The 372,561-nt window shown below is 51.7% G+C and carries 382 protein-coding genes, 2 tRNA genes, 1 rRNA gene, 1 other RNA gene, 1 riboswitch and 2 other annotated features (1 of these 389 only partly in view); of the genes, 103 read left to right on the forward strand and 283 right to left on the reverse strand.

Going from position 1 to position 372,561, the window contains the following annotated elements; translation table 11 throughout:
• Positions 1-1,438, reverse strand: the 5' portion of a protein-coding gene (locus J5W02_RS06775) for a nicotinate phosphoribosyltransferase (RefSeq protein ID WP_255575611.1). 20 nt of this gene lie to the left of the window's left edge; the window shows 1,438 of its 1,458 coding nt (coding positions 1-1,438); the start codon lies at positions 1,436-1,438; its stop codon lies beyond the left edge, outside the window.
• A 298-nt stretch (positions 1,439-1,736) separates the two neighbouring features.
• Between J5W02_RS06775 and J5W02_RS06780 the strand changes: the two genes are divergently transcribed.
• The 5 genes from J5W02_RS06780 to J5W02_RS06800 all read left to right on the forward strand — a co-directional run bounded on the left by J5W02_RS06780 (position 1,737) and on the right by J5W02_RS06800 (position 6,644).
• Positions 1,737-2,114, forward strand: a complete 378-nt coding sequence (locus tag J5W02_RS06780) for a helix-turn-helix domain-containing protein (protein ID WP_255575612.1) — start codon at positions 1,737-1,739, stop codon at positions 2,112-2,114.
• Between the two features lie 138 nt (positions 2,115-2,252).
• Positions 2,253-3,386 carry a sporulation integral membrane protein YtvI gene (gene ytvI, locus J5W02_RS06785; RefSeq protein ID WP_219964915.1) on the forward strand — a complete coding sequence of 378 codons (1,134 nt, stop codon included), beginning with the start codon at positions 2,253-2,255 and terminating at the stop codon, positions 3,384-3,386.
• Positions 3,387-3,520: 134 nt separating this feature from the next.
• Positions 3,521-3,901 carry a GntR family transcriptional regulator gene (locus J5W02_RS06790; RefSeq protein ID WP_330659698.1) on the forward strand — a complete coding sequence of 127 codons (381 nt, stop codon included), beginning with the start codon at positions 3,521-3,523 and terminating at the stop codon, positions 3,899-3,901.
• A gap of 3 nt (positions 3,902-3,904) precedes the next feature.
• A complete protein-coding gene (locus J5W02_RS06795) occupies positions 3,905-4,804 on the forward strand; it encodes an ABC transporter ATP-binding protein (RefSeq protein ID WP_219965291.1) in 900 nt (299 codons plus the stop codon).
• Positions 4,779-6,644 carry a hypothetical protein gene (locus J5W02_RS06800; protein WP_219964916.1) on the forward strand — a complete coding sequence of 622 codons (1,866 nt, stop codon included), beginning with the start codon at positions 4,779-4,781 and terminating at the stop codon, positions 6,642-6,644. The genes J5W02_RS06795 and J5W02_RS06800 overlap by 26 nt, the downstream gene beginning before the upstream one ends.
• A gap of 148 nt (positions 6,645-6,792) precedes the next feature.
• Here J5W02_RS06800 and J5W02_RS06805 read toward each other — a convergent pair whose 3' ends face one another.
• From J5W02_RS06805 to J5W02_RS06820, 4 genes are all read right to left on the reverse strand, one after another.
• Complete coding sequence (locus J5W02_RS06805) at positions 6,793-7,983, reverse strand: FprA family A-type flavoprotein (protein ID WP_219964917.1); 1,191 nt, start codon at positions 7,981-7,983, stop codon at positions 6,793-6,795.
• Positions 7,984-8,010: 27 nt separating this feature from the next.
• Complete coding sequence (gene rd, locus J5W02_RS06810) at positions 8,011-8,166, reverse strand: rubredoxin (protein WP_219964918.1); 156 nt, start codon at positions 8,164-8,166, stop codon at positions 8,011-8,013.
• Positions 8,167-8,223: 57 nt separating this feature from the next.
• Positions 8,224-8,469 carry a DUF6514 family protein gene (locus J5W02_RS06815; RefSeq protein ID WP_219964919.1) on the reverse strand — a complete coding sequence of 82 codons (246 nt, stop codon included), beginning with the start codon at positions 8,467-8,469 and terminating at the stop codon, positions 8,224-8,226.
• A 174-nt stretch (positions 8,470-8,643) separates the two neighbouring features.
• On the reverse strand, positions 8,644-9,147 hold the full coding sequence (locus J5W02_RS06820) for a phosphatase PAP2 family protein (protein WP_219964920.1): 504 nt from the start codon (positions 9,145-9,147) through the stop codon (positions 8,644-8,646).
• 131 nt (positions 9,148-9,278) lie between these two features.
• On the opposite strand from J5W02_RS06820, the gene J5W02_RS06825 reads away from it, so the two are divergent.
• Positions 9,279-11,876 carry a calcium-translocating P-type ATPase, PMCA-type gene (locus tag J5W02_RS06825; protein WP_219964921.1) on the forward strand — a complete coding sequence of 866 codons (2,598 nt, stop codon included), beginning with the start codon at positions 9,279-9,281 and terminating at the stop codon, positions 11,874-11,876.
• A 49-nt stretch (positions 11,877-11,925) separates the two neighbouring features.
• On the opposite strand, the gene J5W02_RS06830 is transcribed toward J5W02_RS06825, so the two are convergent.
• Entirely contained in the window at positions 11,926-12,978 is a 1,053-nt protein-coding gene (locus tag J5W02_RS06830) for a lysylphosphatidylglycerol synthase transmembrane domain-containing protein (protein WP_219964922.1), read from the reverse strand.
• 247 nt (positions 12,979-13,225) lie between these two features.
• On the opposite strand from J5W02_RS06830, the gene J5W02_RS06835 reads away from it, so the two are divergent.
• The 4 genes from J5W02_RS06835 (at position 13,226) to J5W02_RS06850 (ending at position 15,139) form a co-directional block, all read left to right on the forward strand.
• Complete coding sequence (locus tag J5W02_RS06835) at positions 13,226-13,426, forward strand: spore coat associated protein CotJA (RefSeq protein WP_219964923.1); 201 nt, start codon at positions 13,226-13,228, stop codon at positions 13,424-13,426.
• Positions 13,423-14,334 (forward strand): spore coat protein CotJB, encoded by a 912-nt coding sequence (locus J5W02_RS06840; protein ID WP_219964924.1) that lies wholly within the window; start codon positions 13,423-13,425, stop codon positions 14,332-14,334. Before J5W02_RS06835 ends, J5W02_RS06840 begins: the two co-directional genes overlap by 4 nt.
• Positions 14,335-14,502: 168 nt before the next feature.
• Positions 14,503-14,715, forward strand: coding sequence for a hypothetical protein (locus tag J5W02_RS06845; protein ID WP_219964925.1), 213 nt, complete (start codon positions 14,503-14,505; stop codon positions 14,713-14,715).
• 259 nt (positions 14,716-14,974) lie between these two features.
• Positions 14,975-15,139, forward strand: a complete 165-nt coding sequence (locus J5W02_RS06850) for a hypothetical protein (RefSeq protein ID WP_219964926.1) — start codon at positions 14,975-14,977, stop codon at positions 15,137-15,139.
• Between the two features lie 80 nt (positions 15,140-15,219).
• Here J5W02_RS06850 and J5W02_RS06855 read toward each other — a convergent pair whose 3' ends face one another.
• Complete coding sequence (locus J5W02_RS06855) at positions 15,220-16,593, reverse strand: MATE family efflux transporter (RefSeq protein WP_219964927.1); 1,374 nt, start codon at positions 16,591-16,593, stop codon at positions 15,220-15,222.
• Between the two features lie 943 nt (positions 16,594-17,536).
• On the opposite strand from J5W02_RS06855, the gene J5W02_RS06860 reads away from it, so the two are divergent.
• The 3 genes from J5W02_RS06860 (at position 17,537) to J5W02_RS06870 (ending at position 19,070) form a co-directional block, all read left to right on the forward strand.
• Positions 17,537-17,848, forward strand: coding sequence for a DUF1292 domain-containing protein (locus tag J5W02_RS06860; RefSeq protein WP_219964928.1), 312 nt, complete (start codon positions 17,537-17,539; stop codon positions 17,846-17,848).
• A gap of 10 nt (positions 17,849-17,858) precedes the next feature.
• Positions 17,859-18,049: non-coding RNA, 6S RNA (gene ssrS, locus J5W02_RS06865), on the forward strand.
• Between the two features lie 145 nt (positions 18,050-18,194).
• Positions 18,195-19,070 (forward strand): DegV family protein, encoded by an 876-nt coding sequence (locus J5W02_RS06870; RefSeq protein WP_219964929.1) that lies wholly within the window; start codon positions 18,195-18,197, stop codon positions 19,068-19,070.
• Between the two features lie 38 nt (positions 19,071-19,108).
• Here J5W02_RS06870 and ruvX read toward each other — a convergent pair whose 3' ends face one another.
• From ruvX to J5W02_RS06955, 17 genes are all read right to left on the reverse strand, one after another.
• Complete coding sequence (ruvX, locus tag J5W02_RS06875) at positions 19,109-19,552, reverse strand: Holliday junction resolvase RuvX (protein ID WP_219964930.1); 444 nt, start codon at positions 19,550-19,552, stop codon at positions 19,109-19,111.
• Positions 19,553-19,554: 2 nt separating this feature from the next.
• Entirely contained in the window at positions 19,555-20,238 is a 684-nt protein-coding gene (locus J5W02_RS06880) for a histidine phosphatase family protein (RefSeq protein ID WP_219964931.1), read from the reverse strand.
• 19 nt (positions 20,239-20,257) lie between these two features.
• Positions 20,258-21,175 (reverse strand): dihydroorotate dehydrogenase, encoded by a 918-nt coding sequence (locus J5W02_RS06885; RefSeq protein ID WP_219964932.1) that lies wholly within the window; start codon positions 21,173-21,175, stop codon positions 20,258-20,260.
• Positions 21,176-21,177: 2 nt separating this feature from the next.
• Entirely contained in the window at positions 21,178-21,942 is a 765-nt protein-coding gene (locus J5W02_RS06890; RefSeq protein WP_219964933.1) for a dihydroorotate dehydrogenase electron transfer subunit, read from the reverse strand.
• Positions 21,943-21,972: 30 nt separating this feature from the next.
• Positions 21,973-22,920, reverse strand: a complete 948-nt coding sequence (gene pyrF, locus J5W02_RS06895; RefSeq protein WP_219964934.1) for an orotidine-5'-phosphate decarboxylase — start codon at positions 22,918-22,920, stop codon at positions 21,973-21,975.
• Positions 22,921-22,949: 29 nt separating this feature from the next.
• Entirely contained in the window at positions 22,950-24,233 is a 1,284-nt protein-coding gene (locus J5W02_RS06900) for a dihydroorotase (protein ID WP_219964935.1), read from the reverse strand.
• Positions 24,234-24,750: 517 nt separating this feature from the next.
• Positions 24,751-25,521 (reverse strand): YdcF family protein, encoded by a 771-nt coding sequence (locus J5W02_RS06905; RefSeq protein ID WP_219964936.1) that lies wholly within the window; start codon positions 25,519-25,521, stop codon positions 24,751-24,753.
• 130 nt (positions 25,522-25,651) lie between these two features.
• Positions 25,652-27,391 (reverse strand): NADH-dependent [FeFe] hydrogenase, group A6, encoded by a 1,740-nt coding sequence (locus J5W02_RS06910; protein WP_407928365.1) that lies wholly within the window; start codon positions 27,389-27,391, stop codon positions 25,652-25,654.
• A gap of 23 nt (positions 27,392-27,414) precedes the next feature.
• Entirely contained in the window at positions 27,415-29,205 is a 1,791-nt protein-coding gene (gene nuoF / locus J5W02_RS06915) for an NADH-quinone oxidoreductase subunit NuoF (RefSeq protein WP_219964938.1), read from the reverse strand.
• 16 nt (positions 29,206-29,221) lie between these two features.
• Positions 29,222-29,590: a (2Fe-2S) ferredoxin domain-containing protein gene (locus J5W02_RS06920; RefSeq protein WP_219964939.1), complete on the reverse strand. Its 369-nt coding sequence runs from the start codon at positions 29,588-29,590 to the stop codon at positions 29,222-29,224.
• A complete protein-coding gene (locus tag J5W02_RS06925) occupies positions 29,559-30,143 on the reverse strand; it encodes an ATP-binding protein (RefSeq protein WP_219964940.1) in 585 nt (194 codons plus the stop codon). Before J5W02_RS06925 ends, J5W02_RS06920 begins: the two co-directional genes overlap by 32 nt.
• A 1-nt stretch (position 30,144) precedes the next feature.
• Positions 30,145-30,639, reverse strand: a complete 495-nt coding sequence (locus tag J5W02_RS06930; protein WP_219964941.1) for an NADH-quinone oxidoreductase subunit NuoE family protein — start codon at positions 30,637-30,639, stop codon at positions 30,145-30,147.
• Between the two features lie 212 nt (positions 30,640-30,851).
• The gene (locus J5W02_RS06935; RefSeq protein WP_219964942.1) at positions 30,852-31,592 is read right to left on the reverse strand and encodes a PHP domain-containing protein; all 741 of its coding nucleotides are present in this window, start codon (positions 31,590-31,592) and stop codon (positions 30,852-30,854) included.
• The gene (locus tag J5W02_RS06940; RefSeq protein WP_219964943.1) at positions 31,589-31,921 is read right to left on the reverse strand and encodes a DRTGG domain-containing protein; all 333 of its coding nucleotides are present in this window, start codon (positions 31,919-31,921) and stop codon (positions 31,589-31,591) included. The genes J5W02_RS06935 and J5W02_RS06940 overlap by 4 nt, the downstream gene beginning before the upstream one ends.
• The gene (locus J5W02_RS06945) at positions 31,918-33,228 is read right to left on the reverse strand and encodes a [Fe-Fe] hydrogenase large subunit C-terminal domain-containing protein (protein WP_219964944.1); all 1,311 of its coding nucleotides are present in this window, start codon (positions 33,226-33,228) and stop codon (positions 31,918-31,920) included. Before J5W02_RS06945 ends, J5W02_RS06940 begins: the two co-directional genes overlap by 4 nt.
• 10 nt (positions 33,229-33,238) lie before the next feature.
• Entirely contained in the window at positions 33,239-33,673 is a 435-nt protein-coding gene (locus J5W02_RS06950) for an ATP-binding protein (RefSeq protein WP_219964945.1), read from the reverse strand.
• Complete coding sequence (locus tag J5W02_RS06955) at positions 33,670-34,017, reverse strand: DRTGG domain-containing protein (protein WP_219964946.1); 348 nt, start codon at positions 34,015-34,017, stop codon at positions 33,670-33,672. Before J5W02_RS06955 ends, J5W02_RS06950 begins: the two co-directional genes overlap by 4 nt.
• A gap of 247 nt (positions 34,018-34,264) precedes the next feature.
• Between J5W02_RS06955 and serC the strand changes: the two genes are divergently transcribed.
• Both serC and J5W02_RS06965 read left to right on the forward strand, forming a co-directional pair.
• Positions 34,265-35,350: a 3-phosphoserine/phosphohydroxythreonine transaminase gene (gene serC / locus J5W02_RS06960; RefSeq protein WP_219964947.1), complete on the forward strand. Its 1,086-nt coding sequence runs from the start codon at positions 34,265-34,267 to the stop codon at positions 35,348-35,350.
• Between the two features lie 38 nt (positions 35,351-35,388).
• Positions 35,389-36,561 (forward strand): phosphoglycerate dehydrogenase, encoded by a 1,173-nt coding sequence (locus tag J5W02_RS06965; protein WP_219964948.1) that lies wholly within the window; start codon positions 35,389-35,391, stop codon positions 36,559-36,561.
• 76 nt (positions 36,562-36,637) lie between these two features.
• Here the strand turns inward: J5W02_RS06965 and nagA are convergent, their stop codons facing one another.
• From nagA to acpP, 40 genes are all read right to left on the reverse strand, one after another.
• Positions 36,638-37,774 (reverse strand): N-acetylglucosamine-6-phosphate deacetylase, encoded by a 1,137-nt coding sequence (gene nagA / locus J5W02_RS06970; RefSeq protein WP_219964949.1) that lies wholly within the window; start codon positions 37,772-37,774, stop codon positions 36,638-36,640.
• A gap of 191 nt (positions 37,775-37,965) precedes the next feature.
• Positions 37,966-40,212, reverse strand: coding sequence for a hypothetical protein (locus J5W02_RS06975; RefSeq protein WP_219964950.1), 2,247 nt, complete (start codon positions 40,210-40,212; stop codon positions 37,966-37,968).
• Positions 40,213-40,507: 295 nt separating this feature from the next.
• Complete coding sequence (gene rplQ, locus J5W02_RS06980; RefSeq protein ID WP_219964951.1) at positions 40,508-40,849, reverse strand: 50S ribosomal protein L17; 342 nt, start codon at positions 40,847-40,849, stop codon at positions 40,508-40,510.
• A gap of 34 nt (positions 40,850-40,883) precedes the next feature.
• Complete coding sequence (locus J5W02_RS06985) at positions 40,884-41,837, reverse strand: DNA-directed RNA polymerase subunit alpha (protein ID WP_219964952.1); 954 nt, start codon at positions 41,835-41,837, stop codon at positions 40,884-40,886.
• Between the two features lie 72 nt (positions 41,838-41,909).
• Positions 41,910-42,536 (reverse strand): 30S ribosomal protein S4, encoded by a 627-nt coding sequence (gene rpsD / locus J5W02_RS06990; RefSeq protein ID WP_219964953.1) that lies wholly within the window; start codon positions 42,534-42,536, stop codon positions 41,910-41,912.
• A 33-nt stretch (positions 42,537-42,569) separates the two neighbouring features.
• On the reverse strand, positions 42,570-42,980 hold the full coding sequence (rpsK, locus tag J5W02_RS06995) for a 30S ribosomal protein S11 (RefSeq protein ID WP_038325906.1): 411 nt from the start codon (positions 42,978-42,980) through the stop codon (positions 42,570-42,572).
• 19 nt (positions 42,981-42,999) lie between these two features.
• Positions 43,000-43,368, reverse strand: a complete 369-nt coding sequence (gene rpsM / locus J5W02_RS07000; protein WP_219964954.1) for a 30S ribosomal protein S13 — start codon at positions 43,366-43,368, stop codon at positions 43,000-43,002.
• Between the two features lie 38 nt (positions 43,369-43,406).
• Positions 43,407-43,520, reverse strand: coding sequence for a 50S ribosomal protein L36 (rpmJ, locus tag J5W02_RS07005; RefSeq protein ID WP_022174947.1), 114 nt, complete (start codon positions 43,518-43,520; stop codon positions 43,407-43,409).
• Positions 43,521-43,550: 30 nt separating this feature from the next.
• Positions 43,551-43,769, reverse strand: coding sequence for a translation initiation factor IF-1 (gene infA / locus J5W02_RS07010; RefSeq protein WP_219964955.1), 219 nt, complete (start codon positions 43,767-43,769; stop codon positions 43,551-43,553).
• Complete coding sequence (locus J5W02_RS07015) at positions 43,769-44,038, reverse strand: KOW domain-containing RNA-binding protein (RefSeq protein WP_219964956.1); 270 nt, start codon at positions 44,036-44,038, stop codon at positions 43,769-43,771. Before J5W02_RS07015 ends, infA begins: the two co-directional genes overlap by 1 nt.
• Before the next feature lie 11 nt (positions 44,039-44,049).
• Positions 44,050-44,802, reverse strand: a complete 753-nt coding sequence (map, locus tag J5W02_RS07020) for a type I methionyl aminopeptidase (RefSeq protein WP_219964957.1) — start codon at positions 44,800-44,802, stop codon at positions 44,050-44,052.
• Between the two features lie 2 nt (positions 44,803-44,804).
• Entirely contained in the window at positions 44,805-45,437 is a 633-nt protein-coding gene (locus J5W02_RS07025; protein ID WP_219964958.1) for an adenylate kinase, read from the reverse strand.
• A gap of 16 nt (positions 45,438-45,453) precedes the next feature.
• Entirely contained in the window at positions 45,454-46,788 is a 1,335-nt protein-coding gene (secY, locus tag J5W02_RS07030) for a preprotein translocase subunit SecY (RefSeq protein WP_219964959.1), read from the reverse strand.
• 1 nt (position 46,789) lies between these two features.
• Positions 46,790-47,230, reverse strand: a complete 441-nt coding sequence (gene rplO, locus J5W02_RS07035; RefSeq protein WP_219964960.1) for a 50S ribosomal protein L15 — start codon at positions 47,228-47,230, stop codon at positions 46,790-46,792.
• Between the two features lie 18 nt (positions 47,231-47,248).
• Positions 47,249-47,428: a 50S ribosomal protein L30 gene (gene rpmD, locus J5W02_RS07040; protein ID WP_219964961.1), complete on the reverse strand. Its 180-nt coding sequence runs from the start codon at positions 47,426-47,428 to the stop codon at positions 47,249-47,251.
• 14 nt (positions 47,429-47,442) lie between these two features.
• Positions 47,443-47,940, reverse strand: coding sequence for a 30S ribosomal protein S5 (gene rpsE / locus J5W02_RS07045; RefSeq protein ID WP_304518474.1), 498 nt, complete (start codon positions 47,938-47,940; stop codon positions 47,443-47,445).
• Positions 47,941-47,955: 15 nt separating this feature from the next.
• A complete protein-coding gene (rplR, locus tag J5W02_RS07050; RefSeq protein WP_219964962.1) occupies positions 47,956-48,315 on the reverse strand; it encodes a 50S ribosomal protein L18 in 360 nt (119 codons plus the stop codon).
• An 18-nt stretch (positions 48,316-48,333) separates the two neighbouring features.
• The gene (gene rplF / locus J5W02_RS07055) at positions 48,334-48,882 is read right to left on the reverse strand and encodes a 50S ribosomal protein L6 (RefSeq protein WP_219964963.1); all 549 of its coding nucleotides are present in this window, start codon (positions 48,880-48,882) and stop codon (positions 48,334-48,336) included.
• A 15-nt stretch (positions 48,883-48,897) separates the two neighbouring features.
• Entirely contained in the window at positions 48,898-49,296 is a 399-nt protein-coding gene (gene rpsH / locus J5W02_RS07060) for a 30S ribosomal protein S8 (protein WP_219964964.1), read from the reverse strand.
• A 23-nt stretch (positions 49,297-49,319) separates the two neighbouring features.
• Positions 49,320-49,505 carry a type Z 30S ribosomal protein S14 gene (locus J5W02_RS07065; protein WP_038325921.1) on the reverse strand — a complete coding sequence of 62 codons (186 nt, stop codon included), beginning with the start codon at positions 49,503-49,505 and terminating at the stop codon, positions 49,320-49,322.
• Between the two features lie 12 nt (positions 49,506-49,517).
• Complete coding sequence (gene rplE / locus J5W02_RS07070; protein ID WP_219964965.1) at positions 49,518-50,057, reverse strand: 50S ribosomal protein L5; 540 nt, start codon at positions 50,055-50,057, stop codon at positions 49,518-49,520.
• 16 nt (positions 50,058-50,073) lie between these two features.
• Positions 50,074-50,394 (reverse strand): 50S ribosomal protein L24, encoded by a 321-nt coding sequence (rplX, locus tag J5W02_RS07075; RefSeq protein ID WP_219964966.1) that lies wholly within the window; start codon positions 50,392-50,394, stop codon positions 50,074-50,076.
• A gap of 16 nt (positions 50,395-50,410) precedes the next feature.
• Positions 50,411-50,779 carry a 50S ribosomal protein L14 gene (gene rplN, locus J5W02_RS07080; RefSeq protein ID WP_038325924.1) on the reverse strand — a complete coding sequence of 123 codons (369 nt, stop codon included), beginning with the start codon at positions 50,777-50,779 and terminating at the stop codon, positions 50,411-50,413.
• A gap of 30 nt (positions 50,780-50,809) precedes the next feature.
• Complete coding sequence (rpsQ, locus tag J5W02_RS07085; RefSeq protein WP_219964967.1) at positions 50,810-51,067, reverse strand: 30S ribosomal protein S17; 258 nt, start codon at positions 51,065-51,067, stop codon at positions 50,810-50,812.
• 19 nt (positions 51,068-51,086) lie between these two features.
• Entirely contained in the window at positions 51,087-51,293 is a 207-nt protein-coding gene (rpmC, locus tag J5W02_RS07090) for a 50S ribosomal protein L29 (protein WP_219964968.1), read from the reverse strand.
• A complete protein-coding gene (rplP, locus tag J5W02_RS07095) occupies positions 51,293-51,718 on the reverse strand; it encodes a 50S ribosomal protein L16 (RefSeq protein ID WP_219964969.1) in 426 nt (141 codons plus the stop codon). The genes rpmC and rplP overlap by 1 nt, the downstream gene beginning before the upstream one ends.
• Positions 51,718-52,383, reverse strand: coding sequence for a 30S ribosomal protein S3 (rpsC, locus tag J5W02_RS07100; RefSeq protein ID WP_219964970.1), 666 nt, complete (start codon positions 52,381-52,383; stop codon positions 51,718-51,720). Before rpsC ends, rplP begins: the two co-directional genes overlap by 1 nt.
• A gap of 20 nt (positions 52,384-52,403) precedes the next feature.
• The gene (gene rplV, locus J5W02_RS07105) at positions 52,404-52,739 is read right to left on the reverse strand and encodes a 50S ribosomal protein L22 (protein WP_038325932.1); all 336 of its coding nucleotides are present in this window, start codon (positions 52,737-52,739) and stop codon (positions 52,404-52,406) included.
• Between the two features lie 21 nt (positions 52,740-52,760).
• Positions 52,761-53,042: a 30S ribosomal protein S19 gene (gene rpsS, locus J5W02_RS07110; protein WP_219964971.1), complete on the reverse strand. Its 282-nt coding sequence runs from the start codon at positions 53,040-53,042 to the stop codon at positions 52,761-52,763.
• Between the two features lie 26 nt (positions 53,043-53,068).
• Positions 53,069-53,902, reverse strand: a complete 834-nt coding sequence (gene rplB / locus J5W02_RS07115; protein WP_219964972.1) for a 50S ribosomal protein L2 — start codon at positions 53,900-53,902, stop codon at positions 53,069-53,071.
• Positions 53,903-53,979: 77 nt separating this feature from the next.
• Positions 53,980-54,270: a 50S ribosomal protein L23 gene (rplW, locus tag J5W02_RS07120; protein WP_219964973.1), complete on the reverse strand. Its 291-nt coding sequence runs from the start codon at positions 54,268-54,270 to the stop codon at positions 53,980-53,982.
• Positions 54,270-54,893, reverse strand: coding sequence for a 50S ribosomal protein L4 (rplD, locus tag J5W02_RS07125; RefSeq protein WP_219964974.1), 624 nt, complete (start codon positions 54,891-54,893; stop codon positions 54,270-54,272). The genes rplW and rplD overlap by 1 nt, the downstream gene beginning before the upstream one ends.
• 18 nt (positions 54,894-54,911) lie before the next feature.
• The gene (rplC, locus tag J5W02_RS07130; RefSeq protein ID WP_219964975.1) at positions 54,912-55,544 is read right to left on the reverse strand and encodes a 50S ribosomal protein L3; all 633 of its coding nucleotides are present in this window, start codon (positions 55,542-55,544) and stop codon (positions 54,912-54,914) included.
• Between the two features lie 68 nt (positions 55,545-55,612).
• The gene (rpsJ, locus tag J5W02_RS07135; RefSeq protein WP_038325938.1) at positions 55,613-55,924 is read right to left on the reverse strand and encodes a 30S ribosomal protein S10; all 312 of its coding nucleotides are present in this window, start codon (positions 55,922-55,924) and stop codon (positions 55,613-55,615) included.
• Positions 55,925-56,353: 429 nt separating this feature from the next.
• Positions 56,354-56,620 (reverse strand): sodium ion-translocating decarboxylase subunit beta, encoded by a 267-nt coding sequence (locus tag J5W02_RS07140; protein ID WP_219964976.1) that lies wholly within the window; start codon positions 56,618-56,620, stop codon positions 56,354-56,356.
• Positions 56,621-56,707: 87 nt separating this feature from the next.
• The gene (locus J5W02_RS07145) at positions 56,708-57,553 is read right to left on the reverse strand and encodes a hypothetical protein (RefSeq protein ID WP_219964977.1); all 846 of its coding nucleotides are present in this window, start codon (positions 57,551-57,553) and stop codon (positions 56,708-56,710) included.
• A 357-nt stretch (positions 57,554-57,910) separates the two neighbouring features.
• On the reverse strand, positions 57,911-59,347 hold the full coding sequence (gene proS / locus J5W02_RS07150) for a proline--tRNA ligase (protein WP_219964978.1): 1,437 nt from the start codon (positions 59,345-59,347) through the stop codon (positions 57,911-57,913).
• Positions 59,348-59,432: 85 nt separating this feature from the next.
• Positions 59,433-59,618, reverse strand: a complete 186-nt coding sequence (locus J5W02_RS07155) for an OadG-related small transporter subunit (protein WP_255575614.1) — start codon at positions 59,616-59,618, stop codon at positions 59,433-59,435.
• Positions 59,619-60,719, reverse strand: coding sequence for a sodium ion-translocating decarboxylase subunit beta (locus J5W02_RS07160; protein WP_255575615.1), 1,101 nt, complete (start codon positions 60,717-60,719; stop codon positions 59,619-59,621).
• A 191-nt stretch (positions 60,720-60,910) separates the two neighbouring features.
• Positions 60,911-61,138 (reverse strand): acyl carrier protein, encoded by a 228-nt coding sequence (gene acpP / locus J5W02_RS07165; protein ID WP_219964979.1) that lies wholly within the window; start codon positions 61,136-61,138, stop codon positions 60,911-60,913.
• A 220-nt stretch (positions 61,139-61,358) separates the two neighbouring features.
• Here acpP and J5W02_RS07170 point away from each other — a divergent pair, with 220 nt between their 5' ends.
• Positions 61,359-62,717, forward strand: coding sequence for a shikimate kinase (locus tag J5W02_RS07170; RefSeq protein ID WP_219964980.1), 1,359 nt, complete (start codon positions 61,359-61,361; stop codon positions 62,715-62,717).
• A 9-nt stretch (positions 62,718-62,726) separates the two neighbouring features.
• On the opposite strand, the gene J5W02_RS07175 is transcribed toward J5W02_RS07170, so the two are convergent.
• Complete coding sequence (locus tag J5W02_RS07175) at positions 62,727-64,097, reverse strand: sensor domain-containing diguanylate cyclase (protein WP_219964981.1); 1,371 nt, start codon at positions 64,095-64,097, stop codon at positions 62,727-62,729.
• Positions 64,098-64,497: 400 nt separating this feature from the next.
• On the opposite strand from J5W02_RS07175, the gene aroF (J5W02_RS07180) reads away from it, so the two are divergent.
• The 6 genes from aroF (J5W02_RS07180) to pheA are packed head-to-tail and all read left to right on the forward strand — an operon-like array spanning position 64,498 to position 70,888.
• On the forward strand, positions 64,498-65,538 hold the full coding sequence (gene aroF, locus J5W02_RS07180; RefSeq protein ID WP_219964982.1) for a 3-deoxy-7-phosphoheptulonate synthase: 1,041 nt from the start codon (positions 64,498-64,500) through the stop codon (positions 65,536-65,538).
• Positions 65,539-65,580: 42 nt separating this feature from the next.
• The gene (locus J5W02_RS07185; protein WP_219964983.1) at positions 65,581-66,417 is read left to right on the forward strand and encodes a prephenate dehydrogenase; all 837 of its coding nucleotides are present in this window, start codon (positions 65,581-65,583) and stop codon (positions 66,415-66,417) included.
• Positions 66,417-67,469 carry a 3-dehydroquinate synthase gene (gene aroB / locus J5W02_RS07190; RefSeq protein ID WP_219964984.1) on the forward strand — a complete coding sequence of 351 codons (1,053 nt, stop codon included), beginning with the start codon at positions 66,417-66,419 and terminating at the stop codon, positions 67,467-67,469. The genes J5W02_RS07185 and aroB overlap by 1 nt, the downstream gene beginning before the upstream one ends.
• Positions 67,469-68,689: a 3-phosphoshikimate 1-carboxyvinyltransferase gene (gene aroA / locus J5W02_RS07195; RefSeq protein ID WP_219964985.1), complete on the forward strand. Its 1,221-nt coding sequence runs from the start codon at positions 67,469-67,471 to the stop codon at positions 68,687-68,689. The genes aroB and aroA overlap by 1 nt, the downstream gene beginning before the upstream one ends.
• Positions 68,670-69,767 carry a chorismate synthase gene (gene aroC, locus J5W02_RS07200; protein WP_219964986.1) on the forward strand — a complete coding sequence of 366 codons (1,098 nt, stop codon included), beginning with the start codon at positions 68,670-68,672 and terminating at the stop codon, positions 69,765-69,767. Before aroA ends, aroC begins: the two co-directional genes overlap by 20 nt.
• On the forward strand, positions 69,764-70,888 hold the full coding sequence (pheA, locus tag J5W02_RS07205; protein WP_219964987.1) for a prephenate dehydratase: 1,125 nt from the start codon (positions 69,764-69,766) through the stop codon (positions 70,886-70,888). Before aroC ends, pheA begins: the two co-directional genes overlap by 4 nt.
• A gap of 31 nt (positions 70,889-70,919) precedes the next feature.
• On the opposite strand, the gene J5W02_RS07210 is transcribed toward pheA, so the two are convergent.
• Both J5W02_RS07210 and prmA read right to left on the reverse strand, forming a co-directional pair.
• A complete protein-coding gene (locus J5W02_RS07210) occupies positions 70,920-71,096 on the reverse strand; it encodes a hypothetical protein (protein WP_219964988.1) in 177 nt (58 codons plus the stop codon).
• A gap of 26 nt (positions 71,097-71,122) precedes the next feature.
• Positions 71,123-72,040 carry a 50S ribosomal protein L11 methyltransferase gene (prmA, locus tag J5W02_RS07215; protein ID WP_219964989.1) on the reverse strand — a complete coding sequence of 306 codons (918 nt, stop codon included), beginning with the start codon at positions 72,038-72,040 and terminating at the stop codon, positions 71,123-71,125.
• Positions 72,041-72,200: 160 nt separating this feature from the next.
• On the opposite strand from prmA, the gene J5W02_RS07220 reads away from it, so the two are divergent.
• A complete protein-coding gene (locus J5W02_RS07220; RefSeq protein ID WP_219964990.1) occupies positions 72,201-73,574 on the forward strand; it encodes an oligosaccharide flippase family protein in 1,374 nt (457 codons plus the stop codon).
• Between the two features lie 55 nt (positions 73,575-73,629).
• Positions 73,630-74,445 (forward strand): putative ABC transporter permease, encoded by an 816-nt coding sequence (locus J5W02_RS07225; RefSeq protein WP_219964991.1) that lies wholly within the window; start codon positions 73,630-73,632, stop codon positions 74,443-74,445.
• A 55-nt stretch (positions 74,446-74,500) separates the two neighbouring features.
• Here the strand turns inward: J5W02_RS07225 and J5W02_RS07230 are convergent, their stop codons facing one another.
• The 6 genes from J5W02_RS07230 to ilvB (J5W02_RS07255) all read right to left on the reverse strand — a co-directional run bounded on the left by J5W02_RS07230 (position 74,501) and on the right by ilvB (J5W02_RS07255) (position 79,111).
• Complete coding sequence (locus tag J5W02_RS07230) at positions 74,501-74,941, reverse strand: hypothetical protein (protein WP_219964992.1); 441 nt, start codon at positions 74,939-74,941, stop codon at positions 74,501-74,503.
• The gene (locus tag J5W02_RS07235; protein WP_255575616.1) at positions 74,928-75,143 is read right to left on the reverse strand and encodes a helix-turn-helix transcriptional regulator; all 216 of its coding nucleotides are present in this window, start codon (positions 75,141-75,143) and stop codon (positions 74,928-74,930) included. Before J5W02_RS07235 ends, J5W02_RS07230 begins: the two co-directional genes overlap by 14 nt.
• 173 nt (positions 75,144-75,316) lie before the next feature.
• On the reverse strand, positions 75,317-75,691 hold the full coding sequence (locus J5W02_RS07240; protein WP_219964994.1) for a RidA family protein: 375 nt from the start codon (positions 75,689-75,691) through the stop codon (positions 75,317-75,319).
• 19 nt (positions 75,692-75,710) lie between these two features.
• Positions 75,711-76,910 carry a threonine ammonia-lyase gene (ilvA, locus tag J5W02_RS07245; protein WP_219964995.1) on the reverse strand — a complete coding sequence of 400 codons (1,200 nt, stop codon included), beginning with the start codon at positions 76,908-76,910 and terminating at the stop codon, positions 75,711-75,713.
• Positions 76,911-76,935: 25 nt separating this feature from the next.
• Positions 76,936-77,424 carry an acetolactate synthase small subunit gene (gene ilvN, locus J5W02_RS07250; protein ID WP_219964996.1) on the reverse strand — a complete coding sequence of 163 codons (489 nt, stop codon included), beginning with the start codon at positions 77,422-77,424 and terminating at the stop codon, positions 76,936-76,938.
• Positions 77,425-77,440: 16 nt separating this feature from the next.
• On the reverse strand, positions 77,441-79,111 hold the full coding sequence (gene ilvB / locus J5W02_RS07255) for a biosynthetic-type acetolactate synthase large subunit (protein WP_219964997.1): 1,671 nt from the start codon (positions 79,109-79,111) through the stop codon (positions 77,441-77,443).
• Between the two features lie 56 nt (positions 79,112-79,167).
• Positions 79,168-79,403, reverse strand: a binding site (T-box leader).
• 247 nt (positions 79,404-79,650) lie between these two features.
• On the opposite strand from ilvB (J5W02_RS07255), the gene J5W02_RS07260 reads away from it, so the two are divergent.
• Positions 79,651-79,860, forward strand: a complete 210-nt coding sequence (locus J5W02_RS07260) for a DUF378 domain-containing protein (RefSeq protein WP_219964998.1) — start codon at positions 79,651-79,653, stop codon at positions 79,858-79,860.
• A gap of 36 nt (positions 79,861-79,896) precedes the next feature.
• On the opposite strand, the gene J5W02_RS07265 is transcribed toward J5W02_RS07260, so the two are convergent.
• The 31 genes from J5W02_RS07265 to J5W02_RS07415 all read right to left on the reverse strand — a co-directional run bounded on the left by J5W02_RS07265 (position 79,897) and on the right by J5W02_RS07415 (position 111,486).
• Positions 79,897-80,127, reverse strand: a complete 231-nt coding sequence (locus J5W02_RS07265; protein WP_219964999.1) for a hypothetical protein — start codon at positions 80,125-80,127, stop codon at positions 79,897-79,899.
• A 194-nt stretch (positions 80,128-80,321) separates the two neighbouring features.
• Complete coding sequence (dhaM, locus tag J5W02_RS07270; protein ID WP_219965000.1) at positions 80,322-80,702, reverse strand: dihydroxyacetone kinase phosphoryl donor subunit DhaM; 381 nt, start codon at positions 80,700-80,702, stop codon at positions 80,322-80,324.
• Positions 80,703-80,727: 25 nt separating this feature from the next.
• A complete protein-coding gene (gene dhaL, locus J5W02_RS07275; protein WP_219965001.1) occupies positions 80,728-81,351 on the reverse strand; it encodes a dihydroxyacetone kinase subunit DhaL in 624 nt (207 codons plus the stop codon).
• Positions 81,352-81,466: 115 nt separating this feature from the next.
• Positions 81,467-82,456 carry a dihydroxyacetone kinase subunit DhaK gene (dhaK, locus tag J5W02_RS07280; protein ID WP_219965002.1) on the reverse strand — a complete coding sequence of 330 codons (990 nt, stop codon included), beginning with the start codon at positions 82,454-82,456 and terminating at the stop codon, positions 81,467-81,469.
• Positions 82,457-82,511: 55 nt separating this feature from the next.
• Entirely contained in the window at positions 82,512-82,865 is a 354-nt protein-coding gene (locus J5W02_RS07285) for a DUF1667 domain-containing protein (protein WP_219965003.1), read from the reverse strand.
• The gene (locus J5W02_RS07290) at positions 82,862-84,130 is read right to left on the reverse strand and encodes an NAD(P)/FAD-dependent oxidoreductase (protein WP_219965004.1); all 1,269 of its coding nucleotides are present in this window, start codon (positions 84,128-84,130) and stop codon (positions 82,862-82,864) included. Before J5W02_RS07290 ends, J5W02_RS07285 begins: the two co-directional genes overlap by 4 nt.
• Positions 84,123-85,574 carry an NAD(P)/FAD-dependent oxidoreductase gene (locus J5W02_RS07295; RefSeq protein WP_219965005.1) on the reverse strand — a complete coding sequence of 484 codons (1,452 nt, stop codon included), beginning with the start codon at positions 85,572-85,574 and terminating at the stop codon, positions 84,123-84,125. The genes J5W02_RS07290 and J5W02_RS07295 overlap by 8 nt, the downstream gene beginning before the upstream one ends.
• A 149-nt stretch (positions 85,575-85,723) precedes the next feature.
• Entirely contained in the window at positions 85,724-86,440 is a 717-nt protein-coding gene (locus tag J5W02_RS07300) for an MIP/aquaporin family protein (RefSeq protein WP_219965006.1), read from the reverse strand.
• Positions 86,441-86,565: 125 nt separating this feature from the next.
• Complete coding sequence (gene glpK / locus J5W02_RS07305) at positions 86,566-88,059, reverse strand: glycerol kinase GlpK (RefSeq protein ID WP_219965007.1); 1,494 nt, start codon at positions 88,057-88,059, stop codon at positions 86,566-86,568.
• Positions 88,060-88,398: 339 nt separating this feature from the next.
• Positions 88,399-88,962: a TetR/AcrR family transcriptional regulator C-terminal domain-containing protein gene (locus tag J5W02_RS07310; protein WP_219965008.1), complete on the reverse strand. Its 564-nt coding sequence runs from the start codon at positions 88,960-88,962 to the stop codon at positions 88,399-88,401.
• 161 nt (positions 88,963-89,123) lie between these two features.
• Positions 89,124-89,696: a DUF5317 family protein gene (locus J5W02_RS07315; RefSeq protein ID WP_219965009.1), complete on the reverse strand. Its 573-nt coding sequence runs from the start codon at positions 89,694-89,696 to the stop codon at positions 89,124-89,126.
• A 16-nt stretch (positions 89,697-89,712) separates the two neighbouring features.
• The gene (locus J5W02_RS07320) at positions 89,713-90,294 is read right to left on the reverse strand and encodes an HD-GYP domain-containing protein (RefSeq protein WP_219965010.1); all 582 of its coding nucleotides are present in this window, start codon (positions 90,292-90,294) and stop codon (positions 89,713-89,715) included.
• Between the two features lie 946 nt (positions 90,295-91,240).
• On the reverse strand, positions 91,241-91,873 hold the full coding sequence (locus J5W02_RS07325; protein WP_219965011.1) for a hypothetical protein: 633 nt from the start codon (positions 91,871-91,873) through the stop codon (positions 91,241-91,243).
• A 221-nt stretch (positions 91,874-92,094) separates the two neighbouring features.
• The gene (locus J5W02_RS07330; protein ID WP_219965012.1) at positions 92,095-92,520 is read right to left on the reverse strand and encodes a hypothetical protein; all 426 of its coding nucleotides are present in this window, start codon (positions 92,518-92,520) and stop codon (positions 92,095-92,097) included.
• A 117-nt stretch (positions 92,521-92,637) separates the two neighbouring features.
• Positions 92,638-93,669: a hypothetical protein gene (locus J5W02_RS07335; RefSeq protein ID WP_219965013.1), complete on the reverse strand. Its 1,032-nt coding sequence runs from the start codon at positions 93,667-93,669 to the stop codon at positions 92,638-92,640.
• Positions 93,670-93,889: 220 nt separating this feature from the next.
• A complete protein-coding gene (gene ybaK / locus J5W02_RS07340; RefSeq protein ID WP_219965014.1) occupies positions 93,890-94,372 on the reverse strand; it encodes a Cys-tRNA(Pro) deacylase in 483 nt (160 codons plus the stop codon).
• A gap of 31 nt (positions 94,373-94,403) precedes the next feature.
• Positions 94,404-95,810: a cysteine--tRNA ligase gene (cysS, locus tag J5W02_RS07345; protein ID WP_219965015.1), complete on the reverse strand. Its 1,407-nt coding sequence runs from the start codon at positions 95,808-95,810 to the stop codon at positions 94,404-94,406.
• Complete coding sequence (cysE, locus tag J5W02_RS07350) at positions 95,797-96,459, reverse strand: serine O-acetyltransferase (protein WP_219965016.1); 663 nt, start codon at positions 96,457-96,459, stop codon at positions 95,797-95,799. The genes cysS and cysE overlap by 14 nt, the downstream gene beginning before the upstream one ends.
• A gap of 43 nt (positions 96,460-96,502) precedes the next feature.
• Positions 96,503-96,707, reverse strand: a binding site (T-box leader).
• Between the two features lie 116 nt (positions 96,708-96,823).
• Positions 96,824-97,423 (reverse strand): CDP-diacylglycerol--glycerol-3-phosphate 3-phosphatidyltransferase, encoded by a 600-nt coding sequence (gene pgsA / locus J5W02_RS07355; RefSeq protein WP_219965017.1) that lies wholly within the window; start codon positions 97,421-97,423, stop codon positions 96,824-96,826.
• Positions 97,420-98,766, reverse strand: a complete 1,347-nt coding sequence (rimO, locus tag J5W02_RS07360) for a 30S ribosomal protein S12 methylthiotransferase RimO (RefSeq protein WP_219965018.1) — start codon at positions 98,764-98,766, stop codon at positions 97,420-97,422. The genes pgsA and rimO overlap by 4 nt, the downstream gene beginning before the upstream one ends.
• On the reverse strand, positions 98,767-99,378 hold the full coding sequence (locus tag J5W02_RS07365; protein ID WP_219965019.1) for a regulatory protein RecX: 612 nt from the start codon (positions 99,376-99,378) through the stop codon (positions 98,767-98,769).
• On the reverse strand, positions 99,378-100,487 hold the full coding sequence (gene recA, locus J5W02_RS07370) for a recombinase RecA (protein ID WP_219965020.1): 1,110 nt from the start codon (positions 100,485-100,487) through the stop codon (positions 99,378-99,380). The genes J5W02_RS07365 and recA overlap by 1 nt, the downstream gene beginning before the upstream one ends.
• Before the next feature lie 137 nt (positions 100,488-100,624).
• Positions 100,625-101,455, reverse strand: coding sequence for a peptide chain release factor N(5)-glutamine methyltransferase (gene prmC / locus J5W02_RS07375; protein ID WP_255575617.1), 831 nt, complete (start codon positions 101,453-101,455; stop codon positions 100,625-100,627).
• Between the two features lie 47 nt (positions 101,456-101,502).
• Positions 101,503-102,462 carry a DUF1385 domain-containing protein gene (locus tag J5W02_RS07380; protein ID WP_219965022.1) on the reverse strand — a complete coding sequence of 320 codons (960 nt, stop codon included), beginning with the start codon at positions 102,460-102,462 and terminating at the stop codon, positions 101,503-101,505.
• On the reverse strand, positions 102,455-103,924 hold the full coding sequence (locus J5W02_RS07385; RefSeq protein ID WP_219965023.1) for a sensor histidine kinase: 1,470 nt from the start codon (positions 103,922-103,924) through the stop codon (positions 102,455-102,457). The genes J5W02_RS07380 and J5W02_RS07385 overlap by 8 nt, the downstream gene beginning before the upstream one ends.
• Positions 103,925-103,970: 46 nt before the next feature.
• Positions 103,971-104,675 carry a response regulator transcription factor gene (locus tag J5W02_RS07390; protein WP_219965024.1) on the reverse strand — a complete coding sequence of 235 codons (705 nt, stop codon included), beginning with the start codon at positions 104,673-104,675 and terminating at the stop codon, positions 103,971-103,973.
• 23 nt (positions 104,676-104,698) lie between these two features.
• The gene (locus J5W02_RS07395) at positions 104,699-106,033 is read right to left on the reverse strand and encodes an FG-GAP repeat domain-containing protein (protein ID WP_219965025.1); all 1,335 of its coding nucleotides are present in this window, start codon (positions 106,031-106,033) and stop codon (positions 104,699-104,701) included.
• A gap of 180 nt (positions 106,034-106,213) precedes the next feature.
• Positions 106,214-108,241 (reverse strand): DUF5107 domain-containing protein, encoded by a 2,028-nt coding sequence (locus J5W02_RS07400; RefSeq protein ID WP_219965026.1) that lies wholly within the window; start codon positions 108,239-108,241, stop codon positions 106,214-106,216.
• 68 nt (positions 108,242-108,309) lie between these two features.
• Positions 108,310-109,176, reverse strand: coding sequence for a carbohydrate ABC transporter permease (locus J5W02_RS07405; RefSeq protein ID WP_219965027.1), 867 nt, complete (start codon positions 109,174-109,176; stop codon positions 108,310-108,312).
• Between the two features lie 12 nt (positions 109,177-109,188).
• Entirely contained in the window at positions 109,189-110,100 is a 912-nt protein-coding gene (locus J5W02_RS07410) for a carbohydrate ABC transporter permease (protein ID WP_219965028.1), read from the reverse strand.
• 87 nt (positions 110,101-110,187) lie between these two features.
• Positions 110,188-111,486, reverse strand: a complete 1,299-nt coding sequence (locus J5W02_RS07415) for an ABC transporter substrate-binding protein (protein ID WP_219965029.1) — start codon at positions 111,484-111,486, stop codon at positions 110,188-110,190.
• A 546-nt stretch (positions 111,487-112,032) separates the two neighbouring features.
• On the opposite strand from J5W02_RS07415, the gene J5W02_RS07420 reads away from it, so the two are divergent.
• The 4 genes from J5W02_RS07420 to J5W02_RS07435 all read left to right on the forward strand — a co-directional run bounded on the left by J5W02_RS07420 (position 112,033) and on the right by J5W02_RS07435 (position 115,804).
• Positions 112,033-112,947 (forward strand): helix-turn-helix domain-containing protein, encoded by a 915-nt coding sequence (locus J5W02_RS07420; RefSeq protein WP_219965030.1) that lies wholly within the window; start codon positions 112,033-112,035, stop codon positions 112,945-112,947.
• A 168-nt stretch (positions 112,948-113,115) separates the two neighbouring features.
• The gene (locus J5W02_RS07425) at positions 113,116-114,045 is read left to right on the forward strand and encodes a nucleotidyltransferase family protein (RefSeq protein ID WP_219965031.1); all 930 of its coding nucleotides are present in this window, start codon (positions 113,116-113,118) and stop codon (positions 114,043-114,045) included.
• Positions 114,042-115,154: a phosphotransferase enzyme family protein gene (locus tag J5W02_RS07430; RefSeq protein WP_255575618.1), complete on the forward strand. Its 1,113-nt coding sequence runs from the start codon at positions 114,042-114,044 to the stop codon at positions 115,152-115,154. The genes J5W02_RS07425 and J5W02_RS07430 overlap by 4 nt, the downstream gene beginning before the upstream one ends.
• An 11-nt stretch (positions 115,155-115,165) precedes the next feature.
• A complete protein-coding gene (locus tag J5W02_RS07435) occupies positions 115,166-115,804 on the forward strand; it encodes an SGNH/GDSL hydrolase family protein (RefSeq protein WP_219965033.1) in 639 nt (212 codons plus the stop codon).
• Between the two features lie 85 nt (positions 115,805-115,889).
• Here the strand turns inward: J5W02_RS07435 and J5W02_RS07440 are convergent, their stop codons facing one another.
• The 37 genes from J5W02_RS07440 to J5W02_RS07620 all read right to left on the reverse strand — a co-directional run bounded on the left by J5W02_RS07440 (position 115,890) and on the right by J5W02_RS07620 (position 156,641).
• Positions 115,890-117,326, reverse strand: coding sequence for a leucyl aminopeptidase (locus tag J5W02_RS07440; protein WP_219965034.1), 1,437 nt, complete (start codon positions 117,324-117,326; stop codon positions 115,890-115,892).
• Positions 117,327-117,444: 118 nt separating this feature from the next.
• Complete coding sequence (locus J5W02_RS07445; RefSeq protein WP_219965035.1) at positions 117,445-118,074, reverse strand: RDD family protein; 630 nt, start codon at positions 118,072-118,074, stop codon at positions 117,445-117,447.
• The gene (gene sppA, locus J5W02_RS07450; RefSeq protein ID WP_219965036.1) at positions 118,055-119,050 is read right to left on the reverse strand and encodes a signal peptide peptidase SppA; all 996 of its coding nucleotides are present in this window, start codon (positions 119,048-119,050) and stop codon (positions 118,055-118,057) included. The genes J5W02_RS07445 and sppA overlap by 20 nt, the downstream gene beginning before the upstream one ends.
• Before the next feature lie 194 nt (positions 119,051-119,244).
• The gene (locus tag J5W02_RS07455; protein ID WP_219965037.1) at positions 119,245-121,107 is read right to left on the reverse strand and encodes a substrate-binding domain-containing protein; all 1,863 of its coding nucleotides are present in this window, start codon (positions 121,105-121,107) and stop codon (positions 119,245-119,247) included.
• An 11-nt stretch (positions 121,108-121,118) separates the two neighbouring features.
• Positions 121,119-122,336 carry a response regulator transcription factor gene (locus J5W02_RS07460; protein ID WP_219965038.1) on the reverse strand — a complete coding sequence of 406 codons (1,218 nt, stop codon included), beginning with the start codon at positions 122,334-122,336 and terminating at the stop codon, positions 121,119-121,121.
• A gap of 17 nt (positions 122,337-122,353) precedes the next feature.
• On the reverse strand, positions 122,354-124,132 hold the full coding sequence (locus J5W02_RS07465; RefSeq protein ID WP_219965039.1) for a cache domain-containing sensor histidine kinase: 1,779 nt from the start codon (positions 124,130-124,132) through the stop codon (positions 122,354-122,356).
• A gap of 92 nt (positions 124,133-124,224) precedes the next feature.
• Positions 124,225-125,235: a galactofuranose ABC transporter, permease protein YjfF gene (gene yjfF / locus J5W02_RS07470; RefSeq protein WP_219965040.1), complete on the reverse strand. Its 1,011-nt coding sequence runs from the start codon at positions 125,233-125,235 to the stop codon at positions 124,225-124,227.
• Positions 125,232-126,272 (reverse strand): ABC transporter permease, encoded by a 1,041-nt coding sequence (locus J5W02_RS07475; protein ID WP_219965041.1) that lies wholly within the window; start codon positions 126,270-126,272, stop codon positions 125,232-125,234. Before J5W02_RS07475 ends, yjfF begins: the two co-directional genes overlap by 4 nt.
• Positions 126,247-127,782: a sugar ABC transporter ATP-binding protein gene (locus tag J5W02_RS07480; protein WP_219965042.1), complete on the reverse strand. Its 1,536-nt coding sequence runs from the start codon at positions 127,780-127,782 to the stop codon at positions 126,247-126,249. Before J5W02_RS07480 ends, J5W02_RS07475 begins: the two co-directional genes overlap by 26 nt.
• A 114-nt stretch (positions 127,783-127,896) precedes the next feature.
• Complete coding sequence (locus tag J5W02_RS07485; RefSeq protein ID WP_219965043.1) at positions 127,897-128,916, reverse strand: ABC transporter substrate-binding protein; 1,020 nt, start codon at positions 128,914-128,916, stop codon at positions 127,897-127,899.
• A gap of 237 nt (positions 128,917-129,153) precedes the next feature.
• Positions 129,154-129,846, reverse strand: a complete 693-nt coding sequence (locus J5W02_RS07490) for a DUF3298 and DUF4163 domain-containing protein (protein WP_219965044.1) — start codon at positions 129,844-129,846, stop codon at positions 129,154-129,156.
• 83 nt (positions 129,847-129,929) lie between these two features.
• A complete protein-coding gene (locus tag J5W02_RS07495) occupies positions 129,930-130,925 on the reverse strand; it encodes an SPL family radical SAM protein (protein ID WP_219965045.1) in 996 nt (331 codons plus the stop codon).
• Positions 130,926-130,994: 69 nt separating this feature from the next.
• The gene (locus J5W02_RS07500) at positions 130,995-131,699 is read right to left on the reverse strand and encodes a LiaF transmembrane domain-containing protein (RefSeq protein ID WP_219965046.1); all 705 of its coding nucleotides are present in this window, start codon (positions 131,697-131,699) and stop codon (positions 130,995-130,997) included.
• A complete protein-coding gene (locus J5W02_RS07505) occupies positions 131,689-132,153 on the reverse strand; it encodes a LytTR family DNA-binding domain-containing protein (protein WP_219965047.1) in 465 nt (154 codons plus the stop codon). Before J5W02_RS07505 ends, J5W02_RS07500 begins: the two co-directional genes overlap by 11 nt.
• A 188-nt stretch (positions 132,154-132,341) precedes the next feature.
• A complete protein-coding gene (locus tag J5W02_RS07510; RefSeq protein ID WP_219965048.1) occupies positions 132,342-133,754 on the reverse strand; it encodes a phosphoglucomutase/phosphomannomutase family protein in 1,413 nt (470 codons plus the stop codon).
• A gap of 34 nt (positions 133,755-133,788) precedes the next feature.
• Positions 133,789-136,305 carry a GH36-type glycosyl hydrolase domain-containing protein gene (locus J5W02_RS07515; protein WP_219965049.1) on the reverse strand — a complete coding sequence of 839 codons (2,517 nt, stop codon included), beginning with the start codon at positions 136,303-136,305 and terminating at the stop codon, positions 133,789-133,791.
• Positions 136,306-136,316: 11 nt separating this feature from the next.
• On the reverse strand, positions 136,317-137,198 hold the full coding sequence (locus J5W02_RS07520) for a carbohydrate ABC transporter permease (RefSeq protein ID WP_219965050.1): 882 nt from the start codon (positions 137,196-137,198) through the stop codon (positions 136,317-136,319).
• A gap of 12 nt (positions 137,199-137,210) precedes the next feature.
• Positions 137,211-138,149, reverse strand: coding sequence for a carbohydrate ABC transporter permease (locus tag J5W02_RS07525; RefSeq protein WP_219965051.1), 939 nt, complete (start codon positions 138,147-138,149; stop codon positions 137,211-137,213).
• Between the two features lie 78 nt (positions 138,150-138,227).
• Positions 138,228-139,577 carry a carbohydrate ABC transporter substrate-binding protein gene (locus J5W02_RS07530; protein ID WP_219965052.1) on the reverse strand — a complete coding sequence of 450 codons (1,350 nt, stop codon included), beginning with the start codon at positions 139,575-139,577 and terminating at the stop codon, positions 138,228-138,230.
• A gap of 106 nt (positions 139,578-139,683) precedes the next feature.
• Positions 139,684-141,297 (reverse strand): response regulator transcription factor, encoded by a 1,614-nt coding sequence (locus J5W02_RS07535; RefSeq protein ID WP_219965053.1) that lies wholly within the window; start codon positions 141,295-141,297, stop codon positions 139,684-139,686.
• Positions 141,275-143,014: a sensor histidine kinase gene (locus J5W02_RS07540; RefSeq protein ID WP_219965054.1), complete on the reverse strand. Its 1,740-nt coding sequence runs from the start codon at positions 143,012-143,014 to the stop codon at positions 141,275-141,277. Before J5W02_RS07540 ends, J5W02_RS07535 begins: the two co-directional genes overlap by 23 nt.
• Positions 142,950-143,348, reverse strand: a complete 399-nt coding sequence (locus J5W02_RS07545; protein ID WP_219965055.1) for a hypothetical protein — start codon at positions 143,346-143,348, stop codon at positions 142,950-142,952. The genes J5W02_RS07540 and J5W02_RS07545 overlap by 65 nt, the downstream gene beginning before the upstream one ends.
• Before the next feature lie 85 nt (positions 143,349-143,433).
• A complete protein-coding gene (locus J5W02_RS07550; RefSeq protein WP_219965056.1) occupies positions 143,434-144,294 on the reverse strand; it encodes an aldose epimerase family protein in 861 nt (286 codons plus the stop codon).
• Position 144,295: 1 nt separating this feature from the next.
• Positions 144,296-144,751 carry a PTS sugar transporter subunit IIA gene (locus J5W02_RS07555; protein WP_219965057.1) on the reverse strand — a complete coding sequence of 152 codons (456 nt, stop codon included), beginning with the start codon at positions 144,749-144,751 and terminating at the stop codon, positions 144,296-144,298.
• 86 nt (positions 144,752-144,837) lie between these two features.
• Positions 144,838-145,698, reverse strand: coding sequence for a ketose-bisphosphate aldolase (locus tag J5W02_RS07560; RefSeq protein ID WP_219965058.1), 861 nt, complete (start codon positions 145,696-145,698; stop codon positions 144,838-144,840).
• Positions 145,699-145,875: 177 nt separating this feature from the next.
• A complete protein-coding gene (locus tag J5W02_RS07565; protein ID WP_219965059.1) occupies positions 145,876-146,964 on the reverse strand; it encodes a PTS fructose transporter subunit IIC in 1,089 nt (362 codons plus the stop codon).
• A 1-nt stretch (position 146,965) separates the two neighbouring features.
• Complete coding sequence (locus J5W02_RS07570) at positions 146,966-147,286, reverse strand: PTS fructose transporter subunit IIB (RefSeq protein ID WP_219965060.1); 321 nt, start codon at positions 147,284-147,286, stop codon at positions 146,966-146,968.
• Positions 147,287-147,377: 91 nt separating this feature from the next.
• Positions 147,378-148,460 carry a class I mannose-6-phosphate isomerase gene (locus J5W02_RS07575; protein ID WP_219965061.1) on the reverse strand — a complete coding sequence of 361 codons (1,083 nt, stop codon included), beginning with the start codon at positions 148,458-148,460 and terminating at the stop codon, positions 147,378-147,380.
• A 36-nt stretch (positions 148,461-148,496) separates the two neighbouring features.
• Positions 148,497-149,426 (reverse strand): transketolase family protein, encoded by a 930-nt coding sequence (locus tag J5W02_RS07580; RefSeq protein ID WP_219965062.1) that lies wholly within the window; start codon positions 149,424-149,426, stop codon positions 148,497-148,499.
• A 10-nt stretch (positions 149,427-149,436) separates the two neighbouring features.
• Positions 149,437-150,261, reverse strand: coding sequence for a transketolase (locus J5W02_RS07585; protein WP_219965063.1), 825 nt, complete (start codon positions 150,259-150,261; stop codon positions 149,437-149,439).
• Between the two features lie 63 nt (positions 150,262-150,324).
• The gene (locus J5W02_RS07590; RefSeq protein ID WP_219965064.1) at positions 150,325-150,627 is read right to left on the reverse strand and encodes a PTS sugar transporter subunit IIB; all 303 of its coding nucleotides are present in this window, start codon (positions 150,625-150,627) and stop codon (positions 150,325-150,327) included.
• Between the two features lie 25 nt (positions 150,628-150,652).
• On the reverse strand, positions 150,653-151,150 hold the full coding sequence (locus tag J5W02_RS07595) for a PTS sugar transporter subunit IIA (protein WP_255575619.1): 498 nt from the start codon (positions 151,148-151,150) through the stop codon (positions 150,653-150,655).
• Between the two features lie 150 nt (positions 151,151-151,300).
• Positions 151,301-153,022, reverse strand: coding sequence for a phosphoenolpyruvate--protein phosphotransferase (gene ptsP / locus J5W02_RS07600; RefSeq protein WP_219965065.1), 1,722 nt, complete (start codon positions 153,020-153,022; stop codon positions 151,301-151,303).
• A gap of 7 nt (positions 153,023-153,029) precedes the next feature.
• Positions 153,030-155,102: a BglG family transcription antiterminator gene (locus J5W02_RS07605; RefSeq protein ID WP_219965066.1), complete on the reverse strand. Its 2,073-nt coding sequence runs from the start codon at positions 155,100-155,102 to the stop codon at positions 153,030-153,032.
• Positions 155,103-155,125: 23 nt separating this feature from the next.
• Positions 155,126-155,386 carry an HPr family phosphocarrier protein gene (locus tag J5W02_RS07610; RefSeq protein ID WP_219965067.1) on the reverse strand — a complete coding sequence of 87 codons (261 nt, stop codon included), beginning with the start codon at positions 155,384-155,386 and terminating at the stop codon, positions 155,126-155,128.
• A 61-nt stretch (positions 155,387-155,447) separates the two neighbouring features.
• On the reverse strand, positions 155,448-155,696 hold the full coding sequence (locus tag J5W02_RS07615) for a hypothetical protein (protein WP_219965068.1): 249 nt from the start codon (positions 155,694-155,696) through the stop codon (positions 155,448-155,450).
• A gap of 9 nt (positions 155,697-155,705) precedes the next feature.
• Positions 155,706-156,641: a LysR family transcriptional regulator gene (locus J5W02_RS07620; protein ID WP_219965069.1), complete on the reverse strand. Its 936-nt coding sequence runs from the start codon at positions 156,639-156,641 to the stop codon at positions 155,706-155,708.
• Positions 156,642-156,899: 258 nt separating this feature from the next.
• Between J5W02_RS07620 and J5W02_RS07625 the strand changes: the two genes are divergently transcribed.
• The 6 genes from J5W02_RS07625 to J5W02_RS07650 all read left to right on the forward strand — a co-directional run bounded on the left by J5W02_RS07625 (position 156,900) and on the right by J5W02_RS07650 (position 163,046).
• Positions 156,900-157,898: a 4-hydroxythreonine-4-phosphate dehydrogenase PdxA gene (locus tag J5W02_RS07625; RefSeq protein WP_219965070.1), complete on the forward strand. Its 999-nt coding sequence runs from the start codon at positions 156,900-156,902 to the stop codon at positions 157,896-157,898.
• 126 nt (positions 157,899-158,024) lie between these two features.
• Positions 158,025-158,834 (forward strand): sugar phosphate isomerase/epimerase family protein, encoded by an 810-nt coding sequence (locus J5W02_RS07630; RefSeq protein WP_255575652.1) that lies wholly within the window; start codon positions 158,025-158,027, stop codon positions 158,832-158,834.
• Positions 158,835-158,867: 33 nt separating this feature from the next.
• Positions 158,868-159,521 (forward strand): aspartate/glutamate racemase family protein, encoded by a 654-nt coding sequence (locus J5W02_RS07635; protein WP_219965072.1) that lies wholly within the window; start codon positions 158,868-158,870, stop codon positions 159,519-159,521.
• Between the two features lie 35 nt (positions 159,522-159,556).
• On the forward strand, positions 159,557-160,828 hold the full coding sequence (gene otnK / locus J5W02_RS07640) for a 3-oxo-tetronate kinase (RefSeq protein ID WP_219965073.1): 1,272 nt from the start codon (positions 159,557-159,559) through the stop codon (positions 160,826-160,828).
• Positions 160,825-161,445, forward strand: coding sequence for a class II aldolase/adducin family protein (locus tag J5W02_RS07645; RefSeq protein ID WP_219965074.1), 621 nt, complete (start codon positions 160,825-160,827; stop codon positions 161,443-161,445). The genes otnK and J5W02_RS07645 overlap by 4 nt, the downstream gene beginning before the upstream one ends.
• A gap of 218 nt (positions 161,446-161,663) precedes the next feature.
• Positions 161,664-163,046 carry a CitMHS family transporter gene (locus J5W02_RS07650; protein WP_219965075.1) on the forward strand — a complete coding sequence of 461 codons (1,383 nt, stop codon included), beginning with the start codon at positions 161,664-161,666 and terminating at the stop codon, positions 163,044-163,046.
• 388 nt (positions 163,047-163,434) lie between these two features.
• Here the strand turns inward: J5W02_RS07650 and J5W02_RS07655 are convergent, their stop codons facing one another.
• Complete coding sequence (locus J5W02_RS07655; protein WP_219965076.1) at positions 163,435-164,571, reverse strand: toxic anion resistance protein; 1,137 nt, start codon at positions 164,569-164,571, stop codon at positions 163,435-163,437.
• A gap of 35 nt (positions 164,572-164,606) precedes the next feature.
• Positions 164,607-165,875 carry a 5-bromo-4-chloroindolyl phosphate hydrolysis family protein gene (locus J5W02_RS07660; RefSeq protein WP_219965077.1) on the reverse strand — a complete coding sequence of 423 codons (1,269 nt, stop codon included), beginning with the start codon at positions 165,873-165,875 and terminating at the stop codon, positions 164,607-164,609.
• Positions 165,876-165,886: 11 nt separating this feature from the next.
• Between J5W02_RS07660 and J5W02_RS07665 the strand changes: the two genes are divergently transcribed.
• Positions 165,887-166,114, forward strand: coding sequence for a hypothetical protein (locus J5W02_RS07665; RefSeq protein WP_219965078.1), 228 nt, complete (start codon positions 165,887-165,889; stop codon positions 166,112-166,114).
• A 133-nt stretch (positions 166,115-166,247) separates the two neighbouring features.
• Here J5W02_RS07665 and J5W02_RS07670 read toward each other — a convergent pair whose 3' ends face one another.
• The 10 genes from J5W02_RS07670 to J5W02_RS07715 form a co-directional block, all read right to left on the reverse strand.
• Entirely contained in the window at positions 166,248-167,507 is a 1,260-nt protein-coding gene (locus J5W02_RS07670) for a methyl-accepting chemotaxis protein (protein ID WP_219965079.1), read from the reverse strand.
• Positions 167,508-167,695: 188 nt separating this feature from the next.
• Positions 167,696-169,069, reverse strand: a complete 1,374-nt coding sequence (locus J5W02_RS07675) for an MATE family efflux transporter (RefSeq protein WP_219965080.1) — start codon at positions 169,067-169,069, stop codon at positions 167,696-167,698.
• 247 nt (positions 169,070-169,316) lie between these two features.
• Positions 169,317-169,400, reverse strand: a tRNA-Leu gene (locus J5W02_RS07680).
• Positions 169,401-169,445: 45 nt separating this feature from the next.
• Entirely contained in the window at positions 169,446-170,717 is a 1,272-nt protein-coding gene (locus tag J5W02_RS07685) for a methionine gamma-lyase family protein (RefSeq protein ID WP_219965081.1), read from the reverse strand.
• Between the two features lie 13 nt (positions 170,718-170,730).
• Positions 170,731-170,913, reverse strand: a complete 183-nt coding sequence (locus J5W02_RS07690) for a DUF6440 family protein (RefSeq protein WP_219965082.1) — start codon at positions 170,911-170,913, stop codon at positions 170,731-170,733.
• Positions 170,914-170,926: 13 nt separating this feature from the next.
• Complete coding sequence (locus J5W02_RS07695; protein ID WP_219965083.1) at positions 170,927-171,661, reverse strand: GNAT family N-acetyltransferase; 735 nt, start codon at positions 171,659-171,661, stop codon at positions 170,927-170,929.
• Position 171,662: 1 nt separating this feature from the next.
• The gene (locus J5W02_RS07700) at positions 171,663-172,688 is read right to left on the reverse strand and encodes a M42 family metallopeptidase (protein ID WP_219965084.1); all 1,026 of its coding nucleotides are present in this window, start codon (positions 172,686-172,688) and stop codon (positions 171,663-171,665) included.
• Complete coding sequence (locus J5W02_RS07705; RefSeq protein ID WP_255575620.1) at positions 172,688-173,707, reverse strand: zinc-binding metallopeptidase family protein; 1,020 nt, start codon at positions 173,705-173,707, stop codon at positions 172,688-172,690. Before J5W02_RS07705 ends, J5W02_RS07700 begins: the two co-directional genes overlap by 1 nt.
• A gap of 74 nt (positions 173,708-173,781) precedes the next feature.
• A complete protein-coding gene (gene murD / locus J5W02_RS07710; protein WP_219965085.1) occupies positions 173,782-175,167 on the reverse strand; it encodes a UDP-N-acetylmuramoyl-L-alanine--D-glutamate ligase in 1,386 nt (461 codons plus the stop codon).
• A gap of 135 nt (positions 175,168-175,302) precedes the next feature.
• Positions 175,303-176,013: a gamma-glutamyl-gamma-aminobutyrate hydrolase family protein gene (locus tag J5W02_RS07715; RefSeq protein WP_219965086.1), complete on the reverse strand. Its 711-nt coding sequence runs from the start codon at positions 176,011-176,013 to the stop codon at positions 175,303-175,305.
• A 113-nt stretch (positions 176,014-176,126) separates the two neighbouring features.
• On the opposite strand from J5W02_RS07715, the gene ypeB reads away from it, so the two are divergent.
• The gene (gene ypeB / locus J5W02_RS07720; RefSeq protein ID WP_219965087.1) at positions 176,127-177,401 is read left to right on the forward strand and encodes a germination protein YpeB; all 1,275 of its coding nucleotides are present in this window, start codon (positions 176,127-176,129) and stop codon (positions 177,399-177,401) included.
• Between the two features lie 2 nt (positions 177,402-177,403).
• Here the strand turns inward: ypeB and argF are convergent, their stop codons facing one another.
• From argF to J5W02_RS07755, 7 genes are all read right to left on the reverse strand, one after another.
• Complete coding sequence (gene argF, locus J5W02_RS07725) at positions 177,404-178,312, reverse strand: ornithine carbamoyltransferase (protein ID WP_219965088.1); 909 nt, start codon at positions 178,310-178,312, stop codon at positions 177,404-177,406.
• 49 nt (positions 178,313-178,361) lie between these two features.
• Entirely contained in the window at positions 178,362-179,540 is a 1,179-nt protein-coding gene (locus J5W02_RS07730; protein ID WP_219965089.1) for an aspartate aminotransferase family protein, read from the reverse strand.
• A gap of 27 nt (positions 179,541-179,567) precedes the next feature.
• Complete coding sequence (gene argB, locus J5W02_RS07735) at positions 179,568-180,425, reverse strand: acetylglutamate kinase (protein ID WP_219965090.1); 858 nt, start codon at positions 180,423-180,425, stop codon at positions 179,568-179,570.
• Positions 180,426-180,451: 26 nt separating this feature from the next.
• Positions 180,452-181,666, reverse strand: coding sequence for a bifunctional glutamate N-acetyltransferase/amino-acid acetyltransferase ArgJ (argJ, locus tag J5W02_RS07740; protein ID WP_219965091.1), 1,215 nt, complete (start codon positions 181,664-181,666; stop codon positions 180,452-180,454).
• A gap of 13 nt (positions 181,667-181,679) precedes the next feature.
• Positions 181,680-182,714, reverse strand: coding sequence for an N-acetyl-gamma-glutamyl-phosphate reductase (argC, locus tag J5W02_RS07745; protein WP_219965092.1), 1,035 nt, complete (start codon positions 182,712-182,714; stop codon positions 181,680-181,682).
• A complete protein-coding gene (gene argH / locus J5W02_RS07750) occupies positions 182,711-184,090 on the reverse strand; it encodes an argininosuccinate lyase (RefSeq protein ID WP_219965093.1) in 1,380 nt (459 codons plus the stop codon). The genes argC and argH overlap by 4 nt, the downstream gene beginning before the upstream one ends.
• Positions 184,091-184,152: 62 nt before the next feature.
• Positions 184,153-185,376, reverse strand: a complete 1,224-nt coding sequence (locus J5W02_RS07755) for an argininosuccinate synthase (RefSeq protein WP_219965094.1) — start codon at positions 185,374-185,376, stop codon at positions 184,153-184,155.
• 197 nt (positions 185,377-185,573) lie between these two features.
• Here J5W02_RS07755 and J5W02_RS07760 point away from each other — a divergent pair, with 197 nt between their 5' ends.
• Positions 185,574-186,074, forward strand: a complete 501-nt coding sequence (locus J5W02_RS07760; RefSeq protein WP_219965095.1) for a flavin reductase family protein — start codon at positions 185,574-185,576, stop codon at positions 186,072-186,074.
• A gap of 18 nt (positions 186,075-186,092) precedes the next feature.
• Positions 186,093-186,338 carry a hypothetical protein gene (locus tag J5W02_RS07765; RefSeq protein ID WP_219965096.1) on the forward strand — a complete coding sequence of 82 codons (246 nt, stop codon included), beginning with the start codon at positions 186,093-186,095 and terminating at the stop codon, positions 186,336-186,338.
• 43 nt (positions 186,339-186,381) lie between these two features.
• Here the strand turns inward: J5W02_RS07765 and hflX are convergent, their stop codons facing one another.
• From hflX to J5W02_RS07845, 16 genes are all read right to left on the reverse strand, one after another.
• Positions 186,382-187,641, reverse strand: coding sequence for a GTPase HflX (gene hflX, locus J5W02_RS07770; protein ID WP_255575621.1), 1,260 nt, complete (start codon positions 187,639-187,641; stop codon positions 186,382-186,384).
• Between the two features lie 66 nt (positions 187,642-187,707).
• Positions 187,708-188,178, reverse strand: coding sequence for a hypothetical protein (locus tag J5W02_RS07775; RefSeq protein ID WP_219965097.1), 471 nt, complete (start codon positions 188,176-188,178; stop codon positions 187,708-187,710).
• Positions 188,179-188,188: 10 nt separating this feature from the next.
• Positions 188,189-188,740 (reverse strand): hypothetical protein, encoded by a 552-nt coding sequence (locus J5W02_RS07780; RefSeq protein WP_219965098.1) that lies wholly within the window; start codon positions 188,738-188,740, stop codon positions 188,189-188,191.
• Between the two features lie 26 nt (positions 188,741-188,766).
• Positions 188,767-189,813: a baseplate J/gp47 family protein gene (locus J5W02_RS07785; protein WP_219965099.1), complete on the reverse strand. Its 1,047-nt coding sequence runs from the start codon at positions 189,811-189,813 to the stop codon at positions 188,767-188,769.
• A gap of 29 nt (positions 189,814-189,842) precedes the next feature.
• Positions 189,843-190,178: a histidine kinase gene (locus J5W02_RS07790; RefSeq protein ID WP_219965100.1), complete on the reverse strand. Its 336-nt coding sequence runs from the start codon at positions 190,176-190,178 to the stop codon at positions 189,843-189,845.
• Between the two features lies 1 nt (position 190,179).
• On the reverse strand, positions 190,180-190,518 hold the full coding sequence (locus J5W02_RS07795; protein WP_219965101.1) for a hypothetical protein: 339 nt from the start codon (positions 190,516-190,518) through the stop codon (positions 190,180-190,182).
• 5 nt (positions 190,519-190,523) lie between these two features.
• Positions 190,524-191,423, reverse strand: coding sequence for a hypothetical protein (locus J5W02_RS07800; RefSeq protein ID WP_219965102.1), 900 nt, complete (start codon positions 191,421-191,423; stop codon positions 190,524-190,526).
• On the reverse strand, positions 191,420-191,944 hold the full coding sequence (locus J5W02_RS07805; protein WP_219965103.1) for a LysM peptidoglycan-binding domain-containing protein: 525 nt from the start codon (positions 191,942-191,944) through the stop codon (positions 191,420-191,422). The genes J5W02_RS07800 and J5W02_RS07805 overlap by 4 nt, the downstream gene beginning before the upstream one ends.
• A 78-nt stretch (positions 191,945-192,022) precedes the next feature.
• Positions 192,023-192,700, reverse strand: coding sequence for a hypothetical protein (locus tag J5W02_RS07810; RefSeq protein ID WP_219965104.1), 678 nt, complete (start codon positions 192,698-192,700; stop codon positions 192,023-192,025).
• A complete protein-coding gene (locus J5W02_RS07815; RefSeq protein WP_219965105.1) occupies positions 192,697-193,053 on the reverse strand; it encodes a hypothetical protein in 357 nt (118 codons plus the stop codon). Before J5W02_RS07815 ends, J5W02_RS07810 begins: the two co-directional genes overlap by 4 nt.
• Positions 193,054-193,064: 11 nt before the next feature.
• A complete protein-coding gene (locus J5W02_RS07820; protein ID WP_219965106.1) occupies positions 193,065-194,078 on the reverse strand; it encodes a phage major capsid protein in 1,014 nt (337 codons plus the stop codon).
• A gap of 19 nt (positions 194,079-194,097) precedes the next feature.
• A complete protein-coding gene (locus J5W02_RS07825; protein WP_219965107.1) occupies positions 194,098-194,439 on the reverse strand; it encodes a hypothetical protein in 342 nt (113 codons plus the stop codon).
• Between the two features lie 23 nt (positions 194,440-194,462).
• Complete coding sequence (locus tag J5W02_RS07830; protein WP_219965108.1) at positions 194,463-195,425, reverse strand: hypothetical protein; 963 nt, start codon at positions 195,423-195,425, stop codon at positions 194,463-194,465.
• Between the two features lie 16 nt (positions 195,426-195,441).
• Positions 195,442-196,566, reverse strand: a complete 1,125-nt coding sequence (locus J5W02_RS07835) for a serine/threonine protein phosphatase (protein ID WP_219965109.1) — start codon at positions 196,564-196,566, stop codon at positions 195,442-195,444.
• Entirely contained in the window at positions 196,563-197,819 is a 1,257-nt protein-coding gene (locus J5W02_RS07840) for a PBSX family phage terminase large subunit (protein WP_219965110.1), read from the reverse strand. Before J5W02_RS07840 ends, J5W02_RS07835 begins: the two co-directional genes overlap by 4 nt.
• Entirely contained in the window at positions 197,809-198,135 is a 327-nt protein-coding gene (locus tag J5W02_RS07845; protein WP_219965111.1) for a hypothetical protein, read from the reverse strand. The genes J5W02_RS07840 and J5W02_RS07845 overlap by 11 nt, the downstream gene beginning before the upstream one ends.
• Before the next feature lie 146 nt (positions 198,136-198,281).
• On the opposite strand from J5W02_RS07845, the gene J5W02_RS07850 reads away from it, so the two are divergent.
• The 4 genes from J5W02_RS07850 (at position 198,282) to J5W02_RS07865 (ending at position 201,258) form a co-directional block, all read left to right on the forward strand.
• The gene (locus tag J5W02_RS07850; protein ID WP_219965112.1) at positions 198,282-198,656 is read left to right on the forward strand and encodes a GntR family transcriptional regulator; all 375 of its coding nucleotides are present in this window, start codon (positions 198,282-198,284) and stop codon (positions 198,654-198,656) included.
• A 29-nt stretch (positions 198,657-198,685) separates the two neighbouring features.
• Positions 198,686-199,546: an ABC transporter ATP-binding protein gene (locus J5W02_RS07855; RefSeq protein WP_219965113.1), complete on the forward strand. Its 861-nt coding sequence runs from the start codon at positions 198,686-198,688 to the stop codon at positions 199,544-199,546.
• On the forward strand, positions 199,543-200,166 hold the full coding sequence (locus J5W02_RS07860) for an ABC-2 transporter permease (RefSeq protein ID WP_219965114.1): 624 nt from the start codon (positions 199,543-199,545) through the stop codon (positions 200,164-200,166). The genes J5W02_RS07855 and J5W02_RS07860 overlap by 4 nt, the downstream gene beginning before the upstream one ends.
• Positions 200,167-200,385: 219 nt before the next feature.
• Positions 200,386-201,258, forward strand: a complete 873-nt coding sequence (locus tag J5W02_RS07865) for a DegV family protein (protein WP_219965115.1) — start codon at positions 200,386-200,388, stop codon at positions 201,256-201,258.
• 81 nt (positions 201,259-201,339) lie between these two features.
• On the opposite strand, the gene J5W02_RS07870 is transcribed toward J5W02_RS07865, so the two are convergent.
• The 5 genes from J5W02_RS07870 to leuC form a co-directional block, all read right to left on the reverse strand.
• Positions 201,340-203,022: a S1C family serine protease gene (locus J5W02_RS07870; protein ID WP_219965116.1), complete on the reverse strand. Its 1,683-nt coding sequence runs from the start codon at positions 203,020-203,022 to the stop codon at positions 201,340-201,342.
• Positions 203,023-203,047: 25 nt separating this feature from the next.
• Positions 203,048-204,538: a HAMP domain-containing sensor histidine kinase gene (locus J5W02_RS07875; protein WP_219965117.1), complete on the reverse strand. Its 1,491-nt coding sequence runs from the start codon at positions 204,536-204,538 to the stop codon at positions 203,048-203,050.
• 3 nt (positions 204,539-204,541) lie between these two features.
• Positions 204,542-205,231: a response regulator transcription factor gene (locus J5W02_RS07880; RefSeq protein ID WP_219965118.1), complete on the reverse strand. Its 690-nt coding sequence runs from the start codon at positions 205,229-205,231 to the stop codon at positions 204,542-204,544.
• A 231-nt stretch (positions 205,232-205,462) separates the two neighbouring features.
• Positions 205,463-205,945 (reverse strand): 3-isopropylmalate dehydratase small subunit, encoded by a 483-nt coding sequence (gene leuD / locus J5W02_RS07885; protein ID WP_219965119.1) that lies wholly within the window; start codon positions 205,943-205,945, stop codon positions 205,463-205,465.
• Between the two features lie 12 nt (positions 205,946-205,957).
• On the reverse strand, positions 205,958-207,220 hold the full coding sequence (gene leuC, locus J5W02_RS07890; RefSeq protein WP_219965120.1) for a 3-isopropylmalate dehydratase large subunit: 1,263 nt from the start codon (positions 207,218-207,220) through the stop codon (positions 205,958-205,960).
• 152 nt (positions 207,221-207,372) lie between these two features.
• On the opposite strand from leuC, the gene J5W02_RS07895 reads away from it, so the two are divergent.
• Positions 207,373-207,993, forward strand: a complete 621-nt coding sequence (locus tag J5W02_RS07895; protein ID WP_219965121.1) for a Crp/Fnr family transcriptional regulator — start codon at positions 207,373-207,375, stop codon at positions 207,991-207,993.
• Positions 207,994-208,057: 64 nt separating this feature from the next.
• Here the strand turns inward: J5W02_RS07895 and J5W02_RS07900 are convergent, their stop codons facing one another.
• The 14 genes from J5W02_RS07900 to J5W02_RS07965 form a co-directional block, all read right to left on the reverse strand.
• The gene (locus tag J5W02_RS07900) at positions 208,058-208,876 is read right to left on the reverse strand and encodes an alpha/beta fold hydrolase (protein ID WP_219965122.1); all 819 of its coding nucleotides are present in this window, start codon (positions 208,874-208,876) and stop codon (positions 208,058-208,060) included.
• 244 nt (positions 208,877-209,120) lie between these two features.
• Positions 209,121-210,632, reverse strand: coding sequence for a lysine--tRNA ligase (gene lysS, locus J5W02_RS07905; RefSeq protein WP_219965123.1), 1,512 nt, complete (start codon positions 210,630-210,632; stop codon positions 209,121-209,123).
• A 43-nt stretch (positions 210,633-210,675) separates the two neighbouring features.
• Entirely contained in the window at positions 210,676-211,161 is a 486-nt protein-coding gene (greA, locus tag J5W02_RS07910) for a transcription elongation factor GreA (protein ID WP_219965124.1), read from the reverse strand.
• A gap of 265 nt (positions 211,162-211,426) precedes the next feature.
• Positions 211,427-212,731 carry a S41 family peptidase gene (locus J5W02_RS07915; protein WP_219965125.1) on the reverse strand — a complete coding sequence of 435 codons (1,305 nt, stop codon included), beginning with the start codon at positions 212,729-212,731 and terminating at the stop codon, positions 211,427-211,429.
• 41 nt (positions 212,732-212,772) lie between these two features.
• Positions 212,773-213,966 (reverse strand): murein hydrolase activator EnvC family protein, encoded by a 1,194-nt coding sequence (locus J5W02_RS07920; RefSeq protein ID WP_219965126.1) that lies wholly within the window; start codon positions 213,964-213,966, stop codon positions 212,773-212,775.
• Positions 213,956-214,870: a permease-like cell division protein FtsX gene (gene ftsX / locus J5W02_RS07925; RefSeq protein WP_219965127.1), complete on the reverse strand. Its 915-nt coding sequence runs from the start codon at positions 214,868-214,870 to the stop codon at positions 213,956-213,958. The genes J5W02_RS07920 and ftsX overlap by 11 nt, the downstream gene beginning before the upstream one ends.
• Entirely contained in the window at positions 214,860-215,549 is a 690-nt protein-coding gene (ftsE, locus tag J5W02_RS07930; protein ID WP_219965298.1) for a cell division ATP-binding protein FtsE, read from the reverse strand. Before ftsE ends, ftsX begins: the two co-directional genes overlap by 11 nt.
• A 201-nt stretch (positions 215,550-215,750) precedes the next feature.
• Positions 215,751-216,836: a PucR family transcriptional regulator gene (locus tag J5W02_RS07935; protein WP_219965128.1), complete on the reverse strand. Its 1,086-nt coding sequence runs from the start codon at positions 216,834-216,836 to the stop codon at positions 215,751-215,753.
• 257 nt (positions 216,837-217,093) lie between these two features.
• Positions 217,094-218,206 carry an ABC transporter ATP-binding protein gene (locus J5W02_RS07940; RefSeq protein WP_219965129.1) on the reverse strand — a complete coding sequence of 371 codons (1,113 nt, stop codon included), beginning with the start codon at positions 218,204-218,206 and terminating at the stop codon, positions 217,094-217,096.
• Positions 218,207-218,380: 174 nt separating this feature from the next.
• Positions 218,381-219,118 (reverse strand): pseudouridine synthase, encoded by a 738-nt coding sequence (locus J5W02_RS07945; RefSeq protein ID WP_219965130.1) that lies wholly within the window; start codon positions 219,116-219,118, stop codon positions 218,381-218,383.
• Between the two features lie 83 nt (positions 219,119-219,201).
• Positions 219,202-219,837 carry a DUF4830 domain-containing protein gene (locus tag J5W02_RS07950; protein WP_219965131.1) on the reverse strand — a complete coding sequence of 212 codons (636 nt, stop codon included), beginning with the start codon at positions 219,835-219,837 and terminating at the stop codon, positions 219,202-219,204.
• A gap of 93 nt (positions 219,838-219,930) precedes the next feature.
• Positions 219,931-222,003 carry an elongation factor G gene (locus tag J5W02_RS07955; protein ID WP_219965132.1) on the reverse strand — a complete coding sequence of 691 codons (2,073 nt, stop codon included), beginning with the start codon at positions 222,001-222,003 and terminating at the stop codon, positions 219,931-219,933.
• 244 nt (positions 222,004-222,247) lie between these two features.
• Positions 222,248-223,186 carry a class II fructose-1,6-bisphosphate aldolase gene (gene fba / locus J5W02_RS07960; protein WP_219965133.1) on the reverse strand — a complete coding sequence of 313 codons (939 nt, stop codon included), beginning with the start codon at positions 223,184-223,186 and terminating at the stop codon, positions 222,248-222,250.
• A 106-nt stretch (positions 223,187-223,292) separates the two neighbouring features.
• A complete protein-coding gene (locus tag J5W02_RS07965) occupies positions 223,293-224,108 on the reverse strand; it encodes a DNA-3-methyladenine glycosylase family protein (RefSeq protein WP_255575622.1) in 816 nt (271 codons plus the stop codon).
• 578 nt (positions 224,109-224,686) lie between these two features.
• Here J5W02_RS07965 and J5W02_RS07970 point away from each other — a divergent pair.
• The 6 genes from J5W02_RS07970 to J5W02_RS07995 all read left to right on the forward strand — a co-directional run bounded on the left by J5W02_RS07970 (position 224,687) and on the right by J5W02_RS07995 (position 231,346).
• On the forward strand, positions 224,687-226,063 hold the full coding sequence (locus J5W02_RS07970) for a PTS mannitol transporter subunit IICB (RefSeq protein WP_255575623.1): 1,377 nt from the start codon (positions 224,687-224,689) through the stop codon (positions 226,061-226,063).
• Positions 226,064-226,150: 87 nt separating this feature from the next.
• Positions 226,151-228,244: a BglG family transcription antiterminator gene (locus J5W02_RS07975; protein WP_219965134.1), complete on the forward strand. Its 2,094-nt coding sequence runs from the start codon at positions 226,151-226,153 to the stop codon at positions 228,242-228,244.
• Positions 228,245-228,286: 42 nt separating this feature from the next.
• Complete coding sequence (locus tag J5W02_RS07980) at positions 228,287-228,742, forward strand: PTS sugar transporter subunit IIA (protein ID WP_219965135.1); 456 nt, start codon at positions 228,287-228,289, stop codon at positions 228,740-228,742.
• Between the two features lie 50 nt (positions 228,743-228,792).
• Positions 228,793-230,058 (forward strand): zinc-binding dehydrogenase, encoded by a 1,266-nt coding sequence (locus J5W02_RS07985; RefSeq protein WP_219965136.1) that lies wholly within the window; start codon positions 228,793-228,795, stop codon positions 230,056-230,058.
• Between the two features lie 116 nt (positions 230,059-230,174).
• Positions 230,175-231,083, forward strand: a complete 909-nt coding sequence (gene pfkB / locus J5W02_RS07990; RefSeq protein ID WP_219965137.1) for a 1-phosphofructokinase — start codon at positions 230,175-230,177, stop codon at positions 231,081-231,083.
• 5 nt (positions 231,084-231,088) lie between these two features.
• The gene (locus J5W02_RS07995; RefSeq protein ID WP_219965301.1) at positions 231,089-231,346 is read left to right on the forward strand and encodes an HPr family phosphocarrier protein; all 258 of its coding nucleotides are present in this window, start codon (positions 231,089-231,091) and stop codon (positions 231,344-231,346) included.
• Positions 231,347-231,450: 104 nt separating this feature from the next.
• On the opposite strand, the gene J5W02_RS08000 is transcribed toward J5W02_RS07995, so the two are convergent.
• On the reverse strand, positions 231,451-232,551 hold the full coding sequence (locus J5W02_RS08000) for an NlpC/P60 family protein (protein WP_219965138.1): 1,101 nt from the start codon (positions 232,549-232,551) through the stop codon (positions 231,451-231,453).
• A 227-nt stretch (positions 232,552-232,778) separates the two neighbouring features.
• Between J5W02_RS08000 and rlmB the strand changes: the two genes are divergently transcribed.
• Genes rlmB through J5W02_RS08015 form a run of 3 tightly spaced genes read left to right on the forward strand, consistent with a single transcriptional unit; the run spans position 232,779 to position 237,300 of the window.
• Positions 232,779-233,546, forward strand: a complete 768-nt coding sequence (rlmB, locus tag J5W02_RS08005; RefSeq protein WP_219965139.1) for a 23S rRNA (guanosine(2251)-2'-O)-methyltransferase RlmB — start codon at positions 232,779-232,781, stop codon at positions 233,544-233,546.
• Positions 233,547-233,563: 17 nt separating this feature from the next.
• The gene (locus J5W02_RS08010; RefSeq protein WP_219965140.1) at positions 233,564-236,644 is read left to right on the forward strand and encodes an HAD family hydrolase; all 3,081 of its coding nucleotides are present in this window, start codon (positions 233,564-233,566) and stop codon (positions 236,642-236,644) included.
• A 29-nt stretch (positions 236,645-236,673) separates the two neighbouring features.
• Positions 236,674-237,300, forward strand: a complete 627-nt coding sequence (locus J5W02_RS08015; protein ID WP_219965141.1) for a YczE/YyaS/YitT family protein — start codon at positions 236,674-236,676, stop codon at positions 237,298-237,300.
• 57 nt (positions 237,301-237,357) lie between these two features.
• On the opposite strand, the gene J5W02_RS08020 is transcribed toward J5W02_RS08015, so the two are convergent.
• From J5W02_RS08020 to J5W02_RS08035, 4 genes are all read right to left on the reverse strand, one after another.
• On the reverse strand, positions 237,358-237,819 hold the full coding sequence (locus J5W02_RS08020) for a DUF4358 domain-containing protein (RefSeq protein ID WP_219965142.1): 462 nt from the start codon (positions 237,817-237,819) through the stop codon (positions 237,358-237,360).
• 9 nt (positions 237,820-237,828) lie between these two features.
• Positions 237,829-238,722 (reverse strand): GDSL-type esterase/lipase family protein, encoded by an 894-nt coding sequence (locus tag J5W02_RS08025; protein ID WP_219965143.1) that lies wholly within the window; start codon positions 238,720-238,722, stop codon positions 237,829-237,831.
• A 174-nt stretch (positions 238,723-238,896) separates the two neighbouring features.
• Positions 238,897-239,904 carry a GGGtGRT protein gene (locus tag J5W02_RS08030; RefSeq protein WP_219965144.1) on the reverse strand — a complete coding sequence of 336 codons (1,008 nt, stop codon included), beginning with the start codon at positions 239,902-239,904 and terminating at the stop codon, positions 238,897-238,899.
• Between the two features lie 29 nt (positions 239,905-239,933).
• Entirely contained in the window at positions 239,934-240,626 is a 693-nt protein-coding gene (locus J5W02_RS08035; RefSeq protein ID WP_219965145.1) for an iron-sulfur cluster assembly scaffold protein, read from the reverse strand.
• 360 nt (positions 240,627-240,986) lie between these two features.
• Here J5W02_RS08035 and secA point away from each other — a divergent pair, with 360 nt between their 5' ends.
• Complete coding sequence (gene secA / locus J5W02_RS08040) at positions 240,987-243,731, forward strand: preprotein translocase subunit SecA (RefSeq protein WP_219965146.1); 2,745 nt, start codon at positions 240,987-240,989, stop codon at positions 243,729-243,731.
• Positions 243,732-243,789: 58 nt separating this feature from the next.
• On the opposite strand, the gene J5W02_RS08045 is transcribed toward secA, so the two are convergent.
• The 5 genes from J5W02_RS08045 to hrcA form a co-directional block, all read right to left on the reverse strand.
• Positions 243,790-244,086 carry a hypothetical protein gene (locus J5W02_RS08045; protein WP_219965147.1) on the reverse strand — a complete coding sequence of 99 codons (297 nt, stop codon included), beginning with the start codon at positions 244,084-244,086 and terminating at the stop codon, positions 243,790-243,792.
• A gap of 165 nt (positions 244,087-244,251) precedes the next feature.
• Positions 244,252-245,394 (reverse strand): molecular chaperone DnaJ, encoded by a 1,143-nt coding sequence (gene dnaJ, locus J5W02_RS08050; RefSeq protein ID WP_219965148.1) that lies wholly within the window; start codon positions 245,392-245,394, stop codon positions 244,252-244,254.
• Positions 245,395-245,593: 199 nt separating this feature from the next.
• Entirely contained in the window at positions 245,594-247,429 is a 1,836-nt protein-coding gene (gene dnaK, locus J5W02_RS08055) for a molecular chaperone DnaK (RefSeq protein ID WP_219965149.1), read from the reverse strand.
• A 79-nt stretch (positions 247,430-247,508) separates the two neighbouring features.
• Positions 247,509-248,114 carry a nucleotide exchange factor GrpE gene (grpE, locus tag J5W02_RS08060; protein WP_255575624.1) on the reverse strand — a complete coding sequence of 202 codons (606 nt, stop codon included), beginning with the start codon at positions 248,112-248,114 and terminating at the stop codon, positions 247,509-247,511.
• Positions 248,115-248,129: 15 nt separating this feature from the next.
• Positions 248,130-249,161, reverse strand: coding sequence for a heat-inducible transcriptional repressor HrcA (gene hrcA, locus J5W02_RS08065; protein WP_219965150.1), 1,032 nt, complete (start codon positions 249,159-249,161; stop codon positions 248,130-248,132).
• 322 nt (positions 249,162-249,483) lie between these two features.
• Here hrcA and J5W02_RS14830 point away from each other — a divergent pair, with 322 nt between their 5' ends.
• Positions 249,484-250,215, forward strand: coding sequence for a pentapeptide repeat-containing protein (locus J5W02_RS14830; protein ID WP_219965151.1), 732 nt, complete (start codon positions 249,484-249,486; stop codon positions 250,213-250,215).
• Positions 250,216-250,302: 87 nt separating this feature from the next.
• Here J5W02_RS14830 and hemW read toward each other — a convergent pair whose 3' ends face one another.
• On the reverse strand, positions 250,303-251,418 hold the full coding sequence (gene hemW / locus J5W02_RS08075) for a radical SAM family heme chaperone HemW (RefSeq protein WP_219965152.1): 1,116 nt from the start codon (positions 251,416-251,418) through the stop codon (positions 250,303-250,305).
• Positions 251,411-253,219: a translation elongation factor 4 gene (gene lepA, locus J5W02_RS08080; RefSeq protein WP_219965153.1), complete on the reverse strand. Its 1,809-nt coding sequence runs from the start codon at positions 253,217-253,219 to the stop codon at positions 251,411-251,413. Before lepA ends, hemW begins: the two co-directional genes overlap by 8 nt.
• A gap of 252 nt (positions 253,220-253,471) precedes the next feature.
• On the opposite strand from lepA, the gene J5W02_RS08085 reads away from it, so the two are divergent.
• Together J5W02_RS08085 and J5W02_RS08090 are read left to right on the forward strand one after the other, a co-directional pair.
• Positions 253,472-253,924, forward strand: coding sequence for a MarR family winged helix-turn-helix transcriptional regulator (locus tag J5W02_RS08085; protein WP_219965154.1), 453 nt, complete (start codon positions 253,472-253,474; stop codon positions 253,922-253,924).
• A gap of 71 nt (positions 253,925-253,995) precedes the next feature.
• A complete protein-coding gene (locus J5W02_RS08090) occupies positions 253,996-255,342 on the forward strand; it encodes an MATE family efflux transporter (RefSeq protein ID WP_255575625.1) in 1,347 nt (448 codons plus the stop codon).
• 75 nt (positions 255,343-255,417) lie between these two features.
• Here the strand turns inward: J5W02_RS08090 and J5W02_RS08095 are convergent, their stop codons facing one another.
• Genes J5W02_RS08095 through gpr form a run of 4 tightly spaced genes read right to left on the reverse strand, consistent with a single transcriptional unit; the run spans position 255,418 to position 258,209 of the window.
• The gene (locus tag J5W02_RS08095; protein WP_219965155.1) at positions 255,418-255,972 is read right to left on the reverse strand and encodes a hypothetical protein; all 555 of its coding nucleotides are present in this window, start codon (positions 255,970-255,972) and stop codon (positions 255,418-255,420) included.
• Positions 255,959-256,213: a hypothetical protein gene (locus tag J5W02_RS08100; protein WP_219965156.1), complete on the reverse strand. Its 255-nt coding sequence runs from the start codon at positions 256,211-256,213 to the stop codon at positions 255,959-255,961. Before J5W02_RS08100 ends, J5W02_RS08095 begins: the two co-directional genes overlap by 14 nt.
• 23 nt (positions 256,214-256,236) lie before the next feature.
• A complete protein-coding gene (spoIIP, locus tag J5W02_RS08105; protein ID WP_219965157.1) occupies positions 256,237-257,331 on the reverse strand; it encodes a stage II sporulation protein P in 1,095 nt (364 codons plus the stop codon).
• Positions 257,332-257,390: 59 nt separating this feature from the next.
• Positions 257,391-258,209 (reverse strand): GPR endopeptidase, encoded by an 819-nt coding sequence (gpr, locus tag J5W02_RS08110; protein WP_219965158.1) that lies wholly within the window; start codon positions 258,207-258,209, stop codon positions 257,391-257,393.
• A 100-nt stretch (positions 258,210-258,309) separates the two neighbouring features.
• Here gpr and rpsT point away from each other — a divergent pair, with 100 nt between their 5' ends.
• Positions 258,310-258,573 (forward strand): 30S ribosomal protein S20, encoded by a 264-nt coding sequence (gene rpsT / locus J5W02_RS08115; protein WP_219965159.1) that lies wholly within the window; start codon positions 258,310-258,312, stop codon positions 258,571-258,573.
• 169 nt (positions 258,574-258,742) lie between these two features.
• Positions 258,743-258,895: a hypothetical protein gene (locus J5W02_RS08120; protein ID WP_170949943.1), complete on the forward strand. Its 153-nt coding sequence runs from the start codon at positions 258,743-258,745 to the stop codon at positions 258,893-258,895.
• Positions 258,896-259,094: 199 nt separating this feature from the next.
• Here the strand turns inward: J5W02_RS08120 and spoVAE are convergent, their stop codons facing one another.
• The 3 genes from spoVAE to J5W02_RS08135 all read right to left on the reverse strand — a co-directional run bounded on the left by spoVAE (position 259,095) and on the right by J5W02_RS08135 (position 262,123).
• Positions 259,095-259,451, reverse strand: a complete 357-nt coding sequence (spoVAE, locus tag J5W02_RS08125) for a stage V sporulation protein AE (protein ID WP_219965304.1) — start codon at positions 259,449-259,451, stop codon at positions 259,095-259,097.
• A 135-nt stretch (positions 259,452-259,586) separates the two neighbouring features.
• Complete coding sequence (gene asnB / locus J5W02_RS08130; protein WP_219965160.1) at positions 259,587-261,455, reverse strand: asparagine synthase (glutamine-hydrolyzing); 1,869 nt, start codon at positions 261,453-261,455, stop codon at positions 259,587-259,589.
• Between the two features lie 5 nt (positions 261,456-261,460).
• Entirely contained in the window at positions 261,461-262,123 is a 663-nt protein-coding gene (locus tag J5W02_RS08135) for a CpXC domain-containing protein (RefSeq protein ID WP_219965161.1), read from the reverse strand.
• A gap of 161 nt (positions 262,124-262,284) precedes the next feature.
• Between J5W02_RS08135 and J5W02_RS08140 the strand changes: the two genes are divergently transcribed.
• Both J5W02_RS08140 and mnmA read left to right on the forward strand, forming a co-directional pair.
• A complete protein-coding gene (locus J5W02_RS08140) occupies positions 262,285-262,824 on the forward strand; it encodes a hypothetical protein (protein WP_219965162.1) in 540 nt (179 codons plus the stop codon).
• An 8-nt stretch (positions 262,825-262,832) separates the two neighbouring features.
• Positions 262,833-263,906 (forward strand): tRNA 2-thiouridine(34) synthase MnmA, encoded by a 1,074-nt coding sequence (gene mnmA / locus J5W02_RS08145; protein ID WP_219965163.1) that lies wholly within the window; start codon positions 262,833-262,835, stop codon positions 263,904-263,906.
• Positions 263,907-263,940: 34 nt separating this feature from the next.
• Here mnmA and J5W02_RS08150 read toward each other — a convergent pair whose 3' ends face one another.
• From J5W02_RS08150 to ppdK, 8 genes are all read right to left on the reverse strand, one after another.
• Positions 263,941-264,195 carry a hypothetical protein gene (locus tag J5W02_RS08150; protein ID WP_219965164.1) on the reverse strand — a complete coding sequence of 85 codons (255 nt, stop codon included), beginning with the start codon at positions 264,193-264,195 and terminating at the stop codon, positions 263,941-263,943.
• Between the two features lie 187 nt (positions 264,196-264,382).
• A complete protein-coding gene (locus J5W02_RS08155; RefSeq protein WP_219965165.1) occupies positions 264,383-264,679 on the reverse strand; it encodes a sigma-70 family RNA polymerase sigma factor in 297 nt (98 codons plus the stop codon).
• A complete protein-coding gene (locus J5W02_RS08160) occupies positions 264,676-264,879 on the reverse strand; it encodes a hypothetical protein (RefSeq protein WP_219965166.1) in 204 nt (67 codons plus the stop codon). Before J5W02_RS08160 ends, J5W02_RS08155 begins: the two co-directional genes overlap by 4 nt.
• 442 nt (positions 264,880-265,321) lie before the next feature.
• Positions 265,322-265,777: a nucleoside deaminase gene (locus J5W02_RS08165; protein WP_219965167.1), complete on the reverse strand. Its 456-nt coding sequence runs from the start codon at positions 265,775-265,777 to the stop codon at positions 265,322-265,324.
• A 1-nt stretch (position 265,778) separates the two neighbouring features.
• Entirely contained in the window at positions 265,779-266,801 is a 1,023-nt protein-coding gene (locus J5W02_RS08170; RefSeq protein WP_219965168.1) for a CPBP family intramembrane glutamic endopeptidase, read from the reverse strand.
• 62 nt (positions 266,802-266,863) lie between these two features.
• Positions 266,864-266,940, reverse strand: a tRNA-Arg gene (locus J5W02_RS08175).
• A gap of 120 nt (positions 266,941-267,060) precedes the next feature.
• Positions 267,061-267,522 carry a hypothetical protein gene (locus J5W02_RS08180; RefSeq protein ID WP_219965169.1) on the reverse strand — a complete coding sequence of 154 codons (462 nt, stop codon included), beginning with the start codon at positions 267,520-267,522 and terminating at the stop codon, positions 267,061-267,063.
• A gap of 103 nt (positions 267,523-267,625) precedes the next feature.
• Positions 267,626-270,262, reverse strand: a complete 2,637-nt coding sequence (gene ppdK / locus J5W02_RS08185; protein ID WP_219965170.1) for a pyruvate, phosphate dikinase — start codon at positions 270,260-270,262, stop codon at positions 267,626-267,628.
• Positions 270,263-270,557: 295 nt separating this feature from the next.
• On the opposite strand from ppdK, the gene J5W02_RS08190 reads away from it, so the two are divergent.
• From J5W02_RS08190 to J5W02_RS08210, 5 genes are all read left to right on the forward strand, one after another.
• The gene (locus J5W02_RS08190) at positions 270,558-271,604 is read left to right on the forward strand and encodes a sugar phosphate nucleotidyltransferase (RefSeq protein ID WP_219965171.1); all 1,047 of its coding nucleotides are present in this window, start codon (positions 270,558-270,560) and stop codon (positions 271,602-271,604) included.
• Positions 271,605-271,631: 27 nt separating this feature from the next.
• Positions 271,632-272,588, forward strand: coding sequence for a ribose-phosphate diphosphokinase (locus J5W02_RS08195; protein ID WP_219965172.1), 957 nt, complete (start codon positions 271,632-271,634; stop codon positions 272,586-272,588).
• A 788-nt stretch (positions 272,589-273,376) separates the two neighbouring features.
• The gene (pth, locus tag J5W02_RS08200; RefSeq protein WP_219965173.1) at positions 273,377-273,988 is read left to right on the forward strand and encodes an aminoacyl-tRNA hydrolase; all 612 of its coding nucleotides are present in this window, start codon (positions 273,377-273,379) and stop codon (positions 273,986-273,988) included.
• 82 nt (positions 273,989-274,070) lie between these two features.
• Entirely contained in the window at positions 274,071-277,526 is a 3,456-nt protein-coding gene (mfd, locus tag J5W02_RS08205; RefSeq protein ID WP_219965174.1) for a transcription-repair coupling factor, read from the forward strand.
• Positions 277,527-277,696: 170 nt separating this feature from the next.
• Positions 277,697-278,821, forward strand: coding sequence for a peptidylprolyl isomerase (locus J5W02_RS08210; protein WP_219965175.1), 1,125 nt, complete (start codon positions 277,697-277,699; stop codon positions 278,819-278,821).
• Positions 278,822-279,152: 331 nt separating this feature from the next.
• Here J5W02_RS08210 and J5W02_RS08215 read toward each other — a convergent pair whose 3' ends face one another.
• Positions 279,153-280,328, reverse strand: coding sequence for a hypothetical protein (locus J5W02_RS08215; protein WP_219965176.1), 1,176 nt, complete (start codon positions 280,326-280,328; stop codon positions 279,153-279,155).
• Between the two features lie 168 nt (positions 280,329-280,496).
• On the opposite strand from J5W02_RS08215, the gene J5W02_RS08220 reads away from it, so the two are divergent.
• A complete protein-coding gene (locus tag J5W02_RS08220; RefSeq protein WP_219965177.1) occupies positions 280,497-280,745 on the forward strand; it encodes a Smr/MutS family protein in 249 nt (82 codons plus the stop codon).
• Between the two features lie 120 nt (positions 280,746-280,865).
• Here J5W02_RS08220 and J5W02_RS08225 read toward each other — a convergent pair whose 3' ends face one another.
• Both J5W02_RS08225 and J5W02_RS08230 read right to left on the reverse strand, forming a co-directional pair.
• Positions 280,866-281,807, reverse strand: a complete 942-nt coding sequence (locus J5W02_RS08225; protein ID WP_219965178.1) for a glycosyltransferase family 2 protein — start codon at positions 281,805-281,807, stop codon at positions 280,866-280,868.
• A gap of 21 nt (positions 281,808-281,828) precedes the next feature.
• Complete coding sequence (locus J5W02_RS08230) at positions 281,829-284,276, reverse strand: YfhO family protein (protein WP_219965305.1); 2,448 nt, start codon at positions 284,274-284,276, stop codon at positions 281,829-281,831.
• 177 nt (positions 284,277-284,453) lie between these two features.
• Between J5W02_RS08230 and yfbR the strand changes: the two genes are divergently transcribed.
• The 13 genes from yfbR to J5W02_RS08295 all read left to right on the forward strand — a co-directional run bounded on the left by yfbR (position 284,454) and on the right by J5W02_RS08295 (position 294,616).
• Complete coding sequence (yfbR, locus tag J5W02_RS08235) at positions 284,454-285,035, forward strand: 5'-deoxynucleotidase (protein ID WP_219965179.1); 582 nt, start codon at positions 284,454-284,456, stop codon at positions 285,033-285,035.
• A 111-nt stretch (positions 285,036-285,146) separates the two neighbouring features.
• Positions 285,147-286,205 carry an LCP family protein gene (locus J5W02_RS08240; protein WP_219965180.1) on the forward strand — a complete coding sequence of 353 codons (1,059 nt, stop codon included), beginning with the start codon at positions 285,147-285,149 and terminating at the stop codon, positions 286,203-286,205.
• A 66-nt stretch (positions 286,206-286,271) separates the two neighbouring features.
• Entirely contained in the window at positions 286,272-287,555 is a 1,284-nt protein-coding gene (locus J5W02_RS08245; protein ID WP_219965181.1) for an aminotransferase class I/II-fold pyridoxal phosphate-dependent enzyme, read from the forward strand.
• Between the two features lie 131 nt (positions 287,556-287,686).
• Positions 287,687-288,010 (forward strand): cyclic-di-AMP receptor, encoded by a 324-nt coding sequence (locus J5W02_RS08250; protein ID WP_219965182.1) that lies wholly within the window; start codon positions 287,687-287,689, stop codon positions 288,008-288,010.
• A complete protein-coding gene (locus tag J5W02_RS08255; RefSeq protein WP_219965183.1) occupies positions 288,007-288,879 on the forward strand; it encodes an ATP-binding protein in 873 nt (290 codons plus the stop codon). The genes J5W02_RS08250 and J5W02_RS08255 overlap by 4 nt, the downstream gene beginning before the upstream one ends.
• A 28-nt stretch (positions 288,880-288,907) precedes the next feature.
• Positions 288,908-289,777 carry a PSP1 domain-containing protein gene (locus J5W02_RS08260; protein WP_219965184.1) on the forward strand — a complete coding sequence of 290 codons (870 nt, stop codon included), beginning with the start codon at positions 288,908-288,910 and terminating at the stop codon, positions 289,775-289,777.
• 82 nt (positions 289,778-289,859) lie between these two features.
• Positions 289,860-290,030 carry a DUF362 domain-containing protein gene (locus J5W02_RS08265; protein ID WP_081928417.1) on the forward strand — a complete coding sequence of 57 codons (171 nt, stop codon included), beginning with the start codon at positions 289,860-289,862 and terminating at the stop codon, positions 290,028-290,030.
• A 119-nt stretch (positions 290,031-290,149) separates the two neighbouring features.
• Positions 290,150-290,905, forward strand: coding sequence for a tRNA1(Val) (adenine(37)-N6)-methyltransferase (locus J5W02_RS08270; RefSeq protein WP_219965185.1), 756 nt, complete (start codon positions 290,150-290,152; stop codon positions 290,903-290,905).
• Entirely contained in the window at positions 290,902-291,732 is an 831-nt protein-coding gene (gene rsmI / locus J5W02_RS08275; protein WP_219965186.1) for a 16S rRNA (cytidine(1402)-2'-O)-methyltransferase, read from the forward strand. The genes J5W02_RS08270 and rsmI overlap by 4 nt, the downstream gene beginning before the upstream one ends.
• A gap of 17 nt (positions 291,733-291,749) precedes the next feature.
• Positions 291,750-292,373 carry a chloramphenicol acetyltransferase gene (locus J5W02_RS08280; RefSeq protein WP_219965187.1) on the forward strand — a complete coding sequence of 208 codons (624 nt, stop codon included), beginning with the start codon at positions 291,750-291,752 and terminating at the stop codon, positions 292,371-292,373.
• 349 nt (positions 292,374-292,722) lie between these two features.
• Positions 292,723-293,196: a DUF2691 family protein gene (locus tag J5W02_RS08285; RefSeq protein ID WP_219965188.1), complete on the forward strand. Its 474-nt coding sequence runs from the start codon at positions 292,723-292,725 to the stop codon at positions 293,194-293,196.
• 252 nt (positions 293,197-293,448) lie between these two features.
• A complete protein-coding gene (locus J5W02_RS08290) occupies positions 293,449-293,958 on the forward strand; it encodes a DUF6323 family protein (RefSeq protein ID WP_219965189.1) in 510 nt (169 codons plus the stop codon).
• On the forward strand, positions 293,951-294,616 hold the full coding sequence (locus tag J5W02_RS08295) for a DUF6179 domain-containing protein (protein ID WP_219965190.1): 666 nt from the start codon (positions 293,951-293,953) through the stop codon (positions 294,614-294,616). The genes J5W02_RS08290 and J5W02_RS08295 overlap by 8 nt, the downstream gene beginning before the upstream one ends.
• 69 nt (positions 294,617-294,685) lie before the next feature.
• Here the strand turns inward: J5W02_RS08295 and rbr are convergent, their stop codons facing one another.
• The 4 genes from rbr to J5W02_RS08315 form a co-directional block, all read right to left on the reverse strand.
• The gene (gene rbr / locus J5W02_RS08300) at positions 294,686-295,225 is read right to left on the reverse strand and encodes a rubrerythrin (protein WP_255575628.1); all 540 of its coding nucleotides are present in this window, start codon (positions 295,223-295,225) and stop codon (positions 294,686-294,688) included.
• Between the two features lie 490 nt (positions 295,226-295,715).
• A complete protein-coding gene (ychF, locus tag J5W02_RS08305) occupies positions 295,716-296,810 on the reverse strand; it encodes a redox-regulated ATPase YchF (RefSeq protein WP_219965191.1) in 1,095 nt (364 codons plus the stop codon).
• A gap of 85 nt (positions 296,811-296,895) precedes the next feature.
• Complete coding sequence (locus J5W02_RS08310; RefSeq protein ID WP_219965192.1) at positions 296,896-299,058, reverse strand: Tex family protein; 2,163 nt, start codon at positions 299,056-299,058, stop codon at positions 296,896-296,898.
• 23 nt (positions 299,059-299,081) lie between these two features.
• Positions 299,082-299,864 (reverse strand): heparan-alpha-glucosaminide N-acetyltransferase, encoded by a 783-nt coding sequence (locus J5W02_RS08315; RefSeq protein ID WP_219965193.1) that lies wholly within the window; start codon positions 299,862-299,864, stop codon positions 299,082-299,084.
• A gap of 208 nt (positions 299,865-300,072) precedes the next feature.
• On the opposite strand from J5W02_RS08315, the gene J5W02_RS08320 reads away from it, so the two are divergent.
• The 8 genes from J5W02_RS08320 to J5W02_RS08355 all read left to right on the forward strand — a co-directional run bounded on the left by J5W02_RS08320 (position 300,073) and on the right by J5W02_RS08355 (position 307,306).
• The gene (locus tag J5W02_RS08320) at positions 300,073-300,456 is read left to right on the forward strand and encodes a thioesterase family protein (RefSeq protein WP_219965194.1); all 384 of its coding nucleotides are present in this window, start codon (positions 300,073-300,075) and stop codon (positions 300,454-300,456) included.
• 6 nt (positions 300,457-300,462) lie between these two features.
• Positions 300,463-301,128, forward strand: coding sequence for an HAD hydrolase-like protein (locus tag J5W02_RS08325; protein ID WP_219965195.1), 666 nt, complete (start codon positions 300,463-300,465; stop codon positions 301,126-301,128).
• Positions 301,129-301,184: 56 nt separating this feature from the next.
• A riboswitch (TPP riboswitch) is annotated at positions 301,185-301,296 on the forward strand.
• A gap of 81 nt (positions 301,297-301,377) precedes the next feature.
• Positions 301,378-301,947 (forward strand): energy-coupled thiamine transporter ThiT, encoded by a 570-nt coding sequence (gene thiT, locus J5W02_RS08330; RefSeq protein ID WP_219965196.1) that lies wholly within the window; start codon positions 301,378-301,380, stop codon positions 301,945-301,947.
• Between the two features lie 130 nt (positions 301,948-302,077).
• Positions 302,078-302,908 carry a TVP38/TMEM64 family protein gene (locus J5W02_RS08335; protein ID WP_219965197.1) on the forward strand — a complete coding sequence of 277 codons (831 nt, stop codon included), beginning with the start codon at positions 302,078-302,080 and terminating at the stop codon, positions 302,906-302,908.
• A gap of 241 nt (positions 302,909-303,149) precedes the next feature.
• Positions 303,150-304,775: a biosynthetic-type acetolactate synthase large subunit gene (ilvB, locus tag J5W02_RS08340; protein ID WP_219965198.1), complete on the forward strand. Its 1,626-nt coding sequence runs from the start codon at positions 303,150-303,152 to the stop codon at positions 304,773-304,775.
• A 13-nt stretch (positions 304,776-304,788) separates the two neighbouring features.
• Complete coding sequence (ilvN, locus tag J5W02_RS08345) at positions 304,789-305,289, forward strand: acetolactate synthase small subunit (protein WP_219965199.1); 501 nt, start codon at positions 304,789-304,791, stop codon at positions 305,287-305,289.
• Between the two features lie 81 nt (positions 305,290-305,370).
• Positions 305,371-306,372, forward strand: a complete 1,002-nt coding sequence (ilvC, locus tag J5W02_RS08350) for a ketol-acid reductoisomerase (protein ID WP_219965200.1) — start codon at positions 305,371-305,373, stop codon at positions 306,370-306,372.
• A gap of 178 nt (positions 306,373-306,550) precedes the next feature.
• Complete coding sequence (locus J5W02_RS08355; protein ID WP_219965201.1) at positions 306,551-307,306, forward strand: DUF975 family protein; 756 nt, start codon at positions 306,551-306,553, stop codon at positions 307,304-307,306.
• Positions 307,307-307,369: 63 nt separating this feature from the next.
• On the opposite strand, the gene J5W02_RS08360 is transcribed toward J5W02_RS08355, so the two are convergent.
• The 6 genes from J5W02_RS08360 to J5W02_RS08385 form a co-directional block, all read right to left on the reverse strand.
• Positions 307,370-309,460: a methyl-accepting chemotaxis protein gene (locus J5W02_RS08360; RefSeq protein ID WP_219965202.1), complete on the reverse strand. Its 2,091-nt coding sequence runs from the start codon at positions 309,458-309,460 to the stop codon at positions 307,370-307,372.
• Between the two features lie 251 nt (positions 309,461-309,711).
• Complete coding sequence (locus J5W02_RS08365; RefSeq protein ID WP_219965203.1) at positions 309,712-311,772, reverse strand: sensor domain-containing diguanylate cyclase; 2,061 nt, start codon at positions 311,770-311,772, stop codon at positions 309,712-309,714.
• Between the two features lie 339 nt (positions 311,773-312,111).
• Positions 312,112-312,357 (reverse strand): hypothetical protein, encoded by a 246-nt coding sequence (locus J5W02_RS08370; RefSeq protein WP_219965204.1) that lies wholly within the window; start codon positions 312,355-312,357, stop codon positions 312,112-312,114.
• Between the two features lie 87 nt (positions 312,358-312,444).
• On the reverse strand, positions 312,445-312,870 hold the full coding sequence (locus J5W02_RS08375; RefSeq protein ID WP_219965205.1) for a hypothetical protein: 426 nt from the start codon (positions 312,868-312,870) through the stop codon (positions 312,445-312,447).
• A gap of 132 nt (positions 312,871-313,002) precedes the next feature.
• Positions 313,003-313,419 (reverse strand): hypothetical protein, encoded by a 417-nt coding sequence (locus J5W02_RS08380; protein ID WP_219965311.1) that lies wholly within the window; start codon positions 313,417-313,419, stop codon positions 313,003-313,005.
• Positions 313,420-313,633: 214 nt separating this feature from the next.
• Positions 313,634-313,939 carry a hypothetical protein gene (locus J5W02_RS08385; RefSeq protein ID WP_219965206.1) on the reverse strand — a complete coding sequence of 102 codons (306 nt, stop codon included), beginning with the start codon at positions 313,937-313,939 and terminating at the stop codon, positions 313,634-313,636.
• A gap of 84 nt (positions 313,940-314,023) precedes the next feature.
• Between J5W02_RS08385 and J5W02_RS14740 the strand changes: the two genes are divergently transcribed.
• Positions 314,024-314,155: a hypothetical protein gene (locus J5W02_RS14740; protein ID WP_255575629.1), complete on the forward strand. Its 132-nt coding sequence runs from the start codon at positions 314,024-314,026 to the stop codon at positions 314,153-314,155.
• 312 nt (positions 314,156-314,467) lie between these two features.
• Here J5W02_RS14740 and J5W02_RS08390 read toward each other — a convergent pair whose 3' ends face one another.
• The 9 genes from J5W02_RS08390 to J5W02_RS08430 all read right to left on the reverse strand — a co-directional run bounded on the left by J5W02_RS08390 (position 314,468) and on the right by J5W02_RS08430 (position 321,236).
• Entirely contained in the window at positions 314,468-314,971 is a 504-nt protein-coding gene (locus tag J5W02_RS08390) for a hypothetical protein (protein WP_219965207.1), read from the reverse strand.
• Positions 314,972-315,011: 40 nt separating this feature from the next.
• Positions 315,012-315,455, reverse strand: coding sequence for a DUF3888 domain-containing protein (locus J5W02_RS08395; RefSeq protein ID WP_219965208.1), 444 nt, complete (start codon positions 315,453-315,455; stop codon positions 315,012-315,014).
• A gap of 41 nt (positions 315,456-315,496) precedes the next feature.
• The gene (locus tag J5W02_RS08400; protein WP_219965209.1) at positions 315,497-316,234 is read right to left on the reverse strand and encodes a DUF4367 domain-containing protein; all 738 of its coding nucleotides are present in this window, start codon (positions 316,232-316,234) and stop codon (positions 315,497-315,499) included.
• Positions 316,227-316,766, reverse strand: coding sequence for an RNA polymerase sigma factor (locus J5W02_RS08405; RefSeq protein WP_255575630.1), 540 nt, complete (start codon positions 316,764-316,766; stop codon positions 316,227-316,229). The genes J5W02_RS08400 and J5W02_RS08405 overlap by 8 nt, the downstream gene beginning before the upstream one ends.
• A gap of 199 nt (positions 316,767-316,965) precedes the next feature.
• Positions 316,966-317,379 carry a hypothetical protein gene (locus tag J5W02_RS08410; protein ID WP_219965211.1) on the reverse strand — a complete coding sequence of 138 codons (414 nt, stop codon included), beginning with the start codon at positions 317,377-317,379 and terminating at the stop codon, positions 316,966-316,968.
• Positions 317,380-317,450: 71 nt separating this feature from the next.
• Positions 317,451-317,693 (reverse strand): hypothetical protein, encoded by a 243-nt coding sequence (locus tag J5W02_RS08415; protein ID WP_219965212.1) that lies wholly within the window; start codon positions 317,691-317,693, stop codon positions 317,451-317,453.
• A 21-nt stretch (positions 317,694-317,714) separates the two neighbouring features.
• Positions 317,715-318,245, reverse strand: coding sequence for a hypothetical protein (locus J5W02_RS08420; protein WP_219965213.1), 531 nt, complete (start codon positions 318,243-318,245; stop codon positions 317,715-317,717).
• A 1,045-nt stretch (positions 318,246-319,290) separates the two neighbouring features.
• The gene (locus tag J5W02_RS08425) at positions 319,291-319,572 is read right to left on the reverse strand and encodes a hypothetical protein (RefSeq protein ID WP_219965214.1); all 282 of its coding nucleotides are present in this window, start codon (positions 319,570-319,572) and stop codon (positions 319,291-319,293) included.
• A 266-nt stretch (positions 319,573-319,838) separates the two neighbouring features.
• A complete protein-coding gene (locus J5W02_RS08430; RefSeq protein WP_255575631.1) occupies positions 319,839-321,236 on the reverse strand; it encodes a uracil-xanthine permease family protein in 1,398 nt (465 codons plus the stop codon).
• A 252-nt stretch (positions 321,237-321,488) separates the two neighbouring features.
• On the opposite strand from J5W02_RS08430, the gene J5W02_RS08435 reads away from it, so the two are divergent.
• The 4 genes from J5W02_RS08435 to J5W02_RS08450 all read left to right on the forward strand — a co-directional run bounded on the left by J5W02_RS08435 (position 321,489) and on the right by J5W02_RS08450 (position 326,010).
• Complete coding sequence (locus J5W02_RS08435) at positions 321,489-323,420, forward strand: fructose-1,6-bisphosphatase (protein WP_219965215.1); 1,932 nt, start codon at positions 321,489-321,491, stop codon at positions 323,418-323,420.
• A 49-nt stretch (positions 323,421-323,469) separates the two neighbouring features.
• Positions 323,470-323,925, forward strand: coding sequence for a hypothetical protein (locus tag J5W02_RS08440; protein WP_219965216.1), 456 nt, complete (start codon positions 323,470-323,472; stop codon positions 323,923-323,925).
• Positions 323,926-323,945: 20 nt separating this feature from the next.
• A complete protein-coding gene (gene mutY, locus J5W02_RS08445) occupies positions 323,946-325,001 on the forward strand; it encodes an A/G-specific adenine glycosylase (protein ID WP_219965217.1) in 1,056 nt (351 codons plus the stop codon).
• A gap of 250 nt (positions 325,002-325,251) precedes the next feature.
• Complete coding sequence (locus J5W02_RS08450) at positions 325,252-326,010, forward strand: SDR family NAD(P)-dependent oxidoreductase (protein ID WP_219965218.1); 759 nt, start codon at positions 325,252-325,254, stop codon at positions 326,008-326,010.
• A 54-nt stretch (positions 326,011-326,064) separates the two neighbouring features.
• On the opposite strand, the gene J5W02_RS08455 is transcribed toward J5W02_RS08450, so the two are convergent.
• Entirely contained in the window at positions 326,065-326,895 is an 831-nt protein-coding gene (locus tag J5W02_RS08455; protein WP_219965219.1) for a Cof-type HAD-IIB family hydrolase, read from the reverse strand.
• A gap of 307 nt (positions 326,896-327,202) precedes the next feature.
• Between J5W02_RS08455 and J5W02_RS08460 the strand changes: the two genes are divergently transcribed.
• From J5W02_RS08460 to J5W02_RS08475, 4 genes are all read left to right on the forward strand, one after another.
• The gene (locus tag J5W02_RS08460) at positions 327,203-328,666 is read left to right on the forward strand and encodes a sensor histidine kinase (RefSeq protein ID WP_219965220.1); all 1,464 of its coding nucleotides are present in this window, start codon (positions 327,203-327,205) and stop codon (positions 328,664-328,666) included.
• On the forward strand, positions 328,659-329,363 hold the full coding sequence (locus J5W02_RS08465; RefSeq protein ID WP_219965221.1) for a response regulator: 705 nt from the start codon (positions 328,659-328,661) through the stop codon (positions 329,361-329,363). Before J5W02_RS08460 ends, J5W02_RS08465 begins: the two co-directional genes overlap by 8 nt.
• A 182-nt stretch (positions 329,364-329,545) precedes the next feature.
• A complete protein-coding gene (locus J5W02_RS08470; protein ID WP_219965222.1) occupies positions 329,546-330,499 on the forward strand; it encodes an L-lactate dehydrogenase in 954 nt (317 codons plus the stop codon).
• 19 nt (positions 330,500-330,518) lie between these two features.
• Positions 330,519-331,691 (forward strand): NAD(P)-dependent malic enzyme, encoded by a 1,173-nt coding sequence (locus J5W02_RS08475; RefSeq protein WP_219965223.1) that lies wholly within the window; start codon positions 330,519-330,521, stop codon positions 331,689-331,691.
• A gap of 65 nt (positions 331,692-331,756) precedes the next feature.
• Here J5W02_RS08475 and J5W02_RS08480 read toward each other — a convergent pair whose 3' ends face one another.
• From J5W02_RS08480 to J5W02_RS08500, 5 genes are all read right to left on the reverse strand, one after another.
• Positions 331,757-334,423, reverse strand: a complete 2,667-nt coding sequence (locus J5W02_RS08480; protein WP_219965224.1) for a hypothetical protein — start codon at positions 334,421-334,423, stop codon at positions 331,757-331,759.
• Positions 334,424-334,454: 31 nt separating this feature from the next.
• Positions 334,455-336,533, reverse strand: coding sequence for an efflux RND transporter permease subunit (locus tag J5W02_RS08485; protein ID WP_219965225.1), 2,079 nt, complete (start codon positions 336,531-336,533; stop codon positions 334,455-334,457).
• Positions 336,534-336,558: 25 nt separating this feature from the next.
• Positions 336,559-337,152, reverse strand: coding sequence for a TetR/AcrR family transcriptional regulator (locus tag J5W02_RS08490; RefSeq protein ID WP_219965226.1), 594 nt, complete (start codon positions 337,150-337,152; stop codon positions 336,559-336,561).
• Between the two features lie 413 nt (positions 337,153-337,565).
• Positions 337,566-339,263, reverse strand: a complete 1,698-nt coding sequence (locus J5W02_RS08495; protein ID WP_219965227.1) for a phospho-sugar mutase — start codon at positions 339,261-339,263, stop codon at positions 337,566-337,568.
• 122 nt (positions 339,264-339,385) lie between these two features.
• Positions 339,386-339,850 (reverse strand): metallophosphoesterase family protein, encoded by a 465-nt coding sequence (locus J5W02_RS08500; protein ID WP_219965228.1) that lies wholly within the window; start codon positions 339,848-339,850, stop codon positions 339,386-339,388.
• 84 nt (positions 339,851-339,934) lie between these two features.
• Between J5W02_RS08500 and J5W02_RS08505 the strand changes: the two genes are divergently transcribed.
• The 3 genes from J5W02_RS08505 to J5W02_RS08515 are packed head-to-tail and all read left to right on the forward strand — an operon-like array spanning position 339,935 to position 340,856.
• A complete protein-coding gene (locus J5W02_RS08505) occupies positions 339,935-340,105 on the forward strand; it encodes a hypothetical protein (RefSeq protein ID WP_219965229.1) in 171 nt (56 codons plus the stop codon).
• Entirely contained in the window at positions 340,106-340,468 is a 363-nt protein-coding gene (locus tag J5W02_RS08510; protein ID WP_219965230.1) for a hypothetical protein, read from the forward strand.
• A 10-nt stretch (positions 340,469-340,478) separates the two neighbouring features.
• Positions 340,479-340,856 carry a hypothetical protein gene (locus J5W02_RS08515; RefSeq protein ID WP_219965231.1) on the forward strand — a complete coding sequence of 126 codons (378 nt, stop codon included), beginning with the start codon at positions 340,479-340,481 and terminating at the stop codon, positions 340,854-340,856.
• 3 nt (positions 340,857-340,859) lie between these two features.
• On the opposite strand, the gene J5W02_RS08520 is transcribed toward J5W02_RS08515, so the two are convergent.
• The 15 genes from J5W02_RS08520 to J5W02_RS08590 all read right to left on the reverse strand — a co-directional run bounded on the left by J5W02_RS08520 (position 340,860) and on the right by J5W02_RS08590 (position 355,442).
• A complete protein-coding gene (locus J5W02_RS08520; RefSeq protein WP_219965232.1) occupies positions 340,860-341,765 on the reverse strand; it encodes a hypothetical protein in 906 nt (301 codons plus the stop codon).
• An 18-nt stretch (positions 341,766-341,783) separates the two neighbouring features.
• Complete coding sequence (locus J5W02_RS08525) at positions 341,784-343,028, reverse strand: glutamate-5-semialdehyde dehydrogenase (RefSeq protein WP_219965233.1); 1,245 nt, start codon at positions 343,026-343,028, stop codon at positions 341,784-341,786.
• 19 nt (positions 343,029-343,047) lie between these two features.
• The gene (gene proB, locus J5W02_RS08530) at positions 343,048-343,848 is read right to left on the reverse strand and encodes a glutamate 5-kinase (RefSeq protein WP_219965234.1); all 801 of its coding nucleotides are present in this window, start codon (positions 343,846-343,848) and stop codon (positions 343,048-343,050) included.
• 145 nt (positions 343,849-343,993) lie between these two features.
• The gene (locus tag J5W02_RS08535) at positions 343,994-346,243 is read right to left on the reverse strand and encodes a polyribonucleotide nucleotidyltransferase (protein WP_219965235.1); all 2,250 of its coding nucleotides are present in this window, start codon (positions 346,241-346,243) and stop codon (positions 343,994-343,996) included.
• 182 nt (positions 346,244-346,425) lie between these two features.
• Entirely contained in the window at positions 346,426-346,689 is a 264-nt protein-coding gene (gene rpsO, locus J5W02_RS08540) for a 30S ribosomal protein S15 (RefSeq protein ID WP_219965236.1), read from the reverse strand.
• A gap of 140 nt (positions 346,690-346,829) precedes the next feature.
• Complete coding sequence (ribF, locus tag J5W02_RS08545) at positions 346,830-347,771, reverse strand: riboflavin biosynthesis protein RibF (protein WP_219965237.1); 942 nt, start codon at positions 347,769-347,771, stop codon at positions 346,830-346,832.
• A 42-nt stretch (positions 347,772-347,813) separates the two neighbouring features.
• Complete coding sequence (gene truB, locus J5W02_RS08550) at positions 347,814-348,734, reverse strand: tRNA pseudouridine(55) synthase TruB (protein ID WP_219965238.1); 921 nt, start codon at positions 348,732-348,734, stop codon at positions 347,814-347,816.
• Between the two features lie 27 nt (positions 348,735-348,761).
• Complete coding sequence (locus J5W02_RS08555; protein WP_219965239.1) at positions 348,762-349,706, reverse strand: DHH family phosphoesterase; 945 nt, start codon at positions 349,704-349,706, stop codon at positions 348,762-348,764.
• Positions 349,703-350,053 (reverse strand): 30S ribosome-binding factor RbfA, encoded by a 351-nt coding sequence (gene rbfA, locus J5W02_RS08560; protein WP_219965240.1) that lies wholly within the window; start codon positions 350,051-350,053, stop codon positions 349,703-349,705. The genes J5W02_RS08555 and rbfA overlap by 4 nt, the downstream gene beginning before the upstream one ends.
• Before the next feature lie 32 nt (positions 350,054-350,085).
• Entirely contained in the window at positions 350,086-352,596 is a 2,511-nt protein-coding gene (gene infB / locus J5W02_RS08565) for a translation initiation factor IF-2 (protein WP_219965241.1), read from the reverse strand.
• A gap of 18 nt (positions 352,597-352,614) precedes the next feature.
• Positions 352,615-352,935 (reverse strand): L7Ae/L30e/S12e/Gadd45 family ribosomal protein, encoded by a 321-nt coding sequence (locus J5W02_RS08570; RefSeq protein ID WP_219965242.1) that lies wholly within the window; start codon positions 352,933-352,935, stop codon positions 352,615-352,617.
• Positions 352,928-353,197 carry an RNase P modulator RnpM gene (gene rnpM, locus J5W02_RS08575; RefSeq protein WP_255575632.1) on the reverse strand — a complete coding sequence of 90 codons (270 nt, stop codon included), beginning with the start codon at positions 353,195-353,197 and terminating at the stop codon, positions 352,928-352,930. Before rnpM ends, J5W02_RS08570 begins: the two co-directional genes overlap by 8 nt.
• Positions 353,198-353,225: 28 nt before the next feature.
• Positions 353,226-354,284 (reverse strand): transcription termination factor NusA, encoded by a 1,059-nt coding sequence (nusA, locus tag J5W02_RS08580; protein WP_219965244.1) that lies wholly within the window; start codon positions 354,282-354,284, stop codon positions 353,226-353,228.
• Positions 354,281-354,781, reverse strand: coding sequence for a ribosome maturation factor RimP (locus tag J5W02_RS08585; RefSeq protein ID WP_219965245.1), 501 nt, complete (start codon positions 354,779-354,781; stop codon positions 354,281-354,283). The genes nusA and J5W02_RS08585 overlap by 4 nt, the downstream gene beginning before the upstream one ends.
• 124 nt (positions 354,782-354,905) lie before the next feature.
• Positions 354,906-355,442 (reverse strand): stage V sporulation T C-terminal domain-containing protein, encoded by a 537-nt coding sequence (locus tag J5W02_RS08590; protein WP_255575633.1) that lies wholly within the window; start codon positions 355,440-355,442, stop codon positions 354,906-354,908.
• A gap of 263 nt (positions 355,443-355,705) precedes the next feature.
• Here J5W02_RS08590 and J5W02_RS08595 point away from each other — a divergent pair, with 263 nt between their 5' ends.
• Positions 355,706-356,161, forward strand: a complete 456-nt coding sequence (locus J5W02_RS08595; protein ID WP_219965246.1) for a hypothetical protein — start codon at positions 355,706-355,708, stop codon at positions 356,159-356,161.
• A gap of 55 nt (positions 356,162-356,216) precedes the next feature.
• Here J5W02_RS08595 and J5W02_RS08600 read toward each other — a convergent pair whose 3' ends face one another.
• The 10 genes from J5W02_RS08600 to J5W02_RS08645 form a co-directional block, all read right to left on the reverse strand.
• Positions 356,217-356,807 (reverse strand): Rnf-Nqr domain containing protein, encoded by a 591-nt coding sequence (locus tag J5W02_RS08600; protein WP_219965247.1) that lies wholly within the window; start codon positions 356,805-356,807, stop codon positions 356,217-356,219.
• A complete protein-coding gene (locus J5W02_RS08605; protein ID WP_219965248.1) occupies positions 356,804-357,451 on the reverse strand; it encodes an Rnf-Nqr domain containing protein in 648 nt (215 codons plus the stop codon). Before J5W02_RS08605 ends, J5W02_RS08600 begins: the two co-directional genes overlap by 4 nt.
• The gene (locus J5W02_RS08610; protein WP_255575635.1) at positions 357,441-358,418 is read right to left on the reverse strand and encodes an RnfABCDGE type electron transport complex subunit D; all 978 of its coding nucleotides are present in this window, start codon (positions 358,416-358,418) and stop codon (positions 357,441-357,443) included. Before J5W02_RS08610 ends, J5W02_RS08605 begins: the two co-directional genes overlap by 11 nt.
• The gene (locus tag J5W02_RS08615) at positions 358,415-359,443 is read right to left on the reverse strand and encodes a 4Fe-4S dicluster domain-containing protein (protein ID WP_219965249.1); all 1,029 of its coding nucleotides are present in this window, start codon (positions 359,441-359,443) and stop codon (positions 358,415-358,417) included. Before J5W02_RS08615 ends, J5W02_RS08610 begins: the two co-directional genes overlap by 4 nt.
• Positions 359,444-359,462: 19 nt before the next feature.
• The gene (rpe, locus tag J5W02_RS08620) at positions 359,463-360,104 is read right to left on the reverse strand and encodes a ribulose-phosphate 3-epimerase (protein WP_219965250.1); all 642 of its coding nucleotides are present in this window, start codon (positions 360,102-360,104) and stop codon (positions 359,463-359,465) included.
• A gap of 219 nt (positions 360,105-360,323) precedes the next feature.
• Positions 360,324-360,614: a hypothetical protein gene (locus J5W02_RS08625; RefSeq protein WP_219965251.1), complete on the reverse strand. Its 291-nt coding sequence runs from the start codon at positions 360,612-360,614 to the stop codon at positions 360,324-360,326.
• Between the two features lie 65 nt (positions 360,615-360,679).
• Positions 360,680-360,982: a hypothetical protein gene (locus J5W02_RS08630; protein WP_219965252.1), complete on the reverse strand. Its 303-nt coding sequence runs from the start codon at positions 360,980-360,982 to the stop codon at positions 360,680-360,682.
• A 158-nt stretch (positions 360,983-361,140) separates the two neighbouring features.
• On the reverse strand, positions 361,141-362,361 hold the full coding sequence (locus J5W02_RS08635) for a 3D domain-containing protein (RefSeq protein ID WP_219965253.1): 1,221 nt from the start codon (positions 362,359-362,361) through the stop codon (positions 361,141-361,143).
• Between the two features lie 638 nt (positions 362,362-362,999).
• Positions 363,000-363,644 carry a pentapeptide repeat-containing protein gene (locus tag J5W02_RS08640; protein WP_219965254.1) on the reverse strand — a complete coding sequence of 215 codons (645 nt, stop codon included), beginning with the start codon at positions 363,642-363,644 and terminating at the stop codon, positions 363,000-363,002.
• Positions 363,645-363,648: 4 nt separating this feature from the next.
• Positions 363,649-364,026: a winged helix-turn-helix transcriptional regulator gene (locus tag J5W02_RS08645; protein ID WP_219965255.1), complete on the reverse strand. Its 378-nt coding sequence runs from the start codon at positions 364,024-364,026 to the stop codon at positions 363,649-363,651.
• Positions 364,027-364,114: 88 nt separating this feature from the next.
• On the opposite strand from J5W02_RS08645, the gene J5W02_RS08650 reads away from it, so the two are divergent.
• A complete protein-coding gene (locus tag J5W02_RS08650) occupies positions 364,115-364,516 on the forward strand; it encodes a pyridoxamine 5'-phosphate oxidase family protein (RefSeq protein ID WP_330659710.1) in 402 nt (133 codons plus the stop codon).
• Positions 364,517-364,584: 68 nt separating this feature from the next.
• Here the strand turns inward: J5W02_RS08650 and J5W02_RS08655 are convergent, their stop codons facing one another.
• The 3 genes from J5W02_RS08655 to rplM all read right to left on the reverse strand — a co-directional run bounded on the left by J5W02_RS08655 (position 364,585) and on the right by rplM (position 366,674).
• Positions 364,585-365,271, reverse strand: coding sequence for a hypothetical protein (locus J5W02_RS08655; RefSeq protein WP_219965256.1), 687 nt, complete (start codon positions 365,269-365,271; stop codon positions 364,585-364,587).
• A 557-nt stretch (positions 365,272-365,828) separates the two neighbouring features.
• Positions 365,829-366,230 (reverse strand): 30S ribosomal protein S9, encoded by a 402-nt coding sequence (gene rpsI, locus J5W02_RS08660; RefSeq protein ID WP_219965257.1) that lies wholly within the window; start codon positions 366,228-366,230, stop codon positions 365,829-365,831.
• A 15-nt stretch (positions 366,231-366,245) separates the two neighbouring features.
• The gene (gene rplM / locus J5W02_RS08665; RefSeq protein ID WP_219965258.1) at positions 366,246-366,674 is read right to left on the reverse strand and encodes a 50S ribosomal protein L13; all 429 of its coding nucleotides are present in this window, start codon (positions 366,672-366,674) and stop codon (positions 366,246-366,248) included.
• A 347-nt stretch (positions 366,675-367,021) separates the two neighbouring features.
• On the opposite strand from rplM, the gene J5W02_RS08670 reads away from it, so the two are divergent.
• On the forward strand, positions 367,022-367,570 hold the full coding sequence (locus J5W02_RS08670) for a biotin transporter BioY (RefSeq protein ID WP_219965259.1): 549 nt from the start codon (positions 367,022-367,024) through the stop codon (positions 367,568-367,570).
• Positions 367,571-367,849: 279 nt separating this feature from the next.
• On the opposite strand, the gene aroF (J5W02_RS08675) is transcribed toward J5W02_RS08670, so the two are convergent.
• The 5 genes from aroF (J5W02_RS08675) to J5W02_RS08695 form a co-directional block, all read right to left on the reverse strand.
• Positions 367,850-368,866, reverse strand: a complete 1,017-nt coding sequence (aroF, locus tag J5W02_RS08675) for a 3-deoxy-7-phosphoheptulonate synthase (protein ID WP_219965260.1) — start codon at positions 368,864-368,866, stop codon at positions 367,850-367,852.
• Positions 368,867-369,085: 219 nt separating this feature from the next.
• Positions 369,086-369,202 (reverse strand): 5S ribosomal RNA (gene rrf / locus J5W02_RS08680).
• A gap of 172 nt (positions 369,203-369,374) precedes the next feature.
• A complete protein-coding gene (locus J5W02_RS08685) occupies positions 369,375-370,988 on the reverse strand; it encodes a putative ABC exporter domain-containing protein (RefSeq protein ID WP_219965261.1) in 1,614 nt (537 codons plus the stop codon).
• On the reverse strand, positions 370,985-371,704 hold the full coding sequence (locus tag J5W02_RS08690) for an ABC transporter ATP-binding protein (protein WP_219965262.1): 720 nt from the start codon (positions 371,702-371,704) through the stop codon (positions 370,985-370,987). The genes J5W02_RS08685 and J5W02_RS08690 overlap by 4 nt, the downstream gene beginning before the upstream one ends.
• A gap of 40 nt (positions 371,705-371,744) precedes the next feature.
• A complete protein-coding gene (locus tag J5W02_RS08695) occupies positions 371,745-372,164 on the reverse strand; it encodes a glycyl radical enzyme family protein (RefSeq protein ID WP_219965263.1) in 420 nt (139 codons plus the stop codon).
• Between the last annotated feature and the right edge of the window lie 397 nt (positions 372,165-372,561).

Here is a 372,561-nt window from a genome sequence, read left to right on the forward strand (position 1 = left end):
TCAGGCTGTTTTTCTCATTCCAAAGCTGCTGTGACAAGTCCACATAATACTGGTGCGGATTTTCAAACCGCTTTACTTCGTCCCACAGTGTGTCCACCTGCTGCAGACAGTATTCCTTGATTTCGTTCAGATCACGCGGTTTTGTCAGGCTTTTCCCGTTTTCAAACAGCTTTTGGCGCAGTTCCACGGCGCGGAAATTCCGGACGATTTTGCGTTTCCAGATATGCTCGGGATCAAACAGCTCATACGGTTTGGTATCATCAATCACTTCCCCGTGCAGGGTAATCAGGTCGGCGATGGCCTTGCCGCTTTCACGGTCAAACAGACGCCAGAGGTTTTTAAAACCGGGGGTGGTGATTTTCGCCACATTTTCGCTGATTTTAATTTTAGGAATCACATTTCCCTGTGCGTCCTCTACCCCGCTCAGCTTGTAAACTCCGCCGAACACGGGTTCGCTGGCGGAGGTAATCAGCCGCTCGCCCACACCGAAGCTGTCCACACAGGCACCTTGCATCAGCATATCGCGTATTATATACTCATCAAGGGAATTCGACGCGCAGATTTTGCAGTCCTCAAATCCGGCGGCATCCAGCATTTTTCTCGCTTTTCGGGAAAGATAAGTGATATCGCCGCTGTCTATGCGAATCCCGGCGGGCCGGAACCCAAGAGGAAGCAGTTCTTCATTAAAAACACGGATTGCGTTGGGAATACCCGACTTTAAAACATTATAGGTGTCAACCAGTAACGTACACTGGTTGGGATATTCCCGGGCGTAAGCGCGGAAAGCTTCCAGCTCACTGTCAAACAGCTGAACCCAGCTGTGCGCCATGGTACCCAGCGCCTTTACTCCGTAGTCACGGTCGCAGATTGTGCAGGCCGTGCCGCAGCATCCGCCGATATAGGCGGCCCTTGCGCCAAGAATCGCTCCGTCCGGTCCCTGCGCGCGGCGCGAACCGAACTCCATCACTGCTCTTCCCTGCGCCGCACGGACAATCCTGTTCGCCTTTGTGGCGATCAGGCTCTGGTGGTTAATGCAGAGAAGAATCATTGTTTCAATGAACTGTGCCTGAATCACCGGGCCGCGCACCGTAAGAATCGGTTCGGTCGGAAAAATCGGCGTTCCTTCCGGAACAGCCCACACATCACAGGTAAAATTGAAGTTCGCAAGATAATGGATAAAATCTTCATTAAAAATCTTGCAGTCCCGCAGATACTGAATATCTTCCTGTGTGAACTTCAGATTCTCAAGATATTCCACAACCTGCTGAACACCGGCCATAATCGCATAGCCGCCGTCGTTTGGCACTCTTCTGAAAAACATGTCAAAATAGACGGTAGTGTCCTGATAGCCGTTTGTAAAATAGCCGTTGGCCATTGTGATTTCATAAAAATCGGTCAGCATGGTCAGATTGGTTTTCAATCCGTTCTGTTCATTCATCCTGTTCAGCTCCAATAAATTATTAAATTTTGATGTAACTTCAGCTGTGCTGGTCATCATATTATAGAACAGCCGTAAAGCAATTTGCGATACCGAAACGGCATCCATCTTTATGGAAAACAAATCAGCACAAATTAAATTATAAACCTATATGAAGAATATTATAACAATGTTAAGGCAAAATAACAAATAAGAAAAGCAAATATGATGGAATTATTAATAATTTTAAAAATATTGTTTTAATATGTGAATTTTTTTTATATTTTATTGCATTATAGACAATAAAATATTATACTATATGATATTAACAGAATTTGCACTGGTAAATTTCCAATGGTTTGTAAATTTTCAGGAAATTTTGTTACTGGCGCTGTGCAGATGGAATATGTATGTGCGTAAAAAATATTTCGTGGGGGAGATGAATTCAGTGAGATTACGCAAACAAGCACTTGGAACCCGTAATTTAGTCGGTGCGCGTGTGGAGATGGCACGCAAAAACCAGGGCATGAAGCAAAAAGAGCTGCTGGCTCAGCTTCAGGTGAATGGTGTTGATATGAACGCCTCCGGCTTATCTAAATTGGAAGGTCAGATTCGCTATGTAACGGATTTTGAACTTTCCGCTTTGGCAAATATTCTGAATGTTTCAGTTGACTGGCTTTTAGGCCGCGAAAAATAATTTTTAAAATAAACTGGGCGGGTTGAGGCGCTTCGCATTAAGCGAAGCGCTCTTTTTCTGCTTTCTTTTTTGTGTAAGATCGAATATAATGATAATATAATACTATTTAGGACAGTAAATGGCAAGGAGGATACTATTTTGTTTGACAGGCGACAGCTGACCCGCTTAAAGCCGCTGTTGGTTTTTTTTGTAGGGTTTACTTTGCTTTTCTATTTTTTCGCACTGACGTTAAAGTTTACGTTTCCGTTTCTGGCAGGTTTTTTGCTTGCTCTAATCGTGCAGCCCGTCATCCGGCAGCTGAAAAAACGAATGCACTTCAACCCCTCTGCCGCGGCGGCGCTCTCGACCCTTCTGGTTTTTGTCGTTGTGTTCGGCCTTTTATTCCTGCTGGGTTACTGGCTGATTTATGAAATCAGCAACCTGATGAACAACCTGACCACGGACGTCGGAACACTGACCGCACCGATCAACGGTCTCATCAGCATGGCGGGCGAATACATTAACCAGATCAACTCAAAGTACATTGAACAAAATCAGCAGCAGATTCTGAATATTGCCCAGTCCGGCGCGGGAATTGTAAAAACGGTTCTGGCAAGTGTTCTTACCTTTCTGACTTCTCTTCCCGCCATTTTTACCATGTTTATTGTCATGATTCTTTCCACCTATTTCTTTTCAAAGGACATGACCGCCATCAAAGCCCACGTGATGGCGCTGTTTTCCAAGTCCACCGCGTTCAACATCCGCTCCGCGTCACGGCACGGAATGAATATGAGCGGAAGATATGTCGGTTCGTACCTGTTGATCTATTTCATTACTTTTGTGGAAACGCTGATCGTTTTTTCGGCATTGAACATCCCGTACCCGCTGGTACTGAGCATCGTCACCGGCATTGCCGACATTCTGCCCGTGCTCGGCCCGGGAACCATCTATATCCCGCTGACGCTTCTCTATCTGGTAAGCGGAAACTTTTTCAAGGCGGGCGCGCTTTTGGTCTGCTGGCTGCTGATTACGTCCATTCGCCAGATCATCGAGCCAAAGCTGATCTCCTCTTCCATTAACATCCATCCCCTTACCATGCTGGCGGCAATTTATTTTGCTCTGGTGGCCCAGAATTTTTTGATCCTGATTTACTGCTCCGCATTATTAATCCTTTACAAAATCCTGACCCAGATCGAGGTGCTTCCCACCCTGTTTGAAGCCAAGCCCACCGACGTGACAACTGCTCCGAAAGCGGATTGCGGCGAGGAACCGCCGGAAACCCCGGAAAGATAAAGCCCCGGCCCGGACCTGTTTTAATTGGTTCGGGCCTTAATTGTTGACAGTTTTGTAATGATGATTGACTTATGAAAAAGGGAATGTTATAGTCTATCTGTACTAATCTAAATAATACAGGAAATACAGGAGAGGTGAGAATAGTGTTCACACTGGATTACAGGAGCCGGCTGCCGATTTACGAGCAGCTCTACAAAAACATCCGGCGTATGGCCGCCGTGGGTGCGGTAGATCAGCGGGAACCGCTGCCGAGCGTACGGGCGCTGGCTCAGGAGCTGGGGGTCAATCCCAACACGGTACAAAAAGCCTATCGGATGCTTGAGCACGACGGTATTATCTGTTCCGTACCGGGGAAAGGTTCTTTCCTTTCCAAAGACCTTTCCGCCGTTTCTCAGCAGCGGGAGATCGCGCTGGAAAAACTGGACGACGCAATCCGTTCCGCTGCGGATCTTGGAATTTCAAAGAATCAGATTGTTACAAGGGTAGAAAATATAATGAGTGGGAGAGGTGACTGAGTGATGATTGAAGCGAAAAAATTAACGAAAAAATTCGGCACAACCGCCGCGCTGGATGAAATTTCATTTTCCATCGGCTCCGGTTCGGTGTTTGGGCTGGTCGGCTCCAACGGCGCGGGAAAATCCACCTTTTTGCGCACACTCGCGGGGATTTACAAGCCGGGCGGCGGCGAAGTACTCTTGGACGGAGCGGCTCCGTTTGAAAATTCCGAAGTAAAGTCACAGATTTTTTTCATTTCGGATTTTCCGTATTTTCTTCCGCAGGCTTCCTTAAAGGAAATGGCGGCATTTTATTCCCGCCTTTATCCCAGCTGGAGCCAGAAGCGGTTTGAGGAACTGTGCGGCATGTTTCCCATTGATAGCAAAAGTAAAATTGTAAACATGTCGAAGGGAATGCAGCGGCAGGCAGCCATTATCTGCGCAATTGCGACCCAGCCCCGCTGTCTGCTGATGGATGAGGTTTTCGACGGCCTTGACCCGGTGATGCGCCAGCTTCTAAAGCGGATTGTTTCCGGAGAAGTCGCCCAGCGGGAAATGACGGTAGTGATCGCCTCGCACAATCTGCGCGAGCTGGAGGATTTCTGTGACCATGTGGGTCTTTTCCACAAGGGCGGCGTTGTTTTCGAGCGGGATCTTGATGAGCTGAAGCTGGGAATCAGCAAGGTACAGGCAGTGTTTAAGCCGATGCCGGAGCTTAGCGCCTTTGCGCCGCTGGAAATCATTAAAACCGAAATGCACGGTTCCCTGATTAATCTGGTTATCCGCGGTACAAAGGATGAGATTCTGGAAAAGATAAACGGGCTGAACCCCGTTTTTGCGGAAGTACTACCGCTTACGCTTGAAGAAGTATTTATCAGTGAAATGGAGGTGGCGGGCTATGACCTCGAAAACATCCTCAACTAGGCGAATGAAAGAATTCCGCGAGACCTATCTGTGGTCGCTCAAGAAAAACCGCGGGATGATGGCGCTGCTCGCGCTGCTGATGTTTATTGCGCTGCCGATGATTCTGATGACCGTCATGGCAAATACACAGAACCGTATTACTACTGAGATTTACACTCCTGAAATGTGGACGCAAACTTATATGAGCGGCATCATGACGCTGACGGCAGCGCTCGTGACCCCGCTGAGCCTGATTTTCGTTCTGGTCATTTCCGTTTCCCTATTCGGGTATATGCATCAGAAGCGCAGCGTGGATACGTTCCACGCACTGCCGGTCGGCAGAACCCCGATGATTCTTGGCCGGCTGCTCGCCGGTCTGACCACGCTTTACGCGCCTGTGCTGCTGAATTTCATGATCGTCTTTTTTGTTGGGGCGTCCTACCCCGTGCTGCTGCAAAACTGCTGGACGGCTGTGCTGTCTTATCTGCTTTGGCTGATGCTGATCTGCCTTGCGACGCTCTGCCTTTCCGCTTTCATGGCGGTCTGTACCGGGATGACCACCGACATGATTCTTTCCCTTCTCGGGGTCAACGCAGCCTATCCGCTGCTGATTTTTCTGGGCGACCGGTTCGCGTCGTCGCTTTTGCCCGGTCTGAACACCGGACTGAATTCCAACAGCCTTTTCCTGACTGCGCTTTCCCCGTTTTCGGCCGCGTTTATGCCGTACATTCTGTCCGGCAGCCAGTATCAGGGCGGTTCCTCGCCTGTAAGTACGGGATTTTATGTCTGGTGGACAGTATTCACCCTGATCCTTCTGGCGGGTACGGTCATCCTCTACCAGAAGCGTAAGAGCGAATGTGCTGAGAGCAGCTTTGCTTTTTCCCTTCCGAAAAACGCAATCCGTTTCATGATTACCGCCGTAGTGGGACTTGGCTTTGGCCTGCTGCTCCAGAGCGAAACCGAAAACCTGTCCAACTTCTTTATCGGTCTGATTGCCGGCTCCCTCGCCGCACATATCGTGACAGAGGCAATCTACTCCCGCGGTTTCAAACAGCTGAAAAAGAGCTTTGTCGGCTACGGATTTTTTGCCGCTGTATTTCTGGCTGCCTATGCGGTTCTGGCCACGGGCTTCTTTGGCTACGACACCCGCATCCCATCTGCCGACAGCGTAACGAGCATTACCGTAAATGACGCCTATACGAGCAGCGGCGGAAGGATCAACAACAAAAGCCAACACGAGCTTGCCGAAATCCTGCCGACCCTGACGGAAAAATCGAACATCGACAAAGTGATGGAGCTTCATAAAACGATTACTCAGGAAAAAAGAAGCCATTCCTATCCGTACTGCCTTAACAGCGCGAACGGAAGCCCGCTGACCATCACTTACCATTTGAAAAACGGCGGCACCATGAAAAGAACCTATTACTTCGAATATCAGACCGATGACCAGGGGAATTTCTTCTCCCCGCTGGGTGATGTTGCCAAATCGAAAGAGTACAGGGAAACCTCCAATCTGTTGTTCTATGTGGAACCCGAATACATCAAGAGCATTGACGTCGGATCAAAAACCTCCGAAAGCAGCGTTACCTTTGCTCCGGACATAAATACCAAAAAAGAGCTGCTGGACGCATTGAAGCAGGATATTCTGGACGGCAAAGTCGGTGACGGAAAAACCGCTGCCGACAGCTTCACATACCTGATGATTGAGTATAAGGCACCTTTACAGTTGAAAGACGGGAAATTGAAAACACTGCTGAACGGATACGACGGCGATATTTATCTATACGCAAACAACTATTACTATGCGGAAGGTTCCGGAAAGACCAGCGAACTGATGGAAAAACTCGGCTGGACCAAATAAGCTTTTTACCGTTTACGCAAATACGGCATAGAAATACAACGAAGCGCCCGGTTCATAAACCGGGCGCTTTCCCTTTCCGCAAACGTGAATATGAATAAGAAAAAACCGGGAGTGACTGACCAATCATCAGCCGCTCCCGGTTTTATTGTTATTTCATATTGGATACGATTTCTTTCGCGTATGCTCTCATAGACGCCAGATCTTCGTCCGTGGGGGTAAAGAGAACTCTGAAGCCTTCTCCGATAAATCGGAACTTCAGGTGCTCCATTCTCGACTTCATCATTGGTACGGCTTCGCCGCTCCAGCCATAGGCGCCAAACGCGCCCACCGGTTTTTGCTTGGTATTGATCGCATCCACGCTTGCAAGGATATCCCAAATCACTTTCGGCGCGTCGCGGTTAATGGTGCAGGAACCGATCAGCAGAACGTCTGCCTCATTGGCTAATTTCGCCACCTCTTCAAACGGCGTAAAGACAACATTTACAAGCTTCACATCCAGCTTTTCGTCCTTGCGCAGCTCTTCACAGGCAGCTTTCGCCAGTTTTTCGGTGCATCCGTAAGCGGACGCATAGAGGACGCCGACCACCTTTTTTTCTTTCGGGGCAGGAGTACTCCACTCCCGGTAAAGATCCCGGCATTTACGAATACTGTCGGTAAGACAGGGGCCGTGACTGGGACATACCAATTCAATCGGCAAATCCTTTATCTTATCAAGTCCGGCCAGAACATACGGCTTGAATGGCCCGAAAATACAATTGAAATAATATTCAAATTGCTCGCTGTACTTGTCCGGATAATGGACGGTGGTATCAAGCATAGTGGGCTCGCAGTAATGCGCACCGAGAAAGTCACAGGTAAACAGCGTTTTTTGCGACTCCATATAAACGAACATGGAATCCGGCCAGTGCAGAAGAGGCGCAATGATAAACGTAAGCTCTTCCCCGCCGATGGATAGCTTGTCCCCCTGTTTCACAGTGACGCATTGGAAAGTTTGATTGGTAATGGCGGAAAGATACATCTTGGCCGCCACCGTACAATAAACCGTAATGTTTGGATTCAATTCCAGCAGCTTACCAACGCTGCCGGAATGGTCGGGTTCCGTGTGGTTCATAATCAGGTAATCAATTTGCGAAATATCGATGATACTTTGAATGTTGTTCAGATATTCGTCAAAATACGGAGCGTGCACCGTATCGATCAGAACGTTTTTTTCACCCTTAATGAGGTACGCGTTATAGCTGGTGCCATAACGCGACTCCATAATAATGTCAAAAACACGCAGAGACGGATTCAGCACACCCACTGAATAAACATTTTCTCTTAGTTTGATTGCACCCATTCTAATGACATTCTTCCCTTTCAGTAGTTATTCCGGAGAAAACATATCCTTGCCGACGCCGCACATTGGGCAGGTCCAGTCCTCAGGAAGATCCTCGAATTTTGTTCCGGGAGCAATCCCGTTGTCCGGGTCACCGATGGCCGGGTCATATACATAGCCGCATGCGTTGCAAACATATCTCATGATTATCTACTCCTTTGGTTGAATTTGTCATAAGTATAAAATAGTGCAACCTTTTTGTCAATCGGAATTCACATTAAATTGGAAGTCTTCGACTATTTCGCTCAAATTGGTCGGAAAAACCGAACCCCTCTGCAGCTGCTCGGCCACATTCATTGCCGTCCCCAAATCATGTGACACCAGCTGGTCAGCTTTTTCGACACGGGTCTTAACTATCTCCACTCCGAACCCAGTGCTGCGGCTCCCAAATACATAATATTTCAGATGATTGCCGCACAGCTCAATAATCCCTACGCATTTTCTCATCTTTCCCCTCCTTCTTGTGTGAAATATGACCACAATCTAGTCCAATGATAATTCAATTTTGGCAGATATTCAAGACAAAAAGAGATGATTCTTCATCAAAATATTATTTACGCAATATATTCGGCTGTTTCCGCCTTTTCGGTCATATCTTGTATATTGCATCTATGGAATATTTTAGGTTTTTTTGAACAAAAGACAAATAAAACCTGCAGATAATACGCCCAGTATTGCTCCCGCAAGAATATCCGACGGGTAATGTACAAACAGAAATACGCGGGAAAAGGCAATCAAAAATGCAAGCGCAAAGGCAGGAATTCCCAGCCGTCGGTTGGCTTTTCCCAGTACAAACGCCGCCGCAAAGGCGGCGCCGGCATGTCCCGACGGGAAGGAGTATCCGCGCGGCGCGGCAATCAGCAAATGGTATCCGGAATAAACAGCGAACGGACGGGGGCGTGCCACCAACGGTTTCAGAATGCCTTCCCCGAGCGTATGGGTAAGCACCAGCGCGGCCAGAAGCATCACCCCGTAAAACCGGTATTTTTTTGTGCAGATCAGGCAGAGACCGGACACCACCCAGATCAGCCCCGCGTTTCCCAGCACGGTAATAAAGGGGAAAAATAAATCCGTAAATCCGTTGTGAAAGTGGTTCTGTATAAAAATTAAAATGAATTCATCCATGGTTCACACTCTTTCTTTCCCTCTTCCCACCCTTTATACAATGACAGGCGAAAAAGGGAAATCATTATCATTGGACGATACTACCATATTTTAATCAATCCGCGAATATACTTAACCATAACAGGGGGTTGATGATATTGGATTGGCAGAGTCTTACAAAGGAAGAATGTGCGAAAAAACTGGGAACCAATCTGAAAGCGGGGCTGACCCCCGCTCAGGTGGGGGAACGGCAGAATCGGTTTGGGCCGAACGAGCTGGCGCAGCCGAAAAAGAAAAACCTTCTGCTGCGTTTTTTTGCGCAGTTTTCGGATTTTATGGTCATTGTCCTGCTGGTGGCGGCAGGCATTTCCTTTGCTACTTCCTTTTTGCAGAAGGACAACGATTATATTGATTCCATCATTATTCTGGCAATTGTTACGGTGAACGCGATGATGGGTCTGATTCAGGAGAGCAGGGCGGAAAAAGCGATCGAAGCCCTGAAAAAGCTTTCCAGTCCGCACGCCCGTGTGGTACGCTCCGGCGTTGAAACGACGATTGCGGCCAGCGAACTGGTACCCGGCGACCTTGTCATTCTGAACGCGGGCGACCTTGTCCCCGCGGATCTGCGTTTAACGGAAGCGGTCAACCTCAAAGCGGAGGAAAGCGCGCTGACGGGTGAAAGCCTGCCAAGCAGAAAGCGCGCGGATATGACCTGCTCTAAAAGCACCCCCCTCGGCGACCGGCACAACCTGCTGTTCTCCTCCAGCTCCATTGCGGCGGGACACGGCTCGGGCATTGTTACGGAAACGGGCATGGATACGCAGGTGGGCAAAATCGCGCATATGATTAGCACCCAGTCCGCCCCCCAGACTCCGCTTCAGAGAAAGCTGGCTCAGACGGGGCGCTGGCTTGGCATCGGCGCGCTGGTAATTTGCTTTATCATTTTTATTATGGGTCTGTTTCAGCGTGTTCAACCGCTGGAAATGTTTTTAATTGCCATCAGTCTTGCCGTGGCGGCAATTCCGGAGGGTCTGCCCGCGGTCGTGACCATCGTGCTGGCCATCGGCGTTCGCCGCATGGCGGCGAAAAGAAGCATTGTACGGCGAATGCCCGCCGTGGAAACGCTCGGCAGCGCCAGTGTAATCTGCTCCGATAAAACCGGCACCCTGACCCAGAACCGGATGACCGTGGTGGAGCTCAGAGGTTCGGGCGGAGCCATCCCGATTCCTTCGCCGCAGGGAGATTTTCTTCTGAACACTGCGTCACTTTGCTGCAACTGCACGGTCAGCGGCGGAAAGATTCACGGAGACCCCACAGAGGCGGCCATTGTTGCCGCCGCCCCCACCGACAAGAACAAGCTTGACGAAGAGTATCCGCGTGTGCTGGAGATCCCGTTCAGCTCCGAACGCAAGATGATGACCACTGTGCACCGCCTTGGCGGCGGGCGTTACCGCATTATTACCAAAGGCGCCCCCGACATCCTGTTCACACACAGTACAGGCGGAGCGCCCCGGCAGAACGAAGAGATGGCTTCCCGCGCGCTGCGCGTGATCGGCGTTGCCTACAAGGATGTTGATTTTCTTCCCGACCCGGATGAAAACATGGAAAACGGCCTGACCTTCTGCGGACTGATCGGAATGATCGATCCGCCCCGTCCGCAGGTAAAGCCCGCTGTGGATCTGTGCAGAAAAGCGGGAATCCGTCCCGTCATGATTACGGGCGATCACGCCGCCACCGCAGCGGCCATTGCGAAACAGCTCGGCATAATGGAAGGGAAAAGCCGCGTGATTACCGGCGCGGAACTTGACCGGACCAGTCAGGGAGAACTGGAAAAGACGATCTACGACTACGCCGTATTTGCCCGGGTTTCCCCGGAGCACAAGGTACGCATTGTGCGCGCGTTTCAGTCCCACGGAGAAGTGGTCGCTATGACCGGGGACGGCGTGAACGACGCGCCCGCGCTCCGCGCGGCAGACATTGGCTGTGCAATGGGTATTTCCGGCACCGACGTGGCCAAGGCGGCGTCAGACATGATTCTGACGGACGATAACTTTGCTACGATCGTGGCCGCTGTACGCGAAGGCAGGGGCATCTACGAGAACATCCGAAAGACCGTGCATTTCCTGCTGAGCTGCAACATTGGGGAAATCCTCACTGTATTCGTCAGCTTCCTGCTGCGCCTGCCCACCCCTTTGCTGGCCATTCAGCTTCTTTGGGTAAACCTGGTAACGGACTCCCTGCCCGCGCTTGCGCTGGGCGTGGAACCCATAGACAAACAGATTATGGAACGCAGGCCGGTCAAACCGCACGAAAGCATTTTTTCCGGCGGCATGGGTTACAACATCCTTGTAGAAGGATGTCTGATCGGCGCCATTTCCCTGCTGGCCTACAGCATCGGCCGCATTTATTTCGACGTTGACCCCGCGTCCCCGTATATCGGCCGTACCATGGCGTTTGCGGTCCTCAGCCTTTCCCAGATCGTACATACCTTTAACATGCGGTCGTCGCGCTCCGTTTTTGAAGCGGGCATTTTTGCCAATCCCAAGCTGGTGCTTGCGGCGGTCATCTGCACCGCGCTGCAGGCGATGGTGATTGTGATTAAGCCGCTCTCCGTGATTTTTAAAACCGCGGTTCTGACCGGGCACCAGTGGCTGATCGTTGTGGCTCTGTCCCTGATTCCGCTTGCGGTGGTAGAACTGGAGAAAGCCCTCACGGCACATTCCGGCCGCAGAAAAAATACGCATAAATAGGAAAAAGGCTTATTGATTTTCAATAAGCCCTTTTTTCTGTTTTACCGTACTATTCATTCGGTTCGCTGACAATCGGATCATTGTATTTTTTTTCAGCCACATAGGCAAAAATACCGCCGAACAGGATATTAAAGTAATAGGTGATAATTCTCCAAAGCAGAATTGCGGGAATAATCGCAGATTTAAAGAACATTCCAAAGAAGATATAGAAACTGCCTTCCGCACCGCCGGAAGCCCCCGGCAAAGGAACGAACGCGCTGACCATGGCCACAAAGGCCTGTGCCGCCACCATCGTGGTGATGGGAGCCGCATTCATATTAAAACTCCGATAGATAAAATAAGGAATCAAACTGTTCAGAGTAATCTGTACAACCGTTACCGACATGACCACAACATACAGCCGGGTGGATTTTCCCATCAGCTTCGAGGCATCATGGAAAATTTCCAGCTGATTGTGAATTCTCGCGTAGCGTTCCTCGGGGTGCCTGCACAGCTTCAAGTAGTGAAGAAAACGAATAACGGTCTTTACAATTTTATCCGTAGTCATTTCACTAATCATGAACAGCATGACCAGCACAATAAACGTACTGTTGGTAATCAGACCAATAATCGTCACAAATGAAAAATTGCTGACACTCGTTTGAAAGAAATGAAGCTTCATGGCGACCAGAACAAGGGAATACAGCACCATGACAACCTGGTAGGTAAGCGTTTTAACCGCGATAATGGACCCGGCTTTTCCTGTGTCCATTCCCATTTTGCGCATGGTATAAATCTGCATCGGCTGCCCGCCGGTGGAAAACGGGGTGACCGCACTGTACAGAAAGCCAATCATCCCCACGGAAAAGGAACGGCCAAAGCGCCACTGGGGGTACAGGTGAATACAGAGCAGGTTCAGAACGAACCCTTCCAAAACCCAGCACAGAACCGCACTCAAGATCGATAAAAACAGCCACTGCGGCTTTAGTTTCAGAACAATTTCCCCCAACGCGACAATGCCGTCCGTGGTGAATAAAAAATACAACAGAATGCCTGCGGAAAGAACCAGTGTAATAATTACAAAAAGGTTTTTGCGAATTGCTTTCCTTAATTTAGCTGCCATCTTTTTCTCCATATGTTTGTTGTGAATTGACCTTACGCCTGAGACACTAGTATATTCTATCTCAAACGGCAAAATTATACAAGAGCATTTACCGAACTATCCGGATTCTTCCGCGCTGTACGGCGCGGATCTTTCTGTTTGGGGAAATCCCGGCACTCCCGCGTGACTGCACCCACCTGCGGAATTCTGCATACTATATTATCGGATAAGCCGAAGTGTCTCCGACGTATCAGAAAGGAGATATACAATGAACGACATGAAAATAGCGGAAGGGGAATCCTGCCTGCTGAATCTGCCGCCATTGCCGGAAACGACCGTAGTTGCAATGGCGTATGTTCCTTTCCAGCAGTTCGGCACGGTATATGAGCCGGAAATGGGCCTGCGCAGCGGCACTATTTTTCCCGAGCTAGACAAACCTTTTCTAGGTAAACGAGGTGTAATGAAATGACCGAACAGGAATCTTTGCTGACGAGAATCCGCTCCTACCAGTTTGCAATGTGGGAGCTTCATATTTTTTTAGATACGCATCCCGGCGACTGCAAAGCGGCGCAGAAGCTGGAGGAATACCGAAAATCAGCGGCTGAAATGACTGCGAAATACGAAGCGGCCTACGGCCCGGTAAATGTAAATTCCCAAAACACCAGCCGCTGGGCATGGGTCACCGACCCATGGCCGTGGGACGGAACGATGCCCGGCAATCAGTCAAACCTGCAGGGCACCGCAAAAGAAAAGACGATGCCATGGGCCGACAATATGATGCCGTGGCAAAGTATGAATCAGGCCGGAAACTCTGCGGTACAGGGAACACAGCAAACCGTCCCTGCGCCCAAAATGAATTTGCCAATGACACAGCATCCCGCTGGTAATTCCGCCGTGCAGAGCGCCACCCAGCAAAACAGCGCAATGCCGTGGATGAATATGCCGGCCGTGCAGGGCACCACCCAGCAGAACAGCGCAATGCCGTGGATGAATATGCCGGCCGTGCAGGGCGCCACCCAGCAGAACAGCGCGATGCCGTGGATGAATATGCCGGCCGTGCAGGGCACCACCCAGCAAAACAGCCCGATGCCGGGAATGAATATGCCGGCAGCGCAGAATGCCGCAGGAAATGCAGCCGTACAGGGCGCCACCCAGCAGAACAGCGCAATGCCGGAGATGAATATGCCGGCCGCGCAGAACGCCGCCGGAAACGCAGCCGTGCAGGGCGCCAGCCAGCAGAACAGCGCAATGCCGGAAACGAAAATGCCGGCAGCACAGAATGCCGCCGGAAACGCAGCCGTGCAGGGCGCCAGCCAGCAGAACAGCGCGATGCCGCAGTCAAAAGTGCTTTCATGGGTAAATATTCTGGGGAAGTAAAAGCAGCAACACCTTCCAGCATACTTATGAAGCAAGCGGTGCAAGAAGTCCGTCGGTGAGAAACCGGCGGACTTCTTTTGTGCGCCGGCGGGATTCCCGTCTCTCATATTGACAGGCTATCATAAAAATGCATACTATGGAGTATTCTCAAGTGAAAGGAGTAAGACGATGAGTTTAAACCGTTATTCCAATAATAATGTTGAAGCCGTTTCTGCTGAGAATGACCGCGACCGCGACCGTGACTGTGACCACAGCTGTGACAGTGAAAGCGCCAGAGCGCTGAAACGAATTCTTTCTCTGCTGGATGATTTAAATAATAACGATCTGCGTATACTGGATGATGTCATTGATCGGCTGGAATGCAGCCGCCATAGGTCATAAGTTTTACACTTTTCCGAACTTAATTCTCCATCCAAAACAGCAATGCTGTATAAAAATTCCTACTGAAAACCGCCCGCTATAAAAAATAGCGGGCGGCCAAGGATGTAAAAAGTGTACACTTTTCCATTATTATAAGTCTATAAGGGAAATAAGTCAATAGCTTGCATTTGAAATTTACATTCGCTTCCGCTTGATTTTAACAAAATTTTACTTTCATAATTTGACGTTCGGGTCACAAACTATTTGCGAGGTGACAGATATGGCATATAGTTTAACTGATCTTTTAGCATCAAACGCTGAAGTCAATCAATATTTTGAATCACTGCCTGCAAATGTACAGAATGCAGTTACCGGATGCGGTGAAGAAATCTGCACACTGGAAGACCTTCTTCGCTGCATTAAAGGAATTACCGGAAGTTGCTGAACACAATGGAAAAAACACGGCGGAGAGAGCTTTCTCCCTCTGTCGTGTTTCTTTTTTGGACTTTTATATAAGATTTTTGTTCAATTGTCAATCAAATGGTGCTGATACCACTTCTTGCCCCGAAATCTGTAAACAAAAACGCTGCCGCGAACCCCCCACTCGCAGATCATGGCCACCCAGACGCCGACAATTCCAAATGGCAGAAGAATGCCTAAAACATAGCCGAGCACGACACGGAACAGCCACATGGAAAGCATGGAAACGACGGAGGTGTATCTGGAATCTCCCGCTGCCCTGAGCGCGGCGGGCGTAATAAAGCTGAAAGACCACAGGGGAACCTGGCTCAGCCCGGTAATACAGACAATCTGAAAGATCTTCGGCACAACGGACGCCGGCGGATGAAAGAGGGATACCAGCGGGCCGAACAGCGGAATGACAATCAGAAGCATCACTGCAAAGGAAAAGGATGAAAGACCGATAAAGGATTTAATGAATTTCCGCGCATCGTTTACGTCCCTTCGGCCCATACACTGTCCAACCACGGTTACGGTGGAAAGCAAAAGCGCGTTCGCAGGGATTTGAAACAAAGAAACAATGGAATTCGAGATTGCGTTGGTGTCCATTGCAAACACTCCGAGCTGTACAATAAACGTCTGTGTCAGTATTTTTCCGCCGTTAAAAAACATCTGCTCCGCGGCAAACGGAAGACCGATATACAGAATCCTTTTCAGCATATTCAGATCAAACCGAAAAAGATCCATGATCTGAAGACGCACAGAACTGTTTCCCTTGATTAGATAAAGAATGGAGCATGCCGCTCCGATATACCGCGCAATATTGAGCGCGATGACCATTCCCAGAACGCCCATGTTCAGTACATTAATAAACAAAAAATTCAGCGCTACATAAGAAAGATTCATGGTGAGGGCCAGAAACAGCGAAGACCGCGTTTCGCCCACTCCGCGCAGCGCGCCGCAAACAGCCTCTACCGTGGCAATTCCGCAGTAGGAAGCACTGCAGCCAATCAGATAAACCCGCGCATTGCTGAAAACATCGGCTTCCGCTTTGCCGAACAGCAGAGAAAGCGTGGAAGTATGAAAAAGAACCACCGTCAGGCTGACCGCAAGCGACAATAAAAACACCGCGGAAACCGAACCCGCCGCCGCTTTGGAAACCATAGCGTCGTTTTTGCACCCTTTATACTGCGCGACAACAACCGTTCCACCCGTAGCCACTGCAATAAAGACATTTACGAGGAAAATATTCAGGGAATCCACCATATTGACCGCGCTCACCGCCGCAACGCCGGACGAGCTAATCATGGCGGTATTGAGCAGGTTCAGGCAGACGACAAACGCCTGATCCACCAGAATAGGAATAATAATCGAAATAATCTGCCGGTAGCTGATAGAGTCTCCGGAAAAATACCGTTTCAAAAGACGATCCGTTTTCATTTTCAGGCTGGGAGCAGTCACAAAATCACATCACTATTTATCATTTTTTACCATTTTATCATAGATCACACCGCATGAACAGCCTGAAACGATATTTGGCGGAAAACGGTTATGAAAATGCGGTAAATAGATGCACAAAAGGAATCTTTGCGGCATATCTTATATTGAAACAAGGCGGTTACTCATTTTGACACGCGGCAGCCGTCATCATGTCCGAATTATGTAATCTCCTCATATTTGTATGCCGATTTTACGATATAACAAAAGCTCCGGCAAGTTCAATTGCCGGAGCCTCAAATTTATTCGGTCAAAACAGGTTTTTCAATTGTACACTGGAACCACCAATTTCTATTAAAATAAAAACTTAAAAACTCAAAAGCTCAGAAACGCGCATCAAACTATATTTCGGACTCACCCCTTTTTCCTGTTCACAGGAACCGCTTTTTCAGAAAAGCCAAAAACGGGTCTCAAAGTATAAAGAATCGTCGTTTCATTGGTTCGAACCTTGTGGTCGGTATACCGACTGTTGCTTGCATGAACCCTCAGGATTTTCCGGATAGTTTATTTTCACGCGGAACAAGGGACCTTGCAACTGCCCAACGAACTTGCAGCTGCATCTTCGCAAAACGGTTCAATGCCCATTGGACTCACCTCTTTCTGCATCAATGATTCTTACCGGTGTTCCTTCCTGGCTGTGCCTTTTGCCGGCATTGTTTTTGCGGCGCCACCCTTTTCGGCACCTGCTTGAACACCGTTCTAAAAATCACTCCTATCTCTGTTTCCATCTATATTATAAGCGATAATTTGTAAAAGGTCAATATATTTTTTTGCTTGTCCATAAAAATTTTATATAATTTTGCGTAACTTTATTTTCCTGTTGACTTAATCAAACAGGAAATGTAGAATAATACATAGACAAATAAATGGTGAGGAGATGACCCCTGTGAACGACGAATACGGTGCGGATTTAATTACCCTGATTGACGACGACGGCGAAGAACACGAATTTGAGGTTCTGGATGTCATTGATAACGACGACGGCTGTTTCTACGCGCTGTTGCCGACTTTTGAGGATCCACAGGATAAAGTTGACGCGGAGGGCACTTATTATATCTTTGAAGCAATCGAGGAAAACGGTGAGCAGCAGCTTGCCGAAGTAGAAGATGAAGAACTGCTCGACAAACTGGCGGAACTTTTTGAAAGCCGCTTTGAGGAGCTGTACGATTCCGAAGAAGACGCGGACGATGTAGAATAGGTTTTTCGTTTGCACCCTGCCTGGTGCGCGGACCGCTGCAAAAGTAACCCTACAATTTTAAATCGGGAGCATGCGCTCCGGTGGCGGACTTCAGACCTCCCGGCTTTTGCCGGACGAAGGGAGTATGAAACCATTGGGCCGGCACCCACCTGCTTTTCAGTAGCAGGTTATTTTAGCACATTACGGCCAGGCGGGATCAATAAAGAAACAGAGGGCTCCTGATGGAAATCAGGGGCCCTTTTTGACGTGGTATGACAGTTCGCTGATTTTGTCGGTGTACAGTTTCCGCGTAATATTATATAATGCATTTCAGAAATCTACCGGTAAGAAAGGAGGGAAAGGTTAGATGTACGATTACAGAATCATAACGGATTCCACTTCTGACCTTCCTGTAAAACTGATAAAATCACTGGATATTGAAGTGATTCCCATGACATTCACGGTCGGAGAAAGCTCGTACTCCAACTATCCGGACGAGCGCGACATCTCTTCCCACGATTTCTACGACCGCCTGCGTGCCGGGGAAACGGCCACCACCAACCAGATCTCCCCCGTCACCTTTGCGGAAATTTTTGAGCCGGCTTTACAGTCTGGGCAGGACGTGCTCTACATTGCGTTCTCCTCCGCCCTGAGCGGTACATACAACAACGCCCGTCTGGCTGCCGAAGAGCTTAATCGGAAATATCCGCAGCGGAAGGTTTACGCGGTGGATTCGCTTGCCGCATCCATGGGAGAGGGCCTGCTGGTTTATTACGCGGCGCAGATGCGCCGAAAGGGAAGTTCCATTGACGAAGTCCGCAGCTGGCTGACCGCTAACCGAACCCGGCTGGCGCACTGGTTTACCGTGGACGACCTAAACCATCTGAAGCGCGGAGGCCGGGTCTCCGGCGCGGCGGCGCTGGTCGGCACGGTACTTGGAATTAAACCGGTTCTTCATGTTGACGACGGCGGCCGCCTGATTCCGGTGGAAAAGGTGCGGGGCCGCAGGCAGTCGCTTGACGCCCTGATCCGCCATATGCAGGATACGGTGGAAAATCCGGAAGACCAGATGATTTTTATCAGCCACGGGGATTCCCCTGAGGAAGCCAAATATGTAGCGGAGCAGGTCCGTAAAAAATTCCACGTCAAAGCAACCGAAATCAATCCCATCGGCCCGGTAATCGGTTCCCACTCGGGGCCGGGAACCGTCGCCCTGTTTTACCTTGGCAAGAGCCGTAATTGAGCGGTGTTTGATAAAAACAGACAAGAGGAAGACGGCTTTCAACTGTCTTCCTCTTGTTTTTGCACCCTCAGATTTCTCCGGTAATCCAGGTAGTCCTGCAAAATAATGGTAGCGGCGACCGCGTCCACCACCGCCTTGCGCTTCTTTCCGCGCGTATCCGTTTCATTCAGATATCCGTGCGCCGTAATGGTCGTGCCCCGCTCGTCGCGCATTTCCACCGGAACGCTGACCAGCGCCCGCAGTGCTTCGGCAAAAGCGCGGGCGTTCTTTGCGCTGTCCCCCTCGCTGCCGTCCATATTGCGGGGCAGCCCCACTACAATCGTCCCTGCGCCCTTTTCCGCGGCCTGTACGGCGATTGTTTTGGCAAGTCGTTCCATATTATATTCACTGATTACGCCCGCCGGAGACGCCAGCAGTTCGCTTTCATCGCATACGGCAAGCCCGGTGCGCGCCCGGCCCAAATCAACAGCCAGAATTTTCATCGTTATCCTCTTTTCTCGGGTTCCTGTTCCTCATTTTGTTTCCACCACTCAAATTTTGCGGTAGAGGAAACCTCCGGCGTCAGGTGGGAGGCGTCGTTCATGGAAACCACCGTACTGCGCAGATTTTCATCGAAATCAATCACGCTGATCGCGGTATTCGCGCAGCCGGCGACCTGACCGATTTCTTCAATCGGCTTATGCAGCGCGTTGCAGAGGATGTTGCGGATGGCACAGCCGTGGGAAACAACACAGACGGTTTTTCCCTGATTCTGCCGGACAATGTCCATAACCCCTTCCCATACTCTCCGGTAAACCTCCCGCATCGGCTCGCCCTGAGACGGAGCAAAGTCCCACGGGCGGTTCAGCCATGCGTCCAGTTCTGCCGGAAAAAGCTCCGGCATTTTCTCCCATGGCTGTCCCTCCAGAACCCCGCCGCCGATTTCACGCAGCCGCGGTTCGGTGTGTATGGGCAGATTGTGAAACCGGTTGACTGCCTGCGCAGTTTTATAGGCCCGCTGTAACGGACTCGAATAAATCGCGTCTATCGGCATATTGCGGCACCGGATACTTAAAAGATCCAGCTGTGCTTCGGCGCTCCCGGCAATGTCGCAGTCGGTGTTCCCCTGAAAAACGCCCATCGTGTTTCCCTGCGCTTCACAGTGGCGCACCAGTATCATTCGTGTCATTCCATTATTCTCCTGTTCCTTATGGCTGCCATGGAATCATTTCCCCCGTCAGTTCTGTCACTGAGGCAATATGATTTTTATCCAGATATTCCTGAAGGCCGTCCAGTATTTTCACCGGTGCGTACGGGTCGGTGAAAAACGCGGTTCCAATCTGCAGCGCGGATGCGCCTGCCAACAGCATTTCCACGGCATCCTGCCATTTGGAGATACCGCCCATGCCGATTATGGGAATTTTGACCCGTTGATATACCTGACTGACCATACGGATAGCGACTGGAAGCAGCGCCGGGCCGGAAAGCCCGCCCGTGTTGTTGCGGATAATCGGTCTGCGGGTATTGATATCAATCCTCATACCGGTCAGCGTATTAATCATGGAAATAACATTCGCGCCCGCGCTTTCCGCTGCCGCGGCGATCTCTGCAATGTCGCTGACGTTCGGCGAAAGCTTGACCATCAGCGGCTTTTTGCAGTGCCTGCGCACCGCCGCGGTGATTCCTTCCACCCCGGAGCAGCTGGTGCCGAACTGCACGCCGCCCTGTTTAACATTGGGGCAGGAAATGTTCAGCTCAATCATATCCACATCGGTGTCGGAAAGCCTTTCGGCCATCTGGCAGTAGTCCTCCGGCGTATTCCCCGCAATATTCGCAATAATCACCGTTCCCTGCTGTTTGAGCCAAGGCAGGTCATTTTTGATAAAATGCTCCACTCCCGGATTTTGCAGTCCGACGGCGTTGAGCATTCCGCCCGGTGTTTCCGCAATTCGGGGCGGCGGGTTCCCGGGGCGGGGAGCCAGCGTAATCCCCTTGCAGGAAATTCCGCCCAGCGTGCTGAGAGGATAAAACTCTCCGTATTCACGGCCGAAGCCGAAAGTGCCGGACGCTGCGATGATCGGGTTTTGAAACGCAACTCCCGCGATGTTTACCTGTAAATCCGCCATGCTTATCCCTCCCACACAACCGTTTCAGAATCAAAGACCGGGCCGTCCTTGCAGACGTGGCCGTAAAATTCCCGCCCGTCTTTTTTCAGCCTGCACGCGCAGCCAAGGCACGCGCCGACCCCGCAGGCCATGCGCTCTTCCAGTGAAATCTGGCACGGCACCCCGCGGGCGGCGGCAATCTTACACACCGATTTCAGCATGGGAGACGGACCGCAGGCAAATAAAACGTCGAATTTTAAATCGTTCAGCAAATCCGTGACAAGGCCGTGGTAACCGAAAGAACCGTCGTCCGTCGCAACCAGCACCCGGTTTCCGTTCTTTTCAAAATCCTCTTTCAAAATCACACTTTCCTCATTGCGAAACCCCGTGAGAACCGTCGCATTTTGGCCAAAATGTTTCGCTGCCTCCAGAAGCGGCGGCACGCCGATCCCTCCTCCGACAAAAACGGCCTTTTGTCTAGTATTTCCGAGGGAATACCCGTTTCCCAGCGGTGCCAGAATATCCAGTGTTTCGCCGGGACACGCGCCGGCAATCCAGGCGGTGCCTTCTCCCCGAATCTGAAAAACAAAGCGCAGAGTTTCCTTCGCCCGATTGATTTCACAGATGGAAATGGGGCGGCGCAGAGTTTTGCCCGGTACATAAAGATGGGCAAACTGTCCGGGCTGCGCGGCTTTCGCCAGCTCGCCAGCTTCTACGGTCAGATCAAAAATATCGGCGGTAAGCTGCTTTTTCGCAATGATCTTGCAGAGCATTACATCGTATTTCATTTTTATGGCTCCTGTTCTGCGGTTTTAAAATCAGCCGTTGACGGAAGGAAGAGAAATCGCTCCGATTTCCTGAATGATTTCGTCGCGCATCCGCTTTGCTTCCTGCGCGGCTGCCTGAGCGTAGTCCGTTTCCGGCGCTCCGCTCTTTTTCCACGCGGTCATAATGGAGCGGGACGCGTTAACCACCGCGCCGAGTCCATTGCTGTCAAACGCCGGAGCAACGTCCTTTGCTCCGCCGCCCTGCGCACCGTAGCCCGGGGCGAGGAAAAAGGTGTGGGTCAAATCGCGGCGCAGCTCCGCCAGCTGTTCGGGATAGGTCGCGCCCACCACCGCGCCGACGCCGGAATATCCGTACTTGCCCGGCAAGCCTTCGCCCCACTGCTCACAAAGATGCCCGACGGTGCCGTAAAGCGTTTCCCCGCCTTCAAAGATTTGGTTCTGCAGCTCGCCGGAGGAAGGGTTGGAGGTCTTTACCAGCACGAAAATCCCCTTGTCCTGCGCCCGGCAGGTGTCGAGAAGGGGGGTGATGCCGTCCGAGCCAAGGTAGCCGTTAACCGTCAGGCAGTCGCCGCCGAATGGAACGTAGGTCCGCTGTCCTACAGTAACCGTGCCCAGGTGCGCCGTGGTATACGCCTGCATCGTGGGGCCGATGTCGTTGCGCTTGCCGTCGGTAATCACGAAAAGTCCCTTGTCCTTTGCGTAGGCGATGGTATCGTAAAGCGCCTTTACACCGTGCCAGCCGTACATCTCATAATAGGCGCACTGCGGTTTTACGGCGGGAACAATGCCGCAGAGCGCGTCAATCAGACCTTTGTTAAACTCCAGAATCGCACCGGCCGCTCCTTCCAGCGTTTCGCCGTGCTGTGTAAAGGCTTTCTCCTTTATAAAGCCGGGAACATAGTCAAGCACGGGGTCCAATCCCGCGACGGTGGGGTTCTGCAGCTTTGCAATGCCTTCGATCAATCTGTCCAGTGCCATTGTGGTTCCTCCATTTATGCGTATTATTTTTAACGGCGGTTTGGTTCGTCAAAGACGATTTTTCCGCCGCAAACGGTCTTTTTTACTTTGCCGGTCAGTTCCTTCCCTTTAAAAACGGCATTCCTGCTTTTGCCGTGCAGCCGGTCGGGGTCAACCGTCCAACTCTCGCAGGAGTCAAACAGCACAAGATCAGCGGGCGCTCCCACTTTTAAGGTGCCGGCCGAAATTCCCAGCAGGGCAGCGGGCGCGGCGCTCATCAGCGAAAGCAGCTGCGTCAGTGTGAGTAGCTGACGGTTCACAAGGTAAGTAATCCCTGCGGCAAGGCTGGTTTCCATCCCGACGCTTCCGTTCGGCGCGGCAAGAAAGTCGGCCTTTTCCGCCGGAGTATGCGGCGCGTGGTCGGTCGCAATTGCGTCGATGGTGCCGTCCCGCAGTCCCTCGATGACCGCGAGCCTGTCCTCTTCCGCGCGGAGCGGCGGGCTCATACGGTAATCCGCGTCCCGGCTCAGCAGTTCCTGCTCCGTCAATGCAAAATAGTGGGGCGCCGTTTCCGCCGTCACCCTTACGCCGCGCCGCTTCGCGTCACGGATAAGCGCGACGGAAGTTTTTGTGCTGACGTGGCAGATATGCACCGGAACGCCGTAAGCCGCCGCAATCGCGATTTCCCGCGCGGTGCCGCAGTCCTCCGCGGCAGCGGGAACGCCCTTTACCCCCAGCCTTTCCGAAACGGCTCCTTCGTTGATCTTCCCTCCCTGTGAAAGGAACAGATCCTCACAGTGGGAAACCACCCTCATCTTCAGCTCGGCGGCAAGGCGCAGAGCGTTTGCCATCAGCAGGGTGTTAACGACGGGACGGCCGTCATCGCTCAGCGCGATGGCTCCGGCTTCTTTCAGAGCCGCAAGGTCGTTCAATTCCTCGCTTTTCAGCCCTTTGGTAATCGCCGCCGCCACATATACCCGTGCGTCGGCAGTCCTTGCCTTTTCAAGAATATCCCTTACCGTTTCGGGGGTGTCTACCGCGGGATTGGTGTTGGGCATACACAAAAGGCTGGTGACCCCTCCCGCCGCCGCGGCACGGCAGCCCGTCAGGATGTCTTCCTTTTCCGTAAAACCGGGGTCGCGCAGGTGAACGTGCATGTCCACCAGACCGGGCGCGGCAGCCAGACCCCGCGCGTCTATCACTTCGGCATCTTCACACGAAATTTTCCCGCCGACGGCGGTAATAGCACCGTTCGTTATCAGGATATCCCCTGTTTCGTCCATTGTGCCTGACGGGTCAAGGATTCTTGCCCCGCGAATGAGCAGCCTGTCCATTCATTCCCTCCGTTATTTCAGTATCAATTGTTTTATGTCTAAATACAGGATGATCCCACAGTTTTGCGGCTGCACCCTTTCCTTCTCACCGGAGGATGGCAGGCAAAGCCTGACTGGGGGAACCTCATTTTTTTGCCTTGCGCTCATGAGAGCACGCCGTAGGCGCTTGCCGACCGCATAGTCTGCCCTCAGGCCGGGCAGGCCCCTACTTTCGCTCTTGTCCGAAAGTAGGAAAGGACGCACAGGGGGATTTTTAATTCCCGGCGGAAGGATTCCATAAAATCCCCCTGCACCCCCAAGTATCCCCAAAGAGCCTGTCTTGAGATACGATTCCGCCGTGGTTTTCATTGACGGGGGATACGAAAGACCGATTAATCCCGGATATGAATGATTACTTTTTGACTATTATGTCGTATTTTATACAATCAGTAAATTTATGCTTGTGATTGCAGACATTCTGTCGCGGGCGGCAAAATGCCGCCGAGCCGGACAAATTTCCCGATTGTTCAAACAGGGTTCAGGGAATCACAAAAAACTTTGTCAGAGCAAGCAGTTCCCGCGCGTAACAGGAAGAAAAAATGTACCACGGCGTCGGCGCACTGACCGGATAGGATGTGATTTTCAGTTCGGCGGCGATTCTGCCCGCGCGGTACTGGTGGTAATCGTCCGTCACGATCGCCATGACGGGGTTCAGTCCGTTTTGCTTTGTCAGCGCCAACGAATTGCGCAGATTTTCCTGTGTGGAAACAGAAGTGTCCTCCACAAAAATCCGGGAAGCGTCAATCCCGTTTTTCACCAGATATTCGCGAATGACGGAAGCTTCCGTCACCAGTTCCCCTTTCCCCTGACCGCCGCTGGCAATACATTTCGCCTGTGGATGTTCGTTCAGGTACGCGGCGGCCGTTTCTATTCTGACCCGCAGATCGGCGCTGGGCACCGTACCGCTCACCTTGCTGCCAAGCACGACCGCGGTTGCGTCCTCCGGCGGAGAAGGTTGTCCCGCACCGGCGCCATAAATCATCAGCCCGGTCAGCACCGCCGCCCACAGCACTCCGGCTCCAAACAGAGCCAGAACAATCCGGCAGAAAATCCGGAAACCTTTGGAGCGTTTGCTCCTCCGTCTGATGGCACCGGAAAACAACGCGCACAGAAACAGGAGAGCGCATACAACTAGGCCCGCCGCGTTTCCAATGTTCAGCACATCCCAATGAATCGGGATCAAAAACCAGACAATCCCGCCGACGGACAACACCAGCGTAAAAATTTTTACAATCTGTCTTTTCAGCATCTCCGCCTTCTTTCCCTTCTGAGAAAAGCACCGTGAAAAAGAGTTTTTACGGCACAGCCGCTTTTCGGTTATTATACCATAATTTCCGTAAAAATGCCTCCGAACTTTTCGTCCGGAGGCACTGATGATTTTAGTACTTTTTACGGGGCACATAGCTTGTGTGCAGAATTTCGTGGGCCTTATGGCTGCCCGGCTTCTCAAAGAATTCTTCGTAGATCATCTTGATAAGCGGGCTTTCATGGCTCTTGCGCAAAGGCAGGTTCTTGTCTTCCTCATAAAGCGCCTTTGCTCTTTCTGCCTTCAGATCGGTAAAGCTGCGGACAGCCGCAGGCTGAATCGGCTGACCGCCGCCGTTGACACAGCCGCCCGGGCAGCACATAATTTCAATAAAATGATAGCCGCCTTCGCCGTTCTTCACTTTTTCAAGGACTTCATTGGCGTTGTTCAGACCGCTGACCGCAGCAACTTTCACATCCATGCCGCCGACGTGGTAAACAGCTTCCTTGATTCCTTCCGTTCCGCGGATTTCGGTATATTCAACAGAGTCAAGGCTCTTGCCCTCCAGGGCATCGGCCGCCGTTCTGAGCGCGGCCTCCATCACGCCGCCGGTCGCGCCGAAAATCGCCGCGGCACCGGTGGAAACACCCAACGCCGGGTCAAAGTCCTCATCCGGCAGGCGGTTGAAGTTGATATGGGCCATATTGATGAGACGCGCAAGCTCGCGGGTGGTGATGGCAATATCGGTATCCGGGATTCCCGCACCGGCTCCATCCTCATCCTCGCGCTTGACTTCAAATTTTTTGGCTACGCAGGGCATTACGCTGACGACCACGATGTTTTTCGGGTCGATGTTGTTCTTCTGCGCGTAATACGTCTTGATGACCGCGCCGGTCATCTGCTGCGGCGATTTGCAGGAGGAAACGTTGGGCAGCAGCTCCGGGTAATAATATTCGCAGAATTTGATCCAGCCCGGCGAGCAGGAGGTAATCAGCGGCAGCGGACCGCCGTTCTGTACGCGCTCAAGCAGCTCGTTGGCCTCTTCCATAATGGTAAGGTCGGCGCCGAAATCCGTGTCAAACACTTTGTCAAAGCCCAGACGGCGCAGCGCGGCAACCATCTTGCCCTTTACGTTTGTGCCGACCGGAAGGCCGAAGCACTCGCCGAGCGTAGCGCGGATAGCAGGCGCGGTCTGTACGACCACATATTTTTCCGGATCGTTCAGGGCGGCCATGACCTCGTCACACTGGTCGCGTTCCGTCAAAGCGCCGGTCGGGCAGCTCACAATGCACTGGCCGCAGGAAACGCACGGAACGTCATTGAGCGGCTTTTCAAAGGAGCAGGCAATATGAGTATCAAAGCCGCGGCAGTTCGGGCCGATAACGGCGACGTGCTGGTCGGCGCAGGCAGCCACGCAGCGGCGGCAGAGGATACATTTGGAATTATCGCGAATCAGGTGCAGGGTCGACTCGTCCCTGGTGGCGTCGGGCTTCGCCCCTTCAAAACGATCCGTCTGCTCCACACCCATCTCATTGCACAGGGTCTGGAATTCGCAGTTTCCGCTGCGCTTGCAGGCTAAGCAGTCCTGATTATGGACGGAAAGCAGCATTTCCAGCGTCATTTTTCTGGACCGCTGAATTTTAGCGGTATTGGTCTGAACCTCCATCCCCTCATTGACCGGATAAACGCAGGAAGCAACCAAAGAGCGCGCGCCCTTTACCTCTACCACGCACATACGGCAGGCACCGATCTCATTAATTCCTTTCAGGTAGCATAAGGTCGGAATATCGATTCCGGCAAGCCTCGCCGCCTCCAGAATTGTGGAATCAGCCGGCACTGAGAGGGGCATGCCGTTTATTTTTATATTCACCATTTTTTCCATGATGGCACACTCCTTTATTTCTTAATGATCGCGCTGAACTTGCATTTTTCCATGCAGGCGCCGCACTTAATGCATTTTTTCGTATCAATCACATGAGGAACCTTTACGCTGCCGGTAATTGCGCCGACAGGACAGTTGCGCGCGCACAGCGTGCATCCGCGGCATTTATCCTCAAGGATGACATAGTTGGTCAGCGCCTTGCAGACGCCGGCCGGGCAGCGGTGCTCCGTAACATGGGCAATGTACTCGTCGCGGAAATAGTGCAGGGTGGAAAGCACCGGGTTCGGTGCGGTCTGGCCGAGTGCGCACAGCGAATTCTCCTTCAGGTAGTAGCACAGTTCTTCCAGACGGTCAAGATCTTCCAAGGTTCCGTTTCCGCTGGTAATCTTTTCGAGCATTTCCAGCAGCCGCCTGGTGCCGATCCGGCACGGCGTACACTTGCCGCAGGATTCGTCCACGGTGAATTCCAGGAAGAATTTCGCAATGTCGACCATACAGTTTGTATCGTCCATGACGATCAGTCCGCCGGAGCCCATCATGGCACCGATGGACAGCAGGTTATCATAATCAATTGGGATATCAAGCTGAGAAGCCGGAATACAACCGCCGGAAGGTCCGCCGGTCTGAGCTGCTTTAAAGGTATGACCGTCCGGCACGCCGCCGCCGATTTCCTCTACAATTTCACGCAGCGTCGTACCCATCGGCACTTCCACAAGGCCGGTGTGCTTGATTTTTCCGCCCAGAGCGAACACCTTGGTACCCTTGGACTTTTCGGTGCCCATAGAGGCAAACCAGTCCGCGCCCTTCAAAATAATCTGGGTAATGTTGGCGTAGGTTTCCACGTTGTTGAGAATGGTCGGCTTCTGGAACAGGCCCTTGACCGCCGGGAACGGAGGACGCGGACGCGGCTCCCCACGTTTGCCCTCGATGGAGGTCATCAGAGCGGTTTCTTCGCCGCACACAAACGCACCGGCGCCAAGGCGCAGGCCGATGTCGAAATCAAATCCGGTATTGAAAATGTTCTTGCCCAAAAGGCCGTATTCCCTCGCCTGATCGATGGCGATCTGCAGGCGTTTGACCGCGATGGGGTATTCGGCGCGGACATAAATATAGCCCTGGGACGAACCGATTGCGTACCCGGCAATCGCCATGGCCTCCAGCACGCTGTGCGGGTCGCCTTCCAGCACGGAACGATCCATAAACGCGCCCGGGTCGCCTTCGTCGGCGTTGCAGCAGACGTATTTCTGGTCAGCCTGATTTTTCGCCGCAAAGCTCCATTTCAGTCCGGTCGGGAAGCCCGCGCCGCCGCGGCCGCGCAGACCGGAAGCCTTTACCACGTCGATAACCTGCTCCGGGGTCATTTCGGTAAGAACCTTGCCCAGTGCGGTGTATCCGTCCACCGCTATGTACTCATCAATACACTCCGGATTGATAACACCGCAGTTCCGAAGCGCGACGCGGTTCTGTTTTTCATAGAAAGGCGTATGGTTCAGTGATTTGATGGTGTTGTCGTCTACGATGGTCTCCTGATAAAGCAGACGCTTGACAATTCTTCCCTTTAACAGATGTTCCTCCACAATTTCAGGAACATCCTCCGGAGTGACTCTGCTGTAAAAAGAACCTTCCGGATAGACAATCATAATCGGGCCGAGGGCGCAGAGGCCGAAACAGCCGGTGCGGATAACATTGACCTCTTTGTCCAGACCCCGGACCGCGATTTCCTCTTTGAGCTTTGAGATAATCAGCTCGCTGTTTGAGGAGGTACAACCGGTACCGCCGCAAACCAGTACATTGGAACGATACATGAATGCTGCCTCCTTCTTATGAATTAGCGCCTATGGTATACTCTGTTACCACATTGCCGTTTACCAGGTGGTCGTTCACCACGCGTACCGCCTTTTCAGGCGTCATCTTTACATAGGTTACCTTTTCCTGACCGGGTGTCACAATTTCCACCACCGGCTCAAACTGGCAGATTCCGATACAGCCTGTCTGAGTGACCGTAACATTGGAAAGGCCGCGCTTAGAGACTTCTTCCACCATGGCGTTCAAAACCGGGCGCGCCCCCGCGGCAATTCCGCAGGTGGCCATGCCGACCAGTACACGGATGGCGTTGTCGTTGTTTTCGCGGAGAATAACCTGACTGCGGGCTCTATCCCTAATCGCCTGAAGTTCCTCTAAAGACTTCATTTGTTAATTCCTCCTTAATGAATTGGGTTTCTTCACTGAGGCAGCTCTTGATCCACTGGGTCACTTCCGGTGAATTCAGCCTGACCTCATTTCCTAATACCTCGCGCAGTTCGCGCGTATCAAGGGTAAACTCGCGGGAATCCAGTTTGTGATGAAACACAAAATCCCTGTCTTCGTTGCAGGTGATTAACAGCAGTACCGTGGAGTTGATATCCCCGAGCGGAATCATATCCACATGAGACGGTACAAATGTCGCTGTGACTGTGGTTCCTTTGCCTTTTTCAGAAGCAACGCTCAGGCTTCCGCCCGTCATTTCGGCTTCCATCTTAAAAAGCGGCACCCCCAGCCCGACTTTTCGGGTGGTGCGGGTGGTAAAAAACGGATCCGTCACGCGCGCCGCCTGTTCGGCGGTCATCCCGGCGCCGTCATCCGTAATCCGGATGGTCAGTCTGTCGGCTTTGGTTTCTTCACACACATCAATCACAATCAGCTTTGCGCCTGCGGAAATTGAATTCTGTGCAATATCCATCACATTTAAAGACAGTTCTCGCATCTTACTCGTATTTTGCCAGTACCTGTTCCACTTCTTCCGGGGTCATGCGTCCGTAAACATCCCCGTTCACCGTCAGTACCGGAGCCAGACCGCACGCACCCACACAGCGGCAGGCGGTCAGCGAATATTTGCCGTCCGGAGTGCACTCCTCCGGCTGAATGCCCAATACGGAAGTCAATTTGTCCAGCACAGCCGCCGCACCCTTGACATAGCAGGCCGTCCCCAGACAGATCGAAACATTATATTTTCCTTTGGGTGTAAGCGAAAACTGCGAATAAAAAGTGGAAACACCGTATACTTCTTCCAGCGGCACGCCCAACCCCTCGGCAACGATGCTCTGCACCTCTACCGGAAGGTAGCCGTAAACCTCCTGTGCTTCCTGCAAAACAGGCAGTATTGCGCCTTTTTGCTGCTTATGCCTTTCGATAATTTCATCGAGCTTTTCCCTCTGCTCGACGGTTCCCTGAAAAGGCAGGCTGCTGATACGTTTTTGCATTCTTGTTCCTCCTTGCGGTTAATCAATGCAGGAAAAATGTCGTGGCGGCGACAAAAGTTTCCTACAATCCATTGTTTTTTAGTATATCATACACAAATTGCAAAATCTATGTTTTTTGTTAAATAAGTCACAAAAATTTATTAACAAATGTCACTGTTTTAATGAAACACTGTTAAAAAATAACAGCCGGCACTTTTTGGTGCTTTCGGCTGTTATCCTCTGTCCCATTCTGTTTGTATTTCTCTGTTCAGCGCCGCTATGAGACATTCCGGCGTCTTTTCCGGAAGCAGAACCGACGCGGACGCATCAGTCATATTTTCAAGATAATGGGCGTCTGAGTTTTTTAAAAAAATCTTATCATTCAGTTCCGGGTGGCTCAGCAGAAGGGATTTCACATCTCCCCCTTCACTGATTTCCGCCGCGGTAAACTCCGCCTCCGGGGGAAGAAAACCCAGGTTTGAAATCACACTGTACGCGCTCTTGTCAACATGGGCGGGAAAGGCCGTTCCCCCGTAACCGCGCACCAGCTTCTGCACCCGGTTCACACTGATGGACGAAGCGTTGAGCAGAAGAGCCTCTTCTTCGCCGATCACCGTATCCTGTTCGTCCATTACGGTCTGTCGGCCGAAAATTTCCGGCCGGTTCCGGATCTTGGGCATCCGCTCCTCCACATACCGGCCGAAAGCAAGCGCCGCCTCCACCGTTGGAAAAAGGCAGATCACATGCGCCTCCTCCTGCGTACACAGCTCCATGCCCGGCACAACGGGCAGCCCGTTCTTCGCACCGGCTTTGACCGCCGCGGGCGTGTTGCGGCAGGAATTGTGATCCGTCACGGCAATCATATTGTAACCAAGCAGCAGCGCCATGTTTACAATATTGTTAGGGGTCATGTCGTCGCTGCCGCAGGGCGACAGGCACGAATGTAGATGCAGATCATAATATACGCGGTTCATCCCAAAAGCTCCGCCAGTTTCAGACCCAGTTCGTAACTGTTTTTCCGGGAGGTAAGCACCGCCAAATCAAGTTCCCTTGCTTTGTCCCGCGCCTGTTCATCCAGCGGGGCCGAGTCAGTCAGGATGATGCAGGCGGCATCCTTCAGCGAAGCCACCGCCACCGCGTTAATGTTGCCCATGACGGTGAGCCACGCGGCGTTTTCCGGCAGCCGCGCCATCACCCAGCTGAGCAGGTCGCCGGTATATCCCCCCGTCACGGGCCGGTTCAGACTGTCCTTTCCCGCCAGTACCGTCAGGGAAAGAGTTTCTGCAAGCTCTTTTACTGTCATGATTTTTTATCCTCCTCATCACTCTGCAGTGGGAAAGTCCCCATGGATGACAGGGCGTCGGCAACCATCTTGATTTCCTTTCGCATAATAAAAATACACTGGTTTTTCTTTGCGAATCCGCGAACAATGTCCTCCGCCAGCGCACGGCAGGTCGGCGCGCCGCAGGAACCGCAGTCCAGCCCGGGCAGCTCCTCGCAGATCTTATCGATTTCCGCCATCATTTTGAGCGCCTCGTTCATATCGTCGGAAAGCTTCAGAACCGGGGTGAACAGCAGGTTCTTCTGCCACTTCATGCCGCCCGGGACTTTTCCGTCAATGTGGTTCTGCGAAACGGGCAGGTACCGGCGCAGGCGCTGGAGTCTTGCCTTTGCGACATAGGCGTTTTCCACACAGAGAACCCCGCCGACGCATCCGCCCGAGCAGGCGTTCAGCTCTATAAAGTTCAGTTCCCTGATTTTTTCGTCTTCCAGCTCTTCCAGTACGCGGATAACATTTTCGATTCCGTCCGCTGCCAGATATTTGTCGTTGAGCAGCGCAGAGGATTCCCCCCCGCTGGAGGCCCACCCAACCCCGATAATCCCGGAATGGGCAAGCGGTTCCACGGATTTAACGTTTTCCATGGCGGCGGCAAGCTTTGCAAAAATCTCGCTGATGGCAATCGCACCGTCCACCTCTGATTTTTTGCAGCTGATCGGCATCCGGATCGCCGTGACCTTGGCCGGGCAGGGAGTGATAAAGAAAGCCCCGATCTGGCTGCGGGGCAGCCCGGTCTTTTTCATCGCCTCGCGCTTCGCGATGCGCGCGGCTGTCTCCATTGGGGAATTCAGCTGGAGCACATGGGAGCAAAGGTCGGGGAAGCGCACCCGGATCAGCCTGACCACAGCGGGACAGGCGGAGCTGATGACCGGTTTTTCCAGCTTTCCCTCCTGCATCAGCTTTCTGGTTACCTCGGAAACCAGCTCGGCGCTGCGAGAAACTTCAAACACCTCGTCAAACCCAATGTCCTTGAGTCCGGTCAGAACAATGTCAATATCGTCCAGATTGTTGAACTGTCCGTAAAGCGTGGGCGCGGGCAGAGCAATCTTGTATTTGAAATTCTGAATCATGTCAAGGCTGTCGGACTTCGCCTTCTTGGCGTGGTGCGGGCAGACACGGATACATTCGCCGCAGTCGATGCAGCGCTCCGAAATGATTCGGGCCTTGCCGCCGCGTACGCGGATTGCCTCTGTCGGACAGCGTTTGATGCAGTTGGTACACCCCATGCATTTATCTTTATCCAGTGTAACCGAATGGAAAAACTGGTTCATGATTCCCACCTCACTGTTTCTTTTTCGCAAGCACCGTCATTCGCAGTGTGGTTCCCTCGCCCACCTTCGTATGAATTTCCATGGTATCGCTGCATTTTTTCATATTGCTCATGCCCATGCCTGCTCCAAAACCCAGCGCGCGCACTTTGTCAGGCGCGGTAGAGTAGCCCTCGCGCATGGCAAGGTCAACGTCACTGATACCGGGTCCCCGGTCGGCCAGAACCATCTCTATTTTCTCGGGGCTGATTTCCACATGCGCCTTTCCGCCCCCCGCGTGGATTACCATGTTAATCTCCCCTTCATACATGGCAATGGCAACACGGCGGATTGCGTCCGGGTCATATCCGATCTGCTTCAGCTTATGTTTCACGTCGCTCGACGCTTCGCCTGCGCGGGTAAAATCATCACCCGGCACAACGTAATCGAAAGATAGGGTGTTGTTCAACTTTTACAGCCCCCACTTAAACCGTTTGTATAGAGAAGGCCGCAGGCAGTAAACATCCTGTGATGAGTTTTCAGAAGGGTGATGTCCTTTTGCCGGGCAAGCTCCACCACATCCGGCGCGGGCTGTTTTCCCCTGACAAAAATGACGCAGCGCATATCCATCATCTCGGCTGTGCGGACGGCCTGGGGATTGTTCAGACCGGTCAAAAGCACCGACTGATCCTTGACAAACGCCAGCACGTCGCTCATCATATCGCTTCCGCAGGCTGTTTTGACTTCCGCGTTCAGATCTCCCTCTGTAATAATTTCCGCGTCCAAAATGGAAACCACGTCGTTTACCGTCATATCAATCACTCCTGAAAATTTATATTATGTACAATAAATTCCTTTTCCCATCCTGATTTATAGGTATATTATAGCATAATTTACCGGTTTGGCAACAAAAGAATCCGCCGCCCGCAAACCCAGGCGCCACGCGGCCTCAATTAATTTTTTCGCGTCATTGACTTTAACTAGCTAAAGCGATATAATTATTAATTATATCTTCAATATGGCAGTAAGCCATAAAATTTAAAATGGAGGTTGCGCTTAAATGAAACGTGTCTACAACTTTTCCGCAGGTCCCTCAATGTTGCCTGAACCAGTGCTGCGCCGTGCAGCTGCAGAAATGCTGGATTATGAGGGCAGTGGCCAGTCCGTAATGGAAATGTCCCATCGATCTAAAATCTATGAGGGAATTATCAGTTCTGCGGAAAGTTTGCTTCGTGAAGTGATGAATATCCCCGACAATTATAAAGTTCTCTTTTTACAGGGCGGTGCTTCCTCCCAATTCGCAATGGTACCGATGAACCTGATGACCAAAAGCAAAAAGGCCGATTTTGTCCTGACCGGACAGTGGGCCACAAAAGCTTATCAGGAGGCGGCCCGCTACGGCGCTGCCAACGCGGTCGCGTCTTCCAAGGATAAAACCTTCAGCTATATTCCCGAACTGAATCCGGAAACCTTTACAAAGGACGCGGATTATTTCCATATCTGTATGAACAACACGATTTACGGAACAAAATACCACCAGCTGCCGGAAACCGGAAACGTCCCGCTGGTCGCGGATATTTCCTCCTGCATCCTGAGTGAGCCGATCGACGTCAGTAAATTCGCGCTGCTTTACGCCGGCGCGCAGAAAAACATGGCTCCGGCGGGCCTGACCGTAGTGATTGTCCGCGAGGATATGATCGGCCACGCCATGGACATTACCCCGACCATGTTCAACTACAAGACCCACACGGACAACGGTTCCATGTTCAACACGCCGCCGTGCTACTGCATCTATATCTGCATGCTGGTGCTCGACTGGATCAAAAACACCGTCGGCGGGCTGGAGGAAATGAAAAAAATCAACGAGAAAAAGGCGGGTCTTCTCTATGATTTTCTGGACAATTCCAAGCTGTTTAAGGGAACCGTTGTACCAAAGGACCGCTCCCTGATGAATATCCCGTTTGTAACCGGCAGCGACGAGCTGGACGCAAAGTTTGTCAAGGAAGCCGGCGCGCTCGATTTTGTCAATATCAAGGGGCATCGCTCCGTTGGCGGAATGCGCGCCTCGATTTACAACGCAATGCCGGTTGAGGGCGTTGAGAAGCTGGTTCAGTTTATGGGCGAGTTTGAAAAGAACAACCTGTAAAACGAATCCTTGAAAATACGAAGTGTAGGTGAATAGATATGTATGAGATAAAATGCCTGAATAAAATTTCGGAGGTCGGTACCAGCCGTTTCGATGAAAATTACCACTGCAGCGAATCCGTGGAAAATCCGGATGCCGTTCTGGTGCGCTCCGCTTCCATGCACGACATGGAGCTTCCGAAAAGCCTGCTCGCCATTGCAAGAGCGGGCGCGGGCGTCAACAATATTCCTCTGGACAAATGCAGCGAGCAGGGCATTGTTGTGTTCAACACGCCCGGCGCGAACGCAAACGCGGTCAAGGAGCTGGTGCTGGCCGGTCTGCTTCTTTCCTCCCGCAAAATTGTTCCCGCCATCGAGTGGGCCAAGACGCTGAAGGGAAAGGGCGACGAGGTCGGAAAACTGGTGGAAAAAGGCAAGGGCGCGTTCGTCGGCCCTGAAATCGGCGGCAAAACCCTCGGTGTTGTCGGACTCGGAGCCATCGGCATTCTGGTTGCCAACGCCGCAAGGAGCCTTGGCATGGAAGTTTACGGTTACGACCCCTACCTTTCCGTGGACGCGGCGTGGGGCCTTTCCCGTTCCATCCGGCACGCCCGCACACTCGATGAAATTTACGCTTCCTGTGATTATATCACGGTGCATGTTCCGCTGACGCCCGATACGAAAGGGATGATTAATAAGGAATCCATTGCGAAAATGAAGGACGGCGTTCGCCTTCTGAACTTTGCGCGCGGGGACCTTGCGGTGTCTTCAGACGTGATTTCCGCTCTGGAGTCCGGCAAAGCGGCCGCCTATGTTACCGATTTCCCGAGCGACGACATGCTCGGTGTCGACGGTGTCATCGCGATTCCCCATCTGGGCGCTTCCACTCCGGAGTCGGAGGACAACTGTGCGCGCATGGCTGCCGGGGAGCTGATGGAGTACCTGCAGAACGGCAATATCAAGAATTCCGTGAATATGCCCGCGGTTTCTATGCCGCGCGACTGCTCCTCCTGTTCCATCCGTATCTGTATTCTGCACCGCAACATTCCGAACACCATCAGCCGCCTTTCCGGTGCGCTGGCGGAAAGCGGCATCAACATTGAAAACATGCAGAGCAAATCCAAGAAGGATTATGCTTATACCATTCTCGATGTAACCGGGGACGTTAAGGAAACCACCGCCGAGCACATTCAGACTTTCCCGGAGATTATCCGGGTAAGAATTCTCAGATAAAGCTGATTTTCAGTACAAAAAGGGGCTGCTGCAAAACTTTGGTTTTGCAGCAGCCCCTTTAAAATACATTCTGCTCTCAGCGGTTATCCGCCGCAATTTTTCCCCGGGCGACAACCATTTTAATATTCAGATCGGAGTCAAGCACAACCAGATCAGCAAATTTGCCCGTCTTAATGCTGCCGATTCTGCTTTCTTCATGAATCTCCCTCGCCGGGTTCAGGGTAGCTGCCTGAACGGCCTGCAGAAATGGAATCCCAAATCCGACCAGATTTTTCACTTCCTGATGAAGGTTGGTGGTGGAGCCCGCTAAGGTTCCGTCCTTCAGTCTGGCCGCGCCGTTCTTAACATATACCGTCTGTCCGCCAAGGTCGGACACCCCGTCCGGCTGGCCCGCTGCGCGCATGGAGTCGCTGATGACGACCACACGGTCCTTCCCCAAAATGGAGAACGTGATACGGAGCACCGCCGGGTCAATGTGCAGACCGTCACAGATCATTTCCGCCGTGACACGTCCGTCGTCAAACACGGCGCCGACAACGCCCGGTTCCCGGTGCGTCAGGCCGGGCATCGCGTTATACAGATGGGTAACGTGTGAAACGCCCATTTCAAACGCGCGCCTGGCGGCAGCATAATCCGCAACCGTGTGGGCGATGGATACGGTGCAAAGCTTGGAAGCTTTCCGGATAAATTCCTCTGCGCCGGGGTTTTCCGGAGCGATATCCACCAGCTTGATAATGCCGCCGTATGTATCGTACAGGTTTTTAAACTCTGTAAAGTCAGGGTTCTTTACATACTCCCCCGCCTGTGCGCCCTTTCGATGAATGGAAATATAGGGGCCTTCCATGTTTACACCCGCAATGGCAGAGCCTTCCGGAGGTTGATCCATACATTTCTTTACGGTTTCCAGCGCGTGGGCAATCTCCTCGTGAGAAACGGTCATGGTCGTCGGACAGAACGAGGTAACGCCCTCCCGCACCAGCTTTGCGCACATTTTCGCAAGTCCGGCGGCATCCGCGTCACAGGTATCCGCTCCGACACATCCATGGATATGGATGTCGACAAAGCCCGGCACGATCACGCATCCGGAAAAATCATATTCCTCTTGCCCGTTAAGTCCCGGACCGATGGAAGTGATCTTATCCCCCTCCACTGCAATATCGGAATTGCACAAATGAAAGCTGTCGTCCACAATTTTAGCATTTTTCAGAATCATCTTCCTACACCTCTGCTGTATTTACAGCCATTAAAAATAAACAGGGTATATTGATCCTCCCTGTCGAGTTAAGAAAAAATATTTCATCCTTTATCTGTATTATAAACCGAAAAAATATTTTATTCAAGGTGTTTTAAAAGAACAAAAGGGCTGCCGTAAAACGGCAGCCCTTTCCATGCTGAAAAAATTCTTTAAGAGATGGTAACGACGCAAAGCTTCTGAGCCGACTGTCCGGGAAGAGAAGCATAAATGCCCGACTGCTGGCCGGACTTGCCGATCGCGGTGATCTTATAGAAGAAATCATCGCCCGTGTGGCGCAGTAGCGTCACCTGGAATACACCGGCGGAACCCGTGTTGAAATTCACGGAAGAAGCGCCGGGGGCGGTAATTTTAAACTGATAGGATGCACTTTTTGCAATGCTGAAATTGCTGTTGGTGTCGGATTTGAGGGTGGGCGTTGCCGCCGCGCCGACCGTAACGGCACACACTTTCTTCGCCACCTTGTCGGCTCCTGTCATATAGAAGCCTGCGGACTGGCCCGGCTGACCGATTGCGGTAATTTTATAATAAACATTGCTGCCTTCGGTTTTTACCTTCTCCGTCTTAAAGACTCCGTTGGAGCCAGGGTTAAAGCTGATTGCATTGCTGATCTTGAAAGTGTAGCTTGCGCCCTGTTTCAAAGTAAAGTCATTGTTGGTGTCGGATTGCGCCTCAGGAGCGGCACCGACCGTAACAACACAGACTTTTTTTGCCGCCTGGCCGGCACCCGCCATGTAGAAACCGGCAGATTGTCCCGGCTGGCCGATGGGGGTAATTTTATAGAGAGCATAATTGCTGCCGGTTCCCACTTTTTCGGTTTTGAACACGTCGTTGGAACCGGGGTAGAAGCTGACAGCGTTGCTGATTTTAAAGGTGTAACTTGCACCCTGCTTTACTGTAAAGTCATAGTTGGTATCCGATGTCGGCTCAACGGCCGCCGCAACGGTGACGACACAGACCTTCTTTGCCGCCTGACCGGCGCCCGCCATATAGAAACCGGCGGACTGGCCCGGCTGGCCGATCGCGGTAATCTTATAGTCGGTGATATTGCCCTCGGACTTTACTTTCTCGACCTTAAACACACCGTTGCTGCCCGGATTAAAGCTCGCTGCGTTTGTAAGTCTGAAGGTGTAGCTTTCGCCCTGCTTCAGAGAGAAATCCGTGTTTGTGTCGGACGTCGGCACGTTATTGCCCGGCTTGGCCGTAACGCTGCTGAACTGATAGGTATAGTCGCTGGCGTATTCGCTGTCCGGAAAGCTGACAGTCAACCCTGTTTCCGCGTCGGTCGGGCTGACAGCGGTCACCTTGTAGTAATAATCGATGCCTTCCTTCTTTTCGAACTGTACGGAAACAACTCCGGCCGTATCTGCAGCGACAACCGGTACACCGCCGCCCATAATGGAAAGCTTGTAGGTATAGGACTGACCCTGTTCCAGCGTAATGTTTTCTTCATCTTCCGTTGTAACAACCGGGAAATCATCCTCTTCATTGGCAGTCACATAGAAGGAAGCTGTCTCTTCGCTCAGTTTCACGGTAATCAGTGTGGTACCCGGCTCCAGTGCCTTTACCTTGTATGTATACTGATTGCCGACATGAGCCACAGGGGTGATCTCCACAGCGCCTTCTCTGCTGGTGGTGATGCTGTGCTCGATGCTGGGCAGGTTACTGGTAACCACAAAAGTGTACTCATCATTTACATTGCAGAGATACTGACCTGCGGTATCAATATGAAGAATCTCGTTCTCAATCACACTGACATTGCACAGCTTCTGCGGAACGTAGCCGATCGCACCTGTATAAAGTGCCGTGGATGTTCCGACATCTCCCACGGCGTCCACACGGTAATAGAAATCACCGTTCGCTTCATCATAATCCATCAGTTCCAGATTCAGGACACTGCCATCCTCTGCAGCAAGATAAGGGATGGAGAAAGTATCATTGTCCTCATAGTGCAGCTTAATGATGTTGCTGCTGCCCTTTGCAAGGGAGTAATCCCCTTCTACATCCGTCGTAATCGTGTAGGGAAGCTCTCCTGTGCCGTCAACAGTCAATGTTTTGCTGACCGTTGTGCCGTCAGAAGCGGTAAAGGTCAACGTCGCCTGACCCTTGCCCATTGCCGCCACATCAAAATAGTAGGATCCGTTCTCCACATCCTCTAAAACGACGTCGACTACGGCAGGGTCGCTCGACTCTCCGGTAAGCGTCAGCTGTGAATCGCTGACTGTCGCTTCCATGCCGTAATACATGGAATACAAATCCAATGTTTCCAGTGCATTGAACTCATCTGAAAAAGTAATTTGTGTCTCTTCTTCCGCCGCAAAAGCAGCTGTATTTCCAAATACTGAAAATACAAGCGAAAGCGCCAGAATCATGCTGAATACTTGCAGAATTTTTTTCATGGTTCTTTTCCTTTCATTCTGTTAATTATTTTCCCAAAGTTGGTATTTCCGACTTTCCTATTGTATAGGAACTCAATAACAGAATAAAATGGAAAGAAGAATAATTCTTTACTGTAATTATTGCCAGTTTTTCAACCTGTTTTATCCTAAAAAGTATCCACCTGTTTCCTTTTAAAAACACCAGTATTTATAAGCATTTTTTTCAATTTTCATCCACGGGTCCCTTTGGGAACCGTAAAAGAGCAGCAAAAAAGGCCGCCGCAAAAGCGGCAGCCTTTTACTGTAAGCGATAAAATTAAATCAGTTCGATAATTCCCATTTCGGCAGCGTCGCCGCGGCGGGGGCCAAGCTTGCTGATGCGTGTATAACCGCCGTTGCGGTCGGCATACTTCGGAGCAATCTCATTAAACAGTTTATTCGCAACGTCTTCCTTTGTAACAAAGGCCAGAACGAGACGTTTGTTATGCAGATTGTTTTCCTTCGCAATCGTTATCATTTTCTCGGTCATGGAGCGAACCTCCTTGGCGCGAGTAACTGTGGTTTCGATTTTACCGTTCTCTAAAAGAAAGGTAACCATCGCCCTTAACATAGCGGTTCTGTGGTCAGTGTCTCTTCCGAGCTTTCTGGTTCCGGGCATCGAAATATCACTCCTTTACCTTAGGTTGGCGCAACTATTCGTCATCTTTGCGCAGATTAAAACCGAGAGAGGCCATCTTCCAGACAACCTCCTCAAGGGATTTGCGTCCAAGGTTGCGTACCTTCATCATGTCCTCTTCGGACTTGTTGATAAGGTCTTCAACCGTATTGATCCCGGCGCGCTTCAGGCAGTTGAAGGAACGGACCGAAAGATCCAGCTCTTCAATCGTCATTTCCAGCACCTTTTCCTTACCCTTGTCATCCTTTTCGACCATGATCTCTGTGCTGCTGCCCTTGTCGGACAAATCAACAAACAGATTCAGATGCTCGGTAAGAACTTTTGCGGCTAAAGAAACGGCTTCCTGTGCGCCGATGGTTCCGTTGGTCCAAACTTCGAGTGTGAGCTTGTCAAAGTCGATGCTCTGGCCCACACGGGTTGGCTCCACTTGATAATTCACCTTATAGACAGGAGTATAAATGGAATCAACCGGAAGCTCACCGATCACGTTGGCGTTCATGTTTTGCTTGTTGCGTTCGGCAGATACATATCCGCGCCCCTTATCCAGGGTCAATTCCATATACAGCTTTGCTCCGTCGCCCAAAGTAGCAATGTGCATGCTCGGGTTCAGGATTTCAACCTCGCTGTCGCACTTGATAGAGTCGGCCGTTACATCACACGGACCTTCCGCAGCGATTTCCACTGTTTTCGGTCCATCGCAATGGAGCTTGGCGGTCAATCCCTTGATGTTAAGCACGATCTCGGTGACGTCTTCTTTCACTCCGGGTATGGTTGAAAACTCATGAAGAACGCCGTCTACTTTGATAGACGTGACTGCAACGCCCGGCAGCGATGATAAAAGAACACGCCTTAGACTGTTGCCCAAGGTTGTGCCAAAGCCACGCTCAAGCGGTTCTACAACAAATTTGCCATAGGTCCCGTCATTACTTAAAACTTCTGTCTCTATTTTTGGCTTCTCAATCTCGATCATTAGCGACCCTCCTTGACATATAGCGGATTAATTTATCAGCCATGATGTTTTTTATGCTGTCATAAAACGGCATTACTTGGAGTACAACTCAACGATGAGAGTCTCATCGACTGCAAGGTCAATATCCTCACGGGTTGGTAATGCAATGATCTTGCCTTCCAGGGTTTCACGATTGATGTCAAGCCACTTCGGAACCGGATGAGCCGAGTTCGCCTCAATGACAGCTTTGATTTTTTCGCTCTGACGGCTCTTGTCCTTAATGGAAATCACTTCGCCCGGCTTCGTCAGGTAGGAAGGAATGTCCACTCTCTTGCCGTTCACGGTAAAGTGACCGTGAACTACCAGCTGACGGGCCTCTGCTCTTGAGCTGCCCCAGCCTAAACGGTAAACAACGTTGTCAAGACGGGATTCCAGAATTGTGAGCAATTCGTCACCGGTCTTTCCTTCTTTGCGTGTTGCAAGGTCATAGTAGCCCCTGAACTGGGACTCCAGTACACCATAGTAACGTTTTGTCATCTGTTTTGCGCGCAGCTGAAGGCCATACTCAGAGGTCTTTTTACGGCCCTGACCATGCTGGCCCGGAGCATACGCCCGGCGGGTAACCCCGCATTTGTCTGTATAGCATCTTGCGCCTTTTAAGAAAAGCTTTTGACCTTCACGGCGGCAAAGTTTGCAAACAGCATCTGTATATCTTGCCATATTATGGTTGCACCTCCTATATCGGTTTTGTTACTATACGCGTCTTCTCTTCGGAGGACGGCATCCGTTGTGCGGAATCGGAGTAACATCTTTAATCATGCTGACTTCAAGGCCGGCGCCCTGAAGTGCGCGGATAGCGGCCTCACGGCCGGCGCCCGGTCCCTTTACAAAAACCTCAACCGTTTTCATCCCGTGCTCCATCGCTGCTTTAGCGGCGGTCTCGGCTGCGGTCTGAGCGGCGAAAGGAGTGGACTTTCTGGAACCTCTGAACCCTAATTCACCGGAACTTGCCCACGAAATTGCATTACCCTGTGTATCGGTAATGGTAACAATCGTGTTGTTAAAGGTGGACTGGATATGAGCGGCTCCGCGATCTATATTTTTACGCTCACGGCGTCTGCGAACTGCGGTGCCTTTTTTAGCTGCGCCCTTTTGTGCTGCCATCTTTTGAATCCCTCCCTATTTACTTCTTCTTGTTGGCCATCGTCTTTCTGGGACCTTTGCGTGTACGCGCATTGGTTTTGGAACGCTGGCCTCTTACCGGCAGACCCTTGCGATGACGAACACCACGGTAGCAGCCGATTTCAATCAGTCTCTTAATGTCAAATGCTACGTCGCGGCGAAGATCGCCTTCCACGCGGCAGTTATGGTCGATATACTCTCTGAGTTTTGCCGCATCATCTTCTGTTAAATCCCTTACGCGGATGTCCGGGTCGATGCCTGTTGCTGCACAAATATCCGTTGCAGTCTTGCGACCGATACCGAAAATATAGGTAAGAGCAATTTCGATGCGCTTATCTCTGGGCAGATCAATACCTGCTATACGCGCCATACTGGTTGCACCTCCACTGTTAATAGGTTTGCGCCAAATTAGCCCTGGCGCTGCTTATGCTTCGGGTTTTCACAGATAACCATGACTTTACCCTTGCGCTTAATAATTTTGCATTTTTCACAAATTTTCTTGACAGAAGGTCTTACTTTCATTTGTGCGCCCTCCCTTAGCGAGTGTTTGTTTTACTTTGAACGCCATGTAATACGTCCGCGCGTCAAATCGTAAGGCGACAGTTCTATTGTAACCTTATCGCCCGGCAGAATGCGGATGAAATTCATCCTGAGCTTGCCGGAAATGTGCGCGAGTATTGTATGGTGGTTTGGAAGCTCTACCATAAACATTGCGTTAGGCAGCGCCTCGGTTACTACGCCTTCAGTTTCAATTACGTCCTGTTTCGACATTAATTACCCTCCTCTTGTGGAAAACGGCCCCCGGCGCTAAACGCCGAAAGAGCAGCTCGTATTTCACGGTTGGTCTGCATTGAACCTTCGGCCAATACGGTTTTGGTAGGACAAAGATGTTTGAGCTTTTTCCTTTTCGGGTGGTCAAGGCTGCGGCGCTTACCGTCGCAAATCATCGCGAATCCGGCGTCTGCCTCAAGTACCGTGAAAAAGCCGTCCTTGTCGCGTCCCGCGGCCGACCGGACAACCAGTCCTCTGACAAAGTCCATCGTGTACCCCCTTAATCCGGCAGTGTTAAAATAACCGGACCATCCGGGGTAATGGCAATGGAGTGTTCAAAATGCGCGGAAAGCTTGCCGTCAGCGGTTACGGTCGTCCAACCGTCCGCAAGGGTTTTTACTTCCTTTACACCCTGGTTAATCATTGGTTCAATTGCAATGGTCATGCCTGGCAACAGGCGCACGCCCCTGCCGGGTGTGCCGTAATTAGGAACACTTGGGTCTTCATGCATCTTCGCACCTACTCCGTGGCCGACAAAATCCCGTACCACCGAGTAACCGCGAGCTTCGGTATACCGCTGGACCGCGCTGCCGATGTCGCCGATCCGGTTGCCGGCGGTAGCGGCTTTAATGCCTTCAAACAGGCTTTCGCGTGTTGCATCCATAAGGGCCTGCGCTTCAGGGCTTACCTTGCCGCATGGAAAAGTCCACGCGTTATCACCTACAAAGCCCTCGAAAGTCGCGCCGATGTCAATGCTGACAATGTCACCCTGCCTGATAATTGTGCCCTTATGTGGTATACCATGGATAACCACGTCGTTTACGGAAATACATGCGCTTGCCGGAAAGCCGCCATACCCGAGGAACGTGGGTTTTGCACCCTGTTCCTCAATGTATCGGCGGGCGGCACGGTCGATTTCCCAGGTAGAAACCCCGGGTTCGACCATTTTGCCGGCCAGCTTTAATGCTCTTGATGATACCCTGCCCGCTTCCCTCATAAACTGAAGTTCACGGCTGGTTTTAAGAACTATCATGATTACGCCTCTAATGCTGCAAGAAGAAGTTTTGTAGTGTGCTCCACATCTTCTTGCCCTTCTACTGTGCAAAGCTTGCCCTGATTCAGATAGTAGTCCTTTAGGGGCTCGGTTTGCTCGTGGTACACATTTAAGCGCTCTTTCACCGTATCCGGGTGATCGTCCTTGCGCTGAACTAGGGTGCCGCCGCATTTGCTGCAAACTCCCTCAACTTCCGGCTTTTTGTAAAGCAGGTGGTAACTGGCTCCGCAGCTTTCGCAGACACGGCGTCCGGACATACGCTGCACAATCGTCTCGTCAGGGACTTCAATATTGATGACCTTGTCGATACGAACGCCCATTTTGTCCAGAGCCTCGGCCTGGGGAATCGTGCGCGGGAACCCATCCAGGACAAACCCGTTCTTACAGTCGTCATTGGCAAGACGCTCTTGAATGATGCCGATAACTACCTCGTCAGGAACAAGCTTTCCCGCGTCCATAAAGGACTTGGCGCGAACTCCCATCTCAGTGCCGCTTTTCAGCGCTTCACGGATAATATTACCCGTGGAGATCGCAGGAATGTTAAAACGCGAGCAGACGACTTCTGCCTGCGTGCCTTTGCCGGCGCCGGGGGCGCCGAGAAGGATCAGATTCATATTCTTTCACTCCTTATCAATCAAGGAAGCCTTTGTAGTGGCGCATCATCATTTGCGACTCCATCTGCTTCACGGTTTCCAGCGCAACGCCAACCAGAATCAGGATGGAAGTTCCGCCGATCGACATGTTGTGCATGCCGGTAGCCGCACCGAAGCCGATGGGCAGCAGAGCGATAACCGCAAGGAACAATGCCCCAATTAAAGTGATCTTTGAAAGAATCTTCGCAATAAAGTCAGAAGTCGGTTTGCCCGGACGAATACCGGGAATCGTCCCATTGTTCTGACGAAGATTATTGGCCATCTCTACCGGATTATACTGAATTGTCACATAGAAATAAGCAAACATGATAATCAGCAGGAAATACATAAAGGAATACATCCATCCGGTGGAGGAGAAAGCTTCGAAAAAGCCCTTCCAGAATCCGGTTGTTACCTTGTTGCCAAGGAACAGCTGAATCGTGCTGGGAATAGAAAGAATAGAACTTGCAAAAATGATCGGCATAACGCCGGACATGGCAACCTTAATCGGAATATGGCTGCTCTGACCGCCGTACATCTTCCTTCCAACCATACGCTTGGCGTACTGGACCGGAATGCGGCGCTCCGCGTCATTCATAAATACAATGACCCAGATGACCAGCAGGAAAATCACCACAAACATCGGAACAAAGAAATAATACTTGCCATATGTTGAGGCGTCCTGATTCGCTGCCTGCAGATACTGGCCAAGCAAGCTGACTGTATGCGGCATTCTCGCCACAATACCGGAGAACAGTAAGATGGAAATACCGTTTCCAATCCCCTTTTGGTTGATCTGTTCGCCCAGCCACATCATCAACGCGGTACCTGCGGTAAACGCCATGATGATTACGAAAGCGGCAAACACCTGCTCCCAGCCCTTGGTGTACTTTGCGATCGGTACACCCTGATAGGAACTGTTGCGCAGATAGAAGAAGTAAGCAGTACCCTGAATCAAGCCAAGACCGACGGTGACGTAGCGGGTCATGGTGCCGATTCTCTTGCGGCCCTCTTCGCCTTCTTTTGCCAGTCTTTCCAGCGCCGGAATTGCAACTGTTAAAAGCTGCATAATAATGGAGCTGTTAATGTAGGGCGTAACGCTCATTGCAAACAGTGTACCGTTTGCAAAAGCGCCGCCGGAGAGCATGTCAAGGTAGCTCAGTGCCGAACCGGTCTTGTCAACCGTGGTCATGAGTCCCTTCAATGCGGTTACATTGAGGAACGGAACCGGGATGACTGCACCGAAGCGGAAAACCATAATGATAAACAGCGTAAATAGAATCTTTTTGCGTAGATCGGGAATAGACCAGGCATTCTTAATTGTTTGAAACAACTTAGATCACCTCTGCCTTCCCACCCGCGGATTCTATCTTTTCCTTCGCAGCCTCGGAATAAGCAGTAACCTTTACTGATAATTTTTTTGTCAGATTGCCGTTACCAAGGATCTTGATCCCGTCACAGCAAGTTTTTACAATACCCGCATCAATCAGCGCCTGGGTGTCTACCACAGCGCCGTCCTCGAACTTGTCGAGAGTGCCTACGTTAACCGTAACGATGGTTTTAGCAAAAATATTGTTAAAGCCTCTTTTTGGTATACGTCTCTGCAAAGGCATTTGACCGCCTTCAAATCCGGGACGCATGCCTCTGCCCGCTCTGGCCTTTTGACCTTTGTGACCCTTGCCGGCAGTTTTTCCCTGACCTGAACCGTGTCCTCTGCCAATACGCTTGGGCTCCTTTGTGGAACCGGGTACAGCAGTTAGTTCATGCAACTTCATTTACTCGCACCTCCTTGCTTACGCTTTGCTTACCTCGATGAGGTGGATTATCTTGGCCACCTTGCCTTTGGTCTGTTCGTTTTCCGGCTGAACGGAAGTGTCGCCGATCTTAAAAAGACCAAGAGCCTGGGCGGTTGCAATCTGGTCCTTTTTGCTGCCGATAAGACTTTTTATCAGCTTTACTTGAAGCTTTGCCATATTGCTACCCCCTATTAAAGAATATCTTTTACCGATTTGCCGCGTGTTGCAGCGACTTCACCGGCAGTACGCAGCTTGGACATCCCGTCCAAAGTTGCTCTGACCACATTAACTGGATTGTTGGAACGCAGGGCTTTTGTTCTGATGTCTCTGATGCCGACTGCTTCTACAACAGCACGAACCGGGCCGCCGGCAATAACGCCGGTACCGGGAGCGGCAGGCTTCATCAGAACTCTGCCAGCGCCGTATGCGCCGATGATTTCGTGCGGAATCGTTGAGCCGCGCATTGCAACCTGAATCAGGTTCTTTTTCGCGTCTTCAATTCCTTTGCGGATCGCGTCCGGGACTTCTCCCGACTTCCCGATGCCGAAGCCGACTGTACCGTTTCCGTCGCCGACTACTACCAGAGCAGCGAATTTGAAGATACGGCCGCCTTTTACGGTCTTGGATACACGATTAATAGCAACTACATGTTCTTTGAGTTCCATAGATGTTGCGTCAATTCTAGCCAAAAGTATTCCTCCTTCTTAGAACTTGAGGCCGCCCTCACGGGCGCCTTCGGCCAGCTCTTTGACGCGGCCGTGGAAAATATAGCCGCCGCGGTCAAATACGACCTCGGTGATGCCCTTTTCAGCGGCACGTTTGGCAATAAGCTCGCCAACCTTGCGTGCGGCATCCTTGTTTCCGCCATTACCATTGAAATCCTTGTCCAGTGTGGAAGCTGCTGCAAGAGTAACTCCCTTTACGTCGTCGATAATCTGGGCGTAGATATTGGTGGTAGAGCGAAATACATTCAGGCGTGGGCACTCTGCTGTGCCGGAAATTTTACCGCGCACCCTGCGGTGACGGTTAAGCCTGGCTTTATTTGTGTCAGCCTTATTCACCATTTGTTATTCACTCCTTACTTACTTCTTAGCGCCCTTACCGGCCTTGCCTTCCTTATGGCGGACAAATTCACCGGTATAACGAATACCCTTGCCCTTATACGGCTCAGGCGGACGTTTCTCGCGCACTTCAGCGGCAAACTGACCAACCTGCTGCTTGTCAGGGCCCGAGATTACGATTTTGTTTGCAGTTGGGCACTCGATGGAAATACCATCGATTTCAGGAACAATGACCTGATGAGAATAGCCAAGATTCATCACAAGGTTTTTGCCCTGCTTCAACACACGGTAGCCAACGCCCAAAACGTCAAGCTCTTTCTTAAATCCGTCCGTTACGCCTACAACCATGTTGTGGATCAGCGTGCGGGTAAGACCGTGCAGAGATTTGTTTTCTTTTTCGTCGTTGGGACGGGTGACGAGCACTTCGCTGCCTTCCACGGAAACGCTCATGTTGTGATGAACCTTCTGTGTCAGCGTGCCCTTCGGCCCCTTGACGGTGACAACGTTGCCGTCAACCTGAACGGTGACGCCAGCGGGAATATTTATGGGTTTTCTTCCAATTCGCGACATTACTGCACCCCCTTGTTACCAGATAAATGCGAGAACCTCGCCGCCTACATTCTCTTTGCGGGCCTGACGGTCAGTCATAATGCCCTTGGAAGTAGAAATGACAGCGATGCCCAGGCCCTTCATGACCTTTGGCAGATCCTCTGCGTTGGAATAGATACGAAGGCCTGGCTTACTGACTCTGCGCAGACCGTTGATGGCGGAAACTTTGTTCTCGCCATACTTAAGATTTACTTTGATAATGCCCTGCTTGCCGTCCTCTGTAACCGTATAATTCTTTACATAACCCTCGTCAACAAGAATCTGCACAATGGCCTTTTTCATGTTGGAAGCGGGAATGTCAACCGAATCGTGCTTTGCAGAAACTGCATTGCGAATACGGGTGAGCAAATCAGCAATTGTATCTGTAATTTGCATACCGTTACCTCCTTTGCTAAGCTTTACCAGCTGGCCTTTTTCACGCCCGGGATCTCACCTTTGTGAGCAAGCTCCCTAAAGCATATACGGCAAATTCCGAACTTGCGAAGGTAGGCATGCGGCCTGCCACAGATTTTGCATCTGTTATATTCGCGAGACGAGAATTTCGCAACTCTCTGCTGCTTAATTTTCATAGAAGTCTTGGCCACAATATTCCCTCCTTATTTCGCAAACGGGGCGCCCATGAGTGTTAAGAGCTCTCTGGATTCCTCGTCGGTGTTTGCGGTCGTTACGAAACAAATATCCATTCCGCGGACCTTGTCGATTTTGTCGTATTCGATTTCAGGGAAAATCAGCTGCTCTTTGACGCCCATGTTGTAATTGCCGCGGCCGTCGAACGAGTTGGCATTGATTCCTCTGAAGTCTCTTACGCGCGGGAGAGCAACATTGAAGAGCCTGTCTAAGAACTCATACATTCTGTCGCCTCTGAGTGTTACCTTAACGCCGATATTCATGCCCTCACGGAGCTTAAAGTTAGCAACTGATTTCTTCGCTTTGCAGATCATCGGCTTCTGGCCGGTAATCGTAGCGAGATCGGTTGAAATGGCGTCAATTACCTTTGCGTTTTCCTTTGCTTCGCCGGCGCCAACATTGATGACGATCTTCTCAAGCTTCGGAATCTGCATTACGCTTTTATAAGAAAACTTTTTCATCAGCGCAGGTGCGACTTCATTTTGGTAGTATTCCTTCAGTCTTGCCATGTCGTTTTATCCTCCCTTACAGCGCTTCGCCGCATTTTTTGCAAACGCGTTCCTTAGTGCCGTCCTCATAAATCTTATGCGAGACACGTGTGGGTTTGCCGCAGCGGGGGCAAACGACCTGAACCTTACAGGCATACAGTGCGCTTTCGGCTTTTACGATACCGCCCTGTTCACCCATTTTGCGGGCTTTAACATGCTTAGAAACCATGTTGCGGCCCTCAACGATGACCTTCCCCTCTTCAGGGCTTACGGCCAGAACTTTGCCCTTCTTGCCGCGTTCTTTGCCATTTAAAATGACGACGGTGTCACCCGTTTTAACATGAACTTTTTTATTCATCAGTGAGCACCTCCCATCATAGCACTTCAGGGGCAAGACTTAAGATTTTCAAATAGTCTTTGTCACGCAGTTCTCTGGCCACAGGCCCGAAAATACGTGTTCCCCTCGGATTTTTGTCGTCTTTGATGAGGACAGCCGCGTTTTCGTCAAAGCGGATGTATGTTCCATCATCACGGCGAACGCCAAAAGCAGTGCGAACAATGACTGCCTTAACGACTTCGCCTTTTTTTACAGTGCCGCCCGGAGCCGCTTTTTTAACGGAAGCGACCACGACGTCACCTATATTGGCATACCTTCTGCCGGTACCGCCGAGAACGCGGATGCACATAAGCTGCTTCGCGCCGGTGTTGTCGGCAACGTTGAGGTAAGTCTGCTGTTGAATCACAGTGCGTTCCTCCTTTGCTTAAAGCCAAAATTATTTGGCTTTCTCTATAATCTCGACGAGACGCCATCTTTTCTCTTTGCTAAGCGGACGGGTCTCCATCACACGCACGCGGTCACCGATTGTGCATTCATTGTTTTCATCATGTGCCTTCAGCTTCACGGTACGCTTGATAATTTTGTTGTAAAGCGGATGCTTTACTCTATTTTCTATTGCAACCACGATAGTCTTATCCATCTTGTTGCTGACGACCTTGCCAACCTCTGCTTTTCTAATATTCCTATCGCTCACAGATTAATCCTCCCTTCCGTTACGCATTTGCGCTGCCCTTGATTTCGATCTCGCGCAAAACTGTTTTGACACGGGCGATATCCTTTTTGACAGCGGAGATACGCATCGGGTTATCGAGCTGATTAATGGCAAGTTGGAAACGCAGGTTGAAAAGCTCGGCCTTGAGGTCCTTAAGCTTACTTTCAAGCTCTGCTGTAGTTAATTCTCTGACTTCTGAGGCCTTCATTACTGCTCACCACCCGTTTCTTCCTTCTTAACAAACTTGCACTTAATCGGCAGTTTGTTGGACGCCAGACGTAAAGCTTCTCTCGCAGTTTCTTCGGAAACTCCGCCGATTTCAAACATAACTCTGCCCGGTTTTACAACTGCGACCCAGTACTCAGGGGAACCTTTACCGGAACCCATTCGGGTTTCTGCCGGTTTCTGAGTGATCGGCTTGTCTGGGAAAATCTTGATCCATACCTGACCAAATCTTTTGCAGTAACGTGTCATAGCAACACGAGCCGCTTCAATCTGGTTAGAAGTAATCCATGCCGGCTCTAAGGCCTGAAGGCCGAAATCGCCGTAAGTTACCTTGTTCCCGCGGTAGCACTTTCCGGTCATACGGCCGCGATGTACTTTGCGGTATTTTACACGTTTAGGCAACAGCATTATTTACTGCCTCCTTCCTTACGAGGCTTGCGGTTGTCCACAAGGACTTCGCCTCTGTAAATCCAGACCTTTACGCCAATGCGGCCATAGGTTGTGGCAGCCTCGGCAAAGCCGTAGTCGATGTCGGCACGGATGGTCTGAAGGGGAATCGTACCGTCATGGTACTGCTCGCGTCTTGCAATTTCAGCACCGCCCAGACGACCGGACACCTGGGTTTTAATACCCTTGGCGCCAAGCTTCATGGCACGGCCGATGCACTGCTTCATTGCGCGGCGGAAAGAAATTCTCTTTTCGAGCTGCTGTGCAATGTTTTCAGCAACAAGCTGAGCGTTTAAGTCAGGGGACTTTACCTCTACAATGTTGATTGTAACAGGCTTCTTGAGGATGCTCTCGCACTGAAGACGGAGTTTCTCAATTTCTGCGCCGCCCCTGCCGATTACCATACCCGGCTTGGCACAGTGAATATGAACGCGAACCTTGGAAGCGTCACGCTCAATTTCAATTTTCGGAATGCCTGCCGGATAAAGCTGCTTCTTCAGCACCTTGCGCAGTTTGTAGTCTTCAACGAGAGTATCGCCGAAAACGTTGTCCTTCGCGAACCAGCGGGAATCCCAATCTTTAATTATGCCCACGCGAAACCCGTGGGGATTTATTTTCTGGCCCATAGTTTACCTCCTCTTCCGCCTTATTCTTTTTCCTTGAGCACGAGGGTAACGTGCGAAGTTCTCTTCTCAATTCTAAACGCGCGACCCTGCGCTCTGGGACGAATGCGCTTGAGGATCGGGCCCGGACATACGAAGCATTCCGCAACGTAAAGTCTGGAAACATCCATATTGTGGTTATTCTCAGCGTTAGCCATGGCCGACTTCAATAACTTCTGCAGATATTCTGTGGCGGCCTTTGGTGTATTCTTGAGGATAGCCATTGCAACGTCAGCCGGCTTGTTGCGAATGAGATCAAGCACGATCTGAACCTTGCGGGGCGAAATACGGGCGTACTTTAAATAAGCCCTTGCTTCCATGCTATACACTCCTTTCGGCCGTTATCTACTCGGCGATGATGTTTTGGAACCGGCATGTCCTTTAAAAGTTCTGGTGGGTGCAAACTCGCCGAGCTTGTGACCGACCATATCTTCCGTTACATAAACCGGAACGTGCTTGCGGCCGTCGTGGACCGCGATTGTATGACCAACGAAATCAGGGAAAATGATGGAGGCTCTGCTCCATGTTTTGATGATTTTCTTTTCGCCGGCCGCGTTCATTTCTTGAATCCTTTTAAGCAGCACAGGCTGAACATAAGGACCCTTTTTTATGCTTCTGCCCATAGATGATAAGCTCCTTTCTGTACGCCTTATTTGCCGTTTCTGCGCTTGACGATAAATTTATCGGAGCGGTTGTGGTGAGCGCGGGTTTTGTAACCGAGTGCAGGTTTACCCCACGGGGTAACAGGTCCCGGACGGCCCACAGGGGATTTGCCTTCGCCGCCGCCGTGCGGATGGTCGTTCGGGTTCATAACAGAACCGCGGACTGTCGGTCTCCAGCCCATGTGGCGTTTCCGTCCGGCTTTGCCGAGCTTCACGTTTTCATGGTCAATGTTGCTGACCTGGCCGATGGTGGCCATGCAGGTGACCGATACGTTGCGAAGTTCGCCGGAGGGCAGTCTCAGAAGAGCCATTCCGTTTTCCTTCGCCATCAGCTGAGCCATGTTGCCGGCAGCGCGTGCCAGCTGGGCACCCTTGCCCGGGTAAAGCTCAACGTTGTGGATAAAGGTACCGACGGGGATATTCTCAAGCGGAAGGGCGTTGCCCGGCTTGATATCTGCTCCAGTACCGGAAACAACAACATCGCCGACTTTCAGGCCGTTTGGAGCGATGATGTATCTTTTTTCACCGTCCTCATACTGCACAAGTGCAATAAAGGCGGAACGGTTCGGGTCGTACTCAATGGTGAGAACGCTGCCCGGCGCGTCAAACTTCTGACGCTTAAAGTCGATAATACGATACTTTTTACGGTTTCCGCCACCGCGGTGACGAACTGTAATTCTACCGTAGCTGTTGCGGCCGGATTTGTTGCTGATGGAAGTCAGCAGGCTCTTTTCCGGTGCAACCTTGCTCAGTCCGGAATAGTCCGTAACGGACATATTACGTCTGGAAGCCGTGGTAGGTTTAAAGTTAATAATAGGCATTAGGTTTCACACTCCTCATGATGGCTTTGCGGGGAATGCCCTTTCCCCATCCTTGCCTCTGCGTTTTCAGGCAGAGTTTACATCATGCCTTCAAAAAATTCGATTGTCTTGCTGTCGGCGGTAAGGGTGACGTAGGCTTTCTTCCAGGAAGAAGTGTAGCCTTCGTTTTTGCCCTGACGGCGGAACTGGCCTCTTACATGCAGGGTGTTGACCTTGCTGACCTTTACGCCGAAAAGGGTTTCAACCGCTCTTGCGATATCGATTTTTGTGGCATCCTTGGCAACTTCAAAGGTGTACTTCTTCATGCCAATACCGGCCATGCTTTTTTCGGTGATAATGGGGCGGAGAATAATGTCCTGTGCTGCCATTATGCATACACCTCCTCGATCTGAGCTACGGCATCCTTGAGCACGATGAACTTGTCAGCGTTCAGGATGTCATAGACATTCAGGGTGTTGGCCATTGCTGTCTTAACGCCCGGAATATTCTTAGCCGAAGCGATCACCTTTTCGTTCACCTCGGGGAGAACGATGAGTGTCTTCTTTTCGGAGCCGATTGCCTTGAGCATTGCTGCGATGGTCTTTGTCTTATACTCGTCAAGTGAAATCTTGTCAAGCACGATCATCTCGTTGTCGATCACCTTGCTTGAAAGAGCTGACTTCATGGCAAGACGTCTTACCTTTTTGTTTAAAGAATAGCTGTAGTCGCGCGGCTTCGGGGCAAATACGATACCGCCGTGAGTCCACTGCGGTGAACGTGTGGAGCCCTGTCTTGCGTGACCGGTGCCCTTCTGTCTCCACGGCTTTCTTCCGCCGCCGGAAACCTCGGCGCGGGTCAGAGCCGACTGAGTTCCCTGACGCTGGTTTGCAAGGTAGTTGACTACCATGTCGTGCAAAACCTTTGCGTTGGGTTCAATTCCGAATATGGCTTCGGAAAGGTCAATTTTTTCTATTTCTTTACCGGCCATATCAAGTACTGCTACTGTAGGCATTCCAAATTCCTCCTTCCCTTACGCCTTAACGCTGTCATGGATTACTACGATTCCGCCGTTCGGTCCGGGAACTGCGCCCTTAATAGCAATCAGATTGTTTTCTGCATCCACTTTGGCAACGGTCAGATTCTGAACCGTAACCTTCTCGGCGCCCAGGTGACCAGCCATCTTCAAACCGGGGTACACTCTTGACGGATCCGAGCAGGAACCATTGGAACCGCCATGGCGGGCAACAGGGCCGGAACCATGGGTTTCCTTCAATCTCTGGAAATTCCAGCGCTTAATTACGCCGGCGTATCCCTTACCTTTGCTGGTGCCGGTGACGTCAATCTTGTCGCCTGCAGCAAACGTGTCCGCCTTTACAAGATCGCCCACATTGTAAGCGTCCGTGTTTTCCACGCGGAACTCTCTGAGGGTTTTCTTGGGGGCGACATCCGCTTTTGCAAAGTGGCCCTTCATAGGCTTTGTGACCTTCTGCGGCTTTAAATCGCCGTAGCCCATCTGGATTGCCGCGTAACCGTCGTTTTCAACCGTCTTTTTCTGTGAGATAACACAGGGACCGGCCTGAACAACCGTTACAGGGATGACATTTCCCTTTTCGTCGAAAATCTGCGTCATGCCGACTTTCTTGCCGATAATACCTTTTTGCATTATTTTACCTCCTATGCAGGTTATTGGTTGGCATTTGCCAACTTGACCTCGGCCGCCGGTTGGTTAAACTAGAGTTTAATCTCTATTTCAACACCTGCGGGGAGCTCTAGACCCATCAAAGCCTCTACGGTTTTGTTGGATGGTCTGAGAATGTCGATAAGTCTCTTGTGTGTTCTCATCTCGAATTGCTCACGGCTGTCCTTGTACTTGTGAACAGCGCGCAGGATCGTGATGATCTGCTTCTCTGTCGGGAGCGGAACAGGTCCGGAAACCCTTGCGCCCGTACGCTTCGCTGTCTGTACAATCTTTTCAGCCGACTGATCAACCAACTGATGATCGTAACCCTTAATTCTTATCCTGATTTTCTCCTTGACTGCCACTGTGAATCGCCTCCTTATTGTAGTTGGCGGGCGGCGTTTCTTAAATCCTAACACTGTGCCGGGTGTTCCCTCATAACACATTTAAAAACCGGATTCACTTTTACAAGTTAAATCCGGGTGTAGGCATAAAAAACGTCTGAGCATAATAAGGTCATAGATACAGAATCATCCGCACGCTATTCACTTATCGCACGCTCAAAGTATCTGTCGCCCGGTTTAAAATCGGACATACTCCACGGAAAAACCGGCCTGTTTCAGCCGCAACCTCCCGCTTCATCGCATATCTGTCGCAGTCGTGCTTGATTATAATACCATAAAAGGGTCTGTTATGCAATACTTATTTTCTCTTTATTGCAAGAAATTTATACGCAATATTTGGTTATTTTGCTAAAATATTTTTAGTCCGCAAAAGAGGCCGTAATCCGCTCTTTATTTGCTGTTTCTGTGCCTTCGGGTCACATAATAAACAATCGCCGCAAGCAGTACAACCGCAACCTGTGCGAAAAAGAATCCCACCTGAAACGGTGACCGGGAAATCAGAATAGAAGTCGGCCCGTCCGCGCCGCCAATGACCCCGACCGACATCCCTGTATTTGAAAACAGTTTGATGCCAACCAGAAGCAGGGTACCCAAATAGACGCAAACCAGCGCTGCCAGAATTTTTTCATCAAAATGCCCCTCCGTTTCCGTTTTCACCTTAGGAACACCTATCATTATAATGGTATTTCAGGCAAAAAGCAACCGGAGGGGCCATCATTCAATTTTCAGATAAGCCGGTTCCTCTTAGAGGAAATTCTTCCAGATCTCGTTGCTGGTAGCAAAGGGTTTGACCTGTGCGTAAGTCAGGCTGAGTTTTACGAGGCGTTTTTCGGGCTTTGTAATCTGGAAGGCAAAGCCGACGTCGTATTTCGTGAAATAAACTGAGCCGGACTCCAGCGCGGACTTAATGACGCTTGCCGTCACGGACGGAGCAATGTCGGAGCTAAGCTGCTGCTTCGCGGCTGTTTCCAAAGCCTTGTAGAGCGCGTCGTTCTTTACAATCAGATCTTTCATTTCCAGTGCGGTGCCGGTTTTCAGGTTGATGTTCATTGCGCGGAGGGTATGGTCATTGTCCGCATTGGCCGAAAGCTTCACATATTCGTTGAAGCCAAGGCTGATAAAACCGGTACCCTCATAGGTTACGTCACTGTTGACTTTGACCGTGGTCTTATTGGTTTTTACGCCGGTGCCTAAAGAATTGATTGTCTTCAGCGCAGAGGTTTTAATCGCCGTGTTCACTTTATCCGCATTGCTGATTTTTCCGGAAAGCACCGGATAAGATGCGGAATAGGACATGTTGCCGTTTTTGTAGCTGTACTTCTCGTCCTTGACCGTATAGGTACCGTTGTTTAAACCGGAAACAGCCTTGTTGTTTTCCACCCTCGGGGCCTGGCTCGGTACGGACGGCTTGCTGGATTCCGCCGCGGACGATGCCGCCCCGGAAACCGTGCCGCTCGGTACGGCGCCGGAAGCCGTTTGGCTGGATGCACCGGATACAGTGTTATTCTGGGTTGGGGCAGCCTGTCCCTTGCAGGCCGACATAGACAACACCATGGCAAGCGCGCAGATCAGCGCCAATAATTTTTTCATGATTCATTCACTCCTTAAGTATTTCTGTTTCTCTTGTTTTATGGAAGGCCCGATGACGTGCCTCCGTATGCCGCAACGTATCCGCAAAAAGACGGATACACACGAATTCATATAATCCATCTGCCAACGTTGCTTAATGCTACCATATTCAACCACAAAAATCAACTTACAAACATGTTATGAAAATGACAAATATCCTCTTGTCTGTTACCTTTTTACAGATATATTATACAGTATTTTCCACTTGAAACAAATTCATTCAGCTGTAAGAAATAAATTTAGACAATAAAGAGAATTTGGGTAAAAGCAGAAAAAAACCGCGGACTGCTCCGCGGTTTTTCGATTATTTCAGCAGAATTAATAGGCTTTTCCCCAGTAAACCATTGATTTGGCAGGCTTTCCGCAGCAAACGCAGGTATCTGCCAAATGCTCCTGTTCCAGCGGCATGCAGCGGGAGGAAACGCCGGCGACTTCTTTGAGCTTTTCTTCGCAGGCCACGTCGCCGCACCACATGGCTTTGATAAAGCCGGGCTTGTTGTCGGCGATCTCTTTCAGCTCTTCCAGACTGGAGGCGGTGTACGTCATGCTTTCGCGGCGGGCAAGCGCGTTTTCGTAAATTCCCTTGCGCACTTCCTCCAGCTGCTCCGTAATGGCGGCTTCCAGATTGTCAAGCGGGACGAAGATCTTTTCACGGTCGCTGCGGCGGACGAGCACGCACTGGTTCTTTTCAATGTCCTTCGGCCCGATCTCCAGACGGAGCGGTACGCCCTTCATCTCGTACTGGGCGAATTTCCAGCCGGGGGTATTGTCGGAATCATCCACACGCACACGGAAGCTCTTTTTCAGCCGCTCACGCAGCTCCTGCGCCTTTTCCAGCACGCCGGGCTTATGCTGTGCGATGGGCAGAATAATGACCTGTATCGGCGCGACGGCGGGCGGAAGCACCAGCCCGTTGTTGTCGCCGTGCGTCATAATGATCCCGCCGATAATGCGGGTGCTCATTCCCCAGGAGGTCTGGAACGGGTGGCAGATGGAGTTGTCGCGGCCCTGGAAGGTCACGTTGAACGCCTTGGCGAAACCGTCGCCGAAATAGTGGCTGGTACCGGACTGAAGCGCTTTTCCGTCGTGCATCATGGCCTCTATGGTATAAGTCGCCACAGCGCCGGCAAATTTCTCCTTGTCGGTTTTGCGGCCTTTGATGACGGGAATTGCAAGATCGTTTTCACAAAAGTCGGCGTAAACCCGGAGCATCTGTTCCGTCTCCGCTTCAGCCTCCTGTGCGGTCTCGTGCATAGTGTGGCCTTCCTGCCAGTGAAATTCCACAGAACGGAGGAACGGGCGGGTGGTTTTCTCCCAGCGCACAACAGAGCACCACTGGTTGTAAAGCTTCGGCAGGTCACGCCAGGACTGAATCACCTTGGCGTAATGGTCGCAGAACAGCGTTTCAGAGGTGGGGCGCACACACATTCTTTCCTGCAGCTTCTCGCTGCCGCCCATGGTGACCCAGGCGACCTCGGGGGCAAAACCCTCGACATGATCTTTTTCCTTGTTCAGCAGGCTTTCCGGAATAAACATCGGCATGGAAACGTTTTCATGGCCGAGTTCCTTGAACCTTGTGTCAAGAATATGCTGAATATTCTCCCAGATGGCCCAGCCGTACGGCTGAATGACCATGCACCCGCGTACGCTGGTGTAGTCCATCAGCTCCGCTTTTTTGACAATGTCGGTATACCATTTGGCGAAATCCTCCTCCATGGGAGTGATCGCCTCTACCATTTTTTTCTGTTCCGCCATTCTAATTCTCCTCGATTCCGTTAGATGATTTGGGATAAAACAAACCCCCCGGCTCTTTGCAATGCCAAGGGGTTTTTTCAAAGTCTTACTTTGTATTCTTTGAACCGGTGGATTTATTAAGCATGACGATGACCCCATAGATCAGGACCATTACGATGAAAATACCAAGCATGCCCTTGCCCATCAGTTCAAACGATTTACTGACATCGGCGCCGCTGACGTCGCCCATAAGACTCTTAAATAAAACCGCCATCGCGTTTAACTGCATCATTTATATCATCCCCCAAATTCTTGCAAGATTCAGGATAATGCCTCCCGCAACAACCGATCCGACCTGGCCGGCTACATTCGCGCCGACCGCGTGCATCAGAAGGTGGTTCTGATTGTCCTCTTTCAGGGCCATTTTCTGAATCACTCTTGCGGACATCGGAAACGCGGAGATTCCCGCGCCGCCGACCATCGGGTTGATCTTTTTATCCTTCGGCAAAAACAGGTTCAGAATCTTTGCAAAAACCACGCCGCCGATGGTGTCGAACACAAAGGCGAAAAGGCCCAGTGCCATAATCATCAGGGTACCAAGGGTAAGGAACTGCTCCGCTCTCATCTGATAAGCGATCGTGATGCCAAGGAAAATGGTAATCAGGTTGGCCAGCGGGCCCTGGGCAGTCTGAGATAGCCCTTCCAGCTTGCCGGATTCACGGATGAGATTGCCGAACATCAGGAAGCCCACCAGCGCAACAGAGTCCGGCGCAACCAGTCCCGCAATCAGGGTAACAATGATCGGGAACAGGATTTTGGTGGTTTTGGAAACCGCCTTCGGATTATAGGGCATGTGAATCATGCGCTCATGCTTTGTGGTAACAAGGCGGATGGCGGCAGGCTGGATAATCGGCACCAGCGCCATGTACGAATAAGCCGCCACAGCAATCGCACCGATGTAATTACTGTGAAGAACCTGAGAAACCAGAATAGAAGTCGGGCCGTCCGCCGCACCGATTACGCCGGCAGCCATTGCGTCCTTGAGCGGAAATCCGAGCAGCACCGCCAGTACAACGGTAAGGAAAATACCAAACTGAGCCGCGCCGCCAAAGAGCAGCATGCGCGGATTGGAAAGCAGCGGGCCGAAATCAATCATCGCGCCGATTCCAACAAAAAGTAAAAGAGGGAATGCCTCGGAAGCAACGATTCCTTTTTCAAACAACCACTTCACGATGCCTGCATCCCCAACCACACCGGGCAGCGGCAGATTGACAAGAATTGCGCCAAACCCCATGGGCAGGAGCAGTGCCGGTTCGAAATCCTTTCCAATAGCCAGCCAGATCAGCAACGCGCCGATCCCCCACATGACCAGCATCTTGGGATTTTGAGCCATGAATTGAACGCCGTTTGTTAAAAAACTGAATTCACTCAACGACTTTAACACTCCTTCTATTTTAAAAAAATGCGAAACTTAAAATTATTATATCTGATACACTGTGCCATTTCAAGTAAAAGAACAATAAAAACACAATAAAATAAAAAAACCGCCATGCATCGCACAGCGGTTTCAGGAAGATTTGTCATTTAGACATTTTCTTCAATGTACTTGACCAGTTCCCCAACGGTTTTGATGTTATCGATTTCTTCATCTGGGACTTCAATTTCAAACTCGTCCTCAATAGACATCAGCAAATCGACTACATCCAAGGAATCGGCGCCTAAATCATCAGCAATGCTTGTTTCGGGAGTAATGGAATCCTCCTCAACGTCAAACTGTTCGCTGAGAATCGCCTTTACCTTCTCAAAAACCATGTCGTATCCTCCTTAAAAATCTTATACAAATTTTGATTCATCGGCACGCGGAAAACGTTATTGTTTATTGTGGACAATAATATCTATCCTATGTTACAATTGCCACAGAAAAAACCACATAAATCGCTCCGGACACTGATTGTATAACCACATATTATTAGTAAACCATGACTTTGTCAATATTTTTTTAACGTTTTTTTAGAAAGCAAGAGGAATAAAAATGACTGAGTATCATTTTGCCGTAATCGGACATCCCATTGCGCACACCATGTCGCCTTTTATTCACGAGCGTCTTTTTTCCCTGAGCGGAAGAAACGGCCGTTATGGTGTTTTGGACATTCCCCCGGAAGAGCTGCCCCTGAAAATGGAACAGCTGAACACGCTGTCCGGGTTTAACATCACCATTCCCCATAAGCAGTCAATTATTCCCCTGCTGGACGGGCTGAATGAAAAAGCGGAATTTTTCAACTCGGTGAACACCGTAAAGAACACGGACGGCCGTCTGACCGGATTTACCACCGACGGCACGGGGTTCTGCAAGGCGCTGGAAGCCGGCGGCGCGGATCTGCGCGGCCGCACGGTGGTCCTTGGCGCGGGCGGCGCGGGCAGGGTACTGGCTTTTGAAGCGGCCCTTTCCGGCGGCAGCGTGACCGTTGCCGTGCGCCCGCACGGTCTGGCGGCGGCGGAAAAACTCTGTGCGGACATCCGCACAAAAGTTGCGGGTGCACGGGCGGATTTCTGCCTGCTTACCGAAATTGACGGAAAAATTGATCTGCTTGCCAACGCGACTCCGGTCGGCATGTTCCCCCGCACCGGAGAATGCCCGGTTTCGGAGGAAATTATCAAAAAGGCCGCGTGTGTGTTTGACGCGGTATACAACCCGAACGAGACCCAGCTGGTCAAAACCGCGCGCAAAAACGGCGTACGGTCGATCGGGGGAATGAGCATGCTCGTCTGGCAGGCGGCCGCCGCGCACGAAATCTGGTACGGGGCGGAATTTGACACCGCCGATATTCAGCTGCTCTGCACCGACGCCGTAACGGAAATGAAAAAGAAGTTCGGCAATATTGTTCTTTGCGGCTACATGGGGAGCGGAAAAACCTCCGTCGGCAAACGGCTGGCGGAACTGACCGGCCGCACTTTTATCGATATGGACCGCTATATTGAACAAAAGGAAGGCGCCACGATTTCAGAAATTTTTGCCGCCCGGGGAGAAGCCGCCTTCCGCGCTATGGAACGGGAAACGGCAAAAGAGCTGTCTCTCAAAAGCGGACTGATCGTCGCAACGGGCGGCGGAGCGCTGATGGACGCCGAAAACACGGCCGTACTGAAGGAAAACGGCGTGATCGTGCTGTTGAACGCCTCGATGGAAGCCATCCGCAAACGCCTTTCCGGCGACAGCTCCCGTCCGCTGCTCAACGGGTCCGACCGGGAAGAAACCCTGCAGCGCCTGTACAGGGAACGGATGGGCGTCTACCGCGCGGCAGCCGACTTTACGGTGGATGCGGACGGCTGCGTCCAGAATGTCACCCAAAGAATCCTGAAAACAGTAAACATCCCGCTTATTCCAAACGGATAAGCGGGATGTTTACTTGTCCTGCCGGGCGGTATCAGCGTAGGTACGGTAAGCGTCCTTTCCGCTGTTTTTCGCTGCGTACATGGCCGCGTCGGCTTTGGAAAACAGCTCATAGTAGTTCGTTCCGTCCTCCGGATAAAAAGCTACTCCAATACTGCCCGAGACCTTTAATTCCGGGTCGTCGTGAGGATGGGCGTTGCGGAAAATAGTCTGCAGCACGTCAGCTTTCCGCTCTACATCCCGACGGGAGATATCGGTAAGGAACACCACAAATTCGTCCCCGCCGATTCTGCCGATAATGTCGTCTTCACGAAATTTCTTCTTGATTTTTGACGCGATATTGACAATCACTTCATCCCCTACCAGATGACCCAGATTGTCGTTGACATTTTTGAAATTATCAATATCGATGGTAAAAAGCGCGTGGCGGCTGCCCGTGGAACTTTGGCTGATTACCTTGTCAATCAGCGTGTTGGTCGTCATCCGGTTATAAAGTCCGGTCAGCTGGTCGTGCTCCGCCTTTTCCTTCAGGCTCATCGTTTCTCTTTTCTGCCTGTCGATGTCGGAAATAAAGGCAATCATCCGCAAAGGTTCCTTCTGCTCGTCGCAGAGCACCGTGCTGCGTACCCGGTACCACCGGTAAGCGCCGTTTACGTCCTTAAACCGGTACTCCGGGCTCTTGGGATTCTTTCCATTTAAAAAACTGTAAACATCGTTCAGAATGCGGGATTTATCGTCTTCATAAATAATATCGGAGTGGTAAAGCTGTTCCAAAAGGCCGTCCGCATTGACCTCCAGCCCGAATTTTTCCTTAAACGGGGGCGAACAGTAAAGTTCCTGTGTTTTGAAATTATAATCACAGATCGGGTCGGCAGCCTGCTCCATAATAATTCGGTAGCGTTCCTCGCTGTTAGCGAGTTCCCGTTTCGCTTTTTTGATGATTTCCAGCTGTTCCCGCTCCCGCTTAATGGAACGCCTTCTTTTCGTAACATCTTCCAATATGCCGCAAAAATACTCAGAACCATCCTCCGCAATCATCAGACGCAGGCAGCAGATGGCCCAAATATAATTTCCGCTTTTCTGAACCAGTTTTAATTCCAGTTCAGCCAAGCCGCGTTTTTTCAAGTTCTCGGCAAGTCTTCCCCAGTTGATCCGCTGGTCGCTGCTCAGCACCCGGTTTGGCGACGGCCCGTTCAGTGCGGTGATTTCGCCCTCGCTGTACTCAAACATGCTGTAAAAGGAAGTACTTGCATAGGCAATTGTCAAGACACCATCATTCTTACAGCAGAAAACACCGCCGCCGAGATAATTGACGATGGTTTCAATACCGAGTGTGCTCATTGCCGTTTGGGACATCGGCGTCACTTCTTTCTGTAAAGACACTTGCTGATTCTCATATTGATATACTTTTCAATTATAGCAAAACAACATAAAACAATCAAGAAATATCCCGCAGATTTTCACGTTCTTTTTTCTTTCAGGCCAAATCTCTGCATTTTATCTTGACACCGGTACCGTTCTGTATTATTATACAGGATAAGGTGAATGCAAAGGAGTTACACGATGAATTTGGCCGCATACACAACACGATTTACAGGTTTTTCTTATCCCCGCTATTTTATGGCGTGGGATTATTGTGCATGCAGCAAAATCAACTGTAAGCTTTTGTGTAAAAGGATATAGCCGTATTTTATCAATAATGGGCTGATATTTTTAACGGAGCTGACAGCAGCCCCGTTATTTTTTTACTCATTTTATTGGCATGAATCAAAGGAGGATCAGTATGATTATCGTATTAAAACCCGAATGTACCCCGCAGCAGCTAACAGAGTTCACCGACTCCCTGACCAGGGAATACAGCATCAAGGTGAACACCTGGGTGGGGACCCAGAGCACCGTGCTGGGGCTGATTGGCGACACTTCCGTCATTGATATTGACTTTATTGCCGCGCAGGACTTTGTGGAAAGCGTCAAGCGGGTACAGGAGCCGTATAAAAAGGCAAACCGTAAATTTCATCCGGACAACACGGTGATTACCCTGCCGACCGGGCAGACCATCGGCGACGGAGGACTCGCGCTGATTGCCGGCCCCTGCTCGGTGGAAAGCGAAGACCAGATCTGCGGGGTGGCCGAACGGGTTCAGAAAGCGGGCGCACAGTTTCTGCGCGGCGGAGCCTTCAAGCCCAGAACCTCCCCCTACGCCTTCCAGGGGCTGCGGGCCGAAGGACTGGAGCTTTTGAACGAGGCAAAAAAGAAAACCGGTCTGCCGATTGTCACAGAGATCATGAGCATTGGCCAGATTGATCTTTTTCTGAAGGAAAACGTGGATATTATTCAGGTGGGCGCCAGAAACATGCAGAATTTCGAACTTCTGAAGGAACTGGGAAAAATCAGAAAGCCCATCCTGCTCAAGCGCGGACTTTCCAGCACGATCGAGGAGCTTTTGATGAGCGCAGAATACATTATGGCCGGCGGCAACGATCAGGTTATCCTGTGCGAGCGCGGAATCCGCACCTATGAAACCTACACACGGAACACCCTTGATATTTCCGCTATCCCGATTCTGAAAAGGCTTTCCCATCTGCCGGTGGTGGTGGACCCGAGCCACGCCTCCGGCATTGCCTGGCTGGTCGAGCCGCTGGCGCTTGCCGCGGTGGCAGCCGGGGCGGACGGACTGATTATCGAAGTGCACAACAACCCCTCCAAAGCACTGTCCGACGGCGCGCAGTCCCTGACCCCCGACCAGTTCGACCGGGTGGCGGCGCATGTGACGGCCGCTGCAAAAGCGTTCGGCAGAAAAGTAGATTCCCCCGTCAATATTTGATATCATTAGCCTTAAAAATACTGCGTACGGAGGGAAGCCTGTATGAATAAAAAAATCGTGATCGTCGGCCTGGGTCTGATCGGCGGCTCGCTTGCGAAAGCCTTTCAGAAATACAGCGAATGCACCGTTGCCGGAATCGACCGGAACCCTGACACCCTGCAGGCCGCACTCGACTGCGGCGCGATTGACAAAATCGGGGGCGATGAGGACATTCGCAGCGCCGACCTGCTCTACCTTTGCCTGTACCCTCAGGCCGATATCGACTTTATCGCTTCGCACGCCCATCTGATCCCCCCGTCCTGCCTTGTTACCGACACCTGCGGCATCAAATCGGAAATCTGTGCGCATCTGCCGCTTCTGGCGAAAAAGCATGGCTTTCCCTTCGTGGGGGGGCACCCAATGGCGGGCAAGGAACAAAGCGGCTTTGCGGCAAGCGACGCCGACCTTTTTCTGGACGCCAGCTATATCATTGTACCGTGCGGCGCGTCACAGTCCGCCGTTGACCTGCTCAAGGCAATTGCCGTGGAGCTGGGTTTCGGCGGCACGGTCGTCACCACACCGGAGCATCACGATCAGATGATCGCGTTTACCAGCCAGCTCCCCCATGTGCTTGCCTGCGCTTACGTTATGAGCCCCCGCTGCCCGGAGCACAACGGCTTTTCCGCGGGCAGCTACCGGGATGTTTCCCGGGTGGCAAATATCAACGAACAGCTTTGGGCGGAGCTTTTCATCGATAACCGCAGGGCACTTTCCGAGGAACTGGATACGCTCATCACGAATCTTACCGATATGAAAGAGGCGGTCACAAAAGGCGACGCCGAAGCCCTGCGCGGCCTTCTGCGCACGGGCAGACTGATTAAGGAAAGGCTTGGTGAATAATGGAACTGACTGTCCGAACCTCCGGTACCTACCGGATTATGATTGAGCGCGGCTGCATGGATGCGGTCGGCGAACGCGCCGGGGAGCTTTTCAAACCCGGTGCCAAAGCGGTCGTCATCAGCGACAGCAACGTGCTCCCGCTGTACGGGAAACGCATTCTGAATTCTCTGGAAGCCGCGGGGTTTTCCGCTTCCCTGTTCTCCTTTCCGGCGGGAGAGGAAAGCAAACGCCTTTCCTCCATTGAAGCCATGTACGCCGAATGTGCGGCCCGGGGCCTGACCCGCAGCGACTTTCTCGTTGCGCTTGGCGGAGGGGTAACGGGCGACATGGCGGGTTTTGCCGCGGCAACCTTTTTGCGCGGAATTCCGTTTATCCAGATACCGACCACCCTTTTGGCACAGATTGACTCCTCCGTCGGCGGCAAAACCGGCGTGGATCTGCCGCAGGGAAAAAATCTGGTCGGTGCGTTCCACCAGCCCGCGCTGGTACTGATTGACCCGGACACGCTCAGCACCCTTTCGCCCCGGTACTTTTCGGACGGAATGGCGGAAGCAATCAAGTACGGCTGTATCAAAAGCCGGGAACTGTTTGACATGATTTTAAGAGAAGATGTCTCTCAGAAGATAGAAGAGCTGATTTTCCGCTGTGTGGACATCAAGCGCGAGGTGGTCGAGCGGGACGAATTCGACACCGGCGAACGGATGCTGTTAAACTTCGGTCATACCTTCGGCCACGCGCTGGAAAAACTGTACGATTTCAAAAAGCTGTCCCACGGGGAAGCGGTGGGAATCGGCATGGTGATGATGGCAAAATGCGGGGAAAGCAAGGGGATTACAAAAGCCGGAACGGCCAATGAAATCATTGCCGCACTGGAGAAATACAACCTGCCCACCAAGGATGAAATGCCTGCGGGCCGGGTCATTGAAGCCACCGCGCTGGACAAAAAGAACAGCGGAAACAGAATCAGCCTGATTCTGCTGAAAGAAATCGGCGAAAGTTTTGTCGATGAGGTTTTCCGCGGCAGCCTTGCCGAACTGACCGGGGTGCTGTGATGGCAAATGTACTCATTACCCCCTCCGTTCTGAGCGGAAACATCCTCGTCCCCCCGTCTAAAAGCGCGGCGCACCGCGCGGCGATCTGTTCCGCGCTGGCGGGCGGCAAACCTCTTTTTGACGGAGAAGCTCTGAGCAACGACATTACGGCAACCTGCCGCGCAATGCGGGCCATCTGCGGCGGCGGAAAAGCCGTTCAAATCGACTGCGGGGAATCCGGCTCCACCCTGCGCTTTCTGATTCCTGTCGCGGCGGCGCTGGGACTGAACGCGGAGTTTATCGGCAGCGGGCGTTTACCGGAGCGGCCGATCGGCGTCTACCTTGACTGCCTGCCGCGGCACGGCGTTTTGTGCAATACGCAGGGCGGACTTCCGCTTACCGTCAGCGGGCAAATGACCCCGGGCCGGTTCGAGTTGCCCGGAAACATCAGCTCTCAGTTCATTACAGGGCTGCTGCTCGCGCTTCCGCTTTTAAACGGCGACAGCGAGCTGGTTCTTTCCTCCCCGCTCGAAAGCGCGGGATATGTGGATATGACGATCGAAATCATGCGCGAATTCGGCGTAACAGTGCAAAGAGCCGAAAACGGTTGGAACATCCCGGGCCGCCAGAAATACCGCCCGTGCGAATACCGGGTGGAGCGGGACTGGTCACAGGCGGCGTTCTTTCTCGCCGCCGGCACACTGGGCGGCACCCTGCGGCTGGAGGGTCTGAACCCGGACTCCTGTCAGGGCGACCGCGCGGCGGAACAGCTTTTCCGGGAATTCGGCGCAAGGGTGGAGTGGGAAGGTTCCGTTCTGTCCGTCTCACCAAAAGAATTAACCGGTATCGAAATCGACGCTTCCCAGATTCCCGACCTTGTGCCGGTTCTGGCGGCGACTGCCGCGCTCTGCCGCGGATGCACTCGGATTTACAACGCACAGCGGCTGAGGATCAAGGAAAGCGACCGGCTTTTCGCTATGGCCGACGGACTGACAAAGCTTGGGGGCAAAGTTGTGGAAACGCCTGACGGTCTCATCATTGACGGCGTTCCCCTGCTGCACGGCGGTAAGGCGGAAGGCTTTAACGATCACCGCATCGTGATGGCTCTTTCCATTGCCGCGCTGAAAGCCGACGGCGGCGTCACCGTCAGCGACGCGCAGAGCATCGAAAAAAGTTATCCGGCCTTTTTTGAAGATTACAATCGGTTGGGAGGAAAAGCAAATGTCTTCCACATGGGGTGAAACAGTAAAAATATCCATCTTCGGCGAAAGCCACGGAAAAGCAATCGGCGTGGTGCTGGACGGTCTGCCCGCAGGGGAACGGATTGACTTTGACGCCGTTGCGCTGCAGATGGGCCGCCGCGCTCCGGGCAGGGACAGTACCAGCACTCCGCGAAAAGAAAGCGACCTGCCGCAGATTGTCAGCGGAATTTTAAATGATACCACCACGGGCGCGCCACTGTGCGCGCTGATTGAAAATACAAATACCCGCTCCGGGGACTACGATAACCTGAAGCTGGTTCCCCGGCCGGGGCACGCGGATTTCCCCGCACACCTGCGCTACGGCGGGTACAACGACGTGCGCGGCGGCGGGCATTTTTCCGGCCGGCTGACAGCCCCGCTCGTCTTTGCGGGAGCGGTCTGCCGCCAGATCTTACAGCGCAGGGGCATTGTTATCGGCGCCCATGTTTCCAGCATAAAGGACGTACACGACGACCCGTTTGACCCCGTCCGTGTTTCGGAGGATTTACTGACTTCCCTATCGTCGGTTTATTTTCCCGTAATTAACGAAAGTGCCAAACAGAAAATGCTGGGAACGATTGAGGCCGCCCGGCTTGCGCAAAACAGCGTGGGCGGTGTGGTTGAGTGCGCGGTGACCGGGCTGAAAGCAGGAATCGGCGGGCCGCTCTTCGGCGGAATCGAGCCGGTGTTCTCCTCCATCCTGTTCGGAATTCCGGCGGTCAAGGGAGTGGAATTCGGCGCGGGCTTCGGCGCTTCGGCGCTTTTTGGCAGCGAGAACAACGACCCCTACTACTGCGACGGGGAAATTGTAAAAACCAAAACCAACCACGCGGGCGGAATCCTCGGCGGTATTTCCACCGGAATGCCGATCATTTTCCGCGCGGCGTTCAAGCCGACGCCTTCGATTTCGCTGGAACAGGACAGTGTTGACCTGACCGCAAAAGTTGATACCAAACTCAGCGTACACGGGCGGCACGACCCCTGCATTGTTCCGAGGGCCGTCCCCGTGGTGGAAGCCGCGGCGGCAATTGCGCTGATGAACCTTATCAATCTGCAGACCGGAGGAATGGAAAGATGACTCTTGAAGAAATCAGAAAAGAAATAGACCGAATCGACGCAGAGCTTCTGCCTTTGTTCATGAAGCGGATGGACTGTGCGAAACAGGTGGCCGCCGTGAAAAAGGAACAGGGTCTTCCGGTGTTCAACAGCAGCCGCGAACAGGAGATTCTGGACCGTATCGGCAGCTTGGCGGGAGAATACGGCGGAGAGGCGCGGCTTCTGTATTCCAGTATGATGGATATGAGCCGCGCACTGCAGTACAACCTGCTTGGCGGCGGCGGGGAATTGCGCGAAACGATTCGCAAAGCCGGAGAAGCGCCGGAAAAAGCGGAAAAAATCGCCTGTCTGGGTGAAAGCGGCTCCTTTTCCAACGAAGCGCTCAGCCTGCTTTACCCAAAGGCTTCACCGCAGTTTTATCAGGGCTTTGGCGGAATTTTCGCGGCTGTCGCCAGTGGGGACGCGGATCTGGGTATTCTGCCGGTTGAGAATTCTTCCGCCGGTTCGGTCAGCGAGGTATACGACCTCATTCTGAAATATCGGTTCTATATTGTCAACGCGGCGACTCTGCACGTTCATCACTGTTTGGCGGCGGCTAAAAAAGTGGATGTCCGTACCATCGGCACGGTGTACTCCCACCCGCAGGCGCTCTCCCAATGCTCCGAATACATTACGAAAAACGATCTGCGTCCTCTGCCGTGCTCCAACACGGCCACGGCCGCACAGATGGTCGCGCAGCGGCAGGAAGCGGGAATTGCCGCCATCTGCTCCGAGCACGCGGCAAACGAATATAAGCTGAACATTCTGGACAGGGATATCCAGAACAGCTCCAACAACTGCACGCGTTTCGTCGTCATCAGCCGGAAGCTCTTCATTCCCGACCGCGCGCAGAAAATCAGCCTGTGCTTTTCCCTTCTGCATAAAACAGGTACGCTGTACAGTGTGCTTGCCCGTTTTGCGGCGCTCGGGCTGAACCTGACGAAAATGGAAAGCCGCCCGATTCAGGATAAAAACTTCGAATACGATTTTTACCTGGACTTTACCGGAAATGTGCGGGAGGACGCGACTTTAAATTTAATCTGCTCGCTTCACGAGGAGCTACCCCGGTTTTCTTTTCTGGGGAACTACACAGAATGTGAATAACTGTTTATAAAAAAAGAAACCCGCCGGGTATTTAAACCGGCGGGTTCTCTTTTTGACTTTTTGTGCGTCCCGCGCGTGACTTGCGCTTGCAGTACGGCGGATACTTTTTATGGGCTGCATGATGTTCCAGACACTCGGCGCATTTCCCGTGACGCTCGCATCGGATGTGCGGGCAATTGCAGGTGTCCGTTCCGTTTTCCAGTTTCATAGCAATTTCCTCACTGTCGGCCGGAATCATTTCCGCTTTGCGGCAAGGGCCACCCAGCCCTTTTCGGTCTTCCGGCTGATGATTGTAAACTTTTTCTCCACTTCGTTTAATACATCCTGCTCGCGTGTATCAATAATCCCGCTCATCAGATATACCGTATCCGGATGCATAAACCGCTCAATGTCCTTTGTCAGCAGGATAATGACATCCGCCACGATGTTCGCGACAACAATGTTGTATTTTCCGCTGACCTTGTCGGTCAGGTCGCCGCAGATACCGGTAAAGCGGTCGGCCACATGGTTGATTTCCGCATTCTGTTCGGCGGTCTTGACCGCGAGCACGTCAATATCCACGCCGACGGCCTTCTGCGCACCCAGCAGCAGAGCCGCCACGGATAGAATTCCGCTGCCGCAGCCGACGTCCAGCACGCTGCAGCCGGGTGTAACAGATTCCTCCAGCAGTTCCATGCACAGGCGGGTGGTCTCATGAGTGCCGGTTCCGAACGCAAGCCCCGGCTCCAGGTGGAGCACCTTCCGGTCACCCGCCTCGTATTCTTCTTCCCAGGTGGGGCGGATCAAAAGCTTTTTACCCACCGCAATCGGCTTAAAATACTTTTTCCAGTTGTTAATCCAGTCCTCTTCCACACAGTTGGCGGTGGAGATGGTGTGCCGGATTCCTTCCGCGGTATACCGCTCGCTTAAAAAGGCGATGGCCTCGGCCGGGTTTTCCTCCGGGCTGATATAGACGTGCACCTTTGCCTTTGAGCGGTCCTTTTTCAACAAATCCTCGTCAATCAGATCAATGTGCGCAATCTCCTCTACCTCTTCGCACAGGTGGGAATAGTCCTCAATATAAATTCCGTACGGCACCACCATCTGGGCAATGTCGCCGGCCCTGTCAATCTCTTTTGCGTCTACTTCCGCTGTTACTTCCGTCCAGTCCATTATGTCCTCCTGCTGTTTTTAATGCATGGCCATTTTTAAAATCGCGCTCAGCCATCTATCTATTTTTTATTATAACCCATGGGCCTCAAAATTTATAGATTTATTTTGCGGAGTACGCGAATACATTTGATTAACGATAAGAATTAAAGGTGTTAATCAAATGAAAAAACGCATTTTTTACCTGAATGCGGTCATTCTGACCTCTACCAGTGTCATTCTGCGAATGAGCAACATCTGGTTCCGGGTATTTATCTGCTCAAAAATCGGCGCGTCCGGCATGGGGCTGTATCAGCTGATTCTGTCGGTGTTCATTCTGGGCATCACCCTGTGCACTTCCGGGGTGGGCCTTGCCGTCACGCGGCTTGTTGCGGAGGGGCGCGGCACCCGGGACAGCATCCGGCGCTGTGTCGGGTACGCGCTAAGCCTTTCTCTGGTGGGAGCGGCGGCGATGTTTTTCTTCGCCGACTTTATTTCGGTGCGTTTCATCGGCGATTCCATTGCCGCCACACCGCTTAGGCTGTTGGCGCCCAGCCTTCCCTTTATTGCGGTGTGCTCCTGCCTGAAAGGGTATTTCCTTGCCATCCGCAACACCCTTGTCCCCGCGTGCGGCGAGTGGCTGGAGCAGTTTGTCACCATCGGCGCTTCGCTGTTCCTGTTCGCCAGATGCTCCGCGCCGCTGAACGCACTGATGCTCGGCTCCACTATCGGCGAGGTCTTTTCCTGCGCGTATATCGTTTTGCTGTACCTTGTTTTTGCACAGAAACGCGGTCTTTCCAAAGCGAAAAACGCCGGGGTTTTTAAAAGCGTTCTGCACATTGCGGCGCCGGTTTTGTGCGGCTCCTTTTTCCGCAGTCTGCTGAACAGTACGGAAAACATGCTGATTCCCCGCGGGCTAAGGAAATACGGCGCCGGGGAAAGCGGCGCGCTGGCGCAGTACGGCACTATGCAGGGGATGGTCATGCCGATTCTGTATTTCCCCTCTGCGTTCCTCGCCGCCCTGAGCATGCTGCTGATTCCCGAAATGGCGGAGGCCAACGCGGGCGGAAAACGGGCGACCATACAGAGATCCGTTGAAAAAGCAATGCGCTTTACACTCACCTTTTCCTTTCTGATGACCTCCATCCTGATTGTGTTCGCAGACAGCCTTGGAATGGCGTTCTACAAAAGTACACAGGTTGGAAATATGCTGCGCATTATGGCGCCGATTCTTCCGCTGATGTACCTTGACAGCGTGGTGGACGGGATGCTCAAGGGTCTGGATCAGCAGCTGTATTCTTTAAAATATAATTTCAGTGATTCGGTCATGCGCGTCATTTTGATTGCGAGTCTGGTTCCGATTTTTGGAATCAAAGCCTATATCACTATCCTCTTTATGAGCGAAATTTACAACGCTTCCCTGAGCATTAACCGGCTGCTCAAAGTAACGGCCATAGAAGTGGATGTTGTGAGCTGGATTGTTTCTCCGGCGGTTTGTGCCGCGCTTTTATACTATTTGCTGCTGCTTCTTCAAAAAGCACCTTGTTTTGCAGTTTGACAAAATGGCTGTAAAAAGTTAAACTTATAGCTATCTTGCAAGATGAGGGAGAAAAATGGATAATTTCTGGATACTGTTTCTCGTTTTTACCGTATACAGCTTTCTGGGCTGGCTGACGGAAAGCATTTACTGTTCCGTTCCAGCCGGTAAATGGATTAACCGCGGATTTTTAAACGGCCCGTTCTGCCCGATTTACGGTGTGGGCGGCGTGGTCGTCGTGTCCGCCCTGTCCCCTTTTAAAGATAATCTGATTGTCCTGTATTTGGCGGGAGTGCTGATGACCACCCTGCTGGAATATGTGACGGGCTTTGCCCTTGAAAAAATATTCCATACAAAATACTGGGACTATTCCACCCACCGATATCATCTTCAGGGCAGGATCTGCCTTGAAAACTCGCTGCTGTTCGGCGTGATGTGCGTAGTCGGCATCCTCGTGATTCACCCGACGGTCATGCGCCTGCTGACATCCATCCCGGCAACGGTTCTGCCGTGGGTGGCCGGTACTTTTCTTCTGTATTTTGCCTGCGACACCACTCTGTCCGTCTACACCATCTTCAAGTTGAACGGAAAGCTGGATGAAATGCAGCAGATACTGGATGAGATCAGGGAAAGAGCCGCTTCCTTCAAAGCGGATAAGATTGAAACCATGCAGTCCGCTCTGGGCAGCCTGATCGACGAGGAAACAAGGGCGGCCTACCAGAAGACCCTGTCCGAGCTTTACGAAAAAAAGGACAAAATAGAGACAGATGTCAAATGCTTTCAATGCCGCGTAATCAGCGCGTTTCCGACCATGAAATCTTTAAAATGCAACGAATCCCTGCAAAGAATCCGCGAAATTCAGGAAAAGGCCAGACGGATCCGCCGCGGATAATATATCACACAGGAAGAGGCTCTCCGCGGTGTCGGAGAGCCTCTTCCATCATTCTTTATTGTTCCGGTTTTCCTTTTACAAGGCGCTTTAATGCATATACCAGCGCGATCACCGCCCACATAGCGGTGCAGACCAAAGACAATTCGTTTCCGCCCGCAGCTGCCGACGGCTGATTGTGGCCTTTTGAAAGGGCAAAGCCTGCCACAAGTACGGCAACCGCTGCCGCTGAAATGACAATTGCGGCCGTTTTGGCACTAAACCGGCCCGGCGTCTCCTTAGGGCCAACCAGCGCGTCACCCCAGATACAACGGCAGATAAAGTAGGTGCATCCGGCCAGCAGGAGAATAAAGGTGCTCGTCGTGTGCTCCAGCCAGACGACACCCATGCCGCTTATTACGCTGTCGATCAGGATTAAGAATGCCAGCAGAATAAAGGATTGATACCCATACCGGTAACGCCTGCTTTGCTGCAATTCATCAAATTCAATTTTTTTCATTGTTTTCATCCTCCCAAAACAACTGATCCAACGTTTTCCCCAAAACCCTGCATATGGCGATGCACAGGTTGACCGACGGATTGTAATCGCCGTTTTCTATCGCATTTAGGGTCTGCCGGGTGACCCCGACCGCTTCGGCAACTTCCTTCTGTGACATATCCAGCGCGGCTCTGGCGGATTTCAGGCGAAGGTTCTTACCCAATTGCATTGCCTCCTTTGCTCTTTCAATAAACAAAGCATATCATATATGATACACAATGTCAAATATATATTACACTATGTATGATATTCATGATATTAAATTTGGTTGCATAAGGAAAGAAGGGATCTGCCCAGTGAGCAGATCCCTTCTTTCAGCGTAAATACGCGGGGGCATTATTTTACCGCTATGACTTCCACTTCCACCAGCACATTTTTGGGAAGCTGCTTTACCGCAACGCAGGAACGCGCTGGTTTGCCTGTAAAGTATTTTTCATAGACAGCGTTAAAAGCGGCGAAGTCGGCCATGTCCGCTAAAAAGCAGGTGGTTTTTACCGCGTTTGTGAAATCCGCTCCCGCCGCTTTTAAAACCGCGGCAATGTTATGCATGACCTGCTCGGTCTGTACGGTAATGTCGCCCGCTGCAATTTCACCGGTCGCGGGAATGATCGGAATCTGCCCGCTTAGGTAAACGGTGTTTCCCGCTTCAATTGCCTGAGAATAAGGGCCGATGGCGGCCGGTGCGTCTTTCGTTGAAATAACCTGACTCATGGTATCATCCTCCATTTATTTACATGTTTTTGATATGATAGCCCGCATCGATAATCGCCCTGCGGATCTGTTCCAGATGCTCATGGTTTCTGGTCTCCATGCGGATATGCAGATAGCAGTCATTGATGCCGGTGTTTTCTCCGCCGCGGTCATGGTGGACACTGACCACATTCCCGCCGAGGTCGGCAATAATGGCGGAAACATCCTTCAGCTGACCCGGTTTATCCATCATGGCAATCACAAGGTCGCCCGAACGCCCGGCTTTCAGCAGGCCCCGGGTGATGACACGGGAGAGAATGGTTACGTCAATGTTGCCGCCTGACAGTAAGCACACCACTTTTTTGCCCTTTACGTCCACCTTGTTGAACATGGCGGCCGCAACGGCCACCGCGCCGGCGCCTTCGGCAATCAGCTTCTGCTGCTCGATCAGTGTAAGAATCGCGGTGGCAATTTCGTCCTCCGTTACGGTGACGATTTCATCGACATATTTGCTGCACAGTTCAAATGTGGTTTCTCCCGGGCATTTCACCGCGATGCCGTCCGCAAAGGTGGAAACGGATTTCAAAGCCTGCACCTGTTTGTCGGCGAGCGCCCGCACCATGCTGGGCGCTCCGCTTGCCTGTACGCCGTAGACCTTACAGTTGGGGTTCAGCGACTTGACGGCATACGCCACGCCGGAAATCAGACCGCCGCCGCCGACAGGGACGATCACCGCGTCCACGTCGGGCAGCTGGTTCAAAATTTCCAGACCGATGGTACCCTGTCCGGCAATCACTTGCGGGTCGTCAAACGGATGGATAAAGGTCGCGCCGCTTTCCTCCTGCAGCTCACAGGCTTTCTGATACGCGTCGTCGTAGACACCCTTGACCAGACAAACCTCTGCTCCATAGCTTTTCGTCGCCTCCACCTTGGAAATCGGCGCGCTGTCAGGGATGCAGATCAGCGAACGGATGCCGTTTTTTGCCGCGGCAAGGGCTACGCCCTGCGCGTGGTTGCCAGCAGAGCAGGCGATAACACCCTTTGCCTTTTCCTCCTCAGTCAGCTGAGATATTTTGTAGTATGCTCCGCGCACCTTGAACGATCCTGTTATCTGAAGATTCTCTGTCTTCAGGTAAATCTGGCTTTCCGGATTGATGAGCGGCGCGTGAATCAATGCCGTTTCACGGATAACGCCTTTTAAAACATAGGCGGCGTGGTAAACCTGATCTAACGTTAACAAGCTGATATCCCCCAACGTATTTAATTTATTTCATCATTGCCATTGCGCCGGTGCGCAGAATTTTCAGAACATTGTACGGATTGTAAAGTTCGATAAAGGAATTGATGGTATTCGCGTCGCCGGTCAGCTCCACAATCATGGAATCCGGCTGCACATTTAAAATAGCGGCATGGAACACATTCGCGATTTCCACCAGTTTTTCGCTGTTCTGAAGGTTCCGCTCCACTTTCAAAAGCAGATGCTCGCGCACGACGGCTTCTTCCCGGTTGAGCACGGTCACTTCCTCTATGTCTACCAGTTTGCTCACCTGTTTATCTACCTGACGGACAATTCGGTCGTCCCCGGAAACGACAATCAGGATGCGGGAGTATTCCGTATTTTCCGTCTGTGCCGCGACGATGCTTAAAATGTTGTAGCAGCGGCGGCTGAACAGGCCGGCGATGCGCAGGAGAACGCCCGGATTGTTTCTGGCGAGTACGGACAATACATATTCTTTATCATTATTATGATTCATGGTAACCTGTCACTCCTCACATTTCAAGAATCGGATTTTCCACGGAGCCGCCCGCCGGTACCATGGGCAGCACATTGACGTCCGGATTGATATGGCAGTTAATCACAACCGGCTCATGAAGCGCAAGCGCCTGCTTTAAGACCGGTTCGATTTCACTTCGACGGCTGATGGTAAACGCTTTGATGCCGAACGCCTGCGCCAGCATTTCGTAATTGGTTGTCCGGTCCAGCGTGGTCTGCGAAAAACGGCCGCCGTAGAAAAGCTTTTGCCACTGACGCACCATACCGAGCACCTGATTGTTGAAGATCAGTTCGATCACCGGAATATTGTACTGCGCCGCGGTGGAAAGCTCGTTGCAGTTCATATGGAAGCTTCCGTCGCCCGCGATGTTGACCACGCGTTTGTCGGGGTTGGCAACCTGCGCGCCGATGGCCGCGCCAAGACCAAAGCCCATGGTTCCCAGCCCGCCGGAGCTGACAAAGTGCCGGGGGGTACGGAACCGGTAGAACTGTGCCGTCCACATCTGATGCTGCCCGACCTCGGTAACCAGAATCGCTTCGGAGTTTGTCAGCCGGTCAAGGGTTTCCAGAACCTCCTGCGGCATCACTTCCTCCTCGGACGTTGCTTCCTGCACCAGCGGATACAGCGCTTTCCATTCCGCAATCTCTTCCATCCAAAGCTTGTGCTGCCGCTGGGGGAGCATCCCGTTCAGGTGCGCCAGAATTTCTTTGGCGTCACCCTTCATCTTCAGGTCCACATCGATGTTTTTATTAAATTCCGCCGTATCAATCTCAATTTGAATAATGGGACAGTGCTGTGCAAACAGGTTCGCGTTGCACAGCACGCGGTCGGAAAAGCGCGTCCCCACGGCAATCAGCAGATCGCAGTTTTTAATAGCGAGGGCCGCGGTGTTCGTTCCGTGCATTCCCAGCATCCCGATATAACGCGGATCGGTCTGGTCGTAGCCGCCCTGACACATTAAGGAAGAGGAAACCGGCGCGTCGAGCAGTTCCGCAAACTTCTTGAGTTCGCCATACGCTTCTGCGGCAATCACGCCGCCGCCCGAATAGATAAACGGTTTTTCGCTTTTTCGGAGCATTTCCAGCGCCTGTTCAAAGCGCTCCGCGTAAGGGAAGTCTCCTCTTGGCGCCGGAAACGGTGTTTTAGGGGTATATTCATACTTCTGCGCCGTTACATCCTTTGGAATATCCACAAGCACCGGCCCTTTTCGGCCGGTACCGGCGATTAGAAACGCTTTTCGGATCGTATCGGCAAGATCTTCAATGTTTTTCACCAGATAATTATGTTTCGTAATCGGCATGGTAATGCCGGTAATATCCACTTCCTGAAAACTGTCCAGTCCCAAAAGGTCACGGCTTACATTTCCGGTGATTGCAACCATGGGGACGGAATCCATATAGGCGGTGGCAATCCCGGTAACAAGGTTGGTTGCGCCCGGGCCGGACGTTGCAATGCAGACTCCGGTTTTTCCGGTCGACCGTGCGTAGCCGTCCGCGGCGTGGGCCGCGCCCTGCTCATGGGCGGTACGGATATGGTTGATTTTATTGCGGTACTCGTAAATGGCGTCGTAAATATTCAGCACCGCCCCGCCCGGATAGCCGAAAACCGTATCCACACCCTGCTCCAGCAGGCACTCCATAAGAATCTGCGCTCCTGTTAACTGCATTCCTATTCCTCCTTAAAAACATATCTTCCTCAAATAAAAAAACCTTCGCCTCTATGTATAGAGGCGAAGGTTTCACTTCGCGGTACCACTCTAAATTCGCCGAATAAACGGCATCTCAGCATGCATCCAACAATGCACTCCCCTGTAACGGTGGGAACCCGGGCGTACCTACTAAGCGACTGTTCAGCTGCCTGCTCCGGGGTGATATCCTGCATTCGCCGCGCCGTCTTTCACCTGCCGACGGCTCTCTGTGAGCGGGAAGGATGCACTCTGTCCCCATCTGCGCATTTTTGTTATTAGTTTATAGGATATTATATTCTTTCCTGCTTGTCAAGTGTTTTATGAAAATCACTTGACCGCACCGGCCGAACTCACGGCAGAATCTCTCCGGCTCGGAGCAAGGACCGGATTGACCTGTGAATTCCCTAAATTTGACACCGTGTTTCGAAAGAATCAAGGAAAACAGCTGTTTTTTGCGATTAATTCTTATGAATAAATAAAGAAAAAACGGTGCATAATAAGGCAAAGGAGTGAAAAAAATGTTAGATAAAATCGCATTGCTTTTAGTGATTATCGGTGGCCTGAACTGGGGATCCATCGGTATTTTCCAGTTTGATCTTGTTGCCTGGATCGGTGGAGGGCAGTCCGGAATGTTCAGCCGAATCATCTATGTACTGGTTGCGATTGCGGCAATCTGGTGTATTTCACTGCTGTTCAGGGATGACGAGGTTGTCCATGACGCCACATAATCAAGACCCTCCCAGAAATGGGAGGGTTTCGTTTTGCTATCTGTTGTTGTCCGGAATCTCGTCGTCAGGTGTGGCTTCGATATAATCTTTGCCTTCTCTGGTGGAAAATTCGCCGGTGTTCCATTCATATGACGAATTTTCTTCGTCTTTTTGCGGATACGCGCTGTTGACATTCTGACCAAGGCAGTTCATATCGGTAAGACCGCATTTCTTACCGTCATTATTGGTATCGCCGTTCATATTTTTGATACTGTATTTTTTATTCATGAATTTCTCCTTTTTCCCATAGCATTGTCCTAAAGGGGGACAATGCTACTATTCCCAAAGCGGAAAGTGTTATACTGCTTTTTACATAGAAGCGCAAAAACAACAAGCACACCGTTTCATAACAAAACGATGTGCCTGTTGCTATGGTGTGTGTCGAAACATGGAATAAGTAAAGGAGTAATCAAAATTAAATTTCAGAGTTTTTTCTCTGAAGCGGCGTCCTGTACGGATTCTGCAATCTCTTCCAGACTCTGGTTGGCGCTGGAGCCGACCGCAGCAATGACCGCTCCCTCTACCAGAGGGCAGTCAAGCATCCGTATCTTTCTTTCGGGCATATTTTCAATTACCATTTCCGCTGTCATAACCGCGCTGCCCATATCCATCAGGATCACTGCGCCGTCATCGGTATATACAGAATCAATGGCTGTGCTGATTTTTTCAAAACTGGTGCCAAAATTACCGTCCTCAAGACCGCCGGCCGGAACCACCGGTGCGTCGGCTGCCATCATTTTCGCCAGTTCGGCAACCCCTTCGGCAAGCTTTTGGCTGTGGGATACAATAATAATTCCTACCATATTTTCCCTTTCCTGTTTAACATCCTCAGATCATACTGTTGATAACTTTCAGCATTAAGCAGGCAGAGGTCGCGCCAGGGTCCTGATGCCCAAGGCTTCTTTCCCCAAGGTAGCTGGCCCTTCCTTTTGTTGCAATAATGGTTTTGGTATATTCAATGCCCTTTTCGGCGGCTTCCACTCCAAGAGTGAGCGCAGCCTTAAAGTCGTTATTTTCTTCGTAGCTTTTTTTAATGGCATTCAGCGCCGGAATCAAGGCATCCAGCATGGTCTTTTCGCCTTCGTGCGCCTTGCCCCTCATTTCGATCCCGCTGATCGCGGCTTCCATTCCAATAATAAAGTCGCCGCCGTCCATTTCGGTTTTTGCGCCGATTGCGGATCCGGCCCTCATAAAAGCGGTTCCGTAAAGCGGGCCGGAAGCGCCGCCCACGGTGGAAACCAGTGTCATGCCGACTGTTTTTAAAATCGAACCGATATCTTTTCCTGAGAGATCGGCCAGTTTCTTTTCGACTTCCTTGAAGCCTCTGGCCATATTGATTCCATGGTCACCGTCACCAATAACATTGTCCAATTCCGTTAAGAAATCCTTTTCCATCTGAATTTGCTCGCCAATCTGCTTCAGTATTTCTATAACTTTATTGCTGTCCGTCATAATGATTTCCCTTTCTTAAAAATATATCCATATCATTCTGTAATTAATGATATCTATGCAACCAGATGAAAATTATGCGGCGGAACGGTGGGGCTCCGCCGCACACAAAATTTTGTTATGCTTTGAAAGCCGGAGTGTCGGCTTTTGCGTCGAGCAATTCTTTCAGCTCATCGTCAAGACGGAGCAGCGAAATGGAGAAACCTGCCATTTCAATGGAGGTCATGTAATTCCCGACAAACGTTTTGTAAATCTTGATTCCTTTTTCGGTCAGGTAATCATGAATCTTATTGTTGGCAATAAAGAGTTCCATAAGAGGAGTTGCGCCGGAGCCGTTAACCATCACCGCAACCTCTTTGCCGCTGTAATCAATGTCCGCAACGATTTTGTCAAGAAGCATGGTAACGATTTCGTCCGCGCTTCTGATCTTCTCTCTGTGGGTACCCGGCTCGCCGTGGATACCGATACCGATTTCCATCTCATCCTCACCGAGTTCAAAACCGGGCTTGCCGGCCGCGGGAACGGTGCAGGGCGTAAGCGCCATGCCCATTGTTCTGACATTGTCGACTACCTTCTGCGCAACACGGTGAACCTCATCCAGATCCGCTCCGGTCTCAGCCTTTGCGCCGGCAATCTTATGAACAAACACAGTTCCGGCAACGCCGCGGCGACCGGTTGTGTAAAGGCTGTCTTTGACCGCGACGTCGTCGTTCGTTACAACATACTTTACGCTGACTCCGTCCGCTTCGGCCATTTCCGCCGCCATTTCAAAGTTCATGACGTCGCCCGTGTAGTTTTTCACTACCATCAGCACGCCCTTATCGGTGGCAATCGCTTTGATGCCCTCATAAATCTGATCAGGAGTAGGAGAAGTGAACACTGCTCCCGCAACGGCACAGTCAAGCATGCCTTCGCCGACATATCCGCCGTGAGCGGGCTCGTGGCCGCTGCCGCCGCCGCTGATGAGTGCCACCTTGCCTTCTTTTTTGTGAGCCCTGACAACGACATTGCCGCAGTCCAGTTTTCTGACGTGATTAGGATACGCTTTCACCATACCGACAATCATTTCCTGTTCCACATTGTCCACGCTGTTTATTAACTTCTTCACAAAAAACGCCTCCTGTCATTTATTATAAATTGATGAGTGCGGCAGTGCCAAAGTCTTATTCAAGCTCTTTTGTCGCTATGATATTGACCGGCGTACCGCATACATTTCGGATTAGGACTTCCCCGATGTGAATCGGGCGCATCACTGTGTGGCGGGAGATTTCTTCCAGACAATCAAAGATTTTGCTTTTCTCAATCGGCTGAGAGGTTTTGACGGAGAGCGGCTGCGTGGTACCGTAAACCTTCATCAGGGCGGTCACCATTCTGGTCGGAAGCGTCAGCTCCTCCTGAGCATATTTTTTACCGATATTGCAGGTGTAGCCTTCGATGGATATAATTTTATCCCCATCCACTTCCGCTGTAATCCGGCAGCCCATCGGGCAACCAATGCAGGTAATTTCTTTTATCATGACTGCTGCGCCTCCACTCTTACCGTGATTTTGTCAGCACTGGCATTTTTTTGCAGATATTCGGGCGTAAATTTCAGTGTTACCATTTCACCGGGGGTAAGAATCCGGCTCTTTTTCTCAGCAGCCTGAACATCTCCGACATCAATACAGACCTTTGCATCCTTGAAAACGCCCCTCGGACGGAACATGATCGTGATAGGCTCATCCAGCTTTCTGGAAATATGCTGGGGAACCGCGCCGGATACACCAAAACCATTGACCACTTCCAGAGTCTCTTCCTCTTCCGGAAGCTGTCCCTGTACATATTGATAGGCGTTGGCGCCCGCTTTCGCGGATTCTTCGGACACGAAGTCAACCAGATCATGCACATGAAGAACATTTCCGCAGGAGAAAATCCCGTCCACGGAGGTCTGAAGGTTTTCATTTACTTCCGCGCCGTTTGTCGCCGGAGAAATCTGTACGCCGGCCATGGTGGTCAGTTCGTTTTCCGGAATCAAACCGACAGAAAGCAGGAGCGTGTCACACTCGTAATACTCTTCCGTGCCCGGAATCGGTTTCAGCGTTTTGGGGTCGACCTTGGCAACCGTTACGCCTTCCAGACGCTCCTTGCCTGCGATGTCGGTCACGGTATGGCTGAGCAGAAGCGGAATATTGTAATCGTCAAGGCACTGTACAATATTTCTTTTCAGTCCGGCCGAGAACGGCATCAGTTCTACGCAAGCCAAAACCTTAGCACCCAGGAAAGTCATTCTGCGGGCCATAATCAGCCCGATATCGCCGGAGCCGAGAATGACGACGCGCTTGCCCGGCATCATACCCTTCAGGTTGGTAAATTTCTGTGCGGTACCCGCCGTATAGATTCCGGAGCATCTCCAGCCGGGAGTGGCAAGGGATCCTCTCGGGCGCTCGCGGCAGCCCATGGCAAGGATAATGGATTTCGCTTGGAAATGCTCCAATCCGGCTCCTCTGCTGACTGCGGTTACCACCTTATCCGGAGTAATGTTGATAACCATGGTATCGCACTGAGCGGGAATCCCGTATTCCAGAACCTTGTCAATGTATCTCTGCGCATACTCGGGACCGGTAAGCTCCTCCTTAAAGGTATGGAGGCCAAATCCGTTGTGGATACACTGTTTCAGAATACCGCCGAGATTTTCTTCTCTTTCAAGAATCAGAATATTTCTCGCGCCCGCCTCGTAAGCGGAAACAGCGGCTGCCAGACCGGCAGGTCCGCCGCCGATAATCAAAATGTCTACATTACGCATCTTCATGATCCCCTTTCTCAAAAAGGTAGCTTTCCAGATATTTGGAGTTTCCTCCGAATTTTGATACTTCAAGCGGGGATATATGAAGCTCTTCACATAAAATTTCCAAAGTTCTGGGGGTGCAGAATCCGGCCTGGCATCTGCCCATTCCGGCCCTCGTCCTTCTCTTAATGCCATCCACCGACCTGGCTCCTACCGGCCTGCGGATTGCTTCTCTAATTTCAGCTTCCGTTACGGTTTCGCACCGGCAGACAACCTTTGCGTAATCCGGGTTGATGGAAATTGCTTTTGCTCTCTCTTCGTCCGTCATTTCTCTGAACTTCGGTATCCCTTTTCTCATCGGGTTGAAATTGTCTTTCTTCTTTGCGCCGAGCTTGTCGGTAATCATTTCCGCCAGATACTCAGCAATGGCCGGTGACGAAGTCAGTCCCGGAGATTCCACGCCCGCCGCGTTAAAGAACATCGGAGCGTCCGGCGCTTCGCCAAGTACAAATTCGTTTTTATTGCAATGCGCGCGCAGTCCGGAGAAAGTCGTGATATAATTTCTGGCGGGGATATGCTCCCAGGTAAGGCTGGCGTATTTCAGAACCTTTGCAAGCCCTTCGGTGGTAGTTCTTGTGTCGGTCTTATCGTCAATATCCTCTGCGGTTGGGCCGATCAGAATGGTTCCGTCCACAGTCGGGGTCACCAGAATGCCTTTTCCCATTTTGGTTGGGAGCTGGAAAATAGATGCGTGGAAAGTGTCACTGAATTTTTTATCGACAATGTAATACTCGCCTCTGCGGGGAACAATCGTAATTTTATCCTCAGAAACCATGTTGTTGATTACATCGGAATAAAGTCCGGCGCAATTGACGACTGCTTTTGCTGTAAAGGTTCCAGCCTTGCTTGTAACTTTCCAACCGTCTTTCACTTTTTCTATGGCAGTGACTTCTGCTTCACGGTAAAAATTAACACCGTTCATTGCTGCGTTTTCGGCAAAGGCCTGAGTCAGCTCGTATGGGCAGACAATTCCGCCGTTGGTGACCAGCAGTGCCTCGTACGCCGTGCTGCCAATGTTCGGTTCTCTTTTTCTAAGTTCATCTTGTCCAATAATGCTGAGACCGGGAACTCCGTTTTCTATTCCTTGCTCTTTTAAAGCCACCAGGCTTTCATGATCTTCCGGGTTGAAGGACACGACCAGGGATGTATTCCATTTATGCGGAACGTCCAGTTCCTCACAGACTTTATCGTACATTTTGTTTCCGAGGACATTGAATTTTGCTTTTTGCGTACCGGGGTGGGCATCATAGCCGCCGTGAATAATCGCTGTATTTGCCTTACTTTGGCCGTTGCTGATATCATCGGTTTTTTCCAGCAGTGCAATGTTCAGGCTGTATCTTGACAATTCTCTGGCTACCGCGCAGCCCACAACACCTCCGCCAATGATGATTACATCTACCATTTTGTGTACACCACTCTTTAATTTATTTGGAATTTTTTTAAAATAATGCAGGGGCAAATTTTGTTCGCCCCTGCAAATATTTTATGAATTCATCGCTATGTACTTACAAGGCATATTAAATCTTAATATAACCTAATACAACCATGCATTTACCACGGAATAGCTGCATATAAGAGGGCACCGATAACGCCGCCAATGATAGGCCCAAAGATCGGAACGATAAGGCCATAGCTCCAGTTGGAATCGCCCTTGCCTTTAATGGGGAGGATTGCATGGGCAAGACGAGGTCCAAGGTCACGGGCAGGATTCAAAGCATAACCTGTCAGCCCGCCTAAAGACATACCGATGGATGTGATGATTCCGAATACGAACAGATAATTTACGCCAACTCCGCCGGCACCGGCTACATTGCCAAAACCAAGCAGGGCGAATACCAGTACAAAGGTAGCAACAGCTTCGCAGAAGGTGTTACGGCCAATATTGCGGACAGAAGGACCGGTCGAGAAAACGCCGAGTTTTGTTCCGGCTTCTTCTGTTGCGTCGAACTGATCCTTAAACATCAGATAAACAATAACGGCACCAACGAAAGCACCCGCGATTTGAGCAATAATATAGCCCGGAACCATGGCCCAGCTGAACTTGCCAATGGAAGCAAGCGCTATGGTCAAAGCTGGATTGAAGCTTGCGCCGGAAGCGGCGCCAAAAATACAGGCAGGAACCATGACCGCAAGGCCCCATGCTAAAGTAATCTGGATGGAACCCGCACCCTTCATTCCGGATTTATTCAGTGTAACATTGGCGACAACTCCATCGCCGAGCATAATCAGCATCATTGTTCCCAAAAATTCCGCAAGATATGGTAACATTAACAATACACCTCAATCTTTTTTTAATACCGGCCCCCTGCAGATGGGAGGTTACCCCTGTGACGGGGGCCGGCTAAAATAATAATCGTTTACTCTCTAAACCGCAATTTAAAACAGAAGATTTATTAGTCCTTAGCCCAGCCGAAAGAGCACTTAACAGCCTTGCTCCAGCCTTTGATGATTTCTTCACGATGAGCGGCATCCATGGTCGGGTCAAAGACCTTGGAAATCTGCCAGTTCTTAATAACGTCTTCTTTGCTTGCCCAGTAGCCAACTGCAAGACCCGCCAGATAAGCGGCGCCCATTGCTGTTGTCTCAATGCAGACCGGTCTGTGAACCGGAGCATTGATTACGTCGGCCTGGAACTGCATCAGGAAGTTGTTCGCGCAAGCACCGCCGTCAACTTTCAAAGCAGCCAACGTAATGCCGGAATCTTCCTGCATTGCTTTCAGTACGTCATAAGTCTGATAGGCAAGAGACTCAAGAGTAGCTCTTACAAAATGATACTTGTTGACGCCTCTGGTAATACCGACGACTGTGCCTCTGGCGTACTGATCCCAGTGCGGAGCACCAAGGCCCGTAAACGCAGGAACAACATAGCAGCCGTTTGTATCTTTGACCTTTGTCGCCAGATACTCGGAATCAGGCGATGTGTCAACCAGACGCATTTCGTCGCGCAGCCACTGAATAGCGGCGCCGGCTACAAAGATGGAACCTTCCAGTGCGTAGTTGACTTTTCCGTCAAGGCCCCACGCAATGGTGGTGACCAGACCGTTCTTGGAGTAAACCGGTTTTTCACCTGTGTTCATCAGCATGAAGCAGCCTGTACCGTATGTATTTTTCGCTTCGCCAGGAGTGTAGCAGGTTTGGCCAAACAAAGCAGCCTGCTGGTCGCCGGCGGCGCCGGCAATCGGGATCGCTCCGCCGAAGAAGGACGGATCGGACTCGCCGTAAACACAGCTGGACGGTTTCGCGGTCGGGAGCATGCACTCAGGAATATTGAGCTCTGCAAGGATCTCTTTGTCCCATTTGAGTTCCGTAATGTTGAACAGCATGGTTCTGGAAGCGTTGGAGTAATCGGTTACATGAACCTTGCCCTTTGTCAGGTTCCAGATCAGCCATGTTTCAATGGTACCGAACAGTAAATCACCGGCTTCTGCTCTTTCTCTTACGCCCGGAACATTGTCAAGAATCCATTTTACTTTTGTGCCCGAGAAGTAAGCATCGATCATTAAACCTGTCTTTTTCCTGTAGATTTCTGTTAAACCTTTTTCTTTTAAGGAGTCGCAGTACTGTGATGTACGTCTGCACTGCCAAACGATGGCGTGGTAAACAGGCTCGCCTGTTTTCTTATCCCACACAACGGTTGTTTCACGTTGATTGGTAATGCCGATTGCCGCGATGTCAGCAGCAACTGCGCCAATCTTCAGCATTGCTTCCTGAGCAACACCAATCTGAGTGGACCAGATTTCCATCGCATCATGCTCAACCCAGCCCGGCTTCGGGAAATACTGTGTGAACTCTTTCTGTGCCACACTGCACATTTCACCCTTCTCATTGAAAAGAATGCAGCGGGAACTCGTTGTGCCGGCATCCAGCGCCATTACATACTTGGCCATAAAAAAACCTCCCCTAAAATGTTTTTCCGATACAATAAATTGTATCTTTGTTTGCCCTAAGGCACCTTCCCATAACTTTGGTTTTCCGGCTTGCGCCGTATTGCCATCTATGCCCATATCATAACACCGAATAAGAATTTTGTATTTAGACAATTCCCGATTTTTGTTTAGATTTTATAATTATTATATGGTTACATTATTTTTTTTGTTCATTCTTGTGTATGGTGCTACTTGATTTGTCTAATTTTTCTATAATCGATTGAAGTCGTTTAGCAAAAATGAACGCCTAATATTTCCGTATAAACAAAAATTCCCGTACTCAATGTACGGGAACCGAAATCAAATTGCTATTCGTTTTTGCTTTTCCGTGCCGTGGTAAATCATACGGAGAAGAGCTTTGATCTTTTTGATAACATCCTCTTCGCTCTCCTGCATTCCCCGGCTGACCCACTGGATGCCAAAATTTACAAATGCCGTAGTAAAAAAGTCAACCAGAAAATCCGCGTCATCTTTGCTTATGTATTTGCAGTTTTCAAGACTAATGCCAAGCTTTTCAACCCAAGTGTGTACAACGGGCTCCAAAAAGCCCTCCAGATATTCCTTTTTGATGGATCGAATGGTATTTCTGCAAAATGCACGGTTGGCTTTGCAGTATTTCATCACCTGTATAACCGCGCTCTCCCACTCATCATCCTGCACTCCGTCCATCTGACTGAAGATGTCGTTGCGGTAAATCCAGCTCAACAGCTCGTACATATCTTTGAAATGGTAATAGAACGTCTGCCGGTTCAATCCACAATTGCTGGTCACATTCTGGACGGTGATTTTGTTGAATGGGGTTCGGCCCATCAATTCCTTCAGAGAATTTGCAAGCTGCTGTTTGGTCTGCGAAGCATATTCCATGTTTTTTCCTCCATTTTAGCATTCAGCTACTATTGCAAAATAGATAAAACAAACACTCATCCATAATGTATATTATACTATATAACTTAATTATGATTCAAGAGTAACTTTGCATTGGAAGAAAGCGCTTTCAGAATGGCTGAAATCTGTGCAAAAGCACATTACTCAGCGGAAGGACTGCGGGACGGACTCAAGGTCTCGGTAAGCACGGAAAAGATAAAAGCCGTAATTCCCAGCCCCAGCAAAATATCCCCCACGCTGATAAAGCTGCCGACATAGGGAATCCGTACAGGAATGATATCGCCTAAAAAATAAAATCTCGCTCCGTGCGTTGCAACGAAGTAATTTGCCTTTTTCGCGTAGACCGCCTCCGGGGTCATTCCGGGAAACATCGCAAGCGCCAGAGGAGACACCGGCATGCGAAAATTATTGCACAAAATAACCAGCAGATTGCAAAGCGTACCGGCTCCGGCAAGGATTGCCCCCGCTGCCCTGCGGCGGTTCAAAATCAGAAACATGATGATGCAGAGATAGCTCAGGCCGGTAAAAAGCCACGGAACCTTTCCGGCAAAAGCAGGCAAATAGGAAAAAGGAAGCTCCGCGAGCAGGCCAGCCACAGGAAGCCACAGACCGCGGACAGAAGAGATGTTTCCGTACTGATTTGCGGTGCCTCTTCTGCAGTTTGCGGCGCAGGCAGCCAAAAAACCCGCCAGAACAAAAAGAAATAAAATCATAATGATTCTCCGGATTCTATGAAATGACACCCTTGTCATGAAGGGCTTCCAAAAAAGCGGCCACCACCTTGGGGTGAAACTGTTTTCCGCTTTCCTCTTTTAAAATTTCCACCACCCGCTCCACCGGCTTGCTTGCGCAGTACGGACGGTCGCTGGTCATGGCGTCGTAAGCGTCTGCCACACCGATAATATAGACCGCGGTTGAAATTTCGTCCCCTTTCGTATGATCGGGGTACCCCCCTCCGTCATACCGCTCATGATGATGGAGAATCGCTTCTCGGATTGCGTCATTGAGCTTCACGTTTTTTAAAATAGACGCGCTGATCTGCGGATGCGTCATAATGACAGCCCGCTCCTCCGGGGTAAGCGGACCGGGCTTATTCAGTATTTTTTCATCGATTCCGATTTTTCCCACATCGTGCAGAAGGGCGGCCACCTTAATATCATCGATATCTCCCGCATGGTAGTGCATCTTGCAGGCAATCATTTCCGCGTACTCTTCCACCCGGTGCGCGTGACCTTCGGTATATTTGTCCTTTGCTTCGAGTGCGGCCGTCAGGGTCTTGACCATTGCATAGTAATTTTTCTTTACATCCAAATATAGAACGAAACTATACCTTGCCAAAAGCAATGGAAGCATAATAAGAATGACTAAATATAATCCGTTTTCCATTACCATAAACTTTGCAATGAAGTACGCTATCGGAGTGGAAACGGTAATATTGGGCCAAAAATCAACCAGTGTTTTCCATAAAGAATTAAAAAACGGTGTTTTTAAATTCAGGGAAAACAACAGTAATAACAGGCTGCAGTTAACCAAGAAATAAAATAATGAAGCCAAAATACCGGGTAACAGAATATCGGGCAGCTTCAGCGACCCAACTACCCCACCGACTGCTTGATAAAGAACCCCAGCTGAATAAACTGAGATCATAAAATTGGACGCATTAAATGTTGTTTTAATTGGCTGTGTATTAAAAATATGAATAAACTTTTTTTCTTCCGTGTGCGACGGCTCCACTACAAAAGCAGTACTTAAAAAGACCATTGTAACAGCAACAATCGGACCCTTACACAGGATTGCAGCCAGATTGCAGATAAACGACATATCAATTGCGTAATCGTCTCTTATGTAAATCGGAAAGCAACGACAAATAATGTACAGAAATAATAGAATTGCAAACTGTACGATTTCATCAGATCTGTGTCCACTGAAATAAATGAAATTGAAATATGAATATACACAGTATGAGCCAAGCGAAAATCCAATTGCTGAAACCAGATAAGCATATATTTTTGAAGAACGGCTCATATGTACCTCCTTCTATATAGAAAAATCAGGTTTACAGTTTAAGTAATTACTTCCAAGAAAAACTTGCGCCTGCGGTTGCCACAACAGAAAGTATGGACATTAACGCAAACAGAATCTTTTTCATTGATATAGCCCTCCGTAAAACATTCTCTGTTCTCCGCTAAATAAACAGGCTATATCCGCTACGCTTAGTGAATCTGACTGCAAACCTGATTTTTTCCCGAATTATGCGCTAAAGATTTGAAATTTTGCGGTTCAGCGCGTCAAGGGTGGCCTTTACGACCGCATATCCGGCATCATCGCCAACAAAAGAGCTGCCCAGGTAACGCTCCACACTGTTTTTGAAGTTCACCGCAATACAGACCGCGACGGCCTTTTCTTCTGTAAGGTCAAAAAGCTTTACATCTATTGGCGAAAGGGACATGTCTGGCTCAATAAAGTTAGAGACCGCATTTAGAGTTGCCTGACAGATCATTTTATTGATTTCCACACTGTCATTTAACGCGGAGGCTTCTCCGCTGTAGGCGGTCTCTCCGTCACAAAGGGAGACTGTCGCGGTTGACCTGTTTTTGCTTTTTGAAATACTGATCTCTTCAAAAACCAGTCTGTCCTTGATCCGCTGTGTGTTTTCAGACGGAATCTGGGCGATACTAATCACTTTATGATCGATAGTTGTATCGAACTGTACAAAAATAGCTGATTGAATGTCGCGTGCAATTTGCTTTGGCGAGCGGCTCGTATCGGAAAGCACATGAATTTCCGTAATCGTGTCACCCGACTGAACAATACTGGATTTTATGACACCGGGCAGCTTGTCTATCAGATCAGAATACCCGTTTACCAACAGGCCTTGATTGTCCTCCATTTGAGAACCCCCCGTATTATATACTCAAAACGTACAGAACCGGATAAATCGGTTTTCTACATATTCATTTAAATTATATTAAATAGCGCCCTGTTTATCAATGCTTTTTGGAAATATTATGGAGCATTATTTGTAAAAACTTATAAAAATACATCCCACGGTAGAATTCCGGGGATGTAAGGCAATATATGGAATTATTTCGAAACATTCACGCGAGTTCTTCAGGTCTTTTTAATAAACTCCGTACGGCACACCGGGCAGGTAATGCTGATTTTCCCCTTGCCCTTCGGGACGCGCAGGGTATTCGAGCAATGGGGGCACTTATAGTAACGATGTGTTTTTCTGTCCTTCATTCGGTATGAGAGATGATGCATCCCGTTCTGTGCGCGGTAGAGCGAGCGGCGAAGGCGCTCATGAACAGGACTCCACCATTTCAGAAAGCGGACATTCTCCTGGTACCGTTTCCCAATATTTCTTGAAAACATTCTGTAAAAACAGAGCGCTAAAGGAATATAGGCAATGAGCAGCAAAATTGGCAGTCTGAAAAGCTGCGCAATCAGGGACAGCAGCACATAAAGCACCGCAAACGCAACGCAAAGCTGGTCGGTACCGTACCTTCCCATCATCATTCTTCTGAACCAGTCCATCGGGCAAACCTCTCCTTCATTGTACGGCGGCGAAAGTTCCGCGCGCCTCAATGGTATGATTATAACGCTTTTGGATGGAAAATATCTAAATAATCCGTTAATTTTTCGAAAAACCGCCTAAAACTCCACATCCGCCATGTCGGCCAGCGCGGAGAGCGTTGTCAGGTGCAGGTCGGCCAGACACCCGTCGGCAAGCCGGGCTGTTCCATCCGGGCCGATCAGAAAGTCGGTTCCGCAAAGAATGGCATCTGCGATATACCGCTTATCCCGTTCCAAATCAAAAACAAAAAGCGGGCCGCCCTTTTTTCCCCGTTTCGAGCACACATAGCCGTAAACTCTGTCCTCCAATTCCCGGTTGCTCCGGTCGGCGTTGACATAGCATCCGAAAATGCAGCCGCAGTCAATCATCCGCTGCCGGAACTCCTCGGAAGTCAGGCGCTCCACATTCTTCCCGGTATAGCGGACATGGAACCCGTAAAAGCATTTTTCGCGGTGCAGCTGCAGCAGCGCACGGCCGGTCTCCTCTTCCCCGCAGCCGGCGGAAAGATCGACGGAAAGGATCAGGTTCGGCGTTTTCATCAGCCACTCCCTGTTCCGGTCAAAGATAAAGTTGGGAGTCACCGCCGTAAAAAAGCAGCATTCCTCGTGTTTCCGACACAGGTTCAGAATCTGTTCCAACCGTTCAGCGGAGTCTTCGATCTGAAAAACATAGGTATAAATGCCAAGAGTAACCGCGTCCGAAACAATCTCTTCCACGCGCTCAAATCCCAGGGAACCCGAATTGTCCACGCTGTACGCAAACCGCAGCAGCCACGGGAGCTTTTTCTTTACGGCGGCTTGCTTTATTCGAAGAATCTCCGCCCCGTAATTTAAGCTGCTGTACCCAAAATTCAGACTGACCGTTTTGACCGTCTCTGCGTCCACGTTCCGGATGATATTCAGAATCAGTTCAAAATACGGATTGTCCGGATTTTTTAAAACTTCATGAGCAATTTCAAAGAAGTGCTTCTGCGCCGCTGTTTTTGAAAAATTGTCGCCCATATCCGCCAAATTTCGGATACTGCGCCGGGGATCGTCCCGAATGTCCCGGATCGCTTTTTCAACAACCGCACCCACGGCGGTACGCATCATCTTATGTCTGTATTCCATTTTTACGCTCCATTTGCAAACCGATATTTTGCCGGCATTTCCTCCTGATACAGAATAAAACCCGTTCAGGGCATGATAAATTCCGGCAGTATCACTATAGAATGGATCTCCAAAGAATAAAATAGACAGTTTTCTTTTTTGTACTGTTTTTCGACAGACAGGGTGATATGTCTAAACGCAAAAAGACCCGGCCCCGTAAAAACGGTGACCGGATCCTCTTTTATTGGGTGAGCGCGGCCGTTTTGCCGCCGATAAAGCGCAGCAGCTCCTGCGGAGAAAGCTCGACCTGTGTGCCGATTTTCCCTCCGCTCACTATGATGGTGGGCAGCTGTTCGCAGCTGCTGTCAATCACCGTGCGGAACGGTTTCTTCATCCCGACGGGCGAACAGCCGCCGCGGATGTAGCCGGTCACCTTGTTGATTTCGTCCACTCGGATCATTTCCACCGATTTCTCTCCCACGCTTTTTGCGGCTGCTTTCAGGTTCAGCTCCTGCGCGACGGGAATGACAAACACAAAATATTCCCGGCTGGCCCCGCGGGTCACGAGTGTTTTAAACACCCGCTCCACGTCCTGCCCCAGCTTGTGTGCGACGGAAATCCCGTCAATCTTTCCGTCCTCGTGGTCGTAGAAATAATGGTTATATGAAATTTTTGCCTGATCTAAAATGCGCATAACATTCGTTTTGTTATTATCCTTTGCCATCTTCGCTCTGCCTTTCGTATCCGTAATGGAATTACTGCTCGATCTTCCACTTAATTCCCTGCGGAGTATCCTCCAGCACCACATGGCGGGCTTTCAGCTCGTCACGGATTTTATCTGCGGTCGCCCAGTCCTTGTTCTTTCTGGCCTCTGTGCGTTCGGCAATTAGTTTTTCAATTTCCTCGTCAAGCGACGATTCTTTTTTCATATAGAGCAGACCCAGTACACCGGCAAGCTCGGTAAACAGGTTCAGCGCAAAATGGCACAGCTCCTTTGACGGCTCTGTGGAGGCGTTCAGGCTGGAGTTGATGTCCCTCGCCAGATCGAACAGCGCGGAAATCGCGTCCGCCGTGTTGAGGTCGTCCTCCATCGCTTCAATAAAATGATCTTCATATTCGCTCAATCTGCGGCGAATATCGTGTTCGCCCGGCTTTTCGCCCGCAGGCGCATGCTCTAACAGAAACTGCAAATTGTCGCGGCAGTTGTAAAGACGTTCCAGCGCCGCCTGGCACTGCTCAATGACCTCCGTGCTATAGTTGATGGGGGTGCGGTAGTGGGAGGCAACCATCAGATAGCGAATCGGCTCGTAGCCGTAATGCTCGGCGACGTCGCGAACCGTAAAGAAATTGTTGAGGCTTTTGCTCATTTTGCGGTTGTCGACATTGATGTAGCCGTTATGCATCCAGTAGTTGGCAAACGGAACATCGTTGCAGCATTCGCTCTGCGCAATTTCGTTTTCGTGATGCGGGAAAATCAGATCCTGCCCGCCGCAGTGAATGTCGATCGTTTTGCCCAGATAACGGCGCGCCATGGCGGAGCATTCAATATGCCAGCCCGGTCTGCCCTCTCCCCAGGGAGAAATCCAGCTCGGCTCGCCCGGTTTAGACCCCTTCCAAAGAGCAAAATCCATGGAGTCCTCTTTGATTTCCCCGGTGGCGATGCGCGCGCCGGCCTGCAAGTCCTCCAGCGGCTGGTGGGACAGTTTCCCGTAGTTTTCGTCCTTTTTGGTGCGGAAGTATACGTCTCCGTTTTCCGTCGGATAAGCAAAACCCTTTTCAATCAGATCGGAAATAATGTTGATAATTTCGTCGATATTCTGAGTGGCGAGCGGATGAATCGTCGCGGGGCGGACATTCAGACCCTTCGCGTCGGTTTTGTATTCCTCAATATACCGTTCGGAAACCGTCAGATAATCCGTACCCTCTTCGTTTGCCTTATTGATGATTTTATCGTCGATATCGGTAAAGTTCTGAACATACGTCACCTTCATGCCGCGGTACTCAAAATAGCGGCGCAGCACGTCAAACACACAAATCGGCCGTGCGTTGCCGATGTGGATGTAATTGTAAACCGTAGGGCCGCATGCGTAAATTTTTGCCTCCCCCACCGTGAGCGGCACGAACTCCTCTTTCTGGCGCGTTAACGTGTTATAAATTTTCATCTTCTTTTTCCTCTCTTTTCCTGAGCGCTTGTTCAAGCAGATTTTGTATGTTCTTCAGCCTTATTTCCATCTGGCACAACTCCTGCGCGACCGGGTCCGCAACATGAATCTGGTCCAGATTGCAAGGTCTGACACCGTTGAGACGAACAATTCTGGCCGGGACACCCACCGCCGTGGCGTTGTCCGGCACTTCGTCGAGCACTACCGCGCCCGCCGCCACACGCGCGTTGTCCCCCACGCGGAACGGGCCCAGCACCTTCGCGCCTGAACCGATCATCACATTGTCGCCAAGGGTGGGGTGGCGCTTCCCGTGGTCCTTGCCGGTACCGCCCAGCGTGACGCCCTGATACAGCGTGCAGTTGTCTCCGATTACGGTGGTTTCACCGATCACCACGCCCATACCGTGGTCGATGAACAGCCCCTTGCCGATCTGAGCGCCCGGGTGAATCTCAATTCCCGTTTTGTGCCGTGCCCTCTGCGACAGATACCGCGCGATAAACTTCATGTTGCGCTGGTAAAACCAATGCGCTCTGCGGTAGGCGCGGACGGCCTTAAAACCGGAATAAAGGAAATACACCTCCAGCCGGGATCTTGCCGCCGGGTCGCGGTCCAGTATCGAATCAAGCTCTTCTTTCAGATTTTTAAACATATCTGCCTCCAATAAAAAATGCCGCCCACGTCCCCCAAGAAGGGACGGAGGCGGTCATTGTACCGCGGTTCCACTCCGTTTTATCACTTATGTCAGCCGTTAACGGTGCCAGCCGTGCGGAGATACTGATTTCCCCCCGCCTGCTCACGGATGCATTTCGCCGCGTGTCCTGCAAAAAGCGCTCTCAGCCCCGGCGCTTTCTCTCTGATGCCCGCACTGCGGTTACTTCTTCCGCTCAACGCATTTCAATCGTACTGACAATATAGCACGATTCCCAAAGAATGTGACAATAGTATATACCAAAAAAATTATTAAGTAAACCCCCGATAAATTCCACTCTTTATCATAAACCTTTTTGGGGCGTTTATTTTGTCGTATTGATGGCGCCGATATTCTGCACAATATAAATCCCGCCGGAAAGCAGCGCAAAGAAGGTTGCGATCAGAATCAGGGCATAGCCCACGCCGCCGAACACCGCTCCACTCGGCACCCCGCCGAAGGTAAAAGCAGGAATCAGTCCCATTGTGGTCAGTTCCTGCACATACTGGAAAACAAGGATAGCCGTAATAGCGATGATCTGGCTGACCGTCTTTGTTTTGCCCCAGTTATTGGCGGCAATCACAACGCCGTTGTCCACCGCGACCAGACGGATAGAGGTTACCATAAATTCTCTTGCAATAATCAGGATCACGCACCAGGAAGCCGCCAGCCTGAGGTCGACAAAACAGACAAGCGCCGATACCACAAGGATTTTGTCGGCGAGCGGGTCCAGAAATTTTCCGAAATTCGTAATCTGGTTGTATTTGCGGGCAATCATGCCGTCGTAATGGTCGGTCAGCGACGCAACAACAAACAGGACAGCCGCCCAAAGATAATGGTGCGGAATCTGAGGAATCAATAGTACCGCAACAAAAAAAGGAACCAGAATGATGCGCAGAACAGTCAGTTTATTCGGCAGATTCATGATCTTTCCTCCTTGAGTATCATTTCTCCGGTCAGGTCGCCGTCAATGCATTCGGTTATTTTCACATCCGCAAAGCTTCCGGTTTTTGGCTTTGCACCTTTTGCGGTAAAGAATATTTTTCCGTCTATGTCGGGGGAATCGGCGTAAGAGCGGCCGAACCAGCACTCTGCGTAACGGTCAAACCCTTCGACCAGTACGCGGCAGGTTTTCCCGATCTGTTTTTCGCCCCACTCCTGCATGATGTTCATCTGGTCTTCCATAATCAGTTCCATACGGTGGCTCTTGACATCTTCATCGATCTGATCCGGCATCACCGCCGCCGCGGTGCCTTCCTCCTGCGAATAAGTAAAGCACCCGAGCCGTTCAAACCGGATTTCACGGACAAACTCGGCAAGCTCAGTAAAGTCCTCTTCCGTTTCGCCGGGAAAACCCGTAATCAGCGTGGTACGAAGTACAAGCCCGGGAATTCTCTCCCGCATTTTGCGGATCAGGCCGGTCAGCTCCGAGCGGCTGCCCGTGCGGCGCATCGCCTTTAAAAGCCGTTCACTGCAGTGCTGGAGCGGCAGATCCATATATTTTACAATTTTGTCCTCTTCCGCAAAGGTTGTAAGGAGTTCGTCGGTAATATAGTCGGGATAACAGTATAACACGCGAATCCAGGAAAGGCCGTCGATTTTACACAGTTCCCGAAGAAGCTGTGGCAGCCGGAGCTCCCCGTAAAGGTCCCAGCCATAACGGGTGGTGTCCTGCGCGATCAGAATCAGTTCCTTTGCGCCGTTTCGGACAAGGTTCTCCGCCTCGCCTAATATATCTTCCATCGTACGGGAGCGGTAGGCTCCGCGGATAAACGGAATTGCGCAGTAGGCACAGCGATTGTCACAGCCTTCCGCGACTTTCAGGTAAGCGAAATGCCCCGGTGTGGACAGCCGGCGCTCGCCGCTGAGAGGCAGAAGCGTCTTTTCCGGAAAGCTTTCCACCTTGACACCACTCAGGGCCTTTTCAATCACGGCGGCAATGTCGCTGTCCGCGCCGATCCCGGCCACGGCGTCCACTTCCGGAAGTTCCTTGAGGATTTCTTCCCGGTAGCGTTCCGCCATACAACCGGTCACGACAATCGCCTTGATTTTCCCCTCTGCCTTCAGTCTGGCCAGTTCGAGAATCTCTTCAATGGATTCCTTTTTGGCCGCGTCGATAAAGCCGCAGGTGTTCACAATCGCGGCGTCCGCAAGTGCGGCGTCATCCCGAACTTCATAGCCGGCCTTTTGCAGCGTGGCCATCATCATTTCGCCGTCTACCTGATTTTTGGCGCAGCCAAGGCTGACCAGTCCTACACTATATGCCATTTATTCGTCCTCATTTTCAAATTGATTTAACGCGGTGCGGATATCGTCCCAGCCGTAGCCGAGTCTTTGCAGCGCGGCAATGCTCCGGCGGCGCCCTTTTTCGTCGTCCAGAAGCCGTGCGTACTTTTTGTCGAGCAGTTCTTTGATCTTCTCAACGGGATCGGGGGTGTTTTCTTCCAGAATCTGCTCCACCAGTTCCTCGTCAATCCCCTTTTGCAGCAGTTCGCGCCGAACGCGCGAAGCGGAATACGCCTTGCGGCGGAACAGCTCCCCCGCCAGACTGCGCGCGTATTCTTCATCATTGACAAGGCCCAGCTCCGCCATATGATGCGCCGCCGCCTCGGCGGCCTCCCGGGTGGTCACCCGGCTGATTTTATCGGCAAGCTCCTTCTGCGAATGACTCCGGTGTTCCAGCAGGTACAGCGCCTTTTCCCCGGCGCGCCGGCTGTCACTTTCCAGAATGAGCTCGTGCAGCTGTTCGTCGCTGATTTCGCGGCCGGTTCGGAATCCGGATTTCAGAAGGGTCTCCGTATCGATATTCAGGGCGAACTCCCCGTCCAGAAACAGCGCCGAAAGCCCCTTCCTGCGCGGTTCCACCGCCGTAATCAGCATCAGTCGTCCGCGGAAATGTCAATGTTTGCGGAGCGGCCGCGGCTGCTCGTTTTCGCGGGCGCGGGGGGCGCAACCTCCACCGGCTTGACAGCGGGGGCGGCTGGAGCAGTCTTTGTATAAAGCTTCAGAACATTTTCCTTGACAAGGGCTTCCACTTCACCGGCAATATCGGCATTCTCCGCCAAAAAGGTTTTCGAATTGTCGCGGCCCTGTCCTAACCGTGTCTCTTTAAAGGAGAACCACGCGCCGCTCTTCTGGATAATATCCAGCTTGACCGCCAGATCCAGCAGCTCGCCTTCGCGGGAAATTCCCCTGCCGTACATGACGTCGAACTCCGCCTCACGGAACGGCGGGGCAATTTTATTTTTAACCACTTTCGCGCGGGTACGCGAACCGATCATTTCGGTACCGTTTTTCAATGTTTCTATTTTACGGATGTCAATTCTTACGGAAGCGTAAAATTTCAGCGCGCGGCCGCCGGGGGTTACCTCCGGGCTGCCGTACATGACGCCCACCTTTTCACGCAGCTGATTGATGAAAATGGCAACACAGCTCGATTTGGAAATCGCGCCCGCCAGCTTGCGCAGCGCCTGACTCATCAGACGTGCCTGCAGACCGACGTGGCTGTCCCCCATTTCGCCCTCAATTTCAGCGCGCGGCACCAGAGCCGCCACGGAGTCGACGACAATCACGTCGATTGCTCCGGAGCGCACAAGCGCTTCCGTAATCTCAAGCGCCTGCTCGCCGGTGTCCGGCTGGGAAACCAGAAGGGAATCCACGTCCACGCCCAGCGCGCGGGCGTACACAGGGTCAAGCGCGTGCTCCACGTCAATAAACGCCGCGTTGCCGCCGTTTTTCTGCCCCTGCGCAATGCAGTGGAGAGCGAGCGTGGTTTTACCGGAGCTTTCCGGCCCATAAATCTCGGCAATACGGCCGCGCGGAAGTCCGCCAATGCCCAGCGCGAGATCCAGCGACAGGGAGCCGGTCGGGATGGCTTCCACATGCATGGCTTCATTCTGGCCTAGGCGCATGACCGCGCCCTTTCCGAACTGCTTTTCAATCTGTGCCAGTGCCGTTTCCAACGCCGCGTTTTTATCTGTTGTCGCCATTTTTCCCTCCGGTTTATGACAGGCCGCAGTTTCACGGATTCTCCGCTGAACGGCCTCAAATTTTTTATCGTCTAAAAAATTATATCGTATTTCCGGTCGAAAATCAATACATCGGAAGAATAAATTCGAACAAATGTTTAATCCTTTTTTCGGATTCCCGCAACTACCCGATCCAGCCCGTTAAAATCCTTGGCAACCTGAATTTCAGAAAGTCCGGCAGCCCGGAAAAGCTCAGTGACCTGCGCCGCCTGTCCCTCGCCGATCTCCACCGCCGCCGCGCCGCCGGGTTTTAGCTTCGGCAGCCAGAGCGACGCAATCGCGCGGTAAAACAGCAGCCCGTCCTCTCCCCCGTCCAAAGCGGTGAGCGGTTCCTTCTGCACTTCGGTCTGGAGCGTCTGCAGCTCGCCGGCGGCAATATAAGGAGGGTTGGACACAATGCAGTCAAAGGAGGAAAATTCCGCCGCACTTTCCGGATTTAAAATATCCGTCCGGACGGACTTTATGTGCTGAAAACCCGTGCTTTTGATATTGAGATCGAGATAATGCAGCGCCTCACCGTAAAGCTCTGCAGCGGTAACAAAAGCGTTCGGCAGTAAAGAGCAAAGCCCCAGCGCCACCGCGCCGCTGCCGGAACACAGGTCGACAATTTCGGGATTTTCCACACCGCTGAGCAGCTTTGCCGCCGTATAGACCAGAAGCTCGGTTTCTTCCCGAGGAATCAGCACCCCTTCGCCGACCGCGAGCGTAAGTTCCATAAAAGGCCAGCTGCCCAATAGATACTGCAGCGGCCGCCCGCCCGCGCGCTCGTGCACAAGGCGAAGGAATTCCCCCGACCGCTGTTCCTCTGCGGGTTCAGCGGAGTGGAGAATTCTATCCTGACGGTCAAACCCGAACGCCTTCTGAAAAAGGCAGGAAGCGTCAAACGCGGGGCTTTCGTTCCCCGCGCCGGTCAGTATGTTTTTTCCCATCCGGTATGTTTCGCCCAGTGTCAAACTGCCCGCACCCGCTTTTCGATTTATTCGCTGATCTTGATTTTGTCCTCGCCGTTTTCAGGGATAACCTGTTTCATGGCTTCAATTGCCACCTCAATCATGCTGTCGTCCGGTTCCTTCGTGGTAATCCGCTGCACCCACAGCCCCGGAGCGGCAATCACGCGCGTAAAGGCGTTGTCATGACGGCCGCACAGCCGGATAAATTCGTAGCCGACGCCCACAATGAGCGGGACGCACAGAATTTTGACAATTGTCCGGACAAACGGGTTGCCGAACGGAATGAAGAATCCGACAATAATGCTCAGAATCAGCATAATCACCAGAAAGCTTGTGCCGCAGCGCGGGTGGAACCGGCTGTGTTTGCGCACGTTTTCCACGGTGAGTTCCTCATCGTTCTCATAGCAGAAGATAGTCTTGTGCTCCGCGCCGTGATACTGGAAAAGACGGTGAATTTCCGGCATACGGGAGCAGAAATAAATATATCCGATAAAAATGGCAATGCGCATAACGCCCTCTACCAGGGAGCGCCACGGCGCGATGGACGGCCCTACCGCGTAGTCCCGGATCAGATTAAAGAGAATCGTAGGCAAAAAGAAAAACAGACCCACCGCAAGCAAAAGACCCAGCACGGTGCTCGCCACCATGATTACATTCATCATTTTGTCGCCGAAGGTCTTTTCGACCCATTTGTCAAATTTGGACGGTTCCTCGTCCTCTTCCAGCCCGGCCTTGTCCACAGAATAGGAAAGCGCCTTGTACCCCACGGAAAGCGAATCGATAAAACCCGCAATCCCCCGCAGCAGCGGAAGGCGCAGGATGGAATGTTTGTCGCGCACCGGACTGCCGCCCATCTTCTCTGTGGAGATGGAGCCGTCGCTCAGCCGCACGGAGGCAACCGTTTTTTGGGGGCCGCGCATCATGATTCCCTCGACCAGTGCCTGTCCGCCGATGGACGTGATGCATTTTGTTTTTTCTCTAGCCATTATTTTCGGAATTCCTTTCTTCGTTCATGGTCTCGTCAGTTTGCGGCTGGGTCTCCAGCTGCCTTAAAGTCGGTATAAAGATGGTCACCGCGGTGCCCACGTTTTCATGGCTCTCAATTTCCAGGCTGCCGGAGTGGAGCTTCATGATTTCATCCGCAAGCGCAAGGCCGATGCCGGAGCCGCGGATGGTCTGATTTGCCTTGTAGAATTTCTTTTTGACTTTGGGAAGGTGCTCCGCCGGGATTCCGCAGCCGTTGTCGCTGATGACCACGCGGATAAACCCGTCGGACTCCGTCGCGGTCACGTTGATGGTGCCGCCCTCCTCGGTATATTTCAGCGCGTTGTCAATAATATTGACAAACACCTGCCGCAGGCGGTTAATGTCGCCCAGAACGGGCGAAAGCATGGCGGGCTCCTCGTAAAGCAGAAATTTATGCTCCATATTGGCGCGTTCACTGAACATATAGACCGCTTCTCCCAGTTCGGCAAGAATATCGATTTTGTCCATGGTCAGTGTCATGCGCCCGCTCTGCATACGGGAAAAGTCAAGCAGCTCCTCAACGATTCCGGAAAGCCGCTCCGATTCGCGGATAATAATGCCCATTCCGCGGTCAAGCGTTTCCTTGTCGTTGCCCCCGCCCTGCATGGTTTCCGCCCAGCCCTTGATAGCCGTCAGCGGTGTGCGCAGCTCGTGGGACACCGAGGAGATAAAGTCGTTTTTCATTTTTTCAGCCGCGCCCAGCTCATCGGCCATGTCGTTGATCGTGTCGCAGAGCTGGCCGATTTCGTCGTCGTTGCTTTTTTCTATCCTTACCTTAAAGTCACCCTGCGCAATCCGCTTGGCGGTTGCGCCGATTTCCTTGATCGGCGTAATAATCGAATTCATAAAATAATAACTGGAAACAATTACAAACAGAATAATCAGAAGCCCCGCAAGGATCAGGGATCCTAAAATAATGGCGACCTGCTTGTCGGCTTCTTCCAAAGAAACCACATAGCGGATGGCGCCGACAAAGCCGCCCTCGTTGTTGCGCATTACGCGCGTAACGGCCATTACCTTTTCCCCGCTGGTCAGGCTTCCCGTCCAGGTGCCGTAGCCCTCCGTGCTTTCCAGCGCAAGCTTATAGTCCGGCATGGGCTGGCTTTCGTCCGGCGCGAAGCCGACGGAGGTAATAATGATTTTCCCGTTGGAGTTGAACACCATCAGCTCCATGCTCTCTTTACTGGGAAAATTCTCCACATAGTTGCGTGCGGCGGTACTGAACTCCTTCGGCGATTTTCTGCCGTAGTCGGCGAACACGTTGGTCAGCTCGTCGGAACGGCTGCTCAGCGCCGTCTGGATGCCGTTGTAGACATAGCCGCGGACAACATAGGAAAGAATGAGGATCAGTGTAATCAGGATGAGCAGGATCACGCCCAGACTGTTTAAAAGCCACCGTCTGGTAATTCCGTTCGTTCTCATACTGATGGTCTCCTTTCCTCATGATTCTGTTAAGACATCGGGAAGGCTACGCTTCCCACTTGTACCCCAGTCCCCAAACGGTGACAATGTGCCTGGGGTTGGAGGGTTCGTCCTCCACCTTCATGCGCAGGCGCCGGATATTGACATCCACGATTTTTTCCTCTCCAAAATAAGCGTCGCCCCACACATGTTTTAAAATATCGGAGCGGTCGAGCGCGGTGGTGGGGTTAGAAAAGAAATACTCCATAATCTGGAACTCCACCTGTGTCAGCTCAATCGGCACACCTTTTTTCATAAGGGAGCGGTTGCGCAGATTCAGGGCGAATTCTCCGGAGCGAATTTCCTCTTTGAAGTTGTTTTCGTTTCTCATCTGCTCCAGCGCGACACGGCGGTACACCGCGTCCACTCTTGCGACAAGCTCACTGGGACTGAACGGCTTTGTCACATAATCGTCGGCCCCCATCATCAGTCCGCTGACCTTATCCATTTCCTGTGTGCGCGCGGTCAGCAGGATGATGCCGATGGAACCGTTTTTCTGCCGAAGTTCTTTGCAGACCGCAAGGCCGTCGTTCTTGCCGGGCATCATAATGTCCAGCACCGCAACGTCGATATTGCCCCCTTCGCGGTCATAAATGGCGAGCGCTTCGTCTCCGTTGGCCGCCTCAAAGGCATTGTAGCCCGCCCGTTTCAGATTGATTACTACAAATTCTCGAATTGCCTGTTCGTCTTCGGCAACAAGGATATTTTTCATACCCGTTCCTCCAATGTCGTGATTTAATCCTGACTAATCAGTTCAAAGCTGTTTTTCACGTCGCCGATGCTGAGGGAAAGCGCGTTGTCCGGCGACGGGGAGCTGGCCGCAAATACCAGATTGTCGGAGTCAAGCAGCTTGTAAAAGCCGGTTGTTCCCAACCCGCTGTCCCATTCACTCTGGGAAAAGACCTGAATTTTCAGAAGTGCGGATCCGAGGGTTCCCGAATTCTTCCCCGCCGCGTTCCACTGATAAAAGGTAATGGTTCGCGTTGCGGTGTCCGTTTGGGTGGTTACTTTTCCGCGCCACATGTCCGGCATCAGAAACCAGTAGCCGTCGGAATAATTCAGAACCATGCTCATTACCCGGACAAACGTGCCTGTCTGGGTGTCGTAGCGGTGCCAGTTTGTAAGATAGTCCGTGTCATCCATATTTTCACCGCTGTGGCCCGGCATCAGACTGACGATCGGCACCTCTATAATTTTATCGCCGTTAATGTCCTTCGAAACAACGGACGTACTGCGCATGGTATAATTTGCCGTCTGTGTTTTGAAGTCATAAAACGGAGATTTCAGCATCTTCGTCTTTTTGTCCCAGTAAAGAAGCTCCGTCACAAGAGTCCCCGCGTTTTTCACGCCGTCCAGCACAATGCCGTTCTGCCGTTCGTTTATCAGTCCGGCCTGCACGGAGGAATATTTGGTCACGGCGCCGTCCATCCGGCAGGAGCCCATGACCTCCACGCTGCCGTCCCTAACACGGAACAGACGGGCAAGCGCCGGCTGGTCGCCCGCGCTGGTGTTGGCGGTAAATATTTCGTCCCTGCCGTCGCCGTCAAAGTCCATGACCGCCAGTTCGGTGTAGGTCTGTTCCAGCTTCAGTTCATTCATTTTTCCATCTTTATAGTAATAGACGCAAATGGTGCTGGTGTTGTTCAAGCTGCTGCCCCAGCCGACGACAGCCTCGCTTTTTCCGTCGCCGTCAAGGTCGCCGAAGCAGACTTTGTCCACCTGCGCCGCGGGATTGCTGAAGGAACCCATGTCCACCCATTTCCCGTCCTTTTTCATAAACATGATATTGGTGCCGGAGGTTTCGTCTTCCTTCTGGTAAATCGCCATGGCTTCGTCGTTTTTATCCCCGCAAAGATCATGCGTGATAATTGCGGAACGGTAATCCCCGCTTTTGGGGTATTTCAGCGACATTTTTCCGTCGGTTTCGCTTTCCAGTAAAGCGTGTATATCCGCTTTCTCTCCGGTCGGTTTCGGCGGGTGCATCAGCGTTTGGGCGTCCAGACCGATAAACGAGCAGCCCGACAGAGCAACAGCCATTACAAGCGCCATTGCAACAGCTCTCAGCTTCATTTCACCACGCCTTTCTTTTTTATATTGATTATTCATTATATCATTATATACAAAAAAAGAACAGTATCAATTATGTTACGAAAAAGATGCCCGCTCCTGTGTTTGTGAATAAGGATGCCCCCTTTTTTACACAGAAAAACAGCCGCACGGCTTAAAAAACCATACGGCTGCCAACTGCAGTTACGTTGTCATACGGAAATCAAGATTGTAGGGCGGGCTGAGCGTGGTTCTGGCCTCTTCCAGAAGGGATTTCCAATCCGTTGTCCCTCTTTGCCGCGCCATGCGGACAGCCTGCACCATAAACCAGGTGTCAAGCAGCATGGTTTCCCCCTCGCGCATTACGGCAAACGGAAAAGCAAACTGTTCCTCAAGAAACTCCCACTTTTCCAGCTCAAACGCGGCGCGTACAGTGTTCAGCCGTACCCGTTCCACCGCTTTCAGCGATTCGGGCAGGGCACGGTAGCAATCCCACGCCTGCTGATAACGTCCAGCCTTTGTAAAGAGGTCAATCGCGTCCTGCGCCATGACCTCCGACTGTTCGGCGCCGCCCAGAGCCAACGCCTGTTCCATACAGGAGCAGGCTTCTTCAAGGTGATCGTCCTGCAGCAGGGCCTGCGCCAGATTCCGGCAGCAGACCGCGGTGGGTCTAACGGCAATCGACTGCTTCATTGCGTTAATACCGTCCTGCCATTTGCCGCTCTCGTAAAGCATTAGCCCCAGGTGGAGCAGCGCCTGTGCGCTTCGGTTTTCCTCGTTTTGAAGTGACTTTGCAAGAAGTGCCATCCAGCGGGGGTCCGTCATCCAGGAAGCGGGCAGCCGCTCCTTTTCCGGTTCCGGCATCCGGCCGGTACGCAGCAGCGCAAGCCACGGAGCTTGCTTTTCGCCCAGCGTTTCCTCCGGGAAAAGAAGTCCCTTCGGAATCATCTGCGGGTCGCGGGCGGCTTCCAGCGCACCCCATCCGCTGCCGCAGTAAAGGATTTCATCCGGCACGGTATCTTCCAGCGCTTCATAAAGGCCGTCCGCCCGGAGCAGTTCTTCTTCGCTCAGCCGCTGGTCGATCCGGCTGTGAACATACTGTTTGGAAGCTTCCCAGCCCGAAAAGGCCTCGCTTTTGTCAACTGCCATTCCGCCGAAAACTTGTGTGAACCGCACGCAGCCGTTCGGCTCGATGTCCTCCCCGTGTACCTGTGAAGGGGAAAGCCCTGCCTGAACCTCAAGGTAGTTTCCTTCCCCATCAAGGGAAAGGAAGTCCTTCCAGTGGCAGCCGCCGCGCTGCATCCCCCAGCAGAACATCTTCCGGTAGCACAGCGCCGCGGTGGAGCGCTCCCAGAACGCGGTGCCGTCGTCGTACACCGCCGTCTCCCACGCGTCAGACAGGGCGTGCCGGTTCTGGAAGAAATATTCATTGGAATACGAAAGATTCTGCGGATAGCTCGCGTCCAGTCCGTTCAGACTTTTTAAGTACGGCATGGTGTCGTGCGCAAAGCCGTGGGCGGAGTTCTGGGAGCTCATGGTCTCCGGTTTGATGCAGACCACCCCGTCGCTCTGGGAAAAGACACGGACATTCTTTTCCTCGCGCACCGCAATATTCGTCCACCAGTAAAGCGGCACCGCATGCGGCTGGGTATTCAGAATTTTCACATGGGCAAACAGTCGGTCGGAATCCTCCGGCAGATGGAAATCAATCTGAAGGAAAAAGCACTTCTGCCGTTCGTATTCGTACATACGCAGGAACGGTTCGCCGTCCTTTCCCGTACAGCGGGCAAAAAACATCGGTTCACAGGTCAGGCAGGTGTGCCCGAACTGCCCCAGATTCCACTCGATCCCGCCGGAAAACCACGCGTTGCGAATGGCGAGATTTCCCAGACGCAGCACCGGATTGGTAAACAGCAGCTCCCGTTCCGCCCTTTTGTCATAGAGCGACCAGAGCCGGCCGCCGTAATCGGCAAGGAAGGTGGCGCGCAGAAAGTCGTTTTCCATCACTACGGTTTTTAACTGCCGCGGCTTCAGGTCACGGTGAAAGGTGTCCTGAACCGTGTAGGGCAGCTCACGGAAACCGGTCTGGTAAGCGAATCCCTTTTTTTCACTTTCCAGCAAACCCGCATCAATCAGAGGTTTCTCCTGTGCGCGGTCGCGGAAACGCGGCAGCGGATTCCCGCTTTCCAGTTCGGCGCCGGGTATGTTCAGCACCGATCGAACTATTTTCAATCAAAACGTCCCCTTTGATTTTATTTACCGTCATACAGATATCCTGTGCCGTACCGCACGGATGGGGATTATCCCTTGATCGCGCCGCCGGTTACGCTGGCAATGATCTTTTCGGAAAGGAAAATGTATAGTACAAACGTCGGCAGGAACACAATGACCACCGCCGCGAACATACCGCCCCAGTCCCCCGTATAGCGCATGGACTGGATCATGGAGTACAGGCCGACCGCCACCGGGCGGGTCTTTGCCGTATTGGCAAAAATCAGGGAAACAAAGTACTCGTTCCAGATGGTGATAAAGTTGAAGATCGTAACCGTAATAATTCCGGGCTGCGCCAGCGGCAGCATGATCGTCCAGAACGTTTTCATGGGCGAACAGCCGTCAATCGCCGCGGCTTCTTCAAACGTAACGGAAAGATTGTGAAAGAACGTGTTTAAAAAGAAAATGGTAAACGGAACGTTGATTGCTATGTAAAGAAAGACCAGCAGTCCCCTTGACTGGTTGACGTGCATCTGGCTGAACAGCGCAAACAGAGGCATGATAATCATGATTGCGGGAATTCCCAGCGCGGTCGCAAATAAATTCTGCAAAAAGCCGTTTCCTCGAAATTTAAACCGGCTGAGCACATAGGCCGCCGGAGCCGACACAACAATCACCAGAGAACAGGAAATCATCGTATAGACAAGGGAATTCATGAAATAGCTGGACACTTTATGCATTTTCCACGCCTTCACATAATTTTCCGGATGAAGCCCCGTTGCAAATTTGAACAGATTGCCGTCAAAAATTTCGCGGGTAGTGGAGAATGACGCCAGGATAATCCAGCCGATCAGCACAAACGTGAAAACGACCCAGATCCCGACGACCAGATAGCCCGGAGCAAGGGCCAGTTCTTTTTTCCAATTTGTTTTCCGCCTTATTTTTTTATTAGCCATATTCATTCCCCCTTAAAGCTCAACGTCGTCGTGACGGACAATGAGCTGCGTAAACAGAAAGACGACGACCACCACGATGGTCAGGATGACGCCGATGGCAGCACCCGCGCCGGAATCACGCACCGTAACGGCCGAGTTGCTTGCGCCGAAAACCAGCTCATACATATAGGACATCGGGGTAACGGTGCTTTCGCTCAGGTTGACCGGCGAGAACAGCTGGCTCCAAACGAAGAAGGCCATGGTGCTGACCGTCCAGAGTACAATATTGGTGCGGCACACGCCCTTGAGCAGAGGGAGCGTAATCCTTGAAAACCGCTGGAACACGTTGGCGCCCTCAATGGTGGCGGCCTCGTAAAAATCCACCGGAATCCGCTCAATCCCGCTCATCCAGATCAGCATATGATACCCCACCATTCCGAAGCAGTAGGCGACAAGCATGCTCCAGAAAACCATTTCCGGCCCGGTCCACTGCGTGGCGGCCGCCTTTGAAAAGCCGAGGGATCTCAGCGTGGAATTGACCAAACCGAAATCGGGATTGTAAACATAGTTGATCCACATGGTTCCCATAGCGACTGCGGAAATGACGTTTGGCAGGTAGATAACGGAGCGGAAAAAGCTTTTTCCATGGACTCCGCTGGTGAGGATGACCCCGAACAGAAGCGAAATCAGCATAACGCCAATCCCGCCCACAAGCCAGATCAGCCCGATGTTCTGCATTGCGCTTACAAAAAGGGGCGTTTTGAAAAGGGTCCTGAAATTCCCCAAACCGTTAAACTTCCATGACGAAACGGCATCTGTAACACCTTCGACCTTAAAGAAGCTCATGATTACGGTCCTTATGGTAGGATACAGGAAAACCATAGCATACAGAAAAACCGCGGGTGCCAGAAAAATGACGATCATTGCTTTATTTTTTGTTTTCATAAGAACCTCCCGAGAATTCCATGGACGAAAGGGCGGCAGCGTAAACACGATGCCGCCCTTTTCCTGCCGCAGTATAGTTGTATTGAATTATTTCTTCATTGCGTCCGCAAAGCCTTTTGCGTCCAGCTTGCCGCTGACAAGCAGAGCAAAGTTTGTTTTGATTTTCGCGTTGATGTCCGCGTCGTTTTCCATGCCGACCGCCCAGGGATACCGGGTAGTGGTGGCGTCCAGAACCGCCTTGGCGTCCGCAAGCTGTGTCGGCCATGTTGCGTCGTTCGCCATCGGAACGCCGATGGAGTTTGCCGCAAGCTTCGTGTCCCATTCGCCGGTGGTCATAAAGACGATGAATTTGAAGGCTTCTTCCGCATGCTTGGTGTTCTTGTTAATTCCGAAGCACTGCGCGCCGTACTGGTTGGCCTCCGGTCCGTCGCCGTCCTTGCCGACTGCCGGATACGCGAAGGTGCCCCAGTTAAAGTCCGCCGGCGCGGAATTTTTAATTTCATTCGGGAGCCAGGTTCCGTTCAGGTACATGGCTACGTTGCCGCTTGCGACTTCCTGCTGGCCCGCGGGGTAAATGTTGCCGGCCGCGTTCTTGGATATGTAACCCTTGTCGTACATTTCTTTCCACTGTTCGCCGAAGGTCAGAACGGCGGGATCGTCAATCTTTTTGTTTTCCACCATGGCGAGCGTCTTGTCTTTGCCGATCAAGCGGGCCATGTGGTAGCCGAACAAAGACGCCATGTACGCGTCGTCCACGGTAATCGGGGTCTTGCCGGCCGCTTTGATCTTGGAGCAGGCGTCAAGCCACTCTTCCCAGGTCTTTGGAACCGCTGTAATGCCGGCTGTCTTAAAGATGTCCTTGTTATACATGACAAGGAAGGTGGACGGCTGGTAAGGAATGGTGGAAAGCTTTCCGTCCGGCCCGAGGGAACGGGCAAGGTCGACCAGCTTTTTGTTGATGACGTCGGTCAGCGGTTTGCCGTTCGTGGTGTCGTAGGATTTGGCAGCCAGATCTTCCACATTGAGCAGATATTTGCCCCAGGTGCCGTTGACACGCTCAACGTCTTCGTCAAAGATGTCGATATCCTGTCCGGCTTCCAAAGCAGGCTGAAGGGTTTTGCGAATATCGCGGCCCTGCCAGTTGACGTCAACGGTGATTCCCGTCTTCTCCTTGAAGGCTTCCACGGCTTCCGCAACGGTCTGTCCCTGCGGTTCGGTTTCGTTCCACATGGAGTAATAAGTGATGGTTACGTCGCTCTTCGCGTCACTTTGCGACGCGCTGCCGGAAGCGGCCGGTGCTGTTGACTGCGAAGTTCCGCCGCAGCCGCTGAGCGCCATGGCGCAGACTAACACGATGGCCATAAGAGAACATAATTTCTTTTTCATTTTCAGACCTCCTAATTTTATGTTTGAATTCGAAGGATTGCTAAGTTACATATTGACCAATAAATTAGATTTTCAATTATCATTTTTATCCAATTCGCTGTTCAACAACCCTATTTTACGGTGTTTTTACCAATAAAGATTTAGAATTTTTTGCATTAAATTTGCACAATCTGTTCTACTTGCACAAAAGGTATTTTGTTTCCGTCGGGCGGGGGTTTTCAGCAATGGAACACGGGGATATTCGCTCCGGAGCACAGAAAAAAGGCGCTTCCGTTCAGCTGAACGCAGCGCCTTTGCCTTGTGTTGCTCGTATTATATCACGGTCATTTTATTTGTCAATTCATAAAACGGCTAAAAGGGACGAAAAACGGCCATAGTACAAATTTTATGCGCAGAATGACAAACAGGCCTTTTCGCCTATTTCCGTTCATAATATTTCTATATAAAAATATTAGTAGAAGAAAAGAATGCTATGATTAAATATTATTAAAAAGCGGGCCGATCGCTCTCCGGCGCCCAGCCCGCGCAGGCAGGGAGCTGAAACTGATGACGCAATTTGTAAGCACCTTTCTGAAACAGGAAATTGAGATTCACGAGCTGGTAACCGTCCATTATTTTGAATACAACAGTGATTTCTACTTTCCGGGCGAAACCCACAACTTCTGGGAATTTCTGTACGTTGACAAGGGACAGGTGGACGTAACCGCCGGAAGCACCAACTATGTGCTGAAAAAAGGCGATATCATCTTTCACAAGCCCTATGAGTTCCACAGTCTGTGGGCAAACGGCGTCATCGCGCCGAATCTGGTGGTGATTACCTTCAAGTGCGATTCCCCCGCCATTCATTTTTTTGACAATAAAATCTTAAGGGTGGGCGACTATGAACGCGACCTGCTCGGCCGCGTGATTGAGGAAGCTCTCTCCTCTTTTTCTTCCCCACTGGACGATGTGGACCTCAAAGAACTGAAACGCAGCGGCAAAGGGGAATTCGGTTCCGAACAGGTCATCAAGCTCTGCCTGGAGCTGATGCTCATCAGCCTGATCCGCAGGGGCGGAACCGGAGAAGAGCGGGTATCCTCCTCCATTCGGGAGAAATCCGGTCAGGACACCTTTTCGCGGATTGTAGTATACCTGAACCAGAACATCCACAACAAAATTACTCTGAGCGACGTGTGCCGGGACAACATGTGCGGCTGCTCCTTCCTGCAGAAGGTGTTCCGCGAAAAGACCGGCGGCGGCGTTATGGAATACTTCGGAAAAATGAAGGTGGACAGCGCCAAACAGTCCATCCGCGAGGGAACGAAAAACTTTACGGAAATTGCAAACGATCTTGGCTATTCTTCCATCCACTACTTCTCCCGTCACTTCAAAAAAGTGACCGGAATGACCCCGTCGGAGTACTCTTCCTCCGTCAAGCTGCGCACAGACAGCCAAAAGGGCCGTTCGCCCCATTTTGAGTAATGCTTCTATAGAATCCAGTCCGTCCGGGAATTCCCGGACGGACTTTTTTGTGCAAAAATGATTTTTTGTGCAAATTTTGTGATGGATAAGATATTTATTTTAAATCATGCATCATCTAAAATAAGGGCAGAGAATACAAAACAGCAAATGCACAAAGGAGAATGCAACATGAAGGAACCTGTACTCGTTGTCATGGCGGCGGGAATGGGCAGCAGATACGGCGGGCCGAAACAGATTGACCCCGTGGGCGACAACGGAGAGATTATTATTGATTTCTCTCTTTATGACGCGGTGAAAGCCGGATTCAAAAAGGTCGTTTTTCTGATTAAAAAATCAATTGAAGCGGATTTTAAAGAGATTATCGGGGACAGAATGTCCAAAATCATAGAGGTAAAATACGCGTATCAGGAAGTGGACGAACTGCCGCCGGGGTACCGGGTGCCGCAGGGGCGCGGCAAGCCGTGGGGAACCGCGCACGCCGTCCTCTGCTGCCGTGAGGTGATTGACGCGCCGTTTGCCGTCATCAACGCCGACGACTACTACGGAAAGGACGCGTTCCGGCTGATTTACGATTATCTTCTTCACAGCAGGGACGATGAACTGTACCGCTACGCAATGGTGGGCTATACCCTGGAAAACACGCTGACAGATCACGGCCATGTGGCAAGAGGCGTCTGCGTCGCCACCCCGGACGGTTTTTTACAGGATATTCACGAACGTACCCACATTGAAAAGCGCGGGGACGCTGCGCAGTACACCGAGGACGGCGGAAGCTCCTGGATCACCGTCCCCCGCGGAAGCACCGTTTCTATGAACCTGTGGGGTTTTTCCGAATCGATACTGGAAGAAATCGCCGCAAGGTTCCCCGCGTTTCTGGACAATGCTCTGAAAAACAATCCGCTGAAGGCCGAATTTTTTCTGCCCACCGTGGTGGATGAACTGCTGAAAAGCGAAAAGGCCAGCGTAAAAGTGCTGCAGTCCCCTGACAGATGGTACGGAGTCACCTATCGTGAGGACAAACCGGTCGTGGTGGAAGCAATCCGCAGAATGAGAAAACAGGGAATTTACCCTGATAAGCTATGGGAGGGCAATACATGAAACCGGTTAAAAACGAACTTCTGCCCGAAATTGCGGGAAAATTCCAGTTTGAGGGCCAGTATGTAGGGATTCTCCCCTATGGAAGCGGACATATCAACGACACTTTTTCCGTATTTTTTCAGCTGGAGGAACAAACCCGCAGATACATCCTCCAGCGCATTAACACCAATGTGTTCCGCAAACCCGTTGAGCTGATGGAAAACGTGGTGGGCGTTACCCGCTACCTGCACCGCGCAATCGCCGCTGCGGGCGGAGACCCCTACCGTGAAACGCTGAACCTGATCCCCGCTTGGGACGGTACATACTATTATATTGACGAAGACGGCGGCTACTGGCGCTCCTATTATTTCATTGAAAATACCGTCACCCTGCAGCAGACGAGAACCAAAGAAGAGTTTTATGATTCCGCCCGTACCTTTGGCCGGTTTCAGCTGCTGCTGGCCGACTATCCGGCGGCTACCCTGCACGAGACCATTCCTCTGTTCCACAACACTCCCAACCGTATCCTTCAATTTAAAGAAGCGCTGGCTGAGGACGTAAAGGGCAGGGCTGCCGGGGTACAGGAAGAAATCGACTTTGTCTTGAAGCAGGAAGAATACACCCACCTGCTGGTGGATATGCAGGCGCGGGGGGAACTTCCCCTGCGGGTCACCCACAACGATACCAAACTGAACAACGTCCTTGTCGACAGCAAAACCGGCAAAGGGGTCTGCGTCATCGATCTGGACACGGTAATGCCCGGTCTGTCCCTGTACGACTTCGGCGACTCCATCCGCTTCGGGGCCAGCACGGCGGCGGAGGATGAGCAGGATCTTTCCAAAGTGCACTTTGATCTGGAACTGTATGAAGCGTATACCAAAGGCTTTCTGGAAATTGCCGGGAAGGTGCTGACCAACGAGGAAATCAGAAGGCTGCCGGACGGAGCCAAGATGATGACACTGGAATGCGGCATCCGTTTCCTTGCTGATTATCTGGCGGGCGACACCTACTTCAAAATCAGCCGTGAAGGCCACAACCTTGACCGTGCCCGCACCCAGTTCCGGCTGGTGGAGGAAATGGACGAAAAATGGGATGCTATGTCACAGATCGTGGAAAAGTTCTGTGAATAGAGGCTGAAAAAATGAAAAACATTCTTTGCTACGGCGACTCCAACACTTACGGGATGAAACCCGGGATGACGGGCAGATACACGCGGGACATTCGCTGGACCGGTCTGCTGCAAAAGCTGCTCGGCGACGGGTACTATGTCATAGAAGAAGGTCTGGGCGGCAGAACGACCGTCTGGGACGACCCGATTGAAGAATACAAGAACGGAAAAACCTATCTTCTGCCCTGTCTGGAGAGCCACAAGCCGCTCGATCTGGCGGTCATTATGCTGGGTACCAATGATTTGAAAAAACGCTTTTCCCTGCCGGTGTGCGACATTGCGTCGGGAATGGAAAACCTGATAAGAACCATTTTGAAATCCGATTCGGGCAATTCCGGCAGCGCCCCGCAGGTGCTTTTGGCCGCGCCGGTTCCCATCACCGACGTAGGAATCCGGGACTGGCGCCTGATGTTCGGTGAAGGAATGAAAAACAGCCTTTTGCTGGCTGAAGAGTATGAGCAGGTCGCAAAACGGAACCATGTGCATTTTCTGAACCCGGACCGGAGCGTGGAAGTCGGCCCGGAGGACGGAATCCATTACACACAGGCCGGTCACCGGAAAATGGCCGAGCTGATTGCGCAAAAGGTTCATGAAATTTTTCCGAATGGCTAAGAAGCCCTGAATGAATATGCAACTTTTTTTGATAGAGTCCCTAAAAAAGCAGAAGCCGCGTTTTCACGCGGCTTCTGCTTTTCCGTTATATCTTTTGTCCGCTGCACTGCCCTTGTGTATTGAGCAAATCGTAAAGCGTAGTAACGCCTGCGCCGGTGGCCCCGACCGACTGATGTTCAAACACCGGTTTGTCCACCCACGCCGTTCCGGCAATATCCAGATGAATCCACGGCAGCCGCTGTGCGAATTCCCGAATAAACAGCCCCGCGGAAATCGTCCCGCAGTAATGCTCGCCCATATTTTTTACATCGGCGATCTTGCTTTTTACCATTTCCTCATATTCGGGGAAAATGGGCAGACGCCAGTACTGTTCGCCGGAAACGCGTGCCGCCGCGGAAAGATCCTCCCACAGCTGGTCGCTGTCCGTCAGAACCCCCGCCGTGGTAAAGCCGAGCGCCCCGACGACCGCACCCGTCAGTGTGGCGATGTCCAGCACTCTGGCGGCACCTTCTTTTCGGATGGCGTAGGTAACCGCGTCGGCCAGAATCAGTCTGCCCTCCGCGTCCGTATTCTGAATCTCGATCATCTTGCCGGACATGGACGAAATCACGTCCCCGGGCAGGAAGCTCTGTCTGGAAATACGGTTTTCACAGGCCGGAATCACCGCCACGGCATTTGTTCTTACCTGATTGCGGGCAAGGGCGAAAATTGCCCCGGCCACCGCCGCGCCTCCGGCCATATCGCCTTTAATACCAAGCATGGAATCCCTGCTTTTCAGGCAGTACCCGCCCGTGTCACAGGTAACGCCTTTTCCGACCAGCGCGGTGATTTCCGACGACTGCGGATCCGCCAGATAGCGCAGCACGATCAGCCGCGGCGGGTTTGCGCTGCTGTTCCCAACCGTTAGAAATGCGGACATGCCCAGTGCTTCCGCCAGTTTTTCATCCAGAATTTCAGCCTGCACACCGCACTTTTCTGCTTCCTTTTTCAGCGCGTCCGCCATCAGGGGGGGCGTCAGGCGGTTGGCGGGGGCATTGACCAGATCTCTTGCCAAAATCACGCTGTCCGCCAGATTGACGGCTTTCCCCAGATACTCTTGCGCCGTCTGCTGCAGGCTCTGCGGAATTCCGTGCAGAAAAAAGCGGAAGGAATCCTCCCTGCTGTCCGCACGGTACGGGGCATAAGCATACAGCCCCAGCTTGATTCCCAAAACAGCGCTTCTCACACAGCTCAGCCCACAGGCGGGCACCATGGCGGACAGATTGATTCCCGCAGCGGATAGATGCAGCTTTTGCAGCTCGCGGACACCTTTTGCAACGGCGTCCGTCATTCTGCGGGCAGTCAGCTCGCCGCGCTTTCCAAGCCCGATATACACGATAAGCCGGCCGTCCTGATAAAGCGGAAAGCTTTCCAGAAATTCCGCATGAAAAACTGCATTCACCGGCAATCCGGTGTGATCCGTGTCTTCATAAATAAAGAGAATCTGTGACTCCTCATAAGAACCTATTTGAATATCGATCATAATGCCCTTCCGTTCACGTTCCTGCGTTGGTTTCAGCGGCAGGAGCCGATTTTGTAAAATATGCTCTAATCATAGCATAATTTCGACAAAAATCAACCGTGAACGCTTACCCGCAACATCAATTCTCCGGATGATCGGTTCCCTCTGCTTCAGGTTCGTCCGGCGACCGTTCCGGGATCACCGGGGGCTGCGGCGGAACCGAAGACTGTGGGGAAACCGGCGGCACCGGCTGACCGTAATACGGCATATACGCCGGCATCGGCTGATACGTCCGCTTCGGGGGAAGCTGCATGCATTTGCAGACATAAATCACTTTTGTGTCGCAGATCAGGTCGTGCAGTCCGCGTTTTTCGTTATTCAGGCCAATCAGGATGTAGCCCACAAACAGAAGGGAGGACAGATACCGCCCAATCGTTTCCCTGTAAAGGACATTCAGCAGGGTGAGCGGCTCACCGCTGACGGAAACGACCCGAAGGTTCATCAGTCGCTTTCCGACGGTGGCGCCCGTCTGATAGGTTAAAATCACAAAATAGGCGGACGCGGCCAGATACAGCAGAATATCCAGCAGGCTGAACCGGAACAACAGCGGGCTGACCATGAAATTATCCGGATGACTCATCCGTACAAAAAGCATCGGAATCTTTACGGTCAGCAGCAAAGCTCCAATCAGGAGCATATCGATGAGGTACGCCGCCAGACGGACAAAAAATCCGCCATTGGCCGGGTTGTTATTTTCCTGTGACTGCATAATACATCGGCACCCCGCTCTCCTGTGATTCTAGCAGCTCCTTGATTTTATCCGCGTCGGTGCTGGTGTAGCTTTTCGCCATGGAAAACAGGGAATTCAGGTTAAATTCACTGCTCTTCGGGGTAAAGAACGTCACCTCGCCGCCAAGCTCTTTTTTCATCTGCGCCTGTGTATCCTCGTAATTCTGAATGCCGTCGATCAGCTTGAGGTCAAGCGCCTGCTGCGCCGTATAGATTCGTCCGTCCGCAATCGGCTTGACTGTATCGACGCTCATTTTCCGGCCCTGCGCCACAATTCCCACAAACTGCTCGTAGGATTCATCCACCAGTCCCTGGAAGATGGTCTTCTGTTCGTTCGTAACATCCACACCGGGATTCCCCATGGATTTGTTCGGCCCGCTGGTAAACAGAATCGTATCCACTCCCAGCTTATCCATCAGCCCCTTGTAATTGGACAGCGACAGAATCACGCCGATGGAACCCGTCCAGGTGTTCCGGTTTGCATAGATTTTATCTGATGCCATGGAAACATAGTATCCGCCGGAACAAGCTTCATTGGCCATATACGTCCAGACCGGCCGGCCGGTGTCCTTCTTGTACTTCAGCAGCCGCTGGTACAGCTCGTCGGTTTCATATACGCTTCCGCCCGGTGTGTTGACATAGAGCAGGATGCCCCTGTTGTTGCCGGACTCCTGAAGCTGGTCAATCAGCTTGAGCGTTTTGTCATGGTTATACCCTTCCGTCGGGAAAAGCGACGATGAGGACGTGGTTTTCATGATGGTGCCGTCCACTTTGACCACCCCGACAAACGGTTCCGACGGGAGCTGCACCTGTGATTCCACCGAATCCAGTACGCTTTGGGCAAGGGCCTTTTTACTCTGCTCTTGCGCGGCGTTTTTCACCAGAAGATTGGCGCTGCAGATAAACACAAAGACAAACGCAGCAGCAACCAGTCCCGCAATCTGTTTTTTATTCATTCTTCCTCTTCTCCTTTTCCCCGCTTCGCGGGGCTCTGAATGGGTCCTTCGAATTGTACTATTCATCTAATACAGTTGATTGTATTCTCCCCACGCGTATTTGTCAAGTATTTCCGCTTTCCTCCTTTATATGGAAAAACAGCAGCTCCGTAAAATCGGAACCGCTGTTGAAAATATACTCCACATTCTCAGTTTCAGTACTTCCTGCTCTTGATGGTCTCCTGTGTATTTTCTTTGGTAAAGACCTTTTCATCGGTGATGATCCGCAGGGGAAGCTCCTTGCCGGACATCAAATCGGTAATGGCCTTCATCAGCTGCGGCCCGAGCAGAGGGTTACACTCCACCACGCAGTTCATTTTTCCGCTGACAATGGCGTTCAGGGCGTTTTTCGTTCCGTCTATGGACACGATTTTCACGTCCTTTCCGGGGGCGATTCCGTTTTTCTCCAAAGCTTCCGCCGCGCCGAGCGCCATGTCGTCGTTATGGGCGTAGACCACGTCAATATCCCATTTATGGGTTTTCAGGTACTCCTCCACAATCTGCTTTCCGCCGTCGTAGGTAAAGTCCCCGCTGCGCGTATAAACGATTTTGTCGTTGGGGTATTCCTGCAGAATTTCCCTGAAGCCCAGGCTCCGCTCCACGGAAGGCGACGCCCCCACCGTTCCCTGCAGCTCCATGATACGGATAGTCGCATTTTTGTTGGCGGGTACGGCGTTCTCCGCAATCCAGCGCATGGCGCGCCGGCCCTCCTCCACAAAATCCGCGCCGATAAAGGTCAGGTACATGTCGTCGTCCTGCACCGTGATTTCACGGTCGGAAAGAATCACGGGGATATTTGCCTGCTTTGCCTCCCGCAGCACCTCATCCCAGCCGCTGTCAATCACCGGGGAGAGAACAATCGCATCCACCTTCATCGCGATAAACTTCCGGATCGCCTCGATCTGCCGCTTGGGCGACTGGTCGGCGTTCTCGTAAAACAGCTGGATTCCGAATTCCTTTGCCGCGGACTGAATAGACTCGGTATTGGCAAGCCTCCACGCGCTTTCCGTACCGACCTGCGCGTATCCCACACGGATGGTCTTTGGCGGGGCAGTCTGCGGCTTGTTCAGGTTTTCCACAAACGCGTCCACATTTTCTTTGGTAACCTTGTGGCTGTGCAGAATTTCCTGCTTGGGCACGCCGGCCACATTCTGCAGGATATCCAGAGAGAACTGGATTGCCTCCCGCCCGCCGGTCGGGCAGGTGATGGTCTCGTCGATCATGCCCTTTTGAACCAGGCCGATGCCGTCGTTCTCCCCGGTAAAGCCGTCCACCCCGATAATCCGGATATTTTTCAGCCCCAGCTTTTCGATGGCACGGCAGGCGCCTAAGGCCATATAGTCGTTGTGCGCGAAAATGACCCGGATGCCGTCAAGCTGGCTTTTATGCTGCAGTAAATGGTCCTCCGTAGAGTCACGCGACTCATTTTCAATCGATATTTTCCGGATGCTGATGTTTGGGTTCTGGTTAAGGCTGCTCTGAAAGCCTTCGCTCCGCTCCCCGCTCATCTGGGAGCTGGCGCTTCCGCAGATTTCCAGCACCCCGCCCGATTTGCCGCCAAGCATCCGCAAAACGGACTCCCCGGCCTGCTTGCCGATGCTGCGGTTGTCCGGCCCGATAAACAGGGAGTAATCGTAGCCCTCCACCACGCGGTCCATGACGATGACCGGGATGGATTTGTAGACGCCGCTGACCACGGGGGTGATTTTCTTCACGTCGCAGGGCGATACAATCAGCAGGTCGACCCCGCACGCGAGCAGCCGCCGGATATCAGAAATCTGCTTGTCACTGTTCTGCGTGGCGTCCGTAAAGATCAGCCGGACTCCGGGGTGCTTTGCGGCCTCTTCCTTCAGTTCCCGGATGAGAGCCAGCCGCCACGATTCCCTCATGTTCGCCTGTGAAACACCGATCAGGTACTCCACCTTCTCCGGCGCCTGTCTGCTGCAGCCGGGGAACAGGGAAAGCAGCACCGCGGCGCAGAGCAGAACCGCCAGAAACCCACTCATCCGTTTTTTCATTGTTCTTTTCCTCACATTGCCGCAGAGATTTTATTCTGCTCGTTTTTCCGGTACTCCGCCGGGGAAACGCCAAGCACCTTTTTAAAGGCGCTGCTGAAATAGTGCTGACTGGAGTACCCCGTCAGCTCCGCGATTTCGTAAATCTTCATTTCCTCATTGGAAAGCAGCTCAATCGCCTTGCGGATACGGGCGCGCGTGACATAGTCCACAAAGGTGATTCCCATAGAATGGCGAAAAATACGGCTTAAATGCTGTGGGGACACATGGAACGCATCCGCCGCGTCCTGCAGGGAAAACGCTTCGTTGCGGTAATTTTCGTCAATATAGTTCTGTACGTCCTTAATCAGCTGCGGCACCTCCATCAGCTCATAAAACCGGCTGAGCGCATGCTCATATTCCACCGAAATTTCCCTGCGGCCGTTTCCCGCCGACTGCGCCAGCGTGACCCGCACGGGCAGATGTTCCTCCAGCAGGCGGCGAAGGGTTTTCACCGTGTCCTGCCAGGCGTCCTGCGGCTGACAGGCGGAAATCAGCACCAGGTTCCCCGCCGGATTCCGGAAGAGGGCGGCCGGATTAAACGGTTCAAAAAGCTCCCGCGTAATATTTTCCGCAGCGTAATAAAGCAGGTCGTCGTTCCAGTCCCCGCCGATTTCCATATTATTTTTATAATCCAGTCCTGCAACGACAATGCCGAACTCTTCCGGAAGCTTCATCCCCAGAAAATGGACGCGCTCGTCGATTTCCTCTTCGCAGAAATGGCCGCCAAGCCAGTCGTTCAGAAAGTTTTCCGTCAATTTTGCCTTATTCTTTTCCAGCAGGACTTTTGCCCATTCCAGATATTTTGTCTGTTCCCGGGTACTTTTCAGCTCATCCTTGGCGCGGTTCAGCGATTTGTAAAACACGTCCTCCATGATCGGCTTTAACAGGTAGTCGTAAACTCCCAGTCGCAGCGCGCTTTGAACATACTGAAAATCGTCATAACCGGTAATGATGATGACCACCGCGTCCTTTAAAAGGCCCTTCAGCTTTTCAATAAACTGGATGCCGTTCAGAAACGGCATATTGATATCGACAAACAGCAGGTCGGGCGTAAACTTTTCCGCAAGCTCCAGAGCGGTTTCGCCGTCCTCCGCCTGCGCCACGATCTGCATTTCCCCGTCCCCCTTCAAAAGACCGGCAATTCCTTTGCGGATAATCTCCTCATCATCCGCAATCAGCACCTTATACATATCTCCTCTCCTTTCGCTCAGCAGTCCTCGTCTGCCGGAAGAATCACCGTGACCGTGGTTTCTTCTCCCTCCCGGCTCTCTATGGAAATTCCATACTCTTTTCCATAGCACAGCTGGATTCTTTCCTGAATATAAAAGAGGCCGAAGCTCTGTTTCTGGTCAAGCTCCGTGTGGCTGTTCAGCTGATGGTTCAGCAGCTCCACCCGGTCAGCGGGAATTCCCGCGCCGTCGTCGTGTACCTTAATCACCAGCAGTCCGCCGTTCCTGTGTACCGTTACCGAAATGGTGCCGCCCCCGCGCTTTTCCTTTACTCCGTGGTAGATGGCGTTTTCCACCAAAGGCTGCAAGATCAGCTTGGGAACCTTGCACGCGGCCAGCTTTTCATCCACCTCAATCTGGTAATTCAGCTTATCCTTATACCGGATTTTCTGAATATAAAGGTAATTGGAAACATGACTGATTTCCTCGCGGATGCTGATGATGTCTTTTCCGTGGCTCAGCCCGATTCGGAACATACTGGTCAGCGCGTCCACCAGCCGCACAATGTCGGTTGCCCCGTAGTCGCGCGCCATCCAGCTGATGGTGTCCAGCGTGTTGTAGAGAAAATGCGGCTTGATCTGTTCCTGCAGGGACTTCAGCTCCGCAAACCGCTTGTTCTGCTGCTCCACATACACCATATGGATCAGGTTGCCGATCTGGTCGATCATGTGGTTGAACCGAAGTCCGAGCTCCCCGATTTCATCGTTGTATTTGCTGTTGAAGCGCACCGAAAGGTCGCCACCTTCGGCCTGCTTCATCAAAGTCTGCAGCTTATTGATCGGCTTTGTAATGGTTTCCGCAAGCTGGAAGGAGGAAAACAGCACAATCAGCACGGTAACCAAAATACAGCCGAACAGAATATAAATGATGGTATTGACGCTTGCCATGACCTCGTCGTTGGAAAACACGCCCACGGTCCGCCATCCGGTGTACTCCGATTTTTCAGAGTGAATCTGGTAGTTCCCGCCCCGAATATTTGCGGTGACAAACGCATTTCCGCTGCCGCTGAGCCAGAGCGGATTAACGCGGTACACCACGTCGTTGACGGGAGCGTAGACAATGCTGTTGTCCGTATCCGTAACAAACACAAAGCCCTTTTCCCCAATGGTAACGCTGTTGATGGACTTTTTGATAATGTCGTGGCGAATGTCAAACAGAATGACCCCCAGCACCTCGCCGGTTTTGGGGTCCCTGACCGCCTTGGTAAGCGAAAAGACATCATCCACACTGTAATCCTGGTTGGTAACAATATTTCTTCCCGTCGCGTCGCTGATGAGACGGATTTCCTCCGGGGTCTGCTCCGCCTGCCGGTACCAGGACTCATTTTGAAACGAATCGCGGGAGATGCGGGACATTCCCGTGCTGACGTACAGGTCGTTCTTCGTGGCAACCAGGATTCCGGCAATTTCGTCGTGGGAAGCCGCAATATTCTGCAGCAGCTCTTTAATATTGGCCGTCTGTGTTTTCCACTTCGGATCTTTTTCCGACTGAATTTTCCAAAATTCATTGTTATTGAGTTCAATGGAAATATAGTTCGCGGTCTTTTCAATGGTTCCTATGTAAACATCAATGGAGTCGCACACCTGATTGATGGTTTGAGCGGTGTGGTCCATGGCGGTCTGCTGCGCCTGATTGACAAATACAAGACCGCTGACAATGGAAAAAACAGCGAACGGAATGAGCGCCATAAAAAGATAGGACAGCACCATTTTGTTCCGGAACCGGATGTTCAAAAATTTGTCCAATATCTTTCGCAAGACGCTCACCTCATCGGCTGCTTTATTTCTGTATAAGGAATTGTGTATATTATATAATACCGGAGTGAGAATATCAAATTATTTTGCCGTACTTATGCAGTTTTTTCCAGCTTTCCGCGGACATCCTTGATTTTTTCCGATCTGCCCGCCAGAATACGCTGAATGACAATAAACAGGCAGAGCAGCGCGGCGCTGAACACTTTCGTCCACCAGGTGTTCAGATTCTGATAGGTCACAATGGTCTGGATGACCCCCTGAATCATTACGCCCACGGTGGTGCCGATTACGGTGCCGACACCGCCGGTCAGCAAAGTGCCGCCGATGACCGCTGAGGAAATGGCGTCCATTTCCATCCCCACATTCTGCAGCGAATAACCCGCCAGCGTGTAAAAGCTGAACACCACACCCGCCAGCGCCGCGCAGAATCCGCTGATGGAGTAAACCATGATTTTGGTTTTTCTCACGGGCAAGCCCATCAGCGAAGCGGAAAGCTCATTGCCGCCCACAGCGTAAACGGTTCTGCCGAATCGGGTGTATTTCAGTACAAACATTGCTCCGATCAAAACGACGGCGGCAATAAAGACGTAATAGTAAATTTTCGCCCCCGCAAAGATAATTTTATTCAGTGCCATTTTTTTGTAGAAATCGTCCGTAATCGGAATGGACTCCGTACTGATTACGGCGCACAGGCCGCGCATAAAGAACTGGCCGGCCAGCGTTACAATAAACGGCTGCAGCTTATAGGCGTCAATCATAAATCCCATCAGCGCGCCGAACAAAAGGCCGATCAGCAGCACCAGTGGAATGACCACGCCCGCCGCAAACCCGGTTCTGAGCAGAAACGCCGAGAACACGCAGGTAAACGCAATGGTGGACGAAATAGAGATATCAATCCCGCCTGTCAGCAAAACAAAGGTGATGCCGATGGAAGCAATAATCATGTAGGAGCCGTCGTTCAGCAGATTGCAGAACGTGGACAGCGAAAAAAACCGGTCGTAGGCAGCCGAGCCCGCCGTAAACAGACCGATAAACAGCAGGACGGTGACCAGCAGGGACATGTTCCGGATACGGAACTTTTTTCTTGTTTTTACCGATTCACTCATACCGGCTTCGCCATCCTTTCCTGTTGATGTCCGGAGAAGCGTTTCCCCATTTTCTCCTTGAATTCCGGTGACTGGAACAGGCAGATGCAGATGACAATGACGGCTTTCACGACCGCGGTGATCTCCGGCGCAATGCCCATGGCATAGACGGAGGTCGTAATGCTCTGAATAATCAGCGCGCCGGCAAGGCTTGCCGGAACAGAGAACCGTCCACCGTTCAGCGACGTCCCGCCGATTGCCACCGCAAGGATGGCGTCCAGCTCCATAAAAAGCCCGGCATTGTTGCAGTCGGCGCCCTTGATGCCCGCACTCTCAATCAGTCCGGCAACCGCCGCCGTAACTCCGCAGAAGGTGTAGACCAGCCATTTGATGTTGTTGACATTGATTCCCGCAAAGTGGCTGGAAACCGGGTTGCACCCCGTGGATTCCAGAAACAGCCCGAACGCGGTCTTTTTGGTAAAGAGCAGCACCAGCACCACTACAAAGAGCACGATAAACAGCGGAAACGGAAGTCCCAAAATGTAACCGCCGTTGATAAAGTAATAAGAGTCCGAAGTCACGGTGACGATTTTCCCGTCCGTAATCAGTTGGGCGATTCCTCTGCCCGCCACCATTAGGATCATGGTTGCTACAATGGGCTGAATCTTAATTTTAGAAACCAGAAAACCGTTCCACGCACCGCAGAGCATTCCGCCCAGAAGCGCCAGCAAAATGGCAACCTGAACATTCTGCCCCGCGCCCGGCAGGATTCTGCCGTCCACAATGCTGCACGCAATGGCGCCGCTGATTGCCATAACGGAACCGACGGAAATATCCGTCCCGCCCGTCGCAAGGACGAACGTCATACCGGTCGCCAGAAGCATCAGCTTGCTCCCGTTGCGCAGGATGTCGATCAGCCTTCCGTACAGATGCGCATCCACGATTTTGATTTCAAAAAAACTTCCGCCTGAAACAATTCCGTTAATCAGCAGGATGGCCAGCAGTACGATGACCGGCCAAAACCCCTGATATTTAGACAGCTTCTTTATTTTCTCCATTTTTAACCCCTCCCGCAATTAAGCTCATCACTGCGCTTTCGGCAATCTCCTTACCGCTGAGTTCGCCAACCTTCTTTCTGTCGCGCAGAACGATCATACGGCTGCAGCAGCGGAGCATTTCGTCAATTTCGGATGAAATAAAGACCACTGTCATACCCTGCTCGGCCAGTCCCACGATAATTTTCTGAATTTCCGCCTTGGTTCCCACGTCGATACCGCGGGTAGGCTCGTCAAGCATCAGCAGTTGGGGATCCGTGGCAAGCCATCTTGCCAGAATCACCTTCTGCTGGTTGCCGCCGCTCAGGTTCTTTGCGCGCTGTTCCTGGGACGGGGTCTTGATCTCCAGCATTTTGATGTATTTGTCGGCGATCCGTTCGGCATCCGCACGGGAAATCGCCCTGAGCATTCCTTTTTTCGCCTGCAGGGCAAGAATAATGTTTTCCCGGATGCTCAGGTCACCGATGATTCCCTCTGTTTTCCGGTTTTCGGGGCAGAACGCAACCCCGCAGCGAATTGCCGGAAGCGGGCCCTTGCCCGCCAGCTTCTGACTGTTCAGGCTGATCTCGCCCTGCTCCAGATGATCGATTCCGAAAATCAGCCGGACAATCTCCGACCGGCCGGAACCGAGCAGTCCGGAGATTCCGAGGACTTCGCCTTTATAGATTTTCAGGTCGATATTGCTGATGGTGCCCGGCCCGCACGCCTGCTTCATTTCCAGCAGGCACTCGCGTTCGCCGCCGATGAGTTCCTCTTTTTCCGAAGAAAGATCCAGCTCAGCGTATTCTTTGCCCAGCATCTTGCCGACCAGCTGCATTTTCGGCAGCTCCGCGGCCGCGTAGGTGCCGACGTAGCGCCCGTTGCGCAATACGGTAATGGTGTCTGAAACCGCATACACCTGATCCAGAAAATGCGTGACAAAAAGGATACCCATTCCCTGCGCCTTCAGCATGTGCATAACCTCGAAAAGCTTTTCCACCTCCACGCTGCTCAGGCTGGAAGTCGGCTCGTCAAGAATGAGCACTTTGGCGGAAATGTCCACCGCGCGCGCAATGGCCACCATCTGCTGCACCGCAACCGAATAGAAATCCAGATTTTTTGTCACGTCGATATTGAGATTGAACCGGTCGAGCAGGGTGCGGGAATCCTGATTGATTTTTTTCCAGTCGATGCTCCCTCTTTTTTTCGGTTCTCTTCCTATGTATATATTTTCCGCCACCGAAAGGTTGGGGCAGAGATTGACTTCCTGATAAACCGTGCTGATTCCCAGCTTTTGCGCGTCCTGCGGGCTTTTTGGAAAAACAGGGACGCCTTCGAGCAAAACGGAACCGCCGTCCCGTTCCTCCACACCGGTAAGAACCTTAATCAAGGTGGACTTTCCAGCGCCGTTTTCTCCCAGAAGGGCATGGATTTCTCCGCTTTTCAGTTCGAGGGAAACGTCGTCAAGCGCCGCCACCCCAGGAAAGCTTTTCGAAATATGTTCCATCTGAATCAGCATATTTTCGCTGCTCATGAGCGGACTCCTCCTTTGTGATATTGTAATCCCGTATCCTATGAAGCAAAATCCGCTCCGCCGAACAAAGACGGAGCGGATTTAAAAGAGAGTCGGAGAATTGTATGAAAAAGATTAGTAAACGCGGGTTGGAAGGTCCTTGGCAGCGGTATCCGCACGGAAAACGCTCTCCTGAGATTTAATCCACTTTTCAACGGTTTCGCCGTTCTTCAGTTTCTGGCAGGTCTCAAAGAACTGAGGCCCGAGCAGCGGGTTGCACTCTACGGTGACATTGGCTTCGCCGTCTACCATCGCCTGGAAAATGCCCTTGACGCCGTCGCAGGAAACGGTCTTGATGTCTTTGCCCGGCTTCATGCCGGCTTCTTTCATTGCTTCGATTGCGCCGAGCATCATGTCGTCGTTATGTGCGTAAACTGCGTTGATTTTGTTGCCGTATGTTTTCAGGAAGGATTCCATAACTTCCTTGCCCTTGGCTCTGGTGAAGTCGCCTGTCTGGGAAGCGATCACTTTCATGTCCGGATATTTTGCGGCAAGCTGATCGTCAAAGCCTTTCTTTCTGTCGTTCGCCGCGGAAGCGCCCACGGTTCCTTCCAGTTCAACGATATTGCCTTTGTTGTTCAGCAGCTTTGCCAGCTCGTCGGCAGCGTTCTGTCCTTCTGTAATGAAGTCGGAGCCGATAAATGTGGTATACAGATCATCGGAAACCTTAGCTCTGCGGTCAAGCAGAACGATCGGGATTCCGGCGTCCTTCGCCTCTGTGAACACGGCGTCCCAGCCTGTTTCTACAACAGGGGCAAGGCCAATGACGTCAACGCCCATTTCGATGAAGGATTTTATGGCTTTAATCTGATTTTCCTGTTTTTGCTGTGCATCTGCAAATTTGAAATCGATGGTGTCCACATGCTGTCCGGCATAGAACTGGATGGACGCTGTTTCCGCGTCACGCCAGCCGGATTCCTGACCGATCTGCGCAAAGCCGACCGTCAGCTTTTTGTTGCCCTCCGCCTTGGAAACGACTTCCGCGGTGGACTGTGTTCCCGTTGATGCGGGTTTTTCAGCAGGTGTACTCGCGCACCCGCCAAAAGCAAGGCTCGCAATGCACACGGTTAAAATAGCAGCAATGATTCTTTTCAAATTTTTCTCCTCCGCTTCCGGGGTTCTCCCCCGTTATTTCGCTTCTATTGTAGTGCATTCTTTTTTTTAAGTCTTTACAATAACAAAACGTGTTTGTATCATTTTTTAACATTCGCGTTCGGCGCTCTTTTTAAGGGACGGCGGAGTCTGTCCGATTCCGGGTTTTTATACAGAATTCCGTATAAAAAGAAAAAAGCCGCGGTCTGCAGCTTTTTTGCTAAAATATTGATTGATTTTTCAGCCAAGGATACAGGACGGATTCCAGCCCAGGATTTCATACGCAACGGTAAAAACGACAATTCCGGTGGAATACGGCGCGATTTCATACTGCTGATAATAAATCGCGACGCCCCTAGGGGTCAGGTAATACTGCCTTTCATTGAAATACTGGACTATCAGCTTGCGGTAATCCTCAAAATAGATGCCCGGGTTTTCCGCCATATTCGCATCCGCCTGTTTTAAAATCTGCCCGAGGAGCAGATTGCGGTAGTTGCTGCGCGGCCCGAAGAACCGCACCAGCGGGTAGCGCCTTCCGCTTCTGAGGCTCCATGTGTCGGAGCTGCGGACAGTGTTGCCGTGCGCGCCGCCCGTAAATACATACTGATCGCGGTAAATGCTTAAAAAACAGTTTTCGTTGTAGGCGGTTTCGTATTTTAAAAAAGCCTCATACGGCCGGAACGGGAATCCGTTTGTCTGGGAATCCCGGTACTCCCCGACGGCCTGCCGGTACAGCTTTTCTGCGGCATAGTTATAAAAGTTCTCCACCTGCATCCGTATCATGCTGTTAATCCGGATTTCGGCCGGGCGATTGTTCAAAAGCCTTACTTCCGGAAATTCGGCTGTCAGCTTGAAAACCTTCACATTTTCATACTCGAACTCCTGCTCTATCTTCTGCGGGGTCAGTTCCGCACTGTAATTCGGTTCATTCATATTGATCCCTCCGCCCCATCATATGCCGAAAAAAGCGGGAGGGACTCAGAATTTTTTTGGCTCAAAAAATGGCCGCGGCACGGTCACACCACATAAAGAATAGGGCAGCCGCCGAGCTTTTGGGAAATCCCCGCGCGCAGCAGTTCTTCCCCCTGCGCGCGCAGCTCACTGCGGTAGCAGTATTTTCCCCGTCCCCTCACCGTCATCTGGGACGCGCTGTACAGTTCCACGGCGTTGGGAAAGGCCTCGTTGTTAATGGCGCGGTGAACATAGCTGTAGGTCATAAAAATAATTTCAATCGTCAGCGCTTTTTTTGCCTTTGGAGACAGCTCTTCGGCAAGCTGGTCGATCAGCTGCGTGTAGAGCTTTTGCCAATCGTCCAAAAGCACCACCGGCGCAATCAAAAGCCCGACCCGGTAGCCCGCGTCGCACATTTTATTCAGCGCCTGTATCCTGTTTTTCAGGGGAGAAGTGCCGAACTCCACCCGGCTGATGACCTCCTGCGGATTGACGCTCATGCGGAAAATCGTTCTGCCCCCGTGGTCAAGATTGAGCAGCGGATCGACCATGTCGAACTTGGTGGGGAAAGTCAGGAAGCCTTTTTCACTCTTTGCAAAATTTTCAATCGTCCAGACAAGGTTCCCCGTAATGGTGTTTTCCAGCACAAGGTCACTGTTGCTGCCGATTTCAAAGGTCAGGTCGCGATCCGCCCCGGCAGCCGTTTTCATCAGCTTGCCGAGCATCTGCTCACGGTTGACAAAGAGCCTTAAATAGGAGCACTTGTTGTAGTTGCACACCAAATAACAGTAAAGGCAGGCCGCGCTGCACCCGGAGGAAGTATACGGCACCAGAAAATCGGATATTTTATGATTTTCCACATACTTGTGCGTCTTGCGGATCCCGATAATCAGGTACCGCTTCATATTGCCGAATTCCTTGTTGGAGCTGCCGCGAAGCTCCGCTATGTTGTTGTGGCTGTCAATCGGAATCCAAGGCACCCCTCGGAATTTTTCCTGCAGCTGCTTCCCCAGCTCGTAGGAAAGCGCCTCCGGTTCATAATAAACGCCTTCCGGGTACATTTCATCACCTTCCGGTCTATTATTGACAGCCGGACGGTGTCTATGCGCGGCAGCTCCGGCGAAACCGGATCAGATATAATGGATTTCTATGCCCCCGAACTGCACATTCCCGGTAAGGGTAAGCTGCGGAGCGTTTTCATCGGGGTGTGCCAGACGGATATCGTTGTCCACGCCGCCGAGACTTGTGTTCAGTTTATCGATCACTTTCCAGCTGCGGGGCACATAGAGCTGAATGGCGCCGAAGCTGCAGTCCAGATAGACCTGCGCGCCGTCCGGGCTAAGGTGAGCCTGGTCAAAAAACAGCTCCAGCGCGCCGAACGAAACGTCGAACTGTCCGCTTTTCAGGCACTCGCCATGCAGATACTTGCTGGAAGAACCGAAATGCACCTTTGCGTAGGGGTTGTTGTCGTCAATGTTTTCCATGGTGGGCTTCATGGAGTCCGAACCGTGGTGCCAATTCATATAGTCTTTCGGTCGTCTGTGAAAAAGAAAGCTGAGTCCCATGCTTGCAAAGACTGCCGCCAGCAACAGCAGCCAAAGAGAAATTTCAGCAAGATGAAGCGGCTGCCGGTAGATCACATAAAGAAACGCGAGAGAAATAAAAAAGCCGAAATAATTGCGGTGAAGTGCGCTACTGATCAGCATTGCCGCCAGTAAAACCGTGGCAAGAATACTGACAAATCCGATCTGTACAAAAAAACCGACCTGGCTGGCAATGACAAACACCGCGGAAAGCAGGAAGAAAATCCCCCAAAACCAGTTTCTATTTTTCATAATTGCTCCTTTCATTTAAGCGCTGCCGCAGTTCTTTATAGTAGTACCGCGACACATAGACCTGTTTGTGGCTGTTTATAAACTGAACCAGACTGGAAGCGGTAAGGTTCCGCGTAACGGAATACACCTGCAGGATATTGACGATGGTCGATTTTGCCGCCCGCGTAAAGTTTTTCGGAAGAATTTCTTCCAGCTCGTACAGACGGTATTTAATCCGGTAGGCGTCGTTTACGGTGTGGGCGTAAATATACTCCCCTTCAGTTTCAAAAAACAGAACTTCATCCAGCGGAAAGTAAAATTCCTGATTCTGTTTATAAAAGGTGATTTTGGTATTCTGAGAGGACTGTTCCAGGATATATCGGTGTATTTTCTGAATGGTGTCATCCACACGGCCGCAGCGGATCAGCACCTCATCCTCATCCAGATCATTGATTACCTCAATGCGTATTTTCACCTAACCACCCCCTCTGCAGATAGTATAGCGGGTTTGCCGCGGGATGGAAAGGGAAAACTGCCGTGTGGTTGCATTTGCGCCCGCAACAGGTCAAAAAAGTCCGGTAAAAGGAAACGTCCGCCCCGTTTTTCCGGCAGGAAAACCTGTTGCCGGCAGAACGGGGCGGACTGAAAAGCAGAAACGAGAACTTACAGATTTAGAAATTTGCGGAAGACCAGACTGATTTTCTCAGCCTCGGTCTCACTTGCCATTTCACAGAAAATCCGGAGCACCGGCTCCGTTCCGGAAAAGCGGCAGATCACCCATCCGCCGTTTTTGAAATAGACCTTGCAGCCGTCCAGATAAGAGACCCTGTCGACCTCTACTCCGAATTCGGGCACTTTCTTTTCCTCAAAGAGCAGGTGTTTCAGCTCTTCCTTGTGCCGGTCGGTCATACGGCAGTCAAATTCACTCATGGAAAAGCTGCCGTATCTCCGATGAATATCCCTCAGCACCTCTGAAAGCGGCTTGCCAATTACGCTGAGCATTTCCACCAGCAGCGCCCCGGCGTAAACGCCGTCCTTGCCGCGGATATGGCCGCGCACGGTCAGTCCGCCAGAGGATTCTCCCCCGATCAACGCGTCGGTTTCCTCCATTTTGGAGGAAATATGCTTGAAGCCCACAGGAACCTCGTAGCATTTCTCCCCGAAATGAGCCGCCATGGCGTCCAGGCAGTGCGTGGTTGCCACATTGCGCACGGCGGCGCCCTTCCAGCCCTTGAACTCGTGCAGGTAATAATACAGCAGCACCAGGATATCGTTCGGATGAATGAACGTTCCCGCCGCGTCAATCAGACCGATACGGTCAGCGTCACCGTCGGTTGCGATGCCGAGGTCGTATTTTCCCTGCACCACCAGCTGGGAAAGGTGCGTCAGCGTGGAGCTGTTCGGGGCGGGCAGTCTGCCGCCGAACAGGGTGTCGTGCCGGTCGTGTATCACCTCCACATTGCAGCGACAGGTCAGCAGAATCGTCTGTAAAGTTGTTTTACTTACCCCAAACATCGGGTCAAGCAGCACATTGAGATGCCTTTTTTTGATGGACTCCCTATCAATTACATTCAAGATGCTGTCTATGTACTCGTTCTGCGGGTTAATGACCGTAACCAGCCCGCACTCGAGCGCCTTTGTATACTCCATGCTTTTAATATCCGGTTTTTGAATTCGCGCAATCTGCGCTTCGATTTCGTCCGTGACCTCTTCCGTCGCGTCCCTGCCCCCGGAAGTAAACACCTTTACCCCGTTGTACTCCGCCGGGTTATGGCTCGCGGTAATCATCAGCCCATAGGATACTTTTTCTTTCATGACCTCAAACATAATCAGCGGGGTCGGCGCGTCGTAATCGACAAGATGGGTTTTGATTCCCTCCGCCGCAAACACGCACACAATCCATCTTGCGGCAATGTCGGACAGGAATCTGCGGTCGTAGCCGATGATCACCGGCTCCGATTCCTTTCCCTTTTCCCGAATCAGCCTGACCAACGCAAGGGAAAGAAGTTCCAGATTCTCTCTGGTAAAATCCTCGCCGATGATTGCGCGGAACCCGCCTGTTCCAAATTGAATCATTGACAATCCTCCGTTTTACGGGCATAGCAAATGCCTAAAGAATCACCCGAAGAGTGTTTTCCCCGTCCTGAAAAAGCTCCTTTTCCAAAACGAAAACCGTACGGGAATGAAACGGATCTTTTCTGGTTTTTACAGCAACGTTTCCGTTGAGCTCCACTTTTTCCGGTGTGCAGCAGCGAACGCCGGAATTTTTAATCTCCATTTTGACACGCCTGCCCAAATAGGTAAATTCCACATTGGCGGTATTCATCCATTTCGGGATACAGGGGTCGATGACAAGACCGTCCAGCGCGGGCCGGATGCCGAACATCCACTCGTAGACCGCCCGCTGGGCCATCCCCACGCTGCCCGTCAAAAAGCTGAACAGGCTGCGGAATTTGAACACCGGCAGCTCCTGCCAGCAGTTCACAATCGCGTAAGGCGCGGAGAGCGTCACACTGGACGGGTGGCGCGTCTGATCGTACGGCAGCAGCCACTTTAGGGTATCGAATAACGCGTCTCCGTCCCCGACCGCCGCAAGGGCGCGTGTTAAAAAGCCCTGCGCGCCATGGTTATAGACATTGCCGTTTTCCGCAAAGCCCGCCGGGGCGTCCCCGCTGGCGGCACGGCCGACACAGTTGATGGGCGAAGCACCCATCGGCGGCCAGTATAGCCGGTACCCGGCTTCGCATTTGAGCATCTCCATCACCCGCAGAACCGAATCCCGCTTTTCCCGCGGAACCACACCGGAAATCAGCGCGAACCAGTTGGCAGGGCCGTAGGGCCTTTTTTCACCGTCCGGGTCTTTGTCGGAGAAAATCCATTTCCCTTCATCCGTGAAAATGCCGTTGAAAAAGCCGTCCTGATTAACCGCATGTTCCAACAGGTTCTTCTTCAATTCTTCGGCTTTCTCCCGGTAAACGGCGGCCTTTTCGGCACGGATGTCCCCGCTTTCCAGAATTTCAGCCAGATACTGCAGGCACATGACGACCTGCTCGCTGACCATCACGGATTCCCCGCGTCCGAGGACGCCAGCCCGGTTCACGGAATCCAGCCAGTCGCCTTCCCCGATTTTGCACAGGCCGTGTTCTCCCAGATTTTCGGGAACCATATAATAGTCGAGCGCACGGGTCAGATGCTCGAGCACAGTACTCTCTCCGTCGGAGTCCAGCCACGGCAGGGTAACGTCCAGTACCCCGGTGTCGCCGCTGTAAGAAAGGTATTCATACACAAATTCAATGACAAACGCCCCGGCGTCCACATGCCCGCGCAGGTCGTGCCGCCCCGTTCTTCCTTCTGTGGAAAACTGACGGGGGAACCATCCGTCCGACCGCTGGCAGCTGAGCATTTCCAGCAGCCTTACGCGGCCGATGGCAGTATCAATCGAGAGCATTGCGGTGTAATCCTGCGCACAGTCGCGCGTACCGCGCATGGCCGTCGGCCACCCCCGGTCAAGCGAAGCCACCCACTCCATCTGGAGCGGAAGCCAGTTGTTGATAAAATAATCCCAGTCCTCTTGTCCGGTACGCACCTTATTTTTACGGCACAAGGCCTTAAAAGAATCCTGTACTTCTTCTTTTTTCTGCTCATAAACAGAGGACTCAAAATAGACCAGCGGCTTTTTGACGTCTTCGATGGCCGGAAGCCCTCCGTTTGCCGTGTTCGGCGGCATACAGAGCACCTGTGTGAACACCCTTTCGCCGCCGGATTCCAGACGGCACCCGTACTTTGCCGCGTACACCGGCGGATACCCCCAGATGGAATTGTCGTCGCGGTACTCCCCGAAGGAAGCGGTCAGCTCCGGCTTCATCCGATACGCTCCGTCCGTTACCGTCTGCGGGCAGGAAAGGTCGCCACTGCCCACGAATTTTTCATAGCTGATTTCCAAGCCGGTCAGATTCTCGCTGTCCGTCCAGAGTACGGCGGTTCTCCGTTCGCCCGGGTCGGACGTGCTGCTGAGAAGCTGTGACCAGAAAAGCTCCTTATCGTCTTTTCCCACGCCGCTTTTCAGATACCATTCGTATTTGTCCCACGGGGCAAGCTGGGCGGGGTTGACGTAGGGAACAAAAGTGGGACACACAGAAAGGTCAATGGCCTTTTCCCGCACATTTTTCAAATGCAGCTTCATGACGATTTCCGTTCCGTGCAGAGGAACAAAAAATTCCGTTTGTACCAGCAGATTCTGAACCCGGTACTCGTAAGAAGCACAGTGCGGCAGAAAAGTAACTTTCAAATCCTGCGGCTCTTTCGACGGGTTACTCCCGTCGATCAGAGGGCGGAAAAAATTAGTAAACGGCTTTCCGTCTTCCATCTCGTCGGATTGAAGCCAGACGGCCCAGCTGGAAAATCTCTGCCCGTTTTCCCGCCTGAAAAGCTGAATCCCCCCCGGCGGATTTGCCTGCGCGTACACCGGCCCGAACTGGTCGACCTTGAGCAGCACGTCGTGATTCTGGTAAATATATTCCCACGGAGCGGGCAGGTTCAGCGTATAAAGATCGATTCCCGCGCAGTCCGGGCGAAACTGCGCCCATTTTTCCCCGGAAGACCCGTAAATTTCTCTGTTATTCATCATCCGTTCCTTTCCTAGCCCTTCAGTCCGCCCATGCTGATCCCCTCCGTCAGTTTGTTCTGAACAAGACTATAAAGAATCATAGTCGGAATCATCACCAGCACCATACCGGCGAACATTGCGCCCCAGTCCGTCGCGAACTTCTGCTGTTCCATCAGATTAGCCAGCCCGACCGGCAGCGTCCATTTCTGTTCTTTCAGGATGGTGGTGGCCATAATGTACTCGTTCCAGAAGCTCATAAAATTGAACATGATGACGGTAATCATGGCGGGTTTTGCCATGGGAACGATGATGCGGAACAGGGTGCCGAAATAGCCGCATCCGTCAATCTGCGCGGCGTCTTCATAGTCGTGGGGAATCGTGCGGAAAAATCCCGTCAGCAGGTAAATAGTAAAGGGAAGCTCGCACACCGCGTAAATCAGCGCCAGAACCGTCAGGTTATTCGTAATCTCCAGATGCTGAAACATCACATACTGGTTCAAAAAATTCTGGATTTTATTAAGAGACAGGAAAATGGGAATGACAATGTAGTTCTGGCTGACAAACAGACCCGCCATAAAGAGGATGGACAGCCCTTTGGAGAACCGAAAGGGAAACCGGCTGGTCACATAGGCGGTCGGCACCGCCAGAAAGACGACAAACACAAGAGCAATCAGCGTAATGTAGGCTGAATTCCAGAAATACGCCAGCATATTTCCTTTTTCCAGCGCGTTTTTATAGTTATCCCAGTGAAGACCGGCGGGGAGCGCCCAGGCATTTGTCAAAAACTCCGAGCTGGTTTTGAACGAGGTGTAAAATGTCCAGATAATCGGGAGCAACACAACGGCGGTAAACAGCAGAAGGACCACCCTGACGATCAATTTACCCGACCATTTTTGTAATTTAGCGTTTTTCATCGTATACTCCCTTTAATACTCAATGACTTCTTTGGCGGTCAGGCGGTTGCTGATAATTGCCAGCACAAAGGAGAACAGGAACACAAACACGCCCACGGCCATTGCGTATCCGAAATTGGAATTGGTGAACGCCTGCTTATACATATAGGTAAGCAGCACCTCTGCCTGACCCGACGGCCCTCCGGTCGGCGTCATGACCTTGACGAACACAAAGCTCATATTGATGGTGGAAATGATAAAGAACACAATGGTGACGCGGATGATTTCCCACATCAGCGGAAGCGTAATGGAAAAGAACTGCCGGAACTTCCCCATTCCCTCAATATTGGCCACTTCATATAAATCCTTTGGAATCCCATCCATGCCGGCCATATACATCACCATATAGTAGCCGACAGCCTGCCAGATCATTGCGGCGGAGATACACCAGCGCACTGTGGATTTTTCCCCCAGCCACGCGTGAATCAGCCCTTCGGAATGAATGGTCTTCAGCGTGGAGGTCAGAATCCCCATGGTGGGGTCGTATATCTGAACAAACAGCACGCCGATCACGACAAGGGAAAGCACGTTTGGGAAAAAGAACACCGTGCGGTAAAACGGCTTTTCAATCAGCTCCGTCTGTGCCAGCAAACCGGCAAAAAACAGCGAAACCGTCATGGTCACGGCCGTTACAAACACAATGAAAAACAGATTGTTGCGAAACGCCTGCCAGAACTTTTCGTCACGGAAAAGAATCTGAAAATTCTGCAGACCGATAAACTCCTTATTGAGCGAAAGGCTGCTCATTCGGAAAAGGGACATATAAAAGACATCGGCGGTAGGTAACAGCATAAATACCGTAAATAAAATTACGGTCGGTACGGTACAGACGGCGATAAATCCGGCACGCTGTTTTTTTCTGCTCCGCAGCGCGCGGGGTTTCCCGTCCTTTGCCTTAACGGCACTCAACATGGTAGCTCACCCTCCCATAATAATTTGCATGAAGAGATAAAATTGGTGAGGTCGTAGACGGCCTCACCAATTTCTGTCTTACTTTAAAATCAATGAAGAGAGTGTCTCTGCATCCTTTTCAAGATTGTCCGACCATTTGTCGGTTGTCAGTGTACCCGCCATAATCTGGTTGAGATCCTGATACAGGTCATCTCTTAAATTCACTTCTGTCTGAGAGGTCAGCGCGTAAGAACCTGTCACCGGAGTGTAGCCTTTGTCCGTAATGGTAAAGGTGTCGTAAACGGACTGGTCGATGGAATCCTTTACAAGGTTTGCGGCGCCCTTGATCGGGGGAATAATCCCGGCCTTGCTCGCCAGCGTCTGAATGCTCGCGTCTTCATACAGGAAGGTCATGAATTTCTTTGCCAGCGGAATGTTCTTCGCGTCCTTCGGGATATACATCTCTTCGCAGTTGGCCCAGATGTATTTTTTGTCGCCCTTGTTAAAGGTCGGCAGCCCGGCAAAGCCGTACTCAAAGCCTTGCGCTTTCGGAGCATCCTTCATTTCCGTCTCCAGCCAATTGCCGTTCGGAATAAAGAGGCATTTATTCTGCAGGAACTGCTGCTGCGACTGGGTATGGGTCATGGCGAGTGTGCCGTCCAGCAGGAAGCCGCCGTCCTTGATCTTCTGATACACGTCAAAGGTTTTCTTTACCGCGTCGGATTTCCAGGCGCCCTTTTTATAGTTGAGGCAGTCCTGCAAAGCCTGTTCTCCGCCTGCGACCGCAATGGTCGGGTTTACAACGATTTCATTGTAGGACGGGTCGTTTGCGGCCGCATAGGTGAAGAGCCCAATTCCCTTTGCCTTTGCCTTTTCGCCCAGAGCAAAGAACTCATCCCAGGTTTCCGGCACTTCCCAGTTGTTTTCCTTGAACAGGGTCTTATTGTAAAACAGGCCCATGGTGCTGTAGGAAAGCGGAGCCGCGTAGATTTTTCCGTCGCCGTAAGGGGCGATGGTCGGTGCGGAAAGGGTACCGTCAATCATCTTGTCCTTGAGGTCGCCCGTGAAAACATCGGTGATGTCCGCCAGCTTCTTATCCTGAATCAGGGACTGCAGGATTCCCGACTCATTGGTGGATGAAAGGAAAATGAAATCCGGAGGATTTCCGTTCATAATCTGCGGGCGGATGACGTCGCCCAGTTTTGCGTTTGCCGTCACATTGATTTTCACACCTGGATTTTTCGCCTCAAACTGCTTGGCAAGATCGTCCCAGACTTCTCTGCCGTAACCGCCCTCAAACACCGCAATGTTCAGTTCCTGATTCTGCGGTTCGGCGGCCTGGCTCTGTGCCGGGGCCGAAGAGACATCGCTTACCTTCTGGCATCCGGCCAGGGCCGAAACGCCCAAAGACAGTGCGCAGACGCATGCAATTGCTTTTATCAATTTCATAATTTTTCCTCCCTCTGTTGAATGATTCTTTCGTAATTATAGCGATGCCTTTAACAAATTTAAATAAAACATATTGCCTATTACTTTCATTATTTTGATGGTTTTTTTATTTTTCAGAGTCTTTTATACTATTTTGACCGACTTTGATACTTTTTTTATATCGCTTTTTAAACTCAGAGGGACTGGAGCTCAGGTATTTATTGAAAATCCGGTTGAAATAGGACTGCTCATCAAAGCCCAGCTTGTTCGCGGCCTCTTTCACCATGACGTTGGGATCCTTTAAAAGCTCGATGGCTTTCCCCATTTTCAGCAGGTTGATATAGGCGGTCAGATTGACCCCCGTCTCGTTTTTAAACAGCCGGCTGATATAGCTTTCGTTCATGTTCACCAGCTTTGCGATCTGGGCAAGTGTGATTTTCTGCGTGATGTTTTCCCTGATATATTCGATGATACGAACGACGTCTTTGCGGTATTTTCCCGTCCGGCCGCTTTCTGCGTTATCTTTCACCGTGCGGATCAGCTGTGTAACCGCGGACTCAAATTCAAAGACCGTGGCGCACTCCCCGCTGTCCGCAGCAAGCCGCTTTTCCTTGCCGCCGTCCTCTCCGGAACCAAAAATCAGAATATTCCGCAGCAGTTTGCGGATATAGTCGCAGGCACAGGCGGGATGGATCTTCTGCCTGTCGAAGCTCTCCAGAATGGACACGGTCAGGATTTCCGCTTCCTCATATTCACGAAACGCAATGCCCGCACAGATCAGTTCGATCGCGTCCTCCTGATCCTGCGTAACTTCATTCCGATACAGGCCTCCGTCATTTTGGTAAATCAAGCTTCCAAAGCCTTTATAAAAACTGACGGGAGCTGCTTTTGCGCAGTCTTTTAGATTTGCACAAAGCTCTCCTTCGTTAGAAAACGGCTCTGAAAGGACAAAGCCGACCTCTGTGTTCATATAAATCTTTACAGAATTCTGAATGCGGGACAAATACTTTCCCAAAAGCTCTTCCGCCGGATTGCCGGACGAAAGCGGCACGACAATCAGCGCGTCCACCGGTGTCAAGGGGATGACCTTCATTCCGGTGCCGGTGTCAAACGTTTCGCTAATCAGGCTGGAAAGCATTTCCTTTGACGTCAGATCCGGTTCATTCTGCCGTGCGGTGTGCGTCCGCCCCGCCAAGAGCAGCTCCTTTTTAAAGACATAAAGCGCGGCGAACCTTCCGGAATACGCCCGGTCAAAAGCCGGATTTTCGGGTTTCTCTTCCTCGGTACCGTAGAGCATGCGGTAAATCCGGGGCTGGTCGAATTCGCTCTGCGACGGCTCATTTTTCGGGGAGGGACGGCGGTCTTCCGGCAGCTTTCTGGCAGCCTTGCGCAGAGCCTCCAGCAGCTCCTTGTCGGTAAAATTGGCCTTTAGCAGATAGTCGGTTACGCCGTAACGGAGCGCTTCACGGGCCAGTTCAAATTCCCCGAAGCTGGTCAAAATAATGATTTCCCCGGGGTACTCCCGCTCGTACAGCTCCTTTGCCAGCCCGATCCCGTCCAGATGCGGCATTTTCAGATCCGTCACAATGATTCCGGGGTGGTATTTTTCAATATACTGCAGCGCGGCTTCTCCGTCCGCAACCGCACCCACGATTTCAAACTCGGTTTTTTCCCAGTCCACCATTGACTTCAAAGCCACTCGGACGATCATCTCATCATCAACGAACAGTACCGGAATCATCTTTCTCGCGCTCCTTTCCCTGCGTCAGATTTTTCGGGGTCTCCGGCAGGGTGCTGATATAGGGGAACTCCATAGTAACGGTGGTCCCCTCGCCAATCCTGCTCTCTATGTGAAAGAGGTATTCTTTGCCAAAACAAAGCCGGATGCGTTCCTGAACGTTCTGCATCCCGATTCCCGTCAGGCGCTTGTTTTTCTTTGCGTCCAGCGTTTTTTCCACGTCAAACCCTTTTCCGTTGTCGGAAATTACGGTAAGAATCGTATCCTCGCCGCGGCTCATGGAGATATGGATTTCTTTCTGCGTACCTTCCTCATCGATTCCGTGGATGATGGAATTTTCCACAATCGGCTGCAGAAGGAATTTAATCATATAGCTGTGGAGGATATTTTCATCGATTTCGTAGGTAACGGTAAAAATGTCGCCGTAGCGGATTTTTTGAATGACGATATAGTTGCTGACATTTTTCAGCTCTTCCTCCACCGTGATAAACTCGTTTTTATCAAGGATGGTGTTCCTCAGCAGATCGGAAAGCGCGGCCAGTCCGTTGCTGACGCTGGTTGCCCTGCTCATCAGGGCTGTCCACCGCAGGGAATTCAGGGTATTGAACAGAAAATGGGGGTTGATCTGCGCCTGCAGCATTTTCAGTTCGTATTCCCGCTTCTGATTCTGTTCCGTTTCCACCTGATTGACCAGATCCTGCATTTTCTGAAGGATCTGGCGGAACGCGCGGCTCAGAAATCCCAGTTCATCCCTGCTGTCGTCGTAAAAAGTCATCTGGTCAAAATTCGTGTTGTCGATTTTTCCGACCACCTGAACCAGCCGGTTAATCGGCAGACTGATGCTTTTCCACATCTGCCGGTAGACAATCACCGCGCAGAGAAAGCACAGGATGATGGACACCAAGCTGGTAACGGCAATGGAGTAGGTTTCCGCCCGCAAATAAGCGTCCGGAATGGCGGCCACCAAAAGCCAGCCCTGCCGGTTCGAAAAGGAGTACGCGATCATGCCCAGCCTGTCATTGAATTTGTAGTTGCGGATAATATTTTCATTCGGGTTTTGCCGACAGTAAGAAAAGAGCACGCTGTCCACGGAGTAACCCTTTCGGAAGGAGCTGTTCTGATTGGCGACGTTGTTGCCGTAAGAATCCATAATCATCAAGTCGGCTCCGGTTCCCATATCCACCCCGGACAGGCAGTTGTAAAACGCTGCCGCGTCAATAAAGATCAGGGTGTGCCCAATCACACCGGTGCCCCGCTCGGAAATGACGGGGTGCGTATAGATGATATAGTTCTTGTTTCCCTCGTTGACGCTGAGCCAGTTGATGTTCTTCCCGCACAGATCAATCATGCGGTTGATCGTTTCCTGACTGACATAAAACCAACCCTGGCTGTAGACGGGATTGTTGTCCCTGTCGGTCAGAAAAATCTGCATGATCTGCGGCGAATTCGACATATGGCCGGAAATTATGGAATTCATCTGCACAATGAAATTATTCTTCTGCATATAATCCCAGCTGTCAAAGCGGTAAAGGCCATCCTGAACGGTTTTGTTCACCATCAGGGAGTCCGATATTTTCTGGTATTTGTCCGATTCATATTGAATGTTCTTCTGCACCAGCTTTAACACCTGCAGCGAAGAATTGCTGATTTTGCTGTTAATCGCGCTGTTGGACACCTGGTAGGAGATGACGCCGAAGATCAGAAGCGGCACGACGGCCATTAACAGAAACGAATACAGCAGCCTGCGTGAAACGGAAAGATTTCGAATCCTGACGTTTTTCACCCGACTCAAATTCATTTTTTACAGACCTTTCCATGTCCTGAATTTTTTTCAGGCCGAGGTTTTTATATTTCCGGATTTTGTTATTTACCAGTGTATCATACATTGCTGAAAAATGGCAACAGAATCGCCGGGCAGCCCGGTAAAAATCCCCGGCATGCCGCAAAACGCAAAAAGAGCGCAGCCGGAAGCCGCGCCCTTGCAGACGGGAAGCAGAAAAAGACAAAGCACCCTTTGCGGATGCTTTGCCTTCAGCCTGCAATATCATTTTCAATGAGGACACGCTGATTACGCAAACAGGAAAAACCGTTTTTCAATTGGGCGCCGCGCAGAAAGGGGAATTCTTACGCGGCAGGCGCTCAGACTATTTCCGGTTCAAAAGACCATACGGCCTCTACGCTTTCCCCGGAAGGGATATTGAATCGATTGGTTTTATCGTTAATCGCGTTGGGAATAGCAGTGAGCGGCTCCACGACAAGGAACTTGTTTTCATTGCCCGTCCAGAGCATCAGATTCTGAAACTCTTTTTCATTTTCAATTCGGATGCAGACCTTCCGATTCGTATCTGTAATTTTCATGGATTGGCAATGTTCAAAAATCATACCGGCCGCCTTGATCTCGGAAGCATCGGCTCCCTCACAGGCTTCTCTTCTCTTGCTCCCGGGGTAATAAACCGTGTCTGCCCGCATGTCAAACTGAAGGTTGGCAAGGCCCGACACGGTGAAGAAAGGATGGAAACCCAGGTCGCAGGGCATCGTCTCGCCGGACAAATTGGTGATTTTCGTAGCATAGGTAACCTTATGACCCTGCAGAGTAATTTTTGCATCCAGTCTGAAATCGAACGGGAATGCTTCCTTGGTGGTTTCATCGGACGTCGTATACATCTCTGCAACACATCCGTCGCCCTTTTCGGTGAGATGCTGAATGGTCCACTTATTGGTGTGAACGACTCCGTGAATTCCTGTGGGGTAAGACTTGGAATTGATGTTCAGCTGATTGTCTTCGTTGACCCCGCAAAACGGGAACAGCACGGGGCATCCGCACCGGGGACGCTCCTGACTCAAATAATTTTCACGGTCAATATGAATCATTTCATTGCCGTTGAAAATGATGCTGGAGATAATATTGCCGCGATCCTGATTGATTTCCAGCGACAAATCTTTGTCTGAAGATTCCATCTTAATCAGATAGAAGCCGTCTTTCGATATCTGTGAAATCAAATCAGTTCCCTCCTACACAAGCCAGTACTTCATCGACGGTCTTCGCGGAATTAATTTTTGCCAGGAATTCGTCATCCGCTATCTTTTTCGCGATTTTGGACAGCAGGAACAGATGATCGTGAGCGGCGTCGTTTTCGTTGCTCACGCAGAACAGGAAAATGGTTTTCACGTCTTTTCCGTCCAGCGTTTCCCACTTAATCGGGGTTTTCAGAACCGCGATTGCAATGCCGACCTGCTTTACGCTGTCGCTTTTGCCGTGAGGGATGGCCACGCCGTTACCAATGCCGGTAACGCCGATTTTTTCTCTTTCAAAAATATCTTCAACAAATTGATCCACATTGTCAATATTTTTGTTTTCAAGCAGCATCTGGCTCATTTTTCTTAAGGCGTCCTCTTTTGAGTCCGCTTCCAGGCCGACACTGATGATATTGCTGTCAAGAATATCTTTCAGTTCCATCTCATTCGCCTCTCATGATGTTAGTTTATGGGGAAATGATTCCAAAAACAGACGGGGCTTTTTATGTAAGCGCTGCTTTGGCAAGCTTATCTGTAAAGACCTGCTTTGCCAACGGAACCGAACAGCTCCATCTTATTATAAACAACTTTCTTGGTTGCTTCAATTGCAGGATTGAACACCTTAGGCGGTAAGAAGCAGCCCGTGTTAAGCCCGGCCAGAACCGCCTTGAAGAATTCCTGCTTAATGTCGCTGGAGATGTTGACCTTCTGAACGCCGATTTCACAGGCTCTTCTGATCTCTTCATCCAGATTGTCGCTGCCGCCGTGAAGTACCAGCGGGATTTCTGTGATTGCGTTGATTTCCTTTAACAGGTCAAGCTGCAGCGCCGGCTTGAAATCCTTGGGGTAAATCCCGTGCGCTGTTCCGATCGCCACCGCCAGAGCATCCACATTGGTCGCTTCCACAAATTTGACAACGTCCGCCGGATTGGTATAGGTGATGTTTTCTACGCCGCCCTCGTCGGAGTTGGCCATGGTACCGATGGTACCGAGCTCGCCCTCAACGGAAACATTTGCCATATGTGCAATTTTGGTAATTGCTTTGGTTTCCTTCACATTCTCTTCAAAGCTCAGATGGGAGCCGTCCAGCATAACGGATGTGAATCCGGCCTGAATCGCCTGTACGCACTCTTCCTGAGTGGAGCCGTGATCCAGATGCAGTGCAAACGGAACCTTGCTGTTTGCCACTCTTTCTCTGACATATCTAAAAAAGCTCGGTGTGGCGTACTTAAACTCTCCGGGAGCGTACTGCAAAATCGCCGGGGTGTCTGTTCTTTCCGCTTCCTCTACCACAGCTTTTACCAGCGCCAGATCCGTGGTATTGAATGCACCCACCGCAAAAGAGTTCTTTTTCGCTACATTGAGCATTTCTTTCAAATTTAAAAGCATAATTTAACCTCCATGAATAATTCGTCATACGATCAGGGCCTTTGCCCTCTTTACCGGCGATTAAAAACCGCGGGGGAAGGAATCCGTTCCGTGCCGAATTCCTTCCTTCGCTGCTTCACCGCTTTCACTCACACTTTCCAGTTTTCCAAACCAAATGGGGAGATGTCTTCCATAAAATTATTCGATAATTTCGATGGCGAGGTCGCCTTCCAACTCTTCGTCGGAAACCTCATAACCGAGGTCGTTAAAGTTTTCGTCTTCTTCCGTAACATTCTTTTTAATCACAGAAAGAACTACACCCGTGATGATACTGCCTACAACAAGACAGATGACTGCTTTCATAGGATCGCTGAAGAACGGGAATGCAATGAAACCACCGTTCGGGAGCGGAGAGGAAATTCCCCAGCTCATAGAGAGACCGCCGGCAACCGCGGAACCGACCACACAGGCAATAACCACTCTGATAAGGTCGCGGGCGGCAATCGGGATGATTCCTTCGGTAATCATGACGCAGCCCATGGGAACAGCGGATTTCAGTGTTTCAATTTCCGCATGTGTATATTTCTTTCTGGAAATCAGTGCGGAAATCGCAATGCCGAAAGGAGGAATCATAGAACCGAGGAACTGGCACACTTTTGCGTCGCCGATGCCTTCCGCAAGCATTGCGTTGCAGTATGCGGTTGCGACCTTGTTGACCGGGCCGCCGAAGTCAAAGGTTGACATTCCGCCCAGGATTGCGCCGTAAAGGAATTTCGCTCCGCCGGACAGGGATGTCAGGAAATCTGTAAGAACTTTTGTCGCCCAGATAATCGGGGTACCCAGAACACCGAACATAATCAGTGCGGAAATGGACGTTGCAAGGAACGGAATCACAATGACGGGAAGAATACCCGTAAGGGATTTCGGAAGCTTGACGTATTTCTTAATCAGGATTACGACAAAACCTACGAGCAAACCGCCGAGCATACCGCCGATAAAACCGGCTTTGATCTGTGTTGCTATGTAACCGATGATAAAACCGGGTGCCAGTGCCGGTCTGCCGGCTACTGAGAATGCAATGTATGCGCATAGGATCGGTACCATAAGGGTCATACCTAACTGGCCGGTTGTATAAAGCCAATAGGCAATACCGGTGTCGCCAAGGTTGCTGATGCTGGAACCTGCCAAAGCACGGCCGATCGCCATTGTCAGACCGGAAGCAACAATCAGTGGAATCATGTAACTAATGCCCGTTAAAATATGACCTTTTATGTCTTTTAATTTCATATTAGTTCGTCCCCTTTTCAATTACCTTTTCAACCTTCTGAATAAATGCGATTGGGTTTTTAATCAGTGAAGAGGTGTCGATTTTGACAACCTTCTTGCCCTTAAAACGCTCCATACCGTTTATGGCAATATCGACTGCCAGAATAACAACATCCGCTTCCTGAATGTCTTTTGCCGCTAATTCGTTTTCCACCCCGATGGTTCCCTGTGTTTCACAATGGATACTATGCCCTCTGGCCTGAGCGCTTTTTATCAGCTTTTCACAGGCAATGTAGGTGTGAGCGATTCCAGCGGTGCATGCAGCAACTCCCACGATTTTCATTTTGTATCTCCTCTCCTTTTCATGATAATACTTTCCAACAGGATGATTTTTAGATCGCCCTGTACCAAAAGGTTCCCCAATTTTCTGCCGATTATATTCTCGGCGGCAGTCCGATCATCGCTTTTGCATTCTTTGCCACTAATTTCAAATCTTTGCAATCCGATGGAATCAAAGCCCCGTGACCCTGTATTAACTGAATCGATCCGCCCTGCCACTGCAGCTCTATATCGCCGTCAATCGCAATCAGGATCCGGTGACCGTCAAACTCTCCTAAAGTAAACTGATCTGCTACGTCCACGATCTGCATCCCAAAGGCGTTGGTGTCGCAAACATCGATCATCTGTGTCTGCGTGCTGTCGTTTTCACGGACAACGTCCTTGGCTTTCATAACAGCCTTCTTTCTGATTTCTTCCTCCGTATAGGTTTCAAAATCAAAAAGGTTGATGCCGTCTTCAAAGGAAAGTCCGTTGAACATTTCCTCGTCGGTCAGAAGCACGCCGTTGATGTTTCTTTCCGCGCGGATGGTAACGTCGCTGCATTCATGCACCTCCAGGAAAATGCATCCCGGTCCGACCGCGTGGGGCATTCCGGCGGGGATTAAAACAACGTCGCCCTGCTCAACCGGAATTTTGTGCAGGCAGTCCACCATTTCCTGTACCTTCTGATTTTTGCACAGGTCGCTCCAAAGCTCCTTTGTCACATGCTTTTTAAAGCCAACGTAAACGCAGTTGATTTCGTCCTTTACTTCTCTGGTTCTGGCAATATACCACGCTTCTGTTTTTCCGCAGTTGGAATGGAAATATTTCTTCGCATCCTCCGCTTTCGGGTGGCACTGAAGCACCAGACGAACAATGGTATCCCCCGCTCTGGCAAGAACAGACAGATGGCTGGGATTGTGTTTGTTGTATTTCTCACCGAGGATTCCGTCCGGGTCGCTGCTGATAATGTCTGTCAGAGAAACGGCGCCCTGCTCGGGAATCGTCCTGCTGACGGCGTATCCTTCGCCGTGCCCTTTGGAGATCGCTCCGATGGAAGTAACCAGAAGCTCTTCACAGTTATGGGCGTCCTCCGCCGCCGGCATTCTTCTCCACTCATTCAGCAGCTTGCCGCCGATATAAGGACGGGTGATCCTGTCATCGTCAAAAAGAATCGGCTTTTCGCTCCACTCACTCATTTTTCTACCTCTTTCTATGTATGTGATTTCGTTCGATTAATCCTGAAAGCTGTCGTAGGTTTTTACAATCTTCTCGGCGTTCAGCTCGTATTTCTCCATCAGGGCATCCCTTGTGCCGGATCTGCCGAAGCAGTCCATAATCCCCACTCTGCGCAGCTGTGCCAGATTGCCCTCTGCCAGCACTTCCGCCACCGCGCTGCCCAAACCGCCGATAATGCTGTGGTCCTCAGCGGTAATGACCTTTTTGGATACGGAAGCGTATTTGATAATCAAATCCCTGTCGATCGGCTTTACGGTGTGCATGTCGATCACCGCGGCGGACACGCCCTTGGCGGCCAGAATTTCAGCGGCTTTCATCGATTCCTTGACCAGATCCCCGATTGCCACGATCGTAACGTCGTTTCCTTCCCGCAGTACGATTCCCTTGCCGATCTGGAAGTCCGGGTTTTCCTGATAAACCGGTCTTGAAGACATTCTGCCGAATCTCAGATACACAGGGCCGTGGAAATGGATTGCCGCCTCTACGGCACGGTAAGCGCTGTACTGGTCGCACGGAACAATAACGGTCATGCCGGGAATGGTCCGCATCAGCGAAATATCCTCGATACACTGGTGGGAAGCTCCGTCCTCCCCGATCAGCACACCCGCGTGAGTGGCACAAATCTTTACGTTTAAGCCGTTGTAGGCGATGGAATTTCTGATCTGCTCATAAGCCCGGCCAGCGGCAAACATGGCGAATGTGCTTGCAAAGACCATTTTCCCGCAGCTGGCCAGTCCGGCCGCGGTGGACATCATATCGCCCTCTGAAATACCTATGTTGAAAAACCTGCCCGGAAATTTCTTTGCAAAAAGACAGGTCTGCGTTGCTTTTGAGAGATCCGCGTCCAGCACTACAAAATCATATTGATCCCCTAAGGTTGCCAGCGCCTCTCCGTATGCTACTCTTGTAGACAGATAATTTTCCATACCGTTCTCCTTACCCCAATTCGCTTTCAAGCTCTTTCAACGCGATTTCGTACTGCTCCTTGTTGGGAGCGACTCCGTGCCAGGACGCCTGATTCTCCATAAAGGAGACTCCCTTGCCTTTTACGGTGCTGCAGATAATGGCGTTGGGCTTATTCGTCGCCTTTTTCGCCAGCTCCACAGCCGCGTTGATCTGGTCAAAATCATGCCCGTCAATTTCCGACACATTCCAGCCGAAGGCGCGGAATTTGTCCGCCACGGGGTAAGAGTTCATAACATCCTCTACCTGACCGTCTATCTGCAGCTTATTGCAGTCGACAAACAGGATTACATTGCTCAGCTTGTAATGTGCCGCGGTCATGGCCGCTTCCCAAATCTGCCCCTCCTGAATTTCGCCGTCTCCGCAGATACAGTAAACTTTATAGGACTTATTGTCCAGCCCGGCCGCCAGTGCCATTCCATTGGCGGTGGAGAGTCCCTGACCCAGAGAGCCGGAGGAAATATCCACTCCCGGGGTTTTGTTCATGCTGGGATGCCCCTGAAGAAAGCTGTCGATTTTTCTCAGATTCTTCATTTCCGCTTCATCGAAGAAGCCCTTTAACGCAAGCGCCGCGTAATAGATGGGAGCGGCGTGCCCTTTTGACAATACAAACCGGTCGCGGTCGGGTGCGTGGGTGTCTTTTGCGTCTATTCTCAGGTGATTAAAAAACAGCGCGGCAACAAGGTCGCTGGCTGAGAAAGATCCACCGAGATGCCCGCTCTGTGCCTCATAAACTCCCTGCAGCGCAAGGATCTTCATTTTCGTCGATATTTTTTTCAGCTGTTTGCTACTATACATTTCTTTCTCCTACCAAACAATTTGATTGGTTCCGCGGCCGGCTTTTGTTCGGCCGCCTCCTGTTTATCCCAGATCCAGCTTGCTCATTGCCTCAAGCAGATCTTCCACAAACTCTTCTTCATTGATTCCCACCAGAAAGCCTGTTGCGTTCAGAACGGGGATTCCGTAGATATCCTTCACCGGACTGGTATAGGCAATCAGATCGTACGCTCCTGTGGACACCGCGGTGTCCAGCGCGTCGGGCGCGATTTCCGTTGCTTCCGTATTGTAGCCGTGCTCCGCCAAAAGGTTTTCCAGCTTGGAAGACAGCATGGCCGAACTGACTGTTCCGGACCCGCATACGGATAAAATTCTTACTGCTCTCATATCTGATTCTCCTTTCCTTTGCAGCTTACAAATCACTGTTTAAATCCTTCAGCAATTCCAGTATTTCCGGTTTGCTTTCTGATTTCCTGATCTTTTCCAGCAGTTGCTCGCTGTTGAGGATTTTCATGATCTTTTTCAGCAAACCGATCTGCTGTCTGGAGTCCCGGATTGCCAGCGGCATAATAAGCTCACAGTCAACGGCCGTTCCCGGCTCGCCCATCAGGCGGCATTGAACCGGTTTTTTCGGAGTGATGATTCCGACCGCCGGTTCTATGACCAGCCGGCCGTCCGCGTGGGGAATCGCAAGGTTGACTCCCTTGCCGCGCAAACCGGTCGGAAGCGTTTTTTCCCGCTCAGCAACGGCGTCCCCGTATCCCGGCTGCACGGCACCGCTTTCCTCAAACCGCGCTGCCATCAGGAAAATGCAGTCTTCAAAGCTCTTTACATCCGCATTTAACAGAATAAACCGTTCGTTCAGAATGGAGCCCATTGCGGTCACGCCTCCTATTGTTTTAAACAGCATACCATATTTCCTGTTCTTTAATCAGACCAAGTTTGTTCACTTTTTACACATGAAAACGTGCAAAACGTTGAACCTTTTTGTGCAAGTCTTGGTATAAACCAACGCTTTTTAAGACTTCGTCTTTTGCAAAAAACTGTTCTTTTCGTCCCGTCAGTCCAATGCTTCGCTCGCAAGGCGCTGTTTGACTTCGTCTATACTGTCGCTTTCCAGCACGTCATTGACCCAGTCGGTCAGCTTGTCCGTGTCACAGCGCCGGATCAGATATTTAATCCGTCCCAGCTGGGCGGGCGCGACGCTGAACTCATCCAGACCCATTGCCAGCAGCAGCGGGGTCAGCCTTGCATCCGAAGCGGCTTCCCCGCACATTCCCACCGGAATTCCCGCTTTATGTGCGTTTTGAATCACCTGATGGATGGCGCGCAGCACCGACAGATTGCACGGGTCATACAAATACTGAACCTTTTCGTTCATTCGGTCCGTCGCCGTCGTATACTGGATTAAATCGTTTGTACCAATGGAAAAAAAGTCGGCTTCTTTTGCCAGCTTATCGCTGATGAGCACCGAAGCCGGAGTCTCGATCATGATGCCGAGCGGAATCTTTTCATTAAAGGCAATGCCCTCGGCACGCAGCTCCGCTTTGGCTTTTTCCACCATTTCCCTCGATTTGCGCAGTTCCTCCGCCGTAACGATCATGGGGAACATAATCTTAAGATTCCCAAAAGCGGAAGCGCGAAGAATCGCGCGCAGCTGCGTAAGGAAAATCTTTGGCTGATCCAGACAGATCCGGATGGCCCGGTAACCCAGAAACGGGTTGTTTTCCTGCGGAATGTTCATGTAGCCGAGCTTTTTGTCTCCCCCGATGTCCAGTGTACGGATAATAACCTCTTTCCCGTGCGCTTTTTCGGCGGTTTCTTTGTAAACCGCAAACTGCAGTTCCTCATTCGGGCAGGCACGCTGATCCATAAACAGAAATTCCGTGCGGAACAGCCCGATTCCGTCGCAAAAACCGTCGCAGAAATTCCTGCGGCTTTCGGCATCTCCGGAATTGATGCATACGGCGACCCGGCGACCGTTTAACGTTACGGCGGGCTCCGTTAAAACAGCCTCATACTGTTTCTTCCGCTCCTGCTGCTGCTCTCTTTCCCTTCTGAACGACAGCACAAAATCCTCATCCGGCTCTGAAATACCGTATCCCTCGTTGCCGTTTATGTACAGCCGCTGTCCGGTAATCACACTGCTTAAAATTTTGCCCGCGCCCACAACAGCCGGAATCCCCAGCGACTTGGCAAGAATAACGGTGTGGGAGGTAATCCCGCCTTTTTCAGTAATAAAGCCGCGAAGATACGTTTTGTCAATTCTGACCGTATCCTCGGGGGAAAGGTCCTCTGCCACCAGAATAAACGGCTCCCGAATGCTCTGAATCTGCTCCTCGGTGTTTTTCAGCCCGTTTAAACGGCGGATCAGTTCATCACACACATTGCGGATATCGCTTGCGCGTTCTTTCATATACGGGTCTTCCATAACCTCAAACCTTGAGCAGACCGCCTGCTTTTCCTGCTCAATCGCGTAATCTATTCCGATACGCTCCTCCATAACGGTTTGAATCGGCCTTTTAAAGAACAGCTCGTCACACACAATGACGCGGTAAGCCTTGAAGATTTCCGCCGTTTTTTCCCCGGTGTCCGCAAGAGCGGACTGATATAGTTCATCCAGCTCTTCAGCGTATTCCCGCTGTATTTGACGGAAGCGCTCCACCTCGCTTTCGCTGTTCTGAACAGTGGTTTTATGCGGGGTGACTTTCTGCCTGTTCAGGACAACCGCCTGCGCCAGCTCGCTCCCGCCCGCTCCGGCCAAACCGGTTATTTTTTTCATCAAAGTTTCAGTCCTTTCTGTTCTGACAAAGCTGCTTGATTCCATCTACATGGCTCTGATCGCTGAAATAGCGGTAAATTTCTTCCAGAACAGCCCAGTGTGAATAGGAGTCCTTCGTTGCCAGCCCAATCAGTATGTTTGTAACGCTGCCGTCCGGGCAGACCACACCGTTGGGGGCAAACGCAATGCAAACGTCGATTTTGGGGTTTGCGTCTCCCTGCATAGGAAAATGAATCAGTTCTACATTCTGCTGAATCCGGTAAGTCTGCAGTTTTCTGTTGCGCAGCAGGTTAATCATCCTGTGCATTAAGCGCTGATCGTTCGGCTTTGGTACCAGTGAATGGCTGCAAAGCTGCAAAGCCTGCTCCAGGCTGACTGTTTCCGGCAGCAAAATGAATTTGTTCTGCTCAATTTTCTCATAGAAAATATCTCTTTTGGCTCTGGGCCGCACTCCGCGGTCCTTGTCTTCAAAATATCGAAAAAGGTCCAGATAAAGCTTGTCGGATTGAACTTTTCCGCTGACGCTGTCCTTTACCCGGCTTATAATTTCCTGAATCATCTCGTCATAACGGACAATGAATTTATCCGCGCGCAGTATTTCCATGATACTGCGCTGTTCTTTTTCGGTGATTATCGCGCCGCATTCCACAATTTTGTGGTTGGAAAAGCTTTTTCCCAGAGGGACCAGAGAAACCACGAGCGCATAGTCGCCCAGCATCCATTCCCTCAGTTTACTCTGGCTGATGACACGGTAATCCAGCGCAAGACCGAACAGGTCCTGAAGCTGTTCCTTCAGCAGGACGGCTACCGCCATGTTTTCGGCGCCGACAATCAGCACTTTCCCTTTTTCCGTGTTGTCGCTGTCGGTTGAAATGTATTTTTCATTCAGATTGCTTACAAAGTAAACACAAAGATAAGCAAGCTCATCCTCTGAAATTCCATCGGCTAAAAAGTTCATTTTGGTCAGCTGTACGGCTTTCCGGGTAAAGTCGAAAACGATGGGGTACATTGCCTTTATGTCCTCAATCAACGGATTTTTATCCAGAATTCCGTATTTGATTCGGTAATACATAGGACGGATGTGATGGCTGAGCTGTTTTTGAAGGCGTTCGCGGTTCGGCAGTGTAAGACAGGCAATGCGCTCAAAATTAAGCACCAGCTCTTCCGCAAAACCCGCAATGAAGCTGTCTTCCTGTTCCTGGGAAAGAAAGTCCGTGGTCTGGATTCCAAGAAACAGTGTGGTGATGTAATAGGTTTCCTGCGTGGCGACTTCCACCCCGTGAATCCGCAGCTTTTGCAGGCTGAATTCCACAGAGCGGAACGACAGGCTCTTCATCAGAGCCAGCTGTTCATCGCTGCTCAGCTGGATTACGCTGCCCTTTCGGCTTCGAATCCATGAAACCTGAATCATCATTCGGATCAGCTCAATATTTGCCAGAATATAATCGCCGTGGATATCTGTTTCGTACTGTTTAATCAGGCATCGGCACAGTTCACAGAAATCGATCTCATTCTGGTACAGATTGACCAGACTTTTCTGCAAAAAATTCTGTACACACGTCTGTCCTCCGGGGCTGGATAAAAGCTGAAACTGAGCGCCCAGCATCTTCCGGATCGTCATTTCCTCCCCCTGAATCAGGTAGCCGTACTGTATGGTACTTTTCAGGGTGAGTCCCCAGTCTTCCAGTATTTCCCGAATTTCCTTGATGTCGCCAAGGATGGTGTTTTTGCTGACCTCGCTCAGCTCCATCAGACGGTTGATTGTCATTGCCTCATCGAAAAGGGCAATCTGGACAATTTCCATTGCTCGCCGTTCCGTAACGGAAAAGAAATAGCTTGAATTCTGCTGGAACCGCTGCTCCAGCGCAGTAATATCCGGTATTTCCGCATGGATCATATGCCCGGAAATAACAAGCTTTCCCAGTCCGTAGTGCTTGAGCCAATCATTGCACTTTTCTATGTCATAATACAGAGTGCGTTTTCCCACCCCGAGTTTATCCAGAAAATCTTTGATTTCCACTTTCTGTTTTCTTTCCAGAAGAGTGCGAAAAATATAGGTTTGCCGGCTTTTCAGTTCCATTTTACCCTCCCGTTGCTGTCAGGCTAGTCGGTAAGTGTCTCCAGAAAATGTGCGACCTGAGGTCCTGCCTTTGCTTCGTCCGGGCCGGTGACCTTCAGCTGTATTTTGGTTCCCTTGTAGATTCCTCCGCTTAAGATACTGATAATGCTCTTTCCATAAAAGTCTTCCCCGTCTTTTCTGAGAACAATCTCACTTTCAAACTTGCTGCTGAGCTCCACCAGAAGAGTAGCGGGGCGTGCGTGTAATCCTGTTTTATTATTGATGACAATTTCTTTTTGGAACATTGATGTTTCCCCTTTCTAATCGATCATATTGAACAACTTATTACAGTCATAGTATCATAAACTATAAAAACTGACTATTGCCAATTAAATGCATATGATTCACGGAAATCCGTGCAAAGAATTGTTCTCTGCTTGATTTCCCGTCCAATTCTTTGCACCTGCAAAATTGGTACTTCTGCAAAAAGATCAGCTTCCCGAAAAATAATTCTTCTGCGCATTTTTCTGCGGAATGTACGATTTCGGGGCCTAAAATTAAAAAAAGAGCGAAAAAGGGCGCAGCCAAAAGCTGCGCTCTTGCAATCGAATACATCAGAATGATTCAGACCGTTTCTCCAAAATTTCCATCGCGCAGAGTGTCCTTCAGAATACGGACGAACGCTTTGGCCGCGTTTGTCAGATAACGGTTCTTTTTAAAGGAAATGGCAATTTCTCTGCTGTCGGAAAGTCCCTCCAGCGTATAGTAGTCGGGATGAATCCTTGAATGCAGAAAAATATAGGGATTATAGGGCAGAATGGATACCCCCAGCCCTTCAATCACCATTGCCCGGACGGCTTCTATATTTCTGCAGTACAGGATGATATTGGGTGTAAACCCGGCCTCTTTACAGAGATTCAGCATGATGTCGTGCAAACGGTAATCGCTTGTCAGAGCAATAAAAGGCGCGTCCTTCAACAGTTCCAGATCCACGGACGCCAATGGTTTTCCGCGTGTCTGCGCAGGGATGAATCGGTCAAATCCCTCTTTCGGAACGGCCAGCACAATCTTTTCGTTAAAGAGCACCTGATGCACCAGCTGGTCGTTCCGCAGCGGCAGCACGGTAACGGCAACATCGACATCACCGGAAAGGAGAAGCTCTTCCAGCTCCTGATTCCTTTTTTCGTTCAGCTCGATTTCAATGTCGGGGTACCTTCTGCGGAATTCGCGCAGAACGGGCGGCAGCAGATAGGTGGTTCTGTACGGAGAAATCCCGATGGAAATGCGGCCTCGTTTGGAATTTGCCGCGTCCTTGATCTGAGCGACAAGCTGATCCTCCAAAGAGAGAAATTCCTTTGCCGTATCACAGTAAAGGCTGCCGGTATAAGTCAGTTTGAGCGGAATCGACGACCGGTCGAACAGCTCCGTTTCCAGCTCTTCCTCCAGCCGCTGGACATACTGGCTCAGGGACGGCTGGGATACATGGAGTTTTTCGGCGGCTTTGGAAAAGCTCTTTTCCTGCGCGACTGTCAGGACATACTGCAGCTGACGTGTGTTCATACAATCCCCCCATTACAACGAAAGAGATTAACTTATAATGTATTTGTTATATGATATATCGATTTTAGTATTTGAAGTTATAATATTAAGTATTATATAATAAAATCGTCAAAAGGGCAAATGTTTTATAGAACATGAATAACGGCAAAAAGACAAGATTGGAAAAAAAATCAGTTTCAGGCGAATTTTGTAAGAATCATTGGACTTTTCTTACAAGGACAGCAAGAACGACAAACAAAGAAAGCGAGTAATAGAAGAATGAATGTCAATCACAAAAAACCGGTTATCGGCGTAGCGCTGGGAGATGCGGCGGGCATCGGCGCAGAGATCGTAGCGAAGACTGCAGCAAGCGGAGTCCTGGAAGAGTTCGGACATGCTGTGATTATCGCAGACGAAAGGGAACTGAAAAGGGGCATGGAAATTGCCGGCGTTCAGTTTTCATACAGAAAGGCCGCAAATGTGGAAGAAGCCGCCGCCATGGACGGGATTGCCCTTCTGGATACAAAAGCGCTGGACGCATACGCCGTCACGATGGGAGAAGATTCCCTGGACTGCGGAAAGAACTCGGCACTCAATGTCAAGCAGACGGTGGAATACTGTATGCAGGGACATTTCGACGGGGTGTGCTTTGCTCCAAACAACAAAAAAATGATGAAGAAGGCAGGCTTCAAACTCAACGGCGCAATTGATCTGGTAGCCGGATTCATGGGTTATGAAGGCAAAAAAGGCGAACTGAGTGTTCTAGGCAACGTTTGGACCGCCAGAGTCACCAGTCACATCCCCCTTGCCGACGTCAGCGCCGCGCTGACCGTCGACAGGATTATGGATACCATCAATCTGCTGAACAACGCGCAGAAATCCGCCGGATTTGAGAATCCGCACATTGCGGTTGCGGCGTTCAACCCGCACGCCGGCGAAGGCGGAACCTGCGGTATGGAGGAAATCAACGTGATTACCCCCACCGTGGAAAAAGCCCGTCAGGCCGGAATCAACGTGGAAGGCCCCTACCCGGCGGACACCCTGTTCTACAATCTGTTCAACGGCGTTTACGATTCCGCTGTAACCCTGTTCCACGATCAGGGACAGATCGCCATGAAGCTGAAGGGCTTTGACAAGGGCACCACCGTCATGGGCGGACTTCCCTATCCCGTTACGACCTGCAGCCACGGCACGGCCTACAACATCGCAGGCAAAGGAATTGCCAACAACGGAGCATGGGAAAGCGCGTACAAGCTGGTATGCGCCATGGCGAAATAAGCGTTTAAGACTCAACCTTCCCAGAGTTTAACATACGGTACCGATTACGCATCCGGAGCCTTCTGCACGGGCCCCGGATGCTGAATACGGGCCAACGGATACCATGAAAGAAAACAGGTGAAAAAAATGAATCTTGCCTATCCTGTCGCGACTCCTGACAGCAGCGTGCCGCTTATGGGTTTTACCGGACCTTTTGAAACGAACCTAGATTTTATTCGGCAGGCCGGATACACCGGCGTGGAGCTGCTGGTGAGAGACGCCGACGAACTGGATGCTTCCCGGCTGGAAATCGCGCTCTCCAAAAGAGGGCTGACCGCGGTTTCCTTCGGAACAAGCCCGATGCTTGCACAGGACAAACTCGATCTGCTCTCCGAAAATGACGAAATCCGGGCAGAAACCTTTCGGCGCACCGTTCGGATGGTCGATCTCGCTTCCCGTTTTCACGCCCCCGTGGGCATTGGAAAGCTCAGGGGCAACCTACAGGAGGGAACCGGCCGTACAGCCGAACGAAGAGATGAAATTTTCCGGAAGCTTTGCGAACACTGCGAGAAAACCGGGGGTTCCCTTGTCATGGAGCCTCAGAAATATGACAACGTAAATAATCTGAATACCATTGACGAATCCCTTGAGTGGCTGAAAGAAATGAACAGCAAACGGCTGAAATTGCTGGTGGACACCTTTCATATGGATCTGACTGAAAAAGATCAGTTTGACAGCATCCGCAGGGCAAACGGACAAATCGGTTTTGTGCATCTGTCAGACTCCGACAGAAAAGCGCCCGGCTGCGGAAGGATCGATTTCGGCGCTGTACTGAAGGCTTTCAGCGATATTTGTTACGGCGGGTTTTTTTCAATGGAGATCAAGCAAAGCCCAAACAGCGAAGAGGCCGCCGAAACATCCATCAAAAATCTGACGCGCCTCAGCGGGCAAATCTAAAACAGTGAAAATCAGAAAAAAGAGGTACCGGAAATGAAAAGAATTGCACTGGTCAGCGTCACGCTGAACGCAGTAAATCCCATTGTGGACTATATGACCAAAACGAATCCCGACGTTCATGTCGTCAACTATCTGGACAGCTATCTGCTGGAAAAGGTGGGAAAGGACAACGGCGTGATTACGGACGAATCCATGGGGCGCATGTTTGACATGCTGGTAAAGGCCTGCGCGGACGGCGCCCAGTGCATCATCATGACCTGCACAATTTTTTCACCGTACGTGGAAAAATTCTCGGAGCTGCTTTCCGTTCCCATCATCTGCCCGGACGGCGCCATGCTGGACGGGGTGGCAAAGGAAGGCGGAAAGACGGCGATCATCTGTACGTTCACCGGTACGGTCGATACCACCAGATCCGTATTTTTCAAGTATCAGCGCTTAAATGGAAGAGCGGAGTCGGTGGACATGTATGTGGTGCCGGAGGCGTTTAAAGCCGCCCAGGTTTCCGACATGGAGACACACGACCGGGTTATCCGTGAAAAAATCGCGGAGCTGGACGCTTCCTACGACCATGTTGTACTGGCACAGATCAGTATGGCAAGAGCCGCACAGGGGGTCGCCATGAAGCACGCAAAGCTTTGGACCAGTCCCAAAAGCGCGGTGGAAGCAGCCGTAAACCTTTTAAAATAAACGCTTGAAACCCGACTTCTATGTGGAGGAAAACTATGCTACAAAAATTAACGTTCGGCTGTATTGCGGACGATTTTACCGGAGCCAGCGACGCGGCCTCTTTTCTGGTCAAGGGCGGTATGAAAACAGTCCTTTACAGCGGTGTGCCGGACAGTGATCAGCCGATACCGGAAGGCGTGACCGCCGCGGTCATTGCGCTGAAAACCCGCACCGAGCAGGTGGACAAAGCGGTTTCCCAGTCCCTGCAGGCGGCCCAATGGCTCAAAAGCAAAGGGGCGGAGCAGCTGTATGTGAAGTACTGTTCTACCTTTGATTCCACTCCCGCCGGCAATATCGGTCCGATCTGCGACGCGGTTCTGGAGCGGTACGAGATTCCCTTCACCGTCCTGTGCCCTTCCCTGCCGGTCAACAAAAGAACGGTGAAGGACGGTACTCTGTTTGTGGATGGAACGCCGCTTTCCGAAAGCAGCATGAAAAACCACCCGCTGACTCCCATGTGGGACAGCTACCTTCCCAGCCTGATGAGCGGACAGAGCAAATACCCCTGTCTGGTTCTCGGCAGTGAGGATATGGCAGGGACGGACGAAGAAATCCGCCGTAAAGTAGACGATTTCGCAAAAAATCATCCGCGCTTTTATCTGGTACCGGACTTTGTGAACGACACGGACGCCGACAGAATCATATCTGTTTTCGGTGATCTGCGCCTTTTGACCGGCGGTTCCGGTCTGATGCAGCCCATTGCGGAAAAATACAGCCGCAGCCAGGCGGAGCAGCCGGCACGGCCGGGCGGCAGCAAAGGCCCCGCGATCATTGTTGCGGGAAGCTGCTCGGTGGCTACGCAGGGGCAGGTCAGGCACTACCTTCAAAACGGCGGCTTCGGCATTATGGTCCGCCCGGGCATGCTGCTTTCCGGCGATCAGACAGTGGACAGTATCTGGAATCAGGTACAGGAATCCCCGCGCGACAGCGTCCTGATTTACAGCGCGGGAAGCGCCGGACAAACGGAAACAGAAACGGACGGCGCCAGCGAGGCCGCTCTTCTTGAAAACACCATGTCAGAGCTTGTGCGCAGAGCCGCAGAAGCGGGCTACACCCGGCTGATCTGCGCGGGCGGGGAAACCTCCGGCGCAGTCACCAAGGCGCTGGGATACTATGCTTACCAAATCGGAGAAAGCATTGCGCCGGGCGTTCCGGTCATGATCCCTCTGCAGCATCCTCAGATTCGCCTGGTTTTGAAATCCGGCAATTTCGGTCAGAAAGATTTCTTTATGAGAGCGCTGAAAATGACCGCGGAGGAAGAAAAATGACGAGCTTACTGCAAGATAAAATAGATGACGCAATCTGGATTGCAAACAGTCTTTTCGAGCGCGGAAAGACATCCGGCTCCACCGCAAATATGAGCTTTCTGCATGACGGAAAGGTGTATATCAGCGGAACCGGCACCTGCTTCGGTACCCTTTCGCAGCAATCGTTTTCCGTCATTGACCTTGACGGGAACCATCTGGACGGAATCAAGCCCAGCAAAGAGTACCCGCTGCACACTCTGTTTTACAAACACAATCCCGGCGTGGCGGCCGTGATTCATACCCACAGCTTTTACGCCACCCTGTGGTCCTGTTACTGCCGATCCGGGGAACGCAATGTCATTCCAAACCATACGCCGTATCTGCGTATGAAAGTGGGAGACATCGGGACTGTCGCATACGCTGCCCCGGGTTCCAAGGAACTCTTTCAGGCGTTTTCACAAGTGCTGGACGACCGGCGCGGCTACCTGCTGCAGAACCATGGCCCCGTCGTGGGCGCCGCGGATTTGTTCTCTGCTTTTTACGGGCTTGAGGAGCTGGAGGAAAGCGCTCACATCGCGTGGGAGCTGCGCAATTCAGGCTTGACCAATATAGAGGACAGAAGCGATCTGGACTTCTGAACAAAACTTTGTAACCCTTGCACAAAAGGCAGCCCGGAAGCACAATAAGATTCCGCGCTTTGATTTTCGGGAGTTGGATGGAAAAGGGAAAAGGAGGAAAAAAGGGGATGAGGATTTTCTTGAGGAGTTGAAATCATTTTTCATCCCGCTCGGTACTGAAAGTTGAAACGGCCTTTTCGTTGTCTTAAAATAAAGCACAGAAATTAGGGGGAGAAAAAATGCTTACTGCTTTAGCATGGGTCATGATTATTCTTTTTATGGTCATGATTATGACAAAAAAAATGCACCCATTTACAGCAATCGTGCTCATCCCTTTGTCCTTCACGTTTATAGGAACGTTTACGGGACTGTACAGGGAAGCGGCGGCGAAAGCCTCCGAAATAGCCATTGGAGACGTAACTTATTTCGATCAGCTCAAGCTTTTGGGCACTTGGGTGCAGCAGGGTCTGACAAAAACCTCGACCACCATTTTCATGATGTTCTTCGCGATTATGTTCTTTTCGCTGATGCTGGATACCGGTTTGTTTGACCCGATTTCCAAAACCGTTATCAAGATTGCCAAAGGAGATCCTCTCAAGGTGATCGTAGGAACCGGCATCATCACAGCACTCGTTTCCCTGAGCGGCGACGGCACAACCACTACTCTGATCTGCTGCTCGGCTCTGGTTCCGATTTACAAGAAACTGAACCTGAAGCGGCTTTATCTGGGCGTGATTCTGGTTCTGATGAACACCATTTTGAACATTCTGCCCTGGAGCAGTCCAACGGCCCGTGTCATGTCCGTTCTGGACGGGATTGACCCGCAGCAAATGCTGTACGCGCTTGCACCGGGCATGGCGGTTGCCATCGTATACATGATGTTCGTCTGCTACTACCTGGGCCTGAAGGAAAGAAAGCGTCTGGGAATCCAGAGTCTGACCGATCAGGACATTACGGAACTGATGACTCCTTCTGAAGAAAAGAATGACGCCAAACGTCCCAAAATGATGCTTTTCAACGGAATTCTGACATTTGTCGTTTTGGTTCTGCTGATTGCCGGTGTATTCCAGCCGGTGTTTATCTTCCTGGTAGGCAGCGTCATTGCTCTTGTTGTCAACTATCCTTCGATTGAACAGCAGAAAGAAAGAATCCGTGCCAATTCAGCGGATATGGTTATGACCGTTGTTGTTGTAATGGGCGCCGGCGTTTTCGCCGGACTGTTCAGTGGTTCCGGTATGGCCGACGCACTGGCCGCCAGCCTGATTCAGGTTATTCCGGCTTCGTTCGGACCGCACTGGGCGTTTATCACCTCGTTCATCTCCATCCCCGGCGGTTTCTTCCTTTCCAACGACGCATTCTTTTACGGCGTGGTTCCTGTACTGGCCCGCGCAGGCGTACAGTACGGTTTCAACAACTTCCAGATGGGCGTTGCATGCCTGATGGGACAAGCTTTCCATCTGTTAAGCCCCTTCACCCCGTGGATTTATCTGCTTTTGGGGATGACAGGACTGGAAATCGGCGACTGGCAGAAAGAAGGCGCCAAATGGGCGATCGGTATTTTCATCAGCTTTATTGTGCTGACGGTATTAACCGGTTATCTGCCCGTAACCCTGCATCCGTAACCCCGCGCCGTTCAACCGCTTACACCTTTTCATGATCATACATAGATAGACTGTTCACCCGGAACGGATTACCGGTGGAAGGCTTCTTCCCCCTGTTTTCTGTCCGGGTAACTGCCTCTCCGAAAAAAGGGAACCCGTAAAACCGGGTTCCCTGTATGTGATTTTACGGCTTCACAAAATTTTTCTCCCCCCATCCAATATAGAAATAATCTGACGGGAATTCTCCCCCTGTCGTAACCCCCAATGGTTCATAATATCGGTTTATGGATCCCTTCAGCCACAAGGAGCTGGGAAACAAAACCAAACCGGCACGGTAACAAATCCAAATACACCAAAAAAGGAACCCGGTTCTTTGAACCGGGTTCCTTTTTTGATTGAGACTCCGTTTTTACCGCAGCTGAAGAAGCTTGTCCTTCAGGTCGGTCTCCAGCTTTCTGAGTTCCTGCTCGGCCAGCGCGCGCTTTTCGCGGCCGTCCTTCTGAATCTGCATGACCTCGTCCAGTGTGGAAATGAGGGTTTCATTGGTATGCTTCAGTGTCTCAATGTCCACAATACCGCGCTCGGATTCCTTCTGTGTTTCAATGGTCGCCATCTTGAGCGTGTCGGCGTTCTTGCGCAGAAGATCGTTGGTCATATCCGTGACCTCACGCTGTGCCTTGGCCGCCTGTGTGGAGTGCTCTACGCCCAGCGCCAGCACCATTTGACTTTTCCAAAGAGGAATTGTATTGACAATTGTGGACTGAATTTTTTCGCTCATAATCAGGTCGTTGTTTTGAACCAGACGCAGCTGCGGCGCCATCTGAATGGATACCACACGGGTCAGATCCAAATCGTGCAGTTTCTTTTCAAAACGGTTACACATATTGGAAAGGTCATTCGCCGCCTGCGCGTCCTCCGGCAGGCCGGAAGCTTGGGCTTTCTGCTGCAGTGCGGGCAGATCGTTCGCACGCACCTGCTCCAGCCTTTGTTTGCCGGCAAGCAGATACATGGAGAGCTCTTTAAAGTAGGTCTTATTGACCTCGTACATTTTGTCAAGGACGGAGATGTCCTTTAAAAGCTGAACCTGATGCGCTTCCAGCGCGTCGCAGATCTGGTCAACATTGGTTTCCGCCTTGGCGTACCGGGCTTTCAGGGCAATAATTTTGTTCCCGCCGCGCTTGAAACGCGCCAGAAACCCCTTGTCTTCTTCCCCGACCTCAAAGCTTTTCAGCTCCGCCACTACGCCGGAAAGCATCTGTCCGACTTCGCCCAAATCCTTGGTGCGTACGTTTTCCAGCGCGCCTTCGGAAAAATCCGCAATCTTCTTCTGGGCGCCCACACCGTACTGAAGAATTTGGTTGCTGTTCGTCAGGTCAATCTTTGCGGCAAAATCAGCCACCATTTTCTGTTCGGCGGGAGTGAGCTGAGGTTCCGGCGCGGTTTCCTGTGCGGGTGCCGCCTGCGCAAGGATGGTCTGCGCGGAAATGGGCTGCTCGGGAACCGGTTCAAGCGTAAGCTCAAGAGCGGGGATCTCGTTCTGATTCATGATAATCCTCCAATCCCAATTTCTAATCAGGTTTTTTAAGAAAGTTTGGTTTCTTCCGTCGACTTTGCAAAGTCGCTGCCGGTCAGGCCCTCCTGTTTCAGCATCGTCTCCAGTGTGGAAATATCCGTGGAAACGTCGAGTGCGTCATCCGCAAAAAGGGAATCCAGAAGGTTTTCAAACGCTGTGTTGATCGTGTCGAGCGCGCGCTCGATCTCTTCCTTTGCTTTGCTGATATTTTCCCCCTGCACCGGCTGGGTTTCAAATTCTTCGTAAGATTTCACCAGTTTCAGAGTGGTGGGCATATAGTAACGAATAAAACGGCGAATATCCGGCAGCTTTTCCGGATGTTTGCCGACACAGGAAAAAATCCGGGCGGATACGTTTTCGAGCCGGTCCAGCTTTTCAGAAATCACTTCTCCCGGCAGGGCATCGTTGACGGCGCGGATCTGCCGCAAATATCCGTTGCCCTCTTCCCTGACTGCGGCGAGCTCCGCTTCCTTCGGATCCTCCTGCTTCTTCTGCTCTTCGGTGTGCGCGGCCTGTGTGCGCGTCTCGTAGGCTCTCTCCGCTTCGAGGTACTCTTCATACGTCTTGTCGTCCACCATAAAGCAGGTTTCCTCACGGTCCAGATGTCCCTGCGGACATGCGCCGCTGGTAATCATCTTTTTCAGGTCTTTCTTCGTTCGCTCCTGCGAAACACCGGCTGTGTCAGCCAGTTTGGCCACCGTGCAGAACAGTGCGTTCCCCATTGCTTCGCGGTAGCGCGCAAAGCGGCGGGCGCGGCGGCGAAGGCCGATTCCGTAACCCATCATCCCCAGCGCGGCTAACGTAATAGGCAGCAGGACCGAAAAGGCCACTGCAAAATCAGACAAAGACATATATCCGGTAACACCCACCATGAAAACCGCAATATCCGCAATCAGCATCGGGATGCCGACCGAAGCACCCACAATCGCATAAACAAGGCCGGAAATCCCCCCCGGCATCCTGCTGCGAAACGCGGAAAACTCCGCGGGTTCCCGGTAAGACGGCTGGGTTTCCCAGCCCGACGGGCGCCCGTAGGAATAGGGCTGACTGCGGCCGGATTCTCTCCGGTCATGGAAGATTTCCTCCTCATCACCGGTAAACTTCCGAACGCGGTCATCCACCGCCCGGCCTATTTCTTCAAAATTGCCGGAACGTACGGCTCGGCGCACGGCTCGGCCAACTTCTTTCCCGATATCTTTATAGTATTTGTTCCGCATGACTTCCTCCAGAGAACCCGCTGTGCAGTCCTGCGCACAGATGGACATTATTTTTTTCATTATAAATCATTTTGCTTAAAATGACAACTTCTCCTGAAGATTTTGCTCATTCCGGCGCGGTATCTGCCCTGCCCGAATTTTTGACGGTCATATTGACAAGCACCCTCCGGAAAACATATGCTGTACTGTCCAAAGAGAAGGAGGTGCGTGCAAATGTGCAGAAGACGTTGCGGTTGGGTCTGGTTCCGTCGTTGTCGCTGCTGGCGCTGGTGCTGCGGCCCCTGCTTTTGGTAAGATAAATTGAAAACAGCGCTCCACATCCGGCGTACCGGGTGTGGAGCGCTGCCTATGTCTTTGTCTATGGGGGTACGGAATCGATCTGCTCCGCTGTGATCTTTTTGGCCCTCTTGTGCAGAATCCAGCGTTTGTAAGCTAGTCCGATGCGGGCGAAGCGGAACGAAGCTGGAATTGCGATACCAGAGATTTCATCATTTGAGCCTGCCCCGAAAGATTCTGGCTGGCCGCCGCGCTTTCCTCCGCCGTAGCAGAGTTTGTCTGCACCACTGCCGAAATCTGATCCATGACGGTAGTCAAGTGATCCACTGCCGCAGACTGCTCTTCCGTGACCTCGGCAATTTCCCGATGCTCTCTCTGCGTTTCCGCCATACTCTTGGTCACGGCCTGTAAAGCGCCCAGCGCATCGTCCACCATTCTGGAGCCTTCCGAAACCGCGCTCAGAGAATCCGTAATCAGGGCGGAAGTGCTCTTGGCGGATTCCGCGCTCTTTGAAGCGAGGGTGCGTACCTCGTTCGCAACAACGGCAAAGCCCTTGCCGGCCTCCCCCGCGCGCGCCGCTTCCACCGCGGCGTTCAGCGCGAGAATATTCGTCTGGAACGCAATATCTTCAATTGCTTTTACAATATTACTGATCTGCGAGGAAGTCTGTTCAATGCGTTTCATGGCCTGTACCATACTTTGCATTTTTTCGTTGCACTGGCCAACCTCGCCCATCGTCTGGTTGGCCCATTCGCCAGCCTGAACGGCATTCAGGGCATTTTCCTTAACCTTGTCGGACAAATGGTGAATCTCCGCGGCCAGCTCCTCAATAGAGGCTGCCTGCTCCGATGCGCCCTGTGCCAGATTCTGCGCACCGTAAGACACCTGCTCGGATTCATTGGACACCATATAGGTTGACTGATTAATCCGGCTTAAGGTATCGTTCAGAGACAGCACAATTTTTTCAATATGGTCGGAAAGCGGAAGAAAATCCCCGCAGTACGCGTCCTTCGCCTCGAATTCTACATTAAAATTCGAGCGGGAAAGGCCCTCCAGCAGAGAACTGAGATCCGTGATGATGGCGCGCAGATTTGTGACGATTCCCTCTGTCGCGTCGGCCAGACGACCTGTTTCATCCTTTGTATGAATCTGCGGCACCGGAGAGTTCAAATCGCCCTGTGCCAGCGCATATAAACGATCCGCACAAAGGGAAATCGGTTTTGCGATTTTATTCCCCGCCCAAAAGGAAACCACGGCCCCTATCAGGCAGTACACCAAAGTTAAAATAGCAATCCAGAAAACCTCATCGGTTCCTGATTTAATCAGCAAAGAACTTGCGACACCAAAAGATACGCTCAGCAAAACAATAATTACCAATAAAATAGAGAAGATCTTAAAACGAATGCTTTTCATCATACTATTACTCCCTTGTCATGATGCAGCGGGATAATCCTCCTTCTGTAATGTGTTTCCGCGATGTTTTATAATTGGCCTCATGAACAAGTTGGCAAAAAGAACAGGAAAAAAATGGACTTCATTTAGTAATCTCGTCTCAAATGCAAAATAATTTAGCTGTTTCCGAAAGAAAAAGGCAAAAACAATCTTTAGGTGCGGGCGGCAGAATCTGAAGGTGCCGCCAAGACTTCCAATATTGGTTTGGCTTTTAATTTATGATAATATAGCATCCCAACAGCATCTGCCAAGAACCATCCTGTCGGCACCGACAGCCATATGCCAATCACTCCGATTTCAGGGATCGCAGATAGTATGTATGCGAGAATAACACGGGTACCAAGTGAAATAATCGTCAATACCACCGACATGCCCGGTTTCCGTATTGCCCGATACAATCCGTAAAATAAAAACAGAAATCCAATTCCCAAATAGCACGCGCCCTCAATCCACAAGTACTGCATGCCAATAGACATAACTTCTGTTTCTTGCGGCTGTATAAAAATCAACATAAGCGGCCTTGCAAAAATGCAAACAACAGCGCTGATTGTCACACTGAATAGTGCGATGATAATAAATGCGCTCTGAATTCCCCGCTTAATGCGCTTGAATTGGTTAGCTCCATAATTCTGTGCAATAAAAATCGAAAAGGCATTTCCAAAATCCTGCAGCGGCATATAAGCAAAAGAATCAATTTTCACGGCAGCCGCAAACGCCGCCATTACGATGATTCCAAAACTGTTAATCAGTCCTTGAACCATCAAAATTCCGAAATTCATAATAGATTGCTGTATGCAAGTCATAAACGAAAAATGCGATATTTCTTTTAGCAATCCAGGTTCTGAAAATTCTTCATTTTTGTGTATACGAAATTCCGGATAACGAATTAGTGTATATATCATAATTCCGGCACCGGACACAATCTGCGAAATGACAGTGGCAATCGCAGCACCCGCCACACCCCATTGAAAAGTAAGTACAAATAGTAAATCCAAGCCAACATTCAATACTGCCGAAATGCCGAGAAACACGAGCGGCGTAACAGAATTTCCTATGGAACGTAAAAGCGAAGCATAAAAGTTGTATAAAAATGTCGCGCCGATTCCCCAAAAGATAATCCAGAGGTAACTCCTCGTTAAGTTGTATATTTCTGCAGGGATGCGAAGAAAATGCATAATCGGGTCAATCAAAAAAAATACCGCAAGATTCAGCGCAACCGTACATGCGAAAATCAATAAAAAAGACGTATAGATACTTTTCTTCAGACGCCCTGCGTTTTTTTCTCCGAAATTCAGAGAAAAAACAGTACCGCTGCCCATGCACATACCCATGAGGATTGAAGTTAAAAATGTCATAAGCGTATACGATGAGCCCACCGCCGCAAGTGCATTTTTACCCACGAATTGTCCGACGATCAATGTGTCTACAATGTTATATAACTGCTGCAATAAGTCTCCAATAATCATTGGAACTGCAAATCGTAACATTGCCGATGTAATTTTTCCACTCGTTAAACATTTTTCCATAATCATTCACCGAATTTTTCATATTTTTTAATAACCGTAGGATTTTTCCAAAACCACCGTTTTGGTGCGGGTGACAGGACTTGAAGGTAGTGTAATCTCAACGCGCGTTCCGCGAGTTCCTTTGTTTCCCTGCGCCGCAAAGGTAGGCCCATGTGCCGCCCCCAAATTGCGCCGGCAGGCTCTTCGCCACCTGCCAGCTCACAACGAAAAACCGGGAACCCGGCCCGTTGAGCCGAATTCCCGATTTTGGTGCGGGTGACAGGACTTGAACCTGCACGGTATTGCCACAAGAACCTAAATCTTGCGTGTCTGCCAATTCCACCACACCCGCGTGCGAAAGCTATTATACCGTAATAATAGCTTATTTGCAAGTGTTTTATCTTCCCAAAATTCCCTGTTCCAGCATGGACTGTGCCGCCAGCAGGGCACCGAGGCGGCCGCTGTGGTAATTCAGCCCGCCCTGCATCCACGCGGCATAAGGCTCGCGCAGGGGGGCGTCGGCGGAAAGCTCAATGGAAGCGCCCAGCGTAAACGCGCCCGCGGCCATGATGACTTTACAGTCGTAACCCGGCATATCCCACGGCTCCGGAGTCACAAAGGAATCCACCGGAGCGCCCTTCTGCACGCCTTTGCAGAAGGCGATGAGCGCCTCTTCCCTGCGCAGCAGCACAGCCTGGATAATATCGGCGCGCGGCTCGTCGTACTTCGGGGTAACGTCGTATCCGAAAAGGCTGAATAGCGCCGCGGTAAACGAAGCGGTTTTCAGCGCCTCGCCGGTGACATGCGGCGCATGGAACGCACCCATGAACAGTTCCCGGTTATTGCCGAGGGTCGCGCCGATTTCACGGCCGGTACCCGGGGTGGTCAGACGGTAGGAACAGCTTTCCACCAGATCTTTTCGTCCGGCAATATATCCCCCGGTGGGCGCGACGCCGCCGCCCGGATTTTTAATCAGAGAACCCGCCATCAGATCCGCACCGCGGCTGACCGGTTCCTCAGTCTGTACGAACTCACCGTAGCAGTTGTCCACCATCACGATGCAGTCCGGAGCCTTTGCCTTCACAATCTTCGCTATTTTTTCAATATCCTCCACAAAGAGGGAGGGTCTCAGGCTATACCCGCGGGAACGCTGAATATAGACCATCCTGATTTTCGGGTTCACCCGCCGTTCGATTTCCTCATAATCGGGTGTTCCGTCCGCTTTCAGCTCCAGCTGCTCGTACCGGATACCGAACTCCTTTAAAGAACCGTTCCCGTCGCCGGTAAGGCCGATGACTCCGCGCAGAGTATCGTAAGGAATCCCCGTTACGCTGAGCATAACGTCGTCCGGGCGCAGAACACCGAACAGAGCCACGGTCAGCGCGTGGGTACCGCTGACAAAATTATAGCGGACGAGTGCGTCCTGCGCGCCGAGCGCCGCAGCGTAAACCGCGTCCAGCGCGTCGCGCCCGCGGTCGCCGTAGCCGTAGCCGGTGGAAGCCGCAAAATGGCTTTCGCTGACCCCCGCCTGATTAAAGGCCGCCATCATTTTCTGCTGGTTGTAATCGGTGGTGTCGTCAATTCTTCCCAGAACCGGCGCAATCATTTGGGACGCTTTTTCCGCGGCGTCTCTGATTTTTTTATCAATTGTAAAATAAGGGTAAAGCATGTTTCTTCCTCACTTAATTATCGTCACTGACAAAGCGCACCACGGGCCTGCCGTCCCGGTCCAGAAGCGGAGTCAAACCGCCCGCATAGCCGTTGGAGATTTGCAGATAATGAACTCCGGTTTCCGTATCAACCAGGATTCTCTGAACATCCACCGTCCCCTGCGAATAAATGACCTTGAATCTCTTTTCTTTCATCGGTACTTTCTCCTCAAATCTTCATTTCTGAAAATTCCCCGCAGGCAGTAAAGCCGTAGGAGCGGTAGAAATCCTCATTTTCGTCCTGTGTCCGCAGAATAAAAATTCTTCTGCCCGGCAGCTGGGAAATGAGCGCGGAAAGCGTTTCATGCCCCAAACCTTTGCACCTTTGCCCGGGGTCAACGCAGACTGCGGACAGCACGGCCGTCTCGTTTGTCCGCGCGGAGCACACCGCGCAGGAAACCAGAGTGTCCCCTTGCCGGATTCCAACGGCAGCGGCGGTATCGTGCCGAATCCGGTGAGACATGTCCATATAAAACGGCTCAAACTCCGGCGGTGTAAAGCTTTCCGTGGCACAGGCAGACAAAAGCGCGTAAATATCGCGCAGTCCGGGGTTCTTCTCAAACAAAAACCGCGCCTGCACAGGCTCCGCATTTTCATACACCATGATCTGCCCGGTTGAAGTTACCGGAAATCCTGTCTGCTTTGCCGCGGCGGAGCTGCAAAGCAGACGGTTTGCGCCCGTCATCCGGATAAAATCCGTCAGCTCGTCAAAGTCCGGGCTGCCCGCGTCCAGAATCAACGCATCATCCAGCTTGCAGAGCAGTGTGCCGGTACCCTCCTGTACCCAGAACTGGGCAAACGGTTCGTTCAGGCCGTAGGCTTCGGCGGCGGAAAGAATCTGGCAGCCGAACGCCGTAGCACCAAACGAGGAAAGGGCATCTTCATATTCTACTTTTTTAATCATTTTATCCCTCGCCAGCTATCATATCCGCAAGCTCACAAACAAGCTTCTGCGCGGAAATAAAATCCTCCTGTGAAATCAGGCTCACTGCGGAATGCAGATACCTGCACGGAAGAGATACCGCAACGGTTCTTACCCCGCCGCGGGAAACGTGGATGGCGCCGGCGTCATTTCCGCCCGCGACCGCCCGTTTTGCCTGGCAGTTCACCCCGGCCTTTTTTGCCGCCTTGAACGCCATCTGATAGTATTCCTTATCGTAAATCGTATGTCTGTCCATAAAGGAAATCACCGCGCCGCCGCCGACATTGCAGACCTGATTTTCCCTGTCCACGCCCGCCACATCGGCCGCCGTGGTGCTTTCCAGCACGATTGCCGCCTGCGGCTCCACAGCAAAAGCAGCCGTTCTTGAACCGTTCAATCCGGTTTCCTCCTGTACGGCAAACACAAAGTACAGATCGTATTTCAGGTCGCCCTGAATCATATCGATCATCATGGCACATCCGGCACGGTCGTCGAGCGCGCGGCTCTTGAGCATTCCGTGGGAGGTGTCAAAAACGGAGTCGAAGGTGACCGGATCGCCCGGCATTACATGGCTCTCCGCTTCCTCACGGTTTTCAGCGCCGATATCAATATATAAATCTTTCAGCGGTACGGATTTCTCCTTTTCGTCCTCTTCCAGAAGATGAATCGGCTTCGCGCCGACGACCCCGCCGACATTCTTGCCCACGGTAACCGGAATGCCGCAGAGCACCCGGCGGTCAATGCCGCCGACCGTGGCGAATTTCAGCAATCCGCCATCCGTAATATCGGTCACAATCATGCCGACCTCATCCATGTGCGCGTTCAGCATCAGTTTGGTCTTGGGGCGTCTTTCCCCTTTTTTAAACGCGATAATACTGCCGAGCGGGGTAATTTCCACACTGGTGGCGTACGGCTCGATTTCACCAAGAATCAGATTTCTTACCTCGTCCTCATTCCCGGAAATCCCGCGCGCCGTGCACAGACGCTCCAAAAGCTTCCAGTCAGCCATTACTCCACCCCCTTGATGTATTCCGCAATGAGTCTTGCGGTATGCTCCACGTCTTTGAGGTCGATGACTTCTACCGGCGTGTGCATGTACCGGAGCGGAATAGAGATCAGCTCCGCTTTTACGCCCTTTCGCGTGATGGCAATCTCGTCGGAATTGGTGCCCGTTGAGCCGCCCATCACATCCAGCTTGTAGGGAATGTGGTTTTTCTTTGCCGTTTCAATCATCCCGTCGATCATACTTCTGTTTAAAATCGGCGCAACCCCGATCATCGGCCCGCCGCCCAGCTTCCCGCATTTTTCGGGCAGCACGTTCGGCTGTTCGGCAAAGCTGACGTCCACGATCACCGCGTGGGTCGGATTGACGGAATAGGCGCCTGTGACCGCACCCTGCCCGCCGACTTCCTCCCGGCTGCTCAGAAGGACGGTCACTTCGCAGTTAAGTTCACAACCGGCAAGCAGCTGCGCGCAGCGGATCAGTACGGCAACGCCCGCCCGGTCGTCCAGTCCGGGAGCGGTCACCCGCGTGCCCAGAAGGCTCTTCGGCGCGGCATGAAGCAGAATCCGGTCGCCGGGGCGCACCAGTTTTTCCGCTTCGGCTTTGGAAAGTCCCGCGTCCACCGCCATTTTGTCAACGGACACCAGCTTGTCCTCGCTGCCGTCCGAAAGATGGGGCGGTGTGCAGCAGACGACTCCGGTCAGCACCTCTTTGCCGTAAATGGTCACCGGGCTGCCCGGCAGAACACGGCGGTCAACACCGCCGGTGCGGTCAACCCGGAGAAATCCGTGTTTATCAATATTCGTAACGATCAGACCGATCTGATCCAGATGCGCGTCCAGCAGAATATGCTTTTCCGCGCCGAGCTTTCCCATTTTTGCAATCACGTTGCCCATTTTGTCAACATGAGCCTTTGCGTATTTGGAAAGCTCCTTTCCCGCCGCTTTTGCCGCTGCGTTTTCGTTCCCCGGTGTGCCGGGAGCCGCGCAAAGGCGAAAAACAAGCCCCTTCAGTTCATCCATCATATCACTCCGTTATCTGCTGTATTTCTGATGATATCAATCTTTTATCTATCATGCTGTATGTAAACGGCGGGCGGCTACAGCTGCCCCACCAGTTTTTTAAACTCCTCGCCGCGTGTTTCATAGTTCGGGAACATGTCAAAGCTGGCGCAGGCCGGCGAAAGGGATACAATATCACCCGGCACTGCCTCGGCCCGGCAAGTCCGAACCGCTTCCTGAAGCGACTGCACCCGGATGATTTTCGGACTGCCCTCCCGGTACTTCGGCGCCGCCTTGACGCTCTCCTCGATTTTGTCCGCGGTCGCGCCCATCAGCACCAGCGTTTTTACACTGTCCACCACGGCGGGGCCAAAGGAATCGAACGGAATTTTTTTATCGTAGCCGCCGGCAATCAGAATGATTTTGCGGTCAAACAGCTTCAAGGTTCCGTTTGCCGTCCGGCTCGGGGTCGTCCCGATGGAATCATTATAATATGTTACGCCGTCCAGCTCACGCACAAATTCGTTGCGGTGCTCCACACCGGAAAACGCGCGCGCCGTCTGAACCATAATATCGGTACCGACCGTTCCCCACAGGGCACAGACAGCCGCAAGATAATTTTCAATGTTGTGGCCGCCGGGAACCTTGATGTCCGAGGCGTCCATTACTTTATAATCCTGCCCGTTCAGCGACATGACGATCTCATTTTGATCGTTGAGCCACGCGCCGTTCCCGCATCTGCCCTTCCGGCTGAACATCATTCGTTCGCCGCGGACGTCCTGCGCAAAACCGGTCGTGATTTCATAGTCCGCGTTCAGCACCGCGCGCCCGAAAGCGTTCTGATGCAGGATAATGTTCTTTTTGGCGTCGATATATTCCTGCATATCTTTATGCATATCCAGATGGTTTGGGGTAACGTTCGTCACGATTGCGACATCCGGGCTGCGGCGCATGGAAATCAGCTGGAAGCTGGAAAGCTCCACCACCGCCACGTCGTCCGGGCCGATGCTCTCAATTTCGGGCAGCAGGGGATTGCCGATATTGCCCCCAAGGTGGACGGTTTTGCCGGCGGCTTTCAGCATTTCGGAAACAATGGTGGTCGTGGTGGTTTTTCCGTCGCTGCCGGTCACCGCAAAAATTTTACACGGGCACAGGTCAAAAAACACTTCCATTTCAGAGGTGACCGCGGCGCCGCGCCCACGGGCCGCATTCAGCTCCGGCAGATCATATTTCATGCCGGGTGTACGGAAAATGATGTCCTCGTCCAGATTTTCCAGATACCCTTCGCCGAGCTTCAGCGAAACGCCCAGCTTCTTCAGCTCCTCCGCCGTTTCACCCAGCTTTTCCTCCGTACGCCGGTCACGGGCCGTTACCGCCGCCCCGTGCCGCGCAAATATTTTAATCAGCGGAAGATTGCTGCCGCCAATGCCGCAGAACGCAACTTTTTTCCCCAGCAACGAACTGTAAAATTTCTGAATATCCATAGATGCCTCCGACTTATTTTTCCGGTTCACTCATGAAAATACCGGTACTGCAATATTTCCTATTATACTTTCACGCGTACAAAATAGCAAGTAATGCCGGAGAAAATCGCGCTCTGCCGCCCGTAAAAGCAGGATTCATTTTCCCGCGGCGCTCAGGAAGGCGCGGAAAAGATCCTCGCTGTCGCTGTCCGGCTCAAACAGATACTCCGGGTGCCACTGAACACCCATAAAGAACCGCCGTCCCGGCATATACAGGCACTCCGCAAGACCATCCGCAGAACTTGCCCCGCACAAAAGCGGAGGCGCCAGCTCTTTTACCGCCTGATGGTGCATGCTGTTGACCAGCATCTTCGTCTTGTGAAGAATGCCGTAGAGAGGACTTTCCTTTTCTATAGTAATTCCGTGCACCGCAACATCGTAGGGCGGCTTCTGATAATGAGCCACCGGCAGTCCGCTGACCTGAGCGGGAATATCCTGGTACAAGCTGCCGCCAAGCGCCACGTTCATCAGCTGAATCCCGCGGCAGATGCCCAGCACAGGTTTGTCGGCCTGCACGGCCTGATTCAGCAAAAGAATCTCAAACCGGTCGCGCTGTACGTCGATGGAGCCGCAAAACCGCAGCGTTTCTTCGTTAAAAAGCGCGGGATGTACGTCCGGCCCGCCGGTAAACAGGAAGCCGTCGCATAGTTTGGTCAGCGCGGCAATGTCCTCCTCATCACTTGAAAGCGGAAGCACCAGCGGTACGCCGCCCGATTCCTCAATGGCGTGCAAGTAGTTTGGCCGCATCCAGAGCCGCCCCTGCTCCGTATCGTAAAGAGGCGTTACGCCGATAATCGGTTTTGCCATAAAAATACCCCCTCATTGTTTTTTTTATTATATCATTCGTATTGCGTCCGGCGGCGAAAAATCCGTATATTTCTGTCTGATGTGTGAAAAATAGCGGCATGGGGTGAATGTATATGAATAAAAAAAGAGTGATTACGCTAGTCGCTATGGTCGCGCTGATTGTAACGCTCGGTGCAACCACCGCGATGGGCTATGTTTCCGCAAACAAATATAAAATGAATCTGGAATACAACTACAAGCGTGCCATGGGTGATTTGAGCGGATGCGTTTCCAACATTGAGATCGCGCTCAACAAGGCCTCCTACGCCAATACGATGACCCAGCAGAACGGACTGGCCGCCAAACTGATGCGGGAATCCAGCATGGCGAAGTCCGCGCTGGCGGTTCTGCCGATTACCGACCATTCGCTGGACAACGTGACAAAGTTCGTTACGCAGGTAGGGGATTTTTCAATGACCCTGTCCAACAAAATCTCCGCCGGGCAGAAAATCAGCGACGAAGAGTACAAGACGATGAGCGAGCTGGAACAGTACGCAAAAACGCTGCAGTCCGGCCTGCAGAATGTGAAAACCAATATTGAGTCCAACCAGCTTTCGGATGAATTCAAGAAGACGGCGGAGGATTTCACCAACTTCCCCTCCCTGATTTACGACGGCCCGTTTTCCGACCATATCAACCAGCTGAAGCCTAAGCTGACGGAAGGCCGCCCCCAGATTGCCCAAGGCAACGCGCAGAACATTGCGGCGGAGTTTCTGGGCGTTACACAGGACAAGCTGCAGCACACACAGGACACGGCGGGCGGTCTGCCCACTTATAATTTTACCGCAAACAACGGCAGTATCCGCATCTGTGTGACAAAAGCTGGCGGATTTATCTCCAGCATGGAAAATTCCCGCGATGTGACCGCCGAAAACCTCAGCTATGAGGACGCTTCCAAAAAATCCGCCAGTTTTCTGCAGGGCAGGGGCATTTCCGACATGAAGCAGACGTACTACGTCATCAACGACGGAATCTGCACCATCAACTACGCCTACTATAAAAACGATGTTATCTACTATCCGGATTTAATTAAGGTCTCTGTCGCGCTGGACAACGGAGAAATTTTGCTCTTCAATTCTACCGGCTATATTATGAATCATCACGACCGGACGATTCAGGCAAAAATCACCGCCGATCAGGCACAGGCATCCGTCAGTAAAAAGCTCACGGTACAAAAAAGAGGGCTGGCTTTGATTCCAACCCCCGGTTTGAGCGAAGTGCTCACCTATGAATTTTTATGCAGCGGACAGAATAACGAGCGGGTTCTGGTCTATATTAACGCAACCACCGGGATGGAGGAACAGATTTTGATTCTGCAGACCTCCGACAACGGCATTCTGACCAAGTAACTTTATTTTCCGCCCATCAGGCTGACCAGGACGGCTTTCTGCGCGTGCAGACGGTTTTCAGCCTCATCAAAGATTTCTTTCGAGTGTTTTTCAAACATTTCCGCAGTGATCTCTTCGCCGCGGTGCGCGGGCAGACAGTGCTGGACGATTGCGTCGCTCTTGGCGGCGGACATCACATCGTCATTGATCTGGAAGCCCTTAAACGCATCGCGGCGTTTCTGTGCTTCCGCTTCCTGACCCATGGAGGCCCACACGTCGGTAATCACCACGTCGGCGCCTTTAGCGGCTTCCTTCGGATCGGTGGTCATGCTGAACGCCGGATGAGTCACAGCAAAGTCAAGCACGGCGGCGCTCGGTTTGTATTCCGTCGGGCAGGCGACGGCGACTTCCATCTTCATTTTCAGGCCGCCCACGATCAGCGAATTCATCATATTGTTGCCGTCGCCAATATAGCACAGCTTCAGGCCGTCAAGGCTGCCCTTGTACTCGCGGATGGTCATCAGGTCGGCCAGCACCTGACACGGATGGGAAAAGTCGGTCAGCCCGTTGATGATGGGGATGGTGCCGTTCTGTGCCAGCGACTCCACCTCCGACTGCTTGAAGGTACGGATCATAATGCCGTCCAAATAGCGGGAAAGCACCCGGGCGGTGTCCTGTACCGGTTCGCCGCGGCCGATTTGAAGATCCTTTGAGGAAAGGAAGATCGGCAGGCCGCCCAGCTGGTACATACCGACTTCAAAGGAAACACGCGTTCTGGTGGAAGCTTTTTCAAAGATCATACCCAGTGTTTTGCCCGCCAGGTGGTGGTGTTCAATGCCGTGCTTCTGTTCGTATTTGAGCTGGTCGGCGAGGTTTAAAATGGAAGTGATGTCTTCGCTGGTCAGATCAAGCAGTTTCAGCAGATGTTTCATGGTTGCCCTCCTAAAATTCAGATGATGTATGGTTTGATGGGGTTTCTGTTCAGGAATTTTCCTGTATGGTTTTTTCAAGAATTGCCAGACCTTTGTCAATGTCTTCCACCATGATGGTCAGCGGCGGCAGGAACCGGAGCATCTCTTTCGCCGTCAGAACCAAAAGGCCGTTTTCGGCGCATTTCTGCGCAATTTCTTTTGCGGTTTTGTTCTTCAGCTTCGCGCCGAGCATCATGCCCATTCCACGGACAAGTTCAATCCCTTCCATAGCGGAAAGCTTCTGTGTCAGGTACGCGCCTTTTTTCCCGACTTCCTGTAAAAAGTCCTCGTTCCCGACCACGTCCAGCACCGCGAGCGCACCCGCGCAGACAACCGGGTTGCCGCCGAAGGTGGAGCCGTGCGAGCCCGCGTCCATCACCGTTCCAAGGCGCTCCCCGCAAAGGCACGCGCCGATTGGCAGTCCGCCGCCGAGTCCCTTCGCGCTGGTCAGAATGTCCGGCATGATTCCGTAATTCTGGAAACAGTAAAGCTTTCCCGTACGGCCAACCCCGGTCTGTACCTCGTCAACAAGGAGCAGAATGTCGCGTTCTGCGCAGAACGCGGAAAGCTCCTTTACAAAACCGGCCTGCAGCGGCAGTACGCCGCCCTCGCCCTGCACCAGTTCAATCATCACGGCACAGGTGTCCTTTGTAACATTTTCCTTTACGCTGTCCATATTGGTACCCGCGTAGGAAAAGCCCTCTGTCAGCGGAGTGAATTTTTCATGGAACGAATCCTGCCCGGTTGCGGCCAGTGTGGTAAGAGTCCGCCCGTGGAACGAATTCTGCAGGGTGACAATCCAGCACCGGTTTTTCCCGTATTTGTCCGCGGCGTACTTTCTGGCCACCTTCACGGCACATTCGTTTGCCTCCGCGCCGGAATTGCCGAAAAAGACCTTTGAAAATCCCGTCAGGGTGCAAAGCTTTTCCGCCAGCTTTGTCTGCATGGGCTGATAGTATAAATTGGAGGTATGCTGCAAGGTAGCTGCCTGCTTCGCTACCGCCTGCGTCCATCGTTCGTCACAGTAGCCAAGCGAGTTCACGCCGATTCCGCTTGTAAAATCAATGTACTCTTTTCCGTTGCAGTCCACCGCGGTTGCTCCGTGGCCGGAAACCAGCGCCACGGGAAACCGCCCGTAGGTCTGCATGAGATACTTCCGGTCCTGTTCCTGAATTTCTTCAAAAGTCATTTGTTTCACCCCTATTATGTTGTTTTATCAGCAGAACATCGTGCCGATGCCCTCATCCGAAAAAAGTTCGATTAAGATTGAGTGCGGAATCCGTCCGTCAATGATGTGCGCGCGGCTTACGCCCCGCCGGACCGCTTCCACACAGCAGTCGATTTTCGGGATCATTCCCCCGCTGATGATTCCCTGATTCTGCAGCTTTGGCACATCGCTGACGTTTACAACCGGAATCAGGGTGTTTTCGTCATCTTTATCGGCGAGAAGCCCTTTGATATCCGTCATCAGGATCAGCTTTAAGGCACCCATTTCCGCGGCGATACGGGCCGCGGCAATATCCGCGTTAATATTGTAGACTTCCCCGTTTTCACCGCCGGCCACGGTTGCTACAATGGGTACATAGCCGTTTGCCGTTGCATGCGAGATAATGTCCGTGTTCACTTGTGTAATCTCGCCCACAAAGCCAAGGTCTTCCTGTGCCGCGAGTTTTTTGGCCTTTATCATTCCGCCGTCCAGCCCGCAAAGGCCGATGGCCCGGCCGTTGTGCCGCTCCAGAAGCTGAACAAGGTCCTTGTTGACCTTGCCCGCCAAAACCATCTGCACCACATCCACGGTTTCCGCGTCGGTGACGCGCAGCCCGTCGACGAACCGGCTTTCCTTGCCGATCTTTTTGAGCATTCCGCTGATTTCCGGCCCGCCGCCGTGCACCAGCACCACGTTGATGCCGACCAGCTGCATCAGGACAATATCGCTCATGACCGCGTCTTTCAGATCTTCGTTTACCATGGCGTTTCCGCCGTATTTTACAACGACCGTCTTGCCCGCGTATTTCTGTATATACGGCAGAGCCTGCACCAGAACCTGCGCCCGGTTCGCATTGGTAATATCCATCCTCTTCCATCCTCCGTCCGCGTTCATCAGGTTCGGTAGTCCCCGTTGATTTTTACATAATCATAAGTAAGGTCGCAGCCGAACGCGGAGGCTTTAAACTCGCCGCCGTTCAGCGCCACATCCACATTGATTTCATCCTGAGTCAGGATTTTCTTTGCTTCTTCTTCGTCAAAATCAATTCCCGCTCCGTTTTTGCAAACCTCTATGCGGCCCGCCTTGGATTCAAAGGCAACGTCCACCGTGCCGACGTCCACATCCGCGTCCGCGTAGCCGATGGCGCACAAAACGCGCCCCCAGTTTGCGTCCGCCCCGAACATTGCCGCTTTGAACAGGCTGGAGCAGATCACGCTTTTCGCGACCAGCCGCGCGTCCTTCTCGCTTCTTCCGCCCGTTACCCGGCAGACCAGAAGCTTGGTGGCGCCTTCTCCGTCCTTGGCAACTTTTCGGGCCAGAGCAGTGCAGAGCACGGTCAGCCCTTTGACAAACAGGCGGTAATCTTCGCCGTCTCCCGTAATTTCCTCATTTCCGGCCAGACCGGAGGCAAGGATGGAGGTCATGTCGTTGGTGGAGGTGTCGCCGTCGATGCTCACCATATTGAAGCTGACATGCACCGCCTCTTTCAGTGCGGCGTTCAGCGCACAAGTGGAAATGGCGGCGTCCGTCGTTAAAAAGCAGAGCATGGTGGCCATATTCGGATGAATCATGCCGGAGCCCTTCGCGATCCCCCCGATTTTAACGGTTTTACCGCCAATGGTCAGCTTTACTGCCATATTTTTCACTTCGGTGTCCGTGGTCATAATCGCCTTTGCGGCGGCTTCTGAACCGGTGGGCGAAAGCGCCTTTACCAGCGCGGGTGCCGCGGTTTCAATCGGCTCAATCGGCAATACCTGCCCGATGACCCCTGTGGACGCTACTACAACGTCCTGCGGCGCGATTCCCAGCTCTTTTGCGGCAATTTCACACATCCGCTGCGCCTTTTCCTCGCCGTCCGCGTTGCAGGTGTTGGCGTTGCCCGAATTGCAGATAACCGCCTGCGCTTTCCCGTCGGCTATATTTTTCCGCGTGACCAGAATCGGCGCGCCCTTGACAAGATTCTGCGTATAGACCGCGGAGACCGTGCACGGAACACTGGAATAAATCATGGCAAGATCGGATTTTGACTTATTTTTACGGATTCCGCAGTAAATTCCCGCTGCGGTAAAGCCCTGTGCGGCGGTAACACCGCCTTCTGTAAATTCCATTTTCACTATCCCCTTAAAATGCCGGAGGCAATGCTTTCAGCCCGGCGGTTTCCTCTATTTCAAACGCAAGATTCATATTCTGAATGGCCTGCCCCGCCGCGCCCTTAACCATGTTGTCAATCGCCGAAATGGCAATGAACGTACCGGTACGGGAATCAACGTGGAGCGATATGTCGCAGAAATTGGAGCAGCGCACATTTTTAATGTCCGCTTCCTTTCCCTTCGGCAGCAGCCGGACAAAGTACTCCGAATCATAAGCGTCATGATAAGCTTTTTCAATCTGTTCCATTGTGACCCCGGGGGTCAGTCTTGCATAGCAGGTGGCAAGAATACCCCGGTTGACCGGCAGCAGGTGCGGCACAAAGGTCAGCGTGACAGGTGCGCCCGCCACATGGGAAAGGCTCTGCTCCATTTCCGGCGTGTGCCGGTGGCAAGCAACCTTATAGGCGCTCATTCCTTCGTTCAGCTCCGGGTAATGTGTATTCTGGCTCGGCTTTCGGCCCGCGCCGGTCACGCCGCTTTTGCAGTCGGCAATCATGCCTTCTTTTAAGATCAGACCGTTTTTCAGTGCCGGAGCAAGCGCCAGCGGCACCGCCGTGGTGTAGCAGCCGGGGTTTGCGATGATTTTCTTCCCCCTGATCTGTTCCCGGAAAAGCTCCGGTAAAGCGTAAACGGCAAGCGCGTGAAGGTCGGGGTGCAGGAACGTTCCGCCGTACCACTGCCGGTAATCGCCCTCGTTTTCCAGACGGAAATCCGCGCCGAGGTCAATGAAGACCTTCCCTTTTGCGTAGCAGTCCGCCGCAAGCTCCTGCGACAGGCCGTGCGGCAGCGCGGCAAAAACCACGTCGCTTCTTTCCACGACCTCATCCTGAGTGCCGCAGACCATGTCGCACACCCCGCGGTACGCGGGATAAACGTCTGAAAGAGCCTGCCCTTCAAAGCTGACGGAGCTGACCGCGGCAAGCTCCGCCTGCGGATGTCCGCTCAGCAGCCGGCAAAGCTCCGCGCCCGCGTAGCCGGTCGCGCCGACCACCCCCGCCCGGATCATATCTGCACCCCCAGCTTCTGCAGAACCCTTTTTGCCTGTGCACAAACATTTTCCGGAGCCGGGCCGCCCAGCACCTTTCTGCCGTTCACACAGTTTTCCAGTGAAATCGCGTCAAAAATTCCGTTGTCAAAAAGCTCGCTGAACGTTTTGTATTTATCAAGCGGAACGGTTTCCAGCGTCTGTTCGTTTTCAATGCAGTACGCCACCAGCTCGCCCGTGATTTTATAGGCGTCGCGGAAAGGCATCCCCTTCCCGACCAGATAATCGGCGCAGTCGGTCGCGTTGATAAAGCCCTTTGCCGCCGCCTTGCGCATATTCTGTGGCAGTACCCGCATGGTGTCGATCATTGGAACAAAGGCGGTCAGGCACATGTGCAGGGTGTCCACCGCGTCGAAAATCGCTTCCTTATCTTCCTGCATATCCTTGTTGTAGGCAAGGGGAAGACCTTTCATCATAGTCAGGAGCGTGGTCAGGTCGCCGATGGCGCGGCCGCTTTTCCCGCGGACCAGCTCCGCGATATCCGGATTCTTTTTTTGCGGCATGATGCTGGAGCCGGTGGAAAACGCGTCGTCCAGCTCCACAAATTTAAATTCCCACGAGCACCACAGGATGATTTCCTCTGAAAATCTTGAAAGATGCACCATAGCAATGGCGATATCCGCGGCAAGCTCCATGCAGAAATCCCGGTCGGAAACACCGTCAAGGCTGTTGTTGGTCGCCCCGGCAAAGCCCAAAAGGGAAGCCGTCATTTCGCGGTTCAGCGGATAAGTGGTTCCCGCCAGCGCGCCGGAACCGAGCGGACATTCATCCATCCGCTTCTCGGTGTCTTCCAGACGGGAAAGGTCACGCTGGAACATTTCGGCGTATGCCAAAAGATGGTGTCCGAACGTGATGGGCTGCGCGCGCTGCATATGAGTGTAGCCCGGCATCACTACGCCGCTGTTTTCCAGCGCCTTTTTGCACAGCACCCCAATCAGCTCTTTGATCTGGCCGTGCAGGGTTTTGCACTGTTTTTTCAGATACAGCTTCACATCCACCGCAACCTGGTCGTTCCGGCTGCGCGCGGTGTGCAGCCGTTTGCCCGCGGCGCCCAGCCGCGCGGTCAGTTCGCCCTCCACAAAGGTGTGGATGTCCTCGGCTTCCCTGTCGATTTCCAGCGTACCGTCCTCTATTTCCGCTAGAATTTTCTGCAGCTCCGCGCAGATTTTTTCGCTTTCCTTTGCGTCGATGACGCCGCAGGCGCCGAGCATGGTCGCGTGGGCAACACTGCCCTCAATATCTTCCTTTGCCATCCGGCTGTCAAAGGAAATGGATGAATTAAAATCGTTGGTCTTCTGATCGAGTTCCTTATGAAATCTTCCTGCCCACAGCTTCAAATCACACACACTCCGTTTATTGAAAATGTGGGGCAGACCGTGCGCCTGCCCCAAAATGGATTTTATTTATTCTTCTGCTTTTTCATCGCCTGTACCTGAATCGGCAGTCCGAACAGGTTGATGAATCCGGCGGAATCCGCCTGATTGTAAACTTCGTCCTCACTGAAGGTCGCAATCTCCTCGTCATAGAGAGAATACGGAGAAGTGACCCCCGCGTCAATGATATTACCCTTGTAGAGCTTCAGCTTTACTTCGCCGGTCACCGTCTGCTGGGTGCTTTCCACAAACGCAGAGAGCGCTTCGCGCAGAGGAGTAAACCACTGGCCGAAATAAACCAGCTCCGCGAATTTATTGCCCACGCCCTGCTTGTAGTGGTAGGTATCCCTGTCAAGGCAGAGCTCCTCCAGCTTGTTGTGCGCGTGGTAAAGGATGGTGCCGCCCGGGGTCTCGTACACGCCGCGGGACTTCATGCCCACCAGCCTGTTTTCCACAATGTCGGCAATGCCGATGCCGTTTTCCCCGCCGATTTTATTCAGCTGCGCAATCATATCCACCGCGCAGAGCTTATTGCCGTTGAGAGACACAGGAACACCCTTTTCAAAGTGAAGGGTAATATAAGTTGCCTTGTCGGGAGCCTGCTCCGGGGAAACGCCCAGCTCCAAAAAGCCCGGTTTATCATAGGTCGGTTCGTTCGCGGGGTCCTCCAGGTCAAGGCCCTCGTGGGAAAGGTGCCACAGGTTCTTATCCTTGGAATAGTTGGTCTCTCTGGTAATATTCAGAGGAATCTTGTGCGCTTCGGCGTAGTCGATTTCCTCGTCACGGGACTTGATGGACCACTCCCTCCACGGGGCAATGATCTTCATCTTCGGCGCAAACGCCTTGATGGCCAACTCAAACCGCACCTGATCGTTGCCTTTTCCGGTGCAGCCGTGGCAGATTGCGTCCGCGCCCTCGGCCTGAGCGATTTCCACCAGCCGTTTCGCAATCAGGGGCCTTGCAAAGGAGGTGCCGAGCAGATACTTATTCTCATAAACAGCGCCCGCCTTGAGGGTCGGCCAGATGTAATCTTCGGCAAACGCCTTTTTCAGGTCGGCGATATAAAGCTTAGACGCGCCGGTCTTTTTCGCCTTTTCCTCCAAGCCGTTGAGCTCCGCGCCCTGCCCTACGTCCGCCGCAACCGCGACAACTTCGCAGTTGTTATAATTTTCCTTCAGCCAGGGAATAATAATAGAAGTATCAAGTCCGCCCGAATAAGCGAGAACTACTTTTTTAATGTTGTTTTCCATTGCAAAGGCCCCCTGTTTTGTTTTGTTGTGTTTTATTATACACTATTTATACGGGAATTCAAGCATTTTGTGCATAAATATTCATTTTATCTTTAATCAATAAAAACCTATAAATATGATCTTTTCAGATTGTGGGATATATCCAAACGTGGTAAAATAAAATAGAAATAAAAACCAATTTAACGGAGGTGTTTTTGATGTTTCAGCAAATTGACATCACGAAAATGAATTTTAATCCATTCACCAAAATCGATCAGGAATGGATGCTGATTACCGCGGGAAACCGGGAAAAATGCAATACCATGACCGCCAGCTGGGGTGCCCTGGGCGAGCTGTGGCATAAATATGTTTCCTTTATTTTTATCCGTCCGCAGCGCTATACTCTGAAATTCATTGAAAAAGAGGATTTTTATTCTCTCTGTTTTTTTGACGAAGCCTACAGAAAGGCTTTGAATTACTGCGGCAGCCACTCCGGCCGGGATGTTGATAAAATCAAGGAATCCGGTCTGACAACCGTGTACGATGATGCACCTTATTTTGAAGAGGCAAAGCTCGTTTTGATCTGCCGTAAGCTGCACGGGCAGACCATTGACCCCTCCTGCTTTATCGATTCTTCCATTGACACGAAGAATTATCCGCAGAAGGATTACCACAAGCTGTTTATTGGCGAAATCGTAAAGGTGCTGGAGAAAGTATAATTTTACTTTAGGAAGGCGATGGCAGTGTTTCCGTGGAACCGCAGGGAAGTGTCCCTTGGTTTTTCCGAGAAAGAGTTCATGGATATCCGCCAAAAGCTTCATGAAGGAGGAATCCCTTGTGAAACACGCATTGTCAACGCGCAGGCCGGCGGGATGCGCACCCGACTGGGCTCCTTTGGGATAAACCGCGAGTATGAATATCAGTATTATATTTATGTAAAAAAGTGCGACTATGAAAAAGCAGCGTTTCTCCTGAAAAAATGACAAAAAAGAGCCGCTTCCCGATTGTACCGGGAAGCGGCTCTTTCTATCCGATAATATATTTTCCGATGGTATCGTCCAGAGTAGACGGAACCTGTGCCGTCAGCACAAGACCCAGATCGGTGTATTCCTCATTTTCCACCGTTCCTTCGCGGCGGATCTGTGCCGCAAGACCGCTTTGAGCAAACGGCAGCAGCAGCTTAACCCGCTTGCTTTTAATAGGCAGATTGTCTTCAATCGCGCTGAGAAGTTTCTCAATTCCCGCGCCCGTCGCCGCGCTGATCCGCACGGAATTGCCGACGAACGGGATGATATTGGCCGCTGGAAGAAGATCGCATTTGTTGAACACGGGAATAATCGGTCTTCCCTCACAGCCGAGCTCCGCCAGAAGATCCTTCGTAATTTTCAGATGCTCCTGCGCTTCGGGACTGGAAGCGTCACAGATATTCAGAATAATGTCGGCAGTAGCGGCCTGTTCCAGTGTGGAACGGAAAGCCTGCACCAAATGGTGCGGAAGGCGCCGCACCAGACCGACGGTATCGATGAGCATCACCGTGGTGCCGTTCGGCAGCTTCAGCGCGCGGGCGGTCGGATCCAGCGTGGCAAACAGCATATTTTCCGCCAGAACCCCGGCCTGTGTCAGATAGTTCATCAGCGTGGATTTCCCCGCGTTGGTGTAGCCCACCAGCGCGACCGTAATCACGCCGTCCTTCTGACGGCGGCGGGTAATCTGACTGCGGTGCTTTTCCACCGCGTCCAGCTGCTCATTCAGAGAATCAATTCTCCTGCGGATGTGCCGCCGATCTGTTTCCAGCTTGCTTTCGCCCGGGCCTCGCGTTCCGATTCCGCCGCCCAGACGGGAAAGCGACGTTCCCTTTCCGGACAGTCGTGGCAACAGATATTTCAGCTGAGCCAGTTCCACCTGCAGCCTGCCCTCTTTGCTTTTTGCGCGTGACGCGAAAATATCCAAAATCAGCATGGTGCGGTCCACAACGCGTACCTTGCTGATGGTTTCAATATTTCTGATCTGAGTGGGAGAAAGCTCGCAGTCAAACACAAGCAGATCAATTTCATGCTTTTCACAAAAATCGGCGATTTCTTCCATCATCCCCGACCCGACACAGGTAGCGTTGTCATAGGTGGGTCGGTTCTGCGTAATTGCGCCGAAAGGCTCCGCTCCCGCGCTGCTGACCAGCTCATACAGCTCCGCCAGCGAAGTCTCCGCGTCATACTCCCCCGTGTTGACTTCAACCAGCAGTGCGCGCTCCGGTTTTTCTTCATTTTCGTACAGTTCCAGTCCGTCCATCCCCTTTCAGCAGGTTCCGCTGTATTTTGCTATTATTTTATCTTAAAATCCAAAATAATGCAAATTCTATCGAAAAGCGACATAGATATAATTCATGGTGTCGCCGTTTAAATTATTCAGAATTCCGCCGCCCGCGGGCGGGTTCTGCGTCTGGTAAACAGTCAGTTTGTCCGCGGACAGAAGCACGCCGGCACTGCCGCCTGTTTTGGTGACAGCCGCAAAGCTGTTTTCATTGTATCCGCCGCCCGGAAAATAATCGTTCGCGGGCATTTGTTCCAGAAATACCAGTACGAGTCTGGGCGCAAACGGCAGGGTAATCACCTGCGTTGCCGCTCCGTCACCGCAGTAGCTCCCGACGGTAAAGGGCTGTGTCAGCAGCGTCCGGTCGTCCGGGGACAAATGCATCTGCGCATTCCCAAAATGGCCGGTCAGCAGCGTATCCAGCAGCGTGTTGTCTTCCACAAAATCGCTGCGCATCGGTTTGTCGGTTCCCACCCAGCTGTTCAGCCCCAGGGATGTTTTGTTGTTTGTTGGCATTGTTTCCTCCTTAAATCCTTACCATTTTGCCGTCAAAACCGTCAATCGCATCCCATGTGTAAGAAAAGGCGTCCTTTGTGTCGAACGTCTCATTTGCACCGTCGATATTGTTCCATGAAATGCTTCTAAAATCCAGTTCCGCGTTTAAATGTGCGGGAAGGTAGTTTTTGGCAGTCCGCAAAACGGCAGTCCTTTTTTCCGGTGACGACAATTCGTCAAAACAGTTTACATAAATACTTTTTTCATTCACCTTTTCACAGATTTTCGCAGGAATGCCCTCCATTGCAAAAATCTGTTCCATACTGCCGACCGTAAAATCATTCGGTGTGATCGCACAGCGTTTCAAAATCGCGTTTCGCCTCTCGTCCGTGTCAGTTGCGGCACCGATTTGAAGCAGGCTCTCCGCGTTCACAAGCCCGTAGTCCGCTGCGGTGGCCGTAAAGCTTTCCCTCTGCAGCGTTTCCAGTTCGCCACAGACCATATCAAGTCCCTGCGCGTACGCCCGCAGCTCATCATCCACGGCGGTGCCTCCGCTGAGCGAGTAAATTTTGATCGCTTTCATTTTGGCAAGCATAGAGTCCAAAGCCCTCACTGTTCCACCCCCGCGTAGTACCCGACCTTTACCGAGCCGCAGACTGCCAGCTGGTTCATCCCGAGTTTTCTGTCGGCAGTCGCAGAGGCGTTAAAGAGATAATTTTTGATTTTGCCCGTCGCAAACACTTTGACCCCCAGTGCGGTCACAATTACCGGCTCCCCGACCGACAGTTCGTCAAAATACTCCCTGACCGCCTGTTCACAGGCAGCCTGTGCGTCCTGTACGGAAACGGTATCCACAGGCGTAACGGCAATGTCTACATCCACCGCAACGGTCTGTGCCGCCGCGACCTTTACGTCCACATTTACCTCACGCAGTAAATTCAGACCGCTCTGTACTTTATCAATGACCTCCTGCAAGGGAACCGTTCCTCTGCCGCCAAGGTAAAGTCCGACCGTCCCCGCTCCGTTTTCACGCGGTACCACTCCCACGGAGTAGACACCGTCGTATTTTAAAGCACATTCGCGGTAAAATGCCGCGTTTGTACCGTTGGAAATGCTTGCGTAGCTCTGCATCAGCCGGGAGCGCAGTTCACTGTCGCTTTCACTGTCCTCCCCTCCGGTAAAGGCGGACGTATTCGTCACACTTTCCAGCGCGGCGGGCGGTGTCACCATCACGGTAACGGTACCCGGCTGGGTATTTCCGATTTTCCCGCCCTGTTCCGCCCTTGCCGATACCTCAATGCTGAGTTCTCCGTTTTTGAGGATTGCGTCTTCGGTTGTAATATACCGCACCGGCTGGTCGCCGGAGGTGGCGCAGACCGTGCCCGCCGGAATTAAAGCGTCGTACCAGAGCGGGGTAATTCGCCGAAAAGTAAGCATTCCGGAGGATGCAACCGCCTGCTTTCTGGTCAGTCCCCGCTCCTGCGCCCGCAGTTCAAGCTGCTCCCCCTGTGCGCTCTGGGCAAACGTCTGCATTTTCAGCCAGTCCACCGCGCTGCCAATGGAATAGATTTCTCCCGCCAGCACCTTCATGCGGATCCCGATGTCCGAAGCGTCGTCCGGAGCGTACCCGGCAAGGGATGTAAACTGATTTTGCATCCGCGTTAAAATTTCGTTGTAGCTGTACACTATATTTTCACCTCTATCTCCGCTTTTTCCCCGCCGCAGCCGAGCGCGACCATTACAGCCAGGGGGTTCCCCAAGCATTCGGCATGCTCCACCGTGACCTGCGGAAGAACCCGAAGCGCCTCCTGTGCCATGGTAAGTGCCTTTTCGTTCAGCCCGCTGTCGCCGGACTTCAGTTCATGCAGGCGGCTCCCTAAAGAAGGGTCATACGCAAAGCTCCCAATCGGGATCCTCAAGCGAAGAGCGGCGCGCTGCAGCAGTTCCTGCGCGCCCTGTATTTTTTGAGGACGACCGTTGAAGCCGAGTAAAAAATCCCCGTTCATTAACGCCGTATCCATGCTAACCCTCCTTTTGCGCGGCGAAAACCTGCCCGTTAATGACAACATCGCCGTTGTTTTTCAGGTAAATGCTCGCGCCTCCGGACGAAAACAGCAGTAATTCGCCCGGAGCGATTCCTTTTTCCTGTGTCACCGCTCCAATGCAGGCATTCCTCGAACCTGTTCCTACCACAACCGTCTTTGCCGTATTTGGCGGCAGGTAAGCAATGCCCCACGGGCCCAGAAAGGGAATGCCGCGGTATTCCCTTTCCCCCTGCATCACGGCCGCACCGGTTACTTCCGCCACTTCCGCGGCGGTTTTCCGGTTCTGCGCGGCAGTGATCTGCTGTGAAATCCACATATCCCTCATCTCCTTAATAGAAACCGGGTACTTTCCCCGTCGTCACCCAAGCGGTATTCCGTCTGCGATACATACAGGTTTTCGATGAAACCGAGCGCCGTGTCCCTGACCTTTGCCGCCGTAAAAAGGCTCCCGGTGATTTCTCCGGGACAGTCCACAGCCACCCGGTACGCCTTTTTCTCTGCCGCGCGGATCAGCCCATCGGCGTCTCCCTGTGCAAGGCATCTTCTTCGCCGGATTCCCAGCAGCTCCGCCTGTCCGCTTCGCGCGGCAGAGCAGTAATTTCCGGCGCTTCCGGACTTGACCAGTACCTCCGAAAGGAGGTTGCAAAACAAATTTTCAACGGAAAGAGAAGTGTACGCAATGCCGGCAGCGTTGTCAAACAGCAGTTCCCCCTGCGGCTTTTCGCCGGACGCATCAAATGTATCTGCCGTAATTCGCGGCGTCACTTTCAAAAACCGGCTGCAGAATCCCGCCGCAGCCTGCCACTCGCTCATCCCCTTTGTTACCGTGTATGTTCCGCTGAAAACCCGGCCGTCACCCAAAAACCCCGAAAAGCCGTAGGGCTTTACATGCCTTTCAAAAACAGTCTTCAGCGACGGCATACAGTAGGTCTGCGGAATTGCCTCGTTGTCGAGCAAAACCGCCGCGTGGCTGCGGGCGGCAAGCGTCAGCTTTCTTCCCGCTCCAGAGCTCTCCTTCTGTTCGTCTACGATTCCGTCAAAACACAGCCCCTGATTTTTGTTGTAGATTTTAATGCCTGTCAGCAGACCCGCACTTTTGAAAAGGGGAAAGGTGCCGGTGAATCCGTCGGCCGGCGCGTCCTCCCCGCAAATCATCCTTGCCGAAACCGGGGGCGGGAGCAAAAATCCCACCCCCTGCGGCGTTACCCCCACATAGGTCACGGAAGCACCACCTTCTGCCCGCTGTTCAGCGCGTTGGGCCACTGAATCATCGGATTCAGCGTTTTCAGCGTATCCACATCCGTCCCGTAAAGGTTGGCGACTTCCCACAGGCTTTCCCCGCCAGTACAGACATAAATTCCGGCGGAAGCAGCCGGGACTTTTAAATCCGTGTCCCCATCCTCTACAAATACGAAACTGTAAGAAACGCAGTCCGGCTGGGCTTCCCCGATCATTTTCAGAGAAGCGAACGCCGCCGGAAACGGGGTATCCCCCGGCAGCCGCAGCAGCCCGCTTTCGCCGGAAGTAAACACCGCCGCCAGGCGGCTGAATTCCTCCATACATCCGCTGCCGATAAACTCGCCCGAACCGGTGACGATCCGCTTGTCGCAGCCCAAATCCTGCAGAATGCTCCCGTAGAGCGGCAGCTTCAAATTTTTAATATTTCTGGAATAAGCGACCTCCACCTGCTTCGGGTTAAACGGCCACACATAATTTTTATAACTCATCGGCTGTATTTTCATGCGTGTTCCTCCCCGGTGTCCAGCGGATGGGGATATCTGCGAAAGTCCCGTTCCAACCCTTCCGAAATTTCATCGAGCTCACTGTCCACCGCTTTCCCCCTCCTTTTCCTGTGTCCGCGCCGCGGCGACCAGTTCCATGCTTTGGCGGGGGGTGTTGCCCGCCCCGCCCTCCGCCGTGATATTTTTCCATCTGCACCCGGAGTAAACCACCCTGCCTGCACTCCCCGCCGCAATCAGGCTGAATCCCGAAAGCGCACACAGGTCCGTACCGCTTTGAGAGCGAACGTTTTGAACGGTCAGCTCATAGCTGATTCGCCCGGGCGCGGTGGAAACCGCGTCCTGCTCGCCCCAGGCGGAAACCGTCCGGCTCTGCTGCACGCATTTTACCGTATAACTGTCGGCGACCGCAACCCGTTCCCCGTCCGCTTCCAGGTACACTTCCCTGTCCGCGTCGGCGGCCAGCACCTTCAAAACCGCCCAGACGTAAAGCTCTTCCCCCGCCACCAGGGCTGTGTCGGCGCGCTTGACAACATAGTTGCGCGCGCCGCTGTAAATCTCATCGCCGGTACAAAGCTTTTCCCCTGTAGGGCCGGTGTAAAGGTAATGCAGGTTATCGTAATATTCCGTGGGCAAATTCAGGGACGCCCCGCTTTTGTACTGCAAAGGCCGTAAAATCGCGCTGACTTCACAGTCGTGGACGGTCACTTTTTCGCCGTATTTTCGAAAGAGCCTTTCCAGTGTTTCTCTTTGCGTCATGAACAAATCCCCTCAAACAAAAAACCTTCGTCTTTCAGATACGGAGCTGCCGCCGCAACGGATTCCCGCCATGCCTGTCTGGCCATTTCCACCCCGGCAGCGCTTTTCGTCACCTTCACATCCCCCGCCGAAAAACTCTGCACCCCGGAGCCCGCCGTCACCACCGCCCAGCGGTACAGCGCGAGCGAAGCCGCCGCCGCACACAAAAGCCCCTGCGCTTCGGGAACCTCCTGTTTTACCCGGCGGCTGATTTCCGCCATTGCGTCCTCACACAGGGGCAGGAACCTTGCCGCCGATTCCGCGCTTAAATCCGCCATCAGCGCAAAGCGCTCAGCCACATCCTCAATCACCATATCCGTTCCCCTTACGGCTGATAATTCAGTACCTTCACGGCACTGTCAAAAATCTTGGCAAAGCCCGCGATCGTGGTAATAGAGGCGCGTTCCAGCTGGCGGTCGATCAGCTTGTCGTAATCGGTCAGCACCCCGCCGGCCTGCACCATTTCCAGCGCGCAGGTTTTATCAAGTCCGATGATCTGATTGTCCCCCAAATCCGGCACATGCAAAAGGTTCGCGCCGAGCGGAGCGGCCAGCTTGCCGGTACCCTGAAAGTTCAAGCCCGCGTTCGCGTCCTTAAACTCACTGATGGACAGAATGTCCTTTACGGTGGAAGTAGAAGCCAGCATGGTATTGAGAGAATACGGCGCGAGCACTCCCCAAAGGTTGACCATGTCGGCGTAATCAGGCTTTGCGCCCGCCGTTGCCACCGCGTCTGCGGGGGTCTGCCCGTCGTCCCCGTGCAGCAGTACCTCCACCGCGTCCGTAAGCTGTGCGCGGGCAATGTAAGCACCGATCTGGCGCAGGGTAACGGTGAACAGGTCGAGTTTCTGGAATCGGAGCGCCTCGTAGCTGGCGACCAGCATCCTTCCGCGCTTGTGCAGCTTCACCAGATGATCCTGCGTCCTGACGACGGTCTGGGGAATCTGCGCTCCCTCCGCGACCGGCTTAAGTGCTTTGTCCTCTTTACCCGGATTTGAGGTAATGGTGCGATAGTCCATGGAGCCGATATTCGTCGTTGTCGCCACAAGGTTCGGCAGCAGGTTCGCCAGCTCCATCCCCTGCCGCACTGCGCGGTTGACGTATTCCGGGAAAAGCGCCGAGGAATCCGCCGTCTGGAAGAATTTTTCAATCCGGTCGGAGTCCGCGCCGCCTACGCGGATATCAAAGCGCTTCAGCTGTCTTTGGTACGCGTCAAGCCCTTCCAGCCCGCTGCCCGCGTAATTTTCGGTCGGGTCAAGGCTTTCCAGAACCTCCGTAAAGCTTTTTCCCGGGGTACCGTACATTCCTTTTTCGAGTTTCATTGATTCATAAAATGCCATGTTTTTTTCCTCCCGTTTCTTAAAGAATGATGCCGCAGGTCTGCGCCGCGGTGTCAACGTCCGTGACAAGAAGGCTCCTGCCGGTACTTTCCGTCTGGACTTTTCCGTCTGCCGCACAGTTTAATTTTTGGTACCCGACTGTCGGGGCGGTGCCGGAATACGGCACGGTAACATAGCCGGAAAGCTGTACCGCCGCAAAGCCTCCGCGCACGGAAACCGCCACTCCGCAAAACGCGTCCAGCGCCGTGCCCGCGCCGACCTTTCCGTTTCCGGTCATTTTCACCGGCATCCCCGGCGTTACGCCTGCTTCCGCCTCAAAGGTTGCCATCTGTTCACCATAGCCGTTCAAAGAAATATTCATGTTTTCTCCTCCGTTATTCAGAATTATATTTTATACTCCGCATTGAAAGCAGAGCTTTCCGTCCGGTGCGCCGGAGCCAGCTGCGGGCTTAGGGGAAGAACCTCTTGTGCCCTGCGGCGGTAGGCTTTTTCAAAACATTTCAAATCTTCCGCGTCCATTTCGGCGGCAACACGGGCCGCCGTCTTTGCCGGGATCTCCGGCTGCGCAATGCCCGCGTATTTCACAAAGCTGTTTTCCAGCTCCCCGCGGTACATTCGCCCGCATTCGGCCAGCGCTTCCAGCGTTTCCAGCCGCTTCAGAATCCGGTGTGCCTGCTCCGCGCTCAGTGTGAGTTCCCCGTCGGCAGACGAAAGCATTTTTTCAACATTCTCCGCATCTTTGGTGGAAAAGTTTTTAATCACTCCCGCTTCGCGTTGGGCAGGAACCGCCACAAACGACCATTCGTAGGCGTCCGTCGGCTCGCTTAAAACCGCACAGCAGGTTTTCCCGCCGTAGGTCTTTCCTTTTACATGGGTACAGCCGCCCTGCTTTAAGTCCGCGCCGCAGATGCTGCAGGTAACCTTGCCCACCGCGCAGCCCACGCTGACCTCTTTTTTAATCCCGCTGTCCAGCTCCAAAATCAGGTCGCTGTTTTTATCGCTTTTCGGCAGGTACGCCTGCGCGACCAGACGGCAGTACGGTTCTTCCGTTTGCGTCGTTCGTTCGCCGTCCCGCTCCACGGCACAGTCGTAAATGCGGGCCGTCTGGTTCTGCGTCTGCATGCTGTGATTGAAAATCCCCGTTTTCCCGACGAACAGAACCGCCAGCTTTTGCAAGGCTTCTTCCGTGAAGCGCTCCCCGTCGCGGTCAATTTCGTTGTCACACAGGACTACGGAAAACGTGTAGATTTCCTCCGCCGTAAACTCCCTGCGGGTATACCGGTTAATTTTCCGGAGCGCGTCCCCGTCCGGTTTTCCTTTGCTTTTCAGCACATATCCCTCTTTCAAGTAATCCTTCCTTTCCTTACGTTGTTGCGGCAGCTTCCAGCTGTGCCGCCTTTGCGTTCAGATACCTCGCGTTTGCCGTCTCGATTTCATCCTGCAGCGTAATGTCATCCCATTCAATCACAAACCCCGGATCGTACCCGTTCAGCCGCAGCCACAAAGAGCAGATGCGGTGAATCACCGGGTTCAGGATACGGCGGTATGCTTCCAGTTCGCTGGTCAGAATGTCCGCCTGCTGACTCGACATCCTCTCTGTAGACGACCACGAAAGTCCCAGCAGAAACGGCGGCAGTCCAAGCTTCGCCACAATCTGTTCCAGCATTTCGCGCACCGGTACGGCGCTGTCCAGAATCTGGTTATCCGCGCCGATCGCCTTGATGCTCACATCCCCCACGGCTATAAAATCGCTTACGCTGTCCTTCTGCATCGCGCGGCTCCACTCCCCGGCAATCTGCTGGGCGCGTTCCTTTGCGTAGGCTCTGTCCGCCGCGTCGCCCGTCGGTTTGTAGGTTACGGCGAAGCGCACATTGCCCAGCCGTTCCCAGTTGACGCCGATGGTGTTGTAAATCTGAATCAGGATTCCGCTGACAAACGGCAGTCCGTGCAGCAGGGATACCCCCCTGGCGCTGCCGGGCGCGGGGTTCAGCGCGGAGCAAAAGACCAACTCCGGATATTTCACCCTCACGCTTCCTCCGGGTTCGCGGCGAAAGATCTCTGTCTGCAGCGGGCTGACCGCCTTCAGCTCTACATCCTCCAACCCCGCGTTGTAAAGCGCGGCAACGGTTCCGCCGCCGACCACCATTTCCCCCACCGCGTTGCCGTAGGTCAGAAGCTGCGACAAATAATCGTTCAAAAAGCTCTGGACTCCCGCCTCCATGGAATTTACTTTTACATTCTGTAAGAATAAATTCAGGCGGGCTTCCGCGTTTTTATTTCCGCAGTGTACGGTAAAGCTGCCGATCAGCCGGATGATTTTATCAATGCCCGCGTCAATGATCGGCACCGCCTCACGCAAAGCGGCGTAAAGTCTGTTTTCCCCTGTCTGCAGCGGCACATAGCTGTTCAGCGCGGCAAACGGCGAAGCGGCAGCCGCCGTCTGTACCGCCTGTGCGACCGGCTGCAATTTTTGTTTTTTCCCTATCATGGCTCTCCTCTCCCGCGCGGCGCGGCAATTGCGAAGAAAGCGTCCTCCCTGCGGAGCAGCGTCGTCACAAAATACCGGATATCATCCATCGCGTGGTCGTTTTCTTTTACCGGCGCGTCCCGGCTTTTGTCGTCGTTCCAGCGGTACAGGCCGAATTCCCTTACCGCGTCCGCGCAGTTTCTGCAGATTCTCACGTCCCCCTGTTTCAGCGCAACGCTGACCTGACGGATTCCATCCAGTACTTCGTTCTGCGCGGGCAGGACGCGGTATTTTCCGTGCCGCCGGATGACCTCGATAAAACTGGCGGCGGAAGGGTCAACGGCAATTCTGTCAATTTCCCGTTCCCCGCAAAGCCGTTCCAGCCCGGCGTAATGCTCCTCGTCCGTGCGGGAAGAACCCGCGGTACGCGAATCGTAGTAATACTCGTCCATCCGGTACCATACGCCGTCCTTTTTTCCCCAAAGTCCGAAGGAAGACGGGTTCACGGTTCCGTAATCGCAGGAAACGGCGTAGCTTTCACAGTCTTTCGGTACGTCACAGAACATTTTGTCCGTCATAAACGGGTAGACAAGCCCCTGTGCCGCCACCCATTTCCCCAGCACGAACCGCTCGTAAAACGTCCCCGCGTAAAGCCCGCGGTACCGTGCGCGAATCTGAGGGCTGAGCGACGGGTTGTCCTCCATGGTGAAGTGCAGGTATAGCGCGTTCTTCGGTTCCGCCTTTTTGATCCATTCGCGGTAAAACCAGTGCTGCGGATTTTCCGGGTTGCAGTTGAACCAGAATTTCGAGCCCTCCACCGAGCAGCGCGCAAGCGCCTGTTCCACAAAGGACCGGGGCATCAGCGCCACCTCGTCAAACAGCACCCCCGAAAGGGTAATGCCCTGAATCAGCGCGGAGGAACCCTCGTCGCGCCCGCCGAACAAATAAAACCGGTTGCAATGCTTTTCAAAGGAAATATCCAGCCGGTTTTCCGCGGCTTTCATCTCACACCGGAATCCCGCTTCCTGTAGAGCCGGCAGCAGCGTGGTAATCAGGTTCCGTTTCAGGGAACGGATGGTTTTCCCGCAGATGGCAAACGAGCGGTTTTGAAATCGGCAAAGCGCCCACGCCGCAAAGGAAATTCCAAGGCAGAGCGTTTTCCCGCTTCTCACCGCCCCGTCACAGATCACCGCGTCCCGGTTTTCATACGGGCTGCCTGGGCACCACCAGGAAAGCGCCTGAAGCTGTTTTTGCGAAAAAGTTTTAAACTCCATCTTCTTCCCCGCTGAAAGATTTTGCGCATTCCTGCAAAGTGCGGTACAGCGGCAGCACATCCCCGCCGGTTTCGCTCAGCTCTTCCAGACTCTGCAGGGCTTTGATCCGGTCAAAAAACTTGATTTCCATCCCGCCGCCCTTCGGCCGTTTGATCTCCGCAATATTATACAGATCCATTTTGTCCAGCGCCGCCAAATCCGGTTCCTCTGTAAACAGCAGCCGCACCGCGTCCGCAATTCCGCCGTAAGCCAGCCGCTCGTACCCTCTGCGAACCCGCTTTCTGGTTCTTTCGCCCGTTTCCGAATTACCTTCCAAGCCTTCAGCCTCCTTTCAAGCCACCACCCAACAAACAGGAAAATTGCCCTCAAAAGGAAAATTTTTAAAAATTATCTCTTGACAAATGTCGGCGTTAGGATTATTGTATATACACGATATACACAATATTCCTACGAGGTGATTCTTTGGACATCATCATCAGCAATTCCAGCGGCAAACCGATTTACGAACAAATTACCGAGCAGGTCAAAAACAGCATTATTACCGGCGCCCTGCAGGCGGGCGAAGCTCTGCCCTCTATGCGGCTTCTGGCAAAGGAGCTGCACATCAGCGTCATCACTACCAAACGCGCTTATGAGGATCTGGAACGGGAGGGGTTTATTGAAACAGTCGCCGGAAAAGGAAGCTTTGTCGCACAGAAAAACATGGAATTTATCCGTGAAGAACAGCTGCGCAAAGCGGAAAATCTTCTGCAAAGCGCCGTGGATGTGGCAAGATCGGGCGGAATCACACTGGATGAACTCCGCGAAATGCTTACTTTGCTATACAACGGTGATTAAAATTCCGGCACAGCGCCAGGGAGGTAACTATGGAAGATATTCTCACAGTCAGCAATCTTTGTAAGGACTACCCGTCGTTTCACTTGCAAAACGTCAGCTTTTCCGTTCCGGGCGGCAGCATTGTCGGTTTTGTCGGCGAAAACGGCGCAGGAAAAACGACCACAATCAAACTGATTTTAAATGAAATGAAGCGGAGCAGCGGCTCTGTCAAAATTTTTGGTCTGGATAATATTAAGGACGAACAGAAGATCAAGGAGCAGATCGGCGTCGTGTTCGACGAAAGCTATTTTCACGGCGAATTCAAAGCCGGGGACATTGCTTCCATCCTGCGGGCGGTATTTAAAACTTGGGACGACGAACTCTTCGACCGGTATCTGAACCAGTTCAAGCTGCCGAAAAATAAAACGATTAAGGAATATTCCAAGGGAATGAAAATGAAGCTGAGCATTGCCAGCGCGCTGGCGCACCGCCCGCGCCTTTTAATTCTTGACGAGGCAACCAGCGGGCTTGACCCGGTCGTGCGCAGCGAGATTCTCGACATCTTCCTTGATTTCATTCAGGATGAATCCCACTCCGTGCTGTTTTCCTCCCACATCACCGGCGATCTGGAGAAAGTAGCGGATTACGTCGTTTTCATTCATGAAGGAAAAATTATTTTCGACCGTTCGAAGGATGACCTGATCTATCGGTACGGGGTTCTCAAATGCGGTTCGAACGATTTTCAGCGGGTAGACAAAGACGATCTTGTCCGCTGGCGCAAAACCGATTTTGGCTATGAAGCGCTGGTGACGGACCGGGACGCCACCCAGCGAAAATATGCCGGTCTGGTCGTCGACCCGGCCACCATTGACGACATCATGCTGATTTATGTAAAGGGGGGCAAATCATGACGGGACTTCTGTTAAAAGACCTGCTGTATTTAAAAAAGCAGGGGCGGGTTTTCTTGCTTCTGCTGGCTTTTTATATTATCTTTTTTGCTACAACGGGGAGCGGAATCGATCAGATTACCTCTTTGCTGCTCACTTTGATCCCAATGATCCCGATGATTGTTCTTACGAATGCCTTCGCTTATGACGAGCTGTCGAAATGGAACACTTACGCGCTCACCTTCCCCCTGACCAGGGGAAAACTCGTCTTTGCAAGATACCTGCTTACCCTGCTTCTGACCTGCATCATGGCTTTGATTCCGCTTTTCGCGAACCTCTTGTTCGGCAGCCTCTCCGCGGAAACGTTCGCGGCGATTTACGCCGCATTCGGCGCGTCTCTTCTCCTCTGTGAGATTTTAATTCCGCTGTTTTATCAGTTTGGAACACAGAAAGCGAGGTTTGCATTGCTGGTGATTGTTTTTATTCCCACCCTTGGTGTTTTTTTCTATAAACAGCTTCGGTTAGCCGCACCGAGCAGTGAGCAGATCGTGTTTCTGCTGAAAATCTCCCCCCTGTTTTTACTTGTTTTTTTTGCGGTGTCCTATTATATATCCTGTAAAATATTGGAAAACAAGAATAATTAAGGTATAAAAAAGGAACGGTTCGCCCGCTCCTTTTTTTGTTTGCTAAACCTGATATTGTATATTACATAATCTTATTTTTTATATTGCATTCCTGCATTAATTCTATATTCGACTTATATTTCAAGTGGAAAATGATAAAATATTTTTATGATTATAGAAATTTAACAATTTCTTTGACTGAAAAAGACAAATTCATCAGGGAAGGTAAAGGAGAAGTTTATGAACGATTATGTCATTGTTACAGATTCTTCCTGTGATCTGACAGCGGAAATGGCCCGGGATTTGGAGCTGACGGTGCTCCCGCTCTCCTTTAGTCTGACGGAAAAAGAATACCGCAATTATCTGGACGGGCGCGACCTCTCTTTCAAGGATTTCTACCGGCACATCCGGGCTGGGGAAATCTGTACGACCTCCGCAGTGAATGTGGAAGCTTTCGTCGGCGCCATCGAACCGATTCTTCAGTCCGGAAGAGACGTGCTCTGCGCAGCGTTTTCCAGCGGACTGAGCAACACCTGCAACGCCGCGCAGATGGCCTGCAAGGAACTGGCGGAAAAATACCCACAGCGGCGGGTGTACACTGTGGACACGCTCTGCGCCTCTATGGGTCAGGGCTTGCTGATCTATCACGCCGTCCAGCAAAAGCGCAGCGGTAAAACAATAGACGAGGTGCGCAACTGGCTGGAAGAAAACAGGCTGCACCTGTGCCACTGGTTCACGGTCGAAGATCTGAACCATCTGAAACGCGGAGGCAGAATTTCTGCGACAACCGCTTTGATCGGCACCATGCTGAACATTAAACCCGTCCTGCATGTGGACGACGAGGGCCACCTGATTAACGTCGGCAAAGCCAGGGGCCGCCACGCGTCGCTCACCGCACTGGTCGATCATATGGAGGAAACGGCGATTGACCCTGCTTCACAGGTTGTGTTCATCAGCCACGGCGATTCTCAGGAGGACGCCGACTTTGTCGCGGAACAGGTAAAAAGCAGGTTCGGCGTAAAAACCGTCGTGACCAATTACGTCGGCCCGGTCATCGGGGCCCACTCCGGTCCGGGAACCATCGCGCTGTTCTTCCTCGGTACGCACCGCTGACCACCCAAAAAAAGTTATTTATAAATTGAAAAACGCCCCGGAGCGGCTTTGAAAAGCCGTTCCGGGGCGCATTGTTTTGCATTATTTTGCCTGTGTCTCGCCTTTGTCTTCCAGCAGTTTGGTTTTCACGGTTTTTGAGCTGCCGGTACTTTGCCCGGTACCCATCCTGAAGATCGTTAGCGACAGGGTGTCGCCTGCCTTGTGCCGGTTCAACACCGCGTAAAGATCGTCCAGACTGGAAATGGTCTGTCCGTCCGCTTTGGTAATAACGTCGCCGACAGCTACGCCGGATTTCGTCAGGTCGCTTTCAGAACTGATCTCACGGATCATGACTCCGGTCGGGTAGCCGGAAAGCTGGGACTGAATATCGGTGATCGTTGTGGCGGTAATTCCAAGACGGCTGCGCCCGGTAACGTACCCGCGCGCGACCAGGTCGTCAATGATGGTTTTCGCCTTGCTGACAGGAATCGCAAAGCCCATACCCTCGTAGCCTGTGGCAACGATTTTGTTGGAATTAATGCCGATGACCTGCCCGTACATATTCACAAGCGGGCCGCCGGAATTGCCCGGATTAATGGCCGCGTCGGTCTGAATGTAGGTCATCCCGTTGTCGCTGTGGCTCTCAATGGTACGGTTCAGGGCGGAGACATATCCGCCGGTCAGCGAACTGGAGTACTCCATGCCGCCCGGGTTGCCGATGGCAATGACTTCGTCGCCGATTTCCAGCTGATCCGCGTTGCCGAACACGGCCGCGCTCAGATTGTTTGCGTTGATGCGCAGCACGGCAAGATCGGAGGTCTTGTCGTAGCCGACCACCGTTGCTTCATATTCTTTTTTATCGTGAAGGATTACCTTTACCTTGTTTGCGCGGGAATAGTTGACTACATGGGCGTTTGTCAGGATATATCCGTCCACGCTCGCCACGATGCCGGTGCCCTGAATCACGCCGCCCTTAGCGTCCGTGGTACCGGCCACGGTGGTTTCCACCCCGACAACACTTTCCACTACGTTTTTATAAACATCCTTTGCGCTCAGCACTCCGGTGCCCGGCTCCGGTACAATCGTAATTCCGGCGGAGTTCGGATTGGTTCCGTTCCCCTTGATTCCGCCCTGAATCTGCGCCTGACTGGATTCACTTCCGGAGGTGGCGGGAGCTTCGCTTTCATTGTTTTCCGGCTGTGAAGTCGTGGTCTGCGGCCACCCGCCGTTCTGCTGGGCGACAGCGGTCTGAACGCCGTAAATACAGAAGCCCAGAACAAACGCCGCGGTCAGTCCGCCTAAAATCCAGAGGAACACGCGCAGTCCGGTGTTTTTGCGTTTCGGCGGCCGGGGGTCCTGCGGGTTCTGCCCGGGCTGCTGCCCGCCGTTCTGCTGATAGGACCAGTAAGGCTGCTGGCCGTACGGATTTTGCTGATAATTTCCGTAAGGATTGTTATAATTCCCATAGGGCTGCTGATACTGGCCGTAAGGATTGTTGTACTGACCGTACGGGGAATACGGATTCTGAGAATCCTGATACGGCGGCTGGCCGTACGGGGGAACCGGCCGATCTGCGTCCCGGCTGTCCGGCTCCGCGCCCGGTGCGGCAGGCGCTTCTTCCTGCTCAAGAGGAGCTTCCGGTGTATCCTGCGGAAGAGCCGGCTGTTCCGGTTCGTTTTCCTGCTCCGGCGCCGTGGGGTGTTCCTCCCCGGACTGGTTTGCGGAGTCGTTATCCCACGGGTTCTGCTCCCCGTTATGATTGTGATCGAAGTCGCTGTCACTCATAAGAAATACCCTTTCTGAAAATCATTTATTCTTTGTCCTGCTCCGGCGACCCGTCCTTTAACAGGTGCGGTTCGCTGATTTTGGGCAGCCAAAATTCAAACTGGCAATATTCATTCTGCACGCTGCTGACATTAATTTCCCCACCGTGCAGCTTAATAATCGTACGGACAATATACAGTCCCAATCCCATTCCGTTTTTGTCCTGGCTGCGGGACTTGTCGGTCTTGTAAAAACGGTCGAAAATCAGCGAAAGCTCTTCCGGCGCGATACCCGGGCCGCTGTTTTTTATCACAACGCTGCTCTTGTCCGGCTGGTCAACAATGCGGATTTCAATATATCCGCCCTCATTGGTGAACTTGACCGCGTTTTCAATTAAATTATATACCACCTGATGGATCATATCCGGGTCGCCGTCCACAAACAGGCTCTCCGCATCCTCCAGCCCTCGGATTTCCAGCTTTTTGTCCTCGATTGATTTCTCAAAGGATAAAAGCGCAATCAAAATCGTATTCGTAAGGTCAAACCGCGCCGGCCGAAGCTTCAGCTCCCCGCTGTCGATTCTGGAAAGATCCAGCATGGTGCGCACCAGACGGGACAGCCGCTTAACCTCCTGAGAAACGATGCTCAGGTAATGGCTCTGCTTTTCCAGCGGAATGGTCCCGTCCAGAATTCCGTCGATAAAGCCCGCAATGGTCGTCATCGGCGTTTTCAGCTCATGCGATACATTCGCAATAAAATTGCGTCTTACGTTCTCACCGGTGGAAAGGGAGCTCGCCATGTTGTTAAAGGCAATTGCCAGCTGGCCGATTTCGTCCTGACTGGTGACCGGCACGCGCACGGAAAAGTTACCGTCCCCGAAAGAGCGCGCCGCCGCCGCCATGTTGCGCAGCGGCTGAACCAGCTTATAGGAAAACAGCCACACCGCACAGAAGGATACCATAAACGCGGCGATGGCCGCCAGCAGGAACATCCGCAGAATTTCCCCGCGGAAGGAATTGAAGGACCGCACATTGTAGGCCGTAAACACGGCGCCAATGGCGGTCTTGCTGCCGTCGATATTTCCCACATTGATCGGAACCCCGACAATATAATAGGGCTGACTGTAAATTCCGCCCATCGTGCCCTGACTGCTGTATCCGCCGGCGATGGCCTTTTTCATGATTTCCTCGCTGACCTTGCGGCCGTCGTTCACGCCGCTCGTGCTGTCGTAGGAGGCAATCACAATCTGTCCGCTCAGCTTGGTCACAAAGATATCCGCGTCAATGTTGTCGGAGAAAGCCGCGATGAACGCCTTCATCCGGTCGGTGTGAATCGTATAAACATTGTCTTCCACCGAAGTAACGCTGTCCGCGGCGATGGCGGCTACGCTCTGGGCGTTCTTCCTCAGCAGGTTCCGCTTTTCCGTCTGCCAGTAATTTGAAAAGAAGATCAGCATCACGAAGCTCAGAAACAGAAAGCTGATGAAGATGATGGAAGAGGTAATCCGCAGATACTTCTTAAATAGTGTTTTCTGCATTTTTTATTCCTTAACTTCAAATTTATAGCCGACGCCCCAGACCGTTTTGAGCGCCCACTTGTCGGAAACGCCCTCCAGCTTCTCGCGCAGGCGCTTCACATGCACGTCCACCGTCCGGCTGTCGCCGTAATAATCGAAGCCCCAAACCTCGTCAAGCAGCTGGTCGCGCGTAAAAACGCGGTTCGGATTGCTGGCAAGGTGATAAATCAGTTCCATTTCCTTGGGGGGCGTGTCAATCTGAGCGCCGTTTACCCGCAGCTCATAATTGGTAAGGTTGATGGAAAGCTTGTCGTATTTGACTTCTTTCACCGTTTCTTCACTGTTTTTCCCCAAACGGCGCAGCACAGCCTTGATTCTGGCCACGACCTCTTTTGCCTCAAACGGCTTCACCACATAATCGTCCGCTCCCAGCTCCAGACCGAGCACCTTGTCAAAGACCTCGCCTTTTGCGGTGAGCATAATAATGGGACACTGCGATTTCTTGCGGATTTCCCGGCAGACCTGCCAGCCGTCCAGCTCGGGCAGCATGATGTCTAGCATAATCAGGTCGGGGGCCTCCGCGTCAAAAGCCTCCAGCGCTTTGCGGCCGTCGTTGGCGATTGCCACCTCATAGCCTTCCTTTTCAATATAAAGCCTAAGAAGCTCACATATATTCTGGTCGTCATCAACCACTAAAATTTTTCCAGCCGGCATTTTTAACTTCCTCCTTCATACCCCCGTTGTTAGATGTATATTTTGATTATAAGGGAATTCACCTGAAAAGTCATGAATTTTTTATAAAAGTTTTTGAATATTGTATGAATGAGCCAAGCGGCACTGCTTCCGGTTTTTAACCAATTCATCATGGCATCTGTCCGGCATAAGAAAAGGGAGCGCCTCAGCGCTCCCTGAAAATAATGAAAAATCCGGGCCCCGCAGGCCGCGTTATTTCATAATGCTGTTTAATAGCCCGCCTTTTGCGATGATATTCTGAATAAACGGCGGAAACGGCTGAGCCTTATAGCTTTTCCCGCTCGACAGATTTTTAATCACGCCGGTGTTAAAATCCACCTCTACCTCGTCGCCCGCCCGAATATCCTCGGCGGCTTCGTCACATTCCAAAATCGGCAGCCCGATGTTGATGGCGTTGCGGTAAAAGATACGGGCAAAGGTGGACGCGATCACGCAGGACACCCCGCTTGCCTGAATGGCAATGGGTGCGTGCTCACGGGAAGATCCGCAGCCAAAATTTTTCGCGGCGACGATGATATCGCCCTTCTTTACCTTCTTAACAAAATCGCTGTCGATATCCTCCATGCAGTGAGAAGCCAGCTCCTCATGGGAGGCGGTGTTCAGGTATCTTGCGGGAATAATCACGTCGGTATCGACATTGTCTCCGTATTTATGAACAAATCCGTGTGCGTTCATTTCAATCCCTCCTCAGTCCAGTTTATCCGGGTCGGCAATATAGCCCGCCACGGCGCTCGCGGCGGCAATGGCCGGGCTTGCAAGATATACTTCCGATTCCACATGTCCCATGCGGCCTACAAAATTGCGGTTGGTGGTGGAAACCGCGCGCTCACCCTTGCCCAGAATGCCCATGTGCCCGCCAAGGCAGGGCCCGCAGGTCGGTGTGCTGAACACGGCGCCTGCTTCTACAAAAATTTCAGCCAGACCCTCGCGCAGTGCCTGCAGATAAATGGCCTGCGTACCCGGAAGAACGATGCACCGCACATGTTTCGCAACCTTTTTCCCCTTCAGAATCGAAGCCGCAATGCGCAGATCTTCAATCCGCCCGTTGGTGCAGGAGCCGATTACGCTCTGGTCAATCCTGATTTCACCGACGTTGTCGATCACCCGTGTGTTCTCCGGCAGGTGCGGAAACGCTACCGTCGGTCTGAGCTGCGAAAGGTCTATTTCGTACGTCTCGTCGTAAACGGCGTCCTCGTCCGCCGTGTAGACAACCGGTTCCCGCTGGAAGCGGTCTTTTTCGTAGGCGAGCGTCACTTCGTCCACCGGGAAAATCCCGTTTTTCGCTCCGGCTTCAATTGCCATGTTTGCAATGCTGAGGCGGTCGTCTATGGAAAGCTCCTTTACCCCGTCACCAGTGAATTCCAGCGAACGGTACAATGCTCCGTCCACCCCAATCATTCCGATCAGGTGCAGAATCACGTCCTTGCCGCTGACCCATTTGGCGGGCTTGTTCTTCAGAACCACCCGGATGGCGGAGGGAACCTTGAACCAGGTCTTTCCGGAAATCATGCCCGCTGCCATGTCGGTGGAACCGACGCCCGTGGAAAACGCGCCGAGTGCGCCGTAGGTGCAGGTGTGAGAATCCGCTCCGATTACGCAGTCGCCCGGCCCGACCAAACCCTTTTCCGGCAGAAGTGCGTGCTCAATGCCCATCTGTCCCACATCAAAAAAATTGGTGATCTGATATTTTTCCGCAAACCCGCGCACCTGCCGGCACTGTTCCGCGGCTTTAATGTCCTTGTTCGGGGTAAAGTGATCGAGAACCAGCGCGATTTTATCCTTATCAAAAACTGAGGAAGCGCCGCACTTTTCAAATTCGTTGATTGCCACAGGCGAGGTGATGTCGTTGCCAAGGACAAGATCGAGCTTCGCCTCAATCAGCTGTCCGGCTTCCACGCAATCCAGCCCGGCGTGCGCGGCCAGAATCTTCTGTGTCATCGTCATTCCCATCGTGATATCCTCCTATCATTCGTCCGCTTTTGTACCGCCCTTTGCTCCGGCGGCGAATACGGCCGATTCATTGATGGTATTATTACATGAATCTTGCAAAAAGAATGTAACATATGATACAATTGTAAAAATAAACGAAAAGAGGGTTCAGAATGGAGCTTTTCCAACAAAAAAACATAGGGGATGTGCTGGAAAAATCCCACACCCCCCGCCATTACGAAAAGAACCGTATGATTTACTGGCAGGAAGCTCCCGCCGGTGAATTTTATTACTTAAAGCGCGGAAAGGTAAAAATCTTTATCAGTTCGGAAAGCGGGATGGAAAAAACGCTTACCGTTCTGGAACCGGGCAGTATTTTTGGTGAAGCGGCCTTCTTTGACGGTATGCCCAGAGTTTCCAGCGCGAAGACGATGGTAAAATCCGAAATTATCACCGTGACCCGTCAAAGCCTGATGGACTGTATCCGCCGGGAGCCCCAGCTTGCCATGTATCTGCTTACCTACCTGTCGCAGACCATCCGCATGCTTTCCGCACAGGTCAATTCCATGACCTTTCTGCAGGCTGACCAGCGCCTTGCGCGGCTGCTGCTCAGTCTGGAAAAGAATAAAACCGTACCCGCCACCCACGAAGATCTGGCCGCTCTGGCGGGCGTGTCGCGCGTCACCGTCAGCCGCGTCCTCCGGGAATTCTCCCAAAAGGGCTGGACCGCCACCCACTACCGGGAAGTGGTGATTTTGGATGAAGTGGGACTAAATCGCTTTATTGAGGAATGACCTTTATACAATTTGAACCTGAAAAAAATTGTTTTTCAGGTTCATTTTTGTGCCTTTATTTATATTATTTATTAATTTGCTCTACAAAGTCTTTTACGACGCTATTGAATTTCTCAGCCTCTTCCCAGAACAGCATATGACCCGAGTTCTCAAAGAATTCTGTTTTTGCTCCTTCAATATGTTCGCCCACCCAGGCACTCCCCTGCCACGGGAATACATTGCTGTTCCTGGCTACACAAACAAGCGCGGGAAGCTTAATTTGGGGAATAAAATCACGCCAATCAAGATTCGTATGATCTCTCATAATTTCAATGCGCACATACGGAGGGCATTTGGATATTTCATCCGCAATGAATTTGAGCTCTTCCGAATCCGGCTCATGGTGCAGACAGGCGTATGCCAAACCCTCGGCTGCACCGCGGGGATTATATTTTATGTCATAGCAAGTCCGGATAAACATCTCAACGTCATAACAGCCATTCTGCCCCCATTGCCAGTCGGGACCCGTGTATTGCAACGGTGCCTGATCCACACAAACAAGCCCTTTCAGCCTGTAGTTCCCAAACAGCTCTATGTAGCTCCAAAGAATGGATGCTCCCATTGACCAGCCTAAAACCGTTACATCACTCACATTGAGATAATCCAGCAGATTTTTAACATCCATTGCATAGCGAGAAATCCGGTGGCTGTGCATTACTTTTTCGGATTCCCCGTGGCCTCGCATATCCATGCAAATGACCTTGCAGGTTTTAGAAAGCTCCGTCACATTTTTCTTCCAGAACTTTGTGGTACACGTCCAGCCCGGAAGCATAAACAAGGGCTTGCCTTCTCCCGTCACTTCATAATAAATTTCAACACCATCATTTGTTTTGAAAGTTGCCATTTGACAATCCTCCCTATTTATTGGTATTTATCTTTAATATCAATATATCTCTTTTAATCGTGCCTATTTTTACTATTTAGAATATTAAAAGATAAGGAGACCCTGCTGCTTGCTGATTAAACGACTCTATTTCTTTGCAGACACCCATCGGCTGCCAGCCCAGCAATTTTCCCAGAGCTGATTGCAACCATGATTTACACAAAAAAAATCCAAGGCTTTGGCCTTGGACTTTTTATGAATCTCATTAATCCCTCGGCTTCATTGTCGGGAACAAAAGCACGTCGCGGATGGACGCACTGTCGGTCAGGAGCATGACCAAACGGTCAATGCCCATTCCCATACCGCCGGTCGGCGGCATTCCGTATTCCAGTGAAGTCAGGAAATCTTCGTCGATCATGTTGGCTTCCTCGTCGCCAGCTTCGCGCAGCTCCATCTGGTGCATAAAGCGTCCGCGCTGGTCAATCGGGTCGTTCAGCTCGGAGTAAGCGTTTGCCAGCTCGCGGCGCGTAATGAACAGCTCAAACCGTTCAACCAGCTCCGGGCAGTCCTGCCTGCGCTTGGTCAGCGGAGAAACCTCCACGGGGTAATCGTAAATGAAGGTCGGCTGCAGAAGGTTCTCTTCCACCTTTTCCTCAAACACCAGCGACATGATATCGCCCCATCTGTCGGTGCCCTTGGTCACAAGGCCAAATTCCTTCGCGACCGCGATTGCCTTTTCGGTATCTCCCTTGAAGGACAGAAAATCGATTCCCGTGTACTCTTTGATCGCGTCGTTCATAGAAAGACGCTTAAACGGCACAGCCAGGTCGACCTCTTCGCCCTGATAAGTAATTTTATCGGTACCGCATGATTTCATAGCGCACTCGTGGATCATATTTTCCGTAATTTCCATCATCCCGCAATAATCCGTGTAGGCTTCATAAAGCTCAATCGTGGTAAACTCGGGATTGTGCTTCACATCCATGCCCTCGTTACGGAAAATACGGCCGATTTCATAGACACGTTCCATCCCGCCGACGATCAGCCTTTTCAGGTGCAGTTCCGTCGCGATTCTCAGGTACATGTCAATATCCAGCGTATTGTGGTGTGTGATAAACGGACGCGCGGTAGCGCCGCCCGCAATATTGCTGAGCACGGGAGTTTCCACTTCAATGTAGGACTTCTCATCCAGGAAATTCCGAATGGTTCTCACAATTTCGCTGCGCTTGATAAACGTGTCTTTGACCTCCGGGTTCACAATCAGGTCAAGATAGCGCTGACGGTAGCGCAGATCGGTGTCTTTCAACCCATGGAATTTTTCCGGCATTGGCAGCAGTGATTTGGAGAGCAGCTTGATTTCTTTTGCATGAACGGAGATTTCTCCCCTGCGGGTTCTGAAAACATATCCCTTTATGCTGACAATGTCGCCCAGATCCCAGTAGCTTTTCAGGTCATTGTAGCTTTCTTCGCCCACCTGGTCAATTTTCAGGTAAACCTGGATTCTGCCGCTGCGGTCGTGGATGTCCAAAAAGCTTGCTTTTCCCATGTCGCGCCAGCTCATTACCCGGCCCGCGATGCATACGTCACAGTTTTCAAGCTCTTCAAAACGGTCACGGATTTCCTGCGCGGTAATATCCCGCGGACAGGCCGTTATGGCAAACGGATCCCTGCCGGCCTGCTGAAGCGCAGTCAGCTTGTCTCTGCGAATTTGCAGCAGCTCACTGACGTCCTGCTCCGGCTGGCTGGTTTCGTTCGTCTCATTGATCTTTTCGCTCATTTGTAACTCTCCTAAATCATAAATTCACTTCCGCTCCAAATCATCATTTGGAGATTGTAAGAACCTCGTACTCCATTACTCCGGCAGGAACTTCAACGTTTATTTTATCACCGATTCCGTGATTCAGCAGGGACTTGCCAACCAGCGATTCGTCGGAAATGCTCCCGCTGAGCGGATCCGCTTCGTTGGAACCGACAATTTTATAGTTGGCAACGCTGCTGTTTCCGGTAGCGGGGTTCGTCACCCTTACTTCCACTTTTGAGCCGATATGGATATTTTCATTGCTGAGCTCGTCTTCGTCAATCACCTTGACGTTTTTCAGCATCACCTCAATATCCGCAATACGGGCTTCCACGATGGCCTGATCGTTTTTGGCCTCATCATATTCACTGTTTTCGGACAAGTCACCGAAGGAAAGAGCCACCTTAATTTTTTCCGCAACTTCCTTACGTTTGACGCTTTTCAGCTCATCAAGCTCATTCTCAAGCTTTTCAAGACCTTCTTTAGTCAGAATAACCTGTTTAACCATCTATAATAACCACCTTTTCGATACAAATTTTTTATATTTTCTTTGCATCATTTCCCATTTCCCTGCAGAATAATTTTATGTTCCTCTTCCGCCGACGGCAGGGGAGGAACACTTTCAATCCTGATAACTGTAAAATGGGATTGCTGCATTTTTTATAATATCTACATTATAGTGATACGGCGCCGTTCTGTCAATAAAATCCGCCCGCGCGAATCGATTTTCCGGAAAAAACAGGGATATGCAATCGCATATCCCCAAAGCCGGTTCAGTCCGCTGCGGCTTCTGTCTGTGCGGGCTGCTCCGCCGCGGTGCCGGGAGCCTGTGAAACCGCCGCCCCCTGCCGGATCAGCGCGGAAACCGCCGCCTGCAGCTGCGCGTCCTGATCGCCCGCCAGCTGATTTTTCACCAGCAGCGCCCGCTGGGCATCGCTCAGCTGTTTGCTCACATCCACGTCAATGCCCTTGCCGTTAAAGACATTTCCGTTCAGGGTCAGGTAATTTGCCACAGAGAGGATGATCGCCGATCCGTCGGAAAGCGGCTTCACCTCATCCTTGGTACCGAAGCCCGCCGTCTTTTCCCCGACCAGCAGGCCTTTTTTATAGTCCTTGATGTCGGAAGCAAAAATTTCGGCAGCGCCGAACGTGTTGCGGTCCACTATCACCGAAATCGGAAGACTGACCTCGTTTGCGTTGGAAGTGTGTTCCACGGTGATCTTTCCGGCCTTATTCTGATAGCTGACGGTATTGCCCGCGGGCACCAGAGTGTCCAACATGGCAGCCATCCCGCCGACACTTCCGCCGGAATTGTTTCTCAGGTCGACAACAATCCCAGCCGCGCCATCTTTGATTCGCTGACTGAGCAGCGTGTTGAACTGCTCCGCGTTGTCGTCCGTAAATTCACTGATTTTCAGATAGGCCACGTTGCCGTTAATCATGGAGGAACTGATCGTCCGCTCGGTATACTCCGCGCGGGTCACGGTAATGCTGAGCTTTTCCGCTTTTTCCTCCGTCCCGCTGGCAGCATCGGCATTCGCCGTTTTGCGCAGAATCCCGAACTTTACTTTGGAACCGGAAACACCGTCCAGCTTATTGAGCGCGTCGCCGTAAGTAATGCGCACAATTTCCTTGTCGTCCATGCTGACAATGGTGTCTCCCTTTTTAATTCCGCTCTTTTCGGCGGGCGAATTCGGCATTACTTCAATGACTTCCATATTGCCGTCATTATCGCGGGCGGTCTTAATTCCCACGCCGATATTCTTTCCGCTGTTTCCGCTGACATACGCCTTATACTTTTCAGCTGAAAGATATTTGGCCTGAGCGTCTCCCAGCCCGGCCACATACCCGGCGCAGATGCCGTCGTTCAAGACGGTCTCATCCACCGCGCCGATATAGTCCTGCCTGGCCTTCTGGTCAATTTCACTCAGCTTGGTATACATTGCCTGGCGCGCGTTAATATCCGCTACCTTGGTGTTAAAGTTCTTCATCGCATAAACATAAGTCAGCGAAACCGTAACGGAGGCCGTAATGGCAACGAGGGCGACGGCTGCGCCCCAGGTCAGCTTTCTGCTCATATCGAATCAATCATTCCTTATTCTGGATTTTCCTTTCCGGACTATCTGCTGAACCAGTTCATCGGATTCTTTGCCACACCGTTTACACGGATTTCGAAATGAAGGTGGGCGCCGGTGGAATCGCCCGAACTTCCGACATAGGCGATCACCTGTCCCTTTTTCACGGTCTGTCCCTTGCTGACGGCCACACTGCTGCAGTGGCCGTACAGGGTAGAGTATCCGCCACCGTGGTCAATGGCAACAACATAGCCGTACCCGCCGTAGCCGGTACCGTAATTGCCCCAGCCGGCCATCATTACCTTGCCGGAATCAGCGGCGACAATCGGCTTACCGTAAACCCCCGCGGAAGAAATATCAATTCCTTTGTGCAGACTTCCCCACCGGTACCCATACCCACTGGTTATATTGGTTACCCCGGGCACAGGCCAGGTAAAGTTGCCCTTGCTGACATAACCGCCGCTGCCGCCGGTTCCCTTCTGCGAAGCATAATAGTCCTTATACCACTGGTCAATCGCGGCATCCGCTTTTTTACGCTGCTCGGCAAGCTTTTTGCTTTCCTGGTTGGCGTCGGACTCATTCTGGGCAATCTCCGCAATAACCGCCTGGGTTTCGTTGACAAGGGAAGTCAGTTCACTTTGCTTGGTATTCAGCGTCACCTTTGCGTTGGCGACGCTCTCCCTGTTGGACTCTATTTCCTGCTTCTGTGTTTTAATGCTGTCCATATCGGATTTCAGCGTATTGATTAAATTGGTGTCGTGCGTGGTAATTGCCTGAATGGCCTCCGTTTTATCCGCAAGATCCACCACACTTTTTGCGCTGAGGATAATTTCGAGGTTGGACGCTTCGCCCGTCAGGTAGAGCGCGCGCAGCCTTTGCTTCAGCTGCTCATAGTTTGTGTTGATACTTTTCTGTTTATCAGCAATCTGCGCTTCTTTTTGGGAAATATCCCCGTCAAGAACCCTGATCTGCTGATTTAAAACGTCAATCTGGCTCTGAACGGTGGCTACCTGTGTGTCCAGCGCCGCCTTATACTGCTGCTTCTGGGCTTTGTCAGCCTTCAGTGTTTTCAGCTTGGCGGCAACCTGCGCCTGTTTCTTTTTTAATTCCGTCTGCTCCTTTTGGAGCTGGCTCAGGCTTTTGGCAGCCGACGCGGGCATGGCAACCTGAGGAGTAAAAATCATTGCCAGCGCCAGAACAACGGCGACCAGGCCCTTGGCCCATTTTTTACCAGCCAACAATCTCTCCTCCCTCTTTTTTCAGATATTTGCTGATGGAAATCACGCCGCCGACCGCGCCGAACAGCATGCCGGCCAGAACAAACGCCAGCGTAAGTGCCCACGCAAGCGGCTGTATGTCAACAGGGGAAAACAGCATAATAGATGTAATAGATGTCATCATTTTATTGTAAAGAAGCAGCAGGATCAGGCTGGAAAGCAGCCCCGACACAATCCCGATAATCATGCCCTCCACAATAAACGGAACCCGGATAAACCAGTTTGTCGCGCCCACGGACTTCATAATGCTGATCTCCACGCGCCGCGAGAACATGGTAACACGAATCGTATTGGAAATAATGAACAGAGAAACCAGGCTGAGCAGCAGAATAATCCAGAATCCTACCATGGTGATCATCCTGTCCAGATTAGTCAGCTTCTGTGCCACATCGGAATAATCGTTGATACTGGCAACGCCCGCGATTTTTTGGATTTGCGCCGCCGTTTCCTTGTATTTGGAAAGATCCTTGAACGAGACCTTAAACGCGTCCGGAAGCGGGTTTTCCTTGCCGGTCATCCCCTGCAGCATGGTGCCGTCCTTGTCGCCCAGAATATTCATGTATTGCTGGATGGCGTCGTCCTTCGGCACGAATTCACAGGTCTCAATATTGTCGAGCTTTTTAATTTCCTCCCCGACCTTAATGGCGGAAAGAGTGGGCAAATCCTGGGTCATATAAATTTTGACGGAATTGCTGCCCTCCAGCGTTTTCATCGCGGAATCAATATTATACGAAAAAAGCACGGCCGCGCCCGTCAGCAGCAGACACGAAATCAGCACGCCGACAGAGGCAAAGCTCATGGTGCGGTTGTTCCAGATGTTTTTGGTGCCTTCCTTCATCAGGTACCCCAGTCCGTTAAACCTCATGACGGCCCTCCTTCTGCGCGGCAGTATCCGCCACAATGCTTCCGCCGTGAATTTCCACCACTCTGCGGTGGAAATGCTTGACCAGCGAATGTTCGTGCGTCACCATCAGGATGGTGGTGCCGCGGCGATTGATTTCATTGAGCAGATCCACAATTTCAAAGGAAAGAGCCGGGTCAATGTTTCCCGTAGGCTCGTCCGCAATAATCAGCTTCGGATTGTTAATCAGCGCGCGCGCAAGGCCGACCCGCTGCTGCTCGCCGCCGGAAAGCTCCGCCGGGTGGCACATTGCCTTATTCTGAAGATCCACAAGCCCCAGTATGTACGGAACCCGCTTATGGATTTCCCGGTTTGTCGCACCCACAATATGCATGGCAAAGGCCACGTTTTCAAACACCGTCATATTGTCGATCAGGCGAAAATCCTGAAAGACAATTCCCATGGTCCGGCGCATATATGGCACGTCCCGCCTTCTCAGCGTGGAAAGCTGCCTGCCGTTGACAATAATTTCTCCCTCGCTGGCTTTCTCCTCACACATAATCAGTTTGAGAAAGGTGCTTTTCCCCGCGCCGGAAGAACCAACAATAAAGACAAATTCGCCCTTGTCCACTTTCAGGTTCACATCTTTGAGCGCTTTTGTCCCGTTGGAATATGTTTTACTTACATTTTGAAATTCTATCAATGTAATCGCTCCATTAAATTCGTTCATACTGATTGAAGAATCAGTATCCGTTTTCATTCCACATAAATCACCATAAAAAAGCAAAAAAACCAAAACCCATTGGCATGTTTACATAATACCAATGGGTGGCAAATTTATTATTCCAATCGGGAATTAATTTGTAATAAATCTGTAATCTTTCTCTCTTTTTTCATTTCTCTGTCAGAATTTAACTGGGTTGGAAGAAAGATACTTCTTTACCATAAGGGCGACTTTAAAGACAATGGCGTCCTCAAACTCGCGCAGATCCAGCCCGGTGATTTTCTTAATCTTCTCCAGCCTGTAAACCAGCGTATTTCTGTGGACAAACAGCTTGCGGGAGGTTTCAGAAACATTCAGGTTGTTTTCAAAAAAGCGCTGAATGGTAAACAGGGTCTCGTGATCCAGCGATTCAATGGAGCCGCGCTTAAAGACTTCCTTCAGGAACATGTCGCACAGAGTGGTGGGCAGCTGATAAATCAGACGGGCAATGCCAAGATTGTCGTAGCTGACAATCGGCTTCTCCGTGTCGAACACCTTGCCGACTTCCAGCGCGACCTGTGCTTCTTTGAAGGAGCGGGCCAAATCCTTGATTCCGGTAACCGTGGTGCCGATTCCGACCACGCAATGAGTGTAGAATTCGCTCGAAAGAGTGTCCACAATGGAACTTGCCAGCTTTTCCAGATCCTTCGGCTCAATTCCGGCGCGGATTTCTTTCACCAGCGCGATATCGTTTTCGTTGATATTGATAATAAAGTCCTTGTTTTTATCCGGGAAAAGATTCTGTACCACATCGTAAGCCGAAATATCGGATTTGCTTGTAATTTTAATCAGCATACAGACACGGTTCACATCAGCGTTAAAGCGGAGCTCTCTGGCTTTCAGATAAATATCGCCGGGCAGAATATTATCCAAAATGACATTCTTGATAAAATTACCGCGGTCGTATTTTTCATCATAGTACTGCTTGATGCTGCTCAGTGAAACAGCCAGCAGGGAAGCATAGCGGCCTGCTTCCGGGTCGCTGCCGGAAACAAAAACGGCGTATTCCGGTCTGGGGCGGCTGCCAAATGACTTAAAAGTATAGCCGTTGACCACAAAAGTTCCGGGTGTTGCCAAAACCTCAGCGGTAATGCTGTCGTTCACTTCGCCAATACGGCCAAGCTCGCTGCACGCTATGATAACCGAAGTTTCATCAATCACACCGATTGTACGGTCAATTGCATCGCGCATCTGGTGGATAACTCCCTGAAATAATCTATTGGACATAGCTCTCCCTCACTTCATATGACTTGTGTAATCTGCTGAAATATTATAGTATGCTACATACATTTTACATAAATTCAATGCATTTTTCAACTATGTATTGAACATAAAATAAAAAAATATCAATTTTAGCAGAATTTTGACAAATTTATCACAGTTTTACCCGTGGATTTCCTCCTCTGCGGGCAATTTCAAGGGAATTGTTTCCTATTCAGAAAAAAGGCCGTGTCTTTCGACGCGGCCTTTGGAATCAATCTCAATCAGTTCAGAATTGTTTTTTCCGTTTCCTTATCAAACAAATGCATTTTCTGGAGGTTAAAGGCAATTTCAATGGTGTCGCCCGTCTTTGCCGTAGAGGTCGGCTCCACCCTGGCGGTAATATCACTGCCCTCGCAGCTCAGGTATAGATAGGTTTCCGCTCCCATCAGTTCGGTTACTTCCACACCGGCTTTTACAATGCCGTCCTTTGCTTTCGCAAGGAATTCCGGCTCGTCGTGCACATCTTCCGGGCGAATACCAAACACAACCGCTTTGCCCACATAATCCTTCAGCACGCCGTCCTTGTCCTTCCCTTCGGGAATCGCGATGCTGTACTGGCCGAATTTCAGGAAGTAGCGGCCGTCCCTGCTTTCAATTTCCGTGTCGATAAAGTTCATTTGCGGGGAACCCATAAAGCCGGCGACAAACTCGTTCACCGGATTGTCGTACAGGTTCTGCGGGGTGTCGACCTGCTGGATAAATCCGTCCTTCATGACAACGATACGGTCGCCCATGGTCATGGCCTCGGTCTGATCGTGGGTAACATAAATAAAGGTGGTTCCCAGTCTTTTGTGCAGCTTGGAAATTTCCGTCCTCATCTGTGCGCGCAGCTTGGCGTCCAGGTTAGACAGCGGCTCATCCAAAAGGAAGACCTTCGGGTCACGGACGATGGCACGTCCAAGGGCAACACGCTGGCGCTGGCCGCCGGACAGAGCCTTCGGCTTTCTGTCAAGCAGATGGGAAATATCCAGAATCTTTGCGGCCTCTTCCACGCGGCGCTTGATTTCGTCCTTCGGTATCTTGCGGATCTTCAATCCGAAAGCCATATTGTCAAAGACAGTCATGTGGGGATAAAGTGCATAGTTCTGGAACACCATTGCAATATCGCGGTCTTTCGGGGCAATATCGTTTGCCAGCGTTTCTCCGATATACAGTTCCCCCTTGCTGATTTCTTCCAGACCGGCAATCATCCGCAGGGTCGTGGATTTTCCGCATCCGGAAGGACCGACCAGAATGATAAATTCCTTGTCGGCAATTTCAAGGTTGAAGTCCGTAACTGCGGTTACGCCTCCTTCATAGACCTTATAGATATTCTTTAACGTAACGTTTGCCATAATCATCCTCCTGAAATCTCATACTGTTCGTTTCAACCTGTCCCAATAAGGGCATTTCGTACTTTAGTGAATTCATGATAACAGATGCCACAGGGGATTAACAGCCGTTTTTTGTCCAAACTTTACGTTTTGGAATTATGGAAATCTGATAAAACACAAAAACAAACCGCGAATTTAGTATACATTGGCTAGCGAAGATTGGCTGAAAATGGCGGATCGTTCGGAGTTGTCCAGTTCCCGCGCGGCTCCGGGAGCCAGTTTATCATCCAGCTTCAGCTCGCCGATCTGTACTCTTTTGAGCTTGAGCACCTCGTTCCCCCTCGCCAGAAACATCCGCTTCACCTGGTGGAACTTTCCCTCCCGGATTCTTACCCGGACAAGCGGGGTCTCCCCCTCCTCCAGAACCTGCAGCTGTGCGGGCAGGCACGTCATGTCGTTCAGCTCCACCCCGTTTTCAAACGCGGCAATATCCTGTGTGCTGACCGGACGGGCCAGAACCGCCTCGTAAAGCTTGTACACATGGCTTTTCGGCGCCAGCATCCGGTGGGCAAACGCGCCGTCGTCGGTAATGATGAGCAGCCCTTCCGTATCCCTGTCCAGCCGTCCCGCCGGAAAAAGGCCGCGCCGCTTCAGCTCCGGCGGCAGCAGATCCACCACGGTCTGCGCCCGCGTATCCCGGGAAGCCGAAAGCACACCGGCGGGCTTGTTCATCATCAGGTAAAGAAACTCCCGAATCACCAGGGGTTCCCCGTTCACCGTCACCTCGTCGGACTGCGTGTCCACCTTATAATCGGCTTTTTTGACCACACTTCCGTTCACCGCAGCAACGCCGCGGCGAATCATTGCCCCGGCGTCCCTGCGGCTGCCCAAATTCTGTGAAGCCAGTATTTTGTCAAGCCGTTCTATACTCATTTGCTCATCCTCCGTGTTTTTCCTGTCCCTTTAGTTTAAACGATTCCGCCTTGCCGGTCAATGCGGATTTTGTCCCCTGCGCGTCAGTCCGTCGGCCAGGCGTTTGCCGGTATTTGGGAAACAGCAGTCGCGGCGGCGTCATTCGGCTCGGCGGAAGCCGTGTTCGGAGCGGCGGAGGCAGCGTTTGGATCTGTTGAAGCCGCGTTGGGATTTTCCTGTATTGGCTCACTGTAATCGTTGCTGGACTTTTCGCCGGAGAATCCGGTCATAAATCCGTCCAGCTGCGCGGTACTTAAATCCCCGCCGATGACCCGGTTGTCGTAAACAAGCAGAGTTGCCCGGACGTCCGTGGCTCCCGGATAATTCGTAACGGCATAAACCCACTGTATACAGGTTTTCCCCGCGTATTGGGACAGGTCAAGCCCCTGCTCCTTCTGAATATTGTTGTACTGAAGATAAACGTCATCGAACTGCGCAGGAATGATTACGTCCTTCATTTCAAGCGGCTCGGTATTCACCTGCCAGCCAAACTGTTTTAAGAAGGATACACGCTGGTCATTGGAACCGGCGGACAGAGAGTACTTTTTCCCGTCAGCCGAGGCAACTGGTTCAGAATGGAACAGTTTCGTCACAACAATCGCTGCGGTTACAACCAGTAAAATCGCCGCCAGACCGATCAAGATCTTTTTTCTGCCGGCCTTAATCGAGAGAATAAACATATTCCCGCCCCCTTGTAAAAGATAAATATGCGGTGGGACGGAAAAAAATGCAAAAACAGCCCCCGTTTCCGGCGGCTGTTTGCAATCGTCTGTTTATTCTTCCGCTTCCGCGGTTTTTGATTCCTCAATTACCTTCTGCGCAACCTGCGGCGGCGCCTCCTCATAGCGGCAGAAATCAAAGGTGAACGACCCTCTGCCCTGTGTGGACTGACGCACGAAGGTGGTGAAGTCGTGCATTTCCGCCATCGGAATTTCGGCTTCCACAACCTGCCTGCCGTTCTCCTCCGGGTTCATGCCCAGCACACGGCCGCGGCGCTTGTTGACCTCGCCCATAATGTCGCCCATGTTGGCGTCGGGCACCGTGCATTTCAGCGTGCCGATCGGTTCCAGCAGCACGGGGGTCGCAATCGGCATCCCCGCTTTATAAGCCAGATTCGCCGCCATCTTGAAGGACATTTCGGAGGAATCCACCGGATGGTAGGAGCCGTCGTACAGGGTGGCTCTCAGTCCGACCACCGGGTACCCGGCAAGCGGGCCCTTGACAATGGATTCACGCAGTCCCTTTTCAACCGCCGGGAAGAAATTCTTCGGCACCGCGCCGCCCACGACGCGCTCGCCGAATTCCAGCCCTTCGCTGTCACAGGGTTCAAATTCGACCCAAATGTCGCCGAACTGCCCGTGACCGCCGGTCTGCTTCTTGTAACGGCCCTGCACCTGCACCTTTTTACGGATGGTTTCGCGGTAAGGCACGCGCGGCTTTTGCAGCGTGACCTCTACGCCGAATTTATTTTTTAACTTGGAAATGATAATATCGAGATGCTGCTCCCCCATGCCGGACAGCACCATCTGGTGCGTTTCCGCGTTGGTTGAGAATTTAATGGTGGGATCTTCATCCGCCAAGCGGAAAATGCCCTGTGCGACTTTATCTTCTTCCCCTTTGTTCTTTGGCACCACCGACATAGAAAGCGTGGCGTTCGGGTAAGTGATGCCTTCCAGCGTCACTTTTCTGGCCGGAGAACACAGGGTATCCCCCGTGCTGACCCCCTGAAGCTTCAGAACCGCGCCGATGTCGCCCGCGCCGATATAGGCCGCGTCCTCCTGCTTCTTGCCGTGCATGATAACCGTCTTGCCGATGCGCTCCATGTTTCCGGTGCGCATGTTCAGCAGCTGGGAGTCCGTCGCTACCTTTCCGGAAATCACCTTCAGATAGGACAGTTTGCCGATAAACGGGTCGGCAATGGTCTTAAACACAATTGCGGCGGTCGCGGCATCGTCGTTGACGGAAAGCTCCACCGGGTTGCCGTCCACATCCGCGCCGATTTCCCCGCTCTTGTCCTCCGCGGAAGGGGCCAGCCAGGTCAGGCCGTCCAAGAACTGCTCCATTCCCCTCATCAGCAGCGCGTCCCCGCAGAATACGGGGCAGATCGTTCCGGACTTGACGCCTTTGCTGACGCCCACGATCACTTCTTCCGGCGTAAACTGCTCACCGGAAAAATATTTTTCAAACATATCGTCGCTGGTTTCCGCCACCGCCTCATAAATCGCGGTGCGCAGCCCTTCCAGCCTGGTTCCCATATCCGGCATCTTCACTTCCACCGGTTTACCGTTCTGGTAATCGTATGCTTTGTATTCCAGCATATTAATATAGATGTTCGCTTTGCCGTCCTCAATAAACGGAACCACAACAGGGCAGACCGACGGGCCGAAGCTGGCTTTCAGGTCTTCAAAAACCTTGTAGAAACGGGCGCTTTCGTCACACAGGCCGTTGACAAAGAAAATTTTGGCCAGTCCGCGTTTGTTGGCCGCTTCCACCGCCTTTTCCGTACCGACGGAAACACCGCTTTTGCCTGAAACCGCAACGAGAACGGAGTCCGCCGCGCGGACCGCTTCGCACATCCCACCCTCAAAATCAAAAAGGCCCGGAGCATCTATCAGGTTAATTTTGTGATTCTTCCATTCCAAAGGGGCCACCGCAGTGGTCACGGTGATTTTTCTCTTAATCTCTTCGGGATCAAAGTCACAGACAGTGCTTCCCTCACCGACCTTACCAAAACGGTCGGTTGCACCGGAAAGATACAGCATAGCCTCTGCGATGCTGGTTTTCCCGGCGCCGCTGTGTCCCGCAATTGCAATGTTGAGAATATTTTTTGCATGATACTGTTTCATCAATAGATACTCCTTTCAGGGATTGATTGTTACAACCATACAATTGTTCAACCAAATTTACGATAATTATAGCTTGTTTTTACAATGATTACAATCCCAAATTGCTAAAATTTCACTTTTTTGATTCAATAATCCCGCCCCGCTCCTCTTCAGCGCTTTGCTTCTTACAAAACCCGGTTTTCCGTAACGTAAAAAAGCCTGTCCGGAAAACCGGACAGGCTTTTTTACATGGAAACGAACTATTTTATGCTTTGCCCGCGCAGCCGAGAACGGCCGTGATCTTGTGCTCAACCATTTCTTTAATGGCTGTGCGTGCAGGGGCAAGGTATTGTCTTGGGTCAAAGTGGGTCGGGTTCTCCGCAAAATATTTGCGGACACTCGCCGTCATGGCAAGGCGCAGGTCGGAGTCGATGTTGATCTTGCAGACAGCCATCTTCGCAGCCTCGCGGAGCATTTCCTCCGGAATGCCGATCGCATCCGGCATCTGGCCGCCGTACTGGTTAATCATCTGTACAAACTCGGGAATAACGGAGGAAGCGCCGTGCAGAACAATCGGGAAGCCCGGCAGACGGTTGGAAACCTCCTGCAGAATGTCCAAACGGAGCTTCGGCTTCTGGCCCGGCTTGAATTTATAGGCGCCGTGGCTTGTCCCGATTGCAATGGCAAGAGAGTCCACGCCAGTGCGCTTGACAAAATCCTGTACCTCGTCCGGATCGGTAAACTGAGCCTTATCGTCCTCAACCTTGACATCGTCTTCCACACCGGCCAGTTTGCCCAGCTCGGCTTCTACGGTTACATTGTATTTATGAGCGTATTCCGCGACTTTGCGCGCCTCTTCCACATTCTCCTCGTAAGGCTTGGAAGAACCGTCAAACATAACGGAAGTAAATCCGCCGTCGATACAGTCCTTGCACAGTTCATAGGAGGAACCGTGGTCAAGGTGAAGAGCAATCGGAATATCGGGGTTTTCAATCACAGCGGCTTCAACCAGTTTGGTCAGATAAGTGTGATTCGCATATTTGCGCGCACCCGCGGAAACCTGAAGAATCACGGGAGCTTTGAGCTCCTGACAAGCTTCTGTAATGCCCTGAACGATTTCCATGTTGTTTACATTGAACGCGCCGATGGCGTACCCGCCGGCATAAGCCTTTTTAAACATCTCTACCGTATTGACTAATGGCATGGTGATTACCTCCAAAATTATTGTACTGTTATTATATCCCAAAACTCGAAAAAGTGAAAGATAAATTTAACAGTTTGCGAATCTTTTAACGGTATGTGAATTTTATTCACATACCGACTGCCGCAGATTCCTTTTCCGTCACAAATAATTCCGGATGGTTCCGGCTGTAGTGGAAGATGTACTGCTGCGCGATTCCGGCGTATTCCCCAAAGCTCTCCGGTTCCCTGCCGGGGAAAAGCGTTCGCATCGCGCGTTTCATCCACACATCCATGGGAAACGCCTCCAGCCGGTGCAGTCCGTAAAGCAAAGTGCAGTCCGCCACCTTCTGCCCCACGCCGTGAATTGTCATCAGACTTTCGCGGGCTTCGGGGAGCGGCGCGGTCTTGAGCGCTTCCAGATCAACTTCCCCCTGCGCCACCTTCCGTGCGGCGCTCAGGATATACTTTGCGCGGAAGCCGGATCGGACGGGTGCAAGGTCCTGCTCGCACAGGCCGGCGATCTTTTCTGCTTTCGGAAAAGCGTAATACCCGCTTCCGATCTTTTCACCGAATCCAACGCAGAACCGGGACACAATCCCCTTGATTCTCGGAATATTATTGTTCTGGGAAAAAATAAACGAGCAGAGCGCCTCCCAGGGCTCCTGATTCAGAATCCGCATCCCGGGCGCAAATTTTGCCGCCCTGGCCAGCGTGGGGTCGTCCGCCGCCAAATTTTCCCTGATTTCTTCGTAGTCGAGTGGTAGATCAAAATACTGTTTCCAGAACGGGTCGTCCAGCACATGTCCCCGGTTTTGCTCAGAAATATTTAAAATTCTGCCGGAGGCAACGCCCGTGTAGGAACCGTCCTGCTGCTTTTCCCAGCGGAAGCACTGCCCGCACTCCAGCGTCTGCTCCAAATCAAAAGCATCGTTTTTTTTCGCCAAATTCCCATCCTCCTTTATCCGCCTGTGTAAGGAAATTTTCTCAAAACTTTTATTCGTTCTTAGTATCCGTCGTTATTATAACACACTTGGGTAAAGGTTAGAATACTGATTGTTTTTAAAATTCAAATCATCCGGTTGACATAACGCTCTATACATTCCCTATTCACAACCGGGAAATCGGGGTGGTTTCCACACTTATTAACATTTTCAACCAAGTTTTCCACAGAGAATCCCGAGTATTCCACAGCATTATGTAAACTTTTGCAAATACTGTTTGTATAAATGGCCGCCCGCCTGGAAAAAAGAGGCTTTTGTTTCAGCCGCTCTCTGCATAAGCGGGGAAAGAGCGGCTGCTTGTCTCAACTTTTTGGCGCTCCAAAACGGGATTCCATGGGGCTTTTTCCAGTAAGAAAATATTGTATTTGGCATATTGCACAAAATATATTATTGCAATTATTAAAATTTGGCATCATTTCTGTGTGCCAAATCTGTTTTTGTTTCTCTTGAGAAAGTAAGGCACTCCGGCTTATAATCTAAGCAGAAATATTTCGGACTATTTGTTGAAAGGCGGAGTAAAAATGAAAGAAAAAGTTCAAAGCTTCGGAAGATTCCTAAGCGGCATGGTCATGCCGAACATTGGGGCCTTCATTGCTTGGGGGCTTATCACCGCGATGTTCATCAAAACCGGATGGACGCCGAATGAAAAGCTCTCTACAATGGTTGACCCGATGCTCAAGTATCTGCTCCCGCTGCTAATCGGCTACACAGGCGGCCGTATGGTCGGCGGACAGAGAGGCGCCGTTGTCGGCGCGATCGCCTCTATCGGCGTAATCATCGGCGCGGACATCCCCATGTTCCTCGGTGTCATGATTATGGGCCCTCTGGGCGGCTACGTTATCAAGCAGTTTGACAAACTGATTGCAGGCAAAGTCAAAGCGGGCTTCGAAATGCTCGTTGACAACTTCTCAGCCGGTATCATCGGCGGTATCCTCGGCATCATCGCGTTCCTGCTGATTAACCCGCTGTGCGTGGGTCTGACAAACGGCATGGCTGCCGGTGTTGATTTCTTCGTAAAAGCAGGACTGCTCCCGCTGGCACAGATCTTTATTGAGCCCGCGAAGGTACTGTTCCTCAACAACGCAATCAACCACGGCATTCTGACCCCGCTCGGAATTGAGCAGGCAGGCAAAATGGGCAAATCCATCTTCTTTATGCTGGAAGCAAACCCGGGCCCCGGCCTTGGACTGCTGCTTGCCTACTGTGTCGCAGGAAAAGGCACGGCAAAGAGCTCTGCTCCCGGCGCCGTCATCATCCATTTCCTCGGCGGTATTCATGAAATCTATTTCCCGTATGTCATGATGAACCCGATCCTCATCCTTGCGGTTATCGCCGGCGGTATCACCGGTTCCTTTGTTGAGGGAATCCTCGGTGCCGGCCTTGTCGCCGCCGCTTCCCCCGGAAGCATCATCGCGTTCCTGCTGATGACCCCGAAGGGCGGATTCCTTGGAACCATCCTCGGTGTATGCTGCGCCGCAGCGGTCAGTTTTGCTCTTTCATTCGTACTTCTGAAGGCAACGGCGAAGGACGAAGACAACCTTGACGAAGCCAAAGACAAAGTCAAGGCTATGAAAGGCGGAAAGGCTGTTGCCGCACTGCGCAAAGTCAACGTCAGCAAAATCGTGTTTGCCTGCGACGCCGGCATGGGCTCCAGCGCAATGGGCGCAACAGTCCTGAGCAAAAAGCTGAAGGAAGCCGGTTTGGATATTCAGGTTCTCCATTCCTCTATTGAAGATATTCCCCGTGACGTACAGATCGTCGTCACCCACCACGAGCTGATGGAAAGAGCCAAAAAAGCCGTTCCAAACGCGCAGCTCGTAACCATTACCAACTTTATGGCGGCTCCGGAGTATGATGAGCTGGTCAATCAGCTCAGCGGTCTTGCTTCGGCAATATAACAAAGAAACCCGGTTTTAATCCGTACATAAACACTGTATACGGAGTAGAAAAAAAATAGTACCATGGGTACCAGGGAGGGGTTGCAAATGACTTTTACACCGCGTTTAAATCATTTGTTTCGTATTTTGCTGAAAAATACGGAGCCCGTTTCTGTCAGCGAACTTGCTGCCCTGTTGAACACCAGTAAGCGGACGCTTTTCCGTGATATGGAAAACGTCGATTCCCAGCTCCATGCCTACAACCTGAAGATCAATGCGAAATCAGGGGTAGGCATCCGGCTGGAAGGAAGCGAACAGGACAGAGATCGGCTTGCCCAGGCGCTGCTCAGTGAAGAAGAACCGGAACCTATGGATAAAGAATCCAGAAGAAAACGCCTGATTCTGGAGATTTTAAAAAATCAGAGCGTACAGAAGCTCTATTACTACTCAAATCTGTTCAAAGTCAGTGAAGGAACCATCAGCAATGACATGGATGTGATTGCTGACTGGTTCCGGAAAAATGATTTGGATCTGTCTCGGCGGCAGGGATACGGTGTTGCTCTGGAAGGCACCGAAGAAGCCTACCGCCGGGCTCTTTCCCAATTTATCTACGAAAATATCAGTCGGGAAGAGTACTGGGAGGCATCTGTCGGCCCGGACGGAAAACCGGCTGAGGAAATAGACGTTTATCCCCTTTTGGATGCCAAAATTTTTAATCAGGTGATTTCCGCGCTGAAGACGATCCCGAGCAAAAAGCTGGAAAGATTCACGGAATCCTCCCGGTTCAGGCTTGTCATCTATCTTTCCATCGCGGTAGAAAGAATTATCAGGCAAAAGACCATCTCCATGGAACCGGACGCCATTCGTAAACTGAAAGCTACCGAGGACTATGCGCTCGCCGACACCGTTGCGGATATGCTGGAAGATTCGTTCCGGTTTAAAATCTGCGACGAGGAAAGGGCATATATTTGTATCCATATAAAGAGTGCAAAACAAAAATATATTGATAAAGATCCGGATGATGATTTTTACATCGATCATTACGAGCTGATCCGCATGATTTACCGGATGATCGACCGGTTTGATCCGGAACAGGCACAGGAGCTGAAAACGGATGAGGTGCTTCTGAGCGGGCTGATCGTCCATCTGGACCCCACGCTGATCCGGCTCAAGCACAACATGGCCATTCAGAACAATATGCTGGAACAGATCCGCACCATGTATCCGGATATCTTTGAAAAAAGCAAAAATGCCGCTCAGGTAATCTGGGAAAGCTACGGCTTTGCCGTACCGGATGCGGAAATCGGCTACCTTGCCACCCATTTCGGCGCTGCGGTCATCCGCATGAAAGAACGGAAACTCCAGCGCAAAATTGTCACCATCGGCGTTGTCTGCGCAAGCGGGATCGGCATTTCCTATTTAATGTCCTCCCGTATTAAAAATACCTTTAAGTCGGATGTTCTGATTAAAACCTATGCGCAGGAGGATTTGGCCGAAGGCTCCCCGCCGGATATGGATATCCTTGTTTCCTCTTTCCCCCTCAAAGATGTACCGTATTCCTATCTGCTGGTCAGCCCCCTGCCCACCGACGAGGATCTGGAAAAAATCCGCGAAGAGATCAACCGCTGCGCATATGTGGAAGCAGGCCAGTTCCCGCCTGAAACAAAGAGCGGGGGCTCTTCCGGCCAAATGCATAAAACCTGGGATATGGCGGAAAGCATTCAGTCCGTACTGTCCCAGTTTGAGATTTCCTACACGGATGAAAACATCAAATTCGCGGAGCTTGTCAATCAGGCAAGTCAGCGCTTCGGGAACAGCGACGCCAACCGTCGGCTGATTTTCAACGATCTTCTGGCGAGAGAAAAAATCAGTTCACAGGTAGTGTTCGACTACCAGTTTGCTCTGCTTCACGCCAAAACCGGCGGGGTAAGCAAGCCGGTGTTTGCGGTGATCCTGCCCAGCCGCCCGCCCTTCTGCAGCGAATATTTGCAAAACGCCGTGCTGGCGGTGGTAATGCTCATTCCCAAAGGTTCCGACGGAAAAGAAAACAGTCAGATGATGGGGAAACTCAGCAGCGCGCTGATTGAAGATGAAGATTTTCTAAACGCGCTCAAATCCGGGAACCGGGATCTTTCCTATACAAAAATACAAGAGATTCTGGAAGGGTACTTTACACAGAAAATCAAAGAACTCTATCTGTGAATCCATGAATTTCGGTCTATGATATAAGAAGGTGGTACACACATGATGTTTTTTAAGAAAAACGCAAAAAAGCCGGAGCTTCTGATGAAGCGGAATATTGTTTTGAACTGCAGCGCCGCGAATAAGGAAGAAGCCATCCGGCGCGCGGGAGACCTGCTGGTGGAAAGCGGTTACGTCGCGGAACCCTATGTCAACGGCATGCTCGCAAGAGAGAAAAAGCTTTCTACCTGTATCGGCAACAGCATTGCCATTCCCCACGGGGAAAGCGAAGTCAAAAAAGAAATTATTTCTTCCGGACTGGTGGTCATGGTCTATCCGGACGGAATCTTATGGGACAGCGAAACCGTCTATCTGGTGGTGGGCATTGCCGCCGTGGGCGACGAACACCTTGAAATTTTAAGGAATATTGTTGAGAAGCTGGACACCCCGGAAGCCGTGGAAGCTCTGGTAAAGAGCGGAGACGCCAATAAAATCTACAATTTGTTCAGCGGCGAATGATCCCGGCTGAAAAAGCCAACCGGCCTCAGAGGCTGGAGAAAGGAATTACTATGAAGACGAAAGCAGTCAGAATGTACGGGGCAGACGATTTGAGACTTGAAGAGTTTGACCTGCCGGAAATAAAGGACGATGAGATTCTGGTCAAGGTTGTCAGCGACAGTATCTGCATGTCCACCTATAAACTGATTAAACAGGGAAAAAAGCACAAACGTGCCCCTCAGAATATTGACACCAATCCCGTCATCGTCGGGCATGAATTTGCCGGCGATATTGTAAAGGTGGGAGCAAAATGGCAGCATGAATTTACGCCGGGCGAAAAATTCGCGCAGCAGCCCGCCCTGAATTATAAAGGAAGCCTGAATTCCCCCGGTTATTCCTACGAATTTTTCGGCGGGGACTGCACCTACTGCGTCATCCCGCACGAAGTCATGGAGCTGGGCTGCCTGCTGCACTACAACGGCCCCAGCTATTTTGAAGCTTCCCTCGGCGAACCGATGTCCTGCATCATCGGCGGTTTCCACTCCAACTACCACACCAACAAGCTGAATTACAACCACGCTTCCGGTGTTAAGGAAAACGGAACTCTGCTGATCGTTGGCGGCGCGGGCCCCATGGGTCTTGGCGCGGTGGAATATGCCATCTGCGGTGAGAAGAAGCCCCGTCTGGTCGTTGTAACCGACGTCAGCGAGGAGCGCATTTCGCGCGCGGAAAAGGTTGTTCCGGTTTCCAAAGCCGCCGAGTTGGGCGTTATCTTAAAATACGTCAATCCAAATAAGATGGAAGATCAGTACGAAGGACTGAAGGCACTGACCGACGGCAAAGGCTTCGACGATATTCTCGTCATGGCGCCGATTCGTCCGCTGGTGGAGCTGTCAGACAGCCTGCTCGCTTTTGACGGCTGCCTCAATTTCTTCGCCGGCCCGACCGACAACAAGTTTTCCGCTAACATTAATATGTATAATACCCATTACATCAGCACCCACATTATGGGGTCCACCGGCGGCAACACCGACGACCTTGTGGAAGCGCTCGACCTGTCCGCCGCCGGAAAAATCAATCCGTCGGTCATGGTCACCCATATTGGCGGTCTTGACTGTGTCGCCGACACGACTGAAAACCTGCCCTCCATTCCCGGCGGCAAAAAACTGATTTACACCCATATCAGTATGCCGCTGACAGCTATTGACGATTTCCGTGCACTGGGCGAAAAGGATGAGCTGTTCAAAAAGCTGGCGGACAGCTGTGACAGTCACAGCGGCCTGTGGAACAGTGAAGCAGAGCATATCCTCCTTGCGCATTTTGGAAAAACCATATAGAAACTTATCACTGAGAATGTCGAAAAACTTGTCAGGCATCGAGGAATCGTGCAAGACAAGGCGGCAAGTAGTTGCGCGACTTTATCGACTGCCTAAAGACTGCGGGGTGCACATTATTGATTTATACCGTAACATTTAATCCCGCGCTCGATTATATCACAGACGTCCCGGATTTCCGCGAAGGTGAAATCAACCGGAGCTGCGGTGAAAAGATTTTGAGCGGCGGAAAAGGAATTAACGTTTCCATTGTTCTGAAAAACCTTGGACTGGAAAGCACGGCGCTCGGGTTTATCGCCGGATTTACCGGGGATGAAATCGAGAGGGGCGTACGATCCTTTGGCTGCAGCACCGACTTCATCCGGCTGGACGGCGGCCTGTCCCGTATCAACCTGAAAATTCGCTCCAAACATGAAACAGCGGTAAACGGCAGCGGCCCGCTGATCCCCCGGGAAAAAGTCAGTAAGCTGTTTGCACAGCTGAGCGGCCTTTCCAACGAAGACATTCTTGTTCTTGCGGGCAGCATTCCTTCCTCCCTGCCGGCCAACACCTACGAGACCATCATGGAGCGGCTGCAGGAAAAGAAGATCCGCATTGTAGTGGACGCCACCGGGCAGTTACTCCTGAATGTTCTGAAATACCGGCCGTTTCTCATCAAACCCAACCGGGAAGAACTGGAAGAGCTGAGCGGGCAGGCGCTAAAAGGCGAAAAAGAAATTATTCTTGCCTGCAAACACCTTCAGACGCTTGGCGCCAGCAATATTCTGGTCTCGCTGGGCGGCGACGGCGCAATTCTTGTCAGTGAAACAGGCTGTGTCTACCAGGACGCTGCCCCGGAAGGCAAGGTTGTCAACACCGTCGGCGCAGGGGATTCCATGGTGGCCGGTTTTCTGGCGGGGTACCTGAAAAACAGGAGCCTGCTGGAAGCCTTCCAAACAGGGATCGCCGCGGGAAGCGCCAGCGCATTTTCCGAAAACCTTGCAACCGGAAAAGAAGTTTCCGCTCTGCTTAAAACAATAAAGGGGTGAAAAAGATGAAAGAGTTCCGCTATGTCATTCAGGATAAGGAAGGAATCCATGCAAGGCCGGCCGGCCTTTTGGTTCTGGAGGCCCAAAAACACGCCTCGGAAATCACCATCAGTAAAACCGGGAAAAAGGGAAATGCAAAAAAGCTGTTTTCTGTCATGAGCCTCGCAGCCAAAAAAGGAGAAGAGGTTACCGTTACGGTGGAAGGTTCCGATGAGGAACAGGCATTTAAAAGTATCCAGTCTTTTTTTAAGACAAATTTATAAGCTTATAAGATTTCATGATGATACATCTCCATCTCACTCACGCACAATTTCCTCCATCTGGGGAGACCGGTGTAATGCGCAAGCATTTGCACCGGTCTCTTTCTCTATTCATCTGTATGGGTTACTTTCCCGTCACACAGAACCACTTTATGATCCTGTATCTGATAGGTGCCGCTGCGCACATAGACTAGGGTCGGCACCTGCAGATAATGCTGCCAGCCGCGCCCCTCCAGTTTGGTTTTCACCACGCCGTACCGGTTCCCTCTTGCCTCAATCACTTCTCCCCCGCCTACATAAACCCCAACGTGGCCGCTCATGTGAACCACCAAACCCGGCGTGTCCGGCATTGCGGAAAGATTGCCCTTGATTTCAGCCGCGTCATAAAGGCCGTCCGCCGTACAGTCCGGCAGCACTCCCTGCTGTTTGGAGGAAAATTCCCCCGTCGACTCGTTCAGCCAGGAATACGCTTTAATCAGGCCGCTGCAGTCGAACCCGGGTCTTCCCCCAAAATTCAGGTAAATATCGTTCACCTGCTCCCCCGTCAGGTTGGCCCGCTCCACCCCGCTGAACTTCTGCTGCTGTTTCTGGAGAAACGGAAGCAGAATCGTCTGGCCGACCGCCCCGTAAACATATCCGCTTTTACAGGTCAGCGCGTTGAACGCAAAATTCGTAAGGCCGATATTATTTTTCAGCCCGTCCCCGCTTTTCAGGTTCTTTTCCAGCAGGGAACCCGCGTCGACGTAACCGGGTGCCAGCTCCCCGCTCAGCCGAATCATGGACTGCCTTTGCGCACGGTCAATGGCAAGGCGGAACTCCGCCTCCACACGGTCAAAAATTCCGTCCGTATCCGCAATGGGCACGAGCGTGTTCTTTTCATTCAAATAGAAGCATTTCACAAGGCGCTCCCTTACGCTGTTTTTATTCGGATACCGATTGTTGTCAAACAAAGTGATATACACGGAATACAGCAGTTTTGTATTCAGCTGTTTTCCCTCCGGAGCGCGCAGAAGCACCCGGGACACCTCCGGCTTAAAATCCTGCGACACTGTTTCCAGCGCGTACACTCTTAAGCTTTCCTTCTGCCCGGCACAGCTTTTAAAAACGAAAACCGTAAGAAAAATTCCTATCAGCAGAACGCCGGCGGCGACCCGAAAATGTTTTTTTAAAAGAAATCGCGGAATACTATGTCTTATTATGATAATCATCCCTGTACCCCCTGAATCTTTCATATTCAAAATCCGGGAAAAGTATGTGCAACCCGGGAAAGTTTTGAAGGTACGGACATTGACGGACATGTCTATATCTGTTAAAATGAGAAATATATAGCTAATTTGAAATTCAAAGTGTATTGGTGAAAATCCGTCCATTCCTCCGATGAGGGGCGAATTTTGAGGAATTATAAAGTTTTGATAAAAACAAGGGAGTAAAATAGATGATTGAAGAGAAAAATCAGCACGGCGATGACATTATTGCGGGAAGAAACGCCGTCAGCGAAGCCATGCGCAGCGGACGCACCATCGACAGCCTTTATGTCGTGCGCGGAGCGCATACCGGAAGCCTCAGCGCGCTGATTGCCAAAGCAAAAGAAAAAGGAATTGCGATAAAAGAAGCGGACGTCAAAAAGCTTGACTTTATGTGCGGCAACGCCAACCATCAGGGCGTGGTCGCCGTAGCGGCCGTCAAGGAATACGGAACCATCGACGATATTTTTCAGCTTGCCGCCGAAAGGAAGGAACCGCCGTTCATCATTGTGGCGGACGAGCTGGAGGACCCCCACAATCTGGGCGCCATTTTAAGAGTGGCGGAATGCTCCGGCGCGCACGGCGTCATCATCCCCAAGCGGCGCGCGGCGGGTCTGACCTATGCGGTCGGCAAGGCGAGCGCGGGCGCGGTGGAATACGTTCCCGTGGCCCGAGTGACGAACATCACCGCCGCCATTGACGAGCTGAAAAAGCGCGGCGTCTGGATTTACGCCGCCGATATGGACGGGGAACCCTGGTGCAGTGTCGATTACGCCGGCCCGGCCGCCGTTGTCATTGGCTCCGAGGGAGCGGGCGTCGGCAGGCTGGTAAAAGAAAAATGCGATTTTGTCATATCTTTGCCAATGAAGGGTAAAATAAATTCGCTTAATGCTTCGGTTGCCTGCGGCATTATCTGTTATGAAATTGCACGCCAGCGCAGTGGGATTAAGACAAAATAATACAGGAGCGGATCAATATGGGCGATAATCAAAAAGCTCCGCGCGATAAATTTTCGTTAGACGAGATATTAGCGGAAGCGCGTACTTTGGAAACAGGAAAGCAGGAGCCTGCGCCCACCGAAAACAAGGCAAAGGCTGACCCGGGACGAAAAAAGACGGCTGCCACGCCGGAGGAAATTGCCAAACAGGCAAAAATCGCCCTTGACGCAAAAGTGTCTTCTATGCCGACGCCGCCAGTCATACCGGAACCGGAAAAGAAGCAGAAGCGCGGAAAAGGACTTTTCAGACGCCGCAAGCGTGATTTTTCCGAACCCGACGAGGAACAGGATATCTACTACGGGCTCCAGCTCCGGTCGCTGGAAGATTACCGTGAAGAATACGGAAAAATAGAGACTCCGCTGGCCCATCCGGAAAAGAGGGACGGCGACCCCATCTTTTCCTATCTTTTCAGCGAAACCGCCGACGGTACGGTGGATGATGAGGTTGCCGAACGCTTTGAGCGCCTGCACAACGAGCGCAAAAAACGCGTGGAAAAAATCATGAGTCAGGCCGGTCTGGACGAGGACGATATTTTTTCTCTCTGCGAAGATCAGCCTGCTTGTGAGAAACCGGAAGCGAAAGAACCGCCGCCGGAGCCGGAAGAGCCGGCCGAACCGCAGGCACCGACGGTCATTCCTCCCCCGGCGCATCCCGCGCCCGGCCCGGTTCCCCAGCCGAAACCGGAAATAGAACCCGGCCCCGTGCCTCAGCCGGAAATACGGGAACCGCTCACGGAACCGGTGTTCCAGCCTTCTTCCCCGCCGATGACTCCGCCGACTCCGCTTCAGCCGGACAGTGCGCCGCTCATCCGCTGCAGAATGTCGGAAGAACCGGTCAAGGAGCCCGTCGCGGCACCAAGGGTAAAAGAAGAAGTGCCGCCTCCGCCCGCGGTCAGGGAACCGGGAAAGCCGGTGCCGCAGTCGGCGGAACATGTTCACAGTTACCGGACGAATTTTAAACAGCCCGTTCATTTTATTCAGCTGAATAATTATGAGGAAGTTCTTACGGATGCGGCGGCGGGCTATCCGCCCGCCAAGCCGAAGCAGCCTCCGCCGCCGATCCCCATTTCCGTTATTCCGGCGGGCGGAGAAGATCTTCCGGTTCGGGAAACAGAGCAGACGGCACAGGCCGCCCAGCCGATTCCCTTTCCCGAACCCGCTTTCTCCGGGGAGCTTTCCCCTGAAGAAGCCGATGATTTGGAAAATTCCTTTGAAACGGAACCACCCTCTGAAGAAAAAGCAGAAAGAAAGAAAAGCTTCAGTGTGTTCGGGAACGAAGAGGAAGACAACGATTCCACCGACAACCTGCCCGGGGAACAGGAGGAGCTGGACGACTACCAGAGTCCGGGCGACGCGCCCTCCATCTTTCACGACCTTCATTCCAATATCAGAACGCTGTATCTCCGACTGGCCGTAACAGGCATCAGTTTTGTCATCCTTCTTGCTTTTGGCATTCTGCGGGATTATGCGTCCCTGCTGCCGGCGGGGATTCTGAATCTGATTGGGGCGCAGCCTTACATAATATTGAACCTTGTATTTCTGCTGGTTGCCGCGGCATTCAGCATTACCCCCATTCTGAACGGATTAAAGGGCCTCGCCGTGTTTCAGGCTAACGCGGACAGCGGCGTTGCTGTTGCGGTGGTTGCCGCGCTGATTCAGAACGCCGCCCTGCTGTTTTCCGTACAGAGTCTGCAAACCGGCGGTCTGCACCTGTACTCCGTGCTTGTGGTTATGGCGCTGTTTTTAAATACGGTCGGCAAGTTCAGCTTTGCCCGGCGCATCGACCGTAATTTTCATTTTATCGCCGCGCCCGATCAAAAACAGGCCGTCCAGATTTTTGACGACCACAACACCGCCCTGCAAATGGCGTCCGGCTGCGTAGTCGACGCGCCGGTTATCGCTTATCAGACGAAAGCCAATTTCTTGAAGCATTTTTTAAGTCTGTCCTATGAGCCGGACCCCAGCGAGCAGTCTTCCCAGCTGGTGGCTCCCATCGGATTTGTCTCTTCCCTGATCCTGTGTATTGTCACGCTCATATTAACGAAAGACGTTTACGGCGCGCTGACCGCCTTCGCGGCCGCGGCGTGTATCTGCGTCCCCTTTGTCAATATGCTCAGCGTCAACCTTCCGGTGAACCGGGTCTGCCGTATCGCCGCCCGCTGCGGCGCAATGATCATCGGCTACCCGGCCATCGACCGTTTCAGTTCCACCAACGCCGTACTGGTGGACGCAAAGGAGCTTTTCCCCAAAGGCACCGTCGTGCTGAACGCGATTAAAACCTTCGGCGGGCAGCGCATTGACGACGCCATTGTGGACGCCACCGCCCTGATGTGCGCGGTGGGCGGGCCGCTGAGCGACCTGTTTGACCAGATCATTAAGAGCCGCCGTGAAATGCTTCCGAAAATCGACAATACGGTTTACGAGGACGACAAAGGCGTAACCGGATGGGTTTCCGGCAGACGGATTCTGGTCGGCAGCCGGAAACTGATGGAGGCCCACCACATTGAGCCGCCGTCACGCGACTATGAAGAAAAATACACCCGTACCGGAAAGCGGCTGGTATATCTGGCCTCCGGCGGGGAACTGGTCGCCATGTTCGTGCTCTCCTACAATTCCGACCGCCGCCGCGCAATGGAACTAAGACGAATGGAAAACAACGGCATCAGTCTGATTGTACGCACCTGCGACCCGAATATTACCCCGGCTTTGCTGACGGAGTGCTTCGGACTGGATGAACATTCCGTGCGTGTGCTTCCCGAACGGCTGGGGAGCATCTATGCCGAAATGACCGCCGCCCCGCAGGAGCGCTCCGACGCAGTGATGGTCACCAAAGGAAGGCCCACCGCCATGATGCGCCTGCTGGCGGCATGCGTACGCCAGCGCAGCAACATTTCCATTGCTGTCGCCCTGCAGAACGTTGCGGTGATTCTCGGCTTTTTACTGGTGGCGTTTTTGGCTTGCTACTCCGGTCTTGGTCAGATGACCGTTACCGCGCTGATGATTTATGAGCTTTTCTGGGCGGCGGCGATCCTGATTGTACCCAGAATCCGCAAACCCTGATTTTAAAACTGATTGTGAGAATCCAACACATGAACAAAAACCTTTTGAAGCGCATTGCTATGGTGTGCGTCGGTACACTGATTATGGGCTTTGCCGTTTCTCTTTCCGTCTACGCCCGCCTGGGTACCGACCCCTGCACCTGCATGAACACAGGGCTGGCGCACCTGCTTGGCCTGAGCTTTGGCGTATGGCAGTTGATGATGAACAGTATCATCCTGATTTTTACCTTCTTCTTTGCCCGCGATAAAATCGGTTTCGGTACCATTTTCAATATGGTCGCAATTGGGTTTCTTGTGGATTTTTTCAGCTGGCTTTACTCTTTTATCCTGCCGCCGGACCCGCCTCTGGCCGTCAAAATTTTCTGTATGCTTTTTGGGGTCGGCATTCTTGCATTTACCGCGGCGCTTTATATGTACCCTCAGTTGGGCGTCTCGCCCTACGACAGCATCGGATTCATCCTCATCCGGCTCCTCCCTCACGCACAGTATCGCTGGTGCCGCGTATGCTACGACATTCTGGCCGTCCTCATCGGTTTTGCTTTTGGCGGCGCTGTCGGCGTGGGAACCGTCATCACCGCTTTCTGCATGGGGCCGCTGATAAAGTTTTTTACCGACCGGCTGCCAAGATGGATTCCTCTTACCATTGAGAATCCCTGAATTTTCCAAACAAAAAACCCGAACGGACATTTTCGTCTCCGCTCGGGTCTTTTTCTGTCATTTCAACAATTCATCTATGATTTTCTGTGCGCCGGCGTCATCGTCGGACACACACAGAATCACATATTTCCCGCTCTGCACCAAAACGGGAGATTTCAGTTTTTTCATTTCCTGCGGCTGATAATCCGTGTAGCCTGCCCGCTGGTCCTCAATTCTTTTCTGTGCGCCCTCTTTTACCTTAGCCGCGGAAGCTTCATCCTTCGCTTCAAAAACCGCCACTTCCTCAGCCGTGGCGCCGGTGCTTTCATACACGTCCGCCTTTGCAACCGTGCTTTCCTCCAGCCCGTACAGCTGAAGCGCTGTTTTACTGTCTATCTTTGACATTTGATCCGCAAAACAGATGGAAGAAATCAATTTTTTTGCGGCCTCTTCGGTATTGACCGTTTTAGACGAACCCGAGGCACAGCCCGCCGCAAACAGCAGTGCGCCCGCCAAAATAACCAGTATTGCTCTTTTCATTTGCTCTTCCTAATCCCTTTCGCCTCTGGTGTGCGCTCGAAGGTAGTCACACCATTTTTTGCAGTATTCCCTATTCAAATGCACCCCGTCGACCGAAGCGTCTTCAGGCAGATTCCCCTTTGAATCGGAAACCGCCGTGTTGACCGCAAGATAGTTGATACTGTTTTTTGCGGCCATTTCTTTGATCGCCTGATTGTAGGATTCGATTTTCTGATTGTTGTAAACTTTGTCGGAGTCGGACTTTTTCGCCGTTACCGGAAGAATGGACTGAACATAGATCGAAACTCCCGGCTGACAGGCTTTTATCTGGTCAATCACTTTCTGGTAATCCTCAATGAAAGTGTTGAAGCTGCTCCAGCCAAGCTCATTCACGCCCAGCATGATATAGATCTTTCCGTATTTTTTTTCTTTCACCGCCTGCATGACCGTCTTTTTTTCGCCGTCAACTTCAATGGCGGGCTTTGTAAAAATCGTGTTGACCATCAACCCTTTTACAGCGTAATAGGTCGCGTTGTCCAGTCCGTCAAAATTGCGCAGCGCCTCTGTGCGGCTGTCCCCGACAAACAGGGCGTCGTCAAAAAAGCCCACGGGCGTACCGGCATTCTGCGGGGTACTGCTCAGCGGCACGGCGGGTGAGGAAATCACCTCCGGCGGAACGCTGGCCACAGGAGCGGACTGGGGCGGGCGGCTGCTGGCAGGAGGTGGTGCACTGCTGACAGGCGGCGAACTGCTGACCGCCGCCTGTGAGACGGAGCTTTGCGTTCGCGCGGCGCTGTAAACCAGACGACCGATCCCCCGGACGGCGTTATAAGCGCCCAGCCCGATCAGATACAGGACTCCAGCCAAAATCATGCAGATTACCACTTTACGGAAAATTCTTCTCGGCCTTTTTCCGGTCCTCATAAAAGCCCACTCCGTTTGTATCAGATTCGATTGACAACCGTGAACATTACAGGAATTTATACAGTTCTATTATCGCATAATTTCGTTTATGAATAATGCTTTTAAAAGGTTTTGTAAAAAAAAGGAGTGTGACAAAGCGCCACACTCCTCGAAAAAAGCTTAAGCTCTCATTTTTTATTTGCAGGATTCAAAAACTGCAACAGCACAGGCAACGGTGGCGCCGACCATCGGATTGTTTCCCATTCCGATCAGGCCCATCATTTCCACGTGCGCGGGAACGGAAGAGGAACCGGCAAACTGGGCGTCGCCGTGCATACGGCCCATGGAGTCGGTCAGTCCGTAGGAAGCCGGGCCTGCGCCCATGTTGTCCGGATGCAGGGTACGGCCTGTGCCGCCGCCGCTTGCAACGGAGAAGTACTTCTTGCCGTTTTCCTGCGCCCACTTTTTGTAGGTGCCGGCAACCAGATGCTGGAAGCGGGTCGGGTTGGTGGAGTTACCGGTAATGGAAACGTCAACGCCTTCCGCCTGCATGATGGCAACACCTTCGCGGACGTCGTTTGCGCCGTAGCATTTTACCGCCGCGCGCTCGCCGTCGGAGAAGGCTCTTGTCTCAACGACCTTCAGCTCGTCGCTGAAGAAATCGAAATCGGTCTTTACATAAGTAAAGCCGTTTACTCTAGAAATAATATATGCGGCATCCTTGCCGAGGCCGTTCAGGATAATCCGGAGCGGTTCTTTACGGGCGCGGTTCGCGGTACGGGCAATTCCGATTGCGCCTTCCGCGGCGGCAAAGGATTCGTGGCCCGCCAGAAAAGCAAAGCACTTTGTCTCATCGCGAAGAAGCATTGCGCCCAGGTTGCCGTGGCCCAAACCGACTTTTCTCTGTTCGGCGACGGAGCCGGGAATGCAGAAAGCTTCAAGGCCAAGGCCGATTTTTTCAGCGGCTTCCGCGGCGGACTTTACGCCCGTTTTAACCCCGATTGCACAGCCGAGGGTATAAGCCCAGCTTGCGTTTTCAAACGCGATGGGCTGTACGCCCTTCACAATTTTATCAACATCAATTCCTTTAGAAAGGCAAAGATCGCGAGCGTCTTCGAGACTGGCAAGGCCATACTCGGCAAGACACTTCTCTATTTTGGCCATTCTTCTTTCTTTTCCTTCAAACACAACATCGTTAGCCATATAGTTTAGTCCTCCTTTTATGGTCTTTATTATTCTTCACGCGGATCAATATACTTTGCCGCGTTGTCAAAGCGGCCGTACTGGCCGATATTCTTCTTGTAGGCTTCGTCCGGGCTTACGCCGTGGCGGATATCCTCCAGCATTTTACCGATCTTGACAAACTGATAACCGATGACCTCGTTGTTTTCATCAAGTGCGGTCTTTAAAACATAGCCCTCCGCCATTTCCATGTAACGAACACCCTTTGCACCGGTGCTGTACATGGTGCCGATCTGGGAGCGAAGACCCTTTCCAAGATCCTCCAGACCTGCGCCGATCGGAAGACCGCCCTCGGAGAAAGCTGTCTGGCTGCGGCCGTAGGCGAGCTGCTTAAAGATTTCTCTCATTGCAACGTTGATTGCGTCGCAGACAAGGTCGGTGTTCAGGCACTCGAGCAGTGTTTTGCCCGGCAGAATTTCCGCGGCCATCGCTGCGGAGTGAGTCATGCCGGAGCAGCCGATGGTCTCCACCAGAGCCTCCTCAACAATACCTTCTTTGACATTTAATGTCAGTTTGCAAGCGCCCTGCTGAGGTGCGCACCAGCCAATGCCGTGGCTTAAACCGGAAATATCCTTGATTTCATATGACTTGACCCATTTGCCTTCTTCAGGAATCGGTGCAGGACCGTGTTTGGGGCCCTTTGTTACAGTACACATTTTTTCCACTTCTGGGGAATAATTCATATCGGTACTCCTTTCGGTTTCAGTGTCTTTTGGTTTTATTATCATACAACCAATATACTTTTTTATTATAGTTTATTTTCTGCTTTTTAGCAATAGGATACCGGGTGATAATTAAATTTTTAACAGGTGTTTGTCACGGATTCACTCCCGTCTCGCCTCTGCCGCCGTCGCTCTGTGTGAATCGGCGCGCTCCCTTCCATTGTTTACGAATTATTCTTTTCTTTCAGAGTATCCTATGATATAATATCCCTGTATATTGACTATCGTTTACGGCAATTCGGTCACGACCGGTTTCCGAAGGGATAAATTTCCTTTGGGGAATCGTGATAAGACCGATCATTATATTTTGAGGTGACTTTGATGAGTAATATTCTGACTGCTTTCTTCGGCAATTACAGCAAACGCGAGCTGAAGCGGATTCAGCCTATCTGCGACTCCGTCCTTGCATTGGAGGACAAGTATAAAGCAATGTCCAGCGAAGAGCTGATCGCCCAGACGCCCGCGTTAAAAGAGCGTCTCTCCAACGGCGAAACCCTTGACGACATCCTTCCGGACGCTTTTGCGGTCTGCCGTGAAGCTTCGGACCGTGTTTTGGGAATGCGCCACTTCCCAGTGCAGATCATCGGCGGAATCGTATTGCATCAGGGCCGCATCAGCGAGATGAAAACCGGTGAAGGAAAAACGCTGGTTGCCACCCTTCCGGCTTACTTAAACGCTCTTTCCGGGAAAGGGGTTCATGTGGTAACCGTCAACGATTACCTGGCCCGCCGCGACTCTGAGTGGATGGGCAAGATTTACCGCTTTCTGGGGCTCAGCGTCGGCCTGATCGTACACGACCTGGAAAACGACGAGCGTAAGAAGGCCTATAACGCCGATATTACTTACGGTACCAACAACGAGTTCGGCTTTGACTACCTGCGTGACAACATGGTCATTTACAAGGAAAACAAAGTGCAGCGCGGTCACAATTTCGCCATCGTCGACGAAGTGGACTCCATCCTCATTGATGAGGCGCGCACCCCGCTGATTATCTCCGGTCAGGGCGACAAGTCCACGGAGCTTTACAATGTGGCCGACCATTTCGCACAGACTCTGAAAATGGTGAAGGTCGCGGAGCTGAACGACAAGGAAGACAACGACGAACTGTATAAGGACGCCGATTATATTGTGGATGAAAAGGCAAAGACCGCCACGCTGACTCAGGCCGGTGTAAAAAAGGCGGAAGCCTACTTTAAACTCGATAACCTGACGGACGCCAACAACATCACGATTCAGCATCACGTCAATCAAGCAATCAAGGCGCGCGGCGTCATGCAGAATGATATTGATTACGTCGTCAAGGACGGAGAAGTCATCATTGTTGACGAGTTCACCGGCCGTCTGATGTACGGCCGCCGCTACAACGAGGGTCTGCACCAGGCGATAGAGGCAAAAGAAGGCGTAAAGGTCGCGCACGAAAGCAAAACGCTTGCTACCATAACATTCCAGAATTTCTTCAGATTATACGACAAGCTTTCCGGTATGACCGGTACCGCCATGACCGAGGAAGAGGAATTCCGTGAAATCTACAAGCTGGACGTTGTAGAAGTACCGACCAACCGGCCGATGGTTCGTAAGGATTTTCCGGATGTTGTCTATAAGACGGAGAAAGCAAAGTTCAACGCCGTCATTGAGGATATTATCGAGCATCATGAATTGGGGCAGCCTGTCCTGGTCGGCACCATTTCCATTGAAAAGTCGGAGGAACTCAGCGGCCTGCTGCGCCGCCGCGGCGTCAAGCATGAAGTACTGAACGCCAAGTACCACGACAAGGAAGCGGAAATTGTTGCACAGGCCGGTCATAAGGGTTCTGTCACCATCGCAACCAACATGGCAGGACGCGGCACCGACATCGTTCTCGGCGGCAACAGTGAATATATGGCGAAATCCGAAATGCGCCGTATGCAGTTTTCGGAGGAACTCATCAGTGAATCCACCGCTTACTCCGACACAGCGGATGAGGAAATTTTAAATGCCCGCAAAACCTTTGCGGAGCTGAACGACAAATATAAGGCACAGATCAAACAGGAAGCGGAAACGGTAAAAGAAGCCGGCGGCCTTTACATCATCGGCACGGAGCGCCACGAATCCCGCCGTATCGACAATCAGCTGCGCGGCCGTTCCGGCCGTCAGGGCGACCCCGGTATGAGCCGTTTCTACATTTCGCTGGAAGACGATCTCATGCGTCTGTTCGGCGGTGAGCGCATCAACAATCTGATGGAACGCCTGAACGTGGACGAGAATACCCCGATCGAGAACAAAATGCTTAGCAATACCATTGAAGGCGCCCAGCGTAAGATCGAGGGCCGCAACTTCGGCATCCGCAAAAACGTCCTCCAGTTCGACGACGTAATGAGCCGTCAGCGTGAAATTATCTACGGCCAGCGCGACCAGGTGCTGAACGGGGAAAATATCAAGGATCAGATCATCAAGATGATCGAGCAGGCGATCGAGACGCAGGTTCACCAGTATATGCCGGAAACCGCGCTGCACGACGACTGGAATTTCCAGGGCCTGCGCGACCATTACATGGGCTGGCTGCTGAATTCGGACGATCTGGTTTACAATAAAGACGAAATTGAAAAGCTGGAACCCGATTATGTGAAAGATCAGCTGATTGAAAAGGCAAAGGCGCTGTACGAAAAACGCGAGCAGCAGTTCGGCGAGGAAATTACCCGCGAGCTTGAACGCGTCATTCTTCTGAAAAACGTCGACTCCGAGTGGATGGATCATATCGACGCCATGGAAGAGCTGCAGAAAGGCATCCGCCTGCGCGCCTACGGCCAGCATGACCCGGTTGTCGAGTACCGTCTGGAAGGCTTCGACATGTTTGACCAGATGATTGCGACCATCCGTGAAAACACCGCCCGCATGATGCTCACCGTACAGCTCCGTACAGCGGAGGAACCGAAACGCGAGCAGGTCGCAACCCCAACCTCCAGCAGCGGCGGAGACGGCAGCGACACGAACCACACCATTCGCAAGGGCAAAAAGCCCGGACGCAACGACCCCTGCCCGTGCGGCAGCGGCAAAAAATATAAAAAGTGCTGCGGCAAAGACGAATAAGATTTTCAATAATAAAACAGCATGGAGTTCACTTCCTTTGTGGACTCCATGCTGTTTTCTATTTGGATGTTTTCATGCCTGAGTGAGCCGAAGTAAGGGTTTTAATCAAGTCGAACACATAGTTGCTGCCCCGGCTGACCAGAATCCCCGTCAGGATGCTGCCGACAAGCGGAACCGAGGTTTTAAGCCCCACCATGGCCAGCATGTCAATCCCGTAAGCAATGGAGACAAACACGCCCAGCAGGATGGAAAAGACCATTTCCCACTTTAAGACTCCCTTGACAAAGAACTGGTTGATATAGGTAATCACGCCCTCCACAATCACCGCCAGAAAAAACAAGCCGAAATACTCCATATGACCGCCCTCCCGTCATCTTTTCGCGGCTGTGCTTTGCCGCCGCCCGATTTTTTCCCCTGCTCCATTTCTATGCGGGATATTTTCCGTTCAACACAGAGTCCGGCCCCGTGTAAAAATTTCTTTACAGATAAAGAAAAAGACCTGCCTTGCGGCAGGTCTCTTTCAGTCACCGAACATATCTTTAATTTTATCGATAAAGTTTTTTCGTTTTTGGTAATTCTTCTCTTCGGCAACGTTGTCGAATTCCTGCAGGATTTCCTTCTGCTTCTGCGTCAGGTTCTTCGGCACCTCGATTGTCATGCGCACGAACTGGTCGCCGCGCCCGCGCCCGCCGATGCGTGGGATTCCCTTTCCCTTGAGCTTAAACACGTCCCCCGGCTGGGTGCCTTCGCGCACCTGATAGCTGACGCGCCCGTCAATGGTCGGCACGACCACCTCCGCGCCGAGCGCCGCCTGCGTGTAAGTAATTGGCACTTCGCACCAGACGTCGTTTCCGCGCCGCTCAAAAATGGGGTGCGGCCGCACATTGACGTACACGCGCAGGTCGCCTGCAGGGCCGCCGTTGCTGCCGGCGTTTCCCTGCCCGCTTACGCTGAGGATCTGCTCGTTGTCAATTCCCGCCGGGACGTTGACCTCTATTGTTTTCTGCCGGCGTACGCGCCCGGTACCGCCGCAGGTTCCGCAGGGGTCGTCAATCACTTTTCCGGTACCGCCGCAGCGGTCGCAGCTTCTGCTTGTCTGCACCACGCCGAACGGTGTGCGCTGACTGATGCGTACCTGCCCGGTCCCGCCGCAGTTCGGGCAGGTCTTTGCGCTGGTTCCCTTTTTTGCGCCGCTTCCGCCGCAGTCAACGCAGGAATCTATTTTCTGGTAGGAGATATTTTTACGGCAGCCCTTTGCCGCTTCCTCAAAGCTTATGTTTACAGTCGCTTCGGTGTCGCTGCCGCGCCGCGGTGCATTCGGGTTCACGGAACGGCCGCCGCCAAAACCGCCCCCGAAGAAGCTGTTAAAAATGTCGCCCAGATCAATGTCTCCGGTGAAGGGGCTTCCTCCGCCCGCGCCGCCGCCAAAATTGGGGTCGACACCCGCGTGACCAAACTGGTCATAGCGCGCTTTTTTATCCTTATCGGAAAGCACTTCGTATGCTTCATTTACCTCTTTAAATTTTGCCTCGGCAGTCTTATCCCCCGGGTTTAAGTCCGGGTGATACTGCTTTGCAAGCTTACGGTAAGCCTTTTTAATCTCTTCATCCGTGGCATTTTTCGGCACGCCCATAACTTCATAATAATCCCTTTTATCAGCCAAACCTAATCACTCCTAAAATAATGAAAAATGAACAAATGAAGGAGAAAGAGTTCCGTGGCGTTCCTTCAAAATGCATTTACCTGTGAATGCTGAAATTGCCTATCAACCCATGATTGCCAGCTCCCCAAACGAAGAGCTGGCCACCACAGTCATTCATCTTTCATGAATTGATATTCATTGTTAAAAAGCAAGCCGGAGATTACTTTTTGTCGTCGTTTACATCCTTGTACTCTGCGTCGTAAACATTACCGCCGTTTGCGTCCTGCGGCGGTACGGGCTGACCGTCCACCGGCTGCTGCGGTGCCGCTGCCTTGTAAAGCTTTTCGCTGACCGCGTACATTGCTTTCTGCAGTTCCTCGGACTTCGCCTTCATATCGTCCATATTGTTCGCGGAAATAGCCTCTTTCAGAGAAGCGACCTTCGCGTTCAGGTCGGTCTTGTCGGACTCGTCAATCTTGTCGCCGTTGTCCTTAATCAGCTTTTCAACCGCGTAGCACATGTTTTCGGCCTCATTCTTCTGATCGACCTCTTCACGGCGCTTTTTGTCTTCCGCCGCGAATTTTTCGGATTCCTGAACAGCCTTGTTAATATCGTCCTTGCTCATGTTGGAGCTGGAGGAAATCGTGATCTTCTGCTCCTTGCCGGTACCCATATCCTTGGCGGATACGTTGACGATGCCGTTGGCGTCTATATCAAAAGTAACTTCGATCTGGGGGATTCCGCGCGGTGCCGGGGCAATGCCGTCCAGCTTGAACAGGCCGAGCTGCTTGTTGTCGCGGGCGAATTCACGCTCACCCTGCAGGACGTTGACCTCAACCTGAGTCTGGCCGTCCGCCGCAGTGGAGAAAATCTGGCTCTTCTTGGTCGGAATGGTGGTGTTGCGCTCGATGATTTTAGTCATTACGCCGCCCATGGTCTCAACGCCGAGGGAAAGCGGGGTAACGTCCAGAAGCAGCAGGCCTTCGACCTCGCCGCCGAGCACGCCGGCCTGAATCGCCGCGCCAATGGCGACACACTCATCCGGGTTAATGCCCTTGAACGGGTCTTTTCCTGTCAGGCTCTTAACGGCGTCCTGTACGGCAGGAATTCTGGAAGAACCGCCGACCAGCAGAACCTTGTTGATCTGCTCAATCTTCAGGCCGGAATCGGAGAGTGCCTGACGAACGGGGCCCATGGTCTTTTCTACCAGGTCGGCCGTCAGCTCGTTGAACTTCGCTCTGGTCAGGGTCAGGTCAAGATGCTTCGGCCCGGTTGCGTCGGCTGTAATAAACGGCAGATTAATTGCGCTGGAAGTCATGCCGGAAAGCTCGATTTTCGCTTTTTCTGCGGCTTCCTTCAGTCTCTGCATCGCCATCTTGTCGCCGGAAAGGTCAATGCCGCTTTCCGCCTTGAAGGAGGAAGTCATCCAGTCCATGACGCGCTTGTCGAAGTCGTCGCCGCCAAGGCGGTTGTTGCCCGCGGTGGCCAGAACTTCCTGAACGCCGTCGCCCATCTCAATGATGGAAACATCGAATGTACCGCCGCCAAGGTCGTAAACCATGATCTTCTGATCGTCGCCCTTGTCGATGCCGTAGGAAAGCGCGGCAGCCGTCGGCTCGTTGATGATACGCTTTACGTCAAGTCCTGCGATCTTGCCGGCATCCTTGGTCGCCTGACGCTGTGCGTCGGTGAAGTACGCCGGAACGGTGATGACCGCGGAGGTGACCTTTTCGCCCAGATACGCTTCCGCGTCGCCCTTCAGCTTCTGAAGGATCATTGCGGAAATTTCCTGAGGAGTATAGCTTTTATCGTCAATATTGACTTTATAGTTGGAACCCATTTCTCTTTTAATGGAAGAGACGGTGCGATCCGGATTGGTGATTGCCTGACGTTTTGCAACCTGACCGACCATACGCTCACCGGTTTTAGAAAATGCCACAACGGAAGGAGTGGTTCTGGCGCCTTCGGCGTTTGCAATGACGACCGGCTCGCCGCCCTCAATAACCGCAACGCAGGAATTAGTAGTACCTAAGTCTATGCCTATTGTCTTTGACATACTGTTTTACCTCCAAATAAATAAGTTTTTTAATTTCAGTGTTAATCTATATGAATTTGAAATTTACCTGACAAAAAAATCAGTTTGCGACTTGCACCATCGCGTGGCGTACGACCTTATCGCCGATCTTGTAGCCCTTCTGGAACACCTGTGCAATGGTGTTTTCCCCGGCGTTCTCGTCGTCCACATGAGAAACCGCGTTGTGAAGGTCGGGATTAAAGACTTCGCCGACTTCCCCCATTTCCATCACGCCAAGTTTCTGGAGCGCGCTTTTCAGCTGAGAATTGACCATTTCAACCCCCTTGCGAAGGTCCTCCGCACTGCAGTCCTTTTGCTCGAGCGCCCTTTCAAGGTTATCTGCCACCGGCAGAAATTCCACGACTGCCGCGGAGGTTGCGTCGGCGTACACCGCCGTTTTCTCGCGTTCCGTACGCTTGCGGTAATTGTCGTATTCCGCCGCTGTGCGGAGCAAAAGCTCTTTCTGCTTTTTCAGCTCTTCCTGCGCCTGCTCCAGCGCCTTCTGCGCGTCGTCCTTCGGCTTTTCCTCTTCCACAGAAGGTTTTTCCGCTGCGGAAGTCTTCTCAGCCTTAGAGGTTTCCTCCGGCTTGCCCGCGGAGGTTTTTTCGTGCGCCGCAGCCGCTTTTGTCTGCTTTTTATCCACTTGTTCTTTTTGGTCTTTATCCAAAACAGTGACCCCTTTCTATTCCATATCCAAAAGCTCCGTCAACATTCTTCCAACGGAACCGGAGAGATATTCAATGTTTGAAATGATCTTCCCGTAGTTCATTCGCGTAGGGCCGATAATGGCGATAGCGCCCGCGTCCCTGCCGCCAACGAGGTATCGGGAGACAATTACGCTGGATTCGCTCAGTTCGGGCCGGTTGCTCTCCTGCCCGATCAGCACCTTCATGCTGTTGTTCTGCTGCATTAAAAGGCGGGAAAGCTCCTGCGGCCGGGATAAAAAATCCATAATACGGCGGATTCCCGTCTGCCCCAGCTCGTTGCAGAACAGAAGGTTCATTTCGCCGTCCAGGCAGATCTCCGTCTGCATGGAGTCCTGCGCCACGTCCAGCACCGCCATCAGCGCGTCGCTCATCAGCATCGTCATGTTTCCCAAAGATGCCGCCAGCGACTGAATGTACGCGGGCGTAATGGTGGAAACCGGCAGCCCGACCAGCTTTTCGTTTAAGACGCGGAAGAACACGCGCAGGATTTCGGGGGTAATATCGAAATCGCAGTGAAAAACGCGGCTCTTCATGGTTCCCGCGGAGGTCATCAGAATTGCCATCGCGGTTCTGCGGCTGGTCTGCACAAACTGAATAGCACGGATGTCCGCCGAACTTCCGCTCGGGGTAGTGGAAACGGCGGCGAACCGGGTCATTCCCGCCAGTGCACGCGCAACGCCGTCCAGCAGCTTTTCCGGGTCGTAGGCGCTTGGCAGCAGCAGACTGTCAATATAGCGCTGTTCCTCCTTCGACACCGGATGCTTTTTCATCAGCGTGTCAATATACACGCGGTATCCTTTGTGGGAAGGGATTCTTCCCGCGGAGGTGTGCGGCTGCTCCAGCAGCCCCATTTCCGCAAGGTCGCTCATTTCATTGCGCACCGTAGCGGAGGACACAGTGAAATCAAGGGTGTCGCAAAGCGCCTTGGAGCCCACCGGTTCGCCGGTCGCAACATACAAATCCACGACAGCCGCCAGAATTTTCTGTTTTCGTTCGCTTAACTCCAACCCTCTCGCCTCGCCCGCTTTTGTGTTTTTAGCACTCTACGAGTATGAGTGCTAAATCTATTTAATAATTTACCATTACTTTACCCCATTGTCAATATAGTATTTGTAAACTAATTGTGAAATCGTAAAATTATGCTTTCTCCGCGAAGCAGAGCAGCTGCTTTCCATTTCTATGGAGTTATGCTAAAATATTGATACGGAATCATTATGATATTGCATTTGAAATGGAGACGCGATGGAAGAGAATCGATCAGGCAACAAATACGCTTGCCTAAAAAAAGATTTAGAGCCAAATTGTGAAAAATGCAGCGGCCTGTGCTGCGTGGCGTTATATTGCGCAAAAACGGACGGCTTTCCGGCTGACAAGGGTTCCGGAACCCCCTGTAAATATTTGATGCCTGACTTCCGCTGCAAAATTCATTCCGAGCTGAAAAGCAGGAAAATGAGCGGCTGTCTTGCTTATGAATGCCTGGGCGCGGGGCAGAAAACGACTCAAATGTATTGTCCTGACCATGACTGGAAAGCCAATCCAGCCCAGGCAGAAAACATTTTTCAAACTTTCACCATTGTCTTTCATCTACACCAAATTTTATGGTACCTCATAGAAGCATTTTCTCTGACTTCAGACGAAAAGACGGCCGCAGCCATTGAATCTCTGATAACGGAAAATTTGCAAATGACTCAGCAGCCCAGCCTTCTGAATCTGGACATTGCCGGACACAAATTAAAGGTGAACAATATTCTGAAAACAGTCATTGGCATGATTTCGGCTGAATGCCCCGCATCAAGCCAAGGTACGGATTTTTTAGGAAAGAACTTCAAAAAAGCAAATCTTGACAGAAGAGACTTCAGCATGTCGCTCCTGATAGCCGCTAATCTGGAAGGGTGCAGTTTAGACAGAACCGTTTTTTTAGGGGCGGATCTCCGTGATGCAAATATAAAAAATACTGATTTAAGCAAGTGTGTCTTTTTGACACAAATGCAGATAAACTCCGCAAAGGGAAACAGCAGCACCAGGCTTCCCGCCGGCTTACACCACCCGGCAGCGTGGTAGTACTTCTCCTGTCCCGGGCATCACAATGAAAAAAGAGTCACGGAAACGCTCATTGCTCCGTGTCTCTTTTCATATCCGGTCGAATATTCACGTGCTGTACAAAATCTCCGCCGTCAGCGTATTGGAAACCAGAAATCCCTTCGGCGTAAAGTGAAACCCGCTGTCTGTACAGACGGACAAACCGCCTTTTTCATACAGCTTTGCCGCCTGTTTCATCCGCGCGGGAATTCCAAAGCCGAACCGCGCGCGGCAGCCCTCGTCCGTCAGTCCTTCCGCAAGGCGCAGGGCGAGCATGGCATATTCCTCAAACTCGCCGCCGTCGCCATCCGGCACGGGCTGCGCGCCGTCCAGAAACGCGGAAAAGTTCCTTGGATAATAAAACCGTTTCCCCTCCATAAACGAATGCGCCGCCGGACCGATCCCCAGATATTCCTCACAGCTCCAGTATTTCAGGTTGTGGCGGCTTTCAAAGCCCGGTTTCGCGAAATTGGAAATCTCGTATTGAGGAAACCCGCACTTTTCCAGTTCTTCGCAGGCAAACAGATAAAAGTCTCCCGCTTCGTCGTCGTCCGGAACGCACAGCGTTTCCTTCTTTTTTCCGTAAACCGTATCCGGCTCGATTTTCAACAGATAGGCGGAAAGATGTTGAATCCCCGCGTCCGCGCAAAAATCAATGGAGCGCAAAAGGCTCTCCTTTGTCTGCTTTTGTACCGCGAGCATCAGGTCGAGGGAAATGTTGCCAAAGCCCGCGTCCTGCGCATATTGTACTGTTTTTTTCGCCTGTTCGGCAGTATGCCGCCGACCCAAAAGCGCAAGCTCGTCGTCGTTTGCGGACTGCAGACCGATCGAAAGCCGATTTGCTCCCGCCGCGCGAAGCTCGTGTAAAAATTCGCTCAGATTTTCTGTTGGGTTGACCTCCACGGTAATTTCCGCATCTTCCAGTCCAAAGCATTCCTTCGCCCACACAATCAAAGCGCTCAGCCGCTCTGCGCCAAGCAGATTTGGGGTACCGCCGCCGAAGTACAGCGTGTCGGCCCGCCGCGGATATTGCGCGGCGTACGCCTCCAGTGTTTCCAGCATTCGTCGGGTATACCGGTTCATCTGCTCTTCGCTGACGGGCAGGGAATAAAAATCGCAGTACGGGCATTTGCCGTCACAGAACGGGACATGAAGATAAAGGCCGAACGGCTTTTCGTTATTCATCCAGCTTCAGCACACTCATAAACGCCTCCTGCGGCACCTCTACCGTGCCGAGCTGGCGCATGCGCTTCTTGCCTTCCTTCTGTTTTTCCAGCAGTTTCTTTTTCCGCGTAATATCGCCGCCGTAGCACTTCGCCAGAACATCCTTGCGCATTGCCTTGACCGTTTCGCGTGCGATGATTCTGCCGCCCACACAGGCCTGAATCGGTACTTCGAACAACTGGCGCGGAATTTTCTCCGAAAGCTTCTCCGCCATCTTGCGCGCGCGCGGATACGCCTTGTCGGCGTGAATAATAAAGGAAAGCGCGTCCACCACGTCGCCGTTGAGCATGATGTCCAGCTTGACCAGACTGCTCTTTTTATATCCGCTCAGCTCATAATCAAACGAGGCGTACCCGCGGGTGCGGGATTTCAACGCGTCGAAAAAGTCGTAGATGATCTCGTTGAGCGGCAGTTCATAATGGATGTCCACACGGTCGGTATCAATGTATTTCATATCCTTGAAGATGCCGCGCCTGTCCTGACAGAGATCCATAATATTGCCGACATACTCGCTCGGCGTATAGATGTGCGCGTTGGTAATCGGTTCCTCCGCCTGCGCAATCAGCGATGGGTCGGGGTAATTGGTCGGGTTGTCTATATGGATCACTTCCCCGTTTGTTTTCGTGATCTGATAGACCACGCTGGGGGCGGTGGTAATAATGTCGAGGTTATACTCGCGCTCCAGCCGTTCCTGTATGATCTCCATGTGCAGCAGTCCCAAAAAGCCGCAGCGGAAGCCAAAGCCCAACGCAACAGACGTTTCCGGGTCAAACGACAGCGCCGCGTCGTTCAGCTGCAGCTTGTCCAGCGCGTCGCGCAGGTCGGGGTAGCGGGCGCCGTCCGCGGGGTAAATTCCGCAGAAAACCATCGGCTGCACCGAGCGGTAGCCCGGCAGCGGCGTTTTGGCGGGGTTGTCCGCCAAGGTGACGGTGTCGCCCACACGGGCGTCCTTCACCGCTTTGATGGACGCGGCAATATACCCGACCTCTCCGGCGCTCAGTCCGGCGCTCGGCTCCAGGCAGGTTGCGCGGCCGTAGCCGCACTCCACCACCGTAAACTCCGCGCCCGTCGCCATCAGCCGGATGGTGTCGCCCGGATGCACCTGACCATCCTGTAACCGTACATGGATGATAACGCCCTTGTACGCGTCGTAGTAGGAATCAAAGATCAGCGCCTTGAGCGGCGCGGTTTCTTCGCCCTGCGGCGGCGGAACATGCTTTACAATCTGCTCCATCACCTGGTCGATATTGGTTCCCAGCTTTGCGGAAATACACGGCGCGTCGTCCGCCGGAATTCCGATTACATCCTCAATTTCCGCGCGCACCTTTTCCGGCTGCGCGCTGGGCAGGTCGATTTTATTGATGACGGGCACAATTTCCAGCCCGGCGTCCACCGCCAGATAGGTGTTCGCCAGCGTCTGCGCCTCAATTCCCTGAGAAGCGTCCACCACCAGCACCGCGCCCTCACAGGCGGCGAGTGAACGGGAAACCTCGTAGTTAAAGTCCACATGGCCGGGGGTATCGATCAGGTTAAAGACATAGTCCTGCCCGTCCAGCGCGCTGTAAACAAGCGTAACGGCGTGCGCCTTGATGGTGATGCCCCTTTCGCGCTCCAGATCCATGTTGTCCAGCAGCTGGTTTTCCATATCGCGCAGCGCGACGGACTTCGTCTGCTCCAAAATGCGGTCGGCAAGCGTGCTTTTTCCGTGGTCAATGTGCGCGATAATGCTGAAATTTCTTATTCTCTCGCGTGGTATCGACAAATTTATCACCTAATCCTAAAAGATAATATGGTTCCTCAGCAATTTCCGGCGGTAACTGCAATACCGGAGTGCCCCCTTCCAAAAGCAGGGACAGTCACCGGGCCGCCCGTGGTCGGACTGGAAACGCCGGAATGATTACGAATAATATATTATACCATATATCATGAATCATGAACAGTATACACCGTTGCGGAGAATAATTTTACCGATTCCCCGGTTGACAAAGGCGTATAGCTGCTATACAATTGCGTTATGGAAAATAATAAAAATGAATTAATCCTGACGAAAAAACTGCTTGACGTGATTGCCCGCTTCAACGAAAGCGACCGGCTGGTGCGCAATTTTGGCACAGACACCGCACTGCATCTGTCTGAAATTCACCTGATTGAATTTGTAGGCGACCACGAAAACCGCTGCGTGTCGGACATTGCACGCGAAAAAAAGATCACCAAGGGCGCCGTCTCCCAGACACTGATGCGACTGGAGGAAAAAAAATATATCGCCAAGGGAACCGACCCGGAAAACCGCTCCAGAGTGGTTGTGTCCCTGACCGAAAAGGGGTGGACGGCGTACCGCGAGCATCAGAAATACCACAGGCATATTGATTCTCTGGTATCTTCCTGTCTGGACGGAAAAACACCGGAGGAAATCAAGACGATCCTCGATTTTCTGGCGCAGTTGGAACACCTGCTTTCATGCAGGTGATTTTTTCGGCTTAAGTGTATAGTACATATACGCTTGTAAAACACATTCATACTTAGAAAGGACGAATACGGTTGAACAAACGATTACTGTTAATGAAGGAAGGCAGCGTAAAAAAGGCGCTGGCGGTGCTGGGGCTCCCAACGATTATCGGCCTGATGGTAACGGGGCTTTATAATTTTGTAGACAGCTTTTTTGTGGCACAGCTGGGAACCCTTCCCATGAGCGCCATTTCCATTGTCTACCCGCTGGTCACTCTCGTTCCGGGCATCGCCCTCCTGTTCGGCAACGGCGGCGCGGCGTTTATCTCTGAGCTTTTGGGGGCAGGCGAAAAGGAAAAAGCGGATATTGTGCTGTCTTCCACACTTTTTTACTGCTTCCTTGCCAGCGTGGCGTCCCTGGGACTTCTTTTTTTCCTGAATCCCCTTTTGAAATTAATGGGGGCATCCCCTGCCGTTCTGCCGATTGCTTCGGATTACGCTTTTATCATTATCCTGTCTTTCCTGTTTCAGATCCCGTCCATCTGCCTGATGAACCTTGTTCGGGCGGAAGGCGCGGTCATGCTCAGCACCGCATCCCAGCTCGGCGGTTCCATCCTGAACATCATTTTGGACCCCATTTTCATCTGGCCGCTCGGCATGGGGGTCCGGGGCGCGGCCATCGCCACCGGAATTTCCCAGTTCGTCAGCTTTACTATCCTCATTCCCTTCTACCTGTTGAAAAAGAGCTATTTGAATCTTTCCCTGAAAAACATTCGGTTCGAGTGGTGGATCATCAGACCCATCTGGAAAGTGGGCTTTCCCATCTTCACGATCAATCTGTTTCAAAGCCTTTCCATCAGCGCCATGAATGTCGCGGCCGCGGCCTACGGCGACTTTGCCGTTGCGGGAATCGGGATTGTAAACCGGCTGATCGGTATTTCCACCTTTGCCATCACCGGCTTTTCCAGAGGATACCAAACGCTGACCGCGTTCAACTACGGAGCGAAGAACTTCCACAGAATCCGTCTGGCCAATAAAACCGCATATGAATGGGCGGTACTGTTCGGGGTGCTGGTCTCCGCCCTGCAAATCTTTTTCGCCAAAAATCTGGTTGGACTGTTCTCAACTGATTCGCAGGTCGTCGCGGTCGGTATGCAGGCGCTGTTTGCCAACAGCCTGCTGTTTTTCCTGTACGGCTTTGAAGCCATCGCGACCGTATACCTTCTGTGCATCCGCCACGAAACCGCCGGGTTCGTTCTGAGCATCGGCCGGCAGGGCTTGTTTTTTCTGCCGATTCTTTTCGCAGCCAGCCGCTTTTTCGGTCTTACCGGCATCTATTATTCCCAGGCGGCGGCCGACCTTGTCACCACAGCCGCCGCGCTGATTATTCTGCACAAAATCAGACACACGGAGCAAAACACGGTGAGAGCCGCTCTTTAGAACAGCTGAGAAATTGTTAAAGAAAAAACGGCGCGCCGGGGAAGAAATTTCCCGGCGCGCCGTTATCTTATCAACTTAATATTTAATATTTCTGTAATACTTGTCGTTGAGCAGGCGCTTTTTGTGCGGGCGGCTCGGACGGCGGTAACGTTTGCGTCCCCCGCCTCTCGGCGGTCTGCGGTTGCTGAAAACGACAATCAGCACAACCAGAATACCCAGCGCAATCAATACCCACGAAAGGATTCCGATCCAGTTCATTTTCTTGTTTGCGGCGGTATCCACAATCACGGAGCTGAGCGGGTTGTTTTCTTCAATGCTGTCCACGCTGGGAAGAATGATTTCACTGGATTCTTCCTCACTGCTGAAAATCTCACTGGAAACGTCGCTGGACTCTTCGGACGAATCCCCGGAGGAGACCGTTCTTCTGCTGGTCACCGATTTTTTAGAACTGACGGTATCTTTACTGGAAACAGTACTGGAAGCTTTGGATGAAAGCCGGGACGACTGCTGGTCAATAATCTGCTGCACCTGTTCCGGTGTTATCTCAGTTGCCATGGCGGTAACGGAATACAATGAAAACATAAAGATCAATATGAATACCGAAAACCATATTTTTTTATGTTGATTCATGATACGTTTCCTCCACAGCACTCTCTGTCAATGATAATACGAAATTATTATACCATACTTTCGCTACATTGCAAGTTTCCTGCCATGTTTTGCCGGTGAATTGGTAAATAAGGGTTTTATCGTCGCCAAAGCCGATTCTTCGGGAATTGGCGTCGACTTCTGCTATGCCGAAAAGCAGTGCCAGAACGCAAAGCGTACTGAAAAACGACGCAAAGAAAATTCTTCTTTTTTTTCTTTTCATTTTTTACATCTTTTCCTTTCAGCTTATGAAAGGCCGTTCAGAACCTTTACCAGTGCCTTTCCGAACAGCTCCCCGGAGTACACCGCTTCGTCAAGGGTGTTGACTTCTGTGCCGAATTCCACAAGCAGAGAGCCTTTCGTCAGATTTTCATTGTACTTCCTCGCGCAGAAATTCAAGGGGCGCGCCAGCCCGGGGTACAGATCCGCCATCGACTTCTGCAGCCGCGCGGCCAGCCGGAAATTGTATTCCCAGTTGGGAAACCCCAGCGTTCCGTCGTCGTCGCAGCCGGAGATAATCATGACCTGCGCGGCTTTTCTGCCATTGATGGTGGCGGTCGGCTTAATTCTTGTTCCGTCGGAGGTCCCCATTGCGTCGCGGTGGATGTCGAGCGTCACCTGGATGCCCGGGTATTTTTTCAGGTTATTTTGCATCGTCACCTTCGAACGGTCGTAGGAACCGTTGTAGCTGGGGTAGTCATGCAGGGTGGTGTCGTGCACCACGTTGATTCCGGCTGCTTTCAGCTGGGCGGCAATCTGGTCGCCCACGGCGACGACGCTCCTTGATTTGTCCTGACTACGCGTATCGCCCAAAAAAGCCTCTGTGGTGTGGGTGTGGTAAATCAGCACCTGCGGGGTGGAGTTCTTTACAATTTTCACCGCGGGCTGTTTTTGCAGCTCCGCCGCCACATCGACCGTATGATTTTTATTGGTGTTTTTGACCCATATATTATTGTATTGGGAACCGGTATTGGCAATGCTCATTTCCTTTACGCCCGCCGGGAGAGAAACGGGCGACGAGGGCCCGCTTGACACCGTGCCTGAGGCAGCCTGAGAGCTTGCCTGTGAGGAAACGCCGGTGCTTTGCGAAGAAACCGGAGCGGAATCCGCACCCGACATGTCCGGCTGCCCGCTGTCGGAGGATGCGTTATCCTCCTCATCCTCTTCCAGATAATCCTCTTTCATGGCGTCGGTGACACCGGCGGGCATAATAAAGCCCGCGGCGGCAAATGCCGCGTCCTTCGCCTGCAGCACGGGCAGGCGCCCGAGTACGCTGGCAATTGCTGCAACCATCAGCGCAGCCGAGCAGATTCCCAATCCCTTTTGCGTCCAGTTTTTCATATCCTGCCCCCATAGAATGATATTCATTCTTATGCAGGCGGGACAAATTTCATGATGCCTTAGGTCAATTCTTCAAAATCCTGAACGCTGAGCGACGGATTCAGAGCCGTATTGATCCCCATACTCAGCAGCCGCGCACCCCGGGAGATAATCAGATCAATTTCCCGCGGGGTCACCATCATCTGTGCTCCGCGCGGCGCAATCTTTTCATCCGCGCCGTCCGTATCGCCGTCCAGCAAGTCGGCCGCAAGCGTGGCGGCATCCACCACGGTGGGAATTCCCATGCTGACCACCGGCACGCCCAGCGTGCTTTTGTCAATGCGCGGTCTTGCGTTCCCCACCCCTGCTCCGGGGGAAATCCCCGCGGAGCAAAGCTGCACCGTGCAGCCCAGCCGGGAGGGACTGCGCGCGGCGAGCGCATCAATCGCAATCACGGCGTCCGGGTTCAGTTCCTTGACCAGCGCCTGCAGAAGCTCTACGGCTTCAATTCCCGTACAGCCCAGCACGCCGGGGCTGACCACGGAAACGGGCCGCAGTTTGTCCAGCCCCGTCACTCTGGCCAGTTCGCCCTTAATATGCCTTGTCGCCAGAATTTTTTCGGCGGCGAGCGGTCCCAGCGCGTCCGGCGTGATTGCGCGGTTCCCCAGCCCCGCCACCAAAACGCTTCCTTTTTCCGGCAGCAGCGCGGTTAACTCCTGCGCGGTCAGGGTCAGCAGACTGTTGTCGCTGTCAAGATGGTCGGAAATCGACTGAACCTCCAGCGTAACATAAGTGTTGCCCTCCTCGTCAATCCGCGTAACCGTACAGTCCTTTTCTTTCCGTATAACGTGTCGGCTGGGTTCCGTATTTTCCAGCGCCAGATCGGTACGGAATACCATAAATCAATCAGCCCTTTCCTATTTTTATTTTAATACTTGCTTTTTTTGTCCATCAATGGTATTATTATTGATATGTGACAATGCCAAAGGAGGTGGAATCATGCCTAACATTAAATCAGCAAAGAAACGCGTAAAGGTTATTGCTACAAAAACACTCATCAACAAGTCCTTCAATTCCGGACTGAAAACTGATATAAAGAAAGCAAACCTTGCCGTAGAATCCAACGATGCCAACAAAGCGGATGCCGTTAAGGTTGCAATCAAGAAGATTGACCAGGCTGCTGCAAAGGGAATCCTGCACAAGAATACGGCCGCCAGAAAAAAATCAGCTCTTGCACGCAAACTGAACGTGGCAAATGCATAACCCTGAATACGCGGTTAAAAGCAAAAGCAGAGCCTTGTGCCCTGCTTTTTTATTATACACCGGCGCACAGGGTGTGAAATTTCATAAACTTGCCGCTTCGATTGACTTTTTGAAAAGAATTGGTTATTATATAAGCAGGATCTAATCATGAAAAACGGAGGTGCTCGTTTTGAAAAAATGTAATACTTTATCCATATTGATTACCGTTATTTCCGCGATGACTGCTGTTGCCGCGGCTGTTGTCGCTGTCGTCCTGTTCTTTGAAAAGAAGAAAAAGGATGAAGAGGAGCTTGAGCACTACCTGGATTGTTCCATTCAGTAAGGGACTTCCTCCGGTGCCATAACATGATACGGGCAGGTATGAAAACCTGCCCGTTTTTTATGCTCTTTGCTTCCTCATATATTTTTTAAGATACGTGCGGTAGTACAGCTTCCAGAGCTCCCACAGAATCATGCCGATGATCTGGCCGTTGATAATCCTGAAAATTCGGTAGATGATTTTCAGAACAAAAAAGGCTTTGCTAGCTCTTATCTCCGGACTTTGAAAACAGAGCGGCAACATATCCAAAGAACACTGCTGCCGCAATACCCGCGGCACTTGCCGCAACGCCGCCGGAAAACACGCCCAGCAAACCGTGCTCCCTGACCGCTTCAAGCGTCCCTTTCGCCATCAGATACCCAAAACCGGTCAGCGGCACCGTAGCACCGGCGCCCGCAAAATTCACAATCGGCTCGTAAAGCCCCAGCCCCGTCAGCAGCACGCCCAGCGTGACAAACAGAACCAGGATTCTTGCCGGCGTCAGCTTTGTAAAATCAATCAGCACCTGACCGATTGCACAAATGGTGCCGCCAATCAAAAACGCCCATAGATAATCCACGTTTTTCACCTCGCTGGTAGTTTCGCCGGATGAGCGCGGCGATATACATTCCAAAGAATTAAATCAGCAAAAAAACACCGCCGGAAAGCGTTTCCGGCGGTGTTTTGGCTGTTTTTTTTCCGTTATGAGGCGCTCTCAGTGAATCACGGGCAGGTCGCCCGGTTCATGGGAACCGCCGTTAAAATAAATGTCGTACCAGATAAGAAAAACAAAAATCGTCCAGATCTTGCGGTTGTTGTCCCGTTTCCCGTTGTAGTGGTCGTTCAGAAATTTCATCAGCTCATCGGTGTTGAAAAACTGTTTTGCGATGGTACCCGTAAAAGCGTCTTTCACAACGTTGTAGTATTTTTCATCCCTGAGCCATACGCGCGTCGGCACCGGGAAGCCCAGCTTCTTTTTCTGTGCGGTTGCGTCCGGAAGATGCTTCATGGCGGCCTGACGCATCGCGTATTTGGTATTTTCCTTATTTACCCTCAGCTTTCTGGGGATGCGGGAAGCAACCTTGAACACTTCTTTGTCGAGGAACGGCACGCGCAGCTCCAGCGAATTCGCCATGCTCATGCGGTCGGCCTTCAAAAGGATATCCCCGACCAGCCAGACATTGATGTCCAGATACTGCATCTTGGTCACATCGTCCTTGCCCTTGACACGGTCGTAGTACGGCTTCGTCAGTTCCTGCGGGCGGGTCACCGGAACATCGCTCTTGAGCATACGGCGCTTTTCGTCCATGGTGAACATGCTGCAGTTTCCGATAAAGGTTTCTTCAATCGGCAGCGCGCCGCGCATCAGGAAGTTTTTCCCCTTAAATGAGAACGGAAGCACTTTCGCAATCGCCGCCAGCGCTTTGCGCAGGCCGAGCGGCAGCTTTTTGTAGCTTTCAAAATCATCCGGAGTATGGTAAATATTGTATCCGCCGAACAGCTCGTCCGCGCCCTCGCCGGAAAGAACCACCTTGACATATTCGCTTGCCATTTTGGATACAAAATAAAGGGCGATACACGAAGCGTCCGCCAGCGGCTGGTCCATATGGTACTGCACCTTGCGGATATTTCCCCAGTATTCGTCGGCGGAAATCACCTTATAATGATGCTCCACGCCGATCTTTTCGGAAAGGTTCTTCGCCCAGTCGATTTCGTTGTATTTTTCCCCGTAGTCAAAGCCGACCGTAAAGGTCTTTTGTCCGGCAAAATAGGTGGAAACATAACTGGAATCCACACCGCTGGACAAAAAGCAGCCGACCTCCACGTCGCTGATCTTGTGTGCGCTGACAGAGTCCTCAAAGACCTTTTCGATTTCCTCAACCGCCTGCTCCTGGGTCATCCCGGCGTCCTCGTGAAACTCCGGCTCCCAATAACGGTGGGTTTCCACCTTGCCGTCCTTGTACCACAGATAATGGGCGGGCATCAGGCAGTAAACATTTTCAAAGAAGGTCTCCGGCGGTACGGAGTACTCAAAGGAAATATAGTTGTTGAGCGCGTTTTTATTGAATTTCTTTTCAAATCCGGGAAATTCCAGGATGCTCTTGATTTCGGAGCCATAGACAAAGTGGCTGCCGACCTGCGTGTAGTGCATCGGCTTGATTCCGAAATAGTCGCGCGCAATAAACACGCTTTTGTCAATCGTGTCATAAATTGCAAACGCAAACATGCCGCGCAGTTTGGTCAAAAGGTCTTCGTGCCATTCTTCAAAGCCGTGAACCAGCACTTCGGAGTCGGTCTGTGTATAAAAACGGTGTCCTTTTTCAATCAAAATATTTCTGAGTTCTCTGTAATTGTAGATTTCACCGTTAAATGTAAGTACAAGAGTCTTGTTTTCGTTGTAAATCGGCTGATCGCCGGTGGAAGCAACATCAATGATGCTCAGTCGCCTGAAGCCCATAGAGATATCGGGATCGGCATAAATACCGCTGGAATCCGGCCCCCTGTGAGTAATCTTGTCCGTCATGCTTTTAATCACTGCGTCACGGTCAATTACTTCACCGGTAAATCCGCACAGTCCGCACATCCGTATTAGTCCTCCCCGCCGCGGTACACCCGCAAAATATTTTCAGCTGCGGCGGAATCCACCGCCACAAAATCGTCGTCCTGTAAAACCGCTCCCACGCTTTCCACAATTTCAAGCGATTTTCGGTAAACATCCATCCGCGTTCCCTGCGGAACAGGCTCGTCCTCTCCCTGCAGAAAAAAGGAAAATTCAATCCGGTTTTCTTCTTCATCCGCGCAGCAAAAATATCCCGCGGACGTCTTCCGGTCATGTTTTTTACCCGCCACGTCGGTAAGCGCAAGCTTGACCAGCTCCACAGCAAAATCGTTCAGCCCGGTTTCAAAAATCAGAACCTTTTCCTTCAGTCCCGCCAGCGAGGTCACCACCCGTTTTGCCATCCCGTTGAACTGCGGAAACGCTTCGCTCACATTGACCGGCTGCAGCTGGCAGCAGCCGCTGTTCGGCACCACATATACCATAAACTGTTTTTCTTTATCATGATAAAGGCAAGGATAAACAAGCTGCGCTTCGTAGCCGCACTCCGGACATTTCCAGTCAAACAGTGTTTCGTCCAGTACGCGCTGTCGCAAATCCGGATTTTCCCCCGGGTTGATTTCGGGGCTCATCCTTGTTTTTACCACGGCGCCGCAGTGGGGGCAGCTTACGTCCCTGTTTCCAACCGATGGCATTTTTATTTCCTCCTTAGCCTTTGCGTATTTGTTCATTATATCACAACAAATTTAAAAAAGGAATAGAATTAAATAATCCTGTTATTTTTCAAACTTTTGAGTTATAATAATAGCATTCAAATTCCATCATGAAACACCGCAAATGCGGCAGGAGGTACGCTATGAATTTTTTTGAAACGGTATCCGGCAGGGTAACAAAAGCAGTCGACTATGTTGTTGAGAAAAACCGCAAAGCCGCGCTGATAAATCGCATCAGAATCGTGATTAAAAACGAGAGGGAAAACGAAGCGCGCGCCTACGTTGCATTGGGTAAATATTATTTTCAGAATCTGCGCGACGCACAGAACGAGGAAACCGAGTCCCTGTGCAGCGCGGTAGAAGCCGCCGACAAACGCATCAAAAAGGCGTTTGACAAGCTTGACGAGCTCACCGCCGAAGAGGGGTTCGAGGACGACACCTGCTCCGACTGCACAGATGACTGCGACTACTGCCCGTGCGGCTGCTCCGAGGAGCCCGCTCCGAAAAGCACCGACGTTCCCGCCCCCGAGCCGGAGGACGAAATCGCGCCCGTCGATTTTCCGCTCCACTTTCCAATCGTTGACAAGGCAAACGACCGGGATTATGCGTCCGAAGAAGCGGCTGATGAAGCAGCCGAGGAAGCGGCGGACGACGAAGAAGACACCCAGCCCGAACTGGACTGAGCGGACATATGAAGAAAAAAGTGATGCTCGGCATGAGCGGCGGCGTGGATAGTTCCGTTGCCGCGCTTTTGCTTCTCAGGGAAGGATACGACGTTACCGGCGTCACCATGCGGCTGCGCCCGGACGAATATATGTGCCAGAGCGCGGCGGGCGGATGCTGCTCTCTGGACGATATTGACGACGCGCGCAGGGTCGCCTACAAGCTCGGAATCGAGCACCTTGTCCTCAATTTTACAGAAGTGTTTGAACGGGACGTTATCGACTATTTCGCGGCGCAGTACGCGGCGGGGCTGACGCCCAACCCGTGTATTGCCTGCAACCGGCACGTTAAATTCAATGCCATGCTCCGCCGCGCGAAGGAGCTGGAGTTCGACTATATTGCCACCGGCCACTATGCCGTCATTCAGCAAAGCCCCGCCGGGCGCTGGCTTTTGAAAAAGGCGCCCGCCAGCAAGGATCAGAGCTATGTGCTGTACTCTTTCACGCAGGATCAGCTCAGCCGTACCCTGATGCCGCTGGGAAAATACACCAAACCCGAAGCCCGCGCCATGGCGGAGGAAGCCGGGCTGCCCGTCGCGCACAAGCCGGACAGTCAGGAGATCTGCTTTGTGGAAAACAACGATTACGCCGGATTTATTGAACGCTACACCGGCGAAACCGCCCCGGCGGGTGAATTTGTTGACCAGAACGGCAACGTCATCGGCCGCCACCGCGGCATCACCCACTACACGGTGGGGCAGCGTAAGGGACTGGGCGCCGCTTTTGGCAAGCCGATGTATGTAACAAAAATAGATACGGTACATAACCGGATTATACTGGGCGAAGAGGGCAGCCAGTACGCGTCTTCCCTCATTGCGGCCGACCTGAACTTCATCCCGTTTGACACACTGGAAAACGAGATGGATATCACCGCGAAGGTTCGTTACCAGGCAAAACCCGCGAAAGCAAAGCTTGTGCCCCTGGGAGCCGGAAAAGTCCGTGTGGATTTTGAAGAAGCGCAGCGCGCGGTCACACCGGGACAGGCTGTCGTCTTTTACGACGGCGACCTTGTAGTCGGCGGCGGCACGATACAGGCGGAATAAAATCGGGGGCGGAGCCAAAAACGGCTCCGCCCCTTTAATGTCTGCTTTCAAGAAAATACAGAATCATGAGTCCGACACAAAAAATTCCGAAGACGACAAAAATGCCCTTTAAGCGTTTCTCTGTGGGATGATTCTTGTAGCTATAGGAGCACAGCAAGGCAAAGACAAGGATCGAACATACCCAGTTCTGCCATTCGCCGCGCGTGAATCCCGCAGAATAAAGCACTGCCGCAAAAGCGCCCCACAGAACGATCTGAATTGACCGGACGTGGCTGCCATCTTTGTTCATTTTACCGTCTCCCTTCTCAGCCCAAAATCCGGTCACTGATTGAACCCGTACCCGCAGTACGGGCATTTCGGGTAATCAATGATAATATTTCTTAATAAGCATATCACAAATATCTCCACCGTTCAATTATATTGTGATATTACAATCATAAAAGGGGCGGACAGGCACAGCCTGTCCGCCCCTTTCCTCAATTCAGCCGGGAAAAAGAATACCCCATCACCCGGCGCAGCCGTTCGCGCGCCTTTTTCAGGTGCTTTGACACGGTCGGCGGGGTCACGCCGATAATCTCCGCGACCTCCTGTACGCTTTTCTGCTCGAAATATCGCAGCTGCAGACAATCCCGCTGCCGCTCGGTCAGCTCCCCCTCCATCGCGCGCCTGAGTGTCCCGCGTATCCGAAGGTGCTCTCCCCCGTCGTCCTCACCCTTGTTAATATACAGCCGATCCCCAAACAAATCAAGGCTCAGATTGCTTTTCCTTCTCACCGTTTCGCCCCGATTCCCACTAAATACCTGCCAGTGTGCAGGCAGTCAAGATACATGTCGTTCAGCAGGGCAATCCTGCGATACAGCCCAGCGGCCTCTTGATTGCCAGCCTGCCGTGCCTGTCTGCGCAGGGGTGTCAGCCGTTCCTTTATCCTGTTTGCCTCATTCAAATATTCCGTGCCCCATTCGTTATAGTCCATATTGCTCCTTTCCTTCCCCGAAGCGGACCGCAAGCATCCGAATTCGTGTTCTATAATTCCATACTATCCAAAAAGGAGCATATTTTCAAGACTTTTTAGAACAAATGTTCTTATTCTCTGTTTGGCAGGGACAAACTTGGTACAGCGAAACAGCTTGTTTCTTTTTTCGGGGCATGATACAATGAATAAAAAGTTCCAATTGGAAACAATATTCTTTTTCCAGAAATACAGCTTCGGCGGACCGGGCGACAAGATAAGCGGAAAGCGGGAATGCAAATGAAAGGGATCGGTCCTTTATCAATTATCATAGGCTGCTGGATTTTACTGAATACATTTGGGCGCTGGCAGCAGAAGAAACACCAATTTTCCAACAGTTTACGGGAACACCGTGATTTCTTCCGGACTCCGCGAAAAAAATAGGAGGAAGCAAAATGCTTCCTCCTTATCTTTTACCCCTCAGCTTTTTAAAGAAATCCGTCAGCAGCAGCGCGCATTCGTCGGAAAGGACGCCGCCCAGCAGCTCCGGACTGTGGTTGTACGGCAGTTCAAACAGGTTGATAACGGAACCGCAGGAACCGGCTTTCGCGTCCTTCGCTCCGTAAACGACCCTCGGAATCCTTGCGTTGATGATCGCCCCCGCGCACATGGGGCAGGGCTCCAGCGTGACATACAGCTCGCACTGCCACAGCCGCCAACCGCCCAGCAGACGGCATGCCCCGTCAATTGCCTCCAGCTCCGCGTGGCAGAGCGCGTTTTTGCCGTTTTCGCGCCGGTTCCGGCCCGTGGCAATCACTTCATCGCCCTTCACAATCACCGCCCCGACCGGCACCTCGCCTTCCTGCGCCGCTTCCCGCGCAAAAGCCAGCGCCAGCCGCATAAACCGTTCGTCTCTGTCCATATCAGTACTGCGTCAGATACCGGAACGAGGACAGCACCGCAAACAGCAGCACCGCCACGCCGCCCGGATTAAGAAACAGCGCGTTCAGCTTTGCGGAAAGACGGAAATACGGATTTACCGTTTCGCCGCGGAAAAACTTTTTGTCCGTGATTGCCAGGTAAACCAGCGAAACCGCGCCCAGCACCAGAAACACGACGACGATCGAATTGTTTACATAATTCTCCATCTGATCGCCGCCAAAACGTTGGGACATCTCCACCACAAAGGAAATTCCGTTGTTGAAAAAGTGAATCATAATCGACGGCCACAGGGAATTTGTGCGCACGACGACCAGCGCCATGACCAGACCGGCCAAAAAGGCAAAAACCATCTGCACAAAATTTCCGTGATACAGACCAAACAGAATTGCGGAACCCACCACCGCGAAACCGTCACCGTATTTTCTAAGGCTGTGGAGTACCACGCCGCGGAAAAACAGTTCCTCCACCAGCGGCGGGATCACCGCAATCGTAAGAAAATACAGGGTCAAAACCGGAAAGTCCCCCGTCAGCGGCATCTCCGGCAGCTCACCGGAAAAACCGAACCACTTTTCCATTTCCGCCACCGCGTTGGCCGGAATATTCGCCAGCATACAGACGGCTGTTCCGAAAAAGGCGCACGCGCAGATTTTCAAAAACCCGGCCTTTTCAAAGGGAAGCGCATCGTTCAGGCTAATATGCCTCGCAGCAAAAAAAACCAAAGCGGGCGCGGCCAGCCCGACCAGATAGCCCGCTCCGTTGGCCAGATAATAGAGCACCGGTGTAAAGCCCGAAAAGCCGCTGTTGGAATAATCCCCCGTATAGCCCACCGCTTTCAGATAAGCCACGCAGATATACAGAAACCCGGTCATCAGGAACATAGCAAGGAGCAGTGTCCAGCAGACCGCGTTTGAAGTTTTTCTCAGTTCCCGTTTCCTGTTCTGTGCTTCCACAAAGGGATGCACAGGATAGTAGGGGCCGTACCGGGTATCAGGCGATTCGTTCATGGTTCTCTCCTTTTATAAAAAAACACTCTTTCCCGTAAACAGGAAAGAGCATCTCCTTTTTTTGGCGTCCCCGGCGCGATTCGAACGCGCGGCCTTTCGCTTAGGAGGCGAACGCTCTATCCTGCTGAGCTACGGAGACAAATAAAGCTGTAAGGCAGCTCCCTGGGGCCCGCCGAGCAGCGGTTACCAACGGTCTTTCCCCTTCAGCGGAAAACACATACAACTTTTATATTATAGGATAAAGCGGCTCCTTTGTCAATTACCCCTTTTTCGTGGGTTCTTCGCCGTCCCCGCCCTGCGCCGCCTGGAAAAATCCCAAAATCAGCAGCATCATGGAGGTCAGGGAAATTAGAATAATGATATACGGCAGCCAGGTCATGGTAGTGTAATCCACCATTTTCCTTTTCGCGGCGCTGTAAAAGCAAGCCGACGCCGTGGCGTACAGGGAACACAGCACGATGGCAGCGCCGAAGTTTTTTCTCTCTTTCAGAATCAGCGTACAAAGAATAATCGCGGCCGGGAACACACACGCCATCACCATATAAAACAGCGCGTCGTCGGAAAAGCCCATGCCCGCGTAACGGTTAATCATCTGGAACACGCTCAGCGAAGTGTCGCCGGCGCCGGTATCCCCCACAATGGTTCCCGCCGGCAGGAACAGCGCCCCAATCAAAAAAAGCTGCAGCAGGGTCACCGTGGATTTGATCTGCCCCTTATTCAAGCGTACCCGCCTCCTTCCGGTATTGGTAAATCTTCTTTAAAGATAATTCCCCATGCCCGTAAGAGCATGGGGAATTTTGGTAACTATCAAGGTACGGGGAAAATTATTTTGCTCTCTTTTCCTTAACGGCAGCCTGTGCGGCAGCCAGACGCGCGATCGGCACGCGGAACGGTGAGCAGGATACATAGTTGAGGCCAACCTTATGGCAGAACTCGACGGAAGTCGGGTCGCCGCCGTGCTCGCCGCAGATGCCGAGGTGAATCTCGGGTCTGGTCTTGCGGCCAAGCTCAACAGACATCTTCACCAGCTTGCCTACGCCGTTCTGGTCAAGGTGAGCAAACGGATCGGACTCGTAAATTTTATTCTCATAGTAGTAGTTCAGGAACTTACCGGCATCGTCACGGCTGAAACCAAAGGTCATCTGGGTCAGGTCGTTGGTGCCGAAGCTGAAGAACTCCGCTTCCTTGGCAATTTCGTCAGCGGTCAGCGCTGCACGCGGAATCTCGATCATGGTACCGACTTCGTATCTGAGGGATACGCCGGCTTCCTTGATGATTCTGTCAGCGGTTTCCGTAACGACATCTTTTACAAACTTAAGCTCTTTGACTTCGCCGACCAGCGGGATCATGATGCGCGGCTCGGTCTTGAACTCAGGATGCTTCTTATTCACTGCGATAGCAGCGTTGATGACAGCCGTTGTCTGCATTCTGGCAATTTCCGGATAGGAAACGGCAAGACGGCAGCCACGGTGACCCATCATCGGGTTAAACTCATGCAGGCTTGCAATGACGTTCTTCAGGTCTGCTACGGTGATGTTGAGCTCGCCGGCGATTTCCTTGATGTCCTCTTCCTTGGTCGGCAGGAACTCGTGGAGAGGCGGATCGAGGAAGCGGATGATGACCGGACGGCCTTCCATTACTTCGTAGATGCCCTCAAAGTCGCCCTGCTGGAACGGGGTGAGCTTTACCAGTGCCTTTTCGCGCTCTTCGGTGGTCTTGGCAACAATCATTTCACGCATTGCCTTAATGCGCTGACCCTCAAAGAACATGTGCTCGGTACGGCAGAGGCCAATGCCCTGCGCGCCGAAGTCACGGCCCTGTTTCGCGTCCTTCGGTGTATCTGCGTTGGTGTAAACTTCCAGCTTGCGGACAGCGTCGGCCCACTTCATGAAGCGGTCGAAGTCGCCGGAAATTTTGGCGGCGGCGGTCGGAATTGCTTCCGCGTAGATATTGCCGGTGGAGCCGTCAATGGAAATATAGTCGCCCTCTTTAATGGTCTGGCCGGCGAGGGTGAATTTCTTTGCGTCATAATCGACAACGATTTCGCCGCAGCCGGATACACAGCAGGTACCCATGCCGCGCGCAACAACCGCTGCGTGGGAGGTCATGCCGCCGCGGACGGTGAGGATGCCCTGTGCAACAGCCATACCTTCAATGTCTTCCGGAGAAGTTTCCAGACGGACAAGAACGATCTTCTCGCCCTTTTCGTGCCATTCTTTTGCGTCTTCAGCAGAGAAGACAACTCTTCCGCAGGCTGCGCCCGGGGAAGCGGCAAGGCCTTTGCCGATTGCTTTGGCCTTTTTGATGGCGGTTGCGTCGAACTGCGGGTGAAGCAGGGAATCGAGCTGCTTCGGCTCTACTCTCAGAACGGCCTCTTCTTCGGAAATCATTCCTTCGTCAACCAGGTCAACAGCTACTTTCAGAGCAGCGGCTGCGGTTCTCTTGCCGTTTCTGGTCTGCAGCATGTAGAGCTTGCCGTTTTCAATGGTGAACTCCATGTCCTGCATATCTGTATAATGTTTTTCAAGGTTGTTTGCAATCTCAGCGAACTGGTTGTAAACTTCCGGCATATCCTGCTGTAAATGGCTGATCGGGGACGGGGTGCGGATACCGGCAACCACGTCTTCGCCCTGTGCGTTAATGAGGTACTCGCCAAAGAGAGCCTTTTCGCCTGTGGCCGGGTTGCGGGTAAACGCAACGCCTGTGCCGGACTTGTCACCGGAGTTACCGAACACCATTGCCTGTACGTTGACCGCTGTGCCCCAGTCATAGGGGATTTCGTTCATGCGGCGGTATACGTTTGCGCGGGGGTTGTCCCAGGAGCGGAAAACAGCCTTGACGGCTTCCATCAGCTGAACCTTCGGCTCGGTCGGGAAATCCTCGCCCTTCTGCGCTTTATAGAAAGCCTTGAATTTCTTGACAAGATCCTTCATATCGTCCGCGTCAAGCTCGGTATCCATCTTAACGCCTTTTTCCTGCTTCTTTGCCTCAATGATTTTCTCAAACTCTGTTTTGGAAAGCTCCATAACAACGTCGGAGAACATCTGGACAAAACGGCGGTAGGAGTCGTAAGCAAAACGCGGGCTGTTTGTAATTTTTGCAAGGCCCTCAACAACCGTGTCGTTCAGACCGAGGTTCAAAATGGTGTCCATCATGCCCGGCATGGAAGCACGCGCACCGGAACGTACGGAAACCAGCAGCGGGTTTTCCGGATCGCCGAAATTCTTCCCGGTGATTTCCTCCATCTTTTTCAAATATTGGTAAATTTCAGCCTGAATGTCAGCGTTGATTTCGCGGCCATCCTTATAGTATTGCGTGCAGGCTTCGGTGGAAATCGTAAAGCCCTGAGGAACAGGCATCCCGAGAACGGTCATCTCGGCTAAGTTGGCGCCTTTGCCTCCGAGGAGCTCTCTCATTTTGCCATTGCCTTCGGAGAAAAGGTAAACGTACTTGTGGCTCATTAACAGTACCTCCTATAAAAATAAATTGTTTTTACGAGCTATATTAATTTGTAGTTTTGTAAATAGTCGCTCAAAGTGTATTATAGCAAAAACAACTGGAAATTACTATATGTTTTTTTATAAAACCAACTGATATTTTAAATTAAATTTTGTAAAAACAGAGTATCTTTCACAAATCCACTGCAAATATTGAATTATGTCTTGAAAATTCTGATTCTTATGAGATAATAGAGTTAATTCAAAATGAATTTTTATGCTTAAATGCTAAGTTATAGATCATCACGGAGGAAACAAAATGCCAGAAGAATGCTGCGCAATTATTCTTGCCGCAGGCGACGGGAAACGGATGAAATCCAACCGCCCCAAAGTACTTTCACCGGTGCTTTTCAAGCCGATGCTGCAATGGGTAATTGATTCCGCGCACAGCGCGGGGGTTTCCGGTATCTGTGTAGTCACCGGCTATATGCACGAAGAGGTCGAGCGCTACCTTTCCCATGTCAATGAAAACAGTCCTTTTGCCGCTGTTTCCCACGTTCTTCAGCCCGAGCGCAAAGGGACCGGCCACGCTGTTATGATGGCCGAAAGTTTTCTGCGCATGCACCGCGGGGAAAATGTTCTGATTTTAAATGGAGACGCGCCGTTTGTCGATTCATCGGTAATCGAAGAAGCGCTGAAAGACCACGTTGAGAACGGCAACGCGGTTACTGTCATTTCTGCCGTTCTGGACGATCCGACCGGGTACGGCCGCATTGTGCGCGACCCGGAAACTCACCTTATCAGCGCGATTGTGGAGCACAAGGATGCGGATTTTGCAACCCTTTCCATTTGTGAAATCAATTCCGGCGCATACTGGTTCCGGGTTGATGACCTTCTGGACATTCTTTCCAAATTTTCCAACAATAATGCGCAGGGTGAATATTATCTGACCGACGCGGTCAAACTGCTGATTGAAAGCGGTAAAAATGCTGGAGCCCATACCACCAGCGACGCAAACGCCGTACTGGGCGCGAACGACTGTCTGCAGCTCAACGCGCTGAACTCCATTGCCCGCGAAGAGATTCTTTCCCGCCACATGCGAAACGGAATTGAAATTCCGTGCCGCGACGGCGTCATGATCGGCCCGGACGTGGTCATCGGCAGTGATACCTGCATTTTACCCGGCACCATTTTGCGCGGAGCAACCGTCATTGGCTGCAACTGCACGGTGGGGCCGCATTCTTTTTTATCGGACAGTCGGGTGGGTGACGGCGTGCAGCTGAATTCCGTCCAGTGTGTAAACAGTATTATCAAGTCAAACCAGGCCGTTGCGCCTTTTTCGGTTATAAACCAGAATATCGTTTGAGACAACAGAATACAGGGGGATATGCAAATGAACTTTCATGGCAAGGATATCAAAATTTTTGCTGCCAACGCCAACCAGCGTGTAGCAAAACAGATTTCGGAGTGTTTGGGCCTTCCGATGGGCAAAAGCGAAGTTTCCACCTTCAGCGACGGTGAAATTTCCCTTTCGCTGTTTGAGTCGGTTCGCGGTTCTGACTGCTTTATCGTTCAGTCGACCTGCGCCCCGGTCAACAACAACCTGATGGAACTGCTCATTATGATCGACGCGATGAAACGCGCCTCCGCAGCGCGCATCACCGCCGTTATGCCGTATTTCGGCTACGCCCGTCAGGACCGCAAGGCCAAAGCCCGCGACCCGATTTCGGCAAAGCTCTGCGCCGACCTGATTACCACCGCCGGAGCCGACCGTGTACTGACCATGGATCTTCACGCCCCCCAGATTCAGGGCTTCTTCAACATCCCCGTGGATCATCTTCTCGGCGCGCCGATTCTTTCCTCTTTTCTGAAAGAGCGTGTCGGCGACGAAACCGATGATTATGTCATCGTATCCCCCGACCTGGGCTCCGTAACCCGCGCGCGCAATTTTGCCGCCCGTATCGGCTGCCCGCTCGCCATTGTGGACAAGCGCCGCCAGAAAGCCAACGTGTGCGAAGTCATGAACATCATCGGCGACGTAAAAGGCAAGAAGGTCATTCTCGTCGATGATATGATCGACACCGCCGGAACTCTCTGCAACGCAGCCAGCGCCATTATGGAAAAAGGTGCAAAGGAAGTCAACGCCTGCGCGACCCACGCGGTTCTTTCCGGCCCGGCCATCGACCGCATCAAAGCAAGCCCGATCAAGGAACTCGTTCTGCTTGACACCATCCCCCTCTCCCCCGAAAAGCAGCTTGAGAACTTCACCATTCTTCCCGTTGCCCCGCTTTTTGCGGAAGCAATTGAGAGAATTTACGAAGACAAACCTGTTTCCCCCATGTTTGTCTGATAAATAATCAATGTAATGTCTGGTGGGGTGGATTTTCCATCCCGCCATATTTCTTTATTCTGAACTAAATAAAAGCACCGCCGTAGGCGCGTCCTGACCGGCAGGTCCGGGGTAGAGTAGTCTATCCCGCCATATTCCTTTATCATAATCTAAATGAAAGCACTGTCGTAGGAAGTAAGAGAGCCAAACCCTGCTTTTTCGTACCCCGTCAATGAAAACCACTAAAGAATCGTATCACATAAAAGTTCTTTGGGGATACCCCGGGGGTGCAGGGGGATTTTATGGAACCCTCCCGCCGGGAATTAAAAATCCCCCTGCGCGTACTTTGCCTACTTTCGGACAAGACCGAAAGTAGGGGCCCGCCCGGCCTGAGGGCAGACCAAAGCCCGGCGGGGAAAAGCCATTAGGGGGACTCTCGCCGCCGGTCTTTCTGCCGCAAGGCACAAAAAAACGCCGTACACGGATTTTGCATCCATATACAACGTCATCAAGTGCCCGCGGGTATAAATCGCCTCTGTACAAAAAGAAAAAGAGGCGGTATAATAATATCCGCAGTGCGCCGATTATTCGGTTGCTTATGGAGTGTGGCTCCGTATGCAGGGGGCGGGGCGGTGGTGCGCCCCGTTCCTGCTCTGCACTTTTTATTGTGCCTTACGAACCGATTATAGCGCTTTTCTTCTTTTCATGCAATAGAATTTGTAAAATTGCAGAAGATTATGGCAATTTATGGGAAATGCCCGGCTGTCCGGCTGAGGCGTTTGCCGTTTTATAGATTGAGGTTACGGAACATGTTTAAAAACATTTTTGCAAGAAGCGCCGAGCCGGTCGGCCCGGTCGAATACATTGTCGCCGGTCTGGGCAACCCCGGCGGCAAATACGAAGGCACGCGCCACAACGCGGGCTTTATGGCGCTTGACTATATTGCGGAAAAGGCCGGGGCAAAGGTAGACCGCATCCGCTTTAAGGGGCTGACCGGCACCGCCGTAATCGGCGGAAAAAAGGTGCTTCTGCTCAAACCCTCCACCTATATGAATTTAAGCGGGCAGAGCGTTACGGAGGCCATGTCCTTCTATAAGCTGCCGCCTGAAAAGGTGATTGTTCTTTTCGACGACATTTCTCTGGAGCCGGGCCACATGCGCATCCGCATGAAGGGCAGCGACGGCGGACAGAATGGAATGAAAAATATTATCTACCTAAGCGGGAGCGACCGTTTCCCGCGCATTAAGCTCGGCACGGGAGCCAAACCGAACCCCCAGTGGGATTTGGCGGACTGGGTGCTTTCCAAGTTTACCGAAACGGACAAAAAGGCTCTTTACGAGGCAATTGACCACGCCAACTCCTCCGTGGAGCTGATGGTGCAGGACAACGCCGCCGAGGCGATGAACAAATATAATTCATAAAGACCGCATATAATAAAATATCAGTAAAAGTAATGGACAATAAGCACGGATTTTTTCGTTCATTCAAATTAAGGGAGATTCCATGAAATTTCTCACCAATGCAATCAGCGGCCTCAAGGAGTTTCAGGAACTTGAAGCCGCTGTCAAAACCTCTGCGCTGCCGGCGGCAGTGACCGGGCTTTCCGGGATTCATAAAGCAAATATTATCTACTCGCTCTGCGTAAAAACAAAACGCAGGGCTTTTGTTGTTGCCGGTGATGAAAACGAGGCGCAGCGCCTGTGTGACGACCTTTCCTCCATGGGCATGAAGCCGCTGTTTTACCCCGTGCGCGACTTCAATTTCCGCGACACGGCGGGAAGCAGCCACGAGTATGAGCATCAGCGCCTGCAGGTGCTGGAGCAGACGCTCGGCGGCGAGTGCGACGCGGTGGTCTGCTGTATGGACGCGGCTCTGCAGTACACCATCCCCCCGCAGGAACTGAAAAAGCGCACCGTTACGCTGAAAGCGGGCGATTCCGTTTCCATGGAACAGGTGCTTTCCGCCCTGTCCGCCTGCGGGTACGAACGCGCCGTTCAGGTGGACGGCACCGGGCAGTTTTCTCAGCGCGGCGGCATTCTGGACATTTTCACGCCCGACGCTCCGAATCCGGCGCGCGTGGAATTCTGGGGCGACGAAATCGACACCATTTCTCTGTTTGATCTGGAAACTCAGCGCCGCACGGAAACCGCGGAGCAGCTTGTCATTGCCCCCGCGGTGGAAGCCCTGATCGACAATCCGGGACTTCTGGCGGAAAAAATCATGAAACACGCGTCCACTCTGCGCGGAAAAACGGCTCCGGCCGCCAAGACCGTTTTGACGGAACAGGCGGATAAGCTGGAAAGCGGCGTCCGCATCGGGTGCGCGGATAAATATATCACCATGCTGTACGGTACCACGGCGACCCTGTTTGATTATATGGACCCGGATACTCTGTTCTTTGTCAGCGAACCGGTCAAATCAAAGGAACGGATGCGCAGTACACTCTGGCAGTGGGGCGAAGACGTGAAAGACCTACTGCTCGAGGGCACTCTCTGCCGCGGGCTGGACACCTTCAGCGGGGACTGGCCGTACGTTCTGGATCTGTTTGAGCGCCGCGGCGCAATTTATCTGGACACCTTTGTACGCGGCAGCTACGAAACGCCGGTGCGCACCCTCATCGGGCTGACCGCCCGTCAGCTTTCCGTGTGGGGCGGCAGCACCCAGCTGCTGAGCGAAGACGTGCAGAACATGCTGGCAACCAAATGGGCCTGTGTGGTGCTTGCCGGAAACGAGCGAAGTGCGCGAACCACCGTCGCCGACCTGCAGGCGGCCGGGCTGCCCGCGGGTTACGTTGAAAACCCGGAAACCGTTCAGCGCGGTACCGTTGTAGTCACCACCGGAGCGCTTTCCGCCGGACTGGAATACCCCGGCGCGTTCTTCGGTCTGATTACGCACGGCCGGTTGATTTCCGCGCCCGCCAAAAAGGCCAAGCGTAACAAAAACAGTCAGGAAATTTACAGTCTTGCGGAGCTGACCCCCGGCGACTATGTGGTGCATGTGTCCCACGGAATCGGCGTGTTCGAGGGCATCCACAAGCTCGACATGCACGGCATTGTCAAGGATTATATCAAGCTGCGGTACGCTAAAAACGACACCCTCTATGTCCCTGTCACCCAATTGGACATGGTTTCCAAATACATCGGCCCGCGTGAGGATGCGACCGTCAAGCTGCACCGTCTGGGCGGCGCGGAGTGGCAGAAGGCCAAGGCGAGAGTCCGCGCGGCGGTCAAGGATATGGCGAAGGAGCTGATGAAGCTTTACGCCGAACGTATGCAGGCGCAGGGACACGCCTTTCCGCAGGACAACGAGTGGCAGCGTGATTTTGAAGCGTACTTTGAGTTCGATGAAACGGAAGCGCAGCTCCGCTGTATTGACGAGATAAAGAACGATATGGAGCGGGAAGCCCCCATGGATCGGCTTCTGTGCGGGGACGTCGGCTTTGGAAAAACAGAGGTTGCTCTGCGCGCCGCTTTCAAGTGCATTACGGATTCCAAGCAGTGCGCCATGCTGGTACCCACCACGATTCTGGCGTGGCAGCACTTTCAAACCATCCTCAAGCGTATGGAAGGATTCCCGGTCAGAATAGAGCTGCTTTCCCGATTCCGCACACCGAAGCAGCAGGAGGAAATTCTGCGGCGCTTAAAGCGCGGCGAAGTGGACATGGTCGTCGGTACGCACCGCCTTGTTTCCAAGGATGTAAAATTCCGCGATCTGGGACTGGTCGTCATCGACGAGGAACAGCGTTTCGGCGTGGCACAGAAGGAAAAACTGAAAGCGCTGTGCAAAAACGTGGACGTCCTCACCCTTTCGGCTACGCCGATTCCGCGCACGCTGAACATGGCGCTGTCCGGTATCCGCGACATGAGCCTAATTGAGGAAGCGCCCCACGACCGCCATCCCGTACAGACCTATGTGCTGGAACACGACAACGGCCTCATCAATGAGGCAATCCGGCGCGAGCTGCGGCGCGGCGGGCAGGTGTACTACCTGCACAACGACGTTGCGACCATTGAGCGTACGGCTGCCCGGCTGCAGGCACAGGTTCCGGAAGCGCGCATCGGCTTCGGTCACGGCAAGATGAACGAGCAGGAGCTTTCCGAGGTCTGGCGCCGCCTGATCGAGCACGAAATCGATGTGCTTGTCTGTACGACGATTATAGAAACCGGCGTGGACGTGCCCAACGCCAACACGCTGATCATCGAAAACGCCGACCGGATGGGGCTTTCCCAGCTTCATCAGATTCGCGGCCGCGTGGGGCGCTCCAGCCGCCGCGCGTATGCCTACCTTACCTTTACGCCGAACAAGGTGCTCACAGAGATCGCACAGAAGCGGCTCTCCGCCATCCGCGAATTTACGGAGTTCGGCTCCGGATTCAAAATCGCCATGCGCGACCTTGAAATTCGGGGCGCGGGCAACATTCTGGGCGGCGAGCAGCACGGTCATATGGAAGCCGTCGGCTACGACATGTACCTGCACCTGCTGGCCGAAGCAATCAGCCGTGAAAAGGGCGAAGCTCCGCCGGAGTACGACCAGGAGTGCCTTGTGGATATGCAGATTCAGGCGCATATTCCGGAAAACTACATTGGAAACCTCAGTCAGAGGCTGGAAATTTACCGCCGCATCGCGGACATCCGTACCCGCGAGGACGCGCTGGACGTAACCGACGAGCTGATCGACCGCTTCGGCGAGCCGCCGGAAAGCGTAAACGGCCTGATCGAGGTCGCGCTGCTGCGCAATCTTGCCTCCCAGCTTGGCATTTATGAAATCAAGCAGCAGAACGACGTCCTTCTTCTGTATAAAAACGGTATCGATATGAAGCAGGTCGGTTCGCTGATTTCCGCCATGCGTTCCCGTGTCATGCTGAACGCCGGGGCGAAACCATACATCAGTGTCAAAATTCTTCCGGGCGCCACTCCGCTGGACACCCTGACCGAAATTCTCAACACGATTCAGCAATAACGTCATACCGCGCAAAAATCGAATGCTTTTCCACCGATGTTTCACACAACCTTCACAAAATCCCCACCCGGCGTACTGGACAAGCCGCGGGGATAAGAGTATAATTATCTGGTGAAACTGAATTTTGTATCGATTAAAATTTGGCTGCGCATAAGCGCATGGAGGTAGTTATGTTAAAAACAACAAAAAAGGTTGTTGCCGCGGTTCTGGCTGTTGCCATGATGGCGGGGATCACCGCATGTAAAAGCGACAAAAGCTGGGCTATGAAAAACGACAGCCTGACTGCTCCTATCGGAGTATATATCTACAATCTGTATAACGCTTACCAAAGCGCACAGACCATGGTAACCGATACGTCTAAGCCGCTTCTGGAACAGAAGATCGACGGCAAGGACGCGAACACCTATATTAAGGAAAAGGCTCTTGACGCTACAAAGTCGCTTTTTGTGATGAACGACAAGATGAAGGAGCTCGGTCTTTCCCTGACTGCGGACGAAACAAAGTCCATCAGCTCCAACACGGACACCCAGTGGGCGCAGGCAAGCTCCACCCTTGAAAAGTACGGTATTTCAAAGGCCTCTTTCAATCTGGCTTATTCGGATTACTACACCAAATACCAGAAGGTGTTCACGGCTCTTTACGGCAAGGGCGGCAAAAAGGAAGTTCCCGAAGCTGACCTGAAAGCTTACTTTGAGAAAAACTACACCGATTTTTCTTATTTCCTCAAACCGCTTTACAGCAGCGACGCCAGCGGCAGCACGGTGATGATTACGAAAGCCGAACAGGCTGCTCTGGAAAAGGAATTCAACAATTACGCGGCGGACATCAAAGCAGGAAAAATGACGATGCAGCAGGCGGCCGACGCTTTTAAAACTTCTTCCAAACAGACTACGGAACAGCTTCAGTCCGGCACCGAAATTCTGGACAGCGCTTCCGGTTTTCCGGACGACTTTATCTCCCTGTTGTCTTCCATGAAGGCGGGCGAGGTCAAGGCAGCCGAAATCTCCGGTACCTATCTGGTCGTAATGAAGAACGACATCACGAAAAAGACCACTGAGCAGCTGGGCTCTGAAAGCACCCGCAATGCCATTCTGGCTCAGATGAAGGGCAAGGAGTACTCCGACGAGCTTGACAAAGAAGCGGCGGCGTACACGAAGATCACCCTGAACCAGCAGGCGATTGATTCCTACAAGCCTTCCATGTTTGAAACCAAGACTTCCTCCGCGGCGGCGGTATCTTCCGCAGCGGCGGCTTCAGCGGCTTCCACCGCAGAAAGCACCGCTTCTTCCAAATAAAATTAGCAATAATCAGGGCGCAGACAGAAATTTCTGTCTGCGCCCTTTTGTTCATTTTTTTATTAAGTAATTCCCATTCTACCGTCTTTATCGTCAATGAAAACCTTTTGGATCGCTTATCGGATGAACCCTTTTGGGGATACCCAGGGGGTGCAGGGGGATTTTATGGAGCCCTCCCGCCGGGAATTCAAAATCCCCCTGCGCGCACTTTGCCTCCTTTCGGGCAAGACCGAAAGGAGGGGCCTGCCCGGCCTGAGGGCAAACCAATGGAATCTGTGAGTTTACCGTTACTCGATTTTCAGATTGACTCCACCTATCCTGAATAAATCAATCAGTACAGCACCACCGTGCCGCTCTGTACGGCGCAGCGGCATTCATAGCTTTTCTGAGTTCCTGTCTGTGCGTCAAAGACCGAGTTGAACTCAAAGGAATCTTTTTCATCCGCAAGGATATAGCGTGCCAGAATGAAACGGTCGTCCACGCAGGCGAAAAATTCACCCAGCTCTTTGCTGTACTTCGTGTGGATTTCAGAATTCAGCACTCCGTCCACCCGAACATTGTCCTCTTCCTCCGTAATCCGATAGACCCGCGTACCGTTGCCGTCAATGCTGAACATTGCGGGGGCCTCTCCCTCTTTCAGATTCAGTTCGGCCACAATCGACTTTTTCCCCGTTATTTTGTCGTAAGCGCAGATTCTCTGGTCGCCGGTCGGGAAATGCTTCACCCGGAAGTACAGGCTTGCGCCGTCCATTCCGGCAAAACGAACCAGCCCGGAGGTTCCCGCGCTCAGAATCAGCTCCAGCGGGGCGCGCTCCTCGCCGGTCTTAACGGCCACGATAAAATCAAACAGCGGACAGAGCCAGACATTGTCGTTGATATTGTCGCCCAGCCAGCGGATGTTCCGGTAACAGTGCTCCTTCTCCTCCTCGTCGCCGTGCGGCTGCAGGACCAGAAGCTGTTTCTGACCGCCCGCTTCAAAAGCGATGAGTCCGGCGCTGTTCGCGGTACAGACGCGCGGATCGCGCACATAATAGTACGTTTCGTCGTCAATATCGTAAAGATACGCCACTTTTTCAAAACCGGTCAGCTTTTTATAGTCCTCAAACAGTGTCCGGTGCTTCGTGTTTTCCTTGGTGTAGATCATCAGATGGCTTTCGTCCAGCGCGGTGCAGTCCGAAAACCCGCCGATAAAGTTCAGCGTAGCCATGTTTCTTTCCGCGCCCGTGCGCTTGTCTATCCGTAAAATCCACGCTTCGCTCTCCCCGCTTTCCATTACGACAATGATGTCCTCCGGAAAGCTGAAAAAATGCTGTACAAAAGCCGGATTGCTCAGAAAATAGTTGGCAATGATCCGTTCACGGCGCGTGACACGGTTATATTCCAGTATAAAGAGGTTGTTGTGTCCTTCCTCTTTTTTCTCTTCGGCATAGTAAATAAAATGATCGCTTATTTCAATTAAAACATCGTTGCAGCTTGCAAACACGTTTCTCAGATCGACAACCTTCACTCCCGATCCCTCCTGTTCTCTTTATTATAGCATAAAGGGCCGAATCGTACATCCTGTTTTTGACTTTCCGTGCGTTCCCATTTTTTCCGTTTGATGTTATAATATAGAAAAGTCGTTTCGGTAAGGGGATAAACAAAACTTTTTATACGAAAAGCGGTGGGTGATAAGATGCGTCAGACGAAAAACGGCAGCGTTCTGGAAGTGGATATTCACGGCATGACCGCAAGCGAAGCCAAGCGCGGGCTGGAGCAGCTTTTGACCCGCGCGGACAAAACCGTTTCGGAAATCCGGGTCATCCACGGCTACAACAGCGGTCAGGTGCTGCGCGACATGGTGCGCAAACAGCTGAAGCACCCGCGCATTGCGGCAAAGCTGATCAGCCTGAACCCCGGGGAAACACGCATCCTTCTAAAATAACAGGCGGACAGGAAAATCTGTCCGCCTGTGTTTTTTGAAATTTCCCGGGTAATATTTCCAGCCAATCCCCTGACTTCTATATTTCAGCCCAAAATTCTTGCTTTTTCGGTTAAACCCGTCTTATTTTTTATATTCTTCAATCCGGAACCGCGGCCTTGCTTTGACCTCACTGTAAATCTTGCCGATATAACCGCCCACCACGCCGAGGCACAGCAGCTGAATGCCCCCGAGCAGCCAGATGGAGCAGACGATTGCCGTCCAGCCCGCGACCGCAAGGCCCATAAAATACGAAACCAGCGCATAAATTAGACCGATAATACTTAAAAATGACAGAATAATGCCTAAATTCGATATCATTTTGAGCGGCTTTACGCTGAAGGACGTGATGCCGTCCAGCGCAAAGGAAAGCATTTTTTTCAGCGGGTATTTCGATTCGCCCGCAAAACGCTCGTTCCGGTCGTAGTACACATAGTCGCTGCGGTAGCCGATCAGCGGCACAATTCCGCGCAGGAACAGGTTGACCTCTTGATACTCGCTCAGCGCGTCCAACGCGCGGCGGCTCATCAGGCGGTAATCGGCGTGGTTGTAGACGACATCCACCCCAAGCACCTTCATGAATTTGTAAAATCCCTGCGCCGTGGTGCGCTTAAAGACCGTGTCCGTTTCGCGCTTGTTGCGCACTCCGTACACCACATCGCAGCCGCCGATGAATTTATCCACAAACTGGTCGATCACTTCAATGTCGTCCTGCAGGTCGGCGTCCAGACTGATGGCGCAGTCGCAGGAGTCCTTCGCGGTCATCAGCCCCGCCAAAAGCGCGTTCTGGTGGCCCCGGTTGTGCGCAAGCTTAATTCCGCTGACCAGTTCGTTTTCGTCGCTGTACCTGCTAATCAGTTCCCAGGTGCGGTCACGGCTGCCGTCGTCCACCAGCAGCATCCGGCTTTTTTTGTCGGCACGGCCGGTCTCTATCATCGAATTCATTTTCACGGTCAGCCGTTTCACCGTTTCCGGTAAAACCTCTTCTTCGTTATAACAGGGAATCACCAAATATACTGTAGGCATAATTTCCTCCATTGCGGTTCTTTATTGGTCGTCTTCCGGCGCAGCGGGAACCGGCTGTTCCGGTTTTTTGTCCGCCGGGTATTCCTCGTATTTGATCCGGTAGGTTTTTCTTTTGCGCGGATTCTTTTTATCGTACGCCCGGGTTACAAGATAAAATACCAAAAACAGCGCCGCTCCTCCGGCAGATGCCGCCGCGCCCAGCTTCAGCCCCGGCGTCTCATAGTCAAAGCGGATGACCGACTCCCCGGCCGGCACCTTCACCGCCATAAACCCGACGTTCACCTTGGCAATTTCCGCCGGTTTTCCGTTGACCTGCGCGCTCCATCCGCCTTCCCACGGAACGCTGAAAAACACCATGCGCTCCCTGTCCGCCGTGATTTTTGCGGTAAATCCGCTGTTGTCGCGGTCAAACGAGGAACAGGACTCCGACTTGCGTTTCAGACAGTCCTCAAAATAGGCGCTCTGGGTAAACTCACTGGACTGGTAGTCGTCGTTGTGTGGAAGGATTCCGTCGTACTTCTGAGCATCGTCGTTTTCCAGCACCAGCGTTTTCAGCAGCAGAAGGTGGCGGCTTTCCTTGTCTATCTGCTCGTACTCCGTGCGGGTAATATAGGAATCATAGCTGAACCCCATGGGAATATAATAGTCATTCTGATAGATATTAAACCCGTTCTGCGCCGCGTAGAACGTCCAGCCGGGCATCACAGGGTTGGACGCCCCCTCTTCCCCTTCAAAGTTCTTTCCGCTCAGGGCCGAATCAAACAGCCAACGGCAGCTGGTCAGCCCGCGCAGGCCGTAATATTTGGCATCCGGGCGGGAACCGACGTCCCGCTGTACGCCGATGGACGGGTAAAAGTCCATGATGGAACCCGGCACAATACTGTGGAACGCCTGAATGGTCGGAATCTGCCAGTACATGGCCTGATTGTCCATCCCGTCGTAAACATCCACGCGGCAGTTTTTGGTGTCCGGCAGCTGAATGTTTTTTCCGCCGTTGAGCGAATACGGAATCAGCTCGCGGTGGGCGTCGTCGCTCTGGGTTTTCCCCAGCGCGATAAAGAACAGCGAGTACAGAACGGAAATCAGCGCAACCCCGCCCATACAGCGGCGGATAAACAGCTTTTTGTCCCGGCGGTACCATTTAAAGATAATTGTCAGCAGCGTCAGGCTCAAAAGCGCAATGGCCACATAGGTCCAGAAACGGGTGGGGTAATCCTCCAACCCATAGGAAGTCACCTTTTTGCCGTCCTGCTGGGTAGAGGTTACCATCAGCCCGATGGGCAGCGCGATTCCAAGCGTAATCCCGGTCGTCCACTTGATTGAGCTCTTCCAGTCGATGCACTCCCGCTCAAGAGAAATCACCGTCGCAAGGCTCATCATCAGGGTCAGTATATAAAACCATCGCGCGTAATACGACGAGTTGAAAAGCTGGAACGCGGAATTCAGAATCGGGACAAATGCCATCAAAAACAGAATTCCCAGCACTTTTTTCAGCCAGTGCTCTTTGTGCATCCGCAAAAATCCGATGACCCCGGTCATGCTGAACAGCGGCAGCCACGCGCCGAGCGAAGCCCATTTCGCTTCCGATTTGGGGGTAAAGTTCGGCCGCGCCGGGATATCCGGCGGGAAGAAAAAGCATTCCAGTATGTGGACATAGCGCTGATTCCAGTCGTACAGCAGCGCGTTCCAGCCCTCCGGCGGGTTGTCCACCCGCGGGTTCTGGATGACCGCCAGAACGGTCGGCACCAGCAGAACGGAGGCGCACAGAACGCCGATGACCGCCTCACAGATAATCAGCAGAAAGTCCCGAAGGGTGATTTTCCAGTTGCCCGTCAAAAGCCGTGTAAAACCGTAAATCAGTGTGAAAACAACCTGTCCCACAAAAAAATAATAATTGACAAAACAGCAGGCGAACACCGTCACCGCGAAGATCCCGCGCCGCCGGGTATAGATGTACTCGTCCAGCGCCCAAAGCATCAGCGGAAAAAAGACGATCGCCTCATGAAAATGATTAAAGAAAATATTGTAAACGGAAAATCCCGAAAACGCGTACAGCATCCCGCCGATCACCGCGTAATCCGGATTTTTGACGTATCGTTTCAAGTAAATAAAGCCCGTCAGGGAAGCGCAGCCGAATTTCAAAATCAGCAGCGGGCCCATCAGGTGCGGCACCATCCAGCTCGGGAACGGAATCGTCAGCCAGAAAAACGGGCTGCCCAGCAGGTAAAACGAATAGGAACCGATGAAATTGGCGCCCAGATCGGTTGTCCAGCTCCAGCCGATGTTGCCCGCCCGTATGGCGTCGTGGCACATCTGGTAAAACGGAACCTGCTGCACATTAAAATCGCCGTAAAATAAAAAATAGCCGTTGTCAAAAATAATAAAAGGGATAAAAAAGAGAAATGATATTCCCATGCCGTAGAGCAGGGCTTTTAAATAATAATTCTGTTTCCCCGTACGGGTCAGCATGTTTGTCAAACCGTCGCCCCCATATTCCTGATTAACATATTATACCACAGGGTTTTGTCTGAACAAAGCGAAATTAAAAATTACAGGACTGTTTCTTGCAATATTTACTTTTTGTTATTATATTAGTAATAAAAAATACAATGTTCACAAACGACGGGAAGGAAAGGGGATCACAGAATGTTCCATTTTTACGCGATGCTGTCGCGTATGAAATATATCTGCCGCTGGGGGCTGATGCGCAATACCCGCAAAGAAACCCTGAGCGAGCACAGCTTTGAAACCGCGGTCATCGCCCACGCGCTGGCCGTGCTGCGCAACACGCGCTTCGGCGGACACGTCAGCCCGGAGCGTGCGGCTCTGCTTGCGCTCTACCACGACGCGACCGAGATTCTGACCGGCGATCTGCCCACGCCGGTCAAATATTTCAACCCACAAATCCGCTCCGCTTACCGGGAAGTGGAAACCGTGGCGCAAAACAAGCTTCTGAGCCTTCTGCCGGAAGATCTGAAGCCGAGCTACGAATCCGTCTTTACCGCAGGCAAAGAGGGTGACAAGGAGCTTCTGCCGCTTGTCAAAGCCGCGGACAAGCTTTCCGCCGTCATCAAGTGCATGGAAGAAAAAGGAATGGGAAATTCGGAATTTATCAAGGCGGAAGCCTCCCTGCGCCAGGCAGTCAGCGACCTGCATCTGCCGGAAGCCGACTGCTTTGTAACGGAGTTCCTGCCTTCCTACGCCCTAACCCTTGACGAGCAGGACTGAAGTTCCATATTCTGTTCATAAAATAATTCCTATTTAAAATTATTCTTCTTTTACAAGAGGTTATAATAATATGGTTATTATTTTAAAAAATGTCGATTGAGGACTGATGTTGTGAGTAAAACAAAAAAAAGCCCGAATACTGGCAAAGGTAAGAAGGCTCTTATCCGAAATATTTCAATATTATTTTTAAGTATCGTTCTGCTTGTTTCCGGCGTCGGCTGCGTTTACGCCGACCAGATGCTCGGAAGAATCAATTTTGTACCGTTGGAAGACACTCCCTCCAAAGTGGAGACCGCCCCCATTTTTCAGGAGGGCACCACAAGCGGAGATACCAGCGCCGAAGCGGGCGTTTTGGGCGGACTGTACCATGACGACGCCATTACCAATATTCTGGTCATGGGCGTGGACGATTACCAGCCGAACGATCCCGGCCGCAGCGACAGCATGATGCTGGTTTCGGTCGACTCCCGTCACAAAAAGCTGAAACTGACTTCCTTTATGCGCGACATGTACGTCGCGATTCCGGGTCACGGCAGCCAGCGTCTGAACGTAGCGTACTCAACGGGCGGCCCTCAGCTGTCTGTTTCCACGATTGAAGCGAACTTCGGCACCGACATCGACCGGTTTGTACTGATTGATTACGCGTCCTTCTCCAAAATCGTGGATAAGCTCGGCGGCGTAACCATGACCATCACCTCCGGCGAGGCAAAGCTGATTAATCAGAATTCCGGCGATCCCAGACGCAACCTGACCGCCGGCACCTTCCTTTTAAGCGGCAAACAGGCGCTGTATTACTCCCGTATCCGCGCCATCGGCGACGACTTCGAGCGCACGGAGCGCCAGCGCAAGGTTTTCTCCAGCATTGTGGAGAAATTTAAAACAGCGAGCATCGGCACGATTAATCAGGCACTGTACGATATTCTTCCCCTGGTAACCACCAATATGACAAAAAATGAAGTGCTGAATATGGCGGCAAACGCGCTGACTTATCTGAATTATCCGGTCAGCCAGAACCGCATTCCGGCAAACAACGAATATACCTCTCAGCGCATTATGATGGGCGGTTCGCCCGCGGACGTGCTGGTTCCGGATCTTGATAAATGCGAGAAAAATGTTGCAGATTTTATCTTTGAAAATGATCTGCCGAGCAAAACCTATCAGGGAAATTAAAAAGGCCGACCGGCCTGACCGCACGGCAGACGCCGTGCGGTTTTTCCGTTAAAGGAGAAACCGTTTATGCCAACTCCGCTTTATACCGCCCTTGTAACTCACAGGGACTTAAACCGCGCCCCGTTCCATACGCCGGGCCATAAAAACAATCCTCTTGCCCTGCCGCAGGATTTGCTTGCGCTGGACTTTACGGAGCTGCCGGACACCGACAGCCTGTTTGAGGCGGACGGCCCGATTCTGGAAGCCGAACGTCTGGCGGCAAAGCTTTTCCACGCGGAGCGCACCTGTATTTCCGCGGGCGGGTGTACCCTGTGCATTCAAGCTATGTTCCGCCTTGCCGCGCCGAACGGAGGGAAGATTGTCTGTTCCCGGGTGCTGCACCGCAGCGCGGTGAACGCCATGGCGCTGCTGGGAATCGAGCCGGTCTGGGCGCTGCCGCAGGATATTGTTTCCGCTGTGGAAAACAATCCGGATGCCGAAGCCGTTTATGTCACCAGCCCCAATTACTACGGAGAACTGCTCGACATCCCCGCGATTGCTTCTGCCTGCAAAAAGGCGGATATCCCCCTTCTGGTGGACAACGCCCACGGCACGCACCTGATGTTTACCGACCCCGTGCTTCACCCGCTCGCTCTCGGCGCAAGCATGACCGCCTGCTCCGCGCACAAAACGCTGAATGTGCTGACCGGCGGCGCGTGGCTCAACATTGCGGACAGCCGGTTCGCGGACGGCGCAAAGGACGCCATGGCGCTGTTTGGCTCCACCAGCCCCAGCTATCCGGTGATGGCTTCCCTCGATCTGGCGCGCGCATGGCTGGAAACACATAAAAACGAATACGCCGCCTTACAGGCGCGTGTCGAAGCCATAAAAACCATTGCTCAGGAACATGGCCTATCTGTGCCGCAGGGTCAAACAGACCCCACGCGCATCACCCTGAACACCGCCTCCATCGGGCTTTCCGGCACTGCCGCCGCGGAGATTTTCCGGGGTGCGGGCGTAGAGCCGGAGTATGCGGACGGCGCCCATGTGGTGCTGATCGCGACCCCGTTCAACACGGAAAGCGATTTTACACGGCTGGAAGACGCCCTCGACCTTCTTCCGGTGCGCTCCCCGCTCCCCGGTTCGCCGGAGCTTCCGTCCCTGCCGCCGGTCAGAGCAAGCCTGCGGGAAGCTGTTTTTGCCGCGGCAGAGACGGTTCCGCTGGAAAGCGCGCTGGGCCGAACCGCGGCGCAGGCCGCGTGTCCCTGCCCGCCCGGCGTGCCCGTTGTCATGCCCGGAGAAGAAATTACAAAAGATATTCTCCGCTTTTTAAAGGGGTATGGCTTTTTTTCAATAAAAGTGCTAAAATAATAGAACAGGAATGACCCAAATTATACGGAAACGCAAATTGGAAAGATTCTCTGAATATTTTGGATATTGCTGTAAGAATATGATTAAAAATCCGTTCTTTCCGTTCAATGATAAAAGTGGAGGGATTCATTATGAAACTGGTACTTGCGATTGTAAGCAATGATGACAGCGGCATGGTTTCCGCAGCGCTGACCAAGGGCGGCTTTTCCGTTACCAAGCTTGCGACAACCGGCGGTTTTTTAATGGCGGGTAATACCACCTTCATTGTAGGTACTGAGGATGACAAGGTTGACCAGGTCATCTCCATTATTGCAAAGCAGAGCAGCCGCCGCACCCAGCTTGTTCCAAGCACAACAACCATGGACGTCGGCATGTATTCCTCGTTCCCCGTCGAAGTTACCGTCGGCGGGTCTACTATCTTTGTTTTAAACGTGGATCGATTCGAGAAAGTATGAGCAGCCTTTGTATTGACGGATTCCCCGGCAACGGGGAAATTATCAAGCAGCTGGAGCTCTCGTTCGGCGAGGGCCGGCTTGCGCACGCAATCATACTGGAAGGTCCCGTGCGGGAGCGCAACGCTCTGGCGGCGGCTCTGGCACAGGCTGTCGTTTGCTTGGGTGAAACCCGCCCCTGCGGCCGCTGTTCCGGCTGCATAAAGGCGCTGGCCGGTTCCCATCCCGATATTCTCACGCTGGACGGCGACGCGAATCCGCGCGCCTTTCCCATCGACGCTATCCGCCGGATCCGCTCGGACGCGTACATCCGGCCCCATGAAGCGCAGACCAAGGTTTACACCCTTTACGGCGTACAAAATATGAGCGAGGTTTCCCAAAACGCCCTGTTGAAGGTTTTTGAGGAGCCCCCGGAAAACGTGCTGTTCCTGCTGACAACAGTGAGCGCTTCCGCGCTTCTGCCCACCGTGCGTTCGCGCGCGCAGATTTTTTCGCTGGAAGGCACCTACGCGCAAACAGAGGTCGATCCTGCGTATCTGGAAAAACTGGCGGCGGCCATCACCGCCGCAAACGAAACGGATCTGCTGTTCCTGACGGCGGATCTGGTCAAAGATAAAGACAAGCTGCGCGCCGTTCTGCCCCAGCTCGGGCTGATTCTGCGCGACGCGGCGGTTCTGCGCTCCGGCGGAAGCGCCTGCCTTTCCGGTCAAAAGGAAGCGGCGGCGGCACTCGGTGCGGGACTGACCCGCGAAAAGCTTTTATCCCTTCTCACCGAAATACAAAGGGCGCAGCGCGCGCTGGATCTGAACGCAAACGCGGCGCTGCTGGTTACGGCTCTGTGCGCCAATCTGCGCGCAGCTGCCGGAAGATAGTTCCTATTTTACTATATTGGAGGTTCACATGGCCGAAGTAATTGGCGTTCGTTTTAAAAATGTAGGTAAGATATATTATTTTGACCCGGACGGGAACACCCTGAAGCAGGGCGACATGGTAATCGTAGAAACCGCCCGCGGAATTGAATGCGGCGAAATTGCGATGGAAAACCGTCAGATCAACGACGAAGGCATCGTTCAGCCGCTGAAAAAGCTGATTCGCGTCGCCACCAAAGATGACTTAAAAAAGATGGAAGAAAACGCCGCCAAGGAAAAAACGGCTTTTAATATCTGTCTGAAGAAAATCGCCGCCCACAAGCTGGAAATGAAGCTTGTGGACGTGGAATACACCTTTGACAACACGAAAATTCTGTTTTACTTTACCGCCGACGGGCGCGTGGACTTCCGCGAGCTGGTCAAAGATCTGGCGTCTGTTTTCCGTACCCGGATCGAGCTGCGCCAGATCGGCGTGCGCGACGAGGCGAAAATGCTCGGCGGCCTCGGCATCTGCGGCCGTCCGTTCTGCTGCTCCACTTTTTTGGGCGGGTTTCAGCCGGTATCCATCAAGATGGCCAAGGAGCAGGGGCTTTCGCTGAATCCGGTTAAAATTTCCGGCACCTGCGGCCGCCTGATGTGCTGCCTGAAATACGAGCAGGAGGCTTATCTTGACTTAATCCGCTCTACCCCGAGCGTGAACTCCATCGTCATGACGCCGTCCGGCAAGGGAACCGTTACGGATTTGAATATGCTGACCGGTGTTTTGCAGGTGCGGCTTGATTCCGCTCCGGACGCCGCTCCCCAGACTTTCCAGTCGTCCCAGGTAAAACTGATTAAGGGCGGACAGGTCAGTATTGACCGCAGTGAACTGGAAGAACTTAAAAAACTGGAAAAAGATTAATTTACTTTTTATCTGATTACAGTTGCAATTTCTGTTATTTATGATAGAATTATGTTGTAATTTGATATGGAGGTGTTTTCCCATGGCATATGCAATTAGTGATGACTGCATTTCCTGCGGCGCATGTGCGGCAGGCTGTCCTGTAAACGCAATTTCCGAAGGTGACGGCAAGTACGTTATCGACGCTGATCTTTGCACAGAATGCGGAGCTTGCGCGGATGTTTGCCCCGTAGGCGCTCCTGCACAGGAATAATTTTACATGTAGACGAAAGGCGGAGCGTTTTTGCGCGCCGTCTTTTTTCTTATGTAATAAAATGATGAATTCTGACAATGCTTTTAGATAAGAAATATAAAGGATAATTGAGGAACCGTATGCTATTACCAAACGAATACCTCGAACCGCTTTCGCGGGAAATATCCGTGATCGTTTCGCAGGCGCACCGCTTCAGCACAGACACCATTCTGCTTGCCGCGTTTTCCCTGCCGAAAACGGGAGAAATCTGCGCGGATTTCGGAACGGGCTGCGGCGCAATTCCGTTGATTTGGAGCGCCAAGTCGAAGCCGAAAAAAATTTACGGAATTGAAATACAGGAAGATGCCTGTGAAATGGCCCGCCGCTCTGTGGAGCTGAACCGCCTGACCGCTACGGTCGAGCTGCTCCGCTGCGACATGACTACCATTCGCCAAAGGCAGGCTCTTCCCGCCAACGGATTCGATCTCATCGCCTGCAATCCGCCGTACAAGGCGGAGGGCGCGGGACTGCAAAATCCGGAGGAAACCCGCCGGGTGGCGCGGCACGAGGTTGCTTGCAGCTTCGCGGATATTGCCCGGAGCGCGGCGTACCTTCTCCGATTCGGCGGCCGATTCTGCTGCTGCCTGCGCCCGGAGCGCCTTTGCGGCGTCCTGCTCGACCTGCGTGCGGCGGGACTGGAACCCAAAAGATTACGGCTGGTACAGCAGCGCGCGGACAAGGCCCCGTCCCTTTTCCTTTTGCAGGCGACCCGCGGCGGAAAGCCCGGCATGGTGATCGACCCCGTCCTGCTGATTGAAGACGGGAACGGATATTCCGAAGAAATGAGAAAAATATACGGCGAATACGCACAAAATAAAGGAGCGGCAGAAACATGAGCGGAAAATTAATGGTGGTGGGCACCCCAATTGGAAATCTTTCCGATTTTTCACCGCGCGCGGTGGAAACTTTGCGGGAGGCCGACTTTATTGCCGCGGAGGACACGCGGGTCACGCTGAAGCTGCTCAATCATTTTGAAATCAAGAAACCGATGGTCAGCTACTTTGAACACAATAAGCGGGAGCGCGGAGATGTCATTTGCGCGCGGATCGAAGCGGGCGAAACCTGCGCGCTGGTGTCGGACGCGGGCATGCCCGCCATTTCTGACCCCGGCGAGCTTTTGGTCGCCCAGTGCGCGGAGCGTTCCATCCCGGTTTATGTTGTACCGGGACCCAGCGCGGTTGTTTCGGCACTGGCAATTTCCGGGCTGCCGACCGGACGCTTTACATTTGAGGGTTTTCTGAGCGTCAGCAAGAAAAGCCGCCGCGAACATCTGGAAGAAGTAAAAAACGAGACCCGCACCATGATCTTTTATGAGGCGCCGCACAAGCTTGCCTCCACACTGAGCGACATGCTCGCGGCGTGGGGTGACCGCCGGATCGCGCTGGTGCGTGAGCTGACGAAAATCCATGAAGAGGTCATTCGTACCACCCTGTCCGAAGCCGCCGCGCGTTACGCCGACGGCGGAGCCAAGGGCGAATTTGTACTGGTGGTGGAGGGCGCCCCAAAACCGGAGCAGGAACCGTTTACTCTGGAGGACGGCGTTGCCTTTGCAAAACAATATATGGAAGACGGACTTTCCGCCTCGGACGCCGCCAAACAGGCCGCCGCCGAAACCGGCATCAAAAAAGGTCTGATTTATAAGGCGATTTTACAGCAGGATTGAAGGAAGAGGGGAATCATATGGAATACATCAATATGGAAACATGGCCCAGAAAAGAGCACTATGAATATTTTCACAGAATGGAATATCCGATGTTCAATGTCAGCATGAATCTGGACATCACGAAATTTCTGCCTTTTGTAAAGGAACACCGGCTTTCCTTCTACTACTCGATGGGATTCGCCGCTACGCAGGCCGCAAACCGGATTCCGGAATTCCGCTGCCGCATTCGCGGGGAGCAGGTGGTCCTGCACGACAAAGTGCATCCGTCCTTTACTGACCTTGACAAAGGTAGTGACCTGTTCAAGTGCGTGGGGGTCGACCTGACGGAAGATATTCTCTCCTTCTCCGAAAAAGCGTCTCAAAGATCCGCCGCGCAAAAAACGTTTATGGACCCGGAACAGGAAATTCGGGACGATTTAATTTATTTCACCTGCGTCCCGTGGATTTCGTTTACGCAGGTGACCCATCCGATTGCGCTGGACAGGGACGACTCCATCCCGCGCATCGCCTGGGGAAAATATTTTAAAGACGGCGGAAAAACGCTTCTGCCTTTTTCCATACAGGCAAACCATGCGCTGATGGATGGCGTTCACGCCGGAAGATATGTGCAACAGCTGCAAAACGATTTGGACAGCTTCTAAATGCATGGCCCAGTCTTCGGCTATGCCCGCCTCCGCTCCCTCCCGTATTCCTGCTCTTAAGTAAGTTCCATCGGTGATGCGTAAGAGGAGTTCAGCAAAAGGGAGCTTTGATAAAGCCGGCGCCGGGAGTGTTTCCCGGCGCCGGCTTTCAATTTAGGTGAAAAAATAAGGCGACGTCATAACGCCACCCGTACAAAAAACTAACGGTTTTATTAATTTCACAAATAGTATTATTGGTGCCATACTTCTCATACTGATACGAAATTAAGAGATTTTAAGATAAGGGAAGCAATCTATAGTATAGCCTATATAAAATTTAAGACCTATTAATAAGTTTGGAGGTAACTAAATGAAAAATATGGGAGTAATATTTGAAATACCAAATGAATACGGAAATTATCTATCTGATATTTTACAACCTTTGCCAATCAATTCTTACCAATGGTTAATTGATAATGATGAAATACACCTGCTGCACGATAATCAATTTACGAATGAGTTCTTATTTAGTGATGATGATAGAATCCTATCTGGTGAACGGCTATATGAAAGTTCTAAAAACAACACCTACTATATGGTATTTGTAACTTTGAGGGCATTCTCGAAAGATGGAATTATAAAAGAAGTATCGCAGTATGAAGAGTTTTTGGCAAGTGATTGTCAAATTGCACTTGCAGTATGTGACTGTTCATATGTTATGTTTTGGTGTAAAGATAGCCAATTAGTATCAGATATGTATAAGTATGCTGTATCAAAGAGTTATAAAAATATTAATTATATTAGCGAAGAAGATTTAATAGCACACAAATATTATATTGAATAAACGTATTAATGAAGAAATTTCTTATAATGTATTAAGGGAGCTTAATGGAGTTCCCTTAAAAAGCATATAGTTTCCCTTTAACACTCTAACGATGTTTATTTAAATATAAAAAAGCCATTGACTCTGTTATGAATCAATGGTATACTGAATATTGGCCAACATATATACTATTCTCATATTACTGTATTTAGTATAGCATTGTTTTTTCCGTTTGTCAATAGGTTTTTCAAAAATTTTTAGGGGGCTATTAAAATGGACAGCCGTCTTTCCGCCGTCTTTACTCTCGACCTGTTTTCCGACCCGACCGCCGCCGCTCAGATTTTAAGTCTGAATCAAAAAACGGAACCGCTGGGTCTGACCCTTTCCCCCGCCGATGTGACCGCGCTGATCCAGTCGCGAGCCGAAGCGCTCAGCGCAAGCGGGCGGATTGAAATCGGCAGCGCCACCATTGGCAAGCTGGCAGAGGCCTTCAGCGGCTCCGCTTATATTACCCAGCAAAACTACACCGTTACTCTGCAGGAGCTGCTCGACCTGTTCTACGCATTTAAGAACGAAACGCTCGACCTGATTTCAGACAACGAGCTGATTTCCTTTATGAAAGATGCCTTTGAAAACCGCTGCGGCGGTTCGCTGGAGCTGCTTTCCAACCGGGAACTGGAAAAACTGGCGGAGAATTTGCGTTTCGGCAGAGAAAACTATACCAGCATGTACCCGGAACCGGACGAGCTGGATGAGGATGAAAGGGAGGATGCGGATGAATAACAATGCCATTACCGCGTATTTAACCCCGGAAGAAATTCAGGACTTGCAGGGCCGCCTGCTGACCATGCTGGGGGAAGAGGTCTTGCGGTACACCGGTTACGAAAGCAGCTCGGTGCAGGTGGAAAAAGCGCAGTCCCTGTATGAATCCATGCTGTACTGCATCACCGCCTACCTCAACACACTGCCCGACCCGTACGCCGCGCTGCGCGCGCTTTCCCTTCAGCAGATTTTTTTCGGCGGATTGGAGCTGGTAAGGCAGTATGCCGCGGAATGCAAGGTGCTCCTGAAAAGAGCAAAGGACACCCGTGTACAGACGGATTTAATCGCCTACAATCACACCATCGATTCCGAAATTGACCTGCTTCTCAAGGGTTACGACCCCCGGTTTCAGGCGCAGAACACCACGGCGCTCAGCACCATGGCAAACATCAGCTATCCCCTTTTCAGCGATGATCTGAGCGTAACGGGAATTCTCTATATCCGGAATTACCTTCTGAAGCTGATTGAAGAAAATGAATTCTGCGCCGGTTACAGCAAAAATTACATTCGTGCCCTGCTGCTGACCCACGGTGTCAAACACGGAATAGATTACCGTGACATGCTGGTCAACATAAAAGAGCTGATCCTGGAACAGGCGCGCGGCGATATTCCGATTTAACAGCAGACAGGCCCCGGAACCGTTTTGGTTCCGGGGCCTGTCTTATTACGGCTGAAGCCGATAGCATTCTCAGTAGTTGACCGCTCTGCGCTCAAAATAAGATTGCGGGTGCTGGCAGGCGGGGCATTTTTCCGGAGCGTTCTTTCCAATATGGATATAGCCGCAGTTACGGCAGACCCAGACGGTCTCTTCCCCGGCTTTGAACACGATGTCTTCCTTAATATTCTGCAGAACCTTGCGGTAACGTTCCTCGTGGCTCTTTTCCACAGTCGCGATCAGGCGCATTGTCTGGGCAATCTCGGTGAAGCCCTCCTGCTCCGCAACGTCGGCAAACTCCTTGTACATTTCCGTCCACTCATAGCGCTCGCCGCTTGCCGCGTCATCCAGATTTTCCGTTGTCGGGCCTACCACGCCGCCATGTAAATATTTAAACCACAGTTTTGCGTGTTCTTTCTCGTTGTTGGCAGTTTCTTCAAAGATGGACGCAATCTGCTCATATCCGTCCTTTTTTGCTTTGGATGCGTAAAATGTATATTTGTTTCTCGCCTGGGATTCACCCGCAAATGCAGCCATTAAATTCGCTTCTGTTTTACTTCCTTTTAACTCCATGATAAATTCCTCCTTTAGATAATTTCCATATAGAATAGAATTTGTCTACCTGAGTCAATTATACATCATGAACCGTGCCTGTGCAAGAAATCACCCAATATTTCTTCCATAAAATGGGACCTGCGGTCGGCACGATGGAAGGAGTCAATCATAACTGTCTGAAAGCATCGCCGCTAGTAAGGGTTAATCGTCAGCTTTGCACTCAGGCCGGGCAGGCCCCAACTTTCGGTCTTGTCCGAAAGTTGGCAAAGTACGCGCAGGGGGATTTTGAATTCCCGGCGGGAGGGTTCCATAAAATCCCCCTGCACCCCCAAGTATCCCCAAGGTACCTCTATGCGACAAAAAACCGATGTGGTTTTCATTGACGGAGGGATAAGGAGTCAGTCACGCAAACTGTCTGAGAGCGTCGCCGTAGGCGCTTCCTGACCGGCAGGTCCGCTTGCTGACCGCATGGTCCGCGACGGAAGGAGTCTCTGCGAGCCTCAGTTTATTAGACGTTGAACCGGAACAGAACAATATCTCCGTCCTTCATAACATATTCCTTGCCTTCTGACCGAACCAATCCCTTTTCCTTTGCGGCGGCCATGGTACCGCATGCCATCAGGTCGTCAAACGCGACCACTTCGGCGCGTATAAAGCCGCGCTCAAAGTCGGTGTGGATTTTACCGGCGGCCTGCGGCGCCTTGGTTCCCTTTTTGATTGTCCACGCGCGCACCTCAGGCTGTCCCGCCGTCAGGTAGGAAATCAGCCCCAGCAGGCTGTAGCACTCGTTAATGAGGCGGTCAAGTCCGGATTCCTGCAAACCCATGTCGGAAAGGAACAGTTCCTTTTCGTCTTTGTCCATATTGCTGATTTCCGCTTCAATTTCCGCGCAGATGGGCAGAACACCCGCGTGTTCGCTGTCGGCAATCTCTTTGACTATTTTAAAATACGGGTTATTTTCAATACCGCCCTTGAAATCGTCCTCGCTGACATTGGCGGCGTAAATCACCGGTTTGTTGGTCAGAAGGGATACGGAGCTCAAAAGCTCGGCTTCTTCGTCGGTGCACTCCACGCTGCGCGCGGATTTACCGGCGTCAAGCGTTTCCCTGACCCTCACAAAGAAATCGTATTCCGCCTGATATTTCTTGTCGGCCTTAATCATCTTCTGCGTTTTGTCAATCCGTCGGTCCAAAACCTCCATATCAGAGAGAATCAGTTCCAGATTGATCGTCTCAATATCCCGCTTCGGGTCGATGCTTCCCTCCACATGGATGATGTCGTCGTTGACAAAGCAGCGCACCACATGCACAATCGCGTCCGACTCACGGATATTGGCAAGGAATTTATTTCCAAGTCCTTCTCCCTTGCTCGCGCCGCGCACCAGACCGGCAATGTCCATAAACTCAATGGTGGCGGGGGTGTATTTTTCCGGGTTATACATTTCCGCCAGCTTGTCCAGCCGTTTGTCCGGCACCGCAACCACGCCCACGTTGGGTTCAATGGTGCAGAACGGATAGTTCGCGGACTGTGCGCCCGCGTTTGTAATCGCGTTGAAAAGGGTGCTTTTGCCGACATTCGGCAGTCCAACAATACCAAGCTTCATATTTTAATTCCCTCTTTATTTTCATTATTCATGATTTATTATAAAGGTTCGTATCTCCCGATGCAAGGAGATTCCCCCTGTTTTTCTATTTTGCCGCTTCCTCGCTCTTCATGGTCAGGGCAATCCGCTTTTTCGCGGTATCCACGGACAGAACGCGCACCTTCACTACATCTCCGACCTTCAGCACTTCGCTCGGATGTTTGATGAATTTGTCGCAGATCTGCGAAATATGGACAAGGCCGTCCTGATGCACGCCGATATCCACAAACGCGCCGAAATCGATCACGTTGCGCACCGTGCCGGAAAGCTCCATGCCGGGCTTCAAATCCTCCATGCTCAGCACGTCGGTGCGCAGCAGGGGAGCGGGCAGCTCGTCACGCGGGTCGCGGCCCGGGCGCAGAAGCTCGGTAACAATGTCGCTCAGCGTTGGTACGCCGATACCCAGCTTCTGGGCGGCTGCGGCCGTCCCGATTTTTTCGACCCGGCCCTTCAGGTCGCCGATCCCGTTCTTTTTCAGACTGTTCATATCATAGTCGCACAGGGAAAGCAGCGCTTTCGCCGCGTCGTACGATTCGGGATGAACGGCGGTATTGTCCAGAATATTTTTACTCTCCGCCACGCGTAGGAAGCCCGCGCACTGCTCAAAGGCTTTCGGCCCCAGCTTCGGAACCTTTTTCAGCTCGCTGCGGGAATGGAACGCTCCGTTTTCTTCGCGGTACGCCACAATATTTTTCGATACCGCCGCGGAAATCCCGGCGATTTTTTCCAGCAGGGACGGCGAGGCCGTGTTCAAATCAACGCCCACGGTGTTCACGCAGTCCTCGACGACGCCGCCCAGCGCCTCGTCCAGCTGCTTTTTCGGCATATCGTGCTGGTACTGCCCCACACCGATGGCTTTCGGGTCGATTTTGACCAGCTCGGCCAGCGGGTCCTGCAGCCGCCGTGCGATGGAAACCGCACTGCGCAGGGTAACGTCGAACTCCGGGAACTCCTGCGCGGCAAGCTTGCTCGCGGAGTAGACCGATGCGCCTGCCTCGCTGACCACCATATAGGAAACCCCGCTGTGCAGGCCCTTTATTACGTCTGCCGCGAACATTTCCGTTTCCTTGGAAGCCGTACCGTTTCCGATGGCGATCACTTCCACCTTATATTTTAAAATCAAATTGGCAATGGCCTTTTTCGCTTCCTCCACCTTTGCCTGAGAATGGGTGGGGTAAATCACGCCGGTGTCCAGCACGCGGCCGGTCGGGTCAACCACGGCGACCTTGCAGCCCGTGCGGTACCCGGGATCAAGCCCCATGGCCACGCGGTTTTTGACCGGTGGCTGCATCAAAAGCTGGCGCAGATTGACGGAAAAGACCTTGATGGCCGATTCCGCCGCCGCTTCGGTCAGGGCGTTTCGGATTTCGCGCTCAATAGAGGGGAAAATCAGACGGTCGTAGGCATCTTCCCCGGCCTGCCGCACTGCCTCCGTACAGGGACTGTTTTCCTTCACACTCGTAGAGTAGACAATGTTCAGCCCTTTCAGGCGGTCAAGCTCCACGCTGACTTTCAGAAATTCTTCCCGCTCGCCGCGGTCGATGGCCAGCACCCTGTGCCCGGCGATCTTCGCCGCAGGCTGGCGGAAGTCATAGTACTGCGCGTAAACGGAATCCTCGTCCGGCTTCGCCGCTTTGGAAACCACTTCTCCCTGCGCCATGGCGACCACGCGCAGACGTTTGCGGATACCCGCGTCGTCGGAAATACGTTCGGCAATAATGTCCAGCGCGCCCGCGAGCGCGTCCTCCGGCGTTTCCACTCCCAGCTCCACGTTGACGTAGCTTTCCGCCAGGTCAATCGGGTACGCGGAATCCTTTTTCTGCTCAAAGATCGTATCCGCAAGCGGCTCAAGACCCTTTGCCTTTGCCACGGACGCGCGCGTTTTGCGCTTGGGGCGGAACGGGCGGTAAATATCGTCGATTTCAGAGAGCGATACCGCTGCGGCAAGCGCGGCGGCAATTTCCTCCGTCATGCATTCGGCGGCGGTAATGAGTCCTGTGACTTCTTCCCTGCGCTTCTGCAGCGCGCGCAAATACTCCAGCCGCTCCGAAATTTCGCGCAGCATCTGGTCGTCCAGCGAGCCATGCGCCTCCTTGCGGTAACGCGCAATAAACGGGATGGTATTTCCCTCGTCGATCAGTTCAATGACCTTCTCTACCTGCCATTGCTGTAAATGAAACTGTTCCGCGATCAATAACGCAAAATCCATAATATCCTCCGAAAATGTAAAATTCAGTTGTAAATCCGCTGCACAACAGCGGAAATGACATAACATACACCGTAAATCACCGGCTGGTGAACCACATAAATAATCAGCGCGTACCGTCCCAGCCAGGAAAAGAACGGTACACGGGAACGGTACATAAACTGCGGGAACCGCTCCTGCGCGGCAAGCTTGCCCAGAAAGGTGCCCGCCGCAAAGACAAACATCCACGGGAAAAGCGGAAAATAGTCCGCGCTGCGGAACGTATCGCTGTACATTCCCAGCGGCGCCAGCCAGTCGGTATGGTAAAGAGCCGGGGACATCGACAGCCCCCACTCCGGGGAAAGGCCGAGGTATCCTCTGGAAATCCCACGGGTCAAAAGGAACAGCAGCGCGCACACCGCAACCGCCGCCCACGAAAAGCGGAACCGGTCGGCGACCGGTTTGAGCAGCCCGTAAAGAATCATGCAGACCGACAGGAAATGCAGAATCCCAAACACAATCATCTCTTCCGGCACCACAAAATACGTTGCCAGCGTCACCAGAAGCGCGACCCCCAGCAGCTTGAACCCGCGCGCCAGATTGGAGTGCGACAGGTTAGAGGAAATGCCGGAAATCAGCATAAACAGCCCGGCGTAAAAAGGCTCCGCGGGCATAAAAAAGTTCAGCAGGATCAGCCCTGCCTTCAGGTTGTAAAGATACGCGAGCGTGTAGAACCCATGGTAAAACACCATGCAGAACACCGCAAAACCGCGCAGCTCATCCATAAAATAAATCCGTCTGCGCCCTGTGCTTTTCATTTGATTCGGCATTGGTTCACCTTCCGATTTTTGATTTTTGGGAAATCGGCGTTTCGCATAGGAATGAAACGGATATCCGCTGAAAGTTCTATATTTATAAAATCGCGGGAACATGTTATAATAAAAACAATATCGCACAGTACGGTTTTCAGCCGTATGGAATTGGGCCGCTGAGAAACCGCTTATCTTATATTATATCATGGTACAGGAGGAAATTTCAATGAAAGAGACAAAATTGACCCGCGAATACACGGTCACGGAAGAGATGCTCGCCGTAAACGTCGGCAGCGGCAGCGTCCGTGTTCTCGCCACCCCAATGGTCGCCGCTTTTTTTGAGGGAACGGCAGCACAGCTGGCCCAGATTTCCCTTGAGGAAATCTACACCACCGTCGGTTCCGTGATTACGGTGAACCACCTGAGCCCCACCGCACTGGGCTGCAAAGTAACGGTCACAGCGGAACTGACCGAAGTGGACGGCAGGGTTTACCGCTTTCAGCTGGAGGCGCACGACAACGCCGGTCTGATCGCGACCGGAACTCATGAGCGTGTCAGCGTAAAAAAAGAAACTTTCGCGGCAAAAGCGGAAGAAAGAAAAAACAGATAAGGCAGGATGATAATGAAACCTAATTATGATCTGATTATTTTTGATCTGGACGGCACACTGACCAATTCCGAACCCGGCATCACCAGCGGTGTGAAATACGCGCTTGAAAAAATGGGACAGCCTGTTCCGGACATTTCCATACTGCGCAAGTTTATTGGCCCGCCGCAATGGGAAAGCTTTGAAAAATACTGCGGGCTGACGCAGGAACAGACCTCGCAGGCGGTCGAGTATTACCGTGAGATATACAACAAGACCGGGGCGTTTGAAAACAAGCCCTACCCCGGCATGCTCGATTTTTTAGAGGAGCTTCGTGCAAACGGTGCCACACTCGCCGTAGCAACCACAAAGCCCGCCAAGATTACCTACCGTGTGTTGGATTATTTTGATATGACAAAATATTTTGCGCATATTTCCGGCCCGGACGACTCCGAGCGCAATGGGGACAAGAGTATTCTGATTAATTCCTGTCTGAACGCCTGCCATGTGGAGCCGACCCGCGCCGTCATGATCGGCGACACCGTGTACGACACCCGTGGTGCAAAAGGCGCAGGAACCAACTTTATCGGTGTACTGTACGGCTTTGGAACCAAAGAGGATATGCAGGCACAAGGCGGCGAGGTTTTTGCCCGCGACATTGACGAGCTTAGGAGCCTGCTGCTGAAGGATTCCTGAATCCGGCGGAATTTCCTTGACAAACCCGGGGTTTTAGGGTATGCTGAATAAACGAACTGAATATTCAGGGGCGCTGAGTAACCTCGGCTGAGATGAAACGAATTGACGTTTATGTCCCTTAAACCTGATCTGGATAATGCCAGCGTAGGAACGATGATTTTAACGCTCTGTGGCATCACAGAGCGTTTTTATTTTCCTTCAGGTAATTTTTTATTTTCAGTTCCATATAATTCATCTGGAGGGTAATTTATGAAAAAGAACACGACCGTCATCCTTGTGGAATGCGCTCTCATGATCGCTATGTCCACCGTACTGAGCATGTTCAAAATCTTCGAGCTGCCGCAGGGCGGCGCCGTCACCTGCGCAAGCATGGTGCCGCTGGTGCTGGTTTCCTACCGGCACGGGCTGAAATGGGGCATTTCCACCGCGTTTGCGCACAGCCTGCTGCAAATGATTATTCAGTTTAACGCTCCGCCGGCAAATTCTTTCGGCGCTTTTGTCGCCGTCATCCTGTTGGACTATGTCCTCGCGTTTACCGTGCTGGGTTCCGCCGCCTTTTTCGGCAAGCCGTTCAAAAGCAGAGCCGTCAGCGTGGCCGTGGGTTCTGTGGCCGTCACCTTTCTGCGGTTTATCTGCAGCTTTTTGTCCGGCATCCTGATTTGGGGCAGCTACGCGCCGGAAGGCACCCCGGTCTGGATTTACTCTTTGACTTACAACGGCAGCTACATGCTTCCGGAAGCGGTCATTACCGCCGTTGTCGCGGTCATTTTAATCCGTGTTCTTGACCGTGTAGAACACCGCGCTCCCCGTAACGCCTAATCAAACAGGATTTTCTGAATAAAAAGGAAAGCATGAAGCGCGGAACTCCGCCTTCATGCTTTTTTTAACCATACGGGAATATTTTTGTGGCATACTATTCCACAGAATTGCGAAACGAGGCGGCCATCCGATGACCATTTTACGAACGGGAACCAAAAAGAAAAAATCCGGCCCCCCGCCGGAAATTACCGCTTCCGACCTGCCTGAAATGGCAAGTCCCAAGCTCCGGGACCGGCTTTTGGGCGGAGCTGTGCTTCTTGCTGCCACGGGGCTGTTCCTCTGGTTCACGGTAACCCTTTGCCGGCCGCTTCTTTTGCTGATCCGCGACCCCTCCCGGTTCCAGAGCTTTATCCGCGGCCGGGGCGCGCTGGGCTATGCCTTGTTTCTGGGCATCCAGATTCTGCAGGGCTTTCTCCCCATCCCGCTGGAGCTGACCGCCATTGCGGGCGGGTACGCCTTCGGCCGGGTGCAGGGCACCCTTTTGACCCTCTGCTCCGTGGTGATTTCCACCACCATTATTTTTTACTTCACCAAAATATTCGGCCACCGGCTGATCGGCCTGTTTTTCACCCCCGCTCAGCAGAAACACATCCGTACCCTGCGCAGCCCGAAATCCCGCAGCGCTTTTTACTGGGTTGTTTTCCTGATTCCCGGTATGCCCAAGCGGCTGTTTGTGTTTTCCGCCGGATTGGTGCCGCAGGATTTTCGCAGATTTCTGCTCATTTCCACCCTTGCGCGCGTTCCGTCCCTGCTGGCCTGCTCTTTCGGGGGCTGGGCGCTCTTCAGCGGCAATTACACGCAGGCCGCCGTCCTCTTTTCGGCGGTTGCAATTCTCAGTACAGCTGGCTATTTCCTGTATCGCACCGTTTCTTCCCGAACCGGGAAAAATAGAAAACAGTCGCTTTCTCCAAAAAATTCTGCCCGCCGAGCCACAAAAATGGCAGATAAGAAAAAATTTTGATTTATCAGTTTAAATTGCTAAAATGCCTTGACTCATACCGGCAAAAAACATATAATAATAGGAATACATCGGGCGTTGGAATCGTGCCAAGCCGCATTCTTCGCCTCCCTCCGTGAGGGAGGTGGCGCGCCCGGCGCGACGAAGGGAGTAACTCCCCCAGTCAGGCTTCACCTGCCAGCCCCCTCGAGGAGGGGGCCCATTCGGAGCCGCTGCAATGAATAAATGATAGAGGTGACTGTTTTTGATAAGCGGAGCAGAGATGATGGCGGAATGCCTAAAAAACGAAAACGTACAGATCGCATTCGGATATCCCGGAGCAGCAATCTGCCCTTTCCTGGACTTTCTATATCGCTCGCCGATCAAAAACGTCCTGGTACGCGAGGAACAGAACGCGGCGCATGAAGCCAGCGGCTACGCCCGCGCAAGCGGAAACCCCGGCGTCTGCATCGCCACCAGCGGGCCGGGCGCAACCAACCTGATAACCGGCATCGCCACGGCGTACATGGACTCTATCCCCCTGATCGTCATTACGGGACAGGTCAGCTCCGAGCTTCTGGGGCGCGACGTTTTTCAGGAAGCGGATATTACCGGCGCGTGCGAGCCGTTTACAAAGCATTCTTATCTGGTAAAAAAAGCCGCGGAGCTTCCCCGGGTTTTTAAGGAAGCGTTCCACATTGCTTCTACCGGCCGTCCGGGACCGGTTCTGATTGATGTCCCGGTGGACATTCAGCTGGAAGAAGTACCGGAATTTGTGTACCCGCAGAAAGCAAATATTATCGGCTACAAGCCCCGTACCACAGGACACGCCATGCAGATTAAAAAGGCGCTTGCCGCAATGGCGCAGGCGCAGCGCCCGCTGATTGTCTGCGGCGGCGGCGTGGTGCTGGCGGGTGCGCGGGATGAGCTGGTCGCCTTTGCGCAGAACAGCGGAATCCCGGTTGTCTCCACCATGATGGGCATCGGCGTGGTTCCCATGGACAGCCCGCTGTACCTTGGCATGATCGGCATGCACGGCCATAAAAACGCCAACCGCGCCATGCACGAGGCCGATTTAATCATCCTCTGCGGCGCAAGGGTGGGCGACCGTGCGGTTTCCGCTCCGGAACAGATGGCGGAAAAGGCCACGATTATCCATATCGATATTGATCCTGCCGAAATCGGCAAAAACATGACCGCTCATATTCCCATCGTCGGCGACATCCGGCTGGTTCTTCGTGATTTTATAGAGCAAAGCGCCGTTTGTGTACCGCAGGAGTGGATTGACACCGTCCTGCGGTACAAAGACGAATTCGTACCGGGCGGAGCGCCCGACAACAGCAGCGGCTTTGTGGAGCCCCGCTCTTTTATGCGCGTGCTTTCCTCTATGATGGAGGACGACGCGATTCTGACCGCCGACGTCGGCCAGAACCAGATTTGGGCAGCGCGCAATTTTAACGTAAAGGAAGGGCGGTTCCTCACCTCCGGCGGACTGGGCACCATGGGCTACGCGCTCCCCGCCGCCATCGGCGCAAAGCTGGCCAAGCCGCACCGTCAGGTGCTGTGCATCTGCGGCGACGGTTCCTTTCAGATGGCGATGTGCGAACTGGGCACGCTCTGCCAGAATGATGTCAATATTAAAATTATCGTGATGCAGAACGACCGTCTGGGTATGGTAAAGGAAATACAGGACAACAAATACGGCAGCCGCTATGCGATGACCCTGCTGCAGGGCAATCCCGATTTTGTCCGGATTGCACAAGCCTACGGCATTCCCGCGGCGCTGGCCTCCTCCAACGATGAAGCGGAACGCCTAGCCAGAGAAATGTTCGCGTCCGACAAGGCTTTTATCCTGGTGTGCCGGGTCAATCCCGACGCGCCCACCATATAGGGAGGGCAGCAAAATGAAATATACCCTTTCGATTTTAGTGGAAAACCAGCCCGGCGTTCTTTCCAAGGTTTCCGGCCTGTTTTCCCGCCGCGGCTTCAATATTGACAGTCTTGCCGTCGGCATTACCGAAGATCCCGCCATTTCCCGCATCACCATTGTGGTGAACGGTGACGAATATATTGTAGAGCAGGTGGAAAAGCAGCTGAACAAGCTGATTCCCGTCATTAAAGTCAAGGTGCTTCAGCCCGACATGTTTATCAGCTGTGAGCTTTCGCTGATTAAGGTGAGCTGCCAGACAAAACAGCGCGCCGAAATTATGAAAATTGTGGAACTCATGCACGCCCAGATTGTGGACGTGGCCACCACCTCGCTGACCATCCAGCTCACGGACAACGACGAGCACACTCAAACGCTCATCAGCCTTTTAAAGCCCTACGGCATCAAGGAAATTGTCCGGGCGGGAACCCTGGCGATTGAAAAAGGTTCCGTGACTACCCGCAAACAGACCAGCTGACTTTTGTCAACCAACCTTACGGCGGCTGTGCCGCCTAAGTGTTTCGTTAATATTTTGCCGTAAGGCAAGGAGGAATTTAAAATGCCAAAAATCTATTATGCTCCAGATTGCGACATCAATCTGCTCAAAGGTAAAACCGTCGCTATTATCGGCTACGGCAGCCAGGGTCATGCTCACGCGCTGAATCTTCACGACAGCGGCGTCAATGTGGTTGTAGGCCTTTATGAAGGCAGCAAAAGCAGGGAAAAAGCAGAAGCTGCCGGCCTGAAGGTTATGACTGTTCCGGAAGCCACCAAGGCTGCGGACATTATTATGATTTTAATTCCCGATGAGCGCCAGGCGGATATGTATAAAAAAGACATTGCTCCTTACCTTACGGAAGGAAAAGCGCTTGCGTTTGCCCACGGCTTCAATATTCACTACGGCCAGATTAAGCCGCCGAAGGATATCGACGTGTTTATGATTGCTCCTAAGGGCCCGGGCCACACCGTGCGCAGCGAGTTTGTCGCCGGCAAGGGTGTTCCCTGCCTGATTGCCGTAGAGCAGGATTACACCGGCCACGCGCATGACATCGGCCTTGCCTACGGCGCGGGACTCGGCGCAGCAAGAGCCGCCATCATGGAAACCACCTTCAAAATTGAGACCGAAACAGACCTGTTCGGTGAACAGTGCGTCCTTTGCGGCGGTGTGACTGCTCTGATGCAGGCCGGTTTTGAAACCCTTGTGGAAGCGGGCTATGCTCCGGAAAACGCCTACTTCGAGTGCATCCACGAAATGAAGCTGATCGTCGACCTGATCTACCGCGGCGGCTTCTCTCTTATGCGCTACTCCATCAGCGACACCGCGGAGTTTGGCGACTACGAAACCGGCAAACGCCTGATTACCGATGAAACCAAAAAGGAAATGAAGAAAGTCCTTTCTGAAATTCAGGACGGCACCTTCGCTTCCAAGTGGATTGCGGAAAACAAGAACGGCCGCTCTCACTTCAACGCCTGCCGCCGTATCGGCGCAAGCCACCAGCTGGAAGAAGTCGGCAAAGAGCTGCGTAAAATGTACGCGTGGAACAACGATCCGATCGACTAATTTTTCAGTACACAACATATAATCATAACAAGACAGTGATTCCGCCGCATCTTTACGGGGCACCTTGATACGCTCTTACATACCCAGATGACTGAGTACGCGTGAGAGACTTTATCTTTCGATGCCGTTTGCGCAAAGTCGGCGGAATATTTTTGATGTAACGAAGGGAGCCATTGTTATGTGGGACAGAGGGATTTTAAAGTCCAATGCTAAAATTGCGCTGGGAGGGCGATACTGGGCCGCGTTTGGCGTGACACTTCTCGCCATGGTCATCTCCGGCGGGTATTCCTGGGTCACTAACCGGTTTACGAATACTCATCGGGGCGTCCCATGGATTCCCGAATTCGGAGCTCCGGCCAATCCGATCAACAGCGGATTGGTGAACCTGATTTCCCTGATCGGATTCTTGTATTTTATCTTTGTCGGACTTCCCATTGTTGTCGGTGTGGCCCGCTATTTCATCCGGAACCATTTCGGCGCGTCTGACTTCAATACCATGTTCAGCGGATTTCAATATGCCTATCTCCGCAGCATTGGCGCAATGCTGGTCACTTATATTTTCGTAGGACTCTGGTATCTCCTTCTGATTATCCCCGGAATCATCAAACAGCTGGAATACTCTATGGTACCGTATCTTCTTGCCGATAACCCGAATATTCCGGGCAGCCGTGTAAGAGAAATCAGCCGGATGATGACCAACGGCGAAAAAGGCGCGATTTTCGTATTGGGACTTTCCTTTATCGGATGGTACCTGCTCGGAGCCATCTGCTTCGGCGTGGGAATCCTTTTTGTAAATCCCTACTATGAAGCCACCATGGCGGAGTTGTACATTTTCCTGCGTGACCGCGCCATCCAGACAAACCAGCTCAACCCCGCGGAACTGGGGCTGGTTCCTCCGGCAGCGCCATATCCGCAAAATCCCCCCATCCTGTAAACAGGACATTCAAAATTCAGGGCCGCCATGCTGAGCATGGCGGCCCTTTTTAACGGAAAAATTTCATCCGTACTTTTCCCCTGTTACGGAACCGGCTGCGTAAGCTCCCTTTGACTGAGCCGCGGTAATCGGCACAATCGGCGCACCTACTTTCCTGACCGTCCCATCCTTCAGCTGGAACTTTTCGGCCAACGCACGCAGCTCACGCGCCTGAACGGACAAATCCTGACTGACCGCCGCGTTCTCTTCAGAAGTTGCGGAGTTGACCTGTACGACCTGCGCGATCTGCGCAATTCCCTGCGTAACCTGTTCCACAGCGGCGGCTTGGTCCCCGGTCGCATTGGAAATTTCCGAAATCAACCCTGCTGATTGATTCGTCCGTTCCCTGATGTTCTGGAAGGATTCGGCGGTAGAATTCGCCACCGTCATCCCGTTGTCCACCAGAGAGATTGTCTTTTCAATCAGTTTGGCGGTCTGACTTGCGGCCTGCGCGCTCTTTCCCGCCAGATTCCTCACTTCATCCGCCACAACAGAAAAGCCCTTGCCGGCCGCGCCTGCCCTTGCCGCCTCTACGGCGGCATTCAGCGCCAGGATATTAGTCTGGAACGCAATATCTTCGATTGTTTCAATGATCTTCCGGATTTCCTCCGATGCAGAATCAATATCATTCATCGCGGAAAGCATTTCTTCAATATTTTGGTTGCCTTTTTCCACGGCCTGAGTGGATTCCTTGGCAATGGAACTGGCCACGGCGGCATTCTGCGCGGTCTTTTGTATCTGACTGGAAATCTCAGAAATCGTGGCGGAAAGCTGCTCGGTGGCGCCCGCCTGCTCCGACGCGCCCTGCGAAAGTGCCTGCGCCCCGCTGGAAATCTGCTCGGAACGCGAAGAAACGGACTCCGCCGCGCAGCCTATGTTTGAAAATACGCTGTTCAAAGACTCCACGATCTGATCCAGCGCACTTTTGATTTCGGAAAAGTCCCCCAAATACTGCATGCGGGGCTTTACCGTCAGATCTCCCCTTGAAACCGCGCTGAGCACCTCGGAAATTTCCCCAATATACATCTGCAGGCTTTTCAGCGTGTTTTCCATTGCACCCGCCACCTGACCGACTTCATCCTTGGTTTCTACCGTCAGCTTTACGGCGTCTTTGTTGCTGATGCCGATTTGCCCGTTTTCCATGTTGTTCGCCAGCGTCACGATCTGACCCAGCGGCTTCTTAACGCGTTTGCGTACGATTCGGCGCAGGCTGACGGTGGAAATCAGCATGACCACCAGAGCCGCGCCGACGGACACGGCTACGGTCTGCATAGAGTGCTGTTCCGTTGCCGCAATGCTCTTACCCGTAAACATCGCGCCGATTGCTTTTCCGTCAAACCCCAGGATCGGGACATAATTGACCATCATGGAAGTTCCCAGCACGTCCGCTTTTCCGGTGTAGTTTTGCTTGCCGGTCAAAACCTTCTGCGCAATGGAAGCGCTCATTTTGGTGCCCGTCTGGCGCTTCTGGTCTTTTATCAAAGTGGTGTTTACCCGTTCGTCACCGTAAAAAACCGCAAAGTCACAGCCCGTGTACTGTTTGAGCTGGTCGATCACGTTGTGATCTTCCAGCGACTGTACGGTGGAGATCATGCCAATCAGGTTTCCATACCGTTTTACGGGTGTTCCGCTGCAGATACACAGCGTCTTTCCGGTAAGCGCTTCATTGACAACAATGTCTTTTCCCTTCATTGCCTCCTGCACATGGTTGAGCTTTGAAAATTCGGGAAGATCAAAGTCAGTCGTTGTGGAATACAGCAGGTTGCCCCGCGCATCCGTCAGAAAGGCGTAGCTGATGTTGTAAGCCTTCACCTTGTTTTTCATCGCTTCCACAATGCTGAACTGGTTGCCTTCGGCCACGGAATCCAGAAAATCGGTGTCCTGCGACAGCTCCTTTCCGGCATCTTGAAGGTTGGTTTTATAATTGGACAGAATGCTGTTCAGCCCCTGCATGGCGCTTTGATTCTGTTCTTCATAGGTATTCTCAAAAATCCTGCTGGTAAAAACCGAATTAATGATTACGACAACGGCCAGAGCAATTGCAAGAGTCCCTATAAAAAACACGGACAAAAGCGTACTCAAACTGTTCTTCCGAATTTTCTGTCTTTTTTTCAATACACTCACTCCTTCAAGAATTAAGGTTGAGCCAAGCATTTACCGTAATGTTCCCCATTCTATTTATCGGCAGGTGAAAAAATTTTTTAATTGTTTTATGCAATTATAGTGCACAATCTTTGCCATCTGTTTTTGTTTGATTATACAAATATTTATGATAATCATTTGATAAATTATTTACAATATACAAATACCGTCCTGCTTAAAACAGAAAGCAAGACGGTATTCATTTTTTCTTATTGCTTAATCCGTTACAGTGCGGTTCTTAGGCTGCTCATTTCGTACAGACTGCATTTATCTTTTCCGTTTTTCTTGGAACAGTACAGCGCTTCGTCCGCATGGCGGTACAACTCCTCAAACGTTGCGCCTCCGTACGGATAAATAACCCCGCCCACACTTGCGGAAATCTTGTAGGTTTCATCTTCGCCCGTATAGGCACAGTGGAAAATCTCGCAGATATCGCTCATTTTTTCAACGAGCAGATCCGCGCAATCGATCTCTTTAATGAAGATAATAAATTCATCTCCGCCGGTGCGCCCCACAATATCCGTCGCGCGGAACAGGTGCTTTATGTCGGTTGAAACCTTCCTCAGTACGGCGTCGCCGAAAATATGGCCCAGCGTATCATTAATGTCCTTAAAATTATCAATATCCACAATAATCAGGCCATGAAGGGTCTCTTTGTCCGTAGTTTTCAGGCACTCTTCAATCATGGATTCGGTGGTTACTTTGTTGTACAGCTGCGTCAGCAAATCCATTTTAGACTTGCTCTCCAGCTTTTGAATCATTTTTTTCTGGTGGTCGGTGTCTACAATCAGTCCAATCGCGCGGTAGGGCTGCTTATTTTCATCGTACAGAATTTTGATGTTTACCGTACACCAAATGTAATGCCCGCTGATGTCTTTCATCCGAACATCGGTGGGGCCGGGCTGTCCGCCATTCTTAATTTTATGGAAAAGCTTCGCCATCAATTCCTGATCGGCCGGATGAACCTGCTGAAAATTCGGAATATCGGAACCGGGCACCTGTGCCACGGTAGAAAAGCCAAACTTATTTGTCCAGTAAACCGTATGATAAATGTGGTTTTCAAGAATGTCCCATTCAAAGACAACCTGATTAGTTTCTTCCATAATCAGCGCGTAACGCGCTTCACTGACCTTCAGCACATCGGTGTCCTCCTTTATTTTTTCCATCAGGTGGTTAAAGGCAGCCGCTATTTCGGCAAACTCCCCCTGGTAACGTACCGGAAGCCGGGTCTGGTAATCCCCTTTTTCCACTCTGACAAATTCTTCCGACATATCCCTGAGCGGGTTCAGAAAGCGATTGGCCGCAACATAGGCGCAGATAATCAGAGCTGCCGCCAACACCAGAAGCGCTGCAAAATAAACTTCTGAGATGCTTTGGAACGGCCGTATCAGCTCTTCCGTATCAACCGCGCTCACAATCATCCAGTCTTTTCCGGCCAGGCGGGAATAATATCCAAATTTTTCTTTTCCGCCCACCCAAAAATTGATAACGCCGGTGGGGCTTCGGTCAAGATCGACGGCCTCCAGATTTCCCCCGCTGAATGCCCCTTCCAGTTTCATTTCATCCGTGCTGACCATTTTCTGGCCACCGTCAAAAAGATTCCCGCTTGCCACCCTGCCTCTTCCGTCTGAAATAAGGGTGTGTCCGGTTTCCATAAAGGTTTGGCTGCTGACACTGTCCAAATAAATCATATCAATGGATGACTGTATAAATCCTTCATAAATGCCGTCCATATAAATCGGAACGGCAATCACGAAATAATTCTGTCCGTCAATGAAATCGTCGTTGTGCATAAGATCAGAAAGATACAGCCCGTACGCGGGAACCGTCCGCATGTCCACGTTGATAAAAGAGGGCTGCCCGATCAGACGGCTGTCGTCGGAAGCAATAATTGTTCCTTTTCGGTTGATGAGGCTGGAGCGCCTGACAAAATTTCCTTTGGAGTTCCCCTGCCCGTTAATCGTCTGTTTGGCGGTCATTGTCTTGAAGGTATTGATCGTAATCGTCCGATACTGCTCCAGAGCTTTGTCCGGTTTTTCCGCGTTGGACCCAAGCAGCAGCTCCTTTACCCCGGGAAGATCGGAAGCCACCTCCAGCGCCATTTTGCGCTGGTTGAAAAACTGATCCAGATTGTTGGCCGTCTGCGTGGCGGTGGCTTTTACGTTTGCCTGTAAAAGCTGTGAAGTGTTGCGCTGAAAAGAAAGAACGCTGAATCCCATCACCAAAACCAGCGGAAGGATTGAAAAGACAGCCAGCAAGGTTGCAAGGTATTTCCTGATTTTCATGTAACTGTCTTCTTCCCTTCTCACGCAACTGTAAAATTATGTAAATATTGTTTATAATTATATCAGATAATAATTTTTATTCAATAGCATTAATTGTCGGATTCCAATAATCATATAAATATTTTAGAATAATTTTTATGCAATTTTTACACAGTTTTTGTGACCGGTATCAAACAAAAAGCGCCCGTGTAAAACAGGCACAAAAGGAAACCATATATAGATTCAGAGCCGCCGTTTTATAGGAAAACGGCGGCTCTGAATGAAAGGATGTTTTGAACTGACTAAAGCCAGGTATAATCGGTAAATCAGTATTTCTTATGTCTATAGATCCTATGTTTATTATATGTTCATTTGCAGAAGAGAAACCACCAAAACAAGCAGTCCAAAGCAGATCAGGGCCAGCCCTACATGAAGCCGACTGTTGTTTTCCTGTTTCTCCGATGGGAAATGAAGCAGAGATGCGCCGACAATGAGAATCAACGACGACGCGGCGGTGATTTTTGAAGCGATGGATTGCGGAGATAAAAAGGTTTGGTTATAAACGTATAAGATAAATCCAAGAAAGAGTATCCCAAGGCGGAGCATCGTGCTATTCTCCGGCTTTTTCAGATCACATCCCCCTCTTTCTGAAAGGCATGAACAAACTCAAAACTTTTTTAGACGGCAAAAAGTCTACCCGCAATAGCCTGTGTCGGCGACGCTGACGCTCTCGACCGTACCGCCGCGGTAAACCTTTGCCTTTATTTCCAGTTCGTAGTTGTACCCGCTGGAAACATAATAGGAATCATCGAAATAGAACGACTCCCCGCTGGTACTTAGCCCAGTCCATGCCTTGACAGTTGTTTTTGTAGTCCCGACCACCCGTTTCAGGTAAACGGTGGCAGTGATTTTTGTCGTGCCGCTTTTCCCTTCCACGATCGCGGAACAATCCGCCCGGGTACCGGAAAAGTCTAGATAGGCGGACACGCTGTCGGTATTCGTATACATAACATGGACACCGGAATCAGCCGAAGCGGGTTTTGCTGTGGCAAACGCGGGGACGTTCACCGTAACCAGCAGGACAAGCGCAGTGACAAGAGCCATCAGTTTTGTTTTCATAAAAATTACCTTCCTTTTCAATTTATTTTTCCTTCTAACATATAAACGACGGACCCCCCTGTTTTGTTACACTTTTTTCCAAACTTTTTTAAATTTATTTTTTGCTGCTTTGAATTACAGAATTTCAGAAAACTACTTTCTGTTATTATAATTATTCAAAGCTTGTACCATTTTAAAGCCAACAAAAATAATTGTCATGTAGACAAATATTTTTAAAAGAGATTCAATTATTGAGAGCATCGGCAATAGCATAAAATTCTCCATTATTTTTCCCTCCTTCTTTGCTGCTTTGTGACAATCAATCATTCTTCCGGTTTTTTGGGGCGGTATTTTCGGTTTCCGATCGCACGAAGGATCACGCCCACGATGAATACCCCGAGAAGCCCTTCTTTCAGCCACAGAAATTCCGGAAGCAGCAGAATTACCAGAAGGACAAACAGGAAAAGGAAAAAAACCGATCGATACACCGGTAAAGGTGATAAAAAAGGCTGCTTCCAGGCTGTATGGGAAGATAGTCTTGTTCCATGATGCCTGCCGATTTGACTTCACTGGTTACAAACCAGAGCCAAAATAAAACCACCCTGATTCGCCAATAGGTTCCGGGAATGGACCAGAAAGCCACAAGCAACGCTAAGGCGATAAACAGGTAAAACCGCTCAACGAACGGAAATAAAAAGTGTACGGTCTTATTACAGATTTTCCCAAGAAAGCCCGTCATCTGAATCAGTCCTTCACAAATAATAATTGATACCCTTCTGTAAAATCATCTTTTAACGTTCGCCAAAGTCACTGCTCCCATTATTATCAATGAATCATAGAAAAATTTTCCCTGAAAAAGCAGCACCATGGTTAAAGCCGTAAAAATAAGCAGAATCCATAATGTACAGCGCCATCCTACTGTAAATTTTTTTCTTGTTATAATAAAACGGTATTGTTCCAAAAAATCCGGAAAAGCATACAGCAGCAGAAATGCCATGAAAAAATACCCCTTATATTGGGGCAGGATCGTCAGAATATAAAAAACTCCCGGCAAAACCCGAAAAAGGAGCCAATCTTTCTTAGTACCCACAGCGATACCCCTTCGTTTTATGTAAATTAATTTGAAGGACGGCAAAATAAGAAATATTCGTAATCAGCAGCTGATGACGGCAAATTGATTGCGAATTATGCTAAAAGCAAATCTGGAAAAGAACCGCTGCCAAAACAAAAAGGACAAAACAAAGCATCACAATTGCCCAATAAAATTCGTCCTTTTTCTGTGTTGCTTTCGCCTTTGAGCGAATAATCGGAGATCCCACAATCAACAGAATCGCAGCAGCGCTCAGCATTTCTGAAAGAATAGAGTTTGACTGCAAAAATGTACGGTTATAAAGGAAAAGGGAAAATCCAAGTATAATCATGAAGATACTTACCGCTAAATTTTTATATGATATTTCTTTCAAGAAATCACATCCAATTTCATTGTGGATAATTCAATACGATCTTTACAATTCGTATAGCCCGGGGCGCCATGCTGCTCTGGCTTCGGCAATCCGAATCAGTTCGTCCTTTGAAATCACGGAGCTAATTAGCATCAAGTTCTGTGCGCTTCATCTTTTTATTCCAAGTTTACAGGAATCTCGATATTTTTCTCTTCCAATTGAACAATTGCGGTTTTGTAAAGACTTCTTCCAGATTCATCATAATCGTATATCGTAAAAGGAAGATGCGGATTCTCTTTCTGGTCAGGCGTCATGTTCATAAGTAAAATATCACTGACAGTTTTTCCGTTCATGCGAACCAGTTTAATATTGCAGCGAGGCACGTTTTCCCAGTGGCCGTCAAGGGATACCTCTCCCGCAATAAACCCTTTTACATCCTTAAGCTCCTCTCTTGAATTATAAATCCAGATATCCGGAGATTTCTTCTCCAAAAAGGTGTCATAGTCCCGGTAACGGGTGAACTGCACATGAATACTGCCGTTTTTGCCGCTGTACCGCGCGGTTTCCGGCTCCGACCGGCCGCCGGGGAAAAAGAAAACTGCAGCCATGAGCACAAGGCCGCAAAGTATCATGCCACCCGATATTGCTTCCCGCCTGGTAAAATATTTCGTAAATTTCATGATTCCACCCATTCCTCCCTTCAGTCGGCCACCTTCCAACTCATGGCAATGGTTTTTTGATTAAGGATTGAAGGTTTTGAGGTAAATCATAACTTTTCAAATGCTCATATTTTTTCATGTTGACAGTCCCATCTGCTGATATCTCAAATATCATTTTATCTCGTCCGATAGAAACATGGGGACCAACATAAGGCTCTAATTCGACTGTTACGGTATAAATTGAACTGCCTGCATCTCCGGCAATACTTGTAATTTTAGAGTCTCCCAAATAGGCAGCGACTGTCGGCTCAATAGATAGATATGGCTCGTAAAAATCATCAACAGATTTCTGAATTTTAGGAATTAAAAGTGTTATTACGATTTTATCTAATCTCTCTGAATCGTCCGAGCTCACAGGACTTTTACCTGTGTATCCTAAAGCATACACCGTAACACCGGTTGCAATAATTACCAAAATTAGTGCAGTACTTAATAGCTTTTTCATTTTATCACCCCATATTATAACATTCACGACGGAACCCCGTGTTATTTTTGCTGCTCTACGCTTTCGGCAATCTGAATCAGTTCGTCCTTTGAAATTACGGAACTGAGCACAAGACTGGTTTTTTTGCTCTGCCACAGGACATAGGATCTGTCCTCCGCTCTTTTCGCCTCAAACAGAACCGCTTTTTCCCCTTTTATGGTGATTTCATGGTAAGTGGTATGCTCGGAATCAATCGACATTTTCCCCGCTTTGTCCAAAGGCGTCTGTGTAAAGGTCACGGAAGCGCCCTTCCCGTTTTCATAAGTGATCTTGTGAACGGGGCCGACATCCTTTTCCTCCGCCACAAAGAATCCTTCCGGCAGGTACTGCGGCTCCCAAACTTCCGGCTGTTCCACGGCAGGGGATTCTTCGCCGGAAGCACCGCTTGTCGTTTCCTGAAAATGGATATCCACATGCTCGGCTTTCCACTCCAGTACGGAATTGAAAATGGCGTTCCTGCTGGCTTCCACACTTAGCAGGCTGCCTATGGAAATCGGAATGATAATCGCAACGATCACCGCCGCCCGCTTTGCAAGCTGCGAAAGCTTTTTCCGCCTGTTCCGGCGGTCGCTTTCCTTTATAAGGCTCCGTATCCCTTTCTCAAGCTGTTCCGAGGGCGCGTACTCCCTGTTCAGCTCCTGCTCAGACGGCAAAGCGTCCAGTTCACGCTGAAAATTCTCCGCTGCCGCCGCTTTCAGAAGCGTGTCAAACAGCCGGAGGTTCAGTTCCGATTCATTCATTGCCTTTCTCCCTCCTGCTCATCTCTTGCATAAGCGCCTTTCGGGCGCGCTGAAACCGAACGCGGACATTTTCCTGAGAAATTGCCAGCATTTCTGCGATTTCTTCATCCTCATACTCATAAATCAGCTTCAGCCTTAACACATCCTTGTAATGTTCGTTCAGGCAGGAAAGGCAATCCATAACAAAATGATAGCTTTCTGCGGAAACAATCATTTCCAGTGGGGCGTCGTCCCCGACTGCGGTAATTTCAGTTTCAAGCAGCTCCAGCGGAACGCTGTGCCTGCGTTTTTCGCTTTTCAGCATATCGTAAGAAATATGCCTCACTATGATAACGACTAACCCCTTGGTTTTGTTACAGTTTTCAAAGCGAAATTTTTGTAAATTATCAATTATTTTTATGAATGCCTGAGAAACGGCCTCTTCCGCACTGCTTCTGTCCTTTAAAATTCCCTGTGCTATGTACAACATGGTGCTGCTATAACGGTTATAAAGCTCTTCCACAAAACTGCGGTCCGACTCATTTTGGATCATTTGTATAAAAATCAGCACTTTTCATTCCCTTTCTTGTTTTCAAGAATTAAGTTATTGTCATTATAACAATTTAATTTTAGTTTGACAAATAAACGTAAAACGGAAAGGGATATAAAAAGCACGGCCATGAATCCTTTTCGAAATTCACGGCCATAATCATTCAACAACAAACACTGTGGATCTCTCCATTGTACCAATATTATTCCTCCGGCTTTTGGGGTCGGTACCGTTTGTCTCCTATCGTCCGGATAATGATAAGCAGGATTAACACAATGGCAAAATTACGCTTAAGCCACATTGGCCCCGGGATTAACAGAACGATCAGCCAAAGGAGAGTTACCAGAACCCTGACCTGTTCGGCAAACCGGTATATGTGATAAAAAGCACCGCTTGCGGGCTGTAATGGCAAATGGTACTGTTCCAGGTCCATTGACCAGCGACTTTCTATAATAACCAGCCATAGCCAGAACAGAACCGAAACGATTGGCTTATCGGTTTCTGGAACAGAAAACACCGCCAAAACCAGCACCAAAGGCAGAATCAGATATAGCCGCTTTGTAAGGGGATATAAAAAGTGTACGATTTTATGATTGAAATTTTCAAGAAAATTCAACAGAACACTCCCTCTCTACTTTCCGCACATCCTTCACAGTAAAACCCTTACGGCATTTTCCCGAATGAAAATTATTCAGCCTTTTTGCTATGATAGAAATACCCTACTGCACCGAGGATAAGCTCTGCAACCGCTAAAAAATAAAAATTTCTTGAATTAATATATAAGATGTCATCAGAGAAAGTTGTTGCATGTGTCACTAAATAGATCATAAAAATGCTGGATAAAATATCTGAAAAAAATATTGCGATGCCTAAAGTCATACAGCCAAGCAGAAATAATACCCCACAAAAAATTGCTGAAATCTTATGCATAGTCATACTCCAATTTAAATACTAGGTCAAATCATCCACCTGATAGGACAAGAAAACATGGTCATTATACTCTTTCATTTCCTTGAATTCTTCGGTGAAATCTTGTGATAAATCATTGATTCGCCCAACATGATAGCGAACTTTTTTATTTTTAAATGTGAAATCTCCACTGATTTTTGTAAATGAATTATTTTCCAAGTCATAACAAGGTATGCTTTTCGTAACATAAAACCCTTTTGTATCGTGATGGAGAACAGCCGCAGTAAAAACTTTCATTTTTGTTCCCGCGTTTGTACTCATTTCAGAAGCTATTGCAACAGCTTCTATGAACAGCAATTCATTTTCGTTTACCTGCTCCTGATGAATGATAGAGTACGAATCGAAGCCAGTGTCCTTGTTGAAACAAGCAGAAAGAGCATCCTGCGGTTTGCCGTAATGATTAAGATTATCATCTGGAATCAATCTGCTACTTTGAAAATAAATAAGGCCCAAAATGAAAAACAAGACAAATAGTAATAGAATTAAATAGAATCTTTTCATAATAAGTTCCATTTCATATAATAATTCTTCTCAAAGGTGTAGCTTGCGCTACACCTTTGAGAAATTATTAAAATATTACCATGTACTCGATCAGCAAGTCATTTACCCACGAAAAATCGCTGAAATCTTATGCAAAGTCATAATCCAATCTAAATACTAGGTCAAATCATCCTAGAACAAGAAAACATTATTATTAATGATAAAATATTTACAGCAGAAATGATCCAGTAGATGATTTTGGTAATAAAGGCCATTTTATGATTGTTTTTTTTTCTCAAAGTAACTGCCGATAATATTCGTTAAGACCAATACGATAACCCAGATAATTATAAAAATGATATTTAGATATTTATCTACCATTATGCTTTTCCTTTCTTCACAATCCTTATAAATTATCTATGAGTTTGATAAGAAATTACTTCATCGGAATAGCTTGAGAATTTATTCTAAATGCGTGTCGCGCGCCATGCATTTAACGGCTTCTATTTTTCCCTTTACTATATAAACGACTGACCCCCTTGTTTTGTTACACTTTTTCCCAAACTTTTTTTATTTTATTTTTCAAGTCCCCCCATCGTGGACAAATTGACCCGTATAAAAAGCCACGCAAAAAAGCGGCCATGAGCACATGTACTCATGGCCGCTACCACAAATTCTTCAGCTACCCAAAAGGAGAGACCATTCTTTCAACCGTTCCTCATTCCCTAAATTTCATTGATAGAACAACAGATGTACGGTAAACGTAATGGCAAAATAAAGGATAAACATACCAAACAAGAAACGAACATCATTTGCCAAACTGTCGCTCTTCTTCCATGCAAAACAATGCCATTTTCTGCACTCCTTTATGATGGAATATATGGTAGAAACATTAAAAGTAAGTAAAGCTATTATGGGAGCCAAATACAGTTCACTAGGATATATTTTTCTTAAAGATGCTCCATATCCTAATAGGGTGACCCCTATAAAGTAAAAAAACATTTCAACGGACTTTGGAAAATCTTTCTGTTTCAGAAACGCCCCTCCTTTAAGAAATTTAATTTTAGTACAATACTGATTACACGTTATAAAGCAATGGTCCATTTCCTTCAAAGATTTTTACATCTGTACCTAGTGATGTTGTCTTGCCATCCTTTACAACATATGCCTTTGTTGTAACTTCTGTTTGAAAATATGCGAATACGCCGCTAACGTAAACTTCACGATATCGTTTGGTTACAGTTCCGTAGGTATAATCATCTGTGAATAGAGGTACCTGTGCCATCCCCGATGCTAAAGTAGATTTGTTTGTATGTGACGGAAATGAGTGGAGGAATTTTTCACCCCAAACCTTGCCCATCGGAATCATCTCTTCTCAGTTAATTTATTCTAAATGCGTGTCGCGCGCCATGCATTTAACGGCTTCTATTTTTCCCTTTACTATATAAACGACGCAGCCCCCTGTTTTGTTACACTTTTTCGCAAACTTTTTTTATTTTATTACTTTTAAGCTGTCAGCGGGGGGTAAATATCATTTATGGGCAGAACCACACAAAAAAGCGGCCATGAGCACGTTCTGTACTCATGGCCGCTTTGCGGTATCCTTTATTTCTATACTATGTGGGATTATTCCGTCGCTTCCGGTTTTTCCCTTCCGATATTCAGAATCAGATTCAGGATGATTCCGAAAATCGCTGCGGTGGCAATTGCCGGGAATTTCGCGCCGAACATGGGGATCATGCCGTCCGCAAACGCGAAGCTGCCGCCGATGCCGATGGTAAGGATGGTCGCGATGATCGCGAGGTTGCGGGAATCAAACATGTCAACCTTCTTGCTAATCATAATGGTTACGCCCTGGGAAGCGATGATTCCAAACAGATAAATGGAAATGCCGCCGATGACCGCGTTGGGAATGGAGTAGACCGCCGCGGTCAGCGGGGTAAAGCAGGAAATAATCATAGTAATAATCGCCGCAGCAATCAGCATAGGGGTAGAGAAGTTTTTGGTAATCGCCATGGTGCTCAGATTTTCACCGTAATTGGTGCCGGCGGGTCCTCCGATGACACCGGAAATCATATCGCCAAGACCGTCGCCGATCAGGTTCAGACCCAGCTTGTCCGAAATGTTGTACCTTTTGTCGGAGCCTTTTTGTTTGGCGAGATTGTTTACATAAATATCGAGCTGATAAAGATGGGCAGTGGACTCCGGAATTGTGGCAATCGCAATCGGCATAATCGCTGCGACTGCCGCCCAGCTTGCCCTTGGCAGGGTAAAGTGCGGAAGGGCAAACCCGATTGCCGGGATGGAGAACAGAGATGTGGTCTCCGGAATTTTATTGAAGTCGCAGAAAGCGATTCCGTTGATGCCCCCGAGGATCAGCGCAAGAACATATCCGGTCAGAAGGCCGAGAAGAATCGGGATCTGGCCCCAGGTGCCCTTCAGGTAAACGGAGAAAAGGATTGTCGCAAGAAGAGTTACAATACAGATCGTCCATGAAAGGTTCAGCGCGAGCGCCTTTGTGGCGTCCGTTACGCCGTTGGGAAGATTCGTGGGATTGCTCAGCGCCGTGCCCGCAAGGGAAAGTCCGATTACCATGGCGATGCTGCCCGTAATGGTAGGAGGAAGCACTTTTTCAATTGCCTCCTGTCCGAACTGCTTGATGATAATCCCGGCCGCAATAGAAACCAGTCCGGAAAGAACAATCCCGAACTGTGCGGCGGCAATTTTATCATCCGCCACCGGGCCGGCAAAGGCCTGCGCGCCCGTAATGGAACAAATCGCTGTGATGTAAGAGAAACTCGATCCGTAAAAAAGCGGGATTCTTCTTCCTGTAATCAGGATAAATCCGATGGTGGCAAGTCCGCTTGCAAAAATCGTAGTGGAAACATGGAAGCCTGTGAGCAGCGCGACCAGCACCGTAGCCGGAAACATCACGATGATCTGCTGGAATGCAAAGAGCATCAGCTTGAGAAAGGGCGGCTTTTCATCTGGCAAATAGCCCACTGCGGGTTGTTTGGTTGACAAGGACAATCCCTCCGTTTATTCTATTGAATTTTGGCTTTCCGACTATTATACCGTATAATCATGCGGATTACAACACAAAGTTCATTTTTTATTCTTTATTATTTTACATTCATATCATTGATTTTTTGTTGAAATTGTACTATCCTATAAGGGACAGCGTCAAAATGAACAAGAATATCCATTTGATATATGCTATAATCACAATTCAGTCCGCCGGGCACTGGCCGCGAAAATAATGAGGAGGCAGATTTCATGATTGACGAGCGATACTTAAAGCTTCTGGCCAAGGATTATCCGAACGCACAGGCCGCCGCGTCCGAAATTATTAACCTCAGAGCGATTCTAAGCCTGCCGAAGGGCACCGAATATTTTTTCAGCGATCTTCACGGAGAGCACCAGGCTTTTCTGTATCAGTTAAAAAGCGCTTCCGGCGTCGTCCGGAAAAAGGTTGACGAGCTGTTTGAACAGTCCCTGTCCGAAGGGGAGCGCACCGCGCTTGCAAAGCTGATCTATTACCCGGAAAGCGAGTACTGCGCCGCAAAGCAAAGGGAACCGGCGTTTGACGACTGGTGCCGCATCACCATTTACCGGCTGGTGGAGGTCTGTAAAGAGGCTTCCTCCAAGTACACCCGTTCCAAAGTCCGCAAGAAGCTGCCTGAAAGCTTCGCCTATATCATCGACGAGCTTCTGCACGCGGACGGCGGCAGCAACAAGCCGCATTACCACAGTGAAATTATCCGCTCCATTGTGTCTACCCACATGAGCGAGGAGTTTATCACCGCGCTGTGCAATCTGATTCAGCAGCTTTTGATCGATAAATTACATATCATCGGCGATATTTTCGACCGCGGCCCCCGTGCCGACGCGATTATGGACGCCCTGATTAACTGCCACGACGTAGACATCCAGTGGGGCAACCACGACATTTCCTGGATGGGCGCCGCCGCCGGAAACTGGGCGTGTATCGCCAACGTGGTGCGGCTGGGGATCAGCTACAACAATTTCGACCTGCTGGAGGACGGCTACGGCATCAACCTGCGCGCGCTGTCCATTTTTGCGGAGCAGACCTACCACGACGACCCGTGCGAGGTCTTTATCCCCCATATTCTGGATGAAAACCAGTACGACCCGGTGGATATCCCGCTGGCGGCAAAAATGCACAAAGCCATGGCGGTTATTCAGCTTAAGGTGGAAGCCCAGCTGATTAAGAAGCATCCGGAGTACCGCATGGACGACCGCATTCTTCTGGATAAAATCGATTTTGAAAAAGGAACCGTCACGCTGGACGGGAAGGAATACGCCCTGCGCGACAAGCTTTTCCCCACAGTGGACCCGAAGAACCCGCTGGAACTCACCCACGCGGAAACCGATCTGATGAAAACCATCGCTTCTTCTTTCAGCCACAGCGAACGGCTGGAAAAGCACATCCGTTTCCTGTATTCCCACGGCAGCATGTACCTGCGCATCAACTCCAACCTGCTGTACCACGGCTGCATCCCGCTGACATCGGACGGTGATCTTGACATTATCCACCTTTACGGGCAAGAGCACTCCGGACGCGAGTACCTGGAATTTCTTGACGGAATGGCGCGCACCGCCTATTTTGCGCCGACCGGTTCCACCGAGCGTGAAAATGCGCGCGATTTGATGTGGTACCTGTGGTGCGGGGCAAAATCCCCCGTGTTTGGAAAAACGAAGATGGCCACGTTCGAGCGCTACTTTATTGCCGCCCCTGCCACGCACCGGGAGAAAATGAATCCCTACTATACCTATATAGAACACCGTTCCACCTGTGAAATGCTTTTAAGAGAGTTCGGCCTTGACCCGTCCTCGTCGCACATCATCAACGGACACGTCCCCGTAAAAGCAGGGGAAATGCCGGTCAAAGGCGAAGGCCTTCTGTTTATGATTGACGGCGGTATTTCCAAATCCTACCAGTCACAGACCGGCATCGGCGGCTATACCTTCATTGCAAATTCACGCTATCTGGCTTTAGCGGAGCACAAGCCGCTGAAATCCGGCTGCAGTGTGTGCGAAACTTCCCCGAAGGTCATGGTGGTGGAAGCCATCAAACAGCGTGTCACCGTGGCGGATACCGACAACGGCGCCGATCTGAGCCACCAGATTGAGGAGCTGACCGCCCTGCTGCAGGCGTACCGCAGCGGTACCATCAAAGAAAAATAATCGCTGCCCACATGTTTTCCCCTGACCATAAAGAAGGAAGGAAAACGGTATGAAAAGAGTTCTGCTGGCGCTGCTTGCTGCCTCTCCCTTTGCAATTGGATATTGCTTTCATTATGCTTTGATTCAGTTTAATTGGGCGGGTACCGTCGTGTTGCTTCTCAGCTTTCTGTTTTTGATTTACTGGTTTTTTGCGGGCGGTCTAGCCGCAAAAATTACAAAAATAAAAAGGGAAGCGCTTTTAATCGGCAACAGCTTTTCTGCCCTCAGCCTGGTTCTGATTGTATTTCAGGAGGTTGTTCTGAGGCGGTATTTTTTCAATGCGGTCGGATTTGCTCCGCAGATGTTTTATTTGCCTTTGGTGCCCCTCGGCACTAACATTGCATCTGTTCTTTTGTTTTTCATTCCCAACCATCCTCTGTGGGCAACTGTCGTTCTGGACTTTCTCCTGATGGCAGCGGCTTATTACGCCGGGTTCTCAGTCAGCCGAAAAAACATTGAGACATAAAGAGTAAAATAGGATTCAATATGAAATTTCAACTGCATAAAATCGTAAAGCCCCTGCTCTCCTGGTACGACGCAAACGCGCGCGTTCTGCCCTGGCGCGACAATCCCACGCCCTACCGGGTCTGGGTTTCGGAAATCATGCTCCAGCAGACGCGGGTGGAGGCGGTAAAGCCTTACTTTGAACGTTTTACCGCGGAGCTCCCCTCGGTGGAAGCTTTGGCCGCCGCGCCGGAGGAGCAGCTTTTGAAGCTGTGGGAGGGGCTGGGCTATTACAGCCGTGTGCGCAACCTGCAGAAAGCCGCCCAGATCGTCATGGAGCAGTACGGCGGTATTCTGCCCGACCAGCCGGAGGAGCTTTTGCGCCTGCCCGGAATCGGGGAATACACCGCGGGCGCCGTCGCATCCATCGCCTACGGCAGGCCCGCGCCGGCAGTGGACGGCAACGTTCTGCGCGTTCTGTCCCGCGTCACCGCCAGCAGGGAGCCCATCAGCGACCTTTCCGTTAAGCGCGGTTTTGCCGCCCGGCTGCGGGAAATTTATCCCACCGGACGTGCCGGAGCCTTTACCCAGTCGCTGATGGAGCTGGGCGCTACGGTCTGTGTGCCGAACGCCGCACCGAACTGCGGCGAATGCCCGCTGTCCTCGCTCTGCATGGCACACGCACAGGGCATTGAGCTGCAGCTGCCGATAAAAGCGGAAAAGAAAAAACGCATCAGTGAGGAATTAACCGTCTTTCTGATTGTCTGTGAAAACAAAACAGCCCTGCGCAAGCGCCCGGCAAAGGGCCTTTTGGCAGGGCTTTGGGAATTCCCCAACGTTTCCGGCAAACTTTCTCCACCGCAGGCGGCTGATTGGTTGAAAACTTTCGGGTTATCTTCTGTAAAGATACAGCCGCTTCCCGAGTCAAAGCATATTTTCACTCACAGGGAATGGCACATGACCAATTACCGCGTCACCGTAAAAGCCATCCCGCCGGAAGGGGATTTTGTCTGGGCGGACCGTGAGGAACTGGCCGAAACCTACACGCTCCCCACCGCGTTTCAAAGCTGCCTGCACGAATTTTTATCCGGAAAGTAAAAAGATCCGAAAAACGGAAAAGGCCGTCAATCCGAATGGCTCCGGTCTGACGGTCTTCCTATTTTGTAAGTTGTACTGCGTATAAAATATCCGATAACGCTTGTAGTATAGCACAATTTATTTTGATTAACAATGAATAAACTGTGAACATTTCGACTTTATTGTTCCTGTTTTGCAAAATAGTCTTATTTTGCGGTAGTTCGCCTGATTTTATGTAGAAAAAGCACGCTGTTGCGCGGCAGGAGAAAAAATGAAAGCTTTAATTACCGGGGCAAGTTCCGGAATGGGACGGGACATGGCGAAAATTCTGAGCGACAGGGGCTGCGATCTGATTCTGGTCGCCCGCCGGAAAGACCGGCTGGAGCAGCTCTGTGCTTTGCTGAAAACCCGCACGCGGATCATCTGCGCGGATTTGTCCGTGGAGTCGGAGTGCATGGCGCTTTACGATCAGGTGAAAGACGAAAAAATCGACATTCTTATCAACAACGCAGGCCTTGGCGTTTTCGGCGCTTTTGACGCCACCGACCTGAAAAAAGAGCTGCGGATGATCGACACCAACATCCGCGCGGTACACATTCTGACCAAGCTTTTTCTGAAGGATTTTAAAGCCAGAAACGCGGGCTACATCATGAACGTCGCTTCCTCCGCCGCGTTCCAGCCCGGGCCGCTGCTTTCTTCCTACTACGCTTCCAAAGCGTATGTCCTGCGCCTGACGGAAGCTGTTTACGAAGAGCTGAGGCGCAGCGGCAGCAAGGTGCATATTTGCGCGCTCTGTCCCGGGCCGGTGCGCACCGAATTTGATTCGGTCGCCGATGTGAAATTCAGCGTGAAGGGTCTGGAAAGCCGCTATGTTGCGGAATACGCCCTGCGGAAGATGTTCGAGGGGAAGCTTGTCATTGTCCCCGGAGCGCTAATGAAATGCACGCGCTTTTTCGGCAGATTTCTTCCCGAAAAAGCAATGCTCAAAATCGCCTATCATATGCAGAAACGAAAAACCGGACAAAAGTAAACAACCCCCGGCGGTTCATTCCGAAACACGAACCGCCGGGGGTCTTTTGTATCTTCAGGAAATATGGAGCAGCTTTTCAATCGCGTCTGCCACGCCGTCCTCTTCGTTGGTCAGGGTTACATAGTCGGCGACCTGCCGAACATCTTCGTGCCCGTTCCCCATCGCCACGCCGCAGCCGGCAAATTTCAGCATTTCCAAATCGTTGCGCTCATCGCCGAACGCCATCACCTGTTCCGGAGCGATGCCCAGTTTTTGGCAAAGGTGGCTCAGCGCGTCGCCCTTGCTGGCAGAGGCGGCGTTGATTTCCAGATTGTTCCCAAAGGAAGCGGTAATGGAGTATTCTTTCATTGCTTCCAGCTTTTCCGCCAGCTCCTCCCGGACCTCCGTTCCCATATAGGGAATATTGATTTTTTCCAGGCACAGCCGGTTCTTCTTTAAAAATCCGGGAAGGTCGTCCACAAAGGTCTGGTATTGCAGGATCAGATCCATCAGCAGCTTGGGGTATCCTTTAAAAGTGGAAAGCAGACTGTAATGCCGGTTATCCACATAGGAGCGCCCCTCCGCGTAAGCTTCCACCATTACATCATAAGGCATTAGAAAATCAATGATGCGGCGGCTGTCCTCAAGCGTCATCTGATTTGCATAAATTTCCCGGTCCTTTTCAAGATCAATAATGGAAGCGCCGTTTGAGGTAATGGCATAGCTGATGGTTCCGACATCCAGCATTTCCCGCGGGATCATTCCACGCATACGGCCGGTTGCCGGAACCAGCATGATTCCGCTGTCCGCGGCGGCTCTCAAAGTCTGAGCGGTTTTCGGTGACATAGTCTTATCTGTTTTAAGGACGGTTCCATCCATGTCAAGTGCAATCAGTCTGATGTCCAAAATTGATTTCCTCCTCAGATCTTTTTCTTTGTATTTATTATAACATGGTAACCCGTTGGGGGAAACCTTCTGCAATTTTATTTTGTAAAAGTCCGCTATTTGTCTTAAATCACCAATATTTTTTTACTTTATTCATCTAAAATTTATCTTTAATTTTAAAGTTGTTGTGTGTTACAATGTACTCGTATACCGCAATTTTTTAATAAATTTATTAAATCTGGAGTGATTTACAATCAGGAACAGGTTGGATTGGGTTGGCTCATCCATAGCTTCCCCGGGGAGCTTTTTAAAGGACGCTTTAAAGAGCATGGCTATTTTGGGTGCTGCCACCGCCGCTTCTTTTTTGATTGTGAACTTATCCGGCAGTTACGATCACCTGGCAGTCATCTATGTACTGGCAGTTGCGCTGATTTCAAGATTTTCCGCAGGCTATTTGTGGGGAATTTTTGCTGCCATCGCCGGAGTTATCGGCACGAATTACTATTTTACTTATCCGTATCATGCGTTTAATTTTACTATTTCCGGTTATCCTGTCACCTTTATCAGCATGCTTGCAGTTTCCATCGTAATAAGCACGATGACGGCCCAGATCAAGGAACAGGCGCGCCTTTCCGAAAAGCGTGAAAAACAGACGGAAAATCTTTATGAATTCAGTAAAAAGCTCGTTTCGGCAAACGAATCCGATCAGATTGTATCCCTTACGCTCGAATATCTTCTCCGGTTTACCCATCAGAGCGTAATTTTCTACCTGACCGATCCGCTGAATGTGGAAGGTACTCTGAAAAGTACCTGCGACAGCCACCGTGTTTTGCTGAATTCCAGGGAGGAAAAGTCTGCGGCGCACCGCGCGTTTGTAAACAACACGCAGGAGATGACCGAGAGCTGCCTTTACCTGCCGCTCTCTTCCCAAGAGAACGTTCTGGGGGTGGCCGGTCTGATTTTTGAAAACAGAGAAACACCGGAACCCGGCATGCTTACCTTTTTCAGCCTTCTGCTTTCTCAGGCCGCACTGGCGCTGGAACACCGGCAGCTGGCGGAAAAGCAGCAGCGAATCATGATGGAAGCGGAAAAAGAAGCCATGCGTACCAACCTTTTGCGCGCGGTATCGCATGATTTAAGGACTCCGCTGACCAGCATTTTGGGGGCAAGCGCGGCCATTGCCGAAAACAAGGGTCTGATTGATCCGGCCGCTCACGACAAACTGATTTTCGATATCCACGAGGAAGCCGAATGGCTGATCCGTATTGTTGAAAATTTACTGACTGTTACGCGCATCAGCCAGAAGCCGGCCACACTGAAAAAATACCCCGAAGCCGCGGAAGAAATCGTGGCGGAAGCCGTCAGCCGGATTCGGCGGCGCTTCCCGGAGGCAAAAATTCAGGTTTCCGTTCCTTCTGAATTCCTGATGGTTCCCATGGATGCCACTCTGATTGAACAGGTTGTTATCAATCTGCTTGAAAATTCCATTCGTCACGCGGGACGAGCTGTTCCCATACGGCTGGAGGTTTTTGTAGAGGAAGACCGCGCTGTTTTCCGTGTCAGTGATAAAGGGCGGGGAATCCCACCGGAGGATCTTTCCAGCCTGTTGACCGGAATCCCCTGTTCAACGGGGAAAAGCAGTGATTCTTCAAGAGGAAACGGCATTGGGCTTAGCATCTGCAATTCTATCGTAAAGGCACACGGCGGAGAAATGACCGCGGAAAACCTGAAAGAAGGCGGCGCGGCTTTCACCTTTAAGCTGCCGCTGGAGGGGGCTGATCCCAATGACTAACAAAGCAACGGTTTTGATCGTGGAGGACGAAGCCGCAATCTGCAATTTTATTTCCACGATTCTGGCCGCAAACGATTACCGCACCCTAAAAGCGGAGACCGGCACCTGTGCCATTTCCATGATCTCTTCCCACTGCCCCGATGTTGTCCTTTTGGATCTGGGTCTGCCGGATATGGACGGACTGGAAATTTTACGGGCTGTCAGAGGATGGTCCGGAATTCCCATTATCGTCGTTTCCGCCCGCGGAAACGAAAAAGAAAAGGTCGAGGCGCTTGACCTGGGCGCAGACGACTATATTACCAAGCCCTTCGGTACCTCCGAATTGCTGGCGCGTATTCGCACCGCAATTCGCCACAGTATTAAAATGGAAACCGGGGAAGATTTTCCCGGCGGCCAGTTCACCAAAGGCGGCCTGACCATCGATTTTGACAAGCACCTTGTGACTATTGGCGGGACGGATGTCCACCTTACGCTGATCGAATTCAAAATTGTCGCCCTGCTGGCAAAACACGCGGGCAGCGTACTGACCTACGCTTTTATTATTAATCAAGTCTGGGGGCACTTTGCGCAGAGTGATCGTCAGATTTTGCGTGTAAACATGGCGAATATTCGCCGTAAAATTGAGCAAAATCCGGCAGAGCCAAAGTACATCCTGACCGAAGTCGGCGTTGGGTATCGTATGAGCGACGAGCCCTGACAGGAGCGGAACTACACTTGGCTTTTTTCCCAAGGGTTATTATACAGTGGATCGTTATTTTTTTAACATTAGGCTTTTGTATTCGTTTCTAAGAGAATTTAACATTTATTTCCATTTGAATTAGTTCATGAGTATAAACGCCTCATTTTGCAAATTCTAATATTGAATCTGGAGGAATCATCATGAAAAAGGGTAATAAAATCAGTATTCTCGGCGCCGGAAACGTTGGCGCTACAATTGCGTACACGCTTACAATGGACGGAATGGCATCTGAAATTGTATTGGTGGACATTAACCAAAACAAAGCGAAGGGCGAGGCAATGGACATTATTCAGGGCACCGCGCTCTGCCCGCCGGTCAACATTTATGCCGGCGATTATTCAGACATCAAGGATTCCGACATTGTGATTGTCACCCTGGGCTGCGCGCGCAAACCCGGCCAGTCCAGAATTGACCTTGCACAGGGAAACGTCAACATCATCAAGAGCGTTATGCCACAGGCCGTACACTATGCGCCGGACGCAATTTATGTTGTCGTCAGCAACCCGGTGGACATTATCACCTACACCATTTTGAAAACGACGGGCCTCCCGGAATCCCATGTGTTCGGTTCCGGTACTCTGCTTGATTCCAGCCGCCTGCGTGAAAGCCTTGCGCGCACTTTGGAAATCAGCCCGAAAAATATTCACGCCTATATGTTCGGCGAGCACGGCGATTCCGCTATGGTGCCGTGGTCTCTGACCAGCATCGGCGGTATTCCGCTGAAAACCTACCTCAACAGTATGCGTGAAAAGAACCCGGATTTCAAAGGACTGGATCTTGCCGCCATTGAGGCAGAGGTTCACACCTCCGGCGCACAGGTTATCAGCCTGAAGGGCGCCACCTTCTACGCAATTGCGCTATCTGCCCGCCGTATCTGCGAATGCATTCTGCGCGATACCAACACCGTAACCACCCTTTCCGGCATGATCCACGGTGCTTACGGCATTGACGATGTCTGCCTCAGCCTGCCTTTCGTGCTTGACTGCCACGGGATCAGCGGTATGAACGCCCCCGAGCTGACCGCACAAGAGCAGGAAAAGCTGCTCGCCAGCGCGAACGTTTTAAAGCAGACCATCGCTTCTCTTGATATCTAATTTGAAAGGATGTTTATAAATGGATTACGCAAAGGAATCGCTCAGACTACACCACGAATGGAAAGGCAAGATTGAGGTTATCTGCCGCGCCCCGCTGAACACGCGCGACGATCTGTCGCTTGCCTACACTCCCGGCGTTGCCCAGCCCTGCCTTGAAATTCAAAAAGATGTTAACAAAAGCTACGAATTAACCCGCCGCTCCAATCTGGTTGCGGTTATCACCGACGGAACCGCGGTGCTCGGACTCGGGGACATCGGTCCGGAAGCCGGTATGCCTGTTATGGAAGGCAAATGCGCACTGTTTAAGGCTTTTGGCGACGTGGACGCGATTCCGCTCTGCGTTCGTTCCAAAGAGGTAGACGATATTGTAAATACCGTCCGCCTGATCGCTGGCAGCTTTGGCGGCGTAAATCTGGAGGACATCTCCGCTCCCCGCTGCTTTGAAATCGAAAGAAAATTAAAGGAATGCTGCGATATTCCGATTTTCCACGACGACCAGCACGGCACCGCGGTGGTTACTCTTGCCGCTATGCTCAACGCGCTGAAGCTCACCGGCAAGAAGCTGGATGAAATTCGCGTGGTCACCAGCGGCGCGGGCGCAGCCGGCATCGCCATTATTAAGCTTCTGATCGCACTCGGCCTGAAGGACGTCATTATGTGCGACCGCAGCGGCGCAATTTATGAAGGCCGCGAGGGGCTCAACACCGAAAAGCAGGAAATGGCCGCCATTACCAACCACAGCAAACGCAGCGGCAGCCTTGCGGACGTGCTCAAGGGCGCGGACGTGTTTATCGGCGTTTCCGCTCCGGGCTGCGTAACCCCGGAAATGGTCAAGAGCATGAACAAGGACCCGATCCTGTTCCCAATGGCGAACCCGACCCCTGAAATCATGCCCGACCTTGCGCTTGAAGCAGGCGCGGCAGTTGTCGGCACCGGCCGCAGCGACTTCCCGAACCAGATCAACAATGTTCTGGCCTTCCCCGGTATCTTCCGCGGAGCGCTGGATGTCCGCGCAAGCGACATCAACGATGAGATGAAGATTGCCGCCGCTTATGCAATCGCCAGCTTTGTTACCGACGAAAAGCTTGCTCCGGACTATATCATCCCCAGCGCGCTTGACCGCAACGTTGCCGCCGCTGTTGCAAAGGCTGTTGCAGAGGCTGCCCGCAAAACCGGCGTAGCAAGAATTTAAGTCCATTCTCTATAAATCAAGCTCCCTCCCCGGCGTTGCCGGAGGGGGAGCTTTCTATTTGGGGATCAGAGCTTATGGCTGATTTTATAATAAACATTCTGGAATGTTGTTTTTACCCAGGAGAAGAACCCCTGTTTCTTTTCCGCGGTGGCGGTTTCTACGGTTTTAGCGGTTGCCTCGGGCTTTTTAATTTCATCCGTTTTCATCACAAACTTCAGTTTTGTGGAAGCACCGTCCGCTGCCTGTGTGAAAATACCGTACTGATCGGACAGCTTGACATATTCGTCTTTTCTGGCGATCAGGTCATCCGCGTCACTGACTTCCTTCAGGTAATCGTCCACTGCGTTCTGATTTTTCAGATCATCCAATGTGTCAAACGATGTTTTGAAGAGACCGGCGGTTTGCTGGCTGGTCGTCAGACGCAGGATCTCCATAATTTTACGGTTGTTCATCACATCGTCTTTCATTTTCAGAAGCGTTGAAACCGTCTGAGGGGATTTGTGCAGGCTGGCGTTATAAACAGGGAGCGCCAGTTTGTCTTTTAAGGATTCAAGGATTGGTCTGCTTTCGTCCATATCATCCATGAGAGTAGGAATCTGATCTTTAAAAGCTTTTATCTTCGGGTCATCGTATTCCTTCAGCAAATCCTTTAAAACCCCGACATTCTCGCTGTTGTCGTCCAAGTCTTTTTTCATATCTCTGATTTTGTGCGCCCAGTCCGTCAGATACTTCACGTTGTCTTTGTCAAGAAGCAGATCCTGCATCTTATCCATATTGTCGCTCAGATCGTCGTCGTCGCTTAAATCCTCCAGATCGTCACTCAGATCATTGATGACAGGCATGGCTTTCACTAGGGAAGAAGCGGCGTCGTCTATGTCCGACCCGGTTACTTTTGCTTTTGTAAGTCCTTCCTGTACGTCGGACGCGCTCTCCGCCACGCTGCAGATCTGTTGGGCAAGCTTTGCCGCCAAATCCTTGGAGGTGGTAGTCGTCAAACCATCGGCAATGGATTCCATCTGGCTTTGCAGGGTTGTAAAGGGAACCGTCGCGTCTGGATTCACCGCTATTTCCGCCGCCAAACCTGCAACCAGATGCTGCACATCGGTATTGTCTTTCAGTTGCGCAAAATCCTTGGAGCTCTGCAGCGCTTTCAATAAAATAGAAATATTGACATTTCCGTCTGCGCTGACCAGGCCGGGTACCTTGGCCAGTTCATTCATCTGCGCGGTGAACTGGGAATCCACCTTTTCCCCCACCTGCTCCTCAATAATCGGTTCCAATGCTTTTGCAACCGTATCCTCCGTTAGGAAAGACATGTCGGTAAGCCCGTATGCAGACAACGTATTGTTCAGCGTGTTTACATTTCCCTGCAATTCGCGAAGGCTGCTTTGGATGCTGCTGCTGGAAGAAATCTTCTTCATTGTTTTCAGCGCATCCCCACTGCTGCTCAAACGGTTGACCGCCCTTTTCGCGTCGTGCAGCGTGTCGTCCAGCCGGTCATAGACATCGTCATAATCGTCCAGCACATCAATCATATCGTCCAGTTTGCTCATCTGGAAGGTCTGAATTTCGTCGTAGTCCTGCAGCAGTTTCTTTCCTTTTTGTATGTTTTCGTCCGTCATCCGGTCGTTGATTCCGCGCAGCACTTTGTCGTCCAGCACATATTTAATATCCGCTTTGTCCAGATCAGACGTTACTTTATCGTACAGCGCAACATTTTTCGTCGTCACATACTGCGGCAGGATATCTGCAAGCGCCTGGTCGGTGTCATAAAAGTTGAACACGTCGTCGACCAGAAGACGCGCCGCCGCGGTTCTGTCAGGATTGGTAAACAGGCTGCGCACGTCTTTATTCGGGTCCGCTTTTTCAATGTCATCCTGAATACTTTTCAGTTTGGTCAGATTTTCTTTCATTTTGTCAAGGTTGTCGGCGTCTTTCAGTTTATCGACCCCGACTAATTCCGGAGTGGCGGCAACCGCAATGGAGGAAAGCTCAAAATCCTTTACATCCGCTGTGATGTCAAATTCCTCCGGAATGGACAGGTCGTTCAACTCCTTAATGCTGCTTGTGGACAGATTCAGGCTCTGATTCATTCCCGGCATGGTCAGAAAGACCACCATCTGCGTGTTTCCGTCCGAAAACAGCTTGCCGTCGCTGAGCTGCACGTTTTGGAACGTCTTCGTGGGCAGGGCGGTCGTCACAATCGCGGTCATGGGCGTATACATTACCACCGTCTTGCCGTTTACTGTTACCTCGTGTTTTTCCGTATTCTCAACTTTAATGTGAATCTTAACTTTTCCGCTTTTTCCGGCCAGCTCTTTCCCGTTGATCGGGCTGCCGTCCAGAAAATAGGTTACCCCCACATTCAGCGGCGGTTTTTTATCCGTTGTGCCCTTATAATAAATATTTGCTCCGGAGGAGCCCGAACGGTTGAGCACCCAGGTCAAACTGTCCCCGTTTTGAATTGGGTTTTCGTTTGACTTTACATTTTCAATGTTTTTTAAATCGGATTTGTCCGGAATCTGAGTTGTGGTGCTGTCCGAGTGCAGCCAGTCCGAAACAATCGTTTCCTTGACTTTACCGTCCGTATCCATGTTGACATAAACCGTTTCATCCTTTTCGGTGGAAGCGGCGCTCGCGAAAACGGTGCTCGGAGCGGACAGCGCGAGAATGCACGCCAGCGCAACGCAGGTAATTTTACCCGTTTTTCTAATCACATTTTTATTCATCATAATCCCCCCGATGAAAATAATTTTCTTTGGCCTAAGCAGCTTTTTGATTGTTTTTCCAACTAAAGCTTGTTTTGGAGATGAACGGCTCCGTCATATAGAGTACAGCCGGAAGAATCAGAATGATAATCAGCCCGCTAATGATGGCGCCGCGCGCCAGCATGCTGCAGATACTGCCGATAATTTCGATTTTGGAAATCATCGCGACGCCGGATGTTGCACAAAAAAAGACAAGCGCGCTCGTGATAATCGATTTAAAGGAAGTGTTGGAAGCAATCTTAATCGCTTCCAGCCGGTCATGGCCGGCCTTTAGCTCCTCCTGAAATCTGGTCGTCATCAGGATGGAATAGTCCACCGTCGCGCCAAGCTGCACACAACCGATCACCGTCGGTGAAATAAACGGGATCACCGTGCCAGTAAAATACGGAATGCCCAGGTTGATAAAAATAGCGAGTTCAATAATCGCGGTGAGCAGGAACGGAATACTGAACGATTTGAACACAACGCCGACAATCAGCAAAATACATAGTATGGAAATGTAATTTGTCACTTTGAAATCGACGTTGGCAATTTCTATCAGATCTTTTGTCAGCGCTCCCTCCCCGGTCATCTGAGAGGTGGGGTCATATTTTTTGGCAATAGCGGAAATTCCGGCAATCTGCTGGTTTTCCCGATCTTCCGCCGCCTGATAAGTTGAATTAATCATGACAAGCTGACGTCCGTCCTTTTTGCAGATGTCTTTAATGCTCTGCGGGATAAAATCGTCCGGAACGGCCGGCCCTATAATATCATCGTAGGCAAGCACGTCTTTGACTCCGTCTTGCTTTTTAATTTCGTCTACCATATTTTCCATTTGGTACGACGGCATTTTATCGTCCACAATTAAGAAATGAGTGGACAGCATGTTAAACTGGGTTTTCAGTTTGTCGGTAGCCACAATGGAATCCAGGGTCTTCGGCAGCGACCGGTCAAGGTTGTAATAAACCTGCGTATGCGCCTGGGACCATGTCGCCGGAATAATCAGAAGGAGTGCGGCCGTCACAATTACCCGGCGGTGCCGGATCAGAAAATTAGTCCCCAGTGCAAAACTGGGAATCAGGTTACGGTGCGTATATTTATGAATCGGTTTATCAAACTGCAGAATCAGCGCGGGAAGAACCGTAACCGTGGTGATTACGCCAATAATAACACCCTTCATCATAACGATTCCAATGTCTTTTCCAAGCGCGAGCCTCATAAAGCACAACGCAAAAAATCCGGCTACTGTCGTCAGGGAACTTCCCGAAAGGGACAGGAACGTATTTTGGATGGCCTGCGCCATTGCGTCGCGCCGATCTTCAAACTTCGGTTTTTCCTCATCGTACCGGTTGATAAGAAAAATAGAATAATCCATCGTTACGCCCAACTGAAGAATAGCCGCAATCGCTTTTGTCACATAGGAAATCTGGCCCAGAAAAATATTGGTCCCGAAATTGTATACGACCGCGAAAAATATTCCCAATATAAACACAATCGGCAGCACCCATGACTCAAGGCAGAGCATCATCGCGGCGAGGGAAAGCAGCATGGCCAGCGCTACATAAATCGGCATTTCCTGATCGGAAAGGTCTTTGGTATCTTTGATAATCGCGGAGAATCCGCTTAGAAAGCATTGCTTATTCAGCAATGTTTTTACATTGCCCAAAGCGGTCAGCGTTTCCGTGGAAGAAGACGACCCGTCGTAAGTGACCAGCATAAGAGTGGATTTGTCGCTGTAAAACGCGCTTTTCAGCACCTGAGGCAGCATTTCCTGCGGTACGCTGATGTCCGCAATATCATCCACCCAGACTGCGTCGTTTACTCCCTCCACCTGCTTGATTTTTTCTTTGAGGGTGCTGACATCCTTTGAGGGCATGTTGTCTATGACCAGCATAGAGGTCGCGGCGTCGTGAAACGTATTCTCCAGGACTTTTTCACCCTGAGTAGAGTCCAAATCCTGCGGCAGGTAGGACAGAATATCGTAGTTCACTCCCGTTTTCAGCGCGCCGATCGCGCTGGGGATCAGCAAAAGTGTCGCAATAATTACAATCAGTTTGTAGTTTCTTGTCAGAAGCTTTGCAATTTTAGAAAGCAAATCCTCATCTCCTCTTCCTATCGGATCAGGTTATAATTTGTTTGATTGCTCTGTATAATTCCGGCTTTACGGCATCTATCTGATAGGGAACCTTCAGAACAAGAGAATTATAGCAGACGGCGCCCACCATGGACACAATGATATACAGCCGGTACCGCGCGGTCTGATTATTCACCCCCGTATCAATAAAATTGCTGATAAACGCATTTCTTGCACTGTCCAGTTCCTCGTAATTCATCATTTTTTCGTACAGCTCATAGGTTAAATTCTTATAAATTAACTCCAACAGCTTCGTATCATCTTTAAAGTAGTCCAGCAGATAATCCACAAAAAAGGCGACACACTGTTGAAAGCCGAGCAAATGCTCCGTCCGTTCTTTTTCGACTGCTTCCATTGCGCTGCCCAAAACGGCCGCGCTCTTTTTTAAGATAATTTTGTCCATAAGGTCGTACTTGTCTTTGCAGTAAAGGTAAAACGTCCCTTTGGCAACTCCGGCGCTTTTTACAATGTCGTCAATGACCGTGTTGTGCACCCCGTTGGAGGTAAACAGGTCATACGCGGCGTCGTAAAGTTTTGTACGCTTCGCTCTTTTATTTTCCAGAATTTTTTCGTTTCCCAAACCTCTCTCCTCCTTTTCCGCCCGATCCGGGAAAGGGAATCGGCCCTTTAACCATAAAAATGACTATTGGTCAAATTTCATATCTACTATAGTACAAAAATGACCATTGGTCAATATTTTTCTTAACTTTTGTATACTCGCACAATATTTCCCATTCTTTCATTGGCTTGACAGGCATTTTTTCAAACAAAAAAAGCCGCCCGGGTAAACCCCGAACGGCTTCAGAAATCAAAAAAGAGGCTAAGGAAAATCCTCAACCTCTTAATATACAGACCTTACTGTTCCAAGAACAGTATGCAAGATGCATGGCGCTAATTCCAATATATCGCGCGAACTCCGATTGTTCTGTGCTGTATAACTATAGATAGTATATCCCCAAACCAGGGATTTGTCAATACTTTTTTCAAATAATTTTATTGAATTCCTAAAATACCCGGAGCAGTTTGCTTCAACTTCTCCGTTAATGCGACGGACAGTTCCTTATCCCCGGCCTTGGCTGAAATATAAATTTTGATTTTCGGCTCCGTTCCGCTGGGCCGTACCGTCAGCTTACTCCCGTTCTCCAGCCTGTATTCCAGCACGTTGGACTTCGGCAGCGCAATTTCGCTGATGGTTCCGTCATCGCAGCGGCGCGAGGTTTTGTAGTCGCTCCAGCCGGTCACTTGGAATCCGCAAATTTTCTTCGGCGCGCACGCACGCAGATTTTCCATGATACGGTCCATCTGAATCATGCCGTCCTCACCCTCAAAGCTGAAGCTGACCTGATCGTTCTCATAATAGCCGTATTTTTTGTAAAGCGCTTCCATCGCGTCCACAAGGGTCATGCCCATTTTCTTATAATCGTATGCCATCTGGCAAATCAGCATACCGGCGTCCACCGCGTCTTTGTCGCGCACATAACCGCCGGAAAGGTAGCCGTAGCTTTCCTCAAAGCCAAAGAGATACCGGTCTGCCTCGCCTTTTTCCTCCAGCAGGGCGATCTGATCGCCGATATATTTAAATCCGGTCAGTACGCGTCGCATCTGGATTCCGTAGTTTTCCGCGACAGCCGTGACCATGTCCGTACTGACGATGGTAGTAACCGCGACGGGAGCTTTCGGCATCGTACCGCTCTGCAGCCGGCCGCGGGCGATAAAGTCGAGCAGAAGTACACCCACCTCATTGCCGGTCATCTGCACAAATTTACCGTTCTGGTTAACGGCGATTCCGCAGCGGTCGCAGTCCGGGTCGGTAGCGAGCAGCAAATCCGGTTTTACGGTTTCACAAAGATCAATCCCTTTCTGAAGGGCCTCTTTGATTTCAGGGTTGGGGAACGGACAGGTGGCAAAGGTACCGTCCGGGAACTCCTGTTCCGGTACTACGGTAACGTCCTTTACGCCGATCATGTCCAGAATCCGGGTCACACAGACGCGCCCCGTCCCGTTGAGCGGGGTATAAACCACTTTGAGCCCGTCGCACTTTTCTGTAAAGACCCGCTGTTTCATCACTTCCGCCAGAAAGGAATCAATTACTTCGTCCGAAATATAGCGGATGGTGCCCGCTTTGACAGCACCCTCAAAATCCGTATGTTTTACATCACGGAAAATATCAAGGTTGTTGATCTCACTCAGAACCTCATCCGCCATTTCAAGGGCAATCTGACAGCCGTCGCTGCCGTAGGCCTTGTATCCGTTGTACTTGGCGGGATTGTGGCTTGCGGTGATGCAGATGCCCGCGTCACAGTGCAGGAACCGCACCGCGTAGGAAAGGGTGGGCGTTGGGGAAAGCCACGGATAGATGTGCGCGCGGATTCCGTTTGCGGCGAGCACCGCGGCGCTTTCGCGCGCAAAAACGTCGGACTTGATGCGGCTGTCGTACGCGATGGCAACGGACGGCGATTTTCCGTGCTTGTTGAGGTAATTGGCAAGCCCCTGTGTCGCCTTGCGGACGGTATAGACGTTCATCCGGTTAGTCCCCGCGCCGATCACTCCGCGCAGGCCGCCGGTTCCAAATTCAAGATTGCGGTAGAATCTATCGTTGATCTCATCCGGCTGACCCTGAATTCTTTTCAGTTCATCCGTTAAATCCGGGTCGTCCAGTTCCGTGTTGAGCCATCTTTCATATTCCGTCATGAAAAACATTCCTTTCCAAATATAAACTCCCTGTTGATTCCCCGGCTTCCCCTATGCGGGCAAAGCCGGATCATGCCTTTATAATTCCAATTAAGATTACCATTAGTTCCGGAAAGTGTCAATTATATTTTCAGGAGGTTGGTTACAACGCCTTGATTCGTAATGTCGATGATTCCGTAGGTTCCCCGGCTTCCGTTCAGGCTGCCGGGATTCATGATATACAGCCCGTCCTCGTAGTCCGTCATTGCATAGTGGGTATGGCCGAAAAGAAGAATATCCGCCTTGCGACCGCGCGCCGCTTCGGTTGCAGTATACAAGCCGTATTTAACATTATAAGTATAACCGTGAGTAAAAAATATGTGCTTGCCGCCAAGGGTAACGTCTTCTTCCACCGGCAGGGTGGAGCCCCAGTCACAATTGCCGCGCACCAGTAAAAACATTTTTTCTGGAAAGCTGTCCTTGATTTCCTGAGCTTCCTCCGCCCCGTCGCCTAAATGGATAACCACCTCGGCGGTGGGCTGCTTTAAAATTGCCTCGCGCAGGGCGTATGCGTCCCTGTGCGTATCTGAGACCACTAGTATCCGCATGATTAAAAAACCTCCGAATGAATGCCGGCTCGGCGCCGGAATATCTGAAAGACCCGCGTCATACAATGATAGCGGGGTGATTTTATGCCAAACAATGATGCGCAAAAACAGCTGCTGGAAAGCCTGCTCGGCCAGCTCAATACGGAGGACCGCAAAAAGCTGCAGGATATACTTGCCGACAAAACCGCTACGGAAAAAATACTCAGCACGCCGCAGGCACAGGAACTTCTAAAGAAATTTACGGGAGGAAAATAAATGGACGACGTTGCCGCCAAGCTCAGTGAACTGTTAGGCAGCCCCGGCGCAATGGAAAAGCTGAAAGGCCTTGCCGGCCTGCTGGGCGGCGCTGCGTCTGAGCCGGCGGCCGACGCGCCTCCCCCGCCGCCGGAGCCCGGTAACAGCGGGGCTCCGCTTGGGCTGGATACCGATGCGTTACAGATGATGACAAAAATTGCGCCGCTGCTTTCCTCTTTCCGGCAGGAAGACGACAGCACCAGGCTTTTGCGTGCGCTGCGGCCCATGCTGGGTGCGGAGCGCCAGAAAAAGCTTGATGAGGCCGTTAAACTTTTGCAGCTGATGCGGATGCTTCCGCTTTTCAAAAGCAGCGGAATTTTCTGAGGTGTAAGCCATGGCCGACAATTATACTTATGATTTTCAACGCCTGCAGCAGGATGCCATCCGCCGGGCGCGGGAGATGCAGGCACGCGCCCAGGCGGGCGCTCCGCTGCCGAACAGTAACCCGCCGCGGCCGCAGGCGCCAGCGCCCGCTTTCTCAGCGCCGGCAGCTCCGGTTTCTGCCCCGCCGCGTTCTTCTGTGCCCGAGCCGTCAGCCGGGCAGCGGCATGAGCATGAGCCGTCCTTTGGCCCGCTTTCCCCCGTCAAGGATATTTTCGACTCCCTGATGAGCGACAGCGAGCGCACACTGATTTTGGTGCTGATTCTGCTGCTGTCAGAAGAAAAAGCGGACATGGGACTCATCTTCGCGCTGATGTATCTTGTGATTTAACCGTTAGTCCGCAGGGGTCTGAACCGCATAAATATATTCCTGACCGGTGGATGAATCGGTTTTCAAAACATAATCCATGTATTTGGTGGGGGTAGGAGCGGCGACGGCGCTGGTCGTCTGCGTGCGCCATGTATCGCTGGGCGAGACATAGCCAACATGCAGCACGGTGCTGTCGCCTTGCTTTTTTGCGCTCTCCGTATAGGGCATAAAGCTGCTGTCCGAAGAATACAGCGCCACATGGAACTGATTTTCCTCCGAGTTATATTCAAAAAACGTTTCCTGAGCGGGCGTTTTCGGCTGAAGCTGGCAGTCCGGCCCGAACAGGTCGCGGCAAGAGTCCACCACATCGCCGAGCGGCACCAAAATGCGGCCCGCGTCGTCGTAGCTGTTGTAATTGGTTCCGTTGTTTTCCGTAATGGTTTTCCACAGGGAAGCGTTCAGGACAAACTCCTCGTCGGCCTTGTCCGGGGACGCAAACGGCTTTGGGTCCTGCATCACCACGGTGGTCAGGAAAGAATCATAGGAACGCAGTTTGCTGTCGTCGGTCGCCGCAAAATAAATGCTCTTTCCAATGGAAGCCGCAATGAACCCAACGCCCACCAGCGCCAAAATCAGCACCAGCGCACCGACCGCCACGCCGTAACGGTGCCGTCTGCGACGTACTGTCCCCACATATTTTTCGGGCATTTTCGGCGTTTCCGGTTCTTCCGGCTCCAGTCCATCGCTCCATTTGGTCAGAAGCTCCTCGCCTTCGTCGCGGGTTTCCTCGGGCAGAAAATCGTCGATTTCTATGTCCTGCTCTAAGTCCTGCGGTTCGGCAGGTTCCAAATTTTCCGTCGGTTTTTCGCCGTATGCCCCGCGATAATCCGCTGAAAACCCCTCAATCTTCTTTCTCTGTTTTTTACTCATCTGAAAATACTCCGTTTTCTATCTTATTTGGCCGCTGCCGCTGATAATAAACTTCGTAGAGGTCAGTTCGTTGACACCCATCGGCCCGCGCGCGTGCAGCTTCTGCGTGGAGATCCCGATTTCCGCGCCCAACCCGAATTCGCCGCCGTCGGTAAAGCGGGTGGAAGCATTCACATAAACCGCCGCGGAATCCACCTGCGCGGTAAATTTCTGCGCGTTTTCATAGCTTTTCGTAATAATTGCCTCGCTGTGGCCGCTGGAGTACCGCGCGATATGGTCGATCGCGTCGTCGATGCCGTCAACCACTTTGACCGCGAGGATATAGTCCAGATATTCGGTCGCCCAGTCCTCCTCCACGGCGGGAATCACGTCGGCACCGAGGATTTCCCTTGTCCGTTCACAGCCGCGGATCTCCACCTTTTTTTCGTCCAGCCGCGCCTTGATGGCGGGCAGCGCCTTTTCGGCAATGTCCCGGTGGACAAGCACGGTTTCAATCGCGTTGCAGACGGACGGGCGCGAGGTTTTCGCGTTAAAAATAATATTGGCCGCCATCTCAATATCGGCGGTATCATCCACATAGACGTGGCAGTTGCCGGAGCCGGTCTCAATCACCGGCACGCGGGAATTCTGTACCACGGACTGAATCAGTCCCCGGCCGCCGCGCGGAATCAGTACATCGATCAATCCGGTCAGCTGCATCATTTCCACGGAAGAGGCGCGGCTGGTGTCCTCCACCAGCTGGATGCTGTCTTTCGGCAGCCCCGTTTGCTCCACCGCCGCGCGCAGAATTTCGGTAATGCGCGTATTGGAACGGATGGCCTCTTTGCCGCCGCGCAGAATCACCGCGTTGCCCGCTTTCAGACAGAGCGCCGCCGCGTCCGCTGTTACGTTTGGCCTTGCCTCGTAAATAATGCCGATGACGCCGAGCGGCACGCGCACCTGCTCAATTTTCAGTCCGTTCGGCCGTACCCCGCCGCCCACAATTGTGCCGATCGGGTCGGTCTGCGCCGCCACGCTCCGGATTCCGTCCGCCATTGCTTTGATTCTGGTGGAATTCAACGTCAGCCGATCCAGCAGGGATTCACTCATGCCGTTTTCCCCGGCGGCTTTTAAATCCTGCGCATTGGCGGCAAGGATTTCGGCCTCTCCGTCTTCCAGCGCCTGTGCCATTGCGTAAAGCGCTTTATTTTTCAGCGCGCCCGCCGGGGCAAGCCCGCGGGCGGCTTCCTTCGCGTTTTTTCCCATTTGCTCTAAAACGGTCATGGTATCACCCCTTCTTATCTTACTGCTTTCCTGTGCCGAAAAGTGTCCCTATTTGTACGCCGTCGAAAAGCTGGTACAGCGTCTTCGGATCGGCGCCGCTCATGACACAGCAGGGAATACCCGCTTCGTTCGCAATGGCGGCCGCGCTCACCTTGGTGCTCATCCCGCCCGTTCCCCGGTTGGAGCCGGTGCCACCCGCCAGCGCGCGGATTTCATCGGTCACCTGCGCCACATAGGGAATCCGCTTTGCGGCGGGGTCAACGCGGGGATTCGCGTCGTACAGCCCGTCAATATCCGTCAGAATAATCAGCAAATCCGCGTTCGTCAAAACGGCGACCGTTGCGGACAGCGTGTCGTTGTCGCCGAAATTGTTCCCGACCAGCTCGTCGATGGCAACGGAGTCGTTTTCATTGACCACCGGTATAATGTCCATTTTTATCAGTTCGCTGAAGGTATTCTGCGTATTCTTCTTGTTGTGCTCGTTCGCGACCACGTCGCCGGTCAGGAGCACCTGAGCCACCGTGCGGTTGTACTCGCCGAAAAGCTTGTCGTACATAAACATCAGCTCGCACTGGCCGACCGCGGCGACAGCCTGCTTCTTTTCCGTTTCCTGCGGGCGCTCCGGTAGACCGAGCTTCCCCACGCCGACGCCGATGGCGCCGGAAGTGACAAGGATGATTTCCCTGCCGGAATTCTGAAGGTCGCTCAGAACTTTGCACAGCGTCTCCATTCGGCGCAGATTCAGTTTTCCGTTTTCATAAGTAAGGGTGGAAGTCCCCACCTTTACAACAATTCTTTTTGCCTGTGTTACAGCCGACATGTTCGATTCTCCTAAAATTTTTATACCCTAAATTATATCATAATCCGCCAAGGTTTTGAAGAAATATATTGTAAACGAAAGAGGAATTCTGTAAAAAAACTCCCGGAACTTTCATTCCGGGAGTTTTGCTTCATCAAAATCTGGTTCAGTCCTTCAAATCGCGTGGCTTGTTGGTGTTTGCAATAAAGCCGTTGCTTGCGCGGGGACGGTCCTCCCTGGGACGGTCGTCGTGGCGGCGGTCATCGCGGCGGGGCATTGGACGGCGGGGCGAATCGGAAATTTCATTTTCCGGAGTCAGCCCTTCAACCTCAATCAAAGCATCGCGGCGGGAAAGGTTCAGCCTGCCCTTGTCGTCTATTTCAAGCACCTTGACCATGACCTCGTCGCCGACATTGACAACATCCGTCACCTTCTCGGTGCGCTTGACGTCCAGACGGGAAATATGCACAAGGCCCTCTTTGCCCGGCGCAATTTCTACAAACGCGCCGAAGTCCATGATGCGGGTTACCTTGCCGTTGTAAATCGCGCCCGGCTCAGGGTCGTTCACGATTGTGTCGATAATCGTCATTGCGCGCTGGCAGTTTTCCGCGTCGATGCCGGAGACAAAGACATGTCCGTCCTCTTCCACATCTACCTTAACACCGCACTCCGCACAAATCTTCTGGATTACTTTGCCGCCGGAGCCGATTACTTCGCGGATCTTCTCCACCGGAATCAACGTGGACAGCATCTTCGGAGCGTACTTGGAAAGTTCCTTGCGCGGCTCCGGAATCGCCTTGAGCATGATTTCGTCAAGAATATAATCTCTTGCGTGGTGCGTTTTCTCCAACGCTTCCTTAACCATTTCAGGGGTAAGGCCGTCGATCTTCAGGTCCATCTGAATCGCGGTGATGCCCTCATGGGTACCGGCAACCTTAAAGTCCATATCGCCGAAGAAGTCCTCAAGACCCTGAATGTCAACCATGGTCATCCAGCGGTCACCCTCGGTGATAAGTCCGCAGGAAATACCGGCGACGGGCGCCTTGATCGGCACACCGGCAGCCATCAGCGCGAGCGTAGAGCCGCAGATGGAAGCCTGGGAGGTGGAACCGTTGGAGGACAGAACCTCGGAAACAAGGCGGTAGGCATACGGGAATTCCTCAACAGACGGGATAACCGGGACAAGCGCCCTTTCCGCAAGCGCGCCGTGACCGATTTCACGGCGGCCCGGGCCGCGGCTCGGCTTTGTTTCGCCTACGGAGTAGGACGGGAAATTATACTGGTGAATATAGCGTTTGCTTTCTTCTTCGTCAATGCCGTCCAGCATCTGGCAGTCGCTCACGGGGCCGAGGGTTGCGACGGTCAAAACCTGAGTCTGGCCTCTGGTAAACATACCGGAACCGTGTACGCGCGGCAGAAGGTCAACCTCCGCTGCGAGCGGGCGCATGTCATTCATTCCTCTGCCGTCCACGCGCTTCTGCTCATCGAGCAGCCAGCGGCGGACAATATATTTCTGCGTTTTATACATGCATTCGTCGATCTTGGCCGCCTGGTCGGGGTAGACCGCATCGAATTTCTCATGTACCTTTTCGTAAATCGGCTTCAGTCTTGCGTCACGCACGCTCTTGTCGTCGGTGTCCAGCGCAACCTTGACTTCGTCCATGGCAAACTCTTTAATGGCACTGAGCATTTCCTCATTCGGCTCGTTACTCGGATAAGAGAATTTCTCTTTGCCGATTTCGGCCTGAATGCCCTTGATAAACGTAATGATTTTCTGGTTGGCTTCATGACCGGCCATAATGCCGTTGTACATCACTTCATCGCTGACAATGTCCGCGCCCGCCTCAATCATGGCGATACGGGAATCGGTGGAAGCGACGGTGACAGCCATTTTTGAGGCCTTGCGCTGCTCGGAGGTCGGGTTAATCACATACTGCCCGTCCACATAGCCGACGGAAACCCCGGAGATCGGGCCTTTCCACGGAATGTCGGAAACGCTCAGCGCAATGGAGGTACCCACCATAGCGGCAATTTCCGGCGCGCAGTCGTGGTCTACCGACATGACCGTGCAGACGATGGAAACATCGTTGCGCATATCCTTCGGGAACAGCGGACGAATCGGGCGGTCAATCACACGGGAGGTCAGAATCGCCTTGTCGCTCGGGCGGCCCTCACGCTTAATATAGGAACCCGGAATTCTGCCCACGGAGTAGAGCTTCTCCTCAAAATCCACGGAAAGCGGGAAAAAGTCCACGCCCTCGCGGGGTTTGGCGGCTGCGGTAGCCGCAACATGCACTACGGTTTCGCCGTAACGGACCAGACATTCACCGTTTGCAAGCTGCCCCATTTTTCCGGTCTCGATTACGAGCGGACGTCCTGCAAAGTCTGTCTCATAAACTTTAAAATTTTCAAACATAGTATTCCTCCATTTTCATTTTATTGATACGGGAGGAAACAGGTTTAGCAATAAAACCAGCATCCGGACTCCGGCTGTTCGTTTCACTGCTAAGTCCCGCATCCTTCCCATAAAAAATTTGCGGTTGTTCACAAAAAGCCTAAAGGCAGGCGGTTTGCACCACCTGCCCAAACAGACTGTAATTATTTGCGGATACCAAGCTTTGCAATAATGGTACGATAGCGCTCAATGTCGGTGTTCTGCAAATATTTGAGCAGGTTCTTTCTTGAGCCAACCATTTTTAAAAGGCCGCGGCGGGAGTGATGATCTTTCTGATGGGTTCTCAGATGCTCGGTCAGGTCGGTGATTCTCTTAGTGAGAACCGCAATCTGAACCTCTGCGGAGCCCGTGTCGCCCTCATGCATGGCATACTCTTTAATGATTTCTGTTTTCTCAGCTTTTAACATAGTGTTTCCACCCTTTCATATTTTAACCCTCAGTCGCAGAAAAAGGCTGGTGAATTCCCCAAAGGGGCTTATTCCTTAATCCGGGAAAGGGGCATAATGCTGTTTTATTATATCATGCCGATTTTGGTTTGTAAATCATTTTATGTTGCGTCAGAAGAAAATCCCCCGTTTTTACGGAAATACGCTCTTGCCTGCTCCCCGTTTTTCAGGATTTCCGTTTTCAGCTCGTCCAATCCGGAAAATTTCTGTTCCGGGCGAAGGAACTGAACCAGATCCACGCGCACGGTTTCCCCGTAGATATCCGGCCCGTGGTAATCGGTCAGCCAGGTTTCCGCCAGAACCACAGGCGAACCCACCGTGGGCTTGATTCCCACATTGGTTACGCCGCAGTACCACGCTCCGCCGAAAGAAACTTTGGAAATATAGACGCCGAAACGCGGAAGGACAAAGTCCTTTGGCACCGCCTGGTTCAGCGTGGGGGTGCCCAACTCGCGCCCGAGCCGACGGCCGTGCAGCACCGGCAGAAGGTAGCCGTAGGGTCTTCCCAGCAGCCGCGCCGCCTCGTCCACGTCGCCGTTTGCGATCATCCCGCGGATACGGGTGGAGCTGACCGGTTCGCCGTCCAGCAGAACGGCGTGGGTCACCGCGGTTTCCATCCCGCGCTCCCCGCACAGACGAGTAAGCATTTTGCTGTCCCCTTTTCCGCCGCAGCCAAAAGTAAAATTGAAGCCGCAGCAGACTTTTTTTGCGTGGCAGACCGTCTGAAGAATTTCGTCCACAAACTCCTGCGCGGACAAATCCTTGACCGCCGCAAAATTCAGGATATACAGCTGTTCTACGCCAAATTCCTCAAGCAGGCTGATTTTCTGCTCCTGCGTGATAATTTCGCCGCCCGCGCTTCCGCCCAGATCGGTGAGCGGGTTGTGCGCAAAGGTGAGCACCGTTGGAACAAGGCCCTTTTTCTTCGCTTCCACCGCTGTGGAGATCACCTTTTTGTGGCCGATATGCAAACCGTCAAAGCTGCCCAGCGCAACGGCAGAGTCGCCAAAGGAGGGCGTCAAATCGTAGTAAACTTTCATCATGCTATTTTCTCCAGTATCAAGACTTGCAAACTCCGGTTCCATTCAGAAGTCGGTTCCGGTTTCACAGAAAAGCCGCAGCACCGAAAGCTCCGCCTTTTCTCCGTCCACGGCGCCGAGTCCCAGAAAAACCCCGTCCGGGGAAAGCACCCGCAGCGTGGAACCGTCCGCCCTGTCCCGCGGCAAAGCCGAAAGACGCTCCAGGCTGAGTGCTCCGCCGTTTTGGAACCGCCGCGCCTGCGCAGCCGTCACCTGCAGCGCGGGCCGGGTGTAAAACAGGCTCTCGGTCGGCCTGACCTTTTGCTCCAGCGTTCCCTGTTCGGAAAGAAGCTTCGCTTCGTCCAGCGAGACCGCGTCCTCCAGTGAAAATCCGGCGGCTCGCGTCCTCCTCAGTGAGGACATCACGCCGAACGTCCCCAGCTTTTCCCCAATATCCGCGCAAAGAGTCCGTATATAGGTACCCGCAGAACAGCGTACGGTCAGAACCCCGCTCTGCGTGTTTTCATCAAATTCGTTTAAAACAAGTTCGTAAATCGTGACCGGGCGCTTGTCGCGCTCCACTTCTATCCCCTGCCGCGCAAGGGTGTAAAGCCGCTGTCCATTCTTCTGCACCGCGGAGTACATCGGCGGAATCTGCCAAATATTTCCGCGGAAATAGGGCAGCACAGCTTCTATTTGGGACTTTGGTACTTTTTCACCGCATTCCTGAAGCTTTTTGCCGGTGGTGTCCTGTGTGTCCGTACAGTACCCCAGCTGAAACCCGGCGCGGTACTCCTTATCCGTATCGTCCAGCAGCGCGGCGGCCCGCGTCGCCTTTCCCAAAAGCAGGGGCAGCACCCCGGTGGCCATTGGGTCAAGGGTGCCGGTGTGGCCGATTTTCTTCTGTCCGCAGAGGCGGCGCATCACCGCCACCACGTCAAATGAGGTGAAGTCCTGTGGCTTGTCTATCACAATGACCCCGTTCATGGCTTCCCTCCCGTCGTTCTGTGAGCCTTACAGATGTTTGCCGATTTCCGCGAGCATCTGCGACTCCGCTTCCTCCATACTGGTGTTGAAGGTGCATCCGGCGGCGCCGGCGTGTCCTCCGCCGCCGAAAACGGCGCAGATTTCAGAAGCGTTCTGGGGCGGCTGCGCCCGCAGAGAAATTTTGTAACCGCCGTCTGATTTTTCACGGATGGTGACTCCGATCATCACGCCCTCGATTGCGCGGGGAATGGAGGCCAGTCCCTCTATATCGCCTTCGGTGGCGCCGGTGCTTTTTATCATTTCATTGGTAATTTTAATGACCGCGACACGGTTGTCGTAAAAATAGCGGATAGTGTCCATCACGCAGCGCTCCATCCCAATCCGGGCGCGGCTTTTCGTGTCGAACATCACGCGGTTGATCCGGTGCCCGTCTGCGCCCTTTTCCACCAAATCCGCGGCAATGCGGTAGGTGGCGGGGGTTACGTTGATGTATTTGAAGCAGCCGGTGTCCGTGGTAATGCCCGTATAGAGCGAATCCGCAATGACGGAATCGATTTCGACACCCAGCAGATTGAGCAAATCAAAGATGATTTCACAGGTCGCGGCCGATTTTGCGTCCAGACAGGTGCGTTTCGCGTAATCGGAGTTGGAGGGGTGATGGTCGATGCACAGATCGATTTTATCCCCGTAAAGGCTCCGGTTCGGTTCCCCGATCAGCTGCAGGTCGGCAATGTCCACCGCAACAATTGATTCCGGGGTAAACTCTTCTTCTTTGACCCCGCTGAAAAGGTACTGATATTTCGGCACGATTGAGTCGGAGCAGCGGATCATGGCGTGTTTCCCCATTTTCTGCAAGCCCCGGCAAAGCGCGGTGGCGGACCCCAGCGTGTCGCCGTCGGGGTACTGGTGACTTAAAATCAGGATGTGATCCGCTCCCCGCAGAAAGTCGGCCGCCTCGTTACGGGTCATCATTTCTTATCACCCCTTAAATCGTTGAGCATCCGTGAAATATTTGCACTGTATTCGATGGAGTCGGTGGCATTGAAGGTAAGCTCCGGCACATGCCTGAGCTGAAGCCGCGCGCCAAGCTCATGACGGATAAAGCCGGACGCCGACTTCAGCCCGGTAACCGCCTGCTTTGCCCGCTCCATCCCCTCCATTGCGCTGACAAAAACCGTGCAGTAAGATAAATCGCTTGTGACGTCCACCCGGACAATACTGATTAATCCCTGTACCCGCGGGTCTTTCAGCTCGCGGAAGATCGCCGTCAGTTCCCTTTTAATATCCTCGGTGGTCCGTCCCATTCTGTGGCTGGCCATTTTCTACCTCCGTAAATTATACACTCTCAGGATTATTCCCTGTATTCCTCCATCACAAAGGCTTCCAGAATATCGCCTTCCTTAATGTCGCTGAAGCGCTCCAGACCGATGCCGCAGTCGTAACCCTCGGCAACCTCTTTCACGTCGTCCTTGAAGCGGCGCAGAGAAGCAATCTTATCCTCTGTAATGACAATTCCGTCACGCACTACGCGGATTTGCGCGGCGCGGGTAATTTTTCCCGTGGTAACGTGGGAACCCACAATGGTGCCCACATTGGTAATTTTATAAACCTCGCGGCACTCGGCCTTGCCCAGAGCCACTTCGCGGAACTTCGGCGCGAGCATGCCCTTCATGGCGGACTCGATTTCGCCGATGCAGTCGTAGATGATGCGGTACAGGCGCATATCCACGCCGTCGCGCTTGGCGTTTTCCTCCGCAACCGGGTCGGGGCGAACGTTAAAGCCGACGATAATTGCGTTGGAAGCGGAAGCAAGCATGACGTCGGATTCGCTGATGGCGCCTACGCCGCCGTGAATCACGTTTACGCGGACTTCCTCATCGCTCAGCTTCTCCAGCGACTGGCGCACCGCTTCCACGGAGCCCTGCACATCGGCCTTTACAATGATCTGCAGTTCCTTCATGTCGCCCTGCTTCATCTGGTCGAACAGATTGTCAAGGGTGACCTTGGTGCGGGAATTAAAGCGCTCTTCCTTCATTTCGGTGCGGCGCTGCTCCACCAGTTCCCTGGCAAGACGTTCGTCGGATACGGCGTTGAAAATATCGCCGCCGGTCGGCACGTCGTCCAGTCCGGTGATCTCGACCGGAACACTGGGGCCGGCCTGTTCAATCTTCTGTCCGTCCGCGTTCGTCATTGCGCGCACGCGGCCGACGGTGGTGCCGGCAACGATGATGTCGCCGGTGCGGAGCGTACCGTTCTGAACCAGCATGGTTGCAATCGGGCCGCGGCCCTTGTCGAGCCTTGCTTCAATTACGGTACCCTTGGCGGCACGGTCCGGATTGGCTTTCAGTTCCTTTATGTCCGCTGTCAGAATAATCATTTCCAGCAGGTCTTTAATACCGGCCTTGGTTACGGCCGAAACAGGGATACACGGCGTGTCGCCGCCCCACTCCTCCGGAACCAGTTCGTACTCCGTCAACTGTTCCATGACATGCTGCGGATTGGCGCCGGGTTTATCCATTTTGTTGATTGCAACAATGATGGAAACGTTTGCGGCCTTTGCGTGGTGAATCGCTTCTATGGTCTGCGGCATGATGCCGTCGTCCGCGGCAACTACCAGGATGGCAATATCCGTTACCTGCGCGCCTCTGGCACGCATAGTGGTAAACGCGGCGTGACCCGGGGTGTCGAGGAATGTGACCTCCCGGTCTTCCAGTCTTACCTGATAGGCGCCGATATGCTGGGTAATGCCGCCGGCTTCGGAAGCGGTGACGTTCGCGTGGCGGATGGCGTCCAGCAGGGAGGTCTTTCCGTGGTCAACGTGACCCATTACGACCACAACGGGCGCGCGCGGTACAAGATTATCGTCCTTATCCTCACTGTCGTCGATAATCTGCTCCTCGATGGTGACGACGACTTCCTTTTCCACCTTCGCGTGGAATTCCATGGCAACCAGCGTGGCGGTGTCAAAGTCGATGGTGTCGTTTACTGCGGCAAACACGCCCAGAACCATCAGCTTTTTAATGACTTCGGCGGCGGTTGCCTTCAGACGGAGTGCCAGTTCCCCAACCGTAATTTCCTCCGGAATCTGGATGGTGATCGGCTTTGCCTTGCGCTCGAGCGCAATACGGCGCAGACGCTCCGATTCCGTCTCCTTGCGGGAATTCCTCGGTTTGCCGCGATACTGGGTGCTGCGCTGAGTCAGCTTCTGCTTCTGCACGGTGTTGGCCGTGTTGATTTTTTCGGAAGCGAGGCGATCATATTTTTCGTTGTATTTATCAAGCTCCACATGAGAAGTTCTGGTGTCGACAATTCTGCCTTCCGTGCGCTTAATCGCTGCATTGGGGTCGGTGTTGACCGGCAGGGGTCTTCTCTGAACAGGCTGCTGCTGCGGTCTGGGCGCGGCCGGAGCCTTCGGCGGGGTCGGCTTAGGGCCGACCGGGGTAATCTTGCCCGGCTTTACAGCCTTGCGAACCGGTTTCTGGTCCGCGGCCGGTACCCCCGGAGCGGCATGTGACGGCTGCGCGGGTGCTCTCTGCGGCTGCTGCGCGGCCTGAGCCGGGCGCGGGGCGCTCACCTGCTGCACCGCCGGACGGGCGGCGGGTTGTTCCGGCTGGATGATGACATCCGGTTTTTCCGGTTCCACCACGGTTTCATTGCGGTTTGCCTGCGCGAAATACACATCAAGGTTTTCGCTGCTGTTCTTCTGGGTAAATGTTTCAAAAACGAGGTCAAGCTCGTTTTCATCAAGAGCCGTCATATGTTTTTTGGTTTCGCCAGTATACTTTTCCAAAGTGTCAATAACATCCTTGTTCGGAATGTTTAAATCCTTTGCCACCTCATGGACCCTGTACTTCATCATCATATATCAAATTCCTCCTCATTACTCAGTTCCCGCTGCCTGTGCCCGGGAAAGCTCAAGCAGCTTCTTAGCGAACCCTGCGTCATTCACCGCTACAACTCCGGTTCGCTTCCCTAGAGCCATGCTGATTTCGTCCATTGTTGCCCCGCAGCTTGCAACCGCGGTTCCTTCTTCTTCGGCTGCCTGCCGAACCCCTCCGGCTGTTCGTGGTGAAAGATCCGCCGCAAGCAGCACCAGTCTGGTGCTTCCCTTCCTCAGCGATTCTATCGCCGCGTCATTGCCCAGTGAAAGCCTTCCGGCCCGGCGGGCAATGCCGAGAAGATGTAAGATTTTTTCATTCATTCCGGCTGATTTCCTCCTCCATACGGTCAAATACCTCATCGGGGATTTTACAGGAGAAGGCTTTTTCAAATCTTCTCGCTTTTCGCGCCGCTTTCAGGCAGTTGATGTTCCTGCATACATATGCGCCGCGCCCCGGCTTGCGTCCTGTCAAATCAAGAGATATTTCCTGTTCGGGTGATTTCACCACCCGTACAAGCTCTTTCTTCGGTTTCATTTCTCCGCACCCCGAGCACATCCGCATCGGTACTTTTTTTTCATGCATCACACACACCGCCTATCCAAAAAAGAATTTACTTTGCCTCTTCTTCTCCGAAGAAGCCGCTCTCCGGCTTAATGTCTATTTTCCAGCCGGTCAGCTTGGCGGCAAGGCGGGCGTTCTGCCCCTTGTTGCCGATCGCAAGCGAGAGCTGGCCGTCCGGCACGGTCACGCGGCAGGCGTGGGAGCCGTCCTGCGCCGGGGTAACGGAAACGACATCCGCCGGGGACAGCGCGGAGGCGATAAACTGCGCCGGGTCCTCGCTGTACTCCACAATATCGATCTTTTCGCCGCCCAGCTCGTTCACAATGTTGGAAACGCGCGCGCCGCGGGAGCCGATGCAGGCGCCGACGGCGTCTACGTCCGGATTGTGGCTTAGAACGGCAATCTTTGTGCGGGAACCCGCTTCACGGGAAACCGCTTTTATTTCCACCGTGCCGTCGTAAATTTCAGGCACTTCGGTTTCAAACAGTCTTTTGACCAGGTCGGGGTGGACGCGGCTAATCATGGCGCGCGGCCCCTTTTCGGTCTCTTTTACGTCAACCACATACACCTTGATGTGGTCGCCTTCCACTAATTTTTCATCGCCGACCTGCTCGCTCTTCGGCAGAACGGCCTCGGCCTTGCCGATGATCAGCGTTGCCGCGCCGGTGCGCGGGTCAACCCGCTCTACCAGGGCGCTGACCAGCTCCTGATGCTTGCTCTGGAACTCCTGCATCATCTGGCCGCGCTCCCCGTCGCGGATCCCCTGACGGATGATGTTGCGGGCGGTCTGCGCCGCAATACGGCCGAACTCCTTGGTGTTCAGCTGAACGCCGACAATTTCGCCAATAGCTGTTTTCGGGTCGATTTTGCGGGCGTCCTCCAACAGGATTTCTTTTCCCTGGTCGCTTATGTCCTCAACGACGGTTTTGCGCAGATAAACTTCAAACGTTCCTTTTGCCGGGTCCATGTTTATCACACAGTCCTCGTTGCCGTAGCTGTTTTTGCAGGCCGTGACAATCGCCTTTTTAATCCTGTCGAGCATAAAATCAACAGGAATGCCCCTTTCTTTTTCCAACAGTGCAAGGGCCTCGAAAACTTCGCTGTTCATTCCTCAATACCTCCAACAATATCATCATCCACCAACCGCACCGACGAGGCATCTTTCGCGGCAAGTGAAATCGTTACGCCTTCCTCTGTCTGAAGGACCATCGTATTCTCTTTGTAATCTTTTAATACGGCAAGCAGCTCGCGCCGGCCGTCCTCCTGCGGACGGATCAGCTTTACGCGCACCACGGCGCCCACAAAAGCCAGAAAGTGCTCTTCGCGCACCAGCTCCCGGTCGATTCCCGGGGAGGAAACCTCCAGACAGTACGACTGGTCAATGGGGTCAAGGTCGTCAAGCGGCCCGTTAATTGCGCGGCTCATCGCCTCGCAGTCCTCAATGCCCACTCCGCCTTCCTTGTCGATAAAAATACGCAGAAACCAGTCGGCTCCCTCTTTCAGGAAGCGTACATCCCAAATGGAAAGCCCCAAACCGGCCGCGATCGGCGCGGCAAGTTTCCAAACCGTTTCAACGGTATTTCCGTTCTTTTTCTTATAAGCCAACCCTGTTCACCTCATTATACAAACAAAAGAGCGGGTCACCCCACTCTTTCATCCTTCATAATATTACTTATTTATAATATCACAACAAAAGTGCGAATGCAAGGGGGAAAAGTGAATAATACGGCTATTCCTCCATCTGTTTTCCCAAAAAAGATGCCGCGACCTGCGCAAGCTTGGTTTCGCTTTCAGAGGGAACCTCTTCGCCGTCGTTAGAAAGCAAAATCACCGCTCCCGTCACATCACTGGAAGCAATAATGGGATAAACGACCTCCGCCGTTTTGTCCACGCCCTCTACTGGGCGGAACCCGGACTTTCCCTTGCTGACAAAGTTTGTGCGGTTCTGCATGCATTCCTCAAGCTCCGGGGTCACGCGGCGCTCCAGAAATTCTTTGCGCGAAACGCCGGCTGCAGCAACAACATGGTCCCGGTCACAAATGACCGCGGGCAAGTTGATTGCCTTGCTCAGCACATCGGCATACTGCCCGGCAAAAGTGGAAAGTTCGCCAACGGGCGAATACTTCTTAAAGATAACCCCTCCCTGGGTATCGGTAAAAATTTCAAGCGCGTCCCCCTCGCGTATGCGAAGCGTGCGGCGTATCTCCTTCGGGATGACAACGCGGCCTAAATCATCAATTCTTCTGACTATTCCTGTGGCTTTCAATTTTATTACCTCCTGTGCGGTGTTGTCTGTGCTTATTATCCGCAGGAATTTTCGGGCTATGCAGTATTTGACAAGGATGATTCTGGTAAAATTTTTTGTAAGGGAAACCCGAGTTTTTTGTTCTTATCTTTTGGGAAATACGGGAATACTTGAGAGTGCCGAAAAACTTGCGCGATTTTATCGACAGCCTGTACTTGTAAACGGAAAGAAGGCGTACTATAATAAATCATATTAAGTTTTCCCGAATAAATGGAGGTTTTACATTGAAAAAAATTATAAAATTATGCGCCGTGGTTCTTGCCGCCACCGCTGTCTTTGCGCTTGCGGGCTGCTCGGCGCGCACACCGGTTTCGGCGGATGAATTTAAAAAGCAGGCGGAGGCGGCCGGGTTTACGGTAACGGATTCCTCCACCAGCAACGCAAATGTGGAAAAATACCTGAGCGCGATCAAGAATGAGACCGGTACGGAGCTGGCGTTCCTTTCCTTTCCTTCGGAAAGTGATGCTTCGGAGATGTACGCCACCCTCAAGTCAGGCATTACTACCGGAACGGACGGCACCGCAAAGAACATCGACTCTTCCTCCTACAACAAATACACCCTTGTCAACGGCGAACTGAACCACATTCTGGTGCGGATGAACAAAACCATTGTGTACGGCAAGGCGACAAGCGCTTACAAAAGTCAGATCGATGATTTTTTCAATGCGATTAAATATTAACCCACAGACACAGCTGAAGGGCGCGGAAGAAATTCTTCCGTGCCCTTCTTATCATTTAAAACAGCTTTCCTCCGGTGAACCCCGCGAAAGCCATGGACAGAATCCCGATATAGATCAGCGTGGCGGGCAGCCCGCTGAACGCTTTTGGCATGTCCGGGTTTTCGCAGCTCTCCGGCGCGCGGGAAAAGATCATGGCGGCCAAAAAGAACGCCGCCCCTGTCCCAAGGGCAAACCCAACGGCGTTCGGCAGCGTCAGCTTAAAGCTTTTTAAAACATACGGCATGGAAAGCACCACCGTATTAATTGCCGACGGGGACAGAATCTGCCCGTACTTCCGGAAAAACTGAGGAGAAAAGGTTTTCAGCAGAAGCGCCGCCGCAAGGTAGGCTGCCGCGCTGCAAAAAGCCAGCAGCGACGGCCGCAGAACGGTCAGAGTGTCGCTCTGCGCAAGCAGCGGGCTTAAAAAATACGCTGCAACCATGGAAATCAGCGTAAACACCGAAATAAAAAGGGAATACATTCCAAGCATTTTCGGTCTGTGGGCGGCACGGAGCACACGGCTGAACCCGATTCCACCGGCAAACAGGATATTTTCCGAAGTCACCGCCATCAGAGCGGTCAAAAGGATTTGTACGAAGGTATTCATACCCGGGGCACCCTCCTTTTTTCCGCTTTCGTGCTGCGCTTCTGCGTTGCCCATTTTACAAACGCGGCAAAAAAGCCGAGAAGAATAAATCCGAAGAACGGCAGGGAAACACCCGCGTCGGCAGTGCCGTAGACGCCCATGTTCGTGTGCCACAGGCCGCCCTTGAGCCACAGCTCACGGATTGCGGCGCTCAGGCAGATCACGGCGGTAAATCCGACGGAACACCCCAGCGCGTCCGCGGCCACCGCCCATCCGATATGGCTGGGCGCGTAATCATTCGCGCGGGAAAGAATCACGGAATTGCAGATCATCAGTCCGGCAAACATGCCAAGCGCAGTCACCGAACCGGGAATCAGCCTGTCCGTCAGCCAGGCGGCGGGCAGGTACAGGACCGCCGAAGCGGTGAGCACCAGCCCGGGGCGAAGCCACACGGCCATCATTTCCCCAATCAGGCAATACAAAAGCGCCAGCGGCAAAGTCAGGAACAAAAACAGCAGCGAAAGCTCCACCGCGTTCCTCATATTGTAGCCGCCCGCAACCACGGGGTACACCCCGAGCGCGCCGACCAGAACAGGGTTGCGAAAAAACGCCCCGTTCAGAAAGATGGTTCCGGTTTCACGCAGCAGGGTCTTTCTATTCGTCATACAGCTCATCCCCCAGTCTCAGAGTGCCGCAAAGCAGGGAATCAATCTGCGGGGCGGCGGCGTTGGCAATCAGGACGGCAAAAGCGGCACCCTGTTCAAACGCGCCGAAGCGGCGGAACATCATAATCAGGAAACCGGCAAAAGCGCCGTAAAGAATCCGCCCCAGCATCCTGTGCGGCGCGGTTACCGGGTCGGTGACCATGAACACGGAACAGAACAGCAGAGAGCCGGACATCAGCTCGTATTTTACAGAAGTGAGCGGACTGCACGCGATTCTGGGAAAGAACGCTGCAATCAGCGTGGCTGCAAGGAGAAACGAAGCCGTGATTTCCCATCTTGCCGTGCGCTTCAAAAACAAAAACAGGCCGCAGGCAGCAATCACCAGAATCCCCGTTGCTCCCAAAGGTCCGGCAAATACGCCCCAGAGCATGTCAAGCGGGAGAATGTCCGGCTTGAGTCCGTTTTTTAATACGGCGGCGGGGGAATGGGTCAGCACCGCGGTAAAATCCTGATACGGAGGAATGCTCTGACTGACCGCCGGGTCGAAATAGGAAAACATTTCCTTGGGCCAGCAAAGCGCGGCGAAGGCCACCCCCGCCGCCGCCGGGTTAAACGGCGTGTGCCCGATGGAACCGAACGGCATTTTCGCGACCAGAATCGCAAACGCAGCCGCGGCGCAGGGCAGCCACAGGGGCGCGTTGAGCGGCATCAGCATGGCAATGACCATTCCCGTTACCAGGGAAGAGCCGTCGGAAAGGCTGATGCTTCTGGTCTGGATCAGGCTGAACAGAATCTCGCAGACCGCACAGGCCAGCATGGTCACTCCCGCCATTACGAGCGGGCGCACGCCGTAGTGCACCACGGGCAGAACAAGCAGCATGAGCAGCGCAAACAGCACGTCGCGCATCATGGAGGATACGGAGGCTTCGCTTTTTACATAAGGGGCTCTCGCTTCATTCAGTGTCAATCGAAGTCACCGCTTTTCTTATAAGCCGCCGCTTTGGAAATCACGGCGGTCAGGTCGATTCCGGAGGGGCAGGCAACGGCGCAGGCCGAGCAGCCAATGCATTTCTGCACGTTCGGCATTCTGACCGGGTCGGGGCTGGCGCTTTGGATTTCTCTTAAAACCCTCCACGGCACAATGCCGCGCGGACAGGCGCGCTCGCACTTTTCACAGCCGATGCAGGGATACGTCTTGTTTCTGGGCGGTTTTTTCAGCGCGATCACGCAGCGCGTTGCGGCTGTGACCGGCTGGGAAAGGTCGGTCACGGCTTTTCCCGTAACGGAGGAGCCGGTAATGACCACCTTTGTCTTTTCACTCACTTCACAGGCGTCCAAAAGAAACTGCAGCGGCGTGCCGATGCGCACCCGCATGTTCCGCCAGTGCTCCACCCCGTCGCCCGCCACCGTTACCACCGTAAAGTTCTGGGCCTCGCTGTCATCCACGGCGGCGGTCAGCGCCAGCAGCGCCTGTGCGCCGATGTACGCAGCGTTTTTCCCGGAAGCGTACAGCTTTCTCTTCAGCAGCACCCGCGCGGGGTACCGCTCGCCCGCAAGAATCAGGTCGGCCTGCGGGTTGATTTTCCGAATGACGCGCGCCTCTTTTGCGGTAGCCACGGCAATTTTATTCTCTGCCGCACCACAGGCCCGCGCGGCAAGCACCAGCCCGGCAATCATCGCGTGCGTATTTTCCCGCAGCGTTGCCATGGCGCTGGTAGTACAGGGGTCTTCGTCAAAACAGCAGGCCACGATCATGTCCGGTTTCAGCCGGCGCAGCCGCTTCATTTTTTTGTCCAGCGCCACCCCGTCAAACTCATCGACAATTCCGGCCGCTTCGGCGGCGGCGATAATTCCGCCGGCGTCCAGCTTGTCCTTCCGGGGCGGCAGCGGTTTGGGCTCCGCCATGCCCTCCGGTACGGGAAGAATTTTTATTTTATGCCTCAGCGAAGCCGTTTTTTGCTGCTCCAGCTTTACACCGCGCTGCAGGATCATGCCGTCACCCCCGTTTGTTTTATTGTGCGGCCGCCGCTTTCAGGTCTTTGATTGCCTGTGCGGGATCTTCCGCTTTAAAGATGCTTGTCCCGGCTACGGAAACATCCGCGCCCGCCTGTGCGGCCACCCGAATGGTTTCCAAATTGATTCCGCCGTCCACCTGAATCAGCAAATCCGGTTTCCGGGCTTTCAGTACACAGATCTTGTCCATCATGTCTGCCATAAAGCTCTGCCCGCCAAAGCCCGGCTCCACCGTCATGACAAGCACCATGGAAAGCCTGTCCAAAAACGGGAACACCGCTTCCGCCGGGGTGCCCGGTTTTACGGACAGCGCCGGTTTCGCTCCGCCCGCGCGGATGGCTTCCAGTGTTTTTTCCGGGTCGGATTTTGACTCGATGTGAAAAGTAATAATATCCGCTCCGGCGTCTAAAAAATCAGGGACGTACCGGAGCGGTTCATCGATCATCAGATGCACGTCAAAGGGTCTCTTCGTAAATCCGCGCACGGCCTTGACGACCGGTGCGCCGAAAGTCAGGTTCGGCACAAAGTGGCCGTCCATTACATCCAGATGAATCCAGTCCGCGCCGCAAAGGTCCATTCTCCTAACTTCATTTCCAAGCTGTGAAAAGTCCGAAGCAAGCACCGAAGGTGCTATCAGCATATTGATTCCTCCATTGCTTTTTCCTTTATTCTACCCTAAATCAATCGTTTTTTCAACTTTTTCAGAACCGGTTCCCTCAAACTTTATAGCGCCTGCCGGGAACGGATTCCCGGCAGACGATCTATAATGAAGCGGTTTAAATATTTGCCCCGCACTCTATTGTATGCAGAAATCATTATTTTGGCAGTAAAAAAGCTCCGCTCAGGCGAAGCTTTTCGGCTATTTCTTATCTTGTCCGGAGGGCTTGTCCCCCGGGGAATCAACGCTTTTTTTGCTTTCTTTGTAGTAAACCACGCACGCCAGCACCAGCGCCGCCGCGGTAAATCCCCGCAGCACCCAGCCCCAGACCCCGGTAAACGGGTTGGCTGTAAGCGCGGCAGACGCAAACCACCATCCGCCCAGAAGCAGAAAAAACGCGCCCAGCGCATAAAAGACACGGTTTTCCCGGCTCATCCGGAAAATCAGGATCAGGCCGACGACTACCCACATCGCCGCATATACATATGGCAAATGAACCGCTCCCCGTTATTGTGATGTTCCTATATGATAATCGGATTCTGTTCTTCTGTCAACCGCTACGCACAGGTCTTTTCCGCCCCGGGCAGTGGTTCCTGCGCCCTGTGGGGATGTCTGTGAATCCGGCGGCGGCGCACAAGGGCCTCTCGCCTGAGCTGTAAAAAGCAGCAGAATGCCACAACCGCCTGTAAAAAAAACTGAACGGTCTGCACCGGCCAGCTTCCTCCGCCAAAACAAAGGGTAAGAACCCCCATTGCCGCGGTCATTCCCAAAAGCCCGCGCCCCGACTGGGTACGCGTGCGGAATCGTTTCGCCATGATTCCCGCCGCCAGCAGCATGATCGTTCCTGTTAAAACATTCATCGTTTATCCCCCCGACCCAAAATCGTCCATATGTTCTACTTTCTGTTCTTATAATAACACATATGTTCTATTGGTTGCAAGCATTCTTTTTTGAAAATTTTTGCGTGGGGACATCTGTGGGACATCAGAAAAGAGCGGGGTTTCCCCCGCTCCCTGTTTTACAGAACATAAATATTCATATTGCGATTTCCAAAGCTCCGGCACTGCCCAACCGTATCAAAATACAGATCGGCAACAATGCGTCCGCTCATTAAGCCGCCGCCGGTATCCGCCGCAATCGCGTAGCCGTAAACGACCTTGCCGTTCGGCGAGCAGATATAAAGCCTGCTGCCGTAAGGAATCACTTTCGGATTAACCGCGACCAGGCCGAACGCGGCCGCTTTTCCGGTAGACGTGCGGCCGCCGCCGGTATAACCGGTGCATCTTCCGCTGACGCATTTTTTATAGGAAATGGTCTTGCCGTTCTGGTCGGTAACCGTTCCGTTGCCGTTAATCACCGCGGAACCCGCCGCCTTTTTCTTCGTGCCGACTGCCGTCACCTGATCTACCGGCTGCTCCAGCACGGTGGCGCTCAACACTTCGCTTGCGGCGACCTTTCCTTCAATCAGCTTCTGGCGGGTCACAACGGACTGGCTGCCATTTTTACCGGAAGTCTTGATCTTGGTCTGACCCTTGTAAAGACTGGCGCTGCTTTCGTTTTTGTTCTGATACGCAACCGGCTGAATGCTGGTTACTTCTTTGTAAGTGACCCTGGAGACATTGATCTTCATTCCCTCGCTGACCGCCGCATCCTTCTGCACATTCACCAGATCGTCCGCGCCGAGCGCGACACCGGCCTCATCCAGTGCTTGAGCAACCGTGCCATCGCTGACGAGGGCCGATTTTGTCTGACCGTCCGCCGTAATGCTGACGGTAAATCTTCTCTTTACCTGAATGTCTGTTCCCTGAACAAGCTTTTCAGCGGGCTGGGGGGTCACCAAATCGTTGGCTTCCAGCTTTACCGCCGCCAGAGACAGTGCCTGCGCCACCGTATCGCCGTAATGCAGCGTAACGGTTTTTACCTGACCGTCCGTGTGGACATTCGTTTGAACCGCGCTTTTGACGGTAATGCGGATTTCTCCGCCCGGGGTCTGTTCCGGGCTGCGTTCAACAAGATCATCCGCGCCGAGCTTAATCTCTGCCGCGGCAAGAATCTCATCGGTTCCGTCGCTGTACAGCTGTACGGTTCTTTTCTCTCCGTTATAATCGATTACCGCGTTGTACGTTGCCGCCGCCACGGTAATGACGGAGCTGACTGTAATTATAATCATGATTGCCAGCGCAACCACTCTTTTCGTTGCATTTTGCAGACAGACCATATTTCGTGTAAAAAATTGCATTTGTTCACCCTTTTCCCTGCTTCGGCACAGGAAATATGGGCTTTCCCCACCACCTTGCCGAGCGTCAGTTTTTAGAGCATATATCAATGGCGTAATTATATTCACCTAATGCATAATTGTCAAATTAATAATTACTTCAATTTTATTCAAATTGCACAAACGCATTGATGAGAATATTCTGAAATTCTGCCTTTATTTTCCATAACGGCACAAATATTCCTTTTCTTACGCTTCGTCAGAAACTCTTTTCTGTGCAAAATGCAAGAAAATCAAAGTTACAAACTTGTTACAAATATTACAGCGTTGTTTACACTGTAAATTATTGGGTAATTTGGGCGGATTTAGACCCGTATTCCCGGCCTGTCGTTTAAAAATATCCGCTGTACGCCTGATTTTTTAGCTATTATACACAAGCGTTCAGGAGCTGTCGTTTTTGCTGAAAAACCGCTTTTCTCTCCGGCGGAGCACCGGGCCCAAAATACCGATTTTCGGTATTTTTCGAAGCGTCGATCCGGCCCCGGAAAGCACAATGAAACCACACTATATATAGTATATAAGAGCTGTCCAAAATTGGTACGAACTCCCCCGAAAAAATGCTATATATAATGAAAAAGGACTTTGGTCGTCCAAAGTCCTTTTTATCGTACAATCAATCCAAGGTATCGGGAAAGGTCACAGGCCTGTACCGCTGTCACAATCGCCCCCTGAAGCTCGGCCCCCGAAAGCAGGATTCCCCCGATTTCACAGGTGGTAAAATCAATGCTCTTGAGCGGCGCGTGAAAAAATTCCGCACAAGTCAAATCGCATTTTTGAAACACAACCGATTGGAACCCGCACTGCTGAAAGCTTCCGTTGGAAAAATCGCTGTCCGCAAACCGGCAGGCCTTCATTCTCGCCGAAGATAGATTGCCATAGGCTGCGTTGCAGTTTTGCATAACCACACTTTCAAAAACCGCTTCCGAAAAATCGGCGCCCAGCATTTTGCAGCTTTCAAACCGCACCCTGCGTAACAGGCATTTGCTGAAATCGGCATTGGACAGGTCGCATCCGCTGAAAACAACATCCGCAAGATACCGGTTTGTGAACGTGACCTCCGCCAGTCGGCCGCTTTCAAAAACGCAGTCCAGAATGTCCGCTTCGCAGACTACAGCCGCATCCAACGCCGTATTGCAAAAGCGGCGGCCTTTCACATCCCGTTCTTCCTCCTGTGCCCGCCGGAGCGCCTGCGCAAAGCTTTCGTCCTCTTCCAGTTGTTCCGATATTTTGGGTTCTTCCGTTTTCATTATTTCATATCCTTTGTTTTTGTGAATTTTCAGCTTGCGGGATATTCATTTGCTCCGTTCCCCAGGCGGCCAGCTCGTTCAACGCCGGCATCAGGCTTTCTCCCGACCGGCTCAGGGAATATTCCACATGCGGCGGTATTTCCATGTACTGAACCCGTCGTACCAGCCCGTTTTCTTCCAGCTCCTTCAGGGACTGCGACAGCATCATGTTCGTGATTCCACAGACGCACCGCTTCAGTTCATTGTACCTTAAAACGCCCTTGCAGCTGAGCGCCCACAAAATCGGAAGCTTCCATTTTCCGCCAATCAGCCGCAGGGCATATGTGACCGGGCATTTCCCGATCTCTTCTTCCCGTTCTGCTGCATTTTCCCCTATACTCATAAAATCCTTCCTTAGTCATAAAAATCTGCATACTTGTATTTTTCATTCCTTATTTTATAATAATATCATAAACAAACACGAAGGAGCAATGATGATGGAGGAAGTTCTTCAATTTTTAACGGAAAATCCGACCTTTTACCTTGCCACAGTCGAGGGCAATATCCCGAAAGTACGCCCGTTCGGCTTTGTAATGAATTACGAAGGAAAACTTTGCTTTTGCACCAATAACCGCAAAAACGTTTACCGGCAGATGCAGGCAAACCCCAATGTTGAAATCTGCACGACAAATAAAAAGAACGAATGGCTGCGCCTGAGAGGCAAGGCGGTTTTCTGCACCAGCAAAGAGAGCAAAGAGGCCGCTTTAAAGGCTGCGCCCTACCTTTCCGGCATGTATCAGGCGGACGATGATCTTTTCGAGATCTTCGCGGTGGAGGAAGCGGAAGCAACCTTCAGCAATATGAAGGGCGAGTCCAGAACGGTTCGGTTCTGACTTTAGAAATTGACAAAATAGAGCCCCTGCAGGTAAGACCTGCAGGGGCTTTTTGTTCCAAAGTCCTTTTATCTGTCATGGAATAATACTGTCAAATATCCGTTCTGGTAATCATAATCTACCTGTGCACCGTCTTTATAAGTAAAGGTTCCTGTATTTCCGTTTGGATTGGAATCAGCAAATCCATAGTTAGCGGAGGGCACAGTGACGTGGGTTGTCTTAAAGTCATCGTAATATGCCCATAAGGATTCCCCCGCGTCGTGCCCAAGGAAATAGACAAACACAGACAGTACGGAATTCAACGCCCACGGATAGCTTTCGGATTTGCTCCTGCGCCAATCTCTGATAATTAATCCATATTTTCCGTTTTGCTCCGTATAGGTAACAACCGGGGTGTAAAATTGAGAATCCCCGTGCTGAAAATTATTATTTACAAAGTCTGCCACATGCGTGTTGGACAGAAAAGCGTCCGCGTGCTCTTCAAAGGTTCGCGAGCGGTCATACGGTACCACTACCGGTTCCAAAACTCCCGTTTTAACAATTGCAATCGGATCAGCCTGCTCACAATCTATTATTCCGTAAAGCCCCCATTTTTCTCCGGCTTTTAGCTGCTCCGGCGGCGTAGTCCCAATTGTGATAATGTTGTTTACTATCGGCTTTTGACCCGGCAGCGTTTCATAAAGACCAGTTGCCTGCCCTATTTTCCCAACCGCTTTCACTTGCACATAGTAGTCTGTGCCATTTTCGATTTTCACTTTTTTAACAGAGGAAATCTGTATAACACTTCCGTCCCCAACCGTAAATATGGGGATGAAATTGCCATATGCAGAAAACCTATAGGTATAGGACTTCTGTGGCTGCAGATAAATAGGCGCACTGGTATCACATTGTAATACAGTTTCTGCAAAAGCCTTTGTTATCGGGAGGAATTCCGCAGTGATCGCAAATACTAAAAAAATTGCCAAAAATTTTATCGCTTTTTTCAAACCGGTCGCTTTCTTTCTGTAAAATTTCTTTGATTCCTCTTCAACTTAAATTTCTCAGATAAAATCACTTTTATTTTATTTTTCCTCATTATACGACACTGTAAACACCCTGTCAATGTCTTTCCTTCTATCATCCAATTTACGAGGTTGTCATTGTGATTTCGCTTGCACGTCGATTATCTTTCCATTTCTGCCCGCACAATTCTTAGAACTCCCCTATATACGAGTCCACCTTAATTTACCGATTTCTTAGCAAGACCTTTCATAAAACAAAAAACCGCACGGAGAAAACTCCGTGCGGATATATGCGGATAAGATCAAAAAAATTATCTCTTTGAGAACTGCGGTGCGCGACGGGCGGCTTTGAGGCCGTACTTCTTACGTTCCTTCATTCTCGGGTCACGGGTAAGGAACCCGGCCTTCTTCAGAGTAGAACGCAGATTTTCGGAATCATACTGGAGCAACGCTCTGGCAATTCCGTGGCGGATTGCACCGGCCTGACCGGTTACGCCGCCGCCGGCTACGCGGCAAACAACGTCAAATTTCTCATTTGTATTGGTCAGAACCAACGGCTGACGGACAATCAGCTTGAGGGTATCAAGGCCGAAATAATCGTCAATATCTCTGTCGTTAATGGTAACTTTACCGGTACCCTGGTACACTCTTACACGGGCAACGGAGCTTTTTCTTCTGCCGGTTCCATAAAAATATGGTGCTTTCTCGTACATATTAATCCTCCTCCCTTACAGTTCCCAGGCCTGCGGCTGCTGAGCGGCGTGAATGTGTTCCGCGCCCTCGAACAGACGAAGTCTGCCCATGGCGGCACGGCCGATCGTGGTGCTGGGGATCATGCCCTTCACGGCAAGCTCCATGGCTTTGCAGGGCTTCTCATTCATAAGGGTGTCGTATCTGACAGCCTTTAAGTGTCCGATATAACCGGTATGATGGTAGTAATATTTCTTTTCCAGTTTCTTTCCTGTGAGCACAGCATCTTTGCAGTTGATGATGATGACGTGGTCGCCGCAGTCAACGTGCGGAGCAAAAGTGACTTTGTGTTTTCCGCGGAGCAGAACGGCTGCCTGCTCGGCAACGCGGCCCAGCGGTTTGCCTGCTGCATCGAGCACATACCACTTGCGCTCTACTTCGCCGGCTTTTGGCATATAGGTGGACATAGCTTATACCTCCTGAATTTTTGTTTGTAAATATTACAAAACCCCGCCCTTTTGGCAGGGCTGCCTTTTTGAAAAAAGCGCGCCGCAAAACGGCGCAAAGGAATTGCATGTATGATACTACCACATGGAAGCCGCTGTGTCAAGGGTAAAGTGCGATTATTTTAATTTAGTTGATAGTTTACTCCTGTTTTCACCTGTTTTTAGCCTGTTTCTCGTTGTCGCTTCTCCGTCATTTCATTTTTTATCGTGTTTTCTTTTAATTGTCAACCTAAATTTATTCTGTAGGGTTGACAATTGTAAAAATTTTGCCTATACTGAACGTATTATTTATCATACAGGAGATGCCTATGAAAACGAAACAGCTGACCTTGACCGCTCTGTTCACCGCGCTGACCATTGTATTTGCGCAGCTGATTCTTCCGCTGTCGTTCACCCCGGTTCCACTGTCGCTTTCTCTTTTGCCGGTTTATCTTTCCGGCGCGATCCTGCCGAAACGCCATGCCGTGTATTCCCAACTGGTCTACCTTTTGATCGGCGCAGCGGGCCTGCCGGTTTTTGCCGGGTTCAGGGGCGGACCCGGAGTCCTTTTCGGGCCGACCGGCGGGTTCCTCATCGCTTACCCCATGATGGCCTTTCTGACCGCATGGGTTTTAGAGATTTTGCAAAAGAAGACGCTTCTCAGCTGCATTCCCGCCATGCTTGCCGCCCTTACTGCGTGTTACCTGTGCGGCTCTGTCTTTTATATGTTTGTAGGGCATGTCAGCTGGCTGAAATCCCTTTCCGTCACGGTTTTCCCCTTTATTGCCTTTGATCTGATGAAAGTCGCCGCCTCCGTTTTGCTTGCTCCGGCAATCAACAAAGCGTTAATCAAATCAAGACTAATACAAAACGTATAATAATTTCCCCGCCTCTCCCCCGTCCATGAAGACCGCCCCGGCATCTCATCGCATAGGGATACTTTGGGGATACCGGGGGTACAGAGAATTTTGTATTCCCGACATCGTCTAGAACGACGAAATCAGCGATCGATTCATCATTTTGCTTGTAGTCGAGTCCGCCGTAGGCGCATCCCGGACTGGCAGGTCCTTTCGGACAAGACCGAAAGTAGGGGCCGCCCGGCCTGAGGGCGAACCCTATATAACAGAAAAAAACGGCTGAAAAATCAGCCGCTTTTTTTATGCCATTTCTCTGCCCACGACCTGTGCGAGCGCGCCAACTTTTTGAAATAATGTGCCGTAAGCCTCCGGGGTAAGCTGCTGTGCAGCGTCGCTCATTGCGACCTTCGGATTGGGGTGCACTTCAATAATCAGACCGTCTGCGCCCGCGGCAACGGCCGCCAGCGACAGAGAAGCAATGTACCTCGATTTCCCCGCCGCGTGGGACGGGTCAATGATAATCGGCAGGCTGCTGCGCTCCTTGACCACCGGCACGGCGGACACGTCCAGCGTGTTGCGCGTTGCGGTTTCAAAGGTGCGGATGCCGCGCTCACACAGCACAACATTGTAGTTTCCTTCGCTCATAATGTACTCCGCCGCGTCCAGCCATTCCTCCACCGTAGAGGAAATCCCCCGCTTGAGCAGCACGGGAATTTTCGCGCGGCCTACTTCGCGCAGCAGGCGGAAGTTTTGCATGTTCCGCGCACCGATCTGCAGCATATCGCAGTACTTGCCCGCAATATCGATCTGGTCGTGCGCCACGACCTCACTGACCACCTTCAGCCCGCAGGCATCCGCGGCTTTTCTCATCAGCTTCAGTCCTTCTTCTTCCATTCCCTGAAACGAGTACGGCGAAGTTCTGGGCTTGTAAGCACCACCGCGCAAAAAACGTGCGCCAGCCGCCTTTACACCCTCCGCCGCCTGCATAATCTGGTCTTCACTTTCCACCGCGCAGGGACCGGCCATCATCACCAGTTTTTTTCTGCCGATGACTTCCTCCCCTACCCGCACCACACGTCCGTCCGGGCACATCTCCCTGCTGGCCAGTTTGTAGGAGTGCATGATGGGAACGCACTTCTCTACGCCCTCCATCAGTTCAAAGTCAAAGCCGCCCAGCTTTGCCTTGTCCCCCAGTACGCCCACGATCGTCGCCTGGGAGCCGGTGGAAAGGTTCGCGCCCAGCCCATGTTCCTTCAGAGCCTCTATGACTTTGTCCACATCCTGCTTTGTGGAACCGTTTTTCATTACAATAATCATAATTTCATACCCTTTTTCGCATTATTAGCAAGTTACAGACCATCGGTTTTTCCGCTGTTTCTTATTTGCTGAAATCAATCAGAAAACCTCCGGCATTCACTTTCGTAACTTTATGCTTTAAACTGCTAAACTTATTATACCGATTCTTGCGAAAAATTGCAAGCACAGAATCCTCCGGGTATAAAAAAACAGCCACCCTATTGGGTGACTGCCTTATAATGTTGGCACCTTCCTATTGTCCCGGGCCGTTGCCAGCCAAGTATCTTCGGCACCAGTGAGCTTAACTTCCGTGTTCGGGATGGGAACGGGTGGACCCTCACCGTCATCAGCACCAACTTTTATCTGTTCTCGTGACGACTTGATAATAATACCACCTTCTCCGACAGAATGCAAGCGTTTTTTAAAAAAATTTTAATTTTTTATTACCTTGAAGTTAACTCCATTCTATTTTAGACGTTTTTTCAGTCTTTTATGCACCCAAAACGCGATTTTAATGACTTTTCGGAATTTAACTGTTCATTTCAGCGGAACTCAGCACATTGCGGCAGGCGGCAAAAACACCGACAGAAACCAAAATATTACTGATAATAACCGGAATGCCCAGAAAAACCGGCGGAAGATCCTTTACAAGCAGATACACAGCCAAGCTTAATCCCGCCGCGGGCAGCAGCAGAATCAGCAGGATTATCATATAGGCGAACATCAGTAACCCCTTGTTGACCAGCTGACCGAACATCCGCTGGGAAAGGACATTCCCCGCCGTGTAAATGCATCCCATTGAAATATAAATAAACATGCAGATCACAGCTATCGCCGGGCCCGTGCGCAGCATTACGCCCAGAACGGCAAAGACCAGCACGCCGTCCACCACCGGCGTCAGCAGCGTTGTCAGAGTAGCCCAGAAGAGCTTTGCGAAAGGCTTTTCCGGTACCAGATAAATATACGGCTTCATCAGCTCCAGCGTCCAGTCGCCCGCGACGTTGAAGAAGAACTGAAGATAGCAGCTTGTGCTGAGTGCAATGACCATCATCATGCTGGCGGGCATTCCATCGCCCCCACTCGAGCCAAGCTTCTGCAAAACGAGCGCCAAGAGCACATTGATTCCCACTAAAACAAAGCTGGAGGTACGCAGGAACGGAATACGGTTTCTGCGTTTCATTTCACGAATATGCTTAAAGAAGAACACGCTCGCGCCCCAGCCGTGCCAGATACCGGTATCCGTCACTTTGCGGAGTTTCGTTTCCTTCACGCGAACACCGCTGGTCTTTCCGTTTTTGACTGACTGTTTCAGTTCAAACGTTGTTTCGGTCGACTGCAGCACATCTTCGTAGTAATCCGCATTGCTGTTGGCAAACAGCAGAATGCTTCCCGCCACTGTGAGCGCGTTGATTGCCGCAAACAACGCGGTTCGCGCAGCATCCGCGTTGATGACCGCAAACGCCAGGCCCTTGATCCACCCGACAACGGGAGCGAATTCCAGGTACGGAGATGCGAGCGCCGCGTACAGCGCCTGCTGATTTGCCCCGTGGAACCAGAAGTTGCTCATTACAAAAGCCACGATCATCCCGGTTTCCGCGTATAACACGGTTCTAATCCACTCTGCGCGTTCCGGGCGGCCGTTTGAGTAGCTGTAAACCAGAAGGGTAATCATCTGAACGGTGAACACCGTCAGCGCAATTCCGCCCACCAGCGCCAGTACCTGCCAGACGGTAACTCCAAACAGGTTGATTGCCATTCCGGCGTAAAACAGCAGAAATACCATCATCAGCAGCGTGGAAGCCATTTGCTTCACTAAGCCGTAGGCAAGGATTTTTTTAGGGGAAATCGGCGAAACAAACAGGAAATTTACATCGGACATTCTAAAGAAGGTCGCGCCGCTTTTCAGACCGCTCAACACGCTGGGTACAGTAATAAACAGCAGAATGGCAAAATAGACCCCGTGCAGGATTCCCACATCCAAATAACTGCCGGGAGCCCGAACTTCCTTCTGTGAGCCGTCAATTAATGAAATCCCCAGAATAACCGCCAAAAACAGGTAGAGAACCAGTTTGGCCGGGTGATGCAGCAGGTCGATCACGCCGTTTTTAATTTCCTTCCGGGTTAAGTACAGGATTGCTCTCATAGCACAGCCCCGCCTGTCTGAGTGCCTTCCGTAATCTCGAAAAACAGCTGCTCCAAATCTTCGCCGGTGCTTTCAATTTCCGCCCTGGTGCGTACCGCGGCAATTTGACCATTCATCATAATCAGCGCCTTGTCCCAGAATTCGCGTACGCTGTCCAGCATATGCGTACTGACCAGAATGGCGCATCCTTTTTCGCGCAGCTCTATTAAGATGGTCTTCAGCTCCTTAATGGCGTGCGGATCCAGACCGATTAACGGCTCGTCCATCAAGATGACCCGCGGCTCGGGCAGCAGCGCGCAACAGATGCTGAGTTTTTGCTGCATTCCTTTACTGAGTTCTTTGCCCAGCTTTTTGCGCTTATCGTCCAGCTCCATGCGCTCCAGCAAATCTCTGGCTTTGTCCTTCCAGTTCTCCACCTTATACGCCCGTGCAATAAATTCAAGATGCTCATACACAGTCAGCGTTTCGATCGGCGCCGGTATTTCCGGAATATAGCCGAAGCTGCGCTTTGCTTCCAAGGTTTTGTTCGGGTGTCCGCACACAGCGATGTTCCCGTTAAAGCGCAGCAGCCCCGCAATGCACTTGATTGCGGTTGATTTTCCCGCGCCGTTGGGGCCGATCAGCACCGCGATTTCACCCGGCTCCACCCGGAAATTCAAATGATCGTTGGCCAATGTATTTCTGTATTTTTTCGTTAGATCCAAAACTTCAAGCATGAATATCCTCCAAGCTTCTATTCACCATTTAATAGATTCTTTAATAATAAATTCCATGACTTCTGACAGAGACGCTTGCAATAAAACCGACAAAACAAACCACTGCGGCAAGAACGGTAATCCCGATCAGGACGATGCCGATGGTTAAAAACAGCCTTGCGCGGCGGGCCTGCTGCGCCGCCAGCGGATTAATGTTCTGGGCGGGCGCCTGTGTCGGCGCTCCGCACCGCGGGCACGCGGCGTCATATAGATAATGTTTAAAGCCGCAGTTTGGGCACAGAAGATAATTTCCCGACGAATTTCGGATACAAAGATATATAATGCCCGGAATTATCCCTAAAAACCCGACTAAAAGGCCCCACATCGTCGCGTCAGGGTTTGATTTTGAAGAAGCGTCATGATAAGCCGCCAAACCAAAAAGCACGCGTACGGCAAGCATAACCAGACTGACTATCATCATTAAAAAAACAATGCCTATTCGAGCAGATACCATTGCTGTCCCTCCGTGCGTAAAAAACATTTTTTTCCTTCCCTTCGTCTGTATTAAGAAGTTAATACAATAGTACAAGAATATGAACGAAAAGTCAACCCCGCACATCCACGGATATGATAATCAGCCGCGAATTAGAATGAAAATAAAAAATTAAATGCAAAAAAAGGCCCATCCAAAGGATAGGCCTTATATTTATACACTCAAAACTGGACTTAGCAGTCGGCACGCGCCTCCGGCGACAAACCAGACAGCAAAGTGCTTTCGCCATTCACAATTTTTCAATTACAATTTTTGTACACTGAAAACTGAATAAAGGGAAGGAAGCAGAGCGAAAAATGAGGGTTGCCAAGAAAAATATGGTCAA

Origin of the sequence: Caproiciproducens faecalis, from assembly GCF_019448085.1 — a bacterium.
GTDB lineage: Bacteria > Bacillota > Clostridia > Oscillospirales > Acutalibacteraceae > Caproiciproducens > Caproiciproducens faecalis.

What these genes read in the sequence shown, in the direction of transcription:
- J5W02_RS06780 (WP_255575612.1), top strand. Translation starts at nt 1,737, where the DNA reads ATGATATTAACAGAATTTGCACTGGTAAATTTCCAATGGTTTGTAAAT.
- J5W02_RS06795 (WP_219965291.1), top strand. Translation starts at nt 3,905, where the DNA reads ATGATTGAAGCGAAAAAATTAACGAAAAAATTCGGCACAACCGCCGCG.
- J5W02_RS06800 (WP_219964916.1), top strand. Translation starts at nt 4,779, where the DNA reads ATGACCTCGAAAACATCCTCAACTAGGCGAATGAAAGAATTCCGCGAG.
- J5W02_RS06805 (WP_219964917.1), bottom strand. Translation starts at nt 7,983, where the DNA reads ATGGGTGCAATCAAACTAAGAGAAAATGTTTATTCAGTGGGTGTGCTG.
- rd (WP_219964918.1), bottom strand. Translation starts at nt 8,166, where the DNA reads ATGAGATATGTTTGCAACGCATGCGGCTATGTATATGACCCGGCCATC.
- J5W02_RS06815 (WP_219964919.1), bottom strand. Translation starts at nt 8,469, where the DNA reads ATGAGAAAATGCGTAGGGATTATTGAGCTGTGCGGCAATCATCTGAAA.
- J5W02_RS06820 (WP_219964920.1), bottom strand. Translation starts at nt 9,147, where the DNA reads ATGGATGAATTCATTTTAATTTTTATACAGAACCACTTTCACAACGGA.
- J5W02_RS06825 (WP_219964921.1), top strand. Translation starts at nt 9,279, where the DNA reads ATGATATTGGATTGGCAGAGTCTTACAAAGGAAGAATGTGCGAAAAAA.
- J5W02_RS06830 (WP_219964922.1), bottom strand. Translation starts at nt 12,978, where the DNA reads ATGGCAGCTAAATTAAGGAAAGCAATTCGCAAAAACCTTTTTGTAATT.
- J5W02_RS06835 (WP_219964923.1), top strand. Translation starts at nt 13,226, where the DNA reads ATGAACGACATGAAAATAGCGGAAGGGGAATCCTGCCTGCTGAATCTG.
- J5W02_RS06840 (WP_219964924.1), top strand. Translation starts at nt 13,423, where the DNA reads ATGACCGAACAGGAATCTTTGCTGACGAGAATCCGCTCCTACCAGTTT.
- J5W02_RS06845 (WP_219964925.1), top strand. Translation starts at nt 14,503, where the DNA reads ATGAGTTTAAACCGTTATTCCAATAATAATGTTGAAGCCGTTTCTGCT.
- J5W02_RS06850 (WP_219964926.1), top strand. Translation starts at nt 14,975, where the DNA reads ATGGCATATAGTTTAACTGATCTTTTAGCATCAAACGCTGAAGTCAAT.
- J5W02_RS06855 (WP_219964927.1), bottom strand. Translation starts at nt 16,593, where the DNA reads ATGAAAACGGATCGTCTTTTGAAACGGTATTTTTCCGGAGACTCTATC.
- J5W02_RS06870 (WP_219964929.1), top strand. Translation starts at nt 18,195, where the DNA reads ATGTACGATTACAGAATCATAACGGATTCCACTTCTGACCTTCCTGTA.
- ruvX (WP_219964930.1), bottom strand. Translation starts at nt 19,552, where the DNA reads ATGAAAATTCTGGCTGTTGATTTGGGCCGGGCGCGCACCGGGCTTGCC.
- J5W02_RS06880 (WP_219964931.1), bottom strand. Translation starts at nt 20,238, where the DNA reads ATGACACGAATGATACTGGTGCGCCACTGTGAAGCGCAGGGAAACACG.
- J5W02_RS06885 (WP_219964932.1), bottom strand. Translation starts at nt 21,175, where the DNA reads ATGGCGGATTTACAGGTAAACATCGCGGGAGTTGCGTTTCAAAACCCG.
- J5W02_RS06890 (WP_219964933.1), bottom strand. Translation starts at nt 21,942, where the DNA reads ATGAAATACGATGTAATGCTCTGCAAGATCATTGCGAAAAAGCAGCTT.
- pyrF (WP_219964934.1), bottom strand. Translation starts at nt 22,920, where the DNA reads ATGGCACTGGACAGATTGATCGAAGGCATTGCAAAGCTGCAGAACCCC.
- J5W02_RS06900 (WP_219964935.1), bottom strand. Translation starts at nt 24,233, where the DNA reads ATGGACAGGCTGCTCATTCGCGGGGCAAGAATCCTTGACCCGTCAGGC.
- J5W02_RS06905 (WP_219964936.1), bottom strand. Translation starts at nt 25,521, where the DNA reads ATGCTGAAAAGACAGATTGTAAAAATTTTTACGCTGGTGTTGTCCGTC.
- J5W02_RS06910 (WP_407928365.1), bottom strand. Translation starts at nt 27,391, where the DNA reads ATGGTGAATATAAAAATAAACGGCATGCCCCTCTCAGTGCCGGCTGAT.
- nuoF (WP_219964938.1), bottom strand. Translation starts at nt 29,205, where the DNA reads ATGTATCGTTCCAATGTACTGGTTTGCGGCGGTACCGGTTGTACCTCC.
- J5W02_RS06920 (WP_219964939.1), bottom strand. Translation starts at nt 29,590, where the DNA reads ATGAAGTCTTTAGAGGAACTTCAGGCGATTAGGGATAGAGCCCGCAGT.
- J5W02_RS06925 (WP_219964940.1), bottom strand. Translation starts at nt 30,143, where the DNA reads ATGCGAGAACTGTCTTTAAATGTGATGGATATTGCACAGAATTCAATT.
- J5W02_RS06930 (WP_219964941.1), bottom strand. Translation starts at nt 30,639, where the DNA reads ATGCAAAAACGTATCAGCAGCCTGCCTTTTCAGGGAACCGTCGAGCAG.
- J5W02_RS06935 (WP_219964942.1), bottom strand. Translation starts at nt 31,592, where the DNA reads ATGAACCGCGTATATTATGATCTGCATCTACATTCGTGCCTGTCGCCC.
- J5W02_RS06940 (WP_219964943.1), bottom strand. Translation starts at nt 31,921, where the DNA reads ATGACAGTAAAAGAGCTTGCAGAAACTCTTTCCCTGACGGTACTGGCG.
- J5W02_RS06945 (WP_219964944.1), bottom strand. Translation starts at nt 33,228, where the DNA reads ATGAACCAGTTTTTCCATTCGGTTACACTGGATAAAGATAAATGCATG.
- J5W02_RS06955 (WP_219964946.1), bottom strand. Translation starts at nt 34,017, where the DNA reads ATGACGGTAAACGACGTGGTTTCCATTTTGGACGCGGAAATTATTACA.
- serC (WP_219964947.1), top strand. Translation starts at nt 34,265, where the DNA reads ATGAAACGTGTCTACAACTTTTCCGCAGGTCCCTCAATGTTGCCTGAA.
- J5W02_RS06965 (WP_219964948.1), top strand. Translation starts at nt 35,389, where the DNA reads ATGTATGAGATAAAATGCCTGAATAAAATTTCGGAGGTCGGTACCAGC.
- nagA (WP_219964949.1), bottom strand. Translation starts at nt 37,774, where the DNA reads ATGATTCTGAAAAATGCTAAAATTGTGGACGACAGCTTTCATTTGTGC.
- J5W02_RS06975 (WP_219964950.1), bottom strand. Translation starts at nt 40,212, where the DNA reads ATGAAAAAAATTCTGCAAGTATTCAGCATGATTCTGGCGCTTTCGCTT.
- rplQ (WP_219964951.1), bottom strand. Translation starts at nt 40,849, where the DNA reads ATGCCCGGAACCAGAAAGCTCGGAAGAGACACTGACCACAGAACCGCT.
- J5W02_RS06985 (WP_219964952.1), bottom strand. Translation starts at nt 41,837, where the DNA reads ATGATCGAGATTGAGAAGCCAAAAATAGAGACAGAAGTTTTAAGTAAT.
- rpsD (WP_219964953.1), bottom strand. Translation starts at nt 42,536, where the DNA reads ATGGCAAGATATACAGATGCTGTTTGCAAACTTTGCCGCCGTGAAGGT.
- rpsK (WP_038325906.1), bottom strand. Translation starts at nt 42,980, where the DNA reads ATGGCAGCACAAAAGGGCGCAGCTAAAAAAGGCACCGCAGTTCGCAGA.
- rpsM (WP_219964954.1), bottom strand. Translation starts at nt 43,368, where the DNA reads ATGGCGCGTATAGCAGGTATTGATCTGCCCAGAGATAAGCGCATCGAA.
- rpmJ (WP_022174947.1), bottom strand. Translation starts at nt 43,520, where the DNA reads ATGAAAGTAAGACCTTCTGTCAAGAAAATTTGTGAAAAATGCAAAATT.
- infA (WP_219964955.1), bottom strand. Translation starts at nt 43,769, where the DNA reads ATGTCGAAACAGGACGTAATTGAAACTGAAGGCGTAGTAACCGAGGCG.
- J5W02_RS07015 (WP_219964956.1), bottom strand. Translation starts at nt 44,038, where the DNA reads ATGGACTTTGTCAGAGGACTGGTTGTCCGGTCGGCCGCGGGACGCGAC.
- map (WP_219964957.1), bottom strand. Translation starts at nt 44,802, where the DNA reads ATGATAGTTCTTAAAACCAGCCGTGAACTTCAGTTTATGAGGGAAGCG.
- J5W02_RS07025 (WP_219964958.1), bottom strand. Translation starts at nt 45,437, where the DNA reads ATGAATCTGATCCTTCTCGGCGCCCCCGGCGCCGGCAAAGGCACGCAG.
- rplO (WP_219964960.1), bottom strand. Translation starts at nt 47,230, where the DNA reads ATGAAGTTGCATGAACTAACTGCTGTACCCGGTTCCACAAAGGAGCCC.
- rpmD (WP_219964961.1), bottom strand. Translation starts at nt 47,428, where the DNA reads ATGGCAAAGCTTCAAGTAAAGCTGATAAAAAGTCTTATCGGCAGCAAA.
- rplR (WP_219964962.1), bottom strand. Translation starts at nt 48,315, where the DNA reads ATGGTGAATAAGGCTGACACAAATAAAGCCAGGCTTAACCGTCACCGC.
- rplF (WP_219964963.1), bottom strand. Translation starts at nt 48,882, where the DNA reads ATGTCGCGAATTGGAAGAAAACCCATAAATATTCCCGCTGGCGTCACC.
- rpsH (WP_219964964.1), bottom strand. Translation starts at nt 49,296, where the DNA reads ATGCAAATTACAGATACAATTGCTGATTTGCTCACCCGTATTCGCAAT.
- rplE (WP_219964965.1), bottom strand. Translation starts at nt 50,057, where the DNA reads ATGGCAAGACTGAAGGAATACTACCAAAATGAAGTCGCACCTGCGCTG.
- rplX (WP_219964966.1), bottom strand. Translation starts at nt 50,394, where the DNA reads ATGAATAAAAAAGTTCATGTTAAAACGGGTGACACCGTCGTCATTTTA.
- rpmC (WP_219964968.1), bottom strand. Translation starts at nt 51,293, where the DNA reads ATGAAGGCCTCAGAAGTCAGAGAATTAACTACAGCAGAGCTTGAAAGT.
- rplP (WP_219964969.1), bottom strand. Translation starts at nt 51,718, where the DNA reads ATGCTGTTGCCTAAACGTGTAAAATACCGCAAAGTACATCGCGGCCGT.
- rpsC (WP_219964970.1), bottom strand. Translation starts at nt 52,383, where the DNA reads ATGGGCCAGAAAATAAATCCCCACGGGTTTCGCGTGGGCATAATTAAA.
- rplV (WP_038325932.1), bottom strand. Translation starts at nt 52,739, where the DNA reads ATGGAAGCAAGGGCTTATTTAAAGTACGCCCGTATTTCGCCCCGCAAG.
- rpsS (WP_219964971.1), bottom strand. Translation starts at nt 53,042, where the DNA reads ATGGGCAGAAGCATAAAAAAGGGTCCTTATGTTCAGCCTGTGCTGCTT.
- rplB (WP_219964972.1), bottom strand. Translation starts at nt 53,902, where the DNA reads ATGCCTATTATTAACTTTAAACCTACCACGGCTTCCAGACGTAATATG.
- rplW (WP_219964973.1), bottom strand. Translation starts at nt 54,270, where the DNA reads ATGGCAGCACAGGACATTATTCTCCGCCCCATTATCACCGAAAAAAGC.
- rplD (WP_219964974.1), bottom strand. Translation starts at nt 54,893, where the DNA reads ATGCCTACAGTAGCAGTACTTGATATGGCCGGTAAAGAAATAGAAAAA.
- rplC (WP_219964975.1), bottom strand. Translation starts at nt 55,544, where the DNA reads ATGCAAAAAGGTATTATCGGCAAGAAAGTCGGCATGACGCAGATTTTC.
- J5W02_RS07145 (WP_219964977.1), bottom strand. Translation starts at nt 57,553, where the DNA reads ATGAAAAAATTATTGGCGCTGATCTGCGCGCTTGCCATGGTGTTGTCT.
- proS (WP_219964978.1), bottom strand. Translation starts at nt 59,347, where the DNA reads ATGGCGGAACAGAAAAAAATGGTAGAGGCGATCACTCCCATGGAGGAG.
- J5W02_RS07155 (WP_255575614.1), bottom strand. Translation starts at nt 59,618, where the DNA reads ATGATGCAGTTAAACGCGATGGCGGTTTTATTTAAGAGTCTTATGGGC.
- J5W02_RS07160 (WP_255575615.1), bottom strand. Translation starts at nt 60,719, where the DNA reads ATGGCTCAAAATCCCAAGATGCTGGTCATGTGGGGGATCGGCGCGTTG.
- acpP (WP_219964979.1), bottom strand. Translation starts at nt 61,138, where the DNA reads ATGGTTTTTGAGAAGGTAAAGGCGATTCTCAGCGAACAGTTTGACGTT.
- J5W02_RS07170 (WP_219964980.1), top strand. Translation starts at nt 61,359, where the DNA reads ATGACTGAGTATCATTTTGCCGTAATCGGACATCCCATTGCGCACACC.
- aroF (WP_219964982.1), top strand. Translation starts at nt 64,498, where the DNA reads ATGATTATCGTATTAAAACCCGAATGTACCCCGCAGCAGCTAACAGAG.
- J5W02_RS07185 (WP_219964983.1), top strand. Translation starts at nt 65,581, where the DNA reads ATGAATAAAAAAATCGTGATCGTCGGCCTGGGTCTGATCGGCGGCTCG.
- aroB (WP_219964984.1), top strand. Translation starts at nt 66,417, where the DNA reads ATGGAACTGACTGTCCGAACCTCCGGTACCTACCGGATTATGATTGAG.
- aroA (WP_219964985.1), top strand. Translation starts at nt 67,469, where the DNA reads ATGGCAAATGTACTCATTACCCCCTCCGTTCTGAGCGGAAACATCCTC.
- aroC (WP_219964986.1), top strand. Translation starts at nt 68,670, where the DNA reads ATGTCTTCCACATGGGGTGAAACAGTAAAAATATCCATCTTCGGCGAA.
- pheA (WP_219964987.1), top strand. Translation starts at nt 69,764, where the DNA reads ATGACTCTTGAAGAAATCAGAAAAGAAATAGACCGAATCGACGCAGAG.
- J5W02_RS07210 (WP_219964988.1), bottom strand. Translation starts at nt 71,096, where the DNA reads ATGAAACTGGAAAACGGAACGGACACCTGCAATTGCCCGCACATCCGA.
- prmA (WP_219964989.1), bottom strand. Translation starts at nt 72,040, where the DNA reads ATGGACTGGACGGAAGTAACAGCGGAAGTAGACGCAAAAGAGATTGAC.
- J5W02_RS07220 (WP_219964990.1), top strand. Translation starts at nt 72,201, where the DNA reads ATGAAAAAACGCATTTTTTACCTGAATGCGGTCATTCTGACCTCTACC.
- J5W02_RS07225 (WP_219964991.1), top strand. Translation starts at nt 73,630, where the DNA reads ATGGATAATTTCTGGATACTGTTTCTCGTTTTTACCGTATACAGCTTT.
- J5W02_RS07230 (WP_219964992.1), bottom strand. Translation starts at nt 74,941, where the DNA reads ATGAAAAAAATTGAATTTGATGAATTGCAGCAAAGCAGGCGTTACCGG.
- J5W02_RS07240 (WP_219964994.1), bottom strand. Translation starts at nt 75,691, where the DNA reads ATGAGTCAGGTTATTTCAACGAAAGACGCACCGGCCGCCATCGGCCCT.
- ilvN (WP_219964996.1), bottom strand. Translation starts at nt 77,424, where the DNA reads ATGAATCATAATAATGATAAAGAATATGTATTGTCCGTACTCGCCAGA.
- ilvB (WP_219964997.1), bottom strand. Translation starts at nt 79,111, where the DNA reads ATGCAGTTAACAGGAGCGCAGATTCTTATGGAGTGCCTGCTGGAGCAG.
- J5W02_RS07260 (WP_219964998.1), top strand. Translation starts at nt 79,651, where the DNA reads ATGTTAGATAAAATCGCATTGCTTTTAGTGATTATCGGTGGCCTGAAC.
- J5W02_RS07265 (WP_219964999.1), bottom strand. Translation starts at nt 80,127, where the DNA reads ATGAATAAAAAATACAGTATCAAAAATATGAACGGCGATACCAATAAT.
- dhaM (WP_219965000.1), bottom strand. Translation starts at nt 80,702, where the DNA reads ATGGTAGGAATTATTATTGTATCCCACAGCCAAAAGCTTGCCGAAGGG.
- dhaL (WP_219965001.1), bottom strand. Translation starts at nt 81,351, where the DNA reads ATGACGGACAGCAATAAAGTTATAGAAATACTGAAGCAGATTGGCGAG.
- J5W02_RS07285 (WP_219965003.1), bottom strand. Translation starts at nt 82,865, where the DNA reads ATGATAAAAGAAATTACCTGCATTGGTTGCCCGATGGGCTGCCGGATT.
- J5W02_RS07290 (WP_219965004.1), bottom strand. Translation starts at nt 84,130, where the DNA reads ATGCGTAATGTAGACATTTTGATTATCGGCGGCGGACCTGCCGGTCTG.
- J5W02_RS07295 (WP_219965005.1), bottom strand. Translation starts at nt 85,574, where the DNA reads ATGGTAGATGTAATCATCATTGGCGGAGGTGTTGTGGGCTGCGCGGTA.
- J5W02_RS07300 (WP_219965006.1), bottom strand. Translation starts at nt 86,440, where the DNA reads ATGTTACCATATCTTGCGGAATTTTTGGGAACAATGATGCTGATTATG.
- glpK (WP_219965007.1), bottom strand. Translation starts at nt 88,059, where the DNA reads ATGGCCAAGTATGTAATGGCGCTGGATGCCGGCACAACGAGTTCCCGC.
- J5W02_RS07310 (WP_219965008.1), bottom strand. Translation starts at nt 88,962, where the DNA reads ATGGAATATGCTTCGCAGACCAAACAGCAGCTTGCAAATTCTCTGAAG.
- J5W02_RS07315 (WP_219965009.1), bottom strand. Translation starts at nt 89,696, where the DNA reads ATGATTTTATTTCTTTTTGTTCTGGCGGGTTTTTTGGCTGCCTGCGCC.
- J5W02_RS07325 (WP_219965011.1), bottom strand. Translation starts at nt 91,873, where the DNA reads ATGGAGGACAATCAAGGCCTGTTGGTAAACGGGTATTCTGATCTGATA.
- J5W02_RS07330 (WP_219965012.1), bottom strand. Translation starts at nt 92,520, where the DNA reads ATGGACTGGTTCAGAAGAATGATGATGGGAAGGTACGGTACCGACCAG.
- J5W02_RS07335 (WP_219965013.1), bottom strand. Translation starts at nt 93,669, where the DNA reads ATGGAATACAGACATAAGATGATGCGTACCGCCGTGGGTGCGGTTGTT.
- ybaK (WP_219965014.1), bottom strand. Translation starts at nt 94,372, where the DNA reads ATGGCAAAGGATAATAACAAAACGAATGTTATGCGCATTTTAGATCAG.
- cysS (WP_219965015.1), bottom strand. Translation starts at nt 95,810, where the DNA reads ATGAAAATTTATAACACGTTAACGCGCCAGAAAGAGGAGTTCGTGCCG.
- cysE (WP_219965016.1), bottom strand. Translation starts at nt 96,459, where the DNA reads ATGTTTAAAAATCTGAAAGAAGAGCTTGATTCGATACTGGACCGCGAC.
- pgsA (WP_219965017.1), bottom strand. Translation starts at nt 97,423, where the DNA reads ATGAATCTGCCGAATAAACTGACTGTTCTGCGCATCATTCTGGTTCCT.
- rimO (WP_219965018.1), bottom strand. Translation starts at nt 98,766, where the DNA reads ATGGCATATAGTGTAGGACTGGTCAGCCTTGGCTGCGCCAAAAATCAG.
- J5W02_RS07365 (WP_219965019.1), bottom strand. Translation starts at nt 99,378, where the DNA reads ATGCTGATTACGGCGGTGGAACCGCGCAGGAAGGGGCTTTCGGCGCTG.
- recA (WP_219965020.1), bottom strand. Translation starts at nt 100,487, where the DNA reads ATGGCGACAACAGATAAAAACGCGGCGTTGGAAACGGCACTGGCACAG.
- prmC (WP_255575617.1), bottom strand. Translation starts at nt 101,455, where the DNA reads ATGGGAAAAAACATACTGACCGGCGCGGGGAACGAAAGCCCCGCGTTT.
- J5W02_RS07380 (WP_219965022.1), bottom strand. Translation starts at nt 102,462, where the DNA reads ATGGCTAGAGAAAAAACAAAATGCATCACGTCCATCGGCGGACAGGCA.
- J5W02_RS07385 (WP_219965023.1), bottom strand. Translation starts at nt 103,924, where the DNA reads ATGAGAACGAACGGAATTACCAGACGGTGGCTTTTAAACAGTCTGGGC.
- J5W02_RS07390 (WP_219965024.1), bottom strand. Translation starts at nt 104,675, where the DNA reads ATGAAAAATATCCTTGTTGCCGAAGACGAACAGGCAATTCGAGAATTT.
- J5W02_RS07395 (WP_219965025.1), bottom strand. Translation starts at nt 106,033, where the DNA reads ATGAAGCTGAGAGCTGTTGCAATGGCGCTTGTAATGGCTGTTGCTCTG.
- J5W02_RS07405 (WP_219965027.1), bottom strand. Translation starts at nt 109,176, where the DNA reads ATGGCTAATAAAAAAATAAGGCGGAAAACAAATTGGAAAAAAGAACTG.
- J5W02_RS07410 (WP_219965028.1), bottom strand. Translation starts at nt 110,100, where the DNA reads ATGAAAACAAAAAATAAAGCAATGATCGTCATTTTTCTGGCACCCGCG.
- J5W02_RS07415 (WP_219965029.1), bottom strand. Translation starts at nt 111,486, where the DNA reads ATGAAAAAGAAATTATGTTCTCTTATGGCCATCGTGTTAGTCTGCGCC.
- J5W02_RS07420 (WP_219965030.1), top strand. Translation starts at nt 112,033, where the DNA reads ATGACGCAATTTGTAAGCACCTTTCTGAAACAGGAAATTGAGATTCAC.
- J5W02_RS07425 (WP_219965031.1), top strand. Translation starts at nt 113,116, where the DNA reads ATGAAGGAACCTGTACTCGTTGTCATGGCGGCGGGAATGGGCAGCAGA.
- J5W02_RS07430 (WP_255575618.1), top strand. Translation starts at nt 114,042, where the DNA reads ATGAAACCGGTTAAAAACGAACTTCTGCCCGAAATTGCGGGAAAATTC.
- J5W02_RS07435 (WP_219965033.1), top strand. Translation starts at nt 115,166, where the DNA reads ATGAAAAACATTCTTTGCTACGGCGACTCCAACACTTACGGGATGAAA.
- J5W02_RS07440 (WP_219965034.1), bottom strand. Translation starts at nt 117,326, where the DNA reads ATGATCGATATTCAAATAGGTTCTTATGAGGAGTCACAGATTCTCTTT.
- J5W02_RS07445 (WP_219965035.1), bottom strand. Translation starts at nt 118,074, where the DNA reads ATGCAGTCACAGGAAAATAACAACCCGGCCAATGGCGGATTTTTTGTC.
- sppA (WP_219965036.1), bottom strand. Translation starts at nt 119,050, where the DNA reads ATGAATAAAAAACAGATTGCGGGACTGGTTGCTGCTGCGTTTGTCTTT.
- J5W02_RS07455 (WP_219965037.1), bottom strand. Translation starts at nt 121,107, where the DNA reads ATGAAAAAACGGATGAGTGGGTTTCTGGCGGTTCTGCTCTGCGCCGCG.
- J5W02_RS07460 (WP_219965038.1), bottom strand. Translation starts at nt 122,336, where the DNA reads ATGTATAAGGTGCTGATTGCGGATGATGAGGAGATTATCCGCAAAGGA.
- yjfF (WP_219965040.1), bottom strand. Translation starts at nt 125,235, where the DNA reads ATGAGTGAATCGGTAAAAACAAGAAAAAAGTTCCGTATCCGGAACATG.
- J5W02_RS07475 (WP_219965041.1), bottom strand. Translation starts at nt 126,272, where the DNA reads ATGGAGAAAATAAAGAAGCTGTCTAAATATCAGGGGTTTTGGCCGGTC.
- J5W02_RS07480 (WP_219965042.1), bottom strand. Translation starts at nt 127,782, where the DNA reads ATGAGCAGCGAAAATATGCTGATTCAGATGGAACATATTTCGAAAAGC.
- J5W02_RS07490 (WP_219965044.1), bottom strand. Translation starts at nt 129,846, where the DNA reads ATGAATGAACCGAATTACAGTGCGGAACTGACCCCGCAGAAGATAGAG.
- J5W02_RS07495 (WP_219965045.1), bottom strand. Translation starts at nt 130,925, where the DNA reads ATGTACCCGGAAGGCGTTTATTATGAACCGGAGGCGCTTTCCTACGAG.
- J5W02_RS07500 (WP_219965046.1), bottom strand. Translation starts at nt 131,699, where the DNA reads ATGAAAAATAGAAACTGGTTTTGGGGGATTTTCTTCCTGCTTTCCGCG.
- J5W02_RS07510 (WP_219965048.1), bottom strand. Translation starts at nt 133,754, where the DNA reads ATGATTCAATTTGGAACAGGCGGGTTCCGCGCAATCATCGGCGAGGAT.
- J5W02_RS07515 (WP_219965049.1), bottom strand. Translation starts at nt 136,305, where the DNA reads ATGATGAATAACAGAGAAATTTACGGGTCTTCCGGGGAAAAATGGGCG.
- J5W02_RS07520 (WP_219965050.1), bottom strand. Translation starts at nt 137,198, where the DNA reads ATGAAAAACGCTAAATTACAAAAATGGTCGGGTAAATTGATCGTCAGG.
- J5W02_RS07525 (WP_219965051.1), bottom strand. Translation starts at nt 138,149, where the DNA reads ATGTTGAGTGCCGTTAAGGCAAAGGACGGGAAACCCCGCGCGCTGCGG.
- J5W02_RS07530 (WP_219965052.1), bottom strand. Translation starts at nt 139,577, where the DNA reads ATGAAATTGATAAAAGCAATTGCATGCGTCTGCGCACTGTCTTTGGGC.
- J5W02_RS07535 (WP_219965053.1), bottom strand. Translation starts at nt 141,297, where the DNA reads ATGATTCCGGTACTGTTCGTTGATGATGAGATGATCGTCCGAGTGGCT.
- J5W02_RS07540 (WP_219965054.1), bottom strand. Translation starts at nt 143,014, where the DNA reads ATGGCCGTCGTGCCGCTTCTGATCTTCGGCGTCATCTCCTACCAGGTG.
- J5W02_RS07555 (WP_219965057.1), bottom strand. Translation starts at nt 144,751, where the DNA reads ATGGAACTGAAAGATATTCTTGACAGCAATATCATCAGTGTCGGCCTG.
- J5W02_RS07560 (WP_219965058.1), bottom strand. Translation starts at nt 145,698, where the DNA reads ATGCTTTTAAATTTGAAAGAAATGCTCAATGTAGCGAAAAAGAACTCT.
- J5W02_RS07565 (WP_219965059.1), bottom strand. Translation starts at nt 146,964, where the DNA reads ATGAAATTAAAAGACATAAAAGGTCATATTTTAACGGGCATTAGTTAC.
- J5W02_RS07570 (WP_219965060.1), bottom strand. Translation starts at nt 147,286, where the DNA reads ATGAAAATCGTGGGAGTTGCTGCATGCACCGCTGGAATCGCTCACACC.
- J5W02_RS07575 (WP_219965061.1), bottom strand. Translation starts at nt 148,460, where the DNA reads ATGAGTGAGTGGAGCGAAAAGCCGATTCTTTTTGACGATGACAGGATC.
- J5W02_RS07580 (WP_219965062.1), bottom strand. Translation starts at nt 149,426, where the DNA reads ATGGAAAATTATCTGTCTACAAGAGTAGCATACGGAGAGGCGCTGGCA.
- J5W02_RS07585 (WP_219965063.1), bottom strand. Translation starts at nt 150,261, where the DNA reads ATGTATAGTAGCAAACAGCTGAAAAAAATATCGACGAAAATGAAGATC.
- J5W02_RS07590 (WP_219965064.1), bottom strand. Translation starts at nt 150,627, where the DNA reads ATGAGAGCAGTAAGAATTTTATCCGTATGCGGGTCCGGAACAGTCAGT.
- J5W02_RS07595 (WP_255575619.1), bottom strand. Translation starts at nt 151,150, where the DNA reads ATGCTGTTTAAAACAATAGGAGGCGTGACCGCAATGGGCTCCATTCTG.
- ptsP (WP_219965065.1), bottom strand. Translation starts at nt 153,022, where the DNA reads ATGAAAAAAATAACCGGTTTGGCCGGAGCGGGCGGGAGCGAGCTGGCG.
- J5W02_RS07605 (WP_219965066.1), bottom strand. Translation starts at nt 155,102, where the DNA reads ATGGAACTGAAAAGCCGGCAAACCTATATTTTTCGCACTCTTCTGGAA.
- J5W02_RS07610 (WP_219965067.1), bottom strand. Translation starts at nt 155,386, where the DNA reads ATGTTCCAAAAAGAAATTGTCATCAATAATAAAACAGGATTACACGCA.
- J5W02_RS07615 (WP_219965068.1), bottom strand. Translation starts at nt 155,696, where the DNA reads ATGTATTCGATTGCAAGAGCGCAGCTTTTGGCTGCGCCCTTTTTCGCT.
- J5W02_RS07620 (WP_219965069.1), bottom strand. Translation starts at nt 156,641, where the DNA reads ATGAACACACGTCAGCTGCAGTATGTCCTGACAGTCGCGCAGGAAAAG.
- J5W02_RS07625 (WP_219965070.1), top strand. Translation starts at nt 156,900, where the DNA reads ATGAATGTCAATCACAAAAAACCGGTTATCGGCGTAGCGCTGGGAGAT.
- J5W02_RS07630 (WP_255575652.1), top strand. Translation starts at nt 158,025, where the DNA reads ATGAATCTTGCCTATCCTGTCGCGACTCCTGACAGCAGCGTGCCGCTT.
- J5W02_RS07635 (WP_219965072.1), top strand. Translation starts at nt 158,868, where the DNA reads ATGAAAAGAATTGCACTGGTCAGCGTCACGCTGAACGCAGTAAATCCC.
- otnK (WP_219965073.1), top strand. Translation starts at nt 159,557, where the DNA reads ATGCTACAAAAATTAACGTTCGGCTGTATTGCGGACGATTTTACCGGA.
- J5W02_RS07645 (WP_219965074.1), top strand. Translation starts at nt 160,825, where the DNA reads ATGACGAGCTTACTGCAAGATAAAATAGATGACGCAATCTGGATTGCA.
- J5W02_RS07650 (WP_219965075.1), top strand. Translation starts at nt 161,664, where the DNA reads ATGCTTACTGCTTTAGCATGGGTCATGATTATTCTTTTTATGGTCATG.
- J5W02_RS07655 (WP_219965076.1), bottom strand. Translation starts at nt 164,571, where the DNA reads ATGAATCAGAACGAGATCCCCGCTCTTGAGCTTACGCTTGAACCGGTT.
- J5W02_RS07660 (WP_219965077.1), bottom strand. Translation starts at nt 165,875, where the DNA reads ATGAAAAAAATAATGTCCATCTGTGCGCAGGACTGCACAGCGGGTTCT.
- J5W02_RS07670 (WP_219965079.1), bottom strand. Translation starts at nt 167,507, where the DNA reads ATGATGAAAAGCATTCGTTTTAAGATCTTCTCTATTTTATTGGTAATT.
- J5W02_RS07675 (WP_219965080.1), bottom strand. Translation starts at nt 169,069, where the DNA reads ATGGAAAAATGTTTAACGAGTGGAAAAATTACATCGGCAATGTTACGA.
- J5W02_RS07685 (WP_219965081.1), bottom strand. Translation starts at nt 170,717, where the DNA reads ATGCTTTACCCTTATTTTACAATTGATAAAAAAATCAGAGACGCCGCG.
- J5W02_RS07690 (WP_219965082.1), bottom strand. Translation starts at nt 170,913, where the DNA reads ATGAAAGAAAAGAGATTCAAGGTCATTTATTCGCAGGGGACGGTGGAT.
- J5W02_RS07695 (WP_219965083.1), bottom strand. Translation starts at nt 171,661, where the DNA reads ATGATTAAAAAAGTAGAATATGAAGATGCCCTTTCCTCGTTTGGTGCT.
- J5W02_RS07700 (WP_219965084.1), bottom strand. Translation starts at nt 172,688, where the DNA reads ATGGCTGACTGGAAGCTTTTGGAGCGTCTGTGCACGGCGCGCGGGATT.
- J5W02_RS07705 (WP_255575620.1), bottom strand. Translation starts at nt 173,707, where the DNA reads ATGATGGATGAACTGAAGGGGCTTGTTTTTCGCCTTTGCGCGGCTCCC.
- murD (WP_219965085.1), bottom strand. Translation starts at nt 175,167, where the DNA reads ATGGATATTCAGAAATTTTACAGTTCGTTGCTGGGGAAAAAAGTTGCG.
- J5W02_RS07715 (WP_219965086.1), bottom strand. Translation starts at nt 176,013, where the DNA reads ATGGCAAAACCGATTATCGGCGTAACGCCTCTTTACGATACGGAGCAG.
- ypeB (WP_219965087.1), top strand. Translation starts at nt 176,127, where the DNA reads ATGAATAAAAAAAGAGTGATTACGCTAGTCGCTATGGTCGCGCTGATT.
- argF (WP_219965088.1), bottom strand. Translation starts at nt 178,312, where the DNA reads ATGAAACATCTGCTGAAACTGCTTGATCTGACCAGCGAAGACATCACT.
- J5W02_RS07730 (WP_219965089.1), bottom strand. Translation starts at nt 179,540, where the DNA reads ATGACTTTTGAAGAAATTCAGGAACAGGACCGGAAGTATCTCATGCAG.
- argB (WP_219965090.1), bottom strand. Translation starts at nt 180,425, where the DNA reads ATGGATATTACCAATGCGAACCGGGCGCAGGTTCTGGTGCAGGCTCTG.
- argJ (WP_219965091.1), bottom strand. Translation starts at nt 181,666, where the DNA reads ATGGAATTTACAGAAGGCGGTGTTACCGCCGCACAGGGCTTTACCGCA.
- argC (WP_219965092.1), bottom strand. Translation starts at nt 182,714, where the DNA reads ATGATCCGGGCGGGGGTGGTCGGCGCGACCGGCTACGCGGGCGCGGAG.
- J5W02_RS07755 (WP_219965094.1), bottom strand. Translation starts at nt 185,376, where the DNA reads ATGGAAAACAACATTAAAAAAGTAGTTCTCGCTTATTCGGGCGGACTT.
- J5W02_RS07760 (WP_219965095.1), top strand. Translation starts at nt 185,574, where the DNA reads ATGTTTCAGCAAATTGACATCACGAAAATGAATTTTAATCCATTCACC.
- J5W02_RS07765 (WP_219965096.1), top strand. Translation starts at nt 186,093, where the DNA reads ATGGCAGTGTTTCCGTGGAACCGCAGGGAAGTGTCCCTTGGTTTTTCC.
- hflX (WP_255575621.1), bottom strand. Translation starts at nt 187,641, where the DNA reads ATGGACGGACTGGAACTGTACGAAAATGAAGAAAAACCGGAGCGCGCA.
- J5W02_RS07775 (WP_219965097.1), bottom strand. Translation starts at nt 188,178, where the DNA reads ATGCCAACAAACAACAAAACATCCCTGGGGCTGAACAGCTGGGTGGGA.
- J5W02_RS07780 (WP_219965098.1), bottom strand. Translation starts at nt 188,740, where the DNA reads ATGAAAGCGATCAAAATTTACTCGCTCAGCGGAGGCACCGCCGTGGAT.
- J5W02_RS07785 (WP_219965099.1), bottom strand. Translation starts at nt 189,813, where the DNA reads ATGCAAAATCAGTTTACATCCCTTGCCGGGTACGCTCCGGACGACGCT.
- J5W02_RS07790 (WP_219965100.1), bottom strand. Translation starts at nt 190,178, where the DNA reads ATGGATACGGCGTTAATGAACGGGGATTTTTTACTCGGCTTCAACGGT.
- J5W02_RS07795 (WP_219965101.1), bottom strand. Translation starts at nt 190,518, where the DNA reads ATGTGGATTTCACAGCAGATCACTGCCGCGCAGAACCGGAAAACCGCC.
- J5W02_RS07805 (WP_219965103.1), bottom strand. Translation starts at nt 191,944, where the DNA reads ATGAAAATACAGCCGATGAGTTATAAAAATTATGTGTGGCCGTTTAAC.
- J5W02_RS07810 (WP_219965104.1), bottom strand. Translation starts at nt 192,700, where the DNA reads ATGACGCAAAGAGAAACACTGGAAAGGCTCTTTCGAAAATACGGCGAA.
- J5W02_RS07815 (WP_219965105.1), bottom strand. Translation starts at nt 193,053, where the DNA reads ATGGTGATTGAGGATGTGGCTGAGCGCTTTGCGCTGATGGCGGATTTA.
- J5W02_RS07820 (WP_219965106.1), bottom strand. Translation starts at nt 194,078, where the DNA reads ATGGCATTTTATGAATCAATGAAACTCGAAAAAGGAATGTACGGTACC.
- J5W02_RS07825 (WP_219965107.1), bottom strand. Translation starts at nt 194,439, where the DNA reads ATGAATATTTCTTTGAACGGCTATGGTGAACAGATGGCAACCTTTGAG.
- J5W02_RS07835 (WP_219965109.1), bottom strand. Translation starts at nt 196,566, where the DNA reads ATGATAGGGAAAAAACAAAAATTGCAGCCGGTCGCACAGGCGGTACAG.
- J5W02_RS07840 (WP_219965110.1), bottom strand. Translation starts at nt 197,819, where the DNA reads ATGGAGTTTAAAACTTTTTCGCAAAAACAGCTTCAGGCGCTTTCCTGG.
- J5W02_RS07855 (WP_219965113.1), top strand. Translation starts at nt 198,686, where the DNA reads ATGGAAGATATTCTCACAGTCAGCAATCTTTGTAAGGACTACCCGTCG.
- J5W02_RS07860 (WP_219965114.1), top strand. Translation starts at nt 199,543, where the DNA reads ATGACGGGACTTCTGTTAAAAGACCTGCTGTATTTAAAAAAGCAGGGG.
- J5W02_RS07865 (WP_219965115.1), top strand. Translation starts at nt 200,386, where the DNA reads ATGAACGATTATGTCATTGTTACAGATTCTTCCTGTGATCTGACAGCG.
- J5W02_RS07870 (WP_219965116.1), bottom strand. Translation starts at nt 203,022, where the DNA reads ATGAGTGACAGCGACTTCGATCACAATCATAACGGGGAGCAGAACCCG.
- J5W02_RS07875 (WP_219965117.1), bottom strand. Translation starts at nt 204,538, where the DNA reads ATGCAGAAAACACTATTTAAGAAGTATCTGCGGATTACCTCTTCCATC.
- J5W02_RS07880 (WP_219965118.1), bottom strand. Translation starts at nt 205,231, where the DNA reads ATGCCGGCTGGAAAAATTTTAGTGGTTGATGACGACCAGAATATATGT.
- leuD (WP_219965119.1), bottom strand. Translation starts at nt 205,945, where the DNA reads ATGAACGCACACGGATTTGTTCATAAATACGGAGACAATGTCGATACC.
- leuC (WP_219965120.1), bottom strand. Translation starts at nt 207,220, where the DNA reads ATGGGAATGACGATGACACAGAAGATTCTGGCCGCGCACGCCGGGCTG.
- J5W02_RS07895 (WP_219965121.1), top strand. Translation starts at nt 207,373, where the DNA reads ATGGAGCTTTTCCAACAAAAAAACATAGGGGATGTGCTGGAAAAATCC.
- J5W02_RS07900 (WP_219965122.1), bottom strand. Translation starts at nt 208,876, where the DNA reads ATGGCAACTTTCAAAACAAATGATGGTGTTGAAATTTATTATGAAGTG.
- lysS (WP_219965123.1), bottom strand. Translation starts at nt 210,632, where the DNA reads ATGAGCGAAAAGATCAATGAGACGAACGAAACCAGCCAGCCGGAGCAG.
- greA (WP_219965124.1), bottom strand. Translation starts at nt 211,161, where the DNA reads ATGGTTAAACAGGTTATTCTGACTAAAGAAGGTCTTGAAAAGCTTGAG.
- J5W02_RS07915 (WP_219965125.1), bottom strand. Translation starts at nt 212,731, where the DNA reads ATGAGCAGAAAGCTGACCTGGGGCGCAGCCGTCGCCCTCGTTGCCATT.
- ftsX (WP_219965127.1), bottom strand. Translation starts at nt 214,870, where the DNA reads ATGAGGTTTAACGGACTGGGGTACCTGATGAAGGAAGGCACCAAAAAC.
- J5W02_RS07935 (WP_219965128.1), bottom strand. Translation starts at nt 216,836, where the DNA reads ATGTCCAATAGATTATTTCAGGGAGTTATCCACCAGATGCGCGATGCA.
- J5W02_RS07940 (WP_219965129.1), bottom strand. Translation starts at nt 218,206, where the DNA reads ATGGCAAACGTTACGTTAAAGAATATCTATAAGGTCTATGAAGGAGGC.
- J5W02_RS07945 (WP_219965130.1), bottom strand. Translation starts at nt 219,118, where the DNA reads ATGAGTATAGAACGGCTTGACAAAATACTGGCTTCACAGAATTTGGGC.
- J5W02_RS07950 (WP_219965131.1), bottom strand. Translation starts at nt 219,837, where the DNA reads ATGTTTATTCTCTCGATTAAGGCCGGCAGAAAAAAGATCTTGATCGGT.
- J5W02_RS07955 (WP_219965132.1), bottom strand. Translation starts at nt 222,003, where the DNA reads ATGAAACAGTATCATGCAAAAAATATTCTCAACATTGCAATTGCGGGA.
- fba (WP_219965133.1), bottom strand. Translation starts at nt 223,186, where the DNA reads ATGCCATTAGTCAATACGGTAGAGATGTTTAAAAAGGCTTATGCCGGC.
- J5W02_RS07970 (WP_255575623.1), top strand. Translation starts at nt 224,687, where the DNA reads ATGAAAGAAAAAGTTCAAAGCTTCGGAAGATTCCTAAGCGGCATGGTC.
- J5W02_RS07975 (WP_219965134.1), top strand. Translation starts at nt 226,151, where the DNA reads ATGACTTTTACACCGCGTTTAAATCATTTGTTTCGTATTTTGCTGAAA.
- J5W02_RS07980 (WP_219965135.1), top strand. Translation starts at nt 228,287, where the DNA reads ATGATGTTTTTTAAGAAAAACGCAAAAAAGCCGGAGCTTCTGATGAAG.
- J5W02_RS07985 (WP_219965136.1), top strand. Translation starts at nt 228,793, where the DNA reads ATGAAGACGAAAGCAGTCAGAATGTACGGGGCAGACGATTTGAGACTT.
- J5W02_RS07995 (WP_219965301.1), top strand. Translation starts at nt 231,089, where the DNA reads ATGAAAGAGTTCCGCTATGTCATTCAGGATAAGGAAGGAATCCATGCA.
- J5W02_RS08000 (WP_219965138.1), bottom strand. Translation starts at nt 232,551, where the DNA reads ATGATTATCATAATAAGACATAGTATTCCGCGATTTCTTTTAAAAAAA.
- rlmB (WP_219965139.1), top strand. Translation starts at nt 232,779, where the DNA reads ATGATTGAAGAGAAAAATCAGCACGGCGATGACATTATTGCGGGAAGA.
- J5W02_RS08010 (WP_219965140.1), top strand. Translation starts at nt 233,564, where the DNA reads ATGGGCGATAATCAAAAAGCTCCGCGCGATAAATTTTCGTTAGACGAG.
- J5W02_RS08015 (WP_219965141.1), top strand. Translation starts at nt 236,674, where the DNA reads ATGAACAAAAACCTTTTGAAGCGCATTGCTATGGTGTGCGTCGGTACA.
- J5W02_RS08020 (WP_219965142.1), bottom strand. Translation starts at nt 237,819, where the DNA reads ATGAAAAGAGCAATACTGGTTATTTTGGCGGGCGCACTGCTGTTTGCG.
- J5W02_RS08025 (WP_219965143.1), bottom strand. Translation starts at nt 238,722, where the DNA reads ATGAGGACCGGAAAAAGGCCGAGAAGAATTTTCCGTAAAGTGGTAATC.
- J5W02_RS08030 (WP_219965144.1), bottom strand. Translation starts at nt 239,904, where the DNA reads ATGGCTAACGATGTTGTGTTTGAAGGAAAAGAAAGAAGAATGGCCAAA.
- J5W02_RS08035 (WP_219965145.1), bottom strand. Translation starts at nt 240,626, where the DNA reads ATGAATTATTCCCCAGAAGTGGAAAAAATGTGTACTGTAACAAAGGGC.
- secA (WP_219965146.1), top strand. Translation starts at nt 240,987, where the DNA reads ATGAGTAATATTCTGACTGCTTTCTTCGGCAATTACAGCAAACGCGAG.
- J5W02_RS08045 (WP_219965147.1), bottom strand. Translation starts at nt 244,086, where the DNA reads ATGGAGTATTTCGGCTTGTTTTTTCTGGCGGTGATTGTGGAGGGCGTG.
- dnaK (WP_219965149.1), bottom strand. Translation starts at nt 247,429, where the DNA reads ATGTCAAAGACAATAGGCATAGACTTAGGTACTACTAATTCCTGCGTT.
- hemW (WP_219965152.1), bottom strand. Translation starts at nt 251,418, where the DNA reads ATGAATAACGAAAAGCCGTTCGGCCTTTATCTTCATGTCCCGTTCTGT.
- J5W02_RS08085 (WP_219965154.1), top strand. Translation starts at nt 253,472, where the DNA reads ATGGAAAATAATAAAAATGAATTAATCCTGACGAAAAAACTGCTTGAC.
- J5W02_RS08095 (WP_219965155.1), bottom strand. Translation starts at nt 255,972, where the DNA reads ATGAATCAACATAAAAAAATATGGTTTTCGGTATTCATATTGATCTTT.
- J5W02_RS08100 (WP_219965156.1), bottom strand. Translation starts at nt 256,213, where the DNA reads ATGAAAAGAAAAAAAAGAAGAATTTTCTTTGCGTCGTTTTTCAGTACG.
- spoIIP (WP_219965157.1), bottom strand. Translation starts at nt 257,331, where the DNA reads ATGAAAAACTGGACGCAAAAGGGATTGGGAATCTGCTCGGCTGCGCTG.
- gpr (WP_219965158.1), bottom strand. Translation starts at nt 258,209, where the DNA reads ATGGTATTCCGTACCGATCTGGCGCTGGAAAATACGGAACCCAGCCGA.
- rpsT (WP_219965159.1), top strand. Translation starts at nt 258,310, where the DNA reads ATGCCTAACATTAAATCAGCAAAGAAACGCGTAAAGGTTATTGCTACA.
- asnB (WP_219965160.1), bottom strand. Translation starts at nt 261,455, where the DNA reads ATGTGCGGACTGTGCGGATTTACCGGTGAAGTAATTGACCGTGACGCA.
- J5W02_RS08135 (WP_219965161.1), bottom strand. Translation starts at nt 262,123, where the DNA reads ATGCCATCGGTTGGAAACAGGGACGTAAGCTGCCCCCACTGCGGCGCC.
- J5W02_RS08140 (WP_219965162.1), top strand. Translation starts at nt 262,285, where the DNA reads ATGAATTTTTTTGAAACGGTATCCGGCAGGGTAACAAAAGCAGTCGAC.
- mnmA (WP_219965163.1), top strand. Translation starts at nt 262,833, where the DNA reads ATGAAGAAAAAAGTGATGCTCGGCATGAGCGGCGGCGTGGATAGTTCC.
- J5W02_RS08150 (WP_219965164.1), bottom strand. Translation starts at nt 264,195, where the DNA reads ATGAACAAAGATGGCAGCCACGTCCGGTCAATTCAGATCGTTCTGTGG.
- J5W02_RS08160 (WP_219965166.1), bottom strand. Translation starts at nt 264,879, where the DNA reads ATGGACTATAACGAATGGGGCACGGAATATTTGAATGAGGCAAACAGG.
- J5W02_RS08165 (WP_219965167.1), bottom strand. Translation starts at nt 265,777, where the DNA reads ATGGACAGAGACGAACGGTTTATGCGGCTGGCGCTGGCTTTTGCGCGG.
- J5W02_RS08170 (WP_219965168.1), bottom strand. Translation starts at nt 266,801, where the DNA reads ATGAACGAATCGCCTGATACCCGGTACGGCCCCTACTATCCTGTGCAT.
- ppdK (WP_219965170.1), bottom strand. Translation starts at nt 270,262, where the DNA reads ATGAGCCACAAGTACGTTTACCTTTTCTCCGAAGGCAATGGCAAAATG.
- J5W02_RS08190 (WP_219965171.1), top strand. Translation starts at nt 270,558, where the DNA reads ATGCCAGAAGAATGCTGCGCAATTATTCTTGCCGCAGGCGACGGGAAA.
- J5W02_RS08195 (WP_219965172.1), top strand. Translation starts at nt 271,632, where the DNA reads ATGAACTTTCATGGCAAGGATATCAAAATTTTTGCTGCCAACGCCAAC.
- pth (WP_219965173.1), top strand. Translation starts at nt 273,377, where the DNA reads ATGTTTAAAAACATTTTTGCAAGAAGCGCCGAGCCGGTCGGCCCGGTC.
- mfd (WP_219965174.1), top strand. Translation starts at nt 274,071, where the DNA reads ATGAAATTTCTCACCAATGCAATCAGCGGCCTCAAGGAGTTTCAGGAA.
- J5W02_RS08210 (WP_219965175.1), top strand. Translation starts at nt 277,697, where the DNA reads ATGTTAAAAACAACAAAAAAGGTTGTTGCCGCGGTTCTGGCTGTTGCC.
- J5W02_RS08220 (WP_219965177.1), top strand. Translation starts at nt 280,497, where the DNA reads ATGCGTCAGACGAAAAACGGCAGCGTTCTGGAAGTGGATATTCACGGC.
- J5W02_RS08225 (WP_219965178.1), bottom strand. Translation starts at nt 281,807, where the DNA reads ATGCCTACAGTATATTTGGTGATTCCCTGTTATAACGAAGAAGAGGTT.
- J5W02_RS08230 (WP_219965305.1), bottom strand. Translation starts at nt 284,276, where the DNA reads ATGCTGACCCGTACGGGGAAACAGAATTATTATTTAAAAGCCCTGCTC.
- yfbR (WP_219965179.1), top strand. Translation starts at nt 284,454, where the DNA reads ATGTTCCATTTTTACGCGATGCTGTCGCGTATGAAATATATCTGCCGC.
- J5W02_RS08245 (WP_219965181.1), top strand. Translation starts at nt 286,272, where the DNA reads ATGCCAACTCCGCTTTATACCGCCCTTGTAACTCACAGGGACTTAAAC.
- J5W02_RS08250 (WP_219965182.1), top strand. Translation starts at nt 287,687, where the DNA reads ATGAAACTGGTACTTGCGATTGTAAGCAATGATGACAGCGGCATGGTT.
- J5W02_RS08255 (WP_219965183.1), top strand. Translation starts at nt 288,007, where the DNA reads ATGAGCAGCCTTTGTATTGACGGATTCCCCGGCAACGGGGAAATTATC.
- J5W02_RS08260 (WP_219965184.1), top strand. Translation starts at nt 288,908, where the DNA reads ATGGCCGAAGTAATTGGCGTTCGTTTTAAAAATGTAGGTAAGATATAT.
- J5W02_RS08265 (WP_081928417.1), top strand. Translation starts at nt 289,860, where the DNA reads ATGGCATATGCAATTAGTGATGACTGCATTTCCTGCGGCGCATGTGCG.
- J5W02_RS08270 (WP_219965185.1), top strand. Translation starts at nt 290,150, where the DNA reads ATGCTATTACCAAACGAATACCTCGAACCGCTTTCGCGGGAAATATCC.
- rsmI (WP_219965186.1), top strand. Translation starts at nt 290,902, where the DNA reads ATGAGCGGAAAATTAATGGTGGTGGGCACCCCAATTGGAAATCTTTCC.
- J5W02_RS08280 (WP_219965187.1), top strand. Translation starts at nt 291,750, where the DNA reads ATGGAATACATCAATATGGAAACATGGCCCAGAAAAGAGCACTATGAA.
- J5W02_RS08285 (WP_219965188.1), top strand. Translation starts at nt 292,723, where the DNA reads ATGAAAAATATGGGAGTAATATTTGAAATACCAAATGAATACGGAAAT.
- J5W02_RS08290 (WP_219965189.1), top strand. Translation starts at nt 293,449, where the DNA reads ATGGACAGCCGTCTTTCCGCCGTCTTTACTCTCGACCTGTTTTCCGAC.
- J5W02_RS08295 (WP_219965190.1), top strand. Translation starts at nt 293,951, where the DNA reads ATGAATAACAATGCCATTACCGCGTATTTAACCCCGGAAGAAATTCAG.
- rbr (WP_255575628.1), bottom strand. Translation starts at nt 295,225, where the DNA reads ATGGAGTTAAAAGGAAGTAAAACAGAAGCGAATTTAATGGCTGCATTT.
- ychF (WP_219965191.1), bottom strand. Translation starts at nt 296,810, where the DNA reads ATGAAGCTTGGTATTGTTGGACTGCCGAATGTCGGCAAAAGCACCCTT.
- J5W02_RS08310 (WP_219965192.1), bottom strand. Translation starts at nt 299,058, where the DNA reads ATGGATTTTGCGTTATTGATCGCGGAACAGTTTCATTTACAGCAATGG.
- J5W02_RS08315 (WP_219965193.1), bottom strand. Translation starts at nt 299,864, where the DNA reads ATGCCGAATCAAATGAAAAGCACAGGGCGCAGACGGATTTATTTTATG.
- J5W02_RS08320 (WP_219965194.1), top strand. Translation starts at nt 300,073, where the DNA reads ATGAAAGAGACAAAATTGACCCGCGAATACACGGTCACGGAAGAGATG.
- J5W02_RS08325 (WP_219965195.1), top strand. Translation starts at nt 300,463, where the DNA reads ATGATAATGAAACCTAATTATGATCTGATTATTTTTGATCTGGACGGC.
- thiT (WP_219965196.1), top strand. Translation starts at nt 301,378, where the DNA reads ATGAAAAAGAACACGACCGTCATCCTTGTGGAATGCGCTCTCATGATC.
- J5W02_RS08335 (WP_219965197.1), top strand. Translation starts at nt 302,078, where the DNA reads ATGACCATTTTACGAACGGGAACCAAAAAGAAAAAATCCGGCCCCCCG.
- ilvN (WP_219965199.1), top strand. Translation starts at nt 304,789, where the DNA reads ATGAAATATACCCTTTCGATTTTAGTGGAAAACCAGCCCGGCGTTCTT.
- ilvC (WP_219965200.1), top strand. Translation starts at nt 305,371, where the DNA reads ATGCCAAAAATCTATTATGCTCCAGATTGCGACATCAATCTGCTCAAA.
- J5W02_RS08355 (WP_219965201.1), top strand. Translation starts at nt 306,551, where the DNA reads ATGTGGGACAGAGGGATTTTAAAGTCCAATGCTAAAATTGCGCTGGGA.
- J5W02_RS08365 (WP_219965203.1), bottom strand. Translation starts at nt 311,772, where the DNA reads ATGAAAATCAGGAAATACCTTGCAACCTTGCTGGCTGTCTTTTCAATC.
- J5W02_RS08370 (WP_219965204.1), bottom strand. Translation starts at nt 312,357, where the DNA reads ATGCTCCGCCTTGGGATACTCTTTCTTGGATTTATCTTATACGTTTAT.
- J5W02_RS08375 (WP_219965205.1), bottom strand. Translation starts at nt 312,870, where the DNA reads ATGAAAACAAAACTGATGGCTCTTGTCACTGCGCTTGTCCTGCTGGTT.
- J5W02_RS08390 (WP_219965207.1), bottom strand. Translation starts at nt 314,971, where the DNA reads ATGAAATTTACGAAATATTTTACCAGGCGGGAAGCAATATCGGGTGGC.
- J5W02_RS08395 (WP_219965208.1), bottom strand. Translation starts at nt 315,455, where the DNA reads ATGAAAAAGCTATTAAGTACTGCACTAATTTTGGTAATTATTGCAACC.
- J5W02_RS08400 (WP_219965209.1), bottom strand. Translation starts at nt 316,234, where the DNA reads ATGAATGAATCGGAACTGAACCTCCGGCTGTTTGACACGCTTCTGAAA.
- J5W02_RS08405 (WP_255575630.1), bottom strand. Translation starts at nt 316,766, where the DNA reads ATGATCCAAAATGAGTCGGACCGCAGTTTTGTGGAAGAGCTTTATAAC.
- J5W02_RS08415 (WP_219965212.1), bottom strand. Translation starts at nt 317,693, where the DNA reads ATGCATAAGATTTCAGCAATTTTTTGTGGGGTATTATTTCTGCTTGGC.
- J5W02_RS08420 (WP_219965213.1), bottom strand. Translation starts at nt 318,245, where the DNA reads ATGGAACTTATTATGAAAAGATTCTATTTAATTCTATTACTATTTGTC.
- J5W02_RS08425 (WP_219965214.1), bottom strand. Translation starts at nt 319,572, where the DNA reads ATGGGCAAGGTTTGGGGTGAAAAATTCCTCCACTCATTTCCGTCACAT.
- J5W02_RS08435 (WP_219965215.1), top strand. Translation starts at nt 321,489, where the DNA reads ATGATTGACGAGCGATACTTAAAGCTTCTGGCCAAGGATTATCCGAAC.
- J5W02_RS08440 (WP_219965216.1), top strand. Translation starts at nt 323,470, where the DNA reads ATGAAAAGAGTTCTGCTGGCGCTGCTTGCTGCCTCTCCCTTTGCAATT.
- mutY (WP_219965217.1), top strand. Translation starts at nt 323,946, where the DNA reads ATGAAATTTCAACTGCATAAAATCGTAAAGCCCCTGCTCTCCTGGTAC.
- J5W02_RS08450 (WP_219965218.1), top strand. Translation starts at nt 325,252, where the DNA reads ATGAAAGCTTTAATTACCGGGGCAAGTTCCGGAATGGGACGGGACATG.
- J5W02_RS08460 (WP_219965220.1), top strand. Translation starts at nt 327,203, where the DNA reads ATGGCTATTTTGGGTGCTGCCACCGCCGCTTCTTTTTTGATTGTGAAC.
- J5W02_RS08465 (WP_219965221.1), top strand. Translation starts at nt 328,659, where the DNA reads ATGACTAACAAAGCAACGGTTTTGATCGTGGAGGACGAAGCCGCAATC.
- J5W02_RS08470 (WP_219965222.1), top strand. Translation starts at nt 329,546, where the DNA reads ATGAAAAAGGGTAATAAAATCAGTATTCTCGGCGCCGGAAACGTTGGC.
- J5W02_RS08475 (WP_219965223.1), top strand. Translation starts at nt 330,519, where the DNA reads ATGGATTACGCAAAGGAATCGCTCAGACTACACCACGAATGGAAAGGC.
- J5W02_RS08480 (WP_219965224.1), bottom strand. Translation starts at nt 334,423, where the DNA reads ATGATGAATAAAAATGTGATTAGAAAAACGGGTAAAATTACCTGCGTT.
- J5W02_RS08495 (WP_219965227.1), bottom strand. Translation starts at nt 339,263, where the DNA reads ATGACGGAATATGAAAGATGGCTCAACACGGAACTGGACGACCCGGAT.
- J5W02_RS08500 (WP_219965228.1), bottom strand. Translation starts at nt 339,850, where the DNA reads ATGCGGATACTAGTGGTCTCAGATACGCACAGGGACGCATACGCCCTG.
- J5W02_RS08505 (WP_219965229.1), top strand. Translation starts at nt 339,935, where the DNA reads ATGCCAAACAATGATGCGCAAAAACAGCTGCTGGAAAGCCTGCTCGGC.
- J5W02_RS08510 (WP_219965230.1), top strand. Translation starts at nt 340,106, where the DNA reads ATGGACGACGTTGCCGCCAAGCTCAGTGAACTGTTAGGCAGCCCCGGC.
- J5W02_RS08515 (WP_219965231.1), top strand. Translation starts at nt 340,479, where the DNA reads ATGGCCGACAATTATACTTATGATTTTCAACGCCTGCAGCAGGATGCC.
- J5W02_RS08520 (WP_219965232.1), bottom strand. Translation starts at nt 341,765, where the DNA reads ATGAGTAAAAAACAGAGAAAGAAGATTGAGGGGTTTTCAGCGGATTAT.
- J5W02_RS08525 (WP_219965233.1), bottom strand. Translation starts at nt 343,028, where the DNA reads ATGACCGTTTTAGAGCAAATGGGAAAAAACGCGAAGGAAGCCGCCCGC.
- proB (WP_219965234.1), bottom strand. Translation starts at nt 343,848, where the DNA reads ATGTCGGCTGTAACACAGGCAAAAAGAATTGTTGTAAAGGTGGGGACT.
- J5W02_RS08535 (WP_219965235.1), bottom strand. Translation starts at nt 346,243, where the DNA reads ATGTTTGAAAATTTTAAAGTTTATGAGACAGACTTTGCAGGACGTCCG.
- rpsO (WP_219965236.1), bottom strand. Translation starts at nt 346,689, where the DNA reads ATGTTAAAAGCTGAGAAAACAGAAATCATTAAAGAGTATGCCATGCAT.
- ribF (WP_219965237.1), bottom strand. Translation starts at nt 347,771, where the DNA reads ATGATGAAAGTTTACTACGATTTGACGCCCTCCTTTGGCGACTCTGCC.
- truB (WP_219965238.1), bottom strand. Translation starts at nt 348,734, where the DNA reads ATGAACGGGGTCATTGTGATAGACAAGCCACAGGACTTCACCTCATTT.
- J5W02_RS08555 (WP_219965239.1), bottom strand. Translation starts at nt 349,706, where the DNA reads ATGATGACCCGTAACGAGGCGGCCGACTTTCTGCGGGGAGCGGATCAC.
- rbfA (WP_219965240.1), bottom strand. Translation starts at nt 350,053, where the DNA reads ATGGCCAGCCACAGAATGGGACGGACCACCGAGGATATTAAAAGGGAA.
- infB (WP_219965241.1), bottom strand. Translation starts at nt 352,596, where the DNA reads ATGATGATGAAGTACAGGGTCCATGAGGTGGCAAAGGATTTAAACATT.
- J5W02_RS08570 (WP_219965242.1), bottom strand. Translation starts at nt 352,935, where the DNA reads ATGAATGAAAAAATCTTACATCTTCTCGGCATTGCCCGCCGGGCCGGA.
- rnpM (WP_255575632.1), bottom strand. Translation starts at nt 353,197, where the DNA reads ATGCATGAAAAAAAAGTACCGATGCGGATGTGCTCGGGGTGCGGAGAA.
- nusA (WP_219965244.1), bottom strand. Translation starts at nt 354,284, where the DNA reads ATGAACAGCGAAGTTTTCGAGGCCCTTGCACTGTTGGAAAAAGAAAGG.
- J5W02_RS08600 (WP_219965247.1), bottom strand. Translation starts at nt 356,807, where the DNA reads ATGAATACCTTCGTACAAATCCTTTTGACCGCTCTGATGGCGGTGACT.
- J5W02_RS08605 (WP_219965248.1), bottom strand. Translation starts at nt 357,451, where the DNA reads ATGACGAATAGAAAGACCCTGCTGCGTGAAACCGGAACCATCTTTCTG.
- J5W02_RS08615 (WP_219965249.1), bottom strand. Translation starts at nt 359,443, where the DNA reads ATGATCCTGCAGCGCGGTGTAAAGCTGGAGCAGCAAAAAACGGCTTCG.
- rpe (WP_219965250.1), bottom strand. Translation starts at nt 360,104, where the DNA reads ATGCTGATAGCACCTTCGGTGCTTGCTTCGGACTTTTCACAGCTTGGA.
- J5W02_RS08630 (WP_219965252.1), bottom strand. Translation starts at nt 360,982, where the DNA reads ATGAATGTTTTAACAGGAACGATCATGCTGCTGGCGGCGGGAATCATG.
- J5W02_RS08635 (WP_219965253.1), bottom strand. Translation starts at nt 362,361, where the DNA reads ATGCAATTTTTTACACGAAATATGGTCTGTCTGCAAAATGCAACGAAA.
- J5W02_RS08640 (WP_219965254.1), bottom strand. Translation starts at nt 363,644, where the DNA reads ATGAAAACGGAAGAACCCAAAATATCGGAACAACTGGAAGAGGACGAA.
- J5W02_RS08645 (WP_219965255.1), bottom strand. Translation starts at nt 364,026, where the DNA reads ATGAGTATAGGGGAAAATGCAGCAGAACGGGAAGAAGAGATCGGGAAA.
- J5W02_RS08650 (WP_330659710.1), top strand. Translation starts at nt 364,115, where the DNA reads ATGATGATGGAGGAAGTTCTTCAATTTTTAACGGAAAATCCGACCTTT.
- rpsI (WP_219965257.1), bottom strand. Translation starts at nt 366,230, where the DNA reads ATGTACGAGAAAGCACCATATTTTTATGGAACCGGCAGAAGAAAAAGC.
- rplM (WP_219965258.1), bottom strand. Translation starts at nt 366,674, where the DNA reads ATGTCCACCTATATGCCAAAAGCCGGCGAAGTAGAGCGCAAGTGGTAT.
- J5W02_RS08670 (WP_219965259.1), top strand. Translation starts at nt 367,022, where the DNA reads ATGAAAACGAAACAGCTGACCTTGACCGCTCTGTTCACCGCGCTGACC.
- aroF (WP_219965260.1), bottom strand. Translation starts at nt 368,866, where the DNA reads ATGATTATTGTAATGAAAAACGGTTCCACAAAGCAGGATGTGGACAAA.
- J5W02_RS08685 (WP_219965261.1), bottom strand. Translation starts at nt 370,988, where the DNA reads ATGAGAGCAATCCTGTACTTAACCCGGAAGGAAATTAAAAACGGCGTG.
- J5W02_RS08690 (WP_219965262.1), bottom strand. Translation starts at nt 371,704, where the DNA reads ATGCTTGAAGTTTTGGATCTAACGAAAAAATACAGAAATACATTGGCC.
- J5W02_RS08695 (WP_219965263.1), bottom strand. Translation starts at nt 372,164, where the DNA reads ATGATGATAGTCAGTCTGGTTATGCTTGCCGTACGCGTGCTTTTTGGT.